Source organism: Bacillus sp. FSL R9-9410, from assembly GCF_038050385.1.
Taxonomy (GTDB): domain Bacteria; phylum Bacillota; class Bacilli; order Bacillales; family Bacillaceae_G; genus Bacillus_A; species Bacillus_A cereus_U.
Genome location: NZ_JBBOTV010000001.1, coordinates 2,648,764 through 3,110,136 on the forward strand (window position 1 = coordinate 2,648,764; position 461,373 = coordinate 3,110,136).

Here is a 461,373-nt window from a genome sequence, read left to right on the forward strand (position 1 = left end):
AATTATGTAATAGTAAAAGGGGAAGGCTTGTCCCTCATCCTTTTACTATCAAAAGCTAAATTAAGAACATCTTGGTACACCTAAAGCTAAGAATAAACCTGCTACTCCTGCTGTAATTGGCACTTTCAACGTAATAACATCGTCTACTTTTGTTACTAAAAAGTAAGCATTCCCTTCTTGTAACACGCAATTCACTAATAATTGAAATTCCATTCAAATCTCCTCCTTTCAATCGATATACTATAATTTATGAAATCTCTTTCAAAATGTAATAGTAAATATATCTATTTTTCCTTATATACAAAATAAATGTTTATACGTCTATTAAAAATATTTAATTTTCTAAATTAATATAAAACGTGTAATATCCAATAAATCCCTATATAATCAATGGAGAAAATCTTACAAATGGAGGTATGAAAATGGAAGTTTTGAGTAATATTGGTGTAGCTTTATTTTTTATAGCTTTTATTCTTTTAATCTTATGTATCATTTCATTCTTTAAGAAAAATGGAAAAGCAAAACAATATGGTCGTCCTACTGTTATTCTTTTTATGATTTCAATTATATTAATAATGACTGGCTCAACAAAATCTGAACACCCAGTCGTAGAATTTTTTTCTACTTTAAGTTTCATTCTATTTATATTTTTCCTTGTTCTAGCAATCTTATCTGTAATTAAGAAAACCGGTGTAGCAAAAAAGCAATTTATAATTACAGCTGTTTTATTTGTCATTTTTGTTGCGCTATCAGGTATTTCAAGTCCTTCTTCTGAAAAAACGACAGCAACGAATAAACAAGTCGCTTCTAATAGTGAAGAGAAAAAAGATGACAAAAAGAAAAAGGAAGTAGAAAAGAAAGAAGCGGACGAAAAAACTCGTAAACAACAAGAAGATGAAAAACGCCAAGCCGAAGAGCAAGCTCTTAAGCAAGAAGATGAAAAGCGTCTAGCTGATGAACAAGCTCGTAAACAACAAGAAGAGCAAAAACGTCTAGCTGATGAACAGGCTCGTAAACAACAAGAAGAGCAAAAACGTCTAGCTGATGAACAGGCTCGTAAACAACAAGAAGAGCAAAAACGCCAGGCTGATGAACAAGCTCGTAAACAACAAGAAGCGCAAAAACGCCAGGCTGATGAACAAGCTCGCAAACAACAAGAAGAGCAAAAACGCCAGGCTGATGAACAAGCTCGTAAACAACAAGAAGAGCAGCAAAAAGCACAGCAAGCTCAAACACAACCAGCTGCAAGTAACAATAGTAATGTAACTTACAAAAATTGTACTGAAGTTAAAAATGCTGGAAAAGCTCCATTATATAGAGATCAACCAGGTTATAGCTCTAAACTTGATCGTGATGGCGATGGAGTTGCATGTGAAAAATAGTAGTAAAAAAGAAGCTTCTAGTAAGCTTCTTTTTTTATTATCAGAAACTATTGCGACGAATTACCCTCCCTCTCCCTTTTATAAAACTCATTTTATTATTCTCAAAAATGACACATAAAAAGTGATTTCAATCACCACATTGATTTTAAATTATCGCTATTCTTGATTTAGATATTACATTTAAACTTTATGGAGGCATTCATATGAAACATACATTTACTGAAACTTCAATTATCGGTGAGATTGTAACACAATTTCCGAAAGCTAGTGATCTTTTTAAATCATATAGAATAGATTTTTGTTGTGGTGGTAATAAGCCACTTATTGATGCAATTAATGAAAGAAATTTATCAGCATCAGAGGTAATAACAGAGTTAAATACGCTTTATCATAAAACAAAACTATTAAACGAATCTGAAATTGATTGGAAAGATGCTTCTTATCAAGAATTGATTGATTATGTTGTAAATAAGCACCATCGCTATTTAAATGAAGAATTGCCACAGTTAAGTCCATATGTGACGAAAGTATTACGCGTTCATGGGGTAAGTCAGCCTCATTTAGCTCAAATTCATAAACTATTTCATGAACTTAAAATTGAATTAGAACAACATTTAATTAAAGAAGAAACGGAAGATTTCCCATTAATTTTAGCATTTGAACAAAATCCGACTGATGAAAATTATGCAAAATTACGTATAGTAGTAGACGAATTAGAAAGGGAACATAACCACGCTGGCAATATTATTAAAGAACTTCGTAAGGTGACAAATGACTTTACTCCACCAGAAGGAGCTTGCGGCACTTATCGCCTTGTTTACCAGCGCCTTGAAGCCATTGAATCTGATTTATTTGAGCATATTCATTTAGAAAATAATATTTTATTTCCACGTGCAATTTCAAGAGCATAAATAAAGTGCAGGACATGAGTATAAATGCTCATGTCCTGCTTTTTCATTGTGTGAAAAATATTTATACTTCTCCTCCCCCTCTACCCATATAACCAAATTCCCTTTCGCTTCTCCCTCCACATAAATCCGAATTTTAACAATTTGTGAATCATTATAAAAATGTGATAAATATCACATCTCCCTCTTTTTTAATTTTCTATAATGGAAATATAATTCTTTGTTCAATTTTTCACATAGAAAGGGAAATGAATATGAAAAAACGTTTAGTTATGATCGGGAATGGTATGGCTGGCATACGCTGTATGGAAGAAATATTAAAACATGATAGTGATTTATATAATATTACTATTTTTGGAGATGAACCACATCCAAACTACAATCGCATTATGCTCTCTCATGTTCTGCAGGGAAAAACAAATATGCAAGATATCATTATGAACGAATATAGTTGGTACGAAGAAAATGAAATAACTTTATATACAAACGAGAGAGTTCAAAGTATTGACCGAGAAGAAAAAATCATTGTTACAGAAACAAATCGTACTCTTACATACGACAAACTCATTATCGCAACAGGTTCTAGTGCTTTTATTTTGCCAGTTGAAGGTTCCACCCTTCCTGGTGTGACTGGATTTCGAACAATTGAAGATACACAATTTATGATTAATACTGCTAAAGATAAGAAAAAGGCCGTTGTCATTGGTGGTGGATTACTTGGTTTAGAAGCCGCAAGAGGTCTTATTGACTTAGGAATGGACGTACATATTGTTCATTTAATGCCGAGCTTAATGGAGCAACAATTAGATGCCAAAGCTGCTTCTCTATTGCGTGAAGATTTAGAAGCGCAAGGCATGAATTTTCTCATGGAAAAGAAAACTGTAAAGATTCTTGGTACAGATCATGTTGAGGGTATCCAATTTGAAGATGGTGAAATTGTAAATTGTGATTTAATCGTAATGGCTGTCGGAATACGTCCGAATACTCAAATAGCAAAAGATGCTAGTTTAATTGTAAATCGCGGCATTGTAGTTAACGACTATATGCAAACAAATGATGCATCCATTTATGCCGTTGGAGAATGTGCGGAACATGACGGTATCGCATATGGACTTGTTGCCCCTCTTTATGAGCAAGGCGCAATATTAGCAAAACATATAACGAATTTACAAACGGATGGATATGCGGGCAGCATCGTCGGTACGCAATTAAAAGTTGCAGGTTGTGATTTATTCTCTGCTGGTCAAATTTATGAAGATGATCAAACGAAAGCAATTTCAATCTTTGATGAATGTAAACGTTCCTATAAAAAAGTATTAATTCGTGACAATAAAGTCGTCGGTATCGTTTTATATGGTGATGCAACTGATGGTACACGCCTCTTTAGCATGTTAAAGAAAGAAGAAGATATACAAGAATATACAGCCGCTTCCCTTCTTCACAAAGCTGGTGAAGAAAGTGAACTTGACGTTGCTACAATGAGTGCGGATGACACAATTTGTGGATGTAATGGCGTTACGAAAGGTACAATCGTTCATGCCATTTTAGAACAAGAGTTAACTACTTTTGAAGAAGTTAAAGGATGCACGAAAGCCGCAGGGTCTTGTGGTAAATGTCGTCCGCTTGTAGAACAAGTTTTATCTCATACACTTGGAGATGCATTTGATGCCGCTGCACAATCTGCTGGTATGTGCGGATGTACAACTTTATCACGTGATGAAGTCGTAGCAGCCATTCACGAGAAAGGTTTAAAATCTCCAAAAGAAGTACGAAATGTTCTTGGTTTTGCCCATGAAGACGGCTGTTCAAAATGTCGTCCTGCTTTAAATTACTATTTACGTATGGCGATTCCGGAAGAATATGTAGATGATAAATCATCCCGTTACGTTAATGAAAGAATGAATGGTAACATCCAGCATGATGGTACATTCTCTGTTATTCCACGTATGTACGGAGGCGTTACAACCGCAGATGATTTAATGAAAATTGCTGAAGTTGCGAAAAAGTACGATGTTCCTCTTGTGAAAATTACAGGTGCAAGCCGAATCGGCTTATATGGTGTTAAGAAACAAGATTTACCTAACGTATGGGCTGACTTAAATATGACTTCTGGATATGCGTACTCAAAATCGCTTCGTAATGTAAAATCATGTGTTGGTTCTCGCTTCTGTCGTTTCGGTACGAAAGATTCATTAGGACTTGGTATGCTCCTTGAACAGTCATTAGAAATGGTAGATACACCTCATAAAATGAAAATGGGTGTAACAGGTTGTCCACGTAACTGTGCGGAAGTACTTACGAAAGATTTCGGCGTTGTGTGTGTTGAAAATGGATTCCAACTTTATATCGGCGGAAATGGTGGTACGGAAGTACGCGAGGCTGATTTTGTAATGATCGTCCCTACTGAAGACGATGTCCTTCGCATCGCTACAGCTTACATGCAATATTATCGTGAAACTGGTATTTACGGGGAGCGTACTGCCTATTGGACAGAACGATTAGGCTTCGATCATATAAAAGAAATACTACAAGATACAAGTATGGTCACGATGTTAAATGATCGTTTCCAAACCGCTCGTAGCACATATACGGAAGCTTGGGGACAAGCACTAGAAACGAAGTCTTTAAAAGCGATGTATGAAGTAGAAACTGTGAAATAAGGAGCTGTGATCTATATGATACAAACGAAAGAAAAAATAAAAGTTATGCGTGCAGAAGATCTTCCTATTCAAATCGGTAAAGAGGTACAAATGAAAGGTATGTCTATCGCCCTATTCCGCCTTTCAAATGGCGATATTCGAGCTGTAGAAAATCGTTGTCCTCATAAAAACGGACCATTAGCCGAAGGAATTGTATCTGGTGAATTCGTTTTTTGTCCACTACATGATTGGAAAATTTCATTACTAACAGGTGAAGTTCAAAAACCTGATGACGGCTGTATCCAAACATACGAAGTAGAAGTTATTGATGGTGACATTTATATAAAGTGAAACTTTAATCAGCAGGGATTGGTTCATCCCCCGCTGATTATTAGTTGAACCAATCGGGCTTTTACGGGCAGTTGATCCCCACCTAACTACTTTGCTTTCGCTGAATTTTGAGGTAGGGGTCTTACTGCCCGTTAATGCGGGATAAACATGTAATTTACGAAAGGAAGCCTCCCCTGGCTTCCTTTTAAAGAAAAATAGACGAGGTGCGAATATGAACGGATATGTATATTTAGTTGGTGCAGGACCAGGTGATGAAGGGCTTATTACAAAAAAAGCGATAGATTGCTTAAAGCGTGCAGATATTGTCTTATATGACCGCTTATTGAACCCTACTTTTCTTAGTTATACAAAGCAAACTTGTGAACTTATTTATTGCGGAAAAATGCCGAAAAATCATACTATGCGACAAGAAATGATTAACGCCCACCTTCTTCAATTTGCGAAAGAAGGAAAAATCGTTGTCCGCTTAAAAGGCGGAGATCCATCTATTTTCGGCAGAGTTGGTGAAGAAGCAGAAACTTTAGCAGCAGCGAACATTCCATACGAGATTGTGCCAGGTATTACAGCTAGCATCGCCGCTAGTAGCTATGCAGGTATCCCCCTCACCCACCGCAACTACAGTAATAGTGTAACTTTACTAACTGGACATTCAAAAGGTCCTTTAACCGATCATGGAAAATACAATTCATCCCACAATAGCGACACGATCGCCTATTATATGGGTATAAAAAACTTACCTACAATTTGTGAAAGCTTACTACAAGCAGGAAAAAAAGAAGATACGCCTGTAGCAGTCATTGAATGGGGTACAACTGGAAAGCAGCGCGTTGTCACAGGGACTCTAGCAACTATTGTTCATAACGTCAAAACCGAAAATATTTCTAATCCTTCCATGACGATTGTTGGTGATGTCGTTTCCTTACGTAACCAAATCGCTTGGAAAGAACATAAACCATTGCATGGCAAAAAGGTATTATTTGCATCTGCAACAAATAAAGAAAGTTCAATAAAACAAACGTTACAAGAATCCGGTGCAGAAATATATCAAATTCCAACTTTCAAAAAAGAAAAATACACATTAACATTTGAACAAATTAATGAAATTTTCAGTGTTGATCGCATTGCATTTTGTTCAGCTGAAAGTGTAGAAATCTTAATGCGGTCATGTAGTAAGCATCATAAAGATATTCGTTCCTTACAGGCAGAACTGCAATATATGAACCTTCCTGTTCAAGAAAAGCTTATGCAGTATGGATTGTTAAGTAAACCTGCAGCGTTTTCTTTAGAAACAACTGTCTATTTAGGCCGGAATATAAACCGAATTGCTTTCATTCAAGAAAAAATTGGTGCGGGCTCCTATATGATGACTCATGAGTATACAATCGATAATCGCTTCGATGAAATTCATTCACGTATGCTTTCTGAATTCTCATGGGATAGTATTGTATTTGAAGGGCGTGCTTCAATTGATACGTTTCTAGAAGAAGTAAAGCGTCTTGGATTTATGCATGTTCTTACTCTTCCATTCTCGTATACCGACGTTCCAACTTTGCACTATGCAAATAAAGTCGGGTTACATAACATTGATCATCCATTACAAGAAATTATTATGAAGAAGGATCTGGTGGCACGATGAAAGGAATTGTATATGTTGGACACGGTAGTCGACTGCAAGAAGGGAACGAACAATTCACTCACTTTATTCAATCAGTTATGACAGAGCGTAACGAAAGGATTCAAAAAATAGCTTTTCTTGAACTAACAACACCTACCATTCAAGATGCAGTTACAGAAACAATACTAGAGGGAGCAACTGAAATAATGATAGTTCCTGTTTTATTATTTGCAGCAGCTCACTATAAACGTGATATTCCTTTTGAGATAGAGCAAATGCAAAAGAAATATCCACATATAAATTTTTCAGTTGCACCACCTTTTAGTACGCATCCACATATGGTTGAACTTGTAGTTAAAAAAATACGTGAAGCTATGCCAATGCAAGACAGTAGAATTATACTCGTTGGCCGAGGTAGTAGTGATCCTCAGCCTATATATGAGTTACAACAAATTGGAGCAGCTGCCGGCCGAAAACTCGGTATGCCATTATCTTGTTCCTTTTTAACGAAAGGAGCGCCCTCTTTTACTGCTGAGCTCAAGACGATAACATCGACTGCGTCACATGTATATGTCATGCCGTACCTTCTCTTTACCGGATTGTTGCTCCAGAAAATTAAATTACATACCAAAAAGTATGATCACGTTACAACTTGCAACTGCCTTCAGTTTGATACATACATGAAGTTAACATTATTAGAACGAATGGAGGAATGTGTGTATGTATAGCATGTACCCTCTTATGTTTAATCTAAATAAAAAAGTGGTTGTTATAGTTGGTGGAGGTAAAATTGCATATCGAAAAGCGTCTGGATTAAAGGATACAGGCGCTTTTGTCACGGTTGTCAGCCCGGAAATTTGCGAGGAAATGAAGGAGCTTCCTTATATTACATGGAAGCAAAAAACTTTTACTAATGATGATATTAAAGATGCCCATCTTATTTATGCCGCAACAAATCAACATACTGTAAACATGATGGTCAAGCAAGCCTCCCATGATTTCCAATGGGTTAACGTTGTAAGTGACGGTACAGAATCATCTTTTCACACACCTGGTATCATACGAAATGATGAATATGTTGTCAGTATTTCAACTTCAGGTAAAGATCCATCGTTTACAAAGCGTATGAAAAAGGAATTAACATCTATACTCCCTAAACTTATAAAAAAGCTTTCTCGTACTCATAAAGTGAAACTATAATCAGTGGGGGTTTTGTTCATCACCCACTGATTATTAGCCCTCACCAATCGGGCTTTTACGGGCAGTAAAACTCCCACCTAACTTCCTCGCATGTGCCGAATTTTGAGGTGGGAGTTTTACTGCCCGTTAGCGGGACAAATTGTAATCTATCTCTTAGCTAAAATATTAATTACCTTTGGACAAACGTTCTTTTAGATCCGTTTGTTCTTTTTATTATTAAACAAGTAAAAGGTCGTTATCCATAGAACGATCTTGATAAAACAATTCATTTTCTCTCGTGTTCAAGTATAAAAAAGGATGCCTCTACTAGACACCCTCTTTCCCTCTTAATTATTCTTTAACATTACTAACATCTTCTCTTGACTATACATCCACACTGTAATGATTAAACAAGCAAGTGCGACTTCTGATAATGCCATAAATCCAATTGCATAATGACCTGTTAGTTGGAATAGTAACGTTAAAATTAATGGTGGGAAGAACCCTCCTAGTCCACCTAAAGCTGACACAACCCCATTTACAATACCTGCTTGTTCAGAGAAGTACATTGGAACGAGCTTAAAGATTGTACCATTTCCAATACCTGCACAGAATGCGACTAGTAAGCAACCAAATGTATACACGTTCATACTAGGCATAAATGATAAAATAATACCCGATAGTGTTAAACCGATAAATACGGAGATTAATATTTTAAATGGATTAAATTTATCACCGAGCCAACCACCAATTGGGCGCATCATTGTTGCTAATACGATGAATCCTGCTGTCCGCATACCTGCATCTACTTTCTCTAATCCGAAATGAGATACTAAAAAGTTTGGTAAGTATACCGTAAATGCGACAAATGATCCGAATGTTAAAAAGTAAAAGATACATAAAAACCAAAGTTTTTCATTTTTATATACACCTTTTATTTGTTCCATTAATGGTGTATTCACCTTTTTCTCCTTACGATCACCTAATAAAAAGTTCATAAGTGCAAATGCTGCAAGTAAAACTAAATAACACTGTACTGTTGTTCTCCAGCCAAATGAAGTTGCAATTACAGGTGCTAAAAAAGAAGTAATTGCTGTTCCGGCGTTACCTACACCATAAATACCATTTACAAAGCCGTGACTCTCTTTTGGGAAGTACTTTGGTAAAGAAGTTACCCCTACGGAGAAAACAGCTCCACCGATTCCTACAAATAAGCCACCAATAATTAAATCCATCATAGAATTGGCAACGCTAATATAAAAGACAGGGAATAATAGAAGAATAAAACTCACAAAAAACAATTTTCTTGCTCCGAAACGATTAGTCCAATAACCAATTGGAATGCGAAGAATAGAACCTAAAATAACGGGTACTGCTGTGACCATAGAAATTTGTCCCGCAGTTAATGGAATATCCGCTTTAATATACGGCATTAATGATGATAAAATGACCCATACCATAAAACCAATAACTAGATTAGAAGTTTGTAAACTTAATTGAAAATTAGGACTTTTCATCCTGTTCCCTCCTATGTATGCATAGTTATATTAATTCCCTCCAGTCTAATCACGTACTAACATGATTAGACTGAAAAGAATCAACCACCACTTACTGGCGGAATCATCGCTACAACATCGCCAGTTTGAATGATGTCGTCCTCATTTGCGTATTCTTCATTTATAGCGATCATAATCTGGTTTGAAATTGTTATGTTGTATCCTTTAACAAGAATATCTTTTAGCTCAGCAACTGTAATCTTTTCACAATCTATTCGCAAAGCTGACTTACTTGCTTCTTCTTGCAAATTTGCAAATAATAGTACTTCAATCATTTTCTCATCTCCTTTTCAGGCTCACCATTTGCATATGCTGTTTTCTCTAACTGATCGCCTATCCACAACTCACCATCTTCCCAAAACTCTTTCTTCCAAATTGGAACAACTTGTTTAATTCGTTCCATAATATATTCATTCGCCTCATAGGCTGCTTTCCGGTGCGGTGTAGAAACAGCGACAACAACAGCAAGGTCAGAAATTTGCAATGTACCAATGCGATGTGTAATTGCCACATATGTCCCCGGCCATTTCTCTTCTACTTCAGTACCAATTTTCGCAAGCTGCTTTTCCGCCATTGTTTTATAAGCAACATACTCTAAATAAAGCGTACGGCGACCTTTCGTAAATTCTCTGACAGTACCAATAAAAGTAGTAACAGCACCGCACTCACGCCGAATTACTTTACTAGTAACTTCTTCAATTGAAATAGGTGTATCAATTACTTCATAATACGTATGTGTCATCTTGCACCTCTTATCTTTGTATAAATCATAATCCGCGGAGAAGCCACCATCTATTTTTCTATTATTTGTATGATCGAAGTGGTTCTTCCCATGGCCACTCGCTTCCTAAGTTCCATTCTAATAACAGTACCGAAACAGTTATTCCTGCTTCAAATCCTCTTGTTCCTCCCGGTAAAACGATAAATGCATTCGCATCTGCAAGTGAAGAAATTGCACTAGATTTATCTAAACCAACTGGTGTAGCTTGCAATTTTCCATCTACACTTTCCACTTTCCCTCGTACAAAACGAGTAAATGGGTTTGCTTTCGGAAAATCTTTCTGTAAAATCGCTTCTGCTCGATATACGTGCGGATCTTTTCTATGCAAATATGTTCCAATGACTGGCCGAACATATAATTCACATCCGACATAACAAGCTGAAGGATTACCAGATAGACCAAATAATAGTTTTCCTTCTAGCTCAGCTACAGTTGTCACACTTCCTGGTCGCATCGCTATTTTGTTGAAAAGTACATTAGCTCGTAATCTCTCATAAATAGCAGGTAAATAGTCATAGTCTCCTACCGAAACGCCACCAGTTGTAATTAAAATATCGACTTCTTTTATTGCTCTTTTTACGGTCTCATAACACGTCTCTAAATCGTCAGCAAATTGTCCATAATAGCGTACAATTCCACCTGCTCGCTCAATTTGAGCAGCAATCATATAGGAATTACTATTTCGAATCTTCCCCGGTTTAAGCTGTTCATGTACTTCTAAAAGTTCACTTCCTGTCGCTACAATTCCAATAACCGGCTGTTTTACAACATGTACGGAACTATAACCAAACGTAGCAAGAAGCGCCGCTACTCCAGGGTTAATAGAAGTCCCTTTTTTCACAAGTATGGCATTTTGTTTTACATCTTCTCCTTTAAAAGAAATGTTATCACCAGCAGCGAAAGAGCGTTTTAATTTCATATAAGTCTTTTCTTTTTCTTCAAATCCTTCCGTTAGCTCTAACATAACAACCGCATTACATCCTGCTGGAATTGCAGCTCCTGTCATAATACGTACAGCTTGAAATGCTTTCACCTCTTCTCTAAAAACAGAACCTGCCCCGATCTCACCAATCACTTCAAACTGAATCGGGTTACTGCTATTTGCTTCTTTTGTATCTTCCGCGCGAATCGCAAACCCGTCGTACGGAGAGCGATCGAAATGCGGGACATCATGATCTACAATAACATCTTCTCCAAGCATTCTACCGTAGCTGTCTATAAGAGAAACCTTTTCTATTTCACCTTGATGAGCATACTCCATTATGCGTGCAACTGCTTCTGCTACTGGAATTGGTTTACGTTTTTCTAGCATTCTTTTTTCACCTCGTTTTGATAAGGATAAACTCTCTTTCTGTTCATCCTATATATTTTGCGTATAATCGTTTTGCCATTTTCACATCATTTGTCCCATGAATAAATGCCCTACCGTCTGTAAATAAAACAAAACGATATTCATCTACTAGAAACGATAGTAAATATGGAGTTTTTTTGACACTCACGCTTTTTTGTAAGCGCTTTTGAACTTCTTCTAAATTAAGAACTCGCTTTATCCCTGGACGGATTTGAACTGTATTCCGCCCGCATAGCACTTCAGTTTTCATCTGTGATCCAAATGTTAAACTTGGATACGTGCGTACATTTCCACAAGATGGACATGTACTTTTCTTCTGCCTATTTACTTTTAATGAGAGATATTGATTGTTCCAAATATCAAATGATAACATCGTTCCCCTTAGCACCTGAAAATCATTCACCAATATTTTCATCGCTTCTGTCACTTGGTGAGCAACGACCATTTGTACAGCCGGCTGAATGATTCCTGCTGTATCACATGTTGCACCGCCCATAGGATGATCCATTAGGCAGCGAAAGCATGGTGTTTGCCCCGGAAGAATTGTATACGTTACACCGTAACTTCCAATGCAACCACCGTATATCCAAGGTATATTTTCTTTTTGCGAAATGTCATTTATAAGTAAGCGCGTATCAAAATTGTCAGTCGCATCTAATATAAGATCCACTTCTTTTGTTAACTCTTCTATTTCTTGCATTGTGACATCCGTTACGACTGGTATAATTTCCACTTCAGAATTAATCTTTCTTAAATGTTCTGCCGCTGCAATTGCTTTTGGTTTACACTGCTGTGCATCTTCTTCTGTATATAACTGTTGCCGCTGTAAATTACTCCATTCGACGTAGTCACGGTCAGCAATTGTCAATTTCCCAATTCCCATCCTAACGAGCGCTTCCGCATTTGCAGCTCCTAGTGCACCCGCACCGATTAGGAGCACATGTTTTTTTCTTATTTTTCTTTGTCCCATTTCACCAATTCCAGAAAACAATACTTGCCTTGAATATCGCTCCTGCATAGGGAATCCTCCTTTCGCTATCCACCAATATAAGACATTTCAACTTTTGGACGTTTATTTGTACTTTCAGCCGTTCTTTCATCCGAATAACGATCTATTCTGCACTCCCATGTATGTTGGAGAATTTTTAATAATGAAGCATCAGAAATATTTTCTCGAAGAAGCGTTCGCAAATCGGTTCCTTTCGTTCCAAATAAGCACGTAAAAAACTTACCGTCTGCCGAAATACGAGCTCTCGTACAAGAGGAACAAAAAGATTCAGAAACAGAAGTAATAAATCCAACTTCTGCATCGCTCCCTACATATCGATACAATTTCGCTACTTCTCCAAAGTAACGAGGCTTAACCGGCTCAATCGGATATACACGATTAATTTTCTCTATTAATTGTTCCTTCGTAATAACTTGTTCAAAGTTCCATCCGTTCGTACTGCCCACATCCATAAATTCGATAAAACGAAGCTGAATTTCTTGTTCTTTAAAATAACGAGCCATAAGAAGAATTTGACTATCATTCATCCCTTTTTTTACGACCATATTTACTTTTACTTCTAATCCAGCTGCCTTTGCTGCTTCAATTCCTTTCAATACAGGTTTTGTACTTACATTTCGTCCATTAATTTTTCGGAAGACATGATCTTCTATCGCATCTAAACTAATGTTTACACGTTTTAATCCCGCTTCTTTTAATGCCCTTGCCTGTTTTGCTAAATGAATACCGTTTGTTGTGAGTCCAATATCCGTTAAGCCATCTAACTTTGCAAGTCTTGCAATCAACTTCGGTAAGTCTTTACGTAATAAAGGTTCTCCGCCCGTAAGCCTAATTTTTTTCACTCCCATGCTAATAAATAATTTCGCTAACCTTTCAATTTCATCGAATGTTAGTAAACACTCTTCCTGTAAAAAAGCATAATCAGGTCCGAACACTTCAGCCGGCATACAGTATGTGCACCTAAAATTACAACGGTCAATAACTGAAATACGTAAATCTTGAAGTGGCCGCTCTAAAGAATCTTTCATCTTCCCGTGCATCTATATCCCTTCTTTTCTACTTAAGTCCTTAGTAAGTTTTCAATTTTTCATTTGCCTTCATTATAAAAAAGAAGCTACATATTCAATGTGACTTTTCTCACATTACTTTCCCCATTCAAAAATTCTTCACAAACCCGTTCGAATTTTGTTCACATCTCTAGTCCCATTCTCTTTACATACTAAAATTCCTTAAACTAAAAAACTTATATTCGTATAATATAAACCCTTACTATAAGTAGCTTTTTAGACATTTAAGGTCGTTTTTCCTTACGGTCATTGAAATTTTACTTTATTTTCAAAAATATCTCTTGCAATTTCATCATGATTACATCCAAAATAAGAAATATACTGCTTATAAGAAGAAAGGTGATTGCTGTGGCAAACAGTACGGCATTATCCAAAGATTTAAAGGAGTTACTTTCATCTGTTGAATATAAAATGCAAATCAATAAGGGGAGTTTTATTTTTCAAGAAGGTATGGAAGCAACAGAAATTTATATCATTCACTCTGGAAAAGTGCAAATCAGTAAACTTAGTGCTGACGGACAAGAATTAACACTTCGCATTTGTTCACAAAATGATATTATTGGGGAATTAACATTGTTCACGGAAAATGCAAGGTATTTATTAAATTCAAAATGCCTTGAAGATGTTGAAGTAGGCGTTATAAAGCGTGAAGCCTTAGAAAAAGCATTACTCCAAAAACCCGCTCTTGTATTTGAATTTATGAAATGGATTAGTGAACATTTAAGAAGAATGCAAACGAAGTTCCGAGATCTAGTATTACACGGCAAAAAAGGTGCCCTATATTCTACTCTCATTCGAATGACAAATAGTTATGGTGTGTTAAAAGAAAATGGGATTCTCATCGATTTACCATTAACGAATCAAGAACTTGCAAACTTCTGTGCAACTTCGCGTGAAAGCGTAAATCGAATGTTAAATGATTTGAAAAAAAAAGGTACGATTTCTATTCATAAAGGAAAGATTACAATCCATGATTTACAATTTTTAAAATGTGAAATTGCTTGTGAAGATTGCTCTGCCTCTGTTTGTAGCATAGAGTAGCATCTTATTTAGATGCTACTCTTTTTTTCTTGCATACAGTTATTTCCTAAAAAAGACGAGGCCTTCCATTAGACCTCGTTTCATGTTAGTTGCTAACTTCTATTCGTTTACTGTGGCATTATTTTTTCAATTCATTAGGAATACGTCTTCTGTAAATTACATAACTGCGGCTTAAATATTTAATCGGAGCACTAAATACATGGACAAGTCTAGTAAATGGCCATACTGCGAATAGACCCATACCTGCAATTATATGAATTTTAAACCATACTGGTACTTCCATCATATATTCAACTTTCGGTTGGAAAATAAAGAGACTTCGGAACCACGGACCGATTGTTGTACGATAATCAAACCCTTTTGAGTCGATATTTAAAAAGGTTGACGAAAGTCCCGCTAGCATTACGATTAGTAATAAAATAAGCGCAATATAATCTCCCCTTGTACTCGTTGCAATGATGCGTTTTACTGTTACACGGCGGTACGTTAATATAATTAAACCGATGATAGAAGCAACACCTGCCGGAAGCCCGAAACTAATTGCCATTATATGATACATATGCTCAGAAATACCTATTGAACGGTATACGGACTCTGGAATTAAAATCCCCATAACATGACCGCCAATTACGAACATTATCCCAAAGTGGAATAATAGACTTCCGATCCGGAGCATTTTCTTCTCTAATAGTTCGCTAGATTTTGATGTCCAGCCAAATTGATCATAGTTGTATCTGAAAATGTGTCCACCAATAAAGATTGCAAAAATGATATAGGGAACCAGCACCCATAAAAATTGATCCATCATTTTGACAACACTCCTTTCTAATTCACTTGTACTCCCCAGGCGTCGATAGCAAAGAGAACGGCTGCAAGAATTGGTTCGTGCATACAGTTTGCTTCTTTTAATTGCCCGTGCAACGCTTGTATATTTTCCGTGTATTTACTCATAATTGGTTCGCTATCTTCTTCGTTTGCATTTGCAAGAAACTCAAGTAAAAGCGGTAAATAATCAGGTAGTTCTTTATCTGTTACGTTAAATCCAGATTTTTTATAATGCTGTTTTAACTCTAATAATTCAATTCCACGCTCTCTTTGTTCACCTGTTTTCATGTAGGTAAGATACATATTTGTCTTCTTTCCAAAGTCAAATGTATAGACGTAAGAATCAATAAGTTGATTGTCTGTTTTATCTAACGCTCGTTTTATAAATGTTGTAAGTGATGCTCTGATTTCTTCCTGTTCAATTTCTTGAATCTCTTCCTGTAATTCTAGTAAAGCTTCTCTCCAACCTAGTTCAGGATAGGAGAGAAGAAAAGAAGAACAAGAAAAAGCCGTTTGTAAACTTTGTTTCATAATTTTCTGCCCCCTTTATTTAAGAGATTGTCATACAAGAGCCTGGACCACCTGTGAAGGAAAGACCACAGCTTCCTTGTTCACTATATAAATCTGCAACTTGTTCGCGGTGAGATGTCGGAATGACGAAGCGATCTTTATATTTCGCAATGGCAAGAAGACGATACATATCTTCTACATCCTGTTTCGTTAAACCAATTTCTTTTAATACAGCTTCATTTGGTTCTTTATTAATTTGCAGTGCTCTCATATGTGTTCGCATGACAGCCATTTTTTTCAATGTAAGACGAATGTGTGATTCATCTCCTGCAGTGAGTAAATTCGCTAAATATTGAATTGGAATACGCATATTATCGATAGCAGGGAAAATCTCTTCTGCTTGCCAGTTACTTCCTTTCCCCTCCACCATATTCATAATTGGGCTAAGCGGTGGAATATACCAAACCATCGGCATTGTACGGTACTCTGGATGAAGCGGAAGAGCAATTTTCCAATCAATAATCATTTTATAAATAGGTGACTCTTGAGCAGCTTTCATCCATTCATCAGGAATCCCTTGTTTTTTTGCTTCAGCTATTACTTCTGGATCATTTGGATCTAGGAAAACAGTAAGCTGAGATTCATATAAATCTTTTTCATTTTCAACAGAAGCCGCTTCTTTTACTTTGTCAGCGTCATATAACATTACCCCTATATAGCGAATACGTCCTACACATGTTTCAGAGCAAATTGTTGGCATACCAGCTTCAATACGAGGGAAACACATTGTACATTTTTCAGCTTTATTTGTTTGCCAGTTAAAATATACTTTTTTATACGGACAAGACGATACACAAAATCTCCATGCACGACATGCATTTTGATCCACAAGAACAATCCCATCTTCTTCACGTTTATACATCGCACCAGATGGACAAGACGAAACGCAAGATGGATTCATACAATGTTCGCATATGCGTGGTAAATACATCATAAAGACATTTTCAAAATCCGTTTTAATTCCTTCTTCCATTTTCTTGACGTTCGGATCTTGTAATCCTGTTATATGTCCGCCTGCTAAATCATCTTCCCAGTTTGGACCCCATTCAATTTTGTCGATAAATTCGCCCGTAATTGCTGATTTTGGACGAGCTACTGGTTGATGCTTACGCTGCGGGCTGTTTGTTAACGTTTCATAATCATAGTTCCAAGGTTCAAAATAATCATCAATTGTTGGTTGATCTGGATTGTGGAAAATGTTCATAAGACGCTTCATTTTCGAACCGGATTTCAGCTGAATTTCACCATTTTTTAATTCCCAGCCGCCTTTGTATTTCTCCTGATCTTCCCATTGTTTCGGATAACCAATTCCAGGTTTCGTTTCTACGTTATTGAAGTACATATATTCAGCACCTGGACGATTCGTCCAGGTGTTTTTGCATGTTACACTACAAGTGTGGCAGCCGATGCATTTATCTAAGTTCATTACCATTCCGACTTGCGCTTTAATCTTCAAGCCAATCTACCTCCTTCAGTTTACGGATTACGACATTTAAGTCACGCTGGTTCCCCGTCGGACCATAGTAGTTAAATCCATAGCTTAATTGGCCATATCCACCAATCATATGTGTTGGTTTAACGTGAATACGGGTTGGACTATTATGTGTTCCCCCGCGGGTGCTTGTTAATTTCGTACCAGGCACGTTAATGTGACGATCTTGCGCATGGTGCATAAATGCCATTCCCCTCGGTATACGGTGTGTTACAACAGCACGTGCTACGACAACGCCGTTACGATTAAAGCATTCAATCCAATCATTATCGGCAACTCCAGCTTCATTCGCGTCATCTTTGTTCATCCAAACAGTTGGACCGCCTCTAAACAGCGTTAACATCGGCAATGAATCGAAGTACATACTATGAATCGACCACTTATTATGCGGTGTTAAATAGTTTAGTGTAATTTCTTTCCCTTCTACTTCAGGGCGTGATTTACGAAACGGTTTATGTTGCAGTATTGGTTTAAATGTTGCCATCGTTTCACCAAATTCTTTCATCATGTCATGATCTAAGTAGAAAGATTGTCGACCAGTTATTGTTCTCCAAGGGATAAGACGTTCAACATTGGTTGTAAATGGTGAGTAACGTCGTCCACCTTTTTCAGAACCCGTAAAGGCTGGAGAAGTAATTACTGTTTTCGGCTGCGCTGTAATTTGTTCAAATGTGAAGCATTCTTCTTCACGTTCTTCTGCTAAATCACGTAGTTTTAAATCGGTTTGTTTTTCAAGTGCTTCCCATGCTTTTACAGCCATATGACCGTTTGTTGTAGAAGAAAGTGTTAATACCGCCTCAGCAGCATTGATTGCTTCTTTTATGTCTGGGCACCCTTTCGCAATAGAATCTGTTCGAATAACTCCTAATCGACTCTTTAATTGCTCATACTCTTTTTCTGCTGACCAAGAAATCCCTTTCGTACCAATCGGTTGTTTTCCGGTATTTGGTCCAAGTGCTGTCATTTTGTCATAAATCGTTTTATAATCCCGTTCGACAACATGAATTTGTGGCATCGTTTTACCTGGGATTGGTTCACACTCACCTTTGCTCCAATCTTTAATCTTGCCAAGTGGTTGTGCTAGTTCTTGCGGCGTATCGTGAAGAAGTGGTGTTGCAACAACTTCTTTCATTGGCTCAAGATCAATTTTCTTCGCTAAATCCGACACAGCTTTAGAAAGAGCGGTGAAAATATCCCAGTCAGAGCGTGCTTCCCACGGTGAACTGATTGCTGGATTAAATGGATGTACAAATGGATGCATATCTGTACTACTTAAATCATGTTTTTCATACCAAGTTGAAGCAGGTAAGACGATATCAGAATAAAGCGCCGTTCCAGCCATACGGAAATCTAAATTAATGAGTAAATCTAACTTCCCTTCAGGTGCATCTTCATGCCACTTAATTTCTTCTGGTCGTAATGAATCACTATCGTCATTCATTAATCCGTTTGTTGTACCTAATAAATGTTTTAAGAAATATTCGTGACCTTTACCGGAACTTGAAATTAAATTTGCGCGCCATACGAATAAGTTACGCGGGAAGTTGTTTTTATTATCTGGATCTTCAATTGCAAATTTCAGTTCTTTTTCTTTTAATTTTTGTGCAACATATTTTCCGATTTCTTCTTGCGTTGTTGCACCAGCAGCAACAGCTTCTTTATATAATTCAATTCCATTCTTCTCGAATGTTGGATACGAAGGTAACCAGCCAAGTCGTGCCGCTAATACATTGTAATCACCGTGATGTTGATAACGTGAGTTGCCCTCAATTGGTGATGCTAAATGTCCAACAGGTGTATCTTCATAGCGCCATTGATCTGTTACGAAATAGAAGAATGAAGTACCATTTTGTAATTTCGGTGGCCCTTGCCAATCTTTTGCCATCGCGATTGTTTGCCACCCTTCTGCTGGTCGCAGCTTTTCTTGACCAACATAATGCGCCCAACCACCGCCGTTGACACCTTGTGCCCCGACAAGAAGTACAAGATTTAAAACTGCGCGATAAATCGTATCAGAATTAAACCAATGGTTAATACCTGCTCCGACAATAATCATCGAGCGGCCATTCGTATCAACTGCATTTTGCGCGAACTCACGAGCAATTTGAATAATAAGCTCTCGTTTTACTCCAGTCATTTTCTCTTGCCATGCAGGTGTAAACGGTACATCATCATTGAAATCTTTCGGTTCTTGCCCGCCGAGACCTCGGTTCACACCGTAATTTGCTAACGTTAAATCGTATACAGTTGTAACGAATACTTCCCCTTCTTCTGTCATAACTTTTTTCACTGGAATGGTACGTTCTAATACTTTGTTTCCATCATCCGAGAAGTACGGGATTTGTACAGTTTCAACAGCATCTTCCACACCAAGTAACGAGAGACGTGGATCAATCGTTTCACCTGTTTGTTCATCTTCTAAACGCAAGTTCCATTTCTTCTCGTTATCCCAACGTGATCCCATTGTGCCATGAGGTGTTGCAAAATCTTTCGTGTTATCGTTCCAAAGAACAGGTTTCCATTCACCTAACTTAGTTTCGCGTCCAATATCAGATGCGTTTAAGAAACGATCAGCAACGAATTGGTCTCCTTTTTGTTTCAATGTGACAAAGAACGGAAAATCAGTATATTGCTTCGCATACTTTGTGAAGTATTCCACTTGATTATCTACGTAAAATTCTTGTAAGATCACATGCCCCATTGCCATCGCAAGGGCACCGTCTGTACCTTGCTTCACACTAATCCAATCATCAGCAAACTTTGTAGACTCGGCAAAATCAGGACTTATAGAAACGACTTTCGTCCCCTTATAACGAACTTCTGCTAAGAAATGAGCATCTGGCGTTCTTGTCATCGGTACATTTGAACCCCACGTCATAATGTAACCAGAGTTATACCAGTCACTACTTTCTGGCACATCTGTTTGATCACCCCAAATTTGCGGAGAAGCTGGTGGTAAATCCGCATACCAATCATAAAAGCTAAGCATCGGTCCACCCATAAGTTGCATAAAACGACTACCAGCAGCATGACTTAACATCGACATAGCTGGAATTGGTGAAAAACCAACATTTCGGTCTGGACCATATTTGATTACTGTATAAAGTAAAGAAGCTGAAACAAGTTGTAATACTTCATCCCAATTCGCTCGGATGAATCCCCCTTTACCACGCGCCTCTTTATAAGCACGCGCTTTTTCTGGGTTTTCCACAATACTTTTCCAAGCGTCTAGTGGTGACTTATGATTTTGTAATTCCTCTTGCCACATTTCCCAAAGCACACCACGTACATATGGATATTTCACACGAAGCGGACTATAAATGTACCAAGAAAAACTCGCTCCACGCGGGCATCCTCGTGGTTCAAAATCAGGCATATCAGGACCTGTTGTTGGGTAGTTAAGCTCTTGCCCTTCCCATGTTACAATTCCATCTTTCACATAAATGTTCCAGCTACAAGAACCAGTACAGTTCACACCGTGTGTAGAACGGATTACTTTATCGTGCTGCCAACGCTTTCTGTACACATTTTCCCATTCACGATCTTCATATGTTTCTTGTGTATGATTATCGTTATAACGATCTATTGGTGAAAAATATTTTAAACGTCTCATTAGTGCTGAAGGTTTCTTCTTCATCATGTTCACTCCTTTAATACGTCTCTCTTACATACCCTTACTATAAGAGAGGTTGTAAAATACAGATGTGACATTTCGCACAGTTCAAGAGATTGTCAAAAATTCAGTTGGAAATAAGTTTGTGAGAAGTTCTTTTGTTCCGTTGTGAAGATGTATGGTTAATCTTAATTATTAGGAAAATAGTATTTTGAAGTATCGACTATTTTGTAAAAGAAAAAACGCAGGAAAAATCCCTACGTTTTTCTTTATAAATATATTAAAAAGAACTTTGATATTATTTCAAAAATGCTATAAGGAAACGATTATAAATTGTATGTAAGGAAATTTTTTTCTTCAACGATACTATTTTATATCAAGACATATTTCATATAAAACTAAAAATCATTATTTACTGTTTTGCCCTTGGTTACGGAAACAATTATACTAGATATAATCCGGATAAATATTCTGAATATTCCTGTAATTAAGAGTAGGATTTCCTTTGAGGACATAGAAATTATAAAGTATATCACCATGATTTTTTTACATAAATTCTATTTTCCACTAAATAAATTTGAAAACGATAATAAAATTAGGAGGGTTACGATGCCCCAGCTTGATTCCTTACATCCCATAGTAGAAAAAATAATCAACAATATTGAAAAATTAATGGTTGGAAAACGAAAAGAAACAATCTTAGCCTTGACAGCTCTCTTAGCTGAAGGTCATGTACTGTTAGAAGATGTTCCCGGTGTCGGAAAAACAATGCTAGTACGTGCTCTTTCTAAATCAATTGATGCCGATTACAAGCGAATTCAATTCACACCTGATTTACTGCCGTCAGATGTAACAGGTGTTTCGATTTACAATCCAAAAGAGCTCCAATTCGAGTTCAAGCCCGGACCAATTATGGCGAATTTTGTACTTGCTGATGAAATTAATCGTACATCTCCAAAGACACAATCTGCCTTACTTGAAAGTATGGAAGAAGGCACTATCACAATAGATGGCATTACAAGATCGTTACCAAAACCTTTCTTTGTAATGGCTACACAAAATCCGGTCGAATATGAGGGAACATATCCTTTACCAGAAGCTCAGCTCGATCGTTTCTTGTTGAAGCTAAGAATGGGATATCCTACACCAGAAGAAGAATTTGAAATTTTAAACCGGATGGAAAAAACAAATCCACTCTCTCATTTACAAGCTATTACTACAATAAAAGAATTACTTTATTTACAACAAAGCGTACGGGAAATAAGCATGGACAAAGCAATCAAGCATTACATTGTAAAGCTTGTTAGTCAGACTCGTTCTTATAGTTCTATACAGCTAGGTGCAAGTCCACGCGGCTCAATCGCTTTAATGAAAGCTTCACAGGCTTATGCATTCATCCATGGCAGAAATTATATTATTCCAGACGATGTTAAATTTTTAGCTCCTTACGTTTTAGCTCACAGACTCATTCTAAAAATGGAAGCAAGATTTGAAGGAATAACAGGAGAACAAGTTATCGCCAAAATCGTTGCACGAACTACCGTGCCAACTCAAAGGACGATGAACCTTTGATGAAACGACTACTACGAGCACTACATCACGTTACCAAGTTATTGCTAATCCCTTTATGCCTAGTCTTAACATTTGTGTACGCTATGCTTCAAGGAGGATTTGTAAGTTGGTTTTTGTTTTACAGTACGATTCCTATTGGTCTTTATTCACTACTACTCCCCTTCTACGCTTTACGGCACGCTGAAGTAAAACGAATAACAAACAAGAACGAATATGTAGCCGGAGAACAATTTTTAAGCACTATTACAATAAAAAGAAAATTTCCGTTTCCCTTACTTTATTTAGTTATAGAAGATGAACTGCCATCACAATTTACAAGTTGTATACAAAGAAAGATGAATAAGGTAATACTCTTTCCAGGATTAAAACGAAATATTTCGTTTCAATATGTGATTGACACACTCCCTAGAGGAGAGCACACTTTTTCAAGCGTACGTGTCAAAACTGGCGATCTATTCGGTATGATGGAGAAAGAAGTAACTTTTTCAGTTCCAGATACATTTTTAATCTATCCCCAGTACGTAGATATAACGTATCGACAATTGGAAAATCATTTCGAACAAGGAGCGCTTTCAGCAAATATAAATTTAGCAAAAGACTCTACAATCTCTGTCGGTGTCAGAGACTATAAACCTGGTGACCGCTTTTCATGGATTGATTGGAAAGCAACTGCACGAACAAACAATATTATGACGAAAGAGTTTGAACAACAGCGCAGCCATAATATCATGATATTTATGGACAGAACTGAGTCCCCTCTATTCGAATCAGTCGTAACGTTTACTGCCTCTATTGTGAGGGCTGTCTTGAAGCAAAATTCACCAGCGTCATTCGTGTCTGTCGGAAAAGAACAAACTATTTTCCCTTTAGACAATGGAGATACTCAGTTGCAGCAAATCTTTTGTCATTTAGCCAAAGTACAAGCAGACAGTGTATTCCCGCTCTCTCGAAGTGTAGAAATGGAATTACGAAAAATTTATGAGCCTGTAACGATTATACTCGTGACAAGCGATCTTTCTCCAGATATTCAAAAGGCGGCTGACTGTACTGCTATAAAAAACAGAAAATTAATGGTGTTTGTCGTGAAAGAAAAAGCGAATCAACTCTCACAGCGAGAACTCAGTATACTAGAAACGCTACAAAAACGAAAAATATTTGTAAACGCGGTTTATGAAAACCGGTATACAAACGTGTTTTTTGAGGTGAGCAAATGATAACATTACAAACAAAATACCAATGGGATACGAGCAGATTCTTCATGCATGTATGTGCACTTCTTCTTTTACTAGAATGGCTAAGACCCCTTATAGCTATTACAAACGTAGGTAGATTAGATATTTTTGTAATATTTATAGGAATTTGCTTCACACTCTCTTTTTTTCAAACAAGGTGGCAGATTCCAATAAAGATCGTCACGATATTATTCATCATTCATTTCCTGTATTATAAAAATACTTTTATAAATCCATCTTGGTTAACGAAATTTTTTACTGATATTTCTCGAAATTCCTCCCTGTTTTTCCAAGGGAATTTGCTAGATATTTCTCCCGTTTTTCCAACATTATTATTTTTTCTATCATTTTGGTTTTTGAGTTCTTTCAGCTCTTTTTTGATGATTCATAAAAAACGTGGGTTGTTATTTCTTGTATTGACTATTATTTATATCATAACTTTTCATAACTTACATTTATACAATGCAAACTACGCTATTATTCGTACTGTTGTCATCGGCTTTTTTATGCTTAGTCTTCTTCAAATAGAACGAATAAAAGAGATGGAACACTTACAAAATTATGCTAGAGAAATCTCAAAATTACTTAAACCTCTTACAGTATTTATTGTATTGTCAGCAACCATCGCATACTTTGCTCCAAAATTTGGTCCTCAATGGCCAAACCCAATGAATTTTTTAAAATTCAACACATACGAAGCAAGTAAAAAACAAGAAGTTGCTACAATTGGGTATGGTTTAGCTGACTCGCAATTAGGCGGTCCTTTTAAGGCGGATAATACAATTGTTTTTACAGCACAAACGCAAAACAAACAATATTGGAGAGTAGAAACAAAAGATTTTTATACAGGAAAAGGCTGGGAGGTTTCTGAAAAGCCGAAAAAGGTTTCTTTTAAAAATAAAAACGACGTCGTGAGTTGGTACGAACAAAATACAAAAACGGAGACAAGCGAAGCAACAATCACCATGCAAAAAAGTTATCCTCACCTTACCTATCCAGCAGGATTAGTATCAGTTGAGGCTTCTTCTGATGTATCATACAGTGTTGACCCATTTTCAGAAAAAATCTATACGATGCACGGAGACTCTTCTACTACTTTAAATTCGTATAAAGTAACATATGAGATCCCGGAGTTTTCCATAGAAAACTTGAAAGCTGTAAAAACGAATGAAGGTCAGGAAACAAGTTCTTATTTCATGATAAAGTACACACAACTTCCCGAATCATTACCGCAGCGAGTAAAAAACTTGGCTGTCAATCTTACAAATGATAAAGACAACCGATATGATAAAGTATTAGCTATTGAAAATTACTTTACAGACAATTCTTTTGTATACGAAACAATGAATGTCTTATACCCTGCCAAAAACCAAGACTATGTAGATCAATTCCTTTTCGATACAAAAAGCGGTTACTGCAATAATTTTTCGACATCTATGATCGTGTTACTTCGTTCTGCCGGGATTCCTGCTCGCTGGGTAAAAGGATTTACAGAAGGAACTCTGGAGAATACACTTGCTAGTACAGAAGGTGAGAATGTTTATAAAATCGCGAACAATAACGCACACTCTTGGGTCGAAGTATATTTCCCAGGATACGGATGGATTCCATTCGAACCAACAAAAGGATTTACCAATCCCTATAATTTTACAAATAATACTCCTGCTTCTCCTTCACAAAATAACGAAGTAAATAATTCTAATAACGAGCCAATACACCAACGGAACAATGAAGCAAAGCTCAAAAATTTAATAGAAAATACAGAAGAAGCCTCTACTAAAAAGATCACAAATTCTAAAAATGGGTTTTCTTGGTGGTACGTATTCCTCTCTGCGATGCCGATTAGTATCATCGGATACATTCTCTTCACCACTAGAATGAAATGGATTACATTTTTTATTATTCTTTTCTATAAATACCGAAAAGATGATGCTGTTTATCAAAAAGCTTACGGTGCACTTTTAAAACAATTTGCGAGAATCGGCATACCACGGGGTGAAAGTCAAACATTCCGAGAATACGCTCTCCACATCGATACACTTTACAATTCGGCCGATATGCAACAACTTACTTTCAGTTATGAGAACGCTATGTATCAAAAGGAACAGGCCGCAGCCGAATGGAAGACATCCGTACACTTATGGGAAGTGCTTATGAAAAAAGCAGCTTCTCTGCCTAAATCAAACGACTACGATAGAGTGATTTAATCTTGATAATGTGAGTTTAAAGAAAACACCTCAAAGAGCTACTTTGTTCTTTGAGGTGTTTTTTAGTAAACATAATAAAAGATAGCTAACTCCTAATTATTCCCCAAGCACCTTCTCAATCTCAACCTCTAAATCCACCGGCTTCGTCTGCGGTGCAAAACGCCCTACTATTTTCCCGTCTTTTCCAATTAGAAACTTAGTAAAGTTCCATTTCACTGCTTTCATACCGAGTAAACCTGGTGCTTGTTCTGTCATGTATGTATAGAGAGGATGAGCCTTATCACCTTTCACATCAATCTTCGCAAACATTGGGAAGTTTACACCGTAGTTCAATTCACAAAAACTAGTAATATCAGCTTCTGTGCCTGGTTCTTGTCCCCCAAATTGATTACAAGGGAAACCGAGTATTTCTAGTCCTTGGTCTTTATATTTATCATATACTTCCTGTAACCCTTTATATTGTGGTGTAAATCCACATTTACTAGCTACATTTACAATAAGAAGTGCTTTTCCTTCGTAATCTTTTAACGATTTTTCTTCTCCTGTTATTGTTTTAGCTGAAAAATCATAAACTGTCATTGTTCATACCCCTCTCTTCACTATCATTCTATGTTTATACTATACTACATTCGTGAATATACAGCTCTTATTACGTACTCACATACCGGAATGATAGCGCTTTATTTCCGTTCGAAAATTCGACACAATATACTAGACTTTTATGATGGAAAGTTTTACAATTAATTTGTGAACAAAATGTGACAGTTTATATTTCCATTATAATAGAAAAGGATGGTGTTCATTATGAAAACTGCACAACATGAAACGATTTCAAATCGCGAGTTTTATTTCGTACTATATATGATGTTATTGTATGTTATTGGCTGGGTAATCGATGTAAATGGTTTATTTTTAAGCTCCTACTTTAATTTAGCAGGAGAAATTATGCTTCCGATCGTTGGTGGCATTGTTGGACTGTTCGTTATGTCTATCAATAAAGAACAAACGAGATAAAGTGAAACTTTAATCAGTGGGGGTTTTCTTCATCCCCACTGATTATTAGCCTTCACCAATCGGGCTTTTACGGGCAGTTGATCCCCACCTAACTTCTTTGCTTTCGCTGAATTTTGAGGTGGGGGTCTTACTGCCCGGCGAATAGCGGGATAACTACATTACAAAAGGGCAGAAGACGAGCTTTCGTTTTCTGTCTTTTTCTATTTTTAGCGTATAATAGATACATACCGTATATAAGGAGTGGTAAGTATGAAAAAAGTAGAACAACTATCTTCTCATCTATATCTTATTGATGATTATGACTTACAACATGATGAACGCACAGGTACATACGTTTTATTAGGTGACGATATTACTTTAATTGAAACTTGTGCGGCCCCTTCTCTTCCCTATATTTTAGACGGCTTACAGCAATTACATATTAATTTAAATGATGTAAAAAACATTATCGTTACACATGTTCATTTAGATCACGCAGGCGCAGCAGGGTTAATGATGGAAAAGTGCCCAAATGCTACTCTATTTGTGCATCCACGCGGGGCTCGTCATATGATTGATCCAACAAAACTAATTCTTGGCGCAAAAGCTGTGTACAAAGAAGATTTTGATAAACTTTTTGATCCAATTCTTCCAATTGAAGAAGAACGTGTTCATATTGTACAAAATGGTGATACATTAAAAATTGCAGAAGACCGTACACTCACATTTTATGATACACCGGGACATGCGAAGCACCATATTAGCATTCACGATTCATTAACAAACGGCATTTTTACTGGCGATACAATAGGAATTTATTATAGAGAACTCGCAGACCTTGATGTAGAACTATATCTACCATCAACGTCTCCTTCACAATTCCAGCCAGATGCGATGATTGCCTCTAAAAATCACATTCAAAGTATGAATGTAGATACTATTTATTTCGGTCATTACGGCGCATCTGCTAATGTAACAGAAGCATATAACCAACTTGAACATTGGTTACCTATTTTCGTTAATACTGGAAATGAAGTTTTTCAAAAACATACTGATTTTGATGAGGCTACTAAGGCATTACAATCTTTACTAATGGAGAAAGTCTCCTCTCACCTTACAAAGCTAAACGTTCCATCAAATCATTCTGTTTATAACATTTTACATCTTGATTTAGAAATTAGCGCGATGGGAATTATTGATTACTTAACGAAGCAAACAAAATCTACAATTAACTAATAGAAAACGAAGATATATACAACGCCATTATCGTATATATCTTCGCTCCTTGAATATATTTTTTAATAAAGGATGGTGGAATGGAATGCAAAAAGTGATACTATACCTCTGCTTTACATTATTTATCATCTTATTATTAGTTGTAGGTGTTAAAATTCAATTTTATTTAGATACAGACGCGCAAGTGAACTTTAACGTTTATCCAAGGTTATTCTACTTTACACTCTTCCCTCTTTTAGTCGGCATTTTATTACGATTCCTACAATCCATTAATCGCGAAACGGGTAAACAAAATTGGAACTTTCAGCTGGATAAATTTATCGCTATTACGTTGCCTACATTAATCATTTCCTTTTCTCCAGCTCTACTCTTTTCACCAGTTGGTGAATACCTACCTTATTTAACTAATATTATTCTTGTGAATACGACTTTCGTTACCATTATTAGTTTAATAGCTGGTTACTCGCTTTTAGATTGTTTTATACAAAAAAACAAGGAGAATAGTAAGGAATATAACTAAGTGATTTCTCACTTTCACTTTATTAAGCAAGTCAAGGTAATTCTGTCCCTGACTTGTATGCAAAAGAACCTAATGATCAATTTTAAAATTTCGTTGGTTATGGTGGTTTTATTTATAAGTGCAATACATGCGGTAAGGAAATTTAAGTAATAACAAAACGAGTATGAAATCGCATAGATTTTATACTCGTTTTTTATTGTTCATATATTTAATTGGTAATAGGAAATTTCTGTTAAACTAAAGAAAATCGTACGCTAAATCAAAATACATTTCAACCAAGGGAGATTTATTATGTATAAATTAAGGGCTTTCTCGTTTCTAACATTTATCGCAAGTGTATTTTCTTTCTTTATTTTAAGAGGGCCCAATGCGAATTTATCGCTACTTATTATGATTCTAAGTATACTTTCATTCCTCGGAATTATATTTGCGATAGCATCAAAAAATTGGTTATTCGGAATACTTGGTACTGCATTAAATGGAGTACTACTGGTAGTTGTATATTTCCTATTGATAGCAAAAGGAATAGGTGGTTAATATATTTGCATTTCAATAAGGAAAGCTCAAAGCTAAAGCTATGAGCTTTTTACTTACCTCACCTTTTCATCTATATATTCCATTAAAAAATGTGCTGTCTTATATACTTCTTGAATCGTTTTATCATACAACTCACTATACGCTTCTTTATTGCCTGATAAAGTTAATTGGATTAGTTCTGTGTATACTGTTTCATCCTTCATATACCATCCCTCCTTTGTCCTACACTATATATTGGCAAGCAAACTGTATTTCGTTCGATTTCTTTCAAAGATTTTTCAAATAAATTAATATAAGGGTGCAATGGCTTCATAAGCTTCACTTATAACCCTGCATAACAATTATATAATTTTCCAATTCTTAATGAAGATTTAAAATGATTTATATAGTCAAATTTAGGAGGATATTATATGAAAGCTATCATTGTAACTTCGTTCGGTGGTCCTGAAGTGTTGAAATATACGGACATGGATATTCCTACAATTTCAGATAATCAAGTTTTAATTCGTGTTGTTGCTACTAGTATTAATTTCGCCGATATTAAATCACGTTATGGCAAAAAAGGAAACAAATCCTTACCTTTTATCCCAGGAATAGATGCAGCGGGTATTGTAGAACGCGTAGGTTCTCATGTAACAAATATTTATCCTGGCCAGCGTGTCATTGCTTTCCCTCAAAATGGCTCTTACGCTGAATATGTTGTCGCGAACGAAAATCTTACTTTTGTATTACCTGATGAAGTTGACTTCCAAACTGCAGCTGCCTGCCCTATCGTATCTTTTACAAGCTACAATTTACTTGCAAATGTTGCAAGACTTCAGCAGGGTGAATCTGTTCTAATTCATGCCGCTGCTGGAGGAATTGGTACTACCGCGATTCAACTCGCAAAATTATTAGGGGCTAAAAAAGTAATCGGGACTGTCGGAAGTGAAGTAAAAAGAAAAATTGCTTTAGATGCTGGGGCTGATTATGTTATTTGTCATCAAGATGAAGATTTTGTAGAGAGGGTAGATCAGCTTACAAACGGAGAAGGCGTTAATATTGTTTTAGATTCTATTTCTGGTACTGTGTCCGAAAGAAGTTTAGACTGCCTTGCTTATTACGGTCGTCTCGTCCATTTCGGCAATGCTAGCGGAGAAGTTGGTATTTTTCAAACGAAAGATTTACACGCAAGTTGCCGTTCTATACTCGGTTTCAGCTTTGGCACTACACGGAAAAAACGTCCTGAATTGCTTCAAGAAACTGCGAATCAAGTTTTCCATTATTTACGCGATGGAAGTTTACAAATTAAAGCTACGAAATCTTTTCCTCTTCAAGATGCAGGGAAAGCACATGAATGGGTCGAAAGTAGACAAAGTACAGGGAAAGTAATACTACACGTTCAGACAGCTCCCTAAAATGAATACATGAAATAGAGGTGTTATTCATGGGATCACGAATTATGCATATCATTATCGCGAGCGGTATTGCTGAGAAACTTTCTATTCAAGATAAAACTTCTTTCTTACTTGGTGGTGTAGCTCCTGATGCTGTTCATTCAAAAGAAGAAAAAGGAACTTCACATTTTTATGCTGGTACAACGAAGAACTATACGAGAAGAATAGATTATGATTCATTTATTCATAAATATGAAGAGCATATGGATTCCTCTTATATGTTAGGTTATTATACCCACCTCATTGCCGATGATAATTGGCTAAGTGGATTTTTTCTACCTTGGCTACAAAACAGAATTGAAAACGACGAAACTATCGTGCCTATGTACTATAACGATTTTAAATTATTGAACGCACAATTGTTGCATCATTACGATAAAGAACAACAGCTCTTCGCCCTACTTAATCAAGAGGCTAACATTGTGAATATCGAGGAGGCTTCTAGAGAGAATGTTTTAGCTTTTCGACAATATATTTTTGAAGATATGTTGTATCCAGAGCAACATTTGCATGAAGACTTACAAGTATTTACGTTTGATCAAATCGTTGGTTATATTGAAACAACTATTGAAAAAGGTGCATTTTTTATTAAACAACTCTCTAATGAAAAATTCCCTTCAAAGATTTAATCCCCCTCAATATATTTGAGGGGGATTTTCACATAGCAATATTATTATTGGTTCTTTTCCATAACAGCAAAATAATTCCCTTCACTATCAGCAAAGTTAAACACTTTACCCGAAGGCATAGTTACCATTGCTCCAACTGTAACATTTTTATTTGTTAAATCTGCATATAGTTGTTCCAGATTTTCTGAGAAGAACATTAAAGACGGTGTACCAAGATTCAATTCTGGGCTCATTTTAGAAATAACTTCTTTATTATGTAGTATAATGCTGGTTTCTGCACCCTTAGTCGGAGCGATTTCAATCCATCTCATCCCTTGTTTGTTATCTTCCTCTGCGACTACATGAAACCCTACCTTTTCCGTCCAAAAATTTACTGCCTCATCTTGATTACTTACATACAACATAATTTGTCCGACTTTATGAATCATTTCATTTCCCCCTAATGATTTTTATATTCTATGTAGGTTTCTACAAGTTCTTTTATTATTCCTTTTTCATTCAATTAAAAACAAAAAAGACGCAACTATAAGTAGTTACGCCTTCCCCATTATTTATCTAGGTTTTTTCTTACCAGTAAAAGCTGGTTTCTTTTTCTTTGGTGCTGGTGGTTTCGATTCTACAAATGTTCCTTTGAACATTTCTTGTTTCGTAAACACGATACCTAATTTTTTCGCAAATTGAAGTAATTTACGCTCTTCTTGTTCTGTTACAAGAGAAACGACTGTTCCTTCTTTACCCATACGTCCTGTACGTCCAGAGCGGTGAATATATTGGTCTACTGTGTCTGGTAATTCTAAGTGAATTACGTGTGTTAAATCATCGATATCTAACCCACGTGCTGCAATATCAGTAGCAAGTAAAATTTCTAATTTCCCGCTGCGGAATGCACGCATCGTTGCTTCACGTTCTTGTTTGTTCGCTTCTGCGTGAAGAGCTGCTGCTTTCATTTTACGGAATTGCAATTTCCGAGTAATTTCATCTAAGCGGAAAGGATCATTTAAAAAGGCAACTGCTCTTACATTTCCCATATGCATAACTCTTCTAATATAATCATTTTTTTCACGACGTTCACAAACGATATACGTATGTTCAACTAGGCTCTTTGCCTCTGCACGTGTTACACGAACTAATTGTGGCTCAGTTGCCAAATCACGTGCCGCCTCTTCTGCAGCTTTTGTTATTGTCGCCGAGAAGAATACTAATTGACGATCGCGCATCGTTGATTTAATTACATCAAGTACAGCACCCATCATCTTTTGTTTTACAATTTGATCAAACTCATCAAATACAATCGTTTTCACTTCATGCATCTTTAATTTTTTCATACGAATCAATTCTAAAATACGTCCTGGTGAACCGACAATAACTCTTGGGTGTTTCTTTAATTTTTCAACTTGGCGCTTAATGTCTGCACCACCAATTAAAGACGCACCTGAAATATCAGTTCCCGCTGTAAACTTTTGAACCTCTTCATGAATTTGCATAACAAGTTCACGAGTTGGCGCTACAATTACAACTTGAGCTTGTTTTACTTCAGGATTAATTTTATGTAAAAGTGGTAATAAGTACGCTAATGTTTTTCCTGTTCCAGTTGGAGATTCAGCAATAACGTCTTGTCCTTCTAAAATAGTTGGAATCGCTTGTTTTTGAATTTCAGTAAATTCTTTAAAACCAGCCTTTTCCCAAGCTTGTTGTAAAAATGGTTGCATATCTTTTATCATTTGTTTTTCTCCTTTATCTCTATTTTTGAAGAAAATGTTGTATTGTTCGCACCGTTTCTATCATGTGTGAAATAACAGCTATTAAATCATCAACATGGTCTTCTGTAATCGCTTTTTGAAATAGAACCTCTACCTTATTATGATATGAAATCGCTTGCTTATTATATTCGTATGAAATTTTCTGCGTAATCATTCGCTCTTTTCCCCATATAGAATGCAATAAAGTTTCAATTTCTTCACATCCTATCTCTGGTTGCTCCATTTCGAACGAGAATTCCAGCTTCATTTCACAACCTGGTATAAACTGAGGTACTTCTAATATTTCACCTGATAAATTCTTTGCATCAACAGATAGTGAAAATGTCGCCTCTACCATCGTGTTAAATGTTTCTGTTAGTTGAAATGAAATACTATACATACGACTTAATGAAGCAAGGTCCATCACATCTTTTCGATCTGTTACGAGAATATCACCGTGTAAATCGAAATCATAGACAGCTCCTTCCACAATTACCTTTAAATTTTCAAAAGCAGTTGGATCAAACATAATTTCCTCCAAAAAACAGGCGCCTTTCGATGGAAAGGCGCCACTTGATGTATATATAGTTTACAGATAAACGAGATGAATTACAACCTTTTAGAATAAACCTACTGCTTTTCCATCTTCATTTACATCCATTTGTAGTGCTGCTGGTTGTTTAGGAAGGCCTGGCATTGTTAACATTGTTCCTGTTAACGCAACGATAAACCCTGCACCGATAGATGGTTTTAATTCACGAATTGTAACGATAAAGTCAGATGGGCGACCTAATTTTGTTGCATCATCTGAAAGAGAGTATTGTGTTTTCGCCATACAAATCGGTAGGTTACTCCAGCCTTCTCCTTCATATTGAGCTAATTGCTTGCGTGCTTTCGGAGCAAATTCAATATCTTTTGCGCCGTACACTTTTTGAGCAATTGTACGAATTTTTTCTTCTAATGGTAATTCTAATTCATAAAGTGGTGCGTAGTTGTTTTCACCTTTTTCGATTTCTTTTAACACTTTCTCAGCTAGGTCAACTCCGCCTTGGCCACCTTTCTCCCAAACTTCAGTTAAGGATACTGCATAGCCACGCTCATTGCACCATTCTTGTAAGTATGCAACTTCTGCATCTGTATCAGTAATAAATTTGTTAATGGCAATTACGAAAGGAACACCGAAGCTTTGAATTGTTTCAACATGCTTCTGTAAGTTCTCCATACCTTTTGCTAACGCATCTACATTTTCTTCTTTTAATTGATCTCTCGCCACACCACCGTGCATTTTAAGCGCACGAATAGTCGCAACAATAACTACCGCTTCTGGTTTAATACCAGCTGCACGTGCTTTAATATCTAAAAACTTCTCAGCACCTAAATCTGCACCGAATCCAGCTTCTGTAATAACATAATCACCTAATTTTGCTGCCATTGTCGTAGCGATAACACTGTTACAACCGTGAGCGATATTCGCAAATGGTCCGCCATGAATGATAGCTGGTGTATTTTCTAATGTTTGTACTAAGTTCGGTTTTAATGCATCTTTTAATAGAAGTGTTAACGCTCCTTCTACTCCTAAATCTTTAACTGTTACAGGTTGATTTGAAAAATTATAAGCGACAACAATGCGAGATAGACGTGATTTTAAATCTTGAATATCTGTTGCAAGGCAGAATACGGCCATAATTTCAGATGCTACTGTAATATCAAAACCGTCTTCACGTGGTACACCTTGAACCGGTCCACCAAGGCCAATTACTACGTTACGAAGGGCACGATCATTTAAGTCAACACAGCGTTTCCAAACGATTTTACGCGTGTCAATTCCAAGTGTGTTTCCTTGTTGGATATGATTATCAATAAACGCCGCTAATGCGTTATTGGCAGTTGTAATCGCATGAATATCTCCAGTAAAGTGCAGGTTAATGTCTTCCATTGGTACTACTTGAGAATAACCGCCACCTGCTGCTCCGCCTTTTAATCCCATTGTTGGTCCAAGAGATGGTTCGCGAAGTGCAATTACTGTTTTCTTACCAATTTTATTAAAAGCTTGCCCTAAACCAACTGTTACTGTTGATTTACCTTCTCCTGCTGGAGTTGGGTTAATCGCTGTTACTAAAACAACTTTACCGTCTTTCTCATCTTGTAAACGCTTAAAAATATCAAGAGATAACTTGCCTTTATAATGTCCGTATGGCTCTAGTTCTTCTTCTAAAATATTTAAATTAGCTGCAATTTCTTGAATCTTCTTCATACTTGCTTCTTGTGCGATTTCAATATCGGATTTAACTGTTGTAGTAGTTGTCATATACCCTAGTCCCCCTTTAATTGGTTCTGATGATATTGTATCAGTTTTTTGTATTTTCTGCACTTTTTTACCTCCTAAAAATTCTTTGATTTCGTTATACGTTTTTTAACATAAATACCCATAAGAACGTTAACGCTTGTTGTAACTCTGTAGGTAGTTGACCTAACATCTTCTCATTTACTCCGCGCTTATATACGCCGGTTCCATCTACAACTTCAAAACCTTGTTCTTTTGCTAACTGTTCAAATTCCCAAGGCATCATCGTATTGCAAACAACATCTTTGCCATATAGGCGAGGATAACTGTTCTCTCTCGGTTTTGCTGTCGGTCCTAAAATTGCAATACATGCGTATCCATCTTTCTTTAAAACACGCTTTATTTCATTTAATGCTCGCAATGGCTCCTCGGTCCATTCTAAAGAATTAATTGCCATAATTGCTTCAAATTTCTCATTTTCAAATGGCAATGAAGAAAGATCACCTTTTATAAAAGATAAGTTTGGGCCTTCTCCGCGTTCCTTACCCTTTTGAATCATAACTTCCGATAAGTCCACCCCAACCGCTTTGTACCCAGTAAGACTTAATTTATATGTACCATACCCATCACCACAGCCAACATCTAACACTTGTACTTCCTTTTCCACGTACTGCTCAAAAAATGGAATGATTGTACTCCTGCTCCCGCTATCCCACATTTCTTGACTATTTTGATTCCAAAACTCTGCATTGTTATCCCATTTTTTCTCTGCCGATTCATGCCAATTAAACCTCGTCATACATTCCCCTACCTTCAGTTATTATCATTCATTTCATTCTACATCATTTTCCAAAATTCCTGTTTTATCCCGCATTAACGAGCAGTAGAATTCGGCGAATGCGAGGAAGTTAGGTGGGAGATAACTGCCCGTAAAAGCCCGATTGGTGAGGGCTGATAATCAGTGGAGGATGGACAAAACCCCCACTGATTAAAGTTTCACTTTATCTTCATAAGGAGATGAATAGGATAACAACGGAATCTATTTTCTCCAATTTTTGCTTTACTTGGGTTTAACTCATACTCATATTCTGTTCCTTATGAAAGATACTATAGATACACCCAATTGAAAGAGAGGGATGTACATGCGAAGAAAGAGAAATCATCATTTTAAAAGTGGTGAAAAAAACGAAGAGTATGCAGCTGAAATATCTCCAGCTGGTATTCCGATTAGACATGAGCGCAAAGAAATTGCAAATGAAATAGAAGGTACAAACACCGGTGCAATGATAGGCTATGTCGCATTATTTCTTTCGTTATTCTCCATTGCTTTTTATCCTGTTACACTCGGCTCCCTTGCTATTTTAGTTGGCTTATTAGCTGTCAATTTTGGGGCGAGAACACTTGGATATACCGCAATTGGTTTTGGCAGTTTTTCTGTTTTATTCACTTTACTATATCCGCTTGCTTTATCAGTGTTTTAAAAAAAACACACCAAGTTATACTTGGTGTGTTCATTCATGATACAACATGATATGACCGCATCCACAACAATGCTTCGCTGTAATTTCTTGAAAAACTGGATAATTTTCTTCATCTCTATGCTCAATAAACACCTTTTCAAATCGGTACATGTTTGGCGCATATGCCCAATCTTGTTTCGTACGTGCATATAATGTTGAAGAAAAAAATTCCTCACCACCACAAACGATACATCCCTTCTTCATCAATACCCCTCCTATGCTTGTCTTACTTCATCTATATGAACATAAGCATAAAAAAAAGACCTTCTATTACTAGAAAGTCTTCTCTGAAACAAAAAGAAATGTACCGAATATACCTACTCCGCTATATTCTTTCATAACACCAGCTTCTGTTTTATACGTTTGCTTTACAGTCATAAAGAAAACACCATTTCGTGCATCAATACTTTCAAACTGTAATTTCTCTTTTTTTTCATCTACATTTTGTGTGCATTCAAAGCTATTCTCGTCACATTTCAATGCATACTTATCCTCTAAATACAATTTAAAATCTGATTCTTTCGGACAAGTTATAAGTAATATCGCCACGAGAATAATACTTACAATACCCACAATTGTATAATATTTCTTCATTTGTTCTCCTTTCAAAAGACAAGAAAACTTGACTTCATGCGCCAAGTTTTCTTAGTCTACAACCCATTGCCACTCTTGTTCTTTCTTATCAAAAATGAGCCAACCCGTTTCTGTTGCTTCCGCTTTCAATTCATCGATATTATCTAGTACCTCATCCGTACTTTCGAATGATCCTACTACATATACCGGAATTTCAAGACCTCTTCTCGACTCAATTTTCCCCGCTAAATCAATGTATAACCCATCTTCCATTAACGGCATAAGCCCAAGGATAACTTCCTTTGAAATTGCTGGGAAAATTTTTGATTTTTGGAAGAATGTAAAACGTTTCTTTCCAAACGAACCGAGTTTATATGGAATCACTTTACTTAGCATTCCTACAAAATCACCGATTCTACGGTAATACACTTTGTTGTACCAACCGTCATCATGTGAAAAATAAACGAATCTATTCTTCAACAATGGGAAGAACGTTCTTCCAAGTGGTTCTTTTTTGTGAGCCAAATATAATAATTCTGCAATTTCTTTTGGCTCTAACTCATCTAAATCGCTTGCATCATCGAAATCTACCCAACAAAATTCATCAAATTCATCAATCTCTGCTTGAATGAGTTTATGTATGTTTTCTTCCTCAACATATTCAAATAAAGTATGATAATGAAAATCTGTCCACTCAAAATTATGCTTTAAAAGCAATACTTGATGAAGCGGTGAAGGGATGTTACTTGCAAACTCTTTAAACGTAATTCCAGATGTAATAAAACAATGACCCCGACGATTACCATTAATATATATCATATTGTTTACTTGGTCAGATCCTCCAGACAAAGCACCTAGCCACCTTCGTTTTATATGTTTCAATTCTATAGCATATTTTAACATGAAAAATTTTAGAAACATAGAAAAAACTTCAAAAACTATTTACAATTTCATGTGTTTTATTACATACTGATTACAAGAAAAAACGCCTGCTCATAAGCAGGCGTTTTTAAAGGATATCATCTGGATTTTGAGGGTGATGATTTCCCTCTTTCTTTTCTTCTTTTTGGAACATCGATTGAATTTTATCAATTGTTTGCGGAGCTAATTCAATTATTTTTTCTGCTAAATGTGTCGCATTTTGTAAATGAAGAATATTTACCCCATCTTTATTCACGACTAGAAATGCTACTGGTGTAATTGACACACCACCCGCACTACCGCCACCAAATGCAGGGGTACCGTTCGCTCTTTGTCCATCATTCGTCTGGAAATCAGAACCTCCTGCTCCAAAACCGAACGCTACTTTAGAAACTGTTAACACTACACCACCGTCAGCCGTTTGAACAGGCTCTCCAACAATCGTATTTACATCGACCATTTCCTTCAAATTTTCCATTGCTGCTTTCATTAATCCTTGAATTGGATGATCCACCGTTCATAACCTCCTTTGTCATATCTTTCCTAGTTTTTCCGAAAGTTGGTGAACTAAACATAAAATTTTATATTGATTTCAAAAAACTTAAGTTGTAATATTTAGAAAAAAACAAAAGATCAATTCACTATAGTATGAAAATTTACAAAGAAAAATCATGAACTGGTATTTTCTAAAGGAATAAACAGCCCTTAGCTTATTTATTATTGGAGATTATAAAATCACATTTTATGTAATAACTCTTAGAAATCCCCTTAACCCTTTTATCCAGTTACACTCCCTTACTTAAAGTGCCTCTCCTCGTTATTCATTTTTTTATACTTTACTTTGTAATCTTTATACTCTTTTTTTGCATCTTGATTATTACCTTGTTGACTGTCAAAGTATGTGTGTATTTGTGTTATGTGTTCTACTAACTTGCCTTCTTCATTTCTCTTTTTATAATTCATTACAATACTTACTTCCAATATCTGCTCTGAACCATTTGTAAACTCAATATGCAGTGCGATCGATCCACCACCATATTCATCATATCGTATTTTCAACTTATCATTAATAATACTTTGAAACTCTGATTCAGTTAGTTTATATCCAACAGTACTAGGCTGACCAAACTTTTTTATATCATCTCCTGGCTTCATCTTTAGTTTCCCTATCCCTTTTAAACGATCTACAATTAAGTTCACATATGAAACATCCAGACTTGAATCCGTACTTTGTACCTGTCCATTCTCATAACTAATATTTGTACTATAATTAACTTCTTCTTTATAATTTTTATTATCTACTTTCGAGGTAATTTCTTGTGTTGTATTTCCATATAAACTTTTATCTTTCGTATTATATATGCCTTTCGAAGTTTGATAAATTGTTTTACTGTGCTCTCCATCTTCCTTTTGCTCATATGTACTATATATACCTCTTTGTTTCACATACGCATATCCGTCATCACTAGCGGACATAACCTTTTTCATGTCACCTTCATCCAAAGCTTTGACAAATGGCTCATACTCTATCTTTTTTTCAAAAAAACTACATGCTTGTAGTAGGCTGATTACTATTATGATAGTAATCATTTTAAACACCCTTTTTTTGTTCATTTCATCATCACACTACTCTCTACATTTTCAACTAGATAATCTTTTAATCACATTACATAATTAAAATTTCTTTTAGTAGTTAAAATACTTTCCTTTAAACCACTACTTTTTTCACCATTAAAACTTACAATACACACTTTCTTTATGCCTTACGTTTCGATTTACCTTTTTTATTTCTCTTTCGATATCTTGGAGTCTCTCTTTTATGTTGCTCCCATGAAATGTTAAATGACGGAAATTTAAACCTGCAATACGCTAATAGCTGAAATTCTGCTGTACCTATGGCTATCGTATACATTAAAAAGCTCCCTACTACATACATACCTAAAGTATCAAACCCATAATCGTTATGAAAATATATCAAAATAAAAATAGTTGCTGCGTATAGTGTAGCCCCCTTCATCATATTCCCTTTTGTTTTACTAAAGAAAGAAGTAGACCTTTCATCCATACTAAACGCACCTTCACTCGCTTGCTTAAGCGTATCAAGCGTTGTCACAATATGAACAACAACTGCTCCTAAAAATAACAATCCTACATACAATAATGTAACCTGATCAATCGAATTATTAGCTATTTTAGTACCAATCAAAGCTGCGAGTAATATTGTTGCCATTTGAAATGCGTATAATAATACAACAAGTGTTTGTAGCTTTTGAAATTTAAATTGAACTTTTGGAAATAAATATAGAATAAAAAAAATTACTTGCAAAGCATATAACAACACTTCTATCTTAACAATTCCTATATTAAGGAGAACCATACAGTACTCCCAACCACCTGATACAATAATAGAAAAAACGGCTATTGAACTATAAAGTATTCCTCCAAACATAAAACCCGCAGCACCTTCAGGACTTAAACGATCTTTACATGTCATCCTAAATTCATCTAAATCTTCTTCTTTTATATTCCACATCCTGACTTTTCACCTTCTATACAGTTTAAATAATTTTCATTCACTAAAATCCCATTACATTCCTAACTTTTTAATTACATTCATCTTTGTGTAACTAAATTTAGATAATCTTTTATGTATATCATCACTACATTAATTACCGTACATAATCAGAATGCTTTTGTTAGTTCAAATAGCCTTCTTTCTCCTCAAAAGCTCTAAATATTCTTCTCTCTTTCACTTAAGCATATCCCTCATACTCTATTTTTGTTTCCCCGAAACTGCACTCACTTAGTAAAAACGTTACTGTCATCACAATTGTATCGAGATAATATAGCTCTTTAATTTCATCTTCAGAGAGGTGATAACCTCCCATCAACAATATGCTAGGAGGTTATTACAGTTATTTAAAATTTGTTTTTTATTTTAATGGATTCGATTTTTGCAAATAATAATGTTATTTAATTTGAGAAGCGAATATTAAAAAAATACTGCTTAATAACTCGTAATTAAGTCTTCACCCTCATACCTAGGGTCTTTCTCAACTTTACCATCTTTTGTTTTGATGACTTTTAGTCTACCTAACCACTCTGCTCCGTTATATGTCTCTTCACTTACCCATACATTATGCTTTTTACCGTCTACCTCAACTACCAATGTTGGGTGTGTAAACATGAATTCCTTTTCTACATGCCTACCTACAATTTCTGCATGTAATGATGTACCTTCTTCAACTAGTTTACTATTCTGATACCCCTCGATAATAGGTAATCCGATAAATACAAAGAATATCAGTCCAAATACGATCACTTTCTTCTTTGTACTCCATTTATTCTTTTCTTTCAATTCCTTCTGTCTTGCTTCTCTTTCTTCGCGTTCATCCAAACTCTCATTTAAAGCGTCTTCCCATGCCTTGATTTCTGCTTCGATTTCTGCTTCGGCTCTTGCTAGTTTTTCTAGTTGTTCATCGGTTGCTACCATCTCATATGAGTTATCTCCAACCAAACGAATTTCAGTACCATTTTCTTTTACTTTTCGCAAGTCTTTTTCTGTACAATCAAACTCTCGAATGATTTCCCCTTGTGTGTTAACAAGTCTAACGTAAATGTTTTTTTTCTCCTTCTTCTTAAACATCTGAACTCCCCCTTTATTTGTTTCCTATCATAGATAACCCTATTGCAATTAAGATAAAGAAAACGATAATAAGGAAAGTCTTCCCTTTGCTTACTTGTGTTGTAGAACCTTCCAAGACAGCCCATATAAAAATTGGGAAAAGAAGAATACCTAGGAGAATATCAACCAACTTGTTGCTATTCTTCTTTAGTGGTTTTTCTTCTTCTACTATCGGTTTTATCTGAACAGCTTCTTTTCTTATTTGTTTCGGTTTCTTTTTCTTGCGTCTATGATTCACCCAACTTACTCCTTTTAGAATAACTTTTTCCTAACTATAAAAATACCGAAATATCCCCATTTTCATCGTACAGGATAAAATGTATAAATTCTAATTAATACCATTTTTCAAAACATCTATTTAATTTTTTAACAACTTTATTATTCGTGAACAACAATAACTAATTTATTAACAAAAATTTTATTCAATAAATACTCACACCCTTATTTCCTTCTTAATTTATTTCCCCCTTCATTTCTAACTCTTGTGCTCGATGTTTGTTCTTATTTTTTTCAATTACTTTTTCAACAAACTCATTCCGCCACATTTTAAACTTAGCTGCAAATTGACCTTCAATTCTTCAAAACAAATCAGCTCCCTTAGAATGATTTATTATTTTGAAAAGACTTTTCATAATTCAGATAATCTTGCTTAGCTGCCTGATCATTATCCTTTTTACTACTAAAATTCACAGATATTTGCTGAGTATGTGTTAATAATTTCCCCTCACTATTTTTCTTTTCATATACAATTAAAATTATTAATTGTATTATTTGCATTGGATGCTGTTTCGTATCTTTAGAATCGTTAAAATTAAATGCAATTGATGCTTTTTCAAAACTATCATATTGTAAATTCAATTTATCGTTAATTATCTCTTGAAATTGTGATTCCGTTAACGTAAAACCAACTGTATTAGGTTCATTAAATTTCTTTTTATCTCCATCTACTTTCAGTTGTAAACTCCCAACACCTTGCAATCTATTAAAAATTAGTTTTACATGTGAAACATCCAAGCTTGAATCAGAACTGTAACCCTTTCGATATTTATACATAAACCTAGTGCTATATTTTTCTTCTTCTTTATATTTATTATCCTTATGTCTATCTTGTATGTTCGTAATATCATTTGTTATTTTTTGAGTGGTTTCTCCATACAATAAATTTTCTTTCAAATTATATATACCTTCAGTAGTTTGATATAGTGTATTATGAATTCTGTCATCACCATTTTTTTCTGTGGTAAAATCAATAACCCGTTCTTTCACATACGCATACCCATCATCACTTGCAGACATAACCTTTTCATGTCACCTTCATCCAAATCCTTGACAAATGGCTTATAATCTATTTGATTTCCCCCAAAACCACATCCACTTAATAAACTTGCCACTATAGACACGACTATCATCACCTTCGCTTTCCTCTTTAACTTCATACTGTCACCTCATTAGTTACACTAGGCATTTTTAGTTTCATTATGTTCCCTTATTGTTCCTTTCATAAATCCTAAAGCACCCTCAGGACTCAAGCGATGTTTACATGTCATCCGAAATTCATCTAAATCTTCTTCTTTTATATTCCACATCCAATTGTCCCACCTTTAACTACATTCACTTAAATCATGTGGATTAAATATAAAAACCTTCTCATTTTGATGAAAAGAGAAGGTTTTCTTGCTGTTATACATTCATGCCATATTCAAAACTTTCCCTCTTGAAATAACGTATTATAGTTAATCTTTTAAATTTTATTTTCACTATTAATTTAGGCATTTTTACTTTTCTTAAAAAACACCAAATATGCAAATAATGAAGAGATTAAGAGAAATATACCCGCTCCTATACCCTCATATATTTTAAAGTAAATAGCAGCGATTATTACAAATATGGACATTATTATTATTAGAATCATTGTATATTTCATTATAAACTCTAACGCTTTATAGATAGATACTATTGTCCTTTCAAAAAAACTTTTCTCTGTTTCCAAAACATTTCGACCCTTATTCAAATTAACAACCTCCTCTTTTTACAAATTAACTTTTGAATAAATTTCCCCCTTCAAAATGGCAACAAAGCGAACTATAGAACGTAACTACTACCAATACAGAATGATCCAACTGAAAATCACATGTCGAAATATTAAGTTAATTATATATAGATTTGAGAACGAAAAACCTCCTCATTCTAACGAGAAGAGAAGGTTTTATTTATGTCATTTCCCCAAATTCTATTCAAAACTATTTCTTTTATGATATTTCATGATGTTACCATACTTTAAAAATCACAAACTTAAAATATTATTCTTCATTAAATACAGCAATCTTTACTTCAACATACTGTAAAGACTCATCACCGCTAAACACATGATAAATTGGCGAGGCCAAATTCAGATTATTATCCTCCATATACTGAAGCATTTCACCATATACCTGCTCTGTTAATTTTTCATAATCTCCCGTATATCGTTTCATGAGCATCTCATCAACATAATAATAGCTCCTAAATTGAAGTGTTTCTGATGCTGAAATTTTATCTTCATTTACTGGCATGAATAATTCAACGTACATATTTTCATCAGATGGTATATTTTTCAAAGCATAAAACATCGGACCTTTTACTGTTAAATTCGCTGTTGCAATTTCTGACATAAAATGTTCAATTGCTTCTTCCATATCTTCGTAATGAAAATAGTACTCTTTCGAAACAACATTTGTATATGCAATACTTTGTCCTTCAATTATCATTTTATTGTTTCACCTACTTCTATAATAGGAGCATAAATATCTAGCCACATGTCACCGTATACATCTAAACATACGTGATAAAAACCGTTATCTAATTTAATATGATGCTGTTCTGCAAACTCATGTATTAAATTATAAGCCTCCTCAATACCACCATCTTCATCATTAAATCGAACACTTAATGCCTCTTCAATAATTAATCCATCAACGTATTCATATGCAGAATTCTCTCCTAATTTAACACGTTCATTTACTGGAACAGAATACGTATATTCGCCGTACTCTGGTTCATTTTCCAATGGCTGATATTTAAAAAGAACGGGACCTACAGCATATATTCCATTATGAACAACTTGATTTCTCAGTGCGATAGCAGGTAATAACCAATCTTCTTTTTTTACAATTTGAGTAATACTAATTAAATTTAAAAGTGATAATGCTTTGTATTGAATTTTCATAATACCTACTCCTTTTACTATACTTTCTCTTGGCTATATTTTTTATGTTTCTTCAAATGTCACTTACGCTCTCCTTCATATTCCTTCCACATTATAGTAAATGTCGAACATTTAAATCTACTATACTCATTTCCTTTACGCCTTACGTTTTGATTTACCTTTTTTATTTTTCTTTTGATATCTTGGAGACTCTCTTTTATGTTGCTCCCATGATATGTTAAATGAAGGGAATTTAAACCTACAATACGCTAATAGCTGAAATTCAGCTGCACCGATGGCTACCGTATACATTAAAACAGTTCCTACCACATACATAACTAAAAAATCAATTGTATAATCATGTTGAAAACACACCAATATAAGAAGTATTAATACGTATATTGTAGCTCCCTTTATCATATTTCCTTTTGTTTTAGTAAAAAACGAAGTGGACCTTTCATCGCTACTAAACGCTCCTTCACTTGCCTGTTTAAATGTATCAATTGTTGCCATAATATGAACAATAACTGCCCCTAAAAATAATAGCCCTGTATATATCCTACCATTTGAATTATCACCCATTTCAGAAACAATCGAAACTGCAAATAATATTGTTCCGAGTTGAAACGCATAAAGTAATATGACTAGCGTTTGTAATTTTTGAAGTTTAAAACACGCTTTCGGAAATAGAAATATAATTAAAAATATAATTTGAATACTAAATAACACAATTTCAGTCTTAACAATTGTTCTATCAAAAAAATTGTTATAGTAATCCAAACCTCCTACAAGAATAACAAACATAAATATCGAAATATAAAATATTGTTCCAAGCATAAATCCCACAGCACTTTCAGGGCTTAAACGTTGTCTACATGTCATTCTAAATTTATCTAATTCTTCCTCTTTTATATTCCACATCATCCTATATGCACCTCTCGTGTAGTCTAATTACCAAAATACAGTTTTAAGTTTTTCTGTTACCTTTCCAGTTACATTTTTAATTCCTTTTTTAGTAATATCAATGATATTGTCCTTACCACCAAGTGCTTTCCATTTGTAATTCAGTCCCGCCGTAGCAACCACCGCAACACCAGCTCCAACCACAGTACCAAGCGGCGGAAGGAAAAACGATCCTGCTACAGCACCCGCTGCCATCGCTCCAGCATTTGCCCCAATATCTACAGCTGAATCTGTTGCTATATCAGCTACATCTTTTAACTGCCAACCACCTTCTTTAGCATCAACAACATTACCTCCAACTGACACGACCGCCCCAAAAATACCTGCTCCTTTCAATATTCCTCCTGCTTTACCCAGGCCTTTAAACGCTTCTTTCCATTTCATAGGATTAATATCCTTTAAGCCGTCTGCCCAAGCGGCTTTAAATGAACTCAGTCCTCTTTTCCCAATTGCGGTAGGCAATCCTTTATTTGTCTTATCATTGTGGAAATCATGATAAGCTTGAAACTCTGGTAATTTATAAATATTTTTTTTTGCCTTTTTTATTTGCTCCTTTGTTGTTTTCAAATCTTCGAATTTAAATTCAAATTTATCCTTTATATACTTGGCTAAAACATCATCTTTATTATCCATTTTAAGTATTCTTTCTACTAAAACCATATCTTCTTTCTTAGGAGTTGATAATTTTAATGCCCCTCTACCTTTTCGGCCTTTAGGATCAAAAAGGACTTCAAAACCCAATTTCCTTGTTACATAATGCATGCGTATGTAAGCATTTAAAGTAGCCTTAGCTCCCTTGTTCCCAATATCAAACTTAGTCATGGCATCTGCCAATCCCTTAATGATATTTCCAATTGATGTGTCAGCTAATAACTTCCCTATTGAAGCGCTAGACAAATTCCCATTATTCACTTTTATTTGTTTCATTCCCTCATCTATTTTACGCATTAATTCATCAAACTCTTGCAGGTCACTTTGCTTACTATTATAAGTCTCTAATTTTTCTAATGTATCACTGATTTCTTTTTGGCTTTTTACAGCGCCTTCAGTGATGCTGGATGATGATGGGTATTGAATTGCGACGATGTCACTAATCGTACCTACTGTTTTTTTTGCCTCTTCATTAGAGTGGCTGAATCCCTCACTATATCCATTAACTTTTTTCTTTACATCATCCAAATAACTTCCATGAATTTTTGCATCTGCATCACTGTCAACCTCACTGTTAAACTCCTCTATTGCTTTTTGAAATTGACTTTTTAACATTTCCGTTGTAACTGTAAATCCAGTGATAACAGCTCCATGAACTGTAGATAAATGATTCTTAATAGTATCAGCAGCTTTCCCTTGAAAAGAGTTAATTTGTGTAAAGTCCTCTATTTTTTGCTGCAATGTTTCCAAATGTTGATTTAACTCTTCAGCACTTGAATTAAAGCGCTCTTGCAGTTCTTTTACTTCTTGTAACTCTATGATTTTGCTCATATTTTCTCCCTCCTATCCCTTTACATAGCACGGTGAGCTGAACTGTCTTTCAAATCTTTTCCAAGCTTTTCATCTTGCTGAACCATTTCTTGTCCTGTTTGCTGAATTCTACTAATATCTTTTTGTAGTATTTGTTCATATTGCTGCACTTTTTTCGATAACTTTTCAATCGCTTCACAATATTTTTTCAGTTTACTTAAATTCGTACGATGTAACTGCATACCATTAAATTTAGTCTTACCTAAATCACTAGCACCACTTTTCAATTCACTTGCTTTCGCATCAAATACCCCTTTATTTAATTTAATTTCCCCCATTTATCATTTCCCCGCCTTCTGTACTTCTACTTGAATACTAGCGTCAACCATTGAAACACTTCTACTTAAAGAAAGAATACTCGACTCACATGCAGCGATTTCTCTTTCAAGCCGCCGTATAGCTTGATCGATGTCTTCTTGAACTCTCCCTAGTTCTCCGATAAATTTCCCTAAATTCGAAATAACTTGTTGTTCATACGTTTCTTTAAAAGTAGTTGCTCTTTGCCCGTTCCAACTACTTTCGTTTATTTCTAAAGACTTAAACTGCTCTTGATTTTGTTTAATTGCTTCAAGATTATTTACAAATTTCCCTTTAGCACTTGTTAGCCTTCTTAGTTTCATTTGTAATTCAGCCAATTGCCCTTGTTGATGACTTATACTACTTAATAAACCAGATTTTTGACTATTTAATTCCTCTATCCCCATGCAAATCCCCCCTTAAATAGTTGGCACTTTAATTCTAGTAGCAAAACGATTTTCAACAAAATAACCTTCAAATGGATTTAATTTCGTACTACTTAAATCTTTATTAGATACATCAAAGACCATTTGTCCCGATGATTTTCTAAGTAAAATAACATGAGATTGCGCTTTTATTGTTTTTGAAACTAAATCGTATCGACTGTCAATTGAATCAACATCACAGCCAATTACGAAGTGGATGCCCATAAATGCACCATTTGTTATTAATTCCGCTAAACTATATATATCACTATCTTCTAAATTACTTAAAATGTCATTTACATCTGCAATTACGATTACAATCGGCTTAAATTTCTTAATAAATTCAGCTGGATTAACTGTTTCACTTGAAGCTTCCTGTTCCTCTTTAAACGCCGCTTCTCTCGACTTATAAGCATTTGTAACTTGTTTAATTGTTTTCTCAATTCCTGTTTTTTCAGCTACATATAAAGCAGCACTCTCTCTGTAGTTTGAGAAATTACGTGTTCTTGTATCAATTAAACCTAGGTCAAAGTGTCCACTTTCAGCCAATTGTTTAAGGAATTGATGAACTACATTTTCAACTTCATCTTTCTTAATACCACCTATAACAATATTAGCCGCTTCAGTTAAATCTATTTCGAGAGGCGTAACGCTTTCTGTTTCTACACCAAATGTTAGTTTGCCTGCTTCAATAATTTTTCTTGTTTCTGGCCATGCAATAAATTCTTTGTATTCCAGAACTTCAGGTACCATAGGAATTGCTTTCGGTCTTTCTCCATCCCAGAAGGAATCCATCTCTTTTCCTTCAGCTTGTATATTTTCAATTCGAGTAAGTACATCTTCTCCCTTTGTCGGTAAAGCTGTTTGGAAGATTGTTGGTTCGTCAATTTTAACTAAACCACGTCCTGCTAATTCTTCAATTTTCAACTCTGTTCTTCCTACAATAGCTCTAGATTCTGCCTCATCTATCATATATAGAGCAATTTGTAGTTTAATATTTGTATTTACTTGTACTCTCAATGCATTTTGACGTGTAGCCGTAAGCATTAAATGAATTCCTACCGCTGCCCCTTCACGTACAATTTGTGCAACAATGCGTTCAAAGTCTTCGACAAATCCAGCTTCTCTAACAGAATCATAGTTATCTAACGTAATTAATATTGTTGGTAATACTTCTTTACTAGCTCTCTCATACATTTCAAGACTCGCAACGCCATATTTACTTAGCAATTGCTTTCTATCTTTTAATAAGTCTTCTATGCGACGAAGAAACTTCTCGCATTTTTCAACTTGGTCTAATGTAATGATGTCTGCCACATGCGGTAAAGATTTTAATGGCATTAAACCATTTGTTCCGAAGTCTAATAAATACACATGCAAATGCTCCGGACTATGCTGACGAGCTACATCCATAATGACTGATTGTAAGAATGTTGATTTTCCGTAACCTGGACTTGAGAAGACTGCTACGTGTCCGTCTTTACTAATATCTAATGTTAATGGCGTCTGTGATTGTAATTCAGGCTGATCTAGTAGACCAACTGTTGCTTTTAATGGTTTCTTTTCTTTCGTCCATGCTTCCTTGAACTGAATAGCATGTAAGTCTTGTAAATATACGCTTTCTGGAAGTGGTGGTAACCATGGTCTTGCTAATGCTTCAATTTCATTTACTTCTGCGTAATCGTGAATGTAGTCAATAACAGCATCAAGTTCAGATGGTACGCTTATTACTTCTTTACTGCTACCAAGTCCACTTAAGTCTTCACTTAATATTTCATATTGTCCTAGATCGTTTATTGCATATATCGTTGCGTCTAAATGTTCTTTATCCTCTTTGTTTTCTACATAATCCGCCCCGCTCCATGCCGATTGGAATAGTTCGTAAATTTCATTATTCCCAACTTGTAAATAGGCACGTCCTGGCAATGTAATTTCAGCAGCATCTAGTGTTTTTAAAATTTCATTACTATCTGACGTATTTTGAACTTTCAGTGCTAGTTTGAATTTCGAGTTACTCCAAATTTGATCATCTACAACACCGCTCGGTTTTTGCGTAGCTAATATTAAATGGATTCCGAGTGAACGTCCAATACGCGCTGTTGAAACTAACTCTTTCATGAATTCTGGCTGTTCTGACTTCAGTTCCGCGAATTCATCACTAATTAAAAATAGATGTGGCATCGGTTCACTTACTAAGCCTTCTTTATACAGTTTTTGATACTGATTAATATGGTTTACACCATTTTCTCCAAATAATCGTTGTCTTTTTTGTAATTCAGCTTTAATTGATGCGAGCGCTCTCATACTTTGCGCTCCATCTAAGTTTGTAATTGTTCCTAATAAATGCGGTAAGTTTTTAAATAAATTCGCCATACCGCCGCCTTTATAGTCAATAAGTAGAAAGGCAACTTCGTAAGGATGGAAATTGACAGCTAGAGATAAAATATAAGATTGTATAATTTCCGACTTACCTGAACCAGTTGTACCAGCTATTAATCCGTGTGGTCCGTGTGCTTTTTCATGTAAATTTAAGTTTACGATGTCTTCTTTACCGCGTAATCCGAGCGGTACAGCTAAAGATTTATGCGCTGCATTTTTCTGCCAGCGACTTGTAATGTTTAACTCTTTTATTTTTTCAACACCGTACATTTCTAGGAATGTTACGCTTTCTGGAATACTATTTTTTAAGTTTTGCAAATGATTTAACGGTGCTAATGCTCGTGAAACATCTTCTAAATTAAACCCTTTCGGTACATGATTCAATTTAAATTGACGGTTAACAATCTCTCCTTGTTCTAAGATGATGTTCCCTTGTTTTGCATCTCTTATATCTATTACCGTTTTCACATGCTCTGGTAAACTTTGCATAACATCTTGTACAAATACAAGTGATACACCTAATTGACTCGGATCATCATTGAAAAATTCCATAACAACATGATCTAAAATTAGTTTTTCATCTGTAATGAGTACGATATAGTGTGGTGCGAAATACAGTTTTTCATTTGTAGAACTTTTTTCATCTACTTTTTGTTTTCTCTCTTTTAAAATTTGATATAAACTATTTAACACTTGATCACGGCTACGATCATGGTATACAAATCCACGTACATTTATATCGCGAACACTTCCATGAGGTAACCAGCGCATCCAATCCCATTTCTCTTTTTCTTCTTCAGGAAAAATAGTAATAAACTGCAAGTCATAATAACTATGGAATAAAGCCGCTTGTACAACCAATAATTGTAATTGTTCTAACACTAAAGAGCGTTGTCCAATATAGCCAACTGGTCCATTCATTAAATCTGTAACAACTGGTACATCTTCCAATGAAAGATAACGCTGTCTTAGTTCACGCGCTATATCAATTAATTCATCTTTCGTTTGACTAAATTCTTCTTCATTAAATTGAATTTCAAAACTCGTATTAGCTTGTCCTGTCCCAACGCTAAATGTTAAGAAATCATGATGTTGCATTGTTTTTTCATAAATACGAGGATTTACTTGAACAGCCATATTACGTATTTCTTCAACATTTGGATTGTGATAATGTAATGCATGACGCTGCTTTTCACTTTCTGCATGTAAATCTTTCGTTTTTTGTTTTATATACTCTCTATAACTTTTGTCACGTTCAATAATGTCGATTTTATATTGCTTTAAATTTTTTATATATGATGTGACAGAAACAACTATCGTTACTACAGTCATTGCAACTGATGCTAATATAAATAGACCATATTTCATAAAGATAGCAAGTAATACTGTTACAACAATCATGACAAGAGAAGGTGCGATTATTCTTGCTAAATGCTCAGTTGGTTTTGCCGGCTTACTTGATGGTTTCGCAACTGTCATTTTCTCTTCTGGTTCACGATAAATAATACGTGGTGAACGATGATAGTCTGGATAACCACTTTGATAAAAGGTTTCTGATTCTACTAAAATAGGTAACGCAGATTTCACATTATCTTCTGAAGACAATACTTGAATATCTTCACTGCCAATCTCCACTAAGACACCATCAAAATATAATTGGTCTCCTGCTTCTAACATAACGCTATCTTGTAGCTTCGTATAATTATGAAATACATCCCCGTCATATACGTTCACTTTAAATGAATCGTACAACGTTTCACGAGATAACATTAAATCTACACTACTTCCGGTAATAGAAATATCATCAAAACTATTTTGACTGATTGTAAGAGACTGTTTCGTTCCTATATCAAACACTTTAGTTGTGCCAATAATAGATATAAAGATTTTCCAGCTCACGTCTTTCGTTTTTCCAATCTCAAATTCCTTATTGAATTCTATTAATTGATCTTCTACCATCCAAGCGTTCACTTCATTATTCCACTTTAATTCTACTTCTTGTTCTAAACTTGGATTCGTAATATCATTTGTCCACTCTTTTCCAATCGACACTATTGATTGCTCATTTGGATGTAATGTGCACTTATATATTTTGTCTCCATAAGTCAATACTAATAGTTGCTCCATCCGTGTTCACTGCTCCTTTTCAACTGTCTCATCAAGTGCTTGCTTACTCTTTTTTCTCTGTGTCCGACAAGTCTTTATCGCTTGATGAATTGCCATATTTCTTTTTACACTCATCTAATTGTTGTTCATATGTTTTTAACTTTTGATCACGCTCTTCTCCTGACAAGTCCGGATTATTTTTCAACGATTCAATTTGTTTAACAAGGCCGTACATAATAAGCTGCGGATCATCAAGTGTCTTAGCTAAATCTAATGATTTATCAAAATCACCTTTTCCGTTATACATCCAATAAAGTAAATACTTTTCATCACTTTTCAAACTAATATTTTTCATAATTGCTTTCTTTTGATTTTCACCTAGTTTTTCAGCTGTAATGTATGCAAATGCTAACTCATATTTAGACGCAACCGGTAATGATTCAAATTCCTCTTCATTTAATTGAGTAATTACTTTGTCATAATCAGTTGCTATGAAATTCGCATTTGCTTCTAATAATTTATTTTGATAAGGAAATTTTATAAAAGTGAAATATATTAAAGGAGCAACTAAAACAACTGTCGCCGCTATGAAGGAAAAAGCTAAATATTTAAATGATTTGTAGCTCTTTTTATGTACTAACTGCATATTTTTTTCTGTTTTTGTTTGTTCCTTCTCAAAGCTGTCATCCAGAAACTGCAGTAATGCATCTAAACTTTCCATTTGAGCAACGGTTTGTTCAAATGTTGTTTCTTTTGCATCTTTTAGTAACCCAGCATACAAATCATCAAAATTGTGCTTTTGGGAGAATAAAGCAATAATTAGACACTTATATTGTGTTAAAAATTGCTCTTCTAACAACGGGGTTGGTGGAACAATATCTCTAATTCCTCTATGTATAATACTTGGTATTAAATTAGCATTAAAAACTATATTGTCCGGATGTAAAAAGAACGTGATTCGTTTATTTAAATATTTACGAAACTGCGCAACATTTCGAAGCAGTCTTAATTTCTCATTTCTTCCAAAACGGCTAAGATCGTCCCACTTATATAATTTTTTATCCACTTGAAATATAAAAGTAAACATATCATCCGTTTCTTCTATCGTTAATGGTACAAACTCAGATGATGCGCCCGTAATTATATCGAATTGACGGAAGTCTTTTATACGTGTTTGAGATTTGGTCATCTCCAATTTCCAATTTTCTTTTTCTATTTGAAATTGATAGTTCATTGCATCAATTTGAATTGTTTTTTCCGTCATTTTTATCCTCTTCTCCTTTTTGTTCATAAACCGTAATAACAAATCTCTTTTTCGTAAAAAACTAAAAGTAGGAAATATTCTTTACAACACTTGCAAAATATCCCCATCTGTTATTTGATGATTTATTAAACGATCATTATCTGTTAAAACAATTGATTTATTTTTTACTTTTATTACAAAATGCGAACCTTCATGATTATCAATCTTTAATGTATCTATCAAATTTTTCAATAAATATTTAATAGATTGATGATTAGGGATACGCAAATCATATGTAGTTCCATTCCATTTACTAAAATCTACTGTTACATTAATGTGTGTTTGTATTGCCATCTCCTTACCTCCAACTTTTTCGAAGAACTGTATAAATTCCGATGCAAATAAGTACAATGCCACCGCCAAATAATATTATTATTGTTGTACTAATTGGCTTTTCATTCATTGTTTCATTACTCGCTACTTCATCTGCACTTTTTCTCACAACGTATTCACTGCTAAACAAACTATTTTTCGTATCTTTAACACTATTTATTTCTTTTTGTTTTATAAAAAGAGAATCTCGTAAAGCTTCCATATCTTTTTGTTCTTTCTTTTTCTTTTTCTGAATTTCTTCTTCTATTTCTTTATTAAATAACTCAATCGATGCTTTATCTAATTCCGTTTCCTTATGTTCCTTTTTATTTTTTTCTTGGTCGCTTTCTTCAAGTCGATCCACTTTAAACTTAATCTTCCCATCATCACCAAGATAACTGTCAGCCGCGCTCCTTATCGGTAGCGCGACAAACAGTAAAAGGATAGAGAGAAATGATAACTTAGCCACTATGCTCCATTGTTTGATCATTTACTTCTTTTTCCTCCCATTTCTTATGCCATACAAATAGATTACTAACTAATCCGATAATGGCAATTACAAACAACACGATGAAAATAACTTTTCCAGTATCTTTACCGCTAATAAAATCATTTAGAAAACTTTCTATATACTGAAGCGGTGAGAATTGACGTACCTTTCCAACAGACGACATTTGATCTACTTTACTTCCAACTGCTTCAGTTAAAAATAGGTACATACTTAAAAATACTAATAGTATAAACATCCCTACCATTTTTATTTGTCGTAATAAGTATGTTGAGACCAATACAAACGCCATCATAATGATTGTGATAAACGCAATCCATAGTAAACTTTGATCTTGACCGAACTGTAAAAGACGTCCAGAAATGATACCTATACTAATTCCTTCCACAATTGATATACCGAATGCCACTACTGTAGTTGGTACATTCATATCAATTAATGAGAACTTCTCTTCAAAATGATCTGATTGCGTTCGTTTCTTTTCTTGATTCGCAATTGCGTATGCTGTAAATAATGCAACAATGAAACAAGTTAATACAATTAGGTATGGTGTAAAGGCATTACCAGCTACAATTACCCCATCATTTTGTTTCTGAACTGGACTAGATAAAAATTGGTATAACATTTCATTTTGGCGATCACCAATTCGGCTATTAGCCAAAATTTTAGTAAAGTTTTTGGAGAATGATTTATCATCTTCCATTTTCTTTGTAAAGTCATTTAATAATGAATCAGCCTTTGAAACAATTGTCGTTCCGCTGTCTTGAATTTCTTTTGCTTGTCCATTAATTTGATCAAATGTTTTATATACATCGTCTGATGTTGTTAAACTATGCTTCGAACTCTCGACCAATGACTGACTTTGCATCATTAATGATTTAATACCAGAATCTAACGATAAAACAGCTGTTTGCTCACCAGTATTATTTGTTGTTAGCACTTGCTGTTCTTCAACTAGCTTTAAGCTACTTTCACGCCATTTCGCTAAACCTTTTAAATATTCTCCTAAATTTTCATTCATACTAGTTGCTTGCTGCGTCGTTACATTTAATTTCTCCGCTAGTAGCATTGAATTTTGATCCGCACTAGTAATGAATTGTTGATAAGAGTCTATTTTTTGTTTTAAACCTGTCATATCTTGCTTAACTTCTGTCGTAATACTAGATGAAACAAGGTTTGAAATTAAATCAATTAAGCTTTGTTTATTTAATACGTAGTACAAAGATTGTTCAGTTGCAATTGCATCTAAACTTCCCTCTTCTAGCTTAGGACCTACATCTTTCGTTCTTAAATCAATCCCATAATACATTTCGTACAGACTAATTAAACCTTGATAACTTTCAACTGTATCTACTGCTTCTTTTATTAATACACTAGATATATTTTTTGTTAATTCTTCTGATTTTTGATGTACAACTTGATTCGTCGTACTTTCAATAGTCGTTGAGTTACCACCTTGATTTTGGTTTCCTCCGTTACCTGTTCCAGGGTCTGGGTTTCCTCCATTACCTGTTCCAGGGTCTGGATTTCCTCCATTACCTGTTCCAGGATCTGGATTTCCTCCATTACCTGTTCCAGGGTCTGGATTTCCTCCATTACCTGTTCCAGGGTCTGGATTTCCTCCATTACCTGTTCCAGGATCTGGATTTCCTTCATTACCTGTTCCGGGGTTTGGGTTTCCTCCATTACCTGTTCCAGGGTCTGGGTTTCCTCCATTACCTGTTCCAGGGTCTGGGTTTCCTCCATTACCTGTTCCAGGGTCTGGGTTTCCTCCATTACCTGTTCCAGGGTTTGGGTTTCCTCCGTTACCTGTCCCAGTTCCACCTTCTTGGTTTCCTCCGTTACCTATTCCAGATCCACCTTCTTGGCTTCCTCCGTTATTCCCTGTTGTATTTTCCATTTTTTTGATAATAGGTTTTTTAGCATTGTGTACTAACGGCATTATGCCATACTGTGATTTATGAACCACATTTTCCACCTTGCTGTTTTCAGTTTGTGTTCCTTTATCTTCTTTATTAGGTTCTTCTTTTTCAGAACTAGTTTCTTTTTTATGATTCCCACTCAATTTCCAGTCCCACATTACAGGAGAGAAAACATCTATATTGATGTTTGGATTTTTTAACTTCACATGCAGATTAATCTTTATATCCCCTTCATTACGAGGAGGTATTGTAATTTCTCCTGCTTCGCTTTGAAGAAAGTCACTTGTACGATCCACATCATCAATATGTAAAGTTCCTGTATTTCCATATAGTTCAAATTCTTCTGGAATATCTATCTTCAAAGTTTGTGAAGATTCCATTTTAATTACGTTCGCCGTATCACTAAATGTAATTCCCTCTTTATAAAGTCTATCCTTTACTTCTTTAATGGCGTTTCCTAAAGATATTTTATTTACAGGGTCATAATAAAAATTATTTTCTTTATTATATTTATTTGTAAATTGAATTACATTTTGCAGTTGTAATTTCGTTGCATCTGGCAAATCACTTTGAACGATTTCTTCCATGTTTAAACTAGGTAATTTCGTAATTAAATTTTCGATTTGTTTCTTTATTCGAACATCTGGTTGTTTCATTAATGTATTTATAAATATCTCTTGCTGTCCATCGTTCGACATAGATTTCTTTAACTTCTTAATTATCGTCTCTTGAATATCACTTTCTAATTTCCCTGCAAGCTCTGTATCATATTCTGATACTTGTTTTTTTACATCTGTTAAATATTTTTGAATTGCTGAAGCATCAGCTAAAATATTTGGTTCTTTCTCTGAAAGCATAAATTGATTTGCAATAATTTTATTTGCCGATTCCAGTGAGCTTAACTGCTTTAAAGCATCACCTGCACCCATCTCACTCATAGATTGATTAAATTGACTCGAAAAATTATTAGCTAACAAATTATTATCAGATTGCATTTTTTGAAAGTTATTAAAACCTTCCAAATAAGTATTATTAGATTTATTTCCTTCATCTAATGTTTGACCAAACCCTTTTAAGACATCCTGAAATCCTTTAAAACTATTAACAGAAATTCCTGTATAGTCTTGTACCGTTTTAAATTGATTTGTATAATTTCCCAACGGACTATGTACATCTTTTTTGTACATATTTGTTTGAGTGTTTCCTTTTTCAATTATTTCACCTATATTATCTTGTGCGCCTTGCAATTTTCCGATAATACTTGCAAAATAAACATCAATTATTTGTTTATTAAAGTCCTCTAAAATCATAGAAGCTGTATTTTCAGCCTCAGCTTTCAAATCTTTATTCCCAGTCGCGTTTACTTTGTAGTTTAACGTTAATTTCTCTGGAAGTTCTGAATCAATCGCAACGGCCTTCCTAGAAAAATCATTAGGTATTACAATCATCATATTGTAATTATTATTTTTCAAACCATTTTCTGCTACTCCGCGACTAACTACGTACCATTCTTGTTTCGTATTTTTATTTACATTTTTAACAAATTGATCTCCAAACGCTATTTTATTCCCTTCAAATACAGTTCCTTGATCTTCATTTACTAATGCAACTGTCATTTTTGGCGTGCTATTCTCATTAGCTTTCTTAACATTTTGATTTAATGCTAAATAAGAGACTCCTGTTGATAGCACAAGAGCTAAAATAATAAACAACAAGATGCTCCACTTAAACTTTTTCACTACTTATCACTCCTGCGGCTGCGAGTCTATTAAATTAAAGACTTCGCATCTTACTCTAGTTTTAAAGTAATTTAGCCATACAACGAAAGTTGCATGGCTAAATTATATATTTCTTTTGCCCGTTTTTATTGTAGACCGAAATTACGAGAAAGATCTTCGTCGTGTCTAGCAACAGCCTCTGCAGTTTTATTAAGCTGCATATTAATTTCTTGTAATAGCTCTGCGAAGTTTTGTACTTTTGGTTTTAATTGATTGAACTGTTGATCAAAACCTTCGAAAGCACGACCTTCCCATTCTCCTCTTAATTCATTTTGTAAGTTTTGTAACTGACGTAAAATGTCCTCAATTTGATTTGCACCTTGTCCATATCGAGTCGCTTTTGATTTAAGCTCCTCTGGTGACATACGAATTTGTCCTGCCATTATTAAATCCCCCTTAAAATTTAAAAATAGTAAAATTAACCCAAAATCAATTCTACAAATTGATTATATCAATAATTTAAAAATTTCTAAATAAAAAAATGATATTTTTCCAAAATTTCTCTTTTAACATAATAACATTATATTATATAATATAAATTTATTGTTTTTTTTAAAAAGGACTGCTAAGCGTTTCTACCTCTATTTAATAATAAAAAGAAAACTTTTTTTACCCGAAATTCAGAATATAACCTTTACAAATTACATACTCATTTTCTTTTTCTTGTTTCTTCGCCCACTTAAAATCGTTTTCTCACTTCAACGTCATGATTACTTGTCTTTCAACGAAGCCAAAATCTTCGTACATTTCTTTTGCAAAGTTCCCTGCAAATACATTCAAGCGAATTTCTGAATACTTTTCTTGTAGTTCCTTGATCCCAGCTTTCATTAGTTTTCGTGATAATCCTCTCCCGCGATACTCTGAAAAAACATACAATTCATAAATAAAACCGAGTTTTTCACGAGAGAAATAGTCCACATTTTCTCCTATTAGTATCCATCCTACTACTTTATTTTCTTCCTTTGTAACTATATAATATGCCCCTTTTTCTACTAAAGGTTTTGTAATTTCAATCGCTTTTTCTGTACTTACCTGACAATTCCCCTTTGTTCCTTCGAAAAGAGATTGAGCTGCATAATTTAATATTTGTTTCGTTTCTTCCTCATTCGCTTTTGTAATCATTCCTTTCTCCCTCCTGACCTCTAATCATTATTGACATACTATCTTCAAGACCGTCTGACTCAATTACTATTGCCATCAATCCATTTTCTGTACTCGTTTCATGAAATTCACCCTTTTCCCAAAACGCAGCTTGTCCCACCTCTATCTTTACCTTTTCTTTATCTGCCCCACATACATATCCTGCCCCGTCCACAATAAGAAGCAGTTGAGATACAACTGCTTCATGATATCCGATGATTCCATTCTCTTGTAAATGCATGGCACCGATATGTATATTCCCTTGATGTTTTAATATTTTTGACATTATAAAGTTAGATTGAAATGCTGATATATGCTTTCCCACTTTTTCACTGAAATCAAAAATTTTCATTTCTGCTCCTCCTTATATGTATAAAACCATTCTCACTGTTTGCAGCATATGCCCTTCGAAATCTTCTTCAAATTGCTCTAAAGCCGCAAAACCTTTTGCTTCATAAAATCGTTTTCCTTTTTCATTTTCCGCTTCTACATGAATGTACATTTTTCGAATCCCTTTTAACGTCGTGATCCCTTTTTGTAACAAAGCTGTCCCTATCCCTTTCCCTTGCTGATCTGGCAACAAATAAATTGCACCTAATTCTGCTTCGTTTTGCAGTCTAATTGGTGAAAAATTTGCAAAGCCAATTACTTCTCCCTCTTCTTCCGCAACAAATAAATGTGTATTTTCAAGGCGATATTTCATTTTTTCATCGGAATACGCTTCATTTAAAAAGTTGTCTTGAATCGCTCTCGGAATAATTCCTTCGTAAGTATCATGCCAAGCTATTTTCGCTACGTTTTGTACAGCATGAATATCTTCTTGCTTCATTTCTCTAATTACATATGTCATCTCGATGTCTCCATTCTCTTTAAATTACACTCTGCTAAAATACTAGAAGAAACGGCAGAACCATTTTCATAATTTACTTTAATTAATTTTAACTTCTCAATCGAAGCTGTTGTAACATCAAATTTTTCATATATATACTCCATTACACTTAAAAACTAATTTGAATTTAACTGATTAGCAATCGTGCAATGCGGAACCCATTTTTCTGATACGTAATATGAGTTTGGATTATCATGAAAAGTTTTGAAATAATCATGATAAGAATGATGAAATCTTAATAATTCATTGGTAATGGTCGGTGCTAGAAAGATCGTTCCGTTAGTAGGAAAAGTTCCAACAAAAGGAAAAGTTACAGCGGAGATGTTCTCTTGAAAAGCTACAAACTCCTCTAATGTCTTCGTATATAAATTAACATCTAACTCCTTATAATCAGCCAATGTTATATGGGGTTCTACTCCGGCTAGTTCATTTGTTTCAATTATATTCGTTAATTCATTTTGCAATTCTCTAACTTTATTAGTAAACACACCATCAAATGTAGCAATAATAGCGTACATGCTTCCTCACCCCTTCGTTACACATAGCGCTTCCCATTCTTCACGAATCATTCCCATTCGAATAGAATCATAGTATGTTCCGTTATAATATCTGCATTTTCGCATTCTTCCTTCTAAGCTCATTCCTATTTTTTCTGCTACTTTCATCATTCGTTCATTTCCAGACCAAGTTGTGAGCCCTACTCTACCAATCTCCATATTTTCAAATAGCAAATCTCTATATAGTGTTAATGCTTCTGTACCGTAGCCACCATTCCAGTATGCTGGATCATAAATAACAATTCCCATCTCCAACCAACGTGTCGGTTTATGTTCCCAATAAAATCCGACTGTCCCTATAATTTGACCTTTATTTTCTATTATTAAATTTGATAGCGGTTCTTCTCGTAAACGCGTTTGCATCTTCTCTTTATAGGACGAATATTCTTGCATTGCAAACGGAAAATACGGTGCATCCCATTTCTTCCATTCTGGATTTTCTTCTTTATATATGAAGCTCCATAATGTTTTTATATCTGATTCTTCTATTGTACGAATCGTAACTTTTTTCCCCTTTAATATAACGTTTTGCATAATTTCCTCCTACATTCCTCTTTATTTCATATACAATTATAATATTTTTTCGGAAAAATCAAAATACAAACATTCAATTACTTAATAATACTATTAATACCTGAAATTACAGATGTCGCCGAGGAATTTCGTACATACTTTTATAAAACTAAAAAACTAAAGCAAAATGGAGTTTCCGAAGATAAACTATATAACAAATTAGAAGAAATACGATTGTAACGTCTACAGCAATAAAAAATAGGAGGATAAATTCCCTCCTATTTTCAGTTATATATTTTTAACTACTTTTCATTTTTTTCAAGAAGAATTCCCTTCTCTATCCAGCCCTCTACTCCATCTTTTTTAATTAAATTATATCCTGAACAGCTACCATCAATGAGAGAAACAATATCCCCTTTTCTTACGCTTATTTGTGCACAAGAAATATCGGTTTTCACTGTGTATTCACCTGAATCAAGTTGGCTAATATATTCATTTTTCACAGATAGTAATTTATTCGTTTCCTTTTGCTTACATATTGTATAATCTTGCATCTTCTCCATCGGCACTATGTAATAATATGGATAGGTAACCCCGCCCTGCATTTCTGAGTTCGCATTAAAATCTACTATCACTTCATATTCTGGAAAATAGTCTACATATGTATAAGAAAACGTATCACTTGCACTTGTTCTCTGAATGATAAATGCGTTTAATTGCCCTGCCTCTTTAATCGCATTTCCGCCGTCAATTGCAATAATCTTTTTCTCCTTATCAATAACTGGATTGTTAGACGGGGCTTCATCAGAATAGTTCACAACAGGCCAATGCCCCACTATTACATACTTATTTACTTTATGTGATTTATTATAAAACTCCGGCATTGCTATCGCATTTTTTCGTTCTGTTTCTTTCCAATCTTCTCTATCTTCAAGGCCAGCATGTACAAAGATATAATCCTCAGTTTCAATAGCAGTTGGCAGCTCTGTTAGCCACTTTATTTCTTTTGAAAAATGGCTCATCAATATGTTTTTCACTTCACAAATATCACTTTCTTCATTAACTGTAACGTTCAATTGCCCTAGCCATTCAGTAAAAATTGTGTTCTTTCGCGTACACAAATAATTTATTAGCGCAGGATTTTCATTTACAAGTGCTTCAACTACAACTTCACAATTCCCTTCAATCACATAAACATTTGGCTTGCTAACTACTAGATCCATCACATAGTTTACGACGCCAATACTATTTCTTCCTTTCTCACAAAGATCACCATTAATAATTAAATAATCTTCATCTTTAAAATTAACTTTATGTAGTAGTTCCTTAAAAAGATCTAATTCTCCATGAATATCAGAAATAATGATGACTCTTACATCATTTGGTATAGATAATTTCTTTACTTTTTCCAAGTATAAACGCTCCTAACATTTTCTAAATACAATATTCCCTTGTTAATTTCTAATATTCGACAAATTATATTACTAGACCTGTTCCTAGCTCAAATCTGTAAAAGAAAATAGGTTCCATATATTTTCACACACGGAACCTACTTAGTATTATAACTCTTTATAAAAAGAATAACTTACCTTATCATAGCCTTCTCTTTCATAAAAACGATGTGCATCAACTCTTGGAAACGCTGATGTAAGAACGATAGAACTGCACCCGTTTTCTTCCCCCCATTTTTCTACATATGACAGCAGAACCTTACCATACCCTTTTGATCTGTGAGCTTTCGCAGTTACAAGATCATATACGAAAACATGTTTCTCATTATAGAAATTCGTACAAATCGCTACACCAGCTAGACTAACAACCTCGTCATCTTCATTCTGTAACGAGAGTAGTTTATAATTTTCGTCTTTCATTTTTTGAAATAAAGAACTTGCTTCTTCTCTTGAAAGTTTCGTTCGTAATTGCTGTAAAACGGGTAATACATCATGTAAACCAGCTTCTGTTACTACTTCTCTAATATTCATTATGACTCTCCCCTTACTATTTATAAAATTTTCTAAATGTTATATCATTATTATAAGAAGTAACTGCCCCTAACTTAAGTGACAGTTTGATTCTTTTTTATAAGGCCAATTTTTAAAGGAGAATTCATAAAATGGATCTTACTATCCCATTGCAATTACAAAGTAAAACACCCATTTACTTACAAATTTACAAATATATAAAACGAGAAATCTCTCAAGGATCACTACGTGCCGGTACACGCCTTCCTTCTCACAGAAACTTAGCGGTACAACTTAATGTGAGCCGTATTACAGTTGAATCTGCTTATCAACAATTACTAGCTGAAGGGTATGTAGTAAGCAAACCGAAACGTGGGATTTTCGTTGCGGAAGTTGATATTGATGTCATTCAAAATAAACAACAAGTTGTGTCAAACAGCGCTAACAATATAAAGAAAGAACAATATGACTATGATTGTAGCCAAGGGCTTATTGATCAAAAAACTTTTCCAATTACAAACTGGAAAAGAGCATTACACGAAACTTTATTCCAGTATGAAAATGAACTATTTGCTAAAGAAGATCCTCAAGGTGAGTTCGTTCTACGAGAGCATATTTCAAAATATTTATATCATGCCCGCGGGGTACATTCATCACCTGATCAAATTATTATCGGAGCCGGTACGCAGCCTCTTCTTTGGCTACTACTTCAACTTCTTGGTTCAAAAAAAGCATACGGAATCGAAAATCCTGGATTTCACCGTATAACTACTATGATTCAAAGTGCTAATCTTCCCATTCACCCTATCCCTTTAGATGATAAAGGGATTCATATTTCAGCTTTACGTGAATCAGGTGCTAATGTAGCATACGTCACTCCATCACATCAATTTCCACTTGGAATAATTATGCCTTTATCTAGAAGACTCGAACTATTAAAATGGGCGAATGATTGCAGAGGATATATTATTGAAGATGATTACGACGGGGAATTCCGCTATGTAGGAAAACCTATTCCTTCTTTACAAGGACTGGATTCAAAGGAACGTGTTATTTATATGGGAACTTTCTCGAAATCCTTTTTACCTTCTTTACGAATGGGATATATCGTCTTACCACCTCATCTTTTAAAAACCTATAAAGAACTTGGTGGCATGTTTAAACAAACGGTTTCTACCCTGCAGCAACTCGCTTTTGCAACCTTTATTCACAATGGTGATTGGGAGCGTCATTTAAACCGTAGTCGTACGTTATATAAAAGAAAGCATACATTACTAGTTAAATCTATCAAAAATGAAATGGAATCTCGTGTTCAAATACTCGGCGAACAATCAGGACTTCATATCGTACTTCACGTTCATAATGGGATGAATGAACAAGAACTTATTCATGCTGCTGCGAAACAACGCATTAAGTTGTACCCTCTCTCAACATACGATTCTGTTCATAATTTAAGGGAGGCGTCGTATGTATTACTCGGTTTCGGCAGTATTCCAGAAGATTGTATCGAAACTGTTGTCAAATTGCTGAAAAGAGTCTGGTTCCCTAACTAAAAATAACTCCACGCAAGTTATACTTACGTGGAGTTATTTTCATTCACTATTTTTCTGATACTTGCCCTGATCTCGCTGTCCTTCCTGGACGCTTTACACCAGTTGTTTCTGTTGAATAAGAAGCTTCAATTATAGCACTTGGATCTACAGAGAGAACGAGATCTTTCATTTTCGGATAAATGAAACGATTTGTAATACAATAAATAATTCTCTGGTGCTCTCCTAAAAAACCACCTTCTCCATGTAGATACGTAACAGACAGCTGTAATTCTTTCATAAGCAGTTCGCCAATTTCTTTATTTTTATTCGAAATAATCATGACGCTCTTCCCTTGATTAATACCGTCTAATATGAAATCAATCATCTTCGTAACAATATAGAAAATTGCTAATGAAAACATCGCTTGCTCAATTGAAAATAAAATAGCAACAAATACAAAAATAACCGCATTTACAGCAAGTAAAAATGTACTAATTGGTACTTTAAAATACTTATTCATCCAAACAGCTAACATTTCTGATCCATCAATTGCTCCGCCCATTTTTACAACAATCCCAACACCAACACCAAATAGGACTCCTCCATAAAGTACAATTAATAATTCTGAAGTCGTAATAGCTGGAAATGGCTTTAAATAAATCAATCCGAGTGTTGTAACAACATTTGCATAGGATGTACGGATAAAAAACTTCTTTCCCATTACTTTTGCAGTAAATAGTAAAATAGGAATATTAAGTCCTAAAAAAACTCCGTAAAGCGGTAATCCTGCAACTTTATTTGCCATAATAGCAATCGCAGTTACTCCACCATCTACTAATCCATTAGGCGCTAAAATAAGTTCCAGTGAACCAGCTACAATAATAGATCCAATTGTTAATAATACGTATTCGAATAATTTTTTCATTCATTACCCCCAAAACATATATATTTTCTTAGTATTATCATAACTAATTTTTTTCGCAAATACAAAGAAATTGCTTTATACACACACATTTTTCACCTTTTTGGTAATTCTTATGTAGAATCTCAAACTTTAATACACTATATACAGAAATAATAACTCTCCTAATTTTTACCTCTTAATTAGATTGTGTTATATAATTAATTTAGAGAATTTACAGAAAAAGGAGGGATTTCATGCTACAACAACTCTTCACTTCACCTATTATATCTGTTCAAGCTTTGCATCCAGGCTATGAAGACCATGCAAGCGATGTATTTCTTGTTAAAACAGAAGCTGAAGAAGTTATTGTTCGCTCTTCAAAAATGACTGAAGAGCCAAACAATGATTTTTGGTGGGGATGCAAAAACCTTTTTGGAATTGATCCAAGGAATGTACATCATTTAGAAACAATACACGCATTATTGAAAAAGCATACTACCTTACCCATCCCGACTATTTTGCAAAAACATGTTTTAAATGGACGAGAGTATGTTATCGTCGAAAAACTAACCGGAAGTACGCTGCAATCATTTTTCGGACAACCTGATTCTATTTTATTCAGCCTTGGAAAAGGACTAGCAGAGATTCATTCATTTAAAGCTAATTTCACAGGAAACCCTTCTGGTGCTTTCCAAGTTCCACTAGAAGAATTTAAATCTCACATTTTAAAAGTAAGCAAGAACCTTGTAAATATGTTTTATTCCGATAATATGAGTATACATAACGCATTTCATACTTTTGAGTCACAGCTCTCTTCCTTGCCGTCACCGAAGGAATCTACACTTGTTTTAATTGATATGGATCCTACTCAGTTTTTATCAGATGGAGAATCTATTACTGGTTTAGTAGATACCGAAGCTTATGCAATTGCCCCACGAGAGTTTGATTTTATTGGATTAGAATATGTACTTACAGAAAAAGAAGCACATACCTTTAAAAAAGGTTATGAGACTATTATGCCTATTCCTCGTCTTGAAGAATGTAGACAGCCTTATCGATACTTATATCGATTATTATCTGTTCAAGGTAGTGTGGAATTAGAAAAGTGGTTATGTCACCCATCCTATTTTTAAATATGATTGAGAGGGATTATGAAATGGATATTCAGAAAAAGAACTTTTTAGTTGAAAATGAAATACAACAGCTGAAAGATTTAGCTCATGTTTGCGGGCAACACGATAAAATTGATTACTCGTCAGATTTGCATGTCAAATTTTTAACTGCCCGTAATAAAGAAGTGGTAAATGATTTTCTATTTTATGATGATACTCAATTAATCGGTGCATTAAGTATGTACGACTTTGAGAGACCAACAAAACTGGAGTTAATAGGGTTTGTTCATCCGGACTATAGGAAACAACATATAGGCACTACTCTTTTACAAACCGCAATGAAAGAAATACAAAAAAGAGAAGCAGATGAAGCGCTTCTTATAGTTAATGGTGACTCTATTTCAGGGAAATCATTTGCAAAACAAATAAACTTGCCTTATGTATATAGTGAGTACGGTATGGATTGCAAAATAAACGAAGTACAAAAAACAATGAAAAATAATATTAACCTTACCGTTGCATCTTCTGAATTACTTCCTGACCTTATAGAAATCGCTAGTAAAGCTTTTGGAGATTCGGCAACAAATACGTCCACATGGCTACAAAAAATGATGAAGTCACCTTCTCATCAAGTTTACATTGCTTTTATTAATGAAAAAGCAATTGGAACGATTACCGTTACTGAGCAAGAGCAATATACTACACTATCAGGATTCGCAGTTCATCCTTCTTATCAAGGTAAAGGATATGGTAAAGATATTCTTAGTTATATGGTACATACACTTATTACAGAAGGAGTTTCAACAATTAAATTAGACGTCGAAACGAAAAATAACAATGCTTTAAAACTCTATACACAATGTGGTTTTGAAATTAAAACGAAGCATGACTATTATAATTTAATGAATCTTGAGCAGAATACATATGTCTAAAAAACTAATTTATTCTGATTATGATATTTTTGCAGACATCTATAATAAGCATTGGGGACATTTTGCAGAACACTCCTATCCAGCCTATCATAAATTCATTTTACAAGATGCCGCTTCCCACTCCCGTATATTAGACCTTTGCTGCGGGGCTGGTCATCTTACTAGGAAACTAATTGATAATAATTTTATAGTAACTGGTATAGATGGTTCTGCTCAAATGATCAAACACGCACGTCAAAATGCGCCAGATGCAACCTTCATCGTCGATGATGCTCGCTATTTCAATATAAATGAGCAATTCCACTACGTCATCTCAGCCGGTGATAGCTTAAATCACATTATGAAATTAAACGAGCTAAAAGACGCTTTTCATCATGTTTATTCGGCATTATATGATGGAGGTACATTCGCATTTGATATGAATACAGAAAAAGGATTTCTTGAAAACTGGAGTGCTTCGTTTCATATTTCAGAACGAGAATATGTTTGTACCATTGATTCCACGTATGATAGTGAAAGTAACAGAGCGGAAATGAACTTCATACTATTTAAACATGACATAGATGATAGTTGGAAAAGAAGTGACTTTTCTTTTGAGGAAGCTTGTTACTCCAATGAAGAAATAATTTCTTCGTTGGAATCTGTAGGATTTAAAAACATTCAACTACACGGTATAAATAGAACATTTTTCATTTGTCAAAAATAAAAAAACTGAATCATATCGATTCAGTTTTTTCTTAATATATTTACAACCGCAGTCGTTTCATCATTTTCTTTATAAACACGTGGAATTCTTCTGTCTAACATACATGTAACTTCATAGTTAATTGTACCTAACATATCAGCTATTTCTTCTACTGCAATCTCTTCTTCACCTTGTTTGCCGTAGAATACAACTTCGTCTCCTACTTGTACTGGCATTGCATTTGTAACATCTAGCATAAGCTGATCCATACAAACACGGCCAATTACAGGTACTCGTACTCCTTTTATTAGTGCATGCCCTTTATTAGATAGCTGACGATTATAACCATCAGCATAACCAATTGGTACAGTTGCAATCCATTCTTCACCCGTTGTTACATACGTATTTCCATAGCTAACACCACGATTTTTCTTCGCATGTTTAACATGAGCTACTTTTGATTTTAAAGACAACGCTGGCTGTAAGCAAACAACTGTATGATCCACTTCTCTTGAAGGATACATACCGTAAATTCCAATACCGACACGAACCATATTTTGAAATGTATTACTAAGTTCCATTGATCCTGCACTGTTTGAACTATGAATATATGGAAAATGAATTCCTAATTCTTCCGCTGTATTTACAGCTTTCTCAAACAAACTTGTTTGCATATTTGTATAAGTTTTATCTATTTCATCAGCGGTAGAGTAATGTGTAAACATCCCTACTACTTCTACATATCGCATACGTTTTAACTCTTCAAAAAACGGTTTAACTTCTTCTTCCTGTAAACCAATACGGCTCATTCCTGTATCAATTTTCACATGAATTCGCACTTTCTTTTGAAGATGGTTTGCAACTTCATCTATACCATGTAAATCTTCTACTCTATAAACAGTCATCATAACGTCATATTGAATTACATCTTCTACAGCTGCTACTGGTGTATATCCTAAAATTAAAATAGGTACAGTGATTCCAGCTTCTCTTAATTCAATTGCTTCGTCTACAAATGCAACTGCAAGTTGGTTTATTCCTGCTTCAATAGCCGATTTCGCAACTTCAACTGCCCCATGACCATATCCATTCGCTTTTACAGCAGCCATCATCGCAATATTTTCATCGTTTACATGTTTTTTAAATTCTTTTACATTATGTTTTACAGCATTTAAGTCAACTTCAACAATCGTATCTCTTCCATATTTCAAACTCATTGGTCTAACTCCTAACTCAATAATTGCATTCCATTCTATTTCACGTTTCATATGACCTTTTACAATATAATACTTTTCATTATGCTAGTCAAACTACTAGAATTTTCGGAATTTTGAGTATGATATAATACCCTTAAGAAATTATTATATACGGAGGCGAGAATAATTACAATGTTTGTTCCATCTGCACTGAATCAAGTTAAAATTGCTATCGATACTTCCATTCAAATACTGAACCAATATACTGAAAGTGATTTAAAAATACAACCGATTGAATCAAAGCGGTCATTATTTGAAATGTGTACACATCTTTCCCTTATTTGCCATGCTGATTTACTCATATTAAATGGTATTACAGAAAAAGAATTACATACCTTTTATATAGAACAAACACCAGAAACAATTACTCAAATGCAGCAAACGATGATACAAGGGTACGATTTACTTTCTAAAACTTTTTTATCCTATTCCAATGAAGAATTAGCGGAAATTATGACTGCTTATTGGGGTATTTCTTACTCTCGATTCGAATGGTTGCTTGAAATCGTTGCACATTTTTATCATCATCGCGGGCAAATTCATATTTTATTAGTTGAGCATATTAAAGATCCTTGCATTCCTTTATTCGAATAAAAAGAGTGGAAACAAAACCAATAAAGAGTATCAATCCTAATAAAATAAACGTCTGAGCATAGTCCCCTATTTTCATAAGATAAATAGAAATAATAGGTCCTATACTAGTTCCTAAAAATAAAATGAAAGTATAAATAGAAACTGCTATTCCCCTTGATTTCTCTCCTAATTGGCCGACAAGAGAAACTAAAGACGGAACGGATATAGCAATACCTATTACAAAACAGACGCTCATCATTACAAGTAGCGGCAGGTTCGAAATAAAGCCCATTGAACTTAGACTAAAAATAGAGAACAACAATCCGCCCTGAAGAACTTGCCTTACTTCGAACCTCTTTGTTAAACGACCCGTAAGTGGTGACAACAACATACCAAATAGCCCTGCTAAGCGAAAATAAAGAATTTGTTCTGGAGTTAAATTGTAAGTAGGAGAGCTCAAATAATTCCCTAAAACAGTATACATATTAACAAAAGCCATTAATAAAACAAAAGCAATCATATAGCTCAATACTAAACTTTTATGTGTAAAGACTTTACCCATCTGTTTAATGGGTCCCAAAATATCAGTATAGGACTGAGACGTTTCCCCTTTCGGAAGAAAATAATGGATCCATACAGCAGTAATGATATAGACAATGCTAAGAAGAAAGAACACCATATGCCATCCAAAATGCTGACTAACAGCAGTACTTATTACTTGCCCTGCAATTCCAGCTACTAAAAAACCGGTACTAACAAATCCTATTGTTGTAACCTTTTTTTCTACTGGAAACATTTCTACAACGTAAGCTAACGCTACTGGAGAAAATGTAGCTGCTGCTATACCCTGTAATCCTCGAAGAATAACAAGCCAAAATAAACTATCGACAAACCCTAATAAAAAAGAAACAATCGACAGCGCAAGTAATCCGATAAAAATCACTTTCTTCCGCCCATATTTATCAGAGATTGCCCCAAATAACAAACAACCTATAGCAAAGCCTACAGAAAATATACTGCCTGTAGCCGCAGATTGCGCTAATGAAACCTTAAAAAGGTCTGAAAATAGAGCATTTAAAGGAATCGTCACATATAGGCTGGACATAACTACCATACCTGCCCAACATAACACCGCTGTCATTACTACATAATTCCTTTCACTATTTACTTCTTTTGATATTTCCATCATAAAATCTCCCCCTTACAATGATTTTCCCCATCGGTTTAAAACATCTAAAGTAAACTACTCAAAACGACATTCCTTTAACACTTACTTAATTTGTTTACGTTAAAAGACATATCACCACCCTTCATCAAATTAGCTAGACATATAATAAGGTAACCTAATTATATGTCTAAATAAAAAAGTTGACTCACACAATCAACTTCTTTATCTGCCTTCTCCTAATTTCTTCTGCATAGTTACTTGCATTTTATTTAATAACTTCTCTAAAACTTGACGCTCTTCTTGATTAAAGTCATCAACTAACGAAGCGCAAGATAACCAAAAAGTTGGTAAAGAATGCGTAACTAGTTCTTTTCCTTTTGGAGTAATTTTCACTTTTAATCTTCTTCGATCTTCAGAATGATGGAATCTTACGATTAACTCTCGTTTCTCCATCCAATCTAATAAGCCAGTGACAGAAGCACGTGTAATCCCTAATCGACTCGCAATATCCGAAGGACTCATGTTCACTTCTTCCACATTCGATTCCATTTCACGTAAAATAAACAACAGTAAAAAATCTAATTTACTTTCCGAAATACCAAGCGGAGCTAAATCTACGTCAACAGCATCAAGAACATTATCAGACGTCCATAACATTAACAAACCAAGTTTTGCTGCGATTGGATCCGTATCCGCTGATGCTGTCTTTTTTATTAACTCTGCATAAGGCTCAATCCCTAAAGGAAGAGAATCTTTTCTTGAATCCATTCATCTTCACTCTCCTTTCCCTTTAATTAATTAGCTTACCTAACTATTTTTCATTATACTCACATTCTGCCTTTTATTGCAAGAATATTGTGAGACAAAAACATCCTGTTATTAAAACAGGATGTTTTTACGCTGACTAATTATTTTTTCAAATAATCCCAAACTCTTTTAAAGCAAAAGAAATGCCACCTTCACTTGATTTCTTTGTAACGAAATCTGCTCTTGTTTTCAACTCATTTCCACCATTACCCATCGCAATTCCTAGTCCTACATACTGTAACATCTCAACATCATTTCCACCGTCACCAAAAGCAATTGCTTCTGATTTACAAATTTCCAGATGTTCCAATACCTTTTGAATTGCAGTTAGCTTCGATACTTTATTATCTTCCAACACATTCATAACGTAACCATGAAAACGTTCAAACGTAAGTGCTGGATATCTTTCAAAGAATTTTTGAGCTTCTGTTTCATCAGCATACAGACATACACAATAAATCTCTTCTGATAAGTTTCTAACTTTGTCAGGATACCGCTCTAAATTTAACGTTTCATTTAATGCTCGTATTACACGTTCGTCTTTTGAGGCAATACCATTCATTACAAATTCCTCTGTAAAATAAGAAACACTGTGATTCTGTAATTCAGCGAAATTTGAAATATCATGAACAATTCCACTTGAAAGTACCGATTTATGTATAACTTCATCAGCACATTTTATATGTGCACCATTTGCAGAAATAAACGTATTTATGCCCAGCTCTTTAAATTGTGAACATAAGCTATATGGTCTCCCGGTTGTAACAACTACGTGAATCCCTTTATCTATTAACCTTTGTATCGCTTCTCTTGTACTTTCGTGCATACTTCTATCAATCTCACTTAAAAGGGTACCGTCAACATCAAAAAAATACAACTTTGTACACAGGTCCTTACATCCCGTCCAAATGATTCGTATCATTTATGAAATGTACCGTTTTTTGTGCACCCTCAATTTCAATCAAACTAATTCCCGTATCTCCCATTTTAAAATAATAGTCCATTGAAATTGGCATTTGGAAAAACGCTCGAAAAATACTAGTTATTACACCACCGTGTGCAACAATTGCAATCCGTTCATATGTATTTTCTGTCACGATTTTAGAAAAGATTCCTTCTATTCTCATTCTAAATTCAATAAATGATTCCCCGTTTTCAAAACGATCATGAAGAAATTTTGGCTCTGGATATTTTTTCGCTTCTTCAAATGATAAACCTGCTTGCACTCCATTATTGAACTCCATTAATTCCTCTTCTAGTTGAATTTCGCATCCGATTTCTCCTGCTAATGTTTCACCAGTTTCTCGAGCACGTTTTAATGTGCTTGCCCAAATGAAATCTGGTGGAAAGTCTGCTTTCACTTTCTGTACAAGTCTTTGTACTTGCTGTCTTCCCTTTTCTGTTAATTCAAAGTCAGCTCGACCTTCATGTACATTTAAAATATCAGCTTCCGATTCACCATGACGTATTAATAGTATTTGCATGTCTATCCCACTCCTTGTTTAAAATTCACAAAATTCTATTATATCATATTTTAGGATTTCAAAAATAAAAAAGGAACGATTTCCCGTTCCTCACCCATTCACTTTCTCTGCATCATTCCAATAATACTTACTAAAGGCTTCCGTTAACACATCAATTGTGTTATATAATTCATCTAACGTATTATCAACACCACCAACTTCAATTAACATCGCATTTTTAGATAAATCTTGGTTATAAACGCCATTTCCATCTTTTTTATACTTCGGAAAAATCCCTCTACTTAATCCGTAATAGTTTTCATCTAAATAACTATTGATTGCCCTTGCAATTTTTTCATTTTCAGCACGCCCTTCATTTTCCATCCCAATTATAAAATATAATCTTGCATACGATTTCCCGTTAATTACTTTTGTTGTTACCTTCTTCCGCTGATCATCACGGTGTATATCAATCGGAAACGCAATTTTATTATTTTGTGCTAATGTTTCTTTTACATATCCATGAGACGCTTTATATGATTGCGGCCATTTCCATTTTTTACTTGCTAATAAATCTCCCATATTCGTTTTATCATGAATTACCGGAATTCCTTGTCCTTCAAGTTGTTCTTTCATACGTTTCCCTAGTAAGGATACATTTACATCCGGACTTGATGGATCGGTAGCCCCTGGTAATAACGGAAAGAAGGATTCCCAGCTATGTGTATGATAAATGTATACTGCGCTTTCTCCTTTTTTCGTTCCGTTCTTTTTCTGCACTGGATTTTTCTTTTCCGCTTCTGTAACTTTATCTTTTGCTACTTCTCGCTCTTTCGTTATTTCTTCAATCGGTACACTAGATTCATTTGGGATATTCGTAAAGTTTGTCCCTTCCCCAGCTACGATAATATTCGAGTAATACTTTGACATACCAGGTACTTCTTTCCCGACAAATGTTCTTAAATCTTTTATTTTCAAATCTGTCGCAATAGAGAACATTAAATTCCCAACTGATTCTCGTTTATTTTGCTTAAAATAATCAAATCCATAATAGCGATTCTCACTTTCTATCATTTGAACAAAACCTTGCATAGATACTTTTCCAAACCATTGATTCGCATAATTCGATTTCATTGTATGTAAAAGTGACGTCAAAATCGACGCAATAATAATTACTATTAGTGCATATAAAAAGAGTAACGAAGCTAGTTTTTTCCCATGTATACGAGTTGCATACTTTCTCACTGTATCACCTTCTTTATACATGGATATGTACAAGCCTTTCGTAATATACGTACAAAAAAAGAGAAATGGCACCCCATTTCTCTTCCTCACTCTTATAGTTATTTTTCTGTATCTGACGAAGGTAATTTCTTCGCTTGTTTCTCTTTGAAAATTTCTCCAATCGCACCAAGAGTACCAAGTGTTTCAATTGCATTAGACGGAATAAAGACTTTATTTGCTGGCCCTTTTGCAACCTCAATCAATGATTCAAATGATTTATAAGCAAGTACGCGCTCATCTAAATCTGCTGCGCGAAGTAATTCAATTCGGTTTTGTTCTGCTTTTGCAATTTCCTCAATCGCTCTTGCTTCCCCGTGCGCTTCTAATTCTTTTGCTTCTCGTATACCTTCCGCTTCACGAATGCGCGCTTCTTTATCCCCTTCAGCCATTAAAATTTTACTTTGTTTTTCCCCTTCAGCACGAAGGACTTTATCTTGTTTTGCTGCTTCAGCTTCTAAAATGATCGCACGTTTATTACGTTCTGCTTTCATTTGTTTTTCCATTGATACTTGCACATCTTTTGGTGGGTTAATATCGACTATTTCGACACGCTCAATACGAACGCCCCATTTTTCTGTCGCTTCATCAAGTGCTAAACGAATTTCTGTTGAAATTTTTTCACGGCCTGATAATGTTTCATCAAGCTCCATTTTACCAATAATTTGACGCATTGTTGCAGATGTAATATTACGAACACCATATTCATAGTTTGAAATACCATATGTCGCAAGCTCTGGTTCAACAATTTGATAGAAAATAATTGTATCAATTTCTACTTGTACATTATCTTTCGTAATTACCTTTTGCGGTGGTACATTCGTTTGTTGAATACGTAAATCGTGATATACACGAACACGATCTACAATTGGGATTAAAATATTTAATCCTGGGTGCATAATCCGTTGAAATTTACCAAACCTTTCAACAACCCCAACTTTTTGCTGAGAAATAATTTTAATCGTCAATGCAATAAATACAACGACAATCAATGCGAAAATAATCGTTAACGTTAATGCTACTACCATATTTATTCACTCTCCTTTTTCACTTGTAAAATAGTACTATGCCTCTTTATAACAACGACTTTTTCTCCAGCATCAATAGGAGTATCCGAAATAGCTGTCCAAGTATCTCCATCCACTTTCACAATACCGTTCACTTCACTTGTAATCGTTTGCATAACAATTCCATTTTTACCAACCAGTTTATCTACTGTATCAGTAAAACCTTTTGCTTCTCGAAAGTTTTTTGAAATTCTTTTCGTAAAGAAAGTCAATGTTAAACTTACAATCGCCCCAACAACAACTTGTAAAAATAGTGCATCAGGAGCAAACAAAGCAATAAGACCTCCGACAACAGCTCCAATTCCAAGCCAAAGCATGTAAAACGTAATCGACAACATTTCTGCAATAAATAAAATACCCGCTATTATAAACCAAATCACCCATCCAGCCATATGCAACCCTCACTTTCTTTCTCATTTTCTATATGTATATGAAGAAAAGAATGGTTTATCCGCCCTTTCTCATAGAGGGGGCGTTTGCTACAAGCTATTATATGTATTCGCTGTTACAACAAGCATTAATAAAATACTATATTAATATATTCTTCATTATACATGAAAATTCCTTTCAAAAAATGACAAAAAATTTAATTCTTTCAAAAAAAATTTTTCAGATCATAATTATTATAATTTTAAAAACATTATTGATTTAAAAGTGGTATTCTTATTGCCGAAACTTTCACTAACTTACTATTTTGGCTCCAAAATATGCATTACTCTCGCTGACATTGTGTATATAATGATTATTACCACTCACATCTATATCACAACTAAATCAGCTACAATTACTGACATTTTCGGTGTTCGCACTATTTATATTATCGCTTCTTTTCTTATTTTATGTTCGGCTTGTTTATCTTTTAGCTTATTAAAATATCAGAAGACAGAGAAGAAAGATATTTCATTTTAATCTATAGAGCAAAAAGGACAGGGTTCACCTGTCCTTTTGTATTCTCTATTCATGATAAGTTCGGAATCTTTCTATGTTTTTTCGCTTGTTCAAAAGCATATGCCAACTTAATTAAAGTTCCTTCACTAAAAGCAGTACTTGCAAGAGTAATCCCAAAAGGTCTCCCGCTTTTCATATATCCGGCTGGTATTGCTATAGATGGGTAACCAGCTTTTGCACATATTGTAGAGCCTATATATGAAGGGAACATTATCGCATCAATATCGTATTTTTTTAATGCAAAATTAATTCCTTGTTCTTGTGAAAAGTATATATCTTCTAATCTTGCATTTAAATATTCAGGATTTCTTAACGTATTAGGAAAATCTTTTCTGATTGCTAATTTATTTTGTCCGTATTTCAATGCCTTTTCTTCTATCTGATTATTAAAATCAATTAGTTCTGAAATCGAATGCACTGGAATATTGGAAGGTAATTTAGAAAGATAGTTATCTAAGCTATGCTTCAGTTCATAAAGCGGTACTTCCCAACTCCATTCCCTATGAAAAGATGGAATATCGATATCCCCTATTATTGTCGCCCCTTCATTACGTAACACTTGAATCGTTTCTATAAGCAATTTTTCATCATACTCACCAGATTCGTAATAATCTTCTGGTGCATTACTAAACACACCAATCTTCGCTCCTTTTAACCCATTAATATCAAGATAAGTTGTATAATCCTGCTCTGTCCTTCCTTCACTTTTGAGAGTCGCTGCATCCATCTTATCCACTCCCGTTAAGCTCCCTAAAAGAATAGCAGCATCTGTTACCGTTCTAGCAAACGGACCGGCTGTATCTTGAGAATATGTGAACGGAATAATGCCTCTACGGCTAATTAAACCAACAGTCGGTTTAATACCTACAACAGAGTTTTGAACAGCTGGGCTTAAAATAGAAGCATCTGTTTCCGTGCCAACGGATAATACTGTAAAGTTAGCAGCAACTGCAACGGCAGACCCTGTACTCGATCCACCGGCAAACATATCATCTTTTCCTGTTCCGTAAGGATTTATTGTTTGACCGCCCCTAGCGCTATATCCAGCCCACATTTCAAAAGACATTCCGTTTGCTAACTCTGTCATATTTGCTTTCCCTAGTATAATTGCACCTGCTTCTCGGAGCTTTTTAACAAGAAATGCATCTTCACTACTTATATTTTGTTCCAGAGCAATCGTACCTGCACTTGTATGCATTGAGTCACTCGTTTCAATATTGTCTTTAAGTAAAACAGGTATACCATGTAATAGGCCTCTTACACCCTTCGTCTTTCTTTCATGATCTAGCGCTTCTGCAATAAAGATAGCATCCGGATTGATTTCTAAAATAGAATTGATTTTCGGACCATCTTGGTCATACTTTGCGATTCTATGAAGATAATACATGACTAATTCTTTTGAAGTTAACTTCCCATCCTCCATCGCAGTTTGTATATCATGAATTGTTAATTCTTTTTGCAATAGTGTATTGAACTGAATTTCCATTTTCATTCCCCTTTTATAAGCCCTTATATATATGACGTATATCTATTACTTTTTCATTTTCTCCGCTCCTCGCATTAACAACTACTATCCCTATACAGGAATTCAACTCACCTATTTAAAAATTTTTAATTTACAGAGAAATAAAAATAGTCTGAACCGAATTCAATATCGCCTCAGACCCTTTTTATTATTTTACATATACCTCTTCTAGCAAATGTAAAAACTCTCCTTGTTTACCTGCTAATTCAAGGCATTTGTTAATATCAATCCACTCATAACAAAATACCAAACCTTTGTCTTCCTCACCAGCACTTACTATATGTTCCCACGTATCTTTCACATCTGTTAATAATGAAATGTGGAAAAAATGACGTTTTTGATATTCCTTTTTTTCTTTCATATAAATAATGTAATCAGAAAGGAAGCGCTCGATACAAAAATGGCGTAGTCCTGACTCTTCTTGCACTTCACGTAAAATTGCTGCCTCTAACGTTTCCCCTTCATCTACTGTCCCACCCGGCACTTGGATACCAGCCTCTCGTATATCACGATGTTTAAAAACGAGTAGTTGCATAACCCCTTCTTTTTCTCTCGTAATATATGCATGTACCTTTTTCTTATATAACATCGTCATCTTAGCCCTCTCCCCTCAATTCATTACTCCGTTACTTCTTCAAGCGTCAGTTGGTTTTCATATAAATATGTAGCTTGCGGATTCCCAACATACCGTACATGCCACGGTTCATAACGATAACCGGTAATCCCTTCTTTCTCTTTCGTATATCGAATAACAAAACCAAACTTATGGGCATTTTCAGAAAGCCACTTTCCTTCTTTCGTCTCCCCAAAAACAGTTTCTAACTGAAACTTAGCTGATTGAGATGTAATATCCATAGCTAGTCCTGTTTGATGCTCACTCGTACCAGGGACTGCACTAGACATCGCTGTCTTTGCTTCCCCATCTTGCCTTTTATACATCGTATTTAATGCTTTTTGTCTATCAAAAGATCTAAATCCAGAGACTGCAAAAAGGAAAATCCGCTCATTATCGGCTTGCTGAAACATTTCCTCAAGTGCCACCGCTGCCTCTTTCCTCATCTTTTTCTTTTCTTGATCACCTTCACTAGAGTAACGTACTTTCGGAACAACTAAATCTGGCGGTCTATACCCATCTGGTAAACGCCTATTTTTATTCACAAGTACAAGCATCGAATTTGGATTACTAATGACTGCGATATCCCCATCCATATTAGCAATCGTTTCTTTAGCTTTCGGGAATATATTGTTTACATTCACTTCCCGCGCCTCTTTTTCCTTGTACATCTTATAATTTATTCCTGCTACTCCAACGATCAGTATCATTGCTATGGTACCAAGTAGTGCCCATCTTTTTTTCATATAACGACCTCTTATTTTAATAATTTGGCCATTTCATACTCATCGATACCTCTTCCATCGATGATAAGAGCAGATTTTTTGACACCTTCTTGTGCAAATCCAATTTTGCTATATAGTGCCTGAGCTCTTGTATTGTGGGCCATTACCGTTAATTCTAAACGCCATACATCATGTAATCTTGCCCACTTCTCTACTTCTTTAAACAAACTCGTTCCAATACCTCGGCCACTATACTCTTGCAAAATACCAATTACAATGCCTGCCACATGTCTCTTTCTTTGAATATTATTTCCATTAACTAAAATAAACCCTACTATTCTCTCTTCTTCAACTGCTACAAATATTGTCGCATATTCATTTTCTATAAAACGGTGGACCATCTTTTCTTGTTGATCTACTGTAGTTTTTCTTTCTCCTAGTTCGTATAACATAAATTTCGTCTCTTCGTCCAATTGCTTATTTAATTGCAAAAACGATGTTGCATCTTCTACTCTAATCTCTCGTATCACCTTGATCTCCTACCCATCCTGTTAGTTAAAAACTTTCCTTGTAAAAAGATTTTCTCCACTATTCCGAAAATCCCTTTCTAAATTTCTAACTATAAATAGACAAATTTCGATATCAATATAATAATAGGGAATTTTGTCTATAATGTGACATCTCTCTCTACCTATAGATTATGAACAAACAAAATAAACGTAAGCTTCTCGCTTACGTTTTTCCCGTATTAACGGGTATTCTGATTGATGAGGGCTAATAATCAGTAGGATAAACACTCCGGCTAATTAAATTCCCACTTTATCCATTCACTTTTTCCGCTTGCCAAAAATACCCTCCAAATGCTTTAGCAAGAACATCAATCGATCTATTTAATTCTTCCTCTGTATTATCTACGCCACCAACTTCAATTAAAATCGCCTGTCCTGATAAGTCTTGATTGTAGACTCCATTTCCTGTTTGGAACCCTTTTTGAATTACACCACGGCTCACTCCTGGATATTTCTTATTAATTTCCTCATGAAGAGCTGTTGCTAATTGTAAGTTCTTTTCATAATTTTTATTTCCTTTCCCAATTACAAAAGCAAGCTTTGCATATGATTTATCTCCAATTGTTTTTGTCGTGACATTTTTCCGTGCACTATCACGGTGCAAATCGAAAAAATATTGGAGTTCTTTATTACCAGCCATCGCTTCTTGTACAATTTCTCGTGACAGTTTATAAGAACTATTACTATTTAATCCTTTACTTATTAATTTTTGACCAACATCAGTTTTATCGTTAGTAGCACCGATTCCTTCGCCTTCTAACTGTTCACGCAATCGATCGCCAACTATTGAAATATTCGTTACAGAACTCGTTGCTTTATTTGGATTTGGATCATTCGTTAAGTTGAGTAACGGCAAATAAGATTCCCAGCTATGTGAATGATAAATCAATGCAACTTGTCTTTTTCCCGTCGTTTGAGATGGTTGTTTCTTCTCTTTATTCGGATCAGGCTTAGGAACTTGTCCAGCTTCTCCAGTCCGTTCCTTCACTACTTCTTCAAGAGGAACACTCGATTCTATCGGTAAGTTGGAGTAATTTGTTCCTTCACCTGCTATAACGATTTCTGTATCATACTTCCCAAATCCCGGAAGTTCTTTCCCGACAAAACTACGTACATCATCAAAACGAATATTCGTAGCCATCGAAAAGAGGAATGAAGAAATAGAAAAGTCTTGATTCAAATTCCGGTACTCCTGTGTAAAATAATGATTCTCTTTCCCAATAACATACATGTAACCATTCATTGATAACTCATTTAACCAATTATATAAATACGTTGACTTTGTCTCTTTCATGGAAGTTACCATTACACTAATAAGAAAGAAAGTCGCTAATACCGTAGTAATAACAAATATAATTAACTTGCGTACACTTGTTAATTTCACGTAAAAAAAGCCTCGATTCATACTATCACCCTCTCTATTTCAAGTTATGTACAAGCTCTAGAGAATAGACCGCTTAAATTCCGGCTATATTGTTAATGAGGTGAAATGAATTGAAGCTACTAATAGGAGCATTACCAATCGCTTTATCAATTACTTTTTATTTACTTGCTTTACATCCTAAAATTCGTATTGTGCTACATATTTCCGCATACTTAGCACTGTATGTACTCGGGACAATTATTTCTATTAATATATATGATGTTTTAATGCAGGGCCTTGTTTTCATGACAAGCATTCATGGAATTTTACTAAATCCATTTTTTCTACTTGCAGGAGCATATATAGGTATATACACTTTGTACTTAATTTTGTCTCAAATTATTATGAAACTAATGAATATAAAAAATGGAGCGTAACGAAATGCAGCCACCATTCATCTGTCATACATGTAAAAAAAGAATAGCAAGAAAGAAAGATCTTATTACCTCTACATGGCATTTCCGCTTTTATTTATTTCACAACACTTGTTTCAAAAATCAGCAATTATTTGTCTCACGTTTTATTCCTATAAATACACTCTTTAGTTTCTTTCTTATTATATATGGACTTATTGCTGGTAGCATTCTAATGTTCACGGAGCCATCTATCGTTTGGCTTATTTTTTTGCTTCCTATCTTATATCGGTTTCTTTCCTATTATTACGTTGAACGTTTTTTCTCTAAATAACTAGTAGACTGACCTCTAGGAATGCTTAAACACTCCCATTCATTTTCTTTTAACATTTTGCCCATGTAAATAATCTGTCCAATATGCAAAGCATAATGAGAAATTTGTCTTTCAATTGCTTGTATGACAGTAAGTGCTTCACCGCGAATGTATACTGTCTTTAATAAGTGTTCAGGCATTATAGTATTCATCGTTTTAAAAACGTATTCCCACCCTTCTTGCCACGCTGCAAGGGCTTCTTCCTTAGAACGATAGCCCCCTTCAAATTCACCATCTCGGTTACGATCTGTTTTTTCACCATCAGACGTTAAAAAATCCGTCCATCTTGAACGCATATTACCATGTAAATGCTTAATAATAATCGCAATACTATTTGTCTCCTCATGAGAAGACCACATTATTTGTTCATAAGATAATTGAGAAAGTACTCGTTCTCCTTGGTTTTGTGTTGCTTTGAAATTCGAAATTGCACATTTTAAATACTCTCGTCCAATATCCAAATTAACACCTACCTTCACACTAACTAATTTTCGTTCCATTCGGTAGTTCCATATTAGGCTGAAGTAAAACAACATCGTCAGCTTCAGGAACTCCGCCAAGTACAAGCACTTCCGATTTAAATCCTGCCACACGCTTTGGTGGGAAATTCACAACAGCAACCACTTGTTGACCGATTAAATCTTCTGGGTTGTATCTTTTCGTAATCTGAGCACTTGATTGCTTAATCCCTAATTCTCCAAAATCAATTTCTAACTTAATTGCAGGAACCCTTGCTTCTTTAAATTCCTCCGCCTTTCTTATCGTCCCAATACGCAAATCCAAAGTTAAAAAATCTTCAAAACTAGCCATTTTATCAATCCTCCCAATTACTACTTAGACAAAACATAAAAATCCCCTTCAAAAAAAGAAAGGCGCCTAGGCACCTTTCTTTTGTAACTCACTTGATTCATTTGATTTATAGAAGAAGAAACCGAGAACCCCGCCAATACATGCTGGGATTAACCATCCTATTCCTTCTTTATATAATGGTAACATTTGTAGTACATTTGAAATTGCGTCAATTTTTATGTTCGCACTTTCTAAGCCATTAAATAAGCTAATCGACAATGCACCTAATATTGCACCAATATAAATTGTATTACGCTTTCCAATCCATTTATGGAAATACGAAAGTACAATTAATACAATTGCAACTGGATAAATGATCATTAACACTGGTAAAGTTACTGCGATTAATTGTGTCAATCCTAAGTTAGATACAATTAAACTAAATACACATACTATTGTTACAATCGTTTTATGTGAAAATTTCGGGAATAAGTTTGAAAAGAACCCTGCACAGGCAGATGCTAATCCAACCGAAGTCGTTAAACAAGCAAGTGTAATAACAAGTCCTAATAAAATTTTCCCACTCGTTCCATACAACTCATTTACAACATTCGTTAAAATAAGACCACCGTTCTCTGAAACACCAAGTGATGTACTTGTTGAACCTAGATAAGCAAGTGATAAATATATTAACGTTAAACCTATTACAGCAATTACTCCTGATACGACTGTTATTTTTGCAATTTGTCCGCTCTCTTTTATTCCTTTTGAGCGAATAACTTGTACAACAACAATTCCAAACACAAGAGCACTAATTGCATCCATCGTTAAATACCCTTGAATAAACCCACCAAAGAAAGCATTTTCTTTATAAGCAGCGAGTGGTGCAGCCGGTGTTCCAATCGGATCAATAATTGCCTTTCCGACAATAACAGCAACTATTAATACTAACAACGGTGTAAGGAACTTTCCAAACCAATCAACTAATTTAGATGGATTTAATGATAAATACCACGTTACTCCGAAGAAAACTATAGTGTAAAGGAACAGCATGTACCATTCTGAAACCATTGCTTCTGATAAAAACGGCTTCATTCCCATTTCAAATGAAACAGCTCCAGTACGCGGGATCGCAAAGAATGGTCCAATTGCTAAATAACTAACCAGTGGAAAAACAAACGCAAATATAGGGTGAACTCTAGAAGATAGCGCTTTCAAGTCCCCCTCTACAAACGCCACAGCTGTGACAGCCAATAGGGGTAATCCGACTCCCGTTACTAGGAATCCAATTGTAGCAATCCAAACATTTTCTCCTGCTTGTTGACCTAAAACTGGCGGGAAAATTAAATTTCCTGCTCCTAAAAATAATGCAAATAACATTAAACCGATTGCTAGCGTATCACCTGGCCTTAATCGTCCCTTCATCTCTTTCATTTGCATAGCACTTTTTCATTGTTTTTCTCTATTCTCACAATATGCTATGCATCCTCCTCTCTGTTCATAATCATAAAATATGCCCCTTACAAAGCAATGTCTTTCTCCATAATTTCTCCATTCCCCTTTTAATTACTCTAAATAATAAATTTTGATTTTTTCGAATATTTAAGTCATTAGAGTGTTATAACGTGGAGTTTGGTTGTCAGACCTCTTTGTTTTTATCACACATATAGTAACATATTTGGTTGAAAAATAAAAACATATTTTTAAATAGAATTTTTTGAAAATCAAAATTATCCACACATACCTCCTTTATTTATTCTATTACGCAAATATTTTTAAAAATTTACGATTTTTATACTTTATTATATTTGAATATCTTTATGCAAAAGCAAGTGAAAGCCATCCCAAAAATAAGATGGCTTTTACTTGTTAATCTATCGTTTCAACTTCACGTGGATTCTTCATCTCTTCAACATACACAACTCTAAATCCATGATCTTCTAAATCCTTTAGCAATGTTTCTAATTCACTATCTTCAAACTCTTCTCCCAATGTAAACATAATTCTACGTACTAATAAAGCATCATTATCAAAAGTCATTAAACTTTGAATACCAGTGTATTTCTTTAGCACTGTCGATAATTTTTGAATGGCCCCATTATAATCTTGTGTTCCAATCATGACAGAATACTTACTAGAATGGACCCCCCATGCATCTTCTAATAGTTCAAAAACTTTTTTATGAGTCAAAATACCAAGGAAGACCCCTTTTTCATCAACTACTGATAAATACGGTAGTTTTTTAATTGTAAAAAATACTTTAAAGAAGGAAGAGTCTTCTCTCACGTACCCATTCTTATCGTTCAATAATTGTAATACATTATCTTCAAGTGAACCTTTATATTCTAAAATATCTACTTTGTATACATTCCCTAAAAACTTCTCTTTTTTTTCATCTAAAACTGGTACGCAACGATACCCCGTTTTATTTAAATGCTCCAGCATTTCCCCTATCGTAATTGAACTTGAGCAGAACAAAACTTCCCTCTTTGGCACATAATTCCCTTTAATCCTCATAAAAAAAGCCTCCTTATGCTAAAATACTTTCTGTGCCATAACTATATTATATTTTCAAAAAAAAATAAATATATTATTTTACTTTTCTGAAAATTATTCATTTTTCCGTCATAATTTATTCATTAATCATACACTTGTTTAAAGTGAAACTTTAATAAGTGGGGATTTTTCCACCCATTTATTATTAGCCTTCACCAATCGGGCTTTTATGGGCAGTTGATCTCCCCACCTAACTTCTACGCATTCGTCGAATTTTGAGGTGGAGTCTACTACCCGTTAAAGCGGGATAATCTCAGTATAGTATATTCTCTCTAACTTACTTCGAGAAAAATGTGTTGTAACTTCATCCGAAAAAAGCTAAAATAAGAATAAGAATTTTCTGAATATTCAAAGAGTAGGTGATTGAATGTCCTTATTGCGCTCACATATATGTAAATTTATAGCCGGTGTTTTGATTATTTTTGTCATAAGTCCTCTTCCAGCATTATTCATTACACATAATTATTCCTACTTAACTGGATTTGTAAGTATTTTCCATAATTTAGTGCAGTCTTCTTCCATTTCAATTCCAACAATTGATTGGATGCATGAACCTATCCTTTTCTCAGCAAATCAGCTTATACATACACAAAATATAATACATACCTCTAGCCATTCGTCACCACTGTTCCCCTACATATGGGAAATATATTTTTTATCGATCGTTCGTTTCACATTCACTCTTGTAATCGGTTTCTTTATAAGTCTAGGAATTGGCCATCTATTTTTAAAAGCACCAAACTCATTAAAAAAGTGTAGTTCTTTATTTCGCTGGATACCGTATTCTTTTGGCACTGTGATATTACAATGTTTAATCCTATTATCACTTCTCTACATCGCGAAATTCATAAAGTTTCCTTTCTTCTCCTCTTTTATCATCGTATGTAGCACTTCTATGATAATCGTTATGCAAGCAATTAAAAAATGGCTACCGTTCTTAAATACTACTAATGAATACGAAATAAAAAATTCATCTTTCCTTGTTGATACGTTATTTATTGCGCTTACTTCCAATCATAAATCTATTTTGAGTTCCATTATTCTTTCATTCGTTTTTATGGAATGTATTTTTCATACAAATGGACTATTACAATTTATCGTCCAATTTGGCAAAAATGCACCTATAGTTGTCACAATTGGTTTATTACTACTTTATATTCCATATAGCATCTTATCGTTTCTCCAAGCTTTATGGACAACAAACTACGCTAAACAGAACACGTATACTTTAACTAGAAGTATTTCGAAACCATAACATAGAATAACCGTCTACCTAAATTAAAAGTAGACGGTTATTCCTATTATATAGAGGACAAAATAACAACAAATTAAAAAACTACTAGTAAAACCTACCATTATTTACCCATTTTCTTTGACTAATCTTTTCATTTAGATTTATTATAAAAGTATAACATAATTGCAGGAGGTGACATCTTTATTCCAAAGTAGGAATAAAGAACACACTTGGACATATTAAATATTTTTCTCATCTTTATACTTATCCTTATTTCTGGTTTTTTCGTTGCTTCAGAATTCGCTGTCGTAAAAGTACGAAAAAGTCGAATTGACCAGCTTGCTAATGAAGGTAATAAACAAGCATTAGCTGCAAGAAGCGTTTTATCTAACTTAGACGTTTATTTATCTGCTTGTCAGCTCGGTATTACTATCACCTCTTTAGGACTTGGTTGGCTTGGTGAACCAACTGTAGAACATTTACTACGACCACTATTTGAAAAAATCAATATTACTGGAACAATGGCTAACACGTTATCCTTTATTATTGCTTTTAGTGTGATTACTTTTTTCCATGTTGTATTAGGCGAGTTAGTTCCTAAGTCTTTCGCAATCCAAAAAGCTGAAGCAATCACATTAAAATTTGCAAAACCGCTTATTTTGTTTGATAAAATTATGTATCCATTCATTTGGTTACTGAATAGTTCAGCTGTATTTTTCACTAAATTATTAGGTTTAGAACCTGCAAAAGAAAATGAACTTGCTCATTCCGAAGAAGAACTACGACTCATTTTAGGTGAAAGCTATAAAAGCGGCGAAATTAATCAAACCGAATATAAATATGTAAATAATATTTTTGAATTTGATGATCGTGTTGCTAAAGAAATTATGGTACCTAGAACTGAAATGGTTTGTTTATCTACTGAAAATACGTTAGAAGAAAATATGAAAATCGTTGCAACTGAAAAGTATACACGTTATCCTATTATTGAAAAGGATAAGGATGATATTATCGGAATGATAAATACGAAAGAGATTTTTCATAATCAAACAAAAGGCATTTACAAACCACTTGATGCCTACATACATCCTGTTTTAACTGTATTTGAAACAGTTCCCATTCGTAAAACGTTAATACATCTCCAAAAGAACCGCGTACAAATGGCGATTGTTATGGATGAATACGGTGGAACTGCTGGCCTTTTAACGATGGAGGATATTCTCGAAGAAATTATCGGAGAAATTCAAGATGAATTTGACGCAGACGAATCACCAATGATTGAAAAGTGTACTCCTAAGCTTACTGTTTTAGATGGGAAAGTACTCATTTCTGAAGTAAATGATATGTTTGGCCTACATATCGATGAAAGTGATTTAGATACAATTGGTGGTTGGCTTCTCTCTCAATCAATTGATTTAAATATTGAGGCTGGCTATTCAGTTGAATATGATGGTTTTCAATTTAAAGCATTAGAACTTGATGGGCATCAAATTAAAAAGATTGCTGTACATAAATTAGATACTACAAAGGAGCTATAAAGTGACTGTTTTACTAACAATTTGTATCATTGCTTGTTTCATTGTTTCATTTCTTGCCTTTATATACCCCATTATCCCTGGCATCCTTGCCGTATGGGCTGGCTATTTCATTTATCATTTTGGAATAAATGGCGGAGAGTTAACGACATCTTTTTGGATTATTCAAGTCATTTTTACACTCTTCATTTTCGTTGCTGACTTTATTGCAAATGGATACTTCCTAAAAAAATACGGAAGTACAAAATCGGGCGAACGTATTGGCATGGTTTCTATCATTGTCGGATCGTTCTTCTTCCCACCATTCGGGCTTATTATCATACCGTTCTTATCTGTATTTATTACGGAACTAATGCATAAAAAGGCGCCAAAAGACGCCCTTTTAGTCGGAATTGCAACTGTAGTCGGTTTTTTAAGTAGTACAGTAGCCAAAGCCATTCTCCAAATCATTATGATTATCATCTTTGTATGCTATATCATTTTTTAGCCATCCCTATTTTGGGATGGTTTTTTAATATGAAATACCTACTCGGCTTTTCTCGTATAAGCTTTTATTACGTAAACTCCATGTAAAATGAGCGGTATCACCAACTGTGATTTCCGATCCATCTGTTGGCAACATATCTTTTTCAGTTCGATATACACCTGTTACATCACCATCTATTAAATGCGTCGGACAAACAACAGTCCAACATAGTTTACTATTATTCAGCGCTTCATAAGCAGCTAAGTGATCTTCCGCAGCTGTTGTCATTTTTCTTTTCGATTCTTTTGATTGAAAACGATATATACTTGGGTTTGTTCGCGCTTGTAAAATACCAGCCGTTCCTATTGTAACAATTTTCTTTATGCCCTCTTCTTCCATTTGCTTTATAATAATCGGTATACTCTTCTCTAACGTCCCATTCCGATCAGTTCCAAGAGCACTAATTACAATATCACATCCTTTAATTGCTTCCTTTATATCATCTCCGCTTAATACATTTCCCTTAATAACATGCAACCTTTCATGCTCTATTTCCACTCTACTCAAATCACGAACTAATACCGTTACTTCATATGAATCTTGTAATGCCAATTTCATAATGTGTGATCCTACTCTACCTGTCGCCCCTAATATACATACTTTCATTTACTTTCTCCTTTTCAATTCTTTCTCTCTATTTTTCCGCAAAACTTACAAATACGCAACAAAAAAGCTCCCTCATATATATGAGGAAGCTCTATTATCCATTTATTTCTTTTCTTTCGAATCAGAAGACTTGTCTGTTCCGCTTGTTTCTTTATCTTTCTTTCCATCTTGCTGCGAAGTTGTGTCATCCTCTTTCTTTTTATCCTCATCTTTACTACAACCTACCATTAATAAAGAACTTGCAAGTGCCATAGCAGTTAATGACTTAACCCATTTGTTCATTTGCGTTTCCTCCCTTTGATAGAATATGTACAATCCCATATTACTCTTTATTTTTAAAGGAAAGATTTAAAAATAGTAAAGATATAGTAAATTATTGTAAATTTTCTGATAACATAACCAATTTTTAATCCCACCCTCTAATTAGACATAAAAAAACTAAGGCGCCTTTCATTCCACCTTAGCTTTTCACGCAAATTTTTCATTTTCATATACATGTTTAATCTTATATTCCTTCTTCACAACATATTGCCAAACATTATATGCGTAACGATTCATTTTCACAAAACAATTTTCCAGAAAAGAACGAAACTCCGGGTTCGCAACTTCTACTGCCACTTGAGCAAACTTTAATGCTAATCGCTTCAAATGTGTAATATAACAAATAGCAATCCCCATATCCCCTGTATATTCATTATCTGTTTCCCTATCCATTTCTGTAAATTCCGGCCACATTTGTTTACAAGTTATATGCTGTACATTTTCTCCTTCTTGAAAATTTACTTGTTCATTATATGCTTGCAACATATACGGTAAATGATGCTTTAAAATATCCTTTAATTCTTCATCTCGAACCTTGCCCGTGTACTCTCCAACTTTATATATAAGTGTGTAACTATATGTCATCAATTCTTTCATACAATCCATTAAAGTGCCTCCCTTCCTATTTTCCATCTATATACTATAAATATGATGCGATAACATTCGCTATTCTTCCTAGAAACCAATCCCAGCGACTAATTTTCTCAAAATCTTCTTCTGAAAATCGTTTTGACTTATGAAAGTCTTCTTTTAGTCGATTCCAGACATCAGCAACGACTGTCTTATCATATATGACACAGTTTGATTCGTTATTTAAATAAAAGCTTCTATTATCAAAATTCGCTGTACCAATATCGACGATTTCCTCATCAATGATTGTCACTTTCCCATGAAAAAATCCGTTTCGATATTGATAAATCTCCGCCCCAGCATCTAACATATCTTTCAAATGAGGATAGGCAGCTTGTTTTAACAATACGGCATCACTTTTAAAGGGAACGAGAATTTTCACACGGACACCACGATTTAATGCATCTTTCAGTCCTTTTACCATTTCTTTACTCGGTACAAAATATGGTGTAGCAATAATTAAGGAGTGTTTTGCCTTCTTTAATAGTGCACTGTACTTTTCCCATAAGCCTTTTCCATTCGAAAATATATATTGATATTTTACATTTCCTTGTACAGGTAACTCTTGACGTATAGGGACCTTTTCTCCCGTATCTTCTTGCCAATCTTCCGCAAATTTCCGTTCCATATCAGTAGCTCCATTCCCTTCGATGCGTACATGATAATCACGCCACGGACCAAATTTAGGATCCTGCCCAAGATATTCCTTTCCGATATTGAAGCCACCAATGTACGAAACTTTCCCATCTATAGTAACAATGCGTCTATGATTACGTTGATGCAAAGAATAAAATAAGTTTTTTAATTTAAGTTTTTTACTAAATGTAAACTTCACGCCTTTTTCTTTTAATTGATTAATTATCTTTTTCTTAAGCTTATATCCGCCAATGCGGTCTACTGACAATTTCACATCTACTCCGCTAGATGCTTTTTTCTCTAATAATTGTAAGAATTCTTTGCTTACCTCATCTTTACCTACAATATAAAAATGAATATACACATTCTTTTCTGCACGATTTATATTCTCAAATAAACTTCTATATAACTCGTCACCGTTCGTATATAATTGAAAATCCCCTGACCGAATTTTTTCTAATTCATATCCACTAGCCATTTTCTTCCCCATTTCCACATCAACGTTCATCCATATGAATACACCTATAAAACAAATTATTACAATTAAAAAGTGCTTCATGGATACGTTCCTTTCTCTAACTACTGTTATTCCTATATCTTTCCTTTTTTTAAACATTATCATACAAAAAATATGTCATTGCATGATATACGTCCATATCAAACAGGAGCTCATCTGCATATTGTATGTTGTATCTTAAAATAAAAGGAGGAAATAACAATGGGCTTCGCACATGGTAATGGATTTGCGCTACTAGTCGTATTATTTATCCTCTTAATTATCGTCGGTGCTGCTTGCTTCTGCTAAGCAGTTATTGTAATACGATATGGGGATGAAAAAACTATGAAAGCGGACACCTATTTTAGGTGTCCGCTTTTCATTTCAAAAATCTCCTAGCCTATAAAAAAATAGTACCACTAGGAAAGTATTTTACATCAAAAAGTTAGCAGTGTAGCTACCTTCTTACTCTCTGCCTTACGAATATGACGCTGTTCTGCACGTAACACAGCAATTCGATGCAATTCTTTCTCCTCTTCTGTCTCAGGGATAACACGCGGTACAGGGACTGGATTATTCTCCTTACTAAGCGCAACAAAAGTAACGAATGAAGTTGCTGCTACACGTTTTTCACCTGAAATTAAATCTTCTGCTACTACTTTCACAAATATCTCCATAGAAGTTCTTCCCGTCCAAATTACGAAAGATTCATAACTAACACAATCTGAAGAACGTACTGGATATAAGAAATCTACCCAATCCATAGACGCTGTGACACATTCCATTCTCGAGTGTCTCGTTGCTGAAATTGAAGCAACCATATCCATCTCCGCCAATATCTTTCCACCAAATAGCGTGTTATGATCATTTAAATCCGTTGGAAATACTCGACTCGTTTTAAAAACTCTTGATTCATTAGCTGTTTTACCCTTTACTTCAGTCATTGTTATCACCCCTTTAATTATATATCCCTAATATCCAAACATTTACTACATCTCATGAACTACACGTTTAATATTAACAATTTTTAGAACTTTTAGTCCACAAAAAAGAACCGATTTTATCAATCGGCTCCTCTAAATACATATTGTTCTTTCGGCTGTTCAACTTTATTCCATTTCGTTACTTCTAACACTGGAATATTCGCATGAAACGGCTGATAAAATTCAGTTGAAATTTCTCCTTCCACCTGAATCCAATCATCATTTTTCCACTCTACACCTTCTGGTTTTTTAACTAACATACCATATACACCCGAATCCGCAACACAATGTATAATACCGAAACGGAATAAGAAATATTGTTCCTTTTTAGAAGAATCATCTCGGAAAACAAATCCTTTATAAGACAGGGTTTTACCAGTAAATTCACCAGGATAATTATAAATTGTCTCCATACCCTTTAAGAAATCTTCATCTTTTAAAGTGATATTGTCTTTCGTAACAAACTCTTTCTTCCCTTTTTCCATTACACCACGATATCCTTCTTTCCCGTAATAAATACTCGTATCCGGTCTTAAGAATTGTCTTGTCATAAATGGATCTTTACTTTCCGCTTGTGCAACAGGAAAGTGAAATCCCTTCGCCTTAACAATGTCCGAATCTAATGTTGCAATTGGGAAAAACAATCCTGAAATAATCGGAAAACAGAACAGAATATAAGAAAACGTTCGTTTCCACCATGTATTTTCATCTTTCGAATGATCGTGCCCACAATGGCTATGATCACAATTGCAATCATGTTTCTCTTTTTCCTTTTGATGCTCTTTCTGGAAAACGATAATAATTTGTATAATCGTTAAGAAACCTAAAATAATAGCTGCCGTTTTTGATAAATAGGCATACTTCATATTTATATACTTCGTAATGTTACCGGAAATATGAAGCTGTCCAATTAAAATTGTAAAACCTAATAATATATATGCTCGAAACATAACCTACCACCCCATCGCATAAATGAGTAGTGAGCTTGCATAAACAACAAGTGTAACTGTAACCGTCACAACAATTACAAATTTTGTTTTAAATGTCGCAAGCATCATAAACATATTTTTAATATCCACCATCGGTCCATATACGAGGAACGCGACTAGTGACGCTGTTGAAAATGTACTTTGGAATGAAGAAGCAATAAATGCATCTGCCTCTGAACAAAGTGATAAAATGAAAGCAAGTCCCATCATAACAGCTGATGAAGAAAACGGACCTTGTCCAATTGCAAGCAATGTTGAAGTTTGTACAAATGTTTGAACCGCAGCTGCAATTAACGCACCTAGCACTAAATATTTTCCCATTGAGAAGAATTCCTCAACAGCATGTGTACATACATCCCACATTTTTTTACGTAACGGACGCTTATGATTCACTTCTGGGAAGTGATCATCTCTTAATTGATGTTCTTTAAACATAAATGATAATATAATTCCAACGATAATTGCTACGATAATCGCCACAATAGAACGATACCATACCATGTGCATACTACTTCCAAAAGCAACATATGTTGCAAATAATACAACTGGATTAATAATCGGTCCAGTTAACATAAATGCAATTCCTGCATAGGGTGGAACCCCTTTTCCTATTAATCTTCTTACAATCGGAACAATTCCACATTCACACCCAGGAAACATCATACCTAAAAAAGTAGCTAATAAAACAGACAGAAATCGGTTCTTCGGCATCCATTTTGCCACCATATCTTCTGTCACAAACATTTGAATGAATCCTGAAATAAATACACCAATTAGCACAAATGGAAGTGCTTCGATTAATATTGAGATAAAGATTGTATTCATTTGCAGGAATGCTTTCGGTAATTGAAACAATTCCATGATGTATTTCCTCCAACTTTTCATTAACAATATGTAATTTTAACCCCATTTCATTATTTGAACAAGAGTTATACGGAATTCATAACCTTCATACACATTACATTTTACAAGTTATATTCTATTCCAAAATTGAGATTTCATAGCAAAAAAGCTGCGCTAACACAGTTTTATAACTATGCTAGCGCAGCTTTCCTATCATTAAAAGTAACGTTTCTTCCAAAAAACAAATGCTAAAGTGAAAGATAATGTTACACATATTATAAGTACAATTACAAAACCATGTGCTTCCCCTTCAAACGGAACCTTTACATTCATTCCAAAGAAACTAGAAACCATCGTTGGTAATGATAAAATGATTGTAATAGAAGTCAACAGTTTCATAACACTATTTAAATTGTTAGAAATAACCGAACTAAATGTATTCATCATTCCACTTAAAATGTGACTATATATTTCTGCCATTTCAATAGCCTGTTTATTTTCAATTAATACATCTTCTAGTAAATCTTGATCGTCTTCATACATTTTCAAAAATGTACTGTTTCGCATTAATTTTTGAATTACAATTTTATTTGCCTTTAATGATGTTGTAAAATAAACTAAACTTTTTTCAAGGCCGAGCAATGTGAAAATTTCTTTATTTTTCATCGACTTATTTAATTGGTGCTCTAAATCGATTGTTTTTCGATTAATTTGCTTTAAGTATCTTAAATAATAAGTAGAAATTGTATATAAGAGCTGAAGTGCGAAGCGCGTCTTTTTAAACGTATAAAATTCTTTAATACGTTGATTAATAAAGCGTTCAAAAATCGGATTTTCTTCTAAGCAAATAGTAACAAAACAATCTGGCATTACAATCATACCTATTGGAATCGTGTCATAAATTGAATTTCCTTCTTCATCATGTCTGACTGTCGGAATATCCACGATAATTAAAGTATTATTGTCTTCCTTTTCAATACGAGAGCGTTCTTCATCATCCAAAGGATCTTTAATGAAATCTAAGTCTACATTTAAAGTTTGTACTAGATACTGAATTTCTTCTTCTGTTGGATGAAGTACATTAATCCAGCAGCCCTTTTGCATTTCCTCAATCTCTTGTAGTTTTCCGTTTCGGTCTGTTAAATAAATATTTAACATACTATCACCCCGATTCTTTTTACATGTGGGAATCTACCTCACTTAAACAACAGTTTTTGAACCGCTATTTTCAGCATATGAAACAAACGATTAAATTTCAATAGAAAAATTATTTTGAAAACGTTTTTTTAAGAAAAATCTTGTAAACATAGAAAAAGACAGAGTGTTCTCTGCCTTTTAAAAAGCTTATGTTGCCTTTATAACATATTTAGAAAGCATCCACAAGTTAAAGCCGACTGAAATCGTATAGCCAGCGTATGTTGAAATGATAAAACTTACATAATCAAAATACGGTAGCAATACAATATTTAAAACTATCTTCACAGTTATTCCGATTACTAATCCTAGCACTGTTTTCTGTTGTTGATTAATTCCTTGTAACATGGCAGCGGTTACTGTAAACAGTGAGAATAGTATACAAGCAGGAGCATAATACTGCAAAATAGTACTGCCCATCTCTGGATCATTTCCAGCACCAAATAAAAGAGTATATACTGGTTTTGCTAAAACCATCATTCCAATCGCCGCCGGTACAGTAATTCCTACCACTAATAAATTTGTCCTTGTAAAGTGTTTATACAGTAGCTTCTCATTTCCCGCTGTATAAGCTTTCGTCATTTCAGGTACAAGGGACATACTAAAAGCCGTTGCAACAGAAACCGGGATAAGTACAACCATCTGAACAAGACCAATTATCGCATTAATCTTTTCAGCTTCTCCTTGCATATATCCTATTTGTATAAGTAACTTATTAATTGTAAATGTATCAATTGTCTGATACAACGGAATTGCTAAACCAACCACAACAAACGGTATTGAATATGTAAAGAGCTCCTTATATAACGAGAAAAAAGATTTCGTTGTTTGTGGTATACTTGCCATTTCTTTTTTCTTTAAGTGCCTTCTCCTCTTTACATAATACGCACTTAAAACCGTTAATCCACCTATAGCTCCCATAAATGCACCAAACGTTGAAATACCGACCGCTAGCGAAATAGACTCTTTTAAAACATATAAAACGACAAAACTTCCTATTAAAATGGTTAAGACCCGAAAAAATTGCTCTACAACTACACTTAGTGCAGAAGGTCCCATCGATTGAAATCCTTGAAAGAAGCCCCTTAATAAACTCATTACTGGTACAAGTATTAGCGCAAAACTTACAATTTGAATGTTATTAGTGACCGCCGTTATACTATTTCCGGTTTGATCATTTCCATCAATTACAAATTTAGCTAAATGTGGAGCTAATATATATAGTGTAAAACATGAAATAACTCCCATTATAAACATAAAAACGATACCACTCTTTAATACTCTTTTAACCGTATGATAATCATTGAGTTGATCATATTTTGATACCATTTTCGAAACGGCAAGTGGCAATCCCATCGTTGCAATACTGAGCATAATTGTATAAGGACGGTATGCATACGTATATAATACGTACCCACTCGTACCCACCATTGCTGTAAATGGTATAATATATATGAACCCTAACATTTTAGATATCATCGTTGCCATCGTTAAAAATATCGTTCCACGTAAAAACGGTGATCCTTTCATCACATTCCCCCGCTACGCTTTATTATTACACATTATGGACAACTCCTTTTTTTTAGAACCGAAACAATTAAAAAAAGCCAATGAAAAATCATTGACTTTAATGAGTTGTTTTTCTCTTTTTCAAAAGCTTTAAACCGAAGTATAAAGCAATAAAGAAAACCGCACCTATAATTATGTAATGTGTGTAATCAGATGCATATTCTTTAATATGTCTCCAATTTCCACCAAGCTTTTCTCCTAAATATATAAAAAGAATTGACCATGGAATAATCGCTACTACTGTATACAGTGTAAAGAGCTTTAACGGCATCTTTGCTAATCCTGCTGGAATAGAAATTGCATGACGTACAACTGGGATAAAACGTGCCGAAAATATCACTCCAGCTCCATAACGCTTAAACCAATTTTCTGCTATGTCTAAATGATGTTTATTAATAAGCAGATATTTCCCAAACCTCTCAACAACCGGACGCCCTCCGTAGTATCCAAGCCAGTATAAAAAGATTTGCGCTAAAGTACCACCGATTGTTCCGGCAATAACAGCACCGACAAAACTAATTTTTCCTTCTGCCACTAAAAATCCAGCATACGAAAGTACAATCTCACTTGGGATAATTTCAATCATTAAACCTAGTGCTACTCCAAAGTATCCTAGACTTGCAAAGAATTGCAATAACTGATCTATTATATTCGCTAACATATTCTTTTCTATCTCCTTTTTTCTTCACATCCCCTCCCATTATCACATAAAGATTGCCATCTGCCAATATAATCATGTGAATCTCTTCACCTAACTCATAGACTTTAAAGAAGACTACACTAGACTCTTTTTTGTTATAAGAATATGTACAACCCTTCATCAATATACCCTAAAAGGATACTTGATTCATTTAATTAATCAAGTATCCTTTCCTTATTTCGATCTTTCATAAACGCAAACATTTCTTTAATCTGCCATTCGGTATTTCTAGCAATCGATAAATTAGGCAATTCATTCTCATCAAAAAACTCCACATCTTCTGTTTCAATACTAGTTTTCTTTTCGCCACCAATAATCTTACAGCCAATAAAAATTTTATATACATGTGTTGCTGAAGGCGATGGTTGATGTTTTTCTTTATCAAATATAGCGAGTAGCTTAAAATCATCTACTTCATAGCCCGTCTCCTCTAAAACTTCTTTTGCTGCTACTTCTGTCGGCGTATAACCGATATCAGCCCATCCACCTGGCAATGCCCATTTCCCGTCACTTTTTTCTTTCACAAATAATAACTTTTCATTTTGAAAAACGACTGCTCTTATATCAACTTTAGGTGTTTGATAGCCTGTCCCACTTGCAAATAACTTCTCCACAACTTCCCAATCTGTCTTTGTGTAATGTGACATCATCGAGATGGAAATATCCCGTAATTGTTGGAAACGCTCTATATCATACACATCTTTGGAGTACGTTAAACCTGCTTGTGCTATTGATTGTATTTGTTTTACCCAATCAATCCATTTAACCGTCATTTTTACACAACCCCATTCTACTAAATATTATTTCACTTTTTTCTTTCTCTATCTTTAGTATACAAAAAAAGAGATTGATAATGTTTCAATCTCCTTCAAAATCATCCCAATTCATGAAGATGTTCTTGTATATATTTTCTCCTTTTATTTATATATTGAAAAATCATCTCAGCCTCTTGATTAAAAACTTCTATTTTCTCTTTCATATATGGATCCTGAAGTAAATATGGACGAATGGATGCACACATATTTTCTACTTTTGGTTTTATAAAGGATTCTGTAAATTGTAATTCTAAAATTTCTTCTAATATATTTCGATATTGCTTTCTAAAAACAGGTATATCTAACAATCTTGCACTTAACGTATTATATCCTTGAATGCGAATGTACTCATGATTAAGCGGTCTTCCTTGTACATCACGCCCCCAAGTCGCATCGTAATCCCACGGGATAACTTCAAATAAATTTGTCTCATCGTTATGATATAGTGCATAGTTATGAACGAAACCATCAAAGTTTTGCGTAAAAATAACTCCAGCTAACCATCGTAAATATTTATCTACATGTAGAAACTTCCCGATTTCTTTTTCATAATCTTCCCTCGACAAAGTATTCGCTTGAAATACAAATTCACTCAGTTGTTCTTCACTATTTTTATTCGAATATTTAAATTCATAACCCGCAAAGAGCTCTGTCTTAACATCTTTATCTCGCTCACTCATTAACGAAAAATTCGCGTCATCATCTATCGCATAATAAATAGAACCACTCGGCAACCCTCTACTTTTTAAAAAGTTTTCATCAACCGATTCTAACTGTAAATACACTCCTTGGATTTGACCATTTATTTTTATAAATACATGCTGTGACTTCGGTGAAAGTACCCCGATATCATTAAAAAAGTCTAGTGATAATTTGTTACGAATAAGAGATGGATCCATAAATTCAGAGTTTAAATGAAATTCCTTCACCCCTTGAAATTTTTTTGGCTTATAAAACTTAACATGATAAGACTTTTTCTCAAACTCACGAATATGAGCGCCTCGATAAACGATATCAATATCATACTTCTTTTTTCCATATGTCAACTTTGCTGGCACTGGGCTATCTGACCAAATATCTTTTTTTAATTCCACTAAGTACATTGGATGAATAAAAAAATCATATGAAGGTAGCATATATTCTCATCCCTTCTCTGTTCTCTTCATTCAATGTATGCGCCTTGTCTTGTCCATACATCCGCTATCATCTATTTATATAAAATTACACTCTTGTCCTGTTCAGAAAGAAGCCGAATCTCATATCATGTTAAGGAAAAAGAATACCTTTTCAATTTAAAACTCGATAAGGAGGATTTCTATGAAACGTGATATTAGAAAAGCTGTTGAAGAAATCAAAAGTGCTGGTATGGAGGATTTCTTACACCAAGATCCAAGTACTTTTGATTGTGATGATGATAAATTCTCTCATCATAAATGTACAACAGGACGTAAATGTACAACAGGGCATAAATGTCCAAGAACAAGATGTACTCGCGTGAAACATTGTACTTTCGTTACAAAATGTACTCATGTAAAAAAATGGACATTCGTTACAAAATGTACTCGTGTACGCGTTCAAAAATGGACATTCGTTACGAAAGTTACTCGCAGAAAAGAATGCGTTTTAGTTACAAAACGTACTCGCAGAAAACATTGTACTTTCGTTACAAAATGTGTTCGCTTTGAAAAGAAATGTTTCTGGACAAAACGATGTTGCTGTAAAAAATGTGTATTTTTCCCTCATAGCCATCATGGCTCTTGCGATGATTCCTGGGATCATGGTAAGGACTGTCACGATGACGGACACAAATGGGACGATTGCAAAGATAGCAGACACAAGTCTTCTTCTTGCAAGAATAAAAAATTCGATCACTTCTGGTATAAAAAACGTAATTGCTAGTTTTTTATGTCCACCAAAAAAAGGTCGCTTTGCGACCTTTTTTACGTTTACTGAAAATGACTTATATCTGCAAATTGTTTTACTTTACCAAGATCTTCATCAAATTCAATCACACTAAGACTCGCGCTATGCATAAATGGCTCTCCCCATACATGTTCAATTTCAAGACCTGCAAAATGTCCTACAAGTAGTTTCCCTGCTGCAGCATGGGAAACAATTAAAATATTTTCACCTTTATGCTTTTCTAAAAGAAAGTGTATCCCTTCAATTACTCTTTTATGAACGGCCGCAAAGTTTTCTCCCGATGTTGACTGAAAAAGATTTGGTTCATTCCAAAATAAATGTACTTCTTCTGGATATTGCATTTCCAAATCGGCAATTGTTTGCCCTTCCCATGTCCCCATATTTATTTCATAGAAACGTTCATCTGCTATAATTGGAATATTGCGTTCTCCTTTAATCAATTCAGCAGTATGAAGCGTTCTTTCGCTTGGACTACTATATATGGCATGGAGTGGTAAATCCTTCATATGCTCCCCTAATTGTTTCGCTTGTATCATACCATTCTCTGTTAATGCTGAATTTTTTCGTCCTTGCATCCGCCCTGCTACATTCCATTCTGTCTCACCGTGCCTTGTTACATATACTGTTGTCTTCATTTCACATGCCCCCTTACCATTTCGGCCGCGATTCCCACGGCTCTACTCTCCCTACAATCCATTCTGTGCATTTACTTTCAATTCCTTTTATAACTCCGTCAGCTATCTCTTCATGAGTAAGCCACCTTGCATATGTATCTTCTAAAATAAACCCTAATATAACTCTATAATAACTACATAATGCCCCGCCTATTTTTTGTGACTTCGTACGTGATGCACTACTACCTAATATATGAAATAAACTGTACTTTTCCGACGACAATTCTACCTCATTACAAATGAATCGTAATGCATGCTTAGCACTCGAATGTACCCATGCGACAACTAATGTAATTGGACCACTTTGTTCAATTGTATTTGTAATAGATTGCTTTACATCATCGTCATTTTGATAATCTAAAGAAAGGCACCTAATATTTCCCGGTATAGAACTCCCTTGCTTAACATTTTCCAATTTCGTACTATCTCGTCCAATAATAGAAACATGAAACCCTTGATCACAAAGCCACATAGAAACTTTCTTTAGCATTCCTGTTCCACCAATTACAAGTGCATGCAACTTCTTTCCCCCTTAGTAAAATGTCATATGAGGTTTCTCATCTCTATAATAATTTAGACGGTCTTGCAATGTCCCTGAATGAAACTCAAATTTATGACCATCTGGATCTTGAAAATATATAGATTCACAATCTCTCATATCTCGTTCTCTGCTCTTTAAAATATGAACTTCATTTTCTTCTAATCGCTTTAACAAACAATTAAAGTCTTCTTGTTCAACAGAAAACGCAATGTGCGTATAAGATTGATGAATCTCATTTCTTGGAATATGTCCCTCTTCATTAAGTGCTAACCACACTCCGCATATGTTAAAATACGCTAGTTTTCTCCCTTTAACTAATAACTCTCCTTCTAGTACTTCTTCGTAAAACACAATAGATTTTTCTAAATCTGAAACTGAAAAACAAAGATGATTGATTCCCCTTAACAACTATAGCTCCTCCTTATACAATAAAAGATGAGCGAAAATTCACTCATCTTTTATTGTACTATTTTTTTGTAATATACGCCCATTTATAACTAAAGTCGCCACCGAACGTATGGTTAGCAATACCATTTACATACGTCTTCTCTAAGTAAGCTGTACTTTGTTGGTACGTAGGAGAGATTGCAGCATCTTGACCAATTAAGATTTTTTCAGCTTCTGCAAGTGCTTTCCAGCGTGCTGCGTCATCTTTTAGTAGTTCTCCTTTTGATTTTGCTACTAAATCATCGTACTTCGGATTTGAATAATCCATTTCATTAAATGAGCTTCCAGTAACGAACATATCGATGTACGTCATTGGATCTGGATAGTCTGGGCTCCATGCAGATAACGAGAATTCATATTGTAATTTCTTTTCTAAATCTAACTTCTGCTTATATGGTTGTTGCTTCAAATTCACTTTAATACCAGGTAAGTTTTTCTCTAATTCTTCTTTAATAAAGTCGCCCACTTTTTTACGACTACCGTTATCATCATTTAGTAATTCTACTGTAATTGTATCTTGACCAAGTTCTTTCTTCGCTTCTTCCCACAGTTTTTTTGCTTTCGCAGCATTATCTTTACTGTCACGGAAATTTTTATTTACAGTACGGAAGTCTTTTCCATCTGGTCCTGTCGTAAACTTTTCAGGTACTAAGAAATACGCTGGCAATGATCCATCATTCAAAATTACATCCGCAATTCCTTTTTTATCGTACGCTAAATCAATCGCCTCACGAACCTTTTGATTTTTAAACGTTGCATTTTTTTGATTAAAACGTAGGAAATACATACGTGGGTCTAGCTTCGTTTTAAATTCATCTGGTTTATTCTTTTTATATTTGTCTACAAACTCAGAACTTAAAATGACACGGTCTGCTTGATCACTATCATATAAATTTACCCCAGTACTTGTCTCTTTTACTATACCCACATTAATTTCTTGTAATTTTACAGCATCTTTATCCCAATAATTTGGGTTTTTCTTTAACTGGTAACTTTGTTCATGTTTCCATTCACTCATTGTAAATGGTCCATTGTACAATAATTTATCTGCTTCTAATCCGTATTTATCCCCTTGTTCTTTTACATACTTTTCATTTAATGGGAAGAATGTAGGGAACGAAGTAAGCTCAAGGAAATAAGGTGCTGGTTGCTCTAATTCTACTACCAACGTTTTATCATCCTTCGCTTTAACACCTAATTGATCCGACGGTACTTCTCCTTTATTTACTTTCTGTGCATTTTTCACATCAAATAAAATAAATGCATATTCTGCTGCTATTGCTTTATCTAATGTACGTTGCCATGCATATACAAAATCTTGTGCTCGAACTGGATCACCATTTGACCATTTTGCATCACGTAATTCAAATGTATATGTCTTTTTATCTTCACTAATCTTCACGTCTTTGGCCATACCTGGAGTTGGTTTATTATCTTTATCTAGACGATATAATCCTTCCATTGCATTTACAAATACACGGAAAGATACAGAATCTGTTGATTTAGATGTATCCATTGAAGGAATTTCAGCTGTTTCTAGCAAATTTAAAACTTGTTTATCTGCCATTCCCTTACTTGATTCTTTCTTCGTTGTCGAAGCCTTCTCCCCATTCCCACATCCCGCAACCAGTACACTAGTCGATAACGCAAGTGCAGCAATTGTTGTTGTCTTTCTCTTCATTCTTCCTTCCCCCAATCTATATGTATAAGTTAAAACTTGTATAATATATTTTATTATACAAAAAATTCTGATTATTTTAAATGTTTATTTTCATAAAAAGAAAAAAAGCGGTCAGAAATTGCTTTCCCTCCGCTTTGTTGAATAGCATTTACTTGCAATCCATCCTCTATTTCAAACGGATTTTGAACCTTGAATATTTCTTCCATCATCTTCAAAAACTCTTCTTCATTTTTAGATTCACCATTAATCGTAAGGGAATATGGCTCAATTTCACTCAATTTATAATCAACAATAAATTGAATTGTAACTTTTTGTCTTGGCATCCCTGGGCTGTATCCTTGAAATTCTACTAATTCCATACCTTCCGAACCACGATAATATATCCACCCTGAATTTTTAAAATAGCTTTCAAACGATTCACCTATCGAAAAGAACGGATATTCATAAAGCGAACTTGTACGTACTTTTTGTATAATATCTCGATCAGTCGGAAAAAAGAAATGACTGAAAATAATACTAGCAACTGCTAAAATAGTAACGATTGTTGCTCCCATTTTACTCGTTCCACCGCTATCACGGATCAGATAATTTTCAACCGATTCATCTTTAATTCCCCGTGCTTTTATTCGATATATACGCCTTTCCGCAAATTGATAATATAATCCATTTGCAAAAATCCCCATCCCAAATAGAATGAAAATGAGTAATAAAAACGTAAGAGGCACCATATTAATGATTGGCAATGCTACGTTGAACCCCATATAATAAGAAAATGCATCACATGCTACTAATAACAGTATAAATAAAGCAGCAGGTAAGTAATACTTACGATATCCAAGCCAACCTACATTAAAAATAGCAGCCCAACCATTCCAGCTCCACCTAGCAATTCGCTTATTCTCAAGCTCCCATTTTCTTTTGTAATATGGATATTGTCTCCCTACATATACTTCTAATTCTTTGTCTATTAGCGAGCTTTCTTCACCTTGTTCATTATGCAAGTTTCTTTGACAATTCGCACAATTCAACTGATCATTAATACAAGGTCGCCCACAATTTATACATTTCAAAACAATCCCTCTTTCCATCCATACTTCATTTTAAAATGCCTTCATGCTTCAATAACCACTCTTTCCTCCATAAACCACCCGCATACCCAACAAGTTTTCCACTCTTTCCTATTACACGATGACATGGAACGATAATTGAAATTGGATTCCGGCTATTTGCCCCTCCTATCGCCCGTACAGCTTTCGTATTACCAACCTTCTCCGCAATATCTAAATATGAAGCACTTACGCCATATGGTACAGTGTAAAGTGCATCCCATACATTCTTTTGGAATAGTGTTCCTTCAGCAGACAAGGGAACTGTAAACTCTTTTCTTTCTCCTTTAAAATATTCATCCAGCTCATTTATACATTGATCTATCATTCCATTTGTATTTTCTTCTTGTCTTTCATCAACAAATATAACAGACGTAATTCCTTCTTCGTTCGCTGTAATTTCTAACAAACCTAATTCACTATCATAATAAGCCTGGTACATATGTCATCCTCCAATTCATTACATATCATTTATTGTAACACGAATAGACGAAATTTTTCGTATAAGCGTTTTATTAGAGAAACAAAAAAGAGAATGATAAAATGTAAGAAAATTCAATTAAGTAGCATATTAACATCGCAACTGGTGCGGTAGGATTAATTACAACCGGATCACAAACAGAGCAAATTTTTATCGGACGCGAGTTACTTCCCAAGAATAGCAGCCAATAAACTTGGCTTTGAATCAAAAGAACCATATCAGTACCGACGAGCACCCGGGAACATTAAAACTAATAAATAAAACCGAGAAGTTATTCTTCTCGATTTTATTTATTTTATCTCTATAATATCGTTTGAACTATAAATATGAATACCAGATTCTTCGCGCAGCGCTGTTATATACATTCCTTTCGCCACATCTTTGGCTGAAATTGGTTTATATTTTTTAAAAGCCCCTTTAAATATAAATGGAAGAATACGAGATAATTTCTCAGCCATTCTTTCACCAAAACGATATTCTTGTCGATTTCCTACTAATAATGACGGCCTGAAAATATGTATGCCACCAATAACTAGCTTTTTCAGCTCCTCTTCCATTTTCCCCTTCACTTGCGAGTAAAAGAAAAGTGATTTAATATTTGCTCCCATTGATGAAATAACAAGAAAATTTTGCACGCCTTGTTTTTCAGCTAAGCAGGCAGCTCGCAATGTATATTCATAATCTACTTTTTTAAAATTCGCCTTCGACTTCGCTTTTTTTATCGTTGTTCCTAAACAACTAAAAACATCATCTACTGCAAAAAATTCTTTATATTCCTCTAATACTGAAAAATCCACCTGTTTCTGCTGCAATTTCTCATGCTGTAATTGTAATGGTTCCCTTACAAAAATAGTAACCGAATCGTAGTAATCTGAGTCAAGTAATAGACGCGTTATTTCTTGTCCAACTAATCCACTTGCACCAAGTACTAACGCTGTTCGTTCATTCATATATATGCATACCTCTTTATTTACTTTTCTCTCCTATAGCTAATCGTCGCTAACTGGAGTTTCCGTTCCCCCATTTTACCATAAGTAAAGCACTATGCGTATGTATAGTGCTTTACTTACTCTTTTTTCTTTTCTTTTTCTTCCGCTGGCAATTTCGTAATTGTTGTAGCATCTCCTAAATTACTTATTAATCTCCTTAAAAAAATTAAAACAAAAGATAATGGCAAAACAACCGCAAGTATTAATAAGATAGCTTCCATGAAGTAACCCAAGCGCTCATCCCCTTTTTTCTGCTCCCTCCCAATATATGAAAGTAACATTGTCACATATGCACCAATCATAAAAATTAATACCTTTCTTTTTGACAGATTTATTACAAAATCAAATCGTAATGATTATTATTTATTGCAACTTTCATAAAGATGTATTATACTAGGTTCGCAAACTAAAACGTAATTATTCCGTTTTGTATTAAACCGATATTTTCTTCTTATATTTGGAGAAAATATAATTGTAAAAAAGAAAAGAGGAGAATTATATGCCTAAAAAATTAGCTCTATTTTCATTTATACTTATTTTCACACTCATCTTTGCTGGATGTTCTAACAACAAAGATAGTGCAGCGAAAAAAGATGGGAAACTTTCTGTTTATACAACCATTTTCCCACTCGCTGACTTTGCAAAAAAAATCGGTGGTGATTATGTAAATGTAGAAACAATTTACCCACCTGGTGCGGATTCTCATACATTTGAACCAAGTCAAAAGCAGACTGTACAAGTGGCGAAAGCCGATTTATTTGTTTATAACGGCGCAGAATTAGAACCATTTGCCGAAAAAATGGAAAAATCATTAAAAAAAGAAAACGTAAAAATTGTAAATGCATCTAAAGATATCGAACTTCGTGCTTCATCTGAAGAAGAGCAGCACGATCATGGAGACGGTCATAAAGAAGATGAACATCATCACGATAAAGACCCACACGTTTGGATAGACCCTACTCTTGCGATGAAACAAGCAGAAAAAATTAAAAATGCACTTGTAGAATTACAGCCTGAACATAAAAAAGAGTTCGAAAAAAACTTTGCAGCACTACAAACAAAATTTACTGATTTAGATGATCAATTTAAAGCAGTTGTTGCAAATGCAAAAACGAAAGAAATATTAGTTTCACACGCAGCTTACGGCTACTGGGAACAACGATACGGTTTGAAACAAATTCCAATCGCTGGAATTTCAGCATCTGATGAACCATCTCAAAAGCAGCTTGCTGACATTACAAAAACAGTAAAAGAGCACGGTCTACAATATATTTTATTTGAAACATTCTCTACTCCAAAAGTGGCATCAGTTATTCAAAAAGAAACAGGTACAAAAATTTTACGCTTAAATCACCTTGCTACTATTTCTGAGGATGATGCAAAGAACAATAAAGATTACTTCACATTAATGGAAGAAAACGTAAATACTTTAAAAGAAGCAACAAACTAATCAACTATATTTTCTAGGCAGCTGAATATGTCATTCAGCTGCCTTTTTATGTATTTATCCTTGACTTGATCGAAATAACAAGTAGAATTATCCATATTAGCTTGTAAGCTATACTAATTTAGAAGGTGAGTTGGAACTATGGATCTTCACATTTGTGAAGTAACAGCAAATAATTGGCGTTCAGTTGCTGCTTTAGACGTAGCAAAAGACCAGCAGCAGTTTATTGAAAGCAATGCGTTTTCTTTAGCGGAATCATTATATGAAGAGAACGGAACGTCAGTAGGCTTATATGACAAAGAAACACTCGTTGGATACGCAATGTACGGTTGGTATTCCCAAAAACATGAAAGCGTATGGTTAGATCGTTTTATGATTGACCAACAATTTCAAGGAAAAGGATACGCAAAACATTTCCTTCGCTTACTAATTCAATTCTTGCAACAAAAATTCGAATGTAAAATAATTTATTTAAGTTTACATCCTGACAACAAACACGCAATGGGACTATATGAGTCATTTGGCTTCCGTTTAAATGGGGATATTGATGACGAAGGTCCAGTTGTAGGTGTTGTAATGGAATTACTTATAGATGAAAATACAAGCCTGTGAAAACAGGCTTTTTATTATGCATTTATCAATGTTATGTTTTCTATTTTTAGTTTCTTTCCCTTATATACTTCATTTTTGTAATCTAGTATTACCTCATTAAAATGCTCATAAAAAATAAGCCTGCGATTTAAGCAGACTTATTTCACACATTCTTCAAAATGTTCTTGGAACCATTCTTTATTAATATCTCTTCCGATGAAAACTACTTCGCTTACTCGCTCTTCGCCCTCTTGCCACTCTCTATCGTACGAAGCAGCAAATAACGTATGCACACCTTGGAAAACAATACGTTTATCTACTCCATCAATAGATAAAATTCCTTTGTAGCGATATAAATGCTCCCCTAGTTCCTGAACGACAGCTGACATCCACTCATTCAATTTTTGTAAATCTAACGGACGTTCTTCACGTAGTACAAACGATTTTACACCTTCTAGATGGTTATGTTCTGTATGAGGGTAAATTTGCAGCGTATCTTTCGTTTTAAACGTTTGAATTTGTAATAACGATGGAATATCTACCTCACAGTTAGTCGCCTCGATTAACTTTGCAGTCGGGTTAATTCCTTGAAGTTCATGCAAGAGATTTTCTTTCTCATTTTCTTCAATTAAATCTAATTTATTAACTAACACAACATCAGCAAAGGCAATTTGTTCTTTTGCTTCTAGTCCCTTTTCAAAATGTTTATGTATATGATAGCTATCTACAACTGTTACAACACCGTTAATTTGGTATGCAGATTGAATAACTGGATCTAAAAAGAAAGTTTGAATAATCGGACCTGGATTTGCAAGACCTGTTGTTTCAATTACTAATCCATCAAAGTCCATTTTCCCTTCTGCTTTCACATCCAGTAATTGTTTTAAAGCAACAAGTAAATCTTCACGCACAGTACAGCATAAACAACCGTTTGTCATTTCCATAATTTCTTCTTCAACATTCATAATCAATTGATTATCAATACCAATTTGCCCGATTTCATTTACAATCACCGCTAATTTCTTACCGTGATTTTCTGATAAAATACGATTTAATAAAGTCGTTTTCCCTGACCCAAGAAAACCAGTTAATATTGTTACTGGAATCATCCCTTACATCTCCTTATAGCTCTATGTTTCTACATTATAGCATATAGAAAAAATCGTTTTTGTAGCAAAACATATTTATTGTATGTACGACCCTGTAACTATATAATAATACGTAGTAAGAAAGCCTTTTTAAAAATATTATTCATTCATATAGGGGGTACTTATAGTGGAACGAGTTCAAATGGCCGAAACGCTAGAATTTTCTCGTATTATTCAAGGTTTTTGGCGTTTAGCAGAATGGAATATGACAAAGCAAGAGTTACTTTCTTTTATTGAAGACTGTATGGATTTGGGGATTACTACTTTCGATCACGCTGATATTTATGGTGGGTATACGTGTGAAGGATTGTTTGGAGAAGCGTTACAATTAAAGCCTTCCTTACGCGAAAATATGCAAATCATCACTAAATGTGGAATCGCTCCCCCATCACCTAAATTTCCAGAGCGATATGTTGCTCACTACAATACGAGTGCTGAACATATAATAAAAAGCGCGGAAGATTCATTACAAAACTTACATACAGATTATATTGATGTATTGCTCATCCATCGTCCAGATCCATTTATGGATCCAACTGAAGTGGCAGAAGCGTTCTCACGCTTAAAGCAAGAAGGCAAAGTTCGCCACTTCGGTGTATCTAACTTTTTACCTTCACAATTTAATATGTTAAGTTCGTATTTAGATTTCCCGCTCATTACAAATCAAATTGAAGTATCTGCGATGCAAATGGAGCATTTTGAAAAAGGTACGATTGATTTATGCCAAGAAAAACGAATCAATCCAATGATTTGGTCACCTCTTGCTGGTGGTGAAATCTTTACTGGTCAATCAGAACGCGCCATACGTGTACGTGAAACTTTACAAAAAGTTGCTACTGAACTAGGTGTTACTAGCATCGATACTGTTATGTATGCATGGTTACTCGCTCATCCAGCTAACATGATGCCAATCGTTGGCTCTGGTAAATTAGATCGTGTGAAAACAGCCGCTCTTGCTACAAAAGTTGACTTAGACCGCCAACAATGGTTTACAATTTTCGAAAGCTCTAATGGACATCCTGTACCATAACACACACAAAGAAGAGCTGTTTCTTTACAGCTCTTCTTTTTCATATGTATTTCTCGTCATTGCAAATACACACATATCTCTTAATCCATTTTCATCTACCGCAACACTCGCACTTTCTAAAGTACCCTCTAATTTAAAGCCTAATTTCTCAGGTATCGCTCTACTCTTCTTATTTAGAGAATCGCATCGAATTTCTACGCGGTTTGCTTTCAGTTCAGTGAAAGCATAATCTGTTATACCTTTTGCAGCCTCTACCATATAGCCCTTTCCACTAAATCTTGAATCAACCCAATACCCGATTTCAAATTGAGGTATATCCCAATTAATACGATGTAATCCGGCAGATGCAATAAACTCGCCAGTTTCTTTCGAAAACACTAGTAATCTCAAATCTTCTCGCTGCAAAAATTGAATATGCGATTTTCTAATACTCTCTTCCACTTCTTCCTCTGTTTGCTCTTTTTGTGCAAAAACCATCCAAGGCCTTAATTCTTTCTTTGAAGCTTGAATCGCTTCATATACAACCTTACCGTCACCTGGTTTTGGCATTCGAATTAAAAGCCTTTCGGTATAAAATTCAGAAGGAAAATCGAATAATAATGGATTCAAATTAAACACTCCCCATAATTCTTTTGTATTTAATAATATCCATCTCAAGGTAGACAGTAAAGAACTTTCTGAATTTTATACTTTCGAATCATTTACCTCTACCGCCACACGCACTCCGGATTCAATCGCACCTTGAATCCATCCGTGATACAGCGTTGTATGATCACCAGCGAAATATATTCTCCCCTCAGGTTTTACAATGACTGGCTGTAATTCAGATTCTTGGCCAGCTTGAAATAGTGCAAACCCTCCAAGCGCATATGGATCTAATGTCCAACTCTTTGATATTCCAGACATGAACTCATCATATACTTGACCACCTAATATCGTTGCTAAATTTTGTAATGTGTAATAGATACGATCCCCTTTTGATAAACCATCCCATAGTAATGCATCGTATGACCACGTATAACTCCCAAGCATAATGGCTGGTCCTTTTGAACTGATTCCATGACTTGGATAATACGCATAACGTATAGGAAGATCTGTTATAATTCTCCCACCTAATTGCCCTTGTTCCTCCCAAAAACGACTTTTAAATTGAATCCCTATTTTTGTAGCCGGCATATAATGCAATTCGCGAATTGTTTTCCACTTCGCATGAGATATCGAATCAAATGGATCTACTTCTACAAATCGCATTGTTGAAAAAGGAATTGTAACAATAACTAAATCGCCAGTTATACTACTATACTCAAAAGTTTCCTCATTTCGGTAATAGGCTGTTACACCATTGGCTTGTTGATGAAGCTTCATTAATTTTTGATTATATATAATATTTTCTTCTAATTGTGGTAAAAAAGACTTTGGTAATCTATCATTCCCACCTATTATTTCGCAAAATCCACTTTCCTCTTGCATAATATATAAAAATCTTAATGTCTCAACGAATGACCTTTCCAAAAAACCTTCTAAATCTAATAGAACACCAATCATCTCGATCGTTACCGGTGAAAAATACGTATTATATTGATAAGGATGATACTTTAAAAATTGACCTGTAGAGTATCTCCCAAAATCCTTTACTACAATATCCCAATTTTTTTCTGGATTTTTTTTAATAAAATTTATAATTGGCTGTACTGCTAATAATAATAATTCTTCAGATGTTTTCCCAACTTCATTCATTTCAACGGGATATCTTAAAATACTTGGATCTTTTTCGTATTGTTGCAATGTCGTTTTTCGGCCATTAACATATATAATATCTGTTTCATTCCGATTCATAAAAGGACTCACCTGGAGCCCGAATTTTCTTATATAAGCCATCGTCAATGTGTGCGAATATGGTATTCTCATCGCTCCAACATCTAGATATAATCCGGTATCTTCCATTCTAACCGTCTCTATCCGGCCCCCTACACGGTTGTTTGCTTCAAAAATCTTCACTTGATGTCCTGCAGCCTTTAATAAAGATGCCGAAACTAATCCCGCCATACCAGCCCCTACTACAATAATTTGTTTCGGGCGTGTCGTCTTCTTCAATCCTTTATCTATAACTTTTAACGTTTCATCCATCTCAGTGTTAAACATTATATCTTTCTGCACAATTCCACCCCTTACTTCATAAAATATGCATTAGTGGTTTAGTGCATTTTATTCATAAGTTCCTATAAACATAACACCATAGCAATTGGAATATTCACTAAAAATACATAAGGTATAGCTCTCGCATCTCCCCATGCTTCATATAATAAGGAAACGGTAAGGAAGGAGTTAGATAAATGAAACATACTTATGACTACCATGCTACAAAAAAGCATTTGGAATTAAAGAAACAACACCTATGCAAAAAACTTAGTAATATGAAATTATCTAATAAAGAACGTGAACAAATAAAACTCGAGATCGATAACTACGAATATATATTAAACTTAGTCGAAATGAATCATTATGAACGAGGATTCTCTCGTTAAAAGCGGATATAATATCACCCTCTTTTTTGTGTGAGCATTTCACTACGCATTTTTCGTAAGTAAATATATAATAGAATGTACATTAAGATTGAGAGGTATATTCTATGATCAAATTAAGTGTATTAGACCAATCACCTATTTCAGATGGTAGCACAGCAACCCAAGCTATTTCACATACAGTTACGCTTGCACAAGAAGTTGAAAAACTAGGATTCACACGTTTTTGGGTATCCGAGCACCATAATTCAGTTAGCTTAGCTGGTTCAAGTCCAGAAATACTCATTTCACATATTGCCGCGAAAACTGATCGTATTAGAGTTGGTTCTGGTGGTGTTATGCTGCCACATTATAGTCCATATAAAGTTGCCGAGAATTTCCGCGTTCTAGAAGCACTTTATAGGGGCCGCATCGACCTTGGTGTCGGGAGAGCACCTGGTGGTATGCCGATAGCAACTCGTGCACTTCAAGAAGGTAAAATGGTCTCACTTGATCAATATCCAGAACAAATTGCAAATGTTGCTATGTACTTACATGATCAAGTACCAGAAAATCATCATTATGCAAACTTAAAGGCTACTCCAGTTATCACAACATCTCCTGAAATGTGGATGCTCGGTTCTAGCGGAGAAAGTGCAATGATTGCCGCAAAACAAGGCGCTTCTTTTGCATTTGCACAGTTCATTAACGGATACGGTGGCCCTGAAGTAATGAAAGCTTATCACGAACAATTCCAACCTTCCTATTTAGGTGATAAACCAAAATCAATCGTATCTATTTTTGTTATTTGCGGAGAAACAAATGAAGAAGCGGAGAAGATTGCATCAAGCCTTGATTTATCGATTTTACTATTAGAACAAGGAAAACGGACTACTGGTACTCCTTCTATTGAAACTGCTCAAAATTATTCGTATAGTACTTATGATCTATTCCGTATAAAAGAAAATCGTCAACGTATGATCGTCGGTGATCCGTCTTCTGTGAAAGAAAAAATATTAAACTTAAGCAAAGCGTATAATACTGAAGAGTTTATGATTGTCACAATCACTCATCAATTTGAAGATAAATTAAACTCTTATCGCCTATTGGCAGACGCTTTTAATTTATAATAGCGAAAGGGAGATACATCACATATGATGCATCTCCCTTTCTTACTACCAATCAATTGTTTTTGCTTCCTATATATTCAATAGCTTCTTTTAATAACTCATCAAAATTATGAGGATAATCATGATTTAAGTTAGGCACAACTTTATACTTATGTTCTATGTTTTTATCCTTTAATAACTGTACAAATTGCTGTGTACCTTCAAAACAATCTTCATCTTGATTCCCGCATATTATATATCCTTTTATGCTTTTATCATGTAATATTCCAATCATTTCTTCCCATTCTTCCATTTTCGGGAGCCAAGGTGCCACAAAAATAAAACCGTTCACTTCTATTTCACCTTGTAACATGGAATGTAACGCTACTCTTGCCCCAGCAGAAAAGCCACCAATAATAATATTTTCAAATGTATTATTCAATATAATCTTATTGTAATGTCCTTTTAACTCTTCTCTTCCTCTTTCGACATTATCCCAAACATATCCATCTGAAAATTGAATTTGGGAAGATTGAGGCAACGCTAGCATAAAACCTTGTTCCATTACAGAGTTCCAATATGGTTCTATTATTTGTATATTTTCTTGATCCCCATGCAGCGTTATTAATAGATTTTCATTTTGTTTGCTGTATGTATATTTCACGTCTGCTTGTTCCGATTTCTTTGCTAATTCTTCTCTTTCTTTACATAATTGAACCATTCTATGAAACTCTTCAAATTTATGTAGTGGTTTTAAATCATCATCGGAAATTAAATACTCACTTCCGTACCAAAATCCATTTTCTATAATTGCTTTCTTCATTAAATGCAACGCTTCTTCTTCAAGTCCTGCTGCACTTGCTAATGCATATTTAAAATTATATATTTGCGCTTCATTACCCATTACATCTTTAGCGTTTTTCATTATGTAAGAATACGCCTCAAAACTTCCTTTATTTGCATAACAATGTAACGTTTCATTTAATAACTTAATATAAGTCATACTATTTTTCATATAGAAATTCCCCCGTAACCTTTTATAATAATTGTTTCTCCAATATTCCTATCATTCTAGGGTCACGGTATAAGTAGGTGAATTCTACAATTCAACTTAACAATACCTGATTCTCAAAATGATATTTAATAATTAATGTATGTATACGCATAATACACCACTCCTTCCTATCCACTAGTTGTAGTATAAAGTTAAATAGACTGAAAAATCAATGTTTTGTCAACAAAAAAAGACAACAATAATATTATTGTTGTTCTCATAACATCTGCCCACTATTCTTTTTTTTCTTATCTGGTTTACTTGAAACTAGATAATGCTTTTCTGAAATATATAAGTTTCTTTTTAATATACGATTTAAATATGGTCCTAGCTTCACTCCGCATATGAGGCGATCTTCACTATCTTCAACAATTGGGAACATTTCTTTTTCTGTTACATATTGATCTACGGCCTTTTGTACGATATCAATTTCTTTAACTAGGTTTAAATTTTCTTCTGTATGTTCAAATACTTCAAGCGTTTCCTTCGTTATCAGAAAAAAATTTGTTGGAAATGCAGGTAAATATGGCTTTAACAAATCATAATTTACTGTGTAATCATCATTTACTAAGACTGTATAAACGATATTAGCATTTGTTTCTAGAAACTTAGCCATCGCTTGTTCTAATTCGTCTTTCGTAATTTCCCTATCTTCTTTTCCAGTTCTGAAAAAGCGAAACATCGTATCGCCTCCTTTTTACTATATTATAGCATAAAAGAAAACTGAAAAATTATAAAAAACTCTATTGAAAGAATTTTTCGATAGAGTTTTTTAAAAATCAATTTATGTTTATTTTAAGAATGCACTTAACATCCATACATGTTGTTCTAATGTCGTATGAATTGCTAATAGCATATCAGCTGACGTTTCATCACCAGCTTCACCAGCTACTTCCATACCTTCTTTTAATTCTTGAATAAGTGCAGAAAAATCGTTTACTAAAGTTTGTACCATTTCTTCTGCAGACTCTTTGCTTGTCCCTTCGATTACAGTTGAAGTTGCTAAATACTCTTTCATTGTCGCTAACGGTTTTCCTTCTAACGCTAAAATACGCTCTGCTAACTCATCAATGTACGTTCCTGCTTCATTATAAAACTCTTCAAATTTCTCATGTAATGTAAAGAAGTGTGGTCCTGTCACATACCAATGATAATTATGCAGTTTCACATATAATACATTCCAGTTTGCTACCTGCTTGTTTAATACTTCAACAACATTTGTTTTCGTACTCATACAATCCACTCCTCTTATCATGTTACTATCTTTTAATAACCTAACTTCATTTTACCATACATTCCCTATTCTTCCGAATGAACAGCTTATATGTAATAAAGTTTTAACAACCTTAATATTTCCCTAATATCATATAATTCATGTATCCTTTCAACTACTTCATATGTCTAATTGTCCAAGCTCACACATATGCATAATAGTAAGTCAAGCTCATCATAGAAGAAAGAGGGATAACATGGACAATCAACAATGGCAAGTAGCAAAGAAAGTCGCTGCTACTTATATCGGAACGGTCGTTGGAGCTGGATTTGCTACTGGGCGAGAAATTGTTGAATTTTTTACAGTTAACGGATTGTATGGGACCATTGGCATATGTATAAGTGGATTTTTTTTTATTTGGCTCGGTACAAAAATGATGTTACTTTCATCACAAATCGGGGCATTTTCAGCGCAAGAATTTAATAAATATTTATTTGGGGATGTATTTGGAAATGTCGTAAATACTTTATTATTACTCGTATTATTTGGCGTAACTAGCGTTATGTTATCAGGAGCCGGGGCAGTATTTGAAGAACAACTCCGTCTCCCGAGACAACTTGGTATTTTCATCACAGTCATCGCCTGCCTCATTATTGGAAGCCGGGGATTACAAGGTGTTTTTGAAGTGAATACACTTGTCGTACCTATTATGATGATTTTTATTATCGGACTTGCTATTACAACCTTTATTCATGGTACAACTCCTATTATTGAAACTGTTCCTACCGAAAGTTGGAATATGAAATGGATTACTAGCCCTATTACATATGTCGCATTAAATCTTTCTCTCGCCCAAAGTGTTCTCGTCCCATTGGCCAGTGAAGTAAAAGATCGAAAAGCTATTTTATGGGGTGGCATTTTAGGAGGCGCGGGGCTTTGCTTTATTTTATTATGTAGCCATTTAGCAATGTTATCAGTTGATCAATTTTATCAATATAACATCCCAATGGCTGAAGTTGTAAGAAGGTTTAATGCAACTTTCCATTTTTTCTTTGTTCTTATCATTTTTGGTGAAGTATTCACAACATTAGTTGGGAATATATTCGGAATGACAAAACAAATGCAATCCATTACCGGATGGAAAAGTAATAACATTATTTACTTCATATTACTAATTAGTTATTGCTTTAGTTTCATCGGATATAGTGAATTACTTCATATTTTATACCCTATTATCGGTTGGGTGAGCATCATTTTACTACCGATTATTGCCTTTAAACAACTTCAAAAAACATGAAAAAACATCCGTATATACGGATGTTTTTTCATGTTCATTCACAGTCTTCACATACTTCCCAGTACGGCCCCATTTCTACTGCAAGGTATGGCTTTAATTGCAAACGAATCATTCGACTTGGCATGCGTTCTAATACGAATTGAATGCCTTCTTCCTCTTCATCTAACTCAACTTTTGAAATAGCAATTCTTTGCATAGTAGTAATAGGGCTTCCATCTTTATATAAAGTGATTTTCACCTCATCATACTCATTAAAATACAATTCAACATTCATTTTCTTTTTTAACATTTCATCAACAATTTCATAATTATCATTTTGTTCCTGGATTATATATTTCCAGCCGCCTCTATCCAATTCTATCGGCGCAGCTTGGAATAATGTCATCAAACCCTCGTATAGCATAAGATAACCCCTCTCTTACTAAAAAACGATGAGTATTTTATATACCCTTTATCTCTATCACTATCCATGTTTATTGTACCATATATCACGAATCTTACCGCATTCATTTGCTTTATAAACACATACAAAACATATAGTATTTTCAGTTCATTCTCTATTCACTAGTACGTCCCCCTTACTGATAACTTATCACTTCCCTTATTTCTTTTACACTACTTAAAAAATCCCACAAAAAAGAAGAGTAATTTATATCACTCTCCTCATAAGCCTTTTCCTGTAGCTGCTAATGCTAATACTATAATTAAACTTGCAAATAATAGTGATACAATTAAACTAAAAATCGGTAATATTTTCTTTTCATTCTTCTTAGATAATAACCTTAAACTAAGAATGATATTTAATGGGACAAATATCAAATAAAAATATTTAACGATTTGTAATGAACTATTTGAAAGTGTTTTAAATACGAACACTTCAATTAAAAAAGCAACAAAGAATAAAATACTTAACCAAAACGAGACATAGCTAAGCCAAGAATGTCTTTTCGTTCCCCAATACACTCCCATATTGATCTCCTTTAAACGTAGTCTATAATGTATTAATTATACACCCACTTAACAAATTCCTCTATTTTTCGACAAACATTACATACATTGAACCTCTAATCCGTTTATCAGCTAAAAAGGCTGTCTCTAATAGCACTAATGCTATTTTGAGACAGCCTCCTCTTTTTAAACTTTAAATCTTTCAATTAATCCTTGCAACTCTTCAGCCATTTGAGATAATGTACCAGCTGCGGAACCAATTTCCTCCATCGAAGCTAATTGTTCTTCAGCAGACGCTGCGACACTTTGTGTACTCGTCGCATTATTCTGTGCTGTCATTGCAATTTGCCCTACTGAAATAGATACTTCATTGGCACCTTTTGACATCCCATTAGCCGTTTCAACCATCGTTTTAATTTGATTAGCAATTTCATTTGTAGATTGTAAAATCTCAGCAAAGTTTTGCTTCGTTTCATTTGCAATAACAAGTCCAGATTGAACTTCTTCATTTACATGACCCATAGATTTTACTGTCTTACTCATATCATCTTGTATTTCACATATTAATTTACTAATTTCACTGGAAGATACGCTAGATTGCTCTGCCAATTTACGTACTTCATCTGCAACGATCGCAAATCCTCTTCCGTGCTCGCCAGCTCTTGCAGCTTCAATTGCAGCATTTAAAGCAAGAAGATTTGTTTGATCTGCAATATTTTGGATTACTTCTAATATGTCACCAATTTGCTTTGATTTATTATTTAATAACTGTATAACTGCATCAGATTGTGAAACAGATTCTGCAATAGACTGCATTTGATTTACTGTTTTCCCTACTAGCTTCCCACCATCTTCTGCTTTTTCACGAGTATGAGTAGAAGCTGTATTAATAGATGATGAACTATTTGCTACATGCTGAATTCCTTCTGTTACATCAAACAGTAACATCGCACCATTTTCTACACTTGTTGTTTGCGTCGTTGCCCCACTTGATATTTCATCCATTGCCATTGTAATTTGTTCCGTTGCTTCACTCGCTTGTCTTACACTCGCAGTTAGCTCTTCTGATGCCGCTGCTACATGCCCGGCCGAATCATTAATTCTTCCAATTAACGTTCTTAGTGAATCTGTCATTTCATTAAAACCTTTTGCAAGTTGACCGATTTCATCGTTTGAATGAATTTCAATTGTTTGCGTTAAATCTCCTTCACTTATTTCTTTAGAAGTGGCAACTAATCTCTTTAAAGGTTTTGTAATAGAAAGAGTTACAAAATAAATAAGTGCCCCTCCTACAACTAATGAAATAAGCATAACAATTAACATATTATAAAATACAGGCTGAGCAGCTTCAATTACTTCATTTGAGTACATCGTTCCACCGATTTTCCAACCTGTTTTTAAGTTTGTAGCAAATACCATTTTCTTTTCACTACCATCATACGTGTATGAAAAAGTGCCTTGATTATCTTCGTAAATTCTCTTTGCCCAAGAATCAGCTGCTTTATCTCCTGGTTTTTCTTGAGGATGCGCAATTATTTTTTGTTTTCCATCTAAAATGAAAGTATATCCTTTTTTACCAATATTGATTAACTTTGTTGTTTTCAATAAATTCTCTAAACTTAAATCTACCGCAACAACACCATTTTTATCTTCTGTTTGTTTCGCAATCGTTACGACAATATGTCCATTTCCTTTCGCCTTATACGGTTCAGTGACCACGATTCCACCTTGTTTACTCACTGCATCTTTATACCAAGAACGAGTTGTTGGATCATAATCTGCTGCCATTTGTATATTTGGTTCTTGCACAAACTTCTTATCATTGCCGGCAACATATACTTGTTCAATATCTTTATTTAAATTAATATATTGAGATAATACCTTTCTTAATTCATCTTGATTATCTCCTTGATACATATCACTATGAATCACTCGTGCAAAGTTATTTACTTCGTTAAATTTCGCCTCAATCATTTGATTGATTAAATTATCTAATATTTTTATATTATCGTGAGCACTACTCGTAATTTGTGATTCAAAATTCTTTTTAGCCGTTTGATAAGACATTCCTCCAATAATAGAGACAGCTGCAATTAAAATTATCAAAAATGAAATTAATAGCTTTTTTGCTACTTTTATATCTCGAAACCACCTTAACAGTTTACTCATTATAAACCTCCTACATTTAAATATTAAGTTTTAAAGATAAATAACCGATTATGAATATATCCCATTCCCTATCCTCTATTTTTACAATTCGTTTTTGATAAACACCTTGTAAAGTTTAAACAAATATTCCCCCTTTGTCTATATATATGAATAATATTATTATAAAATTTACAAATACAAAAAACCAAAGGAATATTCCTTTGGTTTTTTACATTTTTTTATGTTGTTTAGAAATCTTCTTCCACTTATCACGCTCAGCTCTTGCGAGAATAGCATCTTGTTTTCTCATAAAATACGCCAATTCTCTTTGCAACTTTTTATAGCTTAGCAAGCGCTCTACGGTTATAATTCCGTTATCTATAGCACTTCGCACTGCGCATCCTGGTTCATTCTCATGCTTACAATCTCGAAAGCGGCAAGTATTTGCAAGATCTTCAATATCAGAAAATGTAGTTTGAATTGCCGCGCTTCCTTCCCAAAGCTGAAGTTCCCTCATACCAGGAGTATCAATTACTAAACCGCCACTCGGTAATTGGAACAATTCACGGTGAGTTGTCGTATGTCTTCCTTTACTATCTTCTTCACGTATATCTCCGGTTTTTGCTACATCTGTTCCTATTAATGCATTTAACAAAGTAGATTTCCCTGCACCTGAAGATCCAACTAAAGCAACTGTTTTTCCTGGTGAAACAAATTGTTGCAATGATTCTATTCCGACGTACACTAAGCTATCAACAACAAATATCGGAACACCGATTGCTACTGCTTCAGTTTCTGCAATTTTCTGTTCCACATCTTCACATAAACTACTCTTCGTTAAAACAATAACAGGCATTGCACCACTCTCATAAGCCAATAGCAAATAACGTTCCATCCTTCTTACGTTGAAATCATGGTTAAGAGCATTCACTAAAAATAGATAATCTACATTTGCTGCAATAATTTGTTCTTCAGTTCTGTTACCAGCTTCTTGTCTTGAAAAAGAACTTCTTCTTGGAAAAATACGGTGAATAATTGCCTTTTTCTCGTTTTCTATTTTCTTTATATACACCCAATCACCAACTGCCGGATAATCCCCTTTCGTTAACGCTTCATGACGAAACTTTCCAGACAGTTCCGCTACATATTCACCATCATTACAAATAATCCGATATATATGCTTATGCTCAAGTAAAATACGGCCTACTTCATAGTTCTCTACAGCTTGTTCCTCAAAAAAAGAATCCCACCCGAACGATTCTAAAATATTTTGATTCAAATTGATATCCTCCCTAGCTTGAACTTAGTGGAAGGATTGTGCGCTCACTTATAGAGTATCGCCCTTTCCGTCCACCTTGGTATTTGGTTTATTATTCATATAAGTCAATTTCACCATAATACATCACCCCGTTCTAAATTTTATTACTCTCATTATATGGAATATCTCATTAAAAAGCTACCTTATTTAATGTAATTTTCAAATAATTTATCTTTTAGCATTTTAATTTGTCCACGATGACTAATTTCATCTTCTAGCACATGAAACCAAAGGTAGTATTGGTTATACACTACACCGTTAGGCCACTTCCTTTCTGACATTAGCCATTCATCATCCCGTTGTCTCAAATACTCTAATGTTTCTTCTCGAACTTTCTGTAAAAGTTGTTCATAATACTGTATTTCACAAACACGAATAGATCTCCCCGCTTCTCCTAAATACAGTGCATCTTCCCATATTTCTAATTCTTCTTTTGTAAAGTCACGATTTTGAAATGAAATAAGCTGATGGACTTTTTCTATAGCTGCTATATGCTTTAGTAAAGCGCCAATTGAATTTCCACCACTTGGCATAATTAAATCTAATTGCTCAACTGATAGACTTTCTATTTCCTGTAATGTTACCGCCCTCGTATGCTCCAGCATACTTACTAATTCACCTATATTTTTTGTATAACCATCTACACTTTTTACTCGATAATCTATATTCATATCACGCACCCCTTTCTGCATTCATATTATTGTAAAAGTTGTTCATATAATAGACTGAAATATATCTAAATTTTCTGTTATAATCAAATTGAATAAGGAATATACCCAAATAAACTTTCTCAATATGCTTATATGAAATATTAAAAGGAATCAATATGTAAAAATCGAATCTTATTCACTAAAAGGAGTGGATTCGATGGAAATGTATCAATGGCTAACTGCTGTTCTCGTTGGTGGCATTACTGGCTTCGTTTCCCATCTGATCAATAACCAAGGCAAGTTATTGCTTCCACGCCGTCTAAAAACGTTTTTCCACTTTGGGTTTTTAACCGATATATTTACCGGTTGCCTAGCTGCACTGCTTGGACTCGTTTTATTCGATGTCACCACAATAAAAGAAATTATAAAAGTATCCATTGTAACTGCCATTTCAGGTCAAACATTTTTACTTCATCAAGCTTTAGGTGGTGAACAGGCTAAAAATACGCAAATCGGGAAAGCTGATGAGAAAATTCAAGAAATTGACAAACTATTACGACGTTAATCTATACTTTCCTTAAAAATTATTGTTATAATAAAAAATAAATATTTTCTATTGCGTCGTTTGTCAGAGGAAAGGGTGTTTCGTATGACAAAAAAGAAAATAGAAGATTTCTTAACAAACTCCGAAAAAGAGGAATTGCTAGAAAACTATAAATGTTTACGAGAAGCCCGCACAAAAAGCGAAGCTAACTATTTTGGTGAAGCAGTAGACCATCTATTAAATAAAGCAAAACAACGAATTATTAAAGATGCAGGCATACATGATGAAAATGCAGCAACTGTGCAGTCAAAGAGAAAAGCACTGTTTTAGCTAAAACAGTGCTTTTTATTACGGCATTTTCACATTACTTTCACATCTATTTCACAAATATACGTACTCCAGTATGGTAAGCTAAGTATATCCTTTTCCAAGGAACTATATGCCGATATATAAATCCCTATCTCTGTAGGGATTTTTTATTTTTTTTAAGAAAAGAAGCTCAGCGTTCAAACACTCACCTCTTCCCTTCTAATCTTCTAATATAGATTCAATTTGTTTCATATCCTGTTCATTCAATACAACATCCACCGCTCTTACACTTTCTCTTATTTGCGCTGCCCGTTTCCCGCCAGGAATAACAGTATCAATTCCTTCTTTATTTAATAACCATGCTAACGCTAAGTGAGATACTTCAATATTATTTTCTTTAGCTAAGTCTTTTAACTTTTCCACTTTCTTAAAGTTACTCTTATATGTATTTTCTTCAAATAGATTTACACTTTGGCGCCAATCGCCTTCATTCAATTTTAAATCTTCTGTATATTTACCGCCTAATATTCCAAAAGCAAGAGGTCCATACGGAATAAATGAAATACCTGCTTCAATACAATACGGCAATAATTCTTCCCCAGCAGTGCGATCTAACATATTGTAAGGCGCTTGTACAACATCTATATCTCCATATCGATTTGCTTCTTTTAATTGTTCTACACTTACATTTGAAATCCCAATTGAACGAATTTTCCCCTCTTCTTTTAAACGGGTAAGCTCTCCGATTGAATCTATATAACTTATTTCAGGATTTGTAAAATGTAAATAATATAAATCAATATAATCTGTCTGTAATCTTCTTAAACTATTCTCCACAGCATTTCTTAAATAACTTGGTTCATTATTAATATGAACCTCTCCATTTAATAACGGCTGTATTCCACCTTTTGTAGCAAGTACAAACTCGTGGCGTTTTCCCTTTAATACTTCTCCTATCAATTCCTCTGATCTACCGAAACCGTATGAATCCGCTGTATCAAAAAATGTAATACCTTGCTGAATAGCTTCTTCTATTAATCGCTTTCCTTCTTCCTCATTCACATCAGTGTATAAATTATGTCCCCCTACTGCATTCGTTCCTAACCCCAACTTAGAAATATTTAGTCCTACCTTTTGCAATTTTGTGTACTTCATTTTTTCTCCCCCTATATTTCTATGTTATAGTGCAAATAACTTAACTTATACGAGCAGGTGAAAAAATGCGTACTCTCTATCATCCAAATCGAGAAGAAATTCAATTCTCTTCTGTCTTATATGCACTTAGCGATCAAATTCGTTTACAAATTGTAACTATGCTACTAGAGAAAAATGAACAATCTTGTGGTGCGTTAAACATTCCAATTGCGAAATCAACTTTATCTCACCATTTCAAAGTTTTACGTGAATCTGGTGTGATGTATACGCGCCTTGAAGGAACACAACGTTTCATTTCAATTCGTGAAGAAGACTTAAATGCTAGATTCCCTGGCTTATTAAATGTCTTATTAAACGCGACAGAACCATACTAAAAAACACCTCATATAAATATGAGATGTTTTTTAGTAATTACTATTCTTTTAATAAATCTATTAATCCATTCCCTTCAGATGTACGTTCATACCCTAAAGGTACAGTCCTTTTTATAAGTTGCGCGTATATTTCCGGCTCTGATAATTTTCTACCATACTCTCTCTCACACTGCTTTATGAGAAGTGCTAGTGCCCCAGCGACATGTGGCGTCGCCATTGAAGTACCACTTAATATCGCATATTTCCCCTCTGGATACGTAGACAATATTTCATCACCTGGCGCTACTAAATCAATTTCTTGATTTGAATTACTAAAGTATGAAATTTTCCGCTCTAAATTAACAGCACCTACTTCAATTACTTCAGAATAAGCACCTGGAAAATCTAATTCTGAAGTATCATCGTTACAATCTCCATCATTTCCAGCAGCGCATACGACAAGTACGTCTTGTTTTACTGCATTTTGAATAGCTTCATGTAATTCTGGTACATCTTGCGGACCACCAAGTGACATTGAAATAATTCTTACTTTCTCTTTATTCGGTCCTCTCCAATTTACAGCATAATGAATGGCCTCAATAATTTGCTCATAGCTTCCAGAACCATCTCCAGCTAATACTTTTAAAACTAACATTTTAGCAAGTGGTGCTACACCTAATACACCCACTCCGTTTTCGGTTGCTGCGATTGTCCCTGCTACATGAGTACCATGGCCATTATTATCAAGATAAATTTTCGAATCACCTTCATAATCTTTCGTGAAATTTCTCCCACCAATAATACGATCTTTTAAATCTACATGATTTACATCACAACCTGTATCTAAAACAGCAACGACAATGTCTTTTCCTTTCGCGCTCTTTTCCCATACTTGCGGAGCATGAATCAATTGTACACCTGGTGGAATTTCATTTACTTGTTCAACCACTTTATTTACAGTAAACGGAATTAATTTAATGCCTTTTTGTTTATTCGCTGTACTACTATTCATCGTAATCCCTCCTGAAAATATATAATTTTCATTTCAGACCACTATTGAATGCGTTTAGATTTAACATTCGTTTTATTCGTTCCATTTCCCTTCCTCTCAAATGTTTCTCAATAAACAAAAGAAAAGGACCCATTATGGTCCTTTTCTTTTTCAGTTTTTCAAAAGAATAATATAAAGTGAAACTATAATCAGTGGGGGGGGTGTTCATCCCCCACTGATTATTAGCCCTCACCAATCGGGCTTTTACGGGCAGTTGATCTCCCACCTAACTTCTTTGCTTCAGCCGAGTTTTGAGGTGGGAGTTTTACTGCCCACAAATAGCGGGATAAATTAAGACTAAATCTTACTCTTGTTCAAAAACTGCTCAATTTCTTTTATTACATGTTTTGCACCTTCTATACTAACAGTAATGTTTCCATTTGCTAATGAAATATTTTGATCTGAAACATCACCTGTTATTTGACAAGCATTGTAAGGCTGATATTTTTGTAAAATGACTTTGTCTTCTTCTATAAAAATTTCAAGTGGTGATTTGATTTGTATTCCTAATACATCCCGTAATTCTTTAGGAATAACTATCCGTCCCAATTCATCTACTTTTCGAATAATTCCTGTTGCTTTCATGTTACTCCCCCCTTACTCTCTATTATTTTTTTCACCTCGCTATTTTCATTTTATCACTATATATTTGGTAATGCCTTACTCTTTTTAGAAAATATAGTACAAAAGTTAAAAAAACACATTTAACGAATATTCAATCTTTCTTTCAATTGTTTTAAATAACGCGATCGTATAATTAAGAAGTATACAACTTGAATACCTACGAAAATACTTAATACAATTGTATTTTCTTTAAACAGTGAGTACTCAAACATTTGTCCTAACGCAGTTAATGCTACTGCCCCGTGTAATGTTGCAACTCCAACTGGAACGAAGAATAAAAGCGCTAAGCGGATTGTGACTACTTTCGATAATTCCCCTCTCGTCAATCCAACTTTTCGAATCATTTCAAATAAACGAGTATCGTCCTCCAAATCTGAAAATAAACGGAAGTAAAGGAAGCTTCCTGCACAAACGAAAAATACAATACCAATAAAGAAACCTACAAATAAAATGGGTCCTGCGATTTGTAGACTTTGATTTTGATCGTACTCTTCTGCACTAAACGTTGCATGTTCTTGATAAGGCTTAATCTGATTCGTAAGCTCTTTACCAACCTCAATTTCATCTTTAGCGGATTGTGTTTTATACATATAATCTTTTTCTTCTTTAAATCCATCTTGTAATGAATCATATTGATTTTTAGAGATTACATACACATTACCTCTTAGTGTTTTACTTAATGAAGAAGTATTAACTTTTTTCACATTTAAAGGTTCATTCATATTTGGTAAAGTAATTTCTTTTCTTTCTTTCATCGGTGGTCCGGGTATTTCGACTGACAAAAATAAAGCCTCTTTATTTGATACAGTATTAAATGGTTCCCCTGTTAACTTTGCATATTCTTTATAATCTAATTCTTTTATAAAAATGGCGCTTCTTAACGACTGCTCCTCCGTTTTCTTCGATGAAATATTTATTTTTGAAGCTGCTATATTATGTTTCTTTAATCCTTCGTCAATGATTTTCAGATGCTGTGGCTCATTGCTATTCCCTTGCTTAGACTGATAGTGAAACGCAATTGGTCTGTCCATAATTTCTTTCGTCATCGAAGCAAACCCAACCAATGTACCTATTGCTGAAAATGCTACTGTTGAAATAATCGTTACAATAAAGAACATTCTTGCGTTATCTCTCATACGGTATGCTAAATCTGACAGAGTAATAATATTTGTCTGTGTCCAATAGAAACGTTTACTTTTTTTACATAGTCTAATAATAAAGACGCTCAACTGCTTGTACAGCAAATACGTACCAATAATGACTACCGTTGTAACAGGAATCATCATTATAAATACCATTGCACCATGTGACATAAGAGCTCCTGCATAACCAGCGCTAAGCAATACTACTGCTAATATAGAAGAAATTATAGATGCCTTCGGTTCTGGCTTCGCCTCTGCTGATCCTCTAAACAATTTCATAATTTTATTTTTACGAACCATTCCTGCACTAAACAATGAAATGATCATAAATAATACGAAAAACATAATACTCGTTACAACAATTGCTTTCAGCGGTATGTAATAGGATAAGGAAATATCTAGCTTTAATATCATTGGGGCTACAAAAATTAATATTCCTGAAAATAACATACCTGAAAGAATTCCGAAAATAATTGCCCCTATTCCAATCATGATATTTTCAAAGAAGATAAGACGCTTTAATTGATATTTCGTCATACCTAGCATCATTAAAATTCCTAGTTCACGCTTTCTCGTTTTCAAAAACATTCCCATTGAATATAAAATAAAGAAAAATGTAAATAAGTAAATAATGGACTGTGCAAAAGACATACTTATGAATACGTACCGTCCTAATTCTCCCGCACTTAATGCTGGATGGAACGCAAAAAATGAATACACAAAAAAGGCCATAATTGCAAATGCACTACTCAAAAAATAAGCTGAGTATGTTCGTCTATTTCGCGTTACATTTCGAACTGCAAGTTCTCTAATGTTCATACTACTTCTCCGCCCTTCTACTAACTATGCTTTTATATTAGTAAAGTTCGGAAATACCTTCCATCGATTCAAATGACAAAAACCTTACATTATTGAAAGGTTTTAAACAATTGCTTATATAAAACAGTTTCATTATAATGACTACATTCATACACGCATCCTATTGTATATTCGTTAGTTTTGCGAAATAATAAAGGATAGAAGTATGTACCAATATACATATAAACTTATTTACCGCTTTAATATGAATAGGAGGAAAACATAATGACATTACAAGAACAAATTATGAAAGCATTACATGTTCAGCCTGTAATTGATCCGAAAGCAGAAATTCGTAAACGAATTGATTTCTTAAAAGATTATGTAAAAACTACAGGTGCAAAAGGATTTGTACTTGGAATTAGCGGCGGACAAGACTCTACACTGGCAGGACGTTTAGCACAGCTTGCAGTCGAAGAAGTTCGTAATGAAGGTGGTAACGCAACGTTTATCTCCGTACGTCTTCCATACAAAGTACAAAAAGATGAAGATGATGCACAATTAGCATTACAATTTATTCAAGCTGATCAGTCTGTTGCTTTTGATATCGCTTCAACTGTTGATTCCTTCTCAAATCAATACGAAAACTTATTAGGTGAATCATTAACAGATTTCAATAAAGGAAACGTAAAAGCACGCATTCGCATGGTTACACAATACGCAATCGGCGGACAACAAGGGCTACTCGTTATCGGAACTGATCATGCTGCTGAAGCTGTAACAGGTTTCTTCACAAAATTCGGAGATGGCGGTGCAGATTTATTACCATTAACGGGATTAACGAAACGCCAAGGACGTGATTTATTACAAGAATTAGGTGCAGACGAGCGACTTTACTTTAAAATGCCAACAGCTGATTTATTAGATGAAAAACCAGGTCAAGCTGATGAAACAGAGCTAGGCATTACTTACGATCAATTAGATGACTATTTAGAAGGTAAATCCGTTCCAGCTGACGTTGCTGAAAAGATCGAGAAGCGTTACAAAGTGAGTGAACATAAAAGACAAGTACCAGCGTCAATGTTTGATGATTGGTGGAAATAGAACATAAAAAAGAAGCTAATCTCATTTAGCTTCTTTTTTATACGTTAACGATATACCCCTACTCTTTTCTCTAATAAATCCTGCAAGCAATCTTCATGTTGTTTATTAAACAATGGCGGCATTTTGTCTAAAGGGAAAAACTGCAAATCTAACGTTTCATCACCGTCTATTTTTGTATTCCCTCCAACGATTGAAAACTTAAAGAATATTACAATTGCCTGTGCCTGATCTCCATTCGGATATGTTTGAAAATATTTCGTATACACACCAATGAGCTCCTCAATTTCCACATCATATCCTGTTTCTTCTTTTATTTCTCGAATCGCAGTTTCTGCCGCAGATTCCCCGATTTCCATTGCACCGCCTGGAAATCCCCAAGCATTAAAGTCTCCTCTTTTTTGCAGAAGCACTTCACCAAATTCATTAAATACACAACCTCCTGCAAAATTCAAAATAACATAATCATGCCCTATTTTTTCACGTAATTCCTTTATATAATTCGCCATCTGCTTCTCCTTTTTATCCATCTTCCATTATTCTTTTTTATCTTTTTCAAGCAATTCAATAATCCGATCTAACTTCTGATTCATATTAATCACATGTTGTTTTTTCATAGTGTTGTTTTGCAATAATCTTTTAATGAACAGAGTAAATGATACAAAAAATAAAACGATAAGTCCGATTACTAGACAAAAATATATCAATGCAAATATATTATTTTCGAACAAATTCATTCAGCTATCACATCCTCTATTTTCAATTATTTTATCACATAATTCTAAATAGTCACTAGAATTATAATCAAACGCAAAAAGAGCACCTTTTAAAGATGCTCTTTTTCATTAATACGTAAATGTAATTGTCGCTAATGAATAACCTGTCATTGCACTATATGGCGCAACTTGATAAGATACACGCTTTGCACCTTTTGGCCAAGTTATTTCATTTAATACTTTCTTTATATCTTGCATCGTTCCATCCATTGACTGCTTATATCGTACTTCTACTTTTTCTGGCTTGGAAGCAAATTGTTGCTGTAATTTTTTCTTAAACTCATTGTAATTTTCCGCTCCGTATTGTGCAGATAAATACTTTAAATTTGTTTCTTTTAACATTTGTTCATATACAGCAGTTTTTGAACTACCGGCTTTTATTTTGCTTGTTAATTCGTTGAAGTAGCTTGTAGTTGCCGCTGGATATTCACTACGATCCCATTCATGGTCTTTGCTTAACTGTTCATCAGACATATTAAAATATGAATATGTTACGCGCCCAGCTTTATCAGGAACTGGATCATCGAATGTAGTATCAAGGTGGTACCACTTGTTATCAATGTTCACTAAATTCCATGCGTGAGCTTGTCCGTTCCCTGTACCTGTTACAATATGATTTTGAATACCTGCTTCTTTTAGTAATTGATATGTTAACAATGTATATCCTTGGCAAACGGCAGAACGATTCGCTAACGCTTCATACGCTGTATATGCTTGATAAGAAGTATCATATGATACTTCTTTCACAACATAATCATGAATAGCTTTCACTTTTTCATGTTCATCCATGCCTTGTTTAATGATAGAATTTACAATTGCTTTCGCCTGAGACTTTACATACTGTGTTTGCTCTTTTGATTCACGATACTTCACTTGTAATGTAAATGTATAATTCCCTGGCATCCCTTTTATAGAATATTTAGTAGACGCTACATTATATTTTACATACTCATCAGCATCTACAATTTTATTAAACTCGCCATACAATTGGTCCATAATATTTCTAGCATTTCTATCTTTTGTTTTATATGTGATTGTAATATTTTCTTCTCTATTATCAATCTGTTTTTTTAATTCTTTTCTGAAATCATTTAACAACTTTGCATCTGATTGTGTTGTCACTGTAGTCGGATTCGTAGCCGCATAAGATACAGCTGACGCCTGTAAGCCTCCCATTACTATAGTTGAACAAAGTGCGGCAGCTGTCACATACTTACTTGTCTTTCCCATCTTGTCACTCCTTACATTCTATAACTATACAAAAAAGTATCGTATAGTTTCAGAGTATACAATACTTTTCAAAATAGGTCATATGAGATTATGCATATTTACTAATTAACATCATAAAATGAAACTTTATCATAGGGGAGGTTTTCTTATCTCCCACTGAGTATTAGCCCTCACCAATCGGGCTTTTGCAGGATTAAAAAAGGTTGTTCTTTTAGAAAAAGAACAACCCTTTTTTTAGCAAGTTTGTAACACACAGCATGTATTTTCAAACTGGCGATTTTTCAAGTCTTCATTTCCAATACAGAAATAAAGCATTCCTAAATCTCCCCACATCATATTACAATTTTTAGTATCTGAATCAATTTGGAATAAGAGCGTCATATGCTGTGGATCTATCCCCATATATTGTCCAGTCTCGTCCAATACCTCATCTTGTACAGAGAATGGTTCTCCAAACATTTGATGATTATCATAGTTGTCTGGGATTAGCTCTTCAAGTAATTGCAAGAAACGATCTGAATCATCCTCATCTTCAATGAAAAGCTCTGGCAATTTATATGTCAGTTCAAAAGTAATTTTACACTGGTTATATTTCGCTTGTATTTCATCTGCTCTACGTAATTGCTCTACAGGGATATCATAATAAAGTACACGTCCAGCTTCGGTTGGATCCACATCTTCTTCAAAGTAATTTTCAATACTAAAGAAATATAACATCCCTGTCTTAGGAAGTTTGTGATCCATACCAACGTTTTGTAAATCACTTAAATTAAACTGTGCGATAAACCGTAGCGGATTCTCTTTGTATGTTGGATATTCAAATGTATTTGGCAAATCAGGAACTCCGCCCATTTTTGAACTACCTTTTTCGATTGTCTCCTGCTCCTTTGGCACAACTTTTATACAAGGAAATATAGTATTTACAAGCTCCTGTTTCAAATGTGTTAGTTCATATTTATCAATTAATACTTCAATTTTTTGTTTCATAAATTCTCCTTACATTTACATACTTATTTGTATCATAGCACAAAGATTATACTCCGTTCATTGTAAATTCAACAAGCTCAAGAAAAAACGGGCTCTTCCCTCGTACGCGAACAAGTTTAAATAAGCATAGTATACATTGTTCCTACAAACATGATATCTCATAATTTCTTACAGTATACTTTCCCTCGTTCATTTTCACTTTTAATATAAGGAGGAATTCCACATGGGTTACGGATATAGTTGCGGTGGTTACGGCGGTGGTTACGGTTACGGCGGTAGTTGCGGCGGTGGTTGTGGTTATGGAGGTTTCGCTTTATTAATCGTTTTATTTATCCTTCTAATCATCATTGGAGCTAGCTGTTGGGGCGGCTTTGCAAGCTGCTAGTAAACTTAAAAACTATTGTAAAAAAGCGCGTACAATACGTGCTTTTTTGCCATTTCAAAATTTACTTATATGAAAGGGAGTATGTTTATGAAGATTGATGGTGTTTTCGAGGGAGGTGGTGTACGGGGAATTGCACACGTAGGGGCAATTTGCGCGTTAGCCGAAAAAGGTTATGAATGGGAGCGTTTAGCTGGAACATCAGCCGGTGCTATTATCGCAGCGCTTTTAGCAGCAGGATATTCTTGTTCCGAATTAAAAACTATTGTAACAGACATTGATTACGAAAAATTCACTAAAAAAACTTTTCTTGATAGAATCCCTTTTATCGGTAAAGGATTAAGCGCTTGGTCTACTCTAGGTATTTATTCAAATGTATTTCTCGAAGAATGGCTAGAAGACCTGCTTAGAAAAAAAGGAATTCATTTGTTTACAGACTTACCCGATTTGAATAAACTCAAAATTATCGCTTCAGATATAAGCAATGGTAAAATGGTCGTCTTCCCCGATGATTTACCAAACTACGGCTTTTTAAATTATCGCTTCCCTATCGCTAAAGCAGTAAGAATGAGTGGAACCATTCCTTTCTTCTTCGAACCAGTGAAATGGAGAACACCAAAATGGAAACAACCTTGTTATATGGTTGACGGCGGTATTTTAAGTAATTATCCAATTTGGATTTTCGATTCACCGACTTCTCCTCGCTGGCCTACCTTTGGATTTCATTTTGTAAAAGATGAGATTCAAGCTGATCCCGCCCACTATGAAGAACCTATTTCCATGTTCAAAGGACTATTTAAAACGATGATGCAAGCTCATGATTTACGTCATTTAGATAAAGAATCAAAGGCTAGAACTATTACAATTCCAACAGGAACCATTACCAGTACTAATTTCCAACTAACTAAAGAAGAGAAAGAATGGCTCTATAACTCTGGTTATAATGCCGCTAATAAGTTTTTACAATCCTGGAACTTCAGGCAATATGTTGATGAATATAGAGACGGAAATCAGGATCGAAAAACAAATCGGTATTTCCGTCAACTTGACTCATAATTATATTATTTTCCCTGCCACACTTTAATAGTAAATAAGCCTAATAATATAGTACATTATTAGGCTTATTTACTTCTTATGTACTCTCCTATTGTTTAAGGATAAGTTAACCCCTCTGCTTCTTCTGCGGTAATTACTATGTAACGATTTCCAGTTCTTAATCCTAATAATTCTGCTTTTTCAATTGCATCCTGTTTTGTTTCCGCATAAGCAGCTAAATATTTATCTCCATCAATCATTTGGCAAATCACATATTGTTTCATGGTTTTCTCCTTTTACCCTTTAATTAATTGCGCGATCTTTTTTATTCCAACTTCAATTTCTTCTACAGTTGCATAGGAATAAGAAAGACGTAAAAATTGGTTAGCACTTCTATCATACAAAGTGCCTGGGTTTAATAACACCTTTTCTTGCAAAGCTTTGTCAAATAAACTACGATTCGAAATTGGTAGATTTATATGTAGCCAAATGTAAAAGCTTCCTACTGGCTCATGCCAAGTTGCTATTTCACTACAATACTTTTCTAACATACTTATCATAAAATCTCTACGTTTTTTCAATTCACTTCTTACAAACTGTAAATGTTCATCATACAATCCATTTTTAAACCACTCCGCTGCAATCTGCTGGGATATAGAACTTGAACCATAATCAGTTTGCATTTTTATATCTGCTAATCTTTGAATAACTGATTCTGATCCAACAACCCATCCAATTCTTAAACCAGGACTAATGACTTTGGACATACTTCCAATATGTAGCACGATACCATTTTTATCATATGTCTTTAAGGGCTTTGAAACTGGTGCATCGAACCATAAATCTTGATATACCGCGTCCTCAATAATAGGTAATCCAATTTCATTACATATCTCCATCACTTCTTCCCTCTTCTTAGCGTTCATACTAAAATTGGTCGGATTATGAAAAGATGGGATTGTATATAAGATAGATGCGTTAAATTGTTTCTTATATTTTGTGATATAGGAAGTATTTATACCATTCTCATTCATTGGTATTCCAATCAAGCGCATTCCTGCTGATTGAAATACATTAAGCGAATATAAATATGATGGTTTTTCTAATAAAATTGACGCTCCTTTCGGAAGAAGCCCCATAGAAATAAGTTGCAATGCTTGAATTGCCCCTGAAACAATTAAAATAGAGTCAGGAGATACATATACCCCATGCCCTTTTAAATATTCCGCAATTTTTTCTCTTAAATGGAGATTTCCTTTCGGTTCCTCATACCCAAGTGTAACATTTGATTGTAAAATTTTATTAATAATACCCTTCATCTTTTTCTCAGGCAAGAGACTCGGTGAAAGTTCACCTGTTCCTAATCGAATTACATTAGGAGTAAATTCAGCTTGATTAATCTCTTGTACAGCAGGAAGATTCGGATAATGAAGTCCTGTTTCTACATAAGACTGCCAGTTTGGAGGCGGAGCATATGTAGAAGTACTCTCACTATTATTTATAACAATTGTTCCCTTCCGGCCATTCCCTTCAATATACCCTTTTGCTACTAATTCATCGAAAGCCATTACAATTGTACTTCGATTCACTTCAAACGTATGCGCCAAATCTCTTTGTGAAGGTAATTTAGTTCCAACTGTCCATTCCCCATTAACAATTCTTTTTTTTATATAAGATTCTATTTGTTTATATAAAGGAATAGACGAAGACATATTAGGTTTCCAAACGAGCCTTTCCATTATATCACCTCACATACTTTATGGTTGGTAACCTATCCAACCATATGGATGGATACAAATTTTCATTTCTTCTATACAATATACACTATCATAACTAATCACATTAAGTAGGAGGTAATATGATGAGTGAAGCAATTATTCACGGTATCATCCTTGCATTTGGTCTTATCATTCCATTAGGTGTCCAAAATGTTTTCGTCTTTAATCAAGGCGCTAGTCAACCAAATATTTGGCGAGCTGCTCCTGTAATCTTGACTGCATCTATATGTGATACATTATTAATATTAATTGCTGTACAAGGTGTATCCCTTATACTCCTTACTTTTTCTTGGTTAACAACTACTCTGTATATGATTGGATTTTTCTTTCTTATGTATATGGGCTGGGTTATTTGGAGAAGTGATCCTTCAAATGATGTAAAGCAAGAAAAAAGCATGCCTTTAAAAAATCAAATTATTTTCGCCGCATCGGTTTCATTACTAAATCCACACGCAATTTTAGATACAATTGGTGTAATCGGAACAAACTCTATACAGTACATAGGAAGTGAGAAATGGGCTTTCACTTTTGCAACAATTATAATTTCTTGGATTTGGTTTATTAGTTTAGCTTTTGCTGGCAAATTTCTAAAAGGATTAGACTCGACAGGAAAAACGATTACAGTATTAAATAAATTTTCAGGGCTAATCATATGGGGCTTCGCACTTTATATGTTAAAACAAGTTGTTTTGCCTAACTAATTAAAGAGAATTGCATGTTATGTAATTAGCATGCAATTCTCTTTCGCATTATGAAGTTGGTTCCGGTTTCTGTTTTAACATCATTTTATCTTTTGCTGGTTTAATCCAAATAATTGCTATGACAGCACCAATAGCAGCGAAGATGCTTGTTAAATAAAACACTTCATGGTCCGACCCTTTCATAAAAAAAGAATACAGGGGTGGTCCAGCTGCTACACCGATAAATCGCATTGAACTATAAAATGACGTAACTGTCCCCCTCTGCTCTTTTTCAATCCCTTGTGTAATAAGAGCATCTAGACACGGTAACGCCATACCAATTCCTCCCCCCATAATAACGAGACAAAGAAGTAGTAAATAGATTCCTTTTAGAAATAAAGGTAAGAATACAGATGCAGCAGCCAGTAAAAATCCAATATAGATACACTTTTTCATAATATCTTGTTTATCTCCAATTTTTTTACCAGCCATATATGAGCTAAGTGATAGTACAAGTAAAGGAATAGCGAGTACACACCCTTTCCATATACCATGAATATCGTACTTCGACTCCAGTATAGTTGACAGATAAAAAAGTATTCCGAATAAAATAAGCATAATAATTGCACCTAGTATAAAAATGGCAATTAACCATCTTCCCTTTTCTCGAAACGTAGAGATAATAGATTGAATAAATTCTTTAAGTGGTGGAACTTCTTCTTCTTCTTGTTTCTTCGCCTTTACTAGTACCAGTAATAAAACAATCGATATTACACATAAAACTGGAATCGCCCAAAATGGTAAGAACCATACAATAGCTGCAAGAGCTGATCCTAATATAGGACTCAATACTTTTCCAAATGTATTTGACGTCTCAATGATTCCTAAACCTGCACTAACCTGTTTTTCATCTTTGTATAAATCACCTACACATGGTATGACAACTGGCATAGCACCAGCAGCACCTATCCCTTGAATTGCTCTTCCGATAAGAATCCAAACGTAAGGGTTATCAATTTTCCATGATACCCAGCCCGTTATCGCTCCTCCAATAGCTGCAATTAATAAACTTGGAACCATTACCATCTTTCGTCCCCATCTATCTGATAAATAACCAGCAATCGGTATAAGTATAATTGCAATGATAGAATAAATTGTAATAATCATGGATACCTGGAAAGATGAAATATGTAATTTCTTTTCAATGGTTGGCAGGATTGGAATAAGCATTGAATTACCTAACGTCATAACAAGTGGAACTGATGCAAGTGCAATTAAACAACAGTTTTCTTTTTTTAACATGTTGATTTCGGAACCTTTCATCATATATTTCTTACCATGTAATAGCCCTGCTGGAAATTATGTTTACATTCCACCAGGGCTATTTCATCTTTACTACTTTCCATTTACAACAAAAGAAATTGGGTAAAATATAGCATTACTCCTATTCTTTGAATCCTGTTCACAATATATCCATACCAATTAATTGAAAATAAAAAAGAAAGGAAGAATCCTTCCTTTCTCCTATAACCTTCTACATTTAGCGAGAATATCCGCCACCAAGCTGTTGTTCTGCCATCGCTACAAGGCGCTTTGTAATTTCACCGCCTACAGAACCGTTTGCACGTGAAGAAGTATCAGCCCCAAGCTGTACACCAAACTCTTGTGCAATTTCATATTTCATTTGATCTAGAGCTGCTTGTGCTCCATGTGATGCTAATTGATTAGCGTTACGATTTCTAGCCATTACCGATCACCTCCTTATATATATTAAATTGTACCAAATCCGAAATTAAATACATGGTAATTTTTGGTTATTTATTCCGTAAAAAAAGAGTCTCTTAAACGAGACTCTTACATCATTTCATCTTATGAGGTTACTACTTCTAATTTTCTATTTGTTAATGCTCTCATTTCTTCTTTCAATATATCTTTCGCATTATGCCCAAACCATTCAAGCGAAGCAAAATGATCAGTATCTCTCACTTCCCGGATGATTTCATCATAATTTACGATACCTTCAAATAATGGAACCATTCCTATACGACTTCCAGCAGCCGCATATACATTATTTGGTTCAAACACGTGTAAATACTCCGCTGATGATATATTCTTAAAATGGTAATGTTGTATCCACGGCTTTAGTCGCTGGAAACTATCTATAGGGTCTGCACCAGACTCCCAAATATGAAGAAAATCTAGGTTTATTTTTAAATATGGATGATTTACTTCTTCTAACAATTTCACAGTAGACGACAAAGTATCCGTTAACGTATTTGGATGTGTTTCTAATAGTATATACATATTATGCTGAGCAAATAGATCACAAATCATGCGAATTCGCTTCACATACTCTTTTCTCTCTTGTTCTGAGAAATCCTCACTACCTTTTTGCCCGGCAAACGTACGAATTTTATTTGTATTAAACCAATTAGCTAGTGTTACCAGCTGTTCACATTTTTCCATCGTTTTTTGAAAATCTGCTAATAATGATATGTCCAAGTAATCACTTATCATCGTGACCTCTAAATTTTTATCCTTTAAATAATCTATTTCTCGTTCTGTCGTTTCACGCTCTTGCATATATAAATTTTGTGCATGGGTCCCCCACAACTCAATTCCTTCAAAACCGTTTTCGTATGCAAATTGAACAATATCAGTAAATGAAATTAGTTGATGGCGAAATGAAATTGTACATAGCGAATATTTCATTGGTTTGAACTCCCTTATCTTAAATTCAATGAACTTGTATTAGTTAAGACAGACTGATTTGTTATCATTTCTTTCCATGACAGAAACTGTCTCTCTAATTCATCCTTAATTTGCAGTTCAATTGTATTCATTTCATCAAGCTTCTCAACAATTGGTAATAACATATCTTTATTTTTTGTCATTGCCATTTTGATTGCGCGGTACTGTACATTTGTAAATCCTTGTACAATGTCCTCCACTCGATCACACCAATAATCAAATTCTTGCTCCGAATATTGTAAAGTTTCACGGAAGTATGCAAAGGCATGTTCATAGCTATATTTCCGTATTGCCAATACGGGTATTTGCTTTACTGCCGTTACGAGCCCAGAAAGTGAATACCCACCCTCTTCATTTACCATTTTTATTATTAAATTTTTTAATTCCATAGTTAATTCATTATCATCCTTTTTGAATGTTTCCATGAAATAACTTTCTACCATCTCTTGTGTTGGCTCCTGAATTCCTTCTATATCAATGAAATAGCCTCCACCAAATGGGTTATCTTTAACAGAATGGAGCACTTTTTCTCTTTCCATATTCCCTTCCCAGCGAAAATCAGGATCAAGCATGAACCATTCATCTTCTTTCTCTGTCTTCGATATCATTAAGTAATGCGGAAACGGTTTTTGATGAAACTTATTTTCTCTCTCAGGCAATAAAGACATATCAACCATTACAATTACGTAACGATTTTCCGGCTTATTTTCTACTAATTCTAAAAATGTTTCTACATTGCTACTTTTATCTTTTGAATGATCGTACCATTCGTTCACTTTAATACCATACAATTTTTCATACCAGCGTAAGTAGTTATCATGGTTAATGTTTTCGGAATGATAAGAAATAATCCCGCCTTCTGTTATATCAAAATCTCCATCCCATAATCCGAAATAAAATGGACGGAAATCTATATCGCTACGCCTTTTTATAATTTCACAAAAACAACTCACTAAACAGTGAACTTTAATTGAAGTCATACTCTCATCCACTTTCCTAAAAGGTTAGTTATTCACATTTACTTCGTGTAACGGCTGCAACTCTTCCATAAAGTCAAGCAAAGACCCTACAGTAAGAAACGCCTTTGGGTCTATCTCATCCTCTGGAACGCATAGCTTTAAATCCATTTCTATGTATACTATAAGCTGTAACATCATTACCGAATCTATATATAAATCTTGATTTAAACGCATCGTTTCTTCTAAATGCGTTACATTTTTCAGTTCCATTTTTTCTCTCATAATGCTTAAAACTGCTTCTTTTAACATTTCACGACTCATGTTGTTATCTCTCCCATCTCTAATAACTTACGACTTACTTTCCCTGTTTTGTTTTTCGGAATCTCTGCTACACTTTCAATTTCATGCGGTACTTTATAAGACGGTAAATGCTGTATGCACCATTCTCTTATTTGTACTGGTTCAATATGAGAGACTACTTTGGCTTTTACAATTTCCCCCATCACAGGATGCTTACCGCGGTATACAATCGCCTCCTGAATACCTTCTAATCGAAGCATCGTTTCTTCCACTTCTATAGGAAATACCTTTAGACCGGACACATTAATAACATCATCTATTCGCCCCATGAAATGAAGGCCTTGCTCAGATTTATACCCTAAATCTTTTGTATAAATATCATTTCCAGCAATTTTCACTACGATTTCTTCAGGTTCATCTTCATTTGAACCTATGTTAATACTTACATGAGAAAGTGGCTTCCCTAAGTCTAAATGTGTCTTCATATCATGACATATACTAATGCAACCAGCTTCAGAACAGCCGTACTGCTGCATCATGTATTTCGTCATGCCCTTTAACTTATAAAATAGCGTTTCTGGCAAAGGTGATCCTGATGTCATAATTTTATGAAACTGAAGAGTTCCTTGTGGAAAACTCCCCATAATATGTAGCATAAGTGGTACTGCATATATGATATGTTTTTCGGTATTACGAACTATATTTAATGCGAATTTAGGGTTTTTATTTGTAATGATTATAGGCTTACTACCTCTCGTAATTGCTGATAACGTGCCACAAATTAATCCGTATGAATGTGAAACTGGAGCCATTACAATTGGTACTTCGTCTTCTTCACATTTTAAAGCTTCATTATAAGCAGCAATTTCTGTTTCAATTTCCGTCCATGCTCTACGAATTAGTTTTGGCTCTCCTGTTGTGCCTGAACTATATTGTAATAAAGACGGTTCTTCTTGTAATAGATTTGGAACTTCTAATTTTGTAAAGTCGTTACTTTCTCCGTATAAAAGTGCAGTACACTTTGCGCGCTTTGCCATTTCAATAGCTGTATCCTTCGGTGTATCTTCATGAATAAGTAGTACAGATGCTCTTTTTTCTTTTAGGAAAAACACAAGCGTAATAATATCGAATGGATCTTTCAGACAAAGTGCAAATCTATTTCCTTCTGCTTCTTGAAATTGTTCCACTCCCTCGTAACCTTGTAATCTCAATTCAAAATCATTTTTGCTAAATTCTTGTTTATTAACGATTAGCATGATTTCCCCCTGTAACAACTGATTTTTGTATTGTAAGTTGCCTTGCTCTATACAACGGATTTGGAACTTCATGAACAAGCGATTCCACATCCATATATAAGCGTCGCTTCGTTAATTGCTCTGCATGAAATGTAGGTGCATATAATTGTAATGCTTCAAAACGTTCTTTCAAATGTGAAAATCTTTCAAAATGATCTTCTATTTCTTCAACAAGAATGATCCAAAATTGTTCCTCTTGCAATTGATACTCATCTGCCAGCACGAAAGCCAGTTCACCTAGATTGAACAGGAAAAGCGCATCTAAAACCATTTCTTGTAAACATTCAATACGGTCCATTTCAAAGAAATCATTTATTTGACCATTCGTATATGTTTTATGCATTTTAGTAAAGTCAGGACTTTTTTCGATTTCTTTCAAAAACGGACGATAAAACTCCAGTCCTTCATGAAAATCTTTTAGTGCAATACGGACTGGTTGTCCTTCTTCATGAACTAAAATCATGTTTTGTCCATGTGATTCTAATGCGATTCCATGCTCTACAACGAGGTGTACAACTGGGATAATTGCCTTTCGAATAAGCAATCTTAACCAGCTTTCTACTCCATATCTCTTTAACCACAAATCAATAATTGGTGTCCCATCTTTTCCCCTGGCATATAAACCGTTAAATGGGATTGCCTCTTCTTTCTTATCTAAATATTTATGAACGCTTTCACGCCAAATACATCCTAATGAGCCATATGTAGCTTTTTTATTCACATCGTACGTAACACTCGAAAATTCATTTAACAAAATTAAGCGCGATTCATCCCTTAAATAAGGATCATGATCTACTATATCTTTTAACCAATTCGATATAGCAGGTGCACTCACAACCGAATGCGGTTTTAATGTACGGATAGTTGAAGTATTGAGTAAATTCATTGATAACTTTACATATGGTTTCGCTCGGTTCGTAACATTTCTTAATGTCCGCATCGACTGCTGCGCGCAATAATCATCTTCTGATTTCCCTAAATAAATAATATATTTATCCTGTATATGGTCAGTATAATTCGGAATAATAAAGTTCTCCCACTGCCAAGGATGAACAGGTATAAACATATACTTCTTCGAATCACAGTCCATTTTTCGAATACGATCCATATACTCTTCGATTTTCTTTTCACCAATTTCTTCTTTAAAGGTACAGTTATAACTCTCTTCACTTTCATATCCTACAGTCGTATATTTCTCATGAACTGCAATCCATATAATTTTCATTGGTTGCATAAATTCAAATCCATATTGAAAATTATCACGATATTGAAACCCGATGCGTGCTTTATAACTAGGATGATACGGGTGTCCATCTATTAAATGACTTTCAAGCTCATCATAAGATTTCGCAAGATAGTCTTCTTCACAACTTCTCTCATATTGTGCAATCGTATCTTTAAAGATTGTTTGTTCTAATTCTTGAATAAAAGAATCCAATTTCGTTCGATCAACTTGAACAATTCGAAAAATCTCCTGTAAAAATTGTGAAACTGATTGTATTTCTTCTTCCTCATCTTGAACTCTCATTATTAATGAGTCATGTAAACAAATACGCCCAAATGTCATACGTTCTTGTCCATAGCATTGGTACGTTACATTTTGATTCTTTTCATCAAGACCTTGTATAATAAAAAGTATTTGCTCTCCCTTTTGTATACGCATCGGCGTAATGATTTCTTCATAAATTAACGATTCTACTAATTGCCGGAATACTCTTCTTCTTACTGAAATGTACTCTTTTGATTGGAGTGCCTTCAATATTTTTGCTTGATAAACTTCTTCTTTCATAAATCCCCCCGCTATAATACGGAATATCGAATTCCATTATTTGTATTACGTGAAATTTTAGCACTACTTATGAACGAACAGCCACTTCTCTAACGAGTGGATTATCTACTTGTACATAAATTGCTTGCTCTAAAGGATTTGTCAGTTCATCAACATCGAAAAATCTCGTTAGCAAATTTGCTTTACATGCCAATTTATTTTCTTCCAACAATTCACTTAAAAATGTAGAAGGTTCACGGTTATATGGAAGGAACGATTCAAGTACAGACCTTAATTCTGAAAGAAGAGTTTCCTCCTTTATTAATCCTGCTGTACCAAAACCGTTAATTAGTCCAAACATATGATTGAAAATTAAATAGTAACGAAATCTTTCATCTACAATGTAATCGTCATATAAATTCCCAGTACGTTCGCCAATACCCGCTAGTTCATTATCTAGCACTGACTTCATTGAATTGCAGAAATAAAAACCTTGATTATCACGGAAGTAAAACTTAACTGGATAACCATCTTTCAATTGAACAACACTATTTTGTTGATGCGCTTCTAATGCAACGCCATAACGTAAATACATCCATACCATCGGCTTTAAAGAGATATTCATATATCGTCTAAACCAATCTAAACTTACTTCTTCACAGCTTCTACCTTCTAAATCTGCTAAGCGGTGGATAATATTCGCTAAACGAGTTCTTTCACCTGGAATTGCATCTTGTACTAATCCAGCGATAAGCGTTGCATCATTTTCATTTTCACTATAAAATGTATTTTCTCGTATAATCACTTCAAATCCAGACTCTTGTGCCCCGTATTTTAAAGTAATAAAGGCCGGATCACATATAAAATCAAATCCTGGAAACTTTTCTAACACCTCTCCAATTTTAGTATTCAATATTTCCTTCCCTTCAAGTCCACTCTCAAGTTCCTTCAATTTATTAATACGCATTGAATTCGTGACCTTTACAGGGAATGAAAATTTAAGCATGTACTTGGAATGAGGATGATATAACGTCCTAAGTGATGATGTCGCCATATAACACTTACCTACTGGACCAATATATTCAAGTACACCTTGATTCATCCAATTTTGCACATAAGATTGATGTAATAGCCATTCTGCTTGTAGTGGATGGATTGGAATTAATGAATATTCATCTTCTTGACAGTACTTTTCAATAAATTCTTGACCTACCTTTTCATCGTTCTTTAATTCCTTTTTTATCATCGCCGTTGTGGAATCTTGTAACAATGATTTTTCACTTACTATACTTTTATGTGCCCGAAAATAGTGAAGTTGGCACTCCCCTTTTAATTCAGGAGAATACATTGAACTTTTCCAATCCAATATGCCTTGTCTACTCTTTGGTGTAGGATGAGTTAAATGTCCAAATAATAAAGATTGCTCCGCCTCTATAAAAGTTGTATGGAAACCATATAATTCAGATGTATCTTGCTCCCTTCCTTGTATAAACTTCTCAATATTTTGACAACTATGAATAACTCGAAGCATAAGTTCATCAGGATTCGTGCCATCTCCATAGTTAATAGACATTTCCTTTATTAAAAACATAATAACCGTAATATAATCTGCTTTAATAACATTTTTATTTTCGCCAATTTGGTAATAAAATTGTTCTCCAAATAGATGACGGTCCGTTGACGATTTATATATCACTTCCCCATACAAAGTAACGTTTTGTGCCGATAACCGACAGCATAAATAAGTGGGGATAGCGTCTCTTTGAAATGAATGGCAGAAAATATTTTCTACCCTTTTATCCTCCGTAATCCATTCTCCACTTCCTGTTTCTCTTAAATAACAATTTAAAAAGCTTTGTATTGTTGCATGTTCCGCGATTTGTTTCGCATGCTGCATACTGCTCCTCCTCTTTTAGACGAACACTATCATTTTTTTGTAAAACTTATGACAGTTTAATTTTATTATCAACTATGATTCTAATTGATAATGATAATCATTTCAAGATATATTTCAGAATTTTTTTATCTAGCTAAACTTTTCACCTTTTCAAAACATTTAATCCGTCAACAAAAAATACACCAATATAATAATTGATGTATTTTTTCATTCTTGTAGATTAAGTTTACATAATAATATTATCGTGTTCTAAATTGATAGTGATTTGTATAAACAATCCCTATCTCGCCAAGCATATGCTATTTCTTCTACATTTAGTCTTTCTAAAATTTTCGTGTCAATTTTTTCCGGATTATATTTTTCATAAAACTTTTTAGAAGGATTATTAGCAACCACCCAAACTAACAGAGATTGCATATTATCTTTTTTACATTCCGATAGCAATGCTTGAAATAATCTTTGTCCTATCTTCATTCCTTGATATTTTTGTAAAATGTATATTGCATATAATTCCCCATCACAATTATATGTACCTGTTCTTTCAACTCCCCCATCGATAAATCCGATAATTTCCCCAGTTAACGTCTCTGCTACAAATCTATATTGCAGATTGTCTTCTTTTTGAAAAATGTTTTCCCATTGCTTTTTTCTTTGTTCAAATGTTAAATTTTCTAAAATTTCGTTAGCGAATATCCCAGTATACGTCGTTTTCCAGCTTTCCACATGCACTTTCGCTATTGCCGCAATATCAGCTTTCATTGCCTTTCTAATATGTATCTCCACCATACTCATCCCCCTTAGAAAATAATTATAGCAAAATGTTTTGTATGCATTAAAAAAAGAGTGAATTTTCATCACTCTTTTTATCTACTTTCAACTTCTACTGAAACAACATGATCGATTTCTTTTAAAGAACTATATAATTCAGTTGTATATAAATCTTCTGGAGCTAAAATGACCATTTCCAATTGCTGAGATGCCCCATTATCAATATCTTTAATTTTCACTCGTTTCACTTGCATATTTAAATTTTTAATTTGCTTAAAAATCCCGTCTAACTCTCGATGTTTGTTTACGGTAATTTTTATCGACAAGTCCTTTTGTCTCAATGAATACGGTCCTGCAATTTTCACAATTTGAGGAAGTACATTAATCGCTAATATAATTAAAATCATGGCAACCGTCGCTTGTATATAAAACCCTGCACCAATCGCAATACCTAGTGCTGAAGCGGCCCATACCATAGAAGCTGTCGTTAATCCTGAAATAACGTCATTATTTCTTCGTAAAATGACCCCTGCTCCAAGAAAACCAATCCCACTAACAATTTGAGCAGCGAGACGCATTGGATCCATGTTTGTATGACCCGGTACAGAATAAACATTCACTGATTCAATTGAAACCATTGTAATTAAACAACTCGCTACGGAAATAACCATACTTGTCTTCACACCAAGCGGTTTATTCTTTAGCTGCCTATCTATTCCGATGAATAATCCTAAAAAGAGTGCTAAACCTAATTTGAATAAAAATTCATATGACATAATTCATTCTCCTTACTTTACAATGTTTCCCTTCGAATATTTCACTATAACTCTTTTATGATATCAATTCCAGTCTTTTCTATTCATTTAACGACAAAAGCCGAAAAAACATTTTTTATTATAATGTTTTTTCGGCTTTTTCTATAGATTTTTTATCGTGATTAAGATACTTCTTTATTTTTGTTCTTTAATTTTAATTTGTGCATCTTTATAAAATGCTAATTTATTATCATTATACTCTTTTGTATAATTGTTAAATTGTTCTTTCGCCTTTTGCGCTTCCACATTTAACTCATTAACAGCTTTAACTTTTTCACCAATTTCTTTTAACTTCGTTTCTTTTACTTTTAATTTTTCATACAGTTCTTTTTCAGTCGCTAACGCCTTCGTGTAATTCTCATTCATCTTTTGGAAGGCATCATAACGATTTTTATACGATTCTTCTACTGTTTTTGCTTGTTTTTGTAATTTCTTATCTTCGAGTTTTTCAATATTACTTTGAACAGATTTCGTTTCTTTCTGCGCTTTTTCTAACTGTTCCTTCTCGTTTTTCAATACTTTTTCACGCTCGTCTACATTTGCAGTAGCTTCCTCTATCTTCTTCGTGACTGCTTCATTATGCTCTTTACCTTCTTGTAAAATTTGAGAATAAAGTTCTTGCCCTTGCTTTTCTAATTGCTCTAACTTTTTCGTATCATCAGCTAACGATTTTTCTTGTGTCGCTGCTGTTTCAAAAGCCGTATATAAATTTTCTTCTGGTTTTTCACCGAAACAACCTGATAATAATCCTACTGATAATGCTCCAACTACTGCTACTTTTCCATACTTCAACTTCAATTCCTCCAATTACATACGGTTATCGTGCCAGAAATTCACGGGGAAGTGACTCTCTTCATGATATGCTTCAAATTCATAACCTTTTTCTTTTAGACCCTTTAAAATTGCTGGCACAGCAGCAACTGATTGCGGGTGAATGTCATGCATTAAAATGACTTCTTGCGGTTTTGTCGCACCAGCTAATACATTTTGAGCGATTTGCGCTGCCGCTGCATCGACTGGTACTTTATTGTATTTCCAGTCTAAAGAATCAATTGTCCAGTCCCATACTTTAAGACCACCCTCTACTACTTTATTTCGAAGGCCTTCATTTAAACCAGGCATCGACCCGTATGGTGGACGTGTTAATTGAGGTGATTTTCCTATAATATTTGCGATTAAGCTTTGATCTTCTTTCATTTCATTAACATATTCGCCATTTTTATATAACTTCGCAAAATTGTGTGTCATACTATGCATTCCAACATAATGACCCTCTGCATTTTCACGTTTTACTAAATCAGGAAACGCTTTTACATTCGCTCCGATTAAAAAGAATGTCGCCTTCGCATCATGCTGTTTTAACATATTTAATAATTCAGCCGTATATTTTCCTGGCCCATCATCAAATGTAAGATAAGCAACTTTTCTTTCCACTCCGTTAAAACGACTTGGTGCCGTTTTATTCATTTCAACTTTCGATTGTTCACTTGCAAGCTGCACTACATTTTCTTGTTTCGCTACAGCTTTTGCTGGTGAAGTAATAGATTGAAACATGAAATACCCAATAGCTACTATCGCAATCGCTATTAAAACAACTGCAACTCGTTTAATTTTAAAAGCCTTTTCCATTCTATCGAATCCCTCTCCCTATTAATCTCATATATAAATCACCCAATATAATTATACATCTATTTATTTTTATTACACTATATAAACTTTATATAAATTATAGTGGGAGTTTTATCATAATTGTTGTTCCTACACTTTCTCTACTTGTAATACTAAGCGTACCACCATGAAGCTCCACCATTTTTTTTACAATAGCCAATCCAATGCCTGCGCCTTCAATATGGTTATTAATCTGATAAAATGACTGCTCTATAAATGGTAGATGCTCTTTAGCAATTCCAATACCTTGATCTGTCACCTTAATCACGGCTTGTCCCTCACTTTTGGTCGCTTCAATGTAAACTGTACTTTTTTCATTTGAATATTTAATAGCATTATGAATAATATTTAGGAAAACTTGTTTTAGTCTATTTCGATCTCCTACTAGTTCTACTCGTTCTAAATTAGCAACTAGATGAATCTGTTTCTCTTCTGATTTAGGAGTCAATTGCCAAATCGTCTCTTCTAGTATATCGTACAATTGCACTTTTTGTTTATATAAATTAAAATGATTTGACTGCAATCTTGAAAAATCTAGTAACTCTTCTACTAAATGAATCAATCGGTCTGTTTCACCTGAAATAATTCCCATACCTTGCTTTATTTCTTCATCGGTTAAATGATCTACTGTTTTTAATGTCTCACTCCACCCTTTAATTCCTGTTAAAGGTGTTCGTATTTCATGAGAAATAGAGGCAATAAATTCATTTTTCATTTGCTCAGCCTTTTCTATTTTATCTGCCATATAATTTAAACTATGCGCTAACTCACCTAATTCACCAGGATAATCCTCTTTAATTTGTTCCTTTAATGTACCTTCCGCAATTTGCGAAGAAGCATGAATAATAGATTCGATAGGTTTCACAAACGAATTCGCCAATCGTCTACTGATTAAGAATACGATACCTGAAATGGAAATTCCAACTGAAATAGTGAACATAATAATTTCAATAATTTTTGCATTTACATGTGTTAAAACAGTCGTATATTTTAAAACACCGATAGTTTGCCCTTGATGTACGAGTGGACTTAATACTTCTAATTGTTTCACATTATCTTTCGTAGTAATAACTTGGTGATACATTTCCCCCTCTAGTAAAGAATAAGGAATACTCACTTTACCTTCAACCTTTTGCCCACTTGACGATTGTATAATTGTACCGTGCCGATCAATCAATTGTAATTCAGTTCCTTCTAATTGGAAACTCTCAATTATTTCTCCGCTATATTCTTGCAAACGAATAAAATATAGTGAGTTGTATTCCGAGAAAAAACGTGTACTTGTCTTTGCATGAGATTCAACATACTGCACAATGCCGTTATAATAGTATCGATAAATAGAAACTGAAAATGCTACTTCAAATAATACAAGCATTAGTGTAATGACCGTCATAAAATATAAAGTCACTTTCCGTCTCATCTTATAGTTTCCTTCCACACATATCCTTTTCCCCACACAGTATGGATAAACTCTGGTTCTGACGGATTACATTCTATCTTTTGCCGTAACCGTCTCATATTTACATCGACGACTTTCGTCTCGCCTACGTAATTGGTTCCCCAAATCATATTTAAAATTTCATCACGCGAAACCGGCTTCGAAGCCTGATTCATTAAATACTGTAATATCATGTACTCTGTGGGGGTTAAATCAACTAATTGTCCGCCTCTATATAATCTTTCTTCTATGATATTTAACGAAAACGGACCAGACGTGATTGTATTCGTTTTTTCTTCATGTACTTCTATTCTTCTTAATAAAGATTGTATTCGTGCAGTTAATTCTACTGGACTAAACGGCTTTGCGATATAATCATCTGCACCAATTCCTAGCCCTTGTACTTTATCTTCATCTTGTACAAGGGCGGTTAACATAATAATACCCATTTTTTCATTTTCTTCCCGGATAGTTTTACAAACTTGAAAACCATCGATCCCCGGTAACATAACATCAAGTAACGCTACATCAACAGTATGTTCACTTAACATCTGTAACGCTTCTTCTCCAGTGCTAGCTTCTAATACATAAAATCCAGCACGTTTCAAATTTAAGACAATAAAGCTACGGATTGGTATTTCATCTTCTAAAACTAAAATTGTTGACATAATTCCCTCCTCCCTACTCTTGTTGATAATCCGCTAGCGGTTTTATATATGCTTTCATTTTTTCAAATTTTGATTGCTTCGGTACTGCATATACATGAGAAGCCGTTTTAACTGCTGCCTCGTATCCTTTTATTTTGAACCATTCTTTCCGCTTAAAAATATGGACTTCAAGCCATATTTCATTTGTAGTTGCATCTATAAATTTTTGAACATCCGGTGCTTCTTGCTGAACTGGGACAGTTATTTTTCCAATTAGTGCTGGAGGAATTTTAACAAAATAACCTTTCTCTATATTGACATATCTTTCTTCTATCGGTTTAATTCCCTCTTCACTCCAATGTATATAACGCTCAAACATCGTGCTCTCTCCGTACGATACCTCTTCCCAACCTTTTGGACGCACAGTACGAACAAATTCAATAATGCCGTCTTCATTAACGTCTTTACTTTCCACAACATAATCATTGAATAAATCTTCTTTCCCGTCTATAGGTAGCCCCTCATAATGATCCTTATCAAATTTTGCTACATATGTTATACCTGAATGCGCCCCAACTCCTGCATCAATTACAACTGCCTTTGACTTGTTAGAAATACGTCCCATTTGTATTCGTTGAATACTATTTATATATGGATCAAATGTAACTTCAGACATAGTCTTAAACTGTTCAATGAACTCGACTTTCAATTGCTCATCTTTTTTATAAGTAACAAGGCTTATATCATTAAGGCCATTTTCATTTAAATCCTCTATAAATAACTTCGTATATTGCCGATTATAAATCTCCTTCATATCATCATTTTCTTCCGAAAAAACATACATTACATGTTCTAAAGATTCACGACTTACAGAGATTCCAATTAATAACTCTCGCTTCCCGTTCCCTGTAAAATCCCCGACTTTAACAATATCTATATTCCCACCCTCAAATGTATGAGTGGACTTTAGTTTCCAGCCATTGCTGCTTTCCGCATAAATAGCTAAATATATACTCCGATCTTCATTCGGTACTTTATAAAATACGATTGCTTCTTTCTTATTATCTTGTTTAAAATCCATTGACCAAATCATCTGTTTATCTTTATTAGACATTGGAGTAAGCAACCGATAATTAACAGGCAAATCTTTATCTATTTGCTCTTTTAATTCATTAATCCACTTTTCATTTGCAGGAGCTCCCATTAAACTTGTTGGAGCTTCAGACATTTTACATCCAGTCAATATAAAAATGATTCCCAAAATACTTATCCATTTCTGCATATGATATCTTTCCTTACTACAAATTTTAAGTATTTTTTATACTATTTGCTTCTCCAATATTCTCATACATATGAGTATAGTTTTTCTAATATAAAAAATCGTTACAGAAAAGTTACAAATATATTTCCATAAAAAAAGATTGGCAAAGGCCAATCTTTTTTTACTATTCGTTTCGAGCTGGTTTTGGTGTTATACCCAAATGATCATTTAATTTTTTTGAAATATCTTTTACATTTTTTTCGTTTGGAATGTAATAATAAATACCACCAATACGTTTATCAGTACCTTCAATTTGCATTTTTTCCATTTGCAGGTCAGATCCAGCCATATTTTTCGTAATAGCAAGCATATCATCAAACGTTAAGTTTGTTTTCATGTTGTTATCCACTGCATCAAGTAAAGAGCCCATTTTGCTAATTGATTGAACAGACATAGCTTTTTTCGCAATTGCTTCAATTACAAGTTGTTGTCTTTGACCACGCATTGCGTCACTGTCAATTTTACGCGTTCTCGCAAGCGCAAGGGCTTGTTCACCATTTAAATGTTGGTAACCTTTTTCTAAATGGATCATACCTGCTTGGTCTTTACTATCTTGTTCTGTGAAAGTAACCGGTACATCAATATCAATACCACCAATTGAATCTACAATTTGTACAAATGACTCAAAGTTAAACTTCACATAATAATCAACTGGAACATTTAAAAATCTTTCCACTGTATCTCTTGTACTTTCAACACCACCAAATACGTGTGCGTGTGTAATTTTGTCTAATTTCTTTCTAGATGGAATATAAACGCGTGAATCACGCGGAATACTAACTAATTTAACGGATTTATCATCTTTATTAATTGTCGCTAATAAAAGTGCATCTGTTCGAACCGCTTCGCCATATTGGCTTTTTCTCATTTCACTTCCATCTACACCCATAATTAATATTGAAATGTTATCCTTTAACGGTTCAACTTCTTTATCACGCTTTGATGACTTATCAATTTTTGCATACGCATCACTTACAACAGCTTTTGCTTTGTTATATATAAACGATCCATATCCTACTCCTCCAAAAATAAGTAGGAAAAATGGAATTAAAATGAACCATTTTATTGATTTTCTTTTAGAACGTTTTTTACTGCTTCTCGTATCTTGTTCTAATTCAGAGCTCATGTTCATTCTCCTCTCTTTCTCTTTTCCTAGTATAATGTATGTCTAGTAATCTTCATATTGAATTTCCTTTCAATCACCTTACATTTTTGTAAGGTTACTTCATAAATTCAATATGTATTCCATTTCACATTATACTCTCGTGCTTATTTTTAGCAAGTCACTATTTATCAACTTAAAAAACACAAAACTTCAGAACATTCAAATTTACAGATTTACCATTCTGTTATTTGCAGGTAGTAAGATTTTCACCTCACAATTTAGCAAGAATAAAGAGTCAAGTTTGTGCCGTGAAATTTTGATTGGTGATGACTAATAATCAGTGAGAGATACATCCCCCACTGATTAAAGTTTCACTTTATTATTTTTCATTTGGTGTGTATATTATTTGCTTCCCATTATTATTAATTAAAGCTGACTTTGCTTTTATTTTCGTCTTTTCTATTACCACATCTTCATTTGAAAAATTCACAATGATTTTAATATCTTTTCCATATGAAGTAGATTGTACTAGCTTATCTTCTGACAAATATGCAAAGTTCGTCATTTCTTCTTTTACTGCATTTTCATGAACTTCATTCCAAACTTTCAGATGCTCTGTAATTTCTTTTTTATGCTTATTCCACTCTACTTCATCTAAATGGTACAAAGGAGGAACATTATACAATAACTCATACAACATACGATTTCCTACCTCATCTTTTACTTTCAAACTTCCCCATTCCCAGTGATGCGTTGTAATAACGGAATCATTGTATACTAATTTATATAACGGTACCGAATATACCGGATTTAAATATACTTGTTTATATTCTTCTTTCAACGGTACTTGTTTTGCATATTTTTCAGGAACATTTTGATTTGGTGACCAATACCCACCGACATAATACGGGCTTGTTTTGTTTTTCCTCATATCTTCATCGTCCCACTTAATAACTGGTGTTTCAATGCCATGAGCAAATGCAATTGTACTACTTGCAAAATCATTTCCACCTTCAGAACCTACTACCATCCCTTTTTCTTGCGCGATATAATCCATTCGTTTTAATCGTGCTTTTAAATCTTGTTCTTGTGTCGTTACATGTTTTGATGAATAGTCATCGTAAATTTCACCCGTCGCATCACAATCAATAAACCATGAATTATATTTAGGGCCATTTTGTAATATATCGTTCATTCGTTCTTTTACACTAGGCAGTGATAATGTTGGATTTAGTTTTCGCCCTCTACCTAAAAACCCTTGCACCTTTTCTCCATTTTTCTTCGTTACAGTACCCTCTTCATATAGCGATGGATCATTAAAGGACGCTGTGTTCCAATTTTTATCACCTTTCTCATGAATAGAATGATAAGAATCATACGGACCAACTAAATATCCCATTTTCTTAGCTTCTGTAACGAAATTAGGTTGCATATATCCTTGTTCCCAGTTTGGTAGACCAATCCATGCTTTGTCTATCCCTGCTTCTTTCATTTCCTTTGTTATATCCGTTCCATCTGCGGTTCCCCATTTACTTACATCTTCAACTGCATCACCGAGTACTGACTTTAATAAATGCTTATTTAAGCTATACAGTTCCGCCTTCGATAAGTGATCTACACCTTTTTTTAATAGTGCACTCGCTTCCTGATCAACTTTCGGGAAAATATCCTCTTTATACAATTCCTTCATTGATAATACTTCGTTTATATAACGCAAAATAACATTTTTTTGATATTTATCAATGAAATCTTGTTTACTTACTTGCTCAAATACATTCAATTCCCCAGGCTCTGAACTATTTTTTTGAATAAGCTCTTTTATATGGCTAAACACCGGGCTATTTATTTGCTCTCTTAACTTCGGCCAATTCACGTTACTTTCTGATAAACCATTTTGATTCCAAAAATAAAAATGAGCGGCACCGTAAAGTTTTTCAATCTCTTTATTTTTTCTAGCCTTTTCTTGTAATGTTTTAAATTCACCTTTTTCAACAATGTTGTCTTTGTATAGCTTAGCAATACTTACTGCATCATTATTTGTCACATATAACTGAAATCCATATGTTTTATTTTTATTTATACTCGGGAATTCATGTGTAAAATCAAACCCTATTTTCGGGTCCGAATGAAATTTCAATTCATTATTAAACATATTGTTCGCAATATATACAATCGAATATTTCGACCCATTTAATGCGAAGAACTTCATGGCAAATGATTCAGTAAATGAATATACATCATCCTTCAAAAACTTCTTCCAATTCTCATCATTACTTGGAATTTGCTTACCTTCCCATAACGGAAGTGTATAATTTTCAGCTTGTACTTTCGGCCATGTAAAACTTTCTGCACCAGTCGATTCCACTCCAATATTTAAGTGATCTTTTTTCTTTTCTAAGTTTACTTTTACTTTTTGATCTGGATATTCCCACGATGTGCGATCCTTGTCTTTTTTTAAATTCGATACCTTCATTTTCGGTAACGGTTGTGATGCCTGTTCCTTTACACCATCATGTTCTACAGTTAACGTAAAAGTCTCTGGATTTACATCGTAAGTAAAATCTTTATACGTCGCTTTCTTTATTTTAGACTCTTGTACCGCATTATTACCTTTTACATCACACCCGACTAAAGTCGAAAGTGACATAGTTGTAAGAAGACATACCGCTATCATTTTTTTCATCTTCTGCACCTCCACCACTGAATATACAGGAGCTTTGTTACAGGAATGTGGCAAAAAATAATAAAGAATGTCCCAAAAGCCGAACTTTGAAATGGGGTTATGTTCTTACTCAGTAAATTTACAACAGCACATGAAATTATACCGAACACAACTCTCATTATATCGACGCTTCGACAAAGAATATCGATTTAACTACAAAATATGACAATCATATCCTACCTATTAACAAGAGAGGGCCGTCCAAAAAAACTTTTGGGACGGCCCTCTTCAAAGTATAAAAATAAATTCATTTTTACTAATTACGAGTTCAAACAAATCAAAATTCCAACAAGATTTCCTTAACTGAAAAAGTAACTGTATATAATATATCCTAAAACTAACACTAAAATTAATATCCCTGTACCTTTCCAATTCATCCCCCCTGTCATATCAACAGGGCTACCTGATTCTGCTCTATTGAGTCCATCATTCAAAGAACCGGTAGGGTTATTTTTCAATTCACATTGTCTCATACGTTCTCTTTTTTCTTCTGGTGACTCTTTTGAACTCATATAATCACCTCTAAAATTAATATTCATTTTATATTCTCTTTTTAAAACATTATTTCTCCTGAAAAATTCCCGTTAAAATAGATTCTCCATAATTTAAAGAAAGCTAGCGATGCTAGCTTTCTTTATAATCCAATATGTTCTTCCTTATTTACAGTAATCCCTTTATGATCGATTTCAAGCTCACATACTTTCATAGCGGCAAATACTCTCGCTAATTGGTCAGCAATTTCTTGACGCTTCTCATACGGAGTTAAAATAAAAATGGATGGTCCCGCGCCACTAAGAGCTGTACCATATGCTCCGAATTCTTTTGCACATTTACGAATTGATGGTAATAACGGTACAAGTTCTAAACGATATGGCTCGTGGAAATGATCTCTTTCCATCATTTCACCTACAACTTCCCACTTCTTTTGACATAATGCAGCTACTAATACGTTACTTATCGCACTAGCCTTAACCGCTTCATGAAACGGAAACATCTCTGGTAATACAGATCGACTTTCCTCCGTATTTAGCTCTTCATTCGGAATAAGAGAAATTACGCCTAATTCCTTACTTTCAATCCTTACAACCGAAACATTCTTTCCATCCAGTGCTCCTATTACAGTTCCACCTAGAATAGAAGCAGCAACATTATCTGGATGTCCTTCAAAATTTGTAGCAATTTGGACCTTTTGATCAGTTGTTAAATGTAAATTTCCAAGTTGATTCGCAAGCTCTATTCCTGCTACAATCGCTGATGCGCTACTTCCTAGCCCTCTTGTCAGCGGAATATTACTAGTAACTTCTATTATATGGGGTGATAAAGAAGGACATACTTTACATGTCGTGCTAACAATTAAATTTTTATCATCTGTTGGAATTGAATCGTCAAAAGAATGTATCACTTGCCACTTATCAGCTTCTCCCTTTACACTTACTTCTAAATATAATGACAAAGCTATTCCAACAGAATCAAATCCTGGTCCAACATTCGCTGTACTAGCAGGAACACGAACTCTTAATGGTATCACGACATAATCACCCCTTTAATATGATCTTTAATTTGTTCTATATCATTTGACACACTTGCAATATCAAATTTATTAGAAGAAATTGCGATATCAGGATCTTTTAAACCATTTCCAGTTAAAACTGCAACAACTGTTTCGCCTTTTTTGATTTTTCCAGATTGAACATGTTTCATTACGCCCGCTAGTGAAGCATTCGATCCTGGCTCTGCGAAAACTCCTTCAGTTTTTGCTAACAATCTATACGCATGTAATATTTCTTCATCTGACACCATATCTATTTCACCATTAGACTGCTCGGCTGCCTCTACTGCATACGACCAACTTGCTGGATTACCGATGCGAATCGCTGTTGCAATCGTTTCAGGTGCCTCAATGACATGTCCTTTTACAATTGCCGCCGCTCCTTCCGCTTCAAAACCGTGAATTCTTGGCTTCTTATAGCCTTTTTCTTTCTCGTATTCACAGAACCCTTTCCAATATGCTGTAATATTCCCAGCATTTCCAACAGGGATAGCTAGAACATCTGGTGCGTTTTGCAACTGGTCACAAATTTCAAATGCCGCTGTTTTTTGCCCTTCAATTCGATAAGGATTCACTGAGTTTACTAATGTTATCGGCTCTTCTGCAGCAATATTTCTTACAGCTCTAAGTGCATCATCAAAATTCCCTTCTATTGAAATAATCTCCGCTCCATAAGCAACTGCTTGCGCTAATTTCCCATGCGCAATTTTCCCTTCTGGTATTACGATAATACATTTCATCCCGAGGCGTGCCGCATAAGCTGCAGCCGATGCCGATGTATTACCTGTAGATGCACAAATGATTGCTTCTGCCCCTTCTTCTTTCGCCTTTGCAACGGCCATTACCATACCACGATCTTTAAAAGAACCTGTTGGATTCGCTCCTTCATACTTTCCGTATAACTGAATTCCTAATTGCTTTGATATATTTAATAATGGAATAAGGGGTGTATTTCCTTCCATTAAGCTGACATCAGGTGTGTTTTCATTCACTGGTAAATAAGAAGCATACTGTTTTAATAGTCCTTTATACATATTGTTTTTCCTCCTCAATAATGTAGTAACTGTTTATTTCACTTGCGACATCTTCTATCGCCCCTAAAACTTGTTCGAATTGATATTTTGAAGTTCGATGCGTCACAACAACGACTTCTGCAAGCTCACGATTTAATGGTAATTGAATTACCTCTTTTAAACTCACAGAATAACAAACGAAACATTCTGTTATTTTTTGTAACATTCCAGGCTCATCTCGTAATGAAATACGCAAAAAGTATTTCGAAACTACTTCTTCATCTCCTTGTAATTCATACGGCTCCGGTTCTTTTAATACACTTTTATTTTTCGGAACTTGATTCATATTTTTAACGATTGAAATAATGTCACTTACTACAGCAGAACCAGTTGGTAACTTCCCAGCTCCAGGTCCGTAAAACATCACTTCTCCTACTGCTTGACCGTGAACATACACCGCATTGAATTCATTATTCACATTCGATAGCGGATGATGACTTGGTAATAAAGTCGGTTCTACACTTAAGTGAATGGATGATCCTTGTTTTTCAGCTTTACCAATTAATTTCATAGTAAATCCTAATTTTTCGGCCATCTCTAAATCTTCTTTTTCAACCTTTCGAATACCTCTAACTTGAACATCATCTAAAGAAACATTCATCGAAAAACCTAAGTTAGCAAGAATTGCTACCTTCCTCGCAGCATCTAGCCCATCTACATCCGCTGTTGGATCGGATTCTGCGAAACCTAATTTTTGTGCCTCCTGTAAAGCCTCTTCATACGACCATCCATTTTGACTCATCTTTGTTAACATATAATTTGTTGTTCCATTTACGATTCCCATTATTTTTTCAATTTGATCTGACGCTAGCCCGTCTGTTAATCCTCTTAATATCGGAATCCCACCCGCTACACTTGCTTCATAACATAAATCACATTCATTTTTATTTGCCAGTTGCAAAAGCTCCGCACCGTATACGGCCATTAAATCTTTATTTGCTGTTACGACATGTTTCTTACTTTGTAAAGCCTTCACAATATGCTCTTTCGCTTCTTCAATTCCGCCCATTACCTCTACTACAATATCAATATTTGAATCATTTAGAACTTCATCAACATTACTTGTTACTACGATTCCATCAATGCAAACATCACGTTCTTTTTCCAAATCACGTACAACGACTGTCTTTACCTTTACTTCATATCCTGTATCAAGAGTGATTTTTTTATAATGTTCTTTCAAAATATGGACAACACCACTTCCGACAGTACCTAACCCTAATACCCCAACATTAATAACATTATTCATCTTCTAATCTCCTCCTAAAATTTTATTTTTTATCTCTATCAATCACCTTGCTCTGCCATTTTTTCATGCAGGTGGTGGTTATTTCCGTACGTACTAATCGTTTCATGTTACCGCACCTCCTTTCAAAGTAATAAAAAAACACACTCATCCCTGGGAAAGGGACGAATGTGTTTTCGTGGTTCCACCCTTGTTCCAACCTAGACTTATTTTCTTCTAGATTGCTCAAGTTCAGATAACGGCTGATACCGTCAATAATTACTAGATTGCTCGTTCACTATTGAAGTTCAAAGGTGGTAAGATCATTTCTCGTGTTAGGAAGCTCACAGCCTTGGCTTCCCTCTCTGTAAACCGTAAAAATGATTTCATGTCCTTATCGTTACTTTTCCGTTCATATATATTTGTTAACTCATTATACTCGCATAAAAAACAAAATCAATACTATTTTTTTGATTATTTTTAATTTTCAATCTAATAACTATAAAAAAACACACTCATCCCTAGGAAAGGGACGAATGTGTTTTCGTGGTTCCACCCTTGTTCCAACCCAGGCTTATTTCCTTCTAGGTTGCTCAAGTTCAGATAACGGCTGATACCGTCAATAATTACTAGATTACTCGTTCACTATTGAAGTTCAAAGGTGGTAAGATCATTTTTCGTGTTAGGAAGCTCACAGCCTTGGCTTCCCTCTCTGTAAACCGTAAAAATCATCTCATGTCCTTATCGTTACTTTTTCGTTCATGTCTATTTGTTAACTTATTATAGTTATGAAAATTTTAAAAAGCAAGCCTATTTTTATTTACTATTTTAAAGGAAATACATTATTATATTTTACAATAACAAATTATCTAAAACAAACTTATTCTCTGTCACATATATTCATCACAGACAAGCCAACAATATCCATATTAAAATTTCTTTCTAAAACAAAAAGAGTTTTACGCTTTAACACCATATTTATAAAGTGAATTATTTGTACCTACTCAGCCATACATTTCATTTAGGAGTTTGGTAAGGAGTATTATTCCAGCGAAAATCCGCCCCTTATTACCTATAGAAAGTTACTTTCACTTTTCAGCATATAGATTGCTGCCATGAAGATAAAAAATGGACCTACACCTTGCTACCTTCCTTTATTTTAAAACTTTGCGCATGGCAGGAAAAGGCCCTGACCGCTCCTATACATAGCCAGCCCCTCTCGACCATTAAAAAAGTGCTTTTCTGTCGGTTTTTCATAGAATGACTGAGTAGTTACAATTGTTCAATACAATCTTTTCGTATAACTTTCTTCTAAAGAACGTGCAACTTCCTCTTCTGAAGCATTCACTTTCGCATGCTCCATTAACATTTTCGCTGCTGAAGGTAGCCCTGTTTTATTTAACCATGACTCTGGATCCCACATTTTTGAACGAATAAAAGCTTTTGCACAATGAATATAGCATTCTTCTATATCAACAACAATTCCAAGTAAAGGGGGTTTTCCATTCGCTTGCATTTCTTTCAAAATTTCTTCATCGTTTGTAATACACGCTCGACCATTTATTCGGAGTGTCTCCCCAAGACCAGGGATAAAAAAGATTAATCCTACCCTTGGATTCGAAATAATATTTAAAATTGAGTCTATGCGACGATTACCCGGTCTTTCAGGAATGATAATTTTATTTTTATTTAATACATGTACAAATCCAGGTGCATCTCCTCTAGGCGAAGCATCACACTCTCCTAATTTATTTGCAGTAGATAATACTAGAAAAGGAGATTTAGACAGAAAATCTACACAATGGTGATCAAGTGATGAAATAACCTTTTTCAAAGCTCGCTCACTCGGTTGCCCTAATATTTCTCGTAATTCTTCCTCTGTTGAAATAATCGATTTTATTTCCTTACTCTCTATCCCCACTTATAACCGCTCCTTTTTCTTTATTTTCCCAAAATTCAATACAAATATTGTATAATAAAATTTGCAGAAAGGGGAATTAAAATGACAGAGTGGTTAACAATATTTGATCCTGAAAGAAATACAATTGGGAAAAAATTACGTGATGAAGTGCATCGTGACGGTGATTGGCACGAAACATTTCATTGCTGGTTTGTAGAAAAAGATGATGAAGATATGTTCTTATATTTCCAATTACGCTCTAAAAATAAAAAAGAAGCTCCGGATATATGGGATATTACTTCAGCTGGACATATTATGCATGATGAAGATGTACAAATTGGCGGCCTTCGTGAAATTGAAGAAGAATTGGGGCTTTCCTTTCAAACTACTGATTTAACATACAAAGGAATCTATAAAATAGATTATGAAATTTCAAACCTTACTGATCGTGAATTTTGTCATATGTATTTTCACAACGTAATACAACCACTCTCATTTGCACCAGGTGAAGAAGTAGACGATGTGATGAAAGTACATGCAACTTCTTTTCTACAACTATTAAAAAGAGAGATTTCATCTTTTACGGTTATTTCTGTTTTAAACAATAAACCGATAACGATAACATTTGAAGATATTTATCCATATGACCTTGAATACTATGAATTTGTTGTAGAACAAGGAAAAGAATTGCTAAAAAATAATAGTTTGTAATTAAAATAGGACTCCCAGCTTAGATTGCCTGGGAGTCCTATTTTATTTATCATTATTGTTCAAGTGTCTTCAATCTTTTCTCTACTCGCATAAATAAGCGAATGATTAACAATAGCATGACAGCCATAATCACCGCTGTTGTATGAGGATATCTAAACAATATACTAATAGCACTTCCAATTAACATCATAATGTATCCATTCTGTTTCATCACTTCTGCACTATACTTGTTACCTGCATCCCATAATTCCTTATTTTTCATAGACCGTTTCGTTCGATAACCATATGCTGCGTTAATATCCGTCGGTGGATTTTTTTGAAGAATAAGTGCTGCAAGTATAAATATAATACCAATCAATATGCTCATTCCTATGTTTACTAGTGCATACATCAATCATATCCACCTCCTAACTTACACTTTCATTATACTATACAACTTTAAATGTTCCAATTATTAACATTTTTACTTTCTCTCTTTAGATGTCTGGAACATACTTGGAAGTGTTACAAAACGCGCTCCTTTCGTTTTTAACTGTGGAATGATTTTGTCTAGCGCATCTACAGATCCTTGTAAATGTCCACCTGGAGTTGAATGTTGAAGTATAACACTACCTGGAAATGAATTCCCTAACACATTATTTGTAATTGTATCAGCACTTACACCTTTCCAATCAACCGTATCAACACTCCACTGTACAATCATAAAATTTTGTTCTGTCGCCCACTTCAATTGATTTTCAAGTATTTCACCGTACGGCGGACGTATAAACTTCGGTGCATAACCAGCTAAACGATTTAATATTTCTTCCGTTTTTATAATTTGATTATGGTACTCAGCCTCATTTACTTTCGCTAAATTCGGATGACTATACGTATGATTACCAATTACATGCCCTTCATTTGCAATACGCTTTACTACATTCGGAAACTTTTCTGCATTTTCACCAAGCAAGAAAAAGGTAGCTTTCACATTATGTTGTTTTAACTTATCTAAAATTTTTGGCGTAAATACGAAATCTGGTCCATCATCAAATGTAAGAGCGACTTCCGCTTTATTATATGGACCTGAAAATGCATATGCATATTTTTCGACCCATGAAAATGGTGTCCATGATCCCCTCTCCTCTTCTTTCATTTGTACTTCATAATTTTGAGGTATATTTAATGCGTATGGCAATGTGCTTATATAGTCTCCATAATGAAATGAATTATATGGCATATAAGCATACGAAACATTTCGTTCTAGTCCCCATTGATATGGAACGAACATTTCTGGCGAATAAAAATAATACATGATAAAAACCTCCCTAAAGTTTCATATGTGATTCATCTGTACTTTGTTAGAGAATTTCTTATCAATATACAAAAATAAGACTGTCCATAATTAGGACAGTCTTACTGATTTATATACTTAATAAATTACTTTACTATCTTTCGGTAATTTTCTTACATGCTTTAAATAACTCGACACTTTGTCATCGTCATCTTGCGGATATTGATATTCATAAGTGTTAGCAATTTCGTTCGCAACTTTCCTAAATAAATCACCCATTACGAAAAATGAATCCCAAATATTTTCATATTCTGCATTTGAAAATGTCCTTTTAAACTGCTCCCACGTATCTTTTTCAAAATATTGCTCGAAATGCTTACCAAACTTTCCAGTATTAACTGTAAAATTTGTTTTCATGCCAATATGCCATTCTATCATTACGATTAACATATCTCGTACAGGGCCTTCAAGCATTCCTTTCGCATAAGAAAGTTCCTCTCTCCATAACCCTTTCCCTACATTTGTGCTGCACCACCAAAATTCATTACAGCAATCGACAAACTCTTTTTCTGTAGGCTTTTTTATAACGTAATCTTTATCACTTGCTGGCGGAAATTCTCCAATACAATTGTCTTTATCCAGTAGTACTTTACTTAAGCTATCCTGTCCAATAAATTTATTTATTAAATCAACTGGAACTAGCATTAAATCAATCCGGTTTCCATCCATAAACTGCATTAAATACGGAAATTTCCCGTCTTCATCTGCTGGAACTAACGACATTTCTTCCGGCATTTGCACAATCATTATTTCTCCAAATCTATTAATCCAACTATGATTACACGTAAAAGATTGTATATCTTTTACAACATAAATAATATCATAGTCTTGAAAACAATCCTTTTTCACACTTGGATTCACACGTGACCCATTCATGATGATAGCTCGAATTCTTTCATCCTCTTTTGCTGTATTTATAATTAAGTCTAGCATTTCTTTTTCAGTTCTCATCTACTCACAACCTCCAATTTTTTAATATAACATATAGTGTTATGTATATCGGAGGCCCACGAGCTAATTGCGTTGTACACGATACACGTTATAATTTTTCAAACAACTTTTTCATTCCACTTATCTCCTTACATCATTCTTTAACGACTGCCATTACAAATCCATCGTATCCCTTACTTCCGACAGTTTGAAGCGCTGTAGCACTTACACGCGGCTCAGCAGCTATTAATTCATAGAATCGGCGTATCCCTTGTACACGAGGATCGCTGCTAGTATTGTCAATAACCTCACCTTCACGTACTACATTATCTCCAATAATTACAGTACCAGGGCGTGATAGTTTCATTGCCCATTCAAAATAAGCGGGATTATTTTGTTTATCAGCATCTATGAAAATAAAATCAAATGGTTCATACTTCTCGTTTTCTATTTGCTGTAAAGAATCTAACGCTAATCCTACTCGTATTTCTATTCTATCATTCAAATTAGCACGCTCAATATTGCTCCATGCAATTTCAGCATGCTTTTCACTTGCTTCTAATGTAACAATTCGCCCTCCAGATGGCAATGCTCTTGCAAGCCATATAGTACTATATCCGCCTAGAGCGCCAATTTCTAAAATGTTACGCGCTCCTTGAATTTGTACTAATAATTGTAAAAACTTCCCTTGAGTCGGCGATACATCATGTGCTGGCAAATTAGCTGCAGCATTTGCTAGAAGAACTTCTTCTAATGTAGAATCTTTCGGTATTAATACATCACTCATATATTGATCAACAGCCGTCCATTTCTCAATTGTACTCATGTAAATACCATCCCCTTCAATTTTTCAATACTTTCTACCATTCATATTTAATTATACCGAAAATTCTGTTTCATGCACAAAAAATAAAGAAGGGACACCCATTCCATTACAGAATAGATATCCCTTCTTTATTTATAACTTTAGCCCTTACGGATTAGTAGACCAAAGTCCAGCAGATTTAATAAATGTACGTTTATTTAATTTCAGCTGTGCTACGATAAACTCTGCAATATCTTCTGCTTGCATTACTTTATCTGGGTTTCCATCAGTTAATCCTAAATCTACTGCCATATCAGTTGCTACTGTACTTGGTGTTAAAGCTGTTACACGGATATTATGTTTACGAACTTCCATCGCTAACGATTCTGTTAAACCAAGAACACCAAATTTAGAAGCACTATATGCACTTGTTACAGGTGCACCTTTTTGTCCTGCTGTAGATGAAATATTAATAATATCACCAGATTGTTGTTCAATCATGCTTGGTAAAGCGGCGCGAGTTGCATAGTATACACCCATTAAGTTTACTTGAATGATTTTTTCCCAATCAACAACTTCTAGTTCTAAAAACTTACCAAACTTAGAAATACCAGCGTTATTAATTAAAATATCGATAGATCCTAAACCATTTTTTAACGTTTCAATTGCAGTAGTCACCTCTTCATATGAAGATACGTCAGCAGTCGCAATAACAGCTTTTACGCCTTCTGCTTCCACTTCTTTCGCAACTGCTTTTAAGTTTTCTTCTGAACGAGCTAAAAGACCAACATTTACGCCTTCTTTCGCTAATGCGATCGCTACAGCGCGACCAATCCCTCTACCTGCTCCTGTAATTAAAGCATTTTTTCCTTGTAATAATTCTGCCAAGTGTAACACTCCTTAATCATCTCAGTTGTTTATTATATTAAAAGTGTATCTATATTTATGCAAAAAGGCAATGATGCACTTTCATGTGCGTAGGTTACTTATAGGTAACTATGGTAATGGTAAATGCATTTTTAAAAAAAATAGTGTTAGAAGGTTCTCCTCCTAACACTATTTTTCTTCATGATTTGGAATACGTACAATAAATTTTGTACCATTCCCTTCCACGCTTTCGACTTTTATTTCTCCTTGATGAAGGTCGAGTACTTTTTTTACAATCGCTAAGCCTAGGCCACTTCCTCCATAAGCACGGTTTCGTGAAGAATCCGCTATATAAAAACGCTCAAAAACATGTTGCTTCTGTTCTTCTGATATACCAATTCCCGTATCATGAATACTTACTTCCAGGAACTCCGCATGTTCTTTTAACTGAATTGTAATCGTACCACCACTTGGAGTAAATTTAATACTGTTATGAATTAAATTTATCCATACTTGACTCATACTTTCTTGGTCAGCAGTCATTTGCACTTTTTCTAAATCAAGGTCTAACTCAATTTCTTTTTCAGCCCAAAGCGGTTCACTATTTAATACAACTTGCTTTAACTGCTGATCTAATCGATAAGTCACTCTTTCTGGTACATACTCTTCTGATTCTAAAAGTGTTAACTTTAATAAATTTTGACTCAGTTTAGATAATCTCGTTGTTTCAGTTTCAATAATGGTAAGATAATGCTTTCTTTTTTCAGCTGGCAGATTATCATCTTGTAGCGCTCTAGCAAATCCTTTTATAGAAGTTAATGGTGACTGTATTTCATGAGAAACATTCGATACAAATTCCTGGCGCAGTTTCTCCATCGCATTCAGTTCATCTGTCATATCATTTATACTTTTTACGAGTACTCCAATCTCTCCATCATACTTTTCTTCATTTCGTATTTTTACGGAGAAATCTCCTTTTGCAATTTTTTGTATCGGTTCAATGATCGTCCAAATCATCGCTTCTCGCTTCGGTCTCATTAATATTCCGATCAATACCCAAATAAGAACAATGAATACAAAGCCGACCATATCACTAATTAGAAACGTAACAAAAGGCGATACGTTTATTTCCAAAGCTTTCATTACACTAGACGATACAAAAAAGGCTATTGACCAAATTATAGTAAGAAAAGCAAAGAGCGCTACTATCGCCCCTATTACTTTTAACATCTTCATCTTACTCATTCTTTCTCTTTTTCTCATTTACTTACCTCTAAGCGATACCCTAAGCCCCTTATCGTCTTTATACTAAACTTCGATTGCTCTTCTTGAAACTTTTCACGCAACCGATTAATATGAACGTCTAGCGTGCGTTCATTCCCTTCAAAATCATATCCCCATACGTCTTCAATTAATTGCTCTCTTGAACAAGTTCTTCCCGATTTAGATCCTAATGTAAAGAGTAACTCAAATTCTTTTAGCGGCAATGTGACCGTTTGTTCTCCGGCGTTAACTTCAAATGTTTTACGATTTAACAGTACATTCCCAACTTGAATAGATTGCGATACTGTAATTTGGTAACGTTTCAATAATGCCTTCACTCTCACAACTAATTCTAAAGGATCAAATGGTTTTACAAGATAATCATCTGTTCCGAGGTGAAATCCTTTTACTTTTTGAGATGTTTCACCTTTAGCAGTCAGCATAAGAATTGGGATATCATAGTATTTTCTTAATTCATAACATAAATCAAACCCATCCATATTTGGCATCATAATATCAAGAATCGCCATATCGACTTTCACTTCTTCTATTTTTCGAAGAGCATCTAATCCATCAACGGCCTCATATGTTTGAAAACCTTCTCGTTCCAAAAATACAGAAACAAGTTCTCTAATGTGCGGATCATCATCTACAATTAAAATTTTGGGTATCAAGGAATCATATCCTTTCTGCTTAACATACTTTTTAGCACTCTAAAATCAACAATCAGTGAAGTGCCCCTTCACTGATTGTTTTCATTCTATAATGCTCCTTCTTTAATTTTCAATTGTTGCATTGCAAATTCACGGTACATGTCATGTGTCCGTAATAACTCATCATGTGAGCCACTTCCTGTAAGATTCCCTTTTTCAATAAAGATAATTTTATCTGCATCTACAACAGTAGAAAGTCTATGCGCAATAACTAAAGTTGTTCTACCTTTCATTAAGTTATTTAACGCCTTCTGAACAACCGATTCCGATTTACTATCAAGACTTGAAGTCGCTTCATCTAACATAAGGATTTGCGGATTTCGTAGTAACGCTCGAGCAATCGCAATTCGTTGTCTTTGCCCTCCAGAAAGCTTCACACCACGCTCTCCAACTTCTGTTGCGTATCCACTTGGTAAATCATGAATAAACGCATCAACATACGCCATCGCTGCTACTTTTTCAATTTCTTCATCCGTCACTTCACCCTCAACACCGTAACAAATATTATCACGAATCGTTCCATCAATTAACGGACTATCTTGTGAAACGTAACCAATTTGACGTCGCCATGATTGTAATGAATATGCTGTAATTGGTTCTTTCCCTAATTTTATGAAACCACTAGTTGGCTCATAAAAACGTTCTAACAGCGAGAATAAAGTTGTTTTTCCGCTACCACTTGGTCCTACAATCGCCGTTACTTTTCCAGATTCAATCGTGAAGTCGATATTTTTCAAGATTTTCTCTTCTTCGTTATACTCAAAATGTACATTTTCAATAACGATCGGCTGCTTCGCATTTGTAACATTCATACCTGTTTCATGATCTTCTACTTCATATTCTAAAATCGTATTAATTCTTTCGGTTGCACCAATTGCTTTTTGGAACTGAGTAAAGAACATAGATAACTGACTCATCGGCATAATAATTTGAACTAAATACAAAATAAATGCTACAAGTTCACCTGTTGTTAATGCACCACTAGAAACTCGCATTCCACCATACCCTACGATAATAACAAGCAATGCCATTAAAACAAACGACATAACAGGTGAAATTAATGCTTGCACTTTTCCTTCTTTCAAACCAAATTGCAATAATTTTTGGATACCTGTATTACCTGTTTCATATTCTTTTTTTTCCGTATTTGAAGATTTTACTAAACGAATTTCTGATAGTACTTGTGTTAATACACTAGTAAAAGAAGCCGTTTCATCTTGAAGTGCTTTTGAAATCTTATACATTTTCCGTCCAAGTGGAACTAAAATTAGTACCGATAACGGAATAACCGTTAAAAGTAAAATTGTCATTTTCCAGTCTAAAACAAATAATACAATTAATGACCCAACAATTGAGATACCGCCTGTTAATAAGTTTGACAAATGCTCAGAAATTAATGTTTTAACAACACCTGTATCATTTGTCATACGACTAATTGTATCTCCCGTTCTGTTTTGATCATAATAAGACACTGGTAAAATAAGTACCTTTTTCCACAATCGTTCTCTAAGTCCAGCTACAATTTTTTGTCCAATATAATTCAGTAAATAAATTGACAATCCTGCAGCAATTGTTTGAATAATAAAGAATGCAATTAATCCAATAATTTGTCCCGTACTAATTGAGGAAAGCGAAAAATTATCAACTAAACCTTTTGTTAGCATTGGAATAAACAAACTCGCTCCAGTAGAAAGTAAGCTCATTAGTAATGCAAAAATAAGAATGCCTCTTGGTGGATTTGTATCTTTAATGAGACGTAAAAACTGCCTCCAATTCCCTTTTTTCTTTTCTATATTCCTAACTTCCATTGTCGTTCATCTCCTCGTTATAAACAAAACTATTATCTCTAAAACTAGAATACGCTATAAATGTAAACTGAATGTAAACACACTTTTTCTATTTTTACAAAATATACATATAAACTCATCTTTACAACAAGTGTAAATATCTGATATTATTACCTGGTACTTATTATTATTCTATGTGAATTATAGATAACTAATTTAAAATACTATATAAATCTCCAGTTATTGAAAGGAGTATCCTTTTTGCAAACAAATACACATTCCGAAAAAGAAACAATCATTTTTATTCATGGATTAGTTGGAAATCGCCGCGCCTTCAAAAAAGAGCATAAACGATTTTCTGCATCCTACAACATTATAACTTATGATTTATTAGGTCACGGCGACGATAAAGGAGAAGCTATCGACTTTTCAATACAGCGCCTCGTAGATCAATTATTGAACTTGTATGAAAAAGAGGGAATTAAAAAGGCTCATATTTGTGCTCTAAGCTATGGCTGTTATATCTCTACGACACTTGCACAAATGCATCCAGAAAAAGTATTGAGCATTTGTCATATTGGTGGACATTATAATAACCCTTCCCGTTTATATAATGTTTTTCAGAAATTTTGGGAAAAACGTGGTGATGAATATTCATCTTGGCTTTCTCAGTATGCTAGTACTATTTTTCCAAGTGGAATACTAAGGGCAAATCCGTTCGCTGTTATTTCACGAAATATTTATTACCGTTTCGGATTACAATTACACTCGTCCATTATTGCTGAGTCATTACGACATCGCTTAGAATTCGACTTGAAATCTAAATTAAAAGCACTTCCCCATCCTATATTATGGGTGATGGGAGAACATGATCATCTCTATAAATCTTGTCTCTTTGATTTGAAGTCTATTCTTCCGAACGTTTTATATAAAGAAATCCCATTAGCAGGTCATGCAGCAAACTTATTCCGTCCAAACTATTTCCATGATTTATATGCTAAGTTTTTGCATGGAAAATTGACATAAAGTGAAACTTTAATCAGCGGGGATTGTCCACCCCCACTCATTATTTTCCCGAACCCCAATGAACTTTGAAGCGTGATAAACACTACTATACTATTAGTTTATCTAAATATGAAAAAGGCTTCCCAAGTTTCCCTGGAAAGCCTTTTCTCTATACGAAAAGTAGTATATAAACTACTTTTTCTTAGTATGCTTTTGTGTAACCTGTTAGGTGTTTAGCCCAGTAAGAGTTATTAATTGAACTAATTCTTACACCAACATTTTCATTCTCTGCACTAATGAACTGACCGTTTCCTAAGTAAACACCCATGTGAGAAAGACCTGATTTATAAGTGTTAGAGAAGTATACTAAATCACCTGGTTGTGGATTGCTAGTTTTTGTTTTAGAGCTCCAGTATCCAGCAACTGTTTGACGAGCGCCTTTATGACCAGTTTGATTTAATACGTAGTGAATGAATCCACTGCAGTCAAAACCAGCAGGTGTTGTACCACCAAATACATATTTTGAATTGTTTAAAGATCTAGCGAATCCAGCGATTGAAGATGTATCTCCACCTGTTGGTGCTGTTGGTTTTTGTACTTGATTAGTACCTTCGTTACCACCAGTAACTACATTGTTCACTCCGCCTTTTACAAACTTCACAAAGTCTGCACTTACGTAACCTGTACGGCCGTTATGGTTAATTTTATACCAACCATTTTCAGCGCCAGTAACGTTTAATACTGTACCGTTTGTTACACCACCAATTACAGGGTTATATGTAGCTGGACCTGTACGTACTTTTAAAGCTCCTGTATTAACAACATATGAACCACCAGTTTGAACTGTAGTAGTATTGTTGTTGTTGTTTGTAGTTGGTTGCTGTGTTTCGTTAGATACAGCTGAACCACCTTTTGTTACGAAGTCTTTACTTACGTATCCAGTTCCACCATTGAAGTTAATTTTAAACCAATCTTGAACTTCACCTACAACTTGAACTGTTTTCCCTTTATTTACAGAACCTAAGACAGTATGAGATGCACTTGGGCCTGTACGTACGTTTAGTGAAGAAACGTTTACTGTGTAAGTACCTGTTCCTTGTTGAACAGTAGTTCCTTTATTGCCACCAGTTGTTACGAAGTCCCCACTTACATAACCTGTTTGACCATTTACACTAACTTTGAACCAACCGTTTTCTTGTCCAATTACTTGAAGTACTTGACCTGCTTTTACTTTAGAGATAACGTCATGTCCTGTACCAGCACCTGAACGTACATTTAATACATCAGCTGTTACCGTGTATTTTAATTCAGAAGTTGTTTCTACCTTTTTTGTTTCAGTTACAGTCGTTTGAGTTTGAGTTTGAGTTTGAGTTTGTGTTTGTCCATTAATTTCTTTTAGCGCATCATTTGAAACTTGTGCATGAGCAGAATCCATTCCAGGAACTGCTACACCTACTACAGATGCTGCTGCTAAACCTGCGATTACTTTTTTCATAAGTTGTCTTTACTTCCTTTCCCTACTATCCTCTTGAGAAAACTATAAACTTAGTACTTTACAATATTATCAAAGTAAAATATTCATCCAGTTCCATTTTTTAGCAAGAGTTTTATTTTTCACACATCGTTTATTTTAAACGATTGAAGTGAATTTAGTGTGAACTTCATGTGAACTTTATCATTAAACAGTGTGTTTTTGCAACGATTTTTTCAAATTCCTTATGTATTACATCAAAATTTAAAATTTCATACGTTATTTCAATATAGATTTTACACTTTCTATCTAATATGAAAATTCCATTAATCTAATACATAAACACACTATATTTTTCTAGAAAGTTCTTTTTCATGAGGCACACTCTTATCATGACAAAAAACACTTTATTAATCAATAGTATAATATTTTAAGAAAATGAATTCTCTATACTATGTATGATTTTAAACACCGTGATGATTTGTAAGATTTCACGCCCCCCTCGAGAGCACTCTCATCCCAAAAACACAATTGACTATTTTGTTTCCCTACTAAACATGGAATTATTAGGGTTTTATTGATAGAATATGTATAATCACATAAAAAGAGGAGTTGCATTTGTGGAAAAAATAATAGACGATCACATAAATAATAATATCGAACTTTACTCTGCTCTTACTCACTTATTATCGTTTACAACATTTAAACAGGTAACAATCATTGAAACAAAGAAAAACGAACTAAAAGAGCAAATGAAAACAATTCAGCATAAAAACCCATACCATATATAAAAAGGTGAACAGATTATATCTCTGTTCACCTTCTATTTTTTACCCCGCATTAGCGGGCAGTAAGACTCCCACCTCAAAATTCGGCGAATGCGAGGAAGTTAGGTGGGAGAAACTGCCCGTAAAAGCCCGATTGGTGAAGGCTAATAATCAGTGGGGGATGGATAAAACCCCCACTGATTAAAGTTTCACTTTATTTTATTTGTAAATTTTCACACGAGTTTCTAATGGCTGATATTCTTTATCTCCTGCCGAAACTACCGGTTTACCAAATGGCATTTGCGCAGTTAACTTCCAGTTTTCAGGTACATCCCATTCTTTTTTTACTTCTTCATCAATCAACGGATTATAATGCTGCAATGTAGCACCAAAACCTTCAATCTCTAATGCTGTCCAAATCGAAAATTGCAACATTCCAGAAGATTGCTGAGACCATGTAGGAAAATTATCTTTGTATAGTGCAAAGTTCTCTTGCAAACTTTCTACTACTTTACTATCTTCAAAATACAAAACTGTCCCATAGCCACTTTTAAATGCATTCATTTTCTCTTCCGTAGGTGCAAAATTATTTTCAGGTACAATTTTTCGTAACGTTTCTTTCGTAACATCCCATAATTTGTCGTGTTGTTCACCTAGTAATACAACAACTCTTGCACTTTGAGAATTAAAAGCCGAAGGTGTATGTTTCACAGCATGATAAATCACTTCTTGAATTCTTTCATCAGAAACTACTTGCTCTTTACTAATCGCGTAAATAGATCTTCTGTCTTCAATTGCTGAGTAAAAATCTTTTGCCATTACAATTCCCTCCAATTTTTCATTTGAGGCAGTATCATATGTACGAAGCATATAATGCCTCTCGAACTTATTATTAATAAGTTCTTAACTTAATAATATCAACAAACAAAAACAAACTCAAATGATATCACTTGAGTTTTTACTTCCTATACATCAAAGAATAAAAAAACAGTTTATTGTCACCAAAATCAAGGTTCAATAAACTGTCTGTCTTATTTTTATCCCGCATTAACGGGCAGTAAAACTCCCACCTCAAAATTCAGCGGGAGCAAAGAAGTTAGGTGGGCGATCAACTGCCCGTAAACGCCCGATTGGTGCGGGCTAATAATCTCATTTACTTCTTTCTTCACCTAATTAAGTAATTGAAATGCATAGGACATTAATTTATTTGTTTCTGTAAAACGTTTTGTTTTACTTTTTGTCCCCATAACAACTGTAATAATGCGATTATCGCCTTGTTTTGCAGTACCTGTAAAACAATACCCTGCGCTATCTGTAAATCCTGTTTTTAATCCGTCTATTCCTTCTATATATAAAGCTTTATTATTTTTGTTTAACATCTCATTTGTATTTGTAACATTAATATTATTAAATGCTAACTGACTTTGACGTAAGTGAGTCACTTCTAATATCTCTGGATAGTCTTTTATAAGATGATACGCTAATTTCGCTACGTCAGCTGCTGTCATTTTTGTTTCACTTCCGTCGGGCTCCTGTAATCCGGAAGCATTCGCGAATTTAGCTTTATCTGACATTTCTAACTGCTGGGCTTTTGCATTCATAAGTTGAACAAAGTTTTTTTCTGTCTTAGCTACATGTTCTGCTAAAGCGACAGCCGAATTATTAGCCGATTCAATCATTAATGCATGATATAAGTCCTTAACAGTCAATGTATCATTTACTTGCATTGGGATTTTTGCACCCTCTGTTTGTGCCGATTTTGCACTTATTTTCACTGGATCTTCCCAGTGGACTTTCCCATTATGTATACTCTCTAAAACGAGATATGCTGTCATCATTTTTGACATACTAGCAGGGGCAACAGCTTCATTTTCATTATTTTGATAAATAACTTCTCCATTACTCGCATCGATAATAATAGCTGCTTTTGCATCAATTTCTGGTGGTATATATTTTGGTGGAACTACTTTTTCAGATAGCCCTGTTTTAGGTAGCTCTGCCACTTGTAAAGGCTGAGTATCTACATTTGTTTCACTCTTTTGAACTCCTTGGAAAAAGAACCAACATATACCCAGAATTACTACTAATAGGATTGTTAATCTTCCCCATTTTAACCGCTTCATTCTAAAACTCCTTTAGCAAACCTTTTATACACTCATGTTTAACCATAACAACAATTACTTTATATCGTCAAGGTAAAAAGTATATTTATTCATCTACAGCAATTATAATTTCAACCTCGTTCTCTTTTTCATATGTGTTACACTAAAAACAATAAAATATAAGAATATTCAATAATATCAAACCACAAAAACACTATATAATAGAAAGGATTTATACAAATGATACTTCCAAAAAGATTGAAATATGGAGATACAATCGGCATCTACTCTCCCTCTTCACCAGTAACCTATACTTCTCCAAAGAGATTTGAACGAGCAAAATTATACCTACAAAAGAAAGGATTTCATATATTAGAAGGTTCACTAACAGGTCAATATGATTATTATCGTTCAGGGAGCATTAAAGATCGTGCTGAGGAACTAAATGACTTGATTAGAAACCCTAACGTTTCTTGTATCATGTCGACAATTGGGGGAATGAATTCAAATTCATTATTACCTTATATTGATTATGCTTCTTTTCAAAAAAAACCTAAAATAATGATTGGCTATTCCGACGCAACAGCGTTATTACTAGGAATTTATGCAAAAACAGGAATTCCTACATTTTATGGTCCAACACTCGTTCCTTCTTTTGGTGAATTTGAACCTTTCGTAGATTGCACGTACAAATATTTTGCGGATACTTTATTAACTGATCAACACCTTCCTTACAACATAAACCAGCCGTTATTTTGGTCAGATGAATTTATTAATTGGGAAGAAAAAACAAAAGAAAAAGATCTTCTACCGAACAATTGGATTTCAGTAATTGGTGGAAAAGCTACTGGACGTATTATTGGTGGGAATTTAAACACTATACAAGGTATTTGGGGTAGTCCCTATATGCCACATATTCAAGAAGGTGACATTCTCTTTATTGAAGATAGCTCAAAAGATGCAGCTACTCTCGAAAGAAGTTTTTCATTACTTAAAATTAACGGCGTTTTTGATAAAGTTTCAGGTATCATCCTTGGAAAACATGAGCAGTTTGATGATTGTGGTGCAAATCGAAAACCTTACGAAATACTATTAGAAGTATTGCAAAATCAAAAACTTCCTTTTCTAGCCGATTTTGATTGTTGTCATACTCATCCAATGATTACTTTGCCAATAGGTATTCAAGTAGAGATGGATGCAACAAATAAAACGATACAAATTATAGAACAGTGGAAAATCTAACTCTACTACCTCTATTATTTTCAGCTCTAAAGCTACGTATTGCCTTCTATTGTTTTACATTAGAAGACATGTTACTATATATTTTGGAATGTGAAGAAATAAACAAAAATCATTTCAATATGCCTTTTATATATAATAAGAAGCTATTGATTATATACATCGAGTTTACATACGTGTATATAAAGTAAAAGAGAGTGAATATATGAAACCAACTATTAAAAACTATGTATTTTTACATGTGGCCTTCTTGATATATTCTATCATTATGGTTTACATGAAATGGGTAGCTCAATTCCCTATTGCATCAATTTCATTTTTTATTGCTTACTTTGGGCTTGTTGTACTTTTATTCGGATATGCAATTCTATGGCAACAAGTCATTAAGAATTTTGAAATTTCTAGAGCATATTCACACCGTGGGATTATAATACTATGGTCAATGCTTTGGTCAGTATTCCTATTTGGAGATACGATACAGTGGAATCACATACTTGGCGCAGCTATTATTATCGTCGGAATTGTGGTGGTGACAAAAGATGAATAGTTATATGTTATTATTTATTTTCGGGATAATTTTAGCCAATTACTCACAAATATTATTAAAAAAGGCTACTTTACAACAATACGATTCTAGAATAAAAGAATATATGAATCCTTATGTTATCATCGGCTACTTTTTATTTGTAATTAATGCCGGATTAAATGTGATTGCCTTAAAAGGCTTGGCATTAAAGCAAGCATCTGCATTAGAATCATTAAGTTATATCATCATCTTAATTTTCAGTTGGTACTTCCTAGGGGAGAAAATCACGAAACGAAAAATCATTGGCAACATTATTATTGTCATTGGTGTAATCATCTATTGTATTCAATAACAAAAAGATCCGTTTATGATAAACGGATCTTTTTGTTATTGCCCTAAATTTTGAACCTTATCTTTCAAATCACGAACTTGTTCTATCGTCTGCATAAGCTCAGAGTTTTTAAACTGCTCTACATTCATTTTTCCTTCCTCTATCTTTGTTATAGATGTATCAATTAATGTATTTAACTTTTCATTATAACCGACGATTTGCTGGTGAAGATCCTTCGCTACATCTGGTGGTGTTAATTCATTAAAAGCTGGTATATCTTGTTTAATTTCAGTAAGTTTCGTTTCTAGTTCTTTCCGGGCTTCCCCATCCTTAACAGCCTTTTCAGCTAATGCTGGCGCTTCATTTGCAAATGCACTTATTTCATTTACATAGTCTGTCGCTTTTTGAGCGTAATCTATGGAGTTCTTCCCTTCCTCCACTAGCGAACATCCCATCAAACCAATTGAAACTACAATTGAAAGTAACAGTGTTTTTGTAAACTTCATTTTGACCTCCTAAATAATTGTCATACTTTTATTCATTTATAAACACTTTGTTTTCTTCTTATACACTTTATCACATCATATCTTATTTTTTTAATCTTCCTCTTATACATTCTAGAAAAATCATTATTATCCTGTTCACCATGTACCTCGAAACTATCTTCATTTAAATATAAAAACAGACATACTTATTTTAAGTACGTCTGTTTTCCAGGTAAGTATTACTCCCACTAATTAAAGTTTCTCTTTATCCTCTCACACGCCCTATTACCGTTACAATATCTATGTCTATATGTACACTAATAATATCTTCTATAATGTCCGTATATCCTTGACCTAAAGGTGTTCCGTAATGTAATGAAATCTCTTTTTTTTCATAAACTGATTTCGGAACTGTAAAAATAAATTTCCTCATATTCCGTTCATCAGCAGGCTCCAGAATTAAAACAATGCCATCCTCTTCAAACATATAATCACGCCTTCCAACAATCCATTCACTATGGCTCAAGTATTGCCTTGAAAGGATAGGTTTTAAACACCCTTTCTAACAATATATAACCATTTCATGCTCAACTAGCTTATACAGTCTATATGATTTCACCACAAATACAAAAAACACAAACCTTGAACTATCAAGAATTTGTGTTTTTTGCATTTCATTCTTATATACCTTTATCAAGCTCGTATAACCTACGATATTTCTCATTTTCTTTCAGTAGCTGTTCGTGACTACCTTTCATAGCGATTTGACCACTATCAAGGAAAATCACTTCATCTACATGTTCAATTCCTACAAGATGATGTGTAATCCAAATAACAGTCTTTTCTTCTGTTGCAGAAAACATTGTTTCTATTAAGGCTAATTCTGTTTTAGGGTCTAAACCGATAGTCGGTTCATCAAGTACAATGATTGGTGCTTCTTGCATAAGAGTTCTTGCAAATGCTACCCTTTGCCTTTCTCCGCCAGAAAACCTCTTTCCCATTTCATGCATTTTTGTTTGTAATCCATCAGGAAGAGAAGCAATGTGCGGTGCTAGCTGCGCTTTTTCTAAAGCTTTCCATATCTCTTCATCATTAGCCTCTGGTTTACCAATCCGCACATTATTTCCAATTGTCGTATCGAATAAATGTGGTTTTTGATTTAATATAGAAATATATTTTGACAAAAAATCCGTATGAGCTTGTTCACCATTCAATATAACTTGGCCATTCACCGGACGTAGTGCCCCAGTTAACAATTTTAGTAAAGTAGATTTTCCTGTTCCACTTCTACCTAAAATAGCAATTTTCTTTCCTGCCTTTATTTGCAATGATACGTCTTTTAATACAGATTCATTACTATTCGGGTAATTATACGACACATTACTCAGTTCAATATCTACATGTTTTGGTATAACGTATTCTTTATCTCCAGGTAACTCCTTACCATCATCCAAAGCGCTATCACTTTCTACGCCATTAAGCCGATGAACAGATTCTATATAAGATGGAATTCGATCAATAGCATCTGATACAGGAATAAGCACATTCGTCACAGACAATGTCATTAATACGAATGCTGCAATAACTGTGGGAGCAATCTGTTCACTTGCAGATTGATTTCCAGTCCACATAATCATTGAAATAACTACAATACCCACTATTAAATGAATGATACTATCTCGAATATGGTACCAGCGTTTCACTCTCTTTTCTGTCTTTAACAACTGGACATTTCGCTCTACATACGCATTAATAAATTCATCTTTTCTACCACTCGCCTGCCAATCAGATAACCCAAATACAACATCTGTCAATTGTTGATACAAACGATTTCTTCCTCGCTTCAAAGCAACATGATGTCGTTTCATCAAAAGTAGTGATACGAATGGAAGAAGAAAAACAATAACAGCTAACATACAAGCTGCGATAAGTGCAAATACTAAATCAAATGCACCGATAACAAGTACGAAAATGCTATATACAACTAATGCTAATATACTAGGAAATATTGTACGTAAATATAGATTCTGTAAATGTTCTATATCATCAGACAATACACCTAGTACATCACCAGTTTGAAATCGAGAGCGCAAAAATAACGCCTGTGGTTCTACAATTCTATATAGTTTTGTCCTCATTTTTTCTAAAATTCGTAGAACGACGTCATGCCCTACTAAACGCTCTAAATAATGAAAGACAGCTTGCCCTATACTAAACGCACGCGTTGCAACTATAGGAACATATACAACCATTACATTTTCTGGTCTGAGAGCAGATTTAGAAATTAAATAACCTGAAATGAAAAGTAACATCGCACCTGAACTAACTCCAAGAAGCCCGAGGAAAATAGTCAACGTCATTCTACCTTTATTTTGCTGTATATGAGGTTTAATCCAGTTACTCATCGCTCTCCCCCCTCTTCCCTATGAAAATGTAATGTCTCATTCTTTAAAAGTTCTTCATATGTTCCACTTTCTTTAATTTCCCCTTTATTTAAAATAAGAATATGATCCATTTGCTTCATCCAATGCAGACGATGCGTTGCAAGAAATACTAACTTACCTTCAAACAGACGTAACATCGATTGCTTTATTTCAAATTCAGTTTCAATATCAAGATGTGCTGTAGGTTCATCTAATAAAATGATTGGCTTTTTACTTAAAAGTGCACGTGCCATAGCGACACGTTGTTCTTGTCCGCCACTAAGCATACGTCCACCTTCTCCAATTCTTTCGTACATCCCATGTGGTAATGATGCAACGAGCGAACGAAGACCAACTTCATTAATAACTCTCTCAACTTCTTCATCAATTGTATTCGTTTCATAGAAACAAATATTATCTTTTAATGAAAGCGGAAAAATATAAGGTTGCTGCGGAATATAAGCAATATTTTTTTGCCAATCTTCTCGAGTAGATTCACCAATTTCCACACCATTTACTAACATCTTCCCACCCGAAGGCGGTAGAAATCCTGCTAACACATCGATTAACGTTGATTTCCCTGCCCCACTTTCACCAATAATGCCTATAGCACCGTTACCTTGCCAAGTAAAATCAATTCCCTCTAATATAGCCTTTTCAGATTCATCATTATTTACTTTTACATCTTGTAATTTCAAACTACTAGAAGAATTCCATACTATATCTACATTTGAATCTTTCTTTTCTATTTCTTTTTGTTTCTGTAAAATTTCTTCTATTTGCTCCATTGCCAGTTGTCCATCTAATGTAGCATGATAATTCGCTCCAACTTGCTTAATCGGCAGAAAATATTCCGGCGCTAAAATTAAAATCGTAAGGGCTGGTAATAGTATTATCGTTCCATCTATTAACCGTATCCCTAATCCAACTGCTACAAATGCAATTGATAAACTCGTAAAGAAATCTAATGCAAAAGAAGAAAGAAAAGCAACTCGCAAAGTACGCATCGTTGCTTTTCTATATCGTTTACTTACTTTTTCAATCTTTCCTTCGTGCTGTTTACTTTTCCCTAAATACTTTAATGTTTCTAATCCTTTTAACGTATCTACGAAATGATTAGAAAGTACACGATATGTTTCATATTGGCTATCCGCCATTTTTTGCGCTGCTAATCCTAGAAGGATCATAAATATAATCACAATTGGAATCGTTACAACTAAAATGATTCCAGACTTAATGTCCAGTGTAAAAACATATAGAACAATTAGTCCTGGTACGATACTACTTCTAATCATTTTAGGAATTGTTAATTCAATATAAGTTTTGAATTTCTCAATACCTTCTATCGATAAAGTAACCAGATGGCCAGTCCCATTCGTTTGGACAAATCTCGGCCCTAATGTAAAATATGCTTCTATTAACTGTTTACGTAATGCCAATCCTGTTTTTTCAGCGAAACGCTCAACCAATATTTGCGATGCTCGCACCAACATTTGGCGTGCTGCAAACGTGATCCCAAAATAAACAGTTTCATTTAGCACAGCCTGCACTGTTTCTCCATGAAATAAAAATGTGATTGCTCGTGCTAAAAACACTGTCTGCGCAATGATACTACACGCCTCTAAAATGCTAATAAGACTTAAAGTCACATATAAAACTCGGCTACCAGGATACGACGGAAGTCCTCTTTTTCTTTTCATTAGTACTCCAAATCTTTGTCTGACTTAACAGGTTGTCTAAATACATAGAAACTCCATATTTGACTACCGATAACAAACGGTAAAATAGCAAGAGAGAAATAGCTCATCAGTTTTAATGCATAAGGTCCTGATGCCGCATTATAAATTGTCAAATCATTTACCGCTCCTAATGAGCTAATCATGACACGTGGGAACATACCGATGAACACACTTGCACTTAGCAAAATGATTGTTAAACTCGTCATAAAGAAAGCCCAACCATCTCTTCTTCTTTTATTTAATAAAGTAGAAACAAATAGCGCTACAAAAGCTCCAACTGGAACCATTAGCCACTCTGAACCATGTGCGGTGAAAATATCTGTTTTCCATAACCCTACAGCTGCAAAAACAAGAAGTGTTATTAATGCAAAAGGTGCAATCTTTGTTGCGGCAATACGTGCGCGTTCTCGTAATTTTCCTGTTGTACGTATAGTAAGAAATTGCAAACCATGAACAATACATAGAAGAAGAAACATAACTCCTCCAAGTAACGCAAATGGGTGAAGTAATTTCATAAATCCGCCTACCATATTTTTACTTTCATCAATTGGTACACCTGTCATAAAGTTTGCGATTGCAACTCCCCAAAGTATAGGCGGTAGCAAGCTTCCAATAAACATGCCCCAATCCCAGAAATTTTTCCACTTATGGTTTTCTATTTTCGCACGGAATTTAAAGGAAACACCTCTTATAATTAATGCAAGAAGCATAAACACAAATGGAATATAGAACCCACTAAATAAAGTTGCATACCAGTGCGGAAATGCCGCAAACATAGCGCCACCAGCACAAACAAGCCATACTTCATTCGCGTGCCAAAACGGTCCAATTGTATTTAAATATATACGCTTTTCCAAATCATTTTTTCCTAAAAACCTTGAAACGATTCCTACACCAAAATCGAAACCTTCAAGTACAAAGAAGCCAACGAATAAGGTTGAAATAATTAGAAACCACAACTCATTAAGAGATAACATACTCTTCCTCCTTATCAAATGGATCATGGCTTTGATAATCCTTTTTCGTTTTCTTATTCGCATGTCCTTTAATTATACGAACGAATAAGTAAACAGTAATTCCTCCAACAATTAAATATAGTGATGTGAATGAAACAAGAGAGAATAATACTTCTCCAAATGAAACGTTTGGAGATACAGCATCTTCTGTTTTCATAACACCAAAGACAACCCAAGGCTGACGTCCCATTTCAGTCATGATCCATCCTACTGTATTACCGATAAATGGTAGTGCAATTGCATATACCATTATTTTTAAATACCAAGGGTTTTCAGTTAAGCGATCTTTTCTTGATAAGAACCAGCCGTACGCTCCTAGAAGAAGCATGAATGTTCCACTCATTACCATCGCTCTAAAGCTCCAGAACATAGTATGTACTGGCGGAATATAATCTCCAGGTCCATATTTTTCTTCATATTGTTTTTGAATTTGATTCATTCCTTCTACTTGACCGCTAAATTTATCGTATGACAATAGACTTAGCATATAAGGGATTTGAATTTCAAACGAATTTTCTTTCTTCTCTGTATCAATTTTTGCAAATACTGTAAATGGCGCTGGATCCTCACTCGTATTCCATAATGCTTCAGCTGCCGCCATTTTCATCGGATGTGCCTTAATTAAATGTTGTGCTTGCGCATGACCGAAAAATAATACTAATGCTGTTGTAATTGTTCCAACAACGATAGAAACTCGGAACGATTTTTTAAACACCGCAGTTTCTTGACCTTTTGATATTTTCCATGCACTTACACCTGCAATAAAGAATGCACCAGTTGCAATTGCCGCTGTGATTGTATGTGGGAATTGCACCCATAATTGTGGATTTTGAATAATCGCCCAAAAATCATTCATCTGTGCACGTCCATCTGCTGCCATTTCATATCCCACTGGGGCATGCATAAATGCACTTGCAGTTAAAATCCAAAATGCTGATAACATTGTTCCTAATGAAAGGAGCCAAATACATAAAAGGTGAATTCGCTTCGGAAGTTTATCCTCACCGAATACCCATAAACCTAGGAATGTAGACTCAATGAAAAATGCTAATAAACCTTCAATTGCAAGTGATGGTCCGAAAACATCACCAACAAAACGTGAATACGTTGACCAGTTCATACCAAACTGAAATTCTTGTAAAATACCTGTTACAACACCTACTGCGAAGTTAACAAGGAATATTTGTGTCCAAAACTTTGTCATCTTCTTATAAATTTCTTGTCCCTTTACCACATACAACGTTTGCATTAACGCAATGATAAAAGCTAAACCTATAGACAGCGGAACGAAAAAGTAATGAAAAATCGTTGTTGATGCAAATTGTATTCGTGCCAATTCGAGCGTTTCCATGCTAAAGTCACTTCCTTCATAATTTTTTATATCGTAATATCGATTGAATTGTATGAATTCACTTCATAACGAACAATTCAATCATTTGGAAATACAAAAAGATAAATTCGTTATATGTACTTTCTGAAAATATAGATTGTCAGTTTTTTAGATAATTACAAAAGAACTTTCTTCATACGATTTACCTTTTCACTATTTCAGTAGTGTTTTATTCGTTAATCGAATTGTATAATATACTTACATAATAAATTCAGGTGATTTTTGACGTATTATTGACAGGATTTTGTCTGAAATATGTCTTTTGTAATTTTTTTGAATTAGATTTCTCACATTTTAAAAATGTATTTCCCAAACATATAACATACTCTTATATCAATTATCATTACGTTTTTCTCTTCATACGCTTGACTTTCCTCTTGAAAAATGTCCTCGAATAAAATCCGAAAACACGCTACATTTTTGTCAAGAGAAAAATGTATTTCCAAAATTCAAATCAATAATATTGTTATTCACAAATAGAAAAAAACTTCCCTTTCTCTAGCCATAAAATTCGTTTTTTTGTCATTTTTTCTAACTGAATATTAGCCCACGCCAGTCGGGCGGCCCGCAAATAGCGAGCTAAATATAAAAAAGTACCGAGAATAGATTATATTCCCGGTACTTTTTTCATTATTTCGTTGTATATTTTCTAACAGCCGGCATAATTTCAGTAGCAATTAATTCAATGTTTTTCTCAATCTTATCAAATGGTACACCGCCAAAATCAATTTGTGCCATAAAACGTTGTTGCCCAAATAACTCATATTGATAAAGCATTTTTTCAATAATTTGTTGCGGGCTACCAATCATTAACGCGTCACGGTGATCTACTGCATTAGTAAATTGCTGTTTTGGATACCCACCACCACGTAGTGCAAGCATACCAGCATTAATATGAGGATAATATTCACTAAGTGCATCTTGTGAATTTTCTGCTGTATAAAATAAACTTGTTGTCGCAATTGGTAATGTTGCTGGATCAAAACCACTTTGCTCAGCAGCTTCACGATATGCATCAACCGAAACTTTAAAATTAAGGGCTGGGCCACCAAGTGTCGTAAGCATCATTGGTACACCTGCGTGTCCTGCCTTAATCGCACTAGCAGGTGGCCCTCCAACAGCACGCCAAATTGGCATATTGTTATTTTTAGCTCTCGGTATAATTGTCGCATGTTCAAGTGGCGTTCTAAACTGCCCTTTCCATGTTACACTTTCTTCTTTATTTATTTTTAATAAAAGATCCATCTTCTCTTCAAATAGTTCTTCATAATAATTTACATCGTAGCCAAGTAAACTATATCCTCCAATACGAGATCCACGACCAGCAACGATTTCAGCACGACCATTAGAAATCAAATCGATTGTGGCAAAGTCCTCATATACACGAACCGGATCTGACGTACTTAATACTGTTGCAGAACTCGCGATTTTAATATTTTTCGTAGCTTGTGCAATAGCTCCTAAAATAACTGTATGAGCTTGCGTTGTAAAATGCGCTTGATGACTTTCACCGACAGCAAACACATCAATTCCAGCTTCATCTGCTAACTTAGCTGTTTCAATTAGTTCATGAATTCTTTTTTCTGCACTTATTTTCGAACCATTATGCGGATTTAAAATATGATCTCCAATTGAATATAATCCAAATTCAATTCCTTTACTTGTATCAATACGATATTTTTCCACAGTTGCTCTCTCCCTTTTAATAAAGCGGTATTAATTTCTCTTCAATCTCTTTTCTTCTCTCTTCTAAAAATGGTGGTAAATCCAGCTCTTTTCCTAATTCTTCAACTGCTGAATCTACTGTAAATCCTGGTCCATCCGTCGCAATCTCAAATAAAATGCCATTTGACTCACGGAAATATAAACTTTTAAAATAAAAGCGATCGATAATGCCTGTTGATTGGAACCCTTTATCTTTCACCGCTTCATTCCAATAACTCAGTTCTTCATCATTTTTTACACGAATAGCTAAATGATGAATACTCCCTTTTCCAGGTCTTTCACTCTCTCCCTCTTGCTGTTTCACCAAAATTTCTCCAAAAGATTGACCAGCTATAGATTGATAAACCCCCTCATCGTCTGAACGAGATACTTCTTTATAACTAAACAAGCCTGTTAATGTTTTTGATAATTTATTTAAACTGCGCACTGTCATTTCAACTGTTCCCATACCTAAAATACGATGATTCTGCTCTACAGAAGATTCCTCCCATGCAGTCCAATATTCAGGCACCTCTTCACCGTTATTATTTAACAGTACTAACCGTAGGCCATCTGGATCTTCAAAGTGCAGTGCGTCTCTTCCGGCGTAAGTTGTAATTTCCCCATGCGCCACCTGGAGCGACTCAAAACGTCTCTTCCAAAATGTAAGACTTTCTATTGAAGGTACGAGTAAGCCTATTTGTGTTATTGCATTTGTACCACGGATTGTTCTTCCTACATTCGGCATTTCAAAAAATGATAATTCAGTTCCGGCACTCCCTGTTAAATCGCCATAAAACAAATGATACATAAATGGATTATCTTGATTGACTGTCTTTTTCACTCGGCGTAATCCTAATACTTTTTGATAAAAATCATTATTTGTTTTCGCATTTTTTGTCACCATAGAAATGTGGTGATGCCCTGGAATTGTATACATAATATTTCCTCCTCTAACCATCACTTGATTAGTCAATTGATGGTGTAAAAAAAATTACTCATGTGGTAATTCTTTTTTTTCACTATGCTTATGAACTTTTGTCATTAACGCGTATAGTATTTTCTGTTCTTCCTCATCTAATACATCATCAAAAAAAGATGATTGGAATGCAAGTTGCTCTGGCAATGCTCTTTCTAATACTGCTTCACCCTTCTCAGTAAGGCTAATCATTTTCGTTTTCCAATCTTGTTTACGGACTATATACTCTTCTTTTTCAAGACGTGTTAACATTCTAGAAATACCACCTTGCGTCACAGTAACTTTTTCGGCTAACTCCATTTGTGTAAGGGGCTGATAAATCCGTATTTGCATAAGTACATCAAATTGAGCTGTCGTCAAATCAAAACGTTTCAAAAACTCATTTGACATCTGATTACTTTGGTTAGTAAATCGTATTAAACGTAACCAGATTAACGATCCTATCGTATTTTCACGCATGTTTGATCACTTCCTATCGTGAATCTTACTATCACTTTACCACTCAAGTGATAGTAATGCAAGAGAAAATTATATATATTTCTTTGATATATATCAGAAAGAATCCATCTTATAGTGAATTTTTCTCTAACAAATTTCCCGTTAATGCAGGCTAAATAAAAAGAAGAATTAAAGTGACTTCTTCTCTTCTTCAGTAAATATTCTGTTTTGTAAAAGTTTAATTATATTTTTGTATTACTTCATTTTTCAATTTGTTAAATCTCTCAGTTTCATCCCCAAAATATTCGTCTTGCTGAATTTCTTCATATTTTTGTATTGTTCTTTTTTCTTTAGCTTCTTTTTTATTCGACATATCATATTTACCTTGATACATTCCTACAATAATATAAGCATCCTGTTCCGTTGACGGTCTTAAAAACAATACATAGTCTTTATTTTTTTGAACCAAATTGTATCCTTCAATGCTATGAAATTGGCTATTTTCAAATCGAGCAGGCTCATAAATTTTGATATTAGAGTCACTTTCAATATTCCCCTTATATATTTTGTTTATTTTTATTTCTGACTCTGATGCTTTTTGTACAACTTCGTTAGTTTCACTGTCTTTCCACTCTTTAATACTTCGTTTCCCCGTAAATTCTCCATGTACAATAATAGGTGACGAATTCTCTAATTCATTCGTATCAGCATATACACGATAATCCGCCCAATTATTTGGCAGCACCTTATATTCCGATATATCTTTTTTCACTTGAACATTTGTACTATATTTCTCTTGACATCCCATTAACAAAATTGTTGAAATCGATACGACTAAACTTGATAATATCCATTTCCGCTTCAAGATAGCCATCTCCCATTCGAATTAATATCTAAATTGTATATTTTCAATATCTAAACTAGTTGGATCTGTATAATTAAGTTACCCTTGTTTCATAATTGATTCTTTAAACGAATCTTGGTGAGCCATAGCCAAAACATGTCCAAATTCATGAATAACTGTTTTTCTCTTATTAGTATTGGAATAATTATAATGACTCATAAAACCATCATTAATAGCTACGATAACAAATTCCCAACTCCCAACAAAATCATATGGATTTCCAACTGGATAACCTCCATTATAAAAAGTTGAATTATACCTGAATAATCTAATCCATAATTACCTGCATATACTCTTACATCTGCATGCATTTGTCGCTGATCCCGCAGAATGAAATCCTACGTTTGCAGCTTTTTGCTAGAGCTACTTATCTTTACGCATCAAGAATAAAAAAGATCAATTTTATGAATTATACATAAACCCGAGTCCTTTTTCTAGAAATAAAAAACCCCTCCTGTAACTTATATAAAGGAGAGATTTTCATATTATTACTTACACCTTTCCTAACAAATTTTCACACGTTCTGTTCCACCTCCGTACTCTTCTCCTTCTTACCCCTTTTAAAATTCTTCAACTTTTTAACTGTTCCAACTAATCCTTTCGGAAAAACTAGTAGCACGATAATATACAATAAACCAAGAATAATCGTCCATCTTTCAAAAATCGGATATTCCGTTGCTAGTTCGGATAAATAATATTTCAGTGATTCAATAATCCCAGCTCCAGCGATTGCTCCGATTAACGTTCCTACTCCTCCAATCATTGTCATCAATAATGCATTTAGCGTCATTTCAATTGAAAATACCGTCGTATTTACAAAACGCAATGTGATAACGAATAAACCACCGCTAATCGCTGCAACTACTCCTGCAACAACACTAGCAATAATTTTATAATGAAGAACTTTATAGCCAAGTGCTTCAACACGTTGTTCATTTTGTGAAATTGCCTTTAATACTTTTCCAATAGAAGACTTTGTGAAAAGACGTAACAAAATGAAGATGCTGATTAAACATATAAGTGTTACGTAATAATACGTAAAACGATCACGGAATATATCTGGTACACGAAATGTAAATCCATCTCCTCCGTGAGTCAGCGAACGCCATTTTTCAGCAAGTACAAAAAATAACTGAGAAATAGCGAGCGTTAACATTGCATAAAAATGACTTTTCAAACGTAATGAAAGCATACCGATTATATAACTAACGATGGCTGATACAATAATTGCGGCTGCTATTCCTATGAAAAAGTTCATTATGGATACTCCTTGCCGATCAAACAAGAGTGCCACCCCATACGCCCCTATACCAAAGAACATACAATGACCGAATGAAACAATACCTGTATATCCAAGGAGAACATCAAAACTCATAGCGAAAATAGCAAAGATGAAGATTTGAGTAAACAAAATTAACAAGCTCCGTGAATCATTTACGAATGGAAATACACTTAAACAAATGAGCATAAATACTCCGAAGTATACTTTAATTCGACCCGATATGCTGTTCACCATGTCACCCCTTTTCACCAACGAGTCCCGTTGGCTTCACTATTAAGAAAAATAGTAACATTAACATATTGATTGCAAGAGATAAATCTGGTATAAAATACGCTGTAAAAGCACCGGCTAATCCGACGATTAAAGAAGCGAGCGCTGAACCTTGTACGCTACCTAATCCTCCAATGATAACTACTATAAAGGCTAAAATTGCATACTGCATACCCATCTCAGCGAAAATAACTCCTGAATATGGTGCTAGTAGAAAACCACCTAACGCCGCCATCCCTGCTCCTAATAAAAAAACAAACGAGAATATCGCTTTTACGTTAATTCCGAGAGCTTGAACCATCTCTTTATCCATTACACCCGCGCGAATCATAAGTCCTATCTTTGTTTTTTTCAGCAATAATAGTAAAGCGATGTAAATTAGTATCCCAACTAAAATAACGAATAGGCGATATTTTATTAAGATAACTCCTCCAAATGTAAAACTTCCTTGAAGCCATAACGGTAATTTTGCAGCGATTGGATTAGGACCCCAAAATATTTTGATGCACTCGCTAAGAACGAGCATTCCTCCGAGTGTAACGAGAAGCTGCCGAACATGGTTTCCATACACTGGTCTAATAAGAAACCTTTCTAAAATGAAACCAAGAAACATACCCATAGCAACTGCGCCAATTAGCGCTAATAAATAACTATCTGTCATATTAAATAACCAAACGCCTGTAAATGCTCCCCATGCAAATAAACCGCCATGCGCAAAATTTAGTACGCTCATTAAACCGAAAATAAGTGATAGACCAGACGCTAATAAAAAAATAAGCATCCCTGTCGAAACGCCGTTTACAAATAAGTTAATTAGCACATCCACGTTCTATCCCCCCGTATCAATGTTAAGAAATACCTAAATATTTATGACATGTTTCCTTATCCTCTCGCAGTTCCTTCATGAAACCGTTATGCACAATGCGCCCATTATCCATAATGTAAAAATAATCACCAATTTGACTAGCCATCATAAAATTTTGTTCAACAAGTAAAACAGTCGTTTTTCCCTTCATTTTCAAAATAGCTACCATTAATTTTTCTATCATAATTGGAGACAGCCCTTTACTCGGCTCATCAATAAGCAATAGTCCATCACTATTAATAAATGCTCTTGAAATTGCCAACATTTGCTTTTGTCCCCCGCTTAAGAGCCCACTTTTCTTATTCCAAAACTGCTTTAAATCCGGAAATAGTTCGAGCATCCATTCTATCTTCTCTTCAGATTCTTCCCCATTTTTCCCCCTAGCAAGTGCGAATGTCTCTTCTACTGTTAAATCATGAAAAATACCTTGATTTTCTGGTACATAACCTATACCTTTTCTTGAAATTAAATGTGTAGATAATCCATTTACTTTTGTGTTATCATAATAAACTTCTCCATTTGCTATCCGGTGAAATCCCATAACTGAGCGCAATGTTGTTGTTTTTCCAGCACCATTTCTTCCAAACAATACTGTAATCGTTCCCTTCTCAACCGAAAGGGACACTCCTTGTAAAATATGAAACTGATCTAAATACGTCTCTATATTATTCACTTGTAGTAGTGCCACTGTATAATCCCCCTAAATAAGCACTTTGTACTCGTTCGTCTTTCATCATTTCTTCCGGCAACCCTTCAGCCAATAATTCCCCATGAAATAAAACGATAAGATGATCTGATAAATCTAGCACCATATCCATTTTGTGTTCGATAAGTACGATTGTGCTCTCTGGATTCTTTTTAATATTTTCGATTACTTGTAATATAGCTGGAACTTCCTCAACTGAAATACCTGCTGTCGGCTCATCTAGTAGTAATACATCTGTCTTTAATGCTAACAACATAGCAAGCTCTAACTTTCTTTTTTCTCCGTGAGCTAAGTCTTTAGCTAATACGTCCCCTTTCTCGTGAAGTAGTACTGTCTTCAAAAGACGTCTCGCTTCTCCAGTTTGCTGCTTTAACTTGGCTACATTCGGAAAGAAACTGTAATAATCCTGAACAAATGATTGAACACTTAGACGCACATTTTCAAGTACTGTTAGCTCTGGAAAAATATTTGTCAACTGAAAAGAACGACCAATACCCAAGCGCGTTCGATCTGAAATTGATAATTTTGTAATATCCTGTCCTTTAAAATAAACTTCACCTTTCGTCGGAGAAATTTGCCCACTTAGTAAATTGAATAGTGTTGTCTTTCCAGCACCATTAGGTCCAATAATTGAAATGAGCTTTCCTTTTTGTACCGTTAAATTAACATCCTTAATAACATGATGATCCCCAAAAGATACACAAAGATTTTTCGTCTCTAACAAATGTGTCATGAAATCCCTCCCACTGAAAGCCATGTTATGAAAGAAATAAGTATAAAGAGGGTATCCCCTCTTTATACAAAAACAACAGAAAATTCAGTCTATTTATTTTGAACAGACGGTTCTGTTTCTTTCATCGTTAATTCTCGTTCTAACACTGGTACTGGATAATCAACACCATCTTGCTTTTTCAGCGTTATAGAATAAAGAGTTTGTAATGCTTGATGATCCTTCTCTCTAAATTTCATCTTTCCTTTCGGTGTCTCAAATTCCATCCCTTCCATTTTCTTAATAAGTGTATCTACATCTGTATCGCCCTTCGTTTTCTTTAAAGCTTCGACGATAGAAATTGCCGCTGACATTCCTCCTGCTGTAAATAAATCTGGAACAGCACCATTAAATCGTTTTTTATGTTCTTCTACTAACCAATCGTTCACCTTATTCTTTGGAAGTGAGTGATAATAAACGGAAAACCCTTGCATCCCTATTAGCGCATCCATCGTTTTTAATGCTGGTATATCAGGTGCACCAGTAGAAATTTTAATGCCTTGCGCTTCCACATTCATATCTTTCAACTGTTTCCACGGTGAATTCGCACCTGCCCAAACGATAAATAAATAATCTGGTTTTGAGCTAATAATATTTTGAATATTCGCAGTGAAATCAGTTGAATTCGTATCCGCATATTGCTCGTTTACAATATTCGCACCTAATTTCTTCGCTCCCGCTTTAAATGCTGCAATTCCTTCACGACCGAAAGCATTATCTGGAGCAAACGTCGCAATCTTTACATCTTTTTTAGCAATTGAGGCAGCCCCAGCAATCGCATCTTGCGAAGAGTTTCTTCCTGTTCTAAAAATATATTTATTCCAGTTCTTCCCGGTAATACTATCAGCAACTGCCGGTTCTACAACCATAATCTTTTTATACTCTTCAGCTAGTGGTAAAACTGCTAATGTATCACTTGAACTAGACGATCCGACTAAAAAATCAACTTTCTCTTCTTCTAATAATTTCGTAGCCTTCTTAACGGCTACATCTGCTTTCGTTTCTGTATCTTCCACAACAAACTTAATCTTCTTTCCTTCTACTTTCCCTGTTCCACCAGTTGCATAGTCTAAGCCTAATTCAAATCCATTTACCGTTTGTTTTCCATACGATTCTAGTGGACCTGTTAACGAAGCAAGAACCCCTACCTTAATCGTTTTTTCATCTTCTGTACTTGTCTTTTTTCCTGAACAAGCTGCTGTTACTAATAACGACCCTAAAACACAACCAGTAACCACCGTTCTTAGCCATTTACGTTTTTCCATCGACATTGTGATCCTCCCCATACTTTACTTTCTGATAGAATCAAACACGACAAATTCCCTTGTCTGTAATCATGTCTTTAAAATTGGTAATGGAAAACTCTTGTAGTAACCTCTACATTCGGCACAAATCTATAATCACCTTCCTATTAAATGGAAACGGACATACAATCAATATATATTCCGTTGTTCAAATGAAATTACTGTTTCATTACAGTAATCATCACGCAAAAAGCTGCAAATAATTAACTTAATTCATTAAGTCAATTATTTGCAGCTTACTTAAAAAAACGATTAGAAAAACTGATTAATTATTTTCGACTTTCTCTAATCCTTCAACCAATTGCTTCTTATCTAATCCTTCCCCTATTACTACCAAGTTTGTCGGGTAACCGAAGTCTTGTTCCAATAAAGTTGGTACCCCAAACGAATATTGGAATAGATGGGGGTATTTATCTCCATGAAATTTCACAAAACCTTTCACACGATAAATACTATCTGGTAAATTCGAAAGCCATTCATATAATTTGTCTTGATCAATCGATTTCGTAAATTGATACGTCATTGTTTGTATATGTAAATGCTGTTTAACATGAAGTGTCGCATGTTCTCCACCACTCGCAAATTCAGCTTCTTCTATATCATTTAAAGATATATTACAATATTTTGTTTCAAACAATTTCGCATGATTATTTATTGCTTTTACATCTTCAAATACTTTATTTTTATCTTCATCTGTTAATAAATCTGATTTATTAATAAGAATATGACTTCCATATTTCATTTGCTCATGTAATAGCTGTTGTACATTTGCACTTAATATACTTCGGTTTAACCATCTTACCGCATCTAATACGACTACTATGGATTTCACTTCAAGGAAAGGAGCTAAAATTGGTGATACACATGCATCTAACACTTCAATTGGATGTGCGACGCCTGTTGTTTCTATATAAATTACATCTGGTCTTTCCTGTTGATATAAAGAATGTAATTGTATTTCAAGCTCTTCTTTCAACGTACAACAAATACATCCTTTCAGGAGTTCCCTTAACACATTCTCTTTTCCAATAATATCTGTATCTACCGAGTATTCACCGATTTCATTCATCAAAACTGCAACTTTTCGATTTTTCTTCTTTTCTGCTAATAATAAATTTTGCAGCAATGTTGATTTTCCACTACCTAAAAAACCACCTAATATATGAATTTCTACTTTACTCATACGACCGACCATCCATTTCTCTACTTCAAATTTCTTCAAAGCGTAATTATTACGATTTATACTTATCATTTTATTAAAAGAATACCTATTTGTAAACAAAACTGCTAGATTATCGTTTCATTTTCATTCACTTCATGAGCAACTCTAATTCCAGACTCAATCGCTCCTTGCATCCATCCATGTGTTAACGTCGTATGTTCTCCTGCAAAGTGCACCCTGCCAGCTGGCGGCGTAATATATGGAAATACTTCAAGCTCTTGCCCTGGTTCAAAAGCTGTAAATGCTCCGCAAGAATACGGATTTTGACTCCAGCTAAAAGATTCTCCTGCAACATACTCACTATAAACCACGTTTCCATATATTTGCGCTAAATTTTTCAACGCATAACGAATACGTTCTCTATTCGAGAGACTATCCCACGTTAACGCCTCATCTGCCCACGTATAACTCACTAAAACGATAGCCACCCCTGGTGTATGAATGCCATAGCTCGGATAATATGTAAAGCGGATAGGTAAATCTGTAATTGACTTACCACCATATTGTCCTGCTCTTTCCCAAAATCTACTTTTAAACTCTATCGCAATTTTAGTTGAAGCAATATAATTTAATTCACGAATCGCCCGCCTTTTATAATAAGAGAATAAATGATATGGCTGGACTTCTACAAATCGCAAAGTTGAAAATGGAATTGTGACAATAGCAATGTCCCCCGTTACCATAAATGAATTTAACGTTTGTTCATGTGTTACTTGCATCATTACTTTATTATCTTCCTGTATAATTTTTTCTACTTTATACGACATAAAAATATTATCCTTTAGCTCTGGTAAAAATGAATTTGGTAATGCATCCATCCCGCCGGTTATCTCATAATATTTCGTCGTTGAAGTGAAAAAGATCATTTCGCGTAATACTTCAATTAAAGACATTCCCATGTATGCTTCCATATCAAGAAGTACTCCGATCATATCTATTACCCCATCTGAATAATACTCAGTTAAAAATGAGCCGAGCGAATATGTTTTATACTTTTTTTCAACAATAATCCAGTTTTTATCAGGATCTTTCTTAATATAATTAAGTATCGGTTCCAATACCTCTAACATTAACCCTTCTGCCGTTTTCCCTCTTTCTTTATCTAAAACTGGATATCCAAGTACACTTGGATCCTTTTCAAACACATCCAATCTCGTTCTTTTGTTATTCGTATAAATTATATCTGAAGAAGTTTTATTAATAAAAAGGTTTAACGGTAGTTTAAATTTACAAATGTAGGCTAAAGTTAAATCGTGAGTATCCGGAATACGCATAGGACCTGCGTTAAAATATAATCCTGCACTAAATGGTTCCCGAATTGTATACACCCTGCCACCTATTCTGTTATTTGCTTCTATAATCGTTACCTCATGCCCAGCCTCTTTTAATAAAGATGCTGCAACTAATCCAGATATCCCTGCACCGGCAACTGTAATTCGTTTGGGGTTATTCGTTTTGGCAAGCCCTTCATGAACAATTTGAAGCATTTGTTCCATCGATAATGGATTCCCCATGCCAATTCCCCTTTTACGAAGGATTTTACTGAATTATATTCGTTTAACAGGATTCCTATGTTTCATTCAAGTAATTGAGCGGATACATTTTCAAGTACTTGAATATCTTTTATAAAATGTAATAAAATAGATATGATACTATAGAAGTAAGACGTATTATCTTACATATTAAAATTAATGAAATAGTGAGGAATTTTGAAATGAAAAAAGGTATTAACCGTGTTGTATTAGTAGGAACAGGAGCAGTTGGATGTAGTTATGCTTATTGTATGATTAACCAAGCTGTAGCTGAAGAATTTGTTTTAGTTGATGTAAATGAAGCAAAAGCTGAAGGAGAAGCAATGGACTTAAGCCATGCCGTTCCTTTCGCACCAGCTCCAACAAAGGTTTGGAAAGGTAGTTATGAAGATTGTAAAGACGCAGATCTTGTTGTAATTACAGCTGGATTGCCACAAAAGCCAGGTGAAACACGTTTAGATTTAGTTGAGAAAAACGCTAAAATTTTCAAACAAATTGTTCGTAGCATTATGGATAGCGGCTTTGACGGTATCTTCTTAATCGCAACAAACCCTGTAGATATTTTAACTTACGTAACTTGGAAAGAATCTGGATTACCGAAAGAACGCGTAATCGGTTCTGGTACAACTCTTGATTCTGCTCGTTTCCGCTATATGTTAGGTGAGTACTTCGATATTGGACCTCATAACATTCACGCTTATATTATCGGAGAGCACGGTGATACAGAACTTCCGGTGTGGAGTCACGTATCAATTGGTATTCAAAAACTACAAACGCTTCTTGAAAAAGACAACACATATAACCAAAAAGATTTAGATGATATTTTCATAAACGTTCGTGATGCAGCTTACCACATTATTGAACGAAAAGGTGCTACATACTACGGCATCGGCATGTCACTTTTACGTGTTACGAAAGCAATCTTAAGCAATGAAAACAGCGTATTAACTGTATCAGCATATCTTGAAGGTCAATACGGCCAACAAGATGTTTATATCGGCGTACCTGCTGTTTTAAACCGCGGCGGTGTTCGTGAAATTTTAGAAGTTGAACTAAGTGAAGAGGAAGAATTAAAATTCGATCACTCTGTTCAAGTATTGAAAGAAACAATGGCTCCTGTTCTTTAATCATATTTTTCAATCAAAAAAGCAATCCGATTTATATATTGGATTGCTTTTTTATATTTTTATAGTTCCCCCTCAATTTAAACGGTAATATTATCTATAATAAAAAGGGGTGACTTCATGAATGATTCTTTGACGATTGCAATCCTCTTGCTAGCTGTAGCATCCTTAATACTTTTCCTCTTCTTAATCATCAGAACGCTATTTCCAACTAAAAAATATGATAAGAATCTCGGATTGATTCTAATTATTTTAAGCTTGTTAGCAATACCGATAAGTATCTTCCTTATAGGAGGATGGGCAGGTATGGGAGTTGGTGTAATCGCAGTCTTTATTTTTGCTGCTGTTATTATAGCTTTAATTGCAAATACCTTCATTAAACTTCCTCCTTCAAAGAAAAAATAACAAATGACCGATGTTTTCATTAAGAGCAAACATCGGTCATTTTCTATCACTTATTATCTTTAATCGGTTCATCATTATTTACATCAAGTACATCTAATAAAAAGATAAAGATTGGAATCCCAATAATAAGCCCCCATATTCCGAGGAAATGCTCTGAAAAGATAAGAATCATAAATGTATAAAAAACAGGTAAATTCGTTTTTGCAGACATAAATTTTGGATTTAATAAATAACTTTCAAGAGCGTGGATTACTGTAATGAACACTAGTATGTAAACAACATACACAACCCCGCCGACGTTATAGGCAATGATACAAAGTGGAAACAAGGAAATAATAACACCAGCAACTGGAATCAAACCGAGTAGAAAGACCATGACAGCCAATACAAGAAGCTGTGGAAATCCTAAAATGACAAGTGCAATTACAGTGAGTACACAATTGACAACCGCAATTAAAAACTGTGCTTCAATCACTTTTCCGAACGATCTTGCAAACCTTTCACCGAAATATGCAATCTCCTCATAAAAAATTTTCAGCTTACTATCTTTAAATTTCGAAGTAAATGCTATAATACGTTCTTTTTCTAATAAGAAAAATAAGCTTAAAATAAGAGAAAGTAGTATTTGTAAACTGACCTTTCCTATGTTTGCTATCGATTGATAAATGACATCTACACCTTGTTCGATATATTTTGATACTTCCATTCCATTAATTGTCGAAAGTGCATATTTAATTATCTCGTTATCAGGTGGGTTTTGAAAAAACAATTTAAATTGATAAATTAATTGTGAAATTTGTATCGTTAATACAGGCAAATATTTATATAGTGTAGTTACAATAAACGTCACTAATACAATATATAAACCAGCAATAACCACTTTCCTATTTACTTTCAATTTTTTTGAAATAAACTTTTGAAATCGATCCATCAAAAATGTGAGAATAAACGTAATTAATATTAAATTAATCATACTTTTTAATCCATACAATACAAGCACTAATATTATTAAAACGAGAAACCGTTGAAACCCTCTACTTCGAAAGAAATTTTTCACTTCATTCATTAAAAATTAACCTCCCCCTTCAATGGATGGAAATTGAATATATTACATTTTATGAACTTCTATAGACAATCTTTCTTACTAATTAGGAAGAATCCTTTTTTTCTTTTCTAATGTCGGATTTTTCATCTAATACTTTTCTAAAAACTATTTTTCAACTCTATATTTTAGGAGAACGTCTATTTTTAGACTGTTGCTCCTTAGTAGATTTTTCATATTGAAAAAAGAGAGTTATCTATTACTTAACTCTCTCTAGAAAAGTGCTAAATGAAAAGCTTAATTATTTCAATCTAATCATTTCTTTTTTTCCTTTGCTTCGCTAACAATTCTTTCACTTGGTTATACGTTAACCCTGAATTTTTGTTTAAACGCTTTACTTCCTCGACTTCAGTACCTACCACTGTATATTTTTTCTCATCACTCATATTTCCACTTCCTTTTTCACCAGATCATTTCTTATATTTCTTCCCTAAACTCTTGTCAACTCCCCCCACTGAGATGAAGCGTTTCAGTGGGGGCTTGAGTTAGAACGCTAGGTCTTTTCGTCTATCGCTAGACAGTTTGACGCTCTAGAATTCATGCCACCTTACAGTAACACCCCAAGTATGTTTTTGGTTGGTACTAGAAACGAACAATCGTTTCCCCACTTGCACCACCCTTTCGAAAAAGAGCAGTTCTTCCTTATAGAAGAAGCCACCACTCAGATGAATCCGGCGTGTGCTACAAGCCCCGACAAGTCGAGTACACATGGATGGTTGACGCACCCACTAAGCTATGCACAAAGCAACAGCCTTACGTTTTTGCACTTTTAATAGAATCGGCGTTTTTACTTTGAGATTGTCATCCAATTCTACAACTTTTGATTTTTGCAATGTATTCAACGCACCATTAATATCAGCGTGAATACATTTTCCTGATTTACTTTGATACATTCCACGAGTGATTCGTTTGCCACTAAAGCGATAATGCGTCCTGTCTTCCTTAGACCAAACTGGAACCCTATCTTTGTCAAGAAAACTAGCTTTTGAAGTATAGCTTTCTTCTTGTTTCAAAAATCGGATGCCTTCTTTTACACATTTATTCTCAATTGCTGCAATCAGTTTATGAAATGGGATTTGAACAAATTTTTGGTTATTCTTTTTTCCCATATCAGATTTTTGTTTCCAACCAGTGTTATACCCTACGACAACCGTATCTATACTGAATGCTTTCACTTTTTTGAACAACAAACCTACAGTTTGTGAAATGTAACCATTTATTTGTCTTTCTCGTTTATGCCAAAGTGCAGCCATTTTGTTCGTTACAACTCGTTTTGAAAGTCCATTTTCCACATTTTTCAGTTGCAGATTACGTATCATTTTGTTGAAGTACTGGTTAATGGATTTAAGTTTTTTTCCATCAATTAAAAATGTGTCACCTGTATTTGTTGCGCAACTTACTAATCTGTCTACACCTAAATCGCAACTCAAAGCGTTACTAGTAGTCGTGGATTTCTTCTTCATTTGAGAAACGTGCATTTCATATGTGTAATGCACCTCAAAGAACCGACCTTTTTGCTTCGGTACAATCTCAATGTAGGAGATTTTTTTATTTCTTACGTTTTTAGGCATACGTATTTTAATGGAACCGAATTTTTTTCTGAATGCCACATTCATCGGAATCATCCAATACCCGTTATCATCCACTTTTGGAACTTGATAGATTTCAATGATTCGTTTGTCCGTTGAACCAGAATAATTCGGAAACCTAGGACGGCCTGTGAATGTTTCCGGTTTTTTCTTCCACTGTTCCCATGCTTTAAAAAAGCTTTTTACTTCTGTAAATAAGGCTCTACGAATCGCTTGAACAGAGTTTGATTGGACGCCCGAGTAGTTCATATCGGCTTGCATGGCAGTGTCCACTTCTTTTACAGTAGCCATCTTGTTATTATTCAGATAACTTTGTTTAATCGTGTACAATCCAACATTTCGCAACGCTTTTGAACTATGTGACATGCGTTGCAGTAAACGAAATTCTTTCGCAGTAAGGCAAGCTCGTCCGATATTCTGTTTCTGAGTGAAGCGTTGCATGTTTTCTCTTTTCTTTTGTTTACGTAATACTTTCACTGCTTTCTTTCTACCCATTGTTTTCACCACCTTTCTCAGGGGGTTCATTAAAATCATTTCATTCCTTGTGATTCAATGTACTTACGGATAGAACCTATAGGTGCACCGCCCGTTGTTAAAAGACAATAACTTCGAGACCAAAACATTTCTTTCCATAGATCATGTTTTATCTTAGGAAAATCTCGTTTCACGAAACGAGAACTAACACTTTTGTAACTGTTAATCGCTTTTGACAAATCAATGTTTGGAACTGAACGGAACAAAACGTGAACATGGTCTTCATCGTGATTCCATTCTTCTACAGTAATTCCTTTTGGCTCAAGCAACCGAATGAAGTGCTCTTTCAGATAATCTGAAATTTCATCGTTCATCACTTTTTTACGGTATTTAATAACCAAAACTAAATGATAGTAGAGTAAGAACACTGAATGATTATTATTATCTAATTTCGTTGTCATATATATTGTCTCCTTATCTACGACTAATTATATCGCAAGACGCAAAAGAAACAAATATTCGCTCTTTAAAAAATTGTTATGAACGAAACAAAAGAGTTCAGCCTACCTTCTGACGGCAATTCATCTCCACCTGAATTGTTGGGTTTCACCCGTAACACAAATCAGATGGAGTCTTCTTGCCGAAAAGGATAAATTAACACACATAAGCTGTACTAAATTAAATAGACTATGTTCAATAGCTAACGGAAGTTTAGTTGCGTAAGAGGAATAGATAGAAAAATGTCGAATTTATTATACTTGTTGAATTTGAGGACTTGGAGGATACATTTTGAAAAAATATGAGTTTAAAAATAACATTCCAACATTGGAAGAGTACAAATATTTGTGCGAGTCTGTGGGATGGACTAATTATATGAATTTTGAAGTGGTGGAAACATCACTGAAGAATTCTGTTCACTGCATCACAGTCAAGGATAATGAACAAATTGTGGGTATGGGGAGAATTGTTGGTGATGGGGCTATCTATTTCTATATTCAAGATATAGTAGTCCATCCAGATTATCAGAAAAATGGAATCGGGAAAGAAATCATGCATATTTTGGTTGAATACTTAAATCAGAATGCCCCTGATAAGGCATTTGTCGGTTTGTTTGCATCACAAGGTAAAGAATCGTTCTATGAAAAATATGATTTTAAAGATTACTCACCAAACATGACGGGGATGTTTACTGTCATTTCAAAAAAATAAACATAATAGATTTTTAATTATACGTCATCAATATTAAAGAAATTGTTCTCACAGTAATGCTTATCTTAAATAAGATCTTCCACGATTGGGTGTGAATATTAAATAAGAAAGGGCAGTAGATAGTATATATACTATCTACTGCCCTTTCATTTATCTAACTTTTTTAAATTTTGATTTTGAATTGTATTTTTTAATAAAATTTCACTACATCTTCAGTAGGTAAGAATGTTCTTTCTCCTGGCTGTTCATTTGGTTCGCCAAATGGCATTTGTCCTACTAAGCTCCACTCTGCTGGAATGTTCCAAGTTGCTTTCACTTCAGCATCTACGATTGGATTGTAATGTTGTAATGACGCTCCAATTCCTTCAGCCGATAATAGCATCCATACAGTATGTTGTAACATTGCATTTCCTTGATGAGACCAGAATGGGAATTGATCTTTATATAATGGTGCATTTTCTTGCATTTTTTCTACTGTTGCTTGATCTTCAAAGAATAGAACTGTACCTACACCTGCATGGAAACCTTTTAGTCTTTCTACAGTCGCTTCAAAGTTTTCTGCTGGCACGCGTGATCTAAGCGTTTCTTTTACGATGTCCCAAAACTTTTCATGCTCTCCATCCATTAATACAACCATACGGCCACTTTGCATATTGAACGACGTTGGTGCGTGTAAAGCTGTTTTTAAAACTTCTTCAATTCTTTCTTTCGTAATTGCATCGCTCTTTGTTACTTTACGAATTGAACGACGGTTCACAATTGCTTCTCTTAAATTTGTTGTAGTTGCTGACATTTTAATTCCTCCAAATATATGTTTTATTATTTTTATTTAAACAAATCAACTTGATTCTTTCATGCAAGACGAATTAGCAATATCCATCCGTCTTACATTGCATACCTTCAAATGAATTTGTTTTATCCTTTTCGATTTCTTTATCAATTACTCTTTGTAGCGTTTCTTTACTAGCAAGTCCTTGAATGACTTCATCTCCAATCATTACAGTTGGAACAGCCATAATATTTGCTTCATCGTATGCATGCTGAATTGCTTCTTGATGTTTTTCTTTATATTTACGATTTACTAAAGCATCTTTAAATTCAGCTTCAGGAAGCCCTACTTCTACCGCTAATTTCGTTAATACATCAATATCTTCAATGTTTTGCTCTTCTTGGAAAAACGCAGTAAATACTCGGTGATGATACTCATTTCCAAGTCCACGCTCTTTCGCAAATTGGCACCCTTCAAAAGCTAAATGTGTATATGGATGCGGAGAAACACGGGGCAGACGCATTTCAACCCCTAATTTTTTTGCAGTAGGAAGAATGAAAGCATCCCATGAACCTAACTTATCTGGTTCGTTCCAAGGATCTATTTTTGAATATGGACTTGGACGCAATTCAAATGGCATCCATTCGATTTCCACATCTTTCTCTTTCGCTACTTCATCTAATGGACCTTTTGCTAAAAAGCAAAACGGGCATATAAAATCTGAGTATACTTTCATTTTCACAGTCATATTATTTGCACCTTACCTTCTTTTTATTTTTAGATGTAACCGAAACAGTTACAATTTTAAGAAAAAAATATGCATTCTCTTTTAGAGACTTGCGATTATCATATTATGCATTCATTTTTTGTTGTAAAGATTCAAATAACTGCCCCATCGAAATATTTCTCAAAACTTCTTCCATCGCAGATTGAGCTTGAATTAAAATAACTTCTAACACAGCTTGAATATTTGCTCCAATTGGACAATCTGGATTTGGTTGCTCGTGAATATGAAATAGTTTATCTTCTTCTACTACATTCACTGCATGATACACATCTAACAATGTGATTTCATGTAAATCCTTTAATAATCCCGCACCACCTGGCCCACGATTTACGTAAACAAATCCAGCTTGTTTCAAGTAAGACATGATTTTACGAATGACTACCGGATTTGTATTTACACTTTCGGCCATATAGTCCGAAGTACAAACTGAAGATGGATTGTTTTTCAAAATCGATAACATATGAACAGCTATAGAAAAGCGGCTACTAATTTTCATCGTAATCACCACCTCGTTGTAATCATTATAGTTACAACAAAAAGATAAGTCAATCCTTTTTATAGATTTTTTTAAGCAAACTAAAAAAGTGCCCCATTACAATATATGAGACACCTCTTCTTATTCAGCAAACAACTCTTGGAATTCTTCAATAAATAGCTGTACAGCGAGTGAAGAATCCTTTAATGAAGGAACAGCTAAAGCGATTTCTCTCCATACTTGCGGTTCCAATTCTCTCGTTTGTATATTTTTTGGTAAACTCGTCAAAGATAACTCAGCCAAAATTGCGAGTCCTAATCCTTCTTGAATCATATTTAAAGCTGTTGTAACTGTTGAAATTATATATTCGGCCCGAAGTGGTACGTTCGCTTGTTTAAACATATCGATAATGGGTGGTTCGTACCCACCCTTACATAATATGATCGGTTCATTCTCTAAATCATTTATTGTAATAGAATCTTTCTTACAAAGAGGATGATCCTCTCTTAAGACAACAACCATTTTCCCCTTCGTTAAGGGCACGATCTCCATATCTTTATTAGGCAAAATAACAATTCCGATATCAATTACTCGTGATACTAGCCAATCTTCTACTTCTTTAAGTGTACCCTCGCAAAGAACTAATTCTAAATTCGGATACTTTTCACGAAAGATATTAATCATTTTGGGTAAAAAATATGCCGAGGCACTCGGAAAACTCCCGATTCGAATTGTTCCGACTTCATGCCCTTTCTCCATCGCCACTTCTTGTTCAATCTTCTCAACGCCGTTTAAGATTTCTCTAATATGTACAAGAATTCTATTTCCAACATCAGTAACAATTAGCCCTTTTCGTTTATCGCGTATAAGAATGGTAACTCCTAACTCTGACTCAATACTTGAAATCGCATGACTTACAGCTGGCTGTGTCATATTTAACACCCTAGCAGCCTTCGTAAAACTACCTAACTCAACAGTTTTTATTAATACTTGCAGTTGTGTAATGGTCATAACTAATCACTTATACTCCTTATAAAAAAGATTCATTTTATTTATCATAGTGGATATCATATCATAGTGAAATGAATAACAACAAGGAGGTCTTACAGTGACACAGCTTTCTAGAACTAAGACGGCCATAATTCTTACCTTTCTCGTTATTATGTGGGGAATTAATTGGCCATTATCAAAATTCGCTCTACATTACACACCACCCGTACTCTTTGCAGGGGTTAGAACATTAATAGGAGGATTTATCCTACTTATTTTCGCATTACCGAAATACAAACAGTTAAATTTAAAGGAAACTTGGCATCTATACTTTATTTCATCTTTACTCAATATTATTTTATTTTACGGATTACAAACTGTCGGACTTCAATACATGCCCGCCGGACTATTCTCCGCAATCGTATTTCTCCAACCTGTCTTACTCGGCATTTTCTCATGGATTTGGCTTGAAGAGGCAATGTATGGCTTGAAAATTTTCGGACTTATTCTTGGATTTATTGGTGTAGGGGTTATTAGCTCTAGTAGTTTAACTGGACATATTTCTATTATCGGTGTTCTACTTGCTTTAGGCTGTGCTATCGGCTGGGCACTTGGCACAGTATTTATTAAGAAAAATGGCCACCGCGTTAATGCCATTTGGATGGTAACACTTCAGCTTATTATTGGCGGACTTTGCTTAATCGGATTTGGTTCAGAATTTGAAAGCTGGTCTAATATTGCTTGGAGTATACCATTTGTAAGTGTACTACTCTTTATTTCATTCTTCGTTATTGCAATGGGATGGCTCGCTTACTTTACACTTGTAGGAGCTGGTGAGGCAAGTAAAGTTGGAGCTTATACGTTCCTTATCCCTCTCATCGCTATTATTGTAAGCTCTATTTTCTTACATGAGGCCATTACAATTAGCCTATTCATCGGACTTTTATTTATTATCGTAAGCATTTGTTTTGTAAACATAAAACCGAAAGCACTTGCTGTAAGGCAGCAAGTTGAAGTGAAATAAATAGACATAGGAAAGGGCCTACTTTTTGTAGGCTCTTTCCTATGTCTATTTTGTGCACCATCACTTTAAGTATCAACAAAAAGGGAAATCTCTCTTTTTGTTGTATGATAATTAGATGAGAGGACTATTTTTGTAAATATATATAGATTGAATAACTATTTTAATCACCGGGGGGAATATATGGTTATATATTATGAAGAATTTAGAAATGAACAATCTCCACTTATGGTTTTTATTCATGGGGGTGGAGTCAGTGGATGGATGTGGGACAAACAAATTAAACATTTTACTAACTTTCACTGCCTTGTTCCTGATTTACCTGAGCAAGGGGAAAATAGCAACAAGGAACATTTTTCAATTAACTTTAGTGCTGAAAAAATCATTGAATTAATTAAAGAAAAAGGAAAAGGTAAAACTGTTATAGTAATCGGCTTTTCGTTAGGTGCTCAAGTATTAATTACTATGCTCAGCATGAAACCAAACTTAATTCAATACGCTATGATAAATAGCGCATTAGTTAAACCAATTCCTTTCGCTAAAACATTAATAAGATCCCTTGGCTTAACCTACCCACTTATAAAGAGTAAAACGTTTTCCAAAATACAAGCAAAATCAATGTACATGGATGAAACACAATTTGATAACTATTATCATGACAGTTGTCAAATAAGTAAAAATACATTTGTCAGGATATTAGAAGAAAATATGTCGTTTACAATACCAAAAGGCTTCGAGAATGCTAGTAGCAATATATTAGTAACTGTTGGAGAAAACGAAAAAAGAATCATGAAAGACTCGATTACTGAAATCCTTGAAAGCAATCCTAATTGCACAGGTATTATTATTCCTAAAGTCGGTCATGGCATTTCTTTAGCGAATCCCAAACTATTTAATACTTTAATTGAAAACTGGCTCGAACATGATAACCTACCAGAAGAAGTAATGACAGTCAATTGAGTTCCTTATCTTAATAAACCATGTTGTATTTGTAGCTCTAATCCCCCCTTGAAGCTGCTTAATCTCAAAATTTTATTAACAAAGGTCTCATTACTTTCAATGAGACCTTTCAATGTTCCCTACTTTTTACGACGTACTACAAAAATACACGTACCAATCGACGATACAATCGCCAAAATAGATAAGACAATTGCTATTGTTTGCATATTACTTGTACCTTCATTTTTTTCCATACTAGATACTTCTCCATGTTCTCCTGTTAATGATGTACCTTTTGCAATTGTAGTAAGTGAATGTGGCTTCTCAGCTTTCTCATCGCCTGTCCATTCAACAATTTCTCCGTCTTTATATTGTTGATATGCATTCCAAGCTATTTGTTGCTCTTTATCTGGATTTTTAGCAACGAAAGTAAATCGTTGGAACTGGCCAGGTAAAATCCCTTCTCCTGTTGCTTCCCATATTACAGTTTTAACTTTTCCAGCTGCATCTTTTTGTTCTTCCACTTTCCACCCTGGCACTGGTTCATACTGTTGAAACTCAACTCCAGACGGTATTTTCAGTGTGACTTTTGTTGTTGCCATATTCTTTTCAACAGGTACCTTTATTGTATAAGTCTCCCAAGAGCTCACGTCAGAAGTTGCTGGTTTTACAGTTACGTGAGCACTAACAGGTAACGAAAAAATTCCCATTGCAATTATTATTGCGATCATTGTTGTTCCTAATTTTTTTATACGTTTCATTTTCTATAAACTCCTCTTCATTTATAACGTCTTTTTTATCTGCCACCTACAATAAATTTATAATCCGTATCGAAACTATCAAGAGATTTTGTTAATCCGTGAACTTGTATATTCCAGTTTCCTGTCATGTTAATATACATACCTTCCGCTTCATATTCTCCCGGTGACACTGCCGAAACTTTAAATGAACCTTTGCCCATATTCATATCTAAAGATTGAGTCGTCAATACAATTTGTTCCATATCAGTAACAGGCTGTCCATTCTCATCCTTCAAAGTAATATGAAATGTATTCTGTCCTACCTTATTAGGACTTACATGTAAAGTAAGTTCATATCCATTATCTAATTGTTTACTCTCTGTAACAGGTCCCGTAGGAGGCATCGGCGGCGTTTGTACATTTGTCATAAAAGCTACGATTACAAAAACGATAATTCCAATGATAAACTCTACTTTCACCGTAGCTCCTAACCTTTGCTGTGCTCGCATTCTCCCTTTCACATAATGAATAATTCCCAATATCCCCATACACACGAATAAAAGTATCTTTGCTAATAAGGCCAATCCATACTTCGTATCAAATAGGGAATGGATCGTGGGAATAAAAAATGTACTGTTAAAAAGACCCGTTAATAAAATCACTATGACGGCACCTGTTGCCCATGGCGAAAAACGCTTAATCGCATCCCAATACATAGTCCACTTGTCATCCTCTTTACGTAAAAGAAGAACAATCGATGATAGCCCTCCAATCCATAACGAAGCTGCGAATAAATGCAGAAAGTCCATAACGACAGCAATTTCTTTAAACTTTAATCCATATGCATGACTATTGAAGGCTTTCATAACAAGTAACCCAATAAATAATACAATTGGAATGCTCCATACTTTAAACGAAGAAAGTTTCTCACGCTTCACCGCAAAATATGTAACAATCATAAGCATACTAATAAGAGCCATTTGGGTTATCCATACATAACCAAAAACAGATAGCTGTAATGTTTCTTTTAATAATATAGGATCGAATGCCTCTAACCATGAAACATCAGCATTTATTTTCGCTTGCAATGGTAGATTGAATAGTAAACTAATAAATATCCCAAATAATGATATCCATATTATTCTCTTACTCCTTGATTGAACTGGGGTTGCATTCCCTTTATACATAATAAGATTAAAGAATAGAACTCCTAAAAATAGTGAGAAACTTGTATATAGAACCCCACGTTCCATGATCATATCGATTTGCGGAACATAGCCCATCTCTTCTACTTGTATATCGTCTGTCCCCGCTTCTGCTAATCCAATCCGGAATGGAATAACTCCTTGAATCGGATGCCCGTCAGCTGAAATAGCTTTCCACTGAATAGAGTAAAGACCATTTTTGAGATTCTCTTTTAACCCAGCTTCTAATAATTTTTTGTTTTTCTTATCAATATGAGCATCTTTTAAATCTACTCTTTTACCTGAGGTATCCCTTACGAACAATGTATTAAAACTTGAAACTTGTATGTCCTCATCGAATTCAATTTTCACAATAGGTGGTGCTTTCTTCAACGTTTCATTTTCAGTAGGGTTTGATTTCACAACATACGCATGAGCGGATGTGCTTTTTGGTATCAATATGATAAACACGCACGCTATTAATAGCCATGCCCCTAACCTTCGCATTACTTTCACAATCATTTCACTTCTTTCTTTTTCGTCACTACACTTTCATTACTTTTTACTTCCCAAGTTTTATTTCTTGATAAAATATTAACCTGATTAAATATAAGGGGCTATTTAGTATCACTCTCTATTTATTCCTCACCTCTATACTTCTAATATAATAGTAGCTACCTTCATAGACATTACTAATATTTTTAAAGTTGATTATCATTATAGCATAAAATATATTTATGTAAGTTTCTAAAGAAGAAAAGTTATCGTGAATCATTTGTGAAAAAAATGTGAAATAAACTCCCATATAAAGAGAAATACACAAATTAAAAAGGTGTTACGTTATTACGTAACACCTTTTCTCAAAGATAAACTTCCTTTACTTCTCTTCCGGATAATCACAATACTCAATGATTGTTCCCTCTGTATCCGCTGGGTTAAGATAAATTAATCGTCTACCATGTTTATTAATTCGAAGGGTATGCTCTAACGTTCGAATCCCTTGTTCTTTTAACTCTTCTAAAGCTACATCTAAATCATCTACACGATATGCAACGTGATGGACACCTTTCCCTTTTTGCTTTATAAATCGTGCTATTGGAGAAGTTGTATTATTCGTTGGCGCAAGTAATTCGATTCTATCACCATCAACTTCAAGAATAGCTACTTCGCTTTCAACACCAGGTGCTTCACTTACGTATCGATCTATTAAAGTCCCTGATACAACCTTTTCATAAAACTGTATCGTACTATCTATATCACGAACTGCGATCCCGATATGGTCAATTGTTTTTTTCATTTTATTTCCCCTATTACTTTATTTTTTCTATTCTTATCAATAGTAACAAAAAAAGTTATAGAATCAAATTCTATAACTTTTTTTGTTTAACTTATTTTCTTATTCGCACCAGCTGCTGGTTGAACTTGATTTTTCGCTTTTAAAACGCTAATTCCATATCCAATTAATCCACCAATTACTGCTGGTAACACCCAGCCTAATCCAACTTCATGCATTGGAAGTAACTTAGTAAGAATATCGTTCACTACTGCTAATTTCACACCAGCAGCACTTAATCCATCAAACATACTTACAATAAATGTTACTAATAAACTTCCCTGATACACCTCAGCTCTTCCATTGAACAATGGGTGAAGGAACGTTAGGAAAATTAATACGATTGCTAATGGATAAATCGCTGTTAATACAGGAACTGAAATTGAGATTAATTGTGTTAAACCTACATTTGCAACAACTGCACTGAAAACTGATAACATAATTGCAATCGTTTTATATGGAATACTCGGGAATAGCTTATGGAAAAATGAAGAACACGCTGAGACAAGTCCAACACTAGTTGTTAAACATGCTGCTATAACCATTATACCTAATATAACTCCGCCGTATGAACCAAAATAATAGTTTGAAACTTTTGCTAATACTGCACCACCGTTGTCTAAGTGACCAAGTTTTGCAACACTTGAAGCCCCCATAAATGAAAGTGCTGAATAAATTATTGCTAAAATAGATGCAGCGATCAATGTTGCTTTTGCACAAACAATCATAATTTCTTTTTTTGTTTGTGCACCCTTTTCTTTAATAGCATTGATAATGATAATACCAAATACGAATGATGCTAACGTATCCATTGTTAAATATCCTTCTTGGAACCCTTTAAAGAACGCATGTGATGTATAAGCCTCTGCAGGTGCTTGCATTTCTCCCATTGGATGAATAAAAGCAAAGACTACCAAAATTCCAATAAACGTTAATTTAATTGGCGTCAAGATTTTTCCTACAATATCGACAATTTTCGCAGGATTTAGCGAAAAAAAACAAGTGATGCTAAAGAATACGATTGTAAAAAGAATTAGAGCTGTAGAACTTAACCCTTCTGGCACGAAAGGTTTAATACCAATTTCGTAAGAAACGCTTCCTGTTCTCGGAATAGCGAATAACGGACCGATCGCTAAGTATAAAACTGTCGTAAATACAATTCCGAATACTGGATGCACTCGACTTGCTAATGACTGTAAATCATCTTTACCCGAAATACCAAATGCTAATACACCCAGTAACGGTAAACCAACTCCTGTTACTAAAAATCCAGCGTTAGCAATCCATACATTCTCACCAGCTGATTGACCAAGCATTGCTGGGAATATTAAATTCCCTGCTCCAAAAAATAGTGCAAATAACATTAATCCGATAACTACTATGAACGAAAACGGTACTTTATTCGCCATAATATAACCCCCATTCAAATTTCCTTATCTCATTTTCCAATTTTAACTAATTGAATTTTCTGAATATTTAATTTAAGTATCAACTATTCTTGAACTCATTATAGTTTGATATATAATATTTTGCAATACTATTTTCAAACTTTTCATTTATTTTATGAATATACATTTTTTAACATGGAAAATAGACTAAAAAACCAACATGGTCATCCATGTTGGTTTTTACATTTACTATCATTAATTAAAATTTCGACGCTACTTTCTTAACGTTCTCTAAACCTTCTTCAACAATTTGTTGTGAGCGATCTGGATATTGATTGTGCCCTTCAATTACAACTGTCTCTGGATTTGTAACTCCCCAGAACCCAAGTACGTTTGTAACGTAATTAACAGCCATTTCCATAGGAGCCATTTGTTCAGAAGAGTAATCTGAACCACGAGCGCCTAATACAACTACTTTCTTATCACCAACTAAACCTTCTGGACCGTTCGCTGTATATTTAAACGTTTTTCCGGCTTGAGAAAGGTATGAAATATACGTGATTAATGGTGCTGGTACTGTAAAGTTCCATAATGGGAACGCAAATACAACCTTTTCAGCCTCTAAAAATTGATTTAAATATTTATCTACTGTAGCAACTGCCTTCTCTTCTTCAGCTGTTATCTCCATTCCTTGACTACGTTTATATCCACCTGAAATAGCGATATTTCCGTAATACGGAAGATCTAATGCGAATAAATCTAACTCCGTAATTTCTGTATTCGGATTTGCTTCCTTATAAGCACTTACAAATGTTTCATACATTTTTGAACTAATTGCTTGCTCCGCTGGACGATCGTTCGCTTTTACAAATAATACTTTTGACATAGTTTTATTCTCCTCTACTTTTGTACTTTCTTCTTTTTTACCAAATAATGAGCTAAATAATCCCATTCTCTTCACCTAAACTTTCTTATCATATTCATTATTCATCAGCATTAAAAATCTTATTCCAAGAAAAGGTTTCATCATGTATCGCTGAAACTATCTCATTTAAATACATTATCAAAACCGAACATTTAACTTTTATTTATTTAATTACCTTATGTAAGTGAGTATAGTACACTCACTTACTTTAGTCAAGTAACTTTTAAAAAAGGAAAGTATCTCGGATTAAAAATATTAAATAAAGATATTTCCTCAGTCAAAATGATACATTCAAAAACACATAAATACCTTGTATAATACAACTAGAAAGGGAAATTCATCTATAGAGAGGATTTATTAATGAGTACTTTAGAAAAGATTCAAACCTTTATCATTCTTGCAGCTGTTATATTTGGGATTATATTAGGACAATTTAATATGATACATATGTATTCAGAAAAATTTATTGTCCCCTTCTTATTTTTAATGCTTTATGGATTATTCCTCAGCATCCCCTTAAAGGATATAAAAAATGGATTCCGCAACTTAAAATTCGCTGGAACAAGCCTAGGTATTAATTTTATATGGACACCTTTTCTCGCTTGGGGATTAGGCGCTTTATTTCTTTCAGATCACCCAGCACTTTGGGTTGGCTTTATTATGTTAATGGTTACTCCGTGTACAGATTGGTATTTAATTTTCACAGAGATCGCAAAAGGTAACGTCGCATTATCTACATCAATTCTACCGGTAAATTTAATTTTACAAGTATTATTGCTGCCCGTGTATTTATTTTTATTTGCTGGTGTAATGAAAGCAGTAGAAATTTCTATTTTAGTAGAAAGTATCGTTATTGTACTTGTTTTACCATTTTTACTTGCGCACGCTACAAAATTCATTATGCATAAAATGAAAAAAGTTGAAACACTTGAGAATAAACTCATTCCGTTTTTCAGCTCTGCTCAAATTGTATTTTTAAGTTTAGCAATATTAGCAATGTTTGCCTCACAAGGTAAGTACTTATTACAAAATATGAATGTTGTTTTATTGTTACTTATACCAGTATTACTGTTCTTCATGATTAACTTTATACTAGGACAGTTTGTAGGACGTATGATGCATTTATCCTATGAAGACACTGTAAGCCTAAGCTTAACAACATTAGCGAGAAACTCGCCTGTTGCACTCGCAATTGCTGTGACTGCTTTTCCAAACGAACCTCTTATTGCACTTGCCTTGGTCATTGGACCGTTAATTGAATTGCCTGTGCTTGCTAGCATTTCGCAAGTGTTGCTGCTTATTAAGAAAAAAAAGCAATACACATAATAAAAACCGTCCCACTGCGGGACGGTTTTTATTGTCGAGAAATTATAGAATTAACGATACTTATCGTCTCTTACTCATTAAGAAAAATGATATAATAAAAGATTAACTTTTCGTTACATTAACAGAGCCTTTCTAATTAAAAAGTATAGGAAAAGTAAATATAACGAAAGCTGCCCAAAGTCCGTAGATTGGCAAATACTTCGTAACGGCATCTTGGATAGTTGAAGGTCCGGATTTATTTTGTAGAAAACGCATATAGGAGAACATAATCCAAATTAGATTTGCCCAGATCAGTATGTTCACTCCTAAAACAGCAAGTCTATTAGGTGTAATCCCGTAAGAAGAAAGTCTGAATACGATAGCTGACAAAGCTACAGTGTCAATAATAAGCGCAAGAACAATTAAGGAGAAATTTATATAATCTGAAATGTTCTTTTTCTCGTCTGAGTCACTCTCAACAATGGAAAATATGGTAACGGCCAATACACCAAAGAGTATCCCATTGAAAGCCATCAGGAAATTGCGATCCAAGAACGGATTTTTTCCGACCCATATAACCGTTATAAGATAGATCAACAATGTGATCAGGACGAGAGGACTAAAAATTTTAGCTATGTATGGTGTAATATTCTTAGCAAGTTTAAGATTCATTGATACCAAGTATGCAGCCACTACAGCGAGAGAAGCAGCTCCAAATAAAACAACATTACTAAAATAGAAGTCTTCTATATTCAAGTCAACAAACCTAAATAACTGCATGGTTAATGCCGCTAGTACCATTCCGCTAACTGCCATGCTGGCGTAGAGAATACAATATTCCAAATTAAATTTAATATAAGCTAATCTTGTACTGCCTTTTGAATATTCATTCCCTGTAAATGCAAGCCCTACTAAGACCCATAAGAATATAGGAAGATGTAAATAAGCAAGGATCATGCTGTCTTTATAATTTAATGGCAACATATTAAGATACAACCCGGAAATTAGGAACAACGCTGCAAGAGAATAAATAATACTTTTTTTCGGAGTATTATTGTAAACAAAATAAGCAGCAATAAAAGGAATTACACCAAAAGCCAGGTTAATTGGAGCAATTGCTCCCTGTTCGACAAAATGGAAGATTACCCTGGTGCTTAGCCCTGCCAGAATAGCTAAAATGCCCATGAATAAGAAACCTTTTTGAAACAATGAAGGTTTTTCTGTATTTGCCGTCTCCTTGAAATACAATCTTTCATACCAAGCACCCAGAACCTGAGAATCAGGGTTTTCATCCCATGCTTGTGAGAATGACTTTTTAAAAGCTTTCGGGTCTTTTCTATACATTCTCTCCAACTCATGAGGGTTATCCACATTTTCAATAATCAAATTGTTAATGTCCATAGTTATACCTCCTCTAATTTTAAAAATAACGTTGTTACCTTTTCCATAAAAAGCACCACACTTATTTATTCTGATTTTGATTTTAATATAAAATTTATCGTTTTGCAATAAATTTTTATTATTTTAGATAATATTTTTATTGTGCATTTTTGCAAACATCAGTATAAGCTACTTTCAGTTGTTCTCTTAATTGCTTATTTTCCCTTTATATAAAAGATATGATAAAGATAAAGTGAAACTTTAATCAGTGGGGGGCTTGATCCCCCACTGATTATTAGCCTTCACCAATCGGGCTTTTACGGGCAGCCCAACCCCCAGCTAACTTCTTTGCTTTCGCTGAATTTTGAGGTGGGGGTCTTACTGCCGGTTAATACGGGATAATATAAACGTCCTATTTAATACTATCTTTTCAAATGTTTTTTTATTGTTAGCACACAAAACCCTGTAATTAAAAAATAAAAAACAAAATAACCTGCTTCCTATATTTTTAGGTGGCAAGTTATTTTGTTTTTTATTGGCATGAGTAAATTAATGATTTCTTAAGAATCTATTAAGAAATAAGTGAGTTTTAGGAAATAGAATGAATTTGTGAGAGGAGAATTAATGATTCAAACTGGATAGGCTACACTAATTTGGACAGATAAAATAAGGGCATGTAAACTTAGACTATCAAATTAAGGGAACGTGCTACTATGACACGTCAATGTCGAACTTTTACATCCGAATTTAAACTACAATTAGTGAAGCTTTATGAAAATGGAAAATCTCGTGCAGATATTGCCCGTGAATATGACCTAACGCCTTCAGCATTAGATCGTTGGATTAAAAACCATACAGAAACAGGCTCTTTCGTTGCGAAAGATAATCGAACAGAAGAAGAAAACGAATTGGCTCGATTACGCAAAGAAAACCAACGTTTATTAATGGAGAACGATATTTTAAAGCAGGCGGCGCTGATCATGGGACGAAAATAGATGTGATTCGAAATAACGCTCACAACTATTCGGTATCAGCGATGTGTGACGTCCTCGATATTCCGAAAAGCACGTATTACTACCATGCCGATTTAAATGGCAAACGTGCGCTTGAAAAAGAAGAGAAGGAACTTTCGAAAGAAATTTCCCGGATTTTCAAAGCTAGTCGCAACAATTATGGTACGCGGAAAATCAAGAAAGAACTGGCTAAATTGGCTCAGCCCAAACAAATCTCACGTCGTCGAATTGGTCGTTTAATGAATAAATTAGGTCTTGTATCTACCTACACAGTAGCGCAATATAAACCACATCATTCATCGTGTAATGAATCACCTGTAACAAATGAATTAAAACGTCAATTCAATCAAGAAAAGCAGTTAGCAGTGATTGTTAGCGATTTGACATACGTCCGTGTCGGAGTGAAATGGCACTATGTATGCTTATTTGTGGACCTTTTCAATCGTGAAATCATTGGCCATAGTGCTGGTGTAAATAAAACCGCAAACCTCGTGTATCAGGCTTTAGCGAGCATTAAAAGTAATTTAAATACGATTGAGATGTTTCATACAGATCGAGGAAAAGAGTTTGATAATAAGCTCATTTCAGAAGCGTTAGAGATATTTGGTATCCAGTGATCATTGAGTAGGAAGGGGTGCCCTTATGATAATGCCGTGGCTGAAGCCATGTTTAAGGTATTTAAAACAGAATTCGCTAATGGAGCTCATTTCCCTTCCCTTGAACAGCTCGCTCTTGAACTGGATGATTACGTTCATTGGTTCAACAACATTCGAATTCACGGAACATTAGGCTATTTAACACCAGTGGAATTCAAACAACAGACCTTATAATTTTTGTCCAGTTTAGTGTTGACATGCCAGTATTTCATAGTAAACTTCAAAAGCTACTAAACTTCCCATACTATAACCTAAAATAGAAAACTGATCATCATCCAAATAATCAATTATCTTACTTGCTATATCGTCTACCATATTTTTGAAACTTGCATAATAATTTTCTGAAATACGTTCTCCATGCCCTGAATATTCAATTGGGATTACATCTACTATTTTATGCATATATCCTTTTAGTTGATAATACATAGATGCTGATCCACCTGCATATGGCAGACAAAACAACTTAATTTTTTCCATACTCTCCCCCCTTTTTTCTTTGTTAATTTACAACTCTTATATCTCCTAAATTTGCTTTTAAATTGAATTGATAAAGTTGCTCTCCTGATAATATAGCCTTTACTGCACACTTTCTAATCCCACTTTTATTTATTTGTACATTTGCCCTGGGTGGAATCTTAATATAAGCCCCTGCTGCACCAGGTGAACAATTCAAATCCCCACCTACTTCAGCCATCTCTAGTTTAATTTTCCCTGAAATAGACTGTACATTAGTATGTCGGATTTTTCTTAATAATTGAATATCTGCTGGACGACTGCCAACCTTTAAATCTAAAGAATCACATAAGACATCTTTTACATTCAACTTTGCAGCCTTCGTTTTAGCTTCTATTTTTTCACCTCGCAGTCCCTCAAGGGTCAGTTCACCAATATCTTGATTAATAACTAGATAATCGATCATATCCTCTGGAATACCTATGTCTAAATAAACTGATTTAGGAAATCCAACCATAAGAATTGGAGTAAAGCGAACTTTTTGTTTTAAAATTAAACAATTCGATAGTTGATTTATTTCCATTCCCTTACAATGCCGTCCTAACGATCCATTTATAACTAATTTTGTTCCTTTTATTGCATGACAAAAAATAATTCCTCCTTTAATATGAATCTCTATTTTACGTCTCCCATTCAATTCAACTATTTCCTGGTAATTATCCATTAGTTTCCCTCCTCAATTAATCTATTTCCATCCGATTTACTCTCTGCATCAATTCAAGAGAAACTAAGATTCCAATAGCAGCAATTATTACTAATATAATGACACCTAACATAGGATTATCATAACCAGATGCCACAGTATTCCCTAAAAGTGCAATTAATCCGAAAGAAGAAATAATTGTAATAGGAACTGATTTTTTAATAAAACCTATTCTCATAGCAATAAGGGCTACCATACTTGTTATAAAAGCAGTAATTACAATCATTAACAATGTAGAAAAAATATCTTGCTGTGAAAGAGTGTCTGGAACAATAGGAGAAATTTTTTCTGTTAAACTAAAAATAATGATAGGTATAGCAGTGCAAATAATCATAGACACCGTAGTAAAACCAAGTACAATAAGTAACTTTGCAAGTAAAATTTTCTTTCGATTAACAGGATAAGAAAATAACACTGTCATTTGTTTACCTTTATATTCCTCAATAATAAAGCGAGTATACATTACAGATGATATACATGAAAAAACAATCATCCCCATTAAAGTAGTAAATTTATAGATATTAGTATAATTCTGAAATTGAACTTCATTTGTTTGTTGTGCAACAAACGCAACAAAATAGATAAACGCAAGTAAACCAATACTAGAAATAACACTCGTCAAAATAAACGTATTTATTTTATTTTTTCTAATTTCAAGTTGTATTATATTAAACACATACTTTTCCTCCCGACATAATTTTAAAGAAATACTCTTCTAATCCTTTCGGGGATTTTTTCTTTATTTCTTCCAGAAGTGCTTCTTCTACAATCACTCCATTTATAATGACTCCAATTGAATCTACAATATGTTCAAGTTCACTAAGAATATGGCTTGAAATAAGAATGGTCATCCGTAATTTTTAGATAAATTTTTAAATAACACCCTCATTTCTTGAATTCCAAGTGGATCTAGTCCATTTACTGGCTCATCCAAAATTAAAAGCTTAGGTTTATGAATGAACGAACGTGCTATTGCTAATCTTTGTCGCATTCCTAATGAAAATTTAGAAACTGGTTGCTCGCCTGTTTGAGTAAGACCTACCATTTCTAAGGATTTGGAAATTTCAAATCCTTCAACATTCATATATGCTAAATGCAATTTTAAATTCTCAGTTGCTGATAAATGCTCATAAAATACTGGGACTTCAATTAAAGTCCCTATATTTTTTAATATCAAATCGCGCTTTTCCATTATATCCATTCCAAAAATTTCAACCTTCCCAGATGTAGGAACCAATAATCCTGATAAAATTTTAAACACTGTTGTTTTCCCTGCACCATTTGCACCTAAGAATCCATAAATAGTATTGGCTTTCACCGTCATTGTGCTTCCTTTAATGACCTCTGAACAATCAAATATTTTTACCAATTTATCTATTTTTACCGCAATACTATTCATCTATATCACCACTTTCTACATTCGGATAATTCTCCATAAGTGATTCTATTAATTTGTCACTCACAATATCAACCCCTAGTTGCCTCATCATATATTGCATAAAGATCAGCCGTCTAATTGTTTCTGTTTTTTTACGATTAAATAGAACTGGATTCGTCCAAATATTTATCAAAAACATAAAAACTTCTGCACATTCATTAGGATATTCAGTTTCAATTGATCCATCAGCTATTCCTTGCTCTATAATTTCCCTGAAAATTAACGCTTCTTTTGTTACACCTTTTTTTATTCTTTGAATAACAAACTGCGGATTTTTAATTTGGACATTTAGAACACTATCAATCGTATGAATATTCTTATCTGATGTAAGTATCTCTAAGATTTTTATCAGCTTATCCCTACTATTTACTGAATCAACACTGTTAGCTAGTTGCTCCAACATCTCGTAAGTATAATTTAAATGTCGTTCTATGACTGCATCTAATATATCTTCTTTCGACTTAAAATGATGAAAAATAGCACCACGTGACATTCCAATAGAATCAACAATATCTTGTATACTCGTTTTATCAAATCCTTTCTCACTAAACAGCGTTGCTGACACCGTTAATATTTTTTCAATTGTTTGCTTTGAATCTTTAATTTTCATTTACACACCTTCTTCTAATCTAAACATACAGGATGTCGGTATGTTTAGATTAGCATTACAATATTTGGATGTCAATAGATTAAAATATGAAACTTTTAAATTTTCCGAAAACAACTTCTTTTTCACTTGAATCCATTTCATAATGGTTTCTTTTCCTCAGTTGGATGGGTAGAATTTTAAAGGTAAGTTTTTTTAAAATACTAAGCGGCTTGATTCATTTCTTTTATTTTTTGATTGATTCGATTTACAGCCAATTTCGGAGCATTATAAACAAGCGTCACAAAATCGAAATGGATTTTTGATCGCTTTTCTGTTCGGTATCGGACATTTTTTAACTGAAAGAATTCTTTTAGGTATGCGTTGACGAATTCGACGGCGCTTCTGTGATTGTAAAGCTTTTTCCATGTTTCTGGTCCACGACCTGGGGCGTTTTGTAGATCTTTTGACATAGAGAATCATGAGCGAGTGGACAGGTCTTACATTCATTTGGTTTCGTGTATTTCAGGGTTTGATATGTTTCATCAAAGCTGTCATATCGAAACAAATGCTCCCGAACACAAGTGGGAGCGAAGCGCTCATCAAACCCAAGGAACTCTCCTTCGTTTCGCTTGTTATAGATAATGATCGCTTTGGCTTTCATACGATGAAGTTGTGTATAAATTGCTTTGTAATCGTAACCCGCATCCAATGTACCATATTAAATTGTCAATGAAGAAAGCCGTTCTTAGATGCCCTTTAATAAAGTGAAGTGCATCCCAATCGTTAGACATGTTCTAATAATTGGGGTGCATTTTTTATGGATAAATTTTCTTCAACAGAAAAAATCCAGGCGGTAAAACGATATTTAGATGGTACAGAAAGTGGGAAAACAATTGCTAAATCTATAGGAGTTACTCCTGTTGTACTATATGAGTGGATTAGACGATATGAATCTTCAGGTAAAAAGGCCTTTGAACGTGCAACAGATCAGAATAAACTCCTCATTCATTCTGATCAAGGTTGGCACTATCAAATGAAACAATACCGTCATTCTCTTAAGAACTGCGGCATAATAAAAAGTATATTAAAATACTATAATTTCAAAAGGATTAAGGCGAAATTAAAGGGTATGAGCCCGGTATAATACCGGGCTCATACCCTAGAGGCTTCCTAATGAAACGACCTGTCTAATTTTCGGGGGCACTTCATTTTATGTCATGCTTTTCTTTTCTATCAATATTTTTTTCAAATCTAATCCGTTATAACAACTTTCACTCGGGCAAGAACTTTTTTATTTGTTAAAACCACTTAATTCTCAAACACAAAATTAATCTTATTATCTTTCCACTCTAACTTCGCATCAAACGTTTTCTCGCCTTTTGTAAAGCCTTTAATTAAATCGGTCTTCTCACCTTTTAATAGCTTCGTCATGTTTTTTTGCGAAATTGTTTTACTTAATATCTTCTTCGAAATGGTAAAGTCACATTGTGTTGTATTGTAGTTTGAACAACCGTAAAACGTGGACTTGTCGATAACATCGCCATCACATTTTTTGCAGTTCCCAACCTTTTTACCTGTTGTAAATTTCGATCCTTTTCGTTCAATCGATTCAACATGTAATCCGGTGAAATCCCATTTCTCCGACATTTCTACCGCATCTTCAATAATTTTAGCTGATAGTTTTTTCGTTTGTTCCATAAATGTCGCTGGTGAAGCTGTGCCTTCACCAATTTCCGCAAGGCGTTGCTCCCATTTTGCTGTCATTTCTGGTGAAGCCAGTATTTTATCACCGATTGCTGTAATTAATACTTTCCCTTTATCGGTTGCGTACACTTGGTTTTTCTGCACATCTATATATTTACGGTCTTTCAGCATTGTAATAATACCAGCACGAGTGGCCTCAGTACCTAAACCTTCTGTTTTCTTCAATACTTTCTCAAGCTCTTCATTCTCTAAATACTTACCGGCCGTTTTCATTAACGTAATAAGTTGTCCTTCTGTATAACGTTTCGGTGGCTGTGTTTTTCCCTCTTTCACTTTCACCTTTACAACTTTTCCTTGTTCACCTTCTGCGACAATTGGAAGAATTGTTTCGTCATCTTTATCGTCTTGGAAAATAACTTTACGCCAACCTTCTTGAATTTGCTGTTTTCCTTTCGAAATGAACGCAGCACGTTCGTCTACAAGAGTTGTAATCGTTGTGTAATCAAAGATTGCTACTTCATAATGCGCCGCAATAAGTCTTCTTACGACCATATCGTAAATTTTCTTTTCATCACCTGATAGCTTGCTTGGGTTTGTAACTTGCTCTGTCGGTATAATTGCGTAGTGATCTGTAACTTTCTTTTCATTCACATAACGCTTATTATTCATAATCGATTCAATTGGTGCTGGCAATAAGCCTTTATATTCATCAAACTGACTTAACTTCTGTAAAATATCAGGGAACGTCGCTGCTTCTCCTTGTGTAACATAGTTAGAATCCGAACGAGGATAAGAGACAATCCCTTTTTGATACAGTGCTTGTGTTATATCTAGCGTCTTTTTCGGTGAAAATTTAAAGGCTTTATTCGCTGTCGCTTGCAGTGCTGATAAATTAAATAAAAACGGCGGCTGAAACTCTTTACGCTCCGTTTTCATTTCTTTTACTACAGCCGGTTTGTTTTGACAAAACGCTGCAATTTTATTTGCCAAATCAGGGTCATTTAAGCGGGACTCATTATCTTTCTCCCATTTCCCCTCATATTTCTTTCCTTCTATATTAAAGGTTGCGAACACTTCCCAAAACGGCTCTGACTTAAAGTTCTCTATTTCTTTTTCACGCTTTACAATGAGTGCTAATGTTGGTGTTTGTACACGACCAGCGGAAAATACATCGTTCATTCCTTTTTTCTTTAGCAAAATACTAAAGACACGCGATGCATTCATACCAACGACCCAGTCAGCGCAAGATCTTGTATATGCTTCGTAATACGTATTAATCGTATCTGCTTCATCTAGTAAATTTTTAAACCCTTGATAAATAGCTTGCTTCGTTAAAGATGAAATCCAAAGACGCTTCATTGGCTTTTGCACATTGCAAAGATTAATAATGTTTCGTACGATCAATTCCCCTTCACGCCCAGCATCGCCCGCGTGAATAATTTCTGTTACCTGAGGATTATGTAACAGCTGTTTCACAACGTTAAATTGCTTATACTTTGACTTTGTTACCTCAAACTGAAAACGCTCTGGAATCATCGGTAATGTATTTAATGACCATTTTTTCCACTCTGCGTGATAATGTTCTGGATTACATAACTGCGTCAAATGACCAATTGCCCATGTACAGTACGCTCCATTTGGAAATAACTCATTTGCTTCTACTTCTAAATAACCATCTTTCCGGCGATATTTAAACTGTGAAACAAGAGCCAAACCTTGATCTGGTTTCTCGGCAATAATTAATTTCATTTTATAACTCCCTATCTGCATTCCAGTGTTACTTTCATTGTCTATATGTTTAGAAGCGATGATAATACAACAATCTTATTTATCATTCACGGTTTGTCTCACAAATGGGAGACCTATAATATTATACGCTTATTCTTTATGGCTTCACAATAGAAACTCATTATATAACAATTTCTTTCGCATGCTCACAAACAAAAAAGACGATCAAAAATCTAGCGTCCTTTCCATTCACTACTATTTGCTTTCATATATCCTATAAAATTTAAAATACAACAATTCCTTATGAAGCATCGTCTACTAAGATAACCATCATTATTTAAAAATCATATTGAACTTACCTTTTTTAAATTGTGCAGATAATTTGCAGATATATATTAGCATAAGTACTCTCCATTTGAACATATGATGAAGTGAATGATAGGACAGGGAGGTATCATGATGTTCGCTTATACATTAACTGCCTTAACACTTTGTTGTATCTCGATTATTATCACATCATATATTTCTAAACGTAAGGGTACCCTAATGGAGTATATGGTATTTATTATGTCTTTTAGTATGAGTATCGGTTTAAGTATCGGTTTTTATTTAGGTATTCTCTTTAAAGGAGAATTACTATATTCTACTTTGCTTGCTATTTTGATTAGTGGTGTTATCGGTTTTTTAGTCGGTATTCGTTTTCACCTGTACACTGCCTTAGAAGGAATGTTCTCCGGTTTAATGGCAAGTATGATGGGAGCAATGATTACAGAAATGTTAAACGCTCAACAAGCTCATAGTATTCTGTTTATTAGTCTTTTACTTACTATAACGATAACTATGTCATGTATGATTCAGCTTTTATCAGAAACCTTTTCTACTTATATCCATCGTCGGTTTCTATTATTACTTTCCATTAGCATAGTAATTGTTCTTACTGTATTCGTGACATTCCCAGATCATACTCCCCCATCTTCATCCGGGCACGATCAACATATGCATTAACACTTGCAACGAAAATTAATAAGCAGCTATCTATTAAGATAACTGCTTTACATTATGATAAACTACATGAATTTTATATTATTCTGGCTTATTAGGAATGTTAGGGTTTGGAACATAATGAGATTTATAATCTGTGTATTTCACTTCTGTTACCATCCCCGCTGAAGCATGGTGTAAATCATGACAGTGGAACATCCATTCGCCTGGATTATCTGCTACAAAGGCTACTTCATATTCTTCTCCTGGTTTTAAGTTCAAAGTGTCTTTAACAATTGGAGAACCTTCTATCGGTTTTCCATCTTTACTTAACACTTGGAAGAAATGACCGTGTAAATGCATCGGGTGATCGTCCGCTTTAGAGCGATTTACTAATTTTACTTTTACTAAGTCACCCTTTTTCACTGAAATTGGGTCAATATCTGGGAATACCTTTCCGTTAATTGTATATACCATTTCATTTCCATTCATTTGCGTATTCAAGTCCATATTATATGTGGCAGTATACTGCTGGTCTAACGTGAAACTTCCCACCTTTTTAGTACCATATTTCGTCATATCTAATTTTGGTAGTTTTTCTTTTTCGTTTGCTTTATCTTTCATCTCTTTACTACCTTCATATTCAATAACAGTTTTCATTCCTTTTGCACCCTTATTTTCTGAATGGTCTTCAACGTACCATTTCCCAGGATTGTTAGCTGTAAATTCAACATCATAACGTTCACCCGGTGCAATTGAAATTACTTTGTCTCTTATAACTTTTGGATCATTAATTGGTTGACCATCTGTTGCAATTACTTTTATATCATGACCGTGAACGTGTATATCATGTGATAGATAACCGGCATTAACGAGTCGAAGACGAACTTTATCGCCCTTATTCACTTTTAATGGCTCTACTAAATCACCGCTTTTACCATTGATTGTGAATAAGTCATACATACTCATATCATGACCTTCCATCTTCATATTTCCATGGTCCATTCCTGTCATATTACCCGAGTCTTTTTTATCACTCTTCATGTCCATACCGGAATGATCCATGCCTTTCATATCATCATTCTTTTTCGTATTTTCATTATCCTTAGATTTATTACCTTTTCTCCCTTTTGTCATTTCTTTTAACTGCTTATTAATTCCTTCTTTATCTGTTACCCATTCATCTAATATTAATGTGTAATCTTTATCATACTTTTCATTTGTATCCTCTACAATAAGAGCACCATACAAACCTCTATCTAGTTGATTTACAGAATCTTGATGCGAATGATACCAATACGTTCCTGGTACGTTCGCTTCAAATTCATAGGTGAAACTTTTTCCTGATTCAACCGCATCTTGTGTCACGCCTGGAATTCCATCCATGTTATTTGGGACAGGATACCCATGCCAATGAATAGATACTGGTGCAGATAATTCATTTTTCAATGTCACTTTAACCTTTTCACCTTTTTTCACCCTAATTTCTGGACCAGGAGATGAACCATTAAATGTCCAGACTGGAACAATAACACCGTTACTTAGCTTTTGTTTTTCTTCTTTCGCTACTAAAGTAACTTCCGGTCCCTTTACAACTTTCAATGGTTTTGTAGCCGTTTCAGTCTGTGCTGTTTTTTTATCGTTCATATTATTATGATCATTTGTTGTATGTGTGGTCGCAGAACATGCAGCAATTAAAGATATTACGGAGACTGTAACTGCTGTTAATACAAATCTCTTCATGGGAAATCCCTCCTTTTTCTTTTTCAAGATTATTATAAAAGACAATTTTCAAGAAAATATGGAGATATAAAATGAGCAAAATAAAAAGGCGCCCAAAATTGAGCGCCTCTTCTAATTATTATTTCGTAACAACTTCATCTTCTTTTACATTTACATTATTTTCTCTCATAAACTCTTCAATCTCTTCAACTGATCTAACGATATCTTTTGACAAGTTTTCAAACCCATCTTTTGTTACAAGGATATCATCTTCAATACGAATTCCAATTGATTCTTCTTCAATATATAGACCTGGTTCAATCGTAATGACCATACCTTCTTCTAATACTCTATCTTTGTATGTTCCTACATCATGAGTATCTAAACCTAGGAAATGACTCACGCCGTGATAATAATATTTAGATAGTTCCTCGTCTTCTTGAATTAAACCAATTGCTTTACACTCTTCTGCTAGTACTGTTTTTGTATGCTCATTTAATGCAGCAAACTTTAATCCTGGCTTAATAAGCTCAGTTGTTTCTTTCAATGCTTTTAACACGATATTATATATTTGTTTTTGACGACTAGAAAATGTTCCGCTAGCTGGGAATGTATAACTAATATCAGCATTGTAATAGTCTTTTTGAGCACCTAAATCGAGCAGTACTAAATCCCCTTGCCCCACTTTTGCATCGTTATCTTCATAATGCAGTACAGTCGCATTTCTACCGCTCGCTAAAATTGTATTAAACGCATGATGTTTAATTCCAGATGATTTAAGCGTAAAATCAAAATGAGCTTCTAATTCATATTCCATCACATCTGCTTTTGCATGCTTCAGCACGTTATAAATGCCCTCTTTAGTAACAGCTATCGCTTCTTTAATGATTTCAATTTCTTCCTCTGTTTTAAACACTCGTAATTCACAAATGTTTGGGTATACATTACCAATCAAAACGTGTGGATACTGTTCTCTTACATGCTTAGCAAACGCTAGCGTTTTTGTCTCCGCACCATTCCATTCACGACGCTCTAAATCTAAATATAGATGCTTCACATTTTCTGTGAAAAGTATATTTGAGATTGTCTTTTCAAAGCTATCTAAATATACAACTTTCTTTATACCTGAAATATTCTCTGCTTCTTCGTTAGAAACTGTTTTACCGACCCATTTTTCCATTACTGGATCTGACTTTTCAATGAAAAGTGTTTCTTCAACACTATTTCCAAACTTCTTCAACATGAAAATAACACTTGGTTCATCGATTCCTGTTACATAGTAAAAATTACGATTCGGCACAAATTTATAATGTGCATCCGCTGACATATGAGGTGCTTGTCCAGCAAATAAAATAGTAATTGATTCATCTGGTAATGTGTTCACTAAACGTTCTCTATTTTGAGCAAAAAATGTTGACTTCATAATAATCCCCCTTGCGTTCTATGTATGCTTTTAAAACTAATTATCCAATACAATTCATTCTATTATTGTTATAATTTTTCGTCAATTAATAGTGCTCATTTTGAAAATAAAACTTTCATTACCGGGTTTCTTACCACGCATATATGCGGGATAAAATCTTCATTACTATTCCACTCGAGATTATGCATACCACTCCACAATTTCTTGACATTTATTCCATATACTTAAAATCTCATACATATAGGAAAGGAGCCTACAAACGTGAAACATTACGTAGGACTAGCCATTACTTCATTATTTATAATTACAGGATGTTCTAACAATGTAGAAACAGAACCAGTGAAAAAAGAAACAGTTCCATCTCAGCCAAAAAATAAAGAAACTGCAACTGCAGTTCCATCAAGCTTCTATAAAGAAATTACATCTGGAAAAATCGAGCACATTCATGGAATTGGCTATGCAGGAAATATGCCTGGGGTTTCTATCGCAACTCACAGTGGTATAAAAGTTTATCAAAATGGCAAATGGTTTGAAACTACGACTGAGCTACATGATTATATGGGATTTCAGGCAACAAAGAATGGATTCGTTGCCAGCGGTCATCCTGAACCAGGTGCAAATTTAAAAAATCCTTTAGGGTTAATGAAAAGTTCTGATGGCGGAAATACCCTTGAAAAGCTAGCCTTTTATGGAGAATCTGATTTTCATAACCTTGCTGTCGGATATAATACGGAAGCAATTTATTTATATAACGAGCGTCCAAATTCTAAATTACAACAAGGTTTTTATTTCAGTACGAACAGCGGACAAGAATGGAAAAATAGTAAGTTACAGGGGCTTTCAAGTACAATCCACTCCTTTTCAGTGCATCCGGATCAATCTAGTGTTGTCGCAGTAAGTGCTAAAGACGGTGTTTACTTATCTACAGATTACGGAAATACGTTTGAACAATTCTCTAAATCACTTGAATCGACCGCAGTTACATTAAGTAATGAAGATGTTATTTACGCCCCTATCAATAAGCAAAATGAGCAAATAGTAACGAAGAAATCGATCGCTACAAATGAAGAGACGAACATACAAGTTCCCTCTTTAGATCCTAAAGATACAATTATATATATTTCACAAAACCCTCAAAATTCAGCTGAAATGGTATTTGCTACAATGAAAGCAAATGTGTTTCTTTCTAAGGATGGTGGTAAAACGTGGAAGCAGATTACTCAAAATGGAACATTACAATATAACTAGTTAGAAAGGTGAATATAACGTGTTTTCAACAATTAGTGAATGGAGTTATCAACTCATGTCTCCTTTAATGGATGTCGCGAATGCTACGAAATCAATACCTCTTTTATTTGCGTTTTTATTAGGCATAGTAGGTACCCTTGCTCCTTGCCAATTAACAGGAAACATTAGTGCTATTACACTTTATCCCGCATTAACGGGCAGTAAAACTCCCACCTCAAAATTCGGATAGGACAAAGAAGTTAGGTGGGAGATCAACTGCCCGTAAATGCCCGATTGGTTCAACTAATAATCAGTGGGGGATGAACAAAACCCCCACTGATTAAATTTTCACTTTATGGCAATCAATCTTTACAAAAAGGACATGCATGGAAACATATATTGTTATTCATTTTAGGAAAAATAATAGCTTTTACAACGCTTGGACTATTAGTATGGTTTTTAGGAAAAGAGATTCAGCAAATATTAACTTTGTACTTCCCGTGGTTACGAAAAATAATTGGACCTTTATTAATTTTAATGGGGCTAATGTTGGCAGGTATTATAAAGAGCAGAAATTTCTTCTCGATCAAATTTATACGAAAACAAAATGAAGTTGGCTCATTTTTACTTGGATTCTTCTTTTCCTTAGCTTTCTGTCCGACTATGTTCGTTCTATTTTTTGGAACGTTAATCCCTTTATCTTTCTCATATAATTATGGTTACTTGTTTCCAACATTCTTTTCGATAGGAACTGCTCTCCCTATCGTTATATTACTGTTCATCATCTCCTACCTTGGATTAAATGGGGCACTACTTAAAAAGAGCCGAAAAATAGGAAAAAACATTCAGCTTATAGCAGGGATACTACTCATTTTATTTGGACTTTATGATACTACTCTATATTGGTAATACATACAAAAGGTAAGCTTCAGTGAAATGAGCTTACCTTTTGTATCATTTTATTTATTTTTTCTTTTGTTGTAGTTGATCTAGTAAATTTTTAACAAATGCTAGAAACAGCGGATCATTCTCTTTTTTAGGTGACCATTGCATAATAAGTTGTCGTGGGATTTTAATTTCTATCGGTTGCACAATGAAGTCATGAATAATTTGCTTATGTAGTCCTGATACTGGAACAATTGTTATACCGTTAACTTGTAAAGCAAGTGCTAATGCTGAACTAATTGTTTCTGATTCCATCACTTTATTAACTACTATTTCATTTTTCATCAAATATGGTTCAAGTACTTCTTTACAACCAGAAAGCGGCATAATAAAAGGATAATTTTTCAACTCTTTCATTGTCAGATCAGATGGAACAGACTTAGAAGAAACCATAACATACGGATCTTCACCAATTACATCATAATGAAATCCTGGTATTAAATTTTCTTTTATAGAAATTGAAAAATCTGCACTTCCAGAAGACAACCAATCTAACACTTCTTGATAGCTTCCCTCTCGAACTGCAAGTACATACTGACTTTGATCAAAATTATCTAATTCGATACACTCCGCCAAACAATATACAGTAACTGAAGGATATGTAGCTAATACAATCTTATACAAGTTATTATTTTTTAATTGTAAAGCTGTTTCTTCAAGGTTTTCATACTCCATTAGAAGTCGATCTACACAAACTAAAAATTCCTTTCCATTATCAGTTAACACCGTTCCTTGTCTAGAGCGCTCAAATAATATTAAAGCATATCGTTTCTCTAATTTGTTTATGATATGAGTAATAGCTGGCTGTGTCATATGTAATTCTTTCGCCGCTAAACTAATGCTGTTCAAACGAGCCACGTATTTAAAAACTTTATAATCAAAAACGTTCATTCTGTTCTCCTTATATAAAAGTTATTTATATCATCTATAAATAAGCTTCATTATATTTATCAACCCACTTCATATACACTAATTATACATCATCAATTTTACGAAAAAATAAACATATAAACATTAGAGGAGTGTTGATTAAATGAGTACTTACGTTTTAGTACATGGAGCATGGCAAGGCGAATGGGCATGGGAATTAGTGAAACCTCAATTAGAAGCTTTAGGTCACACAGTTGTTACACTAGATTTACCTGGAAGCGGAAAAGATATAACTCCCTCCCAAAATATAACGTTAGATTCCTATGTTAATGCAGTAACGGATGCTATAAAGCAACAAAATGAAAAGGTTATTCTTGTTGGACATAGTATGGGTGGAATCGTTATTACCCAAACCGCTGAATATGTACCGAATAAAATCGATAAATTAGTATATCTTTGCGCATTCTTACCACAAAACGGCGAAAGTCTTGGCAGTAAGTTAGACGGAGAAGCTGGCCCACAATTCTCTATAAATGAGAATGACATGACCGCAGAACTTATACCTGATTTAACTGAGCAAACATTTTTAAATGCGACAGAAGACGAAACAATTAAAGAAGCTTCTTTTAATCAAATGCGTCCTCAGCCACTAGGCCCGTTCCAACAAGAGCTAAAAATATCAGAAGAGAACTTTGGAACTTTAAATCGTATTTATATCGAAACGACTCTAGATAGAGCGATTCCGATCGATTTTCAGCGCCGAATGAATACAGAAACTCCTTGCACAAAAATATTCACCTTGGAAGCTGATCATTCACCATTCTTTTCTAAAACAAAAGAACTTGTTAATTGCTTAAATGCATTAAGCTAAATTTCATTTAATAAAAATAGACACCCGCGGGTGTCTATTTTTTTATGCTAACTAGAACCTGTCATTACTTCCTCTACATTTGCATTCCCTTTTGCTTCATCTCCCACTTTTTATACAGTAGTACTGCCCCAAATAAGAATACCCCCGCAATAAATGAACCTACTGGTAACATTTTTATCATTTCATCAGGAAATACGAGTGGAAGTAACGGAAATGCATAAGCTGCTGGAATACGTACCCCAACGATTTTTAACAAAACAAGCATCAATATCATATTTAATAAAGTAACTACAATCCATGAATCGATTGCAAAGTACAATAAAGTTCCAACAGCTGCCGATATAGTTAATACTAGTATTTGTTTAAATGCCATTTTTTCATTGTACATCGGTTTTTGAAGCGATTCATACACAACAACTAATATTGGCGGAATAGCCGCTAATTGTTCATAACCAGTGATCCAACATATACTTATCCATACAAAATTTAGTATTAAAAATACAACCATATATTTATATTGTATTTTCACTTTTCTCTCAAGACCGTTAGTCAGTTTAAATATAAGAACACCTAGCATCAATATGAATGTCAAAATAAAGACCGATATAATAAATGACCATTCAGTCGCATTTGTTACTAAAGGTAATAAACCAGTTGCAATTGACGGTGCTAAATTGGATTGAATAACACGTAAAAACAACATCATTAATATAAGTGTTAAGATAACTTTTCCTATATAGGAAATATCCATTTGATTCACTGCAAAACCAATAACAGCTGTTATTGACGGCGCAATAAAGATTTTTTCTGGTTGTCTTAGCCATCCCGGCTCACGATATGCCCATAAAGCTATTGCCATCGCAGCTATTTCCGGCAAAATTACTTCTGGATCATCTAATAGTACAGCAGCTGCAACCATTGCTAAAATAAATAGAATTGCAATGCTATATGAAATAATTGTCTCTTTCCTTGAAATTACTGAATCCATTATTACATACTCCTTTTTATTATCTCTTTTCATTATGATTGTATAAATGCGGTCCATACATAAATCTTTATATACCCTACTAAGGTATTGTATATTAATGATTTTTATATTTCAAGTATTTATTTACTCAGTTTCTCCATACCTTTCATCATATATAAAGTATAAAGAGTTGATTTTTTACGGGCATTGACACCTTATAAAAGATAGGTTACAATAACTATAAATTAGTAAGTTACTAATTTATAGTAAAATTATAGAGGTGAAAGCAATGAAAAACATTTTATTCCGTATTAATGAATTAGCAAAAAAAGAAAAAACTTTAGGATTAAATAGTGCAGAAAAACAAGAGCAACAAACACTAAGAAAAAGCTTTACGAAAGAATTTCGCGGAAGTTTAGATTCCATTTTACTAAATACAAAAATTGTAGATTCTAGCGGAGAAAATGTTACTCCACTTGCTTTACAGCATGCTCAAGATCGTTTGAAATTTAGTAAATGAGCTCCGCGCTAAAGATTTTCAATACAACATAAAAAGAGCTGGATTTCCTATATAGAAATTCCAGCTCTTTTTATTGTTTTTTCTAATTTAGTAAATGAGCGATACATAGCAATTCTCCACGATACAATCATTGCAAATGCGAGTAAGAAAAACATCCCGCTTAACTCTGCTAAATCAATCGATTGACTTAAATATGATTTAAGTCCTACCCGTACAGCTAATAATCCAACTAAAATAAATATGAACGCTTTTGACGGTTTCATATATATATCTTCACCTTTTATTTCGAACTTAGATGTTTTAATAAGAAATATAGAGAAAATAAGTCCTATACTAATTGCCTCTACTATTTCTAACGATGTTAACCGAAACTCTGGTAAGAAGTACATCGATGCGCCAGTACTCATAAAGATTGGCGGTAATATAATTTTCTTTTTCGTTACCGGTTTTTTCGCTGACTTAAATCGAAGAAACATTACTCCAACGGCCATACAAACTGCTACGATACTTGATAAAAGTGCTAAACTCATACTCTCCACCCCTATCTATTTAAAAGACTTTTTGAGCAAAATCATAAACCAAACAAGCCCGACACTTATAATAACATGAGCTAATCCAGCCATATGGCTTAAACCGTTAAAGTCTGTTCCGTTTACTTGTAGAAGACCTCTAAATACCATTGTAGCGATAGTAAAAATTACTCCTGCATTATAAACAATAAACCACGCGCGAAAGCTTTTTGTTTCTTGTACTTGAAACACTTTAAATAAAGCTAATGCAACCAAAAAGAATATGAATCCTAATACTAATACGTGCGTATGCACTAATTGCAACATAGTGGATCCTTTAATTCCTTGCGCTTTTGTATACTCTCTAGCAAATACACCTGATAATAAACCAATAATTAAGTAAATGAATGCTGCATTATATAATTTCTTCATTATATTCCTCCTGATGTAGAACGACAATTAATATCGTCACTTTCCATATTCACTGCAATCATTTTACGCAAAGTTTATGAACGGAATATGAACAGAAGATTACATTGCAATTTTTATACATAAAAAAGCCCTTCCACAACTATGAGTTGCGGAAGAGCTTTTCACCTTATTTTAAATCTTCAATTGAGAAGGCACCAGGAAGTAACTGCTCTACAGTCACTTCTTTTTCATCGCCTTTTACATTCGTTAATAATACAGGCATTTTCGGATCACAAAATTCAGCAATAACTTGTCTACAAGCACCACATGGTGAAATCGGTCCGTCAGTTTCTCCTGTAATGACTAAGTAACTAAAGTCGCGCTCACCTTCTGATACTGCTTTAAAGATTGCCGTTCTTTCTGCACAGTTACATAAACCGTAAGAAGCATTTTCTATATTACAACCAGTATAGATTTTACCTTCTTTCGTAACTAACGCTGCCCCAACAGGAAATTTTGAATACGGAATATACGCTTTTGATAACATCTTATTTGCTTCTTCAATATATTTTTTCTTATCCATATTATTTCCTCCCCAAAGTAAATGTAATTATAATTAATCAGTAATAACTGTATGAACTAATTTAGGAGCCACTGCTGTTTCAGCGATAGAAATATTTTCATAAATTTTTGCTTTTACATCTTCTACATTTTCACGATTTGCATAAATCGTTACGAACGGCTCGCCTTCTTTTACTGCATCGCCAACTTTTTTACGTAACATTAAACCTACAGCTAAATCAATTTCATCTTCCTTCGTAGCACGACCTGCACCAAGTAGCATGGCAGCGATACCAATTTCATCCGCAACAATGTTAGAAATAACACCTGAAGTTTTAGCTGGTACATCAATTACATACTTCGCTTGTGGCATTTTTTCTGGATTGTCTACAATCGAGCTGTCTCCGCCTTGATTGCTTAAGAACTCTTTAAATTTCTCAGTTGCTTTTCCGTTTTTCATAACTTCAATTAGCATTTCACGAGCTTCTTCTAATGTATTTGCTTTTTTCGCAAGTACAACCATTTGGCTACCTAATACAAGTACTAATTCTGTTAAATCTTCTGGACCTTCACCTTTTAAAGTATCAATTGCTTCCTTCACTTCTAGAGCGTTACCAATCGCAAAACCAAGAGGCTGTGACATATCTGAAATCACAGCCATCGTTTGACGTCCAACATTATTTCCGATACGTACCATTGCATGAGCTAATTCTTTTGCATCTTCTTCTGTTTTCATAAATGCGCCAGCACCTGTTTTTACATCAAGTACGATTGCGTCAGCACCCGCTGCAATTTTTTTACTCATAATTGAACTTGCAATTAGAGGAATCGAGTTTACTGTTCCTGTTACATCACGAAGTGCATAGATTTTTTTATCCGCAGGTGTTAAGTTTCCTGTTTGTCCGATAACAGCTACTTTGTCACGGTTTACAATATCAATGAACTGCTCTTTCGTAATTTCAACGTGGAATCCTTCTACCGCTTCTAATTTATCAATTGTTCCGCCCGTATGTCCTAAACCACGACCAGACATTTTTGCTACTGGTACATCTAGAGCAGCTACTAATGGTCCTAATACTAATGTTGTTGTATCGCCAACACCACCAGTTGAATGTTTGTCTACTTTAATTCCTTCAATTGCTGATAAGTCGATCGTTTCTCCAGACTCAACCATCGCCATCGTTAAATCTGCACGTTCGCGATCTGTCATATCTTTAAAGAAGATTGCCATTGCAAGTGCACTAGCTTGATAATCAGGAATACTTCCGTCTGTATATCCGTTAATAAAGAAATTAATTTCTTCAGTCGTTAATTCTTTGCCGTCACGTTTTTTTGCAATAATATCTACCATTCTCATTACAATCACCATTCCTTTTTATATGATATGAATCTGTTAAAATAATAAGCCTACGATTGTTGCTGATAAGAAACTTACTAACGTTGCACCGAAAAGTAATTTCAAACCAAATCTTGCGACTACATTCCCTTGCTTTTCATTTAAACTCTTAACTGCCCCTGCAATAATCCCAATTGAAGAGAAGTTTGCAAATGATACTAAGAATACAGATATAATCGCTGTCGTTCTATCTGAGAAATTAAAGTTTCCTTGTGCTAAATCTGTCATAGCGACAAATTCATTTGATACTAATTTTGTTGCCATAATATTTCCGGCATTAACTGCTTCATGCCAAGGAACACCCATAATAAATGCAAATGGTGCAAATACATAACCAAGAATTTCTTGGAATGAGATACCGATTACACCTTTAAATACTGCATTAATGAATGCGATAAGAGCAACGAAACCAATTAACATAGCTGCTACTGTAATCGCTACTTTAAATCCATCTATAATGTATTCCCCTAATACTTCAAAGAATGTCTTTTTCTCTTCCTCTTGTACTTCTAACATATCTTCTTCTTCAGTAACTTCATACGGATTAATAATAGAAGCAATAATGAAGCCACCGAATAAGTTAAGTACTAAAGCGGTTACAACATATTGCGGTTTTAATAACACCATGTAGGATCCAACGATAGACATAGAAACGGTAGACATTGCAGATGCACATAATGTATACATTCTTTTTTCTGGCAATAATCCTAGTTGTTTCTTAACTGAAATAAACACTTCAGATTGTCCTAAAATCGCAGAAGCTACCGCGTTATATGATTCGAGTTTCCCCATTCCATTTACTTTACTTAATACTAGACCGATAGATTTCACAATAATAGGTAATACTTTAATGTGTTGCAAAATACCTATTAAAGCTGATATAAATACGATTGGCATTAATACACTTAAAAAGAATGAAAACTCTTTTTGATTTACTAATCCACCAAATACGAAATTCACACCATCAGCGGCATATTTTAATAATTCTCCAAAACCATCTGCTATTCCGCTAATTAATATATTCCCTACACTTGTATTTAATAATAAAAACCCCAAAATGAATTGTAATATAACCATCGTTATGATTGGGCGATATTTGACTTTCTTTCTATCATTACTAGCAAGCCAAGCGATACCTAAAATCAATACGAGGCCAAAAATACCTATTAAGTATTTCATAAGCCGTCTCCTCCCATTCGTATCCGCTTACATCTTTTTCAATTGTTAAAGCAATAGATACACTTTACTTTAAACGTGTATCTATTGCCCTTTACTTTATTATTGATTAGTAGTTATCTGTAGCACCTTTTGCATCATTTAATACAATTGCAACACTAGCACTTGCTCCAACGCGAGAAGCTCCAGCCTCTACCATTTTGTCTGCATCTTCACGTGTACGAACGCCGCCAGATGCTTTCACGCCAACATTTGGTCCAACTGTTTTACGCATTAATGCGATATCTTCAGCAGTTGCTCCGCCAGTTGAGAATCCAGTTGAAGTTTTTACGAAATCAGCGCCAGCTTTTACTGATAATTCACAAGCACGAACTTTTTCTTCATCTGTTAATAGGCAAGTTTCAATGATTACTTTTACAAGAGCTTTTCCTTTTGCTGCTTGTACTACTTCATAAATATCTTTTTCAACGAACTCATTGTCGCCATCTTTTAAAGCACCTACGTTGATTACCATATCAACTTCAGTTGCACCTTTTGCGATAGCATCTTTTGTTTCGAATGCTTTTGTTTCAGTAGTGCTTGCTCCTAATGGGAAACCGATTACAGTACAAACGTCTACACCATGTCCAGCTAACTCCTCAGCAGCTAGCTTTACCCATGTAGGATTAATACAAACTGAAGCAAATTTGTATTGCTTTGCCTCTTCGATTACCTTCATAACATCTTCTTTAGTAGAATTTGGTTTTAAAATTGTATGGTCAATTAACTTTGCAATGTTCATTATCTTCACTCCTCATATCTTTTAACAACTTCATTCTAACTCTTACTTGAACAAATGTAAATACACTTTTGAAATTTTGTTCATTCTTTTTCAGAAGGGAATTTCTTGTAATACATTGAAAGTAGTATAAGTTTGTAAATAAAGGATGTGAACCACTTGTTTAAATCAAAATTCTTTATATTCACATTGCTAGTATGCACCTCACTATCCATATTTATTTTTTATAAAAGGGATGTTATTTTCCAAGAAGGAAACCCAATTCCATTTGCTTTAGCTATGTCTAAGATGGTTATTCAAGATAAAGAAATGGTTGAAGTAGAACCGATAGATAATCAATACCCCTACTTAGTAAAGCGCGGAAAAATGGAACCTTTTATCAATATGATGGAGCAAGATGGATGGACTTTTGTAGATAGAGATATTATGGCTAACTCACTAACCTTTGAAAAAGTAGATCAATCAAAGAGCGTTCCTTACAAATACTTTACAAGGTACTACACCTTGATTTATTCATACTAAAATAGAAGGCCCTCTCAAAATAATACCGTTGAGAGAGCCTTCTATTTCTAACCTTTTTGATAATGTAACAATTCTTTCGCCGTATGCTGATCTATAATTAATACATTTGCATACCCGCCACGTAACGCACCATCAATTGCTTTTATTTTTCTCTTACCACCTGCAACTAAAATAGAACGTTTCTTTAACTTTAATTCTTCTAACTCAATTCCAATTGTACGCTTATTAATTTCTTCGCTACTAATATTACCGTCTCCATCAAAGAAACGTGAACAAATGTCACCGACAGCTTGTTTTTTCAAAATGTTCGTTTCATCTTTATCTAAATATCCTAATCGGAATAATAACGCTTCATCACGCACCGTTCCAACAGTGAAAATTGCAATATTCGCTTGTTTTCCCATTTCAATAATGTGATGAATATGTCGATCCTGCTCCACTAATTCTTTTGTCACTGCATTATCAAATATAACTGGAAGGGGTAGATTTCTTGGCGTCGTTTGAAACGCATCTGCAAATAAAGCAATCGTCTCATTTGCATATGTATTTACACTCGAATGACTAATACCGCCTTTTAACTGGACAACTTCTACACCTTTTACATGTTGTGGCACGATTTTTCTAGCAATTTCATACATCGTCATTCCCCAGCTTACACCAACGATATCACCAGTTTTCACTGTCTTTTCCATATACTCAGCAGCATACTTACTAATATACTCCGTAATCGTTGCATATTCTGGTACTGGAGAAAATACGACATGTGCTTCTAACAGGTTGTACTTTTCTTTAAGTAAATTCCCAACGTTATCTAAGTCAGCAAATGGATCGGCTATACTAATTTGAACAAATCCTTTTTCTTTCGCATACTTCAATAATCTAGAAATCGTCGGTCTTGAAATACTTAATTTATTAGCAATTTCTTGCTGACTATAATCTGATTGATAATATAATCTTGCAACTTCGACGCTTAATTGTTGTTTATCTTTATCCATAGTAACCCATTACAAATCCTTTCCTGTATTTCCCTTTCGTTACAAGCATTATACAGCTTTATGCAAGAAATTTCGACTACCTTATTTATCAACCTAAACTTCTACTCCAAATAGTATATACAGTGAAACTTTATTGTGTAGCTCCATAAACTCAATACAGATGATCTTGAATCAGATAAATCTCATATGCAATTCATTCTTTTTGTTCTTTCTGTAGTAACGATAACAAAACCCTTCAATAACAAACATTAAATATCGTTTATGGAGCTTCCTTAACGTACGGTAAAACCAAGTTTTTTAACATAGAAATTCCTTAACGTACGAAATTCGCGTTTTGATGGCGAGACCCCATCGCCATCAAGCTAAGAGTGCCAAGAGAGTATAGGGTAGTGTGTTTCTTTGAAATTTTTACGACTCTATTAAAGATGTGCATAACAAATAAACCTATCAATTAGGTGTAAAAAAACATTATGCAACCTTGTAACTTTTTGACATCGTATAATCATACACAACACCTAAGATATCAAAGACAGTTTTCTTTTCGTACCGGTGAGATTTTCTCCCGTTTTTCTCTAAAAGGTAAAACAAACGTAGCAAAACTTTTAATAATTCATCGGCGCCCTTCTGTATTCCCTCATAAAACAATAGATAATAATTCTTTATCATATAGATGGATTTGTATTCACTTAACTCTTTCTTTTTCTTGTCTAAGAGTAATTGGCGCATTTTGAACATCGTCGATGAACAGAGTAAAATGCTAATAAGTTTCCCATATAAATGGCATTCTAAGCGTTCTTTTTTGATTTCTTTGCACTTGTCAATTTGAAAGAAAGATTTCCATGTTTTGAACAAAATTTCAATTTGCCAGCGTAATGAATACAGGTCATGGATATGTTCCGTTGGAACATTTTCTACAGAAAGATTTGTAATATACACGTTGATCCCACTTAACCGTTTACTTCGTTCTTTGTAGATGATACCTTTCTTCTTTTCTTTTTTAGCTTGTTCTTTTAGTCTTTTCTCAGTTTGTTCTTTTGTTAATCGATGAATAATAACACGAGATGGTAATTTTTGATACTGTCCAATGTGTGCTTCTGAAATCTCCATTGTTTGGCCAGGAGACAGTTGGTTCATAAGTTCTTCCATATCTAACTGAATATAGAGTGTTCCTTTCTTCACAGTCCCATTCTGAAAATACTCCGGCTTCTCATTCTTACGATAGATTCGGGAATTTAATTTCAAACGCGAGATATAGTAAGCCCCTTTATCATGGATACCCTGTAAGTCATGTAAATCGAAATAGCCTAAGTCTCTTATATACAAGTCTTTTGATCGAATGGTTTGTAGGGTTGTTAAACCAAAGGTCTTATCGTTTTCTCTTCCTTCTCCTACATAAACGTGCAGGAACTTCCCACTCAATAGATCATACTCTAATTGAATTTTGACTCCTGCCGTATGGCTACTTCCACCTGAACCTTGGTAATGTGAAGAAAACTTATCTGGAAGCTGAAATGTTGTAGAATCTAGAACCCGAATGTGCTTAAAGGTCGTGGCATATTGATGAATTATTTCTTTTGTGGAATAAATTCTTTGAGTTAGAAGATTAGCTAGAACCTGTTCAAGAAACTGTACTGCGGAAGCATTAAATCGTTGGTTAAGCCCTTCCGGGCTGATAAGAACACCTGTAGATGCTTCAAGGTAGCTACATAATTGTGTGAGTGATGTACTTGCAACCTGCTGGCTAAGCCATACACATAAAGCAACTAACTCCTTTGCTTGATATTTACTCTTTCGTTGAACGAATCCTTTTTCTTTAGCTAGGTGTCCTAGAACATGAGGAGACATATGTCGTTGTAATTCTTCAGCAATTAGTTGAAGTTCGTCAAGAATCGAAAGATTCATAAAAACCGCCATCCTTTCCTATGATTCTACAGAAAGGATAACGTCTTTTTTACTTTATGGATAGTGTGAAATCTTAGGTTGTCATCTATTCTAAAGAGAAGATACCGTACATGCACTCCGATTCGGTGTTAAAAAAAGGGGGATTGTTGTATAATTTTAGTATATTTTATTGAAAGTGAGTGATTTACTATGACAGTCAGTTCTTTCCATTCATCAATTAAATTCGAGGTACGGAAGAATTAATAAGGAGTAGAAATTTCTTTTATTAAAAATCTTCCGCACATAAAAATGGAGGAAGAAAATATATGTTTAGTTATTACAGTACACTTTGTACCGAACTTTATGATTTTACAAAACCTGTGGGATATTCTCTAGACGGTGATATTGAATATTACCAAGAACGTTTAAAAACTTGTGAGGGACGTATTCTTGAAGCTGCAGTTGGCTCAGGGCGTTTTCTTATTCCACTTCTTGAGACTGGATATACAGTTGATGGAATTGATTATTCTCCTGAAATGTTGAAATCTTGTCGTCAACGTTGTGATGAACGCGGGTTACAACCTAACTTATATGAAGATGAACTACAGAATTTTTCATTGCCGTTTAATTATGGGGCGATCATTATTCCTACTGGTTCCTTTTGTTTGATTGAAAATAGAGAAGACTCCCTAGCCGCATTGAAATGTTTCTATAAACATCTGGTTCCGGGTGGCCGTTTGATTGTTGACCTTGAATTACCTCATGATTGGAAGACAGGAAAAATTACTACTTCGACTTTTTCTCTACCCAACGGGGATGGAATAACGTTGGAAAGCAAATCAATTGAAATGGATTTGCTTAATCAATTTACTGTATCTTATTTAAAATATGAGAAATGGCGCCAAGGAAAGTTAATTCAAACTGAGTTACAACGTTTTGCATTACGTTGGTATGGAATTGAGGAATTTAAAATTATTTTAGAAAGTATTGGCTTCTCTGATATTACATGTTCTGCTGACTATGATTACGAGAAACAACCATCGAATGCGAGTCAAATCATTACTTTTGAAGCTTTACGAAAGCGATAATATAGGAAAGATACTTTTAATGAACACTTATTGAAAGAAATTTTGGGACTGGTATTAGATTCTAAATGGGATTTAGAACTTTTGTGTGATATGAACCATAAGTTTGCCAGAATGGCTGTTCATGAATAATATAGTTGTTAAAAAAATAATAAAGTCCTTTGAAAAATAAAATAGTTGTTTAAAAATATGGTATAAAATTGGCTTGTTAAACAACTATTTTTTGTTCAACAAAAGAAAAAATATTTTAATTTAACTTAATATAATGTTGATTGTGCTCATAATTTTTCTTAAACTTATACTTTATCTTTATAAACATCCATTACCTTAAACGTTTGACAAACTAGCAATAAGTCTGGGGTAAAAGCAAGTCCGTACTGACTTAACTCCTGAGTGAAAAATTTAACATGCTCACTATACCAATAATCAAAGCTTAAATCTCCTTCACCCTCAGTTTTTGCAAAATCACTTGTTACTTCATTCATTTTTACAAAATCGACTTTTATATATTTTATAATTGCTAATGGATTATTGTCTCCATCCAATACAATATCATACTGTCCAACTTTTGGAATTTCGATTTTTTCAAGATCGAATACGCAAAGTGCAGGGCATGTTGCTGTTTTGATTCCTTTAACAACTAAACTTCCTAATGCATCTCCCATTTCTTTGGAACCATCTCCAAACATCCATGCATCTGGAACACTCATGTTTAACCCATTTTCTCTAGCGTAAATATGCCAATATTCTTCTATCTTAGTAACTGACATTATTCACTTACCCCCTTCGTGATTAAATATTGTGAATTTAACATACAACCTATTATCTGTCAATATTTTGGAAGAACATGTAATAAAACTACATTAATCTAATCATATATAGATACAAGATCTTAAGTTATATTTGTGGACAATAATTAATTATTTGCTATCCTAAAATTTAACATATTTATTATTCCTAATAGTAGCAGAACGAAAGAATCTGTTAGTTTTTTAAACAATTTTAATAGCCATCTATCTGTTATACGATAGATGGCTACTTTATTTCTAGGTAGAGAATTAAACAACTTTATTATCTTTATACAATGGCAAGTTTATGCGTCTAATTGCGACAAACTTATGGGTAAAGTGACACTTTGACACTACTTTCTTATAAAATAAACAAAGAAAAAGCCGATTTCCTGTACGCTAAGGAAATTGGCTTTTTCTTTGTAAGAATTTGCTTAACAATTCGCGTTTTGTTGGCGTCATCAAGCTAAAATTTTATAGTATCCCCAGAACGAGATTTTGTGCTAATTTGTAACAAAAAAGCTTATTTTTTGTTTTGGGGTATTTCTGAATTCTTAGGTTGATGGGCATGTGGCGAGACCCCATCGCCATCAAGTTAAGATTTTGAAGTAACCCCTAATGTAGGACTTTTTCTTATTAAACAAATGGGATAGATTGTTAAGGAATTCATTTTTAAAGCTCATGTTAGATAGGTATATAAAATTAATATGAAGGTGTGAAATCAATTGTATAATGGTAGTTTTAGAATAAGTAAATAAGAGAAATAACCAATATTGATTATTTCTCTTTTCATATACATATTTATTTTTGGAAAAATAACCTAACTCCAAATACTAATAATACTGCGCCAGTAATACCCTCTATTGTACGGTTCACTTTTTCTTTTCTTAAAAAAGTTCTTAATTGACGTATGAGTGAGATATAAAGTAAATACCATATTGCTGTCAAAGTCGTAAATGTGAGTCCTAACAAAAGAAATTGGAAGAAATGACTTTGATTGCTCACAATAAATTGGGGTAGAAAACTAAGGAAAAATACAGCAGTTTTTGGATTTAAGATTGCCGTAGTAAATCCTTGTCTAAAACTTTTAATCGTTCCAATATCCTTAGAGTTAATTTCCACTGAACCTGACATATTTTCTTTTTTAGAAAAGGCACTTTTAATTGACTTTACAGCTAAGTAAATTAAATAAAAAGCCCCAGCACATTTTATTAATGTAAATAGCATAGCAAATTTCATTAGGATAGCAGAAAGTCCTAGTGTAGCCATTATTGTATGAATCATCATTCCAGATACCGTTCCTAAGACTGTCTTTATCCCACCATTTTTACCATGCGAAATAGTGTTTTTTGTAACTAAGGCAAAACCGGGACCAGGCATTATTATGATTAGGATTGCTGTAAGGATAAATAACAAATAATTTTCCATGTTCTAGTAGTTCCTTTCCAATTTTTAGTTTTGCCTATAGTATAGCTTTTTTCCTTAAAACATTAAATATAAAAGGCGTGATCAGGAGTTTATCGAGGTTATTAGTATCAATTTGACCAAACATTATCCCAAAGTTACATTGATAAAACACATGGCAAACTTATGGGTAAAATTACAAGCTCGGCTCTCACAAAAAACGGGATAAAAAAATAAACAGTAGAACTATTCCACTGTTTATTTCGTCACACCTTCATGTAATTTTTCTGTATAATTCTTTACATCTGTCCAGCTATCTTTCGCCGTATTTAAATCTTCTTTTATAAAGGTAAATTCTTCAGGGCTGATTCCTTTTACGTTTTGTAGTAAATTATTATATTTCGCACCTACCGTATACCACTGATTTGATATATTTTGCAGTGCTGTAATTGCTGCATCAATTGTTTCTGTCATATTAGTCGTTTTATTTTTCACATCTGTCAAAATTGCCACTTCTGCTTGTGCTCCTGAAATTCTATTCTTTAAACTGGCTATTTCTCGTTCTGCATTTGCAATATCTTTTTTCGCAATCGCAATCATCGGTCCGCCAGCAAGACATGTTATTAGCGCTACGCAAAGTACACCACCAGCAATCACCATATCGTTACTCTTTTTGATCGAATCGTTATATGTATTTATTTGTTGCTCTAAAGCTGGAATACCAGCATTCGTACTTGCCAAAATCGCTGTTAATTGATTTGTATCTTCTTTAAAACTATTTGTGTCTTTCGCCATTCTATCGCGAAAAGCTTTCAAATTCCCTAATAATACATCTACCTCATTTTGATTCTTTAAAATGTCCGCATACAACTTTTCTAAATCCGCTTTTAACTTTACGCTATCTTTTTGATCAATCGCTAATAGCATGTCACTATAGTACGCTTGAAAAGTATTGTTGTAATCAATAATATTTTGATCCGTTTTCATAATTTGAGGCTTCATATTATTTAACCAATATGCCGCATTAATTTTTGCATCTTTTTGATGCTGAATCATATTCCCTCTTAAATTACCATTAATTGAACTTATTTTACTCAAATCAGTCTCTTGTTGATTTTGAATTAATTTTGCATATGAATCCATCGCAAATATACTTGATGTCGTTTGCGCCATTACATCTTGGAATCCTGCTGGTCCGAGAGAATAATTTTTCGCATTTTCTTGTAATGTTTTTACGTTTTGTTCCGCTGCAAGAGGCTGTAAAGGAAACGCATTACTCGTTGCGACTCCAGCAATCATTATCGTTAAAAGACATTTTTTATAGAAATTATTACGCATACTTATCACCTATTCTTTTTATGAGGATATGAAACGTTAAAGGTAAAAAAAGCTCCTGCTCACTACTGAACAGGAGCTCACTATTATATAAAAATCATCAATCTATACATAATGCTGTAGCAGTTTAGTTGCTATTATGCTTTTTTCGTATCTACTACTTTAATATCTTCAGCATAAATCTTTTCTGCATAGTCTTTAATGTTTTTCCAGCTATCTTTCGCAATGTTTAAATCTTCTTTAATGAAAACAAGGTCGTTTGGACTAATTGAATCTACATTTTGAAGTAATGAATTATATTTCGATCCCATTGTGTACCATTGATTTGAAATATTTTGCAACGCTGTAATTGCAGTGTCAATCGTATTTGTTAAATACTCAGTTTGTGTTTTAATGTTCGTTAGTCCTGCCACTTCTAATTGAGCAGTTGTAACTTGTCCTGTTATCTTTTGAATTTCTGCCTGTGCATTATCAAGCTCTTTCTTCGCTAATACGATTCCAGCTGTTCCACCACCTACAGCTGCAGTACCGCCTGCAATTAATGCGATTCCTAGCGGAGTTCCTGCTCCCGTAGCAATAACAACCGCACCACCGATAATTGCAATTGGTCCTAATGCTGTCGCAACAGATGAACCGATAATAATTGCATTATATTTACTAATTGCTTCATTATACGTCGTGATTTGATTTTGCAGAAGCGGAATTCCAGCATCTTGACTAGCTAAGATAGATGTAATTTGATTTGCATCTCCCTTGAAATTTTGAGTATCCGACGTCATTTTATTTCGGAATTTCTTCAAGTCTTCTACTAACTGATCTACTTGCGCTTTATTTTCAGTAATACTACTTGATAATCTAGTTAAACCTTTCGTAAGTGTTGCTTTATCCTTTGCATCAACCGCAGCAACTAAAGTATCATAATAGTTTTGGAATTTCGTATTGTAATTAATGATATTTTGATTTGTTGAAATAAGCTGTGGCTTTAATACATCTAGCCACTGTTTCGCATTTCCTCTAGCTGTATCTTGATGCTGAATCACTTTTCCTTTTAAAGCGGCATCAACTGACGATACATTACCAAAGTTAACATTACCTTGTTTAATAATTGTTAAAGCGTACAGATCCATTACTAAAGCGTTTGAACCTGTTCTTTCCATTGCATCTTTTAGGCCTTCTGGTCCTAATGAATATTCTTCATAGTCATTATAAGCTTTTGCTACAGCATGAACTGGAGCTTGTTTCACTGTACTTTCAGCTGCATACGTATGGGCCGGCATAATATTCCCTGCTGCAAATACTGCCATAAGTGCTGATAGAGCCATTACTTTATAAGGTTTTTTTGTCATTTTTCTTCTCTCCCTATATCGCTAATTATTTTTCTGTTTAATGTACTTCAACGTTTGTAACGTAATCTTCAAATTGATTTGTTTGCTTATTCATTTCATCACTTACTTTTTTAAGTTGATTGAAATGTTTTTGAAGTAAACTACTGTCTGTATACGTGCCTTCTTCAATATTTGTTTGAATTTGGATCATATTATTATTTAAAACTTTCCAATCCGTTAATAACGTTTCTAAAGTTGTAATTTGGCGATCAATTAGTTCTGTAAAGCTACTTACTTGATCTTCAACAAATGTAATTTGAGTCGCCTCTAATTCAGTTTGTGATAACTTCTGAATTAGTGGTAATAACTCTTTTTGCTTTTGTTGAATACGAAGAGCTGCTTCCCTCGTTTGACTATCTGCAGCATTTACAATTTCATTACTTAAAGTACCGATAGAAACAAAGTCGATTGTTTTCGTTTGTGCAGTTTGATTTGTAATTGTAAATACTTGTTTACCGATATTAATAGAACCTTTAATAATTTCTTGAGGTCTATTCAAAATAATAGTTAGTTCAGCTTGAATTTCCCCTTGAATTCTTTTAATATCTTCTCTTAATTTCACAATATCTCCACTTGATCCTTGAAGTGTTTTTATTGCCTCATCAGCTTTAATTGCTAAGTTGTTACTGTCTTTGTCTAATACCGTTTTAAATCGATTTAACTCTAATAAATCTTGCTCCATACTCTCTTGGATGCTTTGTACTTGCAATTGTAATTTTCCATATGCGCTTGTAAAATCTGCTTTTGCCTGTTCATCTTCATTTACTTTTCCTGCCAGTTCATAGAGCTTACTATAATAGCTATTAAATCTAGTGCTGTATCTCATCATCTCTTGATTTAAGTCGATTAACTTCGGATTATATTCATCAATCCACTCTCGTACATTCGCCTTTGCAAATTTTTGATGATTCGTCAAACTACTCATCGCATTTACCTTAATGTCTGGCTGTTGCAAAATAACTAATCCGTATGCTTGTATAAGCGGTGACTGTGATCCTAACATTCTAATTGAATTGGATAATGTATTTGGAGCAATTACATTTTGCGCATATACTGTTTTCACTTCTGTTTGCCCCTCCTTAGCGTAAGCGCTTACAGGAACGAAGCAACTCGTAGATACTGCTGTAACCAATAACCCTGTAATTAAAGTCTTTTTCACTTTAACTCCTCCTATGTATTAGCAACTATTACTATCGCATTTTATTATTCTATTTTCTTGCAAATGATTTGAGATGATTAAAATAGAGAACATTCTCACCGTGGTTCATGTACTAACCACCTCTCTCAAATTTTATTGCTACAGTACTTACTTATCGTTATAAAACATTCCATAATTTTTCGTATGTGCTTAGTATGAATAAAACTGTATGAATTTTCTATTTTATTGCAATTTCCACATTCACACAGTGAATATATTACATGAAAATATTATTCATTTTAAACTAATTAACGTATGAAAGTATGAAATTTCGTTTTGTTTTCATGTAAGTTTTGTACTGTAAGGTCATTTAAACACAGCTATTTATATAACGTAAAGAAGTATTTTCATTCCCTTTATTTTCAAGCTCTCATGTCCTTATTCCAAAATAAAATTCGATTCACTTCCCTGATTAAAATATCCATATATCACAACAGAAAACACTAATTACTCACAATGAACAAAATTATATTGATATAATTTTCTAGGCGGATATGCAATTATGCATAGCGTATACACAAAAAGGATAGCTTCACTTTCGTGAAACTATCCTTAAAAAATCTTCTTACTTTTTCAAATGATATGGAACTGTCGTAATAACAACATTTCTTTTATAGAGTAAATATGCACGTATTAGTAAACTAGATTGATTATGAAGAATGTTATGCCAGCCTTTTTTCGGAATAAACTGTGGTATAACGACCGTAACTCGGTAATTTGATTCACTCGCTTTATATTGCACTGTGTCAATAAATTTTGTAAGCGGCTGAATAATGCTTCTATAATGAGAATGTAATGTAACAAGCCTTACTTCAGGTTGCCACTTCTCCCATTTCTCTTCAAATTTCTTTTCCTCTTCTCTGTCAAAAGCAACATATACAGCGATAACTTGATCTGCAGAAAGAGCCTTAGCATAGTTCAATGAATTTTCTACTACATGAGTCATACCAGCTACAGGAACGACAATTACATTCCCCTCAATCGGAACAAGTGGTTCACAAGTTTTTAAACTTAATTGATCTCCCACTGCATCATAGTGCTTCTTAATTCGATGGAACAAGAAGATAATGAAAGGTAAGAAAATAAGGATTGACCAAACTTGTGCGAATTTAGTTAAAAAGAACATACTCATTACGATAAAACTAATAACTGCACCAATTAAATTAATCGATAAACGTAAAATCCACCCTTCAGGCTTTTCACGAAGCCATTTTAGTACCATTCCAGTTTGAGAAAGTGTAAACGGAATAAATACCCCTACTGCATATAGTGGAATCAAGTGTTCTGTTTTCCCCTGAAAAGCTACAATTAAAATAATCGAAGAAATCCCAAGTATAATAATACCGTTTGAATAACCTAGGCGGTCTCCTCTAATCGTAAACATTCTCGGTATGAACTTATCTTTCGCAAGATTAACTGCTAATAACGGAAATGCAGAATAACCTGTGTTAGCCGCAAGAATTAATATTAAAGCTGTTGTACCTTGTATGAAATAGTACATGAAATTACGTCCAAATGTTTGTTCAGCTATTTGAGATACGACTGTTACTTCCTTACTCGGTGTAACTCCGTAATAATATGCTAAAAAGACAATTCCTGTGAATAAAACAGCAAGTAACGCACCCATCGCAAGCAATGTTTTTGCTGCATTGTTTGGAGCAGGATCTTTAAAATTCGGAATAGCATTCGAAATTGCCTCAACACCTGTTAATGCAGAACTTCCTGAAGCAAATGCTCTTAACAGTAAAAACAAACTAATTCCCGCAACTGGTGTTCCAATTGGTGAATGTAACGTCGGTGAAACTTGACCAGTCAAAATATTATATATTCCTACACCAATTAATATAAATAAAGCTAGAACAAATAAATAAACCGGATATGCTAAAACGGAAGCTGATTCCGTTACGCCTCTTAAATTTAAGATGGTAATCAATATGACAAATATAATCGCAATGATTACATTATGTGCATGTAAGCTAGGAAAAGCAGATGTGAGCGCATCTGTACCCGCAGATACACTTACTGCAACAGTTAAAATATAGTCTACTAATAAAGATCCACCAGCTATTAAGCCTGGATTCATCCCTAAGTTTTCTTTTGATACAACATATGCGCCCCCACCATGAGGGTAAGCAAAAATAATTTGACGATAAGATAAAATAAGAGCTGTCAATAATACTAATACCCCAACAGCTATCGGAATGGAATACCAATAAGCTACTGCTCCAAGACCTGCTAGTGCAATTAATATTTGTTCTGGACCATATGCAACCGATGACAATGCGTCAGAAGATAAAATTGCTAGCGCCTTCGTTTTATTAAGCTTTTGCTCTCCTAACTCAGTTGATTTTAATGGCCTTCCAATTAAAAATCTTTTGATAGATGAAACCAACGCTGTCCACTCTCCAATAATTTTGCACGAATTTTTCTGCTAATTACAGCGGATAAACTATTTCTTCAGAAAACAAAAAATGTCTACAAGCCATAACGAAATAGACTTGTAGACATTATTTTTTTTGTCGCACAAGCTCCACCTTCCTTCTCAATATAACGCTTACGAGGTTAGCTGTCGGATTCGGGCCTTTGAGTAGCCCTACCTTTTTCAAGGATTCACCCCATTGAATTATGCACTAATTCATTAAAACGGGTCCCCCGCACCATGCGGTTTCAGCGATTTAGAAAATTGAAACTGTGGATTATAATACTCCTTTATTTTCAAAATGTAAACAAAAATTTTTAAAAAGAAAAATTTTAAAATGATTGCGCATAATCCGCCAATAAATATACATAATGAATACTAAAAAATCCATAAAGGAGACCCATATGTCTAAAAAGAAGAAGCCACTTTTTTCCGACTCATATTTAGATGCAGTAGCAAATGAAATTAATCAGCTATATGGTAAACGTGAACAGGTAATAAATTTGACAGAAAGAATTAAAAGAAACAAATAATTTGTCATACACAAATAAAAAAGATAGCAATACACTTATATATTGCTATCTTTTTTATTTTTTCATACATCTAATTCTATTATGGATTTGTTAAAGCTTGTTTCTTCATACACCTTCAAATTTTGATATACCGCTCCTAGTAATGGTGCTTCTATTGAAAATTGCTCTGCTAAATCCAGTAAGTATCCTTGTAAATGCTTTCCTTCAATAAACGAACCTTTTTCCATATCACGCTGCATCGAGGACTTCATATCATAAGAAATTTTATCAATTGTTTTCATATGTTCCTCAACAATATTATCCTTAACTGGAGCTCCTAGTGCCCTCATAATTTGCACAGATTCCTCAAATAAATTTCGGATAAATTCACGGCCACCTTCACTTTCACGAATTGGTCCTATCGGTGCACGCATTAATGTTGTAACGCCTGACATGACAGTAATAAATAAATATTTATGCCACATATCTTGCGTACTATTTTCACTTAAAACAAAACTAGCTTTCGTATTTGCAAATGCTTTAGAAATACGCTCTATTCTCTCTGAATTTTGACGTTTAATTTCCCCAAATACAAGTCTGTTTGCAGCACTAGTTTGTACAATTTCTCCTTGATCGTTTAATGTCGTCTCGATAAAGCACAAACCGCCCATTACTTTTTCCACACCGAATTCCTTTTGTAATAGTGATAAATGAGCGATACCATTTAACAGTGGGATTATTATAGTATCTTTTCCTACGAAAGGCTTCAAATCTATGATCGCCTCATTTAAATGATACGCCTTTGTTGAAAATAAAATCACATCAAATGGAGAAGTTCTATCTTCTTTCGTTATCAATTTCGGTTGAAATGAAAAATCTCCATTAACACTACGAATAACAAGGCCTTTTTCCTCTAATTGCTGTTTTCTTTTGCTGCGAACGAGAAATGTAACATCTTCTCCCTTTTCTACTAATCGGCCACCGAAAAATCCGCCAACGCCCCCAGCTCCTAATACTAAAATACGCATACAACATACCCCTTTTCCTAACACAATTATACTAATTTTAGTATACATAACATTATACACTTCCCCTGTTAAATAAGCTGAATTTTCATTCTTAACCTAATGAACAAGAGAGGTTATTTTCAAGAAAAATTGGGCATGTTGTTTCTATAGCTTATACGGAAAGGAAACAATGTAAATGGAGGCAATACAAACAATCGAGGAAAAAGATGTAACAACAGCTATATTTCAATTTATATTCCCGTTTTCGTTTAAAACTGGATATGAACAAAATATGTTCCCTTTCTTACAAAAAAATGATTTCCGACCTTTTCGACTCGATCATCTTGAAGATGAAAATACATATTATGGTAAATTTCAAGTTTCACATCAAAATATGGAAGCATACTATCTTTCCTTTACAAATAAAATTCTCTTTCCTCATTCAGAACATCAAAAAGGATTACAGCGCTATTCTAAAGACCTTAATTTAAATGGACATTTAACAACTAACCTTATTTCCGTTCCATTCAAGATACATTCTATTGATGTAACACTTTGTCCTTATGAGCTTGGCTTTTTAACAATTCGGACAGAAATAAAAACCGCTCCAAACATGACATTATCAGAAGCGATTGAATTCGCGGCTCGCTTCCGTGTACTTGAAACTAAAAGTGATACGACTGAGACTATTTGTATTGAATGTGATGGAAAAAAATATTCACAAGTAGAAAAACTTATATTCGGTGATTTATTTCATGGTTTAACAGACTTCTTTGAGAACAAGAGATTGCGGAGTTCTTACTTTCAAACATTCCCTTTCTTTGAAGACCAGCGAATGTACGTTCAAACTTTATTATCCATAAACAAAGAGTCAGACCTTCATATAGTCGATGTATATCGAGCTTCCAGTCTTTCCGGATTATCAGATGATGGTAAGCCATATATTAGTGCAAATAATGTTCCTTATATTCACGATTATTTAACAAAACATTCTTATCAAAGATGGGCTCCTAACCGTTACTTTATCATGGAAGAACATATTTTCACATGTATTACAAATGAAGGTGAACAAGCAGTCACTAAACTTGCTAGTCAAATGTACGGGGAGTTTTATTACGCTTTATTATTAAATTTATTTCATAAAGTTGTTTTATTAAAGATGGCAAACGCCTATGCTGAATTAAATATTGAACAAGATACAAATGAGATAGAGAAATTAATTTATTCAATAAATTCGTTTACAGCTAATTATTTTTCTTTAGAATTAGTATCCCAATCACAAAGTGAAGATATTTTCTTTCGTCTAAGAAAACTTTTTAACATTGAAGTACTGTACACGAACGCGAAACAAAATCTCGATAGTTTATTTAAATATCAAGAAAATGTTGCTTCAAAAAAAGATAACCTCTTATTATTAATTTTAACGCTCTACTCTGTTGTAGGCCAAATGTTAGGGTTTACTATGATTGATCTTTTAAGAAACACCGATTCAAACAAAATATCATCGCCTTTTGAATTTTTTGCTCTATTAATAGCGATTAGCGGCATAGTCATTTCACTTATTTTAGGTACACAAAGTTTATACCAATGGAGTGTACAACATAAACGAAGAAAAGCATGGGTAAAACAAACTGTACTTTCTGCTGTGAAAGAGAAGGATAGTACAAAGTAAATAAAAAACAGATGGCAGCACGATGCTACCATCTGTTTTCTATTATGCTTACTTCCCTGCTTCGATTTTTTCTAATGTAGCAGCTACTTGCTCTTCTGTTAATTCGTGTTGCACGATATAACGATTACGTGGGTGTACACGACATTCATGAGAACATGCACGTAAATGTTTTGCTTCACTTTCTTCAGAACATAAAATTTTCTTGTTACATTCTGGATTTGCACAGTTTACATAGCGCTCACAAGGTTCACCTGTAAAATGATCTTTACCAACGATTACGTGCTCTTTTTGGTTTACTGGTACAGAGATACGCTCATCGAACACGTAACATTGTCCGTCCCAAAGCTCACCTTGTACTTCTGGGTCTTTTCCGTACGTTACAATACCGCCGTGAAGCTGACCTACATCTTCGTAACCTTCACGAACTAACCAACCAGAAAACTTCTCACAACGAATTCCGCCTGTACAGTACGTTAAAATCTTTTTGCCTTCAAGTGTTTCTTTGTTTTCTCTAATCCAATCTGGCAACTCACGGAATGATTCAATATCCGGTTTAATCGCACCTTTAAAGTGACCTAGATCAAACTCATAATCATTTCGTGCATCAATGATAACTGTATCTTCTTGTTTCATTGCTTCATAAAAATCTTTTGGTTCTAAATAATTTCCAGTTATTTCTTTCGGATTAATGTCGTCTTCTAAACGAAGTGTAACTAACTCTGAACGAGGGCGTACGTGCATTTTCTTAAATGCATGTTCATCTGCCTCATCAATTTTAAACACGATTCCAGCAAAACGCGGATCATTATTCATTGCTTCCACGTATTTATCTGTTTGCTCAACAGTTCCAGAACAAGTTCCGTTAATTCCTTCTGTTGCTACAAGAATTCTTCCTTTTAATTCAAGTGAATTACAAAACTCTAAATGCTCTACAGCAAATTCTTCTGGGTTTTCAATTGTTGTGTACATGTAATATAGTAATACTCTATATGGTTTTGTAGTTGCCAATGTATTTCTACCACCTATCTAAATTTTAAAATCATGTATAAGTTAACGTTCATATCAAAACATATATAATAAGAAAATATATACAAAATTGTACGTAGCCTATTTTCTTCTATTTACAATTTTTTCTAAAAGTTAACAAAAATAAAAACAAGATTACAGAACAAAACACTACGGTTAGGTTGTAATCCCAATATATTATATATCATACAATTTCATTTCCATCAATTAATATGCTGTAATATAGGCTGTATGTTCACAAAAATTTCAAAAACAGCCCTATAATTTATTATCTTCCCCCTTATTCAGCAACCATAAACTTCCAAAATATTTTTGCATCGTCACACCATCCATTGCACACAGTCATATAATTTGCATTAAGGAAACTTTTATGTTCAAATGAAATTGCCACATCATATATCTAAATGTATTGAAATAATGAGTAAGAATAAATACAATAATTTCATCAAGTTAAGATTTCAAAGGGGAAAACTACTATGAATAAAGATATAACAAAAGATAAACAAGTCCCTTCTCAAAGTACAACAGTTCAATCCGCCCATTTAGTGTTAAGCGGACAAACAAAAGGCTTTAAAAGACTGTTACCATTCTTAGGACCTGCTTTTATCGCATCAGTTGCTTATATTGATCCTGGGAACTTCGCGACAAATATCGCGGCTGGGTCACAATATGGGTATTTATTACTTTGGGTAATACTCGCTTCTAATTTAATGGCTGTATTAATTCAAACTTTATCAGCCAAATTAGGAATCGCTACTGGGAGAAATCTTCCTGAAGTAGCTCGCGAAAACTTCCCCAAACCAGTTTCCATTGGTTTATGGATACAAGGGGAACTCGTTATTATGGCTACAGATTTAGCTGAATTTATCGGAGCAGCACTCGGCTTATACTTACTATTTGGAATTCCGATGTTACCAGCTGCTTTAATTACAGCGGTTGGATCATTTATTATTCTTGAATTTCAACGCAGAGGCTTTCGTCCATTAGAAGCTATTATTACAGGAATGATTTTTATCGTTGTTATCGCTTTTGGTGTCCAAGTCTTTTACGCAAAACCGGAATTAGGCCCTCTTCTTTCAGGACTATTTACTCCAAAATTCCAAGGTGTGGATAGCATCTTATTAGCAGCTGGAATTTTAGGTGCGACAGTAATGCCGCACGCGATATATTTACATTCGGCCCTAACGCAGCGCCGCGTAGTCGGAACAAATGATGAACAAAAGAAAAAGATTTTCCGCTTCGAATTCATCGATATTATTATTGCAATGGTTATCGCTGGAGCAATTAATGCAAGTATGTTAATTGTAGCAGCTGCACTATTCTTTAAAAACGGCTTGCACGTTGAAGACCTTGATGTTGCTTTTAACCAGTTCAGTAATTTAGTCGGTCCTGTATCGGCTGCATTATTTGGGATTGGACTTTTATCAGCAGGTTTATCTAGTTCTTCTGTTGGTACGATGTCTGGTGATATTATTATGCAAGGATTCATTCGAATGCATATTCCGTTATACTTACGCCGATTTATTACAATGATTCCGCCTCTCGTTATTATCGCTTTAGGTGTAAATCCAACTTACGCTCTCGTTATGAGTCAAGTTGTCTTATCGTTCGGTATTGCCTTTGCATTAGTACCACTTATTATGTTTACAAGTAATAAGAAGATTATGGGCGCACTCGTCAACCATCGCATTACAACATTTATCGCGTGGTTAATCGCTGCACTTATTATCGTTTTAAATATTTTCTTACTGTATCAAACATTTGTAGGGTAATGAAGAAGGGTATTCCAAATTTGATTTGGAATACCCTTTTTGGATGAAATGATTTCCTTCTACTTACCATTTATGTATGCCCCTCTTTCTGGCATTATCGCACCTTTTTCAGTTCGAAAATAAAGTGGTAATCCTTCCGAAAGAAATATGCTCACCTTAGATGGATCCTGCCTTTGATGATGAATATGTAAATGCGGCTCACTTGAACTTCCTGAGTTACCGACTTGGGCAAGAAATTCTCCTTCATTTACATGTTCGCCTTCCCTCACTTTAATTGATCCTTTCTTTAAATGGGCAAGAAACAAAAATGTACCTGTTTCATCCAGTCGTAAATAAATATGATTTCCCGCCATCGATTGAAAATCATCCGATCCCGGAACTAAATCTATTTCATCATTTTTAATTGATACAACTGTCCCAGAAGCTGGTGCCATTACTTTCGCTCCATATATTCCATAATCCTCTAACTTACTACTTTTCACTTCAGCAGGTGGAATGAGAATATCGTATGCCCATCGTTCATTTGGTTTTATAACGTGATAGTTCGTTTCTAATTTATCGCCGCCCCAACCTATCAATGCTCGTTCATTCAAAGGAAAACGAACGACTACTTTAGGACTCATAGACTGTACATCTACTGGGTATGCAATTCTCCCAATGTTAGCGAACCACCCCACGGGCCAAGCTCCAATGGTAGAAAACAGAACTATTAATAGTAGCGTTCCATCTATCCGCTTTCTAAAAATGCCTTTCCAAACAAACATTACTGCTGAGCCTATTAAGAGAAAAACTGAAATTACACTAAAAGCCTGTATAATCCACCAAACAAAGACTGGTGTAACGCCATTACCTAAATAAACTAAACTCCAACTTATAATTAAAAAAGCAACTATAATCGCTAATAAAAATCTCTTCCACATGCTGTATCCCTACTCTCCTATCTTTGTTCCCCATGATACGAAGTAAAAATTACGACATATGAAAGAAATACTTACGACTTTCTTACATTTCTTTATACTGCGGTAAAACGATAGTGAAAACAGTTTCTTTATCGTTACTACGAACAGTGATATCTCCTTTATGAAGTTCTGCTATACTTCTCGCAATTGCAAGTCCCATCCCTTTTCCACCCGTATGAGCGCTACGTGATTTTTCACCACGATAAAACTTCTCAAAAACGTAAGTAAGGTTCTCATCCGGAATGCATTGTCCAAAATTTTTAATTTCTATTTCAACGTTCAAGTCTCTTTTAGAAACTTGGATTAAAATCTCCTTTCCGTCTTTCCCGTACATAATACTATTACTAATTACATTTTCGAATAGCCTCACCATAAGCGCTACATCCATTTCCACATGTAACTCCTTATCACCTTTAATACAAAAGCTCATATCGGCATCATCTAGCTGTGGTACAAAATCAATCATGATTTGTTCAATGAACGCTTTCATATTTACTACACTTTTATGTAATTCGATCTCTCTGTAATTTATTTGGCAATATTCTAATAAATCATCTACTTGATTTTTTAATTCATAGCTTTTTCACTTTAATACACTTACATATTGTTCGCATTCTTCTACATTTGAATGAAGTTTATTTCCTAATAGGTCAGTATAACCGATTAGAGATGTTACAGGCGTTCGTAAGTCATGAGAAATATTACTAATCATTTCATTTTTCATTTCCTGTGATCTTTTTTCATTCTCAATGGACTCTTTTAGACTTTTCGCCATTCTATTAACATTCGTCGCTACTTCTCCAATCTCGTCATTTTTTGAAATAGGTATATGTATTTCAAAATTACCATTACTTATTTCTTTCACACTTTGGTTAATCTCATTCAATCTTTTTATAGTTGTTTTTGTCAGTAATGCAAAATATATAGTCGTTAAAAGAAGAAAAGCTATAAAATAAAGAAATGAATATCTTTCCTCTAGCGCAGCAACATCACCATATACAAGTCCTAATAAACTTTGAACTAATATGATACTTACCATAGCTAATAAAATACTACATATAAACGCGATAAAGAATTTAGCTCTAATTCCTTGTAATGTTTTAATCTCCAATTTTATACCCGACTCCCCAAACATTTTGAATAAACTTCGGTTCTTTTGAACTCTCTTCAATTTTATTTCTCAATCTCGCAATATGAACCATTACTGTGTTATTACTTTCATGTGCCCTTTCCTTCCAAACACTTTCATATATTTCTTCAATAGTAAAAACACGATTCCTTGCAACTGCCATTAGGTACAAAATATCATATTCGGTTTTTGTAAGATTAATTGTGTCTCCATATAGCGTTACAGTTCTCGACACTTCATCTATTTCTAAACCTCTAATGCTTATTTTCTTTTCCATTTCTTGAACAGTATTTTGATTGAAATATGTATACCTTCTTAATTGCGCTTTCACTCTTGCTATAAATTCAATAGTACTAAATGGCTTCACAATATAATCATCTGCCCCAGTACTAAATCCAATTACTTTATCTATATCTGATGATTTAGCGCTTAAAAACATAATTGGTAAACTATATTTCTCTCTTATCCTTCTACACAATTCAATCCCATCCATTTGAGGCATCATAACATCAAGGATAGCAAGTTGAATATCATTATTATTCAATATCTCTAACGCCTCTTCTCCGTTGTCAGCACTATAAATAGTAAAACCTTCTTGCTCTAAATTTACGTTAATGAATCGAATAATATCTCGATCATCATCTACAATTAAAATTGAGTTTTTCTCCATATCTAAACCTCTTTTTTAAATATATTCCACAATCAATTTTAACATAAATTAAAATCACCCTTACCCCTTGAATAATCTTTATTTTCAGATTAAATTATATAATAACAAATACATTCTAGTTTCATATGAACAGGAGTGAAGGCATGTTTCCTATATTAAAAACTGAGCGACTTATTTTACGAGAACTTACTGAAGAAGATGCACCGGGTATATTACATTGCTTTTCGAATACCGATGTCCTGCGCCATTATGGTCAAAAGCCATTACAAAATTTGGATCAAGTAAAACAAATCCTTAATAATTTTAAGTTGAGTTACAACGCAAGAAGCGGTATTAAATGGGGCATCGAATTAAAAGACAAGAAAGAGCTCATTGGAACAATTGGTTTTCACGATTGGTCTTCTGAGCATAAACGAGCAAATATAAGTTATGCCTTTCTCCCTGAACACTGGGGAAATGGATATGCCACTGAAGCGGTTTCTGAAGTTATATCATATGGTTTCCACACGCTACATTTAAAACGAATCGGTGCAATTGTCTTTCTTGAAAACGAAGCGTCAAATAAAGTGCTTTTAAAATTAGGATTTGAAAAAGAAGGTGTTCTGAAAAATTATATGTATCAAGATGATATTCCATATGATACGAATTTTTATTCTTTATTAAAATCGGTTTAATAGAAATTATATAAAAAAGAAACCTCACTCTTAAAAGTAAGGTTTCTTTTTTTATATAAATAATTTTACTTATTATCAATATAAGCATTCTTATAAGTATAAACGCCACCAAATTGATGCTTTTCAATTCCTTTTACATAATCCTTTTGTACATAAGCTGAACCAATATGGTAAAGCGGTGCTACCGCAGCGTCCTCTAATAGAATACGCTCAGCCTCTTGCAGAGTTTCCCACCTTTTCTTCTGATCTAGTACTAGGTCACTTTTAGCTTTTTTTATTAGTTCATCGTAGTGAAGGTTAGAATAATTCATTTTATTATTCGGATTACCCGTCGTAAATAACTCTAAATAACTAATGGGGTCTTTATAGTCAGGTCCCCAATTTGCCATAGATATATCGTAATCGCCTGTTTGTTCTAATTGTAATTTTTGCTTAAATGGCTGTTGTTTAATTTGTATCGTTAATCCTTGCAAATTCTTTTCTAAATCACCTTTTATATATTCCGCCATAAGTTTTGCGTTATCTTGTTCAAACGTTAAGAACTCCAGTGTTACCTGTTCTATCCCAAGTTCTTTTTTCGCTTCTTCCCAAATCTCTTTCGCTTTTTGTAAATCATATAGAGAAATATCTCCGTTTTCTTTTCTAAAATCTTTACCAGTCTCTTCATTTATATGACCAACTGGTACAAGTCCACTTGCAGATTTTGCCCCATTATTAATAAAGTGATCAACGAAATCTTCTTTATTTAACGCTAATGAGATAGACTGACGCACTTTCTTATTTGCTAACGCATTATTTTTTTCATTAAAACGTAGCATTGCAATTCCAGGATCGCTCGACATACGTAATTGCTTATTCCCTTTATACTTGTCTACAAATTGAGAATTAATTGGTACTCGATCCAAATCGCCAGCTTCATATAAATTTACCGCTGTCATTGTATCCTTCACAATTTGAAAGTTTATTTCATCTAATTCCACTTTCTTTTTATCCCAATATGAACCATTTTTCTTCAATTGAAATTCTTGTTCATGCTTCCATGTCTCTAACACGAATGGACCATTATATATGAGATTATTAGGTTCAAGCCCGTAATTTTTCCCTTGTTCTTTCAAAAATGACTCATGCTGTGGTAAGTATATAGGTAGCGCTAGCAACTGTAAAAAATACGGAATTGGCTGCTCTAGTTCAACTTCTAGCTTATAATCATCTATTATCTTTACACCAAGTTCATCGAGAGGAATTGTTCCCTTGTTTATTTCTTTCGCATTTTTTATATAAAACAGCATGTATGCATATTGAGACGCTGTTTCATGACTTACCGCCCGTCTCCACGCAAACATAAAATCATTTGCTGTTACTGAGTCTCCATTTGACCACTTTGCATCTTTACGCAAATCAAATGTATATTTTTTACCATCTTCACTTCTTTCAAACGACTTTGCTACTGCTGGAATAGGATGATCCTGTTCATCTAGCACATACAATCCTTCAAATATGTTTTGCATAACGTGCGCTGATGTACCATCCATCGTTTTTGCAGTATCAAGAGAAGGAATTTCTTCTGATACTGTTACATTTAACACTTGTTTTTTAGCTTCTGCATCACTTTTATTCACTTTATTATTACAAGCTGTTAAAAATAAAGATGTAACAAGTGCCATTACCATTAAATGGCTCTTTTTTCGCTTCATGAATTGTTCTCCTTAAAAATAAGATATTATAAATCGTTATATATTATAGCAGAAATACTAACAGAAAGATGCGACATTCTTTTGAATATTTATTCGTTCAAGAAAAAAAGCTATCCTTTTAAAAAAGGATAGCTTTCTCAACTTGTATATAATTACCTATCTTTGTAAACCTCGTTTATAACGACCTGCTTCGAATATAATACGCTCTTCATCTAATGTTTTACATTCACCATTCCAAACAACACGTTTACCGTTAATAATTACATCGCTTATATCTTTTCCACTAGCAGCATACACAAGATGTGATAATACTTCATCTGCTGGTTGTAAATGCGGCTTATTAGATGGATCAATCGTAATAAAGTCGGCACACTTTCCAACCTCAAGTGATCCCGTTTGTTTCATCCCAATTACTTCCGCTGCTCCTTTCGTTGCAAGAGAAAGAGCTGTTTCAACTGGTAATGCTGTTGCATCTTGATGAATACCTTTTTGTAATAATGTTGCTATGCGCATTTCTTCAAACATATCTAAATTATTATTAGACGCAACACTATCCGTTGCAATTCCTACTTTAATTCCTGCTTCTAGCATCGCTTTTACATTCGCTATACCAGAACCTAGTTTTAAATTACTATTAGGATTATGAGCTACTCGAACATCATGTTCTGCTAAAAATGCACGCTCATTTTCATTTAATACCACACCATGCGCAATAACTGTTGGGCGTTTAAACAATCCGCAACTTGCCGCATATTCTACTGGACGTTTTCCGTACTGTTCTTCAATATCACGTACTTCACGATCTGTTTCAGAAAGATGAATATGAACCATAGTTTGATTTTCTACTGCAATACGAGCACACTCTTCTAACAGTTCTGTGGAACATGTATATGGACTATGTGGTGCAACCATCGTAGTTAACATACCACTTTCGTTATAGTAACGCTTCACATATTTCTCAGCTTCTTCAATTGCTTTCTTTTCATCGTCTTTCGTTCCGAAGCTAAATAAAGTTCTTGAAACAGCAGCACGCATTCCACTCCTTGATACCGTTTCCATAATTGCATCTTGGTCTACTCCAATAGGATTAAACATATCAGAGAATGATGTTGTACCACTTTTCACCATTTCAAGTAATCCTAATTCCGTGCTAGCGACCGCAAGCTCTGGCGTAAACTGACTTTCAAGTGGCCAAATTCTCGTCTCAAGCCATGGCTGCAATAACATATCATCTCCGATACCTCTCAAAAGGCTCATAACAACATGTGTATGTGTATTGACAAGCCCTGGTAAAACCCACTTTCCTTTCATGTCAATTACTTCATCTACTTCAAAATCGTTAGCGAATTCTCCGCTATTTATATCTATAATTTGATCATTTTCTACAATGATATATCCATTTTCTATCACTTCATTTTGTTCATTCATCGTTGCAATTGTAGCGTTTACATAAGTTGTTTTCAAAAGTATTTCCCCTTTCAACTCTATGAAGTTCCCTTTAATTAGTTACCACCATTATAGTAACTTATTGAAGATTAAGAGTCAAAAGATAATTTTAATTCTTTCGTTGTCTTTTCCTTCAAAATGCTATATTGTTTTTCATTTGTATCTGCAAATGCTTCTTCACGGCTCGACTTCATGTCCATATAGTTTAATGTTTCATGAAATTGGGTCCTAGTAAAATCATACCTTTTCCCATCTACTTTATTGTAGAAATGCCATACTTCACCTATCTTCGTCTTTATTATCTCTCCCCCGCACAATTCTTGGACAATAAGGGCCGTTACACCACATTGTCCCTTTGCTGGGCTTTCGCTCGTCCACTTAGAACTCATTTCTATTGACCAAGATTTTCTTAATGCTTCATATAGTTGTTTAATCTTTATGCTATCCATATTCAGCATCTCCTGACATTAGCAATTTCACACATCATATTATAAAAGCGATAAAAGGCAATTTTTAAAAATCATTACTATTTGTAACACCGTTCAATATATTGAACGGTGTTACAAATGATTTAATTCACCTTTGCTCCATAACATCTCGCAACTGCAACCGCCTGCGCTATATCTAATTTCACGTTTTTTAAATCAAAAGCTTTAAAATCAACTCTATCAACTACAGCTCCTCTTAAATCCGCCCCACTAAGTTTCACCTTACCTAATTGTGCGCCCGTTAAATCCGCTTCACGCAAATCTGCTTTTTCTAAATTACATTCATATAGGTCAGCTTCAATTAAACGAATACCCTTTAACATTTGTTTACTTAAGTTCGCAAACCTTAAATTCGTATATGACCAATCGCCTGATATAATTGTTATTCCGTCTAAATTCGCCTCTTCGAAATCCGAACCAGTCATTTTACATTCTTCAAACTTAGATACAAATAAATTCGCACCAAAAAACCTACAATTAGCAAACGTAGTTCCTTGATGGATAGAAGCATTAAAAAGAGTACCAGTAAAATCACATTCTATGAAATTACAATTTTTAGTAAAAACTTCTGATGCATCTATCCCTCTAAAACGGCATTTTATGAAGGTACAATTTTTCAATTCCTCGTCTTTTATCCAGACATCTTGAAAATCTATTTCTACATATTCTTTATTTACAAATTCACTCATAATCAATCCTCCAATTTTTCAAAAAACCTCACTTCAGCATGAAGTGAGGTTTCTTCTTATACAATATGCTCATCTAACCATGAAATCAAATCTTGAAATACATCTTCTCTATTCACTTCATGGAACATTTCATGTCTACCATTTTCATATAAACGAAGTGTTACATCTTTCACACCACATTTTTTATAGTTTTCGTATACTTCTTTTACACCTTTCCCCATATCCCCAACAGGATCACGATCACCAGAGAATATATGTATTGGAAGATTTTTTGATGTCTTCTTGTATTCTTCTATTTTATTTACTTCTAGAACTCCATGAAACAATTCTCGGTAAAAACTAGTCGTGCAAATGAATCCACATAACGGATCCGCAATATACTTATCAACTTGATGAATATCTGAAGATAACCAATCAAATTTCGTACGATTTGGCTTAAAGTGTGAGTTGAAGTTTCCGAAAGATAAGAAGTTCAGCATCGGACTTTTCGTTTTCTTTCCGCGAAGTTTCATCTCAATTGTCGCTACTTTATGACCGATACTTCCTAAAACCCCTGGATTTCCACCAGTTCCTGAAATAAGAAATCCATCATATAATTCACCTTTAAGTTGTACAGCACGTCTTGATAAAAAAGAACCCATACTATGTCCAAGTAAAAATAACGGGCATGTCTGCTCTTCTTTTATCATTTCCGAAACAAAAATCACATCAGACACAGCCTGATTCCAACCTATATTTGGTTCGAAATGACCATAGTCTTCTTCTCTTTTTACTGTTTTCCCATGTCCTTTATGATCATGAGCATAAACACCATATCCTGCTTCTAATAAAGCATCAATAAAGTCTGTATAAACACCTGCATGTTCTGTCATACCATGCGCAATTTGAATAATCCCTCGCGGATTTCCTTCTGGTAACCATTTACGCAAGTAAATTTCCGATTTATCCAATGCCGTAACGAAATTTTCCTGTATGCTCATTCCGACAGCCTCCAAATCTATTATGTATATCTTTTTTTATAATGAATAAACATTCATTATTCTTATTATGTATTATATGCAATTGCTTTCATTATGACAAATGATCTATTTTTCCGATTACATATTAAACTATTATCTTGACGAATTTAAAATAAAATTATATAGTCACTTACATAAAGTAATTAATATATTTTTAGGAGGTTTTAATCATGATGCCCTCACTATTTTTAGCACATGGATCACCTATGCTTGCTATTCAAGATACAGACTATACACGCTTTTTAAAGACACTTGGAGAAACATATAAACCGAAAGCTATTGTTATTTTTACCGCTCACTGGGAAAGTGAAGTATTAACGATCTCCTCTTCAGATGAAGTATATGAAACAATTTATGACTTTGGAGGTTTTCCTCCTGAGTTATACGAAATCAAATATCATGCGAAAGGCTCTTCTAGCATTGCGTCTATGCTAGAAACAAAATTTAAAAACAAAGGCATTCCAGTCCATCATAATATGACAAGAGGTTTAGATCATGGTTCATGGACACTCCTGCATCGTATGTACCCAGAAGCAAATATTCCTGTCGTACAAATATCAGTAAATCCATTCCTTCCTGCAAAAGAACAATTTGAAATTGGAGAAGCACTAAAAGGACTTGGACAAGAAGATATTTTAGTAATCGGCAGCGGAGTTACTGTTCATAATTTACGAGCATTAAAATGGAATGAAACAACTCCGGAACAATGGGCGATTGAATTTGATGATTGGATTATAAATCATATGCATACTAGCGATAAAGATGCATTGTTTAACTGGGAAAGAAATGCTCCTCATGCACAATTAGCTGTACCAAGAGCGGAACATTTCGTTCCTCTATTTATCGCGATGGGTAGTGGTGAGAACGACGGTACGGTCATTCACCGTAGCTACGAGCTTGGTACGCTAAGTTATCTTTGTCTTCAGTTTTAATGAAAAAGGATGGAGCAAATATTGCTTCATCCTTTTACTGTTCATTCACCTAATTAACTAACTTCCAAATGTTGTTTCTCTGATACCTCTTCGTTCTTATTGTGAAAATAAACCCAAATACATGCAATAAATAATAATGATGATGTAGAGAAGAAAACATATTGGAATCCCGCATGAGCTGCAATTTGTCCGCCAAGTACTGGTCCAATCATATTTCCTAAAAACTGAAACGATTGATTATATCCAAATATTCGTCCCGTTACATGGGTTGGCGTATGTTGTTTTAGTAGAGTTTGTACGGAAGGTAATAGTCCTGCTTGTGCAATACCTAATAAAAAGCGAAGAATTAATAGTTGCCAAGCTGAGGTTACAAATGCTTGCGGAATAAAAATAATTCCTGCAGCAAACAACGCTACAACTAACGTTTTTTGAGGTCCAATATGATCTGATAATCTTCCTAGCTTAGGAGCTGCTAAAATAACTGCTAATCCTGTCGCAGACATGACTGCACCTGCAAGCATTTCAATATGATCTGTTCCTGGTCCTACCAAATGCTTTACGTACAACGTAATAATAGGTTGAATCGACATATTTGCAAGCTGAATAATAAACGTTGCTACAAATAAACTTATTATTAAATGTTTTGCCGGGACCATCGTCCATACTTTTTTCGGCTGTGCCTTTTTTGCTTTAGCAGAATGTTTCTCCTCATGTAAGAAGAAAAAGACGATAAGAAAAGAAAGGAATAAGAAAGCTCCTGTAACTAGAAAAACATGGCGCATTCCGATTAACTCTGACAAATAACCTCCGAGTATCGGCCCAAGTAATGAACCGCTCACGCCTCCAGTTGAGATTGTAGAAATTGCCCAACCTGAATGTTCTCGCGGTGTTTCTGCAGCAATAAATGTCATCGCTGTAGAAAGGAAACCAGATACCGCTCCCATTAAAAACCGAAGTGCGACTAGTTGATACACGTCCGTCACAAACCCCATAAGCGTCATAATTACCGCCATACCAAGGCTAGCACGTATAAGCATCAATTTCCGTCCATGTATATCACCAAGCTTGCCCCATATTGGTGATACGATCGCACCCATTAAAAATGTTACACCAAATGCAAGTCCCGACCACTGTGCAATACTCGAAGTGCCAGTCACTCCTAATTCCTCAATATAAAAAGATAAAAAAGGAATTACTAAACTCATACCGGCTGCAGTGGTAAAACAACCTAGCCAACAAATCATTAAATTTCGTTTCCAGCTGGCCATTTTCACACCTTCTTTCATTCGATACCCATTCTACACCGTTTTCTAGAAAAAGTTTAGTAATTTGCTTTACAGAATTTACGATACGGGAAAGCCCACGCAGGACTTTAGTCCGTCTTTAGACGTGGGATGAAAGCATCGTTTTTGCATAGCAAAACATGGTATACTTTATTCATAGTCATGCAAAAGACTCTAAAACGACTGTTCTCTGAAAACAGAATACATATGAGGTTGGGGTAGCAAATTCTTCTACTCCGTAAAATGTATTAAGTCGTCATGCAAAAGACGTAAAAACATTTGAGAACCAACAATCTGTACGGTATGGTCACAGTACCGTAGCCCACGAACCTATATGGTCTGTTGTGGGAGTGGTGATGGCACACCGCAATCTTGCACGTCAGCGATACCAGAAATGGACTTCGCCTTTGGTAGCAAGAATCCCACTGACGTTAGTCAGCTGGCCCCTTTAGGGGTGGGAGTGTCAAATGTAATATTTACTATAAAACCCGCTATTTTCTAGTAAGAATCACTACATTCCTACAACGTTTTCATAATAAAACCAACTCCCCTATATGAAGTTGGTTAATTATTCTCTATCTGTATTAAACTCGCATTACAACTTCTCTCGTAAAACTCAATCGGACCTGCTTGTCCAATAATTGCATATTCATATCTATCTTGCTTCATACTATATAAACAATGATGTAACAATTCCTTCCCAACACCGTTCACACGATTATGTTTCGCTGTACCCATAGGGCCAAACAATCCTTTCTTTCCTCTCACAACATCGTAACAAGCGAAACCAATAATTTCTCCTCCTTCCTCAGCAATAAAAATAGGTACCTCTTCTTTATATGTCCGAAATCCATAATCTAAAGATTTTAACCAACGCTCACCAAATTCATCCTTAACAAAACGTGCTAACTTTTCAAAATCAGAAAAGATTGCTCTTCTAATATTACAGCTTAAATTATTATAAATAGGATTGAATCTTTTTAAAGCAACGGTTAAGTCTCTTGGCTCAGATGTAATTTGCAATACCTCTTTTTGCACATTTTCACTTAAAACCTTTTCAATAACTGTATCCCCTTGAAAAATTGCATATAAAACATGTCCTTCATTTATTAATACTTGCTGAAAACGGTCCATCCGTTTCTTTGCTACTTTTAAAACTTCTATCGTCTTATTTGAAACTTTAAACTCCCCAACATTTATGTATTCTATTTCATTTGTATAATATTGTTGAAGCAACGATATTTTTGCTAAAAAATCCATACCCACCGTGTGAAATAAATACATATGTAACTCCGCACAAACTCCAGTACCTTCCTTACAAGCTCCTATAAATAGATGAACTGGATGAATAATTCCTTTATTACACTCAGCCTCTCGCGTTGCAATCTCCAATATTTTATAGGCACGTTTTGTAAATTGGAATTCCTCCATCTATATCCCTTCCCCCTAAAAACTAAATATCAAACCGTAACCATATATAATAGAAACAATTATTCCAACTACCAATATCCCTGGAAGTAAATTTGCTACTTTAATTTTAATGAATCCAAGTAAGTTTAATCCAATTGCAAAAATCATAATACCACCAGTTGCTGTCATTTCAACTATAAATTGATTCATTAATTTCTCTGGTACAAAACTATTAATTTGTGTTGCGAAAATTGCAATGGCACCTTCATATAAAATAACTGGAATCGCTGAAAATACCACTCCAATCCCAAGAGTTGTCGTCAATATAATAGAAATGAATCCATCAATAATCGCTTTTGTGAATAAAACATCGTGATTCCCTCTAATACCACTGTCTAATGCGCCAAGTATCCCCATCGCTCCAATTGCAAAAATTAGAGTAGCTGTTACAAAACCTTCTGATATACTTCCTTTACCTTTCGATCCAACTTTATTTTCTAGCCATTCTCCTAAATGTGTTAATCTTTCTTCTAATTGTAGCCATTCTCCAATTACCGCACCAATAACTAAACTTAAAATCACAACGAGAAAACTTTCACTCTTCAATGCCATTTGAAGTCCAAGTACAGCAACCGTTAAACCAATTGCATGCATAATCGTTCCTTTCATACTTTCTGGAATATTACTAAATAATTTACCAAACAAAGTTCCAATTATAATGCAGACCCCATTTACAACTGCTCCTAATATAACCATATTACATTCTCCATCCTCTGCATTCTTTATTACTATATTCTGGATTACACATTGCTTTAAAGGTTACCTATATGTTAACTTAATATTGAGAATATTAACAAGTGATTTCCATTACTAACAACCCACTTTTTTAGCATCTATGAATCTATCTATACGTTATTTTCACTACATTCATTGTGGAATTTCACGATTACGGTATACAGGGAACCTTTAGTCAGTGATAGATTTTTATCAGTTGAACAAAGCGGGACAAAACCAAAAGGGACGGTAGCTATGAAAACTTTATTAAAACGACTTATTTTAATAGCCTTTTTCATTACACCAATTGTTTTATTAATCAATTACACTTACATTTCAAAAGCAAAAAATAAACCAGATGTACAAAACGCATCAACCAAAGCAAATTCAACGACCGAAAAGAAAAACGAAGACCCTGAAATTACACTCACCTTCTCTGGTGATACAATGTTCGATTGGCAATTACGTCCTGTAATCGAAAAAAATGGGGCGGATTACCCGTTTCAACACGTAAAAGAAGAAATAACAAAAGCTGATATTTCTTTTGTTAATTTAGAGTCAGCATTTACAACGAGAGAAAAAAAAGTACCTGGACAACAATTTTGGATTAAAAGTGATCCATCCACACTACAAGCAATTAAAAATACTGGATACGATATTGTCAATATTGGCAATAACCATACACTTGATTATGGACAAGATGGACTACTAGACACCATTTCTCACGTCGAAAAATTAAAACTACCTTACACTGGAGCCGGAAAAAATACTGAAGATGCTTATACTGCTCGTGAACTAACTGTAAAAGGAAAAAAGTTTAAGTTTCTTTCCTTTGTACGCTTTATGCCTAACTTTAATTGGGTAGCTGGTGACAATAAACCTGGCGTTGCAAACGGATATGATCTAGATCTTGTAACAAAAACAATTCAAGAGCAAAAGAAAGATGCTGATTATGTAATCGTCTATATGCATTGGGGCGTCGAAAAATCAAATCGCCCGATAGAATACCAGAAACAATATGTTCCGAAAATGGTAGAGGCGGGTGCTGATGCGATTGTTGGAAGTCACCCGCATTGGTTACAAGGGTTTGAGTATTATAATAAAGTGCCTATCGCTTACTCATTAGGAAACTTTTTATTCCCAAGTTATGTGAATGGAAAAAGCGCCGAAACTGGCGTATTAACTTTAACCTTTAAAGGAAAGGATGTCCAAATGTCATTCAATCCTTACATCATTCGCAACAACCAAGTTTCCCCTGTAAATGAAGAAGAAAAGAAAAAAGCTCTACAATATTTACAAACGGTTTCAACTGATGTAGAAATTGATGATACTGGGAAAATAATAAACAAACGCAACTAAACAGCATGAGATCCATTTCTCTGTGATATACATTACAAAAAGGTGATGAATATGCTGAAAAACTTGTTAGAAAATATAAGTCTGCTAGAAAAAGTGTATGAACTATCTATAGCGATCCTGCTTTTATGTTCCGTTTTTTCGGTTAGACTTCTAAGAAAAATAAAGCGAGAGAGAAAACTTTCTCCCTTTGAATTTACAATGTACATAATCATTCGTATTGCAATACTTTTTTGGTTAACTAGCTTTATCCTTCTTAAATATGGAACGTATTTCGTTTAACTTTCAAAGAATAAAAAAGATAGAACAAGCAGGATTTCCCGCCGCTTGTATCTATCTTTTTTATTTCAAGTAGAATTGTATGTTAACTCTTTTCTTTTATTAAATAAGTAAATCAAACAGCACAGGATTTTTATTAAGCTCCACAAATTGAATGTTATTTTCTTGAAAGCGAGTAATTAAAGCTTCATAGTCTTCCCTATGTTTTAATTCTACCCCCACTAAAGCTGGACCATTTTCTTTATTATGTTTCTTAATATACTCAAAGCGAGTAATATCATCTTCCGGTCCTAATCCTTTATCCAGAAACTCTCGTAGTGCTCCTGAACGTTGAGGAAATTCAATGATGAAGTAATGCTTTAATCCTTCGTGAATAAGGGATCGTTCTTTCATTTCTTGCATTCTATCAATATCATTATTCCCACCACTTAACGTACATACAACTGTTTTCCCCTTTATTTCATCTCTGTATAGATCAAGTGCCGCAATAGAAAGCGCTCCAGCCGGCTCTGCTACAATCGCATTTTTCTTATACAGTTCTAAAATCGTCGTACAAACCTTTCCCTCTGGTACTAAAACAATGTCATCAATTACATCTTTACATGTTTCAAAAGTTAACTTTCCTACTTTCTTAACTGCTGCTCCATCAACGAAACTATCAATCTTATCTAATGCAACATTTTCATTTTGAAGAAAAGCTTCTTTCATAGATGCAGCTCCCATCGGTTCTACACCGATTACCTTTGTAGTAGGACTAACCCCCTTTACATATGTACCAATACCAGATGCTAATCCACCACCGCCAATTGCTGTAAATATATAATCAACTGGTTTCTCCATATCATGCATAATTTCAACAGCGACTGTTCCTTGACCAGCAATGACATACGGATCATCGAACGGATGTACAAATGTCATCCTATTTTCCACACAATAGCGCTGCGCCTCTTGGAAAGCACTATCAAATGTATCACCAACTAATACAATTTCTGCGAAATCACCACCGAAAAATTCAACTTGTGATACTTTTTGCTTAGGTGTGGTTGTCGGCATGAAAATTTTTGACGGAATCTTCAATAAATTACAAGTATAAGCCACTCCTTGTGCATGATTACCCGCACTTGCACAAACAACACCATTTTTTAACTTTTCTTTCGGTAAACTTTGAATTAAATTATACGCACCACGAATTTTGAAAGAACGAATAACTTGTAAATCTTCTCGCTTAACGTATACGTCACATTCATATTTCTCAGATAAAACTGAATCTCGTTGTAACGGTGTTTTAATAACGATATCTTTCATGCAATTATGAGCCATTAAGATATCTTCAATTTTCACTCTCTCCTTTACCTTTTGCACCATTCCGTATCATCCTTATCTCTTTTAAATTGGCTCAATCAAAATTCGGGATTTTTAGAACTGCACCTGTATTCGCCGATGTTACCATTTGTGCATAACGTCCAAGCCACCCAGTTTTCACTTTTGGTTCTGGTCGTTTCCATTCTTTTTTACGCTTCTCTAATTCCTCATCACTAACTCTCACTTCTAACAAGCGTTCCTCAACATCAATACATACAATATCTCCTTTTTCAAGAAGTGCAATCGTTCCTCCCCCAGCTGCTTCTGGTGAAATATGCCCTACTGAAATACCACGTGAAGCACCAGAGAAGCGACCATCAGTTAACAGTGCAACATCTGCTCCTAATCCCATACCAGCAATTGCTGATGTTGGTGCTAACATTTCCGGCATACCAGGTCCGCCTCTTGGTCCTTCATAGCGAATAACAACTACATCCCCTTTCTTAACTTTCCCAAGCATAATGCCGGCAAGCGCCTCATCTTGTGAATTAAAAATAACGCAAGGTCCTTCAAATCGTTTTACTTCTGTTGCTCCGCTTTTAATAACCGCTCCATCTTTCGCAAGGTTTCCTTTTAATATACGTAATCCCCCTTCTTCACTATGAGGATTTTCGAGAGAATGAATCACTTCCTTATCTTGAATCTCTGCATGAGCGATATTTTCTCGTAACGTTTGCCCAGTAGCAGTTATACGATCAAGGTGAAGTACCCCTTCTTTTCGGCTCATCTCTTTCAAAATTGCACTAATCCCGCCTGCTCGATCGATATCTTCCATATGCCAATTAGAAGCTGGACTTACTTTACATAAATGCGGTACACGCCTTGAAACTGCATCAATGCGGTTCATATCGTAATCTAACCCCGCCTCTTGTGCGAGTGCTAATGTGTGTAATACTGTATTCGTTGATCCACCCATCGCCATATCAAGTGCAAACGCATCATCAATTGCTTCTTCTGTTACAATGTCGCGTGGTTTAATATCTCTTTCAATTAAAATTTTTAATTTTTCTGCTGCTTGTTTAATTAACTCCTCACGTCTTGGATCAATTGCTAAAATACTCCCGTTACCAGGAAGAGCTAAGCCTAACACTTCACATAAACAGTTCATAGAGTTCGCTGTAAACATACCGGAACAAGAACCACAAGATGGACAGCCATGATCTTCAATATCCTTTAATTCTTCTTCTGAAATTTTCCCAGATTGATAGGCTCCTACCCCTTCAAAAACAGAACTTAAATCGACAACTTCCCCTTTAGATGTTTTCCCCGCTGCCATCGGTCCACCTGAAACAAAAACAGTTGGAATGTTTACACGAAGTGCAGCCATCATCATACCTGGCGTAATTTTGTCGCAGTTTGGAATACAAATCATTCCATCAAACCAGTGTGCATTTACAACCGTTTCTACTGAATCTGCAATAATTTCACGACTCGGAAGCGAATAACGCATACCGATATGGCCCATCGCAATACCGTCATCTACTCCAATTGTATTAAATTCAAATGGAACCATGCCTGCTGCACGTACTGCTTCTTTAACAAGTTTCCCAAACTCATTTAAGTGCTTATGACCTGGAATAATTTCAATAAAAGAATTACAAATTGCTATGAATGGTTTATCAAAATCTTCATCTTTTAAACCAGTTGCTTTTAATAAACTACGATGCGGAGCTTTATCAAAACCTTTTTTAATCATGTCACTTCTCATCTTGTCAAATCCCTTCTTACACATTTTTTCTCTTACTTACTCTATTTTTTAAAATAAAAACTCTCACCTCAGCAATCAACTACTACTTAATAGTAGCTTTGATTGCTGAGGCGAGAGTTTCGCGTTACCACTCAGCTTCCTTACACTTCTCACGAAATATAAGCTTTGTAGGTCCAACCAGACCCCCGTCCTTTTACCGGAGACGATGCCGCCGCCCTCTACTCAGTTTCCCTTTCGCAAGCGATGCTCCGAGGTGATATTCAATGATTCGATTGTTACTACTCTCACAGCCTTGGAGTAGCTCTCTGAAACGATCATAATCATCTACTTTCCTCTTCTTTGCATATACAAAATATTAATTCAGAAAATTCTTAATTAACTTTTATTTGTTAAACGTATTATAGGACTTTGTCCTTTTCATTGTCAATATATTTTTCATTTTTTTTAAAAGTTCAATTCATTCACTAGAAGGATATTTATTTTTCTCAAAACAAAATCGGAATGACCTCCTTACATGTACTCATATATTGCTTAAGTATGTTTGCTTTTCTACATAAAGAAAAACAACTTAAAAACATATAAAAAATTTATGAGGAGATGAGAGAACTATGTTAAAAGGTAAAATAGCATTAGTTACTGGAGCAAGCCGAGGAATTGGACGTGCTATCGCAAAGCGTTTAGCAAACGACGGTGCATTAGTTGCTGTTCATTATGGTAACCGAAAAGAAGATGCTGAAGAAACTGTTCATGAAATTCAATCAAATGGCGGATCAGCTTTTTCTATCGGTGCAAATCTTGAATCTTTACACGGTGTAGAAAATCTATATAACTCTTTAGATACTGAATTGCAAAAGCGAACTGGTGGAACGGAATTTGATATTTTAATAAACAACGCTGGAATTGGACCTGGTGCTTTTATTGAAGAAACGACTGAACAATTTTTTGATAGAATCGTTTCAGTAAATGCAAAAGCACCATTCTTCATCATCCAACAAGCTCTACCACGTTTACGTGACAATAGCCGGATTGTTAATATCTCATCAGCCGCAACTCGCATTTCTTTACCTGATTTCGTTGCATATAGTATGACGAAAGGTGCAATTAACACAATGACTTTCACGCTTGCAAAGCAGCTTGGAGCAAGAGGAATAACGGTGAATGCAATACTTCCAGGCTTTATCAAAACAGATATGAACGCGGAACTCTTGAGCGATCCAATGATGAAACAATATGCTACTAACATTTCAGCTTTCAATCGATTAGGTGAAGTAGAAGACATTGCCGATACCGCTGCATTTCTCGCTTCCCCTGATAGTCGTTGGGTTACTGGCCAATTGATTGATGTGAGCGGAGGATCTTGTTTATAAAAAACATATATTTTCAAATCTTTTTTATTGCGCAATAAAACAATTTATATAATACTATATAAAACATATATATTTAGGAGGATTACAGCAATGTCAGAAAAAACATACGAACTCGCAACCTTCGCAGGTGGTTGTTTTTGGTGCATGGTAAAGCCATTTGATGAACTTCCTGGTATTCATAAAGTGCTTTCCGGCTATGCAGGTGGTCATGTAGAAAACCCAACATATGAACAAGTAAAGGCTGGAACATCTGGACATTTAGAAGTCGTACAAATTACATTCGATCCTTCTATTTTCCCATATCAAAAATTATTAGATTTATATTGGCCACAAATCGATCCGACTGATGATGATGGACAATTTTTCGATCGTGGCCCCTCTTACCGCACAGCAATTTTTTATCATAATGAAACACAAAAAGAACTTGCAGAAAAATCGAAGCAAACTCTAGCAGAAAGCGGTATGTTTAAAGATCCAATCGTGACTGAAATTCGTCCGACTGCACCTTTTTATGAGGCCGAAGAATACCATCAACATTTTTATAAAAAGAACCCAGAAAAGTACGCTTTAGAACGTAAAGAATCTGGTCGTGAAGATTTTATTAACGAAAATTGGCAAAAAAAATAATAAAAACGCATCGTGCTTTCTTTTAAAAGTACGATGCGTTTTTATCTTTGAAAAAGGTACCATACAATGAAAAAAACAATTGCTGTTAAAACTAATTACTAGGCAGTCGAATACCGCGCCAACTGCCTACATCGCATTGGCCATATTCGTTATCACCCACCGCTACCACCGTGCTGTCTGATTTAAGACCGACTGTATGGGCACAACCCGCCGCTATCGCTACAATATCGCGCCAATCACTTACATCACATTGACCATGTTTATTATTACCCACAGCCGTCACTATGCCGTCTGATTTAAGACCAATTGTATGATTACTCCCTGCAGCTATCGCCACAATATCCCTCCAGCTACTGACATCGCATTGACCATGTTTATTATTGCCCACAGCCGTCACCATGCCGTCTGATTTAAGACCAACTGTATGAAGATAACCCGCCGCTATCGCCACAATATTCCGCCAGCCACTTACATTGCATTGGTCATACCGATTATTACCCACAGTCGTCACAGTGCCGTCCAATTTAAGGCCAATTGTATGCCAGTCACCCGCCGCGACCGCCACAATATCACGCCACCCGCTTATATTGCATTCACCTTCTTTATTTCGCCCCACTGCTACCACCGTGCCATCCGATTTAAGACCAATGGTACGACGCCACCCCGCCGCCACTGCTACAATATTATTCCAGTCGTTTACATCACATTGGTCATGCTTATTCCAACCCACTGCTACCACAGTACTGTCAGTTGTAAGACCGATTGTATGAGCATTACCTGTGTTCGTCGCCATATGAACATTACCCACCGCGACCGCTTCAATATCACGCCAGCCGCTTACATTGCATTCACCTTCTTTATTTCGCCCCACTGCTACCGCCGTGCCATCCGATTTAAGACCAACGGTATGACCACGACCAGCCACTATCGTATCTTTAGGCCATCGTTTCACCTTTAACACCTCATCTTTTGTTAAAAATAAGCACTTGTATCGAAATAGATATTTTGATCAAACTTTATTTTTAATCTACATCTACAAAGGAAATCTATTACTACTTCTTCAAAAAATAAAAACCTCCAGTTTAAGTACTAGAGGTCTTCTATTTATTTCTTCAATCTCTCAATAAAATCCTGTAATTTATCAAGCGATTTCATGTTATGGTTACAAGCAACACCATCTTTGCAAATATAATTCCCCTTTTTAACAAACGTTCCTGGGATCTTTCCTTTTATTTCAACTAAAAACATCCCTACTTCTTCATGCCCATGACATAATGAACAAATACTTTTTTTATTTATGCTTTGGAACGTTCCTTGTAGACCAACGAACTTATTATTGTTTTTTGCAATTATAAATTTCCTGCTTGTTCCTTTATCAATCCAGCTTAAATAAGACGTTTCTTTCATATTAATTTCATCCATATCAGGAAGTTTTAATTTTTTCGCTTTTGGGAATAATTTTTTTAACGTTTGTGCTGTAACTTCCTGAAACGGTATTACATACGGATTTATTTTCAGTAAAAACGATTCTGCACCTTCTCTATTTTCAACTGTTAATACCGTATCAATTAACTCTTTCTGTTCATCCGTTAAATTCTCAAATACATGTATTATCTTTTCAATTGCAAGTGATTTTAACGCTTGAATTACTCCTCTATCATTTGCCGTCGCATGTCCATTTGCTAAAATATAAGCTTGTGACTTTATAAAATTATATTGATCACTTCTAATAAAAACTTCCATCTTTATCACTCCATACAAATTGTTGATCTAGTTTTACTTTATTGTATACAATGATTCAGTTTTTTGATATGTAAAAGATAGTTTAGAAATGAAAATTACATAACTGCATCGATTATTTTCTACCGATTCATCTCCTGACAAAAGAAACCATCATCTGTTTTCCATTCCGCATATAGAACATCCTCAAATTTAGTAATTCCTTTTTGCTTAATTTGCTTATAAAGCCACCCTTCATCAAAACCCGCTTCCCTCAAATTATCCTTAACTACTTTCCCGTCACTAATTAATGAAATGGGTAAGTATACTGGCTTATGTTTTAAACTTAAATCATTTATATTGGGAGTTTCATATTTACTTTTTTTCAGAACGCTTATGTTTCCGTTAGGTTCCAATATCATATATTCAACTTCTCGGATTGAAAAAATATCTTTTTGTTGTCTTAGCATTTGCTGTAATTGGTTTATGTCCAAATGATTTGCACTTAATTGCTCTCGGTCAATATGCCCATTACGAATAATAATAGAAGGGTATCCTTCAAAAAACCTTCTTGTTCCTCTTATTTTTTGCGTTATCACTTCTATTGTGTAAATTAATATGACCCAAACAAATACTGAATATAAAATAGACCACACTTTAATTTTAGGATCATATATTGAATTTCCAACAAGCTCACCAAGAACGATAGCAGAAATAAAATCAAAAGGTGTTAGCTGAGATATTTGTGTTTTCCCTAATATTTTTGTAGCAACCAATAGAACAAAAAAACCAACTAAAAGCTCTATAGTTATTTGTCCGATATGATTCATATATGTTCACCTTTCTGCTTTACGAAATAAGACCCCTACTTTTCATCCACACGCTATGTATTCTATTTAGTAAAAGGACGTTGCATTTTTGGTATTATCTTGCCCACTCACACCCAATATATCCAATGCCTACAAAATAAAAAAAGCCTGATTCACAATAACATATGAACCAGACCCTTTCACTTTTATTCACTTAGAATACACTATCTTTTTAATCGTTTCTCCAGAAAGAAAATATTCTTCTGCAAGTTGCTGAATTGCAATTCCACTTTTAAAAGCGTCTTTAATTGCTTTATTTCTTTCATCCAGTTGTTTTCTTCCGCCAGATCGTGTACCCCATTTATAATGTTTTGTTTCTTGTTTTGGAATGTAAATTGTTTCACCTTGTATATACTTTTGAATTTCAGCAATTAAACTTTCTGGTAAAACGGCCTTAGCCTTTACGTATTTCATTTCTGCTCGCCCCTTATTTTTTATGGTTCATTTCAATAAGGTGCAAAGCCAAATATAAAAAATGATACGAGCTCATTTTGGCGATTGATTGTATATTACTTGTCTACCTCACGCAAAGTATCGCCATTTCTATACTTGGCTTTGCATGAGACGCTGCAGTGTCTGGCAATTGAATTGTAATCGCCATATAAACCCCTCCTAATATACCTTTTGCATTTTATTATATGATAAATTTCCTCTCCTTGCATCTTCATCCTTTTTCAAAGCACCAAGTTACTTAGTTTGATATAATACTTTTTAATCAAATCAAAAATAAATGTGAGGTTGTATTATGAAGAAGAAAAAAATAATCATCATTATATTAGTTACACTACTTATTATTGTTATATCATTATTCGGCACGTACAAATTAATGAACGCAAGAAGCTTTCAATTATTTGGAGACTTAACAAATCGCATTGAAGCGAATGAAAAAGTGATTGCTTTAACTTTTGATGATGGCCCTACTAACAATGTAAAACAAATACTACCACTGCTAGATAAGTACAATGCAAAAGCTACTTTCTTTGTTATCGGAAATGAATTAGAAAACAATTTACCATTAGGTAAAGCGATTGTTCAATCTGGACACCAACTTGGAAATCATACATATTCTCATAACAGAATGGTTTTTAAATCACCTTCTTTTATTAAAGAAGAAATAGAAAAAACAAATTCATTAATTCGCCAAACAGGATTTACCGGCGAAATTGATTTTAGGCCACCCAACGGTAAGAAACTAATAGGACTACCATACTATTTAAACAAAAATAATATTGAAACTATCACATGGAATCTTGAGCCTGATACTTTTTATAAATCTGCGGCTGATAAAGTTGATTACGTCAATAAGAATATAAAACCTGGTTCTATCATTTTATTGCACTCTATGTACGATGAATCTAATGAAAATCTGCAAACCATTGAAGGTATTTTAGACTCTTTATCTAAAAAGGGGTATCAATTCGTAACAGTAAATGAACTGCAAAAAAGAGCAAAATAAAAAGGTAGCGTATCATACCACGATACGCTACCTTTCTTTTATATAATTCCAAGCACATTTAGGAATACGATAATAATCGCAATTGGTGCAATATAGCGAAGTAAGAATAACCATAATACGAATAGTTTATAGCCTTTATTTTTACTTACACCAAGCTCTTTCATTAATACATCTTTCTTCATTTTCAAGGGAACAAAGATGGAAACTAATAAAACACCAAGCGGCATTAGTATGTTACTAACCGCATAGTCTGCTAAATCAAAAATTGTTTTTCCAAATGGTTTCACATCGCTTAACAAACCGAATGATAATGCTGATGGTACCCCAACAACGAAAATTAATAATCCTACGATTAATGCCATTTTTTCACGTTTCCCTTTGCTTTTACCTTTTGTTGTTAAAGATGCAACGCTAATTTCTAGCATTGAAATTGCTGATGTAACAGTAGCAAAGAAGAATAGTAATAAGAAAACGATGAAGAATAATTTTCCGAACGCCATTTTACTGAAAATAGCTGGCAATACGATAAATAATAGTCCTGGTCCTTGAGATGGTTCCATTCCAAATGCGAACACAACTGGGAAAATTGCAAGTCCTGCAAGTAATGTAATAACAAGTGTTAAAGCTACGATAGAAAATGCTGAACGCGGTAAACTTTCTTCTTTCGGTAAGTATGAGCTATACGTTACCATAACGGCTACACCGACAGATAGCGAGAAGAACGATTGCCCCATTGCATATAAAATGATTTCTGATGTTACGTTTGAGAAATCAGGTTGTAAGAAGAATCGAACTCCTTCTCCAGCACCGTCTAACGTAAGTGCACGAACAATTAATACAAAGAATAAAACGAATAGCGCTGGCATGAAATATTTATTTACTTTTTCAACACCATTTTGTACACCTTTACTTACGATAAAAATAGTAATAAGGATGAATAATAGCTGTGATCCAACTGCTAAATACGGATTGGAAATGATTTCACCAAACGTAGCTTCGTATGCTCCATTTCCTTCCCATAGTCTACCTGTAATTGCATTCCATAAGTATAATAAAATCCAACCCCCTACAACACTGTAGAAAGAAAGTAATATGAAACATGTTACAATCCCTAATTTACCTAACCACGGCCATAACGTTTTAGGAGCAATCTCTCTATACGCATCAACAGCCTCTTTTTGTGTACTTCTTCCAATAACGAATTCAGCTAATAATAGCGGTAAACCAATTAATAATGTGAAACCGATGAAAATAAGGAAGAATGCCCCGCCTCCTCCGATGCCGGCCATATATGGGAATTTCCAAATCGCCCCAAGACCAATTGCTGAACCTGCTGCAGCTAATACGAAACCTAATTTCGATGTCCATTGCTGTGAATTCATCTTTTTATCTCCTCTCTTTTTCTACTTCTTTTCATTATAATTCGCTCTATGTTCATATTGTTCTATTACTAGCCCGTTCTAATCCAACCACTTCCTCTCAAATAAAAAACGCCCCTACGTAAATACGTAGGGACGACAAAAATATCGCGGTACCACCCTAGTTATGAAGATACAACAAAAGTAAGACCTAAATAAAAACGCCCCTACGCAAATACGTAGGGACGATAAAATATCGCGGTACCACCCTAGTTATGAAGACACAACGAAGTTAAGACCTAAATAAAAAACGTCCCTACGTAAATACGTAGGGACGATATATATCGCGGTACCACCCTAGTTGTGAAAAAAATCTTCACCACTTTATTTGATAACGGTATGCACTACCGTCTTTCATTTCCTCACAATGTGAGATTTATGAAAGATGCTCCAGGACGAACTTCATGAATAATCTATATACTGATTCACACCAACCATCAGCTCTCTGAAATAGGGAGATTTTCACTACTATACCCTTTCATTGCTCAAATATTATTTTCCGAATTGATTACTATCATTTTTATCATACATTAAAAATAGTGTCAACTTATATTTTGAAATTTTATGCATTACATTCTATTTTAAAATTCAAAATATGACTTTCAAATGAATAGTATTAGAACATTTATGGTTTATACTGTATTAACTTCTCTAACAGGTTTATAGTAGTATACGATAAATGCAAGACAGCACGAGTAGGAGGAAAGAATTTTGTCTACTTCAAAAGTTTTAAAAGGTACCGCTTTATTAAGTGGTGCAACAATGATTTCACGAATTTTAGGTTTTATATACTTTTTCCCCTTCCAATTATTAGTTGGAACGCAAGGGGTTGCTTTATACGGATATGCATACTCTTGGTACGGTATTTTATTAAGCTTTTCAACAGCTGGTATTCCAATTGCCGTCTCAAAATTTGTTGCAAAACATAATGCGCTTGGTGATTATAGTACAAGTAAAAAATTGTATAACTCGAGCGTAAAATTGATGTTGTTTATGGGCTTTTTAGGATTTTTAACTTTATTTATTGGAGCACCGTACATATCACAATTTATCATTCGCTCGAAAACGCCAGATCCACAATTTATCGCCGACGTAACACTTACAATGCGAGCATTAAGTTTCGCGCTTATTATCGTACCAGCTATGAGTGTTACACGTGGTTATTTCCAAGGTTTTCAACATATGAAACCTAGTGCTGTATCTCAAGTTGTGGAACAAATTGCGCGCGTTGTTTTCATTTTAGTTGGTAGTTTTATCGTCTCCAAACTATTAGGAGGCTCAGTAGCTTCTTCTGTTGCAGTTGCTACGTTTGGCGCTGTTATCGGAGCAATTGCCAGCGTCTCTATTTTAATGCTGTACTGGAAAAAGTATAACGGATTAAAGCCTCCTGAAGGTGAATTAAAGTCAAGGGCATCCGATATTCCATTAAAAAATATTTACATGGAATTACTTCGATATGCAATCCCCATTGTATTTGTTGGTATTGCAATTCCACTCTATACGTTAGTAGATCAATATACCGTAGCTGATGTCCTTAGGGCGATGGGAGAGCCTTTAGAAACCGCGAATGCCGTTTTCGCTTATATAACGAACTATGCACAAAAGTTAATTATGATTCCAGCTTCACTTGCAACTGGTTTCTCATTAACAATTATTCCGGCTATAACGAAATCATTTACAAGCGGGAAACTAGAAGAATTACAAGGACAAATTTCAAAGATATTTCAAGTATTGCTATTCTTCACTATCCCAGCAGCATTCGGTTTAGCTAGTATCGCTTACGATGCATTCCGCATGGTTTATGTAAATCCTGAAATTGCACTTGGTGGATCACAATATTTAATTTCATTTGCACCGTCTGCTATATTAAGTGCGATTTTCACAGTTTCAGCAGCTATATTACAAGGCATTGATTATCAAAGAAAAACAATGATTGCATTCTCAGTCGGTATTCTCGTTAAAATTGTGCTGAACACACCACTTTTACACTTATTCGGTGGACATGGTGCTGTACTTGGAACAATTCTTGGATATCTAGTTTCAAATATTATTATGTTGTACTGCATCGTTAAGTTTGCGAAATTTAAAATTGGCGAAACAGCAAAAACAGTATTTCTTATTACGATTTACTCCGCGGCAATGTCTGCTGTTGTAATTGCATTAAGAGCATTTATAAGCTGGATTATTCCTGGCCAATCTTATGTAGAATCACTGATTATTGTATTTATATGCGCCTCAGCAGGAGGACTTGTCTATCTTCTATTCGTATTAACGAGTGGACTCGCTTCGCATATTCTCGGTAATCGTATTCAACGTTTACCTGTATTAGGAAAGTTAGTAAAATAAAAAACAAGAGATGTAACTCGTTGTTACATCTCTTGTTTTTTCACTTCGCATATTGAATACGCTTTTGTTGTTCAGCGATATTTAATTCCGGCGCATGTTGTTCTACTAAATGTAATACCTCTTCAATTAGCACTTCTAACTCCTGTACACTATACTCCGGTTTCCCTATCAACGTATTCGCCATACGCTCACCCATTCTCTATTTTTCTAAAAGAAGCACCTTAATAGCGGATTTTCATCCTTACTATTAAGGTGCTTCTATCACTTTTTATTCAAATAGCCCCATACTTAAATAACGTTCCCCTGTATCCGGTGCAATACATAAAACTTTTTTACCAGCACCTAGACGCTTCGCTATCATAATTGCGGCGTAAACAGAGGCTCCTGAAGATGGCCCTACTAGTAATCCTTCTTGTCTTGCTAAGTTCCTCATTGTAGTTAATGCCTCTTCATCTGCAATTTGAATAATTTCGTTATACACTTCTGTATTTAAGTTTTTTGGAATAAAACCAGGACTTGTTCCGACTAGTTTATGAGGGCCTGGAACACCACCAGATAACACTGGTGACCCTTTCGGTTCTACTACTGCAATATATAAGTTTGGTAGTTTCTCTTTTAATGTTTCACCGGTCCCTGTAATTGTTCCACCTGTTCCTGCGGTTGCTACAAATGCATCAAGCTCTCCATCCATTTGTTCATAAATTTCAAGTGCAGTCGTATAACGATGAACATCCGGATTTGCTGGGTTTTCAAATTGCTGCGGAATAAAACTATTTGGAATTTCTTTTTGCAACTCTACCGCCTTTGCAATTGCTCCTGGCATTCTTTGTTCTGCCGGTGTTAAAACTACTTCTGCGCCGTATGCCTTCAATAAATTAATACGCTCTTTGGACATATTGTCTGGCATAATTAAAATTGCTTTATATCCTTTGGCTGCTGCATTCATCGCTAAACCAATTCCTGTATTGCCACTCGTCGGTTCAATAATTGTATCCCCCGGCTTAATGAGGCCGTGTTCCTCCGCAATATGAATTAAATTATAAGCAGCACGATCTTTCACACTGCGTGACGGATTAAACATTTCCAGTTTTACATACACATCCGCTGCGTCTTCTGGAATAAATTTAGATAATCGAACGACAGGTGTATCTCCTATTAATTCTGTAACGTTTTCACATACTTTCATAGCGCATCTCCTATTCTATCGTTTTCTTATCATTTGGCAGTAACCATGAAGTTAGTCCAATTAATGGTAAACAACTACATAATAGCATAATAAACTGAAGACTATACATATCAGCCAATTTCCCAAGAACTACAGCACCTAATGCTCCAAGTCCAAACGCAAGGCCGACAATTAAACCAGATACCATTCCAACTTTCCCTGGAACAAGTTCTTGTGCATATACAACGATTACACTAAAACTACTAGAGCTAATAAATCCAATGCATAAAAATAACGGTACAACCCACATAAGAGAAACGTGAGGTAACAATAGTGCTAGCGGCGCTGAACCGAGCATCGAAAAGACAATGATCTTTTTCTTACCGAATCGATCCGCTAGCGGACCACCAAAGAAAGTACCTAATACACCAGCAATCATAAAAGCGAAGACGAAATACTGTGCATTTTTTATAGATAAACCGTAATGCTCTATTAAATAAAATTGATAGAAATTCCCGATACCAGCACCGTACCAAGAACGTACGAATGTTAGAAAAACAAGAAGTATAATAACAAATTTAATGTGCGTACCTACAATCGCATTTTCAGCCTCAAGTGCAGCCCTCTTTTTCCTTCTTACAGCACCAGTCGCTAATTCATTTTTATACCAATTTGAAACAAAAAATAACAATACAATCCCTACCGCTGCGAAAGCAGTAAAACCTAGAGAACCAATTTGACCTAGTGGAACGAAAATGAGCGCTGTAAAAATAGGTGCTAGCGAATTCCCTGTATTTCCTCCCACTTGATAAATCGCTTGTGCTAAACCACGTTTGGCACCTGCCGCCATATAAGCAACTCGGGCACCTTCTGGATGAAAGACTGCGGAACCTAATCCAATAAATAAAACAGAAATAATAACAATAATAAAATTCGGGGCAAACGCGAGCCCAATCATCCCAAGCATGCTCGAAAACATACCGAGTGGTAATAAAAATGGTGACGGCTTCTTATCTGAATACATACCAAAAACCGGCTGCATAATCGATGACGTCATATTTAACGCGAACGCTATCCACCCTACTTGCATGTAGGATAAATTCATCGTTTTTTCCAAAATAGGAAACAACGCTGGCACAACTGCTTGCATCGAATCATTCAAAAAATGTCCGAAACTAATCGCAAATAATATTCGATATATCGTCGGTGTTTCTACTGTATTTTTTTGTGAAACTGCCTGCATATACGAATCGCTCCTTCCTGTACAAAATTTATATTTATTACATTAAGTGTAATAAATTCTGAGTTTTGAAACATTTCTATTCTATACTGGTTTCATTTCTTTTTCCAGAAATTCAACTTGTACAAAATATATATTTTTTCTATATGCTTTGTCGGATTTATTTATATGAACTCTTTGTATTTTCTTTTATACTGGGACAGGATGAAAGGAAGGCTTGCAACTATGAAGAAAAAGACGATCCTAAAACATATTAGGATCGCCTTTTTTTATTAAATAGAAAAACGCTTATATTTCTCATAATCACTCGTCTTACATTCTAGTGCCATTTTCGTACCTTCGTTTTCATAACTCGTAGATAAAACGTGTGAATGATTGTTGAAATACGAAACTACCTGTCCTTGATCATATGGAATTAACATTTCACACTTCGTATACTCTTTATAAATGTGTGAACGAACCACTTCTACAAGCTCTTCAATTCCAACATGTTTCTTCGCAGATAGATAAACGCGATCTTCTTGCACTTTCGGAATTTCAACATCTACCAAATCTGATTTGTTATATGCATAAATCGTCGGGATATTTTTCACGCCAATTTTCTTTAACGTTTCATTTGTAATATCAATTAATTGCTCATAATTGGGATTTGAGTAATCTACGACGTGAATGAGTAAATCTGCTTCCGCCACTTCCTCTAGCGTTGAACGAAATGCTTTCACAAGATGATGCGGTAATTTACTTACAAATCCAACTGTATCCGTTAATAAAAATGATTTATTATCTGGCAACTCAATATTTCGTACAGATGTCTCTAACGTCGCAAATAACATATCTTTTTCAAATACTTGTTTCTCTACAGTTCCATTAAAAATTTCAAGCATCGTATTCATTATCGTTGATTTACCTGCATTCGTATATCCTACTAATGACACAACTGGAATTTCATTTTTCTTACGTTGTTTACGCTGCGTTTGGCGCTGCGCAACAAGTGCTTCTAATTCTTTATTTAGAGCTGCAATTTGTTCTTCAATTTTACGACGATCTAATTCCAACTTCTTCTCACCGACACCTTTATTTTTCGTGCCAACTCCCCCGCTTTGTCTTCCTAAAGATTCACGAAGACCGATTAAACGAGGCATCATGTACTGAAGATGGGCCACTTCTACTTGCAACTGCGCTTCTTTCGTTTTCGCACGTTGCGCAAAGATATCTAAGATTAAAATGGTACGATCAATTACTTTACAATCTAAATCCTCTTCTAAATTTCGAATTTGTGAAGGAGATAATTCATCATTAAAGATGACCATATTTGCATCTGCTTCTTTCACATACGCTGCTACTTCTTCAATCTTCCCTTTTCCAATATAATGCGACGGATTTACTCGTTGTAAATTTTGCGTCACTTGACCGATTACTTCCACATCACAAGCTTCCGTAAGATTTGCTAACTCTTCCATCGAATATGCAAAATCAGCTTCCTTACCTAAATTTACTCCAACTATTATTGCTCTTTGTAATAATTCTTCCATATATTTATTCCTCCATTTCGATTACGCAAAATAAAAAACACAGGTCACTGCCTGTGTTTTCGTAAACGGATAAGGGTTCACCAAAGAAATAGAAGAAAGCAGTGCTTTCGTCCTATAACATGGTCAAAAAGTCCTAAGATAGTATACGTATCCAACAAGTGTTCACCTATACTAGCCCATTCTATTTATAAAGGCAAAACAAAAAGAGGGCGTATTCGTCCCTCCCTCTTTTTCACATATAAGCTTAATAAAGGGTTCCTTTAAAATAGGCAGACCAATCCCGTTCACTCTGCACACAGACAGAGTCTTTGAGCGCTATTCAATTATCGGCACAAAGTATTGAGACGTAATCTGATTAAGATCAAAGGAAGCCCCTCCGTTCATTTTAAGTTACATAAAGTGTAGCATAAGTAATTCGCTTTCACAAGATTAAACCAACTATAGAAACAGAAAGAAAATCTTTATATTTTTACTTTAATCGTCATTTTTTGCGAGTTCTTCTCACAATGAAAATAACAACAGCAATTATCAATAACAGACCGATGGAAATGATAGCAACTTGCCACCAACTTAAGCCACTCACCATCTCCCCTTTTAAATCCACTTTCTTCGTTGGAACATGCTCTTTTGTAATATGACTTAAAGCCACTTTGTCCGCCCCTGCCTCATCCAATCTCTTCGTTCTACTACAACTATGTGTGTATAATTGTTTTTCTGATTCTCTTTGAGAAGAAAATACTAAGTACTCTCCTCCTTCTACAAAGTGAAACACACAATCACCACCATTTGTATATACGATAATTTGCGAAGAAGTTGTTCCTTTCCAAATTTTCTTCACTTCAAATAACACTTCAATTCCACCCCCTTCTTTCCTTCCAACCTCAATTACTTTACCCTCAAACACTACATCATTTTTTTGAAATGCATCTTCTGCTGATACGTTAATACAATCACAAGCATAAGATTTTTCTGGAAAAATAATAAGAATAAAGCTACAAATAATGACAACAGGAAACATGTGTAAAATTCTATTCAAGGAGCTCACCTCTCTTCATTATCAATTTTAGAAACTTCTCGTATATTATTTTTACGTCATTCGCCAAATTCCTCCATAGTGAATTAAACATTATCGTTTCAATACAATAAAAGTCTTTATTGAAGTTTTTGTAATCTGATATTAGTATCAGGTTATAAAAATAAGTTAGGAGATGTTCCTATGAATTCTAAATCTCGTATTACCGCAATTGGTACTTATGTTCCAGATCAAATATTGTCTCATAACGATTTAGAAAAGAAGGAAATTTAAATAATGGAGATACACTTTTACTGTACGGTTTTGGCAGCGGCCTTACGCATTTAGGGCTTATTGTGGAGTGGGATTTAAACTGAAATTTCCTTTTATACAACTAACATTACGGTAAATGAAATTATATTAACGATTCCAGTTAAACTATTAGTTAATCGCAAAAAAGCTGCATTCAAAGATTGGTTACCTCCCTTTGAACGCCGCTTCTTTTATCTAAATTTTATTTACCTGTCCGAGACCATATCACGACAGGAATAAGCAGTAAGGCTACAGCCCCTCCCGCTAATGATAATGCCGCATAACTTGAATTAGCTACTACCATTCCTGACATTGCTCCACCAGAAGCTCCAGCTAGTGCAATAAATACATCTACTTTCCCTTGTGTTTTTGCACGTGTGGAAGGCTCTGTTGAATCAACTATTTGAGCAGTACCACTTATTAATCCGAGATTCCATCCTAATCCAAGTAAAGAAAGTGCTACAACTAATAGTATTAAAGAGTCGTTTGGTGCCATCGCAGCTAGTACACCGGCAGCAAGCAATATAACTCCACCAGCTATACTCATCGCTGTCCTGCCAACTTTATCAATCAAAATTCCTGTAACAAGTGATGGAAGGTACATTGCCCCTACGTGGAATCCAATGACTAGCCCTACTTCACTTAGTCCATGACCATGGTGTCCCATATGTACTGGAGTCATAGTCATAATCGCAACCATAACTACTTGAGTAAGTATCATAACGATTGCTCCGACGGTAATGCCCCTTTTATTTTCTAACGTTTCATTAGTTACCAATTGTCCTTTATATGTATGTTCCTGTTTATATCTTTCTATTATGTTAGCAATAATTAACGGATCTGGACGAAGCAGAGCGAAAAGTACAAGTCCCGCAAGTATAAATGCCGCTGCCGATAATATGAACGGACCAGCTAGTTCAGGAATTCCAATTGAATGAGCAAAATTGCCCATTACACCTACTAAATTCGGTCCCGCTACTGCACCGAAAGTCGTCATAACCATTGTAATACTAACTGCGGTTGCTCGTTGCTTCTTATCTGCTAAATCTGTACCTGCATAACGAGCTTGTAGATTCGTAGCTGTACCCGCACCATAAATAAGCAAAGAAACAAGTAAGAGAATAGTACTATTTGTTAAAGCTGCCATTACAACTCCAATAGCTCCAAGTCCCCCTACCATAAAACCTGTTGCAAGTCCTACTCGGCGCCCATATCGTTGCGAAAGCTTTCCTACTACGAAAGCCGCTATCGCAGATCCCAATGTAAACATAGCAGCCGGTAATCCTGCATATGCATCTGTTCCAAGCATTTGCTGTGCAAGAAGTGCACCTACTGTAATTCCAGCAGCTAATCCCGCTCCGCCAAACATTTGTGAAATACTTACGATTAGTAACGTTCGTTTATATAATCTTTGTTGGTCTTCTTCTGTATACATATGGTTACTTATTGAAGCATCCGCCTTACCTAGCATTTTCTCACCCTCCTTTTGAAATTAATCCCTCTTGTTAATGTACTATAATTATTGTTTCATATTCAATGACAATTGTATTCGTTACTTGAACGACACTCTCATTGATCCATCTAATATAAGTACATTCTAACTAAAAAAAAGCTGTCCCATAGTTTAGTTTCACCTACTTACGGGACAGCTCCTCTTCATGTTTCATACCCACCTCTTATAATGAAAAAATCTTTCTATACTATTTAACCCCTACATCTTGCACAGATTTAATGTCCTTTTTCTTTCCTTCTTTTATTTCATTATAATAAAAAGGTAATTCTATATTATGTTCTAAGAAATACTCCTCAATTAATGAAATAATCACTTTTAATGTTTTCAAACGGGCGTATAATTTATCATTACTCGCAATAATATGCCATTTAGCATTCGGTTTATCTGTGTTTTCAAACATGTCTTCCGTTGCTTCGACATACTCATCCCATTTTTCACGATTACGCCAGTCTTCATCTGTAATTTTCCATCTTTTAAGAGGATTAGTCTCTCTTTCTTTAAATCTCTTCAACTGTTCGCCTTTACTAATATGATAGAAAAACTTCCCTATTATATAATGATCATCTGTTAATAGTTTTTCGAAATCATTAATTTCATCATACGCTCTCGTCCATTCTTCTTTTATAGCAAAACCTTCAACACGTTCAACTAATACACGCCCATACCATGAACGGTCGAATATAGTAATTTGCCCGTACTGAGGAAGTTTCCGCCAAAAACGTTGCAAATAATGATACCGTTTTTCATGAGGAGCAGGCGCGCCAATTGGATTTACTTGGAATCCACGTGGATCAAGATGTTCAGTCACTCGCTTAATCGCTCCGCCTTTACCTGCCGCATCCCAACCTTCCATAACCATCATAACGGCTATTTTCTCTTCTTTTAATATTTGCTGTAGTGCCAATAAGCGCATTTGATATTTTTCCAGTTTCTTATTGTACTTAGATTTTGATTCAATTCTTTTCGTTAAATCTACTTTAGCAAGATGCTCTTTTTCCATAATGCGAATCCCCCTTGTTATATGACAATGTTATTTTAACATATTTATTGGTAATTTTTTCATATTATTATTCTTTTGATTCATACGTAAGACTCTCCATCTTTAGTTCAATAAATTGATACAAAAGCGTGATATACGTACCAACAAACAGATGTAATTGAACGCTAGACACAAAAAATGCTGTGTAGAAAAATCTCTACACAGCTTCCTTATCTAATTCCCCTTAATATATCACTTTAATAGCATTTATCTTTTGACACATCCACTTATACTACAAACTAATTACCGGTGGAATACCTGCTTCCGGTAAAAAATAAGCAAACACTGTAAAGCCGATAATTAATATTGCAAATAACGACGTTACAACTCCAACCGGTATTGTAAGAAAGATAGCAGTCGAACTTTTCCTTATAGAGAAAATAATTGAATATATCCCGATTAATAGACTTAATATTGCTACACTTATATACACAACTACCGCATACCAAAGATTAACTTCCAATAAAACACCCGAAATAAATATATACAAAAATAATAATTGTAGAAAAATACTACTCCCCGTGCTTACTAGTACTTTCAATATAATGTTCTCCCTTACAATTCACTTTGACTGGATTTGATGTGTATCAGCATATGGATCGCGTATATACCAACTATTAAGCAGACGTGTCAAGTATAACCGTAGCGAATACTATAATGATTCCTAAGCCGAGACTCATACTCATACCCCTATCACCTTACATTATATGGTATATTTTCTCGAACAGAGCGAATAATAACAAATAACTTTGTTAAAGAATGGGGGTTTTTCAAAATGAAACGAAAAATAATATCTCTTTTTTCCCTTATCTGCTTAGCACTACCAATACAAGCTAGTGCATACACATTTCAATCACTACCAACTGCGTCAAAGTCTAAACAGTGGTATATCGAAATTGACAAATCTCATAACTCAAACAAGCAAGCGGTGCAGCCAAAACAAGGTGTATATGATACGTATAGTTTACTCTTAAAAAATATTGGTAATGATGTATCAAATGTATCCGTGGAAATACTTGATAATAACCCTACATCTAAAGCTACCTTTAATCCTACTACATCAAATAACAACGTTTCAAAAAGTCATACAAGTTTTGATTACATGGTGTTCCCATTAGACTTTAATAGCCATAATTTCAAAGTCGTCATTACTTGGGAAGAAAAGAATTTCTCTTACAACGGCCATCCAGTACATGAGGGTAAAAAAATGAAGCAAACATTTGTGTTTAACGAAGAGTAAGTCCTAATTTGATTAGGGCTTACTCTTTATTTACAAAACCAGATTGAATTGCTTCTGTCACTTCTTTTGCAATATGTATTTTTGTAGCGTCTGCACAAATTTTTTTGTCCCAAACATGTACGGAAGGCTCTTCATTAGACAAATGTTTAATTAAGATGAATCGATTATATGTCATTTTATTTTCTATAGGGGTAGCAATATACACCGTAAAATTCTTTGCTTCAAATACCTTTTCTTCCACAACGTATTTACATCCCAACTCTGCTACTACTAAATCGTTTAGGTTTTCTATAGTCATATACCATATCCCCCTTTTAGCCTACATGATCAATCGAACCGCCGAATACTTGGTACAGACAATGCCACTCCAATTGTTATGAGTACTAAAATAGCTAGCATTATAATTGTTATCTTTCCACCTATTACAGTAGCTAACCAGCCTACAACCACATACCCTAATGGCAATAAAGCAAATGAACCTAACATATCAAGGCTTGCCACTCTTCCAAATGCTTCTTCTGGTACAAGCTCTTGTAAACTTGTTTCCCAAATGAGCCCAAATATCATAATACCGAATCCTTCAATTGCCATTAATCCAATTAAGGCAGGTGCCCAAGAAACGAAAGGCATAATTAATAGTGCCATTCCACTTATTAAAACACCGCCATACGCAAGTAATCCTCTCTTATGCCACTGCTGCCTCCCACCAAAAATTAGCGCTGCAATTACAGCTCCAGCACCAGAAGCAGCCATACCCAATCCATATACATAAGCTTCAAAATGATGATGAACATTAAACAACCATGGAATTAATACAACGATAATGCCTGCATAACAAATATTAACGAAAGAAAAGACTAGAATAGTAATCCACAACCACGGATGGCTTTTTAGAACAAGAATCCCTTCCATAAAATCTTGTTTGTAATTGACTTTATTCCTTTCAAATTTCTGTACTTTATTAAACTTTATTTCTTTTAAAAATAATAAACATACAAATGATAGCAAATACGTTGCTGCATCTAGTCCGAAACCTATCCCTGCAGATGTAACTGATACTATTAACCCACCAAGTGCTGGGCCAATTAATCGTATGCCTTGATTACTCATTTGCGTTAATGCGTTAGCTGCATTTCGAATTTCCGGTACAAATACTTTCGCTCTTACAGCCGCATACGCCGGCTGAAATATACCTTCCATAAGTCCATATAATGCAACGAGTACATATAATGCAACGAGTACATATAATAGCGTAATCGTTAACAAATCCATAAATATAAGTGTTGCAAGTAATAGCATTAATATGCAGCGGATTATATCTGTAAATAACATCAATTTCACCCGGTCAATTCGATCCACGACTAATCCAGCAAATGGTAACGCAAGAATATTAGGAAGCATGTACATTGCCATAGTCATTCCCATTACAACTGTTGAACCAGTTAATGAATACACAACGACTGGCAGAATAACCATCGTTATCGAACTACCTAAAGTCGAAAGTAATTGCCCAATCCATAAAAACTTAAAGTGTGGTGACACTTTAACTGGCAATAACAATTTACCGACATAACCTAAATTTTTCTCTGTTGGTATTTCTCCTTGCATATCTCTCTCCTCTTTTCAAATTAAGTTAATATAGGATTAAACACAGAAAATTCAATCTTTAATACCTTTAATTATATATGAAACTATTAAATTATTGGTAAAAATACAAAAAAGAAAATCATAATGAATCTACAAATATTAAGTGTTGAATATAAATAAAAAAGGTGTTTTCATATATGAAAACACCTTTCCACTTTATAATTTTAAGTTCTTCTTCAATGTCCAATACTTTTCTTGAGCATTTTCAAGCGAGAACTCTACCCAGCCATTTGGATCTTCACGATATACATTTACTTTTGTACCATTCTCTAATTTTCCAACTTCATTTTGTGTAACGTTTGGTACACTCTTAATTGGATTGTTAAACGGGAATGGAACTTGATAGTAAGATCCTACAGTTTGAACAGTAGCTTTCGCATCTTTTGCATAATCTTTATATGGAATTGTTTCGCCTAATGCCTCTACATTTAATGTATTAGGGTTTTTCGGCAATCGGTTTATATTTTGATAATCTTTGTTATTGAAAGGCTTAATACGTTCCATAATATTAGCGATTTTGCCAGCCCATTCTTTATCAGTTGAATACATTACATTCATCGCAGGTAATGTGTAACCTTTGAAATACTTAGCACCTTGTTCTAAGTAATTCTTTCTCACATAATCAGCATTGTATGAAATACTTAATCCATAAGATGGTAAATATTTTGCATGTGCGAATGGATCCCAATCATACGCTCGTAGTCCAAATAAATTATGTTTACGATATGCAATTTCTGATTTCCCGTATCCAGACTCTAAGATTGCATGTGCTGCTAAATATAAAGAGTTCACGCCATACTCGTTTTGCGCTTTAATAAAGTCTTGTCCAACTCCAACAAGCGGACTATCGGGATGATATCTTTTAATATAATTATCAATCTCTTGAGCTGTTACATTAGAAGGTAATGTTACATCTAAATCGATATATGATGCCATGGCGTTATATAAAAATTGTGCATATTCTTCCCGTGTTAAAACACCTGTTGGATTAAATGCACCAGCTCCATTACCTGCAGCAACACCGTTAGACTCTAATGCACTAATCGCTTCATTTGCCCAATGATCTTTCGGAACATCATTAAATGTATGATTAGCTTTTACTTTTAGTTTAAAGGCTTTCTGTAAAATTACAGCCATTTCAGCACGAGTTACAGATTCTTTCGGTCTAAATGTTCCTTTACCATCACCTACGAAAATCCCCATATCTGTTAAAGCTAAAATTTCTTTTTGGAACATTGTTGTCCCTTCGTTAATATCAGAGTATGGATTTTTATATTCGCTTTTCGCTTCTGCCTTTAACGCACGATACATTAATGCAGCTACTTGCTCACGAGTTACAACATCCCCGAATCCAAACTTCCCATTATCATATCCTGCAATAATTTCTTTTGACGTTAAATTAGTAATTGCTTTATACGACCAATGACCTTTCGGAACGTCTGGAAAATCTTTTTCAGCTGCAAATGAAGTTGCCGGAGCCATCACTACTTGAAGTGCGACTGTCACTGCTAACACATTAGAAATAATTTTTTTCATATTTTTTAACACGTTATGTATATGCTTGTCCCGTGTTAACTTGCCTCCCTTTATAATAAAATTTTCCCTATTAAACTAACAAACTCTTAATTCAATTAATTAGTCAACAGTAAAAGTATACGTGATAAAAATAAACTAATCTACCATTATTTTATTTATAATCAGCATAATACGATATATCTTTTTATTTCGATACAAAATTATATAAACTCATATAAAAAGCCCATCTCTATATAGACGATGGGCTTAGCAAACGATATTTTTTTATTTAGCTAAACGATACTTTGAAACATTGAAACCTTTCCACTCATAATAATCTAAAATACCAGCATAAATTGCCTCTGCAGCAATTTGCCTTCCTGATTCAGTAGCTAATTTTCCATTATCTATATTATTATCTATAAAGGCAAGCTCTGTTAAGACTGCTGGTACTGTATTTTTATTTACTACATAAAATGAATGATCATCTTTTATATTTCTATCTCTTGTATGTAGTGCTTCTACTACTCGTTTTTGAATTTTTTGTGCTAATACTTCGCTATCCTTTTCAATCTGTGTCTCTTCCCCAGACTTGGATTTTTTATAATAATATGTTTCCGTTCCATGACCATCATGATTTTCAGAAGAGTTTGCATGAATGCTTACAAATATATCTCCATTGTTCTCTTGACCAAATTTCACTCGATTCACAAGAGATTCATTCTTGTTACTTCCTGGATTTCCGTTCTCTTCACGTGTTAACAAAGCTTTTAAAGGTGTATTTTTTTCTAACAACTTCTGTAATCTTAAAGATGTATCAAATACAATTTCACTTTCCTTTACACCTTGCCCTGGATTCCCTGGATCAAATCCTCCATGACCAGGATCAATAATAACTACCTTTTCCACTAATGGATTTCCAACTTTAATTGAATCAGCCTTTTTAATAAATTGAGCTGCTTCTGCTTTAGTTAGAATTTTTTCAGGCTCCCATTTGTTACCAGTACCAACAGAAATCCCTAATTCAACTAGGATGTTAGCTTTTGCTTTACCCCAGCTTTTTTCTAAATCACTGAATTTAGTTGCTGGAGTACCGTTTACTTTAGAATCTAATTTGTAAGCTTCTACAATAAGAGATGCCATTGAAACGCGGTCGATTTTTCCAGTTGGATCGAATACGCCGACATCTTTCCCTTTAACAACACCAGCTTTTTCTACAGCTGCGATGTATGGGGTATACCATCCGTTTTGAGAGTCACCGAAAGATGGTTTAGCATCTTTATCGAATGGTAAGTTTAAGATTTTAGCCATCATTGTAGCTGCTTCTGCACGAGTGATCTCTTTTCCAGGCTCGAACATTCCTTTCTCGTTACCTGTAACTGCGCCTTTTTCTGCTAAGTAGTTAATAGAATCTTCTGCCCAGTGCCCTGCTGGGACATCTGGAAACGTTTTTGTTTGTGCGAAACTACTAGATGAATAAGATAATATACTAGCTGCGATTACTCCTGCTGCGATTATTCTATTTTTCATAGAATATATTCCCCTCTCAAGTACAATATTTTTATATAACAGAATAATTATAGTTCTGAAAATTAGTAATAGTCAATCGTAATTTGTATAATTTTGTCTTATTATTGTATTTTTTGGAACGAATAACTATAGTTAAACTATAAGATACTCATTTTATAAGAGGAGAGATTCGCATGAGTACGAATTGGAAAAGTATCGAACACCGCATTTATACAATGTGTATGATTCAGCGTAATAACGAAGTATTACTAATACAACGGCCAGATCATCTAGGTTTCCCTGGTTACATCGCTCCGGGTGGAAAAGTAGATTTCCCAGAAAGTATCGTTCAAGCTGCTATACGAGAAGTAAAAGAAGAAACTGGATTACTTGTTTCCAATTTAATTTTTAAAGGATTAGACGAATATGTAAATCCAAAAGAACAGGTTCGCTATATGGTTTTCAATTATTGGACAAATTCATTTGAAGGTAGCCTTCTTCCTCACCCTCCAGAAGGGGAATTAACATGGGTTCCAATTGATTCCGCGTTACATCTTCCTATGCAAGGGTGGTTTAAAGAAAGATTCCCATTTTTTTTTAAAAAAAGCACTTTCGAAATTCAACGTGTTTGGGATCGAGACTTAGATAAACAAGTTGCTATGACAATTACCCATACGTAAACAAGCTTGGAATCTCTCCAAGCTTTTCTTACTTTCCCTCTATTTTCTTAATCTCATAATCAACTTCTAAAAACTTAACTCCAAATATCCACATTCTATGATTAGCTTCTAATATTTGATCCTTGCTCTCTTTAATAATAAAAGTCTCTGCTAATGGTAAACGTATTGTAAAGAAACGAGTATGTAAATAAATCCCCTCATCTCCCTTACCATTTCTTCTCAGCTTACTAGTAATGATTAAATCATTACTCTTATTACATAATTTCAAAACTCCCGTCATATTCGAATATGGTAAAGGCAATGCGATATTCATATATGTATCGTTCTTGTATGCATGCTTTGAATAAAGGGCTACAAAAATCGTTTGCCCCTCTTCATTCTTTCTTAGCCAAGCCCTCACATTTTCCCTACCATCTCTTGCATCTTTCACACCAATAATAGAACCTTGCATTGCTTCCCACTTACCACCCATTCCTAAATGTATTTGTCCTACACGCTTACTCATTTTCTCATGACAAAATGCAACCGGGCGGAACCAACGATTCCATTTAATATGCGATTGTAACTGATACTCTTTTGTATTTTCATAAAAACGAATAATACTTAAAGGAATCTTCGTCGCGTCAAATGCCTCACTATGAAAATCATTCATTTTATCAACTAAACCTTTGTATTCCTTGCTATCTATTAAATTTCTGTTATGTAAAAATGCTTCACCAACTGTCGCATTTCCTCTTAATTGACTCATTGGTTTCCCGTAATATTTATAATTCGGAGTACTCTTTTCAATCATCCAACCGAGAAATGCTGGTAACGCTACTCCAATTCCATTTACCACACCGTGAATCCAAACCATTTGTGCAATTGTAATCGTCATTACTTGTTTGAAATTCCCGTATGAATATATGAGTGAAAACATAATTGTTACCATGAGTGTGCTAGAAGAAAGAACTAAAAGTACCTTCGCACTTATAGCATTAAATTTCGTTCTCCTCACGTAAACTCCATATCCGTAAATGGCACATAAATATACGAACACTGCAAAAAATTCAAATACCCTCGAATACGTAATTCCTATTGCAACTGTCATTGGAGAAATGACGATGATAAACATAATACCGTCATATAACTTACTTTCCCGTTCTCTTTTTCTTCCAAGTAAACCAGCTGATAACGGCAATAGAAATGCCGAGTAATGAAAGTGTGCCGCTGTGAGCAAAACAATGTCAGAACTAAAGTGCATAATTGACAGCTTTGTTACAGAAGCAAAAAACCAAAAACCACCTAAAAACAAATAAATAAAAGCACTATCTACAGCTGCTTCTTCTAACGGCTTCCATCCTCTTTCTAGCAATCTACTTACACCAAATAATGCAAGAATCCCAGTATACATAAACCAAAGAAGAGCAAAAACGAAATGATTTGTTACGAAAGCTAGCATCGCACTAACTGCTGCAATTGGATATAAAAACGATACAAATTTATAAAATAATAAATACGATCCATTTCTTGTTTCTTTGTCAATAATACAAAATGACATCGGTATAAATAACAAAATAGATAACAATATAATTGCTTCAACAGGATTTACATTCGACCACTCAAACATAAGAAAAGTCGTATAGCAAGCAAGTCCAAATATTATATTTTTCATCTCGTTTATTCCCTTTCCACAAATGTTCCCTTATATGAAAATAGTGAACCAATTAACGGATTTCGTACTTGTACATGAATTCGAAAACGTTGTAGTGTTTCATCATAACTTTCTACAATTTTTGCCTCTCCGTATAAAAATCTAGGTAACGGGATTTTTCTTCCAAACATAAAAAACCATTGTTTCTTTGAAAAAATATGTATCCCGCCTTTTTCATCAATATAAAAATTCAATGTAGAAACGAGTATATGTGGCTCACCAAAATAATCTACAATTTCATTATTCTCTTCATCCAACTTCATAACAGCATTAAAATATCTTTTTTTATTATGAAAATAAAAGGTACGATTCCACCGTACAAATTCTTTCCCCTGTTCATCTCGCTCAGCGGTATTATGTATCACAAACGGAACCTTTTTCCCTCGCTCAGAGAAAAACATACGGAACTTCGATGTAATTTTTAATATTAATTTAACGAAAAAAGATCCTCCATAAATTTCATCCATTTCCCCTTCCCCAATAAAGCTATTTTCCTTTGTTATCGCATATCGTTCCTGCAATTTTGGGTGAAGTCTTTTATAAGAGTCCCCTAATAATCTTTCATAAATATTAACCATATACTTATCCCTTTCTCGTCCTCTTACAATTTTTTGCGCTCGGCAAATTAGCGCTATTCATATAACCAACCATCGATAATCCTATTAAAAGAAGATTTAATGTAATTGGATTAAATGGTTGCGTAAAACTAGCGATATTCGTCGATCCTGCCGCTAATGTTAAAACTATCAACAATATAATATGCAATATAAATAGTTTTCGCTTTTGAAATGGCAATAGCCACATAACACCACATATTATTTCTAAAAATCCAACTATTTTAAGTATAAAAATGCTACTTTCATTCGATCGGATTAGCGCAGAAAGCATCTTTACTTCCTCTGGATGAGTAAAAATCACTTTCGGTACAATCCCTTGATATAACCATACGAAAGCAAATAAAAAGCAAACGAGCCAATACGTCATCGTTCTTCTGATTAACATACTAGGATGGAGACCTTTTTCTAACCATAATTTGAGAGCATCAAAACTCCATGCTGTCGCCCAACCTAATAGTGGACGAAAAATATATAAATCTATCACATTCCCTATACGACCAAACCTTGTATCATAATCATATTGCGTTTCAAAATGAATATGTTCTCCATTCGGTGTATACTTCCAATAACCTCGTCCTATTTGTATAAGTGATAGCTTATTGTCTGTCCAAAATTTCAAAGAGGAAATGCGTTCTCCAGTTTCTTTTTTTATTTCACCTATCGATTCCCCTTCTCCGGCTATTTCAAGCCCGAAACCAATCTTCATTTTATATAAAAACTTCTGTGGTTCTCCTTCTTTTTTCTCTAAATACGAAATTTCCGTAAAACGAGCATCCCACTCTGTATGTATATCAGGCTCTTGCGTATATTCCCATAATTTCTTCATTGTTGTGTTCATTTCTGTTGCTACATAAATAGGCTTTTTCTTCCCCATCCTTCCACCTCCCATGCGCTATAGTTTTAATGTACATGCAATGAATTGATTTTGCTACATTTTTCACAAACTAATCTAAATAAAAGACAGAATTTAAAAAATATATATAAAACACTTGATTCCCTGAAAAATTTAAATTATTATAAAACAAATGTTACCAACAACTTCATAAATCATACACTCTCGCCTAAAACGTGAGATAGAGGTTGCAACGCTTATAAGTATTCTAAAGGAGACACAGAGATGTCTATGATCTTAGAGGAAAGGAAGTGTTGCCGAAATTGATAAATTTCTCTGTATTTATCAATTGGGGCTGTTTTCGAATAGAAACAGAACTGTCATATGTACAGACGTGTACGTATGAAGAGCTATCTACAAAAAAGAGATATCATTTTTATGATATTCCTTTTTTGGCGGTTTTTTTATTAGCTCCGTTTTCTGTTTCCCTTTTCCTGTAACAGCACCATCCTCACTTATTTGAGATGGTGTTTTTTGTTTTTCTCTCTGGTAACTACAGGAATATTGGGATTTGTATATGTCCTAACCTATTCTTAAAAATGGACGAAAGAAGGAATTCGTAATGGAAACGATTGTACAAAAATTTGGCGGTACTTCTGTCGGAAGCGTCGAGCGCATTCAACATGTAGCAAATTTAATTATTGAAGAATATGAACGAGGACATAGTATTGTCTCTGTCGTTTCAGCAATGGGAAAAAGTACGGATAAACTTGTAGCACTTGCTAACGCTATTACTGAAAATCCAAGTAAACGTGAAATGGATATGCTCCTATCTACAGGAGAACAAGTAACTATTTCATTATTAACAATGGCACTACAAACAAAAGGTTATAATGCAATTTCATTAACAGGATGGCAAGCTGGTATTACGACAGAATCTGTACATAGTAGTGCACGGATTACTGACATTAATACTGGTCGTATTCAATCCTATCTTGCTGATGGCACGATTGTTATAGTAGCTGGTTTCCAAGGAGTAAGTGAAGAACATGAAATTACCACACTTGGCCGCGGTGGCTCTGATACGACTGCTGTTGCATTAGCTGCGGCACTAAAAGCGAAAAAATGTGATATTTATACGGATGTGACCGGTGTATATACGACTGATCCACGAGTTGTACAAGATGCTTATAAATTAGATGAAATTTCTTATGACGAAATGTTAGAGCTTGCCAACCTCGGTGCTGGCGTATTACACCCACGCGCTGTTGAGTTTGCTAAAAATCATAATGTAATTTTAGAAGTTCGCTCAAGTATGGAACAAGAAAATGGAACAATTGTAAGGGGAGAATGTAACATGGAACAACAATCAATCGTTAAAGGTATTGCATTTGAGGATAATATTACACGCGTCACAATTAAAGGATTAGAACAAGGTACACTTTCAACAGTTTTCTCTACATTAGCAGCAGCACATATTAATGTAGATATTATTATTCAAAGTATTACAAATGAAGGAACTGTTCACCTCTCCTTCTCAATCCATTCTAATGATTTAAGAGAAACATTAGAAGTGTTAGAACAAAATCAAGAGGCGCTTCACTATGAATCTGTAGAACATGAAAATCATTTAGCAAAAGTATCAATTGTAGGATCTGGTATGGTATCTAACCCAGGAGTTGCTGCGAATATGTTCACTACTTTAAAAGAAGAAGATATTCATATTAAAATGGTAAGTACATCAGAAATTAAAGTTTCTGTCGTAATTGACCGCCTTCATTTAGTAACGGGTGTTGAAGCACTGCATCAATCATTTATGGCGAAAATTGAGCCTTTAGTGCAAATGATTTAATTTCCACCAGTAAAATTTATAACAAATTATATTAATCTATTTCCTTCCTATATAAATAGAAAGCTGTCCACATAGAATTTTAAAACTCTATGAAGACAGCTTTTTATCTTGTTATCAATATCCATAAATCATTATACAACAATTAAATTATTCGTTATACCCTTTCCTAGGAAATATAAATGACTCTACTTATTTCTTATCACATATATCTTTTCTCTCTTTCCCTGGAAAAAACGATCTATATTCGTTCAAAATAACTTTTTTCACGTCAGAGTAAAAAAGGGAGAGTAGCTCTTATTCCACAGCTACTCTCCCTCTCACTTATATTAAAACAGATGAATGTTTTCTTTCTTGTAAGCTTCACGTAAATCGTCAGGCCATACAGAAGATTGAACTTCACCGATATGTGCTTTACGTAAGAAATACATACACATTCTTGATTGGCCGATACCACCACCAATTGTTAATGGTAGTACGTCTTCTAAAATACCTTTATGGAAATCATACTCACGTTTGAAGTCTTCACCAGTTTTCGTTAATTGCTCATCAAGTGATTTACTATCAACACGAATTCCCATTGATGATAATTCGAATGAGGCTTGTAGTACTGGGTGCCAGAATAAAATGTCACCGTTTAATTTCCAGTCATCATAATCGGATGCGCGTCCATCGTGCTTTTCACCTGAACGGAGTGCATCACCAATTCCAATAATAAAGACTGCACCGTGTTCTTTCGCAATTGCATGTTCACGATCTTTCGGTGTTAATTCTGGATATTTATCTTCCAGTTCTTGAGAAGTAATGAAAACAATTTCTTCTGGTAAATACTTTCCAAGGAACGGATACTTTTCAAATAAGTGTTCTTCCAATTCTTTGAATATTCCATAAATTGTTTGTACTGTTTTTTGTAAGTAATCGACAGTACGCCATTCTTTTTGAACGATTTTTTCCCAATCCCATTGGTCAACATAAATGGAATGTGTTGCATCAAGTTCTTCATCACGACGAATCGCGTTCATGTTTGTATATAAACCTTCACCAGCTTCATATCCGTATTCATGTAATGCGAATCTTTTCCACTTCGCTAGTGAATGCACAATTTCTAATTCTTCTCCTGAATGTAACATATCAAACTCAATTGGACGTTCTACACCGTTTAAGTGATCGTTTAATCCTGATTTTTTCGTTACGAATAATGGTGCAGATACGCGGAATAGTTCAAGGCGTTTTGCTAATTGATCCTCGAAAAATGTTTTAACTTCCTTAATTGCGATTTGAGTCTCTCTTACTGTCATTAATGATTGATACATGCTTGTTTCCTCCTAAAATGTTTGGATGTTGTGGAAAAAAGCCAACAAAAAAAGCCCTTCTTTCCCAAAAAACTGGGACGAAAGACTTTGGTTCCGCGGTACCACCCAAATTAGCAACAGAGGTTGCTCACTTATACAGTACGGAGATGAAAAAATCTCGATACTGTTCTTCTTGTAACGGCGAAGTTCCCGGCTAAGTCTACTTTCCTATAAAGGATTTCGGTTAGCGACTCCAGGAGGTTCTTCATAATAGGCTTCGTACCAGGCTCACACCGTCCCTGACTCGCTTAAACTACATCCTACTACTACTCGTCCTTTCATAGTCGTTTTGTTGTCACATCTCTGAAACATTTTATTAATGATTATTCTATACAAAAAATAGATAAAGTCAACAAAAAGTTTTAAAATATTTTTCAATTCTTTATTTTATGCCTTTACCGACTGTTCTTAATATAACATTTTTATTTCCTTTGTCTCTTCAATCCAAAAAACATTTCACTAATTGAAACTAACATATACACAACCAGTAATGTGATCGTTCGAAAAATAGAATCCGCAGTATTTCTTATTATTTTCATTTTATTTGTAATTCCTTTCAGTTTACTCGCAATTTCATGATATACTATAGCATTCAAGCAGTTTGTTTTTACTTAAAGCAAGCATAGTCATTTATCGATAGTATTTTTCTAAAACATTGGCTATTATCAAATAAGATTTTTTATATAACGGAGTGATCATATGAGTAAAACGAAAGCAAAACCGAAAAAAGGTGTAGGACAAGGTACAGGAAGTAAAGGATGGAACCGTTGGCAATCAAGTGCGAAAAAGAAAGCTGCAAAACCATACAAAAGTAAAGGTACAAAGAAATAAAATAAATAGTGGGAGATGAACAACTCCCACTATTTAAAGTTTCACCTTATCTCTTTACTTTGTACAAAACAAAATATAATTATTACAACAAAAAAGCTATGCTTTCATCTCTATGAAAGCATAGCTTTTATTAAATCATAAGAATATCACGGATTTCTTCCTCCGTAATAGAAGATAACTTCTCTTCTCCTGGCTCGATAATTTCAGCGATTAAATTTTTCTTACTCTCTTGTAACTCGTGCATTTTTTCTTCAATTGTTCCATGTGCTACTAACTTAATCACTTGCACTGTATTTTTTTGTCCCATTCGATACGCTCTATCCGCTGCTTGTTGTTCAACAGCTGGATTCCACCACAAATCGTACAATATAACTGTATCTGCACCTGTTAAATTTAGTCCTGTGCCACCAGCTTTTAACGAAATAAGAAATAGATCCCCTTCTCCTTCGTTAAACCGATTACATAGCTCTACACGTTCTTGCGCTGGTGTACTCCCGTCTAAATAAAAGTATGGAACTGCTTGACGATTTAATTCACGTCCGATTATCGAAAGCATCTTCGTAAATTGGGAAAAGATAAGAATTCTCTTCCCTGTACTTCTGCATTCCTCCAAAATTTCTAGCAGCTGATCAAATTTAGCTGAACTCCCTTTATAGTCATCAACAAACAAAGCAGGATGACAACAAATTTGCCGTAGTCTCGTTAAACCAGCTAAAACCCGAATTTTATTTTTACGTAACGTATCTTTATCCAAATGTTTTAACGTTTCTTCTCTCAACTTTGCTAAATAAGCGGCATAGAGCCTTTTTTGGTCCGGTAATAGTTCTGATGATTGTAAGTGCTCTATTTTTTCTGGGAGTTCGTGTAATACATCTCCCTTTAACCTTCTTAACACGAAAGGCTTTATGCGCTTTGCAATATCTTCACGTCTTAAATCACCGAACTCTTTTCTTCCCGGTAATAATTCTGGGAAGACAACGTGGAAGATAGACCATAGCTCTTCTAATGAATTCTCTACAGGTGTTCCCGTTAATCCAAAACGGTACTCTGCTTGAATCGTTTTTACTGCCTTCGCAGTTTGCGTCGTATGATTCTTAAACGCTTGTGCTTCATCAAGAAATAACGTATGAAATGGCCTTGCATATAATCTTATATCTCTTCGTAGTAAAGGATATGACGTAATGACAACATCAAATTTCGTTATATCTTTTAAAATTTTTCGGCGCTCTGCTTGATTTCCATCGGCAATAACTGCTCTAATATGTGGAGCAAATTTTTTCAACTCGCTAAGCCAGTTGTAAACGAGGGACGACGGAGAAACAACTAATATAGGCAGTTTCTTCTCTCGAATTTCCGGCAAAACAGAGTCTATAAAAGCAATACTTTGCAACGTTTTCCCCAGTCCCATATCATCAGCTAAAATGCCGCCAAAACGATAATAGGCAAGTGTTTTCATCCACTGGAATCCGTATGTTTGATACTCTCTCATTATCGCATCTAAGCCACTTGGCACCGCAAACTTCAGCTTTTTAGGGTTTTGAATGTTCTCTACCAATTCTTGAACAGACTCATCTAAACTTAATACGTTTCCTTCTTGCAGTGAATTCATCCATTTCACACTACGAATAAGAGGGACATCTATTTCTTCGCCCTTTAAAAATTCTTTTCGAATACTAGATTCTTTTATAAACTGATTAATATCATTAAACTCTTTACTCTCAAGTGATAGTAGAGCACCACTTGCTAAACGATAATATTTTCGTTTCTCCTCAAGAGCAACTAATACCCCTTTAATTTCTGCCTCCGGAATACCCTTTATATCAAAGCGGAATGATAACCAATCAATTCTCTCTTTCCTTCTAACTCTTATAAGAGGAGCTGTATCTCCTTTATGAATTCGTAATTTGATTGCTGTCGTTGCATAAATATCAACTAAACCTTTTAACGTTGGAACAGCGTGATATAAAAAGTTATACTCAGCTTCTTCATTATGCATAAAATAACCGCCTTCTGTCTTTGCAAAGGCACTTTCACTCATAATGTCTAAAATCTCTTTTTCCTTTTTTTCATCACGATTAAAAACAGATGGCTGCCCATCCCCTTCTAACGGATTAATCACGACGTTTCCATAATGAAATTCGAGACCTGCTAATAAGCGATTTTTCACTCGATCTAAATATAATTTCGCTTTTAATGCGGGTGTTTCAACACGATCTGATACTACCTCATCTATTCGCACAGTTCCTAGCTTCATTAACCCTGGTACAACTTTTGCTACAAAGTGTTCCATCTTATCTGCTGGAATATACAATTGGTTACTACTAGAACGATTCATTATTTTTTGTAATTCGATAAGCCGCTTGCAATCCTCAGCCTTCAACTGATACAGTTTCCCTCCAAATAGAGCATAACTATACGTATCCATTACTTCTACTTGTTGTACGCCGTCAATATAAAGTGTAAACCCACCGTTACTCCCTTTATTAAACTCAAAATGTAAAGGAAGTAGCCCTTTTGAAATTTGTAAACCGTGAAAAGATTTTCCATCTTGATTAAGTCTCACACACTCAGTTTTAGAAAGTAAAGAAAGCATATCCATCCACGAAGCTGGCGGTATTAAAATCATGCTATCATCTTGTTTTGCGTGTACTTCTAGTGTATCTTCATACATTTTTTCGTTATGATACATTTTAATAAGTTGCTGAATAATCGCATCCGTTTCTTGCCTGAAGCTATGTACATCTGGTGTGTATGTAAATTCATTGGAACAATTAAAAGACTCTCTTTTCTCCACTTTAGAAAGAAATTCTCTAATATGATGTACGAAATACGTTTTGGCGAGCTTCAACTGAACCCCAAGAAGTGCCCCACCATTTTTCGTAACTACTGGTATACAAATAAATTCCGCATGAAGTATTTCACGTGTATCAAAACGGTGTTGTTTACTTTTGGGCTTCAGTGGTTGTTCTGCAAACAACTGAAACATCCCGCTTGTTAATTGTTCATTTCCGCTACTAACAGGAAGCATTCCACCCGTTTGCTGATTATAATTTATTTGTATCAATACTGCCGCAACATGTTGACAATACGTTTGAAAAGACGCTAATGAAGGACAACTACATTTCGCAACAACATCACCTTTTTTAGCTTTTTCTACTGTAACATGAAAATCTTCGTTCCCTTTTACCGTTGCATCACAAATTTCTTTATTTTCATCATAATGATTCACTATTACTTTATTTGCTCTACAATAAGCTTCGCCTCTTTTATATGAGGTTTCTCCGCATACTTCTTTAATAATCGATTTATTTAATGTAAAACTCATTTTTTGACACTTCCTTAATTTAAAACCACTTTCTCTTAACTAACATTTTACATGCTTCACGAGAAAATATAAAATGTAGATTTAATAAAAAAAGATGCTCATTTATAAGCACCTTTTTTCACGCTATCTCCATCAACCGTTTCGCCTCAAAATACAACACTTGAATAAATTTTTTCGTATTAATTCGCGTATGTCCAGAAGTTGCTACTTCTTCCTTTGTCATTTCTGTCATTCGTTTTCTAACTACAGTGAAATCAAAAAATTTCGGAGCATAGCTTTCAAATTTCGGATTTGAAAAGTCTGTTAATCCAAGGGAAGCTAAGTGATTTAACGATTGATAAATCGCTCTACGTACTCTTTGTTCAGATGCTTTTCTCTCCTTATCTATATGTGCATCTGAAGCTATATTCTCTAATTTCCTTATAGTTATATGGTGAAAGATATCTTTTAGCGCAGGAAATCCAAATTCAAACGTTTGCTCTTTTTCTTGTCCATATAAATATTCCAACATACTAAGTAAATCTTTACTTCCATTCTCTCCCGCAATACCGAGTTCTGATAATAAATAGCGCCCTGAATCTGCTATTCTTTTTCCTTCTTGCATTGGCTCATTTCGAACTTGCGGCTGTTCCCACTTGAAAACGTTATTCAATGATTTTTGAATATCATGTATAGAGCGCTCTAAACGAATACGTTCCATTACTTTACGTACAACAGATATAACCTCAATTTTATTTAATGGTTTCGTAATATAATATTCAACACCAAGTGTATACGCCTCACCAATAAGCTGTTTCGATTCAACTTGAGAAATCATGATGATTTTCCCTGAAAAAGAGGACGCAATATGGCGAACTGTTTCAATCCCGTCTCGCATTGGCATTAATAAATCAATAAATAAAATATCTACTTTTTTAAAATTTAGTTGGTCGGCTTCAATAAAAGCTCCATCTTCCGATTCTCCAATTACTTCCCCAAGATCGCCATCTTCAATAATTTGTGAAAGCATAGAGCGGAAAACTTCATCATCATCTACGATATAATAATACAACTTTATTCCCCTTCCCGCTTTAAACTGCACTCCGGTAAACAAACGACAAACTTACACCCTTCACCAGTTTCCAGGTCTTCCAATCTTACTTCTCCTCCGAGCTCTGTTACCATTTCGTTTATGTAAGAAAGTCCAATTCCTGTTGATGGTGTTCCCGTTTGATCATACTTTGAAGTAAATCCTGGCTTAAATACTAGTTTTTTATATTTTTGCGCAATACCAGGCCCATCGTCAATTACTTCAAAAAATATACGTTTATCAAGTTTATATAACTTAATAATGATAGCACCACTATCCGCAATTGCTTCAACCGCATTTGCAACTAAATTATTAAAAATTGATAAGACCGTATATACATGATATTCAGCATGCTCACCTTCTATATGTTTAGAAAAACGTATATCTTTTCCCAACAGTTCAGCGTACTTCTCATTTATTCTCACAATCATTTCCGCAAGCTCATGTCCTTCTACATACTCAGCCACATTTTTATCTAATAACAGTTTAGATAACCCTGCAAAAATTCTTTGATTATCCTTTTTTATTTCATGCACTTCTCCCGCTATTTTCAATGCTGTTTTACTACTCGAATCATCGTTCGCTTGTAAATTCCGATATAATTGATACGCTGTTTGTGTAATTAACTCCGCATTTTGTAACGTTTTTTTCAAATGAACAGATTCCACATATAAGTTAGAAAGATGCAGCAACATTTTTTCATTTTCTTTTCGCACTTGTGATTCTTTTAATTTTGTTTCATACAAATTCATCATATTTAAAAAACCAAGCGCAAAGAAACTACGAAAAATAGCAATAATGATTAGTTTATTCACTTCAGAAATTGTTATTGTTGTACCAAGTACTAACAGATGATAAATCGCAAGTTCTGACATACTTGCGATAATTTCAATTGTGATTCCAAGACATCCTATAACAATTGGATTCTGATGGAATTTGTTCACCCTACAAATCGAAAAAAGACTTCCATATATAAAATAATAAAAGAAAACAGGATAGCGCAAATAAAATGATTCTGTCATATGAAATGACCCTTGCAATACCCAATCAAGACATACACGGAATAAGACTACAGATATTCCGGCCAGAATACCTGCAACCGCCGCTGGTATTCTTCTTAAAAATAGTAATAAAAAGAAGAAAAGCGGTGTCCCAAAACTAACGCGAAACGTATCGTTGAAAGGATGAAAATTTAGCTCTCCAGCAATTGGGACAACAATCATTAAAATAATTAAAAGAGATATATCTTTCTTCCATAATTGATTCCAATTCAAAGATGCCACTTCCTATGTATTTTTTCAAAAATGAATAAGGAAAGCCCGCTTATTATAATAAACGGGCTTTTTTTCTATATTCTAACCTTTTCTACCGCTTTTATTTGACGATACTCAGGCTTCCACATTGATTCTTTCACTGCAATTTTAATATCGTTATCACTTAAGTTCTCTCTAGCAACACCTTCTGCAACTGCAACTTTCGCTACTTCAATTGCAACCATTTCAGAGATATTACGTAACTCTTCCACTTCTGGTAAGATAGGTGCACCCGGCTGACTTGTATCTACCATACTCGCAACCGCTTCTGCTGCCGCCGCAAACATACCGTCTGTCATTACGCTTGCACGAACAACAATTGTTCCAAGACCAAGACCTGGGAAAATAAGTGCATTATTTGATTGTCCAATCACATACGTTACACCATTGTATGTAACTGGATCAAACGGACTTCCTGTTGCAACTAACGCTCTTCCTTCTGTCCACTCGATTAAATCTACTGGCTTCGCTTCAGCAAGTGGCGTTGGATTCGACATTGGTAAAATAATTGGTCTTTCTACGTGAGAAGCCATTTCTTTAATAATCTCTTCTTTGAATGCACCAGCAACAGTTGATGTACCGATTAAAATTGTTGGTTTTACATGTTTCACAACTTCAGCAAGTCCGATCACACCATTTTGTTTCCACTCACTTACTTCCGCTTCTTTTCTCGCATATGGAACTTGGAAATCAAGAAGATCTTCCATATTCTCTGTAATTAACCCGTTACGGTCAATACACCAGAAACGCTCATGTGCTTCTTGCTCTGATAATCCTACACGAACCAGCGCATCTCTCACTTGATCTGCGATACCGATTCCAGCTGTACCCGCACCAAACACAACTACTCGGTGTTCATTTAAAGGTACACCAGAAGCTTTCACTGCCGATAATACTGCAGCAAGTGAAACTGCACCTGTACCTTGAATGTCATCATTAAACGTACATACGTCATGACGATATTTATCTAAAATTTTTCGTGCATTACGAGAACTGAAGTCCTCCCAATGTAAAAGTGCTTTCGGGAACTTATTGCCTACTGCTTGTACAAATGTATCAATAAATTCATCGTAAGCTTCACCAGTTACACGTGGATGACGATTTCCAATATAAAACGGGTTGTTTAATAGGTCCTCGCGGTTTGTACCTACATCTAAAATTACAGGTAACACGCGACTAGGATCGATTCCAACTGCGGCCGTATAAACAGCTAGCTTTCCAATCGCAATATTAATACCACCAACACCCCAGTCACCAATTCCTAATATGCCTTCTCCATCTGTTACAACGACTAAGTCAATATTTTCAGCTGTTGCACCAATATTTGAGAACGCTTCTTCAATACCTGAAGGATCGTTAACTGATAAATAAACCCCACGTGGTTTACGATATTCATGACTATATCTTTGAATTGCTACACCAACAGTAGGTGTATATACGATTGGTAACATTTCACGTAAATGCTCTGTTAAAATACGATAAAACAATACTTCATTTCGATCATGTAACGCTGTTAAGTATACATTCTTTAATAAATCATCCGGCTGAGAACAAAATTGCTCATACGCTCTACGCGCTTGTTCATCTAGCGTTAAAACTGCTGGCGGTAATAACCCTTTTAAACCTAATTCTTCTCTTTCTTCTTGCGTGAAAGCTACCCCTTTATTTAAAAGTGGTGTTGATAATACTTCTACTCCTCTTAATTTCGTTTCTAATGAACCATTAGAAGCCACTGTAAACTTACTCATAACATCCCTACCTCTATTCATATATAACATTTCTATATTGTAAACAAAAAAGAGGGGATTGTCCCCTCTTCTTTTAATTTTTCTTTAAAAGAGTTGCTCCTGCAATCCCTGGGTGTGTCATTTCGAATGGATCTAGAATTAACTCTAATTCTTCTTGTGACAATACACCATTTTTCACACATAGTTCTCGAACGGATTGCCCTGTCGCAATTGCTTCTTTCGCAACGCGAGCTGCTGCTTCATAGCCGATATGAGGGTTCACCGCTGTAATAATTCCTACACTCTTCTCAACATACTCTTTTAAGCGATCTTCATTCGCTTCAATTCCTTTTAAGCAATTATCTGTAAAGGCACGGAAACCGTTATTCATAATGCTAATAGATTGAAGTAAGTTGAAAACAAGTACTGGTTCCATAACATTTAATTCTAATTGTCCTGCTTCTGAAGCAAGGCAAATTGTATGGTCGTTACCAATTACTTGGAACGCAATTTGATTAATTACTTCTGGCATAACAGGGTTTACTTTCCCTGGCATAATAGATGAACCTGGTTGACGAGCTGGTAGCATAATTTCCGCTAATCCAACGCGTGGACCTGATGCCATTAGACGAAGGTCGTTCGCAATTTTAGACATATTCATCATACATACTTTAAGTGCTGCAGATACTTCAGTGTACGCATCCGTATTTTGGGTTGCATCTACTAAATCTTCTGCACCAACAAGTGGTAGTTCACTAATTGTTGCTAAATGTTTTACAACTGCTTCAATATATTCTGGATCCGCATTTAAGCCTGTACCAACTGCAGTTGCTCCCATATTTACTTCATATAGATGTTGACGTGATTGCTTGATACGTTTCATATCACGTTCAAGCACACGAGAATACGCTTTAAATTCTTGTCCAAGACGAATTGGCACAGCATCTTGTAAATGTGTACGACCCATTTTAATAACATGATCGAACTGTTCTGCTTTTAATTCAAATACATCATGCATATAACCCATCGTTTGTAATAAGACCTCTAATGCATTTAATGTTGCAATATGAATTGCTGTTGGGAATGCATCATTAGTTGATTGTGCCATATTAACATGACTGTTTGGACTAATATAATGATAATCTCCCTTTTCCATTCCTAATAATTCAAGAGCGCGATTGGCAATGACTTCATTTGCATTCATATTCATTGAAGTTCCCGCGCCGCCTTGAATTGGATCAACGATGAAATGATCATGCCATTTTCCATCAAGAATTTCTTGTGATGCTTCCGCGATAGCGCCACCCTTTTTCAATTCCAATCTTCCTACATCTGTATTAGCAAGTGCTGCCGCTTTTTTTACAATTGCTAACGCTTTAATTAAACCTTCATGGACTTTATATCCTGTAATTGGGAAATTCTCTACTGCACGCATTGTTTGTACACCGTAGTACGCATAATTTGGCACTTCTTTTTCACCTAAAAAATCTTTTTCAATTCGTACTCCATTTTTAACTTCAGTTAATGTTGCCATGATTACTCACTCCTTAACGATTTCTTACGCTGCTTTTGTTTGTTTGACTGTTTCTAAATATTGTTTTGCTTTCTCATCATCGAATTCGCCTTCCCACTTCGACATAACAATGGCAGCTAATGCATTTCCTAATACATTGACAGCTGAGCGAATCATATCTAAAATGCGGTCAATTCCCGCAATTAATGCGATGCCTTCTAGCGGTAATCCCATTGATCCTAACGTTGCTAATACAACAACGAATGATGCCCCCGGAACTCCCGCCATACCTTTGGATGTTAACATGAGAACGAATAATAGCGTTATTTGCTCCGTCAGTGACATGTGTATACCGTACATTTGTGCAACAAACAATGCCGCTAACGCTTGATAAATAGCTGATCCAGTCAAGTTAAATGTATAACCTGTCGGAATTACGAAAGAGGCAACTGCCTTTGGACAACCGAACTCTTCCATCTTTCTCATTATATTAGGTAAAACAGCTTCTGAACTTGCTGTCGTAAATGAAAGAATAAGTTCTTCTTTTAAAATTTTCATTAATGTAAAAATGTTTATTCCAACCATTCGCGCATTAATACCTAATACAATCACAACGAATAGTATAACAGTTACGTATACAGCTAGCACTAATTTTCCTAAAGGAAGTAGTGTCACTACACCAAATTTTGCAACCGTAACAGCAATTAATGCGAATACACCAAATGGTGCAAATTTCATAACTTGATTTGTGACCCAGAACATCGCTTCGAGCACACCTTCAAAAAAGTTAAAGACAGGCTTTCCTTTTTCTCCAATTGCCGCAACTCCTAAACCGAATAGTACTGAGAAGAATATAATCGGTAATAAGTCACCTTGTGTGATAGATTCAAATATGTTTTTCGGTACAATATGAACAATCGTTTCAGCAAAACCTTTCTTCTCTGTAGCATCTGCTGTTTGTTTATAAGAAGAAATATCACTTTGCTGCAAATTATTCATATCAACGCCAGTACCTGGCTGGAATATATTTGCCGCAAGTAATCCCATTAAAATAGCAATCGTCGTAATAATTTCGAAATAAAGAATTGTTTTCCCGCCCAGTTTCCCAAGCTTTTTCATATCACCTACACCAGCTACCGCAACAATTAATGCTGAAATAACAATCGGTACTACAATCATTTTAATTAAATGAATAAATATATCCCCAACTGGTGTGATATAAGAAATCGCCGTTTTATTGCCATAAAAGATTGCCCCTACTACAATCCCTAAAACAAGTGCGACAAAAATTTGTGTTGCCAATCCGAATTTTTTCATTTATGTTCATCCCCTTTATGCGAACGCTTTCATTTCGTATTTATAAAAGCTTACTCACACATCATATAGGCGAACCTACAAAATCATACAAAAACCTACAAGTTTGTCACAAAAAATTCAATTTTTTTTCTTATAATATTCATTGACACTTTTTATAAAAAAGAAATAAAATAACCTTGATAAAACATCAGATTATTTCGTATAATCTAAAAGATACACGTATTCAAAATAAATGGGGATGAAAAGGAGTGGATGTTATGAAAAATCACGTGAAGAAGTTCATCATATCTATTTCTTTTCTATTTCATTTTCTTACGAAGGAACAAAGGCATTCGCCTTTGTTCCTTTTTTATTGCAATCTATATAGGGGGAATTGTTATGAAGCCATATAAACGTGTCTTAATTAAATTAAGCGGCGGAGCACTTGCCGACCAATCGGGAAATAGCTTTAACTCCAAACGATTAGAACATATTGCAAATGAAATTTTATCGATTGTTGATTTAGGTATCGAGGTCTCCATCGTCATTGGTGGCGGTAACATTTTCAGAGGTCATCTAGCTGAGGAATGGGGAATTGACCGTGTAGAAGCTGATAATATTGGTACGTTAGGTACAATTATTAATAGTTTAATGCTTCGCGGCGTTCTAACAAGTAAAACAAAGAAAGAAGTACGCGTTATGACTTCCATCCCATTTAATGCAGTAGCCGAACCTTATATTCGCCTCAGAGCAGTACATCATTTAGATAACGGTTATGTTGTCATATTCGGTGGTGGTAATGGGCAACCATTCGTTACAACAGATTATCCAAGTGTACAGAGAGCAATTGAAATGAATAGTGACGCCATTTTAGTCGCAAAACAAGGGGTAGATGGTGTCTTTACCAGTGATCCAAAACATAATAAATCAGCGAAAATGTATAAAAAACTGAACTATAATGATGTTGTTAGGGAAAACATACAAGTAATGGATCAAGCAGCTTTATTACTTGCTCGGGACTACAATTTGCCGGCACATGTATTTAACTTTGATGAGCCTGGAGTAATGAAGAAAATATGTTTAGGAGAACATGTAGGGACATTGATTAATGATGACGCTTCGATGCTTGTGCATGAAAAATAGTATTTTTCATCGGAAGTTTTGTCCACCCCCCACTAATTATTAGCATTCTCCAATCGGGCGTTTACGAGCAGTCGATCTCCCACTTAACTTCTTTGCTTTAGCCGAATTTTGAAGTGGGAATCTTACTGCTCGTTAATGCACGATCAATAGTCCCCTACTTTGTATAACAAGGGGACTTAAGTTTTTATCGTAAACTTATCTGGGTCATTAATAACGTTAGAATTCTTTACGAAAGCTCTTCTGAATCCCATACTTCAATAAATTCAAAACCTTTTAAATCACTTTGTTCAATAAGAATCTTCAATTCACCTGAAATAAAAACAGCCGTGGGATGAATTTCCCCATTTATATAAACCTTAAAAATCATCTCATTTTGAACAGTATTACTATCAAATGCGAATTTTTCGCATCCTATTATTAAACCTGTAATCAGTTTTTTTAAAATTGCTTTATTACTATCAATTGCATCTAGTACATTCAATACATGAACTAAATAATATATCTCACTATTTGAGTTACGTATAAGGGATAAGAATTCAACATCAGTACCTACTATAGACTCTAATAATTCTTTTGCCTTTTCACTAACCATTAGGGCACCAATTTCTCCCCAGAAGTGCGGAAAATCACTGGCCTTTCCTTCCTCTAAACATTCAATAGGTAGCTTTCTCCATGAATCTACTAATTTTATTGTAGAGTTAAACTTCCTTTCGAAAAACTTTTTATCTTCTTTATAATTTAATAATTGAAAAGACTCATAGTTATCAGAGGAACTTCTTAATTCCCAAATCTTCATAGCTATTCTCCTTTACTACTGAGTGATATATAGTTGTTTCTGCCCCCTTACTTATTTTTTGCTCTCTTAGATATGGGGTCCCCCCAATAATCTAATTAAATTAGTTTTCTTTACGCACCCTCTTCTAAATTCCACACTTCAGTAAATTCAAAACTTTTTAATTCACTCTCTAAAATTGCATTTTTGAATTGATCTGATACTAAAAGATAGTTAGGATGCACCTTCCCATTTATATTCAATTTAAAAACTGGTTCGTCCTGAACAACATAAGAAATAAATACAAATTTTTTACATCCTATTATTAAACCTGAACTTAACTTATCAAAGATTGTTTTATTAGTATCAAGTGCTTCCAACACCTTTAAAAGATGCATAGCATAGTATTTTTTGTGTGTGTGTGTTTGTTTATGAAGTAATGGTAAAAATTCAATATTATCTCCTACTATAGGTTCTAAAACATTCTTGGCTTTTTCACTAATTATTTGTACACCAGACTTTCCCCAAAAAATAGGATAATCGCTTGACTTTCCTTCATCTGTTACCTCAATAAACTTAGGCGTCCATGAATCTGAAAAACTCACCGTAGAATGAAAACTAGTTTTAAAATATTTTTTATCCTCTTCATAGTTCAATAATTGAAAGGTTTCATAATCATCAGTCGAGCTTTTTAATTGCCAAATTTTCATATATATTCTCCTTTATTATTACCATTTATTTACATATTTATTTCTTGGGTTCATTTCACCTTAAATTACCTTCTAATAAATCTCTTCTTATTCCATGTAACACTGTTCGGGTTCACATTCCTTATTTAATCCTTGTAAAAAATAAAAAACAAACCAACCTTTAAAATGTTAGTTCGTTTTTTATAAATCATTAAATTAATATCAGGTAATTAAAAATGAATTTCAGATTATATTTAACATTAGTTATTTTTATCCATTGGTATTGCATTTAGCGCTAAACCAACAGGTCCTAATTTTCCAATTAATTTTTTTGCTTTTCCATATGGAGCCCCTTTTACTAATGTAAAAGGAAGGTTTTTCGATCCTTTTAATAGTTCCCCCGTTGAAATATCAAGTGCTAGTACACTTTTTATCTTTACTAAATCTTTTAATCCCCCATTAGGAATTTCTATTAACACTATATTACACGTATCAGGGATTTCCTCTTTTATTTCCTGTATTTTTCGATTCAAACACCCCGTATTTACCCACTCACTAAAATCTAATGTAACTACAGTGGCATGATTTGGATTCATATCACCAGAATCAACAGCCCTCACTTCTTGTACATCTGCACCTTGCGACATTAAAAAAACATTACCACTACCATCATCACCAATAGAAACATAACCATTTGCATATTCTGTTACTTCCCAGGTCTCATTTCGTTCTATAATATCCTCAGTACCATAAATTGTTAATCCTCCACCTATAGAAAAACCATTTGTATATTTCAATAAACCTTTATATATATTAGGTAATTCGACTTTCATTACATCTTCTATTTCTTGAATTTCAATTTCATTTGCTGGATTATTTTTTATTAAACCAGAAACATTAGATAAATTTATCATTTTTTCACAAAACCTCCCAAACTATCAAAATATTTATAAGCATCTACCAATACCTTTCTTGCAGTTTTCTGATCAACTCCTGCCTCAATCATTTCTCTATAGCTTACATTAAATTCATAATTTATATCAGTATCATATCCTTCAAGCCTTCTTCGCTTTCTTTGCATAGCGGAAATTTTCGCATGAGGTAAACCAGAACTTGATGGTAAAAGTATTGCTTGAGCTTTCTTTTCGTTATAATCAAATCCACCCTTAATGGCCCATCTTTTAGCCCATTCATTTTGTATAGGATGATGTGATTGTATTCGATTATCAGCAGCTATATTTTTATTTCCTGGAGCACGATTAACCGCTGGACTTAAATAACCATGATCATCGATATCTCCTTTTTGATATCCCCCTGGTCTTTTTGCATTTCCTATCTTTATATTCATGCCGTTATTTGGACTACTTGCTTTAACCAAATAATCTTTCATTGTAGGTATTTCAATTTTCATAGAATCCATACCTGCAATAGCCAGACGGTCTCCCATTTGCAAATTATTTGTAACACGTGAGAAACCTTTTGTTAATGTAGTTATATTACCCACTTGTCCCAATTTACTTGCTTTACTTAATCCTTTATCACCAATGAGCCCAAGTCCAATTTGTGTAAAAGCATAACTTCCCCACTTAGCACGACTTTCAGCGTCTCCATTTATTACATCATTAATAAACGAATCTGACAATGTGTTCCACATAGCAGGTAAGGTTTCATCTAAATGAGTAACAGCGTAGCCCATGTTCTCCCATTTTTCCCATTTACCAAGTGCCACAACACCATCTATTGTATCTTCAACAGCTTGACCCGTACCTTCTAAAATACCATCTATAATTTTTTCAGATGTAGATTTTTCAGGAGGTTTCTTGCACACCGCTCCCTCTTCCATTGATCCTTCCTTTAAAAGATTATCAACTTGACGTTTTCTTTCATCAGCAATTTCTTGAATCGAAACGGTCCAATCCATATTTAATCCTTGTGTACTAAACGTACCACTTACAGGACTAAATCCTTTCCCGCTTTGGACTTCAGCGAGGCCGGCAGTAATGCTAGCCACTAGTTGAAGAGCTGTGTTGTAGTTATTACTGGACGTATAGTTAAATTCATATAGATGCTCTAATTTTTCTTGCAGTTTTTTTCTCATCTCCACTAAAACAATAACCATGGCATCTATTCCAGGCAATACTGTAGCAATACTAATTGCTTCTATACTTGAGACCATTCGATTAATTTCTTGAATTTGCTCTCTTATTTCTTGTTCGATGACATCTGTGGAAGCAACTTGTGATTGAAAATCACTTGGAAACGCATCATTTTGACGAATTAATTCTTCACATAAATAAATGATACCTTGTGCTAAAGGACGAAAAGTTTGGACAAAAAATATTTTTGCACTACTATATGTTTTTCCTTGCAAAACCGTATCAGTTGCAAAGGTATCAATTGATTGGATTGCTTGCTCCATAGCTTGGATAGTAGCGACACATACAGCGTTCATGCTTTGGGTCTGATTTTTTACTTCCCCTACATACATATTTAAACTCATGCTTTATCCTCCCTTTTTAATCGCTGTTGCCGATATGTAAGGTCGGTTTCTAAATCAATAAGATTGCGTCTTTCTTTAAGTAATGTTTCTTTTTGATTTTCCAATTCAAATGTTAATTTCCGCTCAATATGCTGCGACTCTTGAAGCTTATTCATAAAAAAATTAGAAACTTCTTTATCACCATGCCATGTTTCTAAAACTCTATTAAATAAACGATTATTTCGACTTCTCAATTCATGAAAGTCCATTTCTGTTTGTCTCTGGATTTGAATCGCAGCTTGATTTCGATCTTGTTTCTCGAATACTATCCGTAATTCTTGATTTAATTGGTCTACTTGCTTTTCAATGTCTTGACTCATCTTATTCTTCCTACCCTTCTCCCTTTACCGTAGGTTGTCACATTAGCGAAATGTATTTTGTAGTTCATTATCCATTCTTTCAAAATCCTTAGCTGCTAAATGAATATTATCAACTGCTTTTTGAAAGGCTCCACAAAATTGTCTAGTCAAATCTAGCATTTGTTGATTCGCTTCTTGCGCCTGGGCATTAACAGTTAGTGTAGTACGGCTCGCCTTTGTGATAGAACGATTTGTTGCACTTTGGATTGTATTCGAGGCATTTCTCATTTGAGTGGCGATTTGTGTAGCCGTTTGAAAATTACTTTGAAAGTTCCCCATCATTTAAACCCCTTTTAGTTTCAAAATTATAATAAAATTATATCACGTTACTCATTTTGATTTATCGAAAATTTCAGTTATGAAACTACAGTTTTTTAAGCATTCAACTAGAACTCACTTAGAACTCTTAATCAAAATAGAGGCATTAGTTTAACTTTAATTTAACTACATATTGAATTTTTTACCGAAGCGCAAATGAAGACGGAGGGGCACCGCCAGACCAGACTATTTTTTAACTACCAATAATAAATTATAAAATAAGAAAGAACCTTCTGTTTTTGAAGGTTCTTTCTTATTTCTCAACTTTTTGAATAAACAATACAGCTTTCTATTTACTATATTCTACATTTCCAGTATTCCAGTTAAATCATCACAAATAAAAATCAACCAATCCCGCAAATTTCTCCTTACAACGCTCCCACAAAGATAACTTCTCAAAAAACTCTTTCGTCATTTCTTTCGAATCATGAAAATCTTGTGTTAACGCCGCATTCACTTCTGATACGATAGATCCACCATGAATATACAAATTCATCTCATCATTTATATAGAAGCTACGCGCAGTAAAGTTTGTTGTACCAATAACGGTTAATTCATTATCAATCAGCATTAACTTTCCATGAAACATACCTTTTTTATAACCGTATACAGTAATCCCATTATTAACAGCTTGACGTATGTATGGATATGCCGCCTCTTTAATGAGAGGAATGTCTGGTTTATATGACCAAAGTATTTTTACTGTAACACCACGTTTCTGCGCCGCGATTAAAGCGTTCATTAACCCTTTATTTTTCGCTATAAAATATGGCGTCGTAATGACAATCGAATGCTTCGCTTGTTTTATTAACTCTACATATTTTTCAGCGACGTGATGCCCATTGTAACTAGCCATTGTATGTAACGTGTTCCCTTTACTAGCCTTATTCGTACTCCTCTTTATATCCTCTTTCGTGTCTCGTTTCCAATCTAAAGCAAACTGCTCTTCTAAATCTTTCGCTCCTTCTCCTCTGAGTCGTACATGATAATCACGCCAGTATCCAAATTTCTTATCTTTCCCTAAATATTCATCTCCTATATTAAAGCCACCCGTATAGCCAATTTCCCCATCAATCGTCGTAATGCGGCGATGATTACGATGGTGAATTGAATAAAATCCGAATGGCAATTCAGGTTTTCTACTATATGTAAAATGTACACCACTTTCCCGCAATTCATTTTTCATCTTTCTTTCAAATGATAAATCATTAATGCGATCAACCGACAAATATACGTTTACTCCCTCTTTCGCCTTCTCCTTTAATAAGTTTAAAAAAGTATGGCTACTTTTATCATCCGATAAAATATAAAAATAAGTGTAAATAGATCGCTTCGCTTCCCTTATATCAGTAAACAACTGTTTATAAAACGACTTCCCTTCTACATATAATTGAAAGTCACTATAATGAGGTGCATACTCTGTCGGCATATTTTTCCCAGCTTCCATTTTCCTTCCTAAAGTAACATCGATATGCATCCAAATTAAAATAAAAACGAAAATAGCAATAATAATAGAAGTAACTCGCAATATTTTTTTAATCATTTTGATTTCCTTCCGCTCATATTACTTACTATTTCGTAGTGTTTCATTAAATTATTTTTTCATACGAAATGTCTTTCTTACTTTTATTTGCGAATACAAAAAGGTGTGGCATTGCGCCACACCTTTTCATTAAATGAAGTTCCTTGCATCATTATTTCTTCCAAACTTATAAATAGCAATTAAGAAGAACGCTATCGCAAAGGCGAATAAAATTAAAATATTTAAATACAACTCAGAAAATGGAATGCCTTGCTGTAGTTTTGAAATCGTATCTAGTAACCAACGCTGTGGAAGGAAATCAGCTACTTTTTGTACTGCTTTCGGCATAATGTCGTACGGGAAATAACATCCAGCAAGTAAACATGTTGGTACTATTACTATATTTTGCATTGCATTTGAAGCAGTTGAACTTTTTGAAAAAGACACAATGACTAATGATAAACCAATTGCAATTAAAGCGAATATCATAAGCACACCAATCATAACTATGAAAGGCATATTTATATTTGTGTGAAAAACATTCGTCATAAAGAATACTGCAATTACAATTTGTACTGTTAATATCATCATATTTACTGCGACATTAGATAATATAAATTTCTTTCCGTCAATCGGCGTTGATAATAATCTAAAATACGTTCTGTTCTCTTTTTCTTTTAAAATAAATCCTGATAAGTTCACTGCTGAAAATAACATAAACATAATAAGATAACCCATCGTTTGATTTGTCATATCTTTATTTTTTGAAGTATCTTCAAGTGTCTCAGACTTTACTTTAAATGAACTTTTTTGATAACCAGCGTACATACTATTAAACGTACTTTGATCGGCCCCTGCCACTTTACTAATCGCAGCGATGTTATCAACATAGTTATATAAATACGATTTTATAAATCCTGTTACTTGATCGCCTTTAATCGATGAAATCTCAATATGACTCGGTTTCCCTTCTCGAACACTTTCAGAAAAACCAGACTGTAATGTAATAACACCATCAAGTTTTTTTGAAGTGAGTTTATCTTCCACTTCAGATTCCTTAATTTTACTAACATTTACATGATTGAGTCCTTCTAAAAATTTCACTGTATCATTTGCGATAGGTTGATTTTCTTTATTTATAACCCCAATATTTAACGTTCCTTGCCCTACATTCCCATATATCGAAAAGGAAATGAGCGTTCCTATTATCGGCAAGCTAATAATAATGAGTAACCCCTTTTTATTTTTCAGAAGCACAGATAACGTTTTTTGTATGAGCCATAAAATATCTTTCATACTATAGCCTCTCCCGTCTACGTAATGCAATAATCGCAATTAATAAGAAGATTGCTGAAATCCCAAGATTTAAAGATATTACCGGCAGTGCCGCTCCTACATCATTTGCATAAATAATTTTCATAATAGCTGTGTTTGCCCACGTTAATGGTGATAAATTCGTAACGGAATTTTCTTCCACTACGAAATACGCACCACCAAAAATAGACGCTAATTGCACAACAACCATAATAATCGCTCTAGATGCCTCACCTGTTTTTGTAATATATCCGATTCCTAAACCGAAGCTAATTGCTAAAAAGACTTCTGTTAGTAAAATAATAAATATGATTCCAATATGGTCGCCCCAATTCGCTTGAAAAACAAATTTACTAAATAAAACGACAAGTAATAGACAAAGTGCATTCGCTACAAGACTACCGAGCACTTTCCCAATGAAAATTTCAGCTTTACTTATAGGTGCTGCAATTAAACGATCTCCTGTTTTACGTATTCGTTCTCCTCGAATTAAAAAGCTCGCCCCCATTGCAGCGTACAGTGCAATCATCGTCGTCATTACAACCGCATAGTAATCCATAGAACCTGGTTTTTTAGCAGCTTGTAAAGATGTTTCTTTAATATAATCATTATGATTTCCGTTTGAAATAACTGCGCTAACCTTACTCGGATCTACTTTTGCAACTTCGGCCACTACGTTGTACTTATCAACAAATGTTGTAAGCATACCTTCCACAATACTTCCCTCAATACTACTTTTGTCACTTCCATAAAATTTTGCACCATCTTTATTTAACTCTACATAAGCAGCATATTTATTTTGCTTCACTTCTTCTTTCCCATCTATACCTTCGGAAGCTTTTTTAAAATGAATACCTGATTTATCGACTTCTTTCGTAAATGCTTCAAATGATTGAGAAAACGTGCTACTTGCTTCATCTTTATATAGCACTTGTATATCCTTAAACGATTGACTATCGCTATTAAATGCATTCGTTAACGCTGTTCCTAACACAAGCATAAGTACAATCGGAAATGCTAACATAAAAACTAAAGTTCTTACGTCCCTGAAATCTCTTTTAATGTGCATCACTGCAATGTTAAAGATGTTCAATTGATGAACCTCCCTTTACCTTTTCTTCATTTACCTTTATTTATCTCGTAAGTTTCTTCCAGTTAACGTAAGAAATACTGTCTCTAAGTTTGGAGCCTGCTCCTCTAACGAACGAATTTCAATGTCATGATTAATGAAATGCTGAATAATTTTATTTAAATTATTTAATCCTGCATCCGAGTTTACCTTGATTACGTTCTCTTCAATTTGAACAGCTTTCACACCATTTATCTCTTTTAAATTTTCTACATCTAAATTTTCTACTGACTTTACTTCAATCCAAATATCTTTCGTATCTGTAATAATCGCTTTTAACTGTTCTTTCGTTCCTTCTGCAATTACTTTACCGTGATCGACAATTGCTATTTTCGTACAAATCTCTTCTACTTCTTCCATGTAGTGACTCGTATAAATAATCGTACTTCCCATTTCATTTAATTTTCGGACAGACTGAAGAATGTAGTTCCTTGACTGCGGATCAATTCCAACTGTCGGTTCATCCATAATAATTAACTTCGGTCTATGAGCGATTGCACAAGCGATATTCAGTCTTCGTTTCATCCCGCCAGAAAAGTTTTTCGGATAACTTTTATGTTTATCACTAAGGCCTACAAATTGAAGTGCTTCCTCTACTCTCGCTTTTAGCTCGGCTCCTCGTAATCCATACAATCCAGCAAAGAATTTCACATTTTCATAGGCAGTTAACTCTTCATAAATCGCAATATCTTGCGGAACGATACCGATATTCATTTTCGCAAATCGATTATGTTTCTTTATATTTTTTCCTAGTATGCTAATTTCACCTTCGTTACTTCTTAACAAACCAGCAATCATATTAATTGTTGTACTTTTACCAGCACCATTTGATCCTAAAAAGCCAAATATCTCTCCTTCTTTAATAGATAAAGACATATTATCTACTGCGATGAAGTCACCAAATTTTTTCGTTAAATTTTTAATTTCCAATGTATTCATCATTTCACCCCTATTTCGGTTTCTCTGCTTTTATTATAAACAAAAAGAATGAACCTGCTCAGTGCAGAAGTTCATTCTTTTCACATGAGAATATTCACTTTTTTCATATGAGATGATTCATCCTCATCATGCCTTACTATATTGGCAACAACATTGTTACTGAAAAACCACTTGTACTATCTACAATAATTTTCCCGTTTACAGACGCTGTTCGCTCCTCCATCCCCATAATGCCGAGGCCTTTCTTAACAAGAGCTGCACCTTTACCATTATCCTTCACTTGTACTTTCACCATCTTGTTCAGTACATGAATATCGATTGAAATGACTGTCGCATCAGCGTATTTCATCGTATTTGTTAACGCCTCCGTAACGTTCTCACCGATAATTTTCCACTGAATGGGAGAAATCATATCTAAGTTACCTTTATAAACGAAAGGAATATTCATATCATGCTTACCGGCAAATTCCTCTATGAATAATTTCATACGATGAATGCCAATTTGCTCAGTTGATGGCTTCATATTTTTTAATGTAATCCGAATGCTTTCAATTCCATCTTTTGAAATATGAATGGCATTTTGTAATAATTCCGCAGATTTTTCTTTATCTATTTCCATTAATCTCTTTGCTGCTTCCATTTGAATTAGTGCACCTGTCATTGAGTGACCGATTTTATCATGAATTTCTTGAGATAGTCGATTTCTTTCCTCTAATTTAAATGTGTATTCAGATTGCCTTATGTAATCTTTATTTTCATTTAAGCTTTTCGTAAGTCTTTGTATGTCTTTTCTCATTTTATCATTTTGCATTTCTAGTTTTAATAATCGTGCTATATAGCGGTGAGCTATCGTTAAGGAAAAAAAACAAAATGCACTAATAAGTCCATACGTCATCTGAATACCTTCACCTATAAAAATAATAGGAAGAATCATAATGAAAAAGATTAACCATTTCTTTTTTATGTAATAATTTGCAATTTCATATAAGTTCAAAGGTAAAAACAAAATAAAAAACGGATGAATCTTCCATGTAAATAACATAACTACGCCAATTGACACACAAGTTAATATGTTTTTGTACGTATCTTTTTTAAATATAGAGATCAACACGTTTACAGAAAGATATAAAAGCAAAGTAAGTATAATCCATGGTAAGTTCGTAACATTTAAATGAATGTAGCTAAACACTATATATAAAAAGACAATAAGTTTACTTACAGTTAACCAAAATTCCATAACATTAATCTACTTTCCCTGTTAAGTAATAAATCGCAATTTGCGTGCGATGTTCTAGTCCAGTTTTCCCTAAAACTGATGTAATATAATTTGCAATCGTTCCTTCAGATATGAAAAGTTGCTTCGAAATTTCTTTATTTGAGAAACCTTTCGCAATTAATGCGATAATACTAAGCTCTCTTTCTGTGAAAAGGCTCTTATCAATTTTAGATTCTTCCTCTTTACTTTCCATTAAATTAGACTTAATTTTATCAAGCACTACATCTTGCATAACAGTTTGACCGTTATAAACTCCTTTTATCGCATCACGAATACGCTCCGGATCATTATTTTTTAATAAATAACCTTTCGCTCCGTTTTTTACTGCGTCCAAAATATATTCATCATCATCAAATGTCGTTAAAATGAGAGGCTTCGTTTTTGTCTCTTCACAAATTAACTTCGTCGCCTCTACCCCGTTCATGTTTGGCATACGAACATCTAAAAGCGCAATATCAACTTCATACTTTTTACAATACGCTACAGCTTCTTTTCCATCATTTACGGTATCTAATACTTCAAACTCTTCATATGTATTTAAAATAATTTTCATACCTTCTCTAATAAAAGAATTATCATCGGCTATTAATATTTTAATTTTCATGTTTGTTAGTATGGACCTTATCCTACTAACATTCACATCCTTTCTCCATGTAGCATTTCCTCTTTGCTCATTATATACTTCTCTTTACCATTTTTTCACACCTTTTTCATATAGCCCTCCTGCTAAAAATATATTATTCTTTTTTTATAACATGTGTAGGGTGACTTATCATTTCTTACGTCTATATAATAGAATGCGTCAAAAAGGAGGGAGAGACCGATTGAGGAAAAACAATTAGTTGCAAAAGCACAGCAAGGAAGCGAACATGCTTTTCGTATCCTTGTACAAACATATCGTCATTATATTTTTCAAGTTATCTTTTCTATTTTAAGACATGAAGAAGATGCTAAAGATGTTACACAAGAAGTATTCGTAAAAATTCACGCCTCTCTCCCAAATTATCAATTTCGCGGATTAAAAACGTGGATGGCACGTATTGCCACCAATCACGCTATTGATTATAAGAGAAAAAAAGCTAGAGAAAACGAAGAACTCTCCTTATGTAAAGAAACTGCGGAAAATATAAAAGCCTCTCATAATATCGAGGCTTTATTATTGACGAAAGAGCAAAAATTACTCATTGCTCAAAAACTGCGAGAACTTCCCGACAATTACCGTGACGTCGTTCTCGCACATTACTTAGAAGAAAAAAGTTATCAAGAAATTGCTTTGCAAGAAAATATTGAAGTGAAAACAGTCGAAATGAAACTGTATCGGGCAAGAAAATGGATTAAAAAACATTGGAAGGAGGAAGAGTTTCTATGATGCATTATTCAAAAGAAGATTGGCGCAATTATACATTAGATTTTTTAGAAAGCAATGAACGTGAATCTATGGAAGAACACCTTTATGAATGTGATCATTGTTTAGCACTTTATATGGAAAGTATTGATGAACAACACGAAAACCTTCCAATGATAAATGATGATTCATTTACGAACGAAGTTATGACGCAAATTAATTTTGAAACGTTACAGCCTAATGAAAATATAAAAACAAACTCACTAAAGCGCACAATTATTCACTACATAATTGCGACTGCGGCTACAATTATTTTTATGGTAAGTGGTTTATTCCAGTATATTTTCACAGCGACATCAAATTTCGAGAAATCTTCAAAACATAACGAGTCTTCTATCTCACAACAAATTGTAAACAAATCGGTAGACACATCAAAAAAGGACGGAGGTTCAAAGCATGAATAAAAATCCCTTTTTAGCACTTGTATTAGGGCTAATTCCTGGGCTTGGACATTTATATTTAAAGAAATTCGGACGATTTATTTTATATAGCGGAGGGGCTTTATTTCTATTTATCTTTGCAGCATTTTGTACAATAGCATTAGGAGCGCGTGATATTGCTTTTCTTTCTCTATTTTTACTAGTCGTGTTATGGGCGATCAATTTATTAGATTTAGTTATCACTATTATTAATCAATCGAAAAAACAAGCAGCCGGAGAATTTACAGAGTCCTCTAAAGAAAGCGAACGATTTTATATCATTCTTCTATCAATCATTCCTGGGCTTGGTCATTTTCAATTAGGACTTATGCAACGCGGACTTACATTTTTAGTCGCTTGCACAGGAATCGGAAGTATGATTATATTCGTTGCACTCTTAACATCTCAAGGAAGTTTCCTTATCTTCCTTATTACGTTACCTGTTTTATGGATTTATAACTTCTTCGACGTTGTTCAACAACTACAGAAAAAAGAACGCGGAGAGCAATTAGTTGATCGTACTATTTTTGAAGAATTTGAAGAGCACCGAGAACAAGGAAAGAAAAATAAAACATTCGCTTCCATTTTAGCAATGTTTCCTGGAGCAGGACATATGTATTTAGGCTTACAGCGCCGTGGTCTCCAGCTTATGGCAGCCTTTTTACTATCTATTTATTTGCTCGACTTATTAAGACTTTCTGCGTTTTTATTTTTAGTACCAATTATTTGGTTCTATAGCTTTTTTGATGCGTTACAGCAAACTGCAAAATACGGAAAAGAACGTGTTAATGACGAACCTATCATAGATTATTTTATAAATCATCAAAGATGGATCGGTATCGGATTAATTACACTCGGTGGTTATTATTTATTAGATCAAACAGTCCTTCCTATTTTGAATGACTACTTTGCAACTATATTTAATATTCATCTTAGCGAACTATATTATCGCTATTTCCAAACATCTATCGTTGCTCTCTTTTTAATTGGTGGCGGCTTTAAATTGTTACTTGGAAATAAAGAAAACAAAGGTGGTACAAAAGAATGAGAACATGGCGCGTTGGAACATTCTCAATGGGGCTTTCCATTATTACATTAGGTTGTTTCTTACTATTTTCAGTTGTGAAAGGCACTCAAGTATTGGATACATTAACAGCCTGGTGGCCTGTTTTACTTATCATACTTGGCGCTGAAGTTTTACTATACCTTCTATTTTCTAAGAAGGAACATTCATTTATTAAATATGATATTTTTAGTATTTTCTTTATCGGAGTTTTAGGAAGCGTTGGAATTGCTTTTTACTGTTTATTATCAACTGGATTACTAGAAGAAGTTCGTCATTCTATTAACACAACTAGGCAAACGAGTAATATTCCAGACGGACAACTTGATATACCTGAATCTATCAAAAAAATTGTAGTGGATGCGGGGCATCACCCTCTAACGATAGAGGGAAATAATACAAATCAAATTCATCTTCTTGGAACATATGAAATGACGACGAAAGCAAATGAAAAACTCAATTTAAAACAAGAGGATTTCCTTTCAGTTCAAACAGCTGGAGAAACGATGTATATAACTTTAAAATCATTACCGGTTCAGCATACGTTATTTAACTCAACACCACAGATGAAACAAACACTCGTTCTTCCGCAAAATAAAAATGTAGAGATCCGCGCTTCAAATAACGAACTATCTCTTTATCCAGGTCAATTACAAAATAATTGGTTTGTACAAGAAAGTTCAAATGTATCTGTTCATTTAGTAAAAGAAAGTGATGTATCTTTAATCGCCATAACAAACAAAAAAGAAACTCACGGGAACACACCTTGGGAACAAGTAGAAGATTTAACGAAAAAAGAAAATAATTCTTCAGAAGAAAATCCAGAATTAAACGGGCAAGAACATTGGTATAAAAACTCGATAAAAACAGGAAATGGGACGTACAAATTAAATATCGAGAAAGCTTATAATATAAATATGAGTGTTATCGAAAAATAAGAAACCTTCCACAATTGTGGAAGGTTTTTCTCATATAATCGCTTTTATTCCTTCTAAAACTAATCCAATCATAAAACCACAAACAGCCCCGTTCACACGAATCCACTGCAAATCTTTACCGACATTATTTTCAATCATTTCGATTAATGTTTTATCATCTAACTTATCAAGGTTTTCTTGCACAAGTTTTCCAATTTTTGAATGATTTTTTTCAACAAAAATGACAACTTGTTTTTGTAACCAATCTTCTATTTTTTGAACGGTACTTGCATCCTCTTTTACCTTATTCATTTGTGTTTTTAAAAATGGAACAAGGTACTTATCAGCAAACTCTTCATTTTGTACAAAGTTAACTGCCCTATTTTGTACTTGCTCTAGCATTTCTTTTATTTTGTCTGTAGCATCCCAATTTGCAATCCATTTTTCTTTCCAATTCTCTAATTCCTGTAATAAAGATTCATTTTCATTTTCCTTTACATTTATAATTTCTTGACGAATCTTCGCTAATATAAGTTGTCTTGTGCTATTATCAGCATCTTGCAAGCTGTTAATATTGCTAATGATAAACTTCTGCAAAATGCCGCCAATTTTATCTTCATCTACAATATTCATAAATGATTTCAAAGTAAACTGCAGGAATCCATCTACTTTTATGTTTTCCATCGCCTTCATACCTAAGCTTCCGAGCTGATAACGTGCTTCATCTTGAGCCGTCCAATCTTTCACTTTTACTAATATGTAATCAAGTGTTTTTTCATCATATTCTTGCACTACTAATTGATCCACGAGAACTTGTAATATGTTACTTGTGTTAATTGTATGCAAATACGTTTTTAATTCTTTTTCAATAATAACGGCTAATTTTTCTGTATCTATTTGAAGAATCGCTTTCTCAGCAATTGTTACAATTCCTTTTTTCACAGCGTCAGACTGTAACTCTTTCTCAGCAATTTGCAGTACCATTTGTGCTAGCTGTATTTCTTTTACTTTACTTGTAATACTTTCTTTCGTCAGCCATTCATTTTCTAACGTGGAAACGAGTCCCTTTGTTACCCGCTTACGATTTTTTGGTAATAATGCTGTATGCGGAATTGGGATTCCTAACGGATGACGGAATAAAGCTGTAACCGCAAACCAATCCGCAAGTCCACCAACTAACCCAGCTTCAAATCCCCCTTGAATGATCTCCCCAGCTACCGTTCCTTGAAAAGGGATTGAAGCCGCAAAACCTACGCCCATAACCCCAAGCGAAATACCCGCTATATATTTAGTCTGTAATGACATCGTATACACATCCTCTTATTATGTAAAATAAAGCTTTTTTATTATATTTATTCGATATTAGCAATCCTTTATATCTATACTATAAAGAACTAGTGCGAAAATAACAAAGAATTTTATGTACATGAAAAAAATGAGGCTGTAAATAGCCCCATTTTTATTTTAACATTAATTCCACACCTATTTTATAATACCCGCTCATCACATCTTCTGGAACCATACTACCACCAGTTCCCCACACAATATGTGTACCTTTCTTTACCTTTTCTGCTAACTGATATTTTTGTAAATACTCATTTTCAACTTTACATACATTCAACGGCCCTATCATACCCGCTAACGCAGAAGGCTCTAAATAAATATTTTCAGTATCAGCCAGTTCTTTTAATAATCTATATAACTCTTCATCACTTACTGTGTAATTCCCACTCAAAAATGGTTCCATCGTTTTACCGACAAATCCGGATGGTCTTCCTACCGCAAGTCCATCCGCATCAGTTACATTATCAATCCCGATATCTTGAACGGCGATTTTATCGTGAAGCCCCGTCATTAAACCGAGTAACATACATGGAGAGTGCGTAGGCTCAGCAAAGAAACAATGCACATTGTCTTTATACAATAACTTTAAGCCGAATGCTACTCCGCCAGGTCCCCCGCCGACTCCGCACGGAAGATAAACGAATAAAGGGTGTTCTTCATCTACTACAATCTCTAACTCTTCTAATTGTTTTTGTAAACGCGACGCTGCTACTGCGTATCCTAAAAATAAATCATGCGAGTTTTCATCATCAACAAAATAACAGCTAGGATCTGCATCTGCTTGCAGTCTTCCTTCTTCTACTGCTTTACTATAATCCGCTTCATATTCAATAACATTTACACCTTTACTTCTTAATAAATCTTTTTTCCATTGTTTCGCATCTGCTGACATATGAACAGTTACATTAAATCCTAGTTTTGCACTCATAATCCCAATGCTCAGTCCTAAGTTTCCTGTCGAACCTACTGCAATTGAATACTTCGCAAAAAAAACTCTAAATCTATCACTATCTAAAATTGAATAATCATCTTTCTCTGTTAACATCCCATGCTGAAGTGCCAGTTGCTCTGCATGTTTCAACACTTCATAAATGCCGCCTCTTGCCTTTATTGATCCCGATATTGGAAGATGACTATCACACTTTAATAATAATTCTCCCCATATAGGTTGCTCGTAATTTTTCTCTAAAGATTGTTTCATAGAAGGTATTTTTACTAAAGGAGATTCTATAATTCCGCTCGTTTCTTTCGTTTCTGGAAAAACTTTCGCAATATATGGTGCGAAGCGCTTTAATCTCTCTTCCGCATCTTTTACATTTTCTTCATTTAGCGGCGAACCCTTTATAGCCGTTTCATACTTTTCTGTATTCGGATTCATCCAAAATACTTCTTCCGTTGCAATAAGGTTGTTTAATAGTGGGTATCGCTCTTTTAATGCCTCTATCCCCTTCATTTCTCTTCCTCCTCATATTCTTGTAGCTAGCCATATAATAAATTATAATTAATTTTAATATAGTTTAACATGAAATTCAGTTTTAGTTAATTTTAATTTAATTTATTTAAATATAATTTAATAATCATTAAGGAGCATTTATTATGGAAAATATAGATATCGGAAAAAAAATTGAAAAACACAGAAAAGAAAAAGGATTAACTAGTAAAGAACTAGCAAAAATGGCCGAAATCACACCATCAATGCTTAGTCAAATTGAACGTGGTTCCGCTAACCCTTCCATTCAAACATTAAAGGTACTCGCAAAAGCTCTTGATGTTCCAACATTTAGTTTTTTACTTGAAGAAAATAATACAGACGATCTAATAGTGCGTTCTAATAAAAGAAAAAAAATGATTATCGATAATTTATCATATGAATTGTTATCACCTAATTTCACAGGAAATTTAGCCACAGCAATTATGACTATCCCACCGAAGACTGCTTCATCAGAAAATGTGCTAGAACATAAAGGAGAAGAATTAGCATTTGTATTAGACGGAAAAATCACATTGCACTTAAATGAAGAAGAATACACATTAGAAACTGGTGATAGTGTAAAAATACCAGCTTATTTAAAACATAAATGGGTAAATCAATTCGAGAAAAATGCGATTGTTTTATTCTCTGTTACTCCGCCGATTTTTTAATTCATGTGATGATAAAAAAATAGCCATGCATGGATGCCCTCCGTACATGGCTATTTTTATTTTTTTGGTACTAATAAAATCCCTAAACTAATAACACAAAAACTGAGTATTTGCTGTATTGAAAGACCAAATAGAACTGAATTTTGTTCACTAATAAGCGAAATAATGATATGAGCAATTCCCTCGCAAATTAGAAAAAAGCTTATATTCTTTCCATTCCCTACTCTTTCATTTTTAATCCATAACGAGCCAATTATACCGAGTGCGAGTATAATCTCATACATGAAAATAGGATGATACAAAAATTTTGATTCATATATTTTCATCCCCCATGGGAGTGTCGTTTGTATACCCACTTCTTGATGGAATAGAAAATAAAAGATAATACTCATACATAGTCCAAAGGGTAATGTATCAAGTAAAATTCGAAGAGAAAATTGCTCCTTTTTACTTTTCCAAACAATGTATATACTAGCAATAATAAGACCTACTATAATATGTTGAATACTTCCTACAGCTAATAATGCTTGCACCGGCGCCCCAATGGCCCATACCGGATTTAAAATTGCCGGTGCGAATTTCCATACTAATACAATGATGAGAAAAGCATTCGTTACTGCATCCATCATCTTTTCATATTGAATATTTTGCTTTTTCATCCTGAATTTCATCAGAGTAAATCCAAATAGACTTCCTATTATAAGAGAAACGGGTTGTAACCTCACCATCCATTCCATCACTATGAAATCCCCTCTTAATTCTCAATTATTTTCTTAAACTTCTCTTCTAATTGATCTGGAGGTAATACACCTCGTGCCTGATCTACAATAATTCCATCTTTATTAACAAAAAATGTCGTTGGTAAAGAGAATACTTTATAATCTAATCCAGCTACTCCGTCCATATCTAATAGAACAGGAAATTTAAATCCGTGGCGATCTGCGAATGCGCTCGCTTCTTGTACTGGATCCCCGATTGTTGCATTTACCGCAAAGATTTCAACATCCTTTTTATATTTATCATACAAACGAACTAGGTCAGGAGCCTCCATTTCACATGGGCCACACCATGATGCCCAAAAATTAATAACATATGGTTTTCCCTTTGCGTCATTTAACGAATACAGCTTCCCGTCCAATCCTTTTAATGTTATGTTTGGTGCTTTAAATCCCACTTGTGGTAATACTTCCTTCTCTTGTAACTCCGCTTGTTTCGCTTTTCTTTCTTTTTCTTCTTTCTTAGTATTATAAAAGTTAACTCCTGCCCAAATTAGTGCCCCAGCTAGTATAATAGCAATTAGTTTCTTCACTTTTCTTCCTCCTCATTTCTAAAATCCCGTAAATCCGCCGAATAGACGAATAAAGAACGCTGTAATTTTCGTCATTTGATTTGTATATAATAAAACCCCTGTTAAAATCATCATTCCACCGCCGATTTTCATCATGACATTGGCATAAGTAACAATCCATTTTACCTTTCCAATAAAAAATGCCATCACGAAAAACGGAACTGCAAAGCCAAGAGTATATGCCGTAATATAAAGAAGCGCACTTTCAGGATTGGTCGCCCCGAGCATAAGCACTGCAGAAAATATCGGACCAACACACGGTGTCCATCCTGCTGCATATGTCATGCCGACCAAAACTGAGCGAATATATCCTGTCGATTTACTTCTATACTGCACTTTTTTCTCTGCCATAAGCCACTTAGGCTGAAACAATCCAGTCATAAATAACCCCATCAAAACAATAAAAATCCCACCAATTTGCTGAATCAATCTTTGATTAGATGAAAAAGTAATCCCAATCCAGCTCACCGATAAACCTAACGCATAAAATATAACCGAGAAACCGATCATAAAAAATACTGTATGTATAATCGCTGACTTTTGCATAATCCCACGATTTTCTTTTAAATCTTGAATAGACACACCTGTAATATATGATAAATAAGATGGATATAGCGGTAAAGAACATGGTGATATAAATGAAAGTATCCCAGCCCCTACTACTAGCCAAATTGTTAAATCCGCCGCATTCATTTTATCCCTCCTAAACACACTACGATGCGTAGTGTTAATTATTAAAAAAAGAGGCTATATGCACTCTCCGACAATAAGTACAATCGACATACAAAATAGCCCTAACGTTACATATACTGAATTTGTATGTAATGGTATATTCAGCTTAACAACTTTCTCATTCAACACTTGCTCAATTCGTAAATTAATTGCGGTTTTCGCAAACGACGCTGTAATACATTGATTTTGCATCGTCTTTATTTTAATTAACTTTAATAATGCACTACCTAGCTCAAATGAAGATTTCATTTTTTGCATCGCATATTTATCTGCTGATAGCTCTTGATATACATGATAACGCTGCAACATCCCTTTTAATATAGGAATATACATCATTCCCTCAGCTAACAATGTAAAGAAAAATAACTTTAATGGATCTCGATTTTTTTGATGATATTCCTCATGTAATACAATCGCATCAATTTCTTCCTCAGAAAATGCCTGAAACATTCCTTCTGAAATGACAATTTTCGGTCGAAATAATCCAATTGTAAATGCCGTAATCTGTAACGTTGATAATACGTACACTTGCTTTCCTTTTCTAGTAATAGACACGAGATTTCTTTTCAATCTTTTACTATAAAAAAATTGCTTCCAAATTCTTTTACTCATAATGATTACAGTAAATAACAGTAATCCGGCTATCATTATACGAAGTATTGATAGTTCCCTCATATGTTTTTGTAATTCAAATAAACAAAATTGCGAAAGGAAAAATGCTTTATTTTGAAAAAGAAATGGGTATGTAACGTAGTATACTAACATGCTTAAAAAAAGCACACTAATAGTCACTGCTAACAAAACGATTTTACGCATTTGCCACTTCATTTTATCGGTCCTCTTTTTTTAGCTGACTTAATTTCTCTTCTAATTTTTTTATTAAAGATGGATCAGCTTGTTCTAACTCATCTATCATATGGTTCACAACAAGATCTCCAAATTCACCCATTAATTCCTGTGTCATTTTCTTCGTTTGATTAGATAAAAATTCTTCCTTCGTTTGTGTAGTACGATACATACCACTTCTTTTCACGATATGCTTTTCTAAATGTGCTTTCTCTACTAATCTGTTCATAACTGTCATTACAGTATTAAAATTCACCGGGGATTCTTCACTTAATTTCTGTTGCACATCTTTAATGGTAATACCCTCAGTAGCCCAAACAATTTCCATTATTTTCGCTTCAAGCGGTCCGAAAAAGTGATTTAACCCTTGCTCATTTAACTTGTAGTTTTGAGTAAACATCGTATGGCCCCTTTCACACTACAGATTGTAGTATAAAATATATAGAAGGTCAAACATAAATGATATTAACTGATACTTAAATGAATCCTAATCTCCACTAATTAGTTATCTGTACCACGTTCGATTCATTGTAAACCTAACTTCTCTCCAAATGTATCATAGAGATAATATTCTAATATTTGCACACTAAATTTCTCATTATGCCCAAGTGCAAATAATTCCCGATCTTTAGCTACGATAGTATCTAATGGAATCACCACATTATCCACTATTTTTGTAATTTCAATTATATTACTTTCTACGTTTACTTCTGTTTTAAATTCAATATTTTCTAATACTATATGTGAACGTCTTCCTGATGCAAAAAAAGTAAAGTTAGGGTTTTTAAAAATTCCAATTTCACTCTCTAACGGATATAAATATTTATAAATTATATCTCTGTGTCCATCTTTTATTATTTTTTCATCTTTTTCATCATCTAAATATTCTTTCACCTTCGCTGCGAACTCAAATCGAAAATCCACTCTTTCACGCTCCCTCTTTTTAGTCTACGCTAATAAATATATTAATATAATTTAACTATATTATAAAATAAGTTCCTATAAAAAGTAAAAAACACTTTTGTAAAACTTTTGGTATTCCCTGTACTTTTTAAATATAAATACTCTTTCAACATTCATTAGTACGTCGTTATATTCATTTAAACATATTGTTCCCATATTTTGAAACAATATTTTCCAGTATTATATATCAATAAAGTGAAACTTTAATCAATGGGGGGTGTTCATCCCCCATTGATTATTAGCCCACACCAATCGGGCGTTTACGGGCAGCAGGGCTCCCACCTAACTGCTTTGCTCCAATCGAATTTTGAGGCGGGAGTTTACTGCCCGCAAATAGCGGGATAAACTGCTTCTAATTCCTTTCTATCCACAGCTATCGACTCCTTATGCTATTTCAATATATTGTTCACTTTATTTCCCCTTATTCATTAAATCACAGAAGGAATGTAACTCCCCACTATCGAATTTTTACATAACAAATATTATTAGGTGGTGCTTTACTATGAAATTAGCTGTCATTGGTGGCGGTGATTTACAAGATCCAAATCACTTGCATATTAATGAACGACTTATAGAATTAACGAATAAACAATACCCAAAAGTATTATTCATTCCTACAGCTAGTCGTGATGATGAAGGATATATAAAGTTATTTTTAGAAACATTTGAAAAGCAATTACATTGTGAGGTTCAAATTTTACGCATTTCAACCGAAACACCTACTAAATATGAAATAGATGAGATGATTCATTCTGCCGATTTAATTTACCTTGGCGGTGGAAATTACGTTCACATGCTTGAACAATGGAAAGAACATAAACTAGATGAAAAGTTACTATTTGCTTTAAAACGTGGAACACTTATTGCAGGATATAGTGCCGGTGCTATGTGCTGGTTCACATCTAGCATACGTTCAGATTATGAAGGTTCTGGTTATATAGAAAGTAGTGGCTGGAGTATTGTTAACAAAAGGTTTTGCCCCCATTACAATCAATTAAATAGAATGAATGCCTTCCATACGTTTTTACAAACTCACCAAGGTAATATAGAGGGCATTGCATTAGAAGATAATTGCGCTTTATATATTACAGAAGATTCATTTGAAATTATCGGTGAGCCAGATACAGCTTGGGAGTTTTATATGAATAATGGAAAACTCATTAGACAACATTTTGACATAACTTTAAAAAGTTATTTATAAGCATTCATAAAAAAATGTCCCTAAGTATAATGACTTAGGGACATTTTCATCTTTTAACTCACTAATCGTGTAATTCGTTTCTTCTGCCATGAAAGCTTATAATATGCATACTGTAATATTAAGCTGACGATGAATGCCGCTGGATATCCAATCCATATCCCTTCTATACCAAGACTCGTATGGTAAGAAAGATAATACGCCACAGGTACTTCAACAAGCCAAATTGATACAACACTGATTACAGTTGGCCATAGTACAGTACCACTTGCTCGCATTGTGGCACTAATAATTTGCGCATGACCAAAAATTAAGTAACTCCATAATGTAATCATGACTAAGCTATGAGCAATTTCAATTGTAGTTTGACTTGTCAAAAATAGTGCTAAAATATCTCTTGAGAATAAGTAAATAAGCGATATTAATACACCACCAATGATATAATTCATAATAATTCCGGCCTTAACAACTTTCTGTAATCGATCAAATTGGTTTGCACCAATTGATTGCGCTGCAAAAATTGATACGGTAATGCCGAGGCTAACTGCTGGCATTTGTACATAACTTGCAACTTGGTTCACAACACCATACGCCGCTGTTGCATCTGAACCGTACCGATTTACAAATGCGATTACCGCGATCTCTGATAATGAAACTAATATCATATTAATACTCGCTGGAATACCGAGGCGTAACAATAATTTTAATAACTCCCAGTCCATACGAAGATATTTTCTTACTGTCCCGTCTAATTGTAGTGGATGATTTTTCTTCTTTAAATACACTAGCATGACAATAAACGTAATAACTGTAGATATAACTGAAGCATAGGCTGCTCCGTAAACATCTAATTTCGGAGCTCCTAACCAGCCAAAAATAAGAATTGGTAATAAAATCATATTTAGCGCTGTACTTACGATTAAAAAGTAAAATGGCGTTTTTGAATCTCCTGTACCTCTCATAAATGTTGTGTATGCAAAATATAAAAATAATACTGGCATAGATATAAATAAAATTCTTGCGTAATGCACACTTATTCCAATAATGTTTTCTGGCGTTCCCATAAGGCGCATAATATCCATCGCAAAAATACTACCTATTATCGCCAACACGACTCCGATAATAAAAGTAAACGTAAGCGTCGTACCAACGATAGCTTTTAAACGTTCTTCATTTTTAGCACCAAATGCCTGACCAATTAAAATTGAACTACCAGAACCAATTCCAATTACAAATGAAACGAGTAGGAAAAATAACGGAAAAAATGCCGATATAGCTGCTAGATCATTTACGCCAAGCCATCTTCCTACTACTACCATTCCAAATAACTGTCCAACTGACTGTAATACATTACTTAAAAGTAACGGCACTAAAAACATGGACATCGATTTCCATATCGGCTTATGTTCCGTTTCTGACTTCTGTGACTCTACACCTTCTTTATTGTTATCTGTAGGTGGTTTCAAATTTCATTTCTCCTTTTATTTAAAATCTGCACGGTTAAATCCGTGCTCAAATAATTGTAATTACTCCAACCATTTCTATACTGTTTGCTCGTCAAAGTAATTGCCTCTTCCACTCACTATTTTCAAATTCATCATAGAACTTTAACATATTTTTCGTATCTGTAATCCTCTATCTCTTTGTATAGTTGTTTTTATTATGTGCATCTATTCATTTTCTTCTCTTCATTCTTATAACTTCACCCAATATTGGCTTCCATCAGCTGTTCTATCTAAAAAACCATATTCGATTAAATATCTTCTCAAAGTTACAAAATCCGGATATATATTTTTTAAAACTGTATTTACTTCTTTTTCAGTATACTTTTTATTACTATCAAATTTCTTCACTAAATAACGTAATATAATCAATTTACGCTTTTGCTTTTTCGGAAATTTAGAAAGCGGTCCATCCAAACCTTCTGTAAAATGCGCTGTTAAAACTTCAGCATTTTCTTCCTCTGTAATATTGTATCTATCATCCACCATCGTAGCTGTTCTATGAATCGGTACAAATTTAGTTTGAACTTTTGATTTTTCTTCTGACAATTCCATTAACGCTAAAAATACTTTCGCTTGCTTCATTTTCTCGCGCAATGTAAATCGATGATTGCGAATCGTCGATGTGCTCCCGCCATCCATTTCTTTTACAATCTCTTTATCGTTAAGTCCCATATGGAAAAACTGAACCATTTTCTTTTGCAAATCAGTTAAGCCTGTAAACTTTTTATCAAGATTTAATAAATATTCAAACATAGATGTATGCTCATTTTGAATATGCAACTGTACAAACTTCTCTGCTTCATACAAAACTTGATTTTCTTGATAAATAACCCCTTTAATAAACGTTTCTCCACAAGCTAAACAAACATACTCCTCTGCTTCCTCGTCAAATACATACCCTTTCTTCAATTCCTCTACCGATGCATCCCAAAACTTCTCTGAAATATCACTCATACTAAACACTCCTTCAAAATGTTTATTTAAAAACAAACAAATTCCAATAACGTTTATTATCACTTCATCATCTTAACATATAAAAAGTAAACATTTCAATGTTTCGTTTACCTATTTTATAAACCTTTATAAAAATGTTTGTCTACCTATAATAAAGCGCAACTTTAATCAGTAGGGGTTTTGTTCATCCCCCACTGATTAATAGCCCTTACCAATCCGGCGTTTACGGGCAGCAGGGCTCCCACCTGAATTTTGAGGTGGGAGTTTTACTGCCCACAAATAGCGGGATAAATAGGACTTATCACACCGAAAAGCGAATGTATTGTAACAAACTAATTATTATCGGATGTGAAACAAAACATGACTACTATTCAAGATCCTTCCAGCATTCAATTTTAACTATAAAAAAAGTGTTTCCATATACGGAAACACCTTTTACCTTTCATATATTTTATAAACAACCTCTACTAAAAATTTACTCGCTTGTACAAATATATGTTTTCGATTTCCATCCTCAACGAATCTATTTGAGCAACCACTAATCATCATCATCCAACTAATTATGACTATTACTTTAATGCTTTTTCTGCAAATCATTTTATGCAACTCCACTTTTGAAAAACTTCATTTGAATTTACCCCATCAAAAAAATTTTACACGAATAATGAAACGTAAAAATATGTAATGTTGCATATTTTTATGTTTCATTACAATATTGTGATTTAATTATTTTAATGACTGATATACCGAGGTGATTTACTTGAAATTTAAAGCGAAAAAAAATCCATTTCATATCATTTTAATCTCATTGTTTTTAGTTGTTTTTTTCATTTCTCTATTCTTTCAAAATGAGAATTCTATTTTTTTCACTCTCATGATGCTCTTAAATATCGTGAATCTCTCTTCTTTCTATTTTTCTCATTACAAAATAACGGAATCTGCCCTTGTTGTTAAACATGGTTTCATACTCCGTACTGAAATTCCATTTGAAAATATACGTCATATTAAATACTCTGGTAAAAAGCTTCGTTCAGAAAATTGGACAAGACAGCAAATAGAAATTCATTATAATTTATTCGACTCAGTATCATCTTTCGTACCACAAGAAGAGGAGAAATTCATTTCACTCTTAAAAGAAAACTGGCCAAATGTGAAAATAATCAATAGCACCTCAAATGAATAATTTTGTTTGAGGTGCTATTAGGATAACTATATAAGAATTGAATATTCTCCCCCCAGGCTAACTACCCAATAGTTAGTCTATTTTTTATTACATAAAGATACTACCCCTCCCTCACAAACAAACGATACGAACATACACTATTTCTAGAAAAATAAACTACTACACAAAATGAATGAAAGGTGCTTATTATGTATGAGTTAAGTTATGAAGGATTAACAGGTGAAATTATTACAAGATATGATTGTGAGTACGAGGAAGCTAGACAAGAATGGAATCGAGCTATTCAAAAGTTTCCTTTAGCTATCATTTATTGTTTTACGAAATGGGATGTTAGTAATGCGATTATTTGGGCGAGAAAAAATGAAATTTCTATTCGCATTCGTTCTAGTGGACACCATTATGAAGGATATTCTGTCGACAACAACGTCCTCGTAATTGATATAAGTAAAATGAACTGTATGCAGCTTAATGAACATAAAAATACATTAGTCATTCAAGGTGGTGTTCAAAATAAACAAATCTATGACTTTATCTCTTCAAAAGGTTATCCATTTCCAGGAGGAACTTGTCCAACTGTTGGAGTAAGTGGATACACTTTAGGCGGAGGTTGGGGTTATTCTAGTAGGTATTTCGGCCTTGGTTGCGACAATTTAATAGAGTTAGAATTAATTGACTATAAAGGTAAAATAATTACAGCTAATGAAACTTGCCATAAAGACTTATTTTGGGCTTGTCGCGGGGCAGGTGGCGGGAATTTTGGCATCGTTGTTTCGCTAACTTTTAAGCTCCCTCCAATAGTTGATAAAGTTACTTTCGTTGAACTATATTGGCCTAACGCTTCAGTAGACATCCAAAAGGAATTTCTTCACACATGGCAAAGCTGGCTAGTAAATTTAAATAGTAAAATGACCATTGGTGCGAGCATATATAGCTCTGCTGCGGAAGGACTTGCAATATATGGACGGGGTTTATATTACGGTACCCCTGAAGATGCAGCATTCATTTTACAAGATTTAATCAATATAAACGGGGTGAAGGTGAATTTACAATATATCAGTTTTTTTGAAGCAATGGACATTGTACAATCTTCATATCCACCGTATGAACAATTTAAATCTACAGGCCGGTTCGTTCATAAACAATATAACGAGGAAGAAATCGAAAAAATTATTAGTCTTATTGAAGATAGAGCTTCCGGCAGTATTTTTGCAGCTTTAAGCCTCTATCCACTTGGAGGAAAAGTTCAGGATGTAGATAAAGATGCGACCGCTTTTTATTACCGTGATGCACATTATATTATCGGCATTCAATCTATATGGGAAGATCCAATCTTTAAAAAGGATAACTCCCAATGGTTAGAAAAACGATTTGACTATATAGAATCCATAACAGAAGGCTCGTTCGTCAATTTCCCATACAGCGATTTGAAAGATTATATGAACGCTTATTACGGAACACACGCGAAAAAATTAAGAAAAATCAGTAAAAAATATGACCCTTTATGCGTATTTACTTTTCCACAAGGAATTAAAAATTAATATGCGATAAAGTGAAGGCGTTTACGGGCAGCCCGACTCCCACCTAACTTCTTTGCTCCAGCCGAATTTTGAGGTGGGAGTTTTACTGCCCGGCAAATAGCGGGATAAAAAAGCCAAGATTCTAAATTAAGAACCTTGGCCTCTTCTATTATTCTTTCGGAGCAATCATTTTTTTCGGGTCTACAATTTCATCAAATTGCTCTTCTGTTAGTAATCCTGATTGCAGTGCTGCTTCTTTTAAAGTTAATCCATCTTTATGGGCATGCTTTGCAATTTTCGCGGCATTTTCATACCCGATATGTGGGTTTAGTGCGGTTACAAGCATTAATGAACGATTTACATTTTCATTAATTACTTCTTCATCTGCTTCAATACCAACTGCACATTTATCATTAAATGAAACGGTTGCATCAGCTAATAAGTGAGCAGATTGCAGGAAGTTGTAAGCGATAACTGGTTTGAATACGTTTAGCTCAAAATTACCTTGGCTCGCAGCAAATCCAATTGTTGTGTCATTCCCCATAACTTGTGCTACAACCATTGTTAGCGCTTCGCTTTGCGTTGGATTTACTTTCCCTGGCATAATAGAGCTTCCTGGTTCATTTGCAGGAATAATAATTTCCCCAAGACCACTACGCGGACCACTTGCAAGCCAACGCACATCGTTAGCAATCTTCATTAAATCGGCAGCTAATGCTTTTAATGCTCCGTGTGCAAATACAACTTCATCATGGCTCGTTAACGCATGGAATTTATTTGGTGCAGAAACAAATTGTTTACCTGTAAACAGACTAATTTCTTCTGCTACCATCTCACCAAATTTAGGGTGCGCATTAATTCCAGTGCCAACCGCAGTACCACCAATTGCTAATTCTTTCATATATGTATTGCTATCTGCAATCATACGCTCTGTTTTTTCAAGCATACGGTGCCATCCACTAATTTCTTGTCCTAACGTTAAAGGTGTTGCATCTTGTAAATGCGTACGGCCGATTTTAATAATATGTTCAAATGCAGTTACTTTTTCTGCTAATGTTTCTTTTAGTTTTGTAATAGCTGGCAATACATGATTTTCTACCGCAATTACACACGCTACATGAAGTGCTGTTGGGAACGTATCATTTGAACTTTGAGACATGTTCACGTCATCATTCGGATGAATATGTACGTCAGATCCCTTTTCTTTCAAAATTTGATTACCACGGTTTGCAATTACTTCATTTACATTCATATTCGATTGTGTACCACTACCTGTTTGCCATACGACAAGTGGAAAATGTTCATTCCATTTTTCTGCGATAACTTCATCAGCAGCTTCCGCAATTGCTTGTGCTTTTTCTTCTGATAACTTCCCTAATTTTTGATTGCTAATCGCTGCACTCTTCTTTAAAATCGCAAATGCTTTTACAATTTCAAGCGGCATATGCTCTGTTCCAATCGAAAAATTTTCCTTACTACGCTGTGTTTGTGCTGCCCATAATTTATCAGCTGGAACTTTCATTTCTCCTAATGTATCTCTTTCAATTCTGTACTCCATTTTTTCATCCCCTTGAAAATAAAATACCTACATCTTTTATTTTAACAGACTTTCCATCAAATGATAAGAATTCTCATTGATACATATAAAAAAAATTACCTTCCGCCACCGCAGAAGGTAATTTTTTTATGATGCTTGCTTTCCTTTATCCGCATCATCTACATACCAAATGAACTTGCCTGTATATCCATAAATAACTGCTAAAATGAGTGATACGAAGCTTAGCCACATAAATGGAACGTATGATAATGTTGATACACCTAAAATACCAGCCATAAAAATACCATTATCAGACCATGGAACCATACCAGAAGTTAACGTTCCACCTACTTCTGAGTTACGCGCTAATACACGGCGATCTATTTTTAATTTATCATAGCTATCTTCCATAATTTTCGGTGTTAAAATAAGTGATACGTACATCGCACAACCAAATACATTAGCTAAGAATGCCACGATTAATGTAGACAATGTTACATTACCTGCAGAATTTAATTTCTTCTCAAATTTTGATACGATTACTTTTAAAACACCTAGCTTTTCAAGTAATCCACCAAAACCTAAGCCAAAAATAATAACGGCTACTGAACTAAGCATACCGTTAATTCCACCACGGTTTAATAACTTATCGACAAACTCGACACCAGATTGAATTGAGAATCCGTTATATGCTGTTCCAATTGCCTCTCCAAAGTGCATTCCTTGGAAAAGTGTTGCCCAAATTGCACCAATTAAAGCTCCCATAGCAATTGTTGGCATAGATGGTTTCTTCATCGCCAATAGCACAATAACAATTACCGCTGGAACAAGCATCCATATTTTAATATCAAAGTGCTTTAATAAAGCTTCTTTTAAAAACTCTACTCTATTTAAATCTACATTATCCCCGCCATACATCCATCCAGCAACAGTAAACATAATGCCGGTAATAATATAAGCTGGAACGTCTAATACGAGCATAGCTCGAACGTGAGCAATAACATCTACTTTCGCCATAGACGCTGCAAGAACTGTGCTATCAGAAAGTGGTGATAATTTATCTCCAAAATAAGCTCCTGAAAGAACTGCACCCGCAACAAGCGGAAGTGGTAATCCAAGCCCTTCACCTATCGCCATCATAGCAATACCTGCAGTTCCAACTGTTCCCCATGATGTTCCTGTCGCGATAGAAGTGATTGAACAAATAATTAAAGTTGCCAATAAGAATATGCTAGGGTGAATGAATTCTAATCCATAATAAATTAATGTAGGTACAACCCCACCAGCAATCCACGTTCCAATTAAAGCCCCAACTGCAACTAAAATAAGAATTGCTTCTAATCCATTAGAAATCCCTTTCGTAATTGCATCTTGCAATTCTTGATAACGAAATCCTAATCTTAATCCAAGCGCAATAACTAAAAACCATGAAATAAATAGCGCTAATTGAATTGGGAGATCAAAAATCGTTTGGAAGGAAAAGACGACAGCAAGAAATAGGCATAAAAGAATAATAATTTCTAGCATCGATGGTAATCTTACACTTTTCATTTTTTTCTCTCCTTACAAGTCGATAACATGATGTATGTCGTCTTACGTGTATGTAGTATACAATTAGCGAAGACAAAACAAAATTTTCATATTATTTCGATTTATTTTTTCAGTATAATATATTCACAACCCTTTCTATTGTAAAAGTAGATTGCGCTTTTCGCAATGAAAAATATAAAAAATGTTGTATTTTTATTTATTTAGATAAAAGCACCTAATGAAATAAAACTTTAATCAATGAGGGTTTTATCCATCCCCACTAATTATTAACCCATAATAACCTTTTTAATATTTGCCTCAACAAAACTTTTTACTACCGCTTTCACCTCATATGTAATAATATATTTCCACATAAAAAAAGAGCACACATCATTTAATCGATGCATGCCCCTCTTTTATTTATACATATTTTGTATCTCTTCTTTATTTTTAAGTATTTCCGAAAACTTATCGCTACAACCTTTCGGAAATAAAACTCCTAGTCCATATGAATGCCCAAACTGAAAATGAGGGTGTTTCACCTTGACCTCATCCCAAAACTTATACACACCGAAATCACCGTTTTTAACTTCAATATCATGAAATAATACAATACCGTTTTTCGCAACTTTAGGTAACCATGTTTTATAATCATGAGAAACAGCTTCATACGTATGATAGCCATCAATATGCAAAAGATTTATCGTTTCATCTTGAAACTGATCCAGAGCCTCATCAAAAGTAGATCGAATTAGATTTCCTATATTAGGGTAACAAATATTCACAACTTTTTCTACTATATGAAAAATCCCTTCTCCATATGAACCTGTATGCCCGTCTCCAGCCCAAGTATCTACTGCAAAACATTTAGTCGATAATCCTCCATCTTTTACCCCCTGGCAAAAACTAAAAAAGGAAGCACCTAAATGTGTGCCTAGCTCAACTAAAGTTCCTGGCTTTTCAAATCGTACTAAATCATATGCGAAATCCAAATGCCCGCTCCAAGCAGATTGCGATCGAATAATATGGCTAAAATTATCAAATTCAAATGATGGTTTATGAGTAACCCAATTCATCTCATATCTCCTTATACGCATATTTTTAACAAACCAAATTACTCTTATCTTTATTTTTTGGGCGTCGCGATTATGATTATATTTCACAAAAAGATGAAGAATTACCCCATTCTTATTGGGGTAAAGCATCATATACATATGGATTTGCTGGCTTCTTAATCTTCTCTACTTTACTTATTTTCACAAGTGGAAATAGCATTCCTTAGAACCAGAAGCATTGAAAAACTTGGATGAACGATATGGAGATCAAATAACTGAACTTGTATTTATCGGCATCGATATGAATCGTTCTATTAACAGAAAAAGAAATGAAACAAGATTGAAATACATTTGTTGATCCTATTCCGGCTTTTACTTTCACTTCATAATAAAAAGGCTTCCGTAGCATGGAGCCTTTTTCACTTTGTAGTACTCTTATTTAACATATTTGCTTTAATAAGAAACACAATTGTACCTAAAACAATTAAGATAGCATATACGATACCAACTACATCACCTATTTTTTCTAAGCCAAACGGTAATAGTATAGTAGCAACTCCGACTATATAGGAAAACACACCTGAAAGCTTCGCTAATTTATTTTTATCTCCAACAAACGTTTCTTCCTGATAGCCTGCCAACAAAAACAATCTCTTTTTCACATGTATTTGATACCCTAAAAAAATGATAAGTAATCCAACAAATAAACAAACCAAAAATCCTGCTAGCATATAACTCCCCCCTACGATATTTTACTATACACAAAAAAGATGATCGTTCTTAATAAAATGAAACTTTAATCAGTAGGGGTTTTTCCATCCTCCACTGATTATTAGCCCTCACCAATTGGACTTTTACGAGCAGCACGACTCCCACCTAACTTCCTCGCATTCGCCGAATTTCAAGGTGGGAGTCTTACTGCCCGCTAATGCGGGATAAACAATTTTATTTTTAATTAGAAATTTCAGTTTATTGATATTCCATTCTGTGATATATTGCATATTGTATCCAATATATTTTTTTAAAAAGGAGGACTTATATATTTTATGGATTCAAATCGTTTAAAAGGAATTATTATGGTTGTAATCGGTGCTTGTTTATGGGGCTTATCCGGAACAGCTGCGCAACAACTTTTTCAATATGAAAACGTTTCTACTGAATGGTTAGTTACAATCCGTTTGCTTATATCCGGTGCTATTTTGCTCATTATGTCATCATTCGGAGCGAACAAAAAAGAAATATTTGGAATTTGGAAACAAAAGTCTGATGCAAATAAGATAATTTTGTTCGGTCTTTTAGGCATGCTTGCTGTACAGTACACGTACTTCGCTTCTATTAAAGAAGGAAACGCTGCTGTTGCAACTTTGTTACAATATTTAGCCCCTATATTTATCACTGTATACTTACTTTTCAAATGGAGCGTTCGTCCATCAAAAATTGATTATATTTCAATTACCCTCTCATTAATAGGGACTTTTCTCCTATTAACAAACGGTTCTGTTCATAACTTAGCTGTATCTACACCTGCTATCATTTGGGGCATTTTATCTGGACTATCTCTTGCATTTTATAGTTTGTATTCAAAAGAATTGTTAGAAAAGTGGTCTTCATCCGTTATCGTTGGATGGGGGATGATCATTGGGGGGATTGGCGTAACGATTTTACACTTTATTTCCACAAACGAATTCATTTTATTATCAACTATGAAATATGTAAAACTAAGTACCCTCCCGCTCATTACATTTGTCGTCATTTTCGGGACACTCATCGCATTTTATTTATACTTAGATAGCATAAGATACCTTACGCCTAAAGAAACAACATTATTTGGCTGTACAGAACCACTCGCAGCTATTATTTCTTCTGTGCTTATTTTGCACGTACCGTTTCAATCTTTTCAGTTATTAGGTGCTTTTTGTGTAATTGTAATGGTGCTCATATTAAGCCAAAAACCGGATAAAGGAAAACCAAAATTAAAGCTTGTTAATACGAAAAAGAAACATATACAATGAAAGGATTGAATTCACTATGCCTGTCCCTCCAAATTATAAAAAACCAGGAAGAGTTTCAGCAAAGTCACTCGTTTTAAATCAACTGCAAGATTGGATTATAGAAGGTGTTTTACGACCTGATGAGAAAATAAATGATGGGGAATTGGCAGAAGCACTAGGAGTAAGCAGAACACCTGTTAGAGAAGCTTTACAAATTTTAGAGCTTTCTGGATTAGTTGAAATGGTACCTGGGCAAAAAACGAAAATCGCGCCTATTAAGTTAGACGACGTATCTATCATTTATGAGACGATAGCTGGTCTTCACTCAATTATAGGAAAGCAAGCACTTCAAAAAGTTACAGACGCTGATATTAAACTACTTTCCGAGATAAATGATGCTTTTCAACAATCTACACATGAAAAAGATTCAAAAAAAGCTTTAGAACTAGATATACGATTTCACAATACAATTACTTCTATTGCTAAAAACCGATATATTGAACCTTTTCTAGAAAATATGCAACTTCACATTTTACGCCTTGAATATTTATTTTTCCAAAACTTCGTGCCTGCAAGTCAATCTATTAAAGAACATCACTCTATAATTCAAGCACTACAAAAACAGGATGAAAAACGAATGGAACAAATGATGTCTCAAAACTGGCTCCGTCCAATGAAAGAAATACAAAAAATAATTTCTATGAAATAATAAAGCTGGTTACACAAAAGTGTAACCAGCTCCTTCTTTAATAATCTATATGCTATGCCTGAATATTTGCGTAATCTTCAATATGCTCGTACTCTTTTTCCAATTCCTCTAAAGACAGCTCGTATAATTGTCGGTCGCGAATCTTAAACACCCCTGCTCCAATTAACTCATCAATTAAATGTCTCTTACGATTTTCAACAGCAAAACGGAGTTGACTACTCATCTTTTAAAAAACTCCTTTCTACGATCATTGAAAATGATAATCTTTATCAATTACCACTTTTGATTATAAAAGATGATTCTTAATAAGTAAAGTAATCTTATGAAATATTTACCTTACAAAGTATTTGTGGCCACATTATATATATGTATGCCACGCGAAAAATGTTATGACACTTTTTCATACCCTTTTTCTTTCATACTTTGCAAGTTGTCTCATTATGGTTAAATTCACCTTCTATTTCAACTTGAATGGTGACATGTTCTACATGAAATTTCCCCTTTAATACATCCGTTGCTTCTTTCAATACGCTTTGCGTTTCATTACCTTCGATAATAAGATGACAAGTTAATACTTGAAAATCTGATGTTACAGACCATATATGTAAATCATGAACTTCTTTTACAATAGTAATATTTAATAATGTATTTTTCACCTCTTGAGCATCTATGTGCTGCGGTGCACCTTCCATTAATATATGAACTGTATCACGTGTTACACGCCATCCACTTATAATGACTAAAATAGACACAAGAATACTAGCAACCGCATCTGCAGCAGTCCATCCAAAAAATTTAATAAGTAACGCAGCAATAATCGCTCCAACTGAACCTAATAAATCGCCTAGTACATGTAAGAACGCACTTCTTAAATTTAAATTACCTTTCACATCTCCGCCTCTCATTAATATCCAAGCTGATACAATATTAATAAGCAGACCAAGCACAGCAATAATGAGCATTCCATTACTAGCGATTTCAACTGGTTCCTTAAAACGACGAATTGCTTCAATAAAAATATATACTGAAACGACAATAAGAACGACACCATTACATAATGCCGCTAACATTTCGACTCGCTTATACCCATATGTTTTCGCGGCCGTTTCCGTTTTTTCCCCAAGCTTGAACGCAAGTAAACTTAAAGCGAGAGATACTGCATCACTTAACATATGCCCTGCGTCAGACAATAGTGCTAAGCTATTTGTTACAAATCCGCCAATAACTTCAGCAATCATAAAGCTTGTTGTTAATAAGAAGGCAATTAATAACGCCTTTTTATTTTTTGAATGACCGTGATCATGTGAGTGTCCCATACAAATGCTCCTTTAAGTGTAATATCTGTATGTTAGTATGAAACACATTCCCTATCTTTATCCCCCATTAACGCCCGATAGTGAATGCTACTAATCCGTAGAAGATGAACAATACCCCACTGATTAAAGTTTCACTTTATCCCGCTTCCTCTGTATACAAACTTCGCTACTTTTCAAACAAGTCCTTTTTCTCAACTAAAAACAAGACTACTTCTTTTTTATTTTCATATTGTTTACTAATGAAAGAATTTTTAAGGGGGTTACAAAATTGAAACGACTATTTCTCTGCATGGAGCGTGAACTTGTTGTAGTAAAAGAACAATATGGTAACTATGAAACCACATATCATTTACAAAATATGCAACCTACCTGTATTGTGGTTGATCCATTCCAAACAAATCGTGTTTATTGCGGCACATTTGGACGAGGTTTATGGCTAAGTGACGATGGCGGGGATTCGTGGAGACCAATTGGAGATTCATATCGTTACTTTGATTTCCCTAAAGAGGATGGTATTTTACATTCTTCGATTACTTCCATTACGATAAGCCCTAATGAACAAATTAACGGATATGGTGTCGTTTATGTAGGTACAGAGCCTAGTGCTTTATTCCGTTCAGAAAATGGTGGTGAAACGTGGACTGAACTTAAAAATATGAAATCATTATTATCTTCTTATACGTGGGCTTTTCCGCCTAGACCTTTCACCCATCACGTTCGCTGGATTACAGTTGATCCAAACACTCCAAATACAATCCATGTTTCAATTGAAGCTGGTGCTGTTATTCAAAGTAATGATAGAGGGCATACTTGGATTGATAAAAAATTCGGTGCTCCTATTGATGCTCATCAACTGCTTATGCACCCTGAAGCTCCAAATCGCCTTTATGCATCATGTGGTGACGGATTTATGGGCGGACCTGATCGCGCATACCTTGAAAGTTATAATAGCGGAAACAGCTGGATCTCATGCAGTGAAGGACTTGAACATCATTATTTATACAGCATGGCTATCGATCCGGCTGATTGCGATACAATTCTCGTTTCTGCCGCACCAAGTGCCGACCTTGCTCATCACCGTATTCCTTATGAATCTTATATTTATCGGAAAACGAAAGATACTCCGTTCGAGCAAGTGCAGCAAGGACTACCATCTGCAATTGGTACAGTCATTTCGATGTTTGCTACAAATCCAGCAGAACCACATACGTTTTATACTTTAAATAATAATGGCGTCTTTCAATCCAATGATAGCGGCGAATCGTGGGAACAACTAAATATTCCGTGGAAAGATGAATATAAAACGCAGCATCCGCATGCGTTACTCGTTACTAATTCTTAACGAAAAAGAGACTGCCTAATGTTTTTAGGCAGTCTCTCTTTTATTTCTTTAAATCAATTACAATATCATCTAGAACAATATCTTTACTCTTCGCTTCTTTTTTCGGCACTTCAATTTTCTTCTCTTTTCCATTCACATATTCCACTCCACCATGATTTTCAGGTGTATGAACTCGCAAGTGTACACGAGGTGTAACGATAAGCTTTGTTGCATTTTCGTTCAACTTTTGGAATGTAGCACTCCATCGAATATTGTAAGGATCGTTGCCACTTCCCCCATTTCCTTCACCCGAATAATCATTCCCTAAATCATCCTTAACCGTCAATTCAACATCTACACTATCCCATTCTTTCCTCGCACCCTTAGAAACTTCTTGATTATAATAAAGAATAAATGAAACCGGCGACATTGCTACCTTTTCCATATTTGCTTTTATACCTTCCTTTTCCGAACTCCCACTAATTGTTCTCTCTTTACTATCCACTGATTTTACAGTTAACGCGAAATTCCAATTACCTTGTATTGATTTTTTCCTATCTGGCATCTCTATTCCCTCTATATTCCATCTAAAGTTTACTTTGTCCTTTTTATTACTATCATGGTGCGTCGTTGTTACCATACCTACATACTTTTTTTCAGTAACTTTAGTCATTTTCCCACTTCCTGAACTACCATGAGCGTCCATTATATCCAATCCGCCTAATATGATAGGATCATCTCCTAAGTCTTGCTCACTTTCCAGTGAATACGTTATAGATAATGTTCTGCCATCAGAAATTACATCATTAATTGTAACCTTAACCCCATTACTCTCTCTCGTCATATTCAATTCAGTCGAAAACTCTTTATAGTTTTCATATAATCCTGTTCTACCGTTATCTAAAAAGCGGAATATGTCACCTACAATTGGCAATCCCCCAGCATATGTAGGAAACCCAATACCAAGCGTTGCAACTGATAACCCTACTAAAATAGATGCAGCAGCGACACCCTTTTTCCAACTTTTCATCTTTTTCTTCATACGTATCGATTGTTTTACATTACGTTTTACTTTTTCTTTTTCAATTTCAGAAGCCTCAATTTCCTCAAGTTCTTTTTCATCTATATCAATGTCATTTAATAGTTCATAAATGTCTTTCATATTGCACTACCTCCAAAACTAATATTCGTAGCATTTTGTTGTAGTTTCTTTTTTCCCCGGTACACACGATTATCGATCGCTGCTCGAGTTAATCCTAACTTGTCACCGATTTCCTCTGTCTTCATACCGAGAAGATATTTCATAATGAACACCTTTTGATCTAACGGTTCTAATTGATTAATAAGCTTCAATAACTCTTCCCTATCTTCCATAACGATTAATTCATCTTCTGCCGATTTTTCTGTACTAATATGAAACTCATCTGAAATAATTTCTACTGTTCTAGTCGCTTTCCGGTAATAATCAATCGCCTTAAACTTTGCAATCGCTGCAATCCATTTTTTAAAATCATTCGGCTCTCCATGAAATTTCTTTGCATTATTCCAAATGGAAAGAAATATATCGTTTACACATTCCTCTATGAGTCCATCATTTTGAACTGGAAGAAGAACTTTGTGCGTGATTCCTTTTATGAGTGGTAAGTATGCATCGACAACAAATTCTAGCGCATCTTCCTTCTGCCGCTGTAATCTTTTTATAAAATTTTTCTCATTTGATTTCATGTAGCGATTCCCCTTATTTTTTTGTAAAAGCTTTTACACCCTATATAACGTCTAAAAAAATATTTTCTCTCATCTTTTTTATTTTTTGTATGTAATGGAATACTTTCCCTTAGCTATTGTCTCACATAACTATGTATTCAAAGAAAATTTTCTCAAGTCTGCAAATTAATTAATGTAGTACACTATTTATATAGTCACTTTTTAACTTTGTGTACATTTTATTTCGTTAATCTACTATTTTAAATTAGGAGATGAGATATGTATGTGTGGAATTACAGGTTGGGTAGATTGGAAAAAGGATCTTTCAAATGAACATGTTATTTTAGAAAAGATGGCAAATAGTATTCAGCATCGTGGTCCTGATGCTGAAGGATTTTGGTTTTCACCTCATGCGGCCTTTGCACACCGGCGTTTAATTGTTATTGACCCAGAAGGCGGGACGCAGCCAAAAACATTCCGTGCCGGTGATTATACGTATGCTCTTACTTATAATGGAGAAATTTATAATTTTCGTGAGCTGAGAGAGCAGCTTCAAAAATGTGGGCATGCATTTGAAACTCATTCAGATACAGAAGTGTTACTACATGCTTATTTAGAATGGAAAGAAGACTGCGTACAACATTTAAACGGAATTTTCGCTTTCGCCTTATGGGATGATCAGAAGCAACAATTATTTTTAGCACGCGATCATTTAGGTGTAAAACCACTTTTTTATACGGAAAGAAATGACAGTATTATTTTCGGATCTGAAATAAAAGCGTTATTAGCTCATCCATCTGTTCCTGCTGAAATTGATGCGGATGGAATAAATGAAATATTTGGATTAGGCTTATTTCGAACTCCAGGATGTGGCGTCTTTAAACATATTCAAGAAGTTCGTGCTGGACATTCTATAACATTCACACGTGATAAAAAAGTAGTTAAGAAGTATTGGAATTTAGAAAGTAAGATCCATACAGACTCTACCCAAGACACATCTTCTCATATTTTATCTATCTTACAAGATACAGTAAAAAGACAATTAATTGCTGATGTTCCCCTCGTCTGTATGTTATCAGGAGGATTAGATTCTAGCGGTATTACTGCACTAGCGGGGAAAGAATTTGCAGCGGAAAATAAAACACTTCATACGTATTCCGTTGACTTTGTAAATAGCGCCAAAGATTTCGAGCTGACATTTGCTCGTACTGGTTTAGATGCTCCTTGGGTAAAACGCGTTTCTGAACATGTAGGGACATCGCACCATGATATTATTGTGAATGCTGAAGAGTTAGCAAATCACTTATTCGTTCCCCTTCACGCGAAAGATTTACCCAGTGCTGGCGAAATGGAAACTTCACTTTATTTACTATTTTGCGAAATGAAAAAAGATGCAACCGTAGCTTTATCTGGAGAATCTGCTGATGAAGTATTCGGGGGATATCCTTGGTTTCATCAAGAAGAACTATTATATGTAGATAAGTTTCCGTGGTTAACAAACTGGAAAAACACATCTTCTCTATTATTAAACGACGTAACAACTCAATGTAATCCTGAGCAGTATATTAATAAACGATTCCATGAGGCTGCTCTTGAAGTACCTACTCTTGAAGGTGAAAGTAAAAAAGAAGCGAAACAGCGTCAAATGTTTTATTTATTTTTAACACGATTCCTTCCATTCTTACTCGACCGTAAAGACCGTATGAGTATGGCTGTCGGATTTGAAGTTCGTGTACCGTTTTGTGATTATAGATTAGTTGAATATTTATGGAACGTACCTTTTAACGTCAAAAGTATTGATAATATTGAAAAAGGTATTTTACGTAGAGCACTGAAACCGGCTTTACCTGATGATGTGCGAAATAGAAGAAAAAGCGCTTATCCTACTTCACAGGATCCACACTATTTACAAACAATCCGCAATTTAACGCTTGATATGTGCAGCAATAAAAACAATCCTGTTTTCTCACTCATTAACCATTCCATATTACTTGCAATTGCTGATCAAAGTAACAAAGAGATTACCAATTTTGAAGCAAGAAGTGCTATGGAGTATATGCTACAAATAAATGAATGGTTAAAAACGTATCATATTCATATTGCCTAACAAAAAGGAGTTCAAGGACAAAAAACCTTGAACTCTCTTTCATTTATTAATTGGCACATTGTCTATTTTCAGTATCGATGGACCATCCAATAATAGTGGCACAATCTCTACCTTTCCACTGAAGTACATTTGTTAATACAGGCTCAATCTGTAAACAAGATCCGTCGTGTAATATTTCTACTAAAGATTGATCATCATCAAACTTTCGTTTATCACATTCTAAAATACCATCCGTTGCCATTACAATGTGATTCGTTCCTTTTTCTAATCCCCTTATCCCTGATGTAAAGCAAGGTGTATTCGCTGCAAAAACATTTTTTCTTCCTATGTATTCATAGTTCTTACGCTTATTTAGCCTACCTTTTCCATTTTCCGTTTGCTCTGAATGGAATAAATACGCGAAGCAATCACCAACTGATAGCCAATATAAGAACTCGCCTTTTCGTAAACAAATTAAACATGCAAGTTCCTCATCATCTTGGTCACATTTCTCGATAAAGAGCTCATCTGTAAATAACGCTAATAAATACATATGTGTATGATGAAAAGCTAAATGGATTGGGTATGAAAATAACTCTTTTAGTTTTTCTTCTCTTTCTGAAATCGCTTCTATTATATAATGTATATTTTTCGTTTTATGATGTGTATCAAAAATCATAACAAATTCAAATTCTAATTTCGGATCCCACCAAGCTAGCACTGCATCTCCTCTTTCATATGCATCACTCTCTTGATTTCCTCCATATACGCCGACTGAAAGAGGACCACATTTTTCAACATGTATTTGATCTACATACATCTTTTCATGACTAATCCATTTAAATGTATTCACAGCTATCATCCTCTCTCTTGCTAAATGTATACCTTTACACATAGATTACCTTATATTTCAATAAAAATAAACTTTTTCAACATTTTTATTGAAAATAAAAGGATTTTACTTCTGAATCAACGAATATATCTTACTATACGATATAAAAATAGGAGGATTTATCATTATGAAAGACATTAATCAACATTGGGAAAGTATTTATTATCACTTACGATATGAATATGAAGACAACCTTTCTCACCAAGCTATTCGTATTTTACAAATCGTTTCTCGTGAGAAAGATATAACAATTGGAAAAGTTGCTACTGAGCTTAGTCTCTCTCATAACACAGCATCTGAACACGTAAAGCGCCTTATTCAAAAAGGATTTATTATAAAAGAAAGAAACACACACGATGAAAGGGTTGTAAACCTTACTTTAACGAAAGAAGGCATTGAAGTATTAGAAAAGCATACTTTACTAGATAAAGAAAAGATAAAAATATTAGAATCACAGTTATCAAAAGAAGAACAACAATTAATTGAAAAAGCCTTTTCGTTATTAGCGAAGGAGGCAAAATATGCATTTCCTCGTTAAAGTAATCGTTTCGGCACTTATTATCGGCGTTATTACTGAAGTCGCTAAACATTATAGTACGATAGGCGGCTTTATTGCTGCCCTTCCACTCGTTAGTTTACTAAGCCTATTTTGGATTTCTTTCGAAGGTGGGAGTAAACAAGAATTAAGTCAATTCGCTTTAGGCGTATTATATGGATTTCCTGCATCCGCACTACTATTATTTATTGTTTATATCGGTTTAAAGAACTCCTTTTCACTTAGTACATCTATACTCTTCGGCATATGTGCCTGGTGTATCGTCTTTACTTGCCAAAAAGTATTTCAAGCTTAGGGGGAATTACTATTAATAGATCAATAGAGATATTTGGACAAACTGTAGAAGTATATATAAGAGGTAACAGTAAACAAACTGTAGTCATTCAAACAGGAATGAGTTGCTCATTTTATGATTGGCTTCCTATTATAGAAAAGCTTTCACAAAAATTTACAGTCATTTCATATCATCGCCCAGGTTACGGAAAAAGTGAGCTAGGAACTAATCGACGTACAACAATGCAAGTTGTAAAAGAACTACATATGTTACTACATGAACTAGATATTTATGAGCCAATCATTTTAATCGGTCATTCCTATGGAGGTTTATGCGCACAACATTTTGCGATATTACATGCGAATCAAATTGAAGCACTTATTTTAGTTGATTCTACTTCCATGAACTTACACCGATTAGATGAGCTTCATTTACCAGTTTCAGATCAAACTGATTCTGATGATATTTGGCTACACAAATATCATACTTACTCCAACATGGATGCAGACGCACTTTATACTGAACTAAAACCTATGCTCGTCAATACAACAAAACAGCATATCAAATTTTCTACATCTCCTTCATTATATAAAGCGATAGCTTCTGAACTGTCCGAGTGGAAAAATTGTGCTCGCTCAATAAAAAAACAACATAAAACATTAGAAATACCATTAATCGTTATCGGTAGAGATCCTCAATATTCTATTGCTCAATTGATTGAGGGCGGTATGCCAAAAGAAGAAGCTACACAACTTGAAGATATGTGGCAAGAACTTATTCGTGAACAATTAAATCTCTCAATAAACAGCCAATACATTTTGGCTGAAGGTGCTGGTCACGGTATAGAAAATGATTGCCCAGATACTATCATTGAAACCATTCACTCATTGTAAATAAAAAAAGGAAGCAACTAAAGCTGCTTCCTTACTTATCTATTCATAGTCTTCTTCGTTATCATCAACTTCTTCATAATACGAACTCCCATTGCTTACATATATAGGACCATTCGCAACATCAATACGTAATACCCATGCCCATGGCACCGCTAAACGTTTATGTATTGCTCTCCAAAAGTTCATTGATTTTCTTTCGTACTCCTGGAACTCCTGAAGTAACTCTTTATAGGAGGAACCGTCTAACTGAATATTTGCTTCTAATAAACGAGAATGGGCATAGTACTGTAACTCTAGTTCAGCAGCAATCTCCATTTCTTCTTCCGTTGCCATACCTATAATTGCTCCATCTGCTGGTGCGATTTCATATACGTTGTGAACTTCAATAAGCCCTTCTTTCTCTTTCTCAAACATGTAAACAGCCTCCTTTAACAAATATTTTTTTATGTTACAAAGTCATACTTCTACAATACTTTCTCTCTTTCCTCTTTTTTTGATAAACTTTTACAAATTATTAATCTGATAACCCGTTTTCTCTATTCTTTCAGCAGAAATGAAACGATTATTATCAAAAGTTAATTTGTACACATCAGGCATATGAAGTGTTTTCCAAAACTGAAAATCATATTTCGAATCAAAATAATTCATTATTAATACCATAATATTCCCATGAGTACCTATTACAATATTCTTCCCTTTATATTTCCCCATTATATTTTACATACATAATACAGCACGCCTTTGCGCTACATCACTTGATTCCCCGCCTTCGTATGCAAAAGTCCAGTCTTCCCACACCTTCTGAATAGCGTCATAAAAATCTTCTACTGGCTCTTTACTTAATAACCTTTCTCGTAAATCTTCTTCCAGTTGTATTGATAGTTTATTGGCATTCGCAATTCCTTCAACGGTCTGCATCGCTCTTTCGTATGGGCTAGAAATAACAACATCAACCTTCTCATCTTTTAACAAGCTTGTTATGTTTTGTGCATCTAACCAACCCTTCTCAGATAAGGGGCGTTCCCTTTCTTCCTTTGTATATGTAGAGTGAGCGTGGCGAACGAAATATATTGTAGTCATTTGTTCCTCTTCCTTTCTTAGTTTCAATCTATATTCAATGGAGTAAATAGGAAATCCTGTATCAGTAAAAGAAAAGGACGCTTTCAAATAAGCGCCCGTTGTTTACATAATAAGATTATTTCATTATAATTTTATTATGAATTCTTCATCTGTTATAGCATCTCGAATGAAGTAATCTATATTATTTCTAAGCTTTTGGTATGTAATTTGATTATCTATATTATTAAACATTATTACAACCTCATCCTTATTTCCCTTTTTATCTGTAGTATACAAACTTTTTGTCAATACGAATGCGGTAGAACCACCTTTTTGACCAGCATATTCGAATTTACTATTTTGAACTGTTCCTTTAAAAACATTCTCCATTTCATCTTGCATTGATTTTGAAAAATAATTTCTACTATTTATCTTTTCCATTAAACTCAAATAATCTTTAGCATTTGCACTCACTAATCTATCTGACCAAATACGTTGGAATTCCATATCTATTTTTAATGGGATATCTCGCTTTTTCCATTCTTCTTCATCTTTCATCCATTCATGTATTTGTAACACATGTTTATTATACTCATCATTAGACATGTTACGTATCATTTCTAACGATTGATCCTCTGGAACATGAAGTTCTTTTTCTACGTATCCTCTCATATATAGTGAAGCAGTATACGAAGAGAACGTATCATGACTAGTAAGCTCTAACTCTTTTATACTTTCATTTACCCTATCTATCCCAAGTTTCTCTAATAAATATGTTGTATTTGCATTAGAACTATAATGAATCATCCCTTTGGAAACTTCTTCTAAAGTGATTTGTTCACTTTTCACTAACTCTCTAGCTTTGGCATCTTCTAACCATGCAGGATGCGCTCCACCATCAGTATCTTTAACGTAGTATTTTTCTAGTTCTTTCAATGAAATTTGTTCATCACGGTGGATTTTTCCTTCTGACACTTGTTTAGCAAACTCAACTGCTATTACGATTTTTGCCATACTTGCTAATGGTAATTTTTTATTTTCATTTACAGATGTTACTACTTCACCATTTTTTCTAATAAGTAATGAACATGTTTCATCACCTTTATGTTCTTTTATGTAGTTTAATACATAATCAGGATCTTCTTTTGACAAATAATATTTCATAACTGCAAAGAAAGCTATAACAACTACTATAATAACTCCCGCGATTATCCCTATAATCTTTAATATATTCACAATGTGCCTCCTCTAACAAATTGCCTTCTATATATTAATTATACCGAAATAAATTACAATTTTATACAAAACAGAATAACCCTTCGTCATAAACAAATCAACAAATGCTCCTCCAATCATCGCCGGTAACTGTGTTGACGTTACTTCATACGCAACATTTTTCTCGTCTCTTTTAAAAAAGACATTTTTTCTTGAATCAAAGAAAAGATTTGGCGTTCCTGAGCTTTTCTTTAAATTTTTATTATCTGTAACATAACCTGAATTACTCATTTTATCCCTCTTTCCCACTCCCAACATTCTGTACTTAACGATGTATCGTATGGGGAAAATAGATGATATGTGCCTATTCAGCACATAATAAAAAAACATGCTTTCATAAAGAGAGCATGTTTTGTGATATTCTTCACATTGTTTAGTTAAAAAATAAATTTTTTACTTACCATGATGTAACATTAAATCACTAAGTTCTTCTTCAATGTGATTTAATTTCGCAACTCCTTCTTTCCATTTATGAATATAACGTGAAATCCCTACGAAAAATAAAATAATAATTGTGGAAAGAATAATACCATACACGATAGCTACAGTACTCATAGTTACACTTCCTTGTAATTAGTTATATTTTTATTATAAACCTTTTTCTTTTAAAATACTTCGATTTCAACTTTTTGTAACAAAATTGATTTTTCTAACAATAACAAAAGCGAACTTACCATCTAATTTCCCCCTTATGAATTGGCAATAGCTCAATTTGTTAAAAAACGTTCAAAAAAGGAAATTTTTTCACAAAATATACAAAACTTCACCATATGTACTATTACCATATGGGTTATATTATTTAATAGTATAAAGTGAAACTTTAATTAGTGGGGGTTTTGTCCATCCCCACTGATTATTAGCCCACACCAATCGGGCTTTTACGGACAGTTAATGCGGGATAAAGGGGATGATACAATATGACGACTTGGTTTATTGTACTGTTAGTTGTTTTTGGAGCATTTAAAATTATCGTTTCTAGTCTTCCAAACTCCGTTATTGAATCAATTATTAGCCGATATGAAACACATCCGCAACTGGATGAAGAAAATGCTACTGTAACGATCAACGGAAATAACTTAGAAGGCGATAAGAAAAGTAAAATTATTAATGATTTTAACGAAGGTTTATTTTTAGATCGCTATTATGCACCACCACATAATGAGGGCACTCCTTTAATTATAAATGCAAAACGTGGAAAAAAAGATTTCATATTTTATATTTATAGTCATGAAGAGCATGTTGATGTTGTCAAACAACATAAAAAGAAAGTGGTTGCTTATAGTTTACGCTCTAAAAATCTTCAAAATAGTGATATGTTCGTGTCAGCTGATTTAGCTTAATGCTCTTTTATTAATTTAATTTATATATACGAAAAAGGAATCCATAGACATATGGACTCCTTTTTTCATATTCACTGAAAAATAAGCTCTGTCTTCAAACTATCTTTCGGTAACAACCATCCTTTTTTCTCTATACTCGCCAGTAATAATTCTCTTTGTTTTTTCGCAATACTTTCTTCACTTGTTTTAAATGATACTTCTATAACGAAGTCATCTTCTACTTTTCCTGTATCACTAAGCGGCCAAACTTCAATATTCGTTTTTGTATTTTCAAACTCCCCTGTATACCGTTTCATTAATACAGGACCGTAAATACGGGAGTCCCTTAACATCTCTTCTCCCCAATTCGCATACAGCCATTTATTCATTTTTCCTGGTAACTTCTCTATTAACATGTTTTTAGATGTTTGTTCATTTGGTAAATCGAGTACCCCATACCCTTTAGCACTGTAGCTTTTCTTATTTGAAATACTTAATGTCTTTTTCTCAAATCCCCAATCTATTTCTGCCTCATAGCTATCAGTTTTACTATCAAATCCATCCTTTTTAGCTACTTCTATTGCATCTTGAATTGCACCATTTTGAATAGGATATCTTTTTTTATATGTTAGCTCAAAATCTTTACTAAATTCTTTCTTTCGAATTCTAGCAAACCAACCTTCCTTACTTAAATTTTTATTCACCGTATCTAAAAATTGCACTTGTATTTTTTCATAGTTTGTACCAGTTTGAAAATGTTCTAGCACCTCTTTCTTTATACTTTTATCACTATTTAGTACTTGTTCTGGCTTTAATAATAACTTCACTTCAAAACTAGGTTTCATTGGACTAGCAGCAAACCCTTCCTTAACGTTATTAAGGAAACAACAAAAGAAAATGCTTACGAATACAAATACCTTTTTCATATACCGATCTCCTTTACATTTTAAATTACTTCTATACGTTCCATTGCAAGTGAATATATATTTTCATATCCTGCTGTACTAAGGTTTTGCTGTAATCGATCCGTGTCCTCTTTAAGAGCATGTACTAACACCGTATGTTCTGGTAATAATTTATTTAACATCGTCTTAACGTCACTTATACTTTGATGAACCTTATATGGAACTCGCTCTACCCTACATTCTCTACCTACACATTCTTTCATCACCTTTTCTGCGAAACTTCCTTTCGCAATATGTCCAGTAAAGATAATGGAATTTCGTTCTTCATGCCGAAGTTGTTCATAATATAACTGCGCTCGTTTCGTTAGCATATTCGCATCACTCATTATAACTATTCCATAACTATTTTGCGTACCGATGTCATTATCCATAACTATTATGTTTCTTTTTAAACTCTCCATAATCCATTCAAGTTCTTCATTATTTTTTATCCAATCTTTATATACGAACATCTCTTCAAATCCAGCCAAAATTTCTTTATCTACTATAATTGGAATTTCTTTATATCGTTCATATAAATACAATACTATATCTTGCGCCCTACCAAGTGGAGGCAGCGGTAGTAATGCTATTCCTTTATTTTGCGCAACTCGTTCAATTTCTGCACATAATTCGTCTACTCGTTCCTTTTGTGAAACATCATCAGTGTGATAAGCAGCATCTACAATAGCAATTTTTATATCTTTTCGTAATTTCTCAGGTAAATTAGCGCGTAGTATATTAGATTCTGCTGAATAGTCCCCGGAATAAAAAACGTATGTATTACACATATCCACTAAAAACCAAACAGCCCCTAGAACATGCCCACTATATCCCCATTGAAAGCGTAACGTAGGTGTAATGTGTATCCACTCATTTGGATTACTAATCTCATCAATACATACATAATTTAAATCTTTAATATTTTGATCGGTATAAGGTAAATTCCACCCTTGCGTCAGATTGTAGTTTCTCCATTTTTTATAATAAACTGGAAGTTGCTCCTTCGTATAACGAGTCGTCCAAATTTTTTTCTTATATCCATACTTCGTCAATAAAGGTAAACCCATCGTATGATCTTCATGAATATGTGATAAAAATACTGCATCCAAAAATGGAACAACCTCGGTCTCTATTTTGGGATAACTATCCTCATATGATCGATTAATACCACAATCCAATAGTATTTTCGTCTCTTTATTTTTTACAAAATAGCAGGAACGACCGTATTCTCCCGCTCCTCCCCATACTTCCATCCTCATCATGCTACCCCTTTTCGTTTTTGCTCCATATGTTGTAGAAGTAATAAGCACATTGTTGTAAGCCCAACAGAAACAACAGCCATTGCCATTCCTATAGATACTTCTCCTTGTTCAAATTGAGCAAAAATAAACGTTGCTGACGTTTCTACTGATGGAGGTAGTACGAGAAGCGATGCTACTAACTCTCTTATCGAAATCGTAAATGTCATCGCCCATCCAGCAAGAATGCCTGGAATAATAAGAGGCAATATTATTTTTCTAAAAATGTAAATATAATTTCCAGAAAAAACGCTTCCCGCCTGTATAAGAGAATCATCAATTTGTCCGAGCGAAGCTTTTACATACTGCACCGTATAAGGTAGAAAAAGAACCACATACGTTACGATAACCATGACAGGTGTATTGTAAATTGACATAGGCATATATGGTGAATTCCAAAATAAAATAAGCCCCACAACCATCACTATTCCTGGTACCATATTCGGTAACATGCCGCACATATCAAGCCATTTTTCAGAGGACTTTTTCCCCTTTCGAATCATAAGTGCCAAAAATACGCCAATAATTACAGCAACAATCGCCGTTACGAGTGAAAAAAGAAAACTGTTCCATAAAGCTTCTAATCCCGGAGAACCAATTGTAAATAATGCTTCATAATGGCTTATTGTAAAGTTATTTAAATGTAAGCCACCGCCTCTTAATTTCGATAAAGAAGCTATAAGTATAGAAAAGTATGGGATACCAATTGCTACTATTAGTAAACTAATTACATAAACCCATGCTATAAAACGTGTAAATATAGACAAAGTATACCTTTTAGATTTCACACCTTTTCCACTAACCATTGCATATGAGTACTTTCGGTTCAATACATTTTGCATATACCAAATGAGCATACACGCACTAAGTAATAAAGAAGATAATGCTGTGGCACTACCAAAATCAATCGGCCAACTTGAAATAAATTTATGAATCTCTGATGTTAACACATGAAATCCTATTCTACGTCCGAATGTAGCCGGTGTTCCAAATTCAGCAATCGTCTTTACGAAAATGAGTAAAGCACCCATTACATAACTTGATAACAATAACGGCAATATTATTTTTCTTAAACGATAGAAAAAACTTCCACCATGAACTGCTGCAGCTTCTTCTTTACTACTCCCAATTTGAAGTAACGTGTTTTTCAACATGAAGTAAAGGAATGGGAATAAATGCAGACTCATAATTAAAACCATACCGCCTAAACTAAAAAATGATGATGAAATCGGCTTTAAATCCGGAAAAAATTGTTCAAAATAACCGTTAGGTTGCATGAACAAAATCCATCCCATCGATCCGATATACGGCGGGGTCATAAATGGGATCATAAAAATAATATCTAACTTACTATACTTTCCTACATCTGTTTTGCTCATAATGAACGCCAATGGAAATGCAAATATTGTAGCTCCTATTACAACGAGTACACCTAGAAGCATCGAATTTAGAAAAATTCCAGCTAATCCACCACTCTTCATGACTTCAAAAGGCTTTAAAAAATTCCAACTGCTATTTTCATATACACTAGAAAATAAAATGAGAAAAAGCGGAATGACGATTAACATCACCACAAGTAACAATGCTACTGTCATTCCAATTTGTCTTACTGATACGAATCGATTTACCATGTAATCACCATCTTATTGAAATACTTTCTTAAACTGTTTTCCTACTTCATCCTGTTCTTTCCCAACTGTTTTCCAATCAACGTTTAATACCGGAATCTCTTCTACATTCGGTCTATTTTCAGCTTTTATATCTTTTCTACCTGGCAATAAATACGCTTTAGAAATTTGTTTTTGCACATCATCTGATAATAAATAATCAATAAACTCTTTTGCACCTTCTACATTTTTACTATCCTTCATAATGCCTGCTGCCCGTGGACTAATGACTGTTCCGCTTTTTGGATATACGATATCAACCGGTTCACCCTTTGCTTTTGCACTGTACGTCATATAATCAACACCAGCAATTACCATATCTTTCGCACCTGTTACAACTGGATCTAACGCTTCTTGGTTTGCCCCTGCTACTGTAACTTCATTTTTCTTAAGCTGTTCAAATAACTTCCATCCATCTTGTCCATTCTTTTTCACGTATCCTGTTACAAAGTCTAAAGCCGAACCTGAAAGCGCTGGATCTGGAAGATTCACTTTCCCTTTCCATTCTCCTTTTGTTATATCGCTCCAGTCTTCAGGCGCTGTCTTCACATTTTTTGTGTTGTACACAATTCCTAATGCTGAAGCACTATATCCGAAATAATGTCCTTTATCATCCGACCATTCAGAACGAAGCTTATCAGCTTGTTTCGCTTCTTTATAAGCTAACGTTTGCCCATCTTTCTTTAATCCTTCCATAGCTGGTAAAGAAGCGAGTACGACAACGTCAACGACTGGATTTTTCTTTTCAGCTTCCATTCTCGCTAAAATCTTACCTGTTGTTCCTTGAAACATTTCCACTTTTATACCGGTTTTCTTTTCAAAGTCCTTTTGAATTTTTTCTGCTAATCCTTTCGGTCCTGCACTATATACAACAATTTTCTTTTCATCAGAATTTTTATTTTTTGCATCTACATTACCTGTCTTTGAGCTACAACCTGCTACTACAGCAGAAAATAGTAAAGTACATACAAATAAAGACTTAAGCGAACTGAATTTCTTCATACGATTCTCCCCCTATATGATGAATACATTTTTTTGGTACATATAACGATACCGGTTTACCGATGCTTAGCTTACTATTGTTATAAGCTGTCCATACACCGAGTGTCCCCATATTTACTTTCACTTCATAACGTTCTCCTACATATGTAACGTGCTGAATTTCACCTGTATACATGTCGCACACGTCATTTTTTGTCCAGCTCACGTGCTCTGGGCGAATCATTTGTTTATTCTCTACAAGCCAATTTGCTTTACCAACAAACTTTGCAACAAATTCATGAGACGGTTTCACATAAATATTTTCTGGTGTTCCTTTTTGTAATACTTCCCCTTGTTTCATTACAATAATTTGGTCTGACATTGACATAGCTTCTGTTTGATCGTGTGTTACATACAATGCCGTTAAACCAATGGAATGAACGATATCCATAAGCTCTAAGCGCATTTCTTCTCGTAAAATTGCATCGAGTGCACTTAACGGTTCATCAAACAAAATAAAATGAGGCTTTGTTACGATTGCTCTAGCAAATGCGACACGTTGCTGCTGTCCGCCAGAAAGTTCGTGTGGATATCTTTTCTCCATACCTTGCAGGCGAACTCGCTTTATCGCATCTTCTACCTTTTCGCGTAAATGATTCGTTTGCTTTGTAGCCCTTAAACCAAATGCAACATTTTCAAAAACAGTCATATGCGGCCATAAAGCAAAATCTTGAAATACCATACCGATATTCCGTTCATGAGGAGATGTTTTTACCTTTTTTGTAGACGAATACATGCACTTATCTCCAAAATATATTTCTCCTTTATCCGGTTCTTCAAGTCCTGCAATCATTCTAAGCAAAGTCGTTTTCCCGCATCCTGAAGGTCCTAAAAGTGTGGTGAATTCCCCTTTTTTCATTACAATCTGTAACGGCTTTAACGCCTGTGTTTTTCCAAATGCCTTTTCTAATCCATGAATTTTAATATCCATCGTTTCACCTCTCTCCCCTCATTCTTAACCTGCTTTCATTCTATCTGGAAGATTTATACTGAATGTTAATGTACTGTAAAGATTAAATTAAAAAATCTCTAATAAACTATTTATTTCTATAGATTTTTTCTATAGTTAGAAGAAAAAGGGGCCAACTTATAATGAATCTCTTAAAATTAGAAATTGTAGTGCTTATTAAGAAATACAAAAAGCTTACTATCGTTGCAGAAAAACTTGGCGTTAAACAACCTACTATTACGTTCCATATAAAAAGCTTAGAAGAGGAACTTGGTGTACCTTTATTTGAATTACGTTCCGGAAGGTATTTCTTAACAGAAGCTGGTGAGGCGTTGCATCATTATGCTTGTAAAATAGATGCACTTATGAAAGAAGCTAGGCGGGTCACACAAGAGTTTAAAGATTTTAATAAAGGCGCTATAACAATTGGTGCTAGTTATGTACCAGCGACTTATCTTTTACCAGAAGTTGTTCACCAATTTCAATGCGAATTTCCAAATATAAAAATAACACTCATAGTAAAAACAGCTCCTGAAATTCGAACGATGCTACAAAATCATGAAATTGATCTCGGGGTAATTTCTGCGGCACCGTTTGACGAACCACTTCTAAAACAAATGAATGTAATGCCTGATACACTTGTTCTTGCCTTTTCCAAAGAACATCATCTTTCTAAAAGAACAAATGTATCATTACAAGATATCGAAAAAGAACGTATATTATTGCATCGTAACCCATCTACAACGAGAGATTTACTTACACAATGGACGTTAGCACATAACAGCTTCTTTCAATCAGAAATTGAACTAGATTCATTAGAAACGATGAAACAAATTTTAAAATATGGTAATGGGGTTGCCTTTATTTCAAAACTTGCTATTGAGCAAGAAGTACAACGAAATGAGCTATGCTATATACCGATCCCTGATTTTGAATTTCAGCGTAATATTTATACCATTCATCATGAGGACAGATGGAATTCTAAAATAATTTCTTTTTTACTACATAGCATTACTTCTTTTGCAGCAAAAAATTAAAAGGCTGTCGTTATACACGACAGCCTTTTACACTATAACTCTATTTATTTTTCTTTTCCTCAATTTTTGCTTGTGCCTCTTCAGCCTTATCTAATGCTTCTGAAACTTTTTTCTCTTTTTCTTTCACTTCATCTATACTATCGACAGCTTTAATAAGTTTATCGATTCCTTCTTCTTCTATCTTTCTATGCTTTGCCACTCTTTCATTTACTTTCTCTTCCACATCTTTTGCTTTTTGAAGCATATTCTCTGCATTTGATGTCACAGCTTTTTCAAGTGCATCGTCTTTTTTCTTTTGTAACACTTCATTTGCAATATCTTTCGTTTCTGCATACTTACCGTCTTTTAATGCTGTCGCACCGTGATCTAGTAACTGAGCGACTTCTTTATATGCCTTCACTTCATTTCCTGTTTTCTCTTTTTCCGCTTTTTCAAACCACATAATCGCATCACTATATTTTTCATTTTTCAATGATTGCATACCTGTTTCAATATACGTGTCATAATTACTACATCCAGTCATTACGACTAACAGAAAAAGCATTACAAAACTTAATTTTTTCATGATGTTTTCTCCTTTTCTTTGCCTGCTCACTTTACTGTAACATACATGAAAAAGAGTTTCAAAAACTAAAATACTAATTTGGTCATTTTTATTGTTTCCAGTCAATTTTTTAATACTTTCTTATTTTTAAACCGACACATCCACTTGCTTTTTCGCCACATGCTTTCTTACTCCCACTAATACAACTAACAATAATCCTCCGCCTAATGTCATCATAACAATGCTAGTCGGCAACATATCTAATAAAAATCCATATACAATCATACCGAGCGGTGCGATTGCGGTAGAAATTGTTTCAAGTAAACCGAATACACGCCCTAAATAGCTTGGGTCTGTCGTCTTTTGAATATGTACTTGCATCGGTATATTTACTATCATCATTGACATACCCGTTAAAAGCATAAATAAGATATAATACATGAAGCTTGCTACTTTCGGAATGGTAACTAACAATGGAAAAATCGTACATACACTTAAGCTTGCAAATAAAAATAACCCAACATAAACAGAGCGAAACAGATTATTCGTTTCCTTACGCATCGATAAAACAATCGCACCAATTAACATTCCGACCGCTAACATTCCCTCTACAGTACCTAATTGCTTCGAAGATAAATGTAAATTTTGAACGATAATATATGGAAGTGCCACGAAAAGTGCACTCGAAAAAAAGTTCACCCATAGTGCAATTTTCATTAGCCCATATATTTCATGCTGTCGTTTTACATATGAAAAACCTTCTTTTATACTCGTCAAGAAATGCTCTTTACTTTCAGCCATTTCTTTTTTATATAAATCAAATACGATAAATAATTGCACAATAACCGCTAAAAAGAATGTAATGCTATTTAGCAGGAAAAACGATTTAATCGAAAAGAAACCAAATACAACTCCGCCAATAATTGGCGCTAAAATATTTGATAAAGATGCTGCCGTCTGGTTCAAAGCACTCGCTTTTTGAATACGCTCCTCATCTACTAAATTAGGAATAGACGAAGTTAATGCAACAGAATAAAAACTTGCACAAATTGATAATAATGCTGCTGAAACATAAATAAACAGAAGTGATGGTCCAAATATAGTAGTAAGAATAAACATAATAAGCATCGTTAAACTACTTAATAAATCTGTGCCAATGACAAGCCATTTTCGATTGACGCGGTCAGCTACAGCACCTGCAATTGGTCCACAGATCATTCTTGGTATTGATCCGCAAATTAGCGTAATTGCAAATCCCATTCCTGAACCCGTTGTCTTTAATACGTATAATCCCATTGCAAACGTATAAATACCTGCACCTAATAAAGATGTCATTTTCCCAATCATCATTAGCATAATATTTCTCGTTGCAATCTTCATTTTTGAATCATTTTGACCTATACTTACATCCCCCATTATGACACTCTCCCCTTAAAAGTTAAATTGTGTTAAACTTATTATATAATCAACCTTCCAATTTTTACAACGAAAAGTTTAATTGTATTTAACTTTTTAATTATAAAGGAGCATGTGATGGCTACTCTAGGCGAAAAAATTAAAACGTTACGAAAAGAAAAAAAGTTTACTCAAACTGAGCTAGCAGGTTCAGAACTGACAAAAAGTATGCTAAGTCAAATTGAAAATGGAAAAGCTACACCTTCCATGAAAACATTACAATATATCGCTGAAAAACTTGGATGCGAAACGAGTTTTTTACTAGAAGAAGATGATGTAGAAATGGTAGAACTCATTCAACAAATGGAACAACTAATAAAGGCAAATAAATGTGATGAAGTATATGAGACTTTACTACCTATCGTTCAAAAAGAACTACCTTCTACTTTAAATACCGCTCGTTTATATAAACAATTTGTAACAGCTGCAGCGATTATGAAAGATTATAACATTGAATATTACGTTGAAAAGGCTACTTCTATTTTTGAAAAATATACTTTATACCGTGACAGTACGGAAACAAAATTAAAATTATCCTTTACGATATTCACACGTAAAAAATATGCTGAATGTTTACAACTTATAGCTAGTATCCGAAATGACTATGAAGAGAAACATTTAGAAATGGATCTCATTATACATATCGAGTTATGTTTATATGAAGCCATCATTTTACTAGCATGTGGCAATTATGAACAATGTGAAAAAAACATATTAGAAGCACTCGCATTTTCAAAAAAACATCAAGTATACTATAAAACAGACGAATTTTACCGTATTTTATCTTACCAAAAAGTCATTACAGCTGATAAAGAAAAATATTTATATTACATAAAAAAATCGGAGCAATTCGCCATTTTTACAGAAGATACTTTATCCATTGCTATTATTGATCTTTTAAAAGCTTACTACTACAACACAATTACTAATGAATATACAATTGCATTAGAACACCTAGAACAATTTCGAGAAAAACTTAAAGATGAGCCAATTTTTCAAGACGACGGATTGTATTATCTTGAAAAAGGTAAAGCTTTATACGGCTTAAAACGTTATGAGGAGGCTTTACAAACATTGCAACGTGGTATCATGCCGGATTATATGAACCATCCACTTGATCAAGCGTGGCTTACAACAGCTGGTGCATATCGTGCCCTTTGTTATGTTAAACTTAACGATAAAAAAAGAGCTCTTGAGGAAGCTACAGAAGCCGCTCAAAAGATAAAATCCTATCCGGATTCCATCTTCTCTTCATTTATTAAAGAAACATTACGAATAATACAAAAACTTTAAAAATGTCTCGAAATGGTATATTATTCCTCCTTTTTTGCAAAGATAATAATGATGGGAGGAATATAAATGAATATACAACGCGCAAAAGAGCTTTCCGAGTCATCTGAAGAAGCCAATGTCAGTTTCCAAGGCATGCCTGTTATGATTCAACACGTTGACGAAAGCAACGAAACCGCCCGCATATATGAAGTAACAAATCCAAAACGCGAATTAACAGTTCCAGTTAATAGCTTAGAGGAAATATAAGCAATGCCACGTGAACCTCTCCACCTAAATCATAGATTTTGATGGAGCATCCTTCATCATAAATACGGTTAACTCAAGCATTTTCACACCGCTAGTGCGACCGCCTGAAGAAAACTAATGAATGTAGATAAGGATTGCTGTGTTCTGGCTAAAACTTGAGGTACTTTTGCCTCAAGTTTCAACTTTTTCTTTTCAGAAAAAGCTTTAAGATGCTCACGTAAGAAATAACGTGCACCTATATTGTAAGCTGCATTTAAATCAGCATGGTAGACCTTGCCATTTTGGAATGTTGCGAGGTCTTTTTTATGATTACGTACAACCTCACCTGAGCCATCATAGGCTAATTTACTAGTATTTGCAGCATTTACTCGGCGAATACGAATTCCTCGGTAGTGCGCCATTTGTTGTACTTTATTTTGAATGCCATTTTTGCACCAATGATGTAATTTTTGTTTGAGTCGTTTGGCTCCGTAAGTGTTAGGTGGAAATTTCATTTCCCCTAAAAATTCAAATACGATCACATCAGCACGTTGCTGTTCCGCAAAGTTTACGATGCGTCGAGCTGTATCTATTACGATGTGCTTTTGTAGACCGTTTATCTTTCTCCAAAGGTTAGGAGCGGAAATGTACCCATATTTATTTTGTGCGACTTTTACGTTCTTACTCATTCGATCCATCCGGTCTTTTTCTATTGGCTGGTTAATAAATGTACGTCCAATGACAGTTCCATCGGGACGAATAGCAGAACATACCGCAGAATTGGTCATTCCAAGGTCCACAGAAATAATCGTTTGGTCTTTTATGTTTGTTTTATTTAACGGAATTTTCTTCTCATAGGAGATAGCTAGGTAGTATTTCTTCCCACTTTTTATCAGCTTTGGATTGCATTCTTTCCAACCTGAAACGCCTCTCTTTTCTAAATCCATTGGTTTATATGTAATATCTATCCAAACCCAATCTTTTTTTATAAATAACTTTAATTTCGCTTCATGGTTACTTCTTTTTTCAAACATATTACCGCGGTAGAAAATAGGAAATTCATTGTGTTCAAGTTGAAAAGAAGGTGGCCGTTTTGAAAAACGTTTCCCCTCTTGTTTCGCTTGTTCTTTTTCTTCTATCCAGTTTCGGAGTAAGGAACGATAACTTTTCACTTTTCCGAAGGCGGAAGCGATAGCCGCGCGCCTGAAATAACTAGGGAACTTGTAAAACTGTTGGTTGAACTCTTTATATTTAGGAAGTGGGTTTGTTTTCGTCGTATGCGTCAACCTTTCAACGGCCGGTACGATTCCTTTTGTATTCCAATCGTCCAAACTTAAAAATTCTTTATCAATAACATTCATAAAATACGAAAGGGCTTCATTAAAAATTTGAATCGTTAGTTCAAATATGTTTGTTTGATTTGTTATTTTATGTTTTAACGTTTTAGATTTTGTCGCGGACATCCAACAAACCCTCCTTCCTTTTCGTATTTGAGTATGTTAAAAATGTAACCTATATTAATTTAGTTGTAAAATAATAAGGGATGGTTTCACGCATGAATGTAACAAGAATAGACATGCAATATATAAACTAACATATCTTTTAATTATAGTTACAAAATATAGACATCTTGTATTAATGAAAACATAAAAAAATAGCTCGTGGAAATTGCCCACAACCTATTTACAAAGTGGAATTATATAATGATTGAAATGAACGGTGAAGAGGATCACATACATATCTGTTTGATATTCCGCCACAAATTCACTTAGCTAATGTTGTGAATAATTTTAAAACCGTCACTTCCCGCTATATACGAAAAGAGTTCCCAGATGAATTGAAACCTTTTTACTGGAAACCGTATTACTCTTGTTTTATATACATAATTGTTTATACAATTATGTATATAACTAATGCAAGCCCTACGAGGAACAATAATAAACTTATAAATCCTCTTCTCACACACTCAATACATACTATTTTCGTTTTTTCAAATAGATCATTAGAAGAACGATACAAATAATAACAATAGGAAAAACGATCATCCAATCTTCTAAAATGAAAGGTTTTGTGATCATTTATTTTTCTTTAGTAATGTCATTTATTTTATTTAACGAACGGTTGGCTATTTTTCTAAAAATAATGTTGTGTTTGTTCAAGCACCGTAAGTATTTTATAATGCTAATCCCTGAACAAGATTTCTTTATGCATCAATTAGAGGAAGACAAAAAGCCTCATGCTTCTTTTCTTTTTATTACGTGCTAAAATACAAACTATGAACTGATTTTAAAGGGGGAAAATGTATGGAGAACACTCCACAAAAAACTAGCCCTTATTATGCTGTTATATTTACTTCTAAACTTTCAAATAACACAACAGACTATAGTACCGTTTCCGAAAAGATGGAGGAACTTGCAAAACAGCAACCTGGATTTCTAGGTGTAGAAAGCTCACGTGATAATTCGGGACTTGGAATTACAATTTCTTATTGGGAATCACTTGAAGCAATTGAAAATTGGAAAAAGAACGCCTTACATAAAGAAGCGAAAAAAAGGGGCCGTGAGCAATGGTACGAAAACTTCCACCTGCGTATCTGCCTTGTTGAGAAAGAATATAAGTTTCATAGAGGTACATTGTAACTATGAAGAAAAAATTAGCTCTCGTTGTTGTTCATGAAATATATGGCGGAAATGATCATATGCAGCACGTTATAGACCGCTTCACTTCATCTAATATAGATGTATTTTGTCCTAACCTTCTACAATTACAAAATGCATTTCATTATAGTGATGAAGAAAAAGCATATCAGTATTTTATGAATCAAATTGGATTTGATGATGGAAAAGAGCAAATTGAAGAACTCATTACTAGCCTTTCCAGTAGTTACACACATATTGGACTTATCGGTTTTAGTGTTGGAGCTACCATCGCCTGGCTCTGTAGTAACAATCCAAAACTAGATTTTATCATTGGATGTTACGGTTCCCGTATACGCGACTATGTTCACATGAAACCTTCGTGTGCAACATTACTTATTTTCCCTGAAAAAAAAACTAATTTTTCAGTATCCTCCTTCATGCAAACATTACAGCAACAAAATAACCCTTTAGTAGAAATAAAACAACTACATGGTGAACATGGATTTTTAAATCCATACTCTGAAAAATATAACGAGCAATCTGCAAAGCAAGTATACAACATAATAGATTCATTTCTTATGAAAACTATTTTGTAAAGCAGTTTCATATGTCACTTACATTACTCTTACTTATTTTCATAATAATTCCCGTTATTTCAGCGTTAACTCTCATTTTTATAACAGTTAAAAAAGGGACATTTTTAAACCGTCCCTACTTCCAATCATTCATCGTATGCGCTTTATTTTTTGCGAATTGGATATTATATTTAACAAATTTTTATTCATTACTACCTGAGAAAGTTAGTCGATTTATATTTCTACCTATTTGGTTTTTCCTTTGCGTTTTAGGCTTTATCGTTTTCGTACGCGACTGGAAGAACAATCGTATTTTTTCCATATCTATTGGTTTTCTTTCTTTTATCCCGCATTAACGGGCAGTAAGACTCCCACCTCAAAATTCGGCTGAAGCAAAGAAGTTAGGTGAGAGATTAACTGCCCGTAAACGCCCGATTGGTGAAGGCTAATAATCAGTGGGGGATGAACAAAACCCCCCACTGATTAAAGTTTCACTTTATTAGTTTTCTATTTGGGTTATTGTTGTTAGTTCTTTCGGGAATGTAAAAATAAAAGGAAGAAAAGCCCAACATCAACTTTTCTTCCTTCTATTTTTACCTTTAGATTTCACTGTTACTGATTCACAAGGTGTGTAGTAAATTTGAGGTGTCGCCTTATCAACAACCATCATAAACGTAATAAAACCGATAATAAAGAAAATGAATACCGTTAACAAAATTGCTCCTATCGTTAAAAGTATCATAACACCACCCCTATATATTTCATGTTATTACACCTTTCGCTATTATATGAGCTGAATCCTTTTTAGAAAAATAAACGTAACAAAATAATCACAATGACTCCTGTTAATACTGTTCCTAATAAACTACGAGTATATATCGCTACTAAAAATGTCGGAATTGCCGCAATGATATAATCCCACTGCACTGTCTCATGCATAAATAATACTTGCGCTAAAAGTGCTGCTAATATCGCAATCGGTATGTAATTCAACCATTTTAAGCCCCAATCTGGAATTTGCAGTTTGCTAAATACGAGAAGAGGTAATATACGTGGCACGAGTGTAACTGCTCCTGCCGCTAGTAAAAGTAATAATATATCTAATCTTATTTCCACTTCTCAATCACCACCCCTATAGTCGCAGCTAACAGTGTTGCGATAATAACTGCTATGCTATCTGGCATAAACAAATGTGAAACGTATGCAATAATAATAGCTACAATCGCAACAGTAAGATGAATTGCTAGTTTCGGTTTACTACTTATAAGTTGGAGAACAAATAATCCAATAAACATTGCTGGTAAGGCATAATCCATCCCGTACGTATGAGGATCTGGTATCCATTCACCAAAGAGTCCGCCAATAATTGTAGCGATAATCCAATTTAAATATGCTGTTACGTTTAATCCTAGCATCCATTTTTCACCTAAATAACCTTTTTGCGCTGCGTGCTGCACTGCAACGCCGAAAGTTTCATCTGTAATTTGCGAACCGATTATTAAGTTTTTAAATAGAGGAATTTTTGTGAAATAGGGTGCAAGCGCAGCGCTCATTAATAAGTGGCGTAGATTAACAAAAAATACGGTAAAAATGATTGCCGAAGCCGGAGCACCGGCAGCATACATACCTGCTAATATAAATTGGGCAGAACCTGCATAAATTAAAGTGGACATAAAAGCAATTTCAATGATGGAGAAACCTGCTGTTTTCGCAATTACACCAGCCGCTATACCGATGCTCAAATATCCAAATACAGTTGGTAAACAATCCTTTACGCCTTGTTGAAATGTATCATCGCTCTGCAATGTCATATGTGCCTGAGCTTTATTCACCTTTCTCTCCCCCCATTTCTTCCATACTACGTTTTCCTGTTACGATATGAACTAGATTTATAATTACATCCATTTGTCGCTCCTGTTCTAAACAATTTAATTTTCGGTCTAACAATTCAAAGGATCTTTCAAAAGCTTTTCGCATTCGATCCATTAATCCCTTAGCTGCTACAGGTCCATATTTCACTGGTTCAGAAGGAACTAAATGCACTGCGCCTTTAGCCGAGCACCTCGTAAATCATGGAACGGGATACGCCTGCTTGTTTACTCACTTCACACCCTGTTACTGGATAATGTTTTAATAAACCTATATAAGCTTTACATTCATACTGGGAGAACCCAATTCCTTTATTATTTCATCCATCACAATCTATATAGCTCTAATTCCATTTTCTGATAGTAGTTATTGTTATAACTACTAATATAGAAAAGAAGTTCCTTATAGTCAACTAATGATTCTGAATTTTAAAACACAAATAAAAAAGCCTTCTTTTAAAAGGCTTTTTGTACATAATGTTCCTATTATTTTAACTGCAAAGAATTTGATATATTATCCTCCAAATGCTCACGTAAAGTTGAACCTGTATACTCTTCTCTAAATACACCTGCTCTCACGAATAAAGGAATCACTTCACTAAAGAATAAATCCAATGATTTAGGAGGTCCACCTGGAATTGCAATGAATCCATCTAGTGCTCCTGCTTCAAATCTTTCCGTAATTTGGTTAAAAATGTCTTGTGGTGTGCCAATAGCGACCCAATGAGCAGAACCAACAACTTCTGGTCGTTCTAGTATTTGCTCAACAGTTGGTTCATTTTTAATGATGAAATTTCGTAATAATTCGGCATGTGTTTTACTACGTACAGTTTGATCCATACTTGGTAGCATATGTTCAGTAACCTTACTTTCTAATGGTAGCCCTCTAACGTCTAATCCGAGAACCATTTCAAGTAAAGCGTACCTCTTCTCTTTTGTAAGGTGTTGATGAGCTTGCCTGTGCATTTCTAGTGCTTCTTCATATGAATCACCAATAAAGAAATATAAACCAGGCAATACACGTATATCATCTTGCTTTCGGCCATGCTTTTCTGCTCTTCTTCTTAAATCTTGACGAAGTTCGATTCCTGACTCTACATCTGGCATCGCGGCGAAAATTGCATCCGCAACAGAAGCAGCGAAATTCCGGCCAGACTCTGAAGCACCCGCTTGAAATAAAGGCATTTCCCCAGAAATATGTTGCGGAACATTAAGTGGACCTTTCACCTCAAAATGTTCACCACTATGCTCAATCGGCTGTACCATTTCTCTAATTACATCTGCGTTGTCTTCTTTTAAAACTTCATAAGGATGGCTCCTCCAAAGTTTTCTCACTAACTCTGTACATTCTTCCGCTTTCGCGTATCGTTCCTCAGATGGTGGCATCCCTGTCTCACCAAAGTTTTCAGCACCATCAATGGATGTGACAATGTTCCATCCTACTCGGCCGTTACTAATCCAATTTAAAGATTGTAGTTGCCTCGCTAGTATATATGGTGGATAAAATGATGTTGAAGCGGTCGTAACGACTCCAATTTTTTCTGTCGCATAAGCAATTGCAGTAAAAAGTAATGTTGGATCTAAAATTACATTCCCCTTATTACGTGCAATTAAATCTGGATGTGCCACTAAATAATCCGCTTTAAAAACAAAATCTAACTTAGCCTTCTCTGCCAGTTGTGCTAACTCTACTTGTTCATCGATTCCTGAATCAAACTTATTCTCTTGCTCTTTCTTTCTAGAAATCAAACATAACCCAATGCAAAGCTGTTTTTTTGTAGACATATGTACACACCTTCCCCTTAGTTTTTAATTCACCTAATTAAACAAGTGATACGACCATCGCAGCTTCTATTCTTATTAAAGATAAAATGATATTGATAATCATTATCATTTTATGATGTAACTATAATAAAAGCAACAATAAAATGAAACTTTAATCAGAGGGGGGTTCCCCCCTCTGATTATTAGCCTTCACCAATCGGGCTTTTACGGGATAAAAAAAGACTCCCGCTAACGGGAGTCCTTTATCTCAATATTTCATTCGCTTCTTTTTCATAAATTTTATCAAATGAAGTCATGATGCGCTGTGATGCTTGAATCATTTTTTGACTCGTCATTAAATCTGCCATCTCTTTCGTCATATCAACATTTGAATTTTCTAGCATATGATTTTTCACAATCCCTGTTCCATTCGGTAAATCAGCAATATTTCCTTCTGCTAGTGTAAAGCTTTTGTTTTCACGTTGCACGAGGCGAGCGTTCGTTTCTGCATCTACTGTTTTCGTTTGCAAGCGGCCAATATTATTTTGTGTTACTTCATCGTATAATGTACCGTCTGCTTGTACAGCTACCTTTTCTCCTTCTGAAATACGAATACGTTCATTATTCTCACCCATTACGAAAGCACCTGCAGATGTTTGTAAATAACGATCACTATTTACTGTAAAGTTTCCATCTCTCGTTAAAAATGTTTCATCATTTTTAGATGTAACGAAAAATGATGATGTGCCAGCCGCACCATCGTCTAAAAAGAAATCTGTAGCACTATTTGTCATTTGCACATTTCCTTGTACTAAGTTCACATGCGTCGCAGCTGGTACGACAGCGTAATCGACCGAACCGATATTTGTCGTAGCTCCGTCACCGCGGCGATATGTGTCTTGCACATCAAATACTTTAGAAGTCATGTTTTCTGCTTTAAATCCTGTCGTTTGGGCATTTGCAACGTTATTTGAATGAACATTAATATGCTGCATGTAATTCATCATACCCATAGAACCTATATAAAGACCGTTCATACTCGTTTGAATAAGGCAAGCGCCTTATTCTTCACCTCTTTTCTTACGATGTTTGTAACATTTGTTTCGCTAAATGTTCAGCTGTAGCGATATGTATATGTTGCTTCACGTCTTGTCCGTCTGTCATTAATACAATTGGAGCTGATGATACTGCTGGAATTTTCAACAATTCACCACTACTTGCTGTTTCATCAAATTTCGTAAACACGATACCATCAATATGAATATCTTTAAAGTTCGTAATGATTTCAATCATGTCTTTACTTTTCATAGAAGCTGATAACGTTAAACAAATATAATCTGGCTCTACTTGCCCCATCGTCTCAATCATTTCTTCAACCGTTTCTGACGTACGATAATTTTTTCCGGCTGTATCTATTAAAATATAATCGACGCGCGCTTCTTCTTTAAAATAAGTAAGCGCCCGTGCCATTGCGGCTTCATCCCGCACAGCGATAACTTCTGATCCAATTGTTTTCACGTAATCTTGCAGTTGCTGTACCGTTCCGATGCGAGAGTGGTCTGTTGTAATAAAACCAACCGTTTTTTTCTTACCGTGAAACTGCCACGCCATTTTCGCAAGTGTCGTCGTTTTTCCAACGCCAGTTGGACCGATTAATGCAATTGTTTGTACCTCTTTTTCAAATACGTTTTCAGTATTGAAATGAGATCTCATATCTTCCAATATGTATCCGATGACTTCTTCTTCTGTAATCATCGTTGCATTCTCAAACTTCACTTTTAATTTTTCAGCATATGCATGAATGAAATATTGTTCCACATCGTTTTGTTCTAACATCCGAATTACTTTTTGAATAATAAATGGTACAGATTCCTGTTTTTCTTGTTTTATAACTACTTCTTCTTTCTTTACGGGAATAGCTTGTTTCACAGCAGGCTGTTTTTTCGTTACTTTCGTCTCTTCTGTATGTTTCACAACGACGATTCCTTTTTCAAACAGTTGTAATAGTTTCTCTTTTTTTCTTGCCCATTCTTCACTATTTCCTGTTTGCATCGCTGCGTACGACATAGAAGTCGTTACGTTTTCTAAATTGTGCAAGACTGATTGAATTCCATTCACCTTCACGATTTCTTCTGAAGGTTCATTTACAACATCCATTAATTGGTCATGAAATTGAGTTACGCCTTCGTTACTTTCTTCCTGTTTATCTTCAGGAAAAGCGACTAACATTTCATAATTCTTCTTCCAAAAAAACGGGATGTTTCGTTTTACACTTTCATCGACAACGTAGTAATAATCTGTACCATATTGGTCAAATAACTTTCGATACAATTCATTTTTCGAAGCTGCTTTTATTCGCATTAACGCTTCTTTTTTTTCTGTACTTTCCATTACTTCACCCCCTACTATTCAATATAAGCAATTTGATCTACAACAATTTCTGGTGCTAATTCACTAATACATAATACTTTAGCTTCTATTTGATAACGTTCAAGAAGTCTCACAATCGCAAACCTGAAATCTTTTCTACGTGTTAATAATACTGGCTCTCTTCCCATTAAACGAGCTTGTTTGAAAACGCGCTGTACTTGTTCTACTACACGCGTTTCTAAATCTAAATCCCAGTTTAATAAATAACCTTGGTATGAATTATTAACAACATCTGCATCTAACTCAAGCGAATCAGCGAAGAGTGCCGCATAAATTTTCCCATCAGGATTTTTCGCACTCTCACAAATAACTTTTGAAATACATTCACGAACAAATGCCGTCACACCATCCACATGGTTTTGATAAATTTCTTTCCCGTCAATAATACCTTCAATAATCGTTGGTAAATCACGGATTGAAATTCCTTCTTTCAGCAGTTGTTTAATAACATTTTGAACAAGTGATAAATCGATTTCTTTCTTTTTAATTTCTTCTAATAAAACGCCATTATCAGTTTCAAGCGAGTGAATCAAGTCTTTCACATGTTGACGCTGAATTAACTCATGAAGGTTACGTCTAACGACAACATCTAAATGCGTAATTAAAATGCTAAGCGGCTCTAACACTTGATAGCCCTTCATTTGTGCATCTTGTACCATATGCTCCAAAATCCAATATCCATCTTCACCAAAAATTGGATCTTTCGCTGGTTCTGCATCTAAATCAGCCATTACGTTCGGTGTTTTCAGTGCTAGTAAATAACCTGATTTTAAAACACCTTCAGCAGCTTTCGCACCTTTAATACGAATAATGTAACGTCCGCGCGGTCTAAAACTCGTATTATCTTTAAAGTTAATTCCAGGAACGTTAATACCGAGGTCGGTAATAATCGACTTCCTCATAAGAACAACTTTATCACGAGCTGTTTCCCCGTTTATCTTCTGCTTTACAAGTGCCGCTAAATCTAAACCGAGCTCTACAATAATTGGATATTTATCTGTAAAGACTCCGAATGAATCTTCCACTTGTTGCAGTTGCTCTTCATCGCCTTGAATCATTTCTAATTCTTTTTGAAGCTCGTCTTCTTTTTCTTTCTTTATTCGCTTTTTATTACGAACTCCTAAGAAAATAATCGTGCCTCCAACGAGAGCAAATGGTAGAAATGGTAGCGGTGTAAAAACACCCATTGCGATAAATAAACCACCGAGTGCATATACAACAACTTCATGCGCTAATAACTCTTTAAAGATTCCTTCAGTTACTGTATCTGCTGAACCGTCAAATACACGCGTTACGATAATACCTGTTGAAATCGCAAGCATTAACGAACCGATTTGGTTTACAATTCCGTCACCGACAGTTAACTGTGTATAGTGAATAGCCGCATCTGCAAAGCTCATTCCTTGCTGCATCATACCAACAATTAAACCGAAAATAATGTTTACGAATAAAATGACAATCCCGAAAATAACGTCCCCTTTAATGAACTTTCCGGCACCATCCATCGCTCCGTAAAACTCTGTTTCCATATTTAATTTTTTTCGTTTCGCCTGTGCATCTTTTTCTGTAATAAGACGCTGATTCAAGTCAGCATCGATAGACATTTGTTTCCCTGGTAAAGAATCAAGTGTAAAACGAGCTGCAACTTCAGCTGTACGAGACGCACCGTTTGCAACGATAAACTGGAATATGATTAATACTATAAAAATAACGATACCAATTAATAAGTTCCCGCCAATTACGAACTGGCCGAACTCTTCAATAACATGACCCGCATTTCCGTCTGTTAAAATCGCTCGCGTCGTCGAAACGTTAATCGATACGCGGAAAATCCCGATTAATAACAACATCGTCGGAAATGACTTTAATTCATCCCACTCGTTAATACTTGTAGCTCGCATATAAATAAGCACTGACATACTTAGTAGAAAAACGATAACGATATCAAGTATAAATGGTGGAAGTGGAATTAAGAGCGCCACAACGAATGACGCTGCTAAAAAGATAGAAAAATAGGTTCTTGCAGAATCCATCTTAAACAAAGAGATCCCCTCCAAACGCGCTATTATACTTCAAGTTCGTCCGTTTGAATTAAATAGCGCATAACTTCAATTACAGCTACGTATAAATCTTCTGGAATCGTCTCGTCTTCCTCAACTTGATAATATAAAGAACGAGCAAGCGGACGGTTTTCCACCATTGGTATTTCTTGTTCACGGGCAAGCGTTCGTATATATAATGCGAGCTCATCTTCCCCTTTTGCAACGACAATAGGCGCTGCATCAACTTGTTTATTGTAACGAAGCACAACCGAAATGTGCGTCGGGTTGTTCACAATAAACGTTGCACCATCCATCTTCTTCGCAATTGTCCCTTGCAAGATGGCATGCATAAAGTTTTTTCGTTTCCCCTTTACTTGCGGGTCTCCTTCATTATCTTTATGCTCCCTTTTTACTTCTTCTTTTTTCATCTTAATATCTTGTTCGTACTCCCATTTTTGATAAATGAAATCGATAATGGAAAGAACGATTAAAATAATTAAAATGGCTAAAAAGATAAATTTAATTTGGCTAATAATTTCAGTAAGTGACGCTGTCCAGTTAAATCCAATCATACTAACGATTTTCTCTAAATTCTTTTTAAAGAGAACGTACGAAACGTAACCGATTAATCCCATATAAAACAGTGATTTCAAAATATCTACTAAACTTTTACGACTAAACAATCTCGTAAAATAGTTTTTCGGATTAATACGTGATGCTTTCGGCTTAAGTACTTTAGAAGAAAATAAGAAACCAACTTGAATCATATAATTGAACAAATGAAAAGCATATACAAGTATTAATATAGGAGCCGATACTTTCAGAAGTAATATACCCATTAAATAAAAATACTCGGTCGAATCTGTATTTTTTCCAATTTGATCAAACAGTACCGCTACGGAATGGGCAATCTCATAGCCGAGCCAATCTCCGAAAAAGTAAACGACAACTGCTAATACAAGAATGGAAAATAAATTATTTAAATCTTTACTCCGGGCGATATTCCCTTCTTCACGCGATTTTTTACGCTTCTGCGGGGTGGCCTTTTCTGTTTTATTATCCTTTGCCATGCGCGTCCCCCTACTTCGTTAAGAAAAAGTTAAATAGTTTCGTATACTCTTCTAGTAATACGTCTGTCATATTTTTAAACACATAACCGAGCATCGGTACACTCATCGCAATAAACAAAATACCACACGTTATTTTAATTACGTACGCATTCATAAAAACGTTTAATTGCGGTGCATTTTTTGCGATTAAAATAAGGACGAAATTAATAATGAATAGACTGCCCATAAGTGGCAAAGCAATTTCAACCGCTGATGTAATTGCAAATAATAACGTTGCGAGTAGACTATCTAAAAAACTAGTCGTCAACAATTTTGAAATCGCCTCTGTATATTGAAACGACTTTAAAATCGTGGCAACGAAATAGTTAATGCCGCCAAGTGAAATAAAAATAATAAGAAAAAATATATCAAAAATTGTTGATAGCAAAGTGGACTGTGATCCTGCATTTACATCAAATAAACTCGCCTGTGATAAACCGATATCAAAGTCTAAAATATGCCCTGCCATTTTCGGAATGTTCCACAGCATCTCTACAATTTTTGAAAGTGATAACCCAATTACAATTTGCGTTCCTGCATAAGCTGCTACATCCCAAACTGTCTTTATATGAGAGACATCCACTTGATCTGCCACTGTAATCGAAAGAGCGAGTCCAAATGTAACCTTTGCCATCGCCGGAATTGATCGACCTGAGAAAAACGGTAGAAAATATAAAAATGAAGTAATGCGACAAAACGCAAAAAACGTCGCCGCCCATAATTCCATATTCATTTCAGTTCACCTATCTTAGTACGAACGCAATAGCGATGGGATTTTATCAAATAAATCTAAAATAAGCATCGTTAACTCTTGAAACATCCACGGACCTAAAATGATAATAACGAGCACAATACTCGCCATTTTCGGTAAAAACGTCAACGTTTGCTCTTGAATTTGCATCATCGCCATAATAACGGCGATAATAATAACGACAATCATACTCACAACGGCAATCGGCATTAAAATCATAACCCCTTTATAAAAAAAGGTTTGGAAAATATCTATAATTGGTGACGTATTCATTTATATGACTCCTATCACATAGCATCAAACGCTTCAGGCGACCGTTTTAAACATAATATCGACGATTTTTGTATATCCACCTAAATATACGAAAACAAGTATTTTAAATGGTAAACTTAAAATCATCGGCGGTACCATCATCATCCCAAGGTACATTAAAAGTGTACTAATAATTAAATCAATAAAGACAAACGCTAAATAAATGAACATCCCCGTTAATAAACCTTTTTGAATTTGCGTTAACGTAAAGGATGGCACAAGCGTAAACAATGAAAGATCCTTTAAATCTTTCGGCAACTCTTCTCCACGCACTTTCAGCATCATTTTCAAATCATGCTTATACGTATGCTTCGACATATAATCTTTCATAATCGGAGCTGTCGTTTCCGCAGCTTGACTTACTGTTATTTTTTCTTTCGTCATCGGGTCCCACACATCACTCTTTAATTGACCAAGCACTGGCTGCATTGTAAACAGCGATAAAAATAATGCGAGTCCAACAAGCACTTGGTTCGGTGGTAAATTCATAACCCCAAGCCCTTGACGAGTAATCCCAAGAACAATCATAAAATAAGTAAAATGCGTAAATAAAAGAACGATAGAAGAAGATAATGATAGAAGGGTAACGAGCGCGAATAGTTGTACACTTGAATTACTCGTAAACTCTTTTCCATTTTCGAAATTAATAAAGCCGTTCGGGGCTGCATACGCTGGATTTACAAAAACAAATGAAAAAATAATAGAAAATGCGAAAATAACGGCAAATAACGATAACTGTTTCTTTATTCTCATGATGGATCCTCTACTTTTTTCGTTTCACTCTTCACCGCGTCTTCTAGCGCTTGTTGAAACTGATTTCCTGTTCCTGTTAACTGCACAGATTGCACACCGTTATTACTAATAACAGTGAACACTTGCTTTCCGTCCACTTCAAACAAAAAGGCGCTCGTTTGATGATTTAAATACACACCGTCTTTCACTTGAATATGGCCGTTTTCACCTTGCTTAAAAAACTGCTGTTTGCGCGTCTTTTTCGTCATATAATACGCGCCATAACCGAGCGCACCAAACAGTAAAACGACTTGAAATAAGGTCGTCATATACGACATATGACTCCTCCTCTACTCTTTATCCTGCATTTGATTTTGCGCCTTCATAAGCGCCGCGTGTTTCTTGTCAGCTTCAATTTCAGAAATAATAATGCCAAACTTCTCGTCCATTACTATCGCCTCACCAATACCGACTTTCATATCACTTAAATATACATCTACTTTATGTCCTAAATTTTTCTCTACTTCAAGAACATCGCCAACTTTTAATTGTTTCACATCGCCAAGCTGAATCGATGACTTCCCAAGCTTTACACCAAGTTCAATCGAAATATCCGAAACGGTATCAATATGCGCTTTACCTGCTTCATTTCGCTTCCCTGCAAATTCTTCTAATCCCATTAATGACACAGGAGATACTTCATGCTTCATATGGATCCTCCTACTCTATAAAACTTTTAAATAGGAGCGCCTTACGCGTTCCATCTTTCCCAATAAAACAATTAAATTTATGTTTCCCATCTACATAACCACGTAGTTGGTCTGTTACTTTCGTATGAAGCGGAATAATATCGCCTTCTTCAATTTTCTCAATCTCACCAATCGTCATCTTTTGCTCACCAATCGCAACGTGAACAGGTTTGTACACTTGATTTACTTTCACTTCTACTTCAGACGTATACTTTTTACGCTTATCCGAAGAATGTTCGACAATATTTTCAGACGTTAACTTATCCATAATTTCTTCAACAGATAAGAACGGAATACCGATACGAACTGTCGTATTCCAAAACTCTGTTTTCATATTTACATTCAGTAATGAAATAATATCGCTTGGCGTTGTAATCTTCAGCGCATTCGGATCTGTCTCCGTCGTTACAAACTTCGGTTCAATCGCAACAACGCTTTCAAATGATTGCTCTAAATTTTTACAAAGAAGCAAGAATATATTATCAAGCGTTAAAAACTCAAACGCTGTTAGCGGTCTGCGCATAGTAAAGTTACGCTTACTATCTCCGCCAAGCCAGCATTCATGAATATAAATAACGAACGCTAAATCAATCTCAATAACAATTTCTCCAAGCTCTGGTAAACCGAGATCAATAACGCAATATAAATAATAATCTTTCGGCATTTTCTCCACATACTCACTCGTAAATGGAACTTGCTCAACAGTCGAAGGCTCGAGTTCAATTGGAATACGCATACGTGCTGACAACGTCTGTGACGTCTGTTTGCCAAAAGTAGACGCAATCGCCTGCAAACTACGTAAATGCTCAACACCGAACTTCTCCGGTCTATTAAAATCATACTCTTGAAATTTATCTTGCTTCCCTGCTTCTTGTGCGAAAGCTGGCATTTCCTCGCCTTCATTTACCGCCTTCAGCAGGGCATCAATTTGCTCTTGGCTTAATTTTTCGCCACTCATGACAATCCCCTTCCCTACCTTTTCAATTCAACGATTTCGACGTACATTTTCCCATTCTTCGTCAAAATCTTTCCGGTTCCAATCTCTTCATTCTCAAGCATAAGACGCACCGTATTTTTCGTTGAATTTTCAAGACGATACAATGTACCTTTCGTAATATGAAGCAGATCTTCAATTTTCTTTTTCGTATTTCCGATTTCAAAATAAATTGTTAACGGAATATCATCTTGTAATTTCAAATCTAGCCAACTCCCATATCATGTTCACAAAAATTTCATGTTCTCTCTATATATGAAATTTCTTATTTTGAAACGTCGATATTTAATATTTTTTTAATATATCCTTGCGTTTCTTTAAATGGCGGTACGCCTCCGTACTTTCTCACATTACCAGGACCAGCATTATAAGAAGCAAGCGCCAATACGAGATCACCGTTATTTTTCTTTAAATAACCACTTAACTCTTTCACGCCGCCTTCAATACTTTCAGCTGGTGAAAATGGATTTTTTATACCCATCTCTTTCACATTCGCTGGCATAAGTTGCATAAGCCCCATCGCCCCTGCATGTGACACCGTTTTCGGATTAAAATTAGACTCCACTTCAATCATTTTTTGAATTAACGTTTTCGGAATTCCATATGTATTACTTACACGATCAATAATATCCTCATACTTACCTTCATTGGAAGAACGTATTTTTTGAATATTATACTTCTTCGTTAATCCCCACGTATCAGCAGGCTCATTTTTCGTTTCTGGGAAACGTCGTTCAAACTCTTTTTGTGCGACTTGCACTTCATCTACTTTCTTCGTTTCAGCTTTCTCCGTCTCCTCAGGTTTACTCGCTTCCTCTACTTTATTAATAGATTCTTCCGGTTTATTAACAACCGTTTCTATTTTCGTAGATTGTACCGGCTGACTCATATCTTCTACTTTTGCCGGCTCTTTAGCAACTTTCGTCTCCTTCGCAGGTTCACTCTGCAATTGATCTTGAAAACGGCTACTAACGAACGCTTGTGGACTACTTAACTTTTGCTGAATTTGTCCTTTTTTATATGCAAGAACTTCTTTTACTATATTTCCAACTACCATAATATCACCTTTTCGGTAAACAAAGATAATCTAATATTAGAGTTTTTTTAAAAAGTTTGCAATAATCCTTTTAATAATATTGTAATAAAAAAATGAATAGATTGTTAAACTGTTATTTTTTTATATTCATTAATTCGAATTTTTAGTTGACACCCGTTGTAGCAAGGATTACAATAAATCTCGAAATCGATTTTTTCGCATATTACCGTTTTTCAATTTGCAGAAAAATCAATATAAAAAAATGGGGGTTCTTAACATGAGAATTAATACAAACATTAATAGCATGCGTACTCAAGAGTACATGCGCCAAAACCAAGCAAAAATGAGTAACGCTATGGACCGTTTATCAAGCGGTAAACGTATCAACAACGCTTCTGACGATGCAGCAGGTCTTGCAATCGCAACTCGTATGCGTGCTCGTGAAAGCGGATTAGGAGTAGCTGCTAACAACACACAAGACGGTATGTCATTAATCCGTACAGCTGACTCAGCTTTAAACTCTGTATCTAACATCTTACTTCGTATGCGTGACATCGCTAACCAATCTGCGAACGGTACGAACACTGGCGATAACCAAAAAGCATTAGATAAAGAATTTTCTGCATTAAAAGAACAAATTGATTATATTTCTAAAAACACAGAGTTTAACGATAAGAAATTATTAAATGGCGATAACAAATCTATTGCTATTCAAACTCTAGATAACGCAGATACAGCTAAACAAATCAATATTAATCTAGCTGATTCATCTACTAAATCTTTAAATATTGATACATTATCTATTGAAGGAACTGGTACTAAAACAATCGCAATTACAGCAGGAGACATTGCTACAGATAAAACAAATACAGATGCTGTAGGTGTTGCTAAAACAGCATTAGGTACACTAACTGGTACTTCTACTCCAGCACAAATTAAAACAGCCGTTGATAACTTTAAATCAGCATTTGACAAAGTTGATAAGAATTTAATGAACGACGCTGCAATTAAAGATATTAAAGAGAAAATTGAAGCATATGAAGCTGCTCCAGACCTTGCAAAAGCTCAAGCAATCGGAACTGCTTATACTGCACCTGCAGTAGGTAATATTACAAAATCTTCATCAAACGCTTCTGATGCAATTAAATCAATCGATGCTGCATTAGATACAATTGCATCTAACCGTGCAACTCTAGGTGCTACATTAAACCGTCTAGACTTTAACGTAAACAACCTGAAGAGCCAATCTTCAAGCATGGCTTCAGCTGCTTCTCAAATCGAAGATGCTGACATGGCGAAAGAAATGTCTGAAATGACTAAGTTCAAGATCTTGAACGAAGCTGGTATCAGCATGCTTTCTCAAGCAAACCAAACTCCACAAATGGTTTCTAAATTATTACAATAAGCCATTTGAGTTAGTTTCATGAATGAACCTCTCTGCTTGCAGAGAGGTTCATTTTTTCTATATAAATGAATTATTTGTAAAACCTTTCTTTTTTTTAGGTGAAAGAGAGCATCAGCGATGCGTAGAAGCGGTCAGTGCCTATTTTTACTCCATCCCATGTTAAAACACAAATAGGAAATGAGCATAAGTCCTTTTTCTTTTCATAGCCGTTTATTAGCTTTAAGACCCTATATGAATCTATAAGGAGTGTCCATTATGCGTATTGGTACGAATGTTTTAAGTATGAATGCTAGGCAATCGTTTTATGAGAATGAGAAACGTATGAATGTTGCGATGGAACATTTGGCGACTGGTAAGAAGTTAAATGCTGCTTCTGATAATCCGGCAAATATTGCGATTGTGACTCGTATGCATGCGAGAGCGAGTGGTATGCACGTTGCAATTCGTAATAATGAGGATGCAATATCAATGCTTCGTACAGCGGAAGCTGCTCTTCAAACTGTTACGAATATTTTGCAGCGTATGCGTGATTTAGCTGTTCAATCTGCGAATGGTACAAATTTAAATACAAACCGTAATTCACTGAATAAAGAGTTTCAGTCTTTAACAGAGCAAATTGGCTATATTGGTGAGACAACTGAGTTTAATGATTTATCCGTATTTGACGGTCAAAACCGTCCTGTTACATTAGATGATATTGACCATACACTAAATATGCCAAAACCTATTCCCCATTCCCCTACACAACACGACATTAAGATTTCAACAGAACAAGAAGCAAGAGTGGCGATTTGTAAAATCGAAGAAGCTTTACAAAATGTATCACTGCATCGTGCTGATCTTGGCACGATGATGAATCGTTTGCAGTTTAATATCGAAAATTTAAATAGCCAAAGCATGGCGTTAACAGATGCTGCTTCTCGAATTGAAGATGCGGATATGGCGCAAGAAATGAGTGATTTTTTAAAGTTTAAATTGTTAACTGAAGTTGCACTTACTATGGTTTCACAAGCAAATCAAATTCCACAAATGGTTTCGAAGTTACTGCAATCTTAAATATAGCCTTTAAAACTATTGAAATAACTCCATAAAAAATAAAAAGTGGGATACATACGTGCTATGTATCCCACTTTTATATCAATCTATCCGTTATAAATTAGATCCTCCGCTAAAGAAGTAAATATCTCTCCAACGAGCGAGTCTTCGTCATATACACATGAGCCTTTATTTTCTTCACGCTTCGCAAAAGGTATTTGGGCGATTACTTCTGTTTGCAGTTGTTCTGCTAACATTTCGCCGCCACCTTTTCCGAAGAGGTAGTTTCTTGAGCCGTCTTGTTCTTCGTAATATGCCATGTTTTCAACGATACCTAAAATATCGTGTTTCGTATGTTTTGCCATGACTCCTACTCTAGACGCGACAAATGAAGCTACGTTATGAGGTGTCGTAACGATAATTTCCTTCGCTTGTGGAATCATCGCAGCGACATCTATCGCAACGTCTCCTGTTCCAGGTGGTAAATCAAGAAGTAGATAGTCTAATTCTCCCCAGTGCGTGTTCGCAAGGAAGTTTTGAATCCATTTGTTTAACATTGGTCCTCGCCACATTACAGTATCGACAGCGAAAATTACAGAGATCGGTAACAGAAATTCATCTCCCACCTACAGTTGAGCTATTGTCCTTCACACACTTAAGGAAAGAGACTTCTTTCGGGTAATGCGTTAAAAAGGACAAAGCACATAATGCTCTGACCTTTTTACTACCTTTCAGGATTATTCTGAGATGACTTACTTCCCGGTGCAAACCAACCAATTAGTGCGATAGCAACTAATACTCCATAGAAGATTAAAGTCCAAGTTGTACTGTGCGGGAAATCATGGTCTAAAATACCAATATCCTCGTGGGCAAGTGTAATTACAGCAAGTTTGACGCCGACCCAGGCAACAATTGCATATGCTGTTGTTTCTAGTGCTGGACGTTTCTCCAGTAATTGTACAAACCAAGTTGCCGCAAATTTAATTAAAATAAGTCCGGCAATCCCTCCGAGAAGTACAACTATGAACTGTCCTCCATCCATACCACCGAAATCTTCTAACGGTGAATCTGGAAGACCGAGGGCAAGAGCGACCGCAGCTAATATTGAATCAATCGCGAAAGCAAGGTCAGCTAATGCAATCTTTCCTACTGTGAACCAGTAGCTTTTACCTGCTGCTTCCTTTTCATCTTCCTCGTGAATATTTTGATTGTTTTTTCCGAATTGCGCCTGAATAACATGCTTTAATCCTAAGTAAAGAAGATAAGCTGCTCCTATCGCCTGAATTTGCCAAACGTTTGCAATAAATGAAATCGCAAATAGAGCTGCAAATCGAAAAACAAAGGCCATAATGATTCCGTAATTTATAGCTCTTTTCTTCTCTTCTTCGGGTAAATGTTTCGCAATAACTGCTAGGACAAGGGCATTGTCAGCCGATAACAATCCTTCTAATCCTATTAAAATTAACAATGCCCAAGCATACTCTAGCCATATTGAATCCATCCGCTTCTCTCCTTTCTAAAACTACAATCAGATAAGGTCTTTGCTCAATAGAATTTCCTATTAAGCCAAATTAAATGCTAAAACTTATGGATAAAACATTTGAACGGTTACTTTGCTGTCCTCTATTTGTTATAATTTCAACAAAAAACAAATCTAGATTGTGGTTTTTGTTGAAAAGGTGACGCTACATTGTGCTTAAAAACTTGATGAATTCATCTTCACTTACAGGTTTACTGTAGTAATAGCCCTGAATTAGATAACATGCATTATGTTGTAACACTGTTAATTGTTCCTTCGTTTCCACCCCTTCTGCGATCACTTTCATGTTTAAAGTATGCGCTAGTGAAATAATGGTATGAATAATTTCATTTCCATCAGTAGAATTTCCAATCCTATTAACAAATTCTCTTGGAATTTTTAACGTATCAATTGGATACAAAGGGAGATATGCTAATGAAGAATACCCTGTACCAAAATCGTCAATTGATAAATGTACACCATATGATTTTAATGCTTTTAACTTCGATAAGGTTTCTTTTTCATCTACCATTGCTATTCTCTCTGTTAATTCTAAATCAATCGAACTAGCAGGTACCCCTACTTCTTCTATGGTAGATATGATTGTTTGAACAAAGTCCTTCTGTTCAAACTCTATAGCTGATAAATTTATCCCCATTTTTAGATTTGCACAGCCTGCAGAATGCCACTTTTTCAGTTGTCGACACGCTTCCTGTAACGTCCATTTCCCAATTGGAATAATTTGCGACGTTTCTTCCGCGATAGGTATAAATTCAAAAGGAGAAATAAGTCCCAGTTCTGGATGTTGCCAACGAATTAAAGCCTCTGCACCAATAACCATACCAGTCTTACTGTCAACTTGTGGTTGATATAATAGAAACAACTCATTATTTTCTAATGCATTAGGTAAATCCTGTTCTAATCGTAATCGTCTTGTTATTTTTTTTGATAATGTCTCGTCATACATGCAAACAGCATTATTACCTTTTTCCTTTGCACTATACATAGCAATATCAGCATGTTGTAAAAGTGTAGTAGTATTTATTCCTCCAAACGGATACACTGCTATTCCTATACTAAGAGATAAGTAAAAGCTATGCTGATTTACTACAAATGCTTCTTCAGTTATACGAAATAGAGTTTCACACAAATCCAATAGCTGTTGCTCTGTGCAGTTATGGACTATGATTGCAAACTCATCTCCCCCTATTCTCGCTAGAGGAATAGCCGGTAACAGACATGTCCTAAAACGTTTAGCAACTTCTTTTAAGACACTGTCACCAATTGAATGTCCCAGTGTATCATTAATAGTCTTAAAACGATTTAAATCTATATACAAGAGTCCAAATTCATCCTGCGTTTTTTGTGCACGCTCAATGGATTTTTCTAATTCTTTTTGGAAGAATATTCGATTTCCAATCCCCGTCACTGTATCATGGAATGCTAGATAGTTTATCTCATCTTGTTGTTGCTTCATTCTCGTAATGTCTTTTACCATTACATAACTCCCAAAAGTTTGCCCTTCTATCATAATAGGAACAATGGTGACGTACCAAAAATGAATGTCCTTCTCATTATTATTTTTCACACATAATTGTAACGAAGCCGAACTGCATCGTTTCCCTTCCTGTAGAGCCGCTTCCAATTCAGATCTATCTTCATCTAAAAAAATTGAGAAGCACTCTTTACCTATTAATTCATCACTGTTTTTTCCTAATAACATACTTCCAGCCTGGTTTATATTTAACACAGTACCATTTGAATTAATCGTTAATATAGGATCTGGATGATACTCATATAATGACTTAAATCTCTCTTGATTTTTGACCAAGTCATTGGATTTTTTTATTAAATCTTCTGTTCTTTGAGATACTTTTTGTTCTAATTGATTATTAAACACTTTTAACATTTCGGTTAAATCTCTGTTTTGCATTCGTACGATAGTATGACGAATCAGCACAAATACAAATGCAATACAATTCCCAGTAATAAGTGTAGCCGAGGAAGTTTGCTCTTTTAAAGTAAAGCCAATTAATACCGCAACTGCAAGATAAGGAAATATAACAAAAAGTTTCTTCCCAAATGTGGGATCGATAATAAAATAATTCCTTCTAGAAGATGCATTCTTTGGGATCGAAGCGGCAATGGCGATAAATAATAGGAAAACTCTATACAAACACCTTAATAATATAACTGAACGATCTGATAAATCATCTTGTAAGTAAAAATACAAGTAGTCTGTAATAGCCAATCCAGTTAATACGAGGATAAAAATAAATAATTTACTTTTCGCATTAAAAATAGCTGGTCGAAAGATTAGACTCACTCCTAATAAAAGGAGTAATAAATCTATAATTGGAAAAATAAATGAGAGAAAAACATCTCCAATTGATAAGAATAAGATATTTGCAGAAGGTTTATTAAACAGGTACCACTCTAATGTAAAAATGGCAGTAACAACAATACATAAATCACAAATTAAATACGCTTTTTCCCACTTGTTACATTCCATAATGATTTTATAAAAGAATGCAAAGAGAAAGAAGAATAAGAAAAACAACAAAAATACATCAGAGATATTAAAATTTTGTATCGGCAATTCTACATTAAGTACTTGAAAAGCGGATATAAAATTCCCTATCAAGAAACACCCTATTGCAATAGTAATGCAAACCCAGAATACTCCTAACTTAATTTTTCCGGATAATATAGAATAAAGTAATGAGATAAATACAGTAGTTTCAACAACTAAGGATGATAGCCGGATATTAAAATCTGATACAAAATAATGATTCGGAAAAACAAATAAAAATATAAAGCAAAAGCTTATATAGAATATTAAAGCTATTGTTAATAAGATAGATTGCAAATGTGAATGTTTAAGCAATATATTCACCTTCTTAAGTCTTTCATCATTTTTAAAAAATTTGTTTCTAATTATATTCATATTATGGCCATTTCAAAAGATTTCTTTCAAAATAAAGCAGCCTTACATTACACCTGCGAGTATTTAACAATTCCATAACAGGAATTACAAAAAATATGAGCAGTTATATCCTTAACACTATCAATTATTGTTATACGAACTATTTATGCAACAAGTAGATTTAATATCTAATTAGTTCAAAGAATGTTTTCTTTGAACTAATTGTATACTGCCCATCTATTTCACGTGAAAATAATGAATGTAGCTGTATATCTCTATCTGTTTTTTGTGATGTTAAACAAAGAAAAAAATCCTAAACTATTTAGACATGAAAATACCTACAAAATTTCTAATAGTAACTTCGTTTTGTGTTCATAACTTTCGATAGTATTCCTTAAGGACTCTAACTAAAACACCGACTTATTTATTATCCTTAATAAGTCGGCGCCAGTATACACTATAAAACTAAAACACATTTCAAATAACAAAACTATACTTTAGCAATTTATAAATTGCATATTCCTAGAATCACTAAATTTCCTTGTACTTATTACAACCTATATTCGGATACATTATTTCCTTTCCATTCATAATAATCTAAAATCCCTTCATAAATGGCTTGTGCTGCAATCTGTCTACCGTTTGCCGTAGATAGTTTACTGTAATCGATACCATTATCTATAAAAGCCAGTTCCGTTAACACAGCTGGCATGCCGTTTTCTCTTATAACATGAAGATCTCCATGTTTAACGCCTCTATCACGTGTTTGAAGGGCCTCTACTAAACGTGCTTGGATTTTTTCCGCTAACACATGACTTTCTTCCACATGAGGATTTGTTTTTTCGGATTCAGAAGATTTATAATAGTATGTTTCTGTCCCTTTTGCATTACCATTATAAGCATTTGCATGAATACTTATAAAGATATCCCCCTGATTTTGCTTAGCAAATTTAACACGTTCCTGTAAAGAGCTTTTTTGATCATGTCCAGGTCTAGTATCAGATTCACGAGTTAATAAAACTGTAAATGGTGTATGTTTTTCAAGCAATTGTTGTAGGCGTAAGGAAGTGTCTAATACAATTTTACTTTCAGGCAATCCCTTTGTGGCTTTTCCAGGATCTTCGCCACCATGTCCAGGATCAATAATGATTGTTTTATTTTCTAAAGGATTTTTCGGACTGGATTGAAGGGTATCTGTTTTGGCAGTAAGTTGTGCGGCTTCTGCACGTGTTATGAATTTATTTGGTTGCCAGCCGTTATCTGTACCAACTGAAATTTTTAAATCAATTAAAATATTGGCGAATTTTTCACCCCAATGTCCTTTTAAATCTTCAAATTTACTTTGTCCATTGCTAGTGCTTATATTTTGTAGTTTATATGCATTCACTAGCATTGTAGCCATAGCAGCACGAGTAACTTTTCCAGAAGGATTAAATATTCCATTTCCTTCACCTTTAATTATTCCTGCTTTTTCAGCTGCGGCAATATACGGCGTTCCCCAGTGGTTTTGTGAATCTGTAAAAGATGGTTTTGCATTTAAGTCAATATGTATACCAAGGGCCTTTGTCATAATTGTTGCCGCAGAAGCCCTATCTAATGTATCACTTGAACCAAAAGTTCCATCTGGATAACCACTCAATACTTTTTTATCAACTAAATAATTAACGGATTTGTCAGCCCATGCAGGAACATCTGGGAATTTATGAGTATTTGCAAATGCACTAGATGAATAGGATAGTAGACTTCCAGCAAGAATTCCTGTAGCAATTAATTTGTATTTCAAAATGTAACACCTCTAAAAAATTATTACAACTTGGTAAATATATCATTTATAGTTAATCTTTAAATAATACGACCTAGAATAAAGAATAGATTAAATAGGTATTATCACTATATTACAGATAATAAATTTAAATCTAACTATTATTCCGAAAAGAATCCTGAGACATACACTTATAGATAGAGACTATTAAATATATTCACCAACGTCGTGTAACCAGTATAGTTACTTATATGTACGAGTGTCAATTAAAAAAACCTTACATTTTTGTAAGATAACCATGTTAATTATGTAGTAAGTAATTATTATATAATGTGAATAATTACTCGGTATAATAAAATAGTAATCTTATATTTTAAACAAATATTGATTATTTTGGTAGGCAAATAACTTATAACAGCCACCTTTTTGGCTATGCTTTGGAATCCTACTTTACTCTTCAATTCTCCGTATTAAAAGTTTGTTGATGAAATGTAATAACAACTGTACGATTATACAACTTATTCACCTCAATTAAATCAGTTAAATATTGAGGAAGAGTCGGTTTATCTTTAAAATCATTATGTATTAAGCCCTTTCACAGTGACAATACGCATATTCCCAGTATTTTTCGGATCACAATACTACAAAGTAAGACCTAGCTCCTTCCTTTTGTACAAATTTTTGATTTACTAAAATTAATTATAACTTTTCCTCTGCCCGAAATGATTCCATACAAAACAAAAGGGAAATACATATACACTATGTATCTCCCTTTTGTTTTGTACCCAATTTTTTTATTGTGTTACGGTCATAACTTGTCCGCTACGGTCAACTATAATTTTCATTTTTCCGTCTTGAGCGTTATATAACCCTAGCTTATGTAGATCTTGTTTACACTCTTTTACGAAGTAAGGTAATGTGCGAATTTGATCGATATCAGAGCTCGTAATGAAATGAATTAAATGATGCGTCATCTCTTTAATATCATGAACGATTTCTTCCTTCTCTCGTTTTAATCTTTCATTTTCAGCTCGTAATGAATGTAATTCACCTTCAAGACCACGTGCGTTTTTTTCATCTTTCGAACGCTCGGCAGCCATGCTAGAAAGCTTATAAATCCCCGCCATGAACTGATGCAATTCGTGTTCTTTCTTTTCATTACATTGACTAATTGTTTCAAAGTTGTCAACGATACCCGATATAACTGTTACGAGGCTTTTTTCATCCTCTTCACCTCGAACATCTTCTTTTACTTCCCATTTGCTTTCTTGTTTCGTCTCAGCAATCGTCTCTTTTACAGATATATATTTTCGTTTTCGCCCCGGTTTTTGTTTTTCAATATTTTCAAACGGCATCTCTTGTTTTTTTAATTTATAATACGTATTTTGTAATTGGCTTTCCGTTTTCGGAAAAAGATTCAATTCATTTTTACTAACATATTTTGAAATATTTGCGATGTTTAAACCGTGACGTTGGCAAAATTGATATACTTCATACAGTAGTTCTAGTTCAGACTTCAACCATGTAATCGTTGATTTTTCATATACTCGCATACCGCCATTTTTTTCTATATCTATTTGAAATAATACCATTCTATTATATAAATCAATTAGCTCTTCATACCTTATTCGGAATTCTTTCTCTATTTTTTTGAATTCCGCGTCTAATTTCCTATCGTTCGTTTTATTATTTGACATGTTTTGTAAAAGTTTTAATACATTGATTGCTGTGTGGTGATACATAATCTGTGCCACTCCCCTCATCCTTTCACAATTCTCATCGGACTCCCATGTCTTTTAAGAAAATAGAAATTTCCACATATCCATATTATAACATTTCGAAATTATCTGTCAAATAATTAACATACAAAAAGGTATGAAAAGTCTATAAATAATAGAAAAATTTTTTTGAGAAAATATTAAAAAATGCAATACAACATAATATTATATCGATAAAATACGTTTAATTATATTATATGGTATTTACAATTTAATTTCACCGAAAAAGTTTGCGCTATCACGAAATCTTACTCTACAATCCAGTGACATTATCTCTTATATTTTCAAGTAGTAAAGATGAGAAAAAACAATTAAGCCTATCTATATTTCCAAATATAAAAACAACTAAAAAGACGAAAGAAACTATGAATATACACAGCCGCAACTACATTAGAAACGTTCAATTTTTCTGCCTTTATAGAACATGGGATACTAAAAAGGAACTAACCAGTACTACTACAATGGCTAGTTCCTCAATTTTAGCTAATAAGAAAAGAATTTAAGCCTGTTCATCAACAACTCGGCCTCCCTCTTCTTTAACTTACCTAAAACCCACTTCATATCTCTGTTCTTACTACGCACAGGGCACTTTTAAGTACTAACCGCTTCCTCTCTTGGCTGGAGCCTCTCTCCCAACTAAAAAAGAGCTTTTCAAAACTTTTTTACAACACTAACTTATCAACTAACCCAATTAACTCTTGAATATCTGGCTTACTTACTTGAGCATTCGCTCCTACCGCTTCACCTTTATGGAATAATTCATTTGTAATTAATGAAGAGAAAATAATGACTGGTAATTGATTCATTACTTCACTATCTTTAATTACTTTCGTTAAATGGTGTCCATCCATTTTCGGCATTTCAATATCTGTAATAAGTAGGTGAATATGCTCATACATTCTTTCAACTTGCTCTTTTGCTAATTTTTCAATTTGAGCTAATGCTTCAGCACCATTACTGAAGAAGTTCATTTTCGTATATCCAGCTGATGATAATGTTTCTTCTAGTACTTGACGAAGCATCGCTGAATCTTCTGCAATATAAATAACTTTTTCAGCGCGATCTGTTTTTTGCTCTAATCCTGAAAGTGTTTTATTGTCATAACCAGTGTTACTAATTTCGCAAACAATTTTTTCATAATCTAACAGTAAGATAATTTTCCCATCTAGTTTTACAATTCCAGATGTCGTTTCTTCTAGTCCCATAGATAATGAAGCTGGTTCATCAATTTGTTCCCATGAAATACGTTGAATACGATGCACTTCATCAACACGGAAAATAACTTTCATTTGGTTTAATTCTGAAATGATAAATTTCGTTTGATCAAGTGGTTTTATAGATTTTAAATTAAGAGCCGTTGCTAAGTTAATAACAGGTAAAATTTCACCACGTACTTGAACAACACCTTCAACTGCATGATGAGATTCTGGCACAGTTGTAACAGGGAATGGATTAATAATTTCACGCACTTTCATTACATTGATGCTAAATAAATTTTCACCAACAGTATACGTTACGATCTCTAATTCGTTTGTTCCACTTTCTAATAAAATACTTTGTGCTTGTGACATTAAGGTGTCGCTCCCCTTCCATTAATTCCGTATATCTAATTATTAAGCTTTATTAAAACCAAAAAGTCAACTACCTATATGAAAAATATAGATAGTTGAGTGATCCTCACAGTTTTAAAGTAGTAATACTACCGGTAAAACTTAATCTTGTATAAACGAAGCAAGTGCCTCTAGTAACACTTCTTGTGCTCCTACAATTTCTGTCGGCATCGCTTCCCATTTTTTTGAAAGCTCTGTTTCCACTCTCATTCTTAGCTCTGGACCCATTTCTCCTAGCACATATTCTTTCGTCGCTATATCAACATCGAGAAGCGAAAGAGCGTATAGTTCAGGATCATTTATTTTCTCAAATAATTTCTTCAGTACACTAGGCGCCATATGCTTTAATTTTTCAATGTGAATTTCCTTATCAGAAAATAGTAACTCATATTGAATATACGTAACATTTTCTTTAATAACTTTAAAATAGCAATTATTTTTTTTATCATTTACAAAATAACCGTTCGGATCTGCAATAATACTCTCTACTTGACGTATTAAATTAGGTAAACTACTCGCCGCCATTACAGTACGTTGCTCAACCTCACTTGGCGAAATGAATGTAACGCGGTACTTATTCTGCGCCATCCTCCTCACCTCTCCTTTTATATAAATTTAGTCTAATTGTACAATATCTTAATTAATCTAAATCTATTTCAAATCAATGCTTCTAGACTCGGATAAATCCTCTCTCCAAAAAGTGAAGAGGCACCACCTAAACACTTGGCTTTTGGCCTCTTCAACTACCTTAGAACCACTCCATACCTCTCGTCTTACAACATGCGAGCCGCTCATAGGCACTGACCGCTACTACACTCAGCTAGGTCCTCGCCTCTTCAACTAACCTAGAACCACTCCATATCTCTGTTCTCACAATGCGCGAGCCACTTATAGGCACTAACCGCTACTACTCATCGCTAGGCCCTCTCTCAAAACCTAAAAGAAAGCTTTTAAGAGATTTTAAGCCCCCTTCAACAGCTCAATGTTATTGAACCAAAAAGCGAGCTGCTGATCCGTAATATCAGGCAACATAACGAAAAACTCACGGCACTTCATCTCATCTTTAAACAGTTGATACTTCCAAACACTATCGCTACCAATACTTACGAAATAAAACTCGTGTATACGGCCAATGATTGCTTGTTTTTCACCAAACGAATATGGAGGCACTTGTTTGATTTCAAATTGATCTGGTAAATATACATGCTCTTCTCGTTCTATTTTTAACACTTGCTCAGCAAGCTCACGTTTATTTTCGAAAAAAGGCAATTGTAAAATTCGCTCTTGTCTTGTCATACGAATATAAAACCCTTTCTACTACGTTACAATTTTTCTTTACGATTTATTATCGAATTAAGTTCACAACTTCATTTAATACTTCATCTGAAATTTTGATTACTTTCGCATTTCCTTGGAATCCGCGTTGGTATAACATTAAATCAACGAATTCTACAGATAAATCTACGTTTGCACCTTCTTGTGCACCACCACGTATTTTTCCTGCACCGTTTTGGCCAGATGCACCTAACGCTAAAATACCAGTTGTATTCGTCGCTGTATAGTTACCATTTCCAGTTTTCATCAAACCGCCTTCATTCGGGAACATCGCAACAGCTAATTGACCAGCAGATTTCATACTTCCATCAGAATATTTTACCATCACATATCCACCGTCAGCAATAAAGCAATCTTTAACAGTCGCCGCCGCTCTACCATCTACGTTTGTTACTGATAATGTTTTATCTGTCGGATGGTTTGTTAATTTACTAAAATCTAAATTTACTGTTCCACCATTAAACGGAATAGCTGCTCCAGGATTTTGCTGATTTGGATTTCCTACTGCATCAAATGTCATATTACCACCTGCACCTTGAACATCCTGAAACTCTGTTTCTTTTTTCGAATCATTACGCATCTGTACTTTATATGTATAATTATGTTCGCTCGTTTGTTTAAATTCTACACGCATTGTCCATGTATTCCCTGCATTATCATATACAGGTAAATCTTGTGTAATTTGTTTTGCATCCGCTGGAATATTCCCTCCAATTACGCCTTTTGACGTCCGAATGCCACCGATTGCTGATCCCATCGGAATTTGCAACGGTCCTGGAATACCAGATAAATTAACATTACCAGTTGCTGGATCTGCTGGATAAGCGAACACATATTGCCCTTCTGTGTTCGTAATATAATACTCTGAAGATATCCCGAACGTACCTTTACGCGTAAATTCCATGTTGCCGCCTTTTGAATCACCAACTACGAAGAAACCATTACCTTCCATCGCAGCTTGTGTTTTGCCACCTGTTAACGTAATTGTACCATCGCTATAGTCTGTAACTGTTCCGCTCATTTTCACACCGTTACCAATACTTTTCGGATTCGTCCCTGCGTATCTATCGTCACCTTTTGAACCAATTGAATTGTTGTACAGTAAATCATCAAACATTGCTTTTTGTTTTTTGTAACCAACTGTTTGTGCATTGGCAATATTATTTGAAGTTACACTTAATGCATTTTGTGTTGCATTCATTCCTGTAATACTTGTATATAACGCTTTAATCATAACGTATGGACACTTCCTTATGAATTTGTAGTTTTTACTTCTTCAGCTACTTTTTGATCGTCTTCCTTTACATCTTCTGGATTCGTTTCTCCAATCGGTTTATCAGACACTCTTTCAACGAAACGAAGAGATACTACTTTATTATTAATAACGAGCTGTACATCGTTATTTTCTGCAAGGCGAACTGTCTCTACTTGACCAGTTACTTTGTTCCCTTCACCGTCAATACCTCTTACGTATTTCCCTAAAAATTTCATTCCACCATCAAGCGCTGTCGAATACATCGTCGTTCTTAAAGAGTCAACTGCTTTTGTCATATTCTGCACTTGTTCCATAAGAGATAACTGCGCTGTTTGGTTCATCATTTGATTCATATCCATCGCATTGAACGGATCTTGGTGCTGGAAACTCGATAAAAATAATTTTAGAAAATCGTCTTTCCCCATTACACCAGGAGTTTTTTGAGCACTTTCTGATACTCCGTTTGTTTGTTGAACTGGCGACTGTACACCATTAACAGGTGCATTACTTTTTTGCGCTCCTGCCTGCAATGGAATATGATTTGTACTCGTTGTGTTTAATCCAACTGTTGGCACGCTTTATTCCTCCAATAATCCTGCAAATTCTTTCGATTCTTGTTTCTCTTGCTTCGTACTTGCTAATTTTTGTTTTTGTCTTTGCTCTTGTTCTCGCTGTTCTTTACGTTGTTCATCTTTTTCTGAATAACTTATTTGAATATTAATTTCTTTTTCTTTTAATTTCAGCTTCAATTCGTCAAAAATTATTTCAACACGCTTTTTCGCATCGTGTTTTTCCATTTCTACATGGACTTCAATTTGATCTCCATGCTTTTTCATAAATACAGTTAATGAACCAAGTTTCTCTGGATTTAGCTGGAATAAAACACGTTCTTGTTTCACTACAAACTTTTGCAGAGCCTCTACTTGTGCTTCCATTTTCTTGCCTAAGTCAGGTAATGTAACCTTCTCAGCTCCACTATTTTGTTTTCCTATTTGATCAGTCCCCGTTGCCTTATTTAATAATTCAGCTCCCGTCGAACTTGAATCATTTAACTGATCGACTTCTGGTAACTCTAACTTCACATCATCGCTTTCAGCTTTCTGGAGTTCTACTTCCTTGGACTCCTCTTGTTTCTTTGCGATATTACAAGTTTCTGTTTCTACGACTTTTAATACTTGCAACGTTTGCTCTGGCATCGTCACCTTGTCTAGCACCATTTGCATTGTATCTTCTAAACATATGGCATTTTTAATATTCATGTTAGAAAAAAGCTCTTGTAATTGCTGTAATTCAGCTGCGGGCAATTCATTCAGTTTAATATTTCCGTATTCTTTATATAACGCCTGTATTTTTTGTATGTATTGATATAACAATTCTGGCTGCACACGCAATTGCTCAATTGCAACCATCTGCTCAGATACAGCTAGTAATAATTGTTCTGTCTCTTTCTTTTCTTCCTTCTTTACAATCGGCTCTTCTTTCGTTACCGTTTTTTTTGCGAGAATATATTCTTTCTTCTCTTCTTCTGGTGCTTCTTCTCGGTTCGGTTTCTCCGTTTTCGGCTGTTTTTTATTTTCAATTCTCATTGTATTATCGAATGAAGAATTTTCATTTTTCGATTGTACTTCTAGCCCTTTTTCTTTTTGCGGAGGTAAACTTTGCTGCACCGGTAATACAAACTGTATCACTACATCCACCTCATCCGTTCATACACATTTTTAAATCAAGAAGCATTTTTTCTTCCAGCTTTTCTTTTACTTTCGCAAGCTTCTTACAATCTTCTTGATACATTTCATCAATGACACGTTCTTTTTCTTTTATTTGCTCTAAAAGGCTTTCATTTTTTTGAATAAAACCTTCTGTTTTTTTAATTTTTCGATTCCATTCTTCTATTCTTTCAGGTGAAAATGTATGTGAAGAAAGCATACCAGCCATAATACGTTGTCCCGTTTGTACAACCTTATTGCGTGATTTCACAACATATAGATCATATTCTTTTTTTTGTTCTATTTTTCTTTTTTCAGCTGTTAGTTCGTACACTTCTTTCAAGATATGTTCTTTCTCTTGATTAATCTGCAATTTAATCGTGTCGTACTGCTGTTTATTCACCTGTTTTCATAGCCCCTTCCTATTATAACGTTACCTTTTTCTATTATATAGTTTTTTTACAAAAAAATCTGTGAAATATTAAAAAACAAAAAAATAAGACCCCAAGGCATGAGGTCTTATACAATATGGTGCATCGCTTGGACAATATCTTCAAAATGAAAACTATCCGTTCGACCTTGTTTTAAAAACGTATTTATACCTTCTACTTTATTTTTACATTCAAAAATATAGGCATTTTCTTCATTCTCTTGAATTGTTCCTAATTTGAAATACAATTCATTTTCTTTATAAATAGATAAAATTTTTCTCATTTCATTTGCAACCTGCCAATGGTTCGGCGATACGATTTCTTCCATAATCCTACTTACCGAATCTAGTACAGAGATTGCAGGGTAATGACTAAGCGTTGCAAGCTCACGCTTTAATACAATATGTCCATCTAAAATACCACGCGCCAAATCTGGTACAGGACCATTTAAATCGTCACCATCAACGAGTACTGTATAAATACCTGTTATGGATCCTTTTTGTGTTTTTCCTGACCTCTCTAATAACTTCTTCATATAACTTTCCATTAACAGTGTTTTACCACCGATTGGTAATTCCTTTACTGCAATATCAACACTTCGGCGTGCGTCAGCAAAGCGTGTAACAGAATCCATCATAAGTAGTACGTTATTACCTTGATCGCGGAAATATTCGGCAATTGATGTTGCAAGCTTTGCAGCGCGAAGTTGCATAAGATGACTTTCATCTGACGTCGCTACAACAACGACGCTTTTTTTCATACCTTCTTCGCCTAACTCTTTTCGAATAAAGTCTTTTACTTCCCGGCCACGCTCACCTACTAAACTAATAACGTTAATATCAGCTTTTGCGTTTTTCGCAATCATTCCAAGTAAAGTAGATTTACCAACACCTGATCCAGCAAAAATACCTATCTTTTGACCGATCCCAATCGTTAACATAGAATCAATTGATTTAATTCCCGTTTCAAATACATCTGTAATTTCTTCACGCTCAAATGCATGAATCGGCGGTGCATCTAATTTTATTTTTTGCACTGGAATATTTTCAGCATCTTCGTTTAACACTTTTCCATTTGCACTTAACACTTTTCCAAGTAAATGATTACCACGGGGAACAACGACATCTTCTGTAATTAATGTAACTAAATCTCCGTAACATACTTTTTCTGTCTGTTCAAATGGGAGTAACATATTGTTTTCTTTTTCAATTGCAATAACTTCACATAAGACGCTATGCTCTCCAACGAGACAAACATCTCCAATCTTCGCTTTTGGACCTTTCGCTACAAAAAACTGCTCTTGTACACTATGAACTTTGCCAACTTTCGTATAAAACGGTGTTTCAATAAATGTATTCCATTTATTATGCTCATTCATTAGCTCGTTGTTCATACGTTTTGCTCCTCAAACAACTTCTCTTCTTCCCATTTATGACGAAGCTTCGCAAATATCGGTGCAAATTTAAATTCAAAAAACTCTTTCTCTTCTTCCAGAACAAATTCGCCAAACTGTAAAGAAAAATCATACTTCCATTCTACTAATTGTAGTAGCCAATACTCTTTCGTATTTTCTTTCTCTTCTTGTATACGTTCAAATGTTTCTGGATGAACCGTTATAATTAATTTTTCAAATGAAGTAGGCAATGTTTGCACGATGCCTGTTAAAATCGGCAAAACGTCTAATAAGCGTGAATCTACCGCTTGATTCACTACTTTTTCTGCTAACTGAAAAGATTGATTCCATAATAACTCTGTCCATTCGTATGCTGTTTCTTGTTGTTCTTTTTGAAACTGTATACGCGCTGCTTCCATCTGTTCCATTTGTTCATGAATATGCATTTGAAACTGTTCTTGATCTTGCAACAACTGTTGACGCTCTCGTTCTAGCATTTGTTGCTGCTGCCTTAGCTGATTCATTTCAATATGTAATGCATCTTGCTGTGCAAGAAGTTCTGCATGATCCACTTGTATCTCTTCTTCAATGTGAACTAATACTGGTTTCGGAAATTGTAATTCATACGTTTCTTCAGAAAAAGAAACAGAATTCTTCGGAATTCTGTTTTTAAATAAGGACATCATCTTCACCTCTTTGAACGATAATTCTTCCTTCTTTTTCTAGCTTTTTCACCGTACCTGTAATCGTTTGTTGTGCTTTTTCAGCATCCGTCATCTTAAGCGGTCCTAAGCCATCTAACTCTTCAAGAATCATCTCTCTACGGTTTGAAGACATACATGTAAATAGTTTCTCTTTAATTTCTTCTTTTGCAATTTTAAGTGCTTTCGCGATAACACCGTTATCTGTAATTTCCTCTAATACACGGCGAAGCGCAAGATCTTCAAGACCAAGTAAGTCTTCAAAGACAAACATATTTTCTTTAATTTTCTCAGATAACGCATAATCGACTTCATCCAGCTTTTGAAAGACTGTTTTTTCAACACCTCGTGAAACATTATTTAAAATGTTCACTATTGTTTTCAATCCATCTGTTTTATTAATAGCACTAAATGCCATATTATTTAATTTTGCTTTTAATAACTCACCAATTTGATTGATTAATTCACCATCTACTTGTTCAAGCTTTGCAATACCCATTACCGTTTCTACACGTTTATGATCTGGTAATCTCTCAATTAATTGAGAAGCAAGTTGCGGCTTAATATAAGAAGCAATAATCGCTATCGTTTGTGGCGATTCATCATTAAGCACTGTAAGCAGTGGCTCTAAATCTGTAAGTGAATTTAAGAATTCAAATGGATTATCTTTATTGTACCAAAGGTCTTCCAATAATTTTTCCAGCTCGTCTTCTGGCATATTTTTAAATATACGACGAATGTATTCTTTATCTGGAGTCACTAAGTTCAATTCTTTTACATTTAGTTCATACAAAAACTCCCCTAATACATTTTCTAACGTTTCTGGTTTATATACACGAAACTTCGCGATTTCACGAAGTAATACTTCTTTTTCCTCAGCCGTCATATATTCAATGACTTTTGCTGCCACCTCTTCGTTTAATGTACGAATGAGGATGGCAGCTTTCTCTTTGGAGGAGATTTCATCTAACATTGTTTTTCCTCCCTTACTATCCGTTTAACCATTTTTTAATTACTTTTGCAGTACCTTCTACATGCTCTTTCGTAGCTTCCTGCACTTGATCATCTAATGTAGGCTCTGATGGTTCTACTGGCTCTGGTTTTGGTTCTGGTACTATTTTTTCTTCAGGAATTTCAAAAATACTTTCACTACTAGCAGCAACTTCCTCTTCTGCTAAGTATTCATCATATTCCTCTTCTTCTTTCTTTTTCTTACGTCTTGCTAAGAAGAACCATAATAGGCCACCAAGCGCTAACAATCCACCTGTAATTCCACCGAATAACCACCAATTAATACCACTTTTTTCTGGTTCTTTCTCTTTCTCTACTTTCGGTTGATCAAACTGAACAGTTACAACGTTAACTTGACCATTTATAAAGTTTCCGTTCGGATCAGCTTGAAGTCCAGCTGCTGTACCAATTGCTTCTTTAAACGTTGTCATATCAATTCTTCGTTTTACTAACGTATCATTATCTACCCATACAACAACATTTGTTTTCGTTAATTCTGGATGTTTCTTAATCGTTTCAACTGTTTTATCTATTTCATAATTTTCAACTTTGTTGCCATTTTTATTATCGTAGACGATTTTGCCATTTTGATTATTGTTCGTACCGTAGTTTGGTACTTCACCGTTCGCTGTAATACCAGCACTTGGCTTCGTATCCGCCCCTTCTTGCGCAGTAGAGCTTTCCTCTTGCTCTTGTTTACTGCGAAGTACACCTTTATCCCCATATTTTTCTGACTGACGTGTAACTTCATCATAATTTACAGAGACTTTCGTATTCACTTTATATTCATTTGGCTTAAACATCGTCATTAAAGTCGCATCAATATCTTGCTTTAATTTGCCTTCAATTTGTTGTTGCATCTCAACTTCTTTTTCATAAGAAGAGGAACTAGTAGATTGCGCTGCATCTGCTCCTTTTGAGATAACACCTTTTTTACTATCAATAACACTTACTTCTTCTGCTTTCACACCTGGAACGGCTGCACTAATCATTTGCTGTATACCCGCAACTTGATCAGCTGTTAATAGTTGTCCACGTTTCACACCAATAGTAATTGCTGCTGTTCCCTTTGCCTTTTCTTCATCGAAAATGGTTTCTTTTTCAGGTAATGTAATTTGAACATTTGCCGTTTCAATTGTCGCAAAGTTTCGTACAATATCTTGCTCCAATTGCTTTTTCGTACCGACAATCTGCTTCATTTTCTTATCTTGCTCACTTGAACCGAGCGAGCTTTCTAATAAAATTTCCTCACCGCTTTTTGAATTAAACGGTAAGCCCATTCCATTCATTTCTTTTCGAACCCATGGAGCATCGTTCTTTTGCACTCGAATCGAACCATCGGCTGCTAATTGGTAATCAACACCTAGCTTCGATAATTCTGCTGTAATCTCTTGCTTATCTGTATCATTTAAATTTTGATATACAACAACATATTTATCTGGCAAGGTGAAGTATAAAAGTGCTCCTGTTGCAATCGCTAAAAGCGCAGCACCAATCACTAACTTATGCCACGTTTTCAACGATTGGAAAACATTTTTTATCTTTTCCATTTAAATACACCCGTCCATTTTCCTAAATTTGCATATTAATTAGTGACTTATAATTTTCAATAAGGTTATCGCGTACGAGAGCAGCTGTTTTCATTTGTGATTCAGCTTTCTTCTGCTGAATTAAAACGTCATGCGTTTCTCCTACCCCTTTTGTCAGTAAATCATATACTGCTGTTTGGGCATTATTTTGCGTTTGATTCATATCTTCCAATAAATCAATAAACTTTTTGCCTTCAACTACAGATGTTTCTGAAGTTTTCTGTGTGCCAATCGGCTGAATCGCTCCAAATGGCTGTGTATTTAACATTGGTTGAATTTTCATATTTTCCCTCTTCTCTCTTATCCTCGGCCGATTTCTAAATCTTTATCGAGCATTTTTTTGTTCGCATTTAATACACTTGTATTTGCTTCATACATTTTTTGAGCAACCATTACATTCGTCATCTCAGCTGTCACATCAATGTTCGGATAACGTACATAGCCTTCTTCATTTGCATGTGGATGTGTTGGATCATATACTAGATTTTCATTTCGATCTGTTTCAATACTTTTTATTTTCACTCCGTTAGCAGGAGCTCCCTCTAGCATATTTGCAAAATTATTATTTGATTCTAGCACCACACTTCGGCGGTGATACGGCTCTGCACCCGGTGCTCCCGTCGTATTTGCATTTACGATATTGTTAGAAGTAACTTCCATCCATTTTCTCGCTGTAGTTAGCCCTGAACCACTTGCATTAATTGCCTGAAACATCTTTGTCTCTCCTTTTACTATTAACGTCCACGTGCTGCTTGGTTAATAGCGTATTGCGTATTAATTGCATTAATTGAAACACCGTATAATTGGTTTGTTTTCATTAAATCTAGCATTTCTGTCGTTACATCAACACTGTTTCCATCTTTATTCGTTTGCATTGATTTCGTTTGAATCTTTGCGTATGTATTTTTCGTATTTGCTGTCGGTAAGTGCATTACATTCGTTTGATATAAATCTGGATTACTCTTTAAATCCGCAGCATTTTTTTTGTATAATGCACTGCTCATATTCATTTGTTCAGCAAATGTTACATCTTGTGCTTTATAGCCAGGTGTATTCGCATTTGCAATATTACTAGAAACGGTATTTCGCTTCGTTACTAAATAGTTCATATAATGACTTACATCACTAACTAAATCTGGCATATTCCACACCCTTCCTTTTCCATCATGCTCGTTTAGCGCATGATCATCCACTGATGGAAGTTTCACTTTATTATTCATTTTCCTATATGTATTTATTTATTAAAATATTATCTATTATGTACCCTTACATATTTTATTCCATTTTTCCATTGTTGTCTTTAGAAAAATACAAAAATATAAAAAAGAATATAAAAAACTGTATACGCGTAGTAATCCATGTAGCATTTTGATATATAAACAATAAAAAAAGAGCTTCCATACACTTCTCTCCATAAAATAAAGATATCTTATTTTTCATTGTTTGGATTATTACCATTCTTTTTATTACAGTCATAAATTGAAACCTCAATCAGCGGAACGCTTTATTCAAACAATGGAATGGATCCCCTTTTAAAAGGGGTATCCATTTCCATACTTTCCTATTAAAATTTACCGTAAAACGAATTCGCTTTCATTCGTCCATCATTTGTCATAATCATTTCTTCCAAAATCTTTTGCTTATCTCGAATATGCTGTGCTGCCTTAATTATTAATGGACTCACTTCCGCTGCAACATCTGCGCGCGTCTCTTCATCCAATGTCATCATCCAGCGATTTAACATTGCACTCTTCTCAGCAAATTCCCCATCTGATACTTGCAATTCTCCGATTTCATTAAAACAGCCGACAAACGCTCGATAAATATCATTGCTCATTTTCAAGTGCTCCGCGGTAACCGTCTATTAAATCTTGTAACACTTGCACAATCGCATCCATATCGTTCGCTTCACGAGTTACTTTCATCGTCTGAATTTGAATGCTAATCCAATCGTATAAACCAAATAGACTATCGTATAAATCTTTCGTAATCTCAGGGTTTAATTGAAGCTTTAACTCTTCAAAGATACGTTCTAATTTTTCAAGAAGCGCGTCTCCTTCTTGTAATTTAAAACTATTTAAAAGTTCTTCTAAATTACGAAACTCAACGATACATCTTTCATAAATAAAAATTGTGTTTTTAATTGGATTACTCGTCATAATATCATTTTGCATATAACGTTGCCATGCTTGCATACAATCACTTCCTTAACTTTCATTAATCATCACTTTTTTGTTTTGTCATTGCTTTAATAGTTTTCAATTGGCTATCAAGCTCCGCTAGTGTACTTTCTAGTTTTTGATACTTCTTCACGATTTCATCTTGTTTTTGCAGGTTTTGTTTTTCAATATCTTTAATCTTTTTATCTAAATCACTTACACGTGAATCGATGTTTTTTACTCGCTCTCCAACTACACCTTTATCACCAAATAGTTTATCAAGTGGCTCTTCCATCATCTTCCCTAAACCGTTAGAACCAAAGAAAAATTGCTTCGCTGCATCCGGCTTGTCTTTTAACGCTTGTGTTAATTGTTCATCATTAACTTCCATCGTCCCGTCTTGCTTTAATTGAATTCCAAATGAAAACAAATAATTACCGTCTTGAGAAAATGTTACGACATTATTCATCGCTTGACGTACACTTTGCATAATAGCTTGACCTTGGAAAGCTCCACCTTTTCCAGCAAAAATATCTATTGTAGAAACAGCTTTATTATAATCCGCTACCATCTTTTTAATAATATTTGATGCGTCTGTTACATTTGAATCACTTACTGTAAATTTTAATTCTACACCTTTTGCTTTTGGATCTGTTGTTATACTTGCATCTGGTGTTCCTTCTACTTTCGGCTCAGTTACTTTTAACAATTCAATTTTCACGCCCGGAAGAGCTTCAATTGTATTGGTAAAACTTTCAGCTCCAATACCATTAATACTATATTTAGCATTTTGCGCTTCATTAATTGTATTGACTGCTGTGCCATCCGCCTTAGCTAAACCAATATCTTGAAACAGTGTAGAAGTGTTCCCTGAAAAATCAATTTCCCCATCTGTTCCTTCTTTTTTCGAGGACATAAAAATTTTATCTCCAAGTGTATAAGCCGATACGCCATAATCTCCATCATTAATTTTATTTATTAAATCCTTATATGTCATATCAGTTGTTACTTTTAGATCTTTACCGCCTAGTTTTAATGTTTCATCTTTAGGAAGTTTTGCATTTATATCAGTAATAGGATTAGAAGCTATTTGATGACGCTGTGCAAGCTGTGTAATCGTCATATTAAAAGTTCCTGCAATCGCTCCACCATCAGCTTTTACATTAATATAACCGTCTTGTGTTGTTGTAACTTTTTTCTCATTCCCTTTAAAAGCCGCTAAGTTTTTAAAAGTTTGTGTGAAAGAACTAAATTCTGATTTTAAGCTTGTATATAATAGTTTATCTTGTGAAAGCTGGTTCTTTTCATTAGCATACGGTGTTTTTCTCATATCTAACGCTTGCAATTCTAATTCTACAAAGTTAGAAGTATCGATCATATTATTTCCGAGGTTCCAAATCTGTTGTCTACCACCAATACCTGTTAACGTCCCTGCCATATTTCTCACTCCTTATTGTTTACATGTAATCTAAAATGCTCGTTTTACTCATCGTACTAACTGCTTTAAGCGTTGCTTCATAAGTTGCATTAATATACGCTAGGTCAGAAATTGCTACCGCTAAATCAACATCTTCAATTTCTTTACGATTTTCTTGAAGCGCTAAATTTTGCTCGCTTAAAATTGTTTTAAACGTCTCCATCGTGTTCATAGTTGAACCAACTTCAGTTGTACGGTTAATGACGCTATCTAAGTTTTTCTTATTTTCTCCTAATAACGGTTGTAACGCTTTTTGGTCACCATTTTGCATCGCTTCACTCATCTGTTTTAACGTTTTTATAACTGGGGATAATAATGCTTCTCCGTTACGAAATGCTTTTAATTCATAACCGTCATTTAGTTGCCAGTTCACATCATTTTTTCCACCTTGATACGTACCATCTTCTGTAAATGGGGCTTGTTCAGCACTATCACCACCGAAAATATAACGGCCTTGCTCTTTCGTATTCGCTAAATATACAACTTGTTTTAAAATTTGATCAATCTCTGCACCGATTGCCTTCAATTCTTTTTCACTATTCGTCCCATTTAGCGCTTGTACTGTTAATTGATCCGCTCTTGTTAAAGATTTAAAAACACCTTGTAAAGTATTTTCAGTTTGTGTTAATACATTTTTCGAATCCGCTAAATCTTTTTGCATTTGTTCAATATTTGCTAACGAATGCTGAATCGCAAATGATTTACTTGCCGCAAGTGGGTCTTCACTCATAAGAAGATTTTTCTTCCCAGAAGTTACTTGATTTCGATGATATTGCTGTTGCACATTCAAATCCATCATCTGATTCTTTGCCCAATTTGCATTTTGAAACGTAGATACTCTCATCTTTACCTTCTCCTTTATCTATATTTGAATTGGCGCGAAGAAGAAACCGCACCTATATACAGCTATCCTCTTCCCTCATAAAAAAGACTTTTTCGTTTTCATTTACATGGGGGAGGACGCTTGCTAAACATGGCTATTCTCCCCCTTAACTTCCCATTCAACCATCTCATATCTCTGGTCTAACATGGCTTGGTCCACTAAAAGGCTCTGTCCGCTTCTACCCTGCGCCGGACCCTCTCTTCCATCATAAAAAAAGCTTTTTCAATCCTTCTACATGTTATCTAATAATCGAAAACAAACTATCAAACACTTCATTCATCGTCGTAATAGCTTTAGAGTTTGCGACAAAATATTTTTGGAAGGCCATTAAATTAACCATTTCCTCTTCCATATTAACGCCTTCTATACTCATCTTTTCTTGCTGAATACCCTCTAATAAATCTTTATGAATGTTTTGATAAGCATTCACTGCACTTTTATCAGAAGCTACACCAACTATAAATTGGTCTAATGCTTGTTTATAAGAAATACCTTCTTTATAATCTCCATCTGTAATTCCTGCTAGTTTGTTTGCTGTTTCAGCAGAAATTTTCATTTTCGAAACATCTTTTGCGAATTCAGGGTTTAACTGAATATCTTTCGCATGATCTCCAGCGAAGAAATCTTTTCCCATCACTGTATTCACTTGATTTTTTACAGAACTCATTAACTCTTCAAGGTTTTTCTTATAACTAGCAATCTTTGCTTTCGTATCCATCGCTGATAAGATTGCTCCACTAGTTAAAGGAATATCCGATCCATAAATCTCTACAGACATTGGTTCTTTTCCTTTATTCAATTGAAGTGGATATGTATCTTGTCCACTTACTGTTAAAACACCATTCATTCTAACACTCGCGATATTAGGATTCATAGATTCATAAGATACTTCTATATTGGCATACTTAGACATCTCTGTAACGATGCGATCACGTTCATCTAAAAGTTGATTAGGTACTTGTGTACCTGCTTGTCCGATTTTTTTATTCGCCTCTGCTAAACTAGCTGCAAGACGATTAAATTCATTCACATGTGCTTCAATATCTTCTGTCGTCTGTGTCTCCGCTGTATCTAAGTTTTTCGCAAGGCGATTTACCTGACTCGTGAACTTGCCAGTTTCAGAAACTAATGTATCGTAGTAATTTGGTTGTTCTGGATTTTTTGCAACTTCACGAAAAGCATTGAAGAAGCCATCCATTAAACTAGATAATGAATTTTTCCCTGTCGTCCCAACCATAGATTCTACTCGTGATAAAGTAGAATTCATATATGCATAGTAAGAGAACTGTGACAACTGATCATTAAATTGCTTCGTTTTCACTTCATCTGTAATACGGTCAACTCCTAATGTTTGCACACCATAACCAATTCTCTGTTCTGGCGTATGACCATTACTCGCTCCAACAGACCCGAAATTCACCGATTGACGCACATAACCAGGTGTATGAATGTTAGATAAGTTTTGTTTCGTCGTTTGTAAACCCATTTGAGCCGCTAACATACCAGATAGCGGGGTATTATAATCAGATAACCTCATAATTCTTCACTTCTCCTTTACAATAGTTCATTCATAAAGATTTGCGAATTATTGTTTTTCTCCAAATTGTATTCAGAAACGGAATCCACAATACTTTCTGTAGTTTTTAATAGTACGTTTAAGTAATATTGATTTTTCAAAAGAATCATTTTTACATTTTCTTCTAATTCATTTAAGTTTTTTTGTAATTCTTCCATTTTTTCAATTTCTTCCTGAGAAAAATACGAAAATAATGAACGCATACGCAATGGTTCGACTTTCTTTTCTTCACAAAATTGAACAACCATCTCCTCAAAAGAGCGAGATAATCCTTTTACACCTTCTATGTATTGCAATTGCTCTACTTGCAGCTTTTGAACTGCATTTACATTTTTATGTTTTAAATTCTCATATATTTGTTCGCCAAGCGTTTGAATATTTTCATATGCCTTTTGAATAATAACGAGCTTTTCATATAATTGTATGTACATATAGCTTCCTTCCTTTTACAAGACTAAATTTACAATCAAACCATGAATTTCTCCAATTTGATTTAACATTTCTAAATGCCCTGTTTTCGTATTAATTAAATTCATAACATCTTCCAACTCAGTTAATCCCATTTCAGCTTGTTTTACAATCGTCATTTTCTGTGAATATCCGTAACGCGGATGACGAGACATAACATCTTTATACTGCAATACATTATCAACGTAAAAATTCAAAAATGATTTTACAGTATTTTTGTATTCCATAACATTATCGAGCGTTAACTCTAATTCGATTTTCTCTTTAATTTCTCCAATGTTATCAACAAGTGCTTCCATTTGTTCTAACAATTTATCTTTTTTCGGATCTGCATGCAAATTATCCGAAAAAGCAAGTCCTGTCCTGACATTTGCTTCTTTCGGCATTTGAGTAGCAGGCGGTATATGCGATAAAATTGGATTATGCGAGATAGAACGCAGCATATATATCACCTATTTATTTTTTTATTTCTTTCTAAACTCAATCGTAAAATCTAGTTATTTATAATTATACTCTGTGTAATGATATTTTGCAGTTATTTTTTATAGAAGATATGTTACAATTTAGCATGAGGTGGCACAAATCTATGAATATTTTTCTTTGTGGTTCAAATCAATTAACAGCATTAGATCAGGAAGAAATAAAAAAATTTTTAATTGACTATGCTCACAAACATAAAATTTACATATTATGTTATAAATCTATTGAAAATGAGGTTCTTCGTTTCTTCATTGAAAACGAAAGACTTGCTCAAAATTTATGTCTTTACACACTACAACCGTTACAAGTATTAACAGACGAATTTCAAGAAGTCGTTGATTACTTAAAAAAACACGGAGCCGAGTATATTGCTTTTGATCATCCTTCCGACTCCATTTATCGATCAGATTATATGTTTTTTGTAAAGCAAATTGTCGAAGATACCGATTTAGTTCTCTGTTTTTATAACGGAGATAAACATACGTCTGTCATTCCCGTTGACGTTGCAAAAGAAGCAGGAATTGATGCTGTTATTTATGATTTACCAGGCTTACATGAAAAGCAGATGAAAAAAAGCTTTGAACAAAAAATTCGTATGATGTAAAGGGGGAGGCACAATATCGTTATTGTGCCTATTGTAAATATGAAAACTGAACAAGATTATGATTATTTTATCACGAGTTTTAAACAACAATTTAATATGGATATTGCTTCCTATAAACAAGATAGAATGCGCCGAAGAATCGATGCTTTCATTTCGAGAAAAGGTTTTGAAAATTACACAAACTTTTCAAATCATTTACGTACTGATCAAACGTTATTTTTAAGTTTTATTGACTATATTACAATTAACGTATCAGAATTTTTCAGAAATAAAGATCGCTGGCAAACGTTAGAGACGAAAGCTCTACCTAAGCTACTTGAACAAAATAATGGTAAATTAAAAGTGTGGAGTGCCGCTTGTGCTGCTGGTGAAGAGCCGTATACACTCTCTTTAATCTTATCGAAGCATCTAGCTCCATTTCGCTTTGAAATCCAAGCAACAGATCTCGATTACCATATTTTAGAAACTGCAAAACGCGGTCAATATACAGAACGCTCTTTAAAAGAATTACCTAATGATTTGAAACAGCGTCATTTCACAAAAGAAGATGATACATATATATTGCACCAAAACATTAAACAACAAGTCACATTCAAACAACATGATTTATTAATGCAGTCATTCGATACAAATTACGATTTAATCATTTGTCGTAATGTAATGATTTACTTTACAGAAGAAGCAAGAGTAAAGCTCTATGAAAAGTTTAGTCGTTCATTACGAAAGGGCGGCGTACTATTCGTTGGTAGCACCGAACAAATTTTAACACCTGAACGCTACAATCTTCAGCGCTTTGATACATTCTTTTACGAAAAAGTATAAAAAAAGGTCGTCATAATTGAAATGACGACCTTTTTTTATTATATAATACGAATCAATATGATACCTATAACCCATATGAAGAGAAATAGAGCCGTAACAGACCATTTATGCTCTTGAATCGTATGTTTCAACGCATGAGATAATTGCGTCATATTCATTTCTGCAAGTGCTCTCCACACGCTCACATCACGTTCTTTAGAAATACGATCTGTACCGCTAATTAAAATTGTTTCATTAGACAATTTCGTCATGTAAGCTGTAATAACCGTTATCATTAAATTTATATTTCCTTCTGAAGAATCACTTTCCACTCTAGAAATGAGAGCACTTACGTCAAGTAAAGAAATATGTACTTTTCGCCCGAATGAAAGCTGTACTTCAGCGAAATCATACGTCCCATCGAGTAACGGAATATCTTTTATATACGCTTGCTTAATAATCCCTTGTAAACTTCTAACAATTTGTTCATATATGTTGTCCGATTGCTTTCCTTCCTCGGACAACATATGTAACTTTGAAAACAACTGCAACACCGTATCCATATCCTTAGAAAGCATTTCTTTTACAGTCTTTCCATCACCTAAACTTGCAAGCAAAATCCCTATTTCATTGTTTTTCGAAATGATTTTGGGCTGCCCAGTAAACACAAGGTTACTCCGCTTTCGTTCTTTCTGAATTTCATGTTCTGAAATAGCTGCAGGCTGTTTTAATGGTTGTAGCGTCTTATTTTCAATTGTCGTACGTTTAATTTCCATTTAAGTGCCTCCACTACTATCAAATTATTAGCCCCATTCTTTATTACTCTTTAAAACTAAAAACAGTACGAATAATCCTGACATAACAGCAAACACATTAGAAGCTTGTACTCCCTGCTCACTTTTTTTCTCTTTCTTTTCTTGTTGTTCTTCTATTTTTTCTTTCTTTTTAGAAACGACTTGATTGTCATTTTCGTTTTTTTTCTCTTTATGAACCTTCATATTATTTACTTCCTTGTTGTCTGTTAACGACTCTTTTATAACGTAGTTGATTTCCTCTTTTTCTTTCAACGGCTCTTTTATATAAGAGTTCACTTTCTCTTCTTGCTTTGGAATTTGAACAACTGGAAGTTTTTCTTCTGGAAGCGGAATCTCTATTTTCGGATCTTCCTGCTTCTCAATTTCTTTCTTATCTTCTACTTCAATTTGATTCTCTTGCTCTTCTATCTTTTCATCATCTTTCACTTTTTGTTCGATGATAGAAACGATATATTCACTCTCTGTCACAAGTTTGTTACCTGCCCCATCTGTTACTTCCACAATAAGTTGATGCGGCCCAACAGGTAAAGCTTCTGTTATTTCAAATATTTTCTGCCAATCCATGTCGTGTTTATTATAGTCTAATAAAAAAGTAATATCGTTACCGTCTTCTTTTCCTTTTAATATAACGCGCACTTCTTTAACAACCGATTCTATATCTACCGTTTGTACTCGTATATGAACGGATTCTCCCTTTTTCCGTTCAATTAAGTTCCCTTTTGCCTCATCAATACTAACTTTCTCTAACTTTGGCAATTCTTTATCTATAGTTGGTGCTTCATTGTTTATACGAATGAGCGGGACATTTAATTCGTTCTCTATTACTTCTTCCTTCTCATCTTCTTTATAGCTTTCAACGAGCCTAAGGTTCCAATCACCTTGTAAATCATATATTCCGGCCTTATAATTAGCGATCCATCGCTTCGTTTCTTCTTCATACTCAAAAGATATTATTCTCTCTTGTCTGTACTGCTCACCATTTTTTTGTAATTGTAATATGCCTTTTACACTTTGAATGTTTTTTTCATTTGGTTCTACAGCAATCCACACTTCTTCGCCAACCTTTAGCTCCTGCTTATTAACTGTAATAACCCCTCGGTCTGTTTCTATCGTTCTTTCTTCTTTTTGTTCTTTCCCTTGCTCATTTTCTACTGCTTTTTTTTCATCTTCAACCGGGGGCATTTCCACTTGTTCCGGCTGTTCCTGAACTTCTTTATTTTTTCCCTCTTGGTCATTCACTTCGCTTATATTTTGATCTTGTACACTTTTTTCTTCTGCCTGCCCTTGTAATGGTAAAAATATACATATATGTAAGAATAGCCAACTAACTAGAAAAAACTTTACGTTTTTCATCTATTTGTTCAAACTCCTATTTTGACGCCTTATAGCGATTTCGTCACTTTTACTCCGAAAAATCCATCTACATTTACAAGTTCTCCATACGCCACTAATACATCGTTCACATAAATTTGAATCGGTTCATCAATATCTTCATCAAGTACGACCGCTTCATTTTCTTGTAGACTTAAAATATCTTGAATTGTTCTCACTGTACTTCCAAATACAAATTTAACATTCATTTCTACATTTTGTAGAATAGATGCATCCATATATACTGGCTCAACTTGCTTGACTTCTTTATATTCAATTGGCTGTACGACTGGTGCAGGAATTTCTTCCTCTTCAACAACTTCCTCAACTATTTCTTCTTGCTCTTCCACCATCGGATATAGAAGTCTTCTAACCATTTCTTTCGCTTCTGATATCGGTAGTATTTGATACATCTTTGATTGAAGGAGATCACCAATTTCAAGATTAAAAGTAATTTGAACGAGTTCGTCAACTGCCATCGACTCTCCCAAATATTCCATTTCTTCTTTTAAAGAAACAAATTTAACGTCTGGTGGTGTCATATCCATTTTTTCTTTAAACATTTCTGACATCGCTGTTGCAGCATGCCCCATCATTTGGTTCATAATTTCTTTAATGCCACTTAACTCTAATTCACTTAGCTCTTTCTCCGGATCAATTTCACCTGTTCCCATCATCATTAAATCTACCATTGTTAAAGCAACATCTTTCGTAAATACGAATACATTCTCATTTTTTAGTCCTTCAACAAAATCGACATTTAAAATAACAAACGGAACCGGTACTCCTTCATAATGACGAACATTAATCGCCTCTACATTTGGTGTACTAATAGTGACAGGCTGATTTAAAAGCGTCGATAGTACTGTTGAAGCCGAACCGATTGAAATATTCGCAATTTCACCAAGCACATCTTTCTCTTCTTGTGTTAATTGCTCTTTTTCTACATGCTCTTCTACAATCTCAGTTTCCTGCACTTCCGCCTGCTCATCTATTTCTTCTTCCACACCACCAGATAATTGTAACAATTTATTTATCATTCGCTTCGCATGTTCAACTGAAACAACCTGTACAAGCTGAGAATTCACAAGATTATCTATTTTTAATTCAAACGATACTTTAACAACCATATTATTCCCATTAATACCAGAAATCTTCTCCATCTCTTCTGTAAGTTGCACAACTTTAATTGTTGGCGGAGACATGTCTACCGTATCTTGGAAGAATTCTGACATAGATGTTGCTGCGAATCCCATCATTTGATTCATAGCTTCTTGTACTGCACTTAGCTCTAATTCACCAAGCTCTTTTCCCTCTTCAACTTCACCTGTTCCCATCATCATTAAATCAGCAATAGATAAAGCAACATCTTGCTTTAAGACAAGAAGATTTTCCATATCTAATCCTTTTGTGAAATGGATATTTAATACAACATGTGGAATTTCAACATCACTTGTATCATATAAATCTACCAATTCTACTTGAGGAGCAGTAATACTTACTTGCCTATTTAAAATTGTTGATAATACAGTCGAAGCTGAACCAAATGATATATTAGCAATCTCACCAAGAATATCGCATTCTTGAGGCGTTAAATGTTCATTTTCTTTTTCTAGCACAATTGTGCCAGTATCCCCTTTTGTGTGTTGCTCAGGCATTTTTCCTGCCTCCTCATTTTTGTTTTTCTATCAAATGATTTAAACTCTCTATTACACTCGTTATATTTTACCAAACTTATCATCCGAATTGTGAACATGTATTTATTTCCACAATATGTGTAAACGATGGTTTTCATATACTTATATTATTAGTTCTACCCAAAAAGCTCCCCAATTGTATACAAGTGGGGAGCTTCCTTCATTCCTATTATAAACCTTCTGGGTTTAAAATGAGGACCACTCGTCCATCACCGAGAATTGTCGCACCAGAGAAATAGTTAGAGCTCTCTGCAAAGAAATCACCTAATGACTTTAAAACTATTTCTCTTTGACCGATAATTGTGTTTACGATAAGTCCATAGCTACGATGTGTATTACGAACAATTAATACAGGAACCATTTGACTATCATATGATGCGAACGCCTCATCTACTGTTTTTTCACCAAATACAGTACTTAAATGTTTCACTTCAATAATTTGATTGCGATAGTTTAAAACGTCTTTCCCTTGTAACGATTGTATGTCTTCTTTCTTAATTCGAATGGCTTCAGCAATATTGCCAAGAGGCAAGGCATAACGCTTATCATTTGTTTGAACAAGCATTGATTGAATAATAGACAATGTTAAAGGAAGTTCAATTCTGAATGTACTTCCTTTTCCTTCTTCAGAATCAATAATTAAATGCCCACCTAAACTATGAATCGTATGTTTAACAACATCTAATCCAACCCCACGTCCAGAAAGGTCAGATACAACTTCCGCTGTACTAAATCCCGGTTGGAAGATAAGATCAAACACTTCACGATCCGTTAATTTATTTGCCTCTGATTCCGTTACAACACCATTTTTTATCGCTTTTTCTAATACTTTTCCTTTATGAATACCATTTCCATCATCAGTAATTTGAATTACGACATGATTTCCACTATGAAACGCCTCTAATTTAATAGTACCTGTCTCATTTTTCCCGGCATCACGTCGGTTTTCGACAGTTTCAATACCATGATCAATTGCATTACGAATTAAATGAACGAGTGGATCACCAATTTCGTCAATAACAATTTTATCAACTTCAGTATCTTCACCTTTAATTTGTAAATCGATTTTTTTACCTAAATCTTTCGCTAACATACGTACCATACGCGGAAAACGATTGAAGACCGTTTCAATCGGTACCATACGCATATTTAACAATACATTTTGGATATCTTTTGAAATATCCCCTAATCTATTTAAATGCTCGATTAACTCTTTATTTTGAATCGTTTCTGCTAATTCATCAATTCGTCCACGCTCAATTACACTTTCTTCAAACATATTCATTAATCTTTCGATTTTTTCTAACTGAACACGAATAGAACGATTCTCTACTTTAGCATTTTTCGTTTTTGTAGTACTTTTAGCCGGTGTAGTACTAGCTGTTGGAGTTCGTGCCTCTAGAGATGGATCCAGCTGCGTTGCTGCAATAGATTGTACGATTCCTTCTTCAGCTATATTTCTTTGCTTCACTTCTACTTTCTCAATTTCAGAAACGTGAAGCACCACCTGTTTCAATTCTTCAACACTACGATCAGTATCCATATATACTGTAAACTCAAATCCAAAAGCATCCGCTTCGATTTCTTCAATGCTTGGAACCGTTTTTTGTATATCCCCTACATTTTGTAATGCTTCAATACACATAATGGCACGTACTGCTTTTAAAATGGCTTGTTGTTCGACGGTTATATATACTTCATGTGAAACTGTATCATCATTGTTTATACTACTTTGCTCTACTTGTTCCATAGAAGCTTCTACATTCCCATTTAATAATGCTTCTAATTTATGCTTTGTAGATACAACATCAATATTACCCATTCCGCCCTGCTGCACATCTGCAACCATCTTTTCTAAATTATCAATGCACTCAAAAATAACATCAATAATATTAGCATTCACCATCATATTTCCATGACGGATTTCGTCTAAAACATTTTCCATCTTATGAGTTAAATCTGCCATTTCCGCAAATTCCATACTCGCAGACATACCTTTAAATGTATGAGCTGAGCGGAATATTTCCCCTACAACACCCATATCGGCAGGATTCTGTTCTAAATTTAGCACATTTTCATTTAGCGACTGTAAATGTTCTTCTGCTTCTTCAAAAAATATATTTAATAGATCTGTTTGCATTTTAATCCCCTACCTGTCTAACAAACATTTCATTTATGTATAACAATTTAGTGTTTTATAACGAGAAAAAAGGGGGCCACACGTCTATCCGCTATCATTGATTTGATTCTTTGTGGCACCCCTTCTATATTAGCTATTTGCTACTTTTGTTAAAGCTTCGATAACACGATCGGCTTGGAATGGCTTTACAATAAAGTCTTTTGCCCCGCCTTTAATTGCATCTAATACCATACCTTGTTGTCCCATTGCAGAACAAATAACAACCTTTGCACTCGAATCAATTTTCATAATTTCTTTTAATGCTTCAAGTCCGTCCATTTCTGGCATAGTAATATCTAGTGTTACAATATCAGGTTGAAGTTCTTTATACTTTTGAATCGCTTCTACCCCATTCTCTGCTTCACCGATAACTTCAAATTCAGAATTACTTTTTAATAAGTTTTTAATCATTGTTCGCATAAACATTGCATCGTCTACAACTAAAATTTTATGTGCCATTCTTTTCGGTTCTCTCCTTTTATGTATAAATATATCTTAATATTTCACCTTATCATTCTCACTCATTATACAAAATAAAACGAGAAAATTTAATATTTTTTTAAAAGAATTTCTGTATTTTTATTATTTTATTAATAAAATAGAAATATATTATTCTTTAATATATATTACAACGCGCCGGTTTTTCTCCCAATTTTGCGGTGAATCATTTGATGCTACTGGTTTTGTGTCCGCATATCCTACCGCTGCTAATCGTTTATCATCTACATTATACACTTCAATTAAGTGGTGAATCATATTAGCTGCTCGTGCTGAAGATAATTCCCAGTTGGAAGGAAATTTTTCATTATGAATCGGTCTACTATCTGTATGTCCTTCTACAACAATTGGGTTTGGTACCGATTGAAAGAACCCTACTAATTGACTAATTACTTCCTTTGCTTCCGGCTTAACATTCGCATCACCTGTATCGAATATTAAGTTATCTACTATAACGATGCTAACACCTGTATCTTCTCGATATACATTCACTTGACTAACACCATTATTATCTACATATGCTTTTAACTTTTTATACAATTCATCCATTCGTTTTTTTGAAACTGCTTTTTCATCATTTTTTTCATGTGAAATATCTGGTATTGTACCTTCCATTACTTTCGCATCCACTTGTTCTGCATCACTAAACTTTTCAAGCATCTTCGATAATTTTACTGTATCTTGTTTTGATGTAGCAACTAATAGTACAAAAAAAGTCAATAACAACATCGTTAAATCAGTAAAAGTCGTCATCCAACGAGGCGATCCTTTTTGCGGTCGTTGTATCATCACCATACCACCCCTTGAAATATTAGGCTGCTCGTTTTTCTTTTTTTATCTTCGTTTCATATACGTATGTATCAAGTTTTAACTTTAACTTAGAAGGAATTTGTCCTCGGTAAAGCTCTGTGATTGCTTCTATTACAAACTTCTTCTCTGTATACAAATCTTCAATGCCACGATACACTTTTTCAGATAACGGTATTGCAATCATGTTTGCAATAACAGATCCATACAATGTCGTCAACATAGCAACTGCCATCCCTGTACCAATTTGCGATGTATCTTGCAAGTTTTGAAGCATAATAATAAGACCAATTAAAGTTCCTATCATACCCCACGCTGGAGCGAAATCACCAATCTTATCTAATAATGTTGCTCCTTTTCTTAACTCATATACTTCTGTTTCAACATCTTTCATTAATACTTCTTTTAATTCTGCTTCATCATATCCACTTAACATTAAACGAATCCCCTTTTGAATAAAAGGATTGTCTACTTGCCCTCCAGCAACTTCTAACGAGAGTAAACCATGTTTTTTAGACTTCTTTGAAAAATCAACGAACAAATCCGTTAACTGTTCTAGATTTTCCTCTCTTCTATGTAAAACAGTAAAAATATTTTTCGTATATTTTTTTATTTCTCCAAATCTATATGCCACAATAATTGTCGCTGTTGTTCCCCCTATAACAATTAAAATAGATGGAACATCTAAGAAATTTTTAAAAGCTTTTATTCCACCACCGCCAAGCATGATCGCCGCAATTACAATGACGAAACCTATTACAATGCCAAATGGGCTAGAAATATCAAACTTTCTCTTTTTCCTTTGTGGCCTAACTAATACTTGATTTTCGTCTCCCATATTCCTACCCTTCCTTTTTGTTTTTTTAAAACATTTTTTTATTTTAATAATGCGTTTTCATATATAACAACCATTATACGACTATCATCTATTTATCGCAATATACTCATAAAATTGACACATTTCATTTCCATATTAGAATTATAGTATGGAAATATGAGGAGGATTACGATGGAACATAACATTTTGCAAGTTATTGCATTAGCAGAAAAACTAAAATATGAAATGCGACATAGTTGGCTTTCTAACGGACGTCAAGAAAGTGTTGCTGAACATACGTGGCGTATGTCATTAATGGCGATCTTAGTTGAGCCTTATTTGGATCAAAAAGTAAATATAGAAAAGTTACTTAAAATGGTTATTATTCACGACCTTGTTGAAGCAGAAGCTGGTGACATCCCCGCCTTCGACACGATGAATAGCCGTGAATTACAATTGCAAAAACAGAAAAATGAGCTAGAGGCCATTTTAAATATTAAACGTACATTAAAAGGTCCTCTTGGTGAAGAATTATACGATTTATGGATGGAATTTGAAGCGAAAGAAACGTATGAAGCAAAAGTTGCTAACGCACTTGATAAACTTGAAGTAAAAATTCAGCATAACGAAGCTGATATTGATACTTGGCTACCAATTGAGCATAAAATGACTTTCCAAGTTGGTAAACATACAGATTTTGACTCTTTCTTATCTAAATTACAAAAAATCATTGAACAAGATGGAGAAAAAAAATTACTCGCTGCTGGTATTGACGTTGAAGCATGCAAACAGTAACCATTTAATTATGAAATAAGACACTCATTTTGAGTGTCTTATTTCATAATTGTTGATATTGCTTGCTTATAAATAAGTTGTTGTTTTCCATCTACTAACATTAATACTGTAAATCTATCTACTCCAACTACTTCCCCTACTATTCTTACTCCGCTCTTTAAGAATATAGTAACTGCACCTTTTTCTTCTTTTATTTGTTTATACAACTCTTCTTGTAAGTGTTCCATAACTTTTCTCTCCTTTACAAATAAATAATCCTAATATAAAAAAAAAGATTAATCACTTATATACTATTTCTTTTACATCCATAAACTTATTAATTAGTATATCTAAATCTCGACTAAATAACAAAACTTTATCATGATCTAATCCATGCCTAGCAACAAGTTGAATTAACTCTTTCTTTTTGTGTTCTATTTTATTGTGTAATTGTCCCATCTCCATCTCTATACTAAAACTCCCTTTTCCCATAATATTACTTGTAAAATTATAGTACATTTCCACTCGTAAAAAAATAAAAAAATGGCTTTTTTTACAAATTTTATATTTATGAAAAGAAATTTTAATGTAATTGTAAGTTACATACCCCTTTCATTTGCAATACATTCACCTAGTATACACTTCCATATTGTTTTACCATTTTTAAAAAAGCGCTATGAAACAAAGTAAATATCACATTTAAATCCGATCACAGGCTCTTGTCTAATTAGAAGTAAGACTTGCTCCTTTTCTAAATAAAAACATATCTTATAAAGTAATCCATTAGTTATATAGATTAATTTCCTAAAAAGGAGGAAAAAACATGAGCTTTGGTGGTAGTTGCGCTGGTTTCGGCGGTGGATTTGCTTTACTCATCGTGCTATTCATCCTTCTAATCATTATCGGATGTAGCTGTTGGGGTGGCGGCGGAGGGTTTTAAATATAATACGTATCCTTTTCGCTAAACTCTAAATGAATGAAATATGTTAACTAAAAACTATACAAAAACAGCTCATATTTGAGCTGTTTTTTCATACTTTCGTATGAATTTATGTCCATCTTTTTTGTGATTTCAACTAACAAGAAATCGTTTACTATGGAATAAGAAACATTTTTACTAAGGAGGATTATAATGATTAAAGGTCTTTATGAAGCACATTTACCTGTCTGTAATTTAGAAATTTCGATACCTTTTTATGAATCACTGGGGTTAAAATTATATAAAAGAGACAACGATATCGCCTTCTTTTGGATTGTAGAAAATGAAAGTTGGATTGGTCTTTGGGAAGGAAAAGAATACAAAGTCAATTATCATCCATCCTTACGACATATCGCTTTCCAAGTAAGCTTACACGATTTAGAAAACGCAATACACTGGCTCAAACAGAAAGGAATTCCAGCGCGAAAAGACTTTGGAATGGAGCCAATTGAGCCAATCGTTTTTCCAGAATTAGCACACGCCTCCGTATATTTTAACGATCCTGATGGAAATAGTTTAGAATTCATTGCACAATTACCTGTTGGACTACCTAAAGCAGAGAAAATGTATTTAAGTGAATGGAAAAAGCATGTACAAACATCGCCAATAGATAGGGATTAATTTTTATGTCAGTGCAATCAGTTTCTTATTCCACACTTCTTAGAACAAATAAAAACTTTAAAAAACTATTTTATGGTCAAACATTAAGTGTACTTGGGGATTGGTTTCATACTGTCGCTTTATTAACACTCGTCTATAGCATAACAGAATCTTCATTTATGTTAGCACTCACCTTTATGAGCAAAGGGTTACCTCAACTTCTTCTGAGCCCATTCATAGGCGGAATTGTAGACCGTTTTTCAAAAAAGAAAATTATGATTTTTACCGATATTTTACGAGGAATTATCGTCCTCACTTATTTATTAGCATTCTACAAAATTGAAATTATTTTCGTTTCTAATATATGCTTATCAGTACTCTCTTGCTTATTCGAGCCTGCTAAGCAATCAACTCTAAAAAATATCGTACATCAAAAGCATTTCGTAACCGCTAACTCTCTTTCTAGTACAATCAATGGTTTTATGTCTATTATGGGAGCTTCTTTAGGTGGGCTCATTGCACAATCTTTAAGTATCGAGATTGCCTTTTTTATTAATAGCCTATCATACTTTATTTCAGCCTATATTATTTATAAAATGAGTATTCCTGCTCGTGATACTTTTACCACGAAAAAAGCATTTTTTACTGATATAAAAGATGGTTATACATACATATTACAAAGCAAAATTATTTTAACATTAATTCTTGTCGGCATTTCATGGGGCATTATTGGAGGTGCCTATCAGTTACTTCTAACAATCTATGCCGAAAGAATCTTCCACACTAACATTGGTATTTTATATGCGGTTCAAGGGGCTGGACTTATGATTGGCAGTCTCCTCGTTAATCTTTATATGTCTAAAAATGAAGACAAAATGAAAAGAGCATTTGGTTGGGCCTATTTACTACAAGGAATTTTCTTTCTCGGATTCATTCTATCCGATCAACTTATTATCGGTATCATTACATTACTCTGTATGCGTATAGCAGGAGGAATCATCGTTCCACTTGATACGACATTACTACAAACGTATACGCAAGAAAACATGATTGGTAAAGTTTTTTCATTTCATTATTCCATCTACGGATCGCTTATTCAGTTATCTATGTTTATTACAGGATGGCTTTTAGAAATCCTTTCTCCTCAAGTGATTGGTAGCCTGTTAGCTATATGCTGTATTTGTGTTAGTTTTATATGGCTTTTCTTGTTTTATCGTGGGGAACTTAGTGAAGAATCCATTGATAATTAATAACTCACCGTTAATTTTTATTTGATCTCATTCATTAGTGTTGAGTAACAATACAATCGTTTGAAAATGTTAGTTATGTTATTTCGTTAAAGCGCTATATACTTAAACACTATTTGAGAGGAAACTAAATATTTATGTTAAAATGTAGTTTTAACATAGTTAGCGGAATTGATTAAATAGGGGGCTATTTTGGGGACTACATTAATTTTCATATGTATTATATTAGTGGCTTCTGTTTTGCAAACAAGTACAGGTTTTGGCTTTTCCATAATGGCAACACCTTTCTTACTAATGTTATTCTTACCACAAGAAGCTATACAAATAAACATTATTTTATCATTAATTATTTCAATATCACTCATTTGGAAAATAAGAATGGACATTGACTTTATTCTACTGAAAAGATTAACTTTTGGAAGTATAGTTGGTGTACCTTTTGGTATTTTAATTTTCATTTCCATCGACATAAATGTTTTTAAATTAGCAGTTAGCATCCTGCTCTTAATCTTAACATTGCTGCTGATATGCAACTTTAAGATTAAATCAACAAGATCTAGGGATTTTTTAGTTGGTGGATTATCAGGTCTTTTAACGACAAGTATCGGTATGCCAGGGCCTCCCCTGCTACTTTACTTTTCAGGAACCAATACTGAAAAAGAGAAGTTGAGAGCAACTACTTTGGCTTTTTATCTGTTTATATATTCCATTAGTCTCATAACTCAAATACTCTTTACTGGAACGAACAAAACAATTTGGGAATCAAGTTTTTATGCAATTCCAATCATATTTCTAGGTTTGTTTATAGGCCAAATTATTTTCAAATGGCTTAATCAACGGATTTTCAAAATATTTACATATATCCTTTTGAGTTGTACAGGTATTTATCTTTTACTTGAAAGTTTGGATGTATTATAAATACGTTTTTCAAGATAAAAGGTGCTTTAAATTGTGCAATAATAAATAGATTTAAACGAAATTATTGTTGTATTTTTAAATGCAGTGGAGTATTTCACATCAAAAATTAAACAAATTTATTTTAACCCCGTCTTAAAATCAGAACGGGGTTATACGTGTTTTAAGTTTTTAAATTAAATAACTTTATTGTCAGTTTACAATTAGTAATCCCAATCATCCAAGATTTTAAGTTTCCCTTTTCTATATCAAATTGGTCGATATTAAACCAGATGACAGTAAATACATCGTTATAACAATCATCCACATATCGTTTCTCAATAGGGGGACTTAATGATTTATGAATAATGTATAAAACTAATTTTCCATATTGATCAATGACTTCTTTCAAAGCATCTTGATCATGTTTTTTCATAGCTATAATTAAATCCTCTTCAGAATCGAAAATCATAAACATCTTCCTTCCTCAGTTCCCCTTTAGCAGCTGCTTTTACTTACTATTGGCATTTCATTCTCATTTTCTATCACTTTTGTAAAAATTTATTAATTTTTATTTCTATGTATATGATAGCAAACATAATACATTTCTCCTCCAAAAAAAGACAAACCCACACCTCAGGTTTGTCTTTTCAATCATTTTCTATTTAATCCTTTCTCACTTAAAAACTCTTTCATATGCATTCTCTTCTCTTTTGACATAAATGTGCTCATGGATTCCGTCCATGTTACGTTTTTTTGATTTGACGATCTTTCTTTGTAATACGCATTCATCGTTTCATCATATTCGTTTAATAATTCATCATATTTCTTTTCATCGTATCCATTTTCATGAAGAATGGCCGCTACCGGTAAACGTGGCTTAACTCCATGATCTTCATCTGGTACGCCAACTGTCATTCCGAATACCGGATATACTTTATCCGGTAAATGAAGCAATTCACTCACTTCTTTCGGGTTATTACGAATTCCGCCAATATAACAAATGCCGTATCCTAACGATTCAGCTGCAAGTGCTAAGTTTTGCGCAAAAAGTGAAGCATCTACCGTCGCCACGATAAAGTCTTCCACTCCTTCATGTTTTATCTCTGTACCATGTTTTTCACATGCCATTTCAAGTCGCTTTAAGTCTGCACAACAAACAAAGAATGCTGCGCAGTCTTTCACGTGACGATTCCCGGATAACTCAGCTAGTTTAGCCTTTAGTTCTCGATCTGTTACATATATAAGAGAATACGCCTGTACAAAATGTGAGGAAGCCGCATGCTGAGCAGCTTGCACCATTCTTTCTACTATCTCTTTTGAAATTGGTTCTTCTTTATATTTACGAACTGAAACGTGTTGCTCCATTTTATGTATCATCTCATTCATGAAAATCACTCCTTTTTTCTCTTCCTAATGAAAAATTAACATATCTTTTTCATTATTCACAACTTATAAGCAAAAAAAGAGCAATTCTTTGTGAATTGATCTTTTTTTATTCTCTATTAATACGGTAAATAAAATTATATTAACGGTAATTTAAATATATCGACGTTTCGACAAGGGATATCGACTTATTAACAAATAACAACAGATTTATATGCTGTTATGCAATTCTGATTAAGCTGCTTTCAATACTTTAATACCTTTAACAATATTCCAAATGAAGTAGTAAATCCCTACAAGAATAAACACTGCATACGTTATAACCATCCCAATTCCAACGCTCTCAGACTGATTGAAACTTAAACCGTATACTCCTGATAGTGCTAATCCTCCAAATAAAATTGCGTATGGGAAAATATGTGACCAAAATGCTTTTTTCGCATGATATTTCACTTCATCTTCCGCAACGAAGTACACGATAATTGGCAGTAAAAATGGTGCAAAAAAGATACTAAAGTAACAAAGTGAAGATAATATATTATTCCCTTTCATACGATTCACCTCTAATGTTTTTTGTTACCTTCATTATGTCAGGAAACCACTTTAGAAACTATCGCTTTACCTTTCATTAAGATGACACATTTGTAAGATTTACCTTAATGGAAATCCCACCTGAAAGTTCAGGTGGGATTCAAGTTGATTATATTCGATTTAATAACCAATATTGTGTGATTGCTAAATATTCTCGAACGTTCGATTGAATAATAATTGGTTTCGGTGTTTTTGCCGGCAGACCTTCTAATGTCAATCCTTGTTTTTCTGCAATCTTTTTTGCTCGGAACATATGAAAATCGTTTGTTACAATCATTCCTTTTTTCATATTGTCCGGAATTAACGGTTTTGAGAATTTAATATTTTCATCTGTGCTCGTCGAACGGTCTTCCATTATAATGCGGTCTTCTGCAATATTTTGTTTCATTAATCCTTGTTTCATCGCTAATGCTTCTGTAATATCTTCACCTTTTCCTTGGCCTCCAGATACGATAGCAATTGTTTTATCATGTGATTTTAAATACTCAGCTGCTTTATCAATACGATATTGCAATGAATAAGACGGTTTCGTTCCATTTACTTTCGATCCGAGTACAATAATGTAATCAGCATCATCAGGCGCTTTCATATGTCCATACTTATAAATATTATATTGCAAAAAACCTGTATAAACAGCACCAAGCATTAAGATTACTACACTATACTTTATAATCTTTTTCTTTAACATTCATATATACTCCTATTTTTTCTATTTATTTATCATAATATCCACTGATTCATTTGTATACAGATAAATTCCAATTCAGCATAAATTCCCCTCTAAAGTAATATTAATCATATCTTTGGGAATAGTAAGTACAACTTCGCACGAAGGAGTGTCCCTATTGCTTCTCTTTTTATGTAACGTATCATTCTTTTTTATCTTATTTTTACTATCACTTAAGCTACTTGGTAAATCTGCATTAGCACAACTAACTCCTCATGATTTTGGGGCTATTATCTTTTTATCTTATTTAGCTTTTCAAGCCATACCAGTCGCTGGTGCTTTACAAGCATTTCTCGGTATGGTCGTTATTACATGTTTGCATTTGCTTCTTACAAAATTAAGCCTACTCAACAAACTAAATCGTTTTATTCTCGGACACCCCATTATTTTAATTAAACATGGTGATATTATTTTTGAGAACTTACAAAAAAGTAGATATCCGATCCCTGAATTGCTTTCTAACCTTCGCGTCGCAGGATATCCGAGTGTTCATGAAATTGAATATGCAATTTTAGAATCAAATGGATCTATAAGTATTTTGCCAAAGAGAGAACTCGTACCATTGACTCCAAAAGATATGAATATAGATGTTAAGTATGCAGGGTTACCAATTGCTCTTATCGTTGATTCACAAATTCAATACGATAACTTAAAGTTAATCCATAAAAACGAAAAGTGGTTACATAGAGAGTTACAGGAGAAAGGCGTTACAAATATTAAAAACGTTGCTTTCGCTTCTGTTCAGGAGACAGATGGATCTTTTGCGATTAGTTTAAAAGAATAAAAAAATCCCCTTACTTGTTCAAGGGGATTTTCTTCACTATATTGCTTCTTTCTCTCTCTTCATGTTTAACGGTACAGGATGTTTCATACGATTCATCGTAAATACGATAATGGCTGTCAATACTTCTGCTACTGGCATAACGAGCCAAATTCCGTTTATACCAAATACTTTTGGCATAATCCATAACAATGGGATAACAAATAGTAAGCCTCGGCTCATTATTATAAGTACTGATTTTTTCGTTTGTCGCACTGATTGGAAGTACTCTCCATATACAATGTTATATCCTAAAAATATATATTGAATAAAGAATAAACTAATACCTGTTAACGTTAACTCCAATAGTTCTGGCGATTGAACATCAAATAAACCTATAATATATTTCCCGAAGAATAAACCGATAACAATTGCAATGCCTCCGAGTACCACTGCAATTTTTACAGCGAACTGCAATCCTTCACGCAATCTTTCTGATAAATTTGCACCGTAATGGAAACTAGCAATTGGTTGTAACGCTGCTCCAACACCGAAAAATAATAGTAATGTCATTGCATGAATACTATTCACCATTGCATAAGAAGCTACACCTAGTTCTCCTGCATATTGAACGAACGCAATGTTAAAACCGATTGTTACAATTGCAACTGTACTTTCTGCTGTAAAGCTTGGGAAACCAATCACCATAATTTGTTTAACCGTGTCCCATTCAAAATGGAATTTCGTCCATTTTAATACACTACTTTTTCTAAAGAAGTGAGTTAATAACACAAGGAAACCAATTGCCGCCGAAAGAATAGTTGCTGAGGCAGCACCTGTTACGCCCCATCCAAAGATAAAGATAAAGATATAGTCAAAGATAATGTTCAATACAGCTGTTACGACAAGACCTGCCATTGCTAAATTAGGATTTCCGTCATTTCGTATAAATGTACTTAAAATATTTTCTAAAACGTATATCATCCCAAATGTTAATAACACTTGTAAATAGTCTAACGCATATGGCAAAATCACTTCATTTGCACCGAATAGATATGCTAAATCTTCTATTCTCCATAAGCAAATAGCCGCTAAAACACCTACGATAATAACTGCCACTGTCATAGATTGAGTAAAAATAGACCTTGCTCTTTCCAGTTTATTTTCCCCTAGTGCAATGGAATATAACGTTGCTCCACCCATTCCAATCCATAATGAAATAGAAAAGAAAATTGAAAATGCTGGAATAGCTACGTTTACTCCAGCCAAACCGTTCGCTCCAACTCCTCTACTAATCATGACCGCATCAATCACAATATTAACCGACATTAATACCATCCCAAGAACAGCTGGTATTAAATACGTAATAAATAAACTTTTAATTGGTTTTTCTCTTAATTTTTCTGTTGTCTCCATCATATAAATGCTCCTTTTTCAATGCTCTGTTCACAGTTTAAACCTTCAAGTTACTTGAAGGTCAATAGAGAATCGAAAAATATATAAGCCTATTTTTTATTTATTTTTTAACAACAGGTATTTGAATTTCCGTTACTTGCTCCTTCGGGTTTTCTGTTACAGACCAATCAATTAACGCAAGCTCAAGCGCATCTCCGCATACTTCGTATCCTTCGTTATCAATGTGCTTTAATAATTTCGTATACGTTGCGTCTGTTTCTTCATATGGTCCATGGTGATAAGAACAAGCAAATATCCCTTCTTTTATTTCATCTGAAGTATGCAATTGAAAAGGCATGTAATCCAATAAAATAAACACACTGTTATATGCTTGAAACTCATTTTGAAGTAATGCTTTTTTGGAAACTGTTACACCGATATCTCCAGAGAATAAACTATTATCAATTTGCTTCATATTTTTTTGTAGCGAATGGATATAATATTCAAACATATCATCCGTTGTATTAGGTGCAACTGCAATTGCTGTTATTTTTCGCTTCAGTATCTTTTTATAAATAATTTGATTCGCTTCTGATTTCGTCGCTTTCTTCATTAAATGGATTTTATGTTCCATTTTTGCCAAAGCATACTCGATTTCTCTTTGCTTTTTCAGCATCATTTCTTGTTGTTTTTCAAGTAAACTCAGCGCATAAGATGGATTTCGTTCATCAATATATTTCTTTATTTCCTTTAACGGGATATTCAATTGGCGTAAAAATTTAATCGTATCTAATAGTGAAAACTGATCGATTGTGTAATAGCGATAATTCGTTTGCGCGTCCACAATGGACGGATGAAAAATTCCTTTTTCATCATAGTAGCGTAATGTAGATTCCGCTATATTATGCATTTTTGCCATTTCTCCAATTGTAAAACGTTTATTTAATAACATATGCCCTTCTCCAATTCATTATAAATGTAGCCTTATTTCTTCTTATTATATAGTGATTCCCTCCATACCTAAATCGAATCCTATCATGAAAATCTGCTATTTTTTCATTGATTTTTAATAAATTTTATTATATATTAATTACAGGTTCAAATTACAAGTTCAAAAGAACCTGTAATGAGATCCTTTGTTTAATGGGTTTTTACATATTTTCATTAGGCAAATTCCGAGAAATCGTATAATAAAAATATGAATGATAAGGAGCGGATTAAATGGAATTCGAATTTTTCTTTCAAATTGCACTTATTTTATTAAGTACAAAGCTCGCTGGTGACCTTAGTGTTAGATTAGGTCAACCTTCTGTACTGGGTAAATTAATTGTCGGTATCGTTATCGGTCCAGCTTTATTAGGTTGGATTGAGAATTCAGAACTTCTAACGCAATTAAGTAATGTCGGGGTTATTCTTTTAATGTTTATGGCTGGACTTGAAACAGACTTAAAAGAATTAAATGAAAACCGTAATTCTTCTTTAGCAGTCGCAATTGGAGGTATCGTTCTTCCATTCGTAGGTGGTTACGTTGCCGGTCTTGTTATGGGCATGGAACAAGGGAACGCTGTCTTTTTAGGATTACTTCTATGTGCGACAAGTGTTAGTATTTCCGTTCAAACACTTCGCGATTTAGGTAAGATGAAAACACGTGAAAGTACAACAATGCTTGGAGCAGCTGTATTTGATGACATTCTTGTTGTTATTTTATTAGCATTCGCAATGAGCTTCTTAGGTACAGATGATGTGAATCTAACAATGGTTATCTTGAAGAAAGTAGTATTCTTTGCTTCTATTATTTTAATCGGATGGAAAGGTGTTCCAGCAATTATGCGTTGGTTATCACCACTACGCGTATCGGAGTCTATCGTTAGCGCAGCACTTATCATCTGTTTCTCATTCGCATATTTCGGCGAACTATTAGGAATTGCTGGTATTATCGGTGCTTTCGCAGCTGGTATCGCTATTTCTCAAACGAACTACAAACATGAAGTAGAAAAGAAAGTAGAACCAATCGCTTATGCTATGTTCGTGCCAGTATTCTTCGTTAGTATCGGTATGAATATTACATTTGACGGTATCGGTGATCAAATTTGGTTCATTTTAGCATTAACAGTAATCGCTGTCTTCACAAAACTAATCGGTTGTGGATTCGGTGCACGAATGACTGGATTTGATGCAAAGTCTTCTGCAATTATCGGTGCTGGTATGGTTTCTCGTGGTGAAGTTGCACTTATCATCGCAGGAACAGGACTTTCTTCTGGCCTATTAGCACAAGATTACTTTACAGCAGTCGTTATTGTCGTTATTTTAACTACGATGATTACACCACCAATGTTAAAATACACTTTTGGTGCAAAAGATAAAGCAATGAAAGCAAGTAAATAAATTTACTATAATAAAAGGAGATTGCTATCTTATAAGATAGCAATCTCCTTTTTCATGTTCTCTTTAAACAATTCCATTCGTTTTCAACCATTTTTCAAAAATAGTTCGTGCTTCTTCATCATCGATATCATCACGAAATGAATATACTTTTATGCCATAGTCATCTATATATTCACCTAGCTTCATTTTCTCCACCTTTTTATAAAAATCGTCTGCCTCATATCGTGGAATATAAGCATCCCAAACTGGTTCATTTATTCTTTTGTAAGCTGTTATTTCTAAATCATACCCATCTTCATAATATCCGATGTGATAATGTTTGTTAGGATCATATTTCTCCATTAAAAGCTCCTCCTAGTAAACAAAAGCGAGCCTTATATTACAGCTCGCTCCTCTCGTTCTATTTATTAAATACGTTCCATCGCTGTCTTCACCGTTCCAACAATAAAAGCAATTTCTTCACTTGAAATAACAAGCGGTGGTGCTAATGTTAAGACGTTATTATATCCTGCTGTTGTCATGCCGTTTCGTCCTATAATTAAACCTTTTTCTTTACAAGCATTTACAACACTTGCAATTTTGTCGTTATCAATTGGCTCTTTCGTCGCTTTATCATTTACTAGTTCGATTCCAACTAGTAGACCTTTTCCTCTAATATTCCCAACAAGTGGATGTTCTCCGATTTCTTCTTTTAATTGATTTAATAAAAGTGAACCCATTTGGGCAGAGCGCTCAATTAAATTTTCATTTTCCATAATCTCTAAGTTTTTAAGCGCTAATGCACAAGCCGCTGGATTTCCACCAAATGTATTAATATGGCGGAAGAATTCATATTCTCCTGTTCCTTTAAATGCCTCATAAATTTCTTTTTTCACAGCTGTTGCTGATAATGGTAAGTATGCGCTCGTAATACCTTTGGCCATCGTAACGATATCAGGCTTAACGTCATAATTCATAAACCCAAATGCTTTTCCTGTACGCCCGAAACCACAAATAACCTCATCACTTATAAGTAGTGCTCCGTGTTTTTGACATGTTTCATGAACAGCTTTCATATAGTCTTGTGGCGGCATTAAAATACCTCCGCCTGTAATAATTGGCTCCATAATAAATGCTGCTATCGTTTCACTTAATTCCCATGTCATAACACGATCTACTTCTTTTACGCATTCTACATCATAAATATTTTGCGATTCCATTTCTGGCATACGGTAACAATCTGGAGGCGTTACATGTAAAAACCCTGAAGCAAATGGCTCATATTGGTATCTACGCTGTGCTTGGCCAGTTGCCGCCATCGTTGCCATTGTATTTCCGTGATAACCACGATAACGTGACATAAATTTGTAACGATGCGGTTCACCTTTTTGAGCATAATATTGTCTTGCTATTTTAAAAGCTGTTTCATTCGCTTCTGATCCACTATTAGAAAAGAAAATAACATACTCTCCACCAAGCCACTCGTTTAACTTTTCAGCGAGCTTAATTGCTGGTTCATGTGATTGTGACATCGGAAAGTATGATAATGTTTGCAATTGTTTATAAGCTGCCTCTGCGAGCTCTTTTCTTCCATATCCGCTATTTACACACCAAAGGCCACTCATACCGTCTAAGTATCTTTTCCCCTTTATATCTTCAACCCAGCACCCTTCTGCTTTTGCCCCTACCATTGTACTACTCGGGCTAAAGGGACGCATTCCATGCCAAACATATTGCTCATCTTTTGCTAATAATTCATCGGTTTGTTTTGTCTTCATCATTTCTTCCACCTTCCATAACAACTTATTTTTCACAAAGCTGCGCTGGTGCCATAATGAGTTAAATTTCTCCCTGCCTATTTTCATTCCACAAACACAAGACAAATCCTACCAAAAATAAAGTAATATTTATAAGAAAATGCCAAAAGAAAGAGGAGCTTTTCTTTTAATTCGAAAAGCTCCTCTTTTTTTAATGTGAAGAAGCATCACTAATACCATGACCAGTATTGGATTTCACAAGAATTTCATCAAACTTTGCTGCATCTTCTTTCTTACTAGAGAAAACAGTTCCTAAATATGCTGCAAGGAATCCAAGCGGAATAGAAACAATTCCAGGTGTCGTATATGGGAATATCGCCTCTCCAACAAATATAGCTTTCCCTACCACAGGATTCCAAACGTTTGGACTTAACCCAACAAGAACAATTGCTGATACAAGACCAACGATCATACCACAAATTGCACCCGTTGTATTAAAGCGCTTCCAATATATTGTAAATAATATAACTGGTAAATTTGCACTCGCTGCAACTGCAAATGCTAGTGATACTAAAAATGCTACGTTTAATGTTTGCGCAAATAAAGCAAGTATAATAGATACTATCGCTACTCCAATAGACGCATAACGAGCCATTGAAACTTGTTCTTTTTCCGTTGATTTTCCTTTGCAAATAATCTCGTTATAAAAATCATGAGCAAATGCGGAAGCCGCTGTTAATACAAGACCTGCTACTACAGCTAAAATTGTTGCAAAAGCAATCGCCGATACGAATGCGAATAAGAAATCGCCACCTAACGCTTTAGCTAATAACGGTGCTGCCATATTACCGGCTGGATTTGCTTGAATAATTGCCTCATTCCCTACAAAAGCCGCCGCACCAAATCCTAAGAAAATCGTCATAATATAAAATGCTCCAATTAACCACGTAGCGTACACTACTGATTGACGTGCTGTTTTTGCATCACGTACTGTGAAAAAGCGGACAAGAATATGCGGTAATCCTGCCGTACCAAGAACTAGTCCTAAATTTAAAGAAAGTGTATCCAGACCATCTTTATACTTTACTCCTGGATTTAAAAATGATTCCTTCAATGGAGTAGCTGTTTTCATTTGAGCGAACATTTCTGTCACACTGAAATTAAATTTGGAGAAAACGATAACAGAAATAATAAATGTACCTGCCATAAGTAGTACAGCCTTTACAATTTGTACCCAACTTGTAGCTGTCATTCCTCCAAAAATAACATAAACAGTCATAAGTGTACCCACGATTAATACAGATGTTGTATATTCGATACCTAATAATAATTTAATAAGTGCACCCGCACCGACTAATTGTGCAATCATATAAAAAATTGAAATCGTCATCGTATTAAGTGCTGCAATACCGCGAACCTTTTTCGCATCAAAACGCGCCGCAATCATATCCGCTAACGTGTACTTCCCTAAATTTCTAAGCGGTTCTGCAACTAGGTACAATACAACTAAGTAAGCAACTAAGAAACCTATACTATAAAAGAACCCATCAAATCCTGTTAAAGCTATCGCTCCGGCGATGCCAAGAAATGACGCAGCAGACATGTAATCCCCAGCAATAGCCAGACCATTTTGCCAGCCAGTTAATCCCCCGCCAGCCGTATAAAATTCACTCGCATTTTTCGTTTTTTTCGATGCAAAATAGGTTATAACGAGTGTACCGAGGACGATAATTAAAAATAGTGCAAAAGCGGTTGTGTTCAAAGTCAGCCCCTCCCTTTTTGCATATCTTGCAGAATTTTTTGCGAGATTTCATCAAAGGATTCTGCTTTTTTGCTATAAATCATACATAATGCCCATGTCATTATAAATTGCGCAAAAGCAAATACCCACGCCCATGTAACATCACCAAATACCGGTGTATTAAGTACCTTTGAATACGATGTTAAAATAGGTAATGTAATAAAAAAACTTAAAAAGAAAATACTCATCGGAATGATAAACTTCTTTTTTGTATTTAATAACAATTGAAACTCTTCAGACTGAACAACTTCTGTATAATTCACCTCACCTTGTAACTTACGTGCTGACGTATCATCTCGTTTCATTCTCTGGTCCCCTCTCTTAACTTAAAATACAATTTACCCTTGTATACCAAAAGAATAAATCTTACAAATATTCAGAAACTTATTTTCATTTTAGACAATCCGTGCATTCCTGCAAAGATTTTTCGATAGACATTTTTCGTCATTTTCTCTTAAATTTTCAATATACTTTTTTAACATAAAATTTGATTGATTCGATTAAACTTTTATTCCCGTTAAAACAGAATAAAGTGAAACTTTAATCAGCTGGGGGGGTTACGGGCAGACCGACTCCCACCTAACTTCTTCGTATTCGCCGAATTTTGAGGTGAGGGTCTTACTGCTCGCAAATAGCGGGATAAAAAAAGTAGTGCTTATCGCACTACTTCTGTCTTTGTCTCCTTTTCTAAATTACGAGCTGTTTCACTTAATTCAACGTCTTTTCCATCTTTAAGCGTTCCAAATATAAAATCGAATACTGGATTTGAAACTCCGAACCAAAACTTTTCATTTTTATAGTGGTGTAATATGTGCTGTTTTTTTAGCCATCTTCCAAACTTAGTGAAGGGACGAATCGGTTTATGTGCAATATAATGTTTCCATTCATAAACGAGGAGCATGATAATCATTCCGATTCCGAATGAAAGTGTAACCGTAACACTTTTTGTAATACCATATGATATAAGTAAATATATAGTAAAGCTAGGTATACTAAACCATACAGGCAAAAATAAAAGTTTCAAATCATCTGGATAGACGTGATGATCATAATGTAATCTTCTTAACATTTTTAATAAAAGTGCGTTTTTAGGCGGCTTTAAATGGAATAAAAAACGATGTGTCATATATTCGTTAAGCGTATAAAAAACAATCCCAAACAGACACGCTAACATACCAATCCATGTGAAAAATTGCATTTTTAAAATAATAATAAAAATTAATAGAACACTATACATAATAACAATATCATGTTGTAAAAAAAACTCTTTCACCACTCTCTTCATCTTACTTCCCCCTTTTCCACAAAAACAGCCGCAACATATCGTTACGACCATTTTTTTCTATTTCATTCTTATTCTATTCACTTTACAAATTTGCCTGCTGTTCTATTGTCGAGAAAAAAGTGTTCGGACCAAATATATTTTGCTTTGGGATAATGTGTTCTACTGCAAACACTGTTACTTCACCCCTTTGTACTTCTCCAATAATAAGCCCAAATACTTCATGGTTTACCGCAAACGTTGGTTGTTTCGTTTGCAGTAACCTTGCTGCATTTTTAAATACCGCTTCATATAGTGGATTCCTATCAGTAATTTCTTTTCGGATTTTTGGTGCTAAAGTGATGATAATTTCTTTTCCGTCAATAGTGGTTCGATACATAAAAATCTCCCCTTCAATCTTATATGAACAACTGTAAAGCTTTGTATGCAAAATGGATAGAATATCCTACTAAAATAATACCTGCTCCGGCTGTAATATAGCCAAGTGCTTTTTTCTTTAATAAAGTTCTTCCAAAATGTACAGAAAAAGCAATATTTAAATTCCACAAAATAATACCAACAATAATGCAAAGACTGTACAAAAAAGCTTCTTGTTTCGTTACCTTTGTAAGCAACGAGCTAAGTGTACTTCCGTATATACCAAACCAAAAAACGAGATTTAATGGATTGGATATCGCAATTAGAAATCCTGCCATAAAAGATTGTTTAAGTCCACCTATCTCTTCTTGTTTATATTCCATATTAGAGTGAGAAATTCCTTGTTTTACACTTTGAAACCCTAAATAAAACAACAAGAAAAAACCAGCGCAATACATAAAAGCTTGTACATATGTATACATAAACACAGAAGATAAACCGAAATAAATAAGAAGCATAAACAAAATATCAGCAGTCATTCCTCCGATTCCAACAATCCACGCATGCCAAAATCCACGTTCAATCCCTCGTTTTAACATTTCAATATTAATCGGACCTACAGGTGCAGCTAATGAAATACCTAATACTATTTGTTGTATAATTGCTCCAAACATCGCTCTATCCTTTCTACTTCTTTTACTATTAAGTAATGATGCAAATATAGAAAATAGACTAGCTTTCATAAAAATTATTCACTAATACAATACCCTTTTTTATCCAAAATATGCAAAAGAGCCATCCAGTTGATGGCTCTTATTTCTCTACTCTATGATGAAAAGGACATTTACCTTTAATCGGCTCAATATCATCCCCTATGAAATATTGTTTCCATTCACGATGATTAGGATCACCGTAGTGACTAATGTTAGGGTGCTTCGGCAACTGATCCCACTTTTCAACTCGTTCACGGACCATTTGTCTTGAATACGAACCTTTAGGACGATCTCCTTCTAATCCATCGAAAATAGTTCGTGGCTGGAATCCAATAACGAGAGAATTTCCTAAATGCCTAGTCTTTCGCTGTTTATAAGCTGGCGAATTCCCAAATGCAAATATTGGTTCACCACCAAATGAAAATTCCCATAAATGATGGTCAGGGTCTGCTGGAATTTGCTTCGGCCATGTTTGGTTATCATTTTCATGTAAATACTGTAGTACTTTCCAAAAGTAATCACGGTAATATTCCAATGATTTTTCTTCACATTCCGGTTCCACAAAAAGAAAAAATCCTCTTCTTACAATCGGCCGCTCTTTCATTAGCTCCAAAAAAGTTAACATTGTATTGGGCAAATGACTCCAATCATTATGAGAGAGAAATGAATAACGAAGTTCATTCTTCTTCAATGCTGTTAAACCGAAATAACACGGGAAGGTTGGTTCTAACACGACACTCGAAAAATCATGAAATTCTTTTGCAACCCAATTCGGTATGTCGACTCTATTTTTCATCCCTTCATTATCTAATAAATAAGACTCATCCATTCTTTCACCTCATTATGTACAGCATTCACTTAAGAATATTACATACTCGGCTTGTCCTATACCTTTTTAAAAATTCGAGAAATAATTAATTTAAAATACAAAATTTTCAAAACTCTCACTTGACTAAATTCTACCAATTCATGTATATTTAAATTAATCATTTAGCGGAATATTCAAGAAAATAGCATTTTTTATTTATATTATTTTTTAATGAATTTCACTAAATGAAAAAAGGAATCGTTTTTAGGAGGAATTGTGACATGCAAGGAAAAGTAAAATGGTTTAACAATGAAAAAGGTTTTGGATTTATCGAAATGGAAGGCTCTGAAGATGTATTCGTACATTTCTCTGCTATTCAAAGCGACGGATACAAAGCTTTAGATGAAGGTCAAGAAGTATCTTTCGACATTACTGAAGGAAACCGTGGACCTCAAGCTGCTAACGTAGCAAAACTTTAATCCCACATATGACAGGAGGTTACCTTACTTGGTAACCTCCTTTGTTATTCCTTTGTATATTTCCGTTTTACAGAGCAAAAACTATGTGAAATGCGCCAAATACAAAGGAGGCAATAACAATGGGGTCACATGTAAATGATTTTGAAGAAGTAAAATTCCGTGTAGAAACTGCACAAAAAATGGTAGGTTCTGCAACAATTTCAATGGATCCAGACACATTAGAGCATGCCACTACTGCAGTAGAATCGGCTCGTTCTCAGCTTGAAATCATGAAATCCGTTGCAACGGATTTAGATGAGCCATTTCTAATGAATGAAGAAAAAAAATTAAGTAAATGCGAGCATCAATTACACGAAGCGAAGCACTAAAAAACATCCAGAGAAAATTCTCTGGATGTTTTTTTTATGACAATTGCTCCCCATACTTTTTCAACTTCTCTCCAACCGTACATTGCCGTATACAAAAAGAATGGGCATAGTATTTACTATGATTTTTCCGATTATGTTCCTGCAGGAAACACCCTCCGCAATACGTTTCTAATAAGTCATTTACCTCTGTAATGAGTTGCTTTTTATTCACGTGTGCACCTCTCTATTCGGTTATTTCTTTATGACTGTCAATTGCCGTCCCTTCTAGTGCTTGCGTTGCTAATTGATGTGCCTCTTTATTTTGTTTTCTAGATATCGGTTCACAAATAAGCTTTAATTTCATGTGCTTCGCTTTTTGTTCAATTTGGTCTAAGTAATGATTTAAATGTTCATCATAGCAAGGCCATTCACCAGCTAATTGCTGCAGTACAACTTGAGAATCTCCCCGAAGTGTAACTGCTTCATATTTAATTCCTAATTCCTCGAGTGTATTCATCCCATATAATAATGCTGCATACTCCGCTTCGTTATTATCATATATGCCTTCTATGTATGCATTGCGACGAATTCGGTAATTTGTATTTCCTTTTTTATAGTATACACATATACCAACCCCAGCTTCTTTCGTCTGTACATCATAACCACCATCAAAATAAACTTGAATTTCTTGAGGCTCTTCCTCCACTTGCTTACTCAGTTTTTTCATTTCTTTTAATGACCATTCCGCGTCCATTTCATCGAAAAATAACAGTTCTTTCGCCCTTCCTGTTTTCTCAAAATCCTCCGCAAATTGAAGTACTTCTTCTATGTTCATATAATCTGTTGTTAATTCAGTTTGTAAACCACGCTTCGTTTTATACAACCAATGTATTTTATATTTCATACTAGATTCCCCTTTTATAAGACTTCTTATATTTATTTTATTATATTCTATCAAGAGTCACATTATTATATTCAATATAATCACATACAAAAAGAGCCATCCTATATAAGGACAGCTCTTTCTTCTATTGCATAAATCTTTCAAATTGCACTCGCTTATTAATCCAGTACATTACAGGCATACCGATCGCCATTACAACAAATTCACCAACTGCACAAGTTAGCCATGTCAATAAAAATGGCAGATCAAATGCAAGATGAAGTTCAATTGCTATCATAAACATTGTGACTGTAAAAATAACTGTATTAAAAATCATACGAGCCCAAACACCTTTAATGAAGCGCATAGAAATAATAGTTGCAAGTAATGCAAGAATTGATTGCCCTACTCCAAATACTAAATCATAAGCGATCATAGGTGAGAAAAAGAGATTTGTTAAAAATACACCTAATACAATCCCGTAAATTGCTTTCTTATTGAATACAACGAGATGATTAAACATCTCTGAAATACGAAACTGTACACTCGTAAAGCCAAATGGCTGAATAAGCATAGAAACAGCAATATATAATGCCGCTAAAATACCATTACCGACTAATGTTCTTATATTCATAACAAAATCTCCTTAGTTTTTTTACGTGGGATGGTTTCGAACCACGTTATTCGTTTTTAAGCAACAAGATTATATTTTACGCAATAGGTACTCTTTCGTCAATAGATTCCTATCATTTACTACCTTTTTTCTTTTAGACAACGTATAATAAAGTGAAACTTTAATCAGCGGGGTTTTGTCCATCCCCCACTGATTATTAGCCAGCACCAATCGGGTTTTTACGGACAGTTAATACGGGATAAAACATATGAAAGATTTAGGAGGTTTCACTTCATGACAGCAACAATTCAAAATGAAAAAGTGATCGTTTCCATCTCTGACAAAGGTGCAGAATTACAAAGCGTTCGCTTAAAAGAAGACAACACAGAATATTTATGGCAAGGTGATTCTACTTATTGGGGACGTCGTGCACCAATCTTGTTTCCAATCGTCGGTCGATTAGTAGAGAATACATACTACGTAGAAGATAAACCTTATTCATTAACACAGCATGGTTTTGCCCGTGATCTTTCGTTCTCTGTTAAAGAACAAAGTGAAACAAAAATTACTTATGTCGTTACTAGTAATGAGGATACGTTACAAAAGTATCCATATGAATTTGAATTACTCGTTTCTTATGAAGTAGACGAACAAAATATACATGTTACATATGAAGTAAACAATCCTTCTTCAAAAGAGATGTTCTTCTCAATCGGAGCACACCCTGGATTCAACTGTCCTTTATTAGAAGGCGAATCATTTACAGATTATCATTTATCATTTAACGGATCTGAACGTTTAGAAACTAGCATATTAGAAGGTCCTTTTCTTTCAAATGAAAAGCAACTAATCGCTGAAAATACGAAAGAATTTCCACTGGCATATGATTTATTCAAAAATGACGCGCTTATTTTTGAAAATATGAATACGAATGAAATTTCTATTCGCTCACATAAACATAATAAATTTGTAAAAGTAGCATTTGATGGGTTCCCATTTGTCGGCGTATGGACACCAGGAGATAACGCACCTTTCTTATGTATTGAACCTTGGTACGGAATTGCTGATGAAGTAAAGCAAGCAAAAGATTTTAAAGAAAAAAAAGGAATTCAATCGTTACAAGCGAATGAAACATTTACATGTCGTTATAGCATTACAATTGGATAAGTACTCTATCCCCTACTTCTAAAAAAATTTTCAAGTAGGGGATAACCTTATAACTGGAGGTTTCTCATTTTGATTGAAGTATATATCGATGGTGCATCAAAAGGAAATCCTGGCCCTTCTGGTGCGGGAGTTTTTATTAAAGGAGTACAGCCACCTGTACAATTGTCATTACCACTTGGAACAATGTCCAACCATGAAGCAGAATACCACGCTTTACTTGCAGCATTAAAGTATTGCACGGAGCATAATTATAACATTGTCTCTTTTCGTACCGATTCGCAGCTTGTCGAGCGAGCTGTCGAAAAAGAATACGCAAAAAATAAAATATTTGCACCACTATTAGAGGAAGCACTGCAGTACATAAAAAGTTTCGATCTCTTTTTTATTAAGTGGATTCCAAGTAGTCAAAATAAAGTTGCTGATGAATTAGCTAGAAAAGCTATCTTACAAAATTAACGGGGGTATGAGTGTGAAAAAAGAGTGGATTGCTCCTCTTGCTTTATTATTTGTCTCTTTTATTTGGGGAGCTACGTTTGTTGTCGTTCAAAATGCTATGTCTTTTGTCGGACCATTTACTTTCAATGGCATTCGCTTTTTATTCGCTGGAATTATTTTATTATTCGTTCAAATGATTTTCTCACAAAAAAATTCAAAACAAGATATAAAACAGAGTAGTCTCGCTGGATTGATTGTTGGATTCTTTTTATGTGTTGGCTATTTATTACAAACATTCGGCTTACTTTATACAACCTCTTCAAAAGCTGGTTTCTTAACTGGACTTAGCATCGTTATGGTTCCAATCCTATCTTTTATCTTTTTAAAACAGCGGGCTACAATTTTCATCGTACTTGGTATTGCTGTAGCGACAGCAGGTTTATATTTATTAACTGCTGGTGATTCTTTTCAATTAAACATTGGAGATATACTCGTTCTCGGTTGCGCTGTCGCTTTCGCTGCCCATATTCTTGTTAACGGCTTCTTTTCTAAAAGAATCTCTCCTTTATTATTAAGCACATCTCAAGTATTAGCTGTTGGTATATTTTCTTCTATTTGCGCTTTTTTGTTTGAAGATTGGGAAAAGTTATTTTCAGTATCACTATGGACGAATCATTCCTTTTTATTCGCTCTCTTTCTAACTTCCCTGTTTGCGACATCCATTGCTTTTTTCATTCAAACATCGGCACAAAAACATACTTCTCCAACAAGAGTAGCAATTATTTTCGCAATGGAGCCCGTTTTTGCTGCATTAACAGGCGTTCTAGTTGCAAACGAACAACTTTCTATTTCTGCCATTATCGGTTGTTTATGTATTTTCCTAGGTATGATTTTTGTTGAATTACCTTCAAAAACAAAAAAAGAAGCGCGGGCTGCGTGAAGTTACGCTTGTAACTTCCGCATAAAAGCCTTAGCGCTTTTTTTATCTGTAATTTCTTCCTCTTTCAATCGTTCTAATAACGCAACAAAATAACTGCCATCAAACTGTAACTGATGTTTAATCGTCGCTTCTATTGCTACGTTCACAATTCCATCAGATGCACCAGTATATCCTTGTCCAAACATAATAAACCCGTGTGCTTCCTCTGATAATTTAAATCCTTTCGTATGTAAGAATGAAAGATAATCTTCTACTGTTTGCATAATATTCCCACCTACTCAAAAATTCTCCACTTCCTATCATACATGTTCTTATACTCTATGAGAATGAAATTTCTTTGACAACTTTGTAAATCGCTCGTCTACTTCACTAATGATAGAGGATTCTCATACACTATTACGGAATATATAAAGTGAAAATCATTCTGTATTAAAGGGGAGAAACAATGAAACAAGCTCTATTAATTATTGATGCTCAACAAGAACTAATTGATGGAAATGAACAAGAAAATGAAGTTTTCCGTAAAGCCGAGCTATTAGCTACACTAAATGCCGCTGTACAGCAAGCAATAGATTCAAATGCTCTTATTATTTTCATAAGGGATACTGATGTTGCTTCTGGTAAAGGAGAAGGATTTGAAGTACATAAGCAAATTAACATCCCTCAATCTGCAATCCTTATTAATAAAGCCGCAACAAATTCATTCTATGGCACTTCTTTACACGAAATTTTAAAAGAAGAGAAGGTTACACATCTTGTTATAGGTGGATGTAAAACAGAACATTGCATCGACACCGCTGTTAGAACAGCTACTGTACAAGGTTTTGATGTCACATTAATTAAAAATGGCCATTCAACAACTGATTCTAACGTATTGTCTGCAGAGCAAATTATTGGTCATCATAATAAAACTCTACACGGTCATTATAATGTTGATCATTTTTCTATGGTGAGAGATATCGAGGAAGATCTCTTTCAGCCAACTCACGACCAATATCGTGATTAACGAAAAAGAATCCTTCATTCAGAAGGATTCTTTTTTATCCAAAAATTTGTGCCGCAATACTATATAGCTCATTATTCCTTTTTAATAATTTATCGCTATTTTTCATCATAATTGGTGGTGTATTAACCTTTTTAAAACCGATAATCTCTAATTCTTTCATGAAATCTTTCTTTCCTTCTGGTACATCAATTCTCAATTTACCATTATGTTCTCTTACTAAATAATGTACCATTCTCATTGCCATCTTATCATTTTTAGCAACAATTGGTCCTATTATTTTATTTTCTGGCGTTTGTATACTTATACCGTATCCTAATACATTTTGTTGTGCATCCTTTGTAACAATACATTGTTCACTTTGTATAATTCGATACTTTAAAAACTCTTCTCTATTTGTTCCAAATGCATCTTTATCTATTTGTATTATTTCTTCTAAATCACGTTCTTCATAATTCACAATATACTCTTCATTTCCTACACAATGGTAATTCGCATTGTACGAGTTACATATGTATTTAGAAACATGACTAACAGCCCTGAATCCTATTTTTTTATATAAAATTTTCCCATCATCCGTAGCAATAAGCATAATGGGGGTTTGAGTTGATACGCTTTTAACACATGAATCCGTTATTATCTTTCCAATCCCTCTTCCTTTATAATCTGGATGTACAATTACCATTCCTATTGACACTAACACTTCTCCGTATAATATAATTGCAGCGCTTGCAATAAGTTTTTTTCTCTCATTCCATACGCCGTATACAATACCGGAGTTAAAAATCGTTTCAACTTCTTCTCTGTTATAATCCCATCCAATATATGAAGATAATGCAACAATATCCTCTGTATCTTCTTTCCTCAGACGCTCCACTCTCATTTTCAATTCAATCATTCTCCATCTCCTTATCTAGACATTTAAATCATTATTATCAAATCAACTTGTACATGTTTCCCTTTACCAGTCACACACATATCCTATTTTGACCAAGACTATATTGTAAATGAGGTGACAACATGCCCATTACGAATCGATTTTCTACCACCACTAACGGCGCACTCGCTATTACAGGAAACACACTAGGTTTAAGTAAAATTAGCAATCTAAACCGTGCTGGTACAATCGGTGCAATTGGTGCATTCGTAACTACGAATACCGCTTTACAAGTAACTACTTTTCCTGCAGGTACAACGTTAAACTATACACAAAATAGTTCTACCGCTATTTTGAATATCCCTGCTGGTAGTACTATTCTTTACGCAGAACTCGTTTGGGGTGGAAACTATTTATCTCGGGATCAAAACATTACGAGTGTATTAGGAAACCCCGTTTCTTTTACAACACCTGTGTCAACATACTCAATTACCCCTTCGGCTGTTACAGCTTCAAATCAAACATTCGTTTCTGGATCTGTCACATTTGGATTTTATACACGATCAGCGGATGTAACGTCACTCGTTCAAGCTGCTGGATCTGGATCTTATACAACAGGTTCTGTTCCTGGACTTGTAGATCCTTTAGACGCTTCTAATGGAGCCATTAATTCTGCAGGATGGACGCTTATTGTCGCTTATCAAAACGGTTCCTTACCCGCAAGAAATTTAACAATTTACGTAGCTGGTAACCGTGTTTCTGTAGAAACCGGTAGTGCAGATGTATCTGTCTCAGGGTTTTTAACACCTGCCGGGGGACCTGTAAGCGGGAGATTATTTTTAAGTTCTACTGAAGGGGATGCTGATTTAACTGGGGATCAAGCTTTATTTGGACCAAATTTCAGTTCATTAAATGCATTATCTGGGCCAAATAATGCTGTTAATAATTTCTTCGGTTCTCAAATTAATAATGCTGCAGGAAACTTAGATACAACTGGTACATTTGGAACACGAAACCAGAGTGCCTCTACAAGTACAAATATCTCCGCTGGAAGACAAGGATGGGACATTACTTCCATTGATATTTCTCCTTATTTAACAAATTCCCAAGTATCTGCCGCAATTCGTTTAACTACTAACGGGGATGCATATATGTTAAATACAGTCGGTTTACAAATCAATATAAACTCACCTAATATACAAGCAACTAAAAGCGTGAATAAAAGTGTCGCTACAATTGGAGATATTCTAACCTATACAGTTACTGTTCCTAACACCGGGCTTCTTCCTGCAAATAACGTTACTTTTACAGATGTTCTCCCTAACGGTACTTCCTTTATACCTGGAAGCGTAACGATAGATAACGTACCACAAACAAACGCAAATCCGGTCGCCGGTATATCTCTGGGGACAATTAATAATGGCTCTTCTCGTACAGTAGCTTTCCAAGCGACTGTCGTTTCTCTTCCAAGTCAAAATCCTATCTCTAACACTGCTAATATTACATTTCAATATACACCGATTGCCGGAGGAACGACTTTTAACGGTCTTGCAACAAGCAACTCTGCTGGAACACAAATTAACCTCGCAGATATTAATGGAACAAAATCAGTTAACAAACTTTTTACCGACATTGGTGAAACGTTAACGTACAGTATTTCCTTAGCTAATATAGGAAATATCGCTGCAACTAATGTTATATATACAGATCCGATTCCTAGCGGGACTACTTTCATTCCAGGGAGTGTAACTGTTAACGGAGTTACTCAAGCTGGAGCAAATCCCGCTAATGGTATATCAATTGGATCTATTGCTGCAAATTCTACTACTACTATTTCCTTTCAAGTATTCGTTCCTTCTATCCCACAAACAAATCCAATATTAAATAGTGGTACAACAACATATCAATACATTCCTGTACCAAACCAGCCGGCAGTAAGCGGGACTGATACGACGAATATTGTCTCCACGCAAGTGAATAATGCTACTGTAACAATGACGAAAGCAGTAGATAAAAACTATGCAGATATTGGCGATACACTGACTTACACTGTTGCCTTTACAGGTACAGGTAATACGAATGCGAACAATGTTATTTTTACAGATGTCATTCCTACAGGAACAACTTTTGTCCTAAACAGTTTAACAATAGATGGCTCGACACAAGTTGGCGCTAATCCCGCTAATGGTGTGAACATAGGATCCATCCCAACTGGCACAACCAAAAGTGTTTCATTTCAAGTAGTAGTAAACACAATACCCACGTCAAATGCCGTATCTAACGGATCAAGCGCTTCTTATCAGTACACCGTTAACCCTAGCCAATCACCCATTATGAAAAACATTTCTTCTAACATCGTTACTACTCAAATTAACAATGCGAATTTAACATTAACAAAGTCTACAAATAAACAATTTGCCACAATTGGCGAAACGATAAGTTATACAATCCTTATTACAAACAGTGGAAATACGGCCGCTAATAACGTTCAACTAACAGATCCACTTCCAAATGGAACGATATTAACATTAGGTTCTGTAACGCTCAACGGAGTTTTGCAAAATGTAGATTCTCTCGTTGCTTTACCTATCGGCACAATTCCTGGCGGAGCTACTTTCACCTTATCCTTCCAAGTAACAGTCATCAATATTACTGCACAAAACCCTATCATTAATAACGCTTTCGCCTCTTATATTTACACTGTAAATCCAAGCCTGCCACCAACTTCAAAAACTGCAAATTCTAATTCTGTTACATCAACAATTAGACTAGCAAATCTTCATGCTAGTAAATCTGTAGATAAAACGTTTGCGGAAGTTGGAGATGTATTAACTTACACCTTTGCTCTTACAAACGATGGAAATGTTGCGGCGAACAATGTATTACTATCCGATTCAATTGCGAACGGTACTTCCTTTGTACCAAACAGTGTTATAGTTAACGGTATTACTCAGCCGGGTGCAACACCAGCTAGCATTAATATTGGTA

The 461,373-nt window shown here is 34.5% G+C and carries 462 protein-coding genes, 23 pseudogenes, 3 riboswitches and 4 other annotated features (1 of these 492 only partly in view); of the genes and pseudogenes, 126 read left to right on the plus strand and 359 right to left on the minus strand.

Annotation, left to right across the window (positions count from 1 at the left end; translation table 11 throughout):
* Positions 1 to 60: 60 nt before the first annotated feature.
* Positions 61 to 213 (minus strand): exosporium protein ExsG, encoded by a 153-nt coding sequence (gene exsG, locus MKX77_RS13760; RefSeq protein WP_000395676.1) that lies wholly within the window; start codon positions 211 to 213, stop codon positions 61 to 63.
* Positions 214 to 422: 209 nt separating this feature from the next.
* Here exsG and MKX77_RS13765 point away from each other — a divergent pair, with 209 nt between their 5' ends.
* From MKX77_RS13765 to MKX77_RS13795, 7 genes are all read left to right on the plus strand, one after another.
* Entirely contained in the window at positions 423 to 1,382 is a 960-nt protein-coding gene (locus MKX77_RS13765; protein WP_341306939.1) for an excalibur calcium-binding domain-containing protein, read from the plus strand.
* A 203-nt stretch (positions 1,383 to 1,585) separates the two neighbouring features.
* Positions 1,586 to 2,293 (plus strand): iron-sulfur cluster repair di-iron protein, encoded by a 708-nt coding sequence (ric, locus tag MKX77_RS13770; RefSeq protein ID WP_341306940.1) that lies wholly within the window; start codon positions 1,586 to 1,588, stop codon positions 2,291 to 2,293.
* A 251-nt stretch (positions 2,294 to 2,544) separates the two neighbouring features.
* Positions 2,545 to 4,950, plus strand: a complete 2,406-nt coding sequence (gene nirB / locus MKX77_RS13775; RefSeq protein WP_341306941.1) for an NADPH-nitrite reductase large subunit — start codon at positions 2,545 to 2,547, stop codon at positions 4,948 to 4,950.
* A gap of 15 nt (positions 4,951 to 4,965) precedes the next feature.
* On the plus strand, positions 4,966 to 5,280 hold the full coding sequence (gene nirD / locus MKX77_RS13780; RefSeq protein ID WP_002127109.1) for a nitrite reductase small subunit NirD: 315 nt from the start codon (positions 4,966 to 4,968) through the stop codon (positions 5,278 to 5,280).
* Positions 5,281 to 5,491: 211 nt separating this feature from the next.
* A complete protein-coding gene (locus MKX77_RS13785; RefSeq protein WP_341306942.1) occupies positions 5,492 to 6,916 on the plus strand; it encodes a uroporphyrin-III C-methyltransferase in 1,425 nt (474 codons plus the stop codon).
* Positions 6,913 to 7,623: a sirohydrochlorin chelatase gene (locus MKX77_RS13790; protein WP_341306943.1), complete on the plus strand. Its 711-nt coding sequence runs from the start codon at positions 6,913 to 6,915 to the stop codon at positions 7,621 to 7,623. Before MKX77_RS13785 ends, MKX77_RS13790 begins: the two co-directional genes overlap by 4 nt.
* Positions 7,616 to 8,095, plus strand: a complete 480-nt coding sequence (locus tag MKX77_RS13795) for a precorrin-2 dehydrogenase (protein ID WP_341306944.1) — start codon at positions 7,616 to 7,618, stop codon at positions 8,093 to 8,095. Before MKX77_RS13790 ends, MKX77_RS13795 begins: the two co-directional genes overlap by 8 nt.
* Before the next feature lie 326 nt (positions 8,096 to 8,421).
* Here the strand turns inward: MKX77_RS13795 and narK are convergent, their stop codons facing one another.
* The 6 genes from narK to moaA all read right to left on the minus strand — a co-directional run bounded on the left by narK (position 8,422) and on the right by moaA (position 13,811).
* Positions 8,422 to 9,591: a nitrate transporter NarK gene (narK, locus tag MKX77_RS13800; protein ID WP_341306945.1), complete on the minus strand. Its 1,170-nt coding sequence runs from the start codon at positions 9,589 to 9,591 to the stop codon at positions 8,422 to 8,424.
* A gap of 80 nt (positions 9,592 to 9,671) precedes the next feature.
* Entirely contained in the window at positions 9,672 to 9,905 is a 234-nt protein-coding gene (gene moaD, locus MKX77_RS13805; RefSeq protein WP_215556164.1) for a molybdopterin converting factor subunit 1, read from the minus strand.
* Positions 9,902 to 10,372, minus strand: coding sequence for a molybdenum cofactor biosynthesis protein MoaE (locus tag MKX77_RS13810; RefSeq protein ID WP_341306946.1), 471 nt, complete (start codon positions 10,370 to 10,372; stop codon positions 9,902 to 9,904). Before MKX77_RS13810 ends, moaD begins: the two co-directional genes overlap by 4 nt.
* 61 nt (positions 10,373 to 10,433) lie before the next feature.
* Positions 10,434 to 11,723, minus strand: coding sequence for a molybdopterin molybdotransferase MoeA (locus tag MKX77_RS13815; RefSeq protein WP_341306947.1), 1,290 nt, complete (start codon positions 11,721 to 11,723; stop codon positions 10,434 to 10,436).
* A gap of 43 nt (positions 11,724 to 11,766) precedes the next feature.
* On the minus strand, positions 11,767 to 12,780 hold the full coding sequence (locus MKX77_RS13820) for a molybdopterin-synthase adenylyltransferase MoeB (protein ID WP_341306948.1): 1,014 nt from the start codon (positions 12,778 to 12,780) through the stop codon (positions 11,767 to 11,769).
* A gap of 17 nt (positions 12,781 to 12,797) precedes the next feature.
* Positions 12,798 to 13,811, minus strand: coding sequence for a GTP 3',8-cyclase MoaA (moaA, locus tag MKX77_RS13825; RefSeq protein ID WP_341306949.1), 1,014 nt, complete (start codon positions 13,809 to 13,811; stop codon positions 12,798 to 12,800).
* A 375-nt stretch (positions 13,812 to 14,186) separates the two neighbouring features.
* Between moaA and MKX77_RS13830 the strand changes: the two genes are divergently transcribed.
* Positions 14,187 to 14,879 carry a Crp/Fnr family transcriptional regulator gene (locus MKX77_RS13830; RefSeq protein WP_016120121.1) on the plus strand — a complete coding sequence of 231 codons (693 nt, stop codon included), beginning with the start codon at positions 14,187 to 14,189 and terminating at the stop codon, positions 14,877 to 14,879.
* Positions 14,880 to 14,997: 118 nt separating this feature from the next.
* Here the strand turns inward: MKX77_RS13830 and narI are convergent, their stop codons facing one another.
* From narI to MKX77_RS13850, 4 genes are read right to left on the minus strand one after another with little or no spacing between them, the layout of a single operon-like run.
* Positions 14,998 to 15,687 carry a respiratory nitrate reductase subunit gamma gene (narI, locus tag MKX77_RS13835; RefSeq protein WP_341306950.1) on the minus strand — a complete coding sequence of 230 codons (690 nt, stop codon included), beginning with the start codon at positions 15,685 to 15,687 and terminating at the stop codon, positions 14,998 to 15,000.
* A gap of 17 nt (positions 15,688 to 15,704) precedes the next feature.
* Positions 15,705 to 16,235 (minus strand): nitrate reductase molybdenum cofactor assembly chaperone, encoded by a 531-nt coding sequence (gene narJ, locus MKX77_RS13840; protein WP_215556158.1) that lies wholly within the window; start codon positions 16,233 to 16,235, stop codon positions 15,705 to 15,707.
* Positions 16,236 to 16,254: 19 nt separating this feature from the next.
* A complete protein-coding gene (narH, locus tag MKX77_RS13845; RefSeq protein WP_341306951.1) occupies positions 16,255 to 17,730 on the minus strand; it encodes a nitrate reductase subunit beta in 1,476 nt (491 codons plus the stop codon).
* The gene (locus MKX77_RS13850; protein ID WP_341306952.1) at positions 17,720 to 21,406 is read right to left on the minus strand and encodes a nitrate reductase subunit alpha; all 3,687 of its coding nucleotides are present in this window, start codon (positions 21,404 to 21,406) and stop codon (positions 17,720 to 17,722) included. The genes narH and MKX77_RS13850 overlap by 11 nt, the downstream gene beginning before the upstream one ends.
* A 582-nt stretch (positions 21,407 to 21,988) precedes the next feature.
* Here MKX77_RS13850 and MKX77_RS13855 point away from each other — a divergent pair.
* Genes MKX77_RS13855 through MKX77_RS13865 form a run of 3 tightly spaced genes read left to right on the plus strand, consistent with a single transcriptional unit; the run spans position 21,989 to position 26,390 of the window.
* A complete protein-coding gene (locus tag MKX77_RS13855) occupies positions 21,989 to 22,951 on the plus strand; it encodes an AAA family ATPase (protein ID WP_341306953.1) in 963 nt (320 codons plus the stop codon).
* On the plus strand, positions 22,951 to 24,165 hold the full coding sequence (locus tag MKX77_RS13860; RefSeq protein WP_341307965.1) for a DUF58 domain-containing protein: 1,215 nt from the start codon (positions 22,951 to 22,953) through the stop codon (positions 24,163 to 24,165). The genes MKX77_RS13855 and MKX77_RS13860 overlap by 1 nt, the downstream gene beginning before the upstream one ends.
* A complete protein-coding gene (locus MKX77_RS13865; protein ID WP_341306954.1) occupies positions 24,162 to 26,390 on the plus strand; it encodes a transglutaminase TgpA family protein in 2,229 nt (742 codons plus the stop codon). The genes MKX77_RS13860 and MKX77_RS13865 overlap by 4 nt, the downstream gene beginning before the upstream one ends.
* 96 nt (positions 26,391 to 26,486) lie before the next feature.
* On the opposite strand, the gene bsaA is transcribed toward MKX77_RS13865, so the two are convergent.
* Complete coding sequence (gene bsaA / locus MKX77_RS13870) at positions 26,487 to 26,969, minus strand: glutathione peroxidase (protein WP_002065095.1); 483 nt, start codon at positions 26,967 to 26,969, stop codon at positions 26,487 to 26,489.
* Positions 26,970 to 27,194: 225 nt separating this feature from the next.
* Between bsaA and MKX77_RS13875 the strand changes: the two genes are divergently transcribed.
* From MKX77_RS13875 to MKX77_RS13890, 4 genes are all read left to right on the plus strand, one after another.
* The gene (locus MKX77_RS13875) at positions 27,195 to 27,404 is read left to right on the plus strand and encodes a DUF3925 family protein (RefSeq protein WP_000844974.1); all 210 of its coding nucleotides are present in this window, start codon (positions 27,195 to 27,197) and stop codon (positions 27,402 to 27,404) included.
* A gap of 249 nt (positions 27,405 to 27,653) precedes the next feature.
* Positions 27,654 to 28,619 carry an MBL fold metallo-hydrolase gene (locus MKX77_RS13880; RefSeq protein ID WP_341306955.1) on the plus strand — a complete coding sequence of 322 codons (966 nt, stop codon included), beginning with the start codon at positions 27,654 to 27,656 and terminating at the stop codon, positions 28,617 to 28,619.
* 85 nt (positions 28,620 to 28,704) lie between these two features.
* Entirely contained in the window at positions 28,705 to 29,139 is a 435-nt protein-coding gene (locus MKX77_RS13885; RefSeq protein ID WP_341306956.1) for a hypothetical protein, read from the plus strand.
* A 291-nt stretch (positions 29,140 to 29,430) separates the two neighbouring features.
* Complete coding sequence (locus MKX77_RS13890) at positions 29,431 to 29,676, plus strand: hypothetical protein (protein ID WP_341306957.1); 246 nt, start codon at positions 29,431 to 29,433, stop codon at positions 29,674 to 29,676.
* Between the two features lie 77 nt (positions 29,677 to 29,753).
* Here the strand turns inward: MKX77_RS13890 and MKX77_RS13895 are convergent.
* Positions 29,754 to 29,879, minus strand: a pseudogene (locus MKX77_RS13895) (sigma-70 family RNA polymerase sigma factor); the annotation flags it as partial.
* Positions 29,880 to 30,086: 207 nt separating this feature from the next.
* On the opposite strand from MKX77_RS13895, the gene MKX77_RS13900 reads away from it, so the two are divergent.
* Both MKX77_RS13900 and MKX77_RS13905 read left to right on the plus strand, forming a co-directional pair.
* Entirely contained in the window at positions 30,087 to 31,073 is a 987-nt protein-coding gene (locus tag MKX77_RS13900; RefSeq protein ID WP_341306958.1) for a quinone oxidoreductase family protein, read from the plus strand.
* Between the two features lie 29 nt (positions 31,074 to 31,102).
* Positions 31,103 to 31,741, plus strand: coding sequence for a zinc dependent phospholipase C family protein (locus MKX77_RS13905; protein ID WP_341306959.1), 639 nt, complete (start codon positions 31,103 to 31,105; stop codon positions 31,739 to 31,741).
* Positions 31,742 to 31,785: 44 nt separating this feature from the next.
* Here MKX77_RS13905 and MKX77_RS13910 read toward each other — a convergent pair whose 3' ends face one another.
* From MKX77_RS13910 to MKX77_RS13930, 5 genes are all read right to left on the minus strand, one after another.
* Positions 31,786 to 32,169: a VOC family protein gene (locus tag MKX77_RS13910; RefSeq protein ID WP_341306960.1), complete on the minus strand. Its 384-nt coding sequence runs from the start codon at positions 32,167 to 32,169 to the stop codon at positions 31,786 to 31,788.
* Positions 32,170 to 32,292: 123 nt separating this feature from the next.
* A complete protein-coding gene (locus MKX77_RS13915) occupies positions 32,293 to 33,462 on the minus strand; it encodes a DEAD/DEAH box helicase (protein WP_341306961.1) in 1,170 nt (389 codons plus the stop codon).
* Between the two features lie 19 nt (positions 33,463 to 33,481).
* Positions 33,482 to 34,009 carry a hypothetical protein gene (locus MKX77_RS13920; RefSeq protein ID WP_215556143.1) on the minus strand — a complete coding sequence of 176 codons (528 nt, stop codon included), beginning with the start codon at positions 34,007 to 34,009 and terminating at the stop codon, positions 33,482 to 33,484.
* 90 nt (positions 34,010 to 34,099) lie between these two features.
* The gene (locus tag MKX77_RS13925; RefSeq protein WP_002031556.1) at positions 34,100 to 35,788 is read right to left on the minus strand and encodes a formate--tetrahydrofolate ligase; all 1,689 of its coding nucleotides are present in this window, start codon (positions 35,786 to 35,788) and stop codon (positions 34,100 to 34,102) included.
* Between the two features lie 94 nt (positions 35,789 to 35,882).
* The gene (locus tag MKX77_RS13930; RefSeq protein WP_215556141.1) at positions 35,883 to 36,563 is read right to left on the minus strand and encodes a class I SAM-dependent methyltransferase; all 681 of its coding nucleotides are present in this window, start codon (positions 36,561 to 36,563) and stop codon (positions 35,883 to 35,885) included.
* A 343-nt stretch (positions 36,564 to 36,906) separates the two neighbouring features.
* Between MKX77_RS13930 and MKX77_RS13935 the strand changes: the two genes are divergently transcribed.
* Positions 36,907 to 37,245 (plus strand): permease, encoded by a 339-nt coding sequence (locus tag MKX77_RS13935; RefSeq protein WP_341306962.1) that lies wholly within the window; start codon positions 36,907 to 36,909, stop codon positions 37,243 to 37,245.
* A 30-nt stretch (positions 37,246 to 37,275) separates the two neighbouring features.
* Here MKX77_RS13935 and MKX77_RS13940 read toward each other — a convergent pair whose 3' ends face one another.
* The 31 genes and pseudogenes from MKX77_RS13940 to MKX77_RS14090 form a co-directional block, all read right to left on the minus strand.
* Positions 37,276 to 37,488 carry a hypothetical protein gene (locus tag MKX77_RS13940; RefSeq protein WP_002012518.1) on the minus strand — a complete coding sequence of 71 codons (213 nt, stop codon included), beginning with the start codon at positions 37,486 to 37,488 and terminating at the stop codon, positions 37,276 to 37,278.
* 69 nt (positions 37,489 to 37,557) lie between these two features.
* Positions 37,558 to 37,878 (minus strand): hypothetical protein, encoded by a 321-nt coding sequence (locus MKX77_RS13945; RefSeq protein ID WP_341306963.1) that lies wholly within the window; start codon positions 37,876 to 37,878, stop codon positions 37,558 to 37,560.
* Positions 37,879 to 37,929: 51 nt separating this feature from the next.
* Entirely contained in the window at positions 37,930 to 38,706 is a 777-nt protein-coding gene (locus MKX77_RS13950) for a hypothetical protein (protein ID WP_002085994.1), read from the minus strand.
* Between the two features lie 160 nt (positions 38,707 to 38,866).
* A complete protein-coding gene (ytfJ, locus tag MKX77_RS13955; protein ID WP_071151211.1) occupies positions 38,867 to 39,292 on the minus strand; it encodes a GerW family sporulation protein in 426 nt (141 codons plus the stop codon).
* A gap of 281 nt (positions 39,293 to 39,573) precedes the next feature.
* Entirely contained in the window at positions 39,574 to 40,368 is a 795-nt protein-coding gene (locus tag MKX77_RS13960) for a DUF3952 domain-containing protein (protein ID WP_341306964.1), read from the minus strand.
* Between the two features lie 166 nt (positions 40,369 to 40,534).
* The gene (locus tag MKX77_RS13965; RefSeq protein ID WP_341306965.1) at positions 40,535 to 41,311 is read right to left on the minus strand and encodes a hypothetical protein; all 777 of its coding nucleotides are present in this window, start codon (positions 41,309 to 41,311) and stop codon (positions 40,535 to 40,537) included.
* 474 nt (positions 41,312 to 41,785) lie between these two features.
* Entirely contained in the window at positions 41,786 to 42,424 is a 639-nt protein-coding gene (locus MKX77_RS13970; RefSeq protein ID WP_016120108.1) for a hypothetical protein, read from the minus strand.
* 13 nt (positions 42,425 to 42,437) lie between these two features.
* Complete coding sequence (locus MKX77_RS13975; RefSeq protein WP_016120107.1) at positions 42,438 to 42,701, minus strand: hypothetical protein; 264 nt, start codon at positions 42,699 to 42,701, stop codon at positions 42,438 to 42,440.
* A gap of 214 nt (positions 42,702 to 42,915) precedes the next feature.
* Positions 42,916 to 43,041: pseudogene (locus tag MKX77_RS13980) on the minus strand (DUF4176 domain-containing protein); the annotation flags it as partial.
* A gap of 19 nt (positions 43,042 to 43,060) precedes the next feature.
* Positions 43,061 to 43,899 (minus strand): annotated as a pseudogene (locus MKX77_RS13985) (DUF3952 domain-containing protein).
* 21 nt (positions 43,900 to 43,920) lie between these two features.
* Positions 43,921 to 44,049: a hypothetical protein gene (locus MKX77_RS13990; protein ID WP_016120105.1), complete on the minus strand. Its 129-nt coding sequence runs from the start codon at positions 44,047 to 44,049 to the stop codon at positions 43,921 to 43,923.
* A 179-nt stretch (positions 44,050 to 44,228) separates the two neighbouring features.
* A complete protein-coding gene (locus MKX77_RS13995; protein ID WP_016120104.1) occupies positions 44,229 to 44,474 on the minus strand; it encodes a hypothetical protein in 246 nt (81 codons plus the stop codon).
* Positions 44,475 to 44,763: 289 nt separating this feature from the next.
* Positions 44,764 to 45,210, minus strand: a complete 447-nt coding sequence (locus MKX77_RS14000) for a DUF5085 family protein (RefSeq protein ID WP_341306966.1) — start codon at positions 45,208 to 45,210, stop codon at positions 44,764 to 44,766.
* On the minus strand, positions 45,207 to 45,668 hold the full coding sequence (locus tag MKX77_RS14005) for a DUF5085 family protein (protein WP_016120102.1): 462 nt from the start codon (positions 45,666 to 45,668) through the stop codon (positions 45,207 to 45,209). Before MKX77_RS14005 ends, MKX77_RS14000 begins: the two co-directional genes overlap by 4 nt.
* A gap of 135 nt (positions 45,669 to 45,803) precedes the next feature.
* Positions 45,804 to 46,568 carry a hypothetical protein gene (locus MKX77_RS14010; protein WP_341307966.1) on the minus strand — a complete coding sequence of 255 codons (765 nt, stop codon included), beginning with the start codon at positions 46,566 to 46,568 and terminating at the stop codon, positions 45,804 to 45,806.
* Positions 46,569 to 46,598: 30 nt separating this feature from the next.
* Positions 46,599 to 48,092 (minus strand): T7SS effector LXG polymorphic toxin, encoded by a 1,494-nt coding sequence (locus tag MKX77_RS14015; protein ID WP_341306967.1) that lies wholly within the window; start codon positions 48,090 to 48,092, stop codon positions 46,599 to 46,601.
* A gap of 20 nt (positions 48,093 to 48,112) precedes the next feature.
* Entirely contained in the window at positions 48,113 to 48,409 is a 297-nt protein-coding gene (locus MKX77_RS14020; RefSeq protein ID WP_341306968.1) for a TIGR04197 family type VII secretion effector, read from the minus strand.
* Positions 48,410 to 48,412: 3 nt separating this feature from the next.
* The gene (locus MKX77_RS14025; RefSeq protein WP_341306969.1) at positions 48,413 to 48,835 is read right to left on the minus strand and encodes a YwqH-like family protein; all 423 of its coding nucleotides are present in this window, start codon (positions 48,833 to 48,835) and stop codon (positions 48,413 to 48,415) included.
* A gap of 12 nt (positions 48,836 to 48,847) precedes the next feature.
* Entirely contained in the window at positions 48,848 to 53,359 is a 4,512-nt protein-coding gene (essC, locus tag MKX77_RS14030) for a type VII secretion protein EssC (protein ID WP_341306970.1), read from the minus strand.
* Positions 53,360 to 53,402: 43 nt separating this feature from the next.
* A complete protein-coding gene (gene essB / locus MKX77_RS14035; protein ID WP_215556133.1) occupies positions 53,403 to 54,602 on the minus strand; it encodes a type VII secretion protein EssB in 1,200 nt (399 codons plus the stop codon).
* Positions 54,603 to 54,683: 81 nt separating this feature from the next.
* Complete coding sequence (locus MKX77_RS14040; RefSeq protein WP_002202240.1) at positions 54,684 to 54,935, minus strand: EsaB/YukD family protein; 252 nt, start codon at positions 54,933 to 54,935, stop codon at positions 54,684 to 54,686.
* A 4-nt stretch (positions 54,936 to 54,939) separates the two neighbouring features.
* Positions 54,940 to 55,443: a type VII secretion protein EssA gene (essA, locus tag MKX77_RS14045; protein WP_016102148.1), complete on the minus strand. Its 504-nt coding sequence runs from the start codon at positions 55,441 to 55,443 to the stop codon at positions 54,940 to 54,942.
* A complete protein-coding gene (gene esaA / locus MKX77_RS14050; protein WP_341306971.1) occupies positions 55,415 to 59,122 on the minus strand; it encodes a type VII secretion protein EsaA in 3,708 nt (1,235 codons plus the stop codon). Before esaA ends, essA begins: the two co-directional genes overlap by 29 nt.
* A gap of 125 nt (positions 59,123 to 59,247) precedes the next feature.
* The gene (locus tag MKX77_RS14055; RefSeq protein WP_000918598.1) at positions 59,248 to 59,544 is read right to left on the minus strand and encodes a WXG100 family type VII secretion target; all 297 of its coding nucleotides are present in this window, start codon (positions 59,542 to 59,544) and stop codon (positions 59,248 to 59,250) included.
* 310 nt (positions 59,545 to 59,854) lie between these two features.
* Complete coding sequence (locus MKX77_RS14060) at positions 59,855 to 60,283, minus strand: GNAT family N-acetyltransferase (RefSeq protein ID WP_341306972.1); 429 nt, start codon at positions 60,281 to 60,283, stop codon at positions 59,855 to 59,857.
* Positions 60,264 to 60,653, minus strand: a complete 390-nt coding sequence (locus MKX77_RS14065; protein WP_341306973.1) for a cupin — start codon at positions 60,651 to 60,653, stop codon at positions 60,264 to 60,266. The genes MKX77_RS14060 and MKX77_RS14065 overlap by 20 nt, the downstream gene beginning before the upstream one ends.
* Positions 60,654 to 60,665: 12 nt before the next feature.
* A complete protein-coding gene (locus tag MKX77_RS14070) occupies positions 60,666 to 61,151 on the minus strand; it encodes a GNAT family N-acetyltransferase (protein WP_002200736.1) in 486 nt (161 codons plus the stop codon).
* Positions 61,148 to 61,708: pseudogene (locus tag MKX77_RS14075) on the minus strand (2'-5' RNA ligase family protein). Before MKX77_RS14075 ends, MKX77_RS14070 begins: the two are co-directional and overlap by 4 nt.
* 6 nt (positions 61,709 to 61,714) lie before the next feature.
* The gene (locus tag MKX77_RS14080) at positions 61,715 to 62,281 is read right to left on the minus strand and encodes a GNAT family N-acetyltransferase (RefSeq protein WP_341306974.1); all 567 of its coding nucleotides are present in this window, start codon (positions 62,279 to 62,281) and stop codon (positions 61,715 to 61,717) included.
* A gap of 281 nt (positions 62,282 to 62,562) precedes the next feature.
* On the minus strand, positions 62,563 to 63,672 hold the full coding sequence (locus MKX77_RS14085) for a metallophosphoesterase (protein WP_341306975.1): 1,110 nt from the start codon (positions 63,670 to 63,672) through the stop codon (positions 62,563 to 62,565).
* Between the two features lie 147 nt (positions 63,673 to 63,819).
* The gene (locus tag MKX77_RS14090; RefSeq protein ID WP_215556127.1) at positions 63,820 to 64,242 is read right to left on the minus strand and encodes a GNAT family N-acetyltransferase; all 423 of its coding nucleotides are present in this window, start codon (positions 64,240 to 64,242) and stop codon (positions 63,820 to 63,822) included.
* 131 nt (positions 64,243 to 64,373) lie between these two features.
* Here MKX77_RS14090 and pdxR point away from each other — a divergent pair, with 131 nt between their 5' ends.
* Positions 64,374 to 65,774, plus strand: a complete 1,401-nt coding sequence (gene pdxR / locus MKX77_RS14095; protein ID WP_341306976.1) for a MocR-like pyridoxine biosynthesis transcription factor PdxR — start codon at positions 64,374 to 64,376, stop codon at positions 65,772 to 65,774.
* 46 nt (positions 65,775 to 65,820) lie between these two features.
* Here the strand turns inward: pdxR and MKX77_RS14100 are convergent, their stop codons facing one another.
* Positions 65,821 to 66,678 (minus strand): YitT family protein, encoded by an 858-nt coding sequence (locus MKX77_RS14100; protein WP_204208080.1) that lies wholly within the window; start codon positions 66,676 to 66,678, stop codon positions 65,821 to 65,823.
* 233 nt (positions 66,679 to 66,911) lie between these two features.
* On the opposite strand from MKX77_RS14100, the gene MKX77_RS14105 reads away from it, so the two are divergent.
* The 3 genes from MKX77_RS14105 to MKX77_RS14115 are packed head-to-tail and all read left to right on the plus strand — an operon-like array spanning position 66,912 to position 69,407.
* Positions 66,912 to 67,790: a nitrate reductase gene (locus MKX77_RS14105; RefSeq protein WP_341306977.1), complete on the plus strand. Its 879-nt coding sequence runs from the start codon at positions 66,912 to 66,914 to the stop codon at positions 67,788 to 67,790.
* Positions 67,791 to 67,813: 23 nt separating this feature from the next.
* Positions 67,814 to 68,701, plus strand: coding sequence for a GNAT family N-acetyltransferase (locus MKX77_RS14110; protein WP_341306978.1), 888 nt, complete (start codon positions 67,814 to 67,816; stop codon positions 68,699 to 68,701).
* The gene (locus MKX77_RS14115; RefSeq protein WP_341306979.1) at positions 68,694 to 69,407 is read left to right on the plus strand and encodes a class I SAM-dependent methyltransferase; all 714 of its coding nucleotides are present in this window, start codon (positions 68,694 to 68,696) and stop codon (positions 69,405 to 69,407) included. The genes MKX77_RS14110 and MKX77_RS14115 overlap by 8 nt, the downstream gene beginning before the upstream one ends.
* Positions 69,408 to 69,427: 20 nt before the next feature.
* Here the strand turns inward: MKX77_RS14115 and alr are convergent, their stop codons facing one another.
* Positions 69,428 to 70,603, minus strand: a complete 1,176-nt coding sequence (alr, locus tag MKX77_RS14120; protein WP_341307967.1) for an alanine racemase — start codon at positions 70,601 to 70,603, stop codon at positions 69,428 to 69,430.
* 171 nt (positions 70,604 to 70,774) lie between these two features.
* On the opposite strand from alr, the gene MKX77_RS14125 reads away from it, so the two are divergent.
* Positions 70,775 to 71,236, plus strand: coding sequence for a DinB family protein (locus tag MKX77_RS14125; protein WP_016104636.1), 462 nt, complete (start codon positions 70,775 to 70,777; stop codon positions 71,234 to 71,236).
* Here MKX77_RS14125 and MKX77_RS14130 read toward each other — a convergent pair.
* From MKX77_RS14130 to MKX77_RS14160, 7 genes are all read right to left on the minus strand, one after another.
* On the minus strand, positions 71,205 to 72,401 hold the full coding sequence (locus tag MKX77_RS14130) for an MFS transporter (RefSeq protein ID WP_341307968.1): 1,197 nt from the start codon (positions 72,399 to 72,401) through the stop codon (positions 71,205 to 71,207). The genes MKX77_RS14125 and MKX77_RS14130 overlap by 32 nt on opposite strands.
* A 204-nt stretch (positions 72,402 to 72,605) precedes the next feature.
* Positions 72,606 to 73,151 (minus strand): MarR family winged helix-turn-helix transcriptional regulator, encoded by a 546-nt coding sequence (locus MKX77_RS14135; RefSeq protein ID WP_341306980.1) that lies wholly within the window; start codon positions 73,149 to 73,151, stop codon positions 72,606 to 72,608.
* Positions 73,152 to 73,299: 148 nt separating this feature from the next.
* A complete protein-coding gene (locus MKX77_RS14140; RefSeq protein WP_341306981.1) occupies positions 73,300 to 74,112 on the minus strand; it encodes a Cof-type HAD-IIB family hydrolase in 813 nt (270 codons plus the stop codon).
* A complete protein-coding gene (locus tag MKX77_RS14145; RefSeq protein WP_341306982.1) occupies positions 74,084 to 74,674 on the minus strand; it encodes a histidine phosphatase family protein in 591 nt (196 codons plus the stop codon). The genes MKX77_RS14140 and MKX77_RS14145 overlap by 29 nt, the downstream gene beginning before the upstream one ends.
* Before the next feature lie 90 nt (positions 74,675 to 74,764).
* A complete protein-coding gene (gene spoIIP, locus MKX77_RS14150; protein WP_341306983.1) occupies positions 74,765 to 75,970 on the minus strand; it encodes a stage II sporulation protein P in 1,206 nt (401 codons plus the stop codon).
* A 26-nt stretch (positions 75,971 to 75,996) separates the two neighbouring features.
* The gene (locus MKX77_RS14155) at positions 75,997 to 76,962 is read right to left on the minus strand and encodes an SPFH domain-containing protein (protein ID WP_341306984.1); all 966 of its coding nucleotides are present in this window, start codon (positions 76,960 to 76,962) and stop codon (positions 75,997 to 75,999) included.
* 2 nt (positions 76,963 to 76,964) lie between these two features.
* The gene (locus tag MKX77_RS14160; protein WP_341306985.1) at positions 76,965 to 77,393 is read right to left on the minus strand and encodes an NfeD family protein; all 429 of its coding nucleotides are present in this window, start codon (positions 77,391 to 77,393) and stop codon (positions 76,965 to 76,967) included.
* A 274-nt stretch (positions 77,394 to 77,667) separates the two neighbouring features.
* On the opposite strand from MKX77_RS14160, the pseudogene MKX77_RS30685 reads away from it, so the two are divergent.
* A pseudogene (locus MKX77_RS30685) lies at positions 77,668 to 77,871 on the plus strand (MFS transporter); the annotation flags it as partial.
* Positions 77,872 to 77,959: 88 nt separating this feature from the next.
* On the opposite strand, the gene MKX77_RS14165 reads toward MKX77_RS30685, so the two are convergent.
* From MKX77_RS14165 to spoIIP (MKX77_RS14185), 5 genes are all read right to left on the minus strand, one after another.
* Positions 77,960 to 79,435 (minus strand): amidase family protein, encoded by a 1,476-nt coding sequence (locus MKX77_RS14165; protein WP_341306986.1) that lies wholly within the window; start codon positions 79,433 to 79,435, stop codon positions 77,960 to 77,962.
* Positions 79,436 to 79,622: 187 nt separating this feature from the next.
* Positions 79,623 to 80,069 (minus strand): NUDIX hydrolase, encoded by a 447-nt coding sequence (locus tag MKX77_RS14170; RefSeq protein WP_341306987.1) that lies wholly within the window; start codon positions 80,067 to 80,069, stop codon positions 79,623 to 79,625.
* Between the two features lie 23 nt (positions 80,070 to 80,092).
* Positions 80,093 to 80,833 (minus strand): M15 family metallopeptidase, encoded by a 741-nt coding sequence (locus MKX77_RS14175; RefSeq protein WP_341306988.1) that lies wholly within the window; start codon positions 80,831 to 80,833, stop codon positions 80,093 to 80,095.
* Positions 80,834 to 80,844: 11 nt separating this feature from the next.
* Positions 80,845 to 81,342, minus strand: a complete 498-nt coding sequence (locus MKX77_RS14180) for a GNAT family N-acetyltransferase (RefSeq protein WP_002158142.1) — start codon at positions 81,340 to 81,342, stop codon at positions 80,845 to 80,847.
* A 289-nt stretch (positions 81,343 to 81,631) separates the two neighbouring features.
* Positions 81,632 to 82,786 (minus strand): stage II sporulation protein SpoIIP, encoded by a 1,155-nt coding sequence (gene spoIIP, locus MKX77_RS14185; RefSeq protein ID WP_341306989.1) that lies wholly within the window; start codon positions 82,784 to 82,786, stop codon positions 81,632 to 81,634.
* Positions 82,787 to 82,875: 89 nt separating this feature from the next.
* Here spoIIP (MKX77_RS14185) and MKX77_RS14190 point away from each other — a divergent pair, with 89 nt between their 5' ends.
* Both MKX77_RS14190 and MKX77_RS14195 read left to right on the plus strand, forming a co-directional pair.
* The gene (locus MKX77_RS14190; protein WP_215556109.1) at positions 82,876 to 83,181 is read left to right on the plus strand and encodes a hypothetical protein; all 306 of its coding nucleotides are present in this window, start codon (positions 82,876 to 82,878) and stop codon (positions 83,179 to 83,181) included.
* 4 nt (positions 83,182 to 83,185) lie between these two features.
* Positions 83,186 to 83,491: a permease gene (locus MKX77_RS14195; RefSeq protein WP_252188759.1), complete on the plus strand. Its 306-nt coding sequence runs from the start codon at positions 83,186 to 83,188 to the stop codon at positions 83,489 to 83,491.
* Here the strand turns inward: MKX77_RS14195 and MKX77_RS14200 are convergent.
* From MKX77_RS14200 to cbpA, 4 genes are all read right to left on the minus strand, one after another.
* Positions 83,464 to 84,030 carry a DUF1572 domain-containing protein gene (locus MKX77_RS14200; RefSeq protein ID WP_341306990.1) on the minus strand — a complete coding sequence of 189 codons (567 nt, stop codon included), beginning with the start codon at positions 84,028 to 84,030 and terminating at the stop codon, positions 83,464 to 83,466. The genes MKX77_RS14195 and MKX77_RS14200 overlap by 28 nt on opposite strands.
* A complete protein-coding gene (csaA, locus tag MKX77_RS14205) occupies positions 84,011 to 84,340 on the minus strand; it encodes a chaperone CsaA (protein ID WP_215556107.1) in 330 nt (109 codons plus the stop codon). Before csaA ends, MKX77_RS14200 begins: the two co-directional genes overlap by 20 nt.
* A gap of 66 nt (positions 84,341 to 84,406) precedes the next feature.
* A complete protein-coding gene (gene brnQ4 / locus MKX77_RS14210) occupies positions 84,407 to 85,744 on the minus strand; it encodes a branched-chain amino acid transport system II carrier protein BrnQ4 (protein WP_087945943.1) in 1,338 nt (445 codons plus the stop codon).
* A 444-nt stretch (positions 85,745 to 86,188) separates the two neighbouring features.
* Complete coding sequence (gene cbpA, locus MKX77_RS14215) at positions 86,189 to 86,836, minus strand: cyclic di-AMP binding protein CbpA (protein ID WP_002031550.1); 648 nt, start codon at positions 86,834 to 86,836, stop codon at positions 86,189 to 86,191.
* Positions 86,837 to 87,242: 406 nt separating this feature from the next.
* Here cbpA and MKX77_RS14220 point away from each other — a divergent pair, with 406 nt between their 5' ends.
* The 3 genes from MKX77_RS14220 (at position 87,243) to MKX77_RS14230 (ending at position 90,131) form a co-directional block, all read left to right on the plus strand.
* Positions 87,243 to 88,130, plus strand: a complete 888-nt coding sequence (locus MKX77_RS14220) for a hypothetical protein (RefSeq protein WP_215556105.1) — start codon at positions 87,243 to 87,245, stop codon at positions 88,128 to 88,130.
* 209 nt (positions 88,131 to 88,339) lie between these two features.
* Entirely contained in the window at positions 88,340 to 89,647 is a 1,308-nt protein-coding gene (locus MKX77_RS14225; protein WP_341306992.1) for a hemolysin family protein, read from the plus strand.
* Between the two features lies 1 nt (position 89,648).
* Positions 89,649 to 90,131 carry a DUF456 domain-containing protein gene (locus tag MKX77_RS14230; RefSeq protein WP_215556103.1) on the plus strand — a complete coding sequence of 161 codons (483 nt, stop codon included), beginning with the start codon at positions 89,649 to 89,651 and terminating at the stop codon, positions 90,129 to 90,131.
* Between the two features lie 24 nt (positions 90,132 to 90,155).
* Here the strand turns inward: MKX77_RS14230 and MKX77_RS14235 are convergent, their stop codons facing one another.
* From MKX77_RS14235 to cls (MKX77_RS14250), 4 genes are all read right to left on the minus strand, one after another.
* The gene (locus MKX77_RS14235) at positions 90,156 to 90,776 is read right to left on the minus strand and encodes an NAD(P)-dependent oxidoreductase (protein WP_341306993.1); all 621 of its coding nucleotides are present in this window, start codon (positions 90,774 to 90,776) and stop codon (positions 90,156 to 90,158) included.
* A 102-nt stretch (positions 90,777 to 90,878) separates the two neighbouring features.
* Complete coding sequence (locus tag MKX77_RS14240; RefSeq protein ID WP_215556101.1) at positions 90,879 to 91,058, minus strand: hypothetical protein; 180 nt, start codon at positions 91,056 to 91,058, stop codon at positions 90,879 to 90,881.
* 186 nt (positions 91,059 to 91,244) lie between these two features.
* Positions 91,245 to 91,703 (minus strand): spore coat protein, encoded by a 459-nt coding sequence (locus MKX77_RS14245; RefSeq protein ID WP_016104624.1) that lies wholly within the window; start codon positions 91,701 to 91,703, stop codon positions 91,245 to 91,247.
* A gap of 34 nt (positions 91,704 to 91,737) precedes the next feature.
* The gene (cls, locus tag MKX77_RS14250; RefSeq protein ID WP_341306994.1) at positions 91,738 to 92,922 is read right to left on the minus strand and encodes a cardiolipin synthase; all 1,185 of its coding nucleotides are present in this window, start codon (positions 92,920 to 92,922) and stop codon (positions 91,738 to 91,740) included.
* A 159-nt stretch (positions 92,923 to 93,081) separates the two neighbouring features.
* Between cls (MKX77_RS14250) and MKX77_RS14255 the strand changes: the two genes are divergently transcribed.
* Positions 93,082 to 93,168, plus strand: coding sequence for a YjcZ family sporulation protein (locus MKX77_RS14255; protein ID WP_000505094.1), 87 nt, complete (start codon positions 93,082 to 93,084; stop codon positions 93,166 to 93,168).
* Positions 93,169 to 93,296: 128 nt separating this feature from the next.
* Here the strand turns inward: MKX77_RS14255 and MKX77_RS14260 are convergent, their stop codons facing one another.
* From MKX77_RS14260 to cotH, 8 genes are all read right to left on the minus strand, one after another.
* On the minus strand, positions 93,297 to 93,803 hold the full coding sequence (locus MKX77_RS14260) for an acyl-CoA thioesterase (RefSeq protein ID WP_002200764.1): 507 nt from the start codon (positions 93,801 to 93,803) through the stop codon (positions 93,297 to 93,299).
* 119 nt (positions 93,804 to 93,922) lie between these two features.
* On the minus strand, positions 93,923 to 94,792 hold the full coding sequence (locus MKX77_RS14265) for a TIGR03943 family putative permease subunit (RefSeq protein WP_341306995.1): 870 nt from the start codon (positions 94,790 to 94,792) through the stop codon (positions 93,923 to 93,925).
* 3 nt (positions 94,793 to 94,795) lie between these two features.
* Positions 94,796 to 95,692, minus strand: a complete 897-nt coding sequence (locus MKX77_RS14270) for a permease (RefSeq protein ID WP_002118586.1) — start codon at positions 95,690 to 95,692, stop codon at positions 94,796 to 94,798.
* A 198-nt stretch (positions 95,693 to 95,890) separates the two neighbouring features.
* The gene (locus MKX77_RS14275) at positions 95,891 to 96,832 is read right to left on the minus strand and encodes a magnesium transporter CorA family protein (protein ID WP_000932386.1); all 942 of its coding nucleotides are present in this window, start codon (positions 96,830 to 96,832) and stop codon (positions 95,891 to 95,893) included.
* Between the two features lie 186 nt (positions 96,833 to 97,018).
* The gene (locus tag MKX77_RS14280; RefSeq protein ID WP_341306996.1) at positions 97,019 to 98,398 is read right to left on the minus strand and encodes a putative polysaccharide biosynthesis protein; all 1,380 of its coding nucleotides are present in this window, start codon (positions 98,396 to 98,398) and stop codon (positions 97,019 to 97,021) included.
* A 97-nt stretch (positions 98,399 to 98,495) separates the two neighbouring features.
* Positions 98,496 to 99,098, minus strand: a complete 603-nt coding sequence (locus tag MKX77_RS14285) for a DedA family protein (protein WP_016104621.1) — start codon at positions 99,096 to 99,098, stop codon at positions 98,496 to 98,498.
* Between the two features lie 194 nt (positions 99,099 to 99,292).
* Positions 99,293 to 99,910, minus strand: coding sequence for an NUDIX hydrolase (locus MKX77_RS14290; protein WP_341306997.1), 618 nt, complete (start codon positions 99,908 to 99,910; stop codon positions 99,293 to 99,295).
* A 101-nt stretch (positions 99,911 to 100,011) separates the two neighbouring features.
* Positions 100,012 to 101,088 (minus strand): spore coat protein CotH, encoded by a 1,077-nt coding sequence (cotH, locus tag MKX77_RS14295; RefSeq protein WP_341306998.1) that lies wholly within the window; start codon positions 101,086 to 101,088, stop codon positions 100,012 to 100,014.
* A 181-nt stretch (positions 101,089 to 101,269) separates the two neighbouring features.
* On the opposite strand from cotH, the gene exsB reads away from it, so the two are divergent.
* Complete coding sequence (exsB, locus tag MKX77_RS14300) at positions 101,270 to 101,851, plus strand: exosporium protein ExsB (protein WP_341306999.1); 582 nt, start codon at positions 101,270 to 101,272, stop codon at positions 101,849 to 101,851.
* Between the two features lie 47 nt (positions 101,852 to 101,898).
* Here the strand turns inward: exsB and MKX77_RS14305 are convergent, their stop codons facing one another.
* From MKX77_RS14305 to MKX77_RS14330, 6 genes are all read right to left on the minus strand, one after another.
* Positions 101,899 to 102,510: a phosphoserine phosphatase 1 gene (locus MKX77_RS14305; protein WP_341307000.1), complete on the minus strand. Its 612-nt coding sequence runs from the start codon at positions 102,508 to 102,510 to the stop codon at positions 101,899 to 101,901.
* A 13-nt stretch (positions 102,511 to 102,523) separates the two neighbouring features.
* Positions 102,524 to 103,069, minus strand: coding sequence for a short-chain dehydrogenase (locus MKX77_RS14310; RefSeq protein WP_341307001.1), 546 nt, complete (start codon positions 103,067 to 103,069; stop codon positions 102,524 to 102,526).
* A gap of 12 nt (positions 103,070 to 103,081) precedes the next feature.
* Positions 103,082 to 103,498, minus strand: a complete 417-nt coding sequence (gene fosB / locus MKX77_RS14315) for a FosBx1 family fosfomycin resistance bacillithiol transferase (protein ID WP_341307002.1) — start codon at positions 103,496 to 103,498, stop codon at positions 103,082 to 103,084.
* Between the two features lie 58 nt (positions 103,499 to 103,556).
* A complete protein-coding gene (locus MKX77_RS14320) occupies positions 103,557 to 105,218 on the minus strand; it encodes a peptide ABC transporter substrate-binding protein (protein WP_341307003.1) in 1,662 nt (553 codons plus the stop codon).
* A gap of 71 nt (positions 105,219 to 105,289) precedes the next feature.
* Positions 105,290 to 106,288, minus strand: a complete 999-nt coding sequence (locus tag MKX77_RS14325; protein WP_341307004.1) for a DUF2628 domain-containing protein — start codon at positions 106,286 to 106,288, stop codon at positions 105,290 to 105,292.
* Between the two features lie 25 nt (positions 106,289 to 106,313).
* Positions 106,314 to 106,766 carry a methylated-DNA--[protein]-cysteine S-methyltransferase gene (locus MKX77_RS14330; RefSeq protein ID WP_078181209.1) on the minus strand — a complete coding sequence of 151 codons (453 nt, stop codon included), beginning with the start codon at positions 106,764 to 106,766 and terminating at the stop codon, positions 106,314 to 106,316.
* Between the two features lie 125 nt (positions 106,767 to 106,891).
* Here MKX77_RS14330 and MKX77_RS14335 point away from each other — a divergent pair.
* Positions 106,892 to 107,066: pseudogene (locus tag MKX77_RS14335) on the plus strand (NADPH dehydrogenase); the annotation flags it as partial.
* Between the two features lie 29 nt (positions 107,067 to 107,095).
* Here the strand turns inward: MKX77_RS14335 and MKX77_RS14340 are convergent.
* Together MKX77_RS14340 and MKX77_RS14345 are read right to left on the minus strand one after the other, a co-directional pair.
* Positions 107,096 to 107,755 (minus strand): oxidoreductase, encoded by a 660-nt coding sequence (locus MKX77_RS14340; protein WP_341307005.1) that lies wholly within the window; start codon positions 107,753 to 107,755, stop codon positions 107,096 to 107,098.
* Between the two features lie 116 nt (positions 107,756 to 107,871).
* A complete protein-coding gene (locus MKX77_RS14345; RefSeq protein WP_215570250.1) occupies positions 107,872 to 108,096 on the minus strand; it encodes a hypothetical protein in 225 nt (74 codons plus the stop codon).
* 197 nt (positions 108,097 to 108,293) lie between these two features.
* Here MKX77_RS14345 and MKX77_RS14350 point away from each other — a divergent pair, with 197 nt between their 5' ends.
* Complete coding sequence (locus MKX77_RS14350; RefSeq protein WP_002031461.1) at positions 108,294 to 109,244, plus strand: metal ABC transporter substrate-binding protein; 951 nt, start codon at positions 108,294 to 108,296, stop codon at positions 109,242 to 109,244.
* Positions 109,245 to 109,382: 138 nt separating this feature from the next.
* Positions 109,383 to 109,853, plus strand: coding sequence for a GNAT family N-acetyltransferase (locus tag MKX77_RS14355; RefSeq protein WP_341307006.1), 471 nt, complete (start codon positions 109,383 to 109,385; stop codon positions 109,851 to 109,853).
* A gap of 137 nt (positions 109,854 to 109,990) precedes the next feature.
* On the opposite strand, the gene MKX77_RS14360 is transcribed toward MKX77_RS14355, so the two are convergent.
* The gene (locus MKX77_RS14360; RefSeq protein WP_002168586.1) at positions 109,991 to 110,941 is read right to left on the minus strand and encodes a CobW family GTP-binding protein; all 951 of its coding nucleotides are present in this window, start codon (positions 110,939 to 110,941) and stop codon (positions 109,991 to 109,993) included.
* Positions 110,942 to 111,107: 166 nt separating this feature from the next.
* On the opposite strand from MKX77_RS14360, the gene MKX77_RS14365 reads away from it, so the two are divergent.
* Positions 111,108 to 112,010, plus strand: a complete 903-nt coding sequence (locus MKX77_RS14365) for an aldo/keto reductase (protein ID WP_341307007.1) — start codon at positions 111,108 to 111,110, stop codon at positions 112,008 to 112,010.
* A gap of 24 nt (positions 112,011 to 112,034) precedes the next feature.
* On the opposite strand, the gene MKX77_RS14370 is transcribed toward MKX77_RS14365, so the two are convergent.
* Together MKX77_RS14370 and MKX77_RS14375 are read right to left on the minus strand one after the other, a co-directional pair.
* Positions 112,035 to 112,619 carry a GNAT family N-acetyltransferase gene (locus MKX77_RS14370; protein ID WP_341307008.1) on the minus strand — a complete coding sequence of 195 codons (585 nt, stop codon included), beginning with the start codon at positions 112,617 to 112,619 and terminating at the stop codon, positions 112,035 to 112,037.
* 75 nt (positions 112,620 to 112,694) lie between these two features.
* On the minus strand, positions 112,695 to 114,167 hold the full coding sequence (locus MKX77_RS14375; protein WP_341307009.1) for a flavin monoamine oxidase family protein: 1,473 nt from the start codon (positions 114,165 to 114,167) through the stop codon (positions 112,695 to 112,697).
* A gap of 176 nt (positions 114,168 to 114,343) precedes the next feature.
* Here MKX77_RS14375 and MKX77_RS14380 point away from each other — a divergent pair, with 176 nt between their 5' ends.
* Together MKX77_RS14380 and MKX77_RS14385 are read left to right on the plus strand one after the other, a co-directional pair.
* The gene (locus MKX77_RS14380; RefSeq protein ID WP_016104605.1) at positions 114,344 to 114,535 is read left to right on the plus strand and encodes a DUF3896 family protein; all 192 of its coding nucleotides are present in this window, start codon (positions 114,344 to 114,346) and stop codon (positions 114,533 to 114,535) included.
* Positions 114,536 to 114,639: 104 nt separating this feature from the next.
* Positions 114,640 to 115,641 carry an LLM class flavin-dependent oxidoreductase gene (locus MKX77_RS14385; RefSeq protein WP_341307010.1) on the plus strand — a complete coding sequence of 334 codons (1,002 nt, stop codon included), beginning with the start codon at positions 114,640 to 114,642 and terminating at the stop codon, positions 115,639 to 115,641.
* 52 nt (positions 115,642 to 115,693) lie between these two features.
* Here the strand turns inward: MKX77_RS14385 and MKX77_RS14390 are convergent, their stop codons facing one another.
* The 3 genes from MKX77_RS14390 to MKX77_RS14400 form a co-directional block, all read right to left on the minus strand.
* Positions 115,694 to 116,635: an alpha/beta hydrolase gene (locus tag MKX77_RS14390; protein WP_341307011.1), complete on the minus strand. Its 942-nt coding sequence runs from the start codon at positions 116,633 to 116,635 to the stop codon at positions 115,694 to 115,696.
* A gap of 256 nt (positions 116,636 to 116,891) precedes the next feature.
* On the minus strand, positions 116,892 to 117,356 hold the full coding sequence (locus tag MKX77_RS14395) for a DUF3939 domain-containing protein (RefSeq protein WP_000488199.1): 465 nt from the start codon (positions 117,354 to 117,356) through the stop codon (positions 116,892 to 116,894).
* A gap of 108 nt (positions 117,357 to 117,464) precedes the next feature.
* Positions 117,465 to 117,908, minus strand: coding sequence for a Dps family protein (locus MKX77_RS14400; RefSeq protein WP_002200786.1), 444 nt, complete (start codon positions 117,906 to 117,908; stop codon positions 117,465 to 117,467).
* 235 nt (positions 117,909 to 118,143) lie between these two features.
* Between MKX77_RS14400 and MKX77_RS14405 the strand changes: the two genes are divergently transcribed.
* On the plus strand, positions 118,144 to 119,184 hold the full coding sequence (locus MKX77_RS14405; protein WP_215556082.1) for a YkvI family membrane protein: 1,041 nt from the start codon (positions 118,144 to 118,146) through the stop codon (positions 119,182 to 119,184).
* Between the two features lie 34 nt (positions 119,185 to 119,218).
* Here MKX77_RS14405 and MKX77_RS14410 read toward each other — a convergent pair whose 3' ends face one another.
* The 5 genes from MKX77_RS14410 to MKX77_RS14430 all read right to left on the minus strand — a co-directional run bounded on the left by MKX77_RS14410 (position 119,219) and on the right by MKX77_RS14430 (position 124,269).
* Positions 119,219 to 119,587, minus strand: a complete 369-nt coding sequence (locus MKX77_RS14410) for a DUF3979 family protein (protein WP_199671645.1) — start codon at positions 119,585 to 119,587, stop codon at positions 119,219 to 119,221.
* Positions 119,588 to 119,847: 260 nt separating this feature from the next.
* Entirely contained in the window at positions 119,848 to 120,153 is a 306-nt protein-coding gene (locus MKX77_RS14415) for a hypothetical protein (protein ID WP_341307012.1), read from the minus strand.
* 165 nt (positions 120,154 to 120,318) lie between these two features.
* Positions 120,319 to 122,301: a methyl-accepting chemotaxis protein gene (locus tag MKX77_RS14420; RefSeq protein ID WP_341307013.1), complete on the minus strand. Its 1,983-nt coding sequence runs from the start codon at positions 122,299 to 122,301 to the stop codon at positions 120,319 to 120,321.
* 208 nt (positions 122,302 to 122,509) lie between these two features.
* Positions 122,510 to 123,559, minus strand: a complete 1,050-nt coding sequence (rsgA, locus tag MKX77_RS14425) for a ribosome small subunit-dependent GTPase A (protein ID WP_341307014.1) — start codon at positions 123,557 to 123,559, stop codon at positions 122,510 to 122,512.
* A 182-nt stretch (positions 123,560 to 123,741) separates the two neighbouring features.
* Entirely contained in the window at positions 123,742 to 124,269 is a 528-nt protein-coding gene (locus MKX77_RS14430) for a DinB family protein (protein ID WP_341307015.1), read from the minus strand.
* Positions 124,270 to 124,465: 196 nt separating this feature from the next.
* Between MKX77_RS14430 and MKX77_RS14435 the strand changes: the two genes are divergently transcribed.
* Positions 124,466 to 124,813, plus strand: a complete 348-nt coding sequence (locus MKX77_RS14435; protein WP_098775991.1) for a DUF4257 domain-containing protein — start codon at positions 124,466 to 124,468, stop codon at positions 124,811 to 124,813.
* An 84-nt stretch (positions 124,814 to 124,897) separates the two neighbouring features.
* Positions 124,898 to 125,122, plus strand: coding sequence for a hypothetical protein (locus tag MKX77_RS14440; RefSeq protein WP_199671649.1), 225 nt, complete (start codon positions 124,898 to 124,900; stop codon positions 125,120 to 125,122).
* Between the two features lie 198 nt (positions 125,123 to 125,320).
* On the opposite strand, the gene MKX77_RS14445 is transcribed toward MKX77_RS14440, so the two are convergent.
* Positions 125,321 to 126,256 carry an aldo/keto reductase gene (locus tag MKX77_RS14445; protein ID WP_341307016.1) on the minus strand — a complete coding sequence of 312 codons (936 nt, stop codon included), beginning with the start codon at positions 126,254 to 126,256 and terminating at the stop codon, positions 125,321 to 125,323.
* Between the two features lie 65 nt (positions 126,257 to 126,321).
* Between MKX77_RS14445 and MKX77_RS14450 the strand changes: the two genes are divergently transcribed.
* Positions 126,322 to 126,630: an ArsR/SmtB family transcription factor gene (locus MKX77_RS14450; protein WP_341307017.1), complete on the plus strand. Its 309-nt coding sequence runs from the start codon at positions 126,322 to 126,324 to the stop codon at positions 126,628 to 126,630.
* Between the two features lie 40 nt (positions 126,631 to 126,670).
* Here MKX77_RS14450 and MKX77_RS14455 read toward each other — a convergent pair whose 3' ends face one another.
* The 3 genes from MKX77_RS14455 to MKX77_RS14465 all read right to left on the minus strand — a co-directional run bounded on the left by MKX77_RS14455 (position 126,671) and on the right by MKX77_RS14465 (position 130,245).
* Complete coding sequence (locus MKX77_RS14455) at positions 126,671 to 127,621, minus strand: serine protease (RefSeq protein WP_341307018.1); 951 nt, start codon at positions 127,619 to 127,621, stop codon at positions 126,671 to 126,673.
* Positions 127,622 to 127,957: 336 nt separating this feature from the next.
* Positions 127,958 to 128,245: an AbrB/MazE/SpoVT family DNA-binding domain-containing protein gene (locus tag MKX77_RS14460; RefSeq protein WP_341307019.1), complete on the minus strand. Its 288-nt coding sequence runs from the start codon at positions 128,243 to 128,245 to the stop codon at positions 127,958 to 127,960.
* A gap of 119 nt (positions 128,246 to 128,364) precedes the next feature.
* Positions 128,365 to 130,245 carry an ABC transporter permease gene (locus tag MKX77_RS14465; RefSeq protein WP_341307020.1) on the minus strand — a complete coding sequence of 627 codons (1,881 nt, stop codon included), beginning with the start codon at positions 130,243 to 130,245 and terminating at the stop codon, positions 128,365 to 128,367.
* Between the two features lie 264 nt (positions 130,246 to 130,509).
* On the opposite strand from MKX77_RS14465, the gene nadE reads away from it, so the two are divergent.
* Positions 130,510 to 131,328 carry an ammonia-dependent NAD(+) synthetase gene (gene nadE / locus MKX77_RS14470; protein ID WP_341307021.1) on the plus strand — a complete coding sequence of 273 codons (819 nt, stop codon included), beginning with the start codon at positions 130,510 to 130,512 and terminating at the stop codon, positions 131,326 to 131,328.
* A 44-nt stretch (positions 131,329 to 131,372) separates the two neighbouring features.
* On the opposite strand, the gene MKX77_RS14475 is transcribed toward nadE, so the two are convergent.
* The 4 genes from MKX77_RS14475 to MKX77_RS14490 form a co-directional block, all read right to left on the minus strand.
* A complete protein-coding gene (locus MKX77_RS14475) occupies positions 131,373 to 131,834 on the minus strand; it encodes an NUDIX hydrolase (RefSeq protein ID WP_341307022.1) in 462 nt (153 codons plus the stop codon).
* Between the two features lie 27 nt (positions 131,835 to 131,861).
* Positions 131,862 to 132,062, minus strand: a complete 201-nt coding sequence (locus MKX77_RS14480; protein WP_002141377.1) for a DUF4083 domain-containing protein — start codon at positions 132,060 to 132,062, stop codon at positions 131,862 to 131,864.
* Between the two features lie 108 nt (positions 132,063 to 132,170).
* Positions 132,171 to 133,331: a transglutaminase domain-containing protein gene (locus tag MKX77_RS14485; protein WP_044444241.1), complete on the minus strand. Its 1,161-nt coding sequence runs from the start codon at positions 133,329 to 133,331 to the stop codon at positions 132,171 to 132,173.
* Between the two features lie 234 nt (positions 133,332 to 133,565).
* Positions 133,566 to 134,318 (minus strand): YwqG family protein, encoded by a 753-nt coding sequence (locus tag MKX77_RS14490; RefSeq protein WP_341307023.1) that lies wholly within the window; start codon positions 134,316 to 134,318, stop codon positions 133,566 to 133,568.
* 223 nt (positions 134,319 to 134,541) lie between these two features.
* Here MKX77_RS14490 and MKX77_RS14495 point away from each other — a divergent pair, with 223 nt between their 5' ends.
* Positions 134,542 to 134,703, plus strand: coding sequence for a YjcZ family sporulation protein (locus MKX77_RS14495; RefSeq protein WP_341307024.1), 162 nt, complete (start codon positions 134,542 to 134,544; stop codon positions 134,701 to 134,703).
* 87 nt (positions 134,704 to 134,790) lie between these two features.
* Positions 134,791 to 135,756, plus strand: a complete 966-nt coding sequence (locus MKX77_RS14500) for a patatin-like phospholipase family protein (RefSeq protein WP_341307025.1) — start codon at positions 134,791 to 134,793, stop codon at positions 135,754 to 135,756.
* Between the two features lie 95 nt (positions 135,757 to 135,851).
* Here the strand turns inward: MKX77_RS14500 and MKX77_RS14505 are convergent, their stop codons facing one another.
* On the minus strand, positions 135,852 to 136,019 hold the full coding sequence (locus MKX77_RS14505; RefSeq protein WP_000816387.1) for a DUF3933 family protein: 168 nt from the start codon (positions 136,017 to 136,019) through the stop codon (positions 135,852 to 135,854).
* A 12-nt stretch (positions 136,020 to 136,031) separates the two neighbouring features.
* Positions 136,032 to 137,474, minus strand: coding sequence for an aminotransferase-like domain-containing protein (locus tag MKX77_RS14510; RefSeq protein WP_341307026.1), 1,443 nt, complete (start codon positions 137,472 to 137,474; stop codon positions 136,032 to 136,034).
* A 122-nt stretch (positions 137,475 to 137,596) separates the two neighbouring features.
* Between MKX77_RS14510 and MKX77_RS14515 the strand changes: the two genes are divergently transcribed.
* Positions 137,597 to 138,214, plus strand: coding sequence for a LysE/ArgO family amino acid transporter (locus MKX77_RS14515; RefSeq protein WP_341307027.1), 618 nt, complete (start codon positions 137,597 to 137,599; stop codon positions 138,212 to 138,214).
* 48 nt (positions 138,215 to 138,262) lie between these two features.
* On the opposite strand, the gene MKX77_RS14520 is transcribed toward MKX77_RS14515, so the two are convergent.
* From MKX77_RS14520 to MKX77_RS14625, 22 genes are all read right to left on the minus strand, one after another.
* Positions 138,263 to 139,516 (minus strand): MFS transporter, encoded by a 1,254-nt coding sequence (locus tag MKX77_RS14520; RefSeq protein WP_341307969.1) that lies wholly within the window; start codon positions 139,514 to 139,516, stop codon positions 138,263 to 138,265.
* A gap of 217 nt (positions 139,517 to 139,733) precedes the next feature.
* Entirely contained in the window at positions 139,734 to 139,940 is a 207-nt protein-coding gene (locus tag MKX77_RS14525) for an alpha/beta-type small acid-soluble spore protein (protein WP_215556068.1), read from the minus strand.
* Between the two features lie 122 nt (positions 139,941 to 140,062).
* A complete protein-coding gene (locus tag MKX77_RS14530; protein WP_341307028.1) occupies positions 140,063 to 140,905 on the minus strand; it encodes a sugar phosphate isomerase/epimerase family protein in 843 nt (280 codons plus the stop codon).
* Positions 140,906 to 140,919: 14 nt separating this feature from the next.
* Positions 140,920 to 141,924 (minus strand): DUF6005 family protein, encoded by a 1,005-nt coding sequence (locus tag MKX77_RS14535; RefSeq protein WP_341307029.1) that lies wholly within the window; start codon positions 141,922 to 141,924, stop codon positions 140,920 to 140,922.
* Positions 141,925 to 141,948: 24 nt separating this feature from the next.
* The gene (asbD, locus tag MKX77_RS14540; RefSeq protein ID WP_002158241.1) at positions 141,949 to 142,224 is read right to left on the minus strand and encodes a petrobactin biosynthesis protein AsbD; all 276 of its coding nucleotides are present in this window, start codon (positions 142,222 to 142,224) and stop codon (positions 141,949 to 141,951) included.
* Positions 142,221 to 143,459 (minus strand): AMP-binding protein, encoded by a 1,239-nt coding sequence (locus MKX77_RS14545; RefSeq protein WP_215556065.1) that lies wholly within the window; start codon positions 143,457 to 143,459, stop codon positions 142,221 to 142,223. The genes asbD and MKX77_RS14545 overlap by 4 nt, the downstream gene beginning before the upstream one ends.
* Positions 143,446 to 145,287: an IucA/IucC family protein gene (locus tag MKX77_RS14550; RefSeq protein ID WP_341307030.1), complete on the minus strand. Its 1,842-nt coding sequence runs from the start codon at positions 145,285 to 145,287 to the stop codon at positions 143,446 to 143,448. The genes MKX77_RS14545 and MKX77_RS14550 overlap by 14 nt, the downstream gene beginning before the upstream one ends.
* Before the next feature lie 67 nt (positions 145,288 to 145,354).
* Positions 145,355 to 147,163 (minus strand): IucA/IucC family protein, encoded by a 1,809-nt coding sequence (locus MKX77_RS14555; protein ID WP_341307031.1) that lies wholly within the window; start codon positions 147,161 to 147,163, stop codon positions 145,355 to 145,357.
* A 249-nt stretch (positions 147,164 to 147,412) separates the two neighbouring features.
* Positions 147,413 to 147,949: a GNAT family N-acetyltransferase gene (locus MKX77_RS14560; protein ID WP_341307032.1), complete on the minus strand. Its 537-nt coding sequence runs from the start codon at positions 147,947 to 147,949 to the stop codon at positions 147,413 to 147,415.
* Between the two features lie 77 nt (positions 147,950 to 148,026).
* Positions 148,027 to 148,707 carry an MgtC/SapB family protein gene (locus MKX77_RS14565; protein ID WP_002012374.1) on the minus strand — a complete coding sequence of 227 codons (681 nt, stop codon included), beginning with the start codon at positions 148,705 to 148,707 and terminating at the stop codon, positions 148,027 to 148,029.
* A 174-nt stretch (positions 148,708 to 148,881) separates the two neighbouring features.
* A complete protein-coding gene (locus MKX77_RS14570; RefSeq protein WP_341307033.1) occupies positions 148,882 to 149,538 on the minus strand; it encodes a YkyA family protein in 657 nt (218 codons plus the stop codon).
* A 15-nt stretch (positions 149,539 to 149,553) separates the two neighbouring features.
* Positions 149,554 to 150,375, minus strand: coding sequence for a peptidoglycan-N-acetylglucosamine deacetylase (locus MKX77_RS14575; RefSeq protein WP_341307034.1), 822 nt, complete (start codon positions 150,373 to 150,375; stop codon positions 149,554 to 149,556).
* Positions 150,376 to 150,472: 97 nt separating this feature from the next.
* Complete coding sequence (locus tag MKX77_RS14580) at positions 150,473 to 151,834, minus strand: sensor histidine kinase (RefSeq protein ID WP_341307035.1); 1,362 nt, start codon at positions 151,832 to 151,834, stop codon at positions 150,473 to 150,475.
* The gene (locus MKX77_RS14585) at positions 151,831 to 152,520 is read right to left on the minus strand and encodes a response regulator transcription factor (RefSeq protein ID WP_341307036.1); all 690 of its coding nucleotides are present in this window, start codon (positions 152,518 to 152,520) and stop codon (positions 151,831 to 151,833) included. Before MKX77_RS14585 ends, MKX77_RS14580 begins: the two co-directional genes overlap by 4 nt.
* A gap of 13 nt (positions 152,521 to 152,533) precedes the next feature.
* Positions 152,534 to 153,781, minus strand: a complete 1,248-nt coding sequence (locus MKX77_RS14590; RefSeq protein ID WP_341307037.1) for a hypothetical protein — start codon at positions 153,779 to 153,781, stop codon at positions 152,534 to 152,536.
* A 163-nt stretch (positions 153,782 to 153,944) separates the two neighbouring features.
* On the minus strand, positions 153,945 to 154,946 hold the full coding sequence (locus MKX77_RS14595) for an LCP family protein (protein WP_341307038.1): 1,002 nt from the start codon (positions 154,944 to 154,946) through the stop codon (positions 153,945 to 153,947).
* A gap of 358 nt (positions 154,947 to 155,304) precedes the next feature.
* A complete protein-coding gene (locus MKX77_RS14600) occupies positions 155,305 to 157,608 on the minus strand; it encodes a glycoside hydrolase (protein WP_341307039.1) in 2,304 nt (767 codons plus the stop codon).
* A gap of 338 nt (positions 157,609 to 157,946) precedes the next feature.
* Positions 157,947 to 158,159, minus strand: a complete 213-nt coding sequence (locus tag MKX77_RS14605) for a DUF6366 family protein (RefSeq protein ID WP_341307040.1) — start codon at positions 158,157 to 158,159, stop codon at positions 157,947 to 157,949.
* Between the two features lie 122 nt (positions 158,160 to 158,281).
* Complete coding sequence (gene thrB / locus MKX77_RS14610; protein ID WP_341307041.1) at positions 158,282 to 159,175, minus strand: homoserine kinase; 894 nt, start codon at positions 159,173 to 159,175, stop codon at positions 158,282 to 158,284.
* On the minus strand, positions 159,172 to 160,230 hold the full coding sequence (gene thrC / locus MKX77_RS14615) for a threonine synthase (RefSeq protein WP_341307042.1): 1,059 nt from the start codon (positions 160,228 to 160,230) through the stop codon (positions 159,172 to 159,174). The genes thrB and thrC overlap by 4 nt, the downstream gene beginning before the upstream one ends.
* Complete coding sequence (locus tag MKX77_RS14620) at positions 160,223 to 161,518, minus strand: homoserine dehydrogenase (RefSeq protein ID WP_341307043.1); 1,296 nt, start codon at positions 161,516 to 161,518, stop codon at positions 160,223 to 160,225. The genes thrC and MKX77_RS14620 overlap by 8 nt, the downstream gene beginning before the upstream one ends.
* Positions 161,519 to 161,672: 154 nt before the next feature.
* Positions 161,673 to 161,904: a binding site (T-box leader), on the minus strand.
* A 115-nt stretch (positions 161,905 to 162,019) separates the two neighbouring features.
* Positions 162,020 to 162,251: a binding site (T-box leader), on the minus strand.
* 525 nt (positions 162,252 to 162,776) lie between these two features.
* Complete coding sequence (locus MKX77_RS14625; RefSeq protein WP_341307044.1) at positions 162,777 to 163,415, minus strand: pyridoxamine 5'-phosphate oxidase family protein; 639 nt, start codon at positions 163,413 to 163,415, stop codon at positions 162,777 to 162,779.
* 81 nt (positions 163,416 to 163,496) lie between these two features.
* On the opposite strand from MKX77_RS14625, the gene MKX77_RS14630 reads away from it, so the two are divergent.
* Positions 163,497 to 164,105, plus strand: a complete 609-nt coding sequence (locus MKX77_RS14630; RefSeq protein ID WP_341307045.1) for an NUDIX hydrolase — start codon at positions 163,497 to 163,499, stop codon at positions 164,103 to 164,105.
* Between the two features lie 52 nt (positions 164,106 to 164,157).
* On the opposite strand, the gene MKX77_RS14635 is transcribed toward MKX77_RS14630, so the two are convergent.
* The 8 genes from MKX77_RS14635 to MKX77_RS14670 form a co-directional block, all read right to left on the minus strand.
* The gene (locus MKX77_RS14635) at positions 164,158 to 164,496 is read right to left on the minus strand and encodes an SdpI family protein (RefSeq protein ID WP_341307046.1); all 339 of its coding nucleotides are present in this window, start codon (positions 164,494 to 164,496) and stop codon (positions 164,158 to 164,160) included.
* Between the two features lie 72 nt (positions 164,497 to 164,568).
* A complete protein-coding gene (locus MKX77_RS14640) occupies positions 164,569 to 165,399 on the minus strand; it encodes a peptidoglycan-N-acetylglucosamine deacetylase (protein ID WP_341307047.1) in 831 nt (276 codons plus the stop codon).
* Positions 165,400 to 165,516: 117 nt separating this feature from the next.
* Complete coding sequence (locus tag MKX77_RS14645) at positions 165,517 to 166,389, minus strand: aminoglycoside 6-adenylyltransferase (RefSeq protein WP_341307048.1); 873 nt, start codon at positions 166,387 to 166,389, stop codon at positions 165,517 to 165,519.
* A gap of 133 nt (positions 166,390 to 166,522) precedes the next feature.
* Positions 166,523 to 167,194, minus strand: coding sequence for an O-methyltransferase (locus MKX77_RS14650; RefSeq protein ID WP_341307049.1), 672 nt, complete (start codon positions 167,192 to 167,194; stop codon positions 166,523 to 166,525).
* A gap of 147 nt (positions 167,195 to 167,341) precedes the next feature.
* The gene (locus MKX77_RS14655) at positions 167,342 to 168,061 is read right to left on the minus strand and encodes a 3-ketoacyl-ACP reductase (RefSeq protein WP_341307050.1); all 720 of its coding nucleotides are present in this window, start codon (positions 168,059 to 168,061) and stop codon (positions 167,342 to 167,344) included.
* 168 nt (positions 168,062 to 168,229) lie between these two features.
* Entirely contained in the window at positions 168,230 to 169,303 is a 1,074-nt protein-coding gene (gene hitS, locus MKX77_RS14660) for an envelope stress sensor histidine kinase HitS (protein ID WP_341307051.1), read from the minus strand.
* The gene (gene hitR / locus MKX77_RS14665; protein ID WP_341307052.1) at positions 169,300 to 169,977 is read right to left on the minus strand and encodes an envelope stress response regulator transcription factor HitR; all 678 of its coding nucleotides are present in this window, start codon (positions 169,975 to 169,977) and stop codon (positions 169,300 to 169,302) included. Before hitR ends, hitS begins: the two co-directional genes overlap by 4 nt.
* Positions 169,978 to 170,063: 86 nt before the next feature.
* Entirely contained in the window at positions 170,064 to 171,824 is a 1,761-nt protein-coding gene (locus MKX77_RS14670) for an ABC transporter ATP-binding protein (RefSeq protein ID WP_341307053.1), read from the minus strand.
* Positions 171,825 to 172,064: 240 nt separating this feature from the next.
* Here MKX77_RS14670 and MKX77_RS14675 point away from each other — a divergent pair, with 240 nt between their 5' ends.
* Positions 172,065 to 172,829, plus strand: a complete 765-nt coding sequence (locus MKX77_RS14675) for an alpha/beta fold hydrolase (protein WP_341307054.1) — start codon at positions 172,065 to 172,067, stop codon at positions 172,827 to 172,829.
* A gap of 181 nt (positions 172,830 to 173,010) precedes the next feature.
* On the opposite strand, the gene entFM is transcribed toward MKX77_RS14675, so the two are convergent.
* Positions 173,011 to 174,303, minus strand: coding sequence for an enterotoxin EntFM (entFM, locus tag MKX77_RS14680; RefSeq protein ID WP_201033003.1), 1,293 nt, complete (start codon positions 174,301 to 174,303; stop codon positions 173,011 to 173,013).
* 596 nt (positions 174,304 to 174,899) lie between these two features.
* Between entFM and MKX77_RS14685 the strand changes: the two genes are divergently transcribed.
* Positions 174,900 to 175,070, plus strand: coding sequence for a hypothetical protein (locus MKX77_RS14685; RefSeq protein ID WP_341307055.1), 171 nt, complete (start codon positions 174,900 to 174,902; stop codon positions 175,068 to 175,070).
* Positions 175,071 to 175,265: 195 nt separating this feature from the next.
* Here the strand turns inward: MKX77_RS14685 and MKX77_RS14690 are convergent, their stop codons facing one another.
* Both MKX77_RS14690 and MKX77_RS14695 read right to left on the minus strand, forming a co-directional pair.
* A complete protein-coding gene (locus tag MKX77_RS14690) occupies positions 175,266 to 175,865 on the minus strand; it encodes a nitroreductase family protein (RefSeq protein ID WP_341307970.1) in 600 nt (199 codons plus the stop codon).
* A gap of 350 nt (positions 175,866 to 176,215) precedes the next feature.
* A complete protein-coding gene (locus MKX77_RS14695; protein ID WP_215556042.1) occupies positions 176,216 to 177,169 on the minus strand; it encodes a D-alanyl-D-alanine carboxypeptidase family protein in 954 nt (317 codons plus the stop codon).
* Positions 177,170 to 177,388: 219 nt separating this feature from the next.
* On the opposite strand from MKX77_RS14695, the gene MKX77_RS14700 reads away from it, so the two are divergent.
* The 3 genes from MKX77_RS14700 to MKX77_RS14710 all read left to right on the plus strand — a co-directional run bounded on the left by MKX77_RS14700 (position 177,389) and on the right by MKX77_RS14710 (position 179,265).
* On the plus strand, positions 177,389 to 178,390 hold the full coding sequence (locus tag MKX77_RS14700; RefSeq protein WP_341307056.1) for a S66 family peptidase: 1,002 nt from the start codon (positions 177,389 to 177,391) through the stop codon (positions 178,388 to 178,390).
* Between the two features lie 202 nt (positions 178,391 to 178,592).
* Entirely contained in the window at positions 178,593 to 178,934 is a 342-nt protein-coding gene (locus tag MKX77_RS14705) for an EamA family transporter (protein ID WP_341307057.1), read from the plus strand.
* Positions 178,927 to 179,265 carry an EamA family transporter gene (locus tag MKX77_RS14710; RefSeq protein WP_215596193.1) on the plus strand — a complete coding sequence of 113 codons (339 nt, stop codon included), beginning with the start codon at positions 178,927 to 178,929 and terminating at the stop codon, positions 179,263 to 179,265. The genes MKX77_RS14705 and MKX77_RS14710 overlap by 8 nt, the downstream gene beginning before the upstream one ends.
* A 35-nt stretch (positions 179,266 to 179,300) precedes the next feature.
* On the opposite strand, the gene MKX77_RS14715 is transcribed toward MKX77_RS14710, so the two are convergent.
* From MKX77_RS14715 to MKX77_RS14795, 17 genes are all read right to left on the minus strand, one after another.
* Positions 179,301 to 179,750, minus strand: a complete 450-nt coding sequence (locus MKX77_RS14715) for a DUF6376 family protein (RefSeq protein ID WP_341307058.1) — start codon at positions 179,748 to 179,750, stop codon at positions 179,301 to 179,303.
* A gap of 244 nt (positions 179,751 to 179,994) precedes the next feature.
* The gene (locus MKX77_RS14720; RefSeq protein ID WP_215556038.1) at positions 179,995 to 180,216 is read right to left on the minus strand and encodes a hypothetical protein; all 222 of its coding nucleotides are present in this window, start codon (positions 180,214 to 180,216) and stop codon (positions 179,995 to 179,997) included.
* A gap of 193 nt (positions 180,217 to 180,409) precedes the next feature.
* Complete coding sequence (gene cydC, locus MKX77_RS14725; protein WP_341307059.1) at positions 180,410 to 182,134, minus strand: thiol reductant ABC exporter subunit CydC; 1,725 nt, start codon at positions 182,132 to 182,134, stop codon at positions 180,410 to 180,412.
* Positions 182,131 to 183,852, minus strand: coding sequence for a thiol reductant ABC exporter subunit CydD (gene cydD / locus MKX77_RS14730; protein ID WP_341307060.1), 1,722 nt, complete (start codon positions 183,850 to 183,852; stop codon positions 182,131 to 182,133). The genes cydC and cydD overlap by 4 nt, the downstream gene beginning before the upstream one ends.
* Complete coding sequence (gene cydB, locus MKX77_RS14735; RefSeq protein ID WP_341307061.1) at positions 183,852 to 184,868, minus strand: cytochrome d ubiquinol oxidase subunit II; 1,017 nt, start codon at positions 184,866 to 184,868, stop codon at positions 183,852 to 183,854. The genes cydD and cydB overlap by 1 nt, the downstream gene beginning before the upstream one ends.
* Positions 184,855 to 186,258, minus strand: a complete 1,404-nt coding sequence (cydA, locus tag MKX77_RS14740) for a cytochrome ubiquinol oxidase subunit I (protein WP_341307062.1) — start codon at positions 186,256 to 186,258, stop codon at positions 184,855 to 184,857. Before cydA ends, cydB begins: the two co-directional genes overlap by 14 nt.
* A 669-nt stretch (positions 186,259 to 186,927) precedes the next feature.
* Positions 186,928 to 187,983 (minus strand): LLM class flavin-dependent oxidoreductase, encoded by a 1,056-nt coding sequence (locus MKX77_RS14745; protein WP_341307063.1) that lies wholly within the window; start codon positions 187,981 to 187,983, stop codon positions 186,928 to 186,930.
* A gap of 16 nt (positions 187,984 to 187,999) precedes the next feature.
* On the minus strand, positions 188,000 to 188,941 hold the full coding sequence (locus MKX77_RS14750; protein ID WP_341307064.1) for a ring-cleaving dioxygenase: 942 nt from the start codon (positions 188,939 to 188,941) through the stop codon (positions 188,000 to 188,002).
* Between the two features lie 54 nt (positions 188,942 to 188,995).
* On the minus strand, positions 188,996 to 189,439 hold the full coding sequence (locus MKX77_RS14755; RefSeq protein WP_002148721.1) for a MarR family winged helix-turn-helix transcriptional regulator: 444 nt from the start codon (positions 189,437 to 189,439) through the stop codon (positions 188,996 to 188,998).
* A 217-nt stretch (positions 189,440 to 189,656) separates the two neighbouring features.
* Positions 189,657 to 190,283, minus strand: a complete 627-nt coding sequence (locus MKX77_RS14760; RefSeq protein WP_341307065.1) for a hypothetical protein — start codon at positions 190,281 to 190,283, stop codon at positions 189,657 to 189,659.
* A gap of 553 nt (positions 190,284 to 190,836) precedes the next feature.
* Entirely contained in the window at positions 190,837 to 191,790 is a 954-nt protein-coding gene (locus MKX77_RS14765) for a branched-chain amino acid ABC transporter permease (RefSeq protein WP_215556577.1), read from the minus strand.
* Positions 191,791 to 191,839: 49 nt separating this feature from the next.
* Positions 191,840 to 192,700, minus strand: coding sequence for a branched-chain amino acid ABC transporter permease (locus tag MKX77_RS14770; protein ID WP_002158285.1), 861 nt, complete (start codon positions 192,698 to 192,700; stop codon positions 191,840 to 191,842).
* Between the two features lie 22 nt (positions 192,701 to 192,722).
* Entirely contained in the window at positions 192,723 to 193,427 is a 705-nt protein-coding gene (locus MKX77_RS14775; protein ID WP_341307066.1) for a branched-chain amino acid ABC transporter ATP-binding protein, read from the minus strand.
* Positions 193,405 to 194,178, minus strand: coding sequence for an ABC transporter ATP-binding protein (locus MKX77_RS14780; RefSeq protein WP_341307067.1), 774 nt, complete (start codon positions 194,176 to 194,178; stop codon positions 193,405 to 193,407). The genes MKX77_RS14775 and MKX77_RS14780 overlap by 23 nt, the downstream gene beginning before the upstream one ends.
* Positions 194,179 to 194,267: 89 nt before the next feature.
* Positions 194,268 to 195,485 (minus strand): substrate-binding domain-containing protein, encoded by a 1,218-nt coding sequence (locus MKX77_RS14785; protein WP_341307068.1) that lies wholly within the window; start codon positions 195,483 to 195,485, stop codon positions 194,268 to 194,270.
* Between the two features lie 298 nt (positions 195,486 to 195,783).
* Positions 195,784 to 196,701: a CobW family GTP-binding protein gene (locus MKX77_RS14790; protein ID WP_341307069.1), complete on the minus strand. Its 918-nt coding sequence runs from the start codon at positions 196,699 to 196,701 to the stop codon at positions 195,784 to 195,786.
* Between the two features lie 104 nt (positions 196,702 to 196,805).
* The gene (locus MKX77_RS14795) at positions 196,806 to 198,254 is read right to left on the minus strand and encodes a flavin monoamine oxidase family protein (protein WP_341307070.1); all 1,449 of its coding nucleotides are present in this window, start codon (positions 198,252 to 198,254) and stop codon (positions 196,806 to 196,808) included.
* A gap of 200 nt (positions 198,255 to 198,454) precedes the next feature.
* Between MKX77_RS14795 and MKX77_RS14800 the strand changes: the two genes are divergently transcribed.
* Both MKX77_RS14800 and MKX77_RS14805 read left to right on the plus strand, forming a co-directional pair.
* On the plus strand, positions 198,455 to 199,399 hold the full coding sequence (locus MKX77_RS14800) for an L-lactate dehydrogenase (protein ID WP_201056097.1): 945 nt from the start codon (positions 198,455 to 198,457) through the stop codon (positions 199,397 to 199,399).
* Between the two features lie 117 nt (positions 199,400 to 199,516).
* Positions 199,517 to 199,801, plus strand: coding sequence for a YesK family protein (locus tag MKX77_RS14805; protein ID WP_341307071.1), 285 nt, complete (start codon positions 199,517 to 199,519; stop codon positions 199,799 to 199,801).
* A gap of 46 nt (positions 199,802 to 199,847) precedes the next feature.
* Here the strand turns inward: MKX77_RS14805 and MKX77_RS14810 are convergent, their stop codons facing one another.
* The 4 genes from MKX77_RS14810 to tnpA all read right to left on the minus strand — a co-directional run bounded on the left by MKX77_RS14810 (position 199,848) and on the right by tnpA (position 203,427).
* Positions 199,848 to 200,867 carry an AI-2E family transporter gene (locus MKX77_RS14810; protein ID WP_002031308.1) on the minus strand — a complete coding sequence of 340 codons (1,020 nt, stop codon included), beginning with the start codon at positions 200,865 to 200,867 and terminating at the stop codon, positions 199,848 to 199,850.
* 287 nt (positions 200,868 to 201,154) lie between these two features.
* Complete coding sequence (locus tag MKX77_RS14815; protein WP_341307072.1) at positions 201,155 to 201,289, minus strand: hypothetical protein; 135 nt, start codon at positions 201,287 to 201,289, stop codon at positions 201,155 to 201,157.
* Between the two features lie 342 nt (positions 201,290 to 201,631).
* Positions 201,632 to 202,987, minus strand: coding sequence for a transposase (locus MKX77_RS14820; protein ID WP_341307073.1), 1,356 nt, complete (start codon positions 202,985 to 202,987; stop codon positions 201,632 to 201,634).
* A 35-nt stretch (positions 202,988 to 203,022) separates the two neighbouring features.
* Complete coding sequence (gene tnpA / locus MKX77_RS14825) at positions 203,023 to 203,427, minus strand: IS200/IS605 family transposase (RefSeq protein ID WP_002031793.1); 405 nt, start codon at positions 203,425 to 203,427, stop codon at positions 203,023 to 203,025.
* Between the two features lie 328 nt (positions 203,428 to 203,755).
* Between tnpA and MKX77_RS14830 the strand changes: the two genes are divergently transcribed.
* A complete protein-coding gene (locus MKX77_RS14830; protein ID WP_002126872.1) occupies positions 203,756 to 204,175 on the plus strand; it encodes a GNAT family N-acetyltransferase in 420 nt (139 codons plus the stop codon).
* A gap of 190 nt (positions 204,176 to 204,365) precedes the next feature.
* Here the strand turns inward: MKX77_RS14830 and MKX77_RS14835 are convergent, their stop codons facing one another.
* The 4 genes from MKX77_RS14835 to MKX77_RS14850 form a co-directional block, all read right to left on the minus strand.
* Positions 204,366 to 204,968: a nitroreductase family protein gene (locus tag MKX77_RS14835; protein ID WP_341307074.1), complete on the minus strand. Its 603-nt coding sequence runs from the start codon at positions 204,966 to 204,968 to the stop codon at positions 204,366 to 204,368.
* A gap of 73 nt (positions 204,969 to 205,041) precedes the next feature.
* Positions 205,042 to 205,692 (minus strand): DsbA family oxidoreductase, encoded by a 651-nt coding sequence (locus MKX77_RS14840; RefSeq protein WP_341307075.1) that lies wholly within the window; start codon positions 205,690 to 205,692, stop codon positions 205,042 to 205,044.
* 103 nt (positions 205,693 to 205,795) lie between these two features.
* Positions 205,796 to 206,227: an Rrf2 family transcriptional regulator gene (locus MKX77_RS14845; protein ID WP_215556017.1), complete on the minus strand. Its 432-nt coding sequence runs from the start codon at positions 206,225 to 206,227 to the stop codon at positions 205,796 to 205,798.
* A 120-nt stretch (positions 206,228 to 206,347) separates the two neighbouring features.
* Entirely contained in the window at positions 206,348 to 207,217 is an 870-nt protein-coding gene (locus MKX77_RS14850; protein ID WP_341307076.1) for a LysR family transcriptional regulator, read from the minus strand.
* Between the two features lie 97 nt (positions 207,218 to 207,314).
* Here MKX77_RS14850 and MKX77_RS14855 point away from each other — a divergent pair, with 97 nt between their 5' ends.
* Entirely contained in the window at positions 207,315 to 208,220 is a 906-nt protein-coding gene (locus tag MKX77_RS14855; protein ID WP_341307077.1) for a DMT family transporter, read from the plus strand.
* Between the two features lie 180 nt (positions 208,221 to 208,400).
* Positions 208,401 to 209,177 (plus strand): alpha/beta fold hydrolase, encoded by a 777-nt coding sequence (locus MKX77_RS14860; RefSeq protein ID WP_341307078.1) that lies wholly within the window; start codon positions 208,401 to 208,403, stop codon positions 209,175 to 209,177.
* A gap of 119 nt (positions 209,178 to 209,296) precedes the next feature.
* Here MKX77_RS14860 and MKX77_RS14865 read toward each other — a convergent pair whose 3' ends face one another.
* The 5 genes from MKX77_RS14865 to MKX77_RS14885 form a co-directional block, all read right to left on the minus strand.
* Entirely contained in the window at positions 209,297 to 209,917 is a 621-nt protein-coding gene (locus tag MKX77_RS14865) for a YcnI family copper-binding membrane protein (protein ID WP_341307079.1), read from the minus strand.
* A 35-nt stretch (positions 209,918 to 209,952) separates the two neighbouring features.
* The gene (locus tag MKX77_RS14870; RefSeq protein WP_341307080.1) at positions 209,953 to 211,602 is read right to left on the minus strand and encodes a copper resistance CopC/CopD family protein; all 1,650 of its coding nucleotides are present in this window, start codon (positions 211,600 to 211,602) and stop codon (positions 209,953 to 209,955) included.
* 355 nt (positions 211,603 to 211,957) lie between these two features.
* Positions 211,958 to 212,377, minus strand: coding sequence for a VOC family protein (locus tag MKX77_RS14875; RefSeq protein ID WP_341307081.1), 420 nt, complete (start codon positions 212,375 to 212,377; stop codon positions 211,958 to 211,960).
* Between the two features lie 86 nt (positions 212,378 to 212,463).
* Positions 212,464 to 213,822: a branched-chain amino acid transport system II carrier protein gene (brnQ, locus tag MKX77_RS14880; RefSeq protein ID WP_341307082.1), complete on the minus strand. Its 1,359-nt coding sequence runs from the start codon at positions 213,820 to 213,822 to the stop codon at positions 212,464 to 212,466.
* A 238-nt stretch (positions 213,823 to 214,060) separates the two neighbouring features.
* Positions 214,061 to 214,753, minus strand: coding sequence for an FMN-dependent NADH-azoreductase (locus tag MKX77_RS14885; protein ID WP_341307083.1), 693 nt, complete (start codon positions 214,751 to 214,753; stop codon positions 214,061 to 214,063).
* A gap of 333 nt (positions 214,754 to 215,086) precedes the next feature.
* On the opposite strand from MKX77_RS14885, the gene MKX77_RS14890 reads away from it, so the two are divergent.
* Positions 215,087 to 216,052, plus strand: coding sequence for an arsenic resistance protein (locus MKX77_RS14890; RefSeq protein ID WP_341307084.1), 966 nt, complete (start codon positions 215,087 to 215,089; stop codon positions 216,050 to 216,052).
* Between the two features lie 132 nt (positions 216,053 to 216,184).
* On the opposite strand, the gene MKX77_RS14895 is transcribed toward MKX77_RS14890, so the two are convergent.
* Entirely contained in the window at positions 216,185 to 217,432 is a 1,248-nt protein-coding gene (locus MKX77_RS14895; RefSeq protein ID WP_341307085.1) for a DUF4153 domain-containing protein, read from the minus strand.
* Positions 217,433 to 218,124: 692 nt separating this feature from the next.
* On the opposite strand from MKX77_RS14895, the pseudogene MKX77_RS14900 reads away from it, so the two are divergent.
* Positions 218,125 to 219,254: pseudogene (locus MKX77_RS14900) on the plus strand (IS3 family transposase).
* A gap of 12 nt (positions 219,255 to 219,266) precedes the next feature.
* Here the strand turns inward: MKX77_RS14900 and MKX77_RS14905 are convergent.
* The 6 genes and pseudogenes from MKX77_RS14905 to MKX77_RS14930 all read right to left on the minus strand — a co-directional run.
* Entirely contained in the window at positions 219,267 to 219,557 is a 291-nt protein-coding gene (locus MKX77_RS14905) for a thioesterase II family protein (RefSeq protein ID WP_341307086.1), read from the minus strand.
* Between the two features lie 22 nt (positions 219,558 to 219,579).
* Entirely contained in the window at positions 219,580 to 220,257 is a 678-nt protein-coding gene (locus tag MKX77_RS14910) for a hypothetical protein (RefSeq protein WP_341307087.1), read from the minus strand.
* Between the two features lie 16 nt (positions 220,258 to 220,273).
* The gene (locus MKX77_RS14915) at positions 220,274 to 220,972 is read right to left on the minus strand and encodes an ABC transporter permease (RefSeq protein ID WP_215556000.1); all 699 of its coding nucleotides are present in this window, start codon (positions 220,970 to 220,972) and stop codon (positions 220,274 to 220,276) included.
* Between the two features lie 171 nt (positions 220,973 to 221,143).
* Positions 221,144 to 221,695, minus strand: coding sequence for an ATP-binding cassette domain-containing protein (locus MKX77_RS14920; protein ID WP_341307088.1), 552 nt, complete (start codon positions 221,693 to 221,695; stop codon positions 221,144 to 221,146).
* Positions 221,688 to 222,344: a TetR/AcrR family transcriptional regulator gene (locus MKX77_RS14925; protein ID WP_215555998.1), complete on the minus strand. Its 657-nt coding sequence runs from the start codon at positions 222,342 to 222,344 to the stop codon at positions 221,688 to 221,690. The genes MKX77_RS14920 and MKX77_RS14925 overlap by 8 nt, the downstream gene beginning before the upstream one ends.
* Positions 222,345 to 222,544: 200 nt before the next feature.
* A pseudogene (locus tag MKX77_RS14930) lies at positions 222,545 to 223,041 on the minus strand (transposase); the annotation flags it as partial.
* 99 nt (positions 223,042 to 223,140) lie between these two features.
* On the opposite strand from MKX77_RS14930, the pseudogene MKX77_RS30690 reads away from it, so the two are divergent.
* Positions 223,141 to 223,302: pseudogene (locus MKX77_RS30690) on the plus strand (transposase); the annotation flags it as partial.
* Positions 223,303 to 223,631: 329 nt separating this feature from the next.
* On the opposite strand, the gene topB reads toward MKX77_RS30690, so the two are convergent.
* Positions 223,632 to 225,776 carry a DNA topoisomerase III gene (topB, locus tag MKX77_RS14940; RefSeq protein WP_215555996.1) on the minus strand — a complete coding sequence of 715 codons (2,145 nt, stop codon included), beginning with the start codon at positions 225,774 to 225,776 and terminating at the stop codon, positions 223,632 to 223,634.
* A 438-nt stretch (positions 225,777 to 226,214) separates the two neighbouring features.
* On the opposite strand from topB, the gene MKX77_RS14945 reads away from it, so the two are divergent.
* The gene (locus tag MKX77_RS14945) at positions 226,215 to 226,760 is read left to right on the plus strand and encodes a hypothetical protein (RefSeq protein WP_215555995.1); all 546 of its coding nucleotides are present in this window, start codon (positions 226,215 to 226,217) and stop codon (positions 226,758 to 226,760) included.
* A gap of 78 nt (positions 226,761 to 226,838) precedes the next feature.
* Here the strand turns inward: MKX77_RS14945 and MKX77_RS14950 are convergent, their stop codons facing one another.
* Together MKX77_RS14950 and MKX77_RS14955 are read right to left on the minus strand one after the other, a co-directional pair.
* A complete protein-coding gene (locus tag MKX77_RS14950) occupies positions 226,839 to 228,479 on the minus strand; it encodes a multicopper oxidase family protein (protein ID WP_341307089.1) in 1,641 nt (546 codons plus the stop codon).
* Positions 228,480 to 228,597: 118 nt separating this feature from the next.
* Complete coding sequence (locus MKX77_RS14955) at positions 228,598 to 229,881, minus strand: aminopeptidase P family protein (RefSeq protein WP_341307090.1); 1,284 nt, start codon at positions 229,879 to 229,881, stop codon at positions 228,598 to 228,600.
* A 261-nt stretch (positions 229,882 to 230,142) separates the two neighbouring features.
* Between MKX77_RS14955 and MKX77_RS14960 the strand changes: the two genes are divergently transcribed.
* Both MKX77_RS14960 and MKX77_RS14970 read left to right on the plus strand, forming a co-directional pair.
* Positions 230,143 to 231,129 carry a F510_1955 family glycosylhydrolase gene (locus MKX77_RS14960; RefSeq protein WP_341307091.1) on the plus strand — a complete coding sequence of 329 codons (987 nt, stop codon included), beginning with the start codon at positions 230,143 to 230,145 and terminating at the stop codon, positions 231,127 to 231,129.
* Between the two features lie 19 nt (positions 231,130 to 231,148).
* Positions 231,149 to 232,017, plus strand: a pseudogene (locus tag MKX77_RS14970) (urease accessory protein UreH domain-containing protein).
* Positions 232,018 to 232,071: 54 nt separating this feature from the next.
* Here the strand turns inward: MKX77_RS14970 and MKX77_RS14975 are convergent.
* Entirely contained in the window at positions 232,072 to 232,944 is an 873-nt protein-coding gene (locus tag MKX77_RS14975; RefSeq protein WP_341307092.1) for a LysR family transcriptional regulator, read from the minus strand.
* A 142-nt stretch (positions 232,945 to 233,086) separates the two neighbouring features.
* Here MKX77_RS14975 and MKX77_RS14980 point away from each other — a divergent pair, with 142 nt between their 5' ends.
* Positions 233,087 to 233,794 carry an alpha/beta fold hydrolase gene (locus MKX77_RS14980; RefSeq protein WP_341307093.1) on the plus strand — a complete coding sequence of 236 codons (708 nt, stop codon included), beginning with the start codon at positions 233,087 to 233,089 and terminating at the stop codon, positions 233,792 to 233,794.
* Between the two features lie 73 nt (positions 233,795 to 233,867).
* On the opposite strand, the gene MKX77_RS14985 is transcribed toward MKX77_RS14980, so the two are convergent.
* Entirely contained in the window at positions 233,868 to 234,782 is a 915-nt protein-coding gene (locus MKX77_RS14985) for a hypothetical protein (RefSeq protein WP_341307094.1), read from the minus strand.
* Between the two features lie 268 nt (positions 234,783 to 235,050).
* Between MKX77_RS14985 and MKX77_RS14990 the strand changes: the two genes are divergently transcribed.
* Positions 235,051 to 235,281, plus strand: coding sequence for a DUF896 domain-containing protein (locus tag MKX77_RS14990; protein WP_215555987.1), 231 nt, complete (start codon positions 235,051 to 235,053; stop codon positions 235,279 to 235,281).
* A gap of 47 nt (positions 235,282 to 235,328) precedes the next feature.
* On the opposite strand, the gene MKX77_RS14995 is transcribed toward MKX77_RS14990, so the two are convergent.
* From MKX77_RS14995 to deoC, 6 genes are all read right to left on the minus strand, one after another.
* The gene (locus tag MKX77_RS14995) at positions 235,329 to 235,811 is read right to left on the minus strand and encodes a CcdC family protein (RefSeq protein ID WP_341307095.1); all 483 of its coding nucleotides are present in this window, start codon (positions 235,809 to 235,811) and stop codon (positions 235,329 to 235,331) included.
* Between the two features lie 15 nt (positions 235,812 to 235,826).
* Complete coding sequence (locus MKX77_RS15000) at positions 235,827 to 236,222, minus strand: DUF2871 domain-containing protein (RefSeq protein ID WP_341307096.1); 396 nt, start codon at positions 236,220 to 236,222, stop codon at positions 235,827 to 235,829.
* A gap of 166 nt (positions 236,223 to 236,388) precedes the next feature.
* On the minus strand, positions 236,389 to 236,784 hold the full coding sequence (locus tag MKX77_RS15005; RefSeq protein ID WP_000358532.1) for a cytidine deaminase: 396 nt from the start codon (positions 236,782 to 236,784) through the stop codon (positions 236,389 to 236,391).
* A 33-nt stretch (positions 236,785 to 236,817) separates the two neighbouring features.
* Positions 236,818 to 238,119 (minus strand): pyrimidine-nucleoside phosphorylase, encoded by a 1,302-nt coding sequence (locus MKX77_RS15010; protein WP_002165965.1) that lies wholly within the window; start codon positions 238,117 to 238,119, stop codon positions 236,818 to 236,820.
* Positions 238,120 to 238,155: 36 nt separating this feature from the next.
* Complete coding sequence (locus tag MKX77_RS15015; RefSeq protein ID WP_097858751.1) at positions 238,156 to 239,337, minus strand: NupC/NupG family nucleoside CNT transporter; 1,182 nt, start codon at positions 239,335 to 239,337, stop codon at positions 238,156 to 238,158.
* 106 nt (positions 239,338 to 239,443) lie between these two features.
* Positions 239,444 to 240,115 (minus strand): deoxyribose-phosphate aldolase, encoded by a 672-nt coding sequence (gene deoC, locus MKX77_RS15020; protein WP_215555984.1) that lies wholly within the window; start codon positions 240,113 to 240,115, stop codon positions 239,444 to 239,446.
* Positions 240,116 to 240,271: 156 nt separating this feature from the next.
* On the opposite strand from deoC, the gene MKX77_RS15025 reads away from it, so the two are divergent.
* A complete protein-coding gene (locus tag MKX77_RS15025) occupies positions 240,272 to 240,634 on the plus strand; it encodes a hypothetical protein (protein ID WP_341307097.1) in 363 nt (120 codons plus the stop codon).
* 47 nt (positions 240,635 to 240,681) lie between these two features.
* Here the strand turns inward: MKX77_RS15025 and MKX77_RS15030 are convergent, their stop codons facing one another.
* Positions 240,682 to 241,629, minus strand: a complete 948-nt coding sequence (locus tag MKX77_RS15030) for a sugar-binding transcriptional regulator (RefSeq protein ID WP_215555982.1) — start codon at positions 241,627 to 241,629, stop codon at positions 240,682 to 240,684.
* A gap of 468 nt (positions 241,630 to 242,097) precedes the next feature.
* Positions 242,098 to 243,531: an IS4 family transposase gene (locus MKX77_RS15035; protein WP_341307098.1), complete on the minus strand. Its 1,434-nt coding sequence runs from the start codon at positions 243,529 to 243,531 to the stop codon at positions 242,098 to 242,100.
* 305 nt (positions 243,532 to 243,836) lie between these two features.
* Here MKX77_RS15035 and MKX77_RS15040 point away from each other — a divergent pair, with 305 nt between their 5' ends.
* Positions 243,837 to 244,598 (plus strand): class I SAM-dependent methyltransferase, encoded by a 762-nt coding sequence (locus tag MKX77_RS15040; protein ID WP_341307099.1) that lies wholly within the window; start codon positions 243,837 to 243,839, stop codon positions 244,596 to 244,598.
* 293 nt (positions 244,599 to 244,891) lie between these two features.
* Here MKX77_RS15040 and MKX77_RS15045 read toward each other — a convergent pair whose 3' ends face one another.
* The 6 genes from MKX77_RS15045 to MKX77_RS15070 all read right to left on the minus strand — a co-directional run bounded on the left by MKX77_RS15045 (position 244,892) and on the right by MKX77_RS15070 (position 253,097).
* Positions 244,892 to 245,365, minus strand: a complete 474-nt coding sequence (locus MKX77_RS15045; protein ID WP_341307100.1) for an ASCH domain-containing protein — start codon at positions 245,363 to 245,365, stop codon at positions 244,892 to 244,894.
* A gap of 819 nt (positions 245,366 to 246,184) precedes the next feature.
* Positions 246,185 to 246,811 (minus strand): LysE family translocator, encoded by a 627-nt coding sequence (locus MKX77_RS15050; RefSeq protein WP_215555981.1) that lies wholly within the window; start codon positions 246,809 to 246,811, stop codon positions 246,185 to 246,187.
* Positions 246,812 to 247,045: 234 nt separating this feature from the next.
* Positions 247,046 to 248,125 carry a non-hemolytic enterotoxin subunit C gene (gene nheC / locus MKX77_RS15055; protein ID WP_215555980.1) on the minus strand — a complete coding sequence of 360 codons (1,080 nt, stop codon included), beginning with the start codon at positions 248,123 to 248,125 and terminating at the stop codon, positions 247,046 to 247,048.
* Positions 248,126 to 248,259: 134 nt separating this feature from the next.
* Positions 248,260 to 249,468 carry a non-hemolytic enterotoxin NHE subunit B gene (gene nheB, locus MKX77_RS15060; protein WP_215555979.1) on the minus strand — a complete coding sequence of 403 codons (1,209 nt, stop codon included), beginning with the start codon at positions 249,466 to 249,468 and terminating at the stop codon, positions 248,260 to 248,262.
* A 37-nt stretch (positions 249,469 to 249,505) separates the two neighbouring features.
* Positions 249,506 to 250,666 carry a non-hemolytic enterotoxin NHE subunit A gene (gene nheA, locus MKX77_RS15065; protein ID WP_215555978.1) on the minus strand — a complete coding sequence of 387 codons (1,161 nt, stop codon included), beginning with the start codon at positions 250,664 to 250,666 and terminating at the stop codon, positions 249,506 to 249,508.
* Between the two features lie 604 nt (positions 250,667 to 251,270).
* Positions 251,271 to 253,097: an APC family permease gene (locus tag MKX77_RS15070; RefSeq protein WP_215555977.1), complete on the minus strand. Its 1,827-nt coding sequence runs from the start codon at positions 253,095 to 253,097 to the stop codon at positions 251,271 to 251,273.
* 144 nt (positions 253,098 to 253,241) lie between these two features.
* Positions 253,242 to 253,388, minus strand: a riboswitch (cyclic di-AMP (ydaO/yuaA leader).
* 140 nt (positions 253,389 to 253,528) lie between these two features.
* Here MKX77_RS15070 and MKX77_RS15075 point away from each other — a divergent pair.
* Positions 253,529 to 253,657, plus strand: a complete 129-nt coding sequence (locus MKX77_RS15075) for a hypothetical protein (RefSeq protein ID WP_341307101.1) — start codon at positions 253,529 to 253,531, stop codon at positions 253,655 to 253,657.
* A gap of 62 nt (positions 253,658 to 253,719) precedes the next feature.
* Here the strand turns inward: MKX77_RS15075 and panE are convergent, their stop codons facing one another.
* Positions 253,720 to 254,664, minus strand: coding sequence for a 2-dehydropantoate 2-reductase (panE, locus tag MKX77_RS15080; protein ID WP_341307102.1), 945 nt, complete (start codon positions 254,662 to 254,664; stop codon positions 253,720 to 253,722).
* Between the two features lie 175 nt (positions 254,665 to 254,839).
* Here panE and MKX77_RS15085 point away from each other — a divergent pair, with 175 nt between their 5' ends.
* Positions 254,840 to 256,315: a hypothetical protein gene (locus MKX77_RS15085; protein WP_341307103.1), complete on the plus strand. Its 1,476-nt coding sequence runs from the start codon at positions 254,840 to 254,842 to the stop codon at positions 256,313 to 256,315.
* Between the two features lie 48 nt (positions 256,316 to 256,363).
* Here MKX77_RS15085 and trhO read toward each other — a convergent pair whose 3' ends face one another.
* A complete protein-coding gene (gene trhO / locus MKX77_RS15090) occupies positions 256,364 to 257,323 on the minus strand; it encodes an oxygen-dependent tRNA uridine(34) hydroxylase TrhO (protein WP_341307104.1) in 960 nt (319 codons plus the stop codon).
* Positions 257,324 to 257,817: 494 nt separating this feature from the next.
* Here trhO and MKX77_RS15095 point away from each other — a divergent pair, with 494 nt between their 5' ends.
* Positions 257,818 to 259,113, plus strand: a complete 1,296-nt coding sequence (locus MKX77_RS15095) for an Nramp family divalent metal transporter (protein WP_341307105.1) — start codon at positions 257,818 to 257,820, stop codon at positions 259,111 to 259,113.
* 59 nt (positions 259,114 to 259,172) lie between these two features.
* Here the strand turns inward: MKX77_RS15095 and MKX77_RS15100 are convergent, their stop codons facing one another.
* The 3 genes and pseudogenes from MKX77_RS15100 to MKX77_RS15110 all read right to left on the minus strand — a co-directional run bounded on the left by MKX77_RS15100 (position 259,173) and on the right by MKX77_RS15110 (position 261,871).
* Positions 259,173 to 260,033, minus strand: coding sequence for a M23 family metallopeptidase (locus MKX77_RS15100; RefSeq protein ID WP_341307106.1), 861 nt, complete (start codon positions 260,031 to 260,033; stop codon positions 259,173 to 259,175).
* A gap of 82 nt (positions 260,034 to 260,115) precedes the next feature.
* A pseudogene (locus MKX77_RS15105) lies at positions 260,116 to 261,207 on the minus strand (sensor histidine kinase).
* Entirely contained in the window at positions 261,173 to 261,871 is a 699-nt protein-coding gene (locus MKX77_RS15110) for a response regulator transcription factor (protein ID WP_341307107.1), read from the minus strand. The pseudogene MKX77_RS15105 and the gene MKX77_RS15110 overlap by 35 nt, the downstream one beginning before the upstream one ends.
* A 143-nt stretch (positions 261,872 to 262,014) precedes the next feature.
* Between MKX77_RS15110 and MKX77_RS15115 the strand changes: the two genes are divergently transcribed.
* Positions 262,015 to 262,545, plus strand: a complete 531-nt coding sequence (locus tag MKX77_RS15115) for a GNAT family N-acetyltransferase (RefSeq protein WP_341307108.1) — start codon at positions 262,015 to 262,017, stop codon at positions 262,543 to 262,545.
* 65 nt (positions 262,546 to 262,610) lie between these two features.
* On the opposite strand, the gene MKX77_RS15120 is transcribed toward MKX77_RS15115, so the two are convergent.
* The 5 genes from MKX77_RS15120 to MKX77_RS15140 all read right to left on the minus strand — a co-directional run bounded on the left by MKX77_RS15120 (position 262,611) and on the right by MKX77_RS15140 (position 267,842).
* Positions 262,611 to 264,239 (minus strand): peptide ABC transporter substrate-binding protein, encoded by a 1,629-nt coding sequence (locus MKX77_RS15120; protein WP_341307109.1) that lies wholly within the window; start codon positions 264,237 to 264,239, stop codon positions 262,611 to 262,613.
* 156 nt (positions 264,240 to 264,395) lie between these two features.
* Positions 264,396 to 265,721: a bifunctional S-methyl-5'-thioadenosine deaminase/S-adenosylhomocysteine deaminase gene (locus MKX77_RS15125; protein ID WP_341307110.1), complete on the minus strand. Its 1,326-nt coding sequence runs from the start codon at positions 265,719 to 265,721 to the stop codon at positions 264,396 to 264,398.
* 53 nt (positions 265,722 to 265,774) lie between these two features.
* Entirely contained in the window at positions 265,775 to 266,134 is a 360-nt protein-coding gene (locus MKX77_RS15130; RefSeq protein ID WP_341307111.1) for a YunG family protein, read from the minus strand.
* Between the two features lie 122 nt (positions 266,135 to 266,256).
* A complete protein-coding gene (locus MKX77_RS15135; protein ID WP_002031189.1) occupies positions 266,257 to 266,862 on the minus strand; it encodes a pentapeptide repeat-containing protein in 606 nt (201 codons plus the stop codon).
* A 56-nt stretch (positions 266,863 to 266,918) separates the two neighbouring features.
* The gene (locus MKX77_RS15140) at positions 266,919 to 267,842 is read right to left on the minus strand and encodes an alpha/beta hydrolase (RefSeq protein ID WP_341307112.1); all 924 of its coding nucleotides are present in this window, start codon (positions 267,840 to 267,842) and stop codon (positions 266,919 to 266,921) included.
* Positions 267,843 to 268,051: 209 nt separating this feature from the next.
* On the opposite strand from MKX77_RS15140, the gene MKX77_RS15145 reads away from it, so the two are divergent.
* Positions 268,052 to 268,813 carry a DODA-type extradiol aromatic ring-opening family dioxygenase gene (locus MKX77_RS15145; protein ID WP_002012144.1) on the plus strand — a complete coding sequence of 254 codons (762 nt, stop codon included), beginning with the start codon at positions 268,052 to 268,054 and terminating at the stop codon, positions 268,811 to 268,813.
* 53 nt (positions 268,814 to 268,866) lie between these two features.
* Here MKX77_RS15145 and MKX77_RS15150 read toward each other — a convergent pair whose 3' ends face one another.
* From MKX77_RS15150 to MKX77_RS15160, 3 genes are all read right to left on the minus strand, one after another.
* Positions 268,867 to 270,081, minus strand: coding sequence for a multidrug efflux MFS transporter (locus MKX77_RS15150; protein WP_341307113.1), 1,215 nt, complete (start codon positions 270,079 to 270,081; stop codon positions 268,867 to 268,869).
* Between the two features lie 579 nt (positions 270,082 to 270,660).
* Positions 270,661 to 271,527: a GNAT family N-acetyltransferase gene (locus tag MKX77_RS15155; RefSeq protein ID WP_341307114.1), complete on the minus strand. Its 867-nt coding sequence runs from the start codon at positions 271,525 to 271,527 to the stop codon at positions 270,661 to 270,663.
* Positions 271,528 to 271,542: 15 nt separating this feature from the next.
* Positions 271,543 to 272,262, minus strand: a complete 720-nt coding sequence (locus MKX77_RS15160; protein WP_088078304.1) for a DUF554 domain-containing protein — start codon at positions 272,260 to 272,262, stop codon at positions 271,543 to 271,545.
* Positions 272,263 to 272,535: 273 nt separating this feature from the next.
* Between MKX77_RS15160 and MKX77_RS15165 the strand changes: the two genes are divergently transcribed.
* Positions 272,536 to 273,639: a CapA family protein gene (locus tag MKX77_RS15165; protein ID WP_341307115.1), complete on the plus strand. Its 1,104-nt coding sequence runs from the start codon at positions 272,536 to 272,538 to the stop codon at positions 273,637 to 273,639.
* 51 nt (positions 273,640 to 273,690) lie between these two features.
* Entirely contained in the window at positions 273,691 to 273,918 is a 228-nt protein-coding gene (locus MKX77_RS15170; RefSeq protein WP_080013725.1) for a hypothetical protein, read from the plus strand.
* 99 nt (positions 273,919 to 274,017) lie between these two features.
* Here MKX77_RS15170 and ilvA read toward each other — a convergent pair whose 3' ends face one another.
* Both ilvA and ilvD read right to left on the minus strand, forming a co-directional pair.
* Positions 274,018 to 275,280: a threonine ammonia-lyase IlvA gene (gene ilvA / locus MKX77_RS15175; RefSeq protein ID WP_341307116.1), complete on the minus strand. Its 1,263-nt coding sequence runs from the start codon at positions 275,278 to 275,280 to the stop codon at positions 274,018 to 274,020.
* Positions 275,281 to 275,311: 31 nt separating this feature from the next.
* The gene (ilvD, locus tag MKX77_RS15180; protein ID WP_341307117.1) at positions 275,312 to 276,985 is read right to left on the minus strand and encodes a dihydroxy-acid dehydratase; all 1,674 of its coding nucleotides are present in this window, start codon (positions 276,983 to 276,985) and stop codon (positions 275,312 to 275,314) included.
* A gap of 608 nt (positions 276,986 to 277,593) precedes the next feature.
* Here ilvD and MKX77_RS15185 point away from each other — a divergent pair.
* Both MKX77_RS15185 and msrA read left to right on the plus strand, forming a co-directional pair.
* Positions 277,594 to 278,352, plus strand: a complete 759-nt coding sequence (locus tag MKX77_RS15185; protein WP_002141274.1) for an SDR family oxidoreductase — start codon at positions 277,594 to 277,596, stop codon at positions 278,350 to 278,352.
* Positions 278,353 to 278,442: 90 nt separating this feature from the next.
* Complete coding sequence (gene msrA, locus MKX77_RS15190) at positions 278,443 to 278,979, plus strand: peptide-methionine (S)-S-oxide reductase MsrA (RefSeq protein ID WP_215555957.1); 537 nt, start codon at positions 278,443 to 278,445, stop codon at positions 278,977 to 278,979.
* 91 nt (positions 278,980 to 279,070) lie between these two features.
* Here the strand turns inward: msrA and MKX77_RS15195 are convergent, their stop codons facing one another.
* The 4 genes from MKX77_RS15195 to MKX77_RS15210 form a co-directional block, all read right to left on the minus strand.
* On the minus strand, positions 279,071 to 279,940 hold the full coding sequence (locus MKX77_RS15195; RefSeq protein ID WP_341307118.1) for an RCC1 domain-containing protein: 870 nt from the start codon (positions 279,938 to 279,940) through the stop codon (positions 279,071 to 279,073).
* A 143-nt stretch (positions 279,941 to 280,083) separates the two neighbouring features.
* Entirely contained in the window at positions 280,084 to 280,722 is a 639-nt protein-coding gene (locus MKX77_RS15200) for a FusB/FusC family EF-G-binding protein (protein ID WP_341307119.1), read from the minus strand.
* A 119-nt stretch (positions 280,723 to 280,841) separates the two neighbouring features.
* Entirely contained in the window at positions 280,842 to 281,528 is a 687-nt protein-coding gene (locus tag MKX77_RS15205) for a DUF421 domain-containing protein (protein WP_215555954.1), read from the minus strand.
* 189 nt (positions 281,529 to 281,717) lie between these two features.
* Positions 281,718 to 281,981 (minus strand): CD3324 family protein, encoded by a 264-nt coding sequence (locus MKX77_RS15210; protein ID WP_341307120.1) that lies wholly within the window; start codon positions 281,979 to 281,981, stop codon positions 281,718 to 281,720.
* A gap of 331 nt (positions 281,982 to 282,312) precedes the next feature.
* On the opposite strand from MKX77_RS15210, the gene MKX77_RS15215 reads away from it, so the two are divergent.
* Complete coding sequence (locus MKX77_RS15215; RefSeq protein ID WP_341307121.1) at positions 282,313 to 283,023, plus strand: polysaccharide deacetylase family protein; 711 nt, start codon at positions 282,313 to 282,315, stop codon at positions 283,021 to 283,023.
* 38 nt (positions 283,024 to 283,061) lie between these two features.
* On the opposite strand, the gene MKX77_RS15220 is transcribed toward MKX77_RS15215, so the two are convergent.
* On the minus strand, positions 283,062 to 284,405 hold the full coding sequence (locus MKX77_RS15220) for a sodium-dependent transporter (protein ID WP_215555952.1): 1,344 nt from the start codon (positions 284,403 to 284,405) through the stop codon (positions 283,062 to 283,064).
* A gap of 303 nt (positions 284,406 to 284,708) precedes the next feature.
* Positions 284,709 to 284,932, minus strand: a binding site (T-box leader).
* A 220-nt stretch (positions 284,933 to 285,152) separates the two neighbouring features.
* On the opposite strand from MKX77_RS15220, the gene MKX77_RS15225 reads away from it, so the two are divergent.
* Positions 285,153 to 286,787 carry a putative polysaccharide biosynthesis protein gene (locus tag MKX77_RS15225; RefSeq protein WP_341307122.1) on the plus strand — a complete coding sequence of 545 codons (1,635 nt, stop codon included), beginning with the start codon at positions 285,153 to 285,155 and terminating at the stop codon, positions 286,785 to 286,787.
* Between the two features lie 40 nt (positions 286,788 to 286,827).
* On the opposite strand, the pseudogene MKX77_RS15230 reads toward MKX77_RS15225, so the two are convergent.
* From MKX77_RS15230 to MKX77_RS15250, 5 genes and pseudogenes are all read right to left on the minus strand, one after another.
* A pseudogene (locus tag MKX77_RS15230) lies at positions 286,828 to 286,977 on the minus strand (DUF4037 domain-containing protein); the annotation flags it as partial.
* 78 nt (positions 286,978 to 287,055) lie between these two features.
* Positions 287,056 to 287,973 (minus strand): cysteine synthase A, encoded by a 918-nt coding sequence (gene cysK, locus MKX77_RS15235; protein WP_078173131.1) that lies wholly within the window; start codon positions 287,971 to 287,973, stop codon positions 287,056 to 287,058.
* A 10-nt stretch (positions 287,974 to 287,983) separates the two neighbouring features.
* Positions 287,984 to 289,195 carry an MFS transporter gene (locus MKX77_RS15240; protein ID WP_341307123.1) on the minus strand — a complete coding sequence of 404 codons (1,212 nt, stop codon included), beginning with the start codon at positions 289,193 to 289,195 and terminating at the stop codon, positions 287,984 to 287,986.
* A 269-nt stretch (positions 289,196 to 289,464) separates the two neighbouring features.
* The gene (gene hflX / locus MKX77_RS15245) at positions 289,465 to 290,724 is read right to left on the minus strand and encodes a GTPase HflX (RefSeq protein WP_341307124.1); all 1,260 of its coding nucleotides are present in this window, start codon (positions 290,722 to 290,724) and stop codon (positions 289,465 to 289,467) included.
* Between the two features lie 481 nt (positions 290,725 to 291,205).
* On the minus strand, positions 291,206 to 291,760 hold the full coding sequence (locus MKX77_RS15250) for a cobalamin biosynthesis protein CbiN (RefSeq protein WP_341307125.1): 555 nt from the start codon (positions 291,758 to 291,760) through the stop codon (positions 291,206 to 291,208).
* A gap of 180 nt (positions 291,761 to 291,940) precedes the next feature.
* Here MKX77_RS15250 and MKX77_RS15255 point away from each other — a divergent pair, with 180 nt between their 5' ends.
* Together MKX77_RS15255 and MKX77_RS15260 are read left to right on the plus strand one after the other, a co-directional pair.
* Positions 291,941 to 292,030, plus strand: coding sequence for a 3-oxoacyl-ACP synthase (locus tag MKX77_RS15255; RefSeq protein WP_341307126.1), 90 nt, complete (start codon positions 291,941 to 291,943; stop codon positions 292,028 to 292,030).
* A pseudogene (locus MKX77_RS15260) lies at positions 292,012 to 292,113 on the plus strand (ketoacyl-ACP synthase III); the annotation flags it as partial. The gene MKX77_RS15255 and the pseudogene MKX77_RS15260, both read left to right, overlap by 19 nt.
* 137 nt (positions 292,114 to 292,250) lie before the next feature.
* On the opposite strand, the gene MKX77_RS15265 reads toward MKX77_RS15260, so the two are convergent.
* The 3 genes from MKX77_RS15265 to MKX77_RS15275 all read right to left on the minus strand — a co-directional run bounded on the left by MKX77_RS15265 (position 292,251) and on the right by MKX77_RS15275 (position 295,141).
* A complete protein-coding gene (locus tag MKX77_RS15265; protein ID WP_341307127.1) occupies positions 292,251 to 293,519 on the minus strand; it encodes an MFS transporter in 1,269 nt (422 codons plus the stop codon).
* A gap of 229 nt (positions 293,520 to 293,748) precedes the next feature.
* Entirely contained in the window at positions 293,749 to 294,561 is an 813-nt protein-coding gene (locus tag MKX77_RS15270) for a polyphosphate kinase 2 family protein (protein WP_341307128.1), read from the minus strand.
* A 271-nt stretch (positions 294,562 to 294,832) separates the two neighbouring features.
* Entirely contained in the window at positions 294,833 to 295,141 is a 309-nt protein-coding gene (locus tag MKX77_RS15275; RefSeq protein ID WP_215555940.1) for an alpha/beta hydrolase, read from the minus strand.
* A 234-nt stretch (positions 295,142 to 295,375) separates the two neighbouring features.
* Here MKX77_RS15275 and MKX77_RS15280 point away from each other — a divergent pair, with 234 nt between their 5' ends.
* On the plus strand, positions 295,376 to 295,840 hold the full coding sequence (locus MKX77_RS15280; RefSeq protein WP_215555939.1) for a hypothetical protein: 465 nt from the start codon (positions 295,376 to 295,378) through the stop codon (positions 295,838 to 295,840).
* Between the two features lie 19 nt (positions 295,841 to 295,859).
* Here MKX77_RS15280 and MKX77_RS15285 read toward each other — a convergent pair whose 3' ends face one another.
* The 4 genes from MKX77_RS15285 to MKX77_RS15300 all read right to left on the minus strand — a co-directional run bounded on the left by MKX77_RS15285 (position 295,860) and on the right by MKX77_RS15300 (position 300,532).
* Positions 295,860 to 296,138 (minus strand): hypothetical protein, encoded by a 279-nt coding sequence (locus MKX77_RS15285; protein WP_215555938.1) that lies wholly within the window; start codon positions 296,136 to 296,138, stop codon positions 295,860 to 295,862.
* A 29-nt stretch (positions 296,139 to 296,167) separates the two neighbouring features.
* Complete coding sequence (locus MKX77_RS15290) at positions 296,168 to 297,448, minus strand: MFS transporter (protein ID WP_341307129.1); 1,281 nt, start codon at positions 297,446 to 297,448, stop codon at positions 296,168 to 296,170.
* A gap of 195 nt (positions 297,449 to 297,643) precedes the next feature.
* Entirely contained in the window at positions 297,644 to 299,023 is a 1,380-nt protein-coding gene (locus tag MKX77_RS15295; protein ID WP_341307130.1) for an S-layer homology domain-containing protein, read from the minus strand.
* Between the two features lie 264 nt (positions 299,024 to 299,287).
* Entirely contained in the window at positions 299,288 to 300,532 is a 1,245-nt protein-coding gene (locus MKX77_RS15300; protein ID WP_341307131.1) for an N-acetylmuramoyl-L-alanine amidase, read from the minus strand.
* A 173-nt stretch (positions 300,533 to 300,705) separates the two neighbouring features.
* On the opposite strand from MKX77_RS15300, the gene MKX77_RS15305 reads away from it, so the two are divergent.
* Complete coding sequence (locus MKX77_RS15305) at positions 300,706 to 301,191, plus strand: 8-oxo-dGTP diphosphatase (RefSeq protein ID WP_341307132.1); 486 nt, start codon at positions 300,706 to 300,708, stop codon at positions 301,189 to 301,191.
* A 28-nt stretch (positions 301,192 to 301,219) separates the two neighbouring features.
* On the opposite strand, the gene MKX77_RS15310 is transcribed toward MKX77_RS15305, so the two are convergent.
* From MKX77_RS15310 to MKX77_RS15320, 3 genes are read right to left on the minus strand one after another with little or no spacing between them, the layout of a single operon-like run.
* Positions 301,220 to 302,845 carry a YndJ family protein gene (locus tag MKX77_RS15310; RefSeq protein ID WP_341307133.1) on the minus strand — a complete coding sequence of 542 codons (1,626 nt, stop codon included), beginning with the start codon at positions 302,843 to 302,845 and terminating at the stop codon, positions 301,220 to 301,222.
* A gap of 5 nt (positions 302,846 to 302,850) precedes the next feature.
* Entirely contained in the window at positions 302,851 to 303,462 is a 612-nt protein-coding gene (locus tag MKX77_RS15315; RefSeq protein ID WP_341307134.1) for a DUF4166 domain-containing protein, read from the minus strand.
* 4 nt (positions 303,463 to 303,466) lie between these two features.
* Positions 303,467 to 304,375 (minus strand): DoxX-like family protein, encoded by a 909-nt coding sequence (locus MKX77_RS15320; protein ID WP_341307135.1) that lies wholly within the window; start codon positions 304,373 to 304,375, stop codon positions 303,467 to 303,469.
* Between the two features lie 192 nt (positions 304,376 to 304,567).
* Positions 304,568 to 304,754: riboswitch (Lysine riboswitch) on the plus strand.
* A gap of 201 nt (positions 304,755 to 304,955) precedes the next feature.
* Between MKX77_RS15320 and MKX77_RS15325 the strand changes: the two genes are divergently transcribed.
* Positions 304,956 to 306,185, plus strand: coding sequence for an aspartate kinase (locus MKX77_RS15325; protein ID WP_341307136.1), 1,230 nt, complete (start codon positions 304,956 to 304,958; stop codon positions 306,183 to 306,185).
* 189 nt (positions 306,186 to 306,374) lie between these two features.
* On the opposite strand, the pseudogene MKX77_RS15330 reads toward MKX77_RS15325, so the two are convergent.
* Both MKX77_RS15330 and asnA read right to left on the minus strand, forming a co-directional pair.
* Positions 306,375 to 306,473, minus strand: a pseudogene (locus tag MKX77_RS15330) (helix-turn-helix domain-containing protein); the annotation flags it as partial.
* A gap of 38 nt (positions 306,474 to 306,511) precedes the next feature.
* Entirely contained in the window at positions 306,512 to 307,495 is a 984-nt protein-coding gene (gene asnA / locus MKX77_RS15335) for an aspartate--ammonia ligase (RefSeq protein WP_341307137.1), read from the minus strand.
* A 70-nt stretch (positions 307,496 to 307,565) separates the two neighbouring features.
* Positions 307,566 to 307,825, minus strand: a binding site (T-box leader).
* A 408-nt stretch (positions 307,826 to 308,233) separates the two neighbouring features.
* On the opposite strand from asnA, the gene MKX77_RS15340 reads away from it, so the two are divergent.
* On the plus strand, positions 308,234 to 308,365 hold the full coding sequence (locus MKX77_RS15340) for a DUF3934 family protein (RefSeq protein ID WP_000047589.1): 132 nt from the start codon (positions 308,234 to 308,236) through the stop codon (positions 308,363 to 308,365).
* Positions 308,366 to 308,495: 130 nt separating this feature from the next.
* Here MKX77_RS15340 and MKX77_RS15345 read toward each other — a convergent pair whose 3' ends face one another.
* From MKX77_RS15345 to MKX77_RS15370, 6 genes are all read right to left on the minus strand, one after another.
* A complete protein-coding gene (locus MKX77_RS15345; protein ID WP_341307138.1) occupies positions 308,496 to 311,690 on the minus strand; it encodes an SNF2 helicase associated domain-containing protein in 3,195 nt (1,064 codons plus the stop codon).
* Between the two features lie 118 nt (positions 311,691 to 311,808).
* On the minus strand, positions 311,809 to 312,741 hold the full coding sequence (locus MKX77_RS15350) for a response regulator (RefSeq protein WP_341307139.1): 933 nt from the start codon (positions 312,739 to 312,741) through the stop codon (positions 311,809 to 311,811).
* A gap of 2 nt (positions 312,742 to 312,743) precedes the next feature.
* Entirely contained in the window at positions 312,744 to 314,042 is a 1,299-nt protein-coding gene (locus tag MKX77_RS15355) for an ATP-binding protein (RefSeq protein WP_341307140.1), read from the minus strand.
* Between the two features lie 65 nt (positions 314,043 to 314,107).
* Positions 314,108 to 315,820, minus strand: a complete 1,713-nt coding sequence (gene malS / locus MKX77_RS15360) for an oxaloacetate-decarboxylating malate dehydrogenase (protein ID WP_215555925.1) — start codon at positions 315,818 to 315,820, stop codon at positions 314,108 to 314,110.
* 73 nt (positions 315,821 to 315,893) lie between these two features.
* A complete protein-coding gene (aspA, locus tag MKX77_RS15365; RefSeq protein WP_341307141.1) occupies positions 315,894 to 317,333 on the minus strand; it encodes an aspartate ammonia-lyase in 1,440 nt (479 codons plus the stop codon).
* A 24-nt stretch (positions 317,334 to 317,357) separates the two neighbouring features.
* On the minus strand, positions 317,358 to 318,629 hold the full coding sequence (locus tag MKX77_RS15370) for a cation:dicarboxylate symporter family transporter (protein ID WP_341307142.1): 1,272 nt from the start codon (positions 318,627 to 318,629) through the stop codon (positions 317,358 to 317,360).
* A gap of 378 nt (positions 318,630 to 319,007) precedes the next feature.
* Here MKX77_RS15370 and pyrH point away from each other — a divergent pair, with 378 nt between their 5' ends.
* Positions 319,008 to 319,751, plus strand: coding sequence for a UMP kinase (pyrH, locus tag MKX77_RS15375; RefSeq protein ID WP_341307143.1), 744 nt, complete (start codon positions 319,008 to 319,010; stop codon positions 319,749 to 319,751).
* A 226-nt stretch (positions 319,752 to 319,977) separates the two neighbouring features.
* Here pyrH and MKX77_RS15380 read toward each other — a convergent pair whose 3' ends face one another.
* From MKX77_RS15380 to MKX77_RS15435, 12 genes are all read right to left on the minus strand, one after another.
* Positions 319,978 to 320,547: an imm11 family protein gene (locus MKX77_RS15380; RefSeq protein ID WP_002126721.1), complete on the minus strand. Its 570-nt coding sequence runs from the start codon at positions 320,545 to 320,547 to the stop codon at positions 319,978 to 319,980.
* A 110-nt stretch (positions 320,548 to 320,657) separates the two neighbouring features.
* Positions 320,658 to 321,233, minus strand: coding sequence for an imm11 family protein (locus tag MKX77_RS15385; RefSeq protein WP_341307144.1), 576 nt, complete (start codon positions 321,231 to 321,233; stop codon positions 320,658 to 320,660).
* 239 nt (positions 321,234 to 321,472) lie between these two features.
* On the minus strand, positions 321,473 to 322,126 hold the full coding sequence (locus tag MKX77_RS15390) for an SMI1/KNR4 family protein (RefSeq protein WP_002126717.1): 654 nt from the start codon (positions 322,124 to 322,126) through the stop codon (positions 321,473 to 321,475).
* Positions 322,123 to 323,712 carry a T7SS effector LXG polymorphic toxin gene (locus MKX77_RS15395; protein WP_341307145.1) on the minus strand — a complete coding sequence of 530 codons (1,590 nt, stop codon included), beginning with the start codon at positions 323,710 to 323,712 and terminating at the stop codon, positions 322,123 to 322,125. The genes MKX77_RS15390 and MKX77_RS15395 overlap by 4 nt, the downstream gene beginning before the upstream one ends.
* The gene (locus MKX77_RS15400; RefSeq protein ID WP_002126715.1) at positions 323,709 to 324,071 is read right to left on the minus strand and encodes a DUF3958 family protein; all 363 of its coding nucleotides are present in this window, start codon (positions 324,069 to 324,071) and stop codon (positions 323,709 to 323,711) included. The genes MKX77_RS15395 and MKX77_RS15400 overlap by 4 nt, the downstream gene beginning before the upstream one ends.
* A 42-nt stretch (positions 324,072 to 324,113) precedes the next feature.
* On the minus strand, positions 324,114 to 324,392 hold the full coding sequence (locus tag MKX77_RS15405) for a TIGR04197 family type VII secretion effector (protein ID WP_002126714.1): 279 nt from the start codon (positions 324,390 to 324,392) through the stop codon (positions 324,114 to 324,116).
* Positions 324,393 to 324,759: 367 nt separating this feature from the next.
* Positions 324,760 to 325,971, minus strand: a complete 1,212-nt coding sequence (gene cls, locus MKX77_RS15410; protein ID WP_341307146.1) for a cardiolipin synthase — start codon at positions 325,969 to 325,971, stop codon at positions 324,760 to 324,762.
* A gap of 129 nt (positions 325,972 to 326,100) precedes the next feature.
* On the minus strand, positions 326,101 to 327,246 hold the full coding sequence (locus tag MKX77_RS15415) for an ABC transporter permease (protein WP_341307147.1): 1,146 nt from the start codon (positions 327,244 to 327,246) through the stop codon (positions 326,101 to 326,103).
* Position 327,247: 1 nt separating this feature from the next.
* The gene (locus tag MKX77_RS15420) at positions 327,248 to 328,357 is read right to left on the minus strand and encodes an ABC transporter permease (RefSeq protein ID WP_341307148.1); all 1,110 of its coding nucleotides are present in this window, start codon (positions 328,355 to 328,357) and stop codon (positions 327,248 to 327,250) included.
* 36 nt (positions 328,358 to 328,393) lie between these two features.
* A complete protein-coding gene (locus MKX77_RS15425) occupies positions 328,394 to 329,332 on the minus strand; it encodes an ABC transporter ATP-binding protein (protein ID WP_002086377.1) in 939 nt (312 codons plus the stop codon).
* Between the two features lie 136 nt (positions 329,333 to 329,468).
* The gene (locus tag MKX77_RS15430) at positions 329,469 to 330,569 is read right to left on the minus strand and encodes a sensor histidine kinase (RefSeq protein ID WP_341307149.1); all 1,101 of its coding nucleotides are present in this window, start codon (positions 330,567 to 330,569) and stop codon (positions 329,469 to 329,471) included.
* 4 nt (positions 330,570 to 330,573) lie between these two features.
* Complete coding sequence (locus MKX77_RS15435) at positions 330,574 to 331,212, minus strand: response regulator transcription factor (protein ID WP_002012250.1); 639 nt, start codon at positions 331,210 to 331,212, stop codon at positions 330,574 to 330,576.
* Between the two features lie 324 nt (positions 331,213 to 331,536).
* Here MKX77_RS15435 and MKX77_RS15440 point away from each other — a divergent pair, with 324 nt between their 5' ends.
* The 4 genes from MKX77_RS15440 to exsE are packed head-to-tail and all read left to right on the plus strand — an operon-like array spanning position 331,537 to position 334,433.
* On the plus strand, positions 331,537 to 331,977 hold the full coding sequence (locus tag MKX77_RS15440; RefSeq protein ID WP_445819115.1) for an RNA polymerase sigma factor: 441 nt from the start codon (positions 331,537 to 331,539) through the stop codon (positions 331,975 to 331,977).
* Positions 331,974 to 332,417, plus strand: a complete 444-nt coding sequence (locus tag MKX77_RS15445; RefSeq protein ID WP_016092882.1) for a hypothetical protein — start codon at positions 331,974 to 331,976, stop codon at positions 332,415 to 332,417. Before MKX77_RS15440 ends, MKX77_RS15445 begins: the two co-directional genes overlap by 4 nt.
* Positions 332,410 to 333,480 (plus strand): hypothetical protein, encoded by a 1,071-nt coding sequence (locus tag MKX77_RS15450; protein ID WP_341307150.1) that lies wholly within the window; start codon positions 332,410 to 332,412, stop codon positions 333,478 to 333,480. The genes MKX77_RS15445 and MKX77_RS15450 overlap by 8 nt, the downstream gene beginning before the upstream one ends.
* A complete protein-coding gene (gene exsE, locus MKX77_RS15455; protein ID WP_341307151.1) occupies positions 333,477 to 334,433 on the plus strand; it encodes an exosporium protein ExsE in 957 nt (318 codons plus the stop codon). Before MKX77_RS15450 ends, exsE begins: the two co-directional genes overlap by 4 nt.
* Positions 334,434 to 334,463: 30 nt before the next feature.
* Here the strand turns inward: exsE and MKX77_RS15460 are convergent, their stop codons facing one another.
* Positions 334,464 to 335,717, minus strand: a complete 1,254-nt coding sequence (locus MKX77_RS15460) for a DUF445 domain-containing protein (protein WP_341307152.1) — start codon at positions 335,715 to 335,717, stop codon at positions 334,464 to 334,466.
* 154 nt (positions 335,718 to 335,871) lie between these two features.
* The gene (locus MKX77_RS15465; RefSeq protein WP_341307153.1) at positions 335,872 to 337,209 is read right to left on the minus strand and encodes a D-serine ammonia-lyase; all 1,338 of its coding nucleotides are present in this window, start codon (positions 337,207 to 337,209) and stop codon (positions 335,872 to 335,874) included.
* Between the two features lie 143 nt (positions 337,210 to 337,352).
* On the opposite strand from MKX77_RS15465, the gene MKX77_RS15470 reads away from it, so the two are divergent.
* A complete protein-coding gene (locus MKX77_RS15470) occupies positions 337,353 to 337,898 on the plus strand; it encodes a helix-turn-helix domain-containing protein (RefSeq protein ID WP_341307154.1) in 546 nt (181 codons plus the stop codon).
* A gap of 56 nt (positions 337,899 to 337,954) precedes the next feature.
* On the opposite strand, the gene MKX77_RS15475 is transcribed toward MKX77_RS15470, so the two are convergent.
* The 6 genes from MKX77_RS15475 to MKX77_RS15500 form a co-directional block, all read right to left on the minus strand.
* A complete protein-coding gene (locus MKX77_RS15475; RefSeq protein WP_341307155.1) occupies positions 337,955 to 338,638 on the minus strand; it encodes a prolipoprotein diacylglyceryl transferase family protein in 684 nt (227 codons plus the stop codon).
* Between the two features lie 14 nt (positions 338,639 to 338,652).
* Positions 338,653 to 339,207: a TlpA family protein disulfide reductase gene (locus tag MKX77_RS15480; RefSeq protein ID WP_002200976.1), complete on the minus strand. Its 555-nt coding sequence runs from the start codon at positions 339,205 to 339,207 to the stop codon at positions 338,653 to 338,655.
* 18 nt (positions 339,208 to 339,225) lie between these two features.
* Positions 339,226 to 339,939: a cytochrome c-type biogenesis protein CcdA gene (gene ccdA / locus MKX77_RS15485; protein WP_002064714.1), complete on the minus strand. Its 714-nt coding sequence runs from the start codon at positions 339,937 to 339,939 to the stop codon at positions 339,226 to 339,228.
* 54 nt (positions 339,940 to 339,993) lie between these two features.
* Positions 339,994 to 340,806, minus strand: coding sequence for a M56 family metallopeptidase (locus MKX77_RS15490; RefSeq protein ID WP_341307156.1), 813 nt, complete (start codon positions 340,804 to 340,806; stop codon positions 339,994 to 339,996).
* 1 nt (position 340,807) lies between these two features.
* Positions 340,808 to 341,224: a BlaI/MecI/CopY family transcriptional regulator gene (locus MKX77_RS15495; RefSeq protein ID WP_078175715.1), complete on the minus strand. Its 417-nt coding sequence runs from the start codon at positions 341,222 to 341,224 to the stop codon at positions 340,808 to 340,810.
* 125 nt (positions 341,225 to 341,349) lie between these two features.
* On the minus strand, positions 341,350 to 341,748 hold the full coding sequence (locus MKX77_RS15500; RefSeq protein ID WP_341307157.1) for a DUF3942 family protein: 399 nt from the start codon (positions 341,746 to 341,748) through the stop codon (positions 341,350 to 341,352).
* Positions 341,749 to 342,289: 541 nt separating this feature from the next.
* Between MKX77_RS15500 and MKX77_RS15505 the strand changes: the two genes are divergently transcribed.
* A complete protein-coding gene (locus MKX77_RS15505) occupies positions 342,290 to 342,988 on the plus strand; it encodes a peptidase E (RefSeq protein ID WP_341307158.1) in 699 nt (232 codons plus the stop codon).
* Between the two features lie 53 nt (positions 342,989 to 343,041).
* On the opposite strand, the gene MKX77_RS15510 is transcribed toward MKX77_RS15505, so the two are convergent.
* From MKX77_RS15510 to MKX77_RS15520, 3 genes are all read right to left on the minus strand, one after another.
* The gene (locus MKX77_RS15510; RefSeq protein ID WP_341307159.1) at positions 343,042 to 344,451 is read right to left on the minus strand and encodes an MATE family efflux transporter; all 1,410 of its coding nucleotides are present in this window, start codon (positions 344,449 to 344,451) and stop codon (positions 343,042 to 343,044) included.
* Between the two features lie 228 nt (positions 344,452 to 344,679).
* A complete protein-coding gene (locus MKX77_RS15515) occupies positions 344,680 to 345,444 on the minus strand; it encodes a DUF2087 domain-containing protein (protein ID WP_341307160.1) in 765 nt (254 codons plus the stop codon).
* Positions 345,445 to 345,879: 435 nt separating this feature from the next.
* Positions 345,880 to 346,041 (minus strand): hypothetical protein, encoded by a 162-nt coding sequence (locus MKX77_RS15520; RefSeq protein WP_341307161.1) that lies wholly within the window; start codon positions 346,039 to 346,041, stop codon positions 345,880 to 345,882.
* Positions 346,042 to 346,204: 163 nt separating this feature from the next.
* Between MKX77_RS15520 and MKX77_RS15525 the strand changes: the two genes are divergently transcribed.
* Both MKX77_RS15525 and MKX77_RS15530 read left to right on the plus strand, forming a co-directional pair.
* Positions 346,205 to 346,627 carry a PH domain-containing protein gene (locus tag MKX77_RS15525; RefSeq protein WP_341307162.1) on the plus strand — a complete coding sequence of 141 codons (423 nt, stop codon included), beginning with the start codon at positions 346,205 to 346,207 and terminating at the stop codon, positions 346,625 to 346,627.
* 188 nt (positions 346,628 to 346,815) lie between these two features.
* Complete coding sequence (locus tag MKX77_RS15530) at positions 346,816 to 348,165, plus strand: FAD-dependent oxidoreductase (RefSeq protein WP_341307163.1); 1,350 nt, start codon at positions 346,816 to 346,818, stop codon at positions 348,163 to 348,165.
* Between the two features lie 148 nt (positions 348,166 to 348,313).
* Here MKX77_RS15530 and fumC read toward each other — a convergent pair whose 3' ends face one another.
* From fumC to MKX77_RS15550, 4 genes and pseudogenes are all read right to left on the minus strand, one after another.
* The gene (fumC, locus tag MKX77_RS15535) at positions 348,314 to 349,702 is read right to left on the minus strand and encodes a class II fumarate hydratase (protein ID WP_341307164.1); all 1,389 of its coding nucleotides are present in this window, start codon (positions 349,700 to 349,702) and stop codon (positions 348,314 to 348,316) included.
* Between the two features lie 126 nt (positions 349,703 to 349,828).
* A complete protein-coding gene (nhaC, locus tag MKX77_RS15540; RefSeq protein ID WP_341307165.1) occupies positions 349,829 to 351,232 on the minus strand; it encodes a Na+/H+ antiporter NhaC in 1,404 nt (467 codons plus the stop codon).
* Between the two features lie 395 nt (positions 351,233 to 351,627).
* Positions 351,628 to 352,287, minus strand: a complete 660-nt coding sequence (locus tag MKX77_RS15545; RefSeq protein ID WP_341307166.1) for a class I SAM-dependent methyltransferase — start codon at positions 352,285 to 352,287, stop codon at positions 351,628 to 351,630.
* Between the two features lie 112 nt (positions 352,288 to 352,399).
* Positions 352,400 to 352,489, minus strand: a pseudogene (locus MKX77_RS15550) (TIGR03943 family putative permease subunit); the annotation flags it as partial.
* Positions 352,490 to 352,492: 3 nt separating this feature from the next.
* Here MKX77_RS15550 and MKX77_RS15555 point away from each other — a divergent pair.
* A pseudogene (locus MKX77_RS15555) lies at positions 352,493 to 352,610 on the plus strand (GTP-binding protein); the annotation flags it as partial.
* A 75-nt stretch (positions 352,611 to 352,685) separates the two neighbouring features.
* Here MKX77_RS15555 and MKX77_RS15560 read toward each other — a convergent pair.
* Positions 352,686 to 352,997, minus strand: coding sequence for a DUF3784 domain-containing protein (locus tag MKX77_RS15560; protein ID WP_002064702.1), 312 nt, complete (start codon positions 352,995 to 352,997; stop codon positions 352,686 to 352,688).
* A 315-nt stretch (positions 352,998 to 353,312) separates the two neighbouring features.
* Here MKX77_RS15560 and MKX77_RS15565 point away from each other — a divergent pair, with 315 nt between their 5' ends.
* Together MKX77_RS15565 and MKX77_RS15570 are read left to right on the plus strand one after the other, a co-directional pair.
* A complete protein-coding gene (locus MKX77_RS15565; RefSeq protein WP_341307167.1) occupies positions 353,313 to 354,278 on the plus strand; it encodes a DMT family transporter in 966 nt (321 codons plus the stop codon).
* Positions 354,279 to 354,294: 16 nt separating this feature from the next.
* Positions 354,295 to 354,966, plus strand: coding sequence for a GntR family transcriptional regulator (locus tag MKX77_RS15570; protein ID WP_341307168.1), 672 nt, complete (start codon positions 354,295 to 354,297; stop codon positions 354,964 to 354,966).
* A 52-nt stretch (positions 354,967 to 355,018) separates the two neighbouring features.
* Here MKX77_RS15570 and fbpA read toward each other — a convergent pair whose 3' ends face one another.
* Positions 355,019 to 355,189: a Fur-regulated basic protein FbpA gene (gene fbpA / locus MKX77_RS15575; protein ID WP_002012091.1), complete on the minus strand. Its 171-nt coding sequence runs from the start codon at positions 355,187 to 355,189 to the stop codon at positions 355,019 to 355,021.
* Between the two features lie 193 nt (positions 355,190 to 355,382).
* Positions 355,383 to 356,282, minus strand: coding sequence for a cation diffusion facilitator family transporter (locus MKX77_RS15580; RefSeq protein ID WP_341307169.1), 900 nt, complete (start codon positions 356,280 to 356,282; stop codon positions 355,383 to 355,385).
* Positions 356,283 to 356,550: 268 nt separating this feature from the next.
* On the opposite strand from MKX77_RS15580, the gene MKX77_RS15585 reads away from it, so the two are divergent.
* The gene (locus tag MKX77_RS15585) at positions 356,551 to 357,624 is read left to right on the plus strand and encodes a glycosyl hydrolase (RefSeq protein ID WP_341307170.1); all 1,074 of its coding nucleotides are present in this window, start codon (positions 356,551 to 356,553) and stop codon (positions 357,622 to 357,624) included.
* Positions 357,625 to 357,664: 40 nt separating this feature from the next.
* Here MKX77_RS15585 and MKX77_RS15590 read toward each other — a convergent pair whose 3' ends face one another.
* Positions 357,665 to 358,765, minus strand: a complete 1,101-nt coding sequence (locus MKX77_RS15590; RefSeq protein ID WP_341307171.1) for a DUF4179 domain-containing protein — start codon at positions 358,763 to 358,765, stop codon at positions 357,665 to 357,667.
* Complete coding sequence (locus tag MKX77_RS15595) at positions 358,762 to 359,328, minus strand: sigma-70 family RNA polymerase sigma factor (RefSeq protein ID WP_341307172.1); 567 nt, start codon at positions 359,326 to 359,328, stop codon at positions 358,762 to 358,764. The genes MKX77_RS15590 and MKX77_RS15595 overlap by 4 nt, the downstream gene beginning before the upstream one ends.
* A 262-nt stretch (positions 359,329 to 359,590) precedes the next feature.
* Between MKX77_RS15595 and asnB the strand changes: the two genes are divergently transcribed.
* Positions 359,591 to 361,414 (plus strand): asparagine synthase (glutamine-hydrolyzing), encoded by a 1,824-nt coding sequence (gene asnB, locus MKX77_RS15600; RefSeq protein ID WP_341307173.1) that lies wholly within the window; start codon positions 359,591 to 359,593, stop codon positions 361,412 to 361,414.
* A gap of 46 nt (positions 361,415 to 361,460) precedes the next feature.
* Here asnB and MKX77_RS15605 read toward each other — a convergent pair whose 3' ends face one another.
* Positions 361,461 to 362,288 carry a protein phosphatase 2C domain-containing protein gene (locus tag MKX77_RS15605; protein WP_341307174.1) on the minus strand — a complete coding sequence of 276 codons (828 nt, stop codon included), beginning with the start codon at positions 362,286 to 362,288 and terminating at the stop codon, positions 361,461 to 361,463.
* A gap of 124 nt (positions 362,289 to 362,412) precedes the next feature.
* On the opposite strand from MKX77_RS15605, the gene MKX77_RS15610 reads away from it, so the two are divergent.
* From MKX77_RS15610 to MKX77_RS15620, 3 genes are read left to right on the plus strand one after another with little or no spacing between them, the layout of a single operon-like run.
* A complete protein-coding gene (locus MKX77_RS15610) occupies positions 362,413 to 362,823 on the plus strand; it encodes a MarR family winged helix-turn-helix transcriptional regulator (RefSeq protein ID WP_341307175.1) in 411 nt (136 codons plus the stop codon).
* Positions 362,807 to 363,136 (plus strand): DUF3147 family protein, encoded by a 330-nt coding sequence (locus MKX77_RS15615; RefSeq protein ID WP_002086410.1) that lies wholly within the window; start codon positions 362,807 to 362,809, stop codon positions 363,134 to 363,136. Before MKX77_RS15610 ends, MKX77_RS15615 begins: the two co-directional genes overlap by 17 nt.
* Positions 363,088 to 364,008, plus strand: a complete 921-nt coding sequence (locus MKX77_RS15620) for an alpha/beta fold hydrolase (RefSeq protein ID WP_341307176.1) — start codon at positions 363,088 to 363,090, stop codon at positions 364,006 to 364,008. The genes MKX77_RS15615 and MKX77_RS15620 overlap by 49 nt, the downstream gene beginning before the upstream one ends.
* 39 nt (positions 364,009 to 364,047) lie before the next feature.
* Here MKX77_RS15620 and MKX77_RS15625 read toward each other — a convergent pair whose 3' ends face one another.
* From MKX77_RS15625 to MKX77_RS15645, 5 genes and pseudogenes are all read right to left on the minus strand, one after another.
* A complete protein-coding gene (locus MKX77_RS15625) occupies positions 364,048 to 364,422 on the minus strand; it encodes a hypothetical protein (RefSeq protein ID WP_215555888.1) in 375 nt (124 codons plus the stop codon).
* 90 nt (positions 364,423 to 364,512) lie between these two features.
* A pseudogene (locus MKX77_RS15630) lies at positions 364,513 to 365,088 on the minus strand (histidine phosphatase family protein).
* A gap of 123 nt (positions 365,089 to 365,211) precedes the next feature.
* Entirely contained in the window at positions 365,212 to 366,303 is a 1,092-nt protein-coding gene (locus MKX77_RS15635) for a serine hydrolase (RefSeq protein WP_341307177.1), read from the minus strand.
* 75 nt (positions 366,304 to 366,378) lie between these two features.
* Positions 366,379 to 366,600: pseudogene (locus MKX77_RS15640) on the minus strand (cupin domain-containing protein); the annotation flags it as partial.
* 135 nt (positions 366,601 to 366,735) lie between these two features.
* A complete protein-coding gene (locus MKX77_RS15645) occupies positions 366,736 to 366,897 on the minus strand; it encodes a hypothetical protein (protein ID WP_002011945.1) in 162 nt (53 codons plus the stop codon).
* A gap of 362 nt (positions 366,898 to 367,259) precedes the next feature.
* Here MKX77_RS15645 and MKX77_RS15650 point away from each other — a divergent pair, with 362 nt between their 5' ends.
* On the plus strand, positions 367,260 to 367,682 hold the full coding sequence (locus MKX77_RS15650; RefSeq protein WP_215555884.1) for a YfmQ family protein: 423 nt from the start codon (positions 367,260 to 367,262) through the stop codon (positions 367,680 to 367,682).
* A gap of 71 nt (positions 367,683 to 367,753) precedes the next feature.
* Here the strand turns inward: MKX77_RS15650 and MKX77_RS15655 are convergent, their stop codons facing one another.
* The 5 genes from MKX77_RS15655 to MKX77_RS15675 are packed head-to-tail and all read right to left on the minus strand — an operon-like array spanning position 367,754 to position 373,545.
* Positions 367,754 to 368,587, minus strand: a complete 834-nt coding sequence (locus tag MKX77_RS15655) for a hypothetical protein (protein ID WP_341307178.1) — start codon at positions 368,585 to 368,587, stop codon at positions 367,754 to 367,756.
* Positions 368,588 to 368,607: 20 nt separating this feature from the next.
* Positions 368,608 to 369,870: an MBL fold metallo-hydrolase gene (locus MKX77_RS15660; RefSeq protein ID WP_341307179.1), complete on the minus strand. Its 1,263-nt coding sequence runs from the start codon at positions 369,868 to 369,870 to the stop codon at positions 368,608 to 368,610.
* Positions 369,867 to 371,537: an ABC transporter permease gene (locus MKX77_RS15665; protein ID WP_341307180.1), complete on the minus strand. Its 1,671-nt coding sequence runs from the start codon at positions 371,535 to 371,537 to the stop codon at positions 369,867 to 369,869. The genes MKX77_RS15660 and MKX77_RS15665 overlap by 4 nt, the downstream gene beginning before the upstream one ends.
* 12 nt (positions 371,538 to 371,549) lie before the next feature.
* A complete protein-coding gene (locus tag MKX77_RS15670; protein WP_215555880.1) occupies positions 371,550 to 372,575 on the minus strand; it encodes an ABC transporter substrate-binding protein in 1,026 nt (341 codons plus the stop codon).
* Positions 372,553 to 373,545 (minus strand): ABC transporter ATP-binding protein, encoded by a 993-nt coding sequence (locus tag MKX77_RS15675; protein ID WP_341307181.1) that lies wholly within the window; start codon positions 373,543 to 373,545, stop codon positions 372,553 to 372,555. The genes MKX77_RS15670 and MKX77_RS15675 overlap by 23 nt, the downstream gene beginning before the upstream one ends.
* 161 nt (positions 373,546 to 373,706) lie before the next feature.
* Here MKX77_RS15675 and MKX77_RS15680 point away from each other — a divergent pair, with 161 nt between their 5' ends.
* The gene (locus MKX77_RS15680) at positions 373,707 to 374,600 is read left to right on the plus strand and encodes a LysR family transcriptional regulator (RefSeq protein WP_341307182.1); all 894 of its coding nucleotides are present in this window, start codon (positions 373,707 to 373,709) and stop codon (positions 374,598 to 374,600) included.
* A 40-nt stretch (positions 374,601 to 374,640) separates the two neighbouring features.
* Here the strand turns inward: MKX77_RS15680 and MKX77_RS15685 are convergent, their stop codons facing one another.
* Complete coding sequence (locus MKX77_RS15685) at positions 374,641 to 375,165, minus strand: hypothetical protein (RefSeq protein ID WP_215555877.1); 525 nt, start codon at positions 375,163 to 375,165, stop codon at positions 374,641 to 374,643.
* A gap of 126 nt (positions 375,166 to 375,291) precedes the next feature.
* Positions 375,292 to 376,560 (minus strand): MFS transporter, encoded by a 1,269-nt coding sequence (locus tag MKX77_RS15690; protein WP_215555876.1) that lies wholly within the window; start codon positions 376,558 to 376,560, stop codon positions 375,292 to 375,294.
* Positions 376,561 to 376,677: 117 nt separating this feature from the next.
* On the opposite strand from MKX77_RS15690, the gene MKX77_RS15695 reads away from it, so the two are divergent.
* The gene (locus tag MKX77_RS15695; protein ID WP_341307183.1) at positions 376,678 to 377,892 is read left to right on the plus strand and encodes a helix-turn-helix transcriptional regulator; all 1,215 of its coding nucleotides are present in this window, start codon (positions 376,678 to 376,680) and stop codon (positions 377,890 to 377,892) included.
* A gap of 66 nt (positions 377,893 to 377,958) precedes the next feature.
* Positions 377,959 to 378,138, plus strand: a complete 180-nt coding sequence (locus MKX77_RS15700; protein WP_001025736.1) for an H-type small acid-soluble spore protein — start codon at positions 377,959 to 377,961, stop codon at positions 378,136 to 378,138.
* Positions 378,139 to 378,221: 83 nt separating this feature from the next.
* Here the strand turns inward: MKX77_RS15700 and MKX77_RS15705 are convergent, their stop codons facing one another.
* Positions 378,222 to 379,580: a transposase gene (locus tag MKX77_RS15705; protein ID WP_341307184.1), complete on the minus strand. Its 1,359-nt coding sequence runs from the start codon at positions 379,578 to 379,580 to the stop codon at positions 378,222 to 378,224.
* 317 nt (positions 379,581 to 379,897) lie between these two features.
* Between MKX77_RS15705 and MKX77_RS15710 the strand changes: the two genes are divergently transcribed.
* The gene (locus MKX77_RS15710; protein WP_319805991.1) at positions 379,898 to 380,140 is read left to right on the plus strand and encodes a hypothetical protein; all 243 of its coding nucleotides are present in this window, start codon (positions 379,898 to 379,900) and stop codon (positions 380,138 to 380,140) included.
* Here the strand turns inward: MKX77_RS15710 and MKX77_RS15715 are convergent.
* Positions 380,094 to 380,192 (minus strand): annotated as a pseudogene (locus MKX77_RS15715) (class C sortase); the annotation flags it as partial. The gene MKX77_RS15710 and the pseudogene MKX77_RS15715 sit on opposite strands and share 47 nt — an antisense overlap.
* A 228-nt stretch (positions 380,193 to 380,420) precedes the next feature.
* Here MKX77_RS15715 and MKX77_RS15720 point away from each other — a divergent pair.
* The 3 genes from MKX77_RS15720 to MKX77_RS15730 are packed head-to-tail and all read left to right on the plus strand — an operon-like array spanning position 380,421 to position 381,687.
* Positions 380,421 to 380,756, plus strand: a complete 336-nt coding sequence (locus MKX77_RS15720) for an antibiotic biosynthesis monooxygenase family protein (RefSeq protein WP_215555874.1) — start codon at positions 380,421 to 380,423, stop codon at positions 380,754 to 380,756.
* Positions 380,757 to 380,758: 2 nt separating this feature from the next.
* Complete coding sequence (locus tag MKX77_RS15725; protein ID WP_341307185.1) at positions 380,759 to 381,352, plus strand: dienelactone hydrolase family protein; 594 nt, start codon at positions 380,759 to 380,761, stop codon at positions 381,350 to 381,352.
* 11 nt (positions 381,353 to 381,363) lie between these two features.
* Positions 381,364 to 381,687, plus strand: coding sequence for a hypothetical protein (locus MKX77_RS15730; protein ID WP_341307186.1), 324 nt, complete (start codon positions 381,364 to 381,366; stop codon positions 381,685 to 381,687).
* A gap of 215 nt (positions 381,688 to 381,902) precedes the next feature.
* On the opposite strand, the gene MKX77_RS15735 is transcribed toward MKX77_RS15730, so the two are convergent.
* The 17 genes and pseudogenes from MKX77_RS15735 to MKX77_RS15815 form a co-directional block, all read right to left on the minus strand.
* Complete coding sequence (locus MKX77_RS15735) at positions 381,903 to 382,073, minus strand: DUF3951 domain-containing protein (RefSeq protein ID WP_002135439.1); 171 nt, start codon at positions 382,071 to 382,073, stop codon at positions 381,903 to 381,905.
* Between the two features lie 62 nt (positions 382,074 to 382,135).
* Positions 382,136 to 382,447, minus strand: coding sequence for an AzlD domain-containing protein (locus MKX77_RS15740; RefSeq protein ID WP_215555870.1), 312 nt, complete (start codon positions 382,445 to 382,447; stop codon positions 382,136 to 382,138).
* Positions 382,438 to 383,142: an AzlC family ABC transporter permease gene (locus tag MKX77_RS15745; protein ID WP_445819116.1), complete on the minus strand. Its 705-nt coding sequence runs from the start codon at positions 383,140 to 383,142 to the stop codon at positions 382,438 to 382,440. The genes MKX77_RS15740 and MKX77_RS15745 overlap by 10 nt, the downstream gene beginning before the upstream one ends.
* Before the next feature lie 34 nt (positions 383,143 to 383,176).
* Positions 383,177 to 383,507: pseudogene (locus MKX77_RS15750) on the minus strand (TrmB family transcriptional regulator); the annotation flags it as partial.
* Between the two features lie 178 nt (positions 383,508 to 383,685).
* Positions 383,686 to 384,984: an NtaA/DmoA family FMN-dependent monooxygenase gene (locus MKX77_RS15755; RefSeq protein ID WP_341307188.1), complete on the minus strand. Its 1,299-nt coding sequence runs from the start codon at positions 384,982 to 384,984 to the stop codon at positions 383,686 to 383,688.
* 242 nt (positions 384,985 to 385,226) lie between these two features.
* On the minus strand, positions 385,227 to 386,000 hold the full coding sequence (locus MKX77_RS15760) for a flagellar basal-body rod protein FlgG (protein WP_341307189.1): 774 nt from the start codon (positions 385,998 to 386,000) through the stop codon (positions 385,227 to 385,229).
* 43 nt (positions 386,001 to 386,043) lie between these two features.
* Entirely contained in the window at positions 386,044 to 387,354 is a 1,311-nt protein-coding gene (flhF, locus tag MKX77_RS15765) for a flagellar biosynthesis protein FlhF (protein ID WP_341307190.1), read from the minus strand.
* A 14-nt stretch (positions 387,355 to 387,368) separates the two neighbouring features.
* Positions 387,369 to 389,435 carry a flagellar biosynthesis protein FlhA gene (flhA, locus tag MKX77_RS15770; protein WP_002086444.1) on the minus strand — a complete coding sequence of 689 codons (2,067 nt, stop codon included), beginning with the start codon at positions 389,433 to 389,435 and terminating at the stop codon, positions 387,369 to 387,371.
* 23 nt (positions 389,436 to 389,458) lie between these two features.
* Complete coding sequence (gene flhB, locus MKX77_RS15775; protein ID WP_341307191.1) at positions 389,459 to 390,505, minus strand: flagellar type III secretion system protein FlhB; 1,047 nt, start codon at positions 390,503 to 390,505, stop codon at positions 389,459 to 389,461.
* Positions 390,506 to 390,515: 10 nt separating this feature from the next.
* Positions 390,516 to 391,277, minus strand: a complete 762-nt coding sequence (locus MKX77_RS15780) for a flagellar biosynthetic protein FliR (RefSeq protein WP_001055697.1) — start codon at positions 391,275 to 391,277, stop codon at positions 390,516 to 390,518.
* 15 nt (positions 391,278 to 391,292) lie between these two features.
* A complete protein-coding gene (locus MKX77_RS15785) occupies positions 391,293 to 391,568 on the minus strand; it encodes a flagellar biosynthetic protein FliQ (RefSeq protein ID WP_002011993.1) in 276 nt (91 codons plus the stop codon).
* A 33-nt stretch (positions 391,569 to 391,601) separates the two neighbouring features.
* Positions 391,602 to 392,360: a flagellar type III secretion system pore protein FliP gene (locus MKX77_RS15790; RefSeq protein ID WP_002126633.1), complete on the minus strand. Its 759-nt coding sequence runs from the start codon at positions 392,358 to 392,360 to the stop codon at positions 391,602 to 391,604.
* The gene (locus tag MKX77_RS15795) at positions 392,357 to 392,677 is read right to left on the minus strand and encodes a hypothetical protein (protein WP_000121176.1); all 321 of its coding nucleotides are present in this window, start codon (positions 392,675 to 392,677) and stop codon (positions 392,357 to 392,359) included. The genes MKX77_RS15790 and MKX77_RS15795 overlap by 4 nt, the downstream gene beginning before the upstream one ends.
* 12 nt (positions 392,678 to 392,689) lie before the next feature.
* Complete coding sequence (fliN, locus tag MKX77_RS15800; RefSeq protein ID WP_002064660.1) at positions 392,690 to 393,049, minus strand: flagellar motor switch protein FliN; 360 nt, start codon at positions 393,047 to 393,049, stop codon at positions 392,690 to 392,692.
* Positions 393,050 to 393,059: 10 nt separating this feature from the next.
* Complete coding sequence (fliM, locus tag MKX77_RS15805) at positions 393,060 to 394,046, minus strand: flagellar motor switch protein FliM (protein WP_215555861.1); 987 nt, start codon at positions 394,044 to 394,046, stop codon at positions 393,060 to 393,062.
* 14 nt (positions 394,047 to 394,060) lie between these two features.
* Positions 394,061 to 394,285, minus strand: a complete 225-nt coding sequence (locus tag MKX77_RS15810) for a flagellar motor switch protein FliN (protein ID WP_000775712.1) — start codon at positions 394,283 to 394,285, stop codon at positions 394,061 to 394,063.
* A gap of 62 nt (positions 394,286 to 394,347) precedes the next feature.
* Positions 394,348 to 395,139 (minus strand): lytic transglycosylase domain-containing protein, encoded by a 792-nt coding sequence (locus MKX77_RS15815; protein WP_341307192.1) that lies wholly within the window; start codon positions 395,137 to 395,139, stop codon positions 394,348 to 394,350.
* Between the two features lie 256 nt (positions 395,140 to 395,395).
* Between MKX77_RS15815 and MKX77_RS15820 the strand changes: the two genes are divergently transcribed.
* Entirely contained in the window at positions 395,396 to 396,523 is a 1,128-nt protein-coding gene (locus MKX77_RS15820; protein WP_341307193.1) for a flagellin N-terminal helical domain-containing protein, read from the plus strand.
* A gap of 255 nt (positions 396,524 to 396,778) precedes the next feature.
* Complete coding sequence (locus MKX77_RS15825) at positions 396,779 to 397,579, plus strand: flagellin N-terminal helical domain-containing protein (protein WP_341307194.1); 801 nt, start codon at positions 396,779 to 396,781, stop codon at positions 397,577 to 397,579.
* A gap of 86 nt (positions 397,580 to 397,665) precedes the next feature.
* Here MKX77_RS15825 and MKX77_RS15830 read toward each other — a convergent pair.
* The 27 genes and pseudogenes from MKX77_RS15830 to MKX77_RS15960 form a co-directional block, all read right to left on the minus strand.
* Positions 397,666 to 398,133: pseudogene (locus MKX77_RS15830) on the minus strand (P-loop NTPase); the annotation flags it as partial.
* Between the two features lie 149 nt (positions 398,134 to 398,282).
* Positions 398,283 to 399,059, minus strand: a complete 777-nt coding sequence (locus tag MKX77_RS15835) for a TerC family protein (RefSeq protein WP_341307195.1) — start codon at positions 399,057 to 399,059, stop codon at positions 398,283 to 398,285.
* Positions 399,060 to 399,243: 184 nt separating this feature from the next.
* Positions 399,244 to 401,964 (minus strand): sensor domain-containing protein, encoded by a 2,721-nt coding sequence (locus MKX77_RS15840; protein ID WP_341307196.1) that lies wholly within the window; start codon positions 401,962 to 401,964, stop codon positions 399,244 to 399,246.
* A 589-nt stretch (positions 401,965 to 402,553) separates the two neighbouring features.
* On the minus strand, positions 402,554 to 403,786 hold the full coding sequence (locus tag MKX77_RS15845) for an N-acetylmuramoyl-L-alanine amidase (protein WP_215555855.1): 1,233 nt from the start codon (positions 403,784 to 403,786) through the stop codon (positions 402,554 to 402,556).
* A gap of 448 nt (positions 403,787 to 404,234) precedes the next feature.
* Positions 404,235 to 404,464, minus strand: a pseudogene (locus MKX77_RS15850) (Ger(x)C family spore germination protein); the annotation flags it as partial.
* A 95-nt stretch (positions 404,465 to 404,559) separates the two neighbouring features.
* The gene (locus MKX77_RS15855) at positions 404,560 to 405,507 is read right to left on the minus strand and encodes a DNA-binding domain-containing protein (protein ID WP_341307973.1); all 948 of its coding nucleotides are present in this window, start codon (positions 405,505 to 405,507) and stop codon (positions 404,560 to 404,562) included.
* Positions 405,508 to 406,205: 698 nt separating this feature from the next.
* Positions 406,206 to 407,114, minus strand: coding sequence for a chemotaxis protein (locus MKX77_RS15860; protein WP_215555854.1), 909 nt, complete (start codon positions 407,112 to 407,114; stop codon positions 406,206 to 406,208).
* Positions 407,115 to 407,255: 141 nt separating this feature from the next.
* The gene (locus tag MKX77_RS15865) at positions 407,256 to 407,741 is read right to left on the minus strand and encodes a LysR family transcriptional regulator (RefSeq protein WP_327902707.1); all 486 of its coding nucleotides are present in this window, start codon (positions 407,739 to 407,741) and stop codon (positions 407,256 to 407,258) included.
* A gap of 372 nt (positions 407,742 to 408,113) precedes the next feature.
* Positions 408,114 to 408,449 carry a DUF3964 family protein gene (locus MKX77_RS15870; protein WP_002012031.1) on the minus strand — a complete coding sequence of 112 codons (336 nt, stop codon included), beginning with the start codon at positions 408,447 to 408,449 and terminating at the stop codon, positions 408,114 to 408,116.
* A 49-nt stretch (positions 408,450 to 408,498) separates the two neighbouring features.
* A complete protein-coding gene (locus MKX77_RS15875; RefSeq protein ID WP_088031640.1) occupies positions 408,499 to 409,722 on the minus strand; it encodes a flagellar hook protein FlgE in 1,224 nt (407 codons plus the stop codon).
* A 17-nt stretch (positions 409,723 to 409,739) separates the two neighbouring features.
* Entirely contained in the window at positions 409,740 to 410,318 is a 579-nt protein-coding gene (locus tag MKX77_RS15880) for a flagellar hook assembly protein FlgD (protein WP_341307197.1), read from the minus strand.
* Between the two features lie 3 nt (positions 410,319 to 410,321).
* Complete coding sequence (locus MKX77_RS15885; protein ID WP_341307198.1) at positions 410,322 to 411,431, minus strand: flagellar hook-length control protein FliK; 1,110 nt, start codon at positions 411,429 to 411,431, stop codon at positions 410,322 to 410,324.
* Positions 411,432 to 411,441: 10 nt separating this feature from the next.
* Positions 411,442 to 411,852 (minus strand): hypothetical protein, encoded by a 411-nt coding sequence (locus MKX77_RS15890; protein ID WP_002086483.1) that lies wholly within the window; start codon positions 411,850 to 411,852, stop codon positions 411,442 to 411,444.
* A 116-nt stretch (positions 411,853 to 411,968) separates the two neighbouring features.
* Positions 411,969 to 413,273, minus strand: coding sequence for a flagellar protein export ATPase FliI (gene fliI, locus MKX77_RS15895; RefSeq protein WP_098776888.1), 1,305 nt, complete (start codon positions 413,271 to 413,273; stop codon positions 411,969 to 411,971).
* On the minus strand, positions 413,270 to 413,956 hold the full coding sequence (locus MKX77_RS15900; RefSeq protein WP_215555851.1) for a FliH/SctL family protein: 687 nt from the start codon (positions 413,954 to 413,956) through the stop codon (positions 413,270 to 413,272). The genes fliI and MKX77_RS15900 overlap by 4 nt, the downstream gene beginning before the upstream one ends.
* Positions 413,943 to 414,947 (minus strand): flagellar motor switch protein FliG, encoded by a 1,005-nt coding sequence (fliG, locus tag MKX77_RS15905; protein ID WP_002030936.1) that lies wholly within the window; start codon positions 414,945 to 414,947, stop codon positions 413,943 to 413,945. The genes MKX77_RS15900 and fliG overlap by 14 nt, the downstream gene beginning before the upstream one ends.
* A 16-nt stretch (positions 414,948 to 414,963) precedes the next feature.
* A complete protein-coding gene (fliF, locus tag MKX77_RS15910; protein WP_341307199.1) occupies positions 414,964 to 416,535 on the minus strand; it encodes a flagellar basal-body MS-ring/collar protein FliF in 1,572 nt (523 codons plus the stop codon).
* Between the two features lie 22 nt (positions 416,536 to 416,557).
* Positions 416,558 to 416,857, minus strand: coding sequence for a flagellar hook-basal body complex protein FliE (gene fliE / locus MKX77_RS15915; protein ID WP_002064631.1), 300 nt, complete (start codon positions 416,855 to 416,857; stop codon positions 416,558 to 416,560).
* A 17-nt stretch (positions 416,858 to 416,874) separates the two neighbouring features.
* Positions 416,875 to 417,288 (minus strand): flagellar basal body rod protein FlgC, encoded by a 414-nt coding sequence (gene flgC / locus MKX77_RS15920; protein ID WP_341307200.1) that lies wholly within the window; start codon positions 417,286 to 417,288, stop codon positions 416,875 to 416,877.
* 20 nt (positions 417,289 to 417,308) lie between these two features.
* Positions 417,309 to 417,794 carry a flagellar basal body rod protein FlgB gene (gene flgB / locus MKX77_RS15925; protein WP_002012047.1) on the minus strand — a complete coding sequence of 162 codons (486 nt, stop codon included), beginning with the start codon at positions 417,792 to 417,794 and terminating at the stop codon, positions 417,309 to 417,311.
* A 344-nt stretch (positions 417,795 to 418,138) separates the two neighbouring features.
* Positions 418,139 to 418,411: a flagellar biosynthesis protein FlgG gene (locus MKX77_RS15930; protein WP_341307201.1), complete on the minus strand. Its 273-nt coding sequence runs from the start codon at positions 418,409 to 418,411 to the stop codon at positions 418,139 to 418,141.
* The gene (locus MKX77_RS15935; RefSeq protein ID WP_002064624.1) at positions 418,401 to 418,769 is read right to left on the minus strand and encodes a flagellar export chaperone FliS; all 369 of its coding nucleotides are present in this window, start codon (positions 418,767 to 418,769) and stop codon (positions 418,401 to 418,403) included. Before MKX77_RS15935 ends, MKX77_RS15930 begins: the two co-directional genes overlap by 11 nt.
* A 22-nt stretch (positions 418,770 to 418,791) precedes the next feature.
* A complete protein-coding gene (locus MKX77_RS15940) occupies positions 418,792 to 420,171 on the minus strand; it encodes a flagellar hook-associated protein 2 (protein WP_341307202.1) in 1,380 nt (459 codons plus the stop codon).
* A 19-nt stretch (positions 420,172 to 420,190) separates the two neighbouring features.
* Complete coding sequence (locus MKX77_RS15945) at positions 420,191 to 421,054, minus strand: flagellar hook-associated protein 3 (RefSeq protein ID WP_215555848.1); 864 nt, start codon at positions 421,052 to 421,054, stop codon at positions 420,191 to 420,193.
* Positions 421,055 to 421,331: 277 nt separating this feature from the next.
* Entirely contained in the window at positions 421,332 to 422,630 is a 1,299-nt protein-coding gene (flgK, locus tag MKX77_RS15950; protein WP_341307203.1) for a flagellar hook-associated protein FlgK, read from the minus strand.
* 17 nt (positions 422,631 to 422,647) lie between these two features.
* Entirely contained in the window at positions 422,648 to 423,100 is a 453-nt protein-coding gene (locus tag MKX77_RS15955; protein WP_215555846.1) for a hypothetical protein, read from the minus strand.
* Between the two features lie 15 nt (positions 423,101 to 423,115).
* On the minus strand, positions 423,116 to 423,580 hold the full coding sequence (locus tag MKX77_RS15960; RefSeq protein ID WP_002086502.1) for a YaaR family protein: 465 nt from the start codon (positions 423,578 to 423,580) through the stop codon (positions 423,116 to 423,118).
* A gap of 143 nt (positions 423,581 to 423,723) precedes the next feature.
* Here MKX77_RS15960 and MKX77_RS15965 point away from each other — a divergent pair, with 143 nt between their 5' ends.
* Complete coding sequence (locus tag MKX77_RS15965) at positions 423,724 to 424,221, plus strand: flagellar motor switch protein FliG (protein ID WP_002030924.1); 498 nt, start codon at positions 423,724 to 423,726, stop codon at positions 424,219 to 424,221.
* 39 nt (positions 424,222 to 424,260) lie between these two features.
* Complete coding sequence (locus MKX77_RS15970) at positions 424,261 to 425,043, plus strand: CheR family methyltransferase (RefSeq protein ID WP_142344638.1); 783 nt, start codon at positions 424,261 to 424,263, stop codon at positions 425,041 to 425,043.
* Between the two features lie 38 nt (positions 425,044 to 425,081).
* On the opposite strand, the gene MKX77_RS15975 is transcribed toward MKX77_RS15970, so the two are convergent.
* The 7 genes from MKX77_RS15975 to MKX77_RS16005 all read right to left on the minus strand — a co-directional run bounded on the left by MKX77_RS15975 (position 425,082) and on the right by MKX77_RS16005 (position 433,227).
* Positions 425,082 to 425,798 carry a hypothetical protein gene (locus tag MKX77_RS15975; protein ID WP_341307204.1) on the minus strand — a complete coding sequence of 239 codons (717 nt, stop codon included), beginning with the start codon at positions 425,796 to 425,798 and terminating at the stop codon, positions 425,082 to 425,084.
* Between the two features lie 27 nt (positions 425,799 to 425,825).
* Positions 425,826 to 427,190 carry a transglycosylase gene (locus tag MKX77_RS15980; protein WP_341307205.1) on the minus strand — a complete coding sequence of 455 codons (1,365 nt, stop codon included), beginning with the start codon at positions 427,188 to 427,190 and terminating at the stop codon, positions 425,826 to 425,828.
* Positions 427,191 to 427,219: 29 nt separating this feature from the next.
* The gene (locus tag MKX77_RS15985; protein WP_341307206.1) at positions 427,220 to 428,866 is read right to left on the minus strand and encodes a flagellar motor switch protein; all 1,647 of its coding nucleotides are present in this window, start codon (positions 428,864 to 428,866) and stop codon (positions 427,220 to 427,222) included.
* Positions 428,867 to 429,074: 208 nt separating this feature from the next.
* Positions 429,075 to 431,045, minus strand: a complete 1,971-nt coding sequence (locus tag MKX77_RS15990; RefSeq protein WP_341307207.1) for a chemotaxis protein CheA — start codon at positions 431,043 to 431,045, stop codon at positions 429,075 to 429,077.
* Between the two features lie 129 nt (positions 431,046 to 431,174).
* Complete coding sequence (locus tag MKX77_RS15995; protein ID WP_000940577.1) at positions 431,175 to 431,543, minus strand: response regulator; 369 nt, start codon at positions 431,541 to 431,543, stop codon at positions 431,175 to 431,177.
* Between the two features lie 150 nt (positions 431,544 to 431,693).
* On the minus strand, positions 431,694 to 432,371 hold the full coding sequence (locus MKX77_RS16000) for an OmpA family protein (protein ID WP_341307208.1): 678 nt from the start codon (positions 432,369 to 432,371) through the stop codon (positions 431,694 to 431,696).
* Between the two features lie 22 nt (positions 432,372 to 432,393).
* On the minus strand, positions 432,394 to 433,227 hold the full coding sequence (locus MKX77_RS16005; RefSeq protein ID WP_341307209.1) for a MotA/TolQ/ExbB proton channel family protein: 834 nt from the start codon (positions 433,225 to 433,227) through the stop codon (positions 432,394 to 432,396).
* Between the two features lie 171 nt (positions 433,228 to 433,398).
* On the opposite strand from MKX77_RS16005, the gene MKX77_RS16010 reads away from it, so the two are divergent.
* A complete protein-coding gene (locus tag MKX77_RS16010) occupies positions 433,399 to 434,001 on the plus strand; it encodes an HD domain-containing protein (RefSeq protein WP_107887784.1) in 603 nt (200 codons plus the stop codon).
* A 38-nt stretch (positions 434,002 to 434,039) separates the two neighbouring features.
* Here MKX77_RS16010 and hfq read toward each other — a convergent pair whose 3' ends face one another.
* Both hfq and MKX77_RS16020 read right to left on the minus strand, forming a co-directional pair.
* Positions 434,040 to 434,228 carry an RNA chaperone Hfq gene (hfq, locus tag MKX77_RS16015; RefSeq protein WP_000400656.1) on the minus strand — a complete coding sequence of 63 codons (189 nt, stop codon included), beginning with the start codon at positions 434,226 to 434,228 and terminating at the stop codon, positions 434,040 to 434,042.
* A 52-nt stretch (positions 434,229 to 434,280) separates the two neighbouring features.
* Positions 434,281 to 434,499: an aspartyl-phosphate phosphatase Spo0E family protein gene (locus tag MKX77_RS16020; RefSeq protein ID WP_341307210.1), complete on the minus strand. Its 219-nt coding sequence runs from the start codon at positions 434,497 to 434,499 to the stop codon at positions 434,281 to 434,283.
* Between the two features lie 304 nt (positions 434,500 to 434,803).
* Here MKX77_RS16020 and MKX77_RS16025 point away from each other — a divergent pair, with 304 nt between their 5' ends.
* The 4 genes from MKX77_RS16025 to MKX77_RS16040 all read left to right on the plus strand — a co-directional run bounded on the left by MKX77_RS16025 (position 434,804) and on the right by MKX77_RS16040 (position 437,724).
* Entirely contained in the window at positions 434,804 to 434,920 is a 117-nt protein-coding gene (locus tag MKX77_RS16025) for a YjcZ family sporulation protein (protein WP_000007805.1), read from the plus strand.
* Between the two features lie 192 nt (positions 434,921 to 435,112).
* Complete coding sequence (locus MKX77_RS16030) at positions 435,113 to 435,580, plus strand: VOC family protein (RefSeq protein WP_033730498.1); 468 nt, start codon at positions 435,113 to 435,115, stop codon at positions 435,578 to 435,580.
* Positions 435,581 to 435,585: 5 nt separating this feature from the next.
* A complete protein-coding gene (locus MKX77_RS16035; protein ID WP_341307211.1) occupies positions 435,586 to 436,809 on the plus strand; it encodes an MFS transporter in 1,224 nt (407 codons plus the stop codon).
* A 189-nt stretch (positions 436,810 to 436,998) separates the two neighbouring features.
* Positions 436,999 to 437,724: a sulfite exporter TauE/SafE family protein gene (locus MKX77_RS16040; protein ID WP_341307212.1), complete on the plus strand. Its 726-nt coding sequence runs from the start codon at positions 436,999 to 437,001 to the stop codon at positions 437,722 to 437,724.
* A 193-nt stretch (positions 437,725 to 437,917) separates the two neighbouring features.
* On the opposite strand, the pseudogene MKX77_RS16045 reads toward MKX77_RS16040, so the two are convergent.
* The 4 genes and pseudogenes from MKX77_RS16045 to MKX77_RS16060 form a co-directional block, all read right to left on the minus strand.
* Positions 437,918 to 438,178: pseudogene (locus tag MKX77_RS16045) on the minus strand (sigma-70 family RNA polymerase sigma factor); the annotation flags it as partial.
* Between the two features lie 176 nt (positions 438,179 to 438,354).
* Positions 438,355 to 439,089: an oxygen-insensitive NADPH nitroreductase gene (nfsA, locus tag MKX77_RS16050; RefSeq protein WP_341307213.1), complete on the minus strand. Its 735-nt coding sequence runs from the start codon at positions 439,087 to 439,089 to the stop codon at positions 438,355 to 438,357.
* Positions 439,090 to 439,320: 231 nt separating this feature from the next.
* On the minus strand, positions 439,321 to 439,638 hold the full coding sequence (locus tag MKX77_RS16055) for a DUF4870 domain-containing protein (RefSeq protein WP_002158508.1): 318 nt from the start codon (positions 439,636 to 439,638) through the stop codon (positions 439,321 to 439,323).
* Positions 439,639 to 439,786: 148 nt separating this feature from the next.
* Positions 439,787 to 440,365: a YdcF family protein gene (locus MKX77_RS16060; RefSeq protein WP_341307214.1), complete on the minus strand. Its 579-nt coding sequence runs from the start codon at positions 440,363 to 440,365 to the stop codon at positions 439,787 to 439,789.
* A 157-nt stretch (positions 440,366 to 440,522) separates the two neighbouring features.
* On the opposite strand from MKX77_RS16060, the gene MKX77_RS16065 reads away from it, so the two are divergent.
* The gene (locus tag MKX77_RS16065; RefSeq protein ID WP_215555834.1) at positions 440,523 to 441,188 is read left to right on the plus strand and encodes a DUF421 domain-containing protein; all 666 of its coding nucleotides are present in this window, start codon (positions 440,523 to 440,525) and stop codon (positions 441,186 to 441,188) included.
* A 36-nt stretch (positions 441,189 to 441,224) separates the two neighbouring features.
* Here MKX77_RS16065 and MKX77_RS16070 read toward each other — a convergent pair whose 3' ends face one another.
* Positions 441,225 to 442,580, minus strand: a complete 1,356-nt coding sequence (locus MKX77_RS16070) for an MATE family efflux transporter (protein WP_341307974.1) — start codon at positions 442,578 to 442,580, stop codon at positions 441,225 to 441,227.
* A 100-nt stretch (positions 442,581 to 442,680) separates the two neighbouring features.
* Positions 442,681 to 443,511 (minus strand): MerR family transcriptional regulator, encoded by an 831-nt coding sequence (locus MKX77_RS16075; RefSeq protein ID WP_341307215.1) that lies wholly within the window; start codon positions 443,509 to 443,511, stop codon positions 442,681 to 442,683.
* Between the two features lie 269 nt (positions 443,512 to 443,780).
* On the opposite strand from MKX77_RS16075, the gene MKX77_RS16080 reads away from it, so the two are divergent.
* Positions 443,781 to 444,944: a cation:proton antiporter gene (locus MKX77_RS16080; RefSeq protein ID WP_341307216.1), complete on the plus strand. Its 1,164-nt coding sequence runs from the start codon at positions 443,781 to 443,783 to the stop codon at positions 444,942 to 444,944.
* A gap of 63 nt (positions 444,945 to 445,007) precedes the next feature.
* Here MKX77_RS16080 and MKX77_RS16085 read toward each other — a convergent pair whose 3' ends face one another.
* The 8 genes from MKX77_RS16085 to MKX77_RS16120 form a co-directional block, all read right to left on the minus strand.
* Entirely contained in the window at positions 445,008 to 445,286 is a 279-nt protein-coding gene (locus tag MKX77_RS16085; RefSeq protein ID WP_341307217.1) for a DUF3986 family protein, read from the minus strand.
* Positions 445,287 to 445,351: 65 nt separating this feature from the next.
* Entirely contained in the window at positions 445,352 to 446,701 is a 1,350-nt protein-coding gene (locus tag MKX77_RS16090; RefSeq protein ID WP_341307218.1) for an aspartate aminotransferase family protein, read from the minus strand.
* 190 nt (positions 446,702 to 446,891) lie between these two features.
* Positions 446,892 to 448,442 (minus strand): solute symporter family protein, encoded by a 1,551-nt coding sequence (locus tag MKX77_RS16095; RefSeq protein WP_215555830.1) that lies wholly within the window; start codon positions 448,440 to 448,442, stop codon positions 446,892 to 446,894.
* A 2-nt stretch (positions 448,443 to 448,444) separates the two neighbouring features.
* Positions 448,445 to 448,786: a DUF485 domain-containing protein gene (locus MKX77_RS16100; RefSeq protein WP_341307219.1), complete on the minus strand. Its 342-nt coding sequence runs from the start codon at positions 448,784 to 448,786 to the stop codon at positions 448,445 to 448,447.
* 350 nt (positions 448,787 to 449,136) lie between these two features.
* Positions 449,137 to 449,766 carry a sterol desaturase family protein gene (locus MKX77_RS16105; protein ID WP_341307220.1) on the minus strand — a complete coding sequence of 210 codons (630 nt, stop codon included), beginning with the start codon at positions 449,764 to 449,766 and terminating at the stop codon, positions 449,137 to 449,139.
* A gap of 82 nt (positions 449,767 to 449,848) precedes the next feature.
* Positions 449,849 to 450,142 carry a hypothetical protein gene (locus tag MKX77_RS16110; protein WP_002011898.1) on the minus strand — a complete coding sequence of 98 codons (294 nt, stop codon included), beginning with the start codon at positions 450,140 to 450,142 and terminating at the stop codon, positions 449,849 to 449,851.
* Positions 450,143 to 450,161: 19 nt separating this feature from the next.
* Positions 450,162 to 450,794, minus strand: coding sequence for a LysE family transporter (locus MKX77_RS16115; RefSeq protein ID WP_002030886.1), 633 nt, complete (start codon positions 450,792 to 450,794; stop codon positions 450,162 to 450,164).
* Positions 450,795 to 450,933: 139 nt separating this feature from the next.
* The gene (locus tag MKX77_RS16120) at positions 450,934 to 451,662 is read right to left on the minus strand and encodes a YqcI/YcgG family protein (protein ID WP_341307221.1); all 729 of its coding nucleotides are present in this window, start codon (positions 451,660 to 451,662) and stop codon (positions 450,934 to 450,936) included.
* 260 nt (positions 451,663 to 451,922) lie between these two features.
* Here MKX77_RS16120 and cspB point away from each other — a divergent pair, with 260 nt between their 5' ends.
* Both cspB and MKX77_RS16130 read left to right on the plus strand, forming a co-directional pair.
* Positions 451,923 to 452,120 carry a cold shock-like protein CspB gene (gene cspB / locus MKX77_RS16125; protein ID WP_215555826.1) on the plus strand — a complete coding sequence of 66 codons (198 nt, stop codon included), beginning with the start codon at positions 451,923 to 451,925 and terminating at the stop codon, positions 452,118 to 452,120.
* Positions 452,121 to 452,239: 119 nt separating this feature from the next.
* Entirely contained in the window at positions 452,240 to 452,488 is a 249-nt protein-coding gene (locus MKX77_RS16130) for a DUF2564 family protein (protein WP_002011905.1), read from the plus strand.
* Positions 452,489 to 452,522: 34 nt separating this feature from the next.
* Here MKX77_RS16130 and MKX77_RS16135 read toward each other — a convergent pair whose 3' ends face one another.
* From MKX77_RS16135 to MKX77_RS16145, 3 genes are all read right to left on the minus strand, one after another.
* Positions 452,523 to 452,699, minus strand: coding sequence for a zinc-finger domain-containing protein (locus MKX77_RS16135; RefSeq protein ID WP_081338087.1), 177 nt, complete (start codon positions 452,697 to 452,699; stop codon positions 452,523 to 452,525).
* Between the two features lie 12 nt (positions 452,700 to 452,711).
* Positions 452,712 to 453,371 (minus strand): ribonuclease H family protein, encoded by a 660-nt coding sequence (locus MKX77_RS16140; RefSeq protein ID WP_341307222.1) that lies wholly within the window; start codon positions 453,369 to 453,371, stop codon positions 452,712 to 452,714.
* Between the two features lie 124 nt (positions 453,372 to 453,495).
* Positions 453,496 to 453,984 carry a QueT transporter family protein gene (locus MKX77_RS16145; RefSeq protein WP_002011909.1) on the minus strand — a complete coding sequence of 163 codons (489 nt, stop codon included), beginning with the start codon at positions 453,982 to 453,984 and terminating at the stop codon, positions 453,496 to 453,498.
* 6 nt (positions 453,985 to 453,990) lie between these two features.
* Positions 453,991 to 454,035, minus strand: a riboswitch (PreQ1 riboswitch).
* Positions 454,036 to 454,257: 222 nt separating this feature from the next.
* Here MKX77_RS16145 and MKX77_RS16150 point away from each other — a divergent pair.
* From MKX77_RS16150 to MKX77_RS16160, 3 genes are all read left to right on the plus strand, one after another.
* The gene (locus MKX77_RS16150; protein WP_341307223.1) at positions 454,258 to 455,130 is read left to right on the plus strand and encodes an aldose 1-epimerase family protein; all 873 of its coding nucleotides are present in this window, start codon (positions 454,258 to 454,260) and stop codon (positions 455,128 to 455,130) included.
* A gap of 69 nt (positions 455,131 to 455,199) precedes the next feature.
* A complete protein-coding gene (locus MKX77_RS16155; protein ID WP_341307224.1) occupies positions 455,200 to 455,586 on the plus strand; it encodes a reverse transcriptase-like protein in 387 nt (128 codons plus the stop codon).
* Between the two features lie 13 nt (positions 455,587 to 455,599).
* A complete protein-coding gene (locus MKX77_RS16160; RefSeq protein ID WP_341307225.1) occupies positions 455,600 to 456,505 on the plus strand; it encodes a DMT family transporter in 906 nt (301 codons plus the stop codon).
* A gap of 2 nt (positions 456,506 to 456,507) precedes the next feature.
* Here the strand turns inward: MKX77_RS16160 and MKX77_RS16165 are convergent, their stop codons facing one another.
* Positions 456,508 to 456,768 carry a DUF6123 family protein gene (locus MKX77_RS16165; RefSeq protein ID WP_002158528.1) on the minus strand — a complete coding sequence of 87 codons (261 nt, stop codon included), beginning with the start codon at positions 456,766 to 456,768 and terminating at the stop codon, positions 456,508 to 456,510.
* Between the two features lie 182 nt (positions 456,769 to 456,950).
* Here MKX77_RS16165 and MKX77_RS16170 point away from each other — a divergent pair, with 182 nt between their 5' ends.
* A complete protein-coding gene (locus tag MKX77_RS16170) occupies positions 456,951 to 457,511 on the plus strand; it encodes a cysteine hydrolase family protein (RefSeq protein ID WP_341307226.1) in 561 nt (186 codons plus the stop codon).
* A 34-nt stretch (positions 457,512 to 457,545) separates the two neighbouring features.
* Here MKX77_RS16170 and MKX77_RS16175 read toward each other — a convergent pair whose 3' ends face one another.
* Complete coding sequence (locus tag MKX77_RS16175) at positions 457,546 to 458,406, minus strand: GNAT family N-acetyltransferase (protein ID WP_341307227.1); 861 nt, start codon at positions 458,404 to 458,406, stop codon at positions 457,546 to 457,548.
* Between the two features lie 122 nt (positions 458,407 to 458,528).
* Between MKX77_RS16175 and MKX77_RS16180 the strand changes: the two genes are divergently transcribed.
* Positions 458,529 to 461,373: the 5' end (the start) of a DUF7507 domain-containing protein gene (locus MKX77_RS16180; protein ID WP_341307228.1), read on the plus strand. Its footprint extends 12,188 nt past the window's final position; the window shows 2,845 of its 15,033 coding nt (coding positions 1-2,845); its start codon is at positions 458,529 to 458,531; the stop codon falls past the right edge of the window.

Bases quoted from the DNA above. Each gene is read 5' to 3' on its own strand.
- exsG (WP_000395676.1), bottom strand. From the start codon at position 213: ATGGAATTTCAATTATTAGTGAATTGCGTGTTACAAGAAGGGAATGCT.
- MKX77_RS13765 (WP_341306939.1), top strand. From the start codon at position 423: ATGGAAGTTTTGAGTAATATTGGTGTAGCTTTATTTTTTATAGCTTTT.
- ric (WP_341306940.1), top strand. From the start codon at position 1,586: ATGAAACATACATTTACTGAAACTTCAATTATCGGTGAGATTGTAACA.
- nirB (WP_341306941.1), top strand. From the start codon at position 2,545: ATGAAAAAACGTTTAGTTATGATCGGGAATGGTATGGCTGGCATACGC.
- nirD (WP_002127109.1), top strand. From the start codon at position 4,966: ATGATACAAACGAAAGAAAAAATAAAAGTTATGCGTGCAGAAGATCTT.
- MKX77_RS13785 (WP_341306942.1), top strand. From the start codon at position 5,492: ATGAACGGATATGTATATTTAGTTGGTGCAGGACCAGGTGATGAAGGG.
- MKX77_RS13790 (WP_341306943.1), top strand. From the start codon at position 6,913: ATGAAAGGAATTGTATATGTTGGACACGGTAGTCGACTGCAAGAAGGG.
- MKX77_RS13795 (WP_341306944.1), top strand. From the start codon at position 7,616: ATGTATAGCATGTACCCTCTTATGTTTAATCTAAATAAAAAAGTGGTT.
- narK (WP_341306945.1), bottom strand. From the start codon at position 9,591: ATGAAAAGTCCTAATTTTCAATTAAGTTTACAAACTTCTAATCTAGTT.
- moaD (WP_215556164.1), bottom strand. From the start codon at position 9,905: ATGATTGAAGTACTATTATTTGCAAATTTGCAAGAAGAAGCAAGTAAG.
- MKX77_RS13810 (WP_341306946.1), bottom strand. From the start codon at position 10,372: ATGACACATACGTATTATGAAGTAATTGATACACCTATTTCAATTGAA.
- MKX77_RS13815 (WP_341306947.1), bottom strand. From the start codon at position 11,723: ATGCTAGAAAAACGTAAACCAATTCCAGTAGCAGAAGCAGTTGCACGC.
- MKX77_RS13820 (WP_341306948.1), bottom strand. From the start codon at position 12,780: ATGCAGGAGCGATATTCAAGGCAAGTATTGTTTTCTGGAATTGGTGAA.
- moaA (WP_341306949.1), bottom strand. From the start codon at position 13,811: ATGCACGGGAAGATGAAAGATTCTTTAGAGCGGCCACTTCAAGATTTA.
- narI (WP_341306950.1), bottom strand. From the start codon at position 15,687: ATGATGGATCAATTTTTATGGGTGCTGGTTCCCTATATCATTTTTGCA.
- narJ (WP_215556158.1), bottom strand. From the start codon at position 16,235: ATGAAACAAAGTTTACAAACGGCTTTTTCTTGTTCTTCTTTTCTTCTC.
- MKX77_RS13850 (WP_341306952.1), bottom strand. From the start codon at position 21,406: ATGATGAAGAAGAAACCTTCAGCACTAATGAGACGTTTAAAATATTTT.
- MKX77_RS13855 (WP_341306953.1), top strand. From the start codon at position 21,989: ATGCCCCAGCTTGATTCCTTACATCCCATAGTAGAAAAAATAATCAAC.
- MKX77_RS13860 (WP_341307965.1), top strand. From the start codon at position 22,951: ATGAAACGACTACTACGAGCACTACATCACGTTACCAAGTTATTGCTA.
- MKX77_RS13865 (WP_341306954.1), top strand. From the start codon at position 24,162: ATGATAACATTACAAACAAAATACCAATGGGATACGAGCAGATTCTTC.
- bsaA (WP_002065095.1), bottom strand. From the start codon at position 26,969: ATGACAGTTTATGATTTTTCAGCTAAAACAATAACAGGAGAAGAAAAA.
- MKX77_RS13875 (WP_000844974.1), top strand. From the start codon at position 27,195: ATGAAAACTGCACAACATGAAACGATTTCAAATCGCGAGTTTTATTTC.
- MKX77_RS13880 (WP_341306955.1), top strand. From the start codon at position 27,654: ATGAAAAAAGTAGAACAACTATCTTCTCATCTATATCTTATTGATGAT.
- MKX77_RS13885 (WP_341306956.1), top strand. From the start codon at position 28,705: ATGCAAAAAGTGATACTATACCTCTGCTTTACATTATTTATCATCTTA.
- MKX77_RS13890 (WP_341306957.1), top strand. From the start codon at position 29,431: ATGTATAAATTAAGGGCTTTCTCGTTTCTAACATTTATCGCAAGTGTA.
- MKX77_RS13900 (WP_341306958.1), top strand. From the start codon at position 30,087: ATGAAAGCTATCATTGTAACTTCGTTCGGTGGTCCTGAAGTGTTGAAA.
- MKX77_RS13905 (WP_341306959.1), top strand. From the start codon at position 31,103: ATGGGATCACGAATTATGCATATCATTATCGCGAGCGGTATTGCTGAG.
- MKX77_RS13910 (WP_341306960.1), bottom strand. From the start codon at position 32,169: ATGATTCATAAAGTCGGACAAATTATGTTGTATGTAAGTAATCAAGAT.
- MKX77_RS13915 (WP_341306961.1), bottom strand. From the start codon at position 33,462: ATGATAAAAGATATGCAACCATTTTTACAACAAGCTTGGGAAAAGGCT.
- MKX77_RS13920 (WP_215556143.1), bottom strand. From the start codon at position 34,009: ATGTTTGATCCAACTGCTTTTGAAAATTTAAAGGTAATTGTGGAAGGA.
- MKX77_RS13925 (WP_002031556.1), bottom strand. From the start codon at position 35,788: ATGACAACTACTACAACAGTTAAATCCGATATTGAAATCGCACAAGAA.
- MKX77_RS13930 (WP_215556141.1), bottom strand. From the start codon at position 36,563: ATGACGAGGTTTAATTGGCATGAATCGGCAGAGAAAAAATGGGATAAC.
- MKX77_RS13935 (WP_341306962.1), top strand. From the start codon at position 36,907: ATGCGAAGAAAGAGAAATCATCATTTTAAAAGTGGTGAAAAAAACGAA.
- MKX77_RS13940 (WP_002012518.1), bottom strand. From the start codon at position 37,488: ATGAAGAAGGGATGTATCGTTTGTGGTGGTGAGGAATTTTTTTCTTCA.
- MKX77_RS13945 (WP_341306963.1), bottom strand. From the start codon at position 37,878: ATGAAGAAATATTATACAATTGTGGGTATTGTAAGTATTATTCTCGTG.
- MKX77_RS13960 (WP_341306964.1), bottom strand. From the start codon at position 40,368: ATGATTACTATCATAATAGTAATCAGCCTACTACAAGCATGTAGTTTT.
- MKX77_RS13965 (WP_341306965.1), bottom strand. From the start codon at position 41,311: ATGTGGAATATAAAAGAAGAAGATTTAGATGAATTTAGGATGACATGT.
- MKX77_RS13970 (WP_016120108.1), bottom strand. From the start codon at position 42,424: ATGTTTAAGAAGAAGGAGAAAAAAAACATTTACGTTAGACTTGTTAAC.
- MKX77_RS13990 (WP_016120105.1), bottom strand. From the start codon at position 44,049: ATGTGGAATATAAAAGAAGAAGATTTAGATGAATTTCGGATGACATGT.
- MKX77_RS14000 (WP_341306966.1), bottom strand. From the start codon at position 45,210: ATGATAATTGAAGGACAAAGTATTGCATATACAAATGTTGTTTCGAAA.
- MKX77_RS14005 (WP_016120102.1), bottom strand. From the start codon at position 45,668: ATGAAAATTCAATACAAAGCATTATCACTTTTAAATTTAATTAGTATT.
- MKX77_RS14010 (WP_341307966.1), bottom strand. From the start codon at position 46,568: ATGTGGAATATAAAAGAGGAAGAATTAGATAAATTTAGAATGACATGT.
- MKX77_RS14015 (WP_341306967.1), bottom strand. From the start codon at position 48,092: ATGAGCAAAATCATAGAGTTACAAGAAGTAAAAGAACTGCAAGAGCGC.
- MKX77_RS14020 (WP_341306968.1), bottom strand. From the start codon at position 48,409: ATGGGGGAAATTAAATTAAATAAAGGGGTATTTGATGCGAAAGCAAGT.
- MKX77_RS14025 (WP_341306969.1), bottom strand. From the start codon at position 48,835: ATGGGGATAGAGGAATTAAATAGTCAAAAATCTGGTTTATTAAGTAGT.
- essC (WP_341306970.1), bottom strand. From the start codon at position 53,359: ATGGAGCAACTATTAGTATTGACTTATGGAGACAAAATATATAAGTGC.
- essB (WP_215556133.1), bottom strand. From the start codon at position 54,602: ATGACGGAAAAAACAATTCAAATTGATGCAATGAACTATCAATTTCAA.
- MKX77_RS14040 (WP_002202240.1), bottom strand. From the start codon at position 54,935: ATGGCAATACAAACACACATTAATGTAACAGTAGATTTTAGTAAATGG.
- essA (WP_016102148.1), bottom strand. From the start codon at position 55,443: ATGATCAAACAATGGAGCATAGTGGCTAAGTTATCATTTCTCTCTATC.
- MKX77_RS14055 (WP_000918598.1), bottom strand. From the start codon at position 59,544: ATGGCAGGACAAATTCGTATGTCACCAGAGGAGCTTAAATCAAAAGCG.
- MKX77_RS14060 (WP_341306972.1), bottom strand. From the start codon at position 60,283: ATGATTACAAAAGCGAATGAGGAAGAAACGAAACAAATATTAAATTAT.
- MKX77_RS14065 (WP_341306973.1), bottom strand. From the start codon at position 60,653: ATGAAAATTTTTGATTTCAGTGAAAAAGTGGGAAAGCATATATCAGCA.
- MKX77_RS14070 (WP_002200736.1), bottom strand. From the start codon at position 61,151: ATGACATATGTAATTAGAGAAATGAAGCAAGAAGATATTCATGCTGTA.
- MKX77_RS14080 (WP_341306974.1), bottom strand. From the start codon at position 62,281: ATGCAAAACGTTATATTAAAGGGGAAAAAAGTTACGATTCGTACAATA.
- MKX77_RS14090 (WP_215556127.1), bottom strand. From the start codon at position 64,242: ATGAATATTAGAGAAGTAGTAACAGAAGCTGGTTTACATGATGTATTA.
- pdxR (WP_341306976.1), top strand. From the start codon at position 64,374: ATGGATCTTACTATCCCATTGCAATTACAAAGTAAAACACCCATTTAC.
- MKX77_RS14100 (WP_204208080.1), bottom strand. From the start codon at position 66,678: ATGAAAAAATTATTCGAATACGTATTATTAACAATTGGATCTATTATT.
- MKX77_RS14105 (WP_341306977.1), top strand. From the start codon at position 66,912: ATGCTACAACAACTCTTCACTTCACCTATTATATCTGTTCAAGCTTTG.
- MKX77_RS14110 (WP_341306978.1), top strand. From the start codon at position 67,814: ATGGATATTCAGAAAAAGAACTTTTTAGTTGAAAATGAAATACAACAG.
- MKX77_RS14115 (WP_341306979.1), top strand. From the start codon at position 68,694: ATGTCTAAAAAACTAATTTATTCTGATTATGATATTTTTGCAGACATC.
- alr (WP_341307967.1), bottom strand. From the start codon at position 70,603: ATGAGTTTGAAATATGGAAGAGATACGATTGTTGAAGTTGACTTAAAT.
- MKX77_RS14125 (WP_016104636.1), top strand. From the start codon at position 70,775: ATGTTTGTTCCATCTGCACTGAATCAAGTTAAAATTGCTATCGATACT.
- MKX77_RS14130 (WP_341307968.1), bottom strand. From the start codon at position 72,401: ATGGAAATATCAAAAGAAGTAAATAGTGAAAGGAATTATGTAGTAATG.
- MKX77_RS14135 (WP_341306980.1), bottom strand. From the start codon at position 73,151: ATGGATTCAAGAAAAGATTCTCTTCCTTTAGGGATTGAGCCTTATGCA.
- MKX77_RS14140 (WP_341306981.1), bottom strand. From the start codon at position 74,112: ATGATACGAATCATTTGGACGGGATGTAAGGACCTGTGTACAAAGTTG.
- MKX77_RS14145 (WP_341306982.1), bottom strand. From the start codon at position 74,674: ATGCAAATACTATTAATACGTCATGGTGAATCGGAAGCTGATATTTTA.
- MKX77_RS14155 (WP_341306984.1), bottom strand. From the start codon at position 76,962: ATGGTAGTAGCATTAACGTTAACGATTATTTTCGCATTGATTGTCGTT.
- MKX77_RS14160 (WP_341306985.1), bottom strand. From the start codon at position 77,393: ATGGCTGGATGGGTGATTTGGTTTATAATAGCGGGTATTTTATTTATT.
- MKX77_RS14165 (WP_341306986.1), bottom strand. From the start codon at position 79,435: ATGGAAATTCAGTTCAATACACTATTGCAAAAAGAATTAACAATTCAT.
- MKX77_RS14170 (WP_341306987.1), bottom strand. From the start codon at position 80,069: ATGACGATGTTATATAAGAAAAAGGTACATGCATATATTACGAGAGAA.
- MKX77_RS14175 (WP_341306988.1), bottom strand. From the start codon at position 80,833: ATGAAAAAAAGATGGGCACTACTTGGTACCATAGCAATGATACTGATC.
- spoIIP (WP_341306989.1), bottom strand. From the start codon at position 82,786: ATGAATCGAGGCTTTTTTTACGTGAAATTAACAAGTGTACGCAAGTTA.
- MKX77_RS14195 (WP_252188759.1), top strand. From the start codon at position 83,186: ATGCAGCCACCATTCATCTGTCATACATGTAAAAAAAGAATAGCAAGA.
- MKX77_RS14200 (WP_341306990.1), bottom strand. From the start codon at position 84,030: ATGGAACGAAAATTAGTTAGTGTGAAGGTAGGTGTTAATTTGGATATT.
- csaA (WP_215556107.1), bottom strand. From the start codon at position 84,340: ATGGCTAGTTTTGAAGATTTTTTAACTTTGGATTTGCGTATTGGGACG.
- brnQ4 (WP_087945943.1), bottom strand. From the start codon at position 85,744: ATGAAGGGACGATTAAGGCCAGGTGATACGCTAGCAATCGGTTTAATG.
- cbpA (WP_002031550.1), bottom strand. From the start codon at position 86,836: ATGAGGATTAAAGGGAATTATGTGCCAAAGAGGGAAGTTTTGTTCTGC.
- MKX77_RS14220 (WP_215556105.1), top strand. From the start codon at position 87,243: ATGTCCTTATTGCGCTCACATATATGTAAATTTATAGCCGGTGTTTTG.
- MKX77_RS14235 (WP_341306993.1), bottom strand. From the start codon at position 90,776: ATGAAAGTATGTATATTAGGGGCGACAGGTAGAGTAGGATCACACATT.
- MKX77_RS14240 (WP_215556101.1), bottom strand. From the start codon at position 91,058: ATGAACAAATGGGTTAAGTCATTAACTGCTATGGCACTTGCAAGTTCT.
- MKX77_RS14245 (WP_016104624.1), bottom strand. From the start codon at position 91,703: ATGGATTGTATGAAAGAATTGATGACATATAGTTACACACTTATATAT.
- cls (WP_341306994.1), bottom strand. From the start codon at position 92,922: ATGAAGCACTTTTTAATTGTAATAATTTGTTTTATAGGTGTATTCATA.
- MKX77_RS14255 (WP_000505094.1), top strand. From the start codon at position 93,082: ATGGGCTTCGCACATGGTAATGGATTTGCGCTACTAGTCGTATTATTT.
- MKX77_RS14260 (WP_002200764.1), bottom strand. From the start codon at position 93,803: ATGACTGAAGTAAAGGGTAAAACAGCTAATGAATCAAGAGTTTTTAAA.
- MKX77_RS14265 (WP_341306995.1), bottom strand. From the start codon at position 94,792: ATGTTTCGAGCATATATATTATTAGGTTTTACAATTTTAATTGGACAG.
- MKX77_RS14270 (WP_002118586.1), bottom strand. From the start codon at position 95,692: ATGGAATTGTTTCAATTACCGAAAGCATTCCTGCAAATGAATACAATC.
- MKX77_RS14275 (WP_000932386.1), bottom strand. From the start codon at position 96,832: ATGTTAAATATTTATTTAACAGACCGAAACGGAAAACTACAAGAGATT.
- MKX77_RS14280 (WP_341306996.1), bottom strand. From the start codon at position 98,398: ATGAAAGGATCACCGTTTTTACGTGGAACGATATTTTTAACGATGGCA.
- MKX77_RS14285 (WP_016104621.1), bottom strand. From the start codon at position 99,098: ATGTTAGCGAATATAATAGATCAGTTATTGCAATTCTTTGCAAGTCTA.
- MKX77_RS14290 (WP_341306997.1), bottom strand. From the start codon at position 99,910: ATGACGGTTAAATGGATTGATTGGGTAAAACAAATACAATCAATAGCA.
- cotH (WP_341306998.1), bottom strand. From the start codon at position 101,088: ATGCTACCTTCATATGATTTTTTTATTCATCCAATGTACTTAGTGGAA.
- exsB (WP_341306999.1), top strand. From the start codon at position 101,270: ATGAAACGTGATATTAGAAAAGCTGTTGAAGAAATCAAAAGTGCTGGT.
- MKX77_RS14305 (WP_341307000.1), bottom strand. From the start codon at position 102,510: ATGAAGACAACAGTATATGTAACAAGGCACGGTGAGACAGAATGGAAT.
- MKX77_RS14320 (WP_341307003.1), bottom strand. From the start codon at position 105,218: ATGAAGAGAAAGACAACAACAATTGCTGCACTTGCGTTATCGACTAGT.
- MKX77_RS14330 (WP_078181209.1), bottom strand. From the start codon at position 106,766: ATGTACCAGGCTTATTATGATAGTGAATTAGGTTTGTTAGAAATTACA.
- MKX77_RS14340 (WP_341307005.1), bottom strand. From the start codon at position 107,755: ATGAATGAACGAACAGCGTTAGTACTTGGTGCAAGTGGATTAGTTGGA.
- MKX77_RS14345 (WP_215570250.1), bottom strand. From the start codon at position 108,096: ATGATTGGTGCATATGTGACAATGTTACTTTCATATATTGGGAGGGAG.
- MKX77_RS14350 (WP_002031461.1), top strand. From the start codon at position 108,294: ATGCCTAAAAAATTAGCTCTATTTTCATTTATACTTATTTTCACACTC.
- MKX77_RS14355 (WP_341307006.1), top strand. From the start codon at position 109,383: ATGGATCTTCACATTTGTGAAGTAACAGCAAATAATTGGCGTTCAGTT.
- MKX77_RS14360 (WP_002168586.1), bottom strand. From the start codon at position 110,941: ATGATTCCAGTAACAATATTAACTGGTTTTCTTGGGTCAGGGAAAACG.
- MKX77_RS14380 (WP_016104605.1), top strand. From the start codon at position 114,344: ATGAAACATACTTATGACTACCATGCTACAAAAAAGCATTTGGAATTA.
- MKX77_RS14385 (WP_341307010.1), top strand. From the start codon at position 114,640: ATGATCAAATTAAGTGTATTAGACCAATCACCTATTTCAGATGGTAGC.
- MKX77_RS14390 (WP_341307011.1), bottom strand. From the start codon at position 116,635: ATGAAAAATAGTATGACTTATATTAAGTTATTAAATGAAACGTTACAT.
- MKX77_RS14395 (WP_000488199.1), bottom strand. From the start codon at position 117,356: ATGTTTCGCTTTTTCAGAACTGGAAAAGAAGATAGGGAAATTACGAAA.
- MKX77_RS14400 (WP_002200786.1), bottom strand. From the start codon at position 117,908: ATGAGTACGAAAACAAATGTTGTTGAAGTATTAAACAAGCAGGTAGCA.
- MKX77_RS14405 (WP_215556082.1), top strand. From the start codon at position 118,144: ATGGACAATCAACAATGGCAAGTAGCAAAGAAAGTCGCTGCTACTTAT.
- MKX77_RS14410 (WP_199671645.1), bottom strand. From the start codon at position 119,587: ATGCTATACGAGGGTTTGATGACATTATTCCAAGCTGCGCCGATAGAA.
- MKX77_RS14415 (WP_341307012.1), bottom strand. From the start codon at position 120,153: ATGGGAGTGTATTGGGGAACGAAAAGACATTCTTGGCTTAGCTATGTC.
- MKX77_RS14420 (WP_341307013.1), bottom strand. From the start codon at position 122,301: ATGAGTAAACTGTTAAGGTGGTTTCGAGATATAAAAGTAGCAAAAAAG.
- MKX77_RS14430 (WP_341307015.1), bottom strand. From the start codon at position 124,269: ATGAATATAGATTATCGAGTAAAAAGTGTAGATGGTTATACAAAAAAT.
- MKX77_RS14435 (WP_098775991.1), top strand. From the start codon at position 124,466: ATGGAAATGTATCAATGGCTAACTGCTGTTCTCGTTGGTGGCATTACT.
- MKX77_RS14440 (WP_199671649.1), top strand. From the start codon at position 124,898: ATGACAAAAAAGAAAATAGAAGATTTCTTAACAAACTCCGAAAAAGAG.
- MKX77_RS14445 (WP_341307016.1), bottom strand. From the start codon at position 126,256: ATGAAGTACACAAAATTGCAAAAGGTAGGACTAAATATTTCTAAGTTG.
- MKX77_RS14450 (WP_341307017.1), top strand. From the start codon at position 126,322: ATGCGTACTCTCTATCATCCAAATCGAGAAGAAATTCAATTCTCTTCT.
- MKX77_RS14455 (WP_341307018.1), bottom strand. From the start codon at position 127,621: ATGAATAGTAGTACAGCGAATAAACAAAAAGGCATTAAATTAATTCCG.
- MKX77_RS14460 (WP_341307019.1), bottom strand. From the start codon at position 128,245: ATGAAAGCAACAGGAATTATTCGAAAAGTAGATGAATTGGGACGGATA.
- MKX77_RS14465 (WP_341307020.1), bottom strand. From the start codon at position 130,245: ATGAACATTAGAGAACTTGCAGTTCGAAATGTAACGCGAAATAGACGA.
- nadE (WP_341307021.1), top strand. From the start codon at position 130,510: ATGACATTACAAGAACAAATTATGAAAGCATTACATGTTCAGCCTGTA.
- MKX77_RS14475 (WP_341307022.1), bottom strand. From the start codon at position 131,834: ATGGCGAATTATATAAAGGAATTACGTGAAAAAATAGGGCATGATTAT.
- MKX77_RS14480 (WP_002141377.1), bottom strand. From the start codon at position 132,062: ATGAATTTGTTCGAAAATAATATATTTGCATTGATATATTTTTGTCTA.
- MKX77_RS14485 (WP_044444241.1), bottom strand. From the start codon at position 133,331: ATGGGAAAGACAAGTAAGTATGTGACAGCTGCCGCACTTTGTTCAACT.
- MKX77_RS14490 (WP_341307023.1), bottom strand. From the start codon at position 134,318: ATGAAACAAAAAATTGAAGTATTAATTGATAAATATGAACTAACACAT.
- MKX77_RS14495 (WP_341307024.1), top strand. From the start codon at position 134,542: ATGGGTTACGGATATAGTTGCGGTGGTTACGGCGGTGGTTACGGTTAC.
- MKX77_RS14500 (WP_341307025.1), top strand. From the start codon at position 134,791: ATGAAGATTGATGGTGTTTTCGAGGGAGGTGGTGTACGGGGAATTGCA.
- MKX77_RS14505 (WP_000816387.1), bottom strand. From the start codon at position 136,019: ATGAAACAATATGTGATTTGCCAAATGATTGATGGAGATAAATATTTA.
- MKX77_RS14510 (WP_341307026.1), bottom strand. From the start codon at position 137,474: ATGGAAAGGCTCGTTTGGAAACCTAATATGTCTTCGTCTATTCCTTTA.
- MKX77_RS14515 (WP_341307027.1), top strand. From the start codon at position 137,597: ATGAGTGAAGCAATTATTCACGGTATCATCCTTGCATTTGGTCTTATC.
- MKX77_RS14520 (WP_341307969.1), bottom strand. From the start codon at position 139,516: ATGAAAGGTTCCGAAATCAACATGTTAAAAAAAGAAAACTGTTGTTTA.
- MKX77_RS14525 (WP_215556068.1), bottom strand. From the start codon at position 139,940: ATGGCTAGAAATCGTAACGCTAATCAATTAGCATCACATGGAGCACAA.
- MKX77_RS14530 (WP_341307028.1), bottom strand. From the start codon at position 140,905: ATGAAATATTCGCTATGTACAATTTCATTTCGCCATCAACTAATTTCA.
- MKX77_RS14535 (WP_341307029.1), bottom strand. From the start codon at position 141,924: ATGACTTCAATTAAAGTTCACTGTTTAGTGAGTTGTTTTTGTGAAATT.
- asbD (WP_002158241.1), bottom strand. From the start codon at position 142,224: ATGAGTCGTGAAATGTTAAAAGAAGCAGTTTTAAGCATTATGAGAGAA.
- MKX77_RS14545 (WP_215556065.1), bottom strand. From the start codon at position 143,459: ATGCTAATCGTTAATAAACAAGAATTTAGCAAAAATGATTTTGAATTG.
- MKX77_RS14550 (WP_341307030.1), bottom strand. From the start codon at position 145,287: ATGAAAGAAGAAGTTTATCAAGCAAAAATATTGAAGGCACTCCAATCA.
- MKX77_RS14555 (WP_341307031.1), bottom strand. From the start codon at position 147,163: ATGCAGCATGCGAAACAAATCGCGGAACATGCAACAATACAAAGCTTT.
- MKX77_RS14560 (WP_341307032.1), bottom strand. From the start codon at position 147,949: ATGGTGGAGATACATATTAGAAAGGCAATGAAAGCTGATATTGCGGCA.
- MKX77_RS14565 (WP_002012374.1), bottom strand. From the start codon at position 148,707: ATGTCATATGAATTTTTATTCAAATTAGGTTTAGCACTCTTTTTAGGA.
- MKX77_RS14575 (WP_341307034.1), bottom strand. From the start codon at position 150,375: ATGGAAAAGGCTTTTAAAATTAAACGAGTTGCAGTTGTTTTAATAGCG.
- MKX77_RS14580 (WP_341307035.1), bottom strand. From the start codon at position 151,834: ATGAGACGGAAAGTGACTTTATATTTTATGACGGTCATTACACTAATG.
- MKX77_RS14585 (WP_341307036.1), bottom strand. From the start codon at position 152,520: ATGTCAACAATTTTAGTTTTAGAAGATGAAATACCAATCCGTAGCTTT.
- MKX77_RS14590 (WP_341307037.1), bottom strand. From the start codon at position 153,781: ATGCAGAAATGGATAAGTATTTTGGGAATCATTTTTATATTGACTGGA.
- MKX77_RS14595 (WP_341307038.1), bottom strand. From the start codon at position 154,946: ATGAGCTCTGAATTAGAACAAGATACGAGAAGCAGTAAAAAACGTTCT.
- MKX77_RS14600 (WP_341307039.1), bottom strand. From the start codon at position 157,608: ATGAAAAAAATGATAGCGGTATGTCTTCTTACAACTATGTCACTTTCG.
- MKX77_RS14605 (WP_341307040.1), bottom strand. From the start codon at position 158,159: ATGAGTTCAAAAGAGTCACCAGAAGAAAAAAGAGAACGTATGAGACAA.
- thrC (WP_341307042.1), bottom strand. From the start codon at position 160,230: ATGTATAAAGGACTATTAAAACAGTATGCTTCTTATTTACCAGTGAAT.
- MKX77_RS14620 (WP_341307043.1), bottom strand. From the start codon at position 161,518: ATGAATAATGTTATTAATGTTGGGGTATTAGGGTTAGGTACTGTCGGA.
- MKX77_RS14630 (WP_341307045.1), top strand. From the start codon at position 163,497: ATGACAGAGTGGTTAACAATATTTGATCCTGAAAGAAATACAATTGGG.
- MKX77_RS14635 (WP_341307046.1), bottom strand. From the start codon at position 164,496: ATGTATGCACTAGTAAACATAGGAATGAGCATATTGATTGGTATTATA.
- MKX77_RS14640 (WP_341307047.1), bottom strand. From the start codon at position 165,399: ATGTATTATTTTTATTCGCCAGAAATGTTCGTTCCATATCAATGGGGA.
- MKX77_RS14645 (WP_341307048.1), bottom strand. From the start codon at position 166,389: ATGAGAACTGAAAAAGAAATGCTAGACTTAATTATAAATACAGCAAAA.
- MKX77_RS14650 (WP_341307049.1), bottom strand. From the start codon at position 167,194: ATGAGTACAATTGAGAAATGGACGGCTGTTGATCAATATATGAGTGAT.
- hitS (WP_341307051.1), bottom strand. From the start codon at position 169,303: ATGAGAAAAAGAGAAAGAATGAGTAAGATGAAGATGTTAAAAGTAATA.
- MKX77_RS14670 (WP_341307053.1), bottom strand. From the start codon at position 171,824: ATGGAAGTTAGGAATATAGAAAAGAAAAAAGGGAATTGGAGGCAGTTT.
- entFM (WP_201033003.1), bottom strand. From the start codon at position 174,303: ATGAAAAAAGTAATCGCAGGTTTAGCAGCAGCATCTGTAGTAGGTGTA.
- MKX77_RS14690 (WP_341307970.1), bottom strand. From the start codon at position 175,865: ATGGCAAAAGATTTTTACTCAGCAATTGAAGACAGAAGATCTATTTAC.
- MKX77_RS14695 (WP_215556042.1), bottom strand. From the start codon at position 177,169: ATGAAGCGGTTAAAATGGGGAAGATTAACAATCCTATTAGTAGTAATT.
- MKX77_RS14700 (WP_341307056.1), top strand. From the start codon at position 177,389: ATGATACTTCCAAAAAGATTGAAATATGGAGATACAATCGGCATCTAC.
- MKX77_RS14705 (WP_341307057.1), top strand. From the start codon at position 178,593: ATGAAACCAACTATTAAAAACTATGTATTTTTACATGTGGCCTTCTTG.
- MKX77_RS14710 (WP_215596193.1), top strand. From the start codon at position 178,927: ATGAATAGTTATATGTTATTATTTATTTTCGGGATAATTTTAGCCAAT.
- MKX77_RS14715 (WP_341307058.1), bottom strand. From the start codon at position 179,750: ATGAAGTTTACAAAAACACTGTTACTTTCAATTGTAGTTTCAATTGGT.
- MKX77_RS14720 (WP_215556038.1), bottom strand. From the start codon at position 180,216: ATGTTTGAAGAGGATGGCATTGTTTTAATTCTGGAGCCTGCTGATGAA.
- cydC (WP_341307059.1), bottom strand. From the start codon at position 182,134: ATGAGTAACTGGATTAAACCTCATATACAGCAAAATAAAGGTAGAATG.
- cydD (WP_341307060.1), bottom strand. From the start codon at position 183,852: ATGAAAAGAAAAAGAGGACTTCCGTCGTATCCTGGTAGCCGAGTTTTA.
- cydB (WP_341307061.1), bottom strand. From the start codon at position 184,868: ATGTTATCTCTTAATGAGTTGTGGTTTCTAATTATTTCAACCTTATTC.
- cydA (WP_341307062.1), bottom strand. From the start codon at position 186,258: ATGGAAACGCTCGAATTGGCACGAATACAATTTGCATCAACAACGATT.
- MKX77_RS14750 (WP_341307064.1), bottom strand. From the start codon at position 188,941: ATGTATACAATTCCAGGGCATCACCACATTTCTATGGTGACAAAAAAT.
- MKX77_RS14755 (WP_002148721.1), bottom strand. From the start codon at position 189,439: ATGCGTGAAAATACGATAGGATCGTTAATCTGGTTACGTTTAATACGA.
- MKX77_RS14765 (WP_215556577.1), bottom strand. From the start codon at position 191,790: ATGCTCATTTGTTTAAGTGTATTTCCATTCGTAAATGATTCACGGAGC.
- MKX77_RS14780 (WP_341307067.1), bottom strand. From the start codon at position 194,178: ATGACACATTTGTTAGAGACGAAAAATCTTTGTGTATCTTTTGGGGAT.
- MKX77_RS14785 (WP_341307068.1), bottom strand. From the start codon at position 195,485: ATGTCGATGGAAAAACGTAAATGGCTAAGAACGGTGGTTACTGGTTGT.
- MKX77_RS14790 (WP_341307069.1), bottom strand. From the start codon at position 196,701: ATGAGTAAAGTAGAAATTCATATATTAGGTGGTTTTTTAGGTAGTGGA.
- MKX77_RS14795 (WP_341307070.1), bottom strand. From the start codon at position 198,254: ATGGGGAATCCATTATCGATGGAACAAATGCTTCAAATTGTTCATGAA.
- MKX77_RS14800 (WP_201056097.1), top strand. From the start codon at position 198,455: ATGAAAAAAGGTATTAACCGTGTTGTATTAGTAGGAACAGGAGCAGTT.
- MKX77_RS14805 (WP_341307071.1), top strand. From the start codon at position 199,517: ATGAATGATTCTTTGACGATTGCAATCCTCTTGCTAGCTGTAGCATCC.
- MKX77_RS14810 (WP_002031308.1), bottom strand. From the start codon at position 200,867: ATGAATGAAGTGAAAAATTTCTTTCGAAGTAGAGGGTTTCAACGGTTT.
- MKX77_RS14815 (WP_341307072.1), bottom strand. From the start codon at position 201,289: ATGAGTGATGAGAAAAAATATACAGTGGTAGGTACTGAAGTCGAGGAA.
- MKX77_RS14820 (WP_341307073.1), bottom strand. From the start codon at position 202,987: ATGGGTAGAAAGAAAGCAGTGAAAGTATTACGTAAACAAAAGAAAAGA.
- tnpA (WP_002031793.1), bottom strand. From the start codon at position 203,427: ATGACAACGAAATTAGATAATAATAATCATTCAGTGTTCTTACTCTAC.
- MKX77_RS14835 (WP_341307074.1), bottom strand. From the start codon at position 204,968: ATGTCAGCAACTACAACAAATTTAAGAGAAGCAATTGTGAACCGTCGT.
- MKX77_RS14840 (WP_341307075.1), bottom strand. From the start codon at position 205,692: ATGACTGTGAAAATGAAAGTATACTCAGATTTTATATGCCCGTTTTGC.
- MKX77_RS14845 (WP_215556017.1), bottom strand. From the start codon at position 206,227: ATGAAAATTAGTAGCCGCTTTTCTATAGCTGTTCATATGTTATCGATT.
- MKX77_RS14850 (WP_341307076.1), bottom strand. From the start codon at position 207,217: ATGACCATTACACAACTGCAAGTATTAATAAAAACTGTTGAGTTAGGT.
- MKX77_RS14860 (WP_341307078.1), top strand. From the start codon at position 208,401: ATGGTTATATATTATGAAGAATTTAGAAATGAACAATCTCCACTTATG.
- MKX77_RS14865 (WP_341307079.1), bottom strand. From the start codon at position 209,917: ATGAAACGTATAAAAAAATTAGGAACAACAATGATCGCAATAATAATT.
- MKX77_RS14870 (WP_341307080.1), bottom strand. From the start codon at position 211,602: ATGATTGTGAAAGTAATGCGAAGGTTAGGGGCATGGCTATTAATAGCG.
- MKX77_RS14875 (WP_341307081.1), bottom strand. From the start codon at position 212,377: ATGAAAAAAACAATTGACCATATCGGGATCGCAGTTCGTGATATAGAT.
- brnQ (WP_341307082.1), bottom strand. From the start codon at position 213,822: ATGGCGAATAAAGTACCGTTTTCGTTCATAGTAGTTATCGGATTAATG.
- MKX77_RS14885 (WP_341307083.1), bottom strand. From the start codon at position 214,753: ATGGGATTATTTAGCTCATTATTTGGTAAAAAAGAAGAAAGTACAAAA.
- MKX77_RS14890 (WP_341307084.1), top strand. From the start codon at position 215,087: ATGAGTACTTTAGAAAAGATTCAAACCTTTATCATTCTTGCAGCTGTT.
- MKX77_RS14895 (WP_341307085.1), bottom strand. From the start codon at position 217,432: ATGGACATTAACAATTTGATTATTGAAAATGTGGATAACCCTCATGAG.
- MKX77_RS14905 (WP_341307086.1), bottom strand. From the start codon at position 219,557: ATGGAAAAAATTAAGTTGTTTTGTCTGCCATATGCAGGTGGATCAGCA.
- MKX77_RS14910 (WP_341307087.1), bottom strand. From the start codon at position 220,257: ATGGATAATTACCAGGAAATAGTTGAATTGAATGGGAGACGTAAAATA.
- MKX77_RS14920 (WP_341307088.1), bottom strand. From the start codon at position 221,695: ATGAATAGTATTGCGGTAAAAATAGATAAATTGGTAAAAATATTTGAT.
- MKX77_RS14925 (WP_215555998.1), bottom strand. From the start codon at position 222,344: ATGAAAATTAAAGATTCAAAGCAAACAATTGAAAAAATATTAACGGTG.
- topB (WP_215555996.1), bottom strand. From the start codon at position 225,776: ATGAAATTAATTATTGCCGAGAAACCAGATCAAGGTTTGGCTCTTGTT.
- MKX77_RS14945 (WP_215555995.1), top strand. From the start codon at position 226,215: ATGTTCGCTTATACATTAACTGCCTTAACACTTTGTTGTATCTCGATT.
- MKX77_RS14950 (WP_341307089.1), bottom strand. From the start codon at position 228,479: ATGAAGAGATTTGTATTAACAGCAGTTACAGTCTCCGTAATATCTTTA.
- MKX77_RS14955 (WP_341307090.1), bottom strand. From the start codon at position 229,881: ATGAAGTCAACATTTTTTGCTCAAAATAGAGAACGTTTAGTGAACACA.
- MKX77_RS14975 (WP_341307092.1), bottom strand. From the start codon at position 232,944: ATGAACGTTTTTGATTATAAAGTTTTTAAATACGTGGCTCGTTTGAAC.
- MKX77_RS14980 (WP_341307093.1), top strand. From the start codon at position 233,087: ATGAGTACTTACGTTTTAGTACATGGAGCATGGCAAGGCGAATGGGCA.
- MKX77_RS14985 (WP_341307094.1), bottom strand. From the start codon at position 234,782: ATGGATTCAGTAATTTCAAGGAAAGAGACAATTATTTCATATAGCATT.
- MKX77_RS14990 (WP_215555987.1), top strand. From the start codon at position 235,051: ATGAAAAACATTTTATTCCGTATTAATGAATTAGCAAAAAAAGAAAAA.
- MKX77_RS14995 (WP_341307095.1), bottom strand. From the start codon at position 235,811: ATGAGTTTAGCACTTTTATCAAGTATCGTAGCAGTTTGTATGGCCGTT.
- MKX77_RS15000 (WP_341307096.1), bottom strand. From the start codon at position 236,222: ATGAAGAAATTATATAATGCAGCATTCATTTACTTAATTATTGGTTTA.
- MKX77_RS15005 (WP_000358532.1), bottom strand. From the start codon at position 236,784: ATGGATAAGAAAAAATATATTGAAGAAGCAAATAAGATGTTATCAAAA.
- MKX77_RS15010 (WP_002165965.1), bottom strand. From the start codon at position 238,119: ATGAGAATGGTAGATATTATTGCAAAAAAACGTGACGGCAAAGAATTA.
- MKX77_RS15015 (WP_097858751.1), bottom strand. From the start codon at position 239,337: ATGAAATACTTAATAGGTATTTTTGGCCTCGTATTGATTTTAGGTATC.
- deoC (WP_215555984.1), bottom strand. From the start codon at position 240,115: ATGAACATTGCAAAGTTAATTGACCATACAATTTTAAAACCAAATTCT.
- MKX77_RS15030 (WP_215555982.1), bottom strand. From the start codon at position 241,629: ATGGATAAAGATAAACAACAATTAAGCGTCGAAGTTGCAAGATTATAT.
- MKX77_RS15035 (WP_341307098.1), bottom strand. From the start codon at position 243,531: ATGAATCTTTCGATTCTTGACGAACTTCAACTAATTGCTGAAGAATTA.
- MKX77_RS15040 (WP_341307099.1), top strand. From the start codon at position 243,837: ATGTTTAGTTATTACAGTACACTTTGTACCGAACTTTATGATTTTACA.
- MKX77_RS15045 (WP_341307100.1), bottom strand. From the start codon at position 245,365: ATGTCAGTTACTAAGATAGAAGAATATTGGCATATTTACGCTAGAGAA.
- MKX77_RS15050 (WP_215555981.1), bottom strand. From the start codon at position 246,811: ATGGAAAATTATTTGTTATTTATCCTTACAGCAATCCTAATCATAATA.
- nheC (WP_215555980.1), bottom strand. From the start codon at position 248,125: ATGCGTAATAATTTCTATAAAAAATGTCTTTTAACGATAATGATTGCT.
- nheB (WP_215555979.1), bottom strand. From the start codon at position 249,468: ATGACAAAAAAACCTTATAAAGTAATGGCTCTATCAGCACTTATGGCA.
- MKX77_RS15075 (WP_341307101.1), top strand. From the start codon at position 253,529: ATGTCTAAAAAGAAGAAGCCACTTTTTTCCGACTCATATTTAGATGCA.
- panE (WP_341307102.1), bottom strand. From the start codon at position 254,664: ATGCGTATTTTAGTATTAGGAGCTGGGGGCGTTGGCGGATTTTTCGGT.
- MKX77_RS15085 (WP_341307103.1), top strand. From the start codon at position 254,840: ATGGAGGCAATACAAACAATCGAGGAAAAAGATGTAACAACAGCTATA.
- MKX77_RS15095 (WP_341307105.1), top strand. From the start codon at position 257,818: ATGAATAAAGATATAACAAAAGATAAACAAGTCCCTTCTCAAAGTACA.
- MKX77_RS15100 (WP_341307106.1), bottom strand. From the start codon at position 260,033: ATGTGGAAGAGATTTTTATTAGCGATTATAGTTGCTTTTTTAATTATA.
- MKX77_RS15110 (WP_341307107.1), bottom strand. From the start codon at position 261,871: ATGGAGAAAAACTCAATTTTAATTGTAGATGATGATCGAGATATTATT.
- MKX77_RS15115 (WP_341307108.1), top strand. From the start codon at position 262,015: ATGTTTCCTATATTAAAAACTGAGCGACTTATTTTACGAGAACTTACT.
- MKX77_RS15120 (WP_341307109.1), bottom strand. From the start codon at position 264,239: ATGAAGCGAAAAAAGAGCCATTTAATGGTAATGGCACTTGTTACATCT.
- MKX77_RS15130 (WP_341307111.1), bottom strand. From the start codon at position 266,134: ATGGATAGCATAAAGATTAAACAACTATATGAAGCATTAAGAAAATCT.
- MKX77_RS15135 (WP_002031189.1), bottom strand. From the start codon at position 266,862: ATGAGTGAATTTGTAAATAAAGAATATGTAGAAATAGATTTTCAAGAT.
- MKX77_RS15140 (WP_341307112.1), bottom strand. From the start codon at position 267,842: ATGAGCATACAGGAAAATTTCGTTACGGCATTGGATAAATCGGAAATT.
- MKX77_RS15145 (WP_002012144.1), top strand. From the start codon at position 268,052: ATGATGCCCTCACTATTTTTAGCACATGGATCACCTATGCTTGCTATT.
- MKX77_RS15150 (WP_341307113.1), bottom strand. From the start codon at position 270,081: ATGGCCAGCTGGAAACGAAATTTAATGATTTGTTGGCTAGGTTGTTTT.
- MKX77_RS15155 (WP_341307114.1), bottom strand. From the start codon at position 271,527: ATGGAGGAATTCCAATTTACAAAACGTGCCTATAAAATATTGGAGATT.
- MKX77_RS15160 (WP_088078304.1), bottom strand. From the start codon at position 272,262: ATGGTTATATTAGGAGCAGTTGTAAATGGGGTCTGCATTATAATTGGA.
- MKX77_RS15165 (WP_341307115.1), top strand. From the start codon at position 272,536: ATGAAAACTTTATTAAAACGACTTATTTTAATAGCCTTTTTCATTACA.
- MKX77_RS15170 (WP_080013725.1), top strand. From the start codon at position 273,691: ATGCTGAAAAACTTGTTAGAAAATATAAGTCTGCTAGAAAAAGTGTAT.
- ilvA (WP_341307116.1), bottom strand. From the start codon at position 275,280: ATGGTGCAAAAGGTAAAGGAGAGAGTGAAAATTGAAGATATCTTAATG.
- ilvD (WP_341307117.1), bottom strand. From the start codon at position 276,985: ATGAGAAGTGACATGATTAAAAAAGGTTTTGATAAAGCTCCGCATCGT.
- MKX77_RS15185 (WP_002141274.1), top strand. From the start codon at position 277,594: ATGTTAAAAGGTAAAATAGCATTAGTTACTGGAGCAAGCCGAGGAATT.
- msrA (WP_215555957.1), top strand. From the start codon at position 278,443: ATGTCAGAAAAAACATACGAACTCGCAACCTTCGCAGGTGGTTGTTTT.
- MKX77_RS15200 (WP_341307119.1), bottom strand. From the start codon at position 280,722: ATGGAAGTTTTTATTAGAAGTGATCAATATAATTTTATAAAGTCACAA.
- MKX77_RS15205 (WP_215555954.1), bottom strand. From the start codon at position 281,528: ATGAATCATATCGGACAAATAACTATAGAGCTTTTAGTTGGTTTTTTT.
- MKX77_RS15210 (WP_341307120.1), bottom strand. From the start codon at position 281,981: ATGAAATACGTAAAGGCTAAGGCCGTTTTACCAGAAAGTTTAATTGCT.
- MKX77_RS15215 (WP_341307121.1), top strand. From the start codon at position 282,313: ATGAAGAAGAAAAAAATAATCATCATTATATTAGTTACACTACTTATT.
- MKX77_RS15220 (WP_215555952.1), bottom strand. From the start codon at position 284,405: ATGAATTCACAGCAATGGACATCGAAATTAGGTTTCGTATTAGCTGCA.
- cysK (WP_078173131.1), bottom strand. From the start codon at position 287,973: ATGAAAGTATGTGAAAACGTTACAGAATTAATAGGAGATACACCTGTC.
- MKX77_RS15240 (WP_341307123.1), bottom strand. From the start codon at position 289,195: ATGCAGGCAGTTTCACAAAAAAATACAGTAGAAACACCGACGATATAT.
- hflX (WP_341307124.1), bottom strand. From the start codon at position 290,724: ATGGAAGAATTATTACAAAGAGCAATAATAGTTGGAGTAAATTTAGGT.
- MKX77_RS15255 (WP_341307126.1), top strand. From the start codon at position 291,941: ATGAATTCTAAATCTCGTATTACCGCAATTGGTACTTATGTTCCAGAT.
- MKX77_RS15265 (WP_341307127.1), bottom strand. From the start codon at position 293,519: ATGCTAGGTAAGGCGGATGCTTCAATAAGTAACCATATGTATACAGAA.
- MKX77_RS15270 (WP_341307128.1), bottom strand. From the start codon at position 294,561: ATGGAAAAAGAGCATCTTGCTAAAGTAGATTTAACGAAAAGAATTGAA.
- MKX77_RS15280 (WP_215555939.1), top strand. From the start codon at position 295,376: ATGAAACGAAAAATAATATCTCTTTTTTCCCTTATCTGCTTAGCACTA.
- MKX77_RS15285 (WP_215555938.1), bottom strand. From the start codon at position 296,138: ATGACTATAGAAAACCTAAACGATTTAGTAGTAGCAGAGTTGGGATGT.
- MKX77_RS15290 (WP_341307129.1), bottom strand. From the start codon at position 297,448: ATGCAAGGAGAAATACCAACAGAGAAAAATTTAGGTTATGTCGGTAAA.
- MKX77_RS15295 (WP_341307130.1), bottom strand. From the start codon at position 299,023: ATGAAAAAAATTATTTCTAATGTGTTAGCAGTGACAGTCGCACTTCAA.
- MKX77_RS15300 (WP_341307131.1), bottom strand. From the start codon at position 300,532: ATGAAAAATAGAATAATCGCAGCAGGAGTAATCGCAGCTAGTATATTA.
- MKX77_RS15305 (WP_341307132.1), top strand. From the start codon at position 300,706: ATGAGTACGAATTGGAAAAGTATCGAACACCGCATTTATACAATGTGT.
- MKX77_RS15310 (WP_341307133.1), bottom strand. From the start codon at position 302,845: ATGAAAAATATAATATTTGGACTTGCTTGCTATACGACTTTTCTTATG.
- MKX77_RS15315 (WP_341307134.1), bottom strand. From the start codon at position 303,462: ATGGTTAATATTTATGAAAGATTATTAGGGGACTCTTATAAAAGACTT.
- MKX77_RS15320 (WP_341307135.1), bottom strand. From the start codon at position 304,375: ATGGGGAAGAAAAAGCCTATTTATGTAGCAACAGAAATGAACACAACA.
- MKX77_RS15325 (WP_341307136.1), top strand. From the start codon at position 304,956: ATGGAAACGATTGTACAAAAATTTGGCGGTACTTCTGTCGGAAGCGTC.
- asnA (WP_341307137.1), bottom strand. From the start codon at position 307,495: ATGTATCAATCATTAATGACAGTAAGAGAGACTCAAATCGCAATTAAG.
- MKX77_RS15340 (WP_000047589.1), top strand. From the start codon at position 308,234: ATGAGTAAAACGAAAGCAAAACCGAAAAAAGGTGTAGGACAAGGTACA.
- MKX77_RS15345 (WP_341307138.1), bottom strand. From the start codon at position 311,690: ATGAGTTTTACATTAAATAAATCGATTATTAAAGAAGTATGCGGAGAA.
- malS (WP_215555925.1), bottom strand. From the start codon at position 315,820: ATGAGTAAGTTTACAGTGGCTTCTAATGGTTCATTAGAAACGAAATTA.
- aspA (WP_341307141.1), bottom strand. From the start codon at position 317,333: ATGGCAACATTAACTGAAGTTAAAAATGGAGTACGAATTGAAAAAGAT.
- MKX77_RS15370 (WP_341307142.1), bottom strand. From the start codon at position 318,629: ATGAAAAAATTCGGATTGGCAACACAAATTTTTGTCGCACTTGTTTTA.
- pyrH (WP_341307143.1), top strand. From the start codon at position 319,008: ATGAAGCCATATAAACGTGTCTTAATTAAATTAAGCGGCGGAGCACTT.
- MKX77_RS15380 (WP_002126721.1), bottom strand. From the start codon at position 320,547: ATGAAGATTTGGGAATTAAGAAGTTCCTCTGATAACTATGAGTCTTTT.
- MKX77_RS15385 (WP_341307144.1), bottom strand. From the start codon at position 321,233: ATGAAAATTTGGCAATTAAAAAGCTCGACTGATGATTATGAAACCTTT.
- MKX77_RS15390 (WP_002126717.1), bottom strand. From the start codon at position 322,126: ATGATAAATTTATCTAATGTTTCTGGTTTAATAAAAAATAATCCAGCA.
- MKX77_RS15395 (WP_341307145.1), bottom strand. From the start codon at position 323,712: ATGAGTTTAAATATGTATGTAGGGGAAGTAAAAAATCAGACCCAAAGC.
- MKX77_RS15400 (WP_002126715.1), bottom strand. From the start codon at position 324,071: ATGAGTCAAGACATTGAAAAGCAAGTAGACCAATTAAATCAAGAATTA.
- MKX77_RS15405 (WP_002126714.1), bottom strand. From the start codon at position 324,392: ATGATGGGGAACTTTCAAAGTAATTTTCAAACGGCTACACAAATCGCC.
- cls (WP_341307146.1), bottom strand. From the start codon at position 325,971: ATGATTAAAAAAATATTGCGAGTTACTTCTATTATTATTGCTATTTTC.
- MKX77_RS15415 (WP_341307147.1), bottom strand. From the start codon at position 327,246: ATGAAAGATATTTTATGGCTCATACAAAAAACGTTATCTGTGCTTCTG.
- MKX77_RS15425 (WP_002086377.1), bottom strand. From the start codon at position 329,332: ATGAATACATTGGAAATTAAAAATTTAACGAAAAAATTTGGTGACTTC.
- MKX77_RS15430 (WP_341307149.1), bottom strand. From the start codon at position 330,569: ATGGAATTTTGGTTAACTGTAAGTAAACTTATTGTCTTTTTATATATA.
- MKX77_RS15435 (WP_002012250.1), bottom strand. From the start codon at position 331,212: ATGAAAATTAAAATATTAATAGCCGATGATAATTCTTTTATTAGAGAA.
- MKX77_RS15445 (WP_016092882.1), top strand. From the start codon at position 331,974: ATGATGCATTATTCAAAAGAAGATTGGCGCAATTATACATTAGATTTT.
- MKX77_RS15450 (WP_341307150.1), top strand. From the start codon at position 332,410: ATGAATAAAAATCCCTTTTTAGCACTTGTATTAGGGCTAATTCCTGGG.
- exsE (WP_341307151.1), top strand. From the start codon at position 333,477: ATGAGAACATGGCGCGTTGGAACATTCTCAATGGGGCTTTCCATTATT.
- MKX77_RS15460 (WP_341307152.1), bottom strand. From the start codon at position 335,717: ATGTCATTACAGACTAAATATATAGCGGGTATTTCGCTTGGGGTTATG.
- MKX77_RS15465 (WP_341307153.1), bottom strand. From the start codon at position 337,209: ATGAAGGGGATAGAGGCATTAAAAGAGCGATACCCACTATTAAACAAC.
- MKX77_RS15470 (WP_341307154.1), top strand. From the start codon at position 337,353: ATGGAAAATATAGATATCGGAAAAAAAATTGAAAAACACAGAAAAGAA.
- ccdA (WP_002064714.1), bottom strand. From the start codon at position 339,939: ATGAATGCGGCGGATTTAACAATTTGGCTAGTAGTAGGGGCTGGGATA.
- MKX77_RS15490 (WP_341307156.1), bottom strand. From the start codon at position 340,806: ATGAAGTGGCAAATGCGTAAAATCGTTTTGTTAGCAGTGACTATTAGT.
- MKX77_RS15495 (WP_078175715.1), bottom strand. From the start codon at position 341,224: ATGTTTACTCAAAACTACAAGTTAAATGAGCAAGGGTTAAATCACTTT.
- MKX77_RS15505 (WP_341307158.1), top strand. From the start codon at position 342,290: ATGAAATTAGCTGTCATTGGTGGCGGTGATTTACAAGATCCAAATCAC.
- MKX77_RS15515 (WP_341307160.1), bottom strand. From the start codon at position 345,444: ATGAGTGATATTTCAGAGAAGTTTTGGGATGCATCGGTAGAGGAATTG.
- MKX77_RS15520 (WP_341307161.1), bottom strand. From the start codon at position 346,041: ATGATTTGCAGAAAAAGCATTAAAGTAATAGTCATAATTAGTTGGATG.
- MKX77_RS15530 (WP_341307163.1), top strand. From the start codon at position 346,816: ATGTATGAGTTAAGTTATGAAGGATTAACAGGTGAAATTATTACAAGA.
- fumC (WP_341307164.1), bottom strand. From the start codon at position 349,702: ATGGAGTACAGAATTGAAAGAGATACATTAGGAGAAATGAAAGTTCCA.
- nhaC (WP_341307165.1), bottom strand. From the start codon at position 351,232: ATGAAAAGTGTAAGATTACCATCGATGCTAGAAATTATTATTCTTTTA.
- MKX77_RS15545 (WP_341307166.1), bottom strand. From the start codon at position 352,287: ATGAATTGGGTTACTCATAAACCATCATTTGAATTTGATAATTTTAGC.
- MKX77_RS15560 (WP_002064702.1), bottom strand. From the start codon at position 352,997: ATGCTAGCAGGATTTTTGGTTTGTTTATTTGTTGGATTACTTATCATT.
- MKX77_RS15565 (WP_341307167.1), top strand. From the start codon at position 353,313: ATGGATTCAAATCGTTTAAAAGGAATTATTATGGTTGTAATCGGTGCT.
- MKX77_RS15570 (WP_341307168.1), top strand. From the start codon at position 354,295: ATGCCTGTCCCTCCAAATTATAAAAAACCAGGAAGAGTTTCAGCAAAG.
- fbpA (WP_002012091.1), bottom strand. From the start codon at position 355,189: ATGAGTAGTCAACTCCGTTTTGCTGTTGAAAATCGTAAGAGACATTTA.
- MKX77_RS15580 (WP_341307169.1), bottom strand. From the start codon at position 356,282: ATGGGACACTCACATGATCACGGTCATTCAAAAAATAAAAAGGCGTTA.
- MKX77_RS15590 (WP_341307171.1), bottom strand. From the start codon at position 358,765: ATGAAAGACATTTATGAACTATTAAATGACATTGATATAGATGAAAAA.
- MKX77_RS15595 (WP_341307172.1), bottom strand. From the start codon at position 359,328: ATGAAATCAAATGAGAAAAATTTTATAAAAAGATTACAGCGGCAGAAG.
- asnB (WP_341307173.1), top strand. From the start codon at position 359,591: ATGTGTGGAATTACAGGTTGGGTAGATTGGAAAAAGGATCTTTCAAAT.
- MKX77_RS15605 (WP_341307174.1), bottom strand. From the start codon at position 362,288: ATGTGTAAAGGTATACATTTAGCAAGAGAGAGGATGATAGCTGTGAAT.
- MKX77_RS15610 (WP_341307175.1), top strand. From the start codon at position 362,413: ATGAAAGACATTAATCAACATTGGGAAAGTATTTATTATCACTTACGA.
- MKX77_RS15615 (WP_002086410.1), top strand. From the start codon at position 362,807: ATGCATTTCCTCGTTAAAGTAATCGTTTCGGCACTTATTATCGGCGTT.
- MKX77_RS15620 (WP_341307176.1), top strand. From the start codon at position 363,088: ATGTGCCTGGTGTATCGTCTTTACTTGCCAAAAAGTATTTCAAGCTTA.
- MKX77_RS15625 (WP_215555888.1), bottom strand. From the start codon at position 364,422: ATGTTTGAGAAAGAGAAAGAAGGGCTTATTGAAGTTCACAACGTATAT.
- MKX77_RS15645 (WP_002011945.1), bottom strand. From the start codon at position 366,897: ATGAGTACTGTAGCTATCGTGTATGGTATTATTCTTTCCACAATTATT.
- MKX77_RS15650 (WP_215555884.1), top strand. From the start codon at position 367,260: ATGACGACTTGGTTTATTGTACTGTTAGTTGTTTTTGGAGCATTTAAA.
- MKX77_RS15655 (WP_341307178.1), bottom strand. From the start codon at position 368,587: ATGAAAAAGGTATTTGTATTCGTAAGCATTTTCTTTTGTTGTTTCCTT.
- MKX77_RS15660 (WP_341307179.1), bottom strand. From the start codon at position 369,870: ATGATGAGGATGGAAGTATGGGGAGGAGCGGGAGAATACGGTCGTTCC.
- MKX77_RS15665 (WP_341307180.1), bottom strand. From the start codon at position 371,537: ATGGTAAATCGATTCGTATCAGTAAGACAAATTGGAATGACAGTAGCA.
- MKX77_RS15670 (WP_215555880.1), bottom strand. From the start codon at position 372,575: ATGAAGAAATTCAGTTCGCTTAAGTCTTTATTTGTATGTACTTTACTA.
- MKX77_RS15675 (WP_341307181.1), bottom strand. From the start codon at position 373,545: ATGGATATTAAAATTCATGGATTAGAAAAGGCATTTGGAAAAACACAG.
- MKX77_RS15680 (WP_341307182.1), top strand. From the start codon at position 373,707: ATGAATCTCTTAAAATTAGAAATTGTAGTGCTTATTAAGAAATACAAA.
- MKX77_RS15685 (WP_215555877.1), bottom strand. From the start codon at position 375,165: ATGAAAAAATTAAGTTTTGTAATGCTTTTTCTGTTAGTCGTAATGACT.
- MKX77_RS15690 (WP_215555876.1), bottom strand. From the start codon at position 376,560: ATGGGGGATGTAAGTATAGGTCAAAATGATTCAAAAATGAAGATTGCA.
- MKX77_RS15695 (WP_341307183.1), top strand. From the start codon at position 376,678: ATGGCTACTCTAGGCGAAAAAATTAAAACGTTACGAAAAGAAAAAAAG.
- MKX77_RS15700 (WP_001025736.1), top strand. From the start codon at position 377,959: ATGAATATACAACGCGCAAAAGAGCTTTCCGAGTCATCTGAAGAAGCC.
- MKX77_RS15705 (WP_341307184.1), bottom strand. From the start codon at position 379,580: ATGTCCGCGACAAAATCTAAAACGTTAAAACATAAAATAACAAATCAA.
- MKX77_RS15720 (WP_215555874.1), top strand. From the start codon at position 380,421: ATGGAGAACACTCCACAAAAAACTAGCCCTTATTATGCTGTTATATTT.
- MKX77_RS15725 (WP_341307185.1), top strand. From the start codon at position 380,759: ATGAAGAAAAAATTAGCTCTCGTTGTTGTTCATGAAATATATGGCGGA.
- MKX77_RS15730 (WP_341307186.1), top strand. From the start codon at position 381,364: ATGTCACTTACATTACTCTTACTTATTTTCATAATAATTCCCGTTATT.
- MKX77_RS15735 (WP_002135439.1), bottom strand. From the start codon at position 382,073: ATGATACTTTTAACGATAGGAGCAATTTTGTTAACGGTATTCATTTTC.
- MKX77_RS15745 (WP_445819116.1), bottom strand. From the start codon at position 383,142: ATGACATTGCAGAGCGATGATACATTTCAACAAGGCGTAAAGGATTGT.
- MKX77_RS15755 (WP_341307188.1), bottom strand. From the start codon at position 384,984: ATGTCTACAAAAAAACAGCTTTGCATTGGGTTATGTTTGATTTCTAGA.
- MKX77_RS15760 (WP_341307189.1), bottom strand. From the start codon at position 386,000: ATGAACGGTCTTTATATAGGTTCTATGGGTATGATGAATTACATGCAG.
- flhF (WP_341307190.1), bottom strand. From the start codon at position 387,354: ATGGAAAGTACAGAAAAAAAAGAAGCGTTAATGCGAATAAAAGCAGCT.
- flhB (WP_341307191.1), bottom strand. From the start codon at position 390,505: ATGGCAAAGGATAATAAAACAGAAAAGGCCACCCCGCAGAAGCGTAAA.
- MKX77_RS15780 (WP_001055697.1), bottom strand. From the start codon at position 391,277: ATGAATATGGAATTATGGGCGGCGACGTTTTTTGCGTTTTGTCGCATT.
- MKX77_RS15785 (WP_002011993.1), bottom strand. From the start codon at position 391,568: ATGAATACGTCACCAATTATAGATATTTTCCAAACCTTTTTTTATAAA.
- MKX77_RS15790 (WP_002126633.1), bottom strand. From the start codon at position 392,360: ATGAGAATAAAGAAACAGTTATCGTTATTTGCCGTTATTTTCGCATTT.
- MKX77_RS15795 (WP_000121176.1), bottom strand. From the start codon at position 392,677: ATGTCGTATATGACGACCTTATTTCAAGTCGTTTTACTGTTTGGTGCG.
- fliN (WP_002064660.1), bottom strand. From the start codon at position 393,049: ATGAAGCATGAAGTATCTCCTGTGTCATTAATGGGATTAGAAGAATTT.
- fliM (WP_215555861.1), bottom strand. From the start codon at position 394,046: ATGAGTGGCGAAAAATTAAGCCAAGAGCAAATTGATGCCCTGCTGAAG.
- MKX77_RS15815 (WP_341307192.1), bottom strand. From the start codon at position 395,139: ATGGTAGTTGGAAATATAGTAAAAGAAGTTCTTGCATATAAAAAAGGA.
- MKX77_RS15820 (WP_341307193.1), top strand. From the start codon at position 395,396: ATGAGAATTAATACAAACATTAATAGCATGCGTACTCAAGAGTACATG.
- MKX77_RS15825 (WP_341307194.1), top strand. From the start codon at position 396,779: ATGCGTATTGGTACGAATGTTTTAAGTATGAATGCTAGGCAATCGTTT.
- MKX77_RS15835 (WP_341307195.1), bottom strand. From the start codon at position 399,059: ATGGATTCAATATGGCTAGAGTATGCTTGGGCATTGTTAATTTTAATA.
- MKX77_RS15855 (WP_341307973.1), bottom strand. From the start codon at position 405,507: ATGTATCACCACACAGCAATCAATGTATTAAAACTTTTACAAAACATG.
- MKX77_RS15860 (WP_215555854.1), bottom strand. From the start codon at position 407,114: ATGTCACAAGCACAAAGTATTTTATTAGAAAGTGGAACAAACGAATTA.
- MKX77_RS15865 (WP_327902707.1), bottom strand. From the start codon at position 407,741: ATGGCGCAGAATAAGTACCGCGTTACATTCATTTCGCCAAGTGAGGTT.
- MKX77_RS15870 (WP_002012031.1), bottom strand. From the start codon at position 408,449: ATGACAAGACAAGAGCGAATTTTACAATTGCCTTTTTTCGAAAATAAA.
- MKX77_RS15875 (WP_088031640.1), bottom strand. From the start codon at position 409,722: ATGATTAAAGCGTTATATACAAGTATTACAGGAATGAATGCAACACAA.
- fliI (WP_098776888.1), bottom strand. From the start codon at position 413,273: ATGAACAACGAGCTAATGAATGAGCATAATAAATGGAATACATTTATT.
- MKX77_RS15900 (WP_215555851.1), bottom strand. From the start codon at position 413,956: ATGTCCTTATTTAAAAACAGAATTCCGAAGAATTCTGTTTCTTTTTCT.
- fliG (WP_002030936.1), bottom strand. From the start codon at position 414,947: ATGTTAGATGAAATCTCCTCCAAAGAGAAAGCTGCCATCCTCATTCGT.
- fliF (WP_341307199.1), bottom strand. From the start codon at position 416,535: ATGGAAAAGATAAAAAATGTTTTCCAATCGTTGAAAACGTGGCATAAG.
- fliE (WP_002064631.1), bottom strand. From the start codon at position 416,857: ATGAAAATTCAACCAATGTTAAATACACAGCCATTTGGAGCGATTCAG.
- flgC (WP_341307200.1), bottom strand. From the start codon at position 417,288: ATGTTTCAGGCAATTAATGCAAGTGGTTCAGGGCTAACTACAGCGAGA.
- flgB (WP_002012047.1), bottom strand. From the start codon at position 417,794: ATGAATAATAAAGTGAAACTTCCATCAGTGGATGATCATGCGCTAAAC.
- MKX77_RS15930 (WP_341307201.1), bottom strand. From the start codon at position 418,411: ATGAGCAATGATATTTATCGAGCGTTTGTCGGCTGTTTTAATGAAATC.
- MKX77_RS15935 (WP_002064624.1), bottom strand. From the start codon at position 418,769: ATGCAAGCATGGCAACGTTATATGCAAAATGATATTATGACGAGTAAT.
- MKX77_RS15940 (WP_341307202.1), bottom strand. From the start codon at position 420,171: ATGGCAGGGACGTTAACAGGTATTGGTGGTAGACAACAGATTTGGAAC.
- MKX77_RS15945 (WP_215555848.1), bottom strand. From the start codon at position 421,054: ATGAGAGTATCTACGTTTCAAAATGCAAATTGGGCAAAGAATCAGATG.
- flgK (WP_341307203.1), bottom strand. From the start codon at position 422,630: ATGAGGTTATCTGATTATAATACCCCGCTATCTGGTATGTTAGCGGCT.
- MKX77_RS15955 (WP_215555846.1), bottom strand. From the start codon at position 423,100: ATGTACATACAATTATATGAAAAGCTCGTTATTATTCAAAAGGCATAT.
- MKX77_RS15960 (WP_002086502.1), bottom strand. From the start codon at position 423,580: ATGCTGCGTTCTATCTCGCATAATCCAATTTTATCGCATATACCGCCT.
- MKX77_RS15965 (WP_002030924.1), top strand. From the start codon at position 423,724: ATGAATATTTTTCTTTGTGGTTCAAATCAATTAACAGCATTAGATCAG.
- MKX77_RS15970 (WP_142344638.1), top strand. From the start codon at position 424,261: ATGAAAACTGAACAAGATTATGATTATTTTATCACGAGTTTTAAACAA.
- MKX77_RS15975 (WP_341307204.1), bottom strand. From the start codon at position 425,798: ATGGAAATTAAACGTACGACAATTGAAAATAAGACGCTACAACCATTA.
- MKX77_RS15980 (WP_341307205.1), bottom strand. From the start codon at position 427,190: ATGAAAAACGTAAAGTTTTTTCTAGTTAGTTGGCTATTCTTACATATA.
- MKX77_RS15985 (WP_341307206.1), bottom strand. From the start codon at position 428,866: ATGCCTGAGCAACACACAAAAGGGGATACTGGCACAATTGTGCTAGAA.
- MKX77_RS15990 (WP_341307207.1), bottom strand. From the start codon at position 431,045: ATGCAAACAGATCTATTAAATATATTTTTTGAAGAAGCAGAAGAACAT.
- MKX77_RS15995 (WP_000940577.1), bottom strand. From the start codon at position 431,543: ATGGCACATAAAATTTTAGTTGTAGACGATGCAATGTTTATGCGAACA.
- MKX77_RS16000 (WP_341307208.1), bottom strand. From the start codon at position 432,371: ATGATACAACGACCGCAAAAAGGATCGCCTCGTTGGATGACGACTTTT.
- MKX77_RS16005 (WP_341307209.1), bottom strand. From the start codon at position 433,227: ATGGGAGACGAAAATCAAGTATTAGTTAGGCCACAAAGGAAAAAGAGA.
- MKX77_RS16010 (WP_107887784.1), top strand. From the start codon at position 433,399: ATGGAACATAACATTTTGCAAGTTATTGCATTAGCAGAAAAACTAAAA.
- hfq (WP_000400656.1), bottom strand. From the start codon at position 434,228: ATGGAACACTTACAAGAAGAGTTGTATAAACAAATAAAAGAAGAAAAA.
- MKX77_RS16020 (WP_341307210.1), bottom strand. From the start codon at position 434,499: ATGTACTATAATTTTACAAGTAATATTATGGGAAAAGGGAGTTTTAGT.
- MKX77_RS16025 (WP_000007805.1), top strand. From the start codon at position 434,804: ATGAGCTTTGGTGGTAGTTGCGCTGGTTTCGGCGGTGGATTTGCTTTA.
- MKX77_RS16030 (WP_033730498.1), top strand. From the start codon at position 435,113: ATGATTAAAGGTCTTTATGAAGCACATTTACCTGTCTGTAATTTAGAA.
- MKX77_RS16035 (WP_341307211.1), top strand. From the start codon at position 435,586: ATGTCAGTGCAATCAGTTTCTTATTCCACACTTCTTAGAACAAATAAA.
- nfsA (WP_341307213.1), bottom strand. From the start codon at position 439,089: ATGAATGAGATGATACATAAAATGGAGCAACACGTTTCAGTTCGTAAA.
- MKX77_RS16055 (WP_002158508.1), bottom strand. From the start codon at position 439,638: ATGAAAGGGAATAATATATTATCTTCACTTTGTTACTTTAGTATCTTT.
- MKX77_RS16060 (WP_341307214.1), bottom strand. From the start codon at position 440,365: ATGTTAAAGAAAAAGATTATAAAGTATAGTGTAGTAATCTTAATGCTT.
- MKX77_RS16070 (WP_341307974.1), bottom strand. From the start codon at position 442,580: ATGGAGACAACAGAAAAATTAAGAGAAAAACCAATTAAAAGTTTATTT.
- MKX77_RS16075 (WP_341307215.1), bottom strand. From the start codon at position 443,511: ATGTTATTAAATAAACGTTTTACAATTGGAGAAATGGCAAAAATGCAT.
- MKX77_RS16080 (WP_341307216.1), top strand. From the start codon at position 443,781: ATGGAATTCGAATTTTTCTTTCAAATTGCACTTATTTTATTAAGTACA.
- MKX77_RS16085 (WP_341307217.1), bottom strand. From the start codon at position 445,286: ATGGAGAAATATGATCCTAACAAACATTATCACATCGGATATTATGAA.
- MKX77_RS16090 (WP_341307218.1), bottom strand. From the start codon at position 446,701: ATGAAGACAAAACAAACCGATGAATTATTAGCAAAAGATGAGCAATAT.
- MKX77_RS16100 (WP_341307219.1), bottom strand. From the start codon at position 448,786: ATGAAACGAGATGATACGTCAGCACGTAAGTTACAAGGTGAGGTGAAT.
- MKX77_RS16105 (WP_341307220.1), bottom strand. From the start codon at position 449,766: ATGAAGAGAGTGGTGAAAGAGTTTTTTTTACAACATGATATTGTTATT.
- MKX77_RS16110 (WP_002011898.1), bottom strand. From the start codon at position 450,142: ATGTATCGAACCACTATTGACGGAAAAGAAATTATCATCACTTTAGCA.
- MKX77_RS16115 (WP_002030886.1), bottom strand. From the start codon at position 450,794: ATGTTTGGAGCAATTATACAACAAATAGTATTAGGTATTTCATTAGCT.
- MKX77_RS16120 (WP_341307221.1), bottom strand. From the start codon at position 451,662: ATGGATGAGTCTTATTTATTAGATAATGAAGGGATGAAAAATAGAGTC.
- cspB (WP_215555826.1), top strand. From the start codon at position 451,923: ATGCAAGGAAAAGTAAAATGGTTTAACAATGAAAAAGGTTTTGGATTT.
- MKX77_RS16130 (WP_002011905.1), top strand. From the start codon at position 452,240: ATGGGGTCACATGTAAATGATTTTGAAGAAGTAAAATTCCGTGTAGAA.
- MKX77_RS16140 (WP_341307222.1), bottom strand. From the start codon at position 453,371: ATGAAATATAAAATACATTGGTTGTATAAAACGAAGCGTGGTTTACAA.
- MKX77_RS16145 (WP_002011909.1), bottom strand. From the start codon at position 453,984: ATGAATATAAGAACATTAGTCGGTAATGGTATTTTAGCGGCATTATAT.
- MKX77_RS16150 (WP_341307223.1), top strand. From the start codon at position 454,258: ATGACAGCAACAATTCAAAATGAAAAAGTGATCGTTTCCATCTCTGAC.
- MKX77_RS16165 (WP_002158528.1), bottom strand. From the start codon at position 456,768: ATGCAAACAGTAGAAGATTATCTTTCATTCTTACATACGAAAGGATTT.
- MKX77_RS16170 (WP_341307226.1), top strand. From the start codon at position 456,951: ATGAAACAAGCTCTATTAATTATTGATGCTCAACAAGAACTAATTGAT.
- MKX77_RS16175 (WP_341307227.1), bottom strand. From the start codon at position 458,406: ATGATTGAATTGAAAATGAGAGTGGAGCGTCTGAGGAAAGAAGATACA.